Origin of the sequence: Pseudomonas sp. TH39(2020) (genome assembly GCF_016650715.1) — a bacterium.
Lineage (GTDB): Bacteria > Pseudomonadota > Gammaproteobacteria > Pseudomonadales > Pseudomonadaceae > Aquipseudomonas > Aquipseudomonas mandelii_C.
The window spans coordinates 1,355,542-1,816,914 of sequence record NZ_JAEKFF010000006.1 but is presented as its reverse complement, the minus strand read 5'-3'; the positions used below and the strand labels follow the sequence as shown (position 1 = coordinate 1,816,914).

The window sequence follows — 461,373 nt, the reverse complement described above, 5'->3', positions numbered from 1 at the left end:
GCCGATCTCGCTGCTGGTGGTGGACGAGGCGCACTGTATCTCGGAGTGGGGCCACAACTTTCGCCCCGACTACCTCAAGCTCCCCGACTATCAGCGCCAGTTCAACATCCCTCAGGCGCTGCTGCTGACCGCCACCGCGACACCCAAAGTGATCGCCGACATGGAGGCCAAGTTCGCCATTGCCCCCGACGATGTGGTGACCACCGGTTTCTATCGTCCGAACCTCAATCTGTTGGTGGAGCCGGTGCGCGGGCAGGACAAGCGACGACGCCTGGTTGAATGGATGAGCCAGCGTCCCGACCAGCCGAGCATTGTCTACGTCACCCTGCAGAAAACCGCCGAGCACATTGCCGAACATCTGGCCCGCAACGGTATTCAGGCCGAGGCCTATCACGCTGGTCTGCCCCACGAACAACGCGAAGCAATCCAGCGCCGATTCATGGGTGGGCAGTCCAATTGCATCGTCGCCACCATCGCGTTCGGCATGGGCATCGACAAGAGCGACATCCGCAACGTAGTGCATTTCGACCTGCCCAAATCCATCGAAAACTACAGCCAGGAAATCGGCCGCGCCGGGCGTGACGGGCAGCCGTCCGACTGCCTGGTATTGGCCAACCGCGACAGCCTCAACGTGCTGGAAAACTTCGTCTACGGCGACACGCCTGAGCTGGATGGCATCCGCTATGTGCTCGACGAGTTGCAAGCCGCCGCGCCCGAGGGGCAGTGGGAGTTTCTGTTGGGGCCGCTGGCGGACCAAAGCAACATCCGCCAATTGCCGCTCAAGACCTTACTGGTGCAGTTGGAACTGCGCGGGATCATCGCCCCGCGCTACGCCTATTACGCCGAATACCGCTTCAAATACTTGCAGGAACCCGAGGCCTTGCTGGCCCGCTTCGAGGGTGAGCGCAAGGACTTCGTCGCGGCGATCATCCAGACCTCCAGTCGCGCACGGACCTGGGCCACGGTGAATTTCGATGCGCTGTATGAGCAGCATCAGGCCGAGCGTAATCGCGTGGTAAAGGCGCTGGATTATTTCCAGGAAAAGGGCTGGGTCGAGCTTGAAAGCAAGCAGATGACCGAGGTCTACAGCCTGCTGCAAACGGACTTTGATGCCCAAGCCCTGAGCGAAGAGTTGCACGCCTACTTCACCCGCCACGAACAAACTGAGATCGCACGGATTCACGCCATGCTGGATCTGTTCGCCACGGACCATTGCCTGGGTTATCGCCTGGCCGAGTACTTCGGCGATGAAAACGCGCCGCAGCAGTGCGGGCATTGTTCGGTGTGTCACGGGGATGTGGCGCGATTGCCGGCGCCACCGGAATTACCGGCGCTTGTGGATAAAACCTTCGAGGCGTTGTGCGGTGATTTTATCCACAGGCATGAGCAGCACACCGGCAACGTTCCGTCGGCTGAACGCGTGACGCGGTTTTTATGCGGCATCGGCGTGCCGCTGTTCACCAAGCTCAAGGCACGGTCGATTTCCGGGTTTGCGGCGCTGGAGGATTATCCATATGCCGAAGTCCGGACGTGGGCCGAGGCGCACTTGCCGGCGTAGATCCATCCGCTGAATGTTGCTCATCACAGGAATAAATTTCAAAAATGCGCGGTGGCTGACTATGGTGAAGGCTGTCTTTGGATCGCCAACAAGAGAACAACTATGAGCCAGACACCGTTCAATATTCAGCGCGCCGCCGTCATTGGCGCCGGCACCATGGGCCGTGGCATTGTCATGTGCCTGGCCAACGCCGGCGTCCCGGTGCAGTGGGTCGATAACAATCCACAGATGCTTGAACAGGCGCTGGCTTCCGTGGCGGACACCTTCGCCCACAACGTGCATCAGGGACGGATCGATCAGGCCGAGGCGGACGCTCGCATTGCACGGGTCACGGCGGCTGCTGACTACGCGGCGATCTGCGATGTCGATCTGGTCATTGAAGCGGTGTACGAAAACCTCGAGCTCAAGCAGAAAATCTTCCGTGAGCTGGACGGTCTGCTCAAACCCGAAGCCATTCTGGCCAGCAATACCTCGGCGCTGGATATCGATGCCATCGCTGCGGCTACTCGCCGTCCGCAACAGGTCTTGGGCCTGCACTTCTTCAGCCCGGCGCACATCATGAAACTGCTGGAAGTCGTTCGCGGTGCCCAGACTTTACCGGTGGTGCTTGAGGCTGCTCTGGCACTGGGCAAGCGCATGGGCAAGGTCAGCGTGGTGTCGGGCAATTGCCACGGTTTCATCGGCAATCGCATGCTGCATCCGTATACGCTCGAAGCGCGCAAGATGTTGCTCGAAGGCGCTTATCCCTATCAGGTCGATGCGGCACTGCAAGGTTTTGGTTTCGCCATGGGGCCGTTCCGCATGTACGACGTGGTCGGCATCGATCTGGAGTGGCGCGCTCGGCAGTTGGCCGGCGAAGGGCAGGATGCGCCTGAAGTTCAGGTGGACAATCGTCTGTGCGAGTTGGGTCGTTTCGGTCAAAAGAGTGGCAATGGCTATTACCACTATGAGCCGGGTAGTCGCCAGGCTGAGCACGATGTTGAAGTCGATGCGCTGGTGCTGAAGGTTAGCGAAGAGTTGGGCTTCCAGCGTCGCGAGATAAGCCCCGAGGAGATTCTGGAGCGCTGCTTGCTGGCACTGGTCAACGAGGGTGCGAAGATTCTTCAGGAAGGCATCGCCGAGTCGGCGCACGATATCGATCTGGTGTACCTCAACGGTTACGGCTTCCCGGCGGACAAGGGAGGGCCGATGGCCTGGGCGGATCAGCAAGGGCTGGCGGATATTCACCAACGGTTGCTGGCGCTTGAGACGAAGCAGGGTGATCAATGGACCCCGGCGCGGTTAATTGGGGAGTTGGCGGCGGTGGGTAAAGGGTTTGCGGATCGGTAGACTTCACCTGTTCGATCGTTCCCATGTCGAGGCGTCGAACCGTCCGCGTGGGAACGCCTCCATGGACGCTCTGCGTCCGCTGTTGGGACGCGGAGCGTCCCAGGCTGCATTCCCACGCAGAGCGTGGGAACGATCCTCAAGGCGAGAACCCATGACTCAACGCACCGACTATCCCCACTTCCAACCCATCACCACCCGCTGGCACGACAACGACGCCTATGGTCACGTCAACAACGTGACCTATTACAGCTTCTTTGACACAGCGGTGAACACCTACCTGATCGAAGTCGGCGGTCTGGATATCCATGACGGCGAGGTGGTGGGTTTTGTGGTGAGTTCGGCCTGTGACTACTTTGCTTCCATTGCCTTCCCCGACCGGGTCGAGATCGGTTTGCGGGTGGGCAAGTTGGGTAACAGCTCGGTGCAGTATGAATTGGCGGTGTTCAAGGTCGGGGAGGATGAAGCCTGCGCGGCGGGGCGTTTCGTGCATGTGTTTGTGGACCGGGCATCGAATCAGCCGGTGGCGATTCCTGCCGGGTTGCGCGGGGCGCTGGAGCGGTTGGTGGTTTGACGGGCAAAAAAAATCGCAGCCCTTGGGCTGCGATTTTTTGATGCATCGGCAAGCGAGGCGATTCAAGCCTCAGTCGCGATAGCGATGGTGATGCTTGCGGTGGCCATAGGCATGACCACGCCCCGGATGGTCGTCACGGTAGTAACGACGATCACCATGGCCACCACGATAGGAACGACGATCATCATCGTCGTCATTACTCTTGTTGCCCATGTAGTTACCCAGCGCGCCACCGGCGCCGCCGCCGGCTGCGGAACCGATCAGGCTGCCGGTGGTGCCGCCCATGCTGCGGCCGACCACGTTACCGCCTGCTGCGCCCAACGCACCGCCAATGGCGGCTTCGCCACGGCTGTGTTTGTCTGCGCCAACTGCGCTACCACCCGCGCCGCCCAGGGCTGCGCCAATGGTGGAACCTGTACTGCCGCCTAATGACTGACCGACGACCGAGCCCAGAACCCCGCCCAATGCGCCGCCCACACCAGCTTCGGTGGTGCCGCCAGCAGAAGCGAAGCCACTGACCAGGCCAAGGGACAACAAGAGAATCGAGGAGAACTTCATAGAGGAACCTCAAGGGGATGACGGCGCGATCCTGAGGCTGTGTCATGGTCGTGACAATCGAAATCCGACGAGTAACACGACTTGAGCACATTTCTATAAGTTACTGTTTTTTAGCCGGAACTTAAGTATTTTTCGCCGGTCTTTAGCTACTTCGGATAGGCCGTTTTCATGCAAAACGGCCTTTTTTGTGGGCGTTTGGAAAGTATTGATCCGGAAGATTCGTTGAATGGTCCACCGCTTTCGCGAGCAGGCTCGCTCCCACAGTGGATTTGTGTTCAACGCAGATCAAATGTGGGAGCGAGCCTGCTCGCGAAGGGGACTGACCTGCTGCCGCGTCAAGCCGACTTGGCCATAATCAACCCGGTTTCACTCGCCGCTTCCAACCGGATCGCCACAAACTTCGATGTCGGCGTATGGCTGCCATCCCCGATGCTTTCCAGCGGCACCAGCGGATTCACTTCCGGGTAGTAAGCCGCCGCTTGCCCGGCAGGGATATCAAACGCCAGCAGCGTAAAGCCCTTCACCCGGCGCACACGGCCATCATCCCAGATCGAAACGATGTCAGCCTTCTGCCCCGGCTTGAACCCCAGGCGAATGATGTCGGCTTCGTTGACGAACAACACATCACGCTGACCTTTCACGCCGCGATAGCGGTCATCAAGCCCATAAATCGTGGTGTTGTACTGATCGTGAGAGCGCATCGACTGCATGATCAGGTCCGGCAATACGCCGGTGGCGCGGGTGCGTTCGTGCACCAGATCTTTAGGCAGGACGTTCGGACGGAAATTGGCGCGCCCCGACGCGGTATTCCAGCGGCGAGCACCGGCGCTGTTGCCGAGGTAGAACCCGCCCGGGTTCTGGATCTTCTCGTTGAAGTCCTTGAAACCCACAATGGTGTCGGCGATCAGGTCGCGGATGCGCCGGTAATCGGCCACCAGCCAGTTCCAGTCCACCGGTTTGCTGCCCAGGGTCGCGGCGGCGATGCCGGCAATGATCGATGGCTCAGAGCGCATCTGGTTCGACAGCGGCTGTAACTGGCCGTTGGAGGCGTGAACCATGCTGAACGAGTCTTCGACGGTCACCGCTTGCGGGCCTTCAGTCTGGATATCGATGTCGGTGCGGCCCAGGCACGGCAGGATCAGCGCCTCTTTACCGTGTGCCAAATGACTGCGGTTGAGCTTGGTACTGATTTGTACGGTCAGGTCGCAGTTGCTCAGGGCCTGGAAGGTCCGTGAGCTGTCCGGAGTGGCTTGGGCGAAGTTGCCGCCCAGACCGATAAAGACTTTCGCGCGGCCGTCGGCCATGGCATGGATTGCCTCGACCACGTTGTGACCGTTTTCACGTGGCGCCTTGAACTTGAAGCGACGCTCCAGGGAGTCGAGGAACGCCACCGGCGGACGCTCGTTGATGCCCATGGTCCGGTCGCCCTGCACGTTACTGTGGCCGCGCACCGGGCACAGACCGGCGCCGGGCCGGCCGATGTTGCCGCGCAGCAACATCAGGTTGGCGATTTCCTGGATGGTCGCCACCGAATGGCGATGCTGTGTGATGCCCATCGCCCAGCACATGATCACGTTCTTGCCTTTGGCGTACATCTGCGCCGCTTGCTCGATTTCAACCAGCGTCAGTCCGGATTGTTCGACGATCTGCTCCCACGAGGTGTCGTCGACGATGCCCAGGTATTCCAGCACGTTGACACTGTGTTCATTGAGAAAGTCGTGGTCGAATACGGCAGGCTCACCCGCCTTCTGTGCGTCACGCTCCCACTGCAGCAGGAACTTGGCCATGCCGCGCATGATCGCCATGTCGCCGCCCAATGCCGGACGGAAGTACGCGGTGTTGGTCGGCTTGTCGCTGTTGGTGAGCATTTCGATCGGGTGTTGCGGGTGCTGGAAGCGTTCCAGGCCGCGCTCCTTCAAAGGGTTGATGCAGACCACCTGAGCGCCGCGTTTCACCGCTTCGCGCAACGGTTCGAGCATCCGTGGGTGGTTGGTGCCAGGGTTCTGCCCCCAGACAAAAATCGCGTCGGCGTGTTCGAAGTCGTCGAAGGTGACGGTGCCTTTGCCGACGCCGATACTTTGCGCCATGGCCACACCGCTGGCCTCGTGGCACATGTTCGAGCAATCGGGGAAGTTATTGGTGCCATAGGCACGCACGAACAATTGATACAGGTACGCCGCTTCGTTGCTGGCGCGGCCAGAGGTGTAGAACTCGGCCTGATCCGGGCTCGACAGGCCCTGCAAATGTTTGGCGATCAAGGAGAACGCAGCTTCCCAACTGATCGGCTTGTAGCGATCGGTTTCTGCGTCATAGCTCAATGGCTCGGTCAGACGACCCTGATACTCCAGCCAATAGTCACTTTGTTCCAGCAACGAACTGACGCTGTGCTTGGCAAAGAACGCACCGTCGACACGGCGTTTGGTCGCTTCCCAGTTCACTGCTTTGGCGCCGTTCTCGCAGAACGCCACCATGCCGGCTTCCTTGGAGTCGCCCCAGGCACAACCGGGGCAGTCGAACCCGCCGTTCTTGTTGGTTTTGAGCATCATGCGCAGGTTTTTCAGCGCGTTGTCGCTGGTCAACCAGGCCCGGGCAACGCTGGCCAGCGCGCCCCAGCCACCGGCCGGGCCTTTGTAGGGCTTATAGCGCGGAACGGGTTTCTGGTCGGCTTGTTGATGTTGGGTCACGCTTGGTTCTCCGTCGCAGGGCTGTAGACCCGCGGCGCATTTTTCTGCGGCAGGTGGATGAGATTGAGGTTGTGGCGACGGGCCCATTGCACGGCTAGGCCCGTGGGCGACGACAGGCTGACCAGGGTCTGGATACCTGCGCGCAACACTTTCTGGATCAATTCGAGGCTGCAACGGCTGGTGACAATCACCAGCCCGCCGGTGGTCGGGATCTTCTGGCGAATCAGCCCGCCGATCAGCTTGTCGAGGGCATTGTGGCGGCCGATGTCTTCGCGGCCCAGCAGCAATTGGCCCTGACTGTTCATAAACACGGCGGCGTGCACCGCACCGGAGTACTGGCCAAGAGGCTGAAACGCCCCGATGCGCTGACGCAAACCATCGAGCCATTCGGCGGGCGGCAAGGGTGCGCCGGGCAACACCTTGAGATCTGGCAGTGCCTGTTCCACCGCTTCCACGCCGCAGAGTCCGCAACCGCTGGTGCCGGCCATTTGCCGACGCTGTTGCTTGAGGTTCCAGAAGGCGCGGTTGGCGATGGTCACTTGCGCGTATTGCGCTGAACCCGAGCCGCTGAGTTGCAGGTCATAAATGTCGGAAGCGTCTTCGATGATGCCGCTGCCGAGGCTGAAGCCGACGATGAAGTCTTCAAGGTCGGTCGGCGTCACCAACATGACCGCCTGACTGATGCCGTTATAGGCGATCGCCAACGCGACTTCTTCGGCCAGCGCGGTGCTGGCTGATTCGGTGTCTTGAAGGTCGCAGTAACTGTACGTCTGGCTTGCGGCGGGCGCTGGCGTTTCGAGGGCTGGCGCCGCGCAGGCAGGGCGCTTGGCGTTCATGAGGTATCACCGACGGTTTGGGCTGCTTTAAGCCTAGGCGCGTCAACTTGTCGCGTCTAATCGCTAATACTGATCTACCGATAGATGGCGTCGATCAAGAGCTCGGCGGCGATTGCTGAAGAATCGCGAAACAGGCTTCCGCGAGCGCCGAACGTGGGGCGCTGCGACGCATGATCAGCCCCAGCCGGGCGACGGTCTGGGCATTTTCGATGGGTTGCAGGCGCAAATGATCGGTGAGTTTTTCCAGGCCTCCGTCCAGCGGCATCACGGCGCAGCAGAATCCACCGTGCACCGCTTGTAACAATTGGTGGACGGCATCGGTTTGCAGCAACGGCTGCGGAGTGAGGCCACGACTGTGGAAGTTGTGGTCGATGGACTGCCGAAAATGCATGCCGCTGGTGAGCATGCCCAGCGGCAGTTCGATCAGGGACTCCCAACTCAGCGGCGCCTCGCCGAAACTGAAGAAACGCTGATCATAGAGCAGGCCCATGCGGGTTTCGCTGAACGCCAGGGAATCGAAGCGTTCGCCGTCCAGTCGCTCCAGGTACGACACGCCCAGATCCAGACGATTGTTCGCCAGTTGTTCGAGGATCTGTTCAGAACTCAAGGCCGAGAGTTCGAAGCGCAGGTTTGGGTGTTCGGCGTGCAAGCGTTGCATCAGCGGCAGCGGATCGAAGCTCGATAGCGGCACCACGCCCAGACGCAACGTACCGACCAGATTGCCGCGACAGGCAGCCGCCTCGGCCTGCAAACCGTCGTAGGCCGCCAACACGGTGCGCGCCCAGGCCAGCACCCGTTCACCCGGTGCGGTGAATCCTTCGAAGCGCTGACCGCGATTGACCAGCGGCAACTCGAGTTCTTCTTCGAGGCTGCGCAGGCGCATGGACAGGGTCGGCTGGGTGATGTGACAACGCGCAGCGGCCTGGCCGAAATGCCGGGTTTCGTCGAGGGCGATGAGGAATTTAAGTTGCTTGATGTCCATCTTCGCTCCAGGGCGCGGGAAGGCTCGGATTCTAGCGCTTGGGGGGAAGCGGCGTCATTGGTCGGGTTGGAACCGTGTATTGCAACCTTGGTCTAGTCTTTTGCGTCTGGAACCCAAAACCCAAGGAGAGCGCACCATGAGTATTTTTAGCTTTGTGAAAGAAGCAGGCGAAAAACTTATCGATCTGCTGACGCCAGGCAACGCCAATGCCAGCGAGCAGTTGAAGGAACATATCAGCAAGGTCGGCCTGGGTAGCCCGAATGTGCAGGCGACGGTGGATGGCGACAAGGTCACCGTGACCGGCGAAGTCGGCAGTCAGGAAGAGAAGGAAAAAATCCTGCTGGCGGTGGGCAATATTGCCGGTGTCGGTAGTGTGGATGACCAGATCACCGTGACCGGGCCAGTGGCTGTGGCCGCGAAGTTTGTAACGGTTGTGAAAGGCGACACCCTCAGCGCGATTTCCTTGCGCGTTTATGGCGATGCCAACAAATATCAAAAAATCTTTGAGGCCAACAAACCGATGCTCAAGGACGTGAACAAGATCTATCCGGGGCAGTCGTTGCGGATTCCTGAGTAAGCCTCAAGACCGCTTTCGCGAGCAGGCTCGCTCCCACATTGATCTTCAGTGAACACATTATTTGTGTACGACGCAGATCCGTGTGGGAGCGAGCCTGCTCGCGAAGCAGGCGACGCGGTCTAGAGCCCGGCAATCAACTCTCGATAATCCCCCACCGCCGCAAACTCGGCCGTGTCCTTCGGACCTTTACGGCTGTCCGGCTCACTCACGGCCAACAAATGCGCCACACCAAAATTCCGCGCGCTGCGCAGGATCGGCAAGGTATCGTCGATAAACAGACTGCGCGCCGGATCAAAGCCGATATCCGCCTGCAAGGCATCCCAAAATTGCGGGTTTTCCTTGGCGAAACCGTAATCATGTGAGCTGATCAACCGCTCGAAGTAAGGCGCCAGTTCGATTCTTTCCAGTTTCAATGACAGCGAATCGCGGTGTGCATTGGTGATCAGCACCACGCGCTTGCCGGCTTGTTTGATGGCGGCCAGAAAGGTGTCCGCATCCGGTCGCAAGGCGATCAGGTGCGCGGTTTCCAGTTTCAGTTCGCGCACCGGCAATTTGAGCTCGTCGCTCCAGAAGTCCAGGCAATACCATTGCAACTGGCCGGCGTTGCGTTCGAATAACGGCTGCAATTCCATCTCGGCCATGGCCCGACTCACCCCGTGCAACTCGGCGTAACGCTGGGGCAGGTGTTCCATCCAGAAATGGTTGTCGTAATGCAGGTCCAGCAGCGTGCCGTCCATATCCAGCAGAACGGTGTCGATGTCGCGCCAGGGCAGCAGGGACATAAAAAACTTCTCCAGCGGTAAAAAAGATATCCGAGGTAAACAATCAGGATAGGCCGGGTATAGTAACGCGTTCACGCCAAGGAGCTTTTCATGCGCCAGAAACCCACCATCCTCGCCCGCGAGATCGTCGCCACCAGCCGTTTGTTCTGCGTCGAAGAGCTGAAGTTGCGCTTTTCCAATGGCGTGGAGCGCACGTATGAGCGGCTGGTGGGCAAGGGCGCCGGTTATGGCGCGGTGATGATCGTGGCGATGCTGGATGCGGACCACGCGGTGCTGGTTGAAGAGTATTGCGGCGGCACCGATGAATACGAGCTGTCCTTGCCCAAAGGCTTGATCGAGCCGGGCGAGGACGTGCTGGCGGCGGCCGAGCGGGAGCTCAAGGAAGAGGCCGGGTACGGCGCGCGGCAACTGGAGCATTTGACTGAGTTGTCGTTGTCGCCCGGTTACATGAGCCAGAAGATCCAGGTGGTGTTGGCCACTGATCTGTACGAAGAAAGCCTTGAAGGCGATGAGCCCGAGCCGATGGGCGTGGACAAAATCAACCTGCGTGAGTTGTCGGCCCTGGCCCAGAACCCGCGATTCACTGAGGGCCGTGCATTGGCAGCACTGTATCTGGCCCGTGATCTACTGACTCAGCGTGGAGTGTTCCAGCCATGATTTTCCCCCATCCGTTGATGACGCCTGTGGTTGAACTGGCGCTGAAAGCCGGTGAAGCGATTCTGCCGTTTTGGCGTGCCAACGTTGCCGTGACTGCAAAATCCGATGATTCCCCGGTGACGGCCGCCGACATGGCCGCTCATCATCTGATCCTGGCCGGGCTGACGGCGCTGGACCCGAGCATCCCGGTGCTGTCCGAAGAAGACGCCAACATTCCCCAGAGCGTGCGCGCCGGGTGGCAGCGTTGGTGGCTGGTGGACCCACTGGACGGAACCAAGGAGTTCATCTCCGGTAGCGAAGAATTTACCGTCAACATTGCGCTGATCGAACAAGGCCGAGTGGTGTTTGGCGTGGTGTCGATGCCGACCAGCGGGCGCTTCTACGTCGGTGGTGCGGGGCTGGGCGCGTGGCGTGGCGATCAAGACGCGCAGCCTTTGCCGATTCAGGTTCGCGAGGTTCCTGCTGAGGGTGAGGCGTTTACCGTGGTCGCCAGTCGTCGGCATTCGAGCCCTGAGCAGGAGCGCCTGCTGGCCGGGTTGAGCGACAGTCTGGGCGAGTTGCAATTGGCCAACATCGGCAGTTCGTTGAAGTTCTGCTTGTTGGCGGAAGGGGCGGCGGATTGTTATCCGCGGTTGGCGCCGACTTCGCAGTGGGACACGGCGGCGGCGCAAGGCGTGCTGGAAGGAGCGGGCGGTGAGGTGCTGGATTTGAGCGGTGCGCCGTTCAGTTATCCGGCGCGGGAATCGTTGTTGAATGAGTTTTTCCTGGCGCTGCCGGCGAAGGCTGCATGGCGGGAGAAGTTGTTGGCGTTGGCCCGGAGCTGATCGTACGGATTCAAGAGCCACCCCTCACCCCAGCCCTCCCGAAACGTCGGACCGCCCCAGAGGGGAGAGGGGAAAGGGAGCCGATCTCTATGCTTTTCAAACCTGAGTTCGACTCTGACTTTCAGGTCGATGTAGTTCCAGAAAACACCTCGGTCAGTCCCCTCGCCCCTTTGGGGCGGTCCGACGTTTCGGGAGGGTTAGGGTGAGGGGTGGTTCTCCAGCCCTACCGATGCAGTACGTACTGCCCCGTAAACTTCACCGCATCGTCATCACTGTCGGCATTGACGATCCGCGAATGCAACGTCAACCGCGCCCGTCCATACCGCTTATACATCGCCAAAAACTTCTTCCACACCACCGCACTCGGCGCATGGCAAATCGCCGTCGCGTCCATGGTCACCGGCAGCGGATAACTGATCTGTCCTTCGTGGATCACGATGTGCCCGCCTTCAACCCCGTCTTCACGCAACCGCAAATGCAGCCAGCCCCAACCGGCCAGCACGGCGCCGCAATACAGGCTACCGCCGAACATGGTGCTTTTATGATTGACGTTGGCCTCCAGCGGCAAGTGCAGGCGCAGTTGCTGGTCGTGCCAATCGAGCACTTTGAGGCCCATGTCCCGGGTAAGGGGAATGTCGCGATGGAGGACTGATTCCAGATGACGGCTGTCGCGGCTCATGCACGGATCTCTTGTTTGAAGATGATGAATTGACGGTAGCTCAATCGAGTTCGTCGGTGTGGCTGCTGCCACCGTCGGCGAAGTTCAGCCCGTGTTTGCGCAGTTTGTCGTGCAAGGTCTTGCGTGGGATGCCAAGGGCTTCGGCGAGGCTGCGCACCGAGCTGTGAGAACGCGCCAGTTCGGCGGCGATCAAGCTCTTCTCGAAGTTTTCCACTTGTTCGCTGAGACCGCCGCTGACCACTTCGACCGCCATGCCGACAGCGCCATCCGCTGCGTTATTGTCCAGGGCCAGTTCCAGGCCCAGAGCAAAGCGTTCGGCCGCGTTCTGCAATTCCCGCACATTGCCCGGCCAGGTGTGGCGCAGCAGCAGGGCGCGTTGTCCCGGTTGCAACTCGTGGGGTGGCAGACCGTGACGAGCGCTGGCTTCGTCGGCGAAATGCTGAAACAGCATCAGCGCATCTTCGCCGCGCTCACGCAGCGGCGGAATACGCAGTGGCGCGACGTTCAGGCGGTAATACAAGTCGGCACGGAAGCGGCCCTGATCGGCGGATTGACGCAGGTCTTCCTTGGTCGCAGCGATGATGCGGATGTCCAACGGGATCAGCTGATTACCGCCCAAGCGCTCGACGACCCGCTCTTGCAGCAAACGCAGCAATTTCACCTGCACATCCAGGCTCATGCTTTCGATTTCATCAAGAAATAACGTGCCGCCATTGGCGAATTCGAACTTGCCGATGCGACGCTTTTGCGCACCAGTAAAGGCGCCGGGCTCGTGACCGAACAGCTCGCTTTCTACTACCGACTCGGCCAGGGCGCCGGCATTGATCGCTACGAATGGACCATTACGACGGCTAGACAGATCGTGCAATGCACGTGCGACAACTTCTTTACCGGCGCCGGTTTCGCCAAGGATCAGCACATCGGCCTTGGTCGCCGCCAATGCACCGATCTGCTCGCGCAGGCGCAGCATCGGCGCCGATTGCCCGACCAGTCGGGTGCTCAGTTCATTGCGATCGCTCAGGGCCAGACGCAGGCTGCGATTGTCCAGCACCAGCCGGCGCAGGGCCAGGGCGCGGCGCACGCTGTCGAGCAAGGCGTCGCTGGCAAAGGGCTTTTCCAGAAAATCATAAGCCCCGGCGCGCATGGCTTGCACCGCCAGCGGCACATCGCCGTGACCGGTGATCAGCAGCACTGGCAGCTCCGGGTCCTGGGCATGCAGTTCAGTCAGCAGTTCGAGACCGTCCATGCCCGGCATGCGGATGTCACTGACCACCACGCCGGGCCAGTCGCGTTCCAGTTGCGCGGCCAGGCCCTTGGCTTCAGCGAGCGGCAGGATTTTCAGGCCGGCGAGGTCCAGGGTCTGGCTCAGGGCCTGTCGCAGGTGCGGATCGTCGTCGATCAGCACGACCTGGATGCGGTTGTCGATGGTCATGCACTTCGGTCCTCGGACGGTTGCAGGCTCACACCCGGTGCGCCTGCACGCAACTTCAGGGTAATCAGGGCGCCACCTTCCTTGTGGTTGGCGAACGACAGTTCACCACCGAAGGCGCGCATCAGGGTTTCGCAAATCGCCAGCCCTAACCCAAGCCCCTGAGTGCGGGTTTTGGTGGTGTAGAAGGGCTCGCTGGCGCGGCCAAGTGCCTCCAGGCAGAACCCGGGGCCATTGTCGCGAATGTACAGATTGACGCCGTCGGCAGTGGATTGGGCACTCAACCAGAGCTTACGCGGTGGGCCTTTTTCCGTCAGGGCGTCCAAGGCGTTGGCCAGCAGATTGCCGAGCACCTGGCGCAGACGGGTTTCCCCGGCCTCGACCCACAGGGTGGCGGCCGGCAAGTCGCGGATCAGCTCGACTTCCATGCTGCGTCGACGCTTGGCCAGCAGCGCCAGCGCATCGTCCAGCGCCGGTTGCAAGGCGACGCTTTCCGGGGCATGGCGATCGCGCCGGGCGAAAGCGCGCAAGTGGGCGATGATCGACGCCATGCGCCCGGTCAGTTCGCTGATCAACTTGAGGTTGCCGCGCGCATCGTCGGTGCGCTGATGATCGAGCAGCACCTCGGCGTTTTCTGCGTAGCTGCGGATCGCTGCCAGTGGTTGATTCAATTCGTGGCTGATGCTCGCCGACATGGTGCCAAGGGCCGACAGTTTGCCGGCCTGCACCAGATCATCCTGAGCGCGAACCAGCTCTTGCTGGGCCTGTTCGCGTTCCAGCACTTCCTGTTTCAGTCGACGGTTGAGGCCTTCGAGGTCGCTGGTCCGCTCGGCTACCCGGCCTTCCAGCTCGCGACGGGCCTTGGCTTCGAAGGCGATTCGATCAAGGTAATGGCGGCGGCGCTGCATCATCAGCCCCAGCAGCAGCATCAACACCAACAACGTCGCGCCGCCAATGGCGACGACCGTGCGTACCGGGCGATCGATCAGGGTGCGTGGGGCGAGGATGCTGACGTTCCAACCGGTTTCTGCGATGGACTGGGTTTGTGTCAGCCAGGCGTTGGGATTGAGCCGCAATGGTTTGGGATCACGGGTCGGATAAGGCTGAATCGCAGTAATAGCCTTGCTTTCTTCTTCGCCCAACGGGCGGGTCGAACGGAATCGCCACTCGGGCCGCGACGTGAGAATGACCACGCCGTTATGGTCGGTCAGCAGCAGTTGTTCCGGGGTTTTGCCCCAGAGGCTTTCGGTGTGGTCCAGGTCAACCTTGACCACCAGCACGCCGATGATCTTTTCGCCGTTACGCACGGCCGCGGCGAAGAAATAGCCGCGCTTGGCCGATGTCGTGCCCAAACCGAAAAAACGCCCGAGCCGCCCGGCCATGGCTTCGCTGAAGTACGGACGAAAGGAAAAATTACGCCCGACGAAACTGTCGTGTTTGTCCCAGTTCGACGCGGCCAGCGTCTTGCCCGTGGTGTCCATCAGGTACATGACTTCGGCGCCGGTCTGGGCGCTGATGTTTTTCAACAAACGGTTGGCGTTGCCTTGGGTGACGGCATCGTCGGGCGCGCCGAGGACGGCTCGCAGGGCCGGAAGATCGCCGAGAATCTGCGGCAATACTTCATAACGGTGCAGGGTGCCCAGCAGGTTGGCGACGTAAAGATCAAGGGTCTGACGGTTCTGCCCGGCCAGTTCGCTGCGGTAGTAACGCTCGGCCAGATGCTCCAGCGGCCACAGCAATGGCGCCAGGCACAGCGCGAGCAGGGCCAGGCTGCGCCAGCGGGGTCTGCGGGGGAGGGTCGGAGTCATGAGCATCGAGCGCCTGTGGGTACAGGCGCATTATGCCTAGGCTTGCGTGCGCAGTCTGCGCGCCGTGGGTCAGGCACGCTTGCGCGGTGAAGATTCAGACGGAGTTTCAGGAAAAAACGTCAGCGTCCTTGAAGAGCGCGGCGGCCTCATCTTTATGGGACAGTTTTGGTGCTTCATCCAGTTGCCAATCGATGGCCAGGTCCGGATCGTCCCAGCGAATGCTGCGCTCGGCGGACGGGGTGTAGTAGTCGGTGGTTTTGTAGAGGAATTCGGCGAACTCGCTCAGCACCACGAAACCGTGGGCGAAACCCTCCGGGACCCATATTTGACGATGGTTCTCGGCGGACAGACGCACAGCCACCCATTTGCCGAAATGTGGCGAACTGCGGCGAATGTCAACCGCCACGTCGAGTACTTCACCGGCTGTGACGCGAACCAGTTTGCCCTGCGTGTTTTCCAGTTGGTAATGCAGGCCGCGCAATACGCCTTTTTGCGAGCGGGAATGGTTGTCTTGAACGAAATTCGTCTCCAGGCCAGTCGCTTCTTTGAAAGCCTTGGCATTGAAGCTTTCATAGAAGAAACCGCGCTCGTCACCAAATACCTTGGGTTCGATGATCAGAACACCGGGAAGGTCGGTGGTGACTACGTTCATGGTCTTTCTCCTGCAATAGGCGTTGAAGGGCGTCATTCTTGCGCAAAGTGTAGGCGGGGGCGAGTGGAGCGTGTTTTTTCCTGATCCGTTCGCTGATTGTGTCGAGCATCAGGCAGGTGTCAGGCAGCCGAAAGGGGGTTGCGTATCGCCCCAAGCAGTGGCGATATAAGCGCCTAATAAAATTTCAGGGGTCGTTGTATGCCGCTCGCCACGTTGATTCATCGCGCCAGTTTGCCCAGCCCACAAGTGTCTGCGGAGCAAGCGCTTGAGCTGCTGATAGCACATTACGGGCTGAGTGGAAAATTGCAGGCCCTCGGCAGCCAGCAGGATCTTAACTATCGGGTCGACAGCGACCAGGGGCGTTTTGTCCTGAAAATCTGCCGTGGCGATTACTCGGCGCAGGAGCTGCACGCCCAGCACGCCGGGCTCAAACATTTGGGTGAACACCCCGATGTGCATGTACCACGAGTGATTCCCGCCAAAAACGGTGCAGACCTTCTCTCCCTGGAAGTCGGCGGCCAAACGGTGCATGTGCGCCTGCTCGATTACATCGAAGGCCAGTCGCTCACACACCTGGATCATCTGCCCGGTTCAGTGGTGGCCGGTTTTGGTCGACTCTGCGGCGAAATGGACCTGGCGCTGGCTGGTTTCGACCATCCGGGCCTTGAGCGCACCCTTCAATGGGACGCCCGCCACGCCAACGCGCTGATCGCGCATTTGCTGCCGGTCATCAACGACGACCAGCAACGCCGACTGATCGCCGATGCGGCTGAACAGGCCGAGCGTCATTTGCAGCCGCTGGTGGATAAGCTGCCGGTGCAAGCGATTCACATGGATATCACTGACGACAACGTGGTGTGGCAGCGAGATTCGCAACGCCAGTGGCAATTGCAGGGTGTGATCGATTTCGGCGACCTGGTTCGTACCTGGCGCATCACTGATCTGTCGGTGACCTGCGCGGCACTGCTGCACCACGCTGATGGCGATCCGTTCTACATTTTGCCGGCGGTTCAGGCCTATCACGCTGTCAATCCGCTCACGGATGAAGAGCTACTGGCGCTCTGGCCACTGATCGTCGCCCGTGCGGCGGTGTTGGTGCTCAGCGGCGAACAGCAGGTCAGCATCGATCCTGGCAACGAGTACAGCCGCGACAATCTCATCCACGAGTGGGAGATTTTCCGCGTCGCGACATCGGTGCCGTTGGCGTTGATGGAAGCGGCGATTCTGACCTCGGTCAGTCAGAGTCTGCCGAGTATCGGCAGCGAAGGCTTCGCGCCGCTACTGCCGAGTCTGGTGGGGCGTGAGTTTGCGTTGATCGATTTGGGCGTGCTCAGTCCGCATTTTGAGGCCGGCAACTGGGAACAAGAAGGGATCGATCAACGTCTGTTGACCGAAGCCGCCGCAGCTCACGGTTTGGCGGCCAGTCGTTATGGGCAATATCGCTTGTCCCGCACCCGGCCGGACAGCGCCACTGAGCCGGACACGTGCCCTTTGCACGTCGAATTGCGCGTGCCCCACGGCACGGCGGTCGAGTCACCGTTTGCCGGGGTGGTGCATCAGCCAGCGGCGGGTGTGCTGCAACTGGACGGCCCGCAACTGAGCGTGCGCCTATGGGGCGTGACGCCGTCGCTGCACACGGGCGCGGCGCTGGTCAAAGGCCAGGTGCTGGGTTCCGTCAGCGGGCCGTTGATCGTGCAATTGTGCCGCGGCGCTTCGTTCACGGCGCCGATGTTTTGCACGCCGTCCCGCGCGGCGGCCTGGCAAGCGTTGTGCCCGTCCCCAGCTGCTCTGCTGGGGTTGGCCTGTGACGCTGAAGAAGAACTCGATTCGCAGACGTTGCTGGCGCGCCGTGACGCCAGTTTCGCCCGTACCCAGAAGCACTATTACGTCGACCCGCCGCGTATCGAACGCGGCTGGCGCAATCACCTGATCGACATGCAAGGCCGTTCCTACCTCGACATGCTCAACAACGTTGCGGTGCTTGGCCACGGTCATCCGCGCATGGCCGCTGTCGCCAGCCGTCAGTGGTCGCTGCTCAATACCAACTCGCGGTTCAACTACGCAGCGGTTGCCGAGTTTTCCGAGCGCTTGCTGAAGTTGTCGCCGGATTCCATGGACCGGGTGTTTCTGGTCAACAGTGGCAGCGAGGCCAATGACCTGGCAATCCGTCTGGCATGGGCCTACAGCGGCGGTCGCGACATGCTCAGCGTGCTGGAGGCCTATCACGGCTGGACAGTAGGCGCGGACGCGGTCTCGACTTCGATTGCCGATAACCCGAAGGCCTTGAGCAGCCGTCCGGACTGGGTGCATCCGGTTACCGCGCCGAACACCTATCGCGGCGAATTCCGTGGACCGGATAGCGCGCCGGACTACGTGCGCAGCGTCGAACACAACCTGGCGAAAATTGCCGAGCAGAAACGTCAGCTGGCCGGTTTCATCTGTGAACCGGTGTATGGCAATGCCGGTGGTATCTCGCTGCCGTCGGGGTATTTGAAGCAGGTTTATGCGCTGGTTCGTGCTCAGGGCGGTGTCTGCATCGCCGACGAAGTGCAGGTCGGTTACGGCCGCATGGGCAAGTTTTTCTGGGGTTTCGAAGAACAGGGCGTGGTGCCGGACATCATCACCATGGCCAAAGGCATGGGCAACGGCCAGCCGTTGGGCGCGGTGATCACCCGTCGGGAAATCGCCGAGGCGCTGGAGGCCGAGGGTTATTTCTTCTCGTCGGCCGGCGGCAGCCCGGTCAGTTGCCAGATCGGCATGGCAGTGCTGGATGTGATGGAGGAAGAAAAGCTCTGGGAAAACGCTCAGGTCGTGGGCGGGTATTTCAAGGAACGGCTTGAAGCGCTGATCGATATTCATCCGCTGGTGGGTGCGGTGCATGGTTCCGGCTTCTATCTAGGCGTCGAGTTGATCCGTAATCGCGAAACCCTGGAACCGGCAACCGAAGAAACAGCGGCGCTGTGTGATCGATTGCGCGAGCTGGGGATCTTCATGCAGCCAACTGGCGATTACCTGAACATCCTCAAGATCAAACCGCCGATGGTGACCTCGCGTCAGAGCGTGGATTTCTTCGTGGACATGCTGTCGAGGGTGCTCGCAGAGGGTCTGTAAACACCAATCCCCTTGTGGGAGCGAGCCTGCTCGCGAAAGCGTTGGATCAATCGACGTCGATGTTGAATGAGCGACCGCATTCGCGAGCAGGCTCGCTCCCACAGGGATTGTGTTTTTAGTTCGATTGTTATCGGTATTTTCCGGAGTATTTTAGATAGGTGGCATGTTTGCAGCTTTTAAAGTCGATATTTATCGGATATAAAGTCGTCATTGCCTACTATAAAAAATGACCCCGGAGATGATTCATGAGCCGTATCGTTACTGTCGCCGCCACCCAGATGGCCTGTTCCTGGGACCTTGAAGCCAACATCGAGACCGCTGAGAAGCTGGTCCGTGAGGCCGCGGCGAAAGGCGCGCAGATCATCCTGATTCAGGAACTGTTCGAGGCTCCGTACTTCTGCCAGAAACCGAACCCGGATTACCTGCAGCTGGCCACGACCGTTGAAGACAACGTCGCCATCAAGCACTTCCAGAAAGTCGCCAAAGAACTGCAAGTGGTTCTGCCGATCAGCTTCTACGAACTGGCGGGCCGCGCGCGTTTCAACAGCATCGCGATTATCGATGCCGACGGCAGCAACCTCGGGATTTATCGTAAAAGCCATATCCCGGACGGCCCTGGCTACCACGAAAAGTACTACTTCAACCCGGGCGATACCGGTTTCAAAGTCTGGAACACCCGTTACGCGAAAATCGGCGTGGGTATCTGCTGGGACCAGTGGTTCCCGGAATGCGCCCGCAGCATGGCGTTGCTCGGTGCAGAAATTCTGTTCTACCCGACCGCGATCGGCAGCGAGCCACACGACAAGACCATTTCGTCCCGCGATCACTGGCAGCGCGTGCAACAAGGCCATGCCGGCGCCAACCTGATGCCGCTGATTGCCAGCAATCGTATCGGCAACGAAGAGCAGGATGGCTACGACATTACGTTCTACGGCTCGTCGTTCATCGCCAACCAGTTCGGCGAGAAGGTTCAAGAACTCAACGAAACCGAAGAAGGCATACTGGTTCACAGTTTCGACCTCGACGAGCTGGAGCACATCCGTAGCGCGTGGGGTTCGTTCCGTGATCGTCGCCCGAACCTATACGGCGCCATCAAAACCCTCGACGGTTCCCTGGAGTCCTGATCGTATGACCACTTTGCACAGCACGCCTCGCGCCGACGGCTTTTACATGCCCGCCGAATGGGCGCCACAAACCCAAACCTGGATGATCTGGCCCGAGCGCCCGGACAACTGGCGTCTGGGTGGCAAACCGGCGCAAGCCGCGCACGTCGCGGTAGCCAAAGCCATTGCGCGTTTCGAACCGGTGACCGTGGCGGTTTCCGCCGGCCAATACGAAAACGCCCGTGCCCGTCTGGACGTGCCGAATATTCGTGTGGTGGAAATGTCCAGCGACGACGCCTGGGTTCGCGACACTGGTCCGACGTTTGTCATCAATAACGGTGGCGAAGTCCGTGGTGTGAATTGGGACTTCAACGCGTGGGGCGGTTTCGACGGTGGTCTGTATTCGCCGTGGAATCGCGATTCACAGGTGGGCGGCAAAATCCTCGAGATCGAGCGCAGCCAGCGCTACCGCACCGAGGGCTTTGTGCTTGAAGGCGGTTCAATCCACGTCGATGGCGAAGGCACGCTGATCACCACCGAAGAATGCCTGCTTAACCGCAATCGCAATCCGCACATGAACCGTGCAGAGATCGAAGCGGTGCTCAGTGCGAATCTGGCTGTGGATAAAATCATCTGGCTGCCGGACGGTTTGTTCAACGACGAAACCGACGGCCATGTGGATAACTTCTGTTGCTACGTGCGTCCGGGCGAAGTGTTGCTGGCCTGGACCGATGACCCGCAGGACCCGAACTACCCGCGCTGCCAGGCGGCAATGAAAGTGCTGAAAAGCAGCACCGACGCCAAGGGTCGCCCATTCACGGTGCACAAGATGCCGATTCCGGGGCCGCTGTATGCGACCGAAGAAGAGTGCGCGGGTGTTGATCCGGTGGACGGGACTCAGGAACGTAATCCGACCGTGCGTCTGGCCGGTTCCTACGTGAACTTTCTGATCGTTAACGGCGGCATCATCGCGCCGAGCTTTGACGATCCGCTGGACGGTCCGGCTAAAGAGATTTTGCAGGCGCTGTTCCCGCAGCACGAAGTGGTGATGGTGCCCGGCCGCGAACTGTTACTGGGAGGCGGAAATATCCACTGCCTTACCCAACAACAGCCAGCACCGCACAAGGAGTGAGTGGGGTTGTAACAGCTTGAGTTGATTGCAAAATAATTCAGGCAAACGTTTCCGCTCACGGTCTAGCAGAAAGCCCGCAGCCCTACAGGACTGCGGGCTTTTTTGTATCCGCTTGTCGACAGTTGCGAAACCTTGGCACAGCTCTTGTATCTCTCATGGTGCAAAACAGGGAGGGGAGAACTGCGATGTTCTGTCATAAACCTTGGATAAGTTAGCCGCTCACAAACCAGGAGAGAGCGCGGAAATGAACGCCGAAATGAATGTGGTGAGCGAGCGGGCGTTGCATCCCCTGGCAGTAAACAGCGAATCGCTCCAGGTCCTGGCGCACTGGTTGAAGTCCAATGGAACGCGTCAGATCAGAGAACCTGATCCGCGCCGGATGATGATCGAACGCTACCCCGCTGGTTTATTCAGCGAAGCGGAGCTGGAAGCGTTGTGGGATGTGATGGAAGGATAAGAAGAAAAACAACGGATTGATAAAAGCGCTGCCGGGATGGCGGCGCTTTTTTATGGGCGAAGGTTTTTTGCCCGTTGATGATCGTTCCCACGCGCTGCGTGGGAATGCAGCCCGGGACGCTCCGCGTCCCAAGAGCGGACGCAGAGCGTCCGTTGAGGCATTCCCACGCGGAGCATGGGAACGATCAGTCGGTGGCTGGTGTTTAGAAGCTGTAGGTCCCGGTCACGACCAGGCTACGCGGTTCGCCCGGTTGAATCTGCGCCGCACTGGTGGCCGACGAGTAATAAGTCTTGTCGCTGATGTTGTTCAGCGCCGCGCGTAAATCCCAATCCTTCTGCCGGAACCCGGTCAGTGCATCCCAACGGCCATAACCCGGCAGCACGGTGGTGTTGAGGTTGTCGGCATAACGCTGGCCGACCAGGGTCAGACCGGTTTCGGCGTACCAGCCCATTTCCGGTTTCCAGGTCAGGAACAGGCTGCCGTTATGCTTGGCCACGTTGCTGATGCGTTTGCCTTCAAAGCCGTTGTTGTCCTTCTCGACCATCGCGTCCTGCACACCCACGCCACCGCGCACGTACCAGTTGCCAGCGATCTTGCCGGTACCGGTCAGCTCAATCCCGCGGGAACGTTGCAGGCCGGTGAGCAAGGTCACGCTCGGATCATTCGGATCGCTGGTACGGCGGTTGTAGAGTTCCAGTTCGTAGATCGCCAGTGTGGTGCTCAGGCGATCATCGAGCCAATCGCTCTTCACCCCGATTTCTTTTTGCTTGGTCAGCTCGGGACTCAGGTCGTTGCTGTTGCCGGTGGCGCCGGGGGTGATACCGATCAAACCACCGCCGACCGGGGAAAAGGTCTTGGTCCAGGAGGCGTAGAAGGAATGATTCTGCAGCGGCGTCCATACCAGTCCTACACGCGGGCTGGTGCTATGGCTGTCGCGATCTTCGGAAATGTCCCGCAGCTTGTTGGTCGACTCGATGTCGAAGGTGTCGTAACGCAAGCCGGCCAGCAGTTGCCATTGATCGTTCAGGCGCAGTTGATCCTGCACGTACACCGCACGGCTTTCGACTTCGGTATGAGTGCTGCTGGACACTTGCATCCGCCCGGTATGGCGCAAATTGCGGTCGGGGTTGTACAGGTCCAGTGCCGGCACCGGCTGAGTCCCGCGTCCGGTGGCCGCGTTGTACAACGTAGGGTCGCGCCGCTGGCTGCCGATTTCGATGCCGGTCAGCAAACGATGCTCAAGGCCGAACGTCTCGAAACCGCCTTCCAGTTCGACGTTGTTGTAGACGTTGCGTGTGGTCAGGTCCTGTTGCCAGTGTTGGCGCGTGACCTTGTTGGTCGCCGGGGTGTAGCCAGTCAGGTAGGTGTTGTCGAAATCGCTGTTGAGCTTGAACACGCCCAATGTGTGGCGCAGCTGCCAGTTGTCGCTGAGCTCATAACTGAGCTTCGAGCGCAGGGATTGCGACTTGTCGTCGATGAAATCGTGTTCGCTACCGTAGGTTGTATCCCGTCCTACGTCCGCAGGGCGTCCGTTTACACCGGGGATGCCGCGATCCGGCGTACGGTTGTAGCGGCTGTATTCGTACTGCACCAGCCAGTTCAGGTCCGGCGTCAGTTGCCAGCTCATCGACGGAGCGAACAGTTGGCGATTGCCGCTCACGCCATCGCGGAAGCTGTTTTGATCCATGTTGCCCATGTTCAGGCGCAGGCTGATGTTCTCGCTCGGGTCGGTGCTGAGGTCGGCGTAGAGGCTGCGCAGATCATCGCTGCCGCCTTGGGCCTCGAGGGTCGAGCGGCGACCGATTTCGGGCAATTTGCTGACCCGATTGACGATCCCGCCCTGACTGCCGCGACCATACAAAACAGCGGCCGGGCCTTTGAGGACTTCGATGCGTTCGATGTTATGCAAATCGCGCACGTATTGGCTGTCGTCACGGATGCCGTCGAGGTAGAAGTCGTTGCTGGCGTCGAAACCGCGGATGCGCAGGCTGTCGAAGCGAGTGTCGGCGCCGCTGCTGACGTTGGGGATGCCGCTCAGCGCGGTGCCCAGGTCGTTGGTGCCGTAATCCACGACGTTTGCGGTTTTGATCGAGTCGATGGCTTGTGGAACGTAGCGCACCGGCGTGGCAGTGCGGGTCGCGGTGCTGGTTTCCTTCACGCGCGTGTCATCGGCTTCAACTTCGGCGCTGATCGACGTCTCGGGTAAAACAGTGGTGGCGGCGCAGGTAAAACCGGCAGAGAGAAATGCAGAAAGCCCAAGGGTGACGGGCGTGAGGCGAAAGGGGGCGGGCATCTGAAGCGCATCCGAAAGGGTGGAGAAATTCGATGGCGCGAATGGTAATGCTTGTTATTTACTTCCGTTAATTATTCTTGAAAGGTTTCACTGTTTGATTATTTCGAATTGTGTCGAGATGGCTACAGTGGGGCCGTGAGGCCATTCGACCGATTCCTGAAACAGACTGAAAGCCATTGCAGCGTTTTTCAGAAACGGGCGGAGGACTAATCTGCCGGCATCTAGTTTTCCTACGCTTTTGCCGGAGTCTTCCCATGATCCTTCACTACATTTACGACCCGTTATGCGGCTGGTGCTATGGCGCAAAACCGCTGGTGCAAGCCGCTCAGGCTGTGTTGCCAGTGATCGCCCACGGCGGCGGCATGATGACCGGCGCCAACCGCCAGACCGTTTCGCCACAACTGCGCAACTACGTGATGCCCCACGACCGTCGCATTGCCGAGTACACCGGCCAGCCGTTCGGCGAGGCGTATTTCGAAGGATTGCTGCGCGATGAGACAGCGGTGTTCGATTCCGCACCGCCGATTGCCGCAGTGCTGGCAGCCGAGCAGATCGCCGGCCGAGGACTGGCGTTGCTGGGGCGTTTGCAGAGTGCTCACTACGAGGAAGGTCGACGCATTGCCGATGAAGCGGTCCTGTTTGAACTCGCACAAGACATCGGTCTGGAACCCCAGGCGTTCCAGGCTGCTTTCAACCAAGCTGAAACCGATCGCCACATCAAGGACAGTCGAGCATTCCTGGCCGAGGTGGGCGGTCAGGGTTTCCCGACCTTCGCCCTGGAACACAACGGCCAATTCAACCTGATCGATATCAGCCCGTGGCTCGGCAAGCCGCAAGCCTTCGTGGCATGGCTGAGTCAGTCGCTTCCCGGACAAGCATCATCATTGGAGCTTCAAGCCTGTGGCCTGAACGGCTGCGCCCACTGACGTCGACAAGTGATTTCTTAGACGTTTCCACATATTTACAGACGATTCATGAAATTGACACATCGTTAAGGGGGCGGCTAGGATTCGCCCCACGCCTGTGGCTAACCGCCATGATCCTAAAATAACAAAAAGGCCCGCCACGATTTCTTCGTGCGCGGGCCTTTTTTGTTTGGGGTGAAAAAAGAGTGCGATAGCGCCGTTTCAGCCGTTCGACACAGCGCGTATCAACCGGTCATAAGGAAAAGAACAAAATGTTGAACAAGCGAATCAGCCTGATCGCTCTGGGGATGTTGAGCGCTACACAGGTCATGGCTAACGACCAGGCCGAATCCAAGGGTTTTGTTGAAGACAGCAGCCTCAAAGTGCTGCTGCGCAATGCCTACATCAATCGCGACAAAAAAGACGGTAACGATGACCAGCGTGAATGGGGTCAGGCTGCCATCGGCACCTACACCTCGGGCTTCACCCAAGGTACCGTCGGCGTGGGCGTTGATGCCTTCGGTCTATATGGCTTGCGTCTGGACCGCGGTAGCCACAGCGGCGGCCAAGGCATCGACTTCTTCAAGGAAGGCGACAGCGGTAACCCGGCCGGCGACCTGGCCAAAGCCGGTGGCGCGGTAAAATTCCGCGTATCCAGCACCGTTCTGACTTATGGCGACCAGATGCCGGTCTTGCCGGTGTTGAGCTACGACAACGGGCGTCTGCTGCCGGAAAGCTACACCGGCACCCTGATCACCTCCAAGGAGATCAAAGGCCTGGAGCTGAACGCCGGTCGCTTCACCGCCGAATCGCGCAAAAGTGCTGAAGGCCGTGACAGCGGTGGCCTGAAGTCGATCAACGTGCTGGGCGGTAGCTACCAGTTCACCGAACAGTTCAAGGCTGCGCTGTACGCCTCCGACGTCGAAGACGTGTTGAAGAAGCAATACGTGAACGCCAACTACGTGTTCCCGATCGACAAGGATCAGTCCCTGACCCTGGACTTCAACGGCTACCGGACCAAGCTGGACGATTCCTACGTTCGCGAAAGCGGTGCGACCGGCGACGACAACAAGATCTGGAGCCTGGCCGCCACATTCGCCACCGGCGCGCACTCGTTCACGCTTGCCCACCAGCGCAGCACCGGCGACAGCAACCTGGGCTACCCCTACGGCGGCTACCAGAAGGATCAAGGTCGCGTCGGCGACGGCGGCAACACCATCTACCTGGCGAACTCCTACTGGTCCGACTTCAACGCCGAAGACGAACGCAGCTGGCAGCTGGGCTACGGCCTCGACTTCAGCACCTTCGGTATTCCAGGCCTGAGCTACAACTTTGCCTACGTGCGCGGCGACAACATCACCACCTCCACCAGCGAAGGCGGTACCGAGCGCGAAATCTTCAACCAGTTCAAGTACGTCGTGCAAAGCGGCCCGGCCAAAGACCTGAGCGTGAAACTGCGCAGCTCGATCCTGCGTGTGTCGCAGAAATCGAGTGAGTACAACTCCAGCGGTAATGAAGTGCGTGTGTTCGTGGATTACCCGATCAACATTTTCTGATGATCGGTTGCGCTATCGAGGCCTGATGCAAGGCTGAGAAAGGAAAAAGCCCCGACTGGTTCGGGGCTTTTTTGTGGGCGCGATTTAGAGCTCAACGCGCTCAGCTATTTCCTGCGTTGAACCGGGACGGATCTCGAGTAGGAAAGGGATCAGGCTGATATTCATCGCGCGCTCAAACGGTTGAAATATTGGGCGAGAAATCCAGCTGACTTTGGTTACTACCATGGGCATATTGCTGAAAACTACAGTGCGTTGCCGCATTGATGAGGATTTGAAGGCGCGGGCTACTGAGGTCTTGGGTACTTGCGGCCTGAACATCAGTGATGCCATGCGTCTTTTTCTTCGTCAGGTTGTAGCAACTCAGGGCCTCCCGTTTGAGGTACACGTCCCTTCGGAGAAGACGGCCCGCGCCATGATGGAAGCACGAGATATTCGCCAGCGGTTCGACTCGATAGACGACATGCTGAGGGACGCTGAGGGCGAAACCGGAAAAAAGCAAAAGCGCGCTGAGCTGCCCAAAGTACGCACAAATAAGCAAATCACCGTGGAAACCGTGATCGTCGAGCTTTATATAATCCGTAAGCGAACAAAAATTTAAAATATATTCGTATCTGTACTACTCTGAAGGCACATCCCTTTGCCCGAAGGAGTCCTTCCAATGGCCACTTCATCCCCCGTCCGCACCGCTCCCCAAGAGCTCGACACCCCGGAAGCCGGCCGTGTGGCGCTCAAGTTCTTCTTCAACCTGATGGAGCGTTGGGGCTGCACCGCCGAAGAACAGCGCACGCTGCTGGGCAAGGTCGGCAACACCACCTTCTATAAATACAAACACCTGCCGCCCAATGTGCGTCTCCCTCACGACACCCTGGAGCGCATCTCCTACCTGATGGGCATCCACAAAGCCCTGAGCATCATCTTCAGCAACAACCGCGACCGCGCCTACAAATGGGTCAGCAGTCCGAACACCGCTGCGCCGTTCAATGGTCAATCCGCGTTGAGCTATATGCTGGCCGGCCGGGTGGTGGACATTGCTGATGTGCGTCGCTACCTCGATGGCGTCCGCGGCTGATGGCCCCGGAAGTAGCGCTCCCCGAGTGGAACCGTGCCTACCGGATGATCAATAGCGCGTTCCCCCCGATCACCCTGTTTGAGGACGTACTCGACCCCGAAGACCTGCAAACCGCCTACGCCCTGGAAGCCCTGACCAACGACCGGTTGGTGCAAGAAGCCGGCGTGCTCTCCCGCGTGCTGCCCGAAGACCGAATCTCCGGCCCCGGCTCATCACCGGTCATGGCCGCGTTCACTCACATCGGCAAAACCAGCCGCTTCACCGACGGCACCTACGGCGTCTACTACGCCGCCAGCAGCCAGGCCGCCGCCATTGCCGAAACGAGCTATCACCAGGAACGCTTCCTCGCTGCGACCAACGAGCCCGACATCGAGTTGACCCTGCGCACCTACGTCAACAAAGTCGTCAAACCGATGCACGACATCCGCCAAAACTATCCGGACCTGCACCACCCGGATCCTGACGCTTACGGGCCGTCACAAGCCTTTGCCCGGCAACTGCGTGAAACCTTGTCGTGGGGGCTGCTTTACAACAGCGTTCGGTTATCCGGCCATGAATGTGTCGCTGCTTTTCGCCCGCCGGCCGTGTCTATTCCGAAGCAGGGCAAGCACATTCGATATGTGTGGAGTGCGAGCAGCCGGAAAATTTCGTTTGTGTTTGAAGTCAGCGAGGTGTGAGCCGGAAACTAAAAAGCCCCGATTGATTCGGGGCTTTTTCTTGTGTGCGATTTGTTTATGGCGCGACGTTACTGGCTCGGTTGTTACCCGGTGCATCGAGCACCTTCGCTACGTCATCGATGATCGCCTTACTCATATCCTGCAAAAAGTGCGACGCCCAGGCATACCGGTCGGTGTCACGAACCATGGCGGCGTCAGATGCGAGAAGTTTGGCGATGTGGAGCAGATCGGAGGCGTGGGAGAGGGCTTTGATCACCGGGACACCGGCGTTGATGCGGAACAGCGGTTGGTTGGAGTGGTAGGAGAAAGGGGTGAGGCCGATGGTTTTCAGATCTTGGGGGTTGGTCATTGGGCACCTCCGGTTTTTGGGCGGTGGTGGGTGATGACAGGAGTTGCTGAGATGGAAGTTTTGAACGGATCAATAGCGTGCATTGCAATACTCCAAAAAAAGTAGAGCTGTCACGTTCGTTCTCAGGCGAATGGGTGGCAGCTATGCGCAGGCTGAGAAACCGGTATGCACGACCCGGCAGACCCGAAGGTCTCCCACGCACAGCCGCCATTGCACGGAAATGCAGACACAAAAAAGCGCCGGCTATCGTGATTTAGGGCGCTGGTGCGCGCGCATATTACCCGGGTTCTCAGGCCCGGTCGCTGAATTGGCAGCGACGGTTTGAAGGTAGCTCGAGGGAGGCGGATGCGCAATCGTGGCTAGGTGGTGGCGTGGGTTGAGGGCCTAGTGATTTTATAACTGAGCATTAATTGCATGCAGAACATAACTTTCGAAATAATAGCTTATTCATTTCTGACAGGTTATTAAGCTCGGTGAGTCGCTGTCTGGTCTCTAGTTTTATTTTGTCTTTCAATGAGTTAGATGTTTTTTAGGTTGAGAATATCGTTTTTAATCTTATCGACCATCGGTCGTGAGGATGGGAAGAAAGACGCCGGCGATGGTAGTCTCCGCCACCGTTTTGCATGATGCGGTTATGAAAAAGTATTGACAGCTAGGCGCTACGCGGTAGGCTGGCGCATTTGCGCCAGCCTACCGCGTAGCGCCTAGCAGAAAAGACGAGCAATTGGACTTCTTTTCTAAGCGTGTGGTCTATCATCTATCTCGAGGGTAGGTAAGCCACACAACAAGAAGAAAGTACGCGTACGAAATTGTAATTTTTATAGGGAAGGTGTTCTCATGAGAACTGAAGGGCAATTGGAAGGACGGTTTGTTAAAGTCTCGACTGATGAATCTGCTCGCTGTTCTGTTGTTTACTCGGAAGAGTTTGCCGAGCGGAAAAAGAAAAAAGAATATAAGAATGCGCTCTCCCAAATACTTCAGCGTGCACGTAAGTTAGATTGGTAGTTGAGATAAAAAATGTCGACAGGGAATGTTAAGGCTTTTTCAAAACTTGGCTCTGCTTCTATTGTCGAGCCTCCAGAAGACGAAGATCTACGCGCTAAGATAAAGTCTCGAAAAACAAATGAGATAATTATCGGGGTGTGCGGTGCGGTAGGTTGTAATCTACAAGATGTTGTTTCTGAGCTAAAGAATCAGTTTGGAACTTTTTCCTATGAAGTTCATGTAGTAAAAGTTAGCACTATAATTAAAACTTTCTTTGATACCAATGATCCTCCTGCAGCCTACTTTGGCAAGATTGATTTTATTGATTCTTTACCTCTGTCTGGTCGTTATGAAGCATTACAGGATCTGGGGAATTATATAAGAAATCTGTTAGGTGATGATGCGTTAGCTGTGCAAGCGGTGAAGCATATTTCTGCTGAGCGCGATATTAGTATGAATTCTAGCGGTGATTCGCTACCACCTAGAGCAATTTATATAGTCGACCAATTAAAGCATCCTGCAGAAGTAGAGTTGTTACGATTGGTTTATCGAAACGCCTTTTTTCTGATAGGCGTAATGAGTCCCCAAACAGCTAGATGCGAATATCTACAAACCGAGGGGCTGAATTCAGTTGAGGCTCTACAGCTAATTGAGCGTGATCGGAAAGAAAATTTGAATCACGGTCAGCAGCTTGAAAAAACTGTTTATAAGGCAGATTTTTTCGTCAAACACAGTCTTACTAGTTCTAGGAATATTGCCAAGCCTTGCAAGCGTTTTGCTGATTTAGTCCACGGTGAAAATGGAATTACCCCCAGTCGTGATGAGTCGGGTATGTATGCAGCGTACTCTGCTTCATTAAAGTCGGCGTGTTTAAGTAGGCAAGTTGGCGCTTCTATAGCAGATGCCGGTGGCAATATTTTATCTTTGGGGTGGAACGATGTTCCAGCACCCGGTGGCGGCTTATATAATTCTGAATCCGAACCGGATCAACGTTGCGTGCATCATGGTAGTAAATGTTATAACGATGACATGAAAAGTAAGCTTGCCAAAGATATTGTGAAAATTCTTCTAAATGCTCAGGTTGAAAATACAAGGCTTCAAGTCGTTGAGGCACCTGACGTCAAGTTGATTGAGGCGGCGCTTCCGATAGAGAATTTGTCCGTGGACGCCCTGCCAGCTAAGAGTGGTGGCGCTAGTGTTTTTAGTGCAGAGCAAGCTTCCGATCTAGTGTCAAGTATCCTTAAAGATACCGCGCTGGGAGCTATTTTGGAATATTCCAGAGCCATCCATGCTGAAATGGAAGCTATTTTAAGTGTAGCGCGAAGTGGGGCGGCAAATACATACGGCGCTATTATGTATACCACTACCTACCCCTGTCACAATTGTGCAAGACACATTATCGCGTCGGGAATAAGTAGGGTTGTATATATAGAGCCGTATGAGAAAAGTTTGGCCATGAAGCTTCATGCTGACGCTATATCTAATGATGAAAATTCGTCGGGTAAGGTTTTGTTTGAGAATTTTGAGGGCGTTTCTCCTACTAGGTATTCCACGTTATTTTCTTTCAATAATCGCCGGAAGGATGATTCGGGAGTGGCGTTGCACTTTATAAATAAAAAAGACGCATCTCCAGTGTCAAATGAATTTCTGGACTCATATCTTGATGTGGAGTTGAAGGTTGTAAAAAGGGCTGTTAAGGACTCAAAAGAAAATCTTGAGTACTAATAACTCTTAGGAAATACGCAGTTATTAGTCTATGGATAGTTAAACTAATTTTGACTTCTCGCGAGGTCCTCAAGGCCTCGCTATATTCTTCGCCAAATTCTGCGCTTTGCGAATAACTACATGCTACAAATTAATTACACCACGTAACTAATGATGTTCCCGTCCCCACCTTTATCCCCTCCAGCTAACTCCCTATATTGAGCTCCAACGCCTCCCCATCATCCCGATGAGAAGGTCACTGGAGATTCCTCATGCCTTTCGTAAGCGTTCGCATCACCCGCGATGGCGTTACCTCGGAGCAGAAAGCTCAGGTGATCGCCGAAATCACTGAAACCCTGGAACGCGTTCTCAACAAGGATCCGCACCTGACCCACATCGTGATCGAAGAAGTCGACACCGATAACTGGGGCTATGCCGGGATCACCACCACCCAGTACCGCAGGCAGCTGGCAGAGGCGGAGGACAAGTCATGACCGCGTCCGTCTCCATCGATTTCATCTCCGACGTGGTGTGCCCGTGGTGCGCCTTGGGCGCGACGGCGCTGGAGCAGGCGATCGAGAACGTGGCCGGTGAGGTTTCGGTGGAACTGACCTACAAGCCCTTCGAGTTGAACCCGGACATGCCGGCGGTCGGCGAAAAAGCGGTTGAGCACTTGATGCGCAAATATGGACGAACCGCCGAAGACGTCGCCGCCGGCAAGGCGATGCAGATCGAACGTGGCGCGGCCATCGGTTTCAAGTTCGATCTGGAGAAGCGCAGCCACTTCTACAACACGTTTGATGCTCACCGGTTGTTGATGTGGGCGTTGCAGGAAGGGCGGCAGGTCGCACTGAAGAAGATCCTGCTGCGCGCTTATTTCACCGACGGCCGGAACCCGAGCGATCGCGAGACGCTGGTGGGTCTGGCTGCTGAAGCGGGACTGGATGCGGCGGCTGCTCAAGAGGTGTTGGCGTCCGGAGCGTTCGCCAAAGAAGTGCGTGAGCTTGAAGAGTTTTACCGCCAGCGCGGCATCAACTCGGTTCCGGCCATGGTGCTGAACGGTCGTCACCTGGTGTCCGGTTCGCAGTCGGTCGAGTACTACGAACAGATGTTGAGACAAATGGCGAAGGCCCCCGCCGAAGCCTGATTACTTACTTTTTCAAACCATCATTTATTAGTAGAGGTTCATCATGAGCAATTCGAAGAAAGTCATCGTTATTACTGGCGCCTCCCAAGGTCTCGGCGCAGGCATGGTCAAGGCGTTCCGTGATCTGGATTACAAGGTTGTCGCCACTTCGCGTTCGATCAAACCGTCCACCGACCCGGACATCCTCACCGTGGCGGGCGACATCGGCAACCCGGAAGTCGCCCAGCAAGTCATCCGTGAAGCCATCGCACGCTTTGGCCGCATCGACACCCTGGTCAACAACGCCGGGATCTTCGTTGCCAAGCCGTTCACTGCTTACACCGCTGAAGACTACGCCAACGTGCTGTCGGTGAACCTGAACGGTTTCTTCTACATCACCCAACTCGCGATCACCGAGATGGAAAAACAGGGCAAAGGCCACGTCGTCAACATCACCACCAGCCTGACGGACCACGCAATTGACGGTGTGCCGTCGGTACTGGCTTCGCTGACGAAAGGTGGCTTGAACGCGGCGACCAAGTCCCTGGCGATTGAATACGCCAAGCGCGGGATTCGGGTGAACGCGGTCAGCCCTGGCATCATCAAGACCCCGATGCACGGCGAAGAAACCCATGAAGCGCTGGGCAATCTGCACCCGGTCGGCCACATGGGCGAAATCAGCGATATCGCTCAGGCGGTTGTGTATCTGGACAACGCCAACTTTGTCACCGGCGAGATCCTGCACGTTGATGGTGGGCAGAGCGCGGGTCACTAAGACCTGACCTGATCTGTCCACAGCGCCGTCGATCAATGTCGACGGCGTTTTCATTGGAGAGCGCACGATGACCATCCATGTTCACAAGGTTTTCCTGATCACCGGGGTCAGTTCAGGCTTCGGCCTGGCTTTTTCGCAAGCAGCGCTGGCGGCGGGGCACACGGTGGTGGGTACGGTGCGGCGCGAATCCGAGCGTGCTGCGTTCGAAGCGCTGGACGCCCATCGCGCCAAAGCGTTCGTGCTCGATGTCACCGATTTTCCGGCGATCGAGCCGCTGGTGGCCGACATCCTGCGCGAGGTGGGCCGGATCGATGTGTTGGTGAACAACGCCGGTTATGGTCATGAGGGCATCCTCGAGGAGTCACCTCTGACGGAGATGCAGCGCCAGTTCGACGTCAATGTGTTTGGCGCGGTGGCAATGATCAAGGCAGTTCTGCCCGGTATGCGTGAGCGGCGCAGCGGGCATATCGTCAACATCACCTCCATGGCCGGCTTCATCACCTTGCCGGGCATCGCCTACTACAGCGGCAGCAAATTCGCCCTCGAAGGCGTGAGTGAAGCGCTGGCCAAAGAAGTGGAAAGTCTGGGCATCCACGTGACCGCCATGGCGCCGGGCTCGTTTCGTACCGAATGGGCTGGCCGCTCGATGATCCGTTCCGGTCGCACATTGGGTGAGTACGACGCGGTGTTCGATCCGGTCCGCAAGGCGCGTGAAGAAAAGAGCGGCGAGCAGGCCGGCGATCCGCACAAAGCGGCGCAGGCATTGTTGACCCTGGTGGCTGCGCAAAAGCCGCCGGTTCATCTGTTACTGGGTAAGGATGCAGTGAGGCTGGTGCGCGAAAAGATTGCATACCTTCAGGCGGAAATCGACGCTTGGGAGCAGCTTTCGGAGTCGACGGAGTTCGACTGATCGAAACCTCGGGGGCATAGAAACTCAAACCCCGGAAACAACAAAGCCCTCGTATTTCTACGAGGGCTTTGTTTTGTATGGTGCCGGCACCAGACGGAATAATAGATCCGTCCCCTTTTGTCCCTTTTTAGTCCTGGAAGAAAGTGCCGGCTCAAAAAATCGGGACTCTCAAACTGCCCGACTCACCCCACCCTCAATCTTTGTCTTTGGTCAGAGGCAATGCTGCATTCAATCGCTCTATCAGCCAAGAGCATGACCCCCACATCATCGTGGCGTCCTCGTACCCCATTTCCCGATCCGACAGATGCACTGCGTCGTTTCGAACTTTGGACAGCTGTAGAAAGGTTGAATAGATCAGGGGGTCTATGACTCGTTCATCGAGCAGCGTTCGCATTTTCACGACGGGGCTGACTTTCGCCGAAAACTCGATGCCCAGTTCGTTTACCAAGTTGTCTACGGCCGCTTCAACTTCAAGCCATGAATGCAGGATGGCTCCTCGTGGCGATAACGCAGCGAGTTGAAGAGCAACAGGAGTTGGGAGGGGAGCTTTTTCATCACCAGGAGGTACTTGAGGTTTGCCCGGGAGACTGTCCTGGACTGCCTTCAACTCCTCGGTGAGATCGACGTGAAACTCGCCGTATTTGAAGCTACGGATTTTGGGAATGAGTCCCAGGATGGGATTTTTTAGCAGGCAAACGACCGTTACAACTGCGGCCGGCCATGCGAGGGCGGACACCAGCGCCGAAACAAACTGCATCCAATCCATGGTCACACTCCCAAAGCGGGCTCTTGTTACGTGGCTTGTTACGTATTGCAGATAAACAAAAGGCCCGCATTGCTGCGAGCCTTTGTTTTGTATGGTGCCGGCACCAGGAGTCGAACCCGGGACCTACTGATTACAAGTCAGTTGCTCTACCAACTGAGCTATACCGGCGTGTTAGGGCGACGATTATAGCGATTGGGTTGGTTCTGTAAACCCCTGAATTCAGACTATTTTTGCGCGGGTGTCAGGCCGGCCCCGCGGAGGCTTCTGCGGGGCTGGCCTGTGAAGCATTACACGCCGTTTTTAACCGCTTGAATCAAGTCCTGACTCAGCACCTGCGCGGGCGCTACTTGCACGCTTTGCGTGTAAAACGGCGGCAGGTTTTGGGCCAGTGTCGACAACGCTTGGGCGGTGGTGTTGCCCGGCAGCAGCACGTATTGAAGGTTGGACGGATAGCTCTGCGGCACCGGGCCTTCCATGGTCGAACCGTACGCGCCGAAGGTCATCACGGCCTGCGGGGTGGTGGGGTCGGGGGCGTAGAGGAAGACGAAGGTGCCGTACTTCGGATGCGTCAGGTATTGCTCGGCCTGGGCGCGAACCGCCGGGTCGGGGTCGTTCATCAGGGTCCAGCGCATGACCGCGTATTCGCGGGTGGTTTCCATGAACGCTGTACGAATTGGCGACTGGTTCTCGACGCCTCCCAGACACACCAGCAGGTTGCCGAATGGATCGATGAGGGCCACCGAGTTGAACACCGGGCTGTGCTGTGCGGTTTGTAACAGTGGCGGGGCGAGTTCTGCGCCGGGGTCGCGTGGGTTGGCCGATTGCACGGTCAACGCAAACGGGCTGAGCGCAGTCAGCGCCTGGCGGACTTTGCTGTTGGCCGGGAGGTTTGCCGGGTTTTGCAGTTGATCCGGCGGCAGACCGCTATTGTTGCTGGCCTCGCGCACGGTGTTGACGCTGGCGGAAAAGATCGAGCTGGTGAGGAAGTAAGCTGCTGAGTCGATGGTCTGACCACCAAACACCGGACTGGTCGAGCCCTGATAGGCCCGGCTGACAGGTGCCGCAATCGCGTAATAACCCCAAGTGTCCTGCGCCTGTTGGCGGATCTGCGGCGGCAGCGATGGAAAGGTGAACTGACTGTTGTAGTTGATGCCTGCGTAGTCATCAATCGCACTGACGGCGACGTTAAATCCTGCAGTCAGCAGCGAACCGGCGCACATGGCGCACGGGTCCAGCGTGGTGACGACAGTCAACTGACTGGGCGGTGGCAGGTTCAATGGCGCGACGTTTTCGTAGTACCAGTCCACCAATTGCCGCTCGCCGTGGGCGGTTGGGTCATGAGGTAGAAAGTAAGTGGTGCCACTGCCGGGGAAAGGCATCAGCACATTGTTGTGCAGCGCGGCGATGACCTCGCCCGTTGCATTGTTGATGATGGCGCCGCCCACCGCGAAAGTTTGCTGCAGCGCAGCATCAATGGCTTGGTTGGCGACGGTATCGACGGCTTCCTGTGCACTGTTCAATGTGCTCATGTTTTTCCCAGCTCCTTGCTGTTTGAACGCCAGGCAATTCTGGCGTTTGGCAAAGATAGTTGAGGTTTCGCAGGTCGTTTATGTTGTTTTGGCTGAATGCTTATGCACAACGGGATCTGTTCCGCACCTGCTTAGAGGCAAATTTGCGGATCCGTTCTCATTTGCTCGCAAATGCCTGTTTTTCCGATTTTTTTACAGGTGTACGAAAATTAAACAGTTGTGTTTCAGTCCCGAAACAGCCGTATATATTGGATCCGCGATAATTTCATCCCCAGAGTTATCCACAGGTTGAGGCGCTTTAAGGGCGCTCAGCGAGGATCAGGAAATTACGCGGGGTGAGCGCGCTTTCGCAGAAGGTTCCGAGGCGAACCGCATACCCGTGCTCGGAGAGGAAAAGGGCTCGATCGAGTACCAGCCACAGCTCCAATGGGCGTCGGAAAAGTCCGCGCAGCAGCTCGAGATTGCGCACTTCGGCCAGGCGCTGCCAACCGGCGGCCTCAAGTGCCGACCAATCCTGCGGGCCGATTGTGGATAACTCTTTAAGCGCGGCCAAATGATGGCAGTAATCAGCAAACGATTTATCCAGCCAGGCGCTCGGTAGGGAAGGGGTGGGCAGGTATTCGTCAACGCCGCGCAGTTGCCGTTGCAGCAGGTCGAAGGCCAGGCGCCGGGCCATGGAAGTATCGCGTTGGCGTCGGACGCGAGCGCCAGCGGTGACGGTTTCGCTCATCGGCAGCGAGAGATCTTCGAGCGACAGTTGTAGGTTGGATCGCATGCCCGCAGCGGAAAGCGTCTGATACTCGCTCACACTGATCCGGTTGTAGCAGCAAGGGGCGATGGCCAGCTGCTTGCAACCGGTGGTGCTCGCGAGTTGCATCAGCTGCACATGAAGATCACCGCAGGCGTGCAGCGCTACTGGTGTGTGGTCAGCATTCAATAAAGAGGCAGCACCGGGCGCGAGCACGTCTTGCTCGACATGAAGCGCATGCAATTGATGACGCTGACTGAGGGCCTGGCCGCTGGCGACCAGCGCCGGGTCGTATTCCAGGCAAGTGAGCTGCTGACCGGTTTGCAACAGTCGTCGCCCCAAATGGCCCTTGCCCGAACACCAATCCAGCCAATGCTTCGGCGCGTCAGAAAATTTCAGCCGACTGGCAAACGCCTCGATCTGCTGCCACTTGCGCCCCGGCACATCGACATTCAGCCGATGGCCAGCTGCTTCGAGTGCATGAGCCGGCAATCCACCTACAGCGCTCAGTTCAAGGGAAAAGGCCGCCAGTGAAGCGAAGGGCTCCGGCGCATCCAGAAGAGCAGGTTGGTTATGAGCATTTTCCGCATCCTCCAACGACCTGCCTCGTAGCCATACAGACAACTCGGGGTAGGACGCTTCCCAAGGAAGCTGCAGATGAGTAAACGGACGAGGCTTCCACAGCGCCTGATGCTCGATCAGAAAAGCATCCAGCACCGTGAAACGGGCGAGTAAGGCCTCACCCGTCAGCACGCAGCAATCAACGCCCTTGGCAGGCATCGACGCGCAGCCAGCGCTCCAGCAGCTTGAAGCCGCGTACCAGCACGTAAGCCATCAGCAGATAGAACATGCCAGCGGCGAAGAAGATCTCCACCGGCAGGTAGGTCCGGGCAATGATGGTGCGGGCCATGCCGGTCAGTTCCAGCAGGGTCACGGTGCTGGCCAGGGCGCTGGCCTTGAGCATCAGGATGACTTCGTTGCTGTAGGCTGGCAGACCGATGCGTGTGGCACGGGGCAGGATGATGTAGACCAGCGCTTTTGCCCGGGACATGCCCAAGGCGCGCGCCGCTTCGATCTCGCCCGGTGGAATCGCCTGAATCGCGCCACGCAGGATCTCGGCGATGTAGGCCGCGGTGTGTAATGTCATGGTCGCCGTGGCGCACCAGAACGGATCGCGCAGGTACGGCCACATTGAGCTGTTACGGATCGCGTCGAACTGCGCCAGCCCGTAGTAGACCAGGAACAGTTGAACCAGCAACGGCGTACCACGGAAAAAGAAGATGTAGCCGTAGGGAATTGCCCGCACGTACCAAAGTCGTGATGAGCGGGCGATGCCCAGCGGAATGGCCAGCAGCAAACCGGCGATCACGGCGATGGCCACCAGTTCCAGGGTCAGCGTCGCGCCCTGAGCCAGTTTCGGCAGCCACTTGATGATGACTTCCCAGTTCATTGGGTGCTCCTCGCGAAGCCGCGAGCGGCCCGTTTTTCCATGAAGTACATGCCGGTCATGGCGAGAACCGTCAGGCCCAGGTACATGAACGCGGCCACCATATAAAAGGTGAACGGCTGTTTGGACACGGTCACGCCGATTTGTGCATGGCGCATGATTTCTTCCAGGCCGATGACCGACACCAGCGCGGTGTCTTTCATCAGGATCATGAACAGGTTGCCCAGGCCCGGCAGGGCGATGCGCCACATCTGCGGCATGATCAGTTTGGTGAAGATACGGAATTTCGACAGACCCAACGCCACACCCGCTTCGCGGTGACCTTTGGGGATAGCCAGAATCGCACCACGAAATACTTCCGTGGCGTAGGCGCCGAAGCACAGTCCCAGCGCAATCACACCAGCGGCGAAGGCATTGAGTTCGAGGTCGGGGTTGCCGAAGAACTCGCCCAGGGCACGCATCAGGTTGACCGTGCCGAAGTAGATCAACAGCACCCAGAGCAATTCAGGGATGCCGCGAACCAGGGTTGAATAAGTGCCGCCAAGCCATTGCAGCGGCTTGTACGGGGAAGTCTTGGCCAAGGCGCCGAGCAGACCGAGCACCAGCCCCAGGCACAAGGCCGAGAGTGCCAGTTTCACAGTCATCAGCGCGCCAGCGGCAAGCGCCGGGCCGAATCCGTAGAGATCGATAGTCATGGATTTCTTTTCAAATCGCGGCAGGCAATGCCAGGGACTGGCGCCGTCAAATAACGGCGCCGGCCCGGCAGGTCAGAATCAATAGATGCTGAACGGGAAGTACTTGTCGTTGATCTTTTTGTAGGTGCCATCAGCGACGATTTCTTTCAGTGCGGTGTTCAGCTTCGTACGAATCTCATCGCCTTTACGTACAGCGATACCGATCTTGTCGCTTTCTTCCACCGGGTCGCCTTTGAATTCGTAAGGTCGGCCGGCGTCGCTTTTCAGCCACTCGTAGTTGACGTACTTGTCCGCCAGGATGCCGTCCAGACGACCTGAGGTCAGGTCGAGGTAGGCGTTTTCCTGGGTGTCGTAGAGTTTGACTTCAACACCTTCCATGTTGTCTTCCATCCAGGTGCCGGCGAGGGTCGCACGTTGTGCGCCGATCACTTTGCCTTGCAGGGAAGACTTGTCGGTTTTGAAGTCGACGTCTTTTTTGGCGATGAACTGCAGCTTGTTGGAGTAGTACGGGTCGGTGAAGTCCACCGCTTGCTTGCGCTCGTCGGTGATCGACATCGAGGAGATCAGGAAATCGAATTTCTTGGCGTTCAGGGCCGGGATGATGCCGTCCCAGTCAGACGTGACCACGGTGCATTCGACTTTCATCTTGGCGCACAGGGCGTCGCCGATTTCTTTGTCGAAGCCGACGACATTGCCACTGGCATCTTTGTTGTTGAACGGCGGGTAGGCCGCTTCGATGCCCATCTTCAAGGTCTCGGCGGCAGCACCGGCGCTGAAGGCCAGAGTGACAGCAGCAGCCAGGAAGATTTTTTTGTAGTTCTGCATGCGGGTAGCTCCGTTAGCGGTTGCTGGACATGAATTGTTTGCAGCGCGCCGAAAGCGGGTTTTCGAACACCTGCTGTGGCGATCCTTGCTCTTCTACCAGGCCCTGGTGGAGGAACACCACCTCGCTGGACACCTGACGGGCGAAGCCCATTTCATGGGTGACCAGCAGCATGGTGCGGCCTTCTTCGGCCAATGCGCGGATGACATTAAGTACTTCCTGGACCATTTCCGGGTCAAGGGCGGAGGTGGGCTCGTCGAACAGGATCACCTTGGGCTGCATGGCCAGCGTGCGGGCGATGGCCGCGCGTTGTTGCTGGCCGCCGGAGAGTTGCGCCGGGTAGGCGTGGCGTTTGTCAGCGATGCCGACCTTGGCCAGCAAGGCTTCGGCGACTTCGATGGCTTCAGCCTTGCTCTGACCGAGTACGCGGCGCGGCGCTTCGATGATGTTGTCGAGCACGCTCATGTGCGGCCAGAGATTAAAGTTTTGAAACACAAAACCGATCTCGCTGCGCAGGCGATTGATCTGCTTGCCATCGGCAGCAACCAATTCGCCGTTCTTGGCGGCTTTGAGCTTGAGTTCTTCGCCGGCCACCAGGATTTGTCCCTGATGTGGGTTTTCCAACAGGTTGATGCAACGAAGGAAGGTGGACTTGCCGGAACCGGAAGAACCCAGGATCGAGATCACGTCGCCGTCGCGGGCGGTCAGCGAGATGCCTTTGAGCACCTCAAGCTGTCCGTAGCGTTTGTGCAAGTTGCGGATTTCAAGCGCGGGCGTGGCCTCAGCCATGTGCGTTCCTCATAAGTATTTCGCTCCTGCTGTTGGTGGCCTTCCTGGCGAGGCGGCCAAGCTAGCATAGCGTCTGAATGCCAGCCAACAGCGCTACGGGCGGTAAACGGGTGACCTGTGGCAGGTTGTCGCATCGGTACAGCAGACTGTCGCGCTGCTATCAACCGAACAGCCGTTTGAACCAGACGCCCCGCGGCTGTCCCGTAAAAAAGGGCGCGATGTTGCCAGCTTTGACGGGGGGTTGGAAGCGCTAACCGGCCAAACGTTCCTGAACCGCACTTTTATTGTGCGTCGCTATATTTTTGGGCGTGTTTCTGGTGCGCTGTTTCGTTCTTAAAGTGGGTCGCAGGGTAACGCTCTGGCGAATTGCCATTAATCTCAATGAGTTGCGATGACTGTCCGGTCAAGCGGAGAGCCCCATGCGTGGGCGTTTTGAAACATTTTGGCGCAATTATTGCGTGCAGAATCCGGAACGCCCCGTTGGTTTCTTTTTACGAGAAGGAACGCCAGACGGGATGGATGCAAATCGCTTTCCCTTACAAAGGTAGTTTCAATGAGCAGTACCCCAAGCTCCAATGGCCTCGAACAGGGGCTCAAACCGCGTCATGTGACCATGTTGTCGATCGCCGGGGTTATCGGCGCCGGCCTGTTCGTGGGCTCCGGCCACGCCATCGCCGCTGCAGGCCCGGCCGTGCTGTTGGCCTACGCTGCCGCCGGTATGCTGGTGGTGCTGGTGATGCGCATGCTCGGCGAAATGGCCGTGGCTTCGCCAGACACAGGCTCCTTCTCGACGTACGCCGATCGCGCGATCGGTCACTGGGCCGGTTTCACCATCGGCTGGCTCTACTGGTGGTTCTGGGTGTTGGTGATTCCGCTGGAAGCCAACGCCGCCGCGACCATCCTGCACGCCTGGTTCCCGAATGTGGCGATCTGGGCCTTCACCTTGATCATCACTTTGCTGCTGACGGTGACGAACCTGTTCAGCGTGAAGAACTACGGTGAATTCGAATTCTGGTTCGCCCTGGTAAAAGTCGTAGCGATCATAGGTTTTATCGGCCTCGGCGTTATGGCGATCTTCGGCTTCCTGCCGAACAGCCAGGTCAGCGGCGTTTCGCACCTGTTCGACACCCAGGGCTTCCTGCCAAACGGCATGGGCGCAGTGTTGGGCGCGATCCTGACTACCATGTTTTCCTTCATGGGCACCGAGATCGTGACTATCGCGGCCGCGGAATCGAAGAACCCTGGCCAGCAAATCTCCAAGGCCACCAACTCGGTGATCTGGCGGATTGGCTTGTTCTACCTCGTATCGATCTTCATCGTTGTGGCCCTGGTGCCATGGAACGACCCGGTACTGGCCGCCGTCGGCTCCTACCAGACCGTGCTTGAACGCATGGGCATCCCGAATGCCAAGCTGATCGTCGACATCGTGGTGCTGGTTGCTGTGACCAGCTGCCTGAACTCGGCGCTGTACACGGCCTCACGCATGATGTTCTCCCTGGGCAAGCGCGGTGATGCACCGGCCGTTTCCCAGCGCACCAACAAGAGCGGCACGCCGTACTGGGCCGTCATGTTGTCCACCGGTGCTGCGTTCATCGCGGTTTTCGCCAACTACGTGGCCCCGGCCGCCGTGTTCGAATTCCTGCTGGCCAGCTCCGGCGCTATCGCGCTGCTGGTGTATTTGGTGATCGCCATCTCGCAATTGCGTATGCGCAAGCAGCGCGTGGCACGCGGTGAAAAAATCGCCTTCAGCATGTGGCTGTTCCCGGTCCTGACCTACGCGGTGATCATCTTCATCGTTGCGGCCCTGACTATCATGCTGTTCCAGGAAGCGCATCGCGTGGAGATCCTCGCGACCGGTTTGCTGAGTTTGCTGGTGGTGGCTGCCGGTTTGTTTGTAGCTCGTCGTCGCAAGCTGCAGAAGATGGGTGCGGTGGTGCTGAACTGATTCGTACCGCATAACGCAAAACGGCCGCTGTCAGTGATGACAAGCGGCCGTTTTTGTTTCTGAGGCGAGTGTTTACTCAGCCTTTTCTTCCTGAGCATCCAGCGACTCGCGATAGCTGTCGAGCGCCGTGCCGAAGTCAGTGATGAACTGCGGATCCGTCAGCCAGGCCTGGGCGGTGTCGCGGTCCATGCCGTCGGCCCACATGCGGTAATCGATCAGCATGTCGGCGGCCAGGTGAGTGGCGGCCATGGCTTCGTTGTCGGCGTTTTCCATGTCCAGCAGTTCTGGATGGTCGCTGATGATGCCGGCGAGGTTCGACAGCAAGGTCAGCAACATGTCGTTGCGGTTGGTGGCTTCTGCGTCACGCATTTTGCTGAACATTGCCAGGGTGTATTCCGGAATCGGCTCGCCGATTTCGCCCAGGTCATCATCCAGGGCGGCGGGTTTTCTACCGTGAATATTGATTTGCTTGGCTTTGATCTTGGCGCGTTTGGCGCGTTTCTGTTGCTTGTTTAGGGAGGCCATGGGAACTCAGTTTGCTTTCTGTTGGGTTTGAGCCGCGATGGCGTCGGACGCCGCCACGTAGTCGGCCTGGAAGGCCGGTGATTCGATCCACGCCAATGCGCCGGCTTCGTCGACTTCGGTGGACCATTGGCGATATTCGATCAGCGCTGCGACGATAAAGTCTGTCGCTGTTTCTTCGCCTTCCTGCTCCAGCACCAGCGCGAGCAGCGGGTGTTCAAGAAACGCCGCGCACATGGCTTGTTGGCTGATCTTTTGCGCGTCGATCATTTCTTTGAACAGGTCGGTCAGGTCCACCGATTCGAAGTCGATGCGGTCGTCGTTCGGGTCCAGCTCGACCGGCGCGGCGGCCCGTTGGGTGCGGTTTTGCTTGGCCTTGGCTTTGGCGCGTGTGGCGCGTTTGTTCTGCTTGTTGGCGGATGCCATGGGCGTCGTTCCGTATTCCGTTGAGTGGGCGCATCAGTCAGTTGCGTGGCACTAGCCGCCCAGGTGTGTCGGGGGCCAGTTTGCCGGTCTGCAACCAGGACAATGCAATGGGCCATAGTGTGGCTTGGTATGGGCTGCGAAAAAAGGCGAAATGTCCGACTTCTTTTTCGCCGATGTCTTCGGGGGTGATCCGCAAGTGGGCGTTCGTGCTGTTGGTGAAGTAAGCCAGCAGCCGTTCGATGGCTGGAATCGTGCCGTAAGGATCGTCGCTGATGCTGATGGCCAGGTTTTGTGCGGTGACGGATGAGAAGGGCAGTCGCCCGGATTTTGCGTGAAGGACGCGACCGCTGGGGCGTTTCTCGTAGTGCGCGGTGGGCATGCTCCAGTCGCGAACCACGCCAGCGGGGGTGTCTTCTAGCCAGCCGAGACGTTTGCCGGGGAAGTAACCGCAAAGCAATGTCATCAACGGCATCACCAGATGCCACTTGCCGAACATCCGCCAGCGATGGGCGGGCGCGTAATCGCGCCAGTAAGCGAATTGCGCACCGACAGTCAGCAGACGTCGAATCATATGCCCGGAAGCTCCCAGGCCCGCTGCACAGCCTCCAAAGCTGTGGCCTACAACATCGATGGGTTGCCCGGGAAATTCACGCTGAGCGCGCTTGAGCATCGCCTCAAAGTCCAGCGCGCCCCAATCTGACCATGAAGCCCGAAGCCCTTTCAGCGACGCGGGTCGCGATTCGCCGATGCCACGGTAGTCGTAAGTGATCACGTCGAAGCCGTTGGCGTACAGGTAATCGGCGAAGCGTGAGTAGTGGCGACAGCGGACTGAGGTGGCGGCGTTGATGATGACGACCGGGCGGGTAGCGTCCTGACGGGGGTGCCTCCAGGTAAAGCCGCCAAGGATGAAGCCGTCTGCGGCGGGCTCCTTGAAAGAGTCACCGGGTGTGCCGGTGGGTAACGGCAGTTCAAGTTGTGTCGGGGCCAGTGAAGGCATGTCCTGCAAATTCATCGGCTTTGGACCTTTACGGTTAGCCAATCACCATAGTCTTCACGTCGTTTATGAACAATCCACCCGTGCTTATCGGGGCCTCTGCTTGAGTAATCGCTCCTCAAGCACCGCCCATTCCCGATCCAGTTCTGTGCGAAGTTCCTCCTCGCTCGGCAGTACCAGTCTGTAGGTACTGGCGAACAGTTGTTCGTTGCCTTGCAGCACTGAATAGCGAACCACCGATTCATCTTTTTGCGCGCAGAGAATGAGGCCGACGGTGGGACCATCCTCCGGTCCGCGCTTGAGGTCGTCGTACATGCGCACGTACATGTCCATCTGGCCGACATCCTGGTGGGTCAGTACGCCGCGCTTGAGGTCGAAGATGACGAAGCACTTGAGCAGGTAGTTGTAGAACACCAGATCGATGTAGAAGTCTTTACTCTCGGTACTGATACGTTGCTGGCGAGCGATGAAGGCGAAGCCTTTGCCCAGTTCGAGCAGGAAGCCCTGGAGTTGATTGATCAAGGCTTGTTCAAGTTCGCTTTCCTGGATCAAGCCCGCATTGGGCAGGCCGAGAAACTCCAGTAGCACTGGGTCCCGGATGAAATCCCGAGGGCTGGCGTTCATTTGCTGGATATTGGTGGCGGCTTCCTGTTTGACGGCGGCCCGGTCGCGGCTCGCCAGCAAGCGTTCGTAATAGAGGGTATTGATCTGGCGCTCGAGGGCGCGACTTGACCAGTTCTGCAGGGCTGATTCGTTCATGTACCAATGGCGAGCATTGTCGTTGTCGACTCGTAGCAGTCTGCGGTAGTGGGTCCAGCTCAATTCGGAACGCACTGCGTTCCAAATTGGAAAGGTCTGATAAAAGTCCCGCATGTATCGCAGGTTGCGTTCGTCAAAACCTTTCCCGAACCCCGACGTCAGTACTTTCGCCAGCGTCGACAGTAGCTGCTTTCCATAGCCCGCCCGCCGAGCCCCTTCTTGCTCGAACTCCACAATATGCCGTCCGATCTGCCAGCAGGTTTGCACCTGGACGGTATCGACCGCTCGTAGCACCTTCTGCCGCGCCTGACGGATCAATTCGCCAAGATTGCCAAGCAGTGAGGCGAGTTGCGGGTCTTGGGTGTTATCGGGTTTGAGTGCGCTCATGAAGTCTTCCGCGGCTGGATGAACAGGCAGAAGAGGATTGCAGGTGTGGGTCGGTCGGCGATGCCGGGCGCGGCTGGTAAACCGGAAGGAAAGTCCGACTGGTTTTGCGGGATCACGGCGACGGCAATCCGCGCTTGAGGAATACAACGTGTAGTCCGATTCGCAGTGAACCCAAGTACTAATCAATCTAAAACTTGAGCATTCAGCGAGAAATCTAAAAGGAGTAACGATAGGGCTCTGTGGAGCCCGGGAGTCACCATCATGAAGTACGTCCATTCACTCCTGTTGCCCATCGCCGCAGTCGGCGTGTTGATGTTTCCAGCCATTTCACCGACCGCCAGCCTGGAGCCTATCGACAGCTCGGGTGTGCAAGTCCAGAGGCAAGAGCAAAACGGGATCGCTTACTTGTCCGGCGGTGTTGGCGAGGATGAGTCAAAGGCCATCCAGCAAGCCACTGGGTACAACCTGCACATGACCTTCTCCACCGGGCCTGCGAGCCAATACATTCCCGACGTGGATGTAATCATCCAGAAAGTCGAGGGGCAGCCCGTGCTGACACTGAGTGAGGCGGGTCCGCTGGTCTACGTTCAGCTGCCTCCCGGCAAGTACACAGTTGTCGCCACGCATAAAGGTGAGGTGCGGCGTGATACGGCAGATGTAGGCAGCGGCGCCGCTCGCAACCTGGTCTTCCACTGGGGGACTGAGAACTAGCGACGACTGCGTAGCGTCATCAATTAAATCGCAGACATAAAAAACCCTGAATCTTGCGATTCAGGGTTTTCGGTATTTGGGCCCAGAGACGGAATCGAACCGACACGGGGATTTCAACAGCACGCGACCTTCAAGTTGATACCCCTCTAAAGTCTCTAAAAAGTCATGCGCGGGGCCGGTCGGCTGCAATCAAAATCGAAGGCAATAAGCGCTGATCAGCGCCGACCGGTAATCATAACGAAGTCAATGAGTTGATGACCGCAACGCGCAAAGGATTGGTCTCTACGCTCAGCAACATGATGGCTAAGGCGCAGCAGACCACGATCAACATGGGTTTAATCAATCGTGGACCGACCCGGACAGCGGCTCGTGCACCCAATTGAGCACCGATGAAGGCCGCCAAAGCCATGGCTATGGCAATCGGCCAGATAATCACACCCTTGGTAATGAAGACCGCCAGAGAGCCCAGGTTGCATGAGGCGTTGGCAAGTTTGGTGAAACTCATGGCCCGCATCATGCCCAAGCCGCAGAGAAGTACAAACGCGACAATAAAAAAAGAGCCCACACCGGGGCCAAATATGCCGTCGTAAAAGCCCAGGATCGGCGCCACGGTAAACGAAAAAAGCAGAATACCGATTCTCTTGCGTCGATCTTCATTGGCCAGTTTTGGAGAAAACGAAAAATAGATGGCTACCAGAATCAGCATGATAGGCACGCAAACTTCCAGATAGCGCTTATCAATAGAGCTGACCAGCAATGCACCACTGGCACCGCCAATAAATCCGCAGATAACCAGGAAGCGGCCTTCGCGCCACTCAATCATTCCTTTGCGAGCAAAGGTTACAGTTGCCGAAATAGTTGCCGACGCGGCCTGGAATTTGTTCGTTGCAATTGCACTGATCGGATCTACGCCCGCCAGAAACAAGGCCGGCAAGGTGATCAAGCCGCCACCACCGGCAATCGCATCAAAAAAACCGGCGCAAAAAGCGACGAGCGCCAACATGCCAATGACATCCCAAGACATTACATTCCCTCTTTTTCGTTATTGGCCAGTCATCAAATGACGGGTCGTTCAACGGCCTGAATACTTGAAAAATCAGCCCTGCAGCAGTAACGGGTCCTCTGAAATAACGAGAGGGGAAGAAAATTTTGAAAGTCCGAAAATGCGAACAAGGACTCGTCTGTTGTCTTTGATGACATCGCGACAGTGCAAGGCCCGGATGTTATTGATGGCCATGGCCGACTCCTGGGTCAGCGTGTATTCAATCGGGGTTGCCTCGCCCACACCCCGGCAAAGGGCGGTGTAAGCCGTTTTGACAAAGGTCGAGACGTTGTCATTGACCGAAAAGCGATACGAGTTAAAGCGGGCTGCGAACCCGACCTTGTCGTCGAACTCCAGAATCGAAACGTTGCGGCCATCTTCCCCTTTGCCACTGACAAAGGAGTCACTACGAGTGAACTGGAAGCTATCCGTGGTCAGTGCGAGGCAGTGGGTGACGCCAATTTTTTCGAGTATGGGAGGGAGTGGAATGACCCGCGTAGGTTCCAGACTCGGGTTCCACAAGGCGGAAAGTATGAGCGACGACGGAGAGGGCGAGTGCCCGTCTTTCGCGCTCACGGCGCACCAGTAAGGCGCCTCGGTATGCGGACCAAGAGCGAGGCCGGAATGGGAACTCAGTTCGTTGATTTCCGGCTCGGCATTGATTTTGATGAGCCCGCCACCCTTGAAGTTGGCCACCAATCGAACCAGTTTTCCTTCGTTGTCCATGTCATAGGCAAAGGCACTGTTATCCACCAGTTTCAACAAGATCTGATTACGGGCGGCCAGGCAAAGGACGTCGTATCGATTTTCCAGGGATGTCAGGTCGGGTAGTTCATTTGGAGGGCTGACATCGGTGATTTTTTGCAGCCCTTCAAAGATCAACACGCAAACAAGGCCATCGGAGTAGGCACCCAGCAGTTCGCATTGGTCTTTCGAAAACGAGCGCTTTAATTCGGTGGCTGCCAGAGAGGCTTTGGACTTGGCTCCTGGTGCCTGCGGCCCGCCGATGGCGGCCAGCTCTTCGGCGAAGTAGTGAAGCAATGCTGACTGCCGATGATCAAAGCTGAACGTTCTGATTTCCTGTTCAGTAAGCTCAGCGGTTTCGACGTCCGGTTTAATAGCGTCAATCATTGTCAACATCCTGTTGTGTATCTGCTCCCGGTTATGCGGCAGCTCCTGTTCCGATTCTGCCCAATCCGATGATCAGCGTATGTCATCCATTTCCGTTAAAGCATACGGAGCGTTCCGACAGGCCCGAGAGACTATCAAGAAGGGCCGATCACCAATGCCTGTAATGCTTGTCGGGATTCGGTCTCGGCAAGCGTTACAGGCGCGTGCTGGCGTCGACAGGTGGTGGGGAATTGATGCTTCGTCCGGCGCTTCGATAATGCTGGAACAGTGCCTCATCAAATCGCAGACATAAAAAAACCCTGAATCTTGCGATTCAGGGTTTTCGGTATTTGGTGCCCAGAGACGGAATCGAACCGCCGACACGGGGATTTTCAATCCCCTGCTCTACCGACTGAGCTATCTGGGCAACGGGGCGCATTAAACTGGTTTTTCAGGGGGTCGTCAAGAAAGTTTTCAAAAAAATTTTAATTATTACCGTCGCTTACGTTCCGACCCTCGAAAAAGCGGGATTATTCAGCCGGCGGAACGTAGCCGTCAGCCTTGGCGTATTCCTCGCCGGAAAAGAACTTGTCCATCTCGCCCTGAAGATATTTGCGGTCTTCGGCGTTCATCATGTTCAGGCGTTTTTCGTTGATCAGCAGAGTCTGGTGCTTTTGCCAGTCTGCCCAGGCTTTGGCCGAGACGTGGTCAAAAATGTCCTGACCTTTTGCGCCAGGAAATGGAGCGCGCTCCAGGGCGGGCAATTCTTCTTTGTACTTGCGGCACATGATGGTGCGTGTCATGACGACTCTCCTGCGTTCAATACGGCGGCCGCGCGTTCGAGCAAGGTTTTGACCGGGGCGGCAAGGCCCAGGCGCGGCGGGGTGGCGAGGTTATACCAGAGCCAGTCGGCCTCGGCCACGTGATGGCCGGCCTCCTGGACCTGAACCAGCCAGGGTTCGATGGACAACTGAAAATGACTGAAGGTGTGTACCAGGCTCGGCAGCGCCTGTTGACTGCCAAGCTCCAGCGAATGCTGCGAAGCCAGATGTTGCAGGTCGTCGAGGTCGTCGAGTTCCGGCAGGCTCCATAGACCGCCCCACAAGCCCGTGGAAGGGCGACGGTAAAGCAGAATCGCGCCTTCGCCGTTGGCAAGCATCGGCATCAGCGTGCGCTTCTGTGGCACGGCTTTGCGCGGTTTGGGGATCGGGTAGCGCGTCTCCAGGCCAAGCATGTGCGCTTCGCAGCCCTTTTCGAGCGGGCAGAGCAGGCAACTCGGCTTGCTACGGGTGCAAAGCGTGGCGCCCAGATCCATCATCGCCTGGGTGTAGGCGTTGACCCGATCATGCGGCGTAAAGCGCTCAGCGTTCGCCCACAGCTGTTTGGCGACCTTTGGCTCGCCCGGATAACCCTCTTGCGCAGTAAAGCGCGCCAGCACCCGTTTGACGTTGCCGTCGAGGATCGGCGCCCGCAGACCCATGCTCAGGCTGGCGATGGCGCCCGCCGTGGACAAACCGATACCCGGCAGCTCCGTGAGTTTTTCGACATCCCGCGGAAACTCGCCGCCGTATTCGGCGACAACAATCTTCGCGGTCTTCTGCAGATTGCGTGCGCGGGTGTAGTAACCGAGGCCGGTCCACAGGTGCAGGACTTCGTCTTCCGGCGCAGCGGCCAGGGCTTCGACCGTCGGCAACGAGGCCATGAAGCGGTCGAAGTAGTTCAGCACGGTGCTGACCTGGGTTTGTTGCAGCATGATTTCCGAAACCCACACCCGATACGGTGTGATGCCCTGTTGCCAAGGCAAGTCGTGGCGGCCGTGGCGGTCGTACCAGTCCAGCACCGCCGATGAAAACTGCTCGGCTCTCATCGCTTGAACAGCCCCTTCAAAGCATTTTTCAGTTCCGGGCTGACTTTGTCGCCAAGCTTCTCGTCGATTTTTTCGCTGATTTTTTCGCCAGCCAGTTTGCTCGCGACCTGACCCATGCGTTCGTTATCGAGACGGCAAGCCTTGGCGCCCAGTTCCAGCGGGCCACGGCAGCGCAGCGGCCACTCGATGCCGACGAACTTCTCGCCGACCTGGCAGGCCGGGTCCGGCATGTCGCTCTTGTCGCCTTCGACGATAACGCCCACGCGGTAATCCATGCCCAGCACCCGCAGATCGACATCGCCGTCGCCGTTGACGGTCATGCCCGGGATGCGCACTTTCAGGTCCGGGTTGCTGGCCACGCCGTTAAGGAAGGTCAGGTTGCCCTTGAGCTCCTGGAACGGTGTGTCCTTGCCCCGTGGTTCGCCGCTGAGGGATTTACGGTTCAGGGTGGCGATGCCTTTGCACAGCTGTTGTTCTAGGTTGGCATTGAGCAACACGCCGTTGTTGATGATGAAACTGGCGTTGCCGTTGAGGGTTTCGATCAGCGCTTTCTGGCTGTTGCCGCTGCCGGTCAGGTTGCTGTTGAGTGTCACCAGACCTTTGACCGGTGGATTTTTTCCCTGGCTTTCAAGGATTTTTTCCACCGGTACTTTGGTGATGCTCGTCTGCATGTTCAGCGCTGGCACCTGTTGGCGCACGTCGAGCGTACCTTTGGCGTCGAAGTTGCCGTCGTACAGGTCGCCGCGAAGGCTTTCCAGTGTCAGCAGACCGCCCTGGCCTGTGGCCTTGAGCGCAGCGTTCTGGATCGGCAATTTTTCGAGGGTCAACTGACCGAAGGTGAGGTCAGCGTCTACGTCGAGTTTGCTCAGGCGTTCCACCGGCAGCAGGCGCTCGTTGCTCCACGCGTCTTTGGTCGGTGCTTGCGGCAGCGGTGTGCTGCCGGGGCCAGCCATGGCCTCGGCCTCGGTGCTGGCCACTTCAGCCTGACGCACTTGTGTCGCGCTATTGGCTTCGGCGGATTTTGGTGGCAGATAACGGTCGACGTTGAAGGTGTCGGCCTTGAGGGTTGCCCGCAGCGATTGCTTGGCGAAGTCCTCGACGGCGATGCGCCCGCTGAAGGTGCTGTCGTCGACTTTGAGGTTGATGTTGTCCAGGATCACGCTGGTCGGCGTGCCGGCAAGGCGGCTGACCAGTTCGACTTTGCTCAGGCTGCCTTCAGCCATCGCCGGAAGCTTCTGGCCGATGCTGTCGATGAATTTCGCCAGATCGAACTGGGCGATCGACAGGCCGCCGCTGATTTGCGGAGTTTTATCGAGGTCGTTGACCTTCAGTTCACCCAATGCACGCAGTTGGTTGGCAGAGATCTTGATGCCAGTCCATTCGGCGACGTTCGCCGCTTTATCCAGCAGCAACTGGCCTTGGGCGGCGAAGGTCATGGTTTTGCCTTGCAGCGGATCGCCAGCCACTTCGCCAGAGAGTTTCATGTCTTCGAATTTGTAGCGCTGCAGTGCGCGTTCGAAACGCAGCTCGCCGTTGAGCTCGGTACGGACACGCAAGACCGGCTGGTTGGTGCCCAGGAACGCGGTGAGTTTGATCGGGATGTTGGTGGAGTCATGCACCGGCCCGGTACTCAGCTGGATGCTTTCGGCGCTGAATTGCTTGCCGGTTTTCTCGTCGCTGTATTCAACGCGGGCGTTGTTGACGGTCAGGCTGTCGATGTCCAGGCGAATCGGCTGGGCCGGTTTTTCCGCTTGGGCGGTGGTCTCAGTTGCGGGTTCGCCAGTGGTCGCGGGCGGTGTAGCGGGGGTGGCTGGCGCCGGTGTCTTGCCGATGTCTTGCCAGTTGCCGTGGCCGTCCTTGTCGCGGGTCAGGCGCAGGTTCAGGCCCTCGACGCGTACATCGCTCATCTGCACTTCACGGCGCAGCAGCGGCAGCACGCGAACCGACAGGCCGAGCATCTGCAAGTCAGCGAACGGCTCGGTGGGCTTGGCCAGGGTCGCGACGCTGGCTTCGTGCAATTCCAGGCCCAGCCACGGGAACAGGCTCCAGCCGATATCGCCATTGAGCGTCAGCTCGATGTGGGCCTTGTCGCGGGCTATCTGGCGAATCTCGTCTTTATAGTCGTTGGGATCAAAGAGGTGGGTCAGGGCAAAGCCCAGCGCCACAATGATCAGCAACAGCCCGAGAAGTACCAGACCCAGGATTTTGCCGAACGCTTTCATGGGCGAGTCCTTGTAGTTAGTCGAATTCGAAATTTAGCCGGGGAGTATAGCGCTCCGCAGCGGACGACCGGTCAGCGATCACGTCGGCAACGCATCCAGCGGCATTTTCAGTTTGGCCGCCAGCGCTTGTGCCTCCAGATGCCCGGCAGGCGCCAACAGACGCAATGTCGCACCCGCTTGCGACGCCATTTTCTGCGCTTCGTTCACCAGCCGCTCGGCCACGCCACGACGACGGGTAATTTTTCGTACACATAGTTGGGACAGGTGCCAGACATCCTGGTGTCGTTGCAGGCGTGCCGCGCCTAACAGTCGATCGTTGAAGCGGCCAGCGATCAGCGAGCCGTCATGCAGGCAGCTTTCGATCAGCTGCAAATCCCCGGTAAACGGGGCAAACAGCCAGTCCGGAGCATCGCGGTAGATCTTCTGCAGATCTTGCTGATCCTGATAAGTGGCTTCGTTTAGCGGCTCGACAATGATCGGCATGAGGGTTCCTTCAGTGGTACGAGAACTGATGACATACAAAAGGTGATATCACTTTGATTTTTCTGTCACGTACAGATGGTAACCTCTGCCGGTTCGTCCGTCCTTCTGCGACGTGAAGTCGCACCAAAACGGAGCTTCAGCCTGAAAAAACAGTCATGCGTGCGCATAAAGGCTGGGGGTGAGGAGTGGCTGGCGAACCATACTAATAATTGGGGGATACACAATGACCACGAGCATCACGGCGGACGGCCTCAAAGCCGACCAGCCCGCGTTCCTGTCCAAGGAGCGCATCATCGCCAAGCCCGGTTTCAACCGTTGGCTGGTACCACCGGCCGCCCTGGCCATCCACCTGTGCATCGGCATGGCCTACGGCTTTTCGGTGTTCTGGTTGCCACTGTCCAAAGCCCTGGGCGTGACCAAGGCAGTGGCCTGCGCGCCGGACATGAGCTTCATCTCGCAAGTCTTCTCGTCCCAATGTGACTGGCCGATCTCGATGCTCGGCTGGATCTACACCCTGTTCTTCATTTTCCTCGGTTGCTCGGCCGCCATCTGGGGCGGCTGGCTGGAACACGCCGGGCCACGCAAGGCTGGCGTTGTATCGGCACTGTGCTGGTGTGGCGGTCTGCTGATTTCAGCGCTGGGGGTCTACACCCACCAGATATGGCTGATGTGGATCGGCTCCGGGGTCATTGGCGGTATCGGCCTGGGCCTGGGTTACATCTCGCCCGTATCGACCCTGATCAAGTGGTTCCCGGACAAGCGCGGCATGGCGACCGGCATGGCAATCATGGGTTTCGGTGGTGGCGCGATGGTCGGTGCTCCGCTGGCCGCAGCCTTGATGGGCCACTTCGCTTCGCCAACCAGTGTCGGCGTGTGGCAGAGCTTCCTGGTGATGGCCGCGATCTACTTCGTGTTCATGATCGGTGGCGCACTGTCCTACCGCGTTCCGCCAACCGGCTGGAAACCTGAAGGCTGGACCGCTCCGGCGAAGAAAGCTTCCAACTCGATGATCACCCACCGTCACGTCCACGTGAATGTGGCGTGGAAAACCCCGCAATTCCGTCTGGTGTGGCTGGTGCTGTGCCTGAACGTTTCGGCGGGTATCGGCATCCTCGGCATGGCTTCGCCGCTGTTGCAGGAAGTGTTTGCCGGTAAGTTGCTGGGTAACGGTCTGACTTTCGGTCAGCTCGACGCTTCGCAACTGGCCTCGATCGCTGCAATTGCTGCCGGTTTTACCGGCTTGCTGAGCCTGTTCAACATCGGTGGCCGGTTCTTCTGGGCCTCGTTCTCGGATTACCTGGGCCGCAAAAACACTTATTTCGTGTTCTTCGCTCTCGGTTTTGCGCTGTACGCGTTGATCCCGAACCTCGGTCACCTGGGCAACGTTGCGCTGTTCGTGGCGGCCTTCTGCATCATCCTGTCGATGTACGGCGGTGGTTTTGCGACTGTCCCTGCGTATCTCGCGGACCTGTTCGGCACGCAAATGGTCGGCGCGATCCACGGTCGTCTGCTGACGGCCTGGGCGGCGGCGGGTGTGTTGGGTCCGGTGTTGGTGAACTACCTGCGTGAGTATCAGCTGAGCATAGGCGTTGAACGCGCCGCGGCTTACGACATCACCCTGTACATCCTCGCGGGCCTGCTGGTGCTGGGTTTCATCTGCAACCTGCTGGTGCGTCCGGTGGCTGACAAGTACTTCATGACCGACGCTGAACTGGCCGCCGAACAGGCGCTGGGCCATGACAAAGGTGCTGACAGCAGCACCGTGCTGGAATGGAAAGCGGCGCCGGGCAGCAAGCCGCTGGCGATTGCGGCGTGGCTGGTGGTGGGTATTCCGTTGGCGTGGGGTGTTTGGGTGACCCTGCAGAAAACGGCAGTCTTGTTCCACTAAGGTGTTCATGGGCTGACAACATCCAGCCCTGAATAAACACCGACCCTGTGGGAGCGAGCCTGCTCGCGAAGACGGAGTGTCAGTCGACATCAGTGTTGGCTGAACCACCGCTTTCGCGAGCAGGCTCGCTCCCACAGTTGTTTTGCAGTGCCCAAAATGGCTTGTATGGACATGTCTATCCCCGACAACACGGGATTCACTCCGTCAGTCATATCACCTCCCGTGTTTCTGTTTGGCGCCCGCGCCCCTATAATGGTTGCCTTTTTCGCCCAATGATTTTGCGGAGCTGGTGATGGCCGAACGTAAGGCGTCAGTCGAGCGCGATACTCTGGAAACCCAGATCAAAGCCTCGATCAACCTGGATGGCACCGGAAAGGCCCGATTTGATATCGGTGTACCTTTTCTTGAGCACATGCTGGACCAGATCGCCCGTCACGGGCTGATCGACCTGGATATTGTCAGCAAGGGCGACCTGCATATCGACGACCACCACACGGTGGAAGACGTCGGTATCACTTTGGGTCAGGCCTTCGCCAAAGCCATCGGCGACAAGAAAGGCATCCGTCGCTACGGTCACGCCTACGTGCCGCTCGATGAAGCGTTGTCGCGTGTGGTGATCGACTTCTCCGGCCGCCCTGGCCTGCAGATGCACGTTCCCTACACCCGTGCCACCGTTGGCGGCTTCGACGTTGACCTGTTCCAGGAATTCTTCCAGGGCTTCGTCAACCACGCGCTTGTCAGCCTGCACATCGACAACCTGCGCGGCACCAACACCCACCACCAGATCGAAACCGTGTTCAAGGCATTCGGCCGCGCACTGCGCATGGCGGTAGAGCTGGATGACCGCATGGCCGGTCAGATGCCGTCGACCAAAGGCGTTCTGTAATGCAGACGGTTGCGGTTATCGATTACGGCATGGGCAACCTGCACTCGGTGGCCAAGGCCCTCGAGCACGTCGGTGCCGGCAAGGTCTTGATCACCAGCGATGCCGACGTGATTCGCGAAGCCGACCGGGTGGTTTTCCCCGGGGTCGGCGCGATTCGCGACTGCATGGCGGAGATCCGTCGCCTGGGCTTCGATTCGCTGGTGCGCGAAGTCAGCCAGGACCGCCCGTTCCTCGGCATCTGCGTCGGCATGCAAGCCTTGCTCGACAGCAGTGAAGAGAACGACGGCGTCGACTGCATCGGCCTGTTCCCGGGCGCGGTGAAGTTCTTCGGCAAAGACCTGCACGAAGACGGCGAGCACCTGAAAGTCCCGCACATGGGCTGGAACGAAGTGAAGCAGACGGTGAGTCATCCGCTGTGGCACAACATTCCGGACCTGGCGCGTTTCTACTTCGTGCACAGCTACTACATCGCTGCCGGCAACCCGCGGCAAGTGGTGGGTGGCGGTCACTACGGTGTCGATTTCGCCGCCGCGCTGGCCGATGGCTCGCGTTTCGCCGTGCAGTTCCACCCGGAGAAGAGCCATACCCACGGCCTGCAATTGCTGCAGAACTTCGCCGCGTGGGATGGTCGCTGGTAAATGGCCGTCAAGAAGAAGCCGCCGATCCTGACCCTCACTCCCGAACAGGAGAACGAGGCCAATCACAAGATCAAACGCTTCATGGAAGATCGCTTCGAACTGGACCTGGGTTCGTTCGAAGCGGCTGAAATCCTTGAGCTGTTTACCCGTGAAATTGCGCCGCACTATTACAACAGGGCGATTTTCGATGTGCAGACGCACCTTAAAGAAAGGTTCGAAAGCATCGAAAGCGACTTGTGGGCGCTCGAGAAAAACTGATTTTCGAGCGAAGCTGAACAATCGAATTTGAAGGTTTGCCAGATGCTGATTATTCCCGCTATCGATCTTAAAGACGGTGCCTGTGTTCGTCTGCGCCAGGGCCGCATGGAAGATTCCACGGTGTTCTCCGATGACCCGGTGAGCATGGCTGCCAAGTGGGTGGAAGGCGGTTGCCGCCGTCTGCATCTGGTCGACCTGAACGGCGCCTTCGAAGGCCAGCCGGTCAACGGCGAAGTGGTCACCGCCATCGCCAAGCGCTACCCGAACCTGCCGATTCAGATCGGCGGCGGTATCCGCTCCCTGGAAACCATCGAACACTACGTGAAGGCGGGCGTGAGCTACGTGATCATCGGCACCAAAGCTGTGAAAGATCCGGCTTTCGTTGCTGAAGCCTGCCGCGCGTTCCCGGGCAAGGTTATCGTCGGTCTGGATGCCAAAGACGGTTTTGTCGCCACTGACGGTTGGGCTGAAATCAGCACCATTCAGGTGATCGACCTGGCCAAGCAATTCGAAGCCGACGGCGTGTCCGCGATCGTTTATACCGACATCGCCAAAGACGGCATGATGCAGGGCTGCAACGTTTCGTACACCGCCGCCCTGGCCGCTGCGACGAAGATTCCGGTGATCGCTTCCGGCGGTATCCACAATCTGGGTGACATCAAGTCGCTGCTCGACGCCAAGGCGCCAGGCATCATCGGCGCCATCACCGGCCGGGCGATCTACGAAGGCACCCTCGATGTCGCTGAAGCGCAAGCTTTCTGCGATTCGTACAAAGGCTGAGGACTCACCATGGCGCTGGCCAAACGCATCATCCCTTGCCTGGACGTGGATAACGGCCGGGTGGTCAAGGGCGTCAAGTTCGAGAACATTCGCGACGCCGGCGACCCGGTGGAAATCGCCCGTCGCTACGACGAGCAAGGTGCCGACGAGATTACCTTTCTCGACATCACCGCCAGCGTCGACGGTCGCGACACCACGCTGCATACCGTCGAACGCATGGCCAGCCAGGTGTTCATCCCGCTGACCGTGGGTGGCGGTGTGCGTACCGTGCAGGACATTCGCAACTTGCTCAATGCCGGCGCGGACAAGGTTTCGATCAACACCGCTGCGGTGTTCAACCCGGAATTCGTCGGCGAAGCGGCTCAGCATTTCGGCTCGCAGTGCATTGTCGTCGCCATCGACGCGAAGAAAGTTTCCGGTCCGGGCGAAACCCCACGCTGGGAAATATTCACCCACGGTGGTCGCAAACCAACCGGTCTCGACGCCGTTGAGTGGGCGAAGAAGATGGAAGGCCTCGGTGCCGGTGAAATCCTGCTGACCAGCATGGACCAGGACGGCATGAAAAACGGCTTCGACCTGGGCGTGACTCGCGCTATCAGCGATGCCTTGGGCATTCCGGTAATCGCGTCCGGCGGTGTCGGCAACCTGCAGCACTTGGCCGACGGCATTATCGAAGGCCACGCCAGCGCGGTATTGGCGGCGAGTATTTTCCACTTCGGCGAATACACCGTGCAGGAAGCCAAGGCCTACATGGCCCATCGCGGCATCGTGATGCGGTAAACAAACCGATACAGGCCAGTGGACATCATGGCGGGCTCAAGGCACTCTTGGGTACGCCATGGATTCAGGTAGCCAGACATGCTTAAACGCCTTCTTCTTGTCCTCGCCAGCGCTTCTCTATTGCTCATCAATGGAGCGCATGCCACAGAAAATCCCGACACCGGTCTGGTGTTGCTGACTGAAAATTTCCCCCCCTACAACATGGCGAAGAACGGCAAGAACTTCGCTCAGGACGAGAACATCAATGGCATCGCCGTGGACATCGTCCGCGAGATATTCAAGCGCGCCGAAGTCACCTATAGCCTGACGCTGCGTTTCCCTTGGGAGCGAATCTATAAGCTCGCCCTGGAGAAACCCGGTTACGGCGTATTTGTGATGGCGCGGTTGCCGGACCGCGAGAAACTGTTCAAGTGGGTTGGCCCGATTGGTCCGGACGACTGGATCATGCTGGCCAAGGCTGACAGCAAGATCACACTCGAGACGCTGGATCAGGCGCGCAAGTACAAGATCGGCGCCTACAAGGGCGATGCGATTGCCGAGACGCTAGCCAAGCAAGGACTGAAGCCGATCGTTGTGCTGCGCGATCAGGACAACGCAAAAAAACTGGTCAACGGCCAGATCGACCTGTGGGCCACTGGTGACCCGGCAGGCCGCTATCTGGCGCGTCAGGACGGGGTGACAGGGCTCAAGACCGTGCTGCGCTTCAATAGTGCCGAGTTGTACCTGGCGTTGAACAAAGACGTTCCGGATGAAACCGTCGCCAAGCTGCAAGCCGCGCTGGATCAGCTACGCAAGGAAGGCGTGGTGGACGACATCATGGCGAAGTATCTGTAGCCATCACTTCGATACAACCTGAGACGGAGCGGCCGGCGTCGCGCTCAAGTACACGGCACTTGTAAACACGTTATTCAACCTCGCCCTTGTCAGCTGCTGTTCCCCTGAGGCGACGCCGATAATACAGAGCGCATGTGCGCCGCTTTGTGGCCCGATTTCACTATTGATGTAAGCCTCTTCAGCGCTGATAGCGGCGCTGTAATTGTCGGAAGCTTTGCAGCCCCTGGCGTTATGGACCGTTTTGTAGCGATAGAAGGGCGCCTCGAGGGAGAACCTGAAATCCCACGTAGGCAATACGATCTGCCCATCTGCGTTTTGCGTTCTATGCACGTATGACTTGAGCTTCCAGGGCTCCGTGACAGTCAGCTCGACCGGCTCCAATGAACAGTCCGCCCCATCACTGGTAAAGACCCCATCAATAAAGCACTTGTGAAGAAAGTTGGCGGAGTAGCTGTAGTTGAAACGGGCGGCCGTGCAAGACGTCGAGTGCTCACAATCGGGCGGCGCTGGGGTATTGCGCGAGATAGCGACTTTACTGACGATGCCGGTGATTTCATTGGTGCGGCGGTTCAGCATCGGGCTACCGGAGCTGCCAGCGTAAAGGTCGCAGCTGTTTTTCATGGCTAAAGGGAACACCCCGGGATGATCGATGAATGTTCCGGCGGTTTGTTCAGCGCAGGCGCTCAATCGAAGCCCCTGTTCGGTAAAGCCACCCGGCGCGCCAACGTTAAGCGCATCCTGACTCTCGTAGGTTTGATGGGACGCCAGCTTGAGCGGGTTGACCCCGGCCTGTATCAGCGACGCCAATGTCGCGTCGACCTCCAGTACTGCAAGATCGGTCCCGACCAGACTGCTCCATCGGACAGTTCGAATGGCGTATCGGCGCTTACGCTGTGGCATGTCATGAAAGTAGTGGAAGGTGACGCTGGCTTCCAAAGGCAGATTGGTCCGCGCCGAACCGTACTGAAAGAGCACGCAATGACCGCTGGTGAGCAGGTAAGCAGGGCCAGTGGCTTGGCCGTGTCTGTTTCGCGTGTCCAGCAGAACGGCGCTGCAAGTCTCGCCCGATTGGAGACTGAGTCGTCCCACGCCGCTCCAGATTTCATAAAAATGTTCGCTGTTTTGCAGTGCCCTTGACGGTGAGTCGTTGACAGCGCCTTCGCCCAGGTCGCGGGCCTGCGCGGCGGAAATAACCAGCAGGCCAATCAGGCCGGCGAAGCAAAAGAAGCTGAGGTATTTCATGTCCATTCCTTGGTGATGAAATTCAGGCTGAGCGCTATCGTGGCACGCGGCGGTGTACCGAAAGGTATAAATAGTTATCGTGAAATGGAGTGGGCTGCGAGGAATTACCGTGCGGTCGGGAGACGGTACTGGCCATCCTTGCCGTGCGCTGCCGTTGCACGATTGCCGCGCACACTGATCATCTGTTTGATATCGATCCAGTCAATGCCCTGAGCCTTGAGCTTGGGCAATTCACGTTCAAGCACCGCTAATGTCTGCGGATACGGATGCCCGATCATCACCGCAGAACCCTGCTTGCGCGCCAGGCTGATAGCCGTCTGTAGCTGAGTAAAAATCGCGGCTTCAGTGGGCTCGTCATCCAGGAATACATCCCGCGAAACGCTCGCCAGACCAATCTTCTGCGCCTCGGCGGCCGCCACGGTTTGCGCACTGGTGCGGCTGTCGACGAAGAGCTTGTGCCGACGCTGCAAGTCCGCCATCAGCCAGGCCATGGCCGGTTGCTGAACGGTCATGCGGCTGCCCATATGGTTGTTGATACCTGCGGTATACGGCACAGCCTGGAACGCCGCGTTCAGACGCTTTTCGAGTTCTTCGATGGGTAACTCGGGATGCCAGGCGAACGGCCCGGTGGCCGGGTCCATGGGCATGTGCAGGATGACGATCTTGCCGGCGCGGTGAGCCTCGCGGGCGAATTCGGTGGCGTGGGGCGTGTCGGGCATGATCGCCGTGGTGACCGGGCCGGGCAGGGCCAACACGCGACGATCCCGGGGCAGGTTCTGCCCCAGGTCATCGATGATCAGAGTGATGTAAGCCTTTTGAGGGGCAGGCGCCGCGTGAGCGACACCCACCAGACAGCACAGCAGGCCGAGGAGCAACCGCAGGCGCATCTCAGCGGCCGGAGGTGATGCTCAACCCTTTGAGCAGGCTCAGGGCCTGGGCCAATTGGTAGTCGTCATCCTGCGGCATCGCCTTGGCTTTGCCGCTGGAGGTGGTCGGTTTGTCGGCGCCGCCGTTGCCATTGCCCAGGTGACCTTGCAGATCGGCTTCCTTGAAGTACTCCCCGTCCTGCTCGTTGGTGATCTTGGCCTTGCGCACTTCGATGTCCGGGACGATGCCCTGAGCCTGGATCGAGCGGCCGTTCGGCGTGTAATACAGCGCCGTGGTGATCTTCAGTGCGCGTTCGTTGTTCAGCGGCAGCACGGTTTGTACCGAGCCTTTGCCGAAACTGGTGGTGCCCATGACCACCGCGCGTTTCTGATCCTGCAAGGCACCGGCGACAATTTCCGAGGCCGAGGCACTGCCGCCGTTGATCAGCGCGACCATTGGCACGGCTTCGCTTTCGTCCTTGCCGGTGGCGGAGAAGCGCAGTTCGGAGTTGGCAATACGGCCCTTGGTGTAAACGATCAGGCCCTTGGTAATGAAGTGGTCGACCACTTCCACCGCCGCTTGCAGCACGCCGCCCGGGTTGTTACGCAGGTCGAGGATGATGCCTTTGAGCTTCTTGCCGTTGTCCTTGCGCAGCTTGGCCAGGGCTTTAGAGACTTCGTCGCCGGTCTTGACCTGGAACTGGGTGATGCGGATGTAGCCGTAGCCGGATTCCAGCAGCTGGCTCTTCACGCTCTTCACTTGAATGATGGCGCGGGCCAGGGTCACGTCAAACGGTGTACCGCCGTCGCGCACCAGGGTCAGGGTGATTTTCTGGCCGATCTTGCCGCGCATCTTGTCCACGGCTTCGGTCATGCTCTGGCCGCGGGTCGGTTGGCCGTTGATCTTGACGATGAAGTCGCCGGCCTGAATGCCAGCCTTGGAGGCCGGAGTGTCATCGATCGGTGAAACGACCTTGATGAAACCGTCTTCGGCGCCAACTTCGATGCCCAGGCCGCCGAATTCGCCGCTGGTGCTTTCCTGCAACTCAGCGAAGTCTTCCGGGCCCAGATAGGCGGAGTGCGGGTCGAGGTTGCTGAGCATGCCTTTGATGGCGTTTTCCAGCAGGGTCTTGTCGTCCACCGGTTCGACATACGCGGCCTTGATCCGATCCATGACCTCGGCAAAGGTGCGCAACTCTTCCAGAGGCAACGGCGCCTTGGTGGTCGCAGCCGTGCCCGCAGGCGCGACCGCCGGGGCCGGTTGAGCGGCGAACGCCAGAGGCGCGCCGATCACCAGGGCGATCGTCAGGGCCAGCGAGGTAAGGCGGGACAAATGCAGCATGTCGAACGAACTCCTGAATTAGGTCGCGTGCTTATCCTTGCGCGCGACACCATTGCGCTGGATCACTCGGGTGACCCTGCTGACGAATAGCGAAATACAGCGCTGGTGTGTCCTGCCCGCCACTGCTACCCACAGTGGAGATGGACTCACCGGCTTTTACCACGTCACCCGCAGACTTGAGCAGCGTCTGGTTGTGACCATAAAGACTCAAAAAACCGTTGCCGTGGTCGAGAATCACCAGCAGCCCGGCGCCGCGCAACCAGTCGGCGAACACCACGCGACCGCCATGCACGGCGTGCACCTGGCTGCCGGCGGAGGCGCTGATCATCACGCCGTCCCACTTGGTGCGGGCGTCGTCGCCACGGGTTTCGCCAAAGCGTGCAAGCAGTCGACCATCAACGGGCCAGGGAAGTTTTCCCCGGCTTGAAGCAAAGGGGCCGCCAAAGGTCTCACCTGAACTTGATACCAGGGCGCCGGGTGTCGATTTAACGGGTTTGCGTGGGGCATCAGTGGCGTCTGCATCTGCTGCAGCCTGAGCCTCACGTAAACGCTTTTTTTCGGCTTCCTGCTGGGCAATCAGCGCTTTTTGCCGCGCCTCTTCTGCCTCTCGGGCCTGACGGGCCAAGGTTTCTTCAATGGTTTTAAGGACTTTAGACAGGTCTGCCTGATCTTGCTCGCGGGCTGCCAGCTTCTGATCGCGGGCTTTCACGTCGTCGCTGAGCTTGGCCAGGACTTGCTGACGTTCCTTGCGGACTTTGTCGAGTTCATCACGCTGGCTGTCGAGGCTGCTTTTCTGCACCAGCAATTGCGCCTGTTGCATGGCGATGTCTTTTTCGACATTGGCCAGTTGGCGCAGGGTTTCGTTGAAATTCTTCAGCTGCTCCAGGCGGGCCTGGCTCAGGTAGTCGTAATAGGTGAGGGTGCGGGCGAATTTTTCCGGGTTCTGCTGGTTGAGCAGCAGCTTCAAGTACTCCTGACGGCCGTTCTGATAGGCCGCGCGGGCCTGAATGGCGATCAGTCGCTGCTGTTCAATGCGCGCGCTCTGGAGTTTTTTTTTCTCGGCATCGAGTCGCTGCAGCTCGGCTTCGCTTTTCTTCAGCTCTTTTTGCAGGGCTTCGACCTGCTTCTCGAGCTTGCCCATCTCGGTCTCGGTGCCTTTGAGGTCTTTCTGCACACCGGATTTTTCTTCCTGGAGTTTGCCCAGCAGTTTTTTCAGCTCGGCAATGTCCTGACGCGTGGCGTCCAACTGTTGTTGGGTTTGCGCGCGCTCGTCAGCAAAGGCCGGTTGGAGCAGGCATGTCAGAGCAAGGGCTATCAGGACGCGAAGCATAGAGGCGGGCGACACCAGGGAAAGGGACGGGCCTAGTATGCCCGCCAAGCGCTGCAAAAAAAACGCCCAATTGGGGTTGTGTGATAACCGGGCTGAAAAACACCGAAAACCAATGTGGGAGCGAGCCTGCTCGCGATGGCGTCTGAACATTCAACCGTGATCTTGGCTGTCAGATTGCTATCGCGAGCAGGCTCGCTCCCACAGGGTTTGGTGGCGTTTGAAGGACCTAATCAGACCAGTATCGAAGTCCCGGTCATTTCCGTCGGTTTTTCCAGGCCCATCAACATCAGCATGGTCGGTGCCACATCCGCCAGCACGCCGCCGTCGCGAACCTTGAAGTCACGCTTGCCGACATAGATGAACGGCACCGGTTCGGTGGTGTGCGCGGTATGCGCCTGGCCGGTGGATGCGTCGGACATTTGCTCGACGTTGCCATGGTCGGCGGTGATCAGCGCTTCGCCGCCGACTTTTTCCAGCGCGTCAACGATGCGGCCGACGCACAGGTCGAGGCATTCAACGGCTTTTACGGCTGCGTCGAACACGCCGCTGTGGCCGACCATGTCGCCGTTGGCGTAGTTGACCACGATCACGTCGTAACGCTGGTTTTCGATGGCATCGACGATGCGGTCGGTGACTTCCGGGGCGCTCATCTCGGGCTGCAAGTCATAAGTGGCGACTTTTGGCGACGGGATCAGGATGCGTTCTTCGCCAGGGAACGGTTCTTCGCGACCGCCGGAGAAGAAGAAGGTCACGTGGGCATACTTCTCGGTTTCGGCGATGCGCAGTTGGGTCTTGCCGTTTTTCGCCAGGTAGTCGCCCAGCACGTTGTCCAGGCTGCCCGCGGCGAAGGCCGATGGGGCGGGAATGCTGGCGGCGTACTGGGTCAGCATGACGAAGCCGGCCAGTTTTGGCTGGCGGGCACGTTCAAATTCCTTGAAATCGTCTTCGACGAACACGCGGGTCAGTTCGCGGGCGCGGTCAGCGCGGAAGTTCATGAACACCACGGCGTCGCCGTCTTCGACTTTCACCGGCTCACCGATGCTGGTGGCTTTGACGAATTCGTCGCTTTCGCCACGTTCGTACGCGGCTTGCAGGCCTTCCTGAGCGGTGGCGGCGTTGAATTCGCCGTTGCCATCGACAATCAGGTTGTAAGCCTGGGACACGCGGTCCCAACGGTTGTCGCGGTCCATGGCGAAGTAACGGCCGACAATGCTGGCGATCCGGCCTTTGCCGAGGGCCTGGAAGGCCGCATCCAGCAGTTCGATGGACGACTGAGCGCTTTTCGGCGGCGTGTCGCGACCATCAAGGAAGGCGTGCAGATAGATTTTTTCGGCGCCGCGCTTGAAAGCCAGTTCGGCCATGGCAACCAGGTGATCCTGGTGGCTGTGAACACCGCCATCGGACAGCAGGCCCATGAAGTGCACGGCTTTGCCGGCAGCGACGGCTTTATCGACAGCGGCGCAGATGGTCGGGTTCTCGAAGAACTCGCCGTCGCGGATCGATTTGGTCACGCGTGTGAAGTCCTGATACACCACGCGGCCGGCGCCGAGGTTCATGTGACCGACTTCGGAGTTGCCCATCTGGCCATCCGGCAGGCCGACGTCCATGCCGCTGCCCGAGATCAGACCGTTCGGCACGGTGGCCCACAGACGGTCCAGTACGGGCTTCTTCGCCGCAAACACGGCATTGGATTCAGGGCTCTCACTGTGACCGAAGCCGTCGAGAATAATCAGGACCAAAGGTTTAGGCGTGGTAGTCATGGATTCCACTCGTGGCTGAGTTAATAGAGGGCGATGGAAAAGGGAGTGGCAGTTTAAAGGCAAGTTCAATCCACGTCACCGCCGGACGGGGTTTGGCCCACCATAGTGGCTGTGTATACTGGCCGACATTTTAACGCCCTGGAACCTCCTTCGATGGTTGATCATCTGATTCAATTCGCCACCAACCACTACATTCTCGTGGGTATCTTCGTTGTACTGGCAGCCCTGCTATTGGCCTATCAGATGCAAGGCGGCGGCCGCAGCCTGAGCACCGGTGAACTGACCGGGCTGGTCAACAAGGACGCGGGCGTTGTGATCGACATTCGTTCGACCAAGGATTTCGCCGCCGGTCACATTGTTGGCGCGGTGAACATTCCTCACGACAAACTGACCGCTCGCGTCGGCGAACTGGAAAAGCACAAGGCCAAGACCATCATCCTGGTCGACGCCATGGGCCAGACCGCCGGCACACATGCCCGCGAACTGATGAAGTCCGGCTTCACCGCCGCCAAGCTCTCCGGCGGTATTTCCAGCTGGAAAGGCGACAACCTGCCGCTGGTGAAGTGATATGAGCAACGTCGTCGTCTATTCCAGCGATTACTGCCCTTACTGTTCGCGAGCCAAGTACCTGCTCGAGAACAAAGGCGTGGCCTTCGAAGAGATCAAGGTCGATGGCAAGCCGCAGGTGCGTGCCGCCATGGCTCAGAAGGCGGGACGTACGTCCGTGCCGCAGATCTGGATCGGCAGCACCCACGTGGGTGGTTGTGATGATTTGTTTGCCCTTGAGCGCGCCGGCAAGCTCGACGCCATGCTCAAGGCCTGAATGCCTTCCCTATAAGACCCCAAGATCAGAAAGGATCTGAGATGACTGACCAACAGAACACTGCAGCTAGCGAAGAAGAAACCGCACCGCAATTCTCCTTGCAGCGCATCTACGTACGTGACTTGTCCTTCGAAGCCCCGAAAAGCCCGGCAATCTTCCGCCAGCAGTGGGAACCGAGCGTCGGTCTGGATCTGAACACCCGTCAAAAGGCTCTGGAAGGCGACTTCCACGAAGTCGTACTGACCCTGTCCGTTACCGTGAAGAACGGCGACGAAGTGGCGTTCATTGCTGAAGTGCAACAGGCCGGGATCTTCCTGATCAAGAACCTCGACGACGCTTCGATGAGCCACACCCTCGGTGCGTTCTGCCCGAATATCCTGTTCCCGTACGCTCGTGAAACCTTGGACAGCCTGGTCACCCGCGGTTCGTTCCCGGCGCTGATGCTGGCCCCGGTGAACTTCGACGCGCTGTACGCACAAGAACTGCAACGCATGCAGGCGGCTGGCGAAACCCCGACCGTTCAGTAAGCGTTCGAAGCACCAAAGCAATTTTAATGTGGGAGCGAGCCTGCTCGCGAATAGGGAGTGTCAGATGACATCAATGTCGTCTGATACACCGCTTTCGCGAGCAGGCTCGCTCCCACATTGGTTTGTGGTGTTATTTAAACCCGTTTTGGCGCCAGGCCTCGTACACGGCGACCGCCACTGTGTTCGACAGGTTCAGACTGCGGCAGCCTTCACGCATCGGCAGGCGCAAACGTTGTTCGCCGGGCAGTGCATCGAGCACTTCCGCCGGTAAGCCGCGACTTTCCGGGCCGAACAGGAACGCATCGCCCTCGGCGAAGCTGGCGTCGTGGAACGGCCGCGAGCCCTTGGTGGTGAAAGCGAACAGCCGAGGATGACCGAGGCTTTCCAGGCAGCTGGCGAGGTCTGCGTGGCGTTGCAGGGTGGCATACTCGTGGTAATCGAGGCCGGCCCGGCGCAGGCGCTTGTCGTCCATCTCGAAGCCCAGCGGTTCGATCAAATGCAGGTGGCAGCCACTGTTGGCGCACAGCCTGATAACGTTGCCGGTATTCGGCGGAATTTCTGGTTGGAAAAGGATGACGTGAAACATGCACGGCTCCGAAGGTAAAGATGAGCGGCATTCTACGCCTGAAGCTGACCCGCGTTCGAAGCTATTCCCGCGAGTGATGGCTTCGCTGGCGATTGTCGGGGTGATGGTGGGGCTGATGATCGGTCGCCTGACCACTCCCGACCCCAGCGAATTGCAGCAGGTCGAGGTCACGAACGATGGGCTGGTGGTGTGGTTCAACAATGAACCCAAGGCCCATGGCGAGTTCGTCGACGGTAGCCTCGCGTTGCTGTTCGAGGCTGAAGGAAAGGCACAGAAAGGTCAGCTCAAAATCAACGACAAGAGCGTGAACTGGCGCGTGCGTTTGAGTGATGGGGGGTTGTTGCTGACGGTGGTGGCGGCCCGGCCACTGCAGGGCGAGTGGGCCGGTAGCGAGGTCGATGACCGCTGGCGGCTGGAGATCCATCTCCGAGAGCAATAAAAGAGGGAATCCCCGGCCTGCCTGTACCAAGGTCCCCAAAACGGCAGGGCTCGCGCATTGCGCCGTGAGCCCGGTGTAAAGAAGGAACCCCTGACCTGCCTGTATCAAGGGCCCCAAAACTGCTTCGGCTCGTCGCTTGTGCGGTGTGAGCCCGGTGTAAAGAGGGGAATCCCCGGCCTGCCTGTACCAAGGTCCCCGAAACTGGGTAGTGAATCGAATCACTGAATGGACTATTGCAGGGGGCGTGCCAGGTTTTAACAAGTTGAAACAGAATGTCGCGCTGAAGCGTCGAAAGCCCCGTACTCCGGGGCTTTCGTGTTTTTTCGATAGGGGTTTGGTTGCGAACGCAGGCGGGATTTCGGATCTGTTGCCGTGCGCGATTGCGGTTCACGGTGCATTGCGGCGGTGCACTGAACTCTAAATGTGGGAGCGAGCCTGCTCGCGAAAGCGGTGGCTCAGTCAACATCAATGTCGAATTTGATGGCCCCTTCGCGAGCAGGCTCGCTCCCACAGGGTTAAAAGTTAACCCTCATCCCCCTCATCATCATCCCCACCATCAACCTTCATCCCCAATTCCTTGATCTTGCGCGTCAGGGTATTACGCCCCCAGCCCAGCAAAACGGCGGCATCGCGGCGGCGGCCGGCGGTGTGTTTGAGGGCGGTTTCGATCATGATCCGTTCGAACGCCGGTACAGCGCTGTCGAGCAGGCTCGACTGGCCACGAGCCAACGCCTGATCGGCCCACTGGCGCAGCGCTTGCTCCCAGTTGGTCACCGGCGCCGAATCCTGCGGCAGGTTCAGCAGCTCCGGCGGCAGGTCGCTGATGTGCACTTCGCGACCCGAAGCCATCACCGTGATCCAGCGGCAGGTGTTCTCCAGCTGACGCACGTTGCCGCCCCACGGCAGGTTCTTCAGGTATTCCTCGGTTTCGCTTTTCAGCAGCTTCGGCTCCACCGCCAGTTCTTGCGCGGCGCGGCTGAGGAAGTGCTTGGCCAGGGTCGGGATGTCTTCGCGACGGTCCGACAACCGTGGAATGTGGATGCGAATCACGTTGAGGCGGTGGAACAAGTCCTCACGGAATTTCCCGGCGTGCACCAGGGTTTCCAGATTCTGGTGAGTCGCGGCGATGATTCGCACATCGACCTTCACCGGCACATGGCCGCCGACGCGGTAGAACTCGCCGTCCGCCAACACCCGCAGCAAACGAGTCTGAGTGTCTGCCGGCATGTCGCCGATTTCATCGAGGAACAGCGTGCCGCCGTCAGCCTGCTCAAAACGCCCGCGACGCAGGTTGGCCGCGCCGGTGAACGCGCCTTTTTCATGGCCGAACAGCTCGGATTCCATCAGGTCTTTCGGGATCGCCGCCATGTTCAGCGCAATGAACGGCGAAGCCGCACGCGGACTGTGACGGTGCAGCGCGTGCGCCACCAACTCTTTACCGGTACCCGATTCACCGTTGATCAGCACGGTGATGTTGGAGTGGCTCAAGCGCCCGATGGCGCGAAACACTTCCTGCATCGCCGGCGCTTCACCGATGATTTCCGGGGTGCGGGTCAAGGCGACCGGGACTTCCAGGCCTTGCTGTTCCTGGGCGTGCTGGTTCGCGCGTTTGACCAGCGACACCGCCTCGTCAACGTCGAACGGTTTTGGCAGGTATTCAAACGCGCCGCCCTGATAGGACGCGACAGCGCTGTCCAGATCGGAGTGAGCGGTCATGATGATGACCGGCAGCCGTGGGTGTTGTTCGCGAATCCGCGCCAGAAGGTCCAGACCGCTGGCACCCGGCATGCGAATGTCGGAGATGATCACGTCCGGCTGCTGGCGCGCCAGGCGGCTCATCACGCCATCGGCGCTGTCGAAGCTTTGCGTGGTCATGCCTTCTTGTTGCAAGGCTTTTTCCAGGACCCAACGGATAGAACGGTCGTCATCGACGATCCACACGGTTTCACTACGGCTCATGTCGATGTGGCTCCTTGTTCCAGTGGCAGAAAGATCGAGAAGGTGGTGTGGCCTGGATGGCTGTCACATTCGATCAGGCCCTGGTGCTGGCTGATGATGTTCTGGGTAATGGCCAGGCCCAGCCCGGTACCGTCCGGGCGGCCACTGACCATGGGAAAGAAGATGGTTTCCTGCAACTCCGCGGGAATGCCCGGGCCGTTGTCGATGATTTCGATCTTGGTCACCAGACGATGGCGCACGTGGCCGATGGTGAACTGGCGCATGGCGCGGGTGCGCAGGCTGATGCGGCCAAGGCGCAGCTCGTTCTGGCTGCTGATGGCCTGCATCGCATTGCGCACGATGTTCAGCACAGCCTGAATCATCTGTTCGCGGTCGATCAACACGTCGGGAATGCTTGGGTCGTAGTCGCGCACCAAAGTGATGCAGCCCTGGCTTTCGGCCTCCACCAGATGACAAACCCGTTCCAGAACTTCGTGGACGTTGCACATCGCCAGCGACGGCAGTTTGTTGGAGCCGAGCATGCGATCGACCAGATTGCGCAGGCGGTCGGCCTCTTCAATGATCACGTTGGTGTAGTCGCGCAGGCTTTCTTCCGGCAATTCGCGAGCGAGCAATTGCGCCGCGCCGCGTATCCCGCCGAGAGGATTCTTGATCTCGTGAGCGAGGCCGCGAACCAGCATCTTGCTGGTTTCCTGCTTAGACAACTGCGCCTCTTCCTTGGTGATCCGCAACAAGCGGTCACGGGGGTGAACTTCCAGCAGCAGCATGGTGGCGCCGTTGGCCAGGATGGGCGTTACCGCGTAGTCGACGGTCAGCGTCTGGCCGGTGAGGGCGGTGAGCATCGCTTCGCGCTTAGTAAACGGGTGGGCCTGCTCGACCGCCTGGCGCAGGGAGTTCAGCGCCTCGGTAGATTCTGTGAACAACTCGCTGATGAACTGCCCATGGCTACGCTGACCGCTGATGGCCAGGAGCATCTCCGCCGCCGGGTTCATGTACTCGAGGCGCAGTTCGGCGTCGAGCAGAATGGTGGCGGTGGTCAGGTTGTCGAGTAGCAAGCGGTGTAGTGCGTCGCTAATGGTCATCAGGACCTCTTTTGGAGCAGGGCATGCGCGTGAATAACGCGCCGATACAAGGAAAATGCAAAAACCAAACCAAGGCTCCGAAAAGAAGCGTTAAAGGCCTGAAACGGGCGTTTGACGCTCGTTTGCGTGGCGTTCTGCCAGCTTTCGCGGGTACTTTCGAACCAAAATGGGATGGGATGTGAGTACGGTGCAACCAATTGCACCAATATAGTGCGCAAACCTGAGCGGCGTTAGAAGAAGCGCAGGAAGGGATTTTTTTCTTCTGCGGGTTTGTCTTTGAGCGGGCATTCCGGCCGTTGGCCGTAATCGGGGAGGGCGCAGGGTTTGACCTGACGCTTCTGCGCGAGGGAGATGCGCAGCATGTGGAACGGCTGGTTGGCTGTGCGCTCGACCGTGCGGCCGTGCTCGTCGAAGATTTCCACAGAGAGATTATGGCTGCCGCGATCGATGTTGCTCAGGGCGAATACCGGGCTCAGGCCGGGATCTGCGGTGGGTTGGCCGTCGAGTAGCAGTTGGTAGCGATGGCCACGTTGCAGGCCGGGTTCGCTGGTAACGCTGACGATTATTTCGCCAGCGCTGCTGCGTACCGTGGCGTCTGGCTCCGGCACGAGGATTCTCAGCATGTCGTAGTGGAAAAGCGCTTTGGCTTCGGGTTTCTTCGGCGCTGTCATCGGCGTAGCGCCGGTTGGGTTGGCGGACATGCGGTTACTCGTCGCCAGCGGCACGCGCTTGGCGTTGCCGGAGCCTGGCTGGTCGGTATAGACCCGATTGCCCTGGGCGTCGACGTAGGTGAACACCTCGGCCGTCACCGGCAGGGCGATCAAGCATGCGATCAGCAGCCACAGCCTCACGGCTTATGCACCCGTTGTACGGTGAACGTCACGGTGGGACTTTGTTGAACGATGTTTTCCCCGTCGATCACCTGCACCGCGAGGCTGTGTGTGCCGCGATCAATATTGACCAGTTGCAGGATCGGCACGTTGCTCGGCTGGCCGTAAGGTTGATCGTCCAGCAACAGCCTGAACAGATGAGGGCCTTGCAGGCGGGGTTTGATCAGCACGTTGACGGTGAAGGTGCCGTTGTTGGCGCGCAGCGCTTCGGTAGTGGGTAAGTTGGTCAGCTCCAGCACCTCGTAAGCGCTGCGCGGTTGTTCGCGACTGGTGGCTTCGACAGGTGGCGCAGAAGGGGCTTGAGGCTCAACCCTGTTCAACGGTGGCAACTCGACCGGCTGAGCCTTCACGCCATCGGGCGGTTGATTGCTGTAGGCGGTGTTGCCGTCGGCGTCGGTGTACTTATAGATCTGCGCTGCGGCGGGCAGGGCGATCAACAGCAACATCAGTAGAAAACCACGACCCATAAAATTGACCGGAAGCGAAGGCGTTGGGTTGCAGCATAGGTCAGGGGCGGTGGTTGACCCAAGTTGTTAACATTTGGGCATGATTTATCCGCATCTCCCAAACACCCCAAACCCCCTGTGGGAGCGAGCCTGCTCGCGAAAGCGCCGGGTCAGTCAATATCAATATCGAATGATCCACCGCTTTCGCGAGCAGGCTCGCTCCCACAGGGTTCTGCGTCGATTTCTAAATCGTGCCCACAAAAAAGGCCTCCCGAAGGAGGCCTCTTTTTTGTCACGCCGCTTGCGCAGGCGCTACCGGATCAGCAGCTGTAGTACAGCTCGTATTCCAGTGGGTGTACGAAGGTACGAACCTTGATTTCTTCTTCGCTTTTCAGAGCGATGTAAGCGTCGATGAAGTCGTCGCTGAAAACGCCGCCTTTGGTCAGGAACGCACGACCTTTGTCCAGCTCTTCCAGGGCTTCTTTCAGGCTGCCGCAAACTTGTGGGATCTCTTTCGCCTCTTCAGGCGGCAGGTCATACAGGTTTTTGTCAGCAGCATCGCCAGGGTGGATCTTGTTCTGGATACCGTCCAGGCCGGCCATTACCAGGGCAGCGAAGGCCAGGTACGGGTTGGCTGCCGGATCCGGGAAGCGAGCTTCGATACGGCGAGCGCGAGGGCTGGACACGTAAGGAATACGGATTGAAGCGGAACGGTTACGAGCCGAGTAGGCCAGCATTACCGGAGCTTCGAAACCTGGGACCAGACGCTTGTAGGAGTTGGTCGACGGGTTGGTGAAGCCGTTCAGGGCCTTACCGTGCTTGATGATGCCGCCGATGAAGTACAGAGCGGTGTCGGACAGGCCGGCATAGCCTTCGCCAGCGAAGGTGTTCTTGCCATCTTTGGCGATGGACAGGTGAACGTGCATACCCGAGCCGTTGTCGCCGTACAGCGGCTTAGGCATGAAGGTCGCGGTGCGGCCGTATGCATCAGCAACGTTGTGTACGCAGTACTTCAGGGTCTGAACTTCGTCAGCCTTGGCCACCAGGGTGTTGAACTTCACACCGATTTCGTTCTGGCCGGCAGTGGCCACTTCGTGGTGGTGAACTTCGATGACCAGGCCCATTTCTTCCATGGCGTTGCACATGGAGGTACGGATTTCGTGGTCGTGGTCGAACGGCGGAACCGGGAAGTAGCCGCCTTTGACGCCTGGACGGTGGCCTTTGTTGCCGCCTTCCACGTCCTGGTCGGACATCCACGAACCTTGTTCGGAGTAGATCTTGAACATGGAGCCGGAGATGTCGGACTTGAACTTCACTTCGTCGAAGATGAAGAATTCAGGCTCTGGACCAACAAATACGGTGTCGCCGATACCGGTCGACTTCAGGTATTCCTCGGCACGCTTGGCGATCGCACGTGGGTCACGGTCGTAGCCTTGCATGGTCGAAGGCTCGATCACGTCGCAAACCAGGATCAGGGTTGGCTCTTCGGTGAACGGGTCGAGAACGGCAGTGCTGTCGTCCGGCATCAGGATCATGTCGGAGGCTTCGATGCCTTTCCAGCCAGCGATGGAGGAACCGTCGAACATTTTGCCTTCTTCGAAGAAAGCTTCATCCAGCGCGTCGCGAGCCGGCATGGTCACGTGGTGCTGAGTGCCTTTGGTGTCCGTGAAGCGCAGATCAATCCACTTGACGTCATGATCTTTGATGAGTTGAACCGACTTCGACATAGTGTCCTCCGGGTGGCTTCGGGCTTAAGTAGTGGATGCCCTTAGAATGTGGGTGATGCCGGCGCGAATACTCTGCCAAGGCAACCTGCCTCACAAGGGAGCAAATTGCATGCCAGTGCCCCACCGTGGGTTTTTTGCCCCAATTTCACGCTTATAAAGGTACAAAGCGGCGCAATGCGGGAAATAGCGCCCCGTAATGTAGCGTTAATTCCAGTAAATGACCTGTTTTGGTGCGCGCAAAACCTTCTGCACATTAACTGGTTAAACCTTGAGCAATTTCCGCTATAATCCGCGCCCCCCTTTTTCGGCTGGCCCAGCGCGCGCTGTTTTCATGAAACTAATCGTAAAAGTCTTCCCCGAGATCACCATCAAGAGCCGCCCGGTACGGATGCGTTTCATCCGCCAGTTGGCCAAAAACATCCGTACCGTGCTCCGCGACCTGGACCCGGCTGTGGTGGTGAACGGTGTGTGGGACAATCTCGAGCTGGAAACCCGCGTCAGCGAGCCCAAAGCCCTGAAGGAGATGACCGAGCGCCTGAGCTGCATGCCGGGCATCGCGCATTTCCTGCAAGTCGACGAATACCCGCTGGGTGACTTCGACGACATCGTCGCCAAGTGCAAGCAGCACTTTGGTGATGCGTTGGCCGGGAAGATTTTTTCGGTGCGCTGCAAGCGTGCCGGCAAGCATGAATTCAGTTCGATGGACGTCGAGAAATACGTCGGCAGCCAACTGCGTCGTCAGTGCGGCGCCGCCGGAATCTCGCTGAAAGAGCCGGAAATCGAAGTTCGCCTCGAAATTCGCGACAAACGGTTGTTTGTGATCCACAGCCAGCACAACAGCATCGGCGGTTATCCGCTGGGTGCCCTGGAACAGACGCTTGTGCTGATGTCCGGCGGCTTCGATTCCACTGTTGCTGCTTACCAGATCATGCGGCGCGGGCTGATGAGCCATTTCTGCTTCTTCAATCTGGGCGGACGAGCCCATGAACTGGGCGTTATGGAAGTCGCGCACTTCATCTGGAAGAAGTACGGCAGCTCCCAACGCGTGTTATTTGTGAGTGTGCCGTTCGAGGAAGTACTGGGAGAAATTCTCGGTAAAGTCGATAACAGTCATATGGGCGTGGTTTTGAAGCGTATGATGTTGCGCGCTGCTTCCCGTATTGCCGATCGGCTGGAGATCGATGCGCTGGTCACCGGCGAAGCGATTTCCCAGGTGTCGAGCCAGACGCTGCCGAACCTGTCCGTGATCGACTGCGTGACCGACAAGCTGGTCTTGCGTCCGCTGATCGCCAGTCACAAGCAGGACATCATCGACCTGGCCAACGAAATCGGTACTGCCGACTTCGCCAAGCACATGCCGGAATACTGCGGGGTCATCTCGGTGAACCCCAAGACCCACGCCAAGCGTCCACGCGTGGAGTACGAAGAACAACAGTTCGACATGGCAGTACTTGAGCGTGCGCTCGAGAACGCCAAACTGGTGCCGATCGATCGTGTGATCGACGAATTGGGCCAGGACTTGCAGATCGAAGAAGTCAGTGAAGCGCTGGCTGGTCAGATCGTCATCGATATCCGTCATCCGGATGCCGCTGAAGACGACCCGCTGGGCCTTGTTGGCATTGAGGTACAAGCGATGCCGTTTTATGCATTGAACGCTCGTTTCAAGGAACTGGACCCTACTCGCCAGTACCTGCTGTATTGCGACAAAGGCGTGATGAGTCGCCTGCATGCCCACCATTTGCTCAGTGAGGGGCATGCCAATGTGCGCGTTTATCGACCGAGCTAAGTGCCCGGGGCTGTTTGCCTGTGGCCTGCGTCACCGGCCCCCCGACGCCGCCGTCAAGCTGTAACGGCTTTGCCGGACTCTACTGTTAATCGCTGCCAAGACTTGTCAGCACACCGAATCCTCTGATCGAGATACACAAGTGATCGAAAATCTACGCAACATCGCCATCATTGCTCACGTTGACCATGGTAAGACCACCCTGGTAGACAAACTCTTGCGTCAATCCGGCACCCTGGAGCGCAACGAGCTCAACGACGAGCGCGTGATGGACTCCAACGACCAGGAGAAAGAGCGCGGTATTACCATTCTGGCGAAAAACACCGCCATCAACTGGAACGGCCACCACATCAACATCGTGGACACCCCGGGCCACGCCGACTTCGGCGGCGAAGTTGAACGCGTAATGTCGATGGTTGACTCCGTTCTGCTGCTGGTTGACGCTCAAGACGGCCCTATGCCGCAAACCCGTTTCGTGACCAAGAAGGCTTTCGAAGCCGGCCTGCGTCCAATCGTGGTCATCAACAAGGTTGACCGTCCAGGCGCGCGTCCGGACTGGGTTCTGGACCAGATCTTCGACCTGTTCGACAACCTGGGTGCTACCGAAGAACAGCTGGACTTCAAAGTCGTCTACGCCTCGGCCCTGAACGGCATTGCCGGTCTGGAACACACCGACATGGCTGAAGACATGACCCCGCTGTACCAGGCGATCATTGACCACGTACCGGCTCCAAAAGTTGACCGTGACGGTCCGTTCCAGATGCAAATCTCGGCACTGGACTACAACAGCTTCCTGGGTGTTATCGGCGTTGGCCGTATCGCCCGTGGTCGCGTCAAGCCGAACACTCAAGTTGTGGCTATCGACGCCGACGGCAAGCGCCGTAACGGTCGTATCCTGAAACTGATGGGTCACCACGGTCTGCACCGTATCGACGTTGACGAAGCAGCTGCCGGCGACATCGTCTGCATCAGCGGCTTCGACCAGCTGTTCATCTCCGACACTCTGTGCGACCCACTGAACGTCGAAGCGATGAAGCCGCTGACCGTTGACGAACCAACCGTTTCCATGACCTTCCAGGTTAACGACTCGCCGTTCTGCGGTCGTGAAGGCAAGTTCGTCACCAGCCGTAACATCAAGGAACGTCTGGACAAAGAACTGCTCTACAACGTTGCTCTGCGCGTTGAAGAAGGCGACACCGCCGACAAGTTCAAAGTCTCCGGCCGTGGTGAGTTGCACCTCTCGGTACTGATCGAAACCATGCGTCGCGAAGGCTTCGAAATGGGTGTTGGTCGTCCGGAAGTGATCATCCGCATGGTTGACGGCGTCAAGCACGAACCGTACGAAAACGTGACCATCGACCTGCCAGAAGAATCGCAAGGTTCGATCATGGAACAGATCGGTATCCGTAAGGGCGACCTGACCAACATGGTTCCGGATGGCAAGGGCCGTGTGCGCCTTGAGTACAACATCCCGGCTCGTGGCTTGATCGGTTTCCGTAACGAGTTCCTGACCCTGACCTCCGGTGCAGGCATCCTGACCTCGATCTTCGACCGTTACGACGTGATGAAGTCCGGCGATATGTCCGGCCGTCAGAACGGCGTGCTGGTTTCGGTTGCTACCGGTAAGGCTCTGACTTACTCGCTGGAAACCCTGCAAGCTCGCGGCAAACTGTTCCTGGGTCACGGTGAAGACGTGTACGAAGGTCAAATCGTCGGCATCAACAGCCGCGACAACGACCTGGGCGTTAACCCAACCAAAGGCAAGAAGCTCGACAACATGCGTGCCTCGGGTAAAGACGAAACCATCGCTTTGGTTCCGCCTATCCGTTTCACCCTGGAACAAGCGCTTGAGTTCGTGCAAGAAGACGAACTGTGCGAAGTCACTCCTAAGTCCATCCGTCTTCGTAAGAAGATCCTGGGCGAAAGCGAGCGTACCCGCGCTGCCAAGAAAGCCGGTAACTGAGTTTCGACTTAGTTAGCGCTTAAAAAAACGCCCCCGACCGCAAGGTCGGGGGCGTTTTTGTTTGTCTGGGGTTTGTGCGGTGTTTGTTCCGGCCCTTTCGCGAGCAGGCTCGCTCCCACAGGGAACATATTTCAATGTGGGAGCGAGCCTGCTCGCGAAGGCGGTTTGTCAGGCAGCGAGATTCTGGATCAGAATTTTTCGAGCGTGCGACGCGAGCTGCTGGTCTCACGCGCCACTTCTTTGGGCTTATACGCGCAATACCCTGGCCGCGGCCCGATTTTCGGGTGGTTGCGGCAAGTATCCGGGCGCTTTTCATAAATAGTGCACAGACGGCTCTTACGATCCAGGTACAGGCAATCGTTGTTGCTCATGCGCTGAAGGGTGAAGATCTCGGATTTCTGGTTGTAACGCTCGACGATCCCTTCCTTCTGCAAACGCTTGGCGATGTTCTTCGGCGGCTCGCCGCGCTCGAACTCATCGACGATGCCGATACGGATCAGATCCTTGATCTTGACCTCGACCGGCAGGGTGCAGCAGCTGGAAACGCACGAACCACACATCGGGGCGGAGTACTTGGCCCAGGTATCGAGGCGATCGATCTCCGCGGCGGCGATCAGGTTGGACTTCATCATCGGTTGTTACCAGCGTGCATCAGGGCGCGCGATCATACCGGGACTGGTGGATTTTTGAACAACCTTTCGCCAGATTTTTTCGTATGCCGCCCAATAACACCTGTAACCCGGCACGGCCCCTGCATTCTTTCCGGTGCGCGACAAGGTAATGTCGATCTATCTCACACTAACGGGAAAAACTGCCGAACCAGAGTTCCAACGGCCTGTCAGACCGTCTAGGCTCAACAACTCCACGCTCGCTCGAGGTCCTATCAATGACTCAAGAACCACTTGTTCGCGAAGCAGAGGTGGCCGCATTCCGCGACGCCGTCTTGACCAAACTCACCTACGCGGTGGGCAAAGACCCGGATCACGCCTTCGACCACGACTGGTTCGAAGCCATTGCCCTGGCGGCGCGCGATCACATGGTCGAGCACTGGATGGATCACACCCGGCAGATTTACCGCAAAGGTCAAAAGCGGGTTTATTACCTCTCCCTCGAATTTCTGATCGGCCGTCTGCTCTACGACAGCCTGAGCAACCTTGGCCTGCTGGACGTCGCCCGCGAGGCCCTGACTGAGCTCGGCGTCGACCTTGAGCGCATCCGCCTGCTGGAGCCCGACGCAGCGCTGGGCAACGGTGGCCTCGGTCGTCTGGCCGCCTGCTTCATGGAAAGCATGTCGACCCTCGGCATTGCCGGCCACGGTTACGGCATTCGTTACGAACACGGCTTGTTCCGCCAGGCCATCGTCGACGGCTGGCAACAGGAACAGACCGAACACTGGCTGGATTTCGGTAACCCTTGGGAGTTTGAACGGCCAGAGGTCGTTTACCCGATCGGTTTCGGCGGCAGTGTCGAAACCGTCACCGACGAAGCAGGCAAGTCCAAGCAAGTCTGGACGCCAGCGGAAACCGTTCGCGCCATTGCTTACGACACGCCGGTCGTCGGCTGGCGCGGAGCGAGCGTCAACACGCTGCGGCTGTGGCGCGCCCGGGCCATGGAAGATTTGCACCTGGAACGCTTCAACGCCGGCGACCACTTGGGCGCCGTGGCAGAAGTCGCCCGGGCCGAAAGTATTTCCCGGGTGCTCTACCCGGCGGACAGCACCGAAGCCGGCCAGGAACTGCGCCTGCGTCAGGAGTATTTCTTCGTCGCCGCGTCCTTGCAGGACTTGCTGCGCCGCCATCGCAACATGCACACCTCGGTCCTGACCCTGGGCGATCATGCCGCGATCCAGCTCAACGACACCCACCCCTCGATTGCCGTGGCCGAACTGATGCGTCAGCTGGTCGATGTCTATGACGTCGCGTGGGATGCGGCGTGGCAGGTCACCGTCGACACGCTGTCCTACACCAACCACACGCTGCTGCCGGAAGCGCTGGAAACCTGGCCGGTCGGTTTGATGGAGCGGATGCTACCGCGGCACATGCAGATCATTTACCTGATCAACGCCCAGCACATCGATTCGTTGCGGGCCAAGGGTATCCATGACTTCGAGGTCCTGCGTGCGGTGTCGCTGATCGAGGAAGACAACGGCCGCCGCGTGCGCATGGGCAACCTCGCGTTCCTTGGCTCCCACAGTGTCAACGGTGTGTCCGCGTTGCACACGCAACTGATGCGCAAAACCGTGTTCTCCGAACTGCACAAAATCTACCCGGACCGGATCAACAACAAGACCAACGGCATCACCTTCCGCCGCTGGCTCTACCAGGCCAACCCGGAGCTGACCTCGATGATGGTCGACGCCCTCGGCCCGGATCTGCTGGACAACGCCGAAGCACGTTTGCGCGACCTGGAACCGTTCGCCGAGAAAGCCGCGTTCCGCAAAGCTTTCGCCGAGCAGCGCCTGCACAGCAAAAAAGCCCTGGCGTACATCATTCACGAACGACTGGGGGTCGCGGTCAACCCGGCCGCGATGTTCGACGTACAGGTCAAACGGATCCACGAATACAAACGTCAGTTGCTCAACCTGTTGCACACCGTTGCGCTGTATCAGGCCATTCGCGCCGAGCCGGAAATCGATTGGGTGCCGCGGGTGAAGATCTTCGCCGGCAAGGCGGCGGCCAGTTATCACCAGGCCAAGCTGATCATCAAATTGACCAACGACATCGCCCGGGTGGTGAACAACGACCCGACCGTGCGCGGTTTGCTGAAAGTGGTGTTCTTGCCCAACTACAACGTCAGCCTGGCGGAAAGCATCATCCCTGCAGCGGATTTGTCGGAGCAGATTTCCACCGCAGGTTTCGAAGCCTCGGGCACCAGCAACATGAAGTTCGGCCTGAACGGCGCGCTGACCATAGGCACCCTGGACGGGGCCAACGTGGAAATGTGCGAGTTCATCGGCGCCGAACACATGTTCATCTTCGGCCTCACCGCTCAGCAGGTTGAAGCGCGCAAGCAGAACCATGAGTTCAACGCGACGCCGGATATTGCGGCATCCCATCGGCTTAATGACGTGCTTCAAGCGATACGCGGCGGGGTGTTCTCGCCGGATGATCCTTCCCGTTACACAGGATTGATCGATTCGCTGATCGACTACGATCGCTTCCTGGTCTGCGCCGATTTCGACTCTTACTGGGAGGCGCAGATGCGCGTTGAAGCCCATTGGCACGATTCTCAAGCATGGTGGCGTTCGGCGGTGTTGAGCACTTCCCGTATGGGCTGGTTCTCCTCCGACCGGACCATTCGCGAGTACGCCACGGATATCTGGAAAGCGCTGGAGTAACTTTTAGCAATAATTGCGAGCAAGGCCCGACGGTTGTTGGGCCTGGCCGATATACTAAGCGCCGGTTACACCGGGCGGTATGCACGGCGATCCATTGTGGGAGCGAGCCTGCTCGCGAAAGCGGACTGACATTCAACATTAATGCTGAATGTTAAGGCCACATCGCGAGCAGGCTCGCTCCCACAGGTTTGTGTGGTTTCACACTAAACTCAGCCAGATGCTGCTTTACCCGGATTCGCCCCGCAGCGGGGCCGCTTAGGGATATCGACCATGCAATGGATGTTCATGCTGATTGGGCTGGTGCTGGGCTGGGTACTCGACGAGTCGTTCAGCGATGCGCTGCTGGGCGGGCTGCTCGGGTTGGGTATTGGCCAGGCCATTCGCATTGGCAGCTTGGGTTCACAAGCTGGCCAGCAGCGCCGGCTGCTTGAACAGGCGCAGGTGGCGCTGAATGCGGTCGAGCAACGTCTGGCATTGCTGGAGGTATCAGGCGTCAGGGCGCCACAAACCAGTGAGCCCGTTGCCAGCGAAGCCGCTGCACCTCCTGAATTCACGCTCGACGAAATCCCTGTCGAAGCCCCGGAGTTGATCTGGGAACTCCCTCCCGAACTCGAACCGATCACCGCGGCCGCCGCTGAAGCCAGCCGTCCAGTGCCCGTCGATGCCTGGAGACCCGAACCGGTCGCCCGCGAGCCGCAACAACCCGCTATCCCGCGTGGACCGAATTTCATCGACCGGGCCATCAGTGGCGCCCGCAACTGGCTGTTCGGCGGCAACACTGTGCTGCGGGTCGGTGTGGTGCTGTTGTTTCTCGGCCTGGCCTTCCTGCTGCGTTACGCCACTGAAGGCATGGTGGTGCCGATCGAGTTGCGTTACGCCGGTGTTGCGGCGGCTGCGTTGGGGCTTCTGGGGCTGGGTTGGTGGCTCAGAACACGCAACAGCCATTACGCGTTGATGTTGCAAGGCACCGGGATCGCGGTGTTGTACCTGACCGTGTTTGCTGCGATGCGCCTGCATCCGCTGCTCGATCCTGCGGCGGCGTTAGGCCTGCTGGTCGCGGTGACGGTGTTCTCGGCGATTCTTGCCATCACCCAGGATGCCTTGGGCCTGGCTGCCGCTGCAGCGTTGGGCGGTTTTGCCGCGCCGATCCTGACCTCCACCGGTGCCGGCAACCATGTCGCGTTGTTCAGCTACTTCGCCTTGCTCAACGCCGGCATCCTCGCCATCGCCTGGTTCAAGGCCTGGCGGCTGCTCAACCTGATCGGCTTCGTCGGCACCTTCGGCATCGGTTTCGCCTGGGGCCTGCGTTCCTATACCCCGGAATTGTTATGGAGCACTGAGCCGTTCCTGATTGTTTTTTTCCTGATGTACCTGGCCATTGGTCTGCTGTTCGCCCGGCGCAAGTTGCTGGAAATGAGCGACGCCCCCGAGGACGACAGTCGTGAAGCGCTTCTGCACTGGTCGGCGCGCAAGGGCGATTACGTCGACGGCACAATGCTGTTCGGTCCTCCGTTGGTGGGCTTCGGTTTGCAGTTCGCATTGGTCCAGCACTTTGAATTCGCCGCAGCCTTCAGCGCGTTGGCGTTGGGCATGATTTACATGGGCCTGGCGCGGCTGCTGATGGGCGGACGAGCGTTGTTGCTGGCGGAAACCTGTCTGGCGTTGGGGGTGATCTTCGCCAGCCTGGCGATTCCGTTAGGGCTCGATGCCCGCTGGACCGCTGCTGCCTGGGCCGTCGAAGGCGCCGGCATCTTCTGGCTGGGCCTGCGTCAGCAACGACCGCTGGCCCGAGCCTTTGCCTTGCTGCTGCAATTGGGCTCGGCGCTGGCGTTTATCAGCGAGCTGCGGATCGGTGAAAGCAGCCTGCTCGACGGTGCGCCGCTCGGTGCGTTGATGCTTGGCGTGGCGTTGTTGTTCAGCTTCTACCAGTTGCGCAAAGCCGTGCCCGAGCAGGCGTCGGAATGGGAGCGCAAAGGGTTGCCGATATTGGCCTGCCTCGGTCTGACCTTCCTCTATCTGCTGGCGCCGTTGTTCTTCTTCACTCACGGCACGGCGATCAGTTGGGCGCTGGCGGGGTTGGCGACGTTGTTTGTTGGCTTGCGTCTGCAATCGCGCACCTTCCTGTTCACCGCGTTCGCCGTGCAGTTGCTCGGCGGTGCGTTGTTCCTGTTGCGGCTACAGGGTTCGAGCGGTGAGTCTGGCGCCGTGTTCAGTGCGGGTTGGAGCGGTCTGCTGAGCGCGTCGTTGATCGGCCTGGCGCTGATCGCTGGCATGTTGCTGGCGGCGCGCGATGAGATGGTCCGAAGCGACGTGCGATTGCTTCGCGGCTTGTCGGTGGTGTTGCTCGCCGGTCTGGTGTTGATCAATCTGGCGGTGCTGTTCGTCCTGCCGTGGCAAACGGCGAGTGCGGTATGGGCGGCCAGCGGTCTGTTCATTATCTGGCTGAGTCTGTACCTCAAGCAGCGCGTGAGTTTTGTCTTCGGTTTGTTGTTGCAGGTCATCGGCGGCGCGGCGTTCCTGATGGCCGGGCCTGATTTGCTCGGACCGCTGGGCAGCGAAGGTTTGCGCCCGTTGGCTCATAGCGGTTTCTGGACGCCGCTGGTGTTGGGCCTGGCCGCGATGGTTGGCGCTTGGCGCTTGCAGCTCGGCAACCATGCCTCGGCCTTCGATGTGCTGAGCTTGCAACGTTTGTCCGAAGTATTGCTGGTGTGGGGCGCGGGTTGGTGGGCGCTGGCGTGGGTCAGTGAAGTGCTGCGCTTCGCACCGTTGAATCTGCAAGCGACGTTATTGCTGGCGGTCGCGGCGCTGAGCGTTGCGCTGTGGGCGGTGTTGGCGTTGCGTTTGAATTGGTCGTCGCTGGGCTTGCTCTGCACCTTGCTGATACCTGCGGCCGGTTTGGTGTTGCTGGCTGCCTGGCACTCGCGTTATCACCCGGCGGCCAACATAGGTTGGCTGGCATGGGCGGGCGTGTTCGTTGTGCACTTCATCTCTCTGCGGCGTTTGGCACCGATGTTGCCGGCGCGTGCCCTCAGTACTGCCCATGTGCTCGGCTGCTGGCTGTTGATCGGTGTGTTAGCCCTGGAGCTGCGTTACGGCCTGCTGCTGTTGTCTGAGCAGTACAACGCGTGGCGCTGGTTGGGTTGGGCAATTCTGCCGAGCCTGTATCTGGTGCTGATGGCGGCACCCCGTGCCTGGCCATGGCCGGTGTCGGCTTATTCGCGCGAATACCGTGTGTACGCGGCGGCACCGCTGGCGTTGCTGATGCTCGGTTGGTTCTGGCTGGCGAACGTCGTCAGCGACGGCACCGCCGAGCCGTTGCCTTACGTGCCGCTGATCAACCCACTGGAGTTGGGCCTGCTGTTTGCGCTGTTCGGGGTGTATGTCTGGTCTCGCAGCGCCGTGGCGCAAACGGCGATTCGCAAAGACTATGCCGAACACGCCACGCAACTGATCGCTGGCGCCTCGCTGTTTGTGTTCTTCACGGCGCTGGTGATGCGCACGGCCCATCATTGGGGCGGCGTGCCGTACGCGCTGGAGGCGTTGCTCGAATCCATGCTGGTGCAGGCCGGTCTGTCCATCGTCTGGACCTTGATGGCCCTGAGTCTGATGATCGGCGGCCATCTGCGTCATCGCCGTGAAGTCTGGCTGATCGGTGCGGCGCTGATCGGTGTAGTGGTGGCCAAACTGTTCTTTGTTGAGTTGAGTAACCGCGGCGGACTCGCCCGGATCGTCTCGTTTATCGGCGTTGGCGTGTTGCTGTTGGTGGTGGGCTATTTCGCCCCATTGCCGCCCAAGCGCGCTGATGCTGAGCCGGAGGCTGAAAAACCGGCCCCGCAAACCGAAGGAGTGTCGTCTTGAGTCAGAAGCTGAACCTTGTCTGGTTGGGCGCCGTTGCGCTGGGTGTGGCGCTGTCGGCCAGCGCTCAGGAAAAACCGGCGGACTTCGCCACGCAGGTGCCGTTGTCGGTCAGCGGCGAAGGTCCGTGGTATCGCCTCGAAATGCCGTTGAACGTGCAATTGAATGCGCGGCAAACCGATCTTAGCGATGTGCGTGTGTTCAATGCCGCCGGTGAGGCTCAGGCGTATTCCTTGGCGCGCGCGCCGTCGCAGACCAGCGAAAACCGCACCCTGACTGACGTGAAGTGGTTCCCGCTGTACAACTCGGCGGATTCCACCGAGCACGCGCCGAGCGTGCGGGTGCAATCGAGCGCCAATGGCACGCTGGTCGAAGTGCAGCCGTCCAGTCAGCTGGAGGCGGGGGAAGAAATGCTGCGCGGCTGGTTGCTCGACGCCAGCAGCATCAAGGCACCGTTGCAGCAGTTGATTCTCGACTGGACCAGCGAACGCGATGGCTTTCAGCGTTTCACCATCGAAGCCAGCGACGACCTGCAGCATTGGCAGGCATGGGGCGAAGGGCAGGTGGCCCGCCTGACGTTTGCCGACGAGCAGGTCGAGCAACATGAAGTCACCCTGCCGGGTCAGTCGGCCCGTTATCTGCGCTTGCTATGGAACACGCCGCAATCGGCACCGACGTTGACCTCGGCTCAACTGCAAAGCGCCAAGACCCGCAGCCTGCCGCTACCGCTTGTCTGGTCGCAACCGCTGGCCGGCAGCAGCGTAAAGGCCGGTGAATACACCTGGCAATTACCCATGGGGCTGAATGTCGAGCGCTTGCAGGTCGAGTTGAGTCAGCCCAACAGTTTGGCGCCCGTGACCTTGTCCGGTCGTCGGGAAAGCAGCCTGCCGTGGCAGCCGATGAGCAGCGGTTTGCTCTATCGCCTGACCCAGAGTGGCCAGGACGTGGTGCAGAACGAATTGCAGCTGTCGGGGCAAACCGTTCAGCAGTTGAAGCTGACGGTGGACGAGCGCGGCGGCGGTCTGGGTGCCGAGGCACCGACTGTGCGATTCGCCGTGCGCTCCATTCAACTGGTGTTCCTGGCGCGCGGGGCGGGGCCTTATACGCTCGCGCTGGGAAGTGCCACGGTGAAGGCGGCGAACCTGCCGCTGTCGACGTTGATTCCGGATTACAGCGCTGCAAAGTTGACGACGTTGGGCAAGGCTACGGTGGACGGCGGGGCGGTGGCCACACCAGCGTCGACCGTGACAACGGCGACGACGATCGACACAAACTGGAAGAAAATTGGGCTGTGGGCGGTGTTGCTGCTGAGCGTTTTGTTCCTGGGCGCGATGGCGTTCAGTCTGTTGCGCAAGCCACCAGTCAAACCCTGAAGGCGGGTGCTGCGCACCCCAATCGCGAGCAAGCTCGCTCCCACAGGGGCCGCATTCCTCTGTGGGAGCGAGCTTGCTCGCGATGGCGGTTTCTAGGTCGGTAAAAATGCCGGTTTCGAACTACGCTCAACCGGGCGCATGAACTCTATTGGGTGTAACACGTCTGATAGGAGGAAATGCGCCCCGACTCGCGTTAAACTGCGCGGGTTTTTAGCCCCCCATTCCACCGGAGCCTTCCATGTCCCGCGTTACCCTGAGTCGCTATTTGATTGAGCAGACCCGTAGCAATAACACCCCTGCCGATCTGCGTTTCCTGATCGAAGTGGTGGCGCGTGCTTGCAAAGAGATCAACCACGCCGTGTCCAAAGGCGCCCTCGGTGGTGTTCTGGGCAGCATGGGCACTGAAAACGTCCAAGGTGAAGTGCAGAAGAAACTCGACGTGATCTCCAACGAGATCTTGCTCGAAGCCAACGAATGGGGCGGTCACCTGGCCGGCATGGCGTCCGAAGAAATGGACAACGCCTACCAGATCCCGGGCAAATACCCGAAAGGCGCGTACCTGCTGGTTTTCGACCCACTGGACGGCTCGTCGAACATCGATATCAATGCGCCGGTCGGTACGATCTTCTCGGTGCTGCGTTGCCCGAACGAATACCTGAGCCAAAACGAGCCCTTGAACGAAAAGGCTTTCCTGCAGCCAGGCACCGAGCAGGTGGCTGCCGGTTACGCGATCTACGGTCCACAGACCATGTTGATCCTGACCCTGGGCGACGGCGTAAAAGGCTTCACCCTGGACCGCGAAATGGGCAGCTTCGTCCTGACCCATGAAGACATCAAGATCCCGACCTCCACTCAGGAGTTCGCGATCAACTCGTCCAACCAGCGTCACTGGGAAGCGCCGGTACAACGCTACGTCGGCGAATTGCTGGCTGGCGAAGAAGGCCCGCTGAAAAAGAACTACAACATGCGCTGGGTCGCCGCGATGGTCGCGGACGTGCACCGCATCCTGACCCGTGGCGGTCTGTTCATGTACCCACGCGACAGCCGCGAGCCGTCCAAGCCGGGCAAGCTGCGTCTGATGTACGAAGCCAACCCGATGTCGTTCCTGGTTGAACAGGCTGGCGGCGCTTCCACCGATGGCCATCAGCGCATCCTCGACATCAAGCCTGACGGCCTGCACCAGCGTGTCGCCGTGTTCCTCGGTTCGAAAGAAGAAGTCGAACGCGTTACGGCTTACCACAAGGAATAAACCATGACCGCGCCCTGGCAGCCGTTGCTCGAATGGTGGTTCGGAACCCTCGAATCCTCCAGCGAAATAGCGGCTGACAAGGGCAAGTTATGGTTCGGCAAGCGTGACAGCCAGGACCTCGAAGCGCGCACGCGTTTCGGGGACTGGGTCGAGCAGGCACTGGCCGGCGGATTGACCGAGTGGGCGCAACGCCCCGAAGGTTGGCTGGCGCTGGTGCTGCTGCTCGATCAACTCCCGCGAATGATCTTTCGCGACACTCCCAAATCCTTTTCAGGCGATCTCAGGGCTCAGGCACTGGTTGCGCAAGGCATTGCTGCGGATTTCGATCGGCAGTTGCGGCCCATACAGCGGGTATTCATCTATCTGGTGTTTGAGCATTGCGAGAATCTGGTGGTGCAGAACGAGGCGGTTTCAAGGTACATCGATCTGGTTGCGCAGCAGCCGGGGGGCGATCGAGCACTGTTTACCGATTATCTGAACTACGCCGAGAAGCATCAGCAGGTGATTGCCAGGTTTGGGCGGTTTCCGCATCGCAATGCGGTGTTGGGGCGGGCGTCTACAGCTGAGGAGTTGGCGTTTCTTTCGGGACCTGGGTCACGGTTCTGATTCTTTGTTGTTGCTGATGCCGCCTTCGCGAGCAGGCTCGCTCCCACATTTGATCTGTGTCGTTCACAAATCCCCTGTGGGAGCGAGCCTGCTCGCGAAGGGGCCCGCAAAAGCACGTTAGATCCGGAAACTACCCACCAACTGTTTCAACCGCGCCGCCTGCTGCTCAAGATCCGCGCACGCGCGCAAGGTCGACTGCAAGTTCTCCACACCTTCCTGGTTCAACGTGTTGATCTCGGTAATGTCGACGTTGATCGACTCCACCACAGCTGTCTGCTCTTCCGTCGCAGTCGCCACCGACTGGTTCATCCCGTCGATCTCACCGATACGCTGAGTCACGCTGCCCAGACGTTCGCCCGCCTGGTTGGCGATGCCGACGCTGCTTTCGCTTTGGCGCTGGCTGTCGGTCATGGTGATCACGGCCTCCCGGGCGCCGACTTGCAGCTCCTCGATCATCTTCTGCACTTGCTGCGCCGAATCCTGAGTACGGTGCGCGAGGTTGCGCACCTCGTCCGCTACCACGGCAAAACCGCGACCCGCTTCACCGGCACGGGCCGCTTCGATGGCGGCGTTGAGTGCCAGCAGGTTGGTCTGCTGGGAGATGCTGGTGATCACTTCCAGAATCTGCCCGATGTTGACCGTGTTGCTGTTGAGCGTTTCGATGTTGCCGCACGAATCGCTGATCTTCGCCGAGAGCTGCTGCATCGCCGCGATGGTTTTATCCACGACTTGCTGGCCGTCCTCGGCCAATGCGCGAGCATCGCTCGAATGCTGAGAGGCGAGGGCGGCGTTCTGGGCGATTTCCTGTGCAGCGGCACCCAGTTCGTTGATCGCTGCTGCCACGCTGCTGGTGCGCGAGGCTTGCTGGTCGGAGTTGAACATCGATGAGTTCGACGCGGCAACCACACGCAGCGCGACTTCGTTGACCTGGCCGGTGGCCGAGGACACTTCGCGAATCGACGTATGAATACGCTCTACAAAACGGTTGAACGAGGTGCCCAGTGCACCGAATTCGTCCTGGCCGTGAATGGTCAGGCGTTTGGTCAGGTCACCTTCGCCTTCGGCGATGTCATGCATGGCGCGGCCCATGGTCAGCAGCGGCTGCATCAGGAAGCTGATCAGCATGCCCAGCAACGCGATGATGATCACCACGGCAATGACCATGGCGATGATCGCCGAGGTGCGGAATTCGCTGAGCATCGAGAACGCGGTGTCCTTATCCAGCACGAGCGCCACGTACCAGTCTGCCGAAGGCACACCATTGACGTGGGTAAAGGAGATGAATTGAGTCTTGCCGTCGATCTCGACTTCTTTCATGCCCGGGCTGACTTTCGGCGCGCCATTCGGGTAGGCGTCGGTCAGGCTCTTGAGCACCAGTTTGCTGTCCGGGTGGATCAGGATCTTGCCGTCGGCACTGACGATAAACGCATGGCCGTGGCCGCCGAAGTTCAGCGAGTTAATGATCGCGCTGACGCTGGACAGGTCGATGTCTGCGCCGGCGACGCCGATCATTTGATTCTGATATTTCACCGGGGTGGCAACGGTGATCACCAGTTTGCCCGACGACGCGGCGATATAAGGTTCGGTGACGATGGTCTGTTGTGCACCGTTGGCCGCCTTGTACCAGCCACGGGCACGGGGGTCGTAATCCGCGGCACGATTGCCGGCCGGGACCGAGAACATCACGCCGTCGATGCCACCGAAGTAGCTCAGCTGAAAATTACCGGTGTAGGCCGGCAGGTCGATGGCGCGCTTGAGGTTGGCCAGGGCGCTGCCGTCCACGGCGATCTGCTGGGACAGCGATTGCAGCAACTGCATGCGGCTTTCCAGCCAGGTCTGGATGTTGCTGGTGGTCAGGCTGCCGAGTTCCTGCATCGAGGATTCGGTACTGCTGCGCAGGGTTTGCCGCTGGCGGTAGTCGTTGAAGAGGATGAAACAAGCGAATGCAACGGCCACCACGAGGGCGGCAGCCAACAGGATCTTGTGGCTGAACTTCATGTTTCTGGTCATTAAGTGAGCTACCGCGGAGAGGCTGGTCAACAAAGGGGCGTCAATTTGCCACAGTCGTGGGCTTTGCGCTGCTTTTATGTCGACTGACCGGCGCCAAAGATTAGGCGGCTTTTTGCGAAAAACGACGAAATACTCAATAGCGAAAGAAAGTGGCTGATTTTTCGAAAAAAGGCAGACGAGCGGCCCAACAAATAGCCGGGCGACCAGGGAACCAGATAGGGGTTTTCTCTTCTAAGCTTCTGCTTGGCAGCCATGCCATTCCCCTTCGCCCCAGGAGCTACACCATGTCGCTGCGATCTATCGCCCTGCTTTCGTTCTGCGTGTTGTTGGCCGCTTGCAGCAAGATCAATCAGGAAAACTACTCGAAGCTGTCGTCTGGCATGCCCAAGGCCGAGGTAGAAACCTTGCTGGGCAAACCCGCCGATTGCTCGGGCGCGCTCGGCATGTCCAGTTGCACCTGGGGCGACAAGAACAGCTTTATCAGCGTGCAGTACGCCGGTGACAAAGTGCTGATGTTTTCCGGCCAAGGCCTGAAGTAATCCGGGGTTATACGCCCACGGGAGAAAAATAATGAAGCGGTTACTGTTAGTCCTTTTAGCCGGCCTGGTATTGGCCGGCTGCGCCACGTCTGGCGTAGATCCGTTGGCACCCAAAACCGCCAATAGCGTCAATCTCAAGAAGTACCAAGGGACCTGGTACGAGTTGGCCCGTCTGCCGATGTATTTCCAGCGCAACTGCGCGCAATCTGAAGCCCATTACACACTCAAGCCTGACGGCAAGGTGTTGGTGCTCAATCGCTGCCTGACGGCGGACTGGCAGTGGGAAGAGGCCAAAGGCACGGCCTGGCCACAGGACCCGGGCAAAACCGACAAGCTGTGGGTCGAGTTCGATACCTGGTTTTCGCGGCTGATTCCGGGTGCGGCGAAGGGAGAGTACTGGGTGTTGTACGTCAGCGATGACTACAAGACTGCCATTGTTGGCGACCCGAGCCGCAAGTATCTATGGCTGCTGTCACGGACCCCGACGGTCAATGGCGTAGTGCGTGAGGAACTGCTGAGCAAGGCGCGTCAGCAAGGTTACGACACTACGCGGCTGATCTGGCGCGCGACAGATACGCAGATGGCCAAGACTTCGAACTAACCGTCACCGAAGACCCAATGTGCATGATCGTTCCCACGCAGAGCGTGGGAACGATCAGTGGGGCGCGTCAGCCCAGGAGATCGCGCAGGACTTGGGTGAACGCGCGATTACTTTCTTCTTCTGCGGCATGACGCCCGTCGCGCACAACCCACTGGCCATTGACCAGCACATCCCGCACCTGGCGATCGCCACCGGCAAACAACCAACGATTGAGAATCCCGTCGCCACTGGCTGTCGCCAGGTACGGATCATTGCCATCCAGCACCAGCCAATCTGCACGTTTGCCAACTTCCAACGCACCAATCGGCTGGCCCAGCGCCTGAGCCCCGCCATCCAGCGCCGCGTCGTATAGCGTACGGCCAACCATCGGCTGATCCGCGCCATACAAACGGTTACGGCGTTGGTCGCGCAGACGCTGGCCGTATTCCAACCAACGCAATTCCTCTACCACGCTCAATGACACATGGCTGTCGGAACCGATGCCCATGCGGCCGCCCTGAGCGAGGAAATCCACGGCCGGGAATATGCCGTCGCCCAGGTTCGCTTCGGTGGTCAGGCACAAGCCGGCGATGGCGCGGCTCTTGGCCATCAGCGTGACTTCTTCCGGGTTGGCGTGGGTTGCGTGAACCAGGCACCAGCGCTGATCGACTTCGGTGTTCTCGTACAGCCATTGCAGCGGACGACGACCGCTCCAGCTCAAGCAGTCATCGACTTCCTTCTGCTGCTCGGCGATGTGAATGTGCACCGGACACTGCTGGTCGCTGGCCGCCAGCACTTCGCTGATCTGCTGCGGTGTTACCGCGCGCAACGAGTGGAAACACAAACCCAGCGACTGCGCCGGTTGCTGCGTCAGGATCGGCTGCAAGCGCGACTGAAGCTTGAGGTAGTTTTCGGTGCTGTTGATAAAGCGACGCTGGCCTTCGTTCGGGGCCTGGCCGCCGAAACCGGAATGGCTGTAGAGCACCGGCAGCAGGGTCAGGCCGATCCCGGCGGAACTGGCGGCCTGGCTGATGCGTAGCGCCAGTTCCGCCGGGTCCGCGTAAGGCTGGCCGTTGGTGTCGTGGTGTACGTAATGAAATTCCGCAACCGAGGTGTAACCGGCCTTGAGCATTTCGATGTACAGCTGACGGGCGATGACGCCGAGTTGATCCGGGCTGATTTTTCCGACGAGGCGATACATCAAATCGCGCCAGGTCCAGAAACTGTCATTCGGATTACCCGCCACTTCCGCCAGCCCGGCCATGGCGCGCTGGAAGGCGTGGGAGTGTAAATTCGGCATTCCTGGCAGCAGCGGACCGCTAAGCCGTTCGGCGCCATCTGCGTTGGAATCGGCCTGGATATGGGTCAACACGCCATCGGCGCTGACCTCAAGACGTACATTGTTGGCCCATCCACTAGGCAGCAGCGCGCGTTCGGCAAAGAAGGCGGACATGGTTCAGCACCCCATCGTGTGTTATTTGTATATACATATACAGACGTTTGCCTGCTCGGTAAACTCCGGCAAGCTAGCAACCTCTAACAGACGATCAAGGATTAACCGTGCCGACTCCGCCTGCAGTCTCTCCGTTGGCCGCACACATGGGCGACAGTCCGGCGCCCTTGTACGCCCGCGTCAAACAGATGATCACCCAGCAAATCGACAGTGGAAACTGGCCGCCGCACTACCGCGTTCCGTCGGAAAGCGAGCTGGTCAATCAACTGGGTTTCAGCCGCATGACCATCAACCGCGCCCTGCGCGAGATGACCGCCGACGGTCTGCTGGTGCGCATGCAAGGTGTCGGCACGTTCGTCGCCGAGCCGAAAAGTCAGTCCGCGCTGTTTGAAGTCCACAACATCGCCGACGAAATCGCCTCCCGTGGCCATCGCCACACCTGCAAGGTCATCACCCTAGAGGAGGAGGCCGCCGGTTCCGAGCGCGCACTGGCCCTGGACATGCGTGAAGGCCAGAAAGTCTTTCACTCGCTGATCGTGCATTTCGAAAATGATATCCCGGTGCAAATCGAAGACCGTTTCGTCAACGCACTGGTGGCGCCGGACTACCTCAAGCAGGACTTCACCGTGCAAACGCCATACGCCTATCTGAACCAGGTCGCGCCGCTGACCGAAGGCGAACACGTGGTCGAGGCGATTCTGGCCGAGGCCAGCGAATGCAAGTTGCTGCAGATTGAAAAGGGCGAGCCGTGCCTGCTGATTCGTCGCCGCACCTGGTCCGGTCGTCAGCCAGTGACCGCCGCCCGTTTGATCCACCCCGGTTCCCGTCATCGTCTGGAAGGACGCTTTCATAAATGAATGAGTTGAAGGTTTTACGCGCCGTTGATTACCCGCGCATGCCATGGAAAAACGGCGGCGGCAGCACCGAAGAAATCACCCGCGATGCGGGCACCGGTCTTGAGGGTTTCGGCTGGCGCCTGTCGATTGCCGATATCGGCGAGTCGGGCGGCTTCTCGACATTCGCCGGCTATGAGCGAGTGATCACTGTGCTGCAAGGCGACGGCATGACCTTGCGGGTTGATGGTCAGGACACTCGGCCATTGTTACCGCTGGACCCGTTTGCTTTCAGCGGCGAGAGCCAGGTTTCCTGCACATTGCTCGGTGGGCCGATCCGCGACTTCAACCTGATTTATGCGCCGCAGCGTTATCGCGCGCGGTTGCAGTGGCTGGGCGGCGAGCAGCGGTTTTTCAGCTCGGCAGGCACCGTGCTCGTTTTTAGTGTCACCGACGAGCTTGAAGTGAAGGTCGGTAACAGTGCCTCACAACTCGGTCGCCATGATTGCCTGCAACTCGTCGGTAACACCAAGTTGCTGGAAGTCTCCACCAGTGGCGCCTGCTGTGTAATCGAGCTGACTGCACGCTGATCCAATATCACCACTGATCGTTCCCACGCTCCCGCGTGGGAATGCATCCTGTGACGCTCCGCGTCACCGTCGCAACAGCGGACGCGGAGCGTCCCCGGCGGCGTTACCACGCAGAGCGTGGGAACGATCATCTGATTCGAAACTGCGCACCACTTTGTTACCGAACGCCCCAGCGTGGCGCAAAACCCCGATCAGGTAACAGCTGCAACCCTCTTCGCAAAATCCCCCCGAAAAAATTTCATCTTTGCCAAAACCCTTGATCCAGGCGCCTTCCAGCCCTTTCAAAACTTTTATTGAACACTCATCCAGCAAGTTGGCCGCTTGATTGCATATGCTTGTATGTACAAGTAAAGACGTATGCGTATGAGTCGATCGAGACTCCTCGCAACGTCCACTGATTCGCTTGTGTCGCTTTGACGCACACAGGCTGGCTTACCCACCGCCAGGGTTGGTTTGGATTGATCGCTGAGGAGTCTTTTTCGTGACTGACAATACCCAGAAACCTACTAAGTTTCGTGACGTTGAAATTCGTGCCGCTCGCGGTAACAAGCTGACCGCCAAGAGCTGGCTGACTGAAGCGCCGCTGCGCATGTTGATGAACAACCTCGACCCGGAAGTCGCCGAGAACCCTAAAGAACTGGTGGTTTACGGTGGTATCGGTCGTGCGGCGCGTAACTGGGAATGCTACGACAAGATCGTCGAAAGCCTGACCAACCTGAACGACGACGAGACCCTGCTGGTGCAATCCGGCAAGCCGGTCGGCGTGTTCAAGACCCACAGCAATGCCCCGCGCGTACTGATCGCCAACTCCAACCTGGTGCCACACTGGGCGAGCTGGGAACACTTCAACGAACTCGACGCCAAAGGCCTGGCCATGTACGGCCAGATGACCGCCGGTAGCTGGATCTACATCGGCAGCCAGGGCATCGTTCAAGGCACCTACGAAACGTTCGTCGAAGCCGGTCGCCAGCACTACAACGATGACCTGACAGGTCGTTGGGTCCTGACCGCAGGCCTCGGCGGCATGGGCGGCGCTCAACCTCTGGCCGCGACCCTGGCCGGTGCTTGCTCGCTGAACATCGAATGCCAACAAGTCAGCATCGATTTCCGTTTGAACAGCCGTTACGTCGATGAGCAAGCCACCGACCTCGACGACGCGCTGGCCCGCATCGCCAAATACACCAAGGAAGGCAAAGCGATTTCCATCGCCCTGCTGGGTAACGCGGCGGAAATCCTGCCGGAACTGGTCAAGCGCGGCGTGCGCCCGGACATGGTCACCGACCAGACCAGCGCCCACGACCCGCTCAACGGTTACCTGCCAGCCGGCTGGACCTGGGAAGAGTACCGCGCTCGCGCCAAGACCGAGCCAGCCGCTGTCGTCAAAGCCGCCAAGCAATCCATGGCCGTGCACGTTAAAGCGATGCTCGAATTCCAGAAAATGGGTATTCCGACCTTCGACTACGGCAACAACATCCGTCAGATGGCCCAGGAAGAAGGCGTGGAAAACGCATTCGACTTCCCAGGCTTCGTACCGGCTTACATCCGTCCGCTGTTCTGCCGCGGCATCGGCCCGTTCCGTTGGGCTGCACTGTCGGGTGATCCGCAAGACATCTACAAAACCGACGCCAAAGTAAAAGAACTGATCCCGGACGACGCGCACCTGCACAACTGGCTGGACATGGCGCGCGAGCGCATCAGCTTCCAGGGTCTGCCGGCACGTATCTGCTGGGTTGGCCTGGGCCTGCGCGCCAAGCTCGGTCTGGCGTTCAACGAAATGGTGCGCAGCGGTGAATTGTCCGCGCCAATCGTGATCGGTCGTGACCATCTGGACTCCGGTTCGGTAGCCAGCCCGAACCGCGAAACCGAGTCGATGCAGGACGGTTCCGATGCCGTATCCGACTGGCCACTGCTCAACGCTCTGCTCAATACCGCGAGCGGCGCGACCTGGGTTTCCCTGCACCACGGCGGCGGCGTCGGCATGGGCTTCTCCCAGCACTCGGGCATGGTGATTGTCTGCGACGGTACTGACGAAGCGGCCGAGCGTATCGCTCGCGTCCTGCACAACGACCCGGCTACCGGCGTCATGCGTCACGCCGATGCGGGTTACCAGATCGCGATCGATTGCGCCAAGGAGCAGGGTCTGAACCTGCCGATGATCACCGGCAAGTAACGCAGGCGCTTTTCATGTGGGAGCGAGCCTGCTCGCGAAAGCGGTGGGTCAACCAACTTCAGTGTTGGATGTGCTGACGCCTTCGCGAGCAGGCTCGCTCCCACAGGGGCCTAATCCAGGCAGTAATTCCCATAACAATCCACAGAGGTTGAATCATGGCTGTTAACAGCGATCGTGCAGGCAGTAAACCGTTGATCGAGAAACGTTCGATCGACTACATCCCGGAAGCGGAGAGACACGGTCGTCTGTTGAGCCAGTTCACCCTGTGGATGGGTGCCAACCTGCAAATCACCGCGATTGTCACCGGGGCCCTGGCCGTGGTGCTGGGCGGTGACGTGTTCTGGTCGTTGATCGGTCTGTTGATCGGTCAACTGCTCGGCGGTGGCGTAATGGCGCTGCATGCGGCGCAAGGGCCCAAGCTTGGCCTGCCGCAGATGATTTCCAGCCGGGTACAGTTCGGCGTGTATGGCGCGGCCATCCCGATCGTGCTGGTCTGTCTGATGTACCTCGGTTTCACCGCGACGGGCACTGTGCTTTCCGGCCAGGCGCTGGGCCAGTTGTTTGGCGTCAGCGACAGCGTCGGTATCCTCATCTTCGCCAGTGTCATCGTGCTGGTCACGGTGCTCGGTTATCGGGTGATTCATTTCATCGGCCGTGTCGCCAGCGTCATTGGCGTGATTGCCTTTGTTTACCTGTTCAGTCGGCTGATGAGCCAGACTGACGTTGGCGCACTCCTGCAAATCCGCCACTTCAGCTGGACCAGCTTCCTGCTCGCGGTGTCGCTCGCGGCATCCTGGCAGATCGCCTTCGGCCCCTACGTGGCTGACTATTCACGCTACCTGCCGAGCAAGACTTCCTCGGTGAAAACCTTTTTCGCCGCAGGCGCGGGTTCGGTCATTGGCGCACAGGTGGCGATGATCCTCGGCGTGCTTGCCGCCGCCTCGGCCAACGGGCAGTTCGCCGGCCACGAAGTGGCCTACATCGTGGGTCTGGGCGGTACCGGTGCCACCGCTGCGCTGCTGTACTTCAGCATCGCGTTCGGTAAGGTCACCATCTCCACGCTGAACTCCTACGGCAGCTTCATGTGCATTGCGACCGTCATCAGCGGTTTCCGTGGTGACCTGCGGGTTACGCGCTTGCAGCGTCTGGTCTTCGTGCTGGTCATCGTCGGCACTGCGACCCTGATCGCGTTGCTCGGTCAGCACTCGTTCCTCGGTGCGTTCAAGTCCTTCATCCTGTTTTTGCTGGCTTTTTTCACGCCATGGAGCGCGATCAACCTGGTGGACTACTACTGCATCACTCGCGAGCGCTATGACGTGCCGGCGCTGGCCGATCCGAACGGTCGCTACGGCCGTTGGAACCCTCTCGGTATCAGCGTTTATGTCTTCGGTGTGCTGGTGCAACTGCCGTTCATCTCTACCAAGTTCTATACCGGTCCGCTGGTGGACGCTCTGGGTGGTGTGGATATTTCCTGGATCATCGGTCTGGTGCTTCCCGCAGCCCTGTATTACGTGTGCGCGAAAAAATGGCACAGCGCAGTACCCGATCACCTGATCCTGCCGGTCGAGCAGGACAGCGTTGTACAACCTAAAAATAGCGGGGCTGGTCGCGCTGCGGCGCAGGCCTGATTGGACGTGGACAGGGCTGGATGCCTCTTGACTGCCGTAAGCCAACTCATGATTAGGAGCGTCACTACAATGAAATCGAACAAGACCCTGCTGACCACATTGCTTTCCATGGGCCTGCTGGCCAGTGCCGGCGCCACTCAGGCGGCTGGTTGGTGCGAGTCGGGTAAACCGGTGAAATTTGCCGGCCTGAACTGGGAAAGCGCCATGCTGCTGACCGACGTGCTGCAAGTCGTGTTGGAGAAAGGCTACGACTGCAAGACCGACAGCCTGCCGGGCAACTCCATCACCATGGAAAACGCCCTGAGCAGCAACGATATTCAAATCTTCGCCGAAGAGTGGGTTGGTCGTAGCGAAGTCTGGAACAAGGCCGAGAAGGCCGGCAAGGTTGTCGGTGTTGGCGCGCCTGTCGTGGGTGCTGTCGAAGGTTGGTACGTGCCGCGTTACGTGATCGAAGGCGACGCCAAGCGCAAGCTGGAGCCTAAAGCGCCGGACCTGAAAGCGATCGCCGATTTGGGTAAATACGCTGCAGTGTTCAAGGACGCCGAAGAACCAGCCAAGGGCCGTTTCTACAACTGCCCGGCCGGCTGGACCTGTGAACTCGACAACAGTGAAATGCTGAAAAGCTACGGCCTGGAAAGCACCTACACCAACTTCCGTCCGGGTACCGGCCCGGCGCTGGATGCCGCGGTGCTGTCGAGCTACAAGCGTGGCGAGCCGATCCTGTTCTACTACTGGTCGCCAACTCCGCTGATGGGCCAGGTCGATCTGGTCAAACTCGATGAGAAACCAGGCGTGAACAAGCAAGTGACCATCAAGGTCGGCCTGTCCAAGACCTTCCACGAGCAAGCCCCGGAACTGGTGGCTGTGCTGGAAAAGGTCAACCTGCCAATCGACCTGCTCAACCAGAACCTCGGGCGCATGGCCAAAGAGCGGATCGAGTCACCAAAACTGGCGAAAATCTTCCTCAAGGAACATCCTGAAGTCTGGCACGCGTGGGTGAGCGAAGACGCAGCCAAAAAGATCGACGCGGCCTTGTAGGTTGAGCCTCTCCGTCTGCCCTGAGCGGCAGTCGGATGCTTGATCGCAACCCCTTGATTGAGAGTCTCTTATGTTTCCCGAAAGCTTTACTTTTTCCATCGCCGACTGGGTCAACAGTTGGGTCGATTCGCTGGTCACCAACTACGGCGACGTGTTCCGGCACATCTCCGACACTCTGTTGTGGGCCATCGTCAATCTTGAAGGGCTGCTGCGTGCGGCGCCCTGGTGGCTGATGCTGGCGATCGTGGCGGGCGTTGCCTGGCACGCGACCCGCAAAGTCGTGACCACCGCCGTGATCGTAGGCTTGTTGTTCCTGGTGGGTGCGGTCGGCCTCTGGGACAAGCTGATGCAGACCCTGGCGCTGATGATGGTGGCGACCATCATTTCGGTGATGATCGGCATTCCGCTGGGCATTCTTTCGGCGCGCAGCAATCGCCTGCGTTCGATATTGATGCCGCTGCTGGACATCATGCAGACCATGCCGAGTTTCGTGTACCTGATCCCGGTGCTGATGCTGTTCGGCCTGGGCAAGGTCCCGGCGATTTTCGCCACCGTGATCTACGCCGCACCACCGCTGATCCGCCTGACTGATCTGGGTATTCGCCAGGTCGACGGCGAAGTGATGGAAGCGATCAACGCCTTCGGTGCCAACCGCTGGCAGCAACTGTTTGGCGTGCAACTGCCGCTGGCCCTGCCGAGCATCATGGCCGGGATTAACCAGACCACCATGATGGCCCTGTCGATGGTCGTGATTGCCTCGATGATCGGTGCCCGTGGCTTGGGTGAAGACGTGTTGGTGGGGATTCAGACCCTCAACGTTGGACGTGGTCTTGAGGCGGGTCTGGCGATCGTGATTCTGGCAGTGGTTATCGACCGTATTACTCAGGCGTATGGTCGGGCACGGCATGAGGTGAGCAAATGAACAACGAAGCCATCAGCAAGATCGAAGTCAAAAACGTCTTCAAGATTTTCGGCAACCGTTCCAAGGATGCGCTGGCCATGATCGGCCAGGGCAAAACCAAAGATCAGGTACTGTCCGAAACCGGCTGTGTGGTCGGCGTGAACGACTTGTCTCTGAGCATCGGCACCGGCGAGATCTTCGTGATCATGGGCCTGTCAGGTTCCGGCAAATCGACCCTGGTGCGCCACTTCAACCGCCTGATCGACCCGACCAGCGGCGCGATCCTGGTGGACGGCGTGGACATCCTGCAATACGACATGGAAGCCCTGCGCGAATTTCGCCGGCACAAGATCAGCATGGTGTTCCAGAGCTTCGGCCTGTTGCCGCACAAGACCGTGGTGGATAACGTCGCTTACGGCCTGAAAGTGCGTGGCGAGACCAAGCAAATGTGCTCCGAGCGCGCGCTGCACTGGATCAACACCGTGGGCCTGAAGGGCTACGAAAACAAATACCCGCATCAGCTCTCGGGCGGCATGCGTCAGCGTGTGGGCCTGGCCCGCGCCTTGGCGGCGGACACCGACATCATCCTGATGGACGAAGCGTTCAGTGCCCTCGACCCGCTGATTCGCGCCGAGATGCAGGACCAGTTGCTGGAACTGCAAAAGACCCTGCACAAGACCATCGTCTTCATCACCCACGACCTCGACGAGGCCGTGCGCATCGGCAACCGCATTGCGATCCTCAAGGATGGCCGCCTGATTCAGGTCGGCACGCCGAGAGAGATTCTGCATTCGCCGGCGGATGAGTATGTCGACCGGTTCGTCCAGCGTCGGGCGGCGGTGGTTTAAAGGTTTGCGGTGGTTGTGCCGGCCTCTTCGCGAGCAGGCTCGCTCCCACAATTGGAATGCGTACCCTGTGGGAGCGAGCCTGCTCGCGATAGCGTCGGCAAAGCTGCATCAATATTCAAGTTGTACGCACGAGGTTGAAGATGTCCCAGGCTGAAAAAATCGTTATCGCCGACGCCCCGTTGCGTTGGCAGGATGTGGTGGCCGTCGCTCGCCATGGAGCACAGCTTGAGCTGTCACCACAGGTCTGGGCGCGGATCGACAATGCCCAGGCCATCGTCCAGCGCATCGTCGTCAGCGGCGAGCGCGCCTATGGCGTCAACACCGGCCTCGGCGCGCTGTGCAATGTCTCGCTCAAAGACGAACAGCTCAGCCAACTGTCGCGCAACACCTTGCTTAGTCACGCCTGTGGCGTCGGCGCACCTTTGGCCGACGAACAGACCCGCGCAATCATCTGCGCCGCCATTCGCAACTACAGCCACGGCAAATCCGGTATTCATCGCCGGGTGGTCGAAGCCCTGTTGGCGCTGCTCAATCGCGGCATCACCCCGCAAGTGCCGTCCCAGGGTTCGGTGGGTTACCTGACCCACATGGCCCACATCAGCATCGCGCTGCTGGGTGTCGGCAATGTCAGCTATCGCGGGCAGATCGTTTCCGCGCAGCAAGCCCTGGCCGAAGAAGGTCTGCAACCGGTTCAACTGGGCGCCAAAGATGGCCTGTGCCTGGTGAACGGCACGCCGTGCATGTCCGGCCTCAGCTGCCTGGCACTCGCCGACGCCACGCGTCTGGTGCAATGGGCTGACGTGATCGGGGCCATGAGCTTCGAGGCCCAGCGCGGTCAGATTGCCGCGTTCGATGCCGAGATCATCGCGCTCAAACCGCATCCAGGCATGCAGCAAGTCGGCATCAACCTGCGGGCGTTGCTTGATGGCAGCGAAGTGATTGCCAGCAGCAAAGGCATTCGTACTCAGGATGCATTGAGCATCCGCTCGATCCCGCAAGTTCATGGCGCCGCTCGCGATCAGCTTGAGCACGCGAAAAAGCAGATCGAAACCGAACTCAACTCGGTCACCGATAACCCGATGTTGTTGGGCACACCGGACAACTTCCGCGTGATGTCCCAAGCTAACCCGCACGGTCAATCGGTCGCGCTGGCCGCTGACTTGTTGGCCATCGCCATGGCTGAAATCGGCTCTATCGCCGAACGTCGTCTGGACCGCTTGATCAACCCGCATGTCAGCGGTTTGCCGGCATTCCTGGTGGCCAATCCGGGGGTGAACTCCGGAATGATGATCGTCCAGTACGTCGCCGCTTCGCTGTGTGCGGAAAACCGCCAGTTGGCGCAACCGGCGGTACTCGACAACTACGTCACCTCGGGCCTGCAGGAAGACCATCTGAGCATGGGCACCAACGCTGCGCTGAAGCTGCATCGTGCCCTGGAAAACTGCACCCAGATCCTCGCCATCGAGTACCTGCTGGCGTCTCAGGCGTTTGAGTTCTTGAAAGAGCAACGCTTCGGCGCCGGCACCGATGCCGCCTGGCGTCTGCTGCGCGAGCGAGTTCCGGCCTACGACCAGGACCGCTGGCTGGCACCGGACATCGCCAGTGCCGCCGCCGTTTTGAAAGACCCGATTTTGCTGCACAACGCGTTACCGAACCTGAACTGATTTCCACCACACCAGCGTGCCAAGGCGCGGCTCCCCAGAAGGCGAGACGCGACGGACAACGGACATCTCCGGAGCGTCTGGTGAGTTAATAAAAGACTCTCAAAAGGAGAATGAAATGACTGCGTTAAACCTTATTCCCGGCCAACTGAGCCTTGCCCAACTGCGTGATGTGTATCAGCAGCCGGTCAAAATCACCCTCGACAACAGTGCCTCGGCCCAGATTGAAGCCAGCGTTGCCTGCGTGGAACAGATCCTCGCCGAGAACCGTACCGCTTATGGCATTAATACCGGTTTCGGCCTGCTGGCTTCGACCCGTATCGCCAGCGAAGACCTGGAAAACCTGCAGCGCTCGCTGGTGCTGTCCCACGCCGCCGGTGTTGGCGAGCCGATCAGCGATGCGCTGGTTCGACTGGTCATGGTGCTCAAGGTCAACAGCCTGAGCCGTGGTTTCTCCGGCATTCGTCGCGTAGTGATCGACGCGCTGATCGCGCTGATCAACGCCGAGGTTTACCCGCACATTCCATTGAAAGGTTCGGTCGGTGCCTCCGGTGACTTGGCGCCTCTGGCCCACATGTCCCTGGTGTTGCTGGGCGAAGGCAAGGCTCGCTACAAAGGCGAATGGATGGAAGCGACCGAAGCGCTGAAAATCGCCGGTCTGACGCCGTTGACCCTGGCCGCGAAAGAAGGTCTGGCGCTGCTCAACGGCACTCAGGTGTCTACCGCTTATGCGTTGCGCGGTTTGTTCGAAGGCGAAGACCTGTTTGCTGGCGCCCTGGCCATTGGTGGTATGACGGTTGAAGCCGTGCTGGGCTCACGCTCGCCGTTCGACGCGCGCATCCACGCCGCTCGTGGCCAGAAAGGCCAGATCGACGCCGCTGCCGCTTACCGCGATCTGCTGGGCGAGCGTAGCGAAGTGTCCGACTCGCACCAGAACTGCGAAAAGGTCCAGGACCCGTACTCCCTGCGCTGCCAGCCGCAAGTCATGGGCGCCTGCCTGACCCAGTTCCGTCAGGCTGCCGAAGTGCTTGCCATCGAAGCCAACGCCGTTTCGGACAACCCGCTGGTATTCGCCGCTGAAGGCGACGTGATTTCCGGCGGTAACTTCCACGCCGAACCGGTCGCCATGGCCGCCGACAACATGGCCTTGGCCATCGCTGAAATCGGTTCCCTGAGCGAACGTCGTATCTCGCTGATGATGGACAAGCACATGTCGCAACTGCCGCCGTTCCTGGTGGCCAATGGCGGTGTGAACTCCGGCTTCATGATCGCCCAGGTGACTGCTGCGGCACTGGCCAGCGAGAACAAGGCGTTGTCCCATCCGCACTCGGTGGACAGCCTGCCGACTTCCGCGAACCAGGAAGACCACGTTTCCATGGCGCCGGCTGCCGGCAAGCGTCTGTGGGAAATGGCCGAAAACACCCGGGGTGTTCTGGCGGTTGAATGGTTGGCTGCGGTCCAGGGGCTGGATCTGCGCGACGGTCTGAAAACCTCGCCAAAACTGGAAGAAGCTCGCGGGATTCTGCGTGCCGAAGTGCCTTTCTATGAGAAGGATCGCTTTTTCGCCCCGGATATCAATGCCGCTAGCGAGTTGTTGGCCACGCGTTGCCTGAACGCGCTGGTACCGGCGAAGTTGCTGCCTAGCCTGTAATGGCCTCTTCGCGAGCAGGCTCGCTCCCACATTGGAATACATACCCCTGTGGGAGCGAGCCTGCTCGCGATTCGATTTAGCGTCGAATAAGAATAATTAAGGACGAGCAATGCAACAGCCAGCAAAAGGTTTGAAACGCGGGCTCTCTGCCCGACATATTCGCTTCATGGCACTGGGGTCGGCGATCGGCACCGGGCTGTTTTACGGTTCTGCCTCGGCCATTCAGATGGCTGGTCCTGCGGTCCTGCTCGCTTACCTGATCGGTGGCGCGGCGGTGTTCATGGTCATGCGCGCCCTCGGCGAGATGGCGGTGCACAACCCGGTGGCCGGCTCATTCGGTCAATACGCCAGTACCTACCTGGGGCCGATGGCGGGCTTCATCCTCGGTTGGACCTACGCGTTTGAAATGGTCATCGTCGGCATGGCCGACGTCACCGCATTCGGTATTTACATGGGCTTCTGGTTTCCTGAAGTCGCCCGCTGGATCTGGGTGCTGGGCATCGTTTCGGTGGTCGGCGGCTTGAACCTGTGCAACGTCAAAGTCTTCGGTGAAATGGAATTCTGGCTGTCGCTGCTCAAGGTCTCAGCCATCGTCGCGATGATCCTCGGTGGCTTCGGCATCATGCTGTTCGGCATCAGCACCGCGCCTGGCGCCCAGGCGACCGACATCAGCAATCTCTGGAGCCATGGCGGCTTCATGCCCAATGGCGTGGGCGGCCTGATCGCTTCGTTTGCAGTGGTGATGTTTGCGTTTGGCGGCATTGAAATCATCGGCGTAACGGCCGGCGAAGCCAAAGACCCACAGCACGTGCTGCCCAGGGCAATCAATGCCGTACCGTTGCGTATCCTGTTGTTCTACGTGCTGACGATGTTCGTACTGATGTCGATTTTTCCATGGCAGCAGATCGGCAGCCAAGGCAGTCCATTCGTGCAGATCTTCGACAACCTGGGGATCAGCTCGGCGGCGACCATTCTCAATATCGTGGTGATCTCGGCGGCGGTGTCGGCGATCAACAGTGACATCTTCGGCGCTGGCCGCATGATGTACGGTTTGGCCCAGCAAGGGCATGCGCCCAAGGGCTTCGCGAGTTTGTCGCGCAATGGTGTGCCATGGATGACGGTAGTGGTGATGAGTGCCGCGCTGCTGCTGGGCGTGCTGCTGAACTACCTGATTCCGGAAAACGTATTTCTGTTGATCGCGTCCATCGCAACCTTCGCCACTGTATGGGTCTGGTTGATGATTCTGTTCACCCAAGTGGCCATGCGTCGCTCCATGAGTGCCGAGCAGGTCGCCCAACTGAAGTTCCCGGTACCGTTCTGGCCTTATGCGCCGATGGCGGCGATCGCCTTCATGCTGTTCATCTTTGGCGTGCTGGGCTATTTCCCGGACACCCAGGCGGCTCTGATCGTCGGCGTGGTCTGGATTGTATTGCTGGTGCTGGCCTACCTGACGTGGGTGAAACCGGCGGCAGGGAAGGCAGTACCGGTGGAGCGGGAACCTTCTTTTTCTCATCGATAACCTAACGGAGGCCACGGATGAAAACTCTCTGGCAACACTGCCACGTCGCAACCATGGCGCAAGGCGCCTACTCGATCATCGAGGATGCGGCCATCGTGACGTCAGGAGCGCACATTGAGTGGATCGGCCCACGCGCTGAACTGCCGTCGGGCGAGTACCCGGCAGTCAATGATCTTAAAGGGGCCTGGGTGACGCCGGGCCTGATCGACTGCCACACCCACACGGTGTTCGGCGGTAACCGCAGCGGTGAATTCGAACAGCGTCTGCAAGGCATCAGCTATGCAGAAATCGCAGCGGCCGGTGGTGGCATCGCCAGCACCGTGCGCGCCACTCGCGCGGCCACTGAAGATGAACTGTTTGCCAGCGCCGCCAAGCGTCTGAAGAGCCTGATGCGCGACGGTGTGACCACGGTCGAAATGAAATCCGGCTACGGCCTGGACCTGGCCAGCGAACGCAAGATCCTGCGGGTCATCCGCCGTCTCGGCGCCGAACTGCCGGTCAGCGTGCGCAGCACCTGCCTGGCCGCTCACGCCTTGCCGCCGGAATACGCGGACCGTGCCGACGACTACATCGATCACATCTGCGCCGAGATGCTCCCGGCCCTGGCCGCCGAAGGGCTGGTGGATGCGGTGGACGCGTTCTGTGAATACCTGGCGTTTTCGCCGGCGCAGGTCGAGCGGGTGTTCATCACCGCGCAGCAGCTCGGTTTGCCGGTGAAGCTGCACGCCGAACAGTTGTCGTCGTTGCATGGTTCGAGTCTGGCCGCGCGTTACCACGCACTGTCGGCCGATCACCTGGAATTCATGACCGAAGACGACGCCATCGCCATGGCCAAGTCCGGTACCGTCGCGGTGTTGCTGCCCGGCGCGTTCTACTTTCTGCGGGAAACCCAATTGCCGCCGATGGAGGCTCTGCGCAAACACGGCGTGAAAATCGCCATCGCCACCGACCTCAACCCAGGCACCTCACCGGCGCTGTCGTTGCGTTTGATGTTGAACATGGCGTGCACCTGTTTCCGCATGACCCCGGAAGAAGCTTTGGCTGGTGCAACGATTCATGCCGCCACAGCGCTGGGCATGGCCGAAACTCATGGCTCGCTGGAAGTCGGCAAGGTCGCGGATTTCGTCGCCTGGCAAATCGATCGTCCCGCCGACCTGTCGTACTGGCTGGGCGGTGACCTGGAAAAACGCGTCGTGCGTCACGGCGTCGAAACAAGCGTTTAGGAGAGCAGTTGTGGATAAGGTTCTGAACTTTAAACAAGGCCGCGTACCGCTGCTGATCAGCATGCCCCACGCCGGCCTGCGCCTGACCCCTGCGGTTGAAGCCGGGTTGATCGCCGACGCGAAAAGCCTGCCCGACACTGACTGGCATATCCCGCAGCTTTACGAATTTGCTGCCGAGCTGGGTGCCAGTACCTTGGCCGCCGAGTACTCGCGTTTTGTCATCGACCTGAATCGACCGTCTGACGACAGGCCTTTGTACGTCGGCGCGACCACCGGCCTGTACCCGGCGACGCTGTTCGACGGCATTCCGCTGTTCCGCGAAGGGCATGAGCCATCGGCCGCAGAACGCGCGACTTACCTGGAGCAAGTCTGGACGCCGTATCACAGCACGTTGCAGAACGAGCTGGCGCGCCTGAAGGCCGAGTTCGGCTACGCGCTGCTGTTCGATGCGCACTCGATCCGCTCGATCATCCCGCACCTGTTCGACGGCAAGCTGCCGGACTTCAACCTCGGCACCTTCAACGGCGCCAGTTGCGATCCTCAACTGGCCAATGAACTGGAGGCGATCTGCGCGAAGCACACCGATTACAGCCATGTGCTGAACGGTCGCTTCAAGGGCGGCCACATCACCCGGCATTACGGCAACCCGGCCGAGAACATCCATGCCGTGCAACTGGAGTTGGGCCAGTGCACGTACATGGAAGAGTTCGAGCCGTTCCGTTATCGCCCGGATCTGGCGGCGCCGACTCAGGTGGTGCTCAAGGAATTGTTGCAAGGCCTGCTCGCTTGGGGCGAGAAACACTACAACCGCTGACCCCTGACGCATACCCTGTGGGAGCGAGCCTGCTCGCGAAAGCGGTGGGTCAGTCAACATTGATGTCGGCTGGCACGCCCTCTTCGCGAGCAGGCTCGCTCCTACAGGTTGGTGTTCGATCACGACAGTCGCCACCGTGCAAAACACGGTCGCTACAGTTCGCTTTTACCCTCTCGACGCTGCGTAATGTTCCGGGCACGGTGCACAAAGACACCGGCCCACAATAATCCGCTGCCGCACGAGATCCTCCCAATGAAAAGACTGTTTACCCGCTGTCTCTCAATCCTCTGCGGCACTGCTCTCCTGAGCACCAGCGTTCTGGCCAGTGACGACGCTTCCTGCAAGGCCGTGCGCATGGGCGTGGTCAACTGGACCGACGTGATCGCCACCAGCGGCATGGCTGACGTATTGCTCAATGGCCTCGGCTACGAAAGCAAGCAAACCAGCGCCGTGCAGCAAATCATCTTCGCCGGCATCCGCGACAAGCGTCTGGACATCTACCTCGGTTACTGGAAACCGGCGATGGACAAAAACATCGCGCCGTTCCTGGCTGCCAATCAGGTGAAGGTCATGGAAAAACCGAGCCTGGCCGATGCTCAGGCAACCCTCGCCGTACCTGAATATGTCGCCGACGCGGGTCTGAAAACTTTCGCCGATATCGCCAAATTCAAGGATCAACTCGGCGGCAAGATCTACGGCATCGAGCCGGGCAGCGGCGCCAACACCACCATCAAAACCATGATCGAGACCAATCAATTTGGCTTGAAGGATTTCAAGCTGATCGAGTCGGGTGAGGCCGGCATGCTTGCCGCCGTTCAGCGGGCGGTGAATCGTAAGGAATTCGTGGTGTTCGTCGGCTGGACCCCGCACCCGATGAACATCAACATGAAAATCGCCTACCTGACTGGCAGTGAAGACGTTTATGGCCCGAACGAAGGCGCCGCCACCGTCTCCACCGTAACCGCCCCGGACTACGCCCAGCGCTGCCCGAACGTAAACCGTCTGTTGGAAAACCTGACCTTCACCGCCGCCCAGGAAAGCCAGTTGATGGTGCCGATCATGGAGCGCAAGACGCCGCAGGATGTTGCCAGACAATGGCTACGTGATCATCCCGAGGATCTGCAGCGCTGGCTCGCCGGTGTCAGCAGTTTTGATGGCAAGGATGGCGTGGCGACCGTTCAGACCCGTTTGAAAAACTGACCGTAACCGCAAAACCCTGTGGGAGCGAGCCTGCTCGCGAAGGCGGTGTGTCAGGCAACATCAATTTGTATGACACGCCCTCTTCGCCAGCAGGCTCGCTCCCACAGGGGGTTGACCCTACTTGTCTCCTTGAACGGGCACCGGCTCATGGCTACTTACCCGCTTTCTGCACAGATGATGGCTTTCGTCGAGAAAACCGTCAGCTTCAACAGCACCAACAGCAGCCTCGCCGGTTTGCGTCAGGCCTACAGCGACATGTGCCTGGCATTCACCCCGTCTCGTCCCGCCGGGCTTTATGTGGTGGATTTCGAATTGGCCGGGGTGCCGGTGCGGTCTTATCAACCGCCGGTTTCGTCACCGACCGGCGGTTGCCCGTGCATCGTTTATCTGCACGGCGGCGGTTGGGTGGTGGGGGACCTGGATTCCCATGACTTCATTTGCGCCGAACTGGCGTCGACGCTCGGCGTGCTGGTGATCGCGGTCGATTATCGGCTGGCGCCGGAACATCCGTTTCCAGCGGCGTTCGAGGATTGCCTGGGTGTCTGGCGCGCGCTACGGACCGGGCCATTCCGGCTCGATCCCGAGCGAACGCTGGTGGCCGGGGACAGCGCCGGTGGCAACCTGGCGGCGGCGTTGTGCCTGGCGTTGCGCGATGCGGGCGAGCCATTGCCAGCGGCGCAGGTCCTGATTTACCCGGGGCTGGGCGGTGATCACCGATTGCCGTCGCGCAGCGAGTGCAGCGACGCTCCCTTGCTCAGCAGCAGCGATGTGGATTGTTATCACACCCTGTACTTGCGCGGCACTGGACAGCCGAGTGCCTATGCGATGCCGTTGCTCGCCGAGGATTTCAGGGGTTTACCGCCGGCCATGATCGCCGTGGCGCAATTCGACCCGTTGCGCGATGACGGCGTGCTCTACGCCGAGCGACTGAACGCAGCAGATGTGACCGCGACGCTTTACTACGGCGAGGGCTTGGTTCACGGCTGTCTGCGGGCCCGGGGGCAGGTCGCCGAGGTCGACGCACTCTATGAAACGCTGCTCGGCTATTTGTCTGAAAAAACAGGCTGAAAAACTCTGATTCTGCAAGGCATGCTCATTGGCGTAATTCGGGTTTATGATGCCGGACGGCAGAATAATAGAAGTCCCCCCAGGGATGACCTCGACCCCTTACGGAGCGCTCAATGCAGACTTTGTACCCGCAGATCAAACCCCACGCCCGGCACGATCTGGCCGTCGATGAAACCCACACGCTGTATGTCGACGAAAGCGGTTCGCCGGAAGGTTTGCCGGTCGTGTTCATTCACGGCGGCCCCGGCGCCGGGTGTGATGCCCAGAGCCGTCGGTATTTCGACCCGAACCTGTATCGCATTGTGACCTTCGACCAGCGCGGTTGCGGTCGTTCAACGCCCCACGCCAGCCTGGAAAACAACACCACCTGGGATCTGGTCGCCGACCTTGAGCGAATTCGCCAGCACCTTGGCATCGATAAGTGGGTGTTGTTCGGCGGTTCATGGGGCTCGACCCTGGCGCTTGCCTACGCGCAAACCCACCCGGAGCGTGTGCACGGTCTGATTCTGCGCGGGATTTTTCTCTGCCGCCCGCAGGAAATCGAGTGGTTCTACCAGTGTGGCGCCAGTCGTCTGTTCCCCGATTACTGGCAGGACTACATCGCGCCGATCCCGCTGGACGAGCGCGAAGACTTGCTCTCGGCTTTCCACAAGCGCCTGATCGGCAACGATCAGATTGCCCAGATGCACGCGGCCAAAGCCTGGTCCACCTGGGAAGGCCGGACCGCCACCCTGCGCCCGAACCCGATGGTGGTCGATCGTTTCTCCGAGCCACAGCGCGCGTTGTCCATCGCCCGCATCGAATGTCACTACTTCACCAACAATGCGTTCCTTGAGCCCAACCAGCTGATCCGCGACATGGGCAAGATCGCCCATTTGCCTGGCGTGATCGTCCACGGTCGCTACGACGTGATCTGCCCGCTGGACAACGCCTGGGAACTGCATCAGAACTGGCCGAACAGTGAATTGCAGGTGATCCGTGATGCTGGCCATGCCGCCTCCGAACCTGGCATTACTGACGCACTGGTTCGCGCCGCCGATCTGATGGCCCATCGTCTGCTCGACCTGGCCCCTGAAGAAGCATGAAGGGCCTGCTGCAACGCGTGCGTGGCGCGCGAGTCGAGGTAGCGGGGGAGGTGGTTGGCGCCGTCGATCAGGGATTGCTGGTGCTGGTGGCGGTCGAGCCTGAGGATACTCGGGCCAGCGCCGACAAACTTCTGCAGAAACTGCTTAACTATCGAGTGTTCAGTGACGCCGAGGGCAAGATGAATCTGTCCCTGGCGGATGTAGGCGGTGGGTTGCTGCTGGTCTCACAGTTCACCCTGGCCGCCGATACCAAGAGCGGGTTGCGTCCGAGTTTTTCGACCGCTGCCCCTCCGGCCTTGGGCGAGGAGCTTTTCGACTATCTATTAGGTAAGGCGAAACAGGTGCATGGCACTGTGGCATCAGGTAGATTCGGCGCGGATATGCAGGTGCACCTGGTCAATGACGGCCCGGTAACCTTCCTGTTACAGACCTGAAAGCGCTTGAAACATGTTTTTAAGGGCTTTTCGACTGAAAACAGGTGTTTTTCGCGATAAATACTTTGTTACCCCTGATGCGTTGTAACGCGGCCTACTAGATAATCGCGCGCTACGGGGATCAGCGTTCGTTGGTCCATTTTGACTTAGGTAGAGACTTGTCCTGAACCTCTTGGGGAATCATTTAGCCCCATAGGAGTCGGAACAATGCTCGCCAACTTGGCAAGAGTGGTCTGTAGGGTCGGTTTTTTCATGCCGTACACCTCACAGGCACTTTAACTGGCCGTTGGTTTTTTGATCTGTTTTCGGCGAGGGTTGCTCGTGATTGTTAGTCCCTGTAATGCAAAATTGTCTGCCAAACGGTTACGAAGCGCTCTGGTAGCGGGCTCTGCACTGCTCTGCCTGCTCAGCGCCGGTCAGCTTTGGGCATTCAATCTGGATGATGTATCGGTCAAGGCAAAAGAGCTGGCCGGGCAGAAATACGAAGCTCCGCGCAGTAACCTGCCGAACGAGTTCCGCGAAATGAAATTCGCGGACTATCAAAAAATTCGCTTCCTGACCGAAAAAGCCGAGTGGGCCGATCAGAAAACCCCGTTCAAGCTGTCGTTCTATCACCAGGGTATGCATTTCGATACACCGGTGAAAATCAACGAAATCACAGCTAACACCGTCGAAGAGATCAAATACGACCCAAGTCGTTTCGATTTCGGCGATCTGAAGTTCGATCCTAAAGCCACCGAGCAACTGGGTTATGCCGGTTTCCGTGTGCTGTACCCGATCAACAAGGCTGACAAGCAAGACGAAATCATGACCATGCTCGGCGCGAGTTACTTCCGCGTTGTCGGCAAGGGTCACACCTATGGCTTGTCCGCTCGCGGCATGGCCATCGATACCGCGTTGCCGTCCGGCGAAGAATTCCCGCGCTTCACCGAATTCTGGATTCAACAGCCAAAACCGGGTGACAAGCACCTGGTGATCTTTGCGCTGCTGGATTCGCCACGCGCGACCGGTGCCTATCGCCTGACCCTGCGTCCGGGCAGCGACACCGTTGTCGACGTCAAGGCCCAGATGTTCCTGCGTGACAAGGTCACCAAGCTTGGCGTTGCGCCGCTGACAAGCATGTTCCTGTTCGGCGCCAATCAGCCGTCGAAAGTGCTGAACTACCGTCGCGAACTGCACGATTCTAGCGGCCTGTCGATCCATGCCGGCAATGGCGAATGGATCTGGCGCCCACTGAACAACCCGAAACACCTGGCGGTGAGCAACTTCTCGATCGAGAACCCGCGCGGTTTCGGCCTGCTGCAACGTGGCCGCGACTTCAGCCACTACGAAGACCTCGACGACCGCTACGACAAGCGCCCAAGTGCCTGGATCGAACCAAAAGGCGATTGGGGCAAGGGCTCCGTCGATCTGGTAGAGATTCCGACTGCCGACGAAACCAACGACAATATCGTTGCGTTCTGGAGTCCGGAAAAACTGCCTGAGCCTGGTCAGCCGCTGGACGTCGCTTATCGCATGCACTGGACCATCGACGAAGCCGCACTTCACGCACCGGACAGCGCCTGGGTTCAACAGACCCTGCGTTCCACGGGTGACGTGAAACAGTCCAACCTGATCCGTCAGCCGGACGGCAGCGTTGCTTATCTGGTGGACTTCGAAGGCCCGTCCCTTGCGGCATTGCCGGAAACTGCGGACGTTCGTAGCCAGGTCAGCGTTGGCGACAATGCCGAGCTGGTCGAGAACAGTGTGCGTTACAACCCTGAAACCAAGGGCTGGCGCCTGACGTTACGGATGAAGATCAAGGATCCGGGCAAGCCTACCGAGATGCGTGCTGCACTGGTCGAGAACATCGTGCCTGCCGACCTGGCCAAAACATCGTATCCGGCATCCAATTCTTCCGTCGCCAAGGCTGACAAGATTGCCGCTCGGCAGCAGGAGAAGCTGGACAAGGAAGCCAAGGAAACTAAGCAAGCTGAAGCCAAGCAGGTTGAAACCAAGCAGGTCGAAGCCAAGCCAGCCGCAGTTTCCAAGGACAAGGACAACAAAGACGCCAAGCAGCCAGTTGCTGCCGAAGCGGCCCCAGCCACACCGGAATCGGTACCGACTGAAGAAGTCCTGACCGAGACCTGGAGCTACCAGTTGCCTGCCGATGAGTAATTCTCAAGTACAGCCAGAGACTCTTGCCGAGTATCTGGCGCATCTACCAATGACCGACGAGCAGCGCGCGGAACTCGCGGGCTGCCAGTCTTTCAGCGAATTGCATGAGCGCCTTTCGTCCTCGACGTTCGACGCGCCGACCGAGGCTGCTCAAGCTTCAGTCGGTCGTCGCCTGACCCTGAACACCGCCGAAGAACTGGCCGACGCTGAAATGCTGGTGCTCGACGCCAGCGGTCGGGTCTGCCTGCGGGCAACCCCGCCGATTCGTCGGACCAAAGTCGTGCCGGAGCCGTGGCGCACCAACATTCTGGTGCGTGGCTGGCGTCGTCTGACCGGTCGCACCAATCCGCCGGCCCCGCCGAAGGATGAAAATGTGCTGCCGGCGGCTCGCTGGCGCACCGTCGGTTCGATCCGCCGCTACATTCTGCTGGTATTGATGCTCGGTCAGACCATCGTCGCCGGCTGGTACATGAAAGGCATCATGCCGTACCAGGGCTGGTCGTTCGTCGACCTGAACGAAGTCCTGCACCAGCCGTTCCTGCAAACCGTCACGCAAGTGCTGCCGTATGCGCTGCAAACCAGCATCCTGATTCTGTTCGGGATTCTATTCTGCTGGGTGTCGGCCGGTTTCTGGACAGCGCTGATGGGCTTTCTCGAGTTGCTCACAGGCCATGACAAATACCGCATTTCCGGCAAAAGCGCCGGTAACGAGCCGATCCCCAAGGACGCGCGCACTGCACTGGTGATGCCGATCTGCAACGAAGACGTGCCGCGGGTATTTGCAGGTCTGCGGGCGACCTTCGAGTCAGTCGCGGCCACGGGTGACCTGGATCGCTTCGACTTCTTTGTCCTCAGCGACAGTAACGACGCCGATATCTGCGTTGCCGAGCAACAAGCCTGGCTGGACGTCTGCCGTGAAGCCAAGGGCTTCGGCAAGATCTTCTATCGCCGCCGTCGCCGTCGCGTCAAGCGTAAAAGCGGTAACCTCGACGACTTCTGCCGTCGTTGGGGCGGTGATTACAAGTACATGGTCGTGCTCGACGCGGACTCCGTGATGAGCGGCGATTGCCTGACCAGTCTGGTGCGCTTGATGGAAGCCACCCCGGACGCCGGGATCATCCAGACCGCGCCGCGCGCGTCTGGCATGGACACGTTGTATGCACGCATGCAGCAGTTCGCCACCCGCGTGTACGGTCCGCTGTTTACCGCCGGTCTGCACTTCTGGCAGTTGGGCGAATCCCACTACTGGGGCCACAACGCCATCATCCGCATGAAGCCGTTCATCGAGCACTGCGCCCTGGCGCCGTTGCCCGGTAAAGGCGCGTTTGCCGGTGCCATTCTGTCCCATGACTTCGTTGAAGCGGCGCTGATGCGCCGTGCCGGCTGGGGCGTGTGGATTGCCTACGACTTGCCGGGCAGCTACGAAGAATTGCCGCCGAACCTGCTGGACGAACTCAAGCGTGACCGTCGCTGGTGTCACGGCAACCTGATGAACTTCCGGTTGTTCCTGGTAAAAGGCATGCACCCGGTGCACCGTGCGGTGTTCCTGACGGGCGTGATGTCTTACTTGTCGGCGCCGTTGTGGTTCTTCTTCCTCGTGCTGTCGACGGCGCTGCTGGCGGTCAACACGCTGATGGAGCCGCAGTACTTCCTTGAGCCACGTCAGCTCTATCCGTTGTGGCCACAATGGCACCCGGACAAGGCGATCGCGCTGTTCTCGACCACCGTCGTGCTGCTGTTCCTGCCGAAGCTGTTGAGCATCATCCTGATCTGGGCCAAGGGCGCGAAAGAGTTCGGTGGCAAGTTCAAGGTGACCCTGTCGATGCTGCTGGAGATGCTGTTCTCCATGCTGCTGGCGCCGGTACGGATGATTTTCCACACCCGCTTCGTGCTCGCCGCGTTCCTCGGCTGGGCTGCGACCTGGAACTCGCCGCAACGTGACGACGACTCCACGCCATGGAGCGAAGCGGTCAAACGCCACGGTCCGCAAACCTTGCTGGGCTTCTTCTGGGCCCTGTTGGTGATCTGGCTGAACCCGAGCTTCCTCTGGTGGCTGGTGCCGATCGTCGGTTCGTTGATGCTGTCGATTCCGGTATCGGTGATCTCCAGTCGAGTTGGCCTGGGCCTCAAGTCCCGTGACGAAAGCCTGTTCCTGATCCCTGAGGAATACAATCCGCCACAGGCGTTGCTGGCGACCGACCAGTACACCCACGAAAACCGTTGGCATGCGCTGAACGACGGCTTCGTCCGGGCAGTGGTCGATCCACAGCAGAACGCCTTGGCGTGCTCGCTGGCGACGTCCCGCCACCGTGAGGCCGAGCCGATCGAATGGCTGCGGATCGAACGGGTTCGTCATGCGCTGAAAGCCGGGCCTGAGGGTCTGGACAACAATGAGCGCGTACAACTGCTCAGTGACCCGGTAGCACTGGGTCGTCTGCATGAGCAGATCTGGAGCGAAGGTCACCCCGAGTGGCTGGAAGCGTGGCGTAAATCGGTGAAAGCCGATCCCCATGCGCCGCTGTTGCCGCTCAAGCCGCTGAGTGCGCAGCCTCAGTTGGCGTGATGAAATCCCCCCGCATCCTTTGAGATCGGGGGCGCTTCAAAAAGATCGCAGCCTTCGGCAGCTCCTACAGGGTGTACATCTGTAGGAGCTGCCGAAGGCTGCGATCTTTTGCTTTCCGCCCTGCGAAACAACAAATCCCACCCAAACCCTTGTGCAAACGAGCGAGTGCGTTAGCATCCGTCCCCGAATTGGTGCGCCCGGACAACTTTCTGTTCGTATCTGCCGGTTTTCCAAGGAAAATCCGCAGTTTGCGCGCCTCACAACGCGATGGTTTTGGGGACTTGATGATGAAGAAGTATCTTTCGATGCTGCTGGTCGGCGTCACGGCATTGGTTGCAGTCAACGCGGCGCACGCCGGTGCCATCGATGACGCGGTCAAGCGCGGCACGCTGAAAGTCGGCATGGACCCGACCTACATGCCGTTCGAAATGACCAACAAGCGCGGTGAAATCATCGGCTTTGAAGTCGACCTCCTCAAAGCCATGACCAAAGCCATGGGCGTCAAGCTGGAGATGGTTTCCACCGGCTACGACGGCATTATCCCGGCCTTGCTCACCGACAAGTTCGACATGATCGGCAGCGGCATGACCTTGACCCAAGAGCGCAACCTGCGCCTGAACTTCAGCGAACCGTTCATCGTGGTGGGCCAAACCCTGCTGATCCGCAAGGAGCTGGAAGGCACCATCAAGTCCTATAAAGACCTGAACACCGCCGACTACCGCATCACTTCCAAGCTCGGCACCACCGGCGAGATGGTGGCCAAAAAGCTTATCTCCAAAGCCAACTACCACGGCTACGACAACGAGCAGGAAGCCGTGCTCGACGTGGTCAACGGCAAGGCCGACGCCTTTATCTACGACGCGCCTTACAACGTCGTGGCCGTGAACAAGGTCGGTGCTGGCAAACTGGTGTTCCTCGACAAGCCGTTCACCTACGAGCCGCTGGCCTTCGGCCTGAAGAAGGGTGACTACGACAGCATCAACTTCATCAATAACTTCCTGCGCCAGATCCACGAAGACGGCACCTACGATCGCATCCATGACAAGTGGTTCAAAGACACCGCTTGGCTCAAGGACATGGAATAAGGCCCGGTCAGTTAGACCGCGCCGCTCCCATCGCCAGCAGGCTGGCTCCCACAGGGGATTTGTGTACGCCACAGATCCAGTGTGGGAGCCAGCCTGCTGGCGATGACGGCCTTCCTGGCGACACAACTTTCGGATTTTGCTAAACCCATGAAACAGAAAAAAGCCCAATGGCCGTGGCACGTTTTAACCGTGCTACTGCTGATCGGCCTGGCCGGCGCGTTGTATTACGCCACCTCGCTGATGTCCTACGAATGGCGCTGGAACCGTGTGCCGCAATACTTCGCCTACCACGCCGAAGAATCCCAGCGTGCCGCCGACATCTCCACCGTCAGCGAACTGGTGCGCAAGGGCGACAAGGCTGAAGTCACCCTGCGCAATGATGCCGGTGTCGAGCAGCACCTGACCGTCGACGACAACAGCCTGCAAGTCGCCCAAGGTGATGATGTGGCCGAAGGCGACGTGATCGGCGTGACCCGTCATTGGGCCGCCGGACCGCTGATGTGGGGACTTTGGACCACCTTATGGTTGTCCGTGGTTTCAGGTGTGCTCGGTCTGCTGATCGGCCTGGCGACAGGCCTGTGCCGACTGTCGAGCAACCCGACCCTGCGCGATCTCTCGACGATCTACGTCGAACTGGTGCGCGGTACGCCGCTGCTGGTGCAAATCTTCATTTTCTACTTCTTCATCGGCACCGTGATGAACCTCTCCCGGGAGTTCGCCGGGATCGCCGCGCTGTCGCTGTTCACCGGCGCTTATGTGGCGGAAATCATCCGTTCCGGCGTGCAATCCATTGCCCGTGGCCAGAACGAAGCTGCGCGCTCCCTGGGTCTGAGCGCTGGTCAGTCGATGCGCCACGTGGTACTGCCGCAAGCGTTCAAACGGGTGCTGCCACCGCTGGCTGGTCAGTTCATCAGTCTGGTCAAGGACACTTCGCTGGTGTCGGTGATCGCCATTACCGAGCTGCTCAAAAGCGGCCGCGAAGTCATCACCACCTCGTTCTCGCCGTTCGAAATCCTGTTCTGCGTGGCCGGTCTGTACCTGTTGATCAACCTGCCGCTGTCGAAAATCGCCAGCCGGCTTGAGCGGAGGCTCGCGCAAAGTGATTGAAGTCCGCGATCTGGTAAAAGTTTTCGACACCCGCGGCCACGTGGTTCGCGCGGTGGATAACGTCACCACACAGGTGGCCAAGGGCGAAGTGCTGGTGGTGATCGGCCCGTCCGGTTCCGGCAAGTCGACCTTCCTGCGCTGCCTCAACGGCCTGGAAGAGTTTGACTCGGGCTCGGTGAGTATCGACGGCTTGCAACTGGCCGACCCGAAAACCGATGTGAATGCCTACCGCCGCGAAGTCGGCATGGTATTCCAGCATTTCAACCTGTTCCCGCACATGACCGTGCTGGAAAACCTCTGCCTGGCCCAGAAAGTCGTGCGCAAGCGCGGCAAGAAGGAGCGCGAGGCCAAGGCCTTGGCGTTGCTGGAGAAGGTCGGTATTGCGCAGAAGGCCAACGAGTTTCCGTCGCGCCTGTCCGGCGGTCAGCAGCAGCGCGTGGCCATCGCCCGGGCACTGGCGATGGAACCGAAGGTCATGCTGTTCGATGAGCCGACCTCGGCGCTCGACCCGGAAATGGTCGGCGAAGTACTGGACGTGATGAAAACCCTGGCGGTGGAAGGCATGACCATGGTTTGCGTCACCCACGAAATGGGCTTCGCCCGGGAAGTGGCGGATCGGGTGCTGTTCTTCGATCACGGCAAATTGCTGGAAGACGCTTCACCGGCCGAATTCTTCGATGCGCCGAAGGATCCGCGGGCTCAGGCCTTCTTGCGCCAGGTCCTCTAAGAGCAGCGGCCTTGTGGGCCGCTAATCGCGGGCAAGCCCGCTCCCACAGTGATTGGGTCGAACACAGCATTTGTGAACAACACGAAACCTGTGGGAGCGTGGCTTGCCCGCGATTGCATCACCTCGGTTCAGAGCGAGCCGAGGCCAGATGAATCACCTCAAACCTTGAACCTGCCCACCAGCATCTGCAGATGCGTCCCCAGCCGTGCCAGCTCAACGCTGGAGGCCGCGGTCTCTTCAGTAGCTGCCGAGGTCTGCTCGGACACGTCGCGCACGTTCAGCACGCTGCGGTTGATCTCTTCGGCCACGGCGCTTTGCTGCTCAGCAGCTGCTGCGATTTGAAGGTTCATCGCCTGAATCGCTGAGACGGTACGGGTGATGTTGGTCAACGAACCCCCCGCGCGGCGGGTCAGTTCGACGCTGCTTTCGGTCAGGGTGCGACTGTTGTCCATGATAGTGGCGACTTGCTGGGTACCGCTTTGCAGGCCGCCGATCAGTTCTTCGATTTCTTCGGTAGATTTCTGGGTGCGCTGGGCCAGGCTGCGGACTTCGTCGGCAACTACCGCGAAACCACGTCCGGCCTCACCGGCACGAGCGGCCTCGATGGCCGCATTGAGGGCCAGCAGGTTGGTTTGCTGGGCCACGGATTTGATCACGTCGAGCACGCTACCGATTTTGTCGCTTTCGCGCTTGAGATGGCTCATGGCCTCGGTGGAGTTGCCGACTTCCTTGGCCAGGCGCTCGATCTGGACGATGGCTTCGCCGACCACTTTGTCACCTTCACGGGCCTGCTGGTCGGCTGCGACAGCCGCTTCGGAGGCTTCTTCGGCGTTACGCGCGACTTCCTGCACGGTGGCGGTCATTTCGTTCATGGCGGTGGCCACCTGGTCGGTCTCGACCTTCTGGCTATTGACCCCGGCGCTGGTCTGCTCGGTGACTGCCGATAGCTCTTCGGCGGCACTGGCGATTTGCGTGACGCCGTCACTGATGCCCCCAATTAACTCGCGCAGGCCCAGGGTCATGCTCTGCATGGCGCGCTGTAGCTGGCCGAGTTCATCCTGACGCTCAGAGATTAGGTTCTGGGTCAGGTCGCCGGCAGCAACCCGCTCCGCCACCTTGAGGGTCTGGCTCAGGGGGATCACGATCTGGCGGGTGATGGCCCACGCGGCAAGTATGCCGAAGGCCAGCGCCAGGACAGTGGCCAGCAGTAGCAGGTCTTTAGCGTGCGCGGCGTCAGTGTCTCGGACGATGGTTTGCGACGCGGTGAGTTTTTTGCTGACGTCGAACAGGATGTCGCCTTGCACGGCCATGCGTTTGAGCGCGGCAGCGCTGGCAACCTGAGAGTCACGGAACTGGCTGACGGCGGCGCGGTAGGCCTTGAGCGATTCAGTGGCCTGCTGCAGGTTGGCAATGTGCTGTTCCGGCAGTTTGGAGGGCAGGCTTTCGAGGTTTTTCAACGCGTTGTCGATGGCGTCCAGCGCCGGTTGCTCGGCCTCGGTTTTGCCGCTGTAGGTGTAACCGCGCACCTGGAAGCGCGCTTGCTGGATCAGTTTGCTCAGGTCGATCACGCTGTTGAAATCGGCGACGCTGTCACCTTGCAGCATGGATTTTTCGACTTCGGCGACACGGGCCACGGCGTTGTCGGCGGTGGCGCCGAGTTTGCCACGGGCGTCTTCGCGGTTGGCGCCAGCCTGGGTCATGGCCGTGAAGGCTTGTTTGTACTCACTGACGGCGGCCAGTTGCTGGTCGATCATAGCCACGTCGGCCGGTTGTTCGATCAACGTGCGCGCGGTTTTCAGGCCAGTATCGAGTTGGCCGAGCAGGTCGTTGACCGCACCGGGGCCTTGTTCGCCGCGACGCATTTCGTATTCCAGGCGGGCCAGGCGCAGGTCTTTGGTCAGGTCATTGAGGCTGGCAATAAACCCCAGCTTATCGCCGCGACTCATCACACCGCTCAGGCCGGTCCAGCCGGTGAAGGTGATCAACAAGGTAAGCAGCAGCACCAGACCGAAGCCGACACCCAGTTTGCGATTGACGCTGACGTTCCCCAGTTTCTCGGCTAGCCATCGGTACATGCTGCAACTCCCTCGAACCATTTGTTGGTTTTATAGGGGCTGTATCGGCCGTGTGGCGACATTCTGTAGATGCCAGGGCGCTTTCCTTGTAGCAGCTGGCGAAGCCTGCGTTCGGCTCGGGCCGCGTTCGGACGAAGCAGTCGTCAATCCGGCGTACTTGGTAAACCTGAAAGACCGCGGCGCCCGATTTGCGACTGCTGCGCAGCCGAACGCAGGCTTCGCCAGCTGCTACAGGTTTGCGGTGTTTAGAAGAGGCGTGCGAGCAGCGCAGTGACGGCGGTCTCGACCCGCAGGATGCGGTCGCCGAGCTGTACCGGTTGCAGGCCGGATTTGCCGAGCAGGTCGATTTCGTAAGGAATCCAGCCACCTTCGGGGCCGATGGCGAGGGTTACCGGTTCGTTCAGGCCGCGAGGGCAGGGCGGGTAGTTGCCGGGGTGGCCGACGAGGCCGAGGGTGCCCTCGGTGATCGCCGGCAGACGGTCTTCGACGAACGGCTTGAAGCGCTTCTCGATGACGATTTCCGGCAGCACGCTGTCCCGGGCCTGTTCAAGGCCGAGGATTAGTTGCTCGCGAATCGCCTCTGGCTCCAGGAACGGGGTTTGCCAGAAGCTCTTCTCGACGCGATAGCTGTTCACCAGAATGATTCGTGGCACACCCATGGCCGCTACGGTCTGAAACACCCTGCGCAGCATTTTCGGCCGTGGCAGGGCCAGCACCAGGGTCAGCGGCAGCTTGGCCGGTGGCGGCTGGTCGAGGGTGACGCGCAACTCGGCTTCGTCGGCGTCCAGGCGCAGCAGTTCGGCCGAGCCCATCAGCCCGCCGATACGCCCGACCCGCAGGCTGTCGCCGACAACGGAGCGGTGGACTTCCTGCATGTGCGTCAACCGGCGATCACGCAGGATCGCCCGGTCGGCCGCAATGAAGTCGGCCTCTTCGAGCAGCAGCAGGTTCACGGTTGAGTCGCTGGCGGCTGGTCGTTGTGATCGTCGGCCGGTTGGTCGTCCGGGTGCTCGCCGCGCTTGCTGATCAGGCTGCCGAACAGGATGCCGATTTCAAACAGCAGCCACATCGGAACGGCCAACAAGGTCTGCGAGAAGATGTCCGGAGGCGTCAGGATCATTCCGACCACGAAACAGCCGATGACCACGTACGGGCGGATCTTCTTCAGGTATTTGACGTCGACCACGCCGATCCACACCAGCAGCACGACGGCCACCGGAATCTCGAACGCTACGCCGAAGGCGAAGAACAGCGTCATCACGAAATCGAGGTAGCTGGTGATGTCGGTCATCATTTCCACGCCGGCCGGGGTGGCGGAGGCGAAGAATTTGAAGATCAATGGGAACACCAGGTAATAGGCGAACGCCATGCCGGTGTAGAACAGCACGATGCTGGACATCAGCAATGGCACGGCAATGCGCTTTTCATGCTTGTACAGGCCCGGTGCGATGAAGCCCCAGATCTGATGCAGGATCACCGGGATCGCCAGGAACAGCGAGACCATCATCGTCAGCTTCAGCGGCGTCAGGAACGGCGACGACACGTCAGTGGCGATCATCGTCGCGCCGGCCGGCAGGTACGCGCGCAGCGGCGTGGAGACGAAGGTGTAGATCTGCTGGGTGAAGGCAAACAACCCGGCGAAGATGATGAAGATCGCCGCTACACAACGCAGCAGACGGGTACGCAACTCGGTGAGGTGCGAAACCAGCGGCATGTGCTGGTCGTTTTCGGGGAGTTCGCTCATGGGGCTCGCGGCGGCAGTGTTGGGTCATGAGGGGCCGGCGCAACAGGCGCAGCCGCGGGCGTAACAGGTTCAACCGGTGTTACTGCAACAACGGGCGCAGGTTCGACGGCTGCTACAACAGGTGCAGGTGCAGGTTCGGCAGCGGCTGGAGCATGAATCGTCTGCTCCGCCACAGGCTCAACCGGCTGAACCGGCGTAGCCTCCTGCTGAGTCGGCGTGAAAATCTTCCGCGCCTCCTGCTCCAGCGACAGAATGTGCTCGTTGTGCAGTTGCCGACGAATCTCGTCGGCACCGATTTCACGTTCAACTTCCTGTTTGATCGCGTTGAAGCTGCGCTTCAGACGGCCGACCCACAGGCCGGCGGTGCGCGCAGCACCCGGCAGACGCTCGGGGCCCAGCACCAGCAGGGCCACGAGGCCGACGAGCAGCAGTTCAGAGAAGCTGATACCAAACATTAGTCAGTGCTCACACGTCTTTGCGGATCGGCTCTTCGACTTTTTGCGCCTGCACGTCGATGGTGTGCGGCTGGTTCACCGAGGACTGCGGCTGAACCGGCGGTACCGGTTGGGACGGCGTCACGGTCGGATCGGCCGGTTTTTCGTCGTCGTTCATGGCTTTCTTGAAGCCCTTGATCGATTCGCCGACATCGGTGCCCAGGTTTTTCAGTTTTTTGGTGCCGAACACCAGTACGACAACAACCAGGATGACGATCCAGTGTTTCCAGTCAAAAATGCCCATGTTGCTGCTCCTCTCTAATAATTGTTCAGGCGGACGGGCGCGAGGCTTTCTCGGCGTGTCCGGACAGACCGAAACGACGGTCCAGTTCATCGAGTACAGCCTGTGGATGCTGCCCCAGTTGGGCGAGCATGACCATGCTGTGGAACCACAAATCGGCGGTTTCGTAGATCACATCGCTGCAGTCACCGCTGATGGCGGCATCCTTGGCGGCAATGATGGTTTCGACCGACTCTTCGCCGACTTTTTCCAGAATCTTGTTCAAGCCCTTGTGGTACAGGCTGGCGACATACGAGCTGTCGGCGGCGGCGCCTTTGCGCTCTTCCAGCACCTGGGCCAGACGGGTCAACGTGTCACTCATGGCTGTGTCCTGCGGAATAGATGGCGTGCGGGTCCTTGAGCACCGGATCGACGGTTTTCCAGTCGCCGTTCTCGAAGACGCGGTAGAAGCAGCTTTGACGGCCGGTATGGCAAGCGATGTCGCCGATCTGCTCGACCATCAGGATGATCACGTCGGCGTCACAGTCCAGGCGCATCTCATGCAGGGTTTGCACGTGGCCGGACTCTTCGCCCTTGCGCCACAGCTTGCCACGGGAACGTGACCAGTAAATAGCACGGTTCTCGGCAGCGGTCAGTTCCAGCGCTTCACGGTTCATCCAGGCCATCATCAGGACGCGCCCGGTCTTGTGATCCTGGGCAATCGCCGGCACAAGGCCATCGGCGTCCCACTTGATCTCGTCCAGCCAGTTTTTCATCTTCGACTCCGACAGCGGTTCCACACTTCATGAGTAGAACCCAAGCGTTGAAACAGTGTGCCAGCGTGCGGGGGCGCTGGCTATCGGCGAACGACCAGATACAAACCAACCGCCACCATGATGCCGGCCGGCCAATGTCCCAGTTCGTTTAGCGGCCCACCGGCAGCGAGTATTGTGCCGCCGGCCAGGTGCGCACAGCCGAGCAGTCGCAGCAGCCAATCGTCCTTGCGGCGGTGCCACGGTGGCGGCGGGTCGTAGGCGTGGGGCTGGGACATGCGTTCGAGCAGGTCGCGGGCCATGTTGGCCAGGTGCGGCAGCTGTTCGAACTGGCTCTGCACGTTGCCGATCAAGGCTTTGGGGCTGACGCGCTCACGCATCCAGCGTTCGAGGAATGGCTGGGCGGTGTTCCACAAATCGAGGTCCGGGTACAGCTGACGACCCAGGCCTTCAATGTTCAGCAGGGTTTTTTGCAGCAAAACGAGCTGCGGCTGCACTTCCATGTTGAAGCGTCGAGCGGTCTGGAACAGGCGCATCAGCACCTGGCCGAAAGAAATATCTTTTAACGGTTTTTCGAAGATCGGCTCGCACACGGTGCGGATCGCCGCCTCGAATTCGTTGAGTTTGGTTTCCGCCGGCACCCAGCCCGAATCGATATGCAGCTGCGCGACACGACGGTAATCACGCTTGAAGAACGCGAACAGGTTGCGCGCCAGGTAGTCCTGGTCTTCCGGGGTCAGGCTGCCGACGATGCCGCAGTCGATCGCAATGTACTGCGGGCTCCACGGGTTCACGGTGCTGACGAAGATGTTGCCGGGGTGCATGTCGGCGTGGAAGAAGCTATCGCGGAACACCTGGGTGAAGAAGATCTCGACGCCGCGCTCAGCGAGCATTTTCATGTCTGTGCGCTGGTCGGCCAAGGTTGTCAGGTCGGTGACCTGAATGCCGTAGATGCGCTCCATCACCAGCACTTTCGGCCGGCACCAGTCCCAATAGACTTGCGGCACGTAGAGCAGCGGCGAGCCGTCGAAGTTACGTCGCAACTGGCTGGCGTTGGCCGCCTCGCGCAGCAGATCGAGTTCGTCGTAGATGGTTTTTTCGTAGTCCTGGACCACGTCCACCGGGTGCAGCAGGCGCGCGTCGGCCGAGAGCTTTTCGGCGGCGCGGGCGAGGATGAACAGCCACGCCAGATCCTGCGCGATGATCGGTTTGAGGCCCGGGCGGATGACCTTGACCACCACTTCTTCACCGGTTTTCAGCTGCGCGGCATGCACTTGTGCCACCGAGGCCGAGGCCAGCGGTTCGACGTCGAAGCGGCTGAAGACTTCACTGATCTTTTTGCCGAGCTGTTCTTCGATCAGATTGACCGACACTTGCGAATCGAACGGCGGCACGCGGTCCTGCAGCTTCATCAGCTCATCAGCGATGTCTTCCGGCAGCAAGTCGCGGCGGGTGGACAGGATTTGCCCGAACTTGATGAAAATCGGTCCCAGGTCCTGCAACGCCAGACGCAATCGGGCGCCGCGGCTCAGGTCCAGCGTCTTGCGCGGGAACCAGCGCCATGGCAAGGCGTAGCGCAGCGCCAGCAAAAACCACGGCAGTGGCAGGGCGAACAACAGGTCATCGAGGCGGTAGCGAATCACAACGCGCTGGATGCGCAACAAACGGCGGACGGCAAGCAGCTTCATGCGTTATCGCTTGGGTCGAGGGATCGGGAGAGGCGCTCAAAACGCGCCTCGAGACGTTCCAGATCGAGTTTGATCTGGTCCAGTTCACTGAAACGGGCTTCGGCTTCGCGCTGACCGACGAGGGTGCGCGATTCTTCGGCCAGGTACTCGCCAAGATTCTGGTTCAGGCTGGCGAACCCTTGCTGGTACCAGCGTGCGCGACTGCGCAGGTGACCGCCGAGCAGTTGCGTGGCGACAGGTCCCAGCCAGCGCGAGAGTTCGTACTCCCAGTCCAGCTCAAGGTCCTGAAGGATCGCCGCCAGTTCCAGCAGCACGCCGCTGTCGCCATCAAGCTCGACTTCAGGAGCATGCAGGACCGAAGTCTTGTCCTTGCTCATGGCCAGTTTCAACAGGCTGGAGGCCGGTGCGCGCAAGGTGCAGTCGGCGCCGGTTTCCCAGTGGGAAGCCAGCATCAAGCCTTCGTCGCTGGGCAGGATGAACACTTGCAGCGCCGGGCTGCGGCAGTCGACGGCAATCACCTTGCCACTCAAATGCGCCAGCCGCGGCAGCGCTGTGCTGTCGAGACGCAGCACTCGGTTCAGACCGAGTTCAACGCTGGCGAGCAGGCCGGCCAGCAACATCAGGGTTTGATGCCACGGTGCAGGGCGACGATGCCTGCGGTCATGTTGTGGTAGGTCACGCGGTCGAAACCGGCCTCGACCATCATCGACTTCAGGGTTTCCTGATTCGGGTGCATGCGGATCGATTCGGCCAGGTAGCGATAGCTTTCCGAGTCGTTGGTGATCAGCTTGCCCATCAGCGGCATGAAGGCGAACGAGTAGGCGTCGTAGGCTTTGGACATCAGCGCATTGGTTGGCTTGGAGAACTCCAGCACCAGCAAACGGCCGCCCGGTTTCAGCACGCGCAGCATCGAGCGCAGGGCGTCTTCTTTATGGGTAACGTTGCGCAGGCCGAAGGCGATGGTCACGCAATCGAAATGGTTGTCCGGGAACGGCAGCTTTTCAGCATCGGCCTGGACGAATTCGACGTTGCCGGCCACACCCAGGTCCAGCAAACGGTCACGACCGACCTTGAGCATGGATTCGTTGATGTCGGCCAATACGACCTGGCCGGTCGGGCCAACGAGGTGCGAGAACTTCTTGGTCAGGTCGCCGGTGCCGCCAGCGATGTCCAGCACGCGGTTACCGGTGCGAACGCCCGACAGCTCGATCGCGAAACGCTTCCACAGACGGTGCATGCCGCCCGACAGGAGGTCGTTCATCAAGTCGTACTTGGCGGCTACCGAGTGGAAAACTTCAGCGACTTTTTCCGCTTTTTGGCTTTCCGGAACGTTTTTGAAACCGAAGTGAGTGGTGGGTTCGGCATCGCTGCCTTTGCGCTGATCAGTCATATCGCTGTCACCAGAAGAGAATGCGGGACATTCTAATCCCGGTGGCCTGCTTTGTCTTGGCAAGGCTGCAGGTAAGATAGGTAACCACCGGGACGTTTTGCCGCAGTAGCGGTCAGGATGCTTCGGGAAAGTATTCATAAAGCAGGAGTCATTCGATGGCCCGTATTAGTGTTGAGCGTGCCCATGGCCTGGGTAAGGAAGCGGCCCGCGAGAAGGCCGATCTGTTGGCGCAGAAACTGTCCGATCAATATGGCCTGGAGCCGCAATGGTCCGGCGACACCCTGAACCTCAAGCGTTCCGGTGTGAAAGGCGCGGTGTATGTGGGTGAGGATTCGATCAAGGTCGATGTCGAACTGGGCCTGTTGATGTCGGCCATGAGCGGCACGATCAAATCGGAAATCGAAAAGGCGTTGGATAAAGCGTTGGCTTAACTCGGTCTTGTTTTGGAAGGCGATCACTGTGGGAGCGAGCCTGCTCGCGAAAGCGGTCATTCAGTCGACAGCAATGTTGAATGTACCGGCCTCTTCGCGAGCAGGCTCGCTCCCACATTTGTTTTGTGGTGTGACCAAGGTTTTGTGTCAGTTGTTAGGGTGCCGTTTCTAATTATTCTCACTACTTTGTGCCTGAGCCCGACTCTTTCGCGGGCAGTTCCTCAAACCTTCTGCGCGTGAGGTGCACCATGGCCAAAGTTATTTTGAAGAAAAAAATCGACGCTTCGACAACCGCTCTGAGCGACGTTAAATCTTATGCCCGCAAGATCTGGCTGGCAGGCCTGGGTGCCTACACCAAGGTCGGCCAAGAGGGCAGCGAGTACTTTCAAGAGTTGATCCAGGCGGGTCAAGCTGTTGAAAAGAAAGGCAAAAAAGTAGTTGCCGAGAAACTTGAAGCGGCCAATGCCGAGATCGATGAAGCCAAGAGTGAAGTGAGCACTTTCAAAGGCAAAGTCGAACTTCAACTCGACAAGGTCGAGAAGGCTTTTGACTCGCGTGTCGCAAGTACCTTGAATCGTATCGGCATTCCGTCTAAACATGACGTTGAGACACTCTCTGCCAAGCTCGATGAGCTGACGGCATTGCTCGAACGCGTCGCGCGTAAATCTTAAGGAGAACGGGATGGCTGGTAAAAAGAACACCGAGAAAGAAGGCAGCTCGTGGATCGGGAAAGTCGAAGACTACTCCCGCAAAATCTGGCTGGCTGGTTTAGGCGTGTACTCGAAGATCGACACTGACGGCAGCAAGCTCTTCGATACATTGGTCAAAGACGGCGAGAAAGCCGAGAAGCTCACCAAGAGCGCAGTCGGCAAAAAAGTCGATGCTGCCAAGGACTCTGCCACGTCGGCCAAGTCGCGCATCAGCGGCGTGAAAGATCGTGCGCTGGGCAAGTGGGATGAGTTGGAAGGGGCTTTCGACAAGCGCCTGAACAGCGCCATTTCGCGCCTGGGTGTACCGAGCCGCAACGAAGTCAAAGCACTGCACAGCAAGGTCGATACCCTGACCAAGCAAATCGAAAGACTCACCGGTGCCAAGGTGGCGCCTGTTGCGGCGAAAACCGCGGCGGCCAAACCGGCAGCGAAGTCCGTTGCCAAACCACTGGCTAAAGCTGCCGCTAAACCGGCTGCCAAACCAGCGGCCAAAACTGCTGCAGCGAAACCTGCAGCAGCCAAGCCAGCGGCCAAAGCAGCAGCAAAACCAGCCGCTAAACCGGCTGCCAAAACTGCAGCAGCCAAACCCGCTACCAAGCCAGCGGCCAAACCTGCCGCAGCGAAGAAGCCAGCGGTGAAAAAGCCGGCAGCTCCGAAAGCGGCGGCACCAAAACCAGCAGTGGCTGCCGCCAAACCGGCAACCCCGGCCCCGGTCAGTGCATCGAACTCCGCTACTGCGCCGACCCCTGCTGCAACCCCGACTGTCGCGTCAGCTCCTTCGACGCCAACCAGTCAGTCCTGATTTTCAGGGCTCAAGAAAACGCCCGGCCTGCAAAGGTCGGGCGTTTTTTTATGCACGAATTAATGAACACCGCAGATCCACTGTGGGAGCGAGCAGGCTCGCTCCCACAGGGGTTAGTCGTGTTCTTCGAGGTATTGAAGGGCCAGTTGCTCCGTCGCGACCTTGATCGGCGGCAACAAATGCGGCGCCACCAGCATCATGATCTGGTACACCACCAATCTCACCTCACCCTCGCGATCCAGTATCCGCTGATAGTCCAGTGAGAACAGCAGCGTCATGGTGATCTGTTCCACCAGTTGCCCCAACGCCTGGGTATCGCTGACCAATTGCCCCTGAGCCTTTAATCGTGCGAGCAACGAAGCCAGTGTGCGCTTCAACGCATTGAGCAGGTTGCGTATGCCCTTGGCCAGTTTCGGCAAGCGCCCGGCGAGGTTCGACAGGTCCTGGAACAGAAACCGGTAGTGGGCCAGGCGTTCGACGATCAGGTGCAGAAACAGCCAGTAATCTTCCGGTGCCAGTTCCACATCGGCCGGTGGGTCGAGCAGGGGCGCCAGTTCGGCCTGGAAGCGCTCGAACAGTCCGAGAATCAACGGTTCCTTGCCGTGGAAGTGGTAGTAGAGGTTACCTGGGCTGATGCCCATTTCGTTGGCAACTTCCATGGTGGAGACGTTCGGCTCGCCCTTCTGATTGAACAACTGCAAAGCACATTCGAGAATCCGGTCGCGGGTTTTCATCCAGTCTTCTTAATGGTCGAGTCATGCCACGGCCGGCGCCGGCCGTGGTTCGTTGTCAGTCAGCGCACGCGCACATAAGTGCCGGGTGCCGCTTCCATCGGTGGATAGTTCTGGTTGCCAAGCGCCATGTGGGTTTCTTTTAGCGCGCCTGAACGTTCTTGAATCCAGCCCAGCCACTGAGTCCACCAACTGCCGTTAACTTGCTTGGCGTCGTAATACCAGGCCCGTGGGTCCGTGCTCAGCTTCGTGCTCTCGACGAAGTTGGCTTTCGGGTTTGAGGGGGGGTTGAGAATGCTCTGCACATGCCCGCTGTTGGACAACACGAAGCGTCGCTCGCCACCCAGCAGCAGGGCCGAGCGATACACCGCATCCCACGGGGTGATGTGGTCATTGATGCCCGCGACGCTGAAGCTGTCGACGTTGACTTTCTGCAAGTCGATCGGCGTGCCGCACACCTCCAGACCTCCTGGATGACTCAGCGGGTTGTGTTTGAAGAAGTCCAGCAAGTCGCCATGCAAGGCCGCCGGCAAACGTGTGTTGTCGTTGTTCCAGTAGAGGATGTCGAACGCCGGAGGCTCTTTGCCCAACAGGTAGTTGTTAACGAAATAGCTCCAGATCAAATCGTTGGGGCGCATCCAGGCGAAGATCTTGGCCATGTCGCGGCCATCCATCACGCCTTTCTGATAGGAGCGACGCTTGGCCGCCTCAAGCGTCTGTTCGTCGGCGAAGAGGGTCGCAGGCGAGTCCATCTGACTGTCGAGCAGGCTCACGAGATAGGTCGCGCTGGACACCCGCCGAAGTTGTCGCTTGGCCTGCAAATGGCCTTGCAGCGCGGCAATGGTCAGCCCGCCCGCGCAGGCGCCCATCAGGTTGACCTCACGAGCACCGGTGATCGCCCGGCACACATTCATCGCTTCTTCCACGGCTTCGACGTACGTCGACAGCCCCCATTCGCGATGACGTACATCCGGATTGCGCCAACTGATCATGAAGGTCTGCAAACCATTCTTCAGGGCGAACTGGACGAAGCTGTTGTGCGGACTCAGGTCGAAAATGTAGTACTTGTTGATTTGTGGCGGCACCACCAGCAGCGGTTTGGAATACTGCTTTTCGCTCATGGGCTTGTACTGGATCAACTCCAGCAGCTCATTGCGAAACACCACGGAGCCCGTAGTGGTGGCGACCGTTTTGCCGACCTCGAAAGCTTGCTTGGTGACTTGTCTGGGCAGGCCGTCGTTGTGCAGGAAGTCGTCGACCAGGTGGCTGATCCCTCGCACCAGGCTGTTGCCGCCGGAGTTGAAGATCTCCTTGATCGCCAGCGGATTAAGCAGGCTGTTGGACGGTGCCATGGCGTCGTTGAGCAAGGCGAACGCGAAGTGGGCACGGGCGCGATCGTCTGGAGTCATGTTGCTGTCGTCGATCCAGTGTTTGACCTGCTTCTGCCAGCTCAGGTAGGCCTGCAAACTGCGGCGATAAAAAGGGTTGAGGCTCCACGCCGGATCGGCAAAGCGCTTGTCCTGTGGATTGGTCGGGTGCAGGGTTTCGCCCAGCAGTACACGGCCCAGTTGACCGCCCAGCTTCAAGGCGTGTCGGGCGGTGTGCACCGGGTTGCGCAAACCATGGGCGGCAACGCTGCGCAGGGTAGAAAACAGATCCCGACCACGCAGGCCGGTAATCGCACTCTGTGCGTTGATGAACGCGGCGGGAGTGGGCAAAAATTCCCTCGCTGGTTTTTCGCGCATGAATCAACACTCCTTCGTCTTCAGGCCAAATACAGATACACCGAACCAGAACACCATAGACGCTGTTGCGGAATGTTGCGCGGCGCTGCGTCTTCCCGACCCCTTTTTGTAACAAAAGCCAGGGCCGATTAGCCGCCCAATGGCGACGGATGCGGATGCATCACGGCACGCTGACGTTCTTCCTCGAGAAACTTCATGATGATCGGTGCCACTGCTTCGGCCCGGGTAATCAAAAACAGATGCCCGTCGTCGATGATGTGCAACTGGGCGTTGGGAATCCGCCAGGCCAGTAACCGCATGTTGACCAACGGGATCAGAGGATCGTCGTCACCGGCCAGTACCAGGGTTGGCTGGTGGATCTTGTGCAACCAGTGAATGCTGGTCCAGCCGAGTCCGGCGAACAGCTGCCAGTAGTAACCGAGTTTGCCGGCCGAGCGGACCTTGGCGGCATGGCTGGCGGCCAGGGTCGGATCGCGACGGAACGCACCGCCATAGATCATCGGCGCAATGCGAATCACGTGAGACGGCTGGATGTAGCGTCGTGGGCTGGCCATCATCCACAGGACTCTCGGCTTGCCCGGCACCATCACCGTGCCAGCCGCCGTGGCCGCCAGAACGAGTTTCTTGCAGCGCTCGGGGTAGTCGTAAGCGAACTGCTGGGCGAGGGCGCCCCCCCAGGAAACGCCGATTACGTTGACTTGCCCGTAGTCGAGATAGTCGAGCATCCGCGCCGTGAGTTTCGCCAGGCCCGGAAAGCGATACGGTCGCCGTGGCGTCGACGAACCGCCGACACCAGGGACGTCGAAGGCGATGACTTCCAGGTCCGGGTCCAGCGCCGCGACGAACGGAAACACCAGCTCCAGGTTGGCGCCGATGCCGTTGAAAATCAGCAAGGGCGTCAAGTGAGGCTTGCCGGGGCGTACCGCCGTGCGGAGGGTCTGGCCATCCAGGTCGACGGTACGAAATATGAACGGTTGCGGCATGCTTCAGGCCCTGTGGGTGAATTCATCCCCTATACCCTTGTGGGAGCGAGCCTGCTCGCGAAAGCGTAAGGTCTGTTGACCTGAATGTTGAATGTTCAACCGCTTTCGCGAGCAGGCTCGCTCCCACAGTGGGGTGGGGTGTGTCAGTTACCGCTCGTGTACGTAAGTGCCCGGTGCGGCTTCACCCGCCGGATAAGCCTTATTGCCCAAACTGCTTGGAGACTTTTTCAGCTTGCCGGAACGCTCGGCTTGCCATGCCTGCCAGTGCAGCCACCAGGAATCGGTGTGCTTGGTGGAGTTTTCTTGCCACTCCTCAGCTTTGACCGGCATCTCGGTGCTGGTCATGTAGCGCGATTTCGGATTGCCCGGCGGGTTCAGAATGCTCTGGATATGCCCGCTGCTGGACAGCACGAATTCAACCTTGCCACCGAACAGTTGCGCCGACTTGTAGCAGGACTTCCAAGGGGTGATGTGGTCGTTGGTGCCGGCCAGGGAGTAGATGTCGGCAGTGACCTGCTTCAGATCGATCGGTGTGCCGCACACTTCCAGTGCATCAGGTCGGATCAGTGGGTTGGTTTTGAACATTTCGATCAGGTCGCCGTGGAACGCTGCGGGCAACCGTGTGGTGTCGTTGTTCCAGAACAGGATGTCGAAAACCGGCGGCTCGTTGCCCAGCAGGTAGTTGTTGACCCAGTAGTTCCAGATCAGGTCGTTGGGGCGCATCCAGGCGAAAATTTTCGCCATGTCGCGGCCTTCCAATACGCCGGCCTGATAGGAGTGGCGCTTGGCGGATTCGAGCGTCTGCTCGTCGACAAACAGTGCCACGTCGCTTTCCAGGGTGGTGTCCAGCACGCTGACCAGCAGCGTCAGGGCGTTGACCTTTTTCTCGCCGATCGCGGCGTAGTGGCCCAGCAGGGCGGTGCAGGTGATGCCGCCGGAGCAGGCGCCGAGCATGTTGATGTCTTTGCTGCCGGTGATCGCGGTGACCACGTCGACCGCTTCCTTGAGCGCTTCGATGTAGGTCGACAGACCCCACTCGCGCTGCTCCTTGGTCGGGTTGCGCCAGCTGACGATGAACGTCTGCATGTTGTTGCGCAGGCAGAAGCGCGCCAGGCTCTTGTCCGGGCTCAGGTCGAAAACATAGAACTTGTTGATCTGCGGTGGCACCACCAACAGTGGGCGCTCGTGCACCTGCTCGGTGGTCGGCCGGTAGTGGATCAGCTCCAGCACGTCATTGCGAAACACCACCGCGCCTTCGGTGACGCCCAGGCTCTTGCCAACCTCGAACGCGCCCATGTTGACCTGGCTCGGCATGCCGCCGTTGTTCACCAGATCCTTGGCCAGATGGGAGAGGCCGTCGAGCAGGCTTTTGCCGCCGGTTTCGAAGAAGCGTTTGACCGCCGCCGGGTTGGCCGCACTGTTGGTGGGGGCCATGGCTTCGGTCATGAGGTTGATCACGAAATGCCCGCGTGCGACATCCTTGGGCGAGAGGTTGCTGTCGCCGATCCAGTCGTGGAGTTCCTTGCGCCACGCCAGGTAAGTTTGCAAATAACGTCTGTACAGCGGGTTCTGGCTCCAGGCCGGATCGGCGAAGCGACGGTCATCGCTTGTCGGTTGGAGCTCGGATTTACCGAACAACACGTTCTTCAGTTCAAGACCAAAATGAGCGACATGCCTGGCGCTGTGAATCGGTTGTCTGATGGCCTGCCTAAGCACCATTCGAGCAGAAGCCAGTAGATCTTTTCCACGCAGCCCAACGACAGGATTCAGCCCCAAGGTGTTTTCCGAGGCCTGATACTTCAAGTCATCGTTATTCTTGTTACTCATCTACGACGCTCCATTGTCCTGAGACGAGTACCTGAGCCCAGCTGTGCATTCCCACAGCAAATGCCAGGTACTACTGCTCGGGTGACCGTTAATTCTGCATCGCTGCTTTTTAGTTCAGAGAGCACTGCAGGTACCTTGCCAGCTCCATTGGTTACCCGAGTTTAATTTTTTTCGCAAGCAGGCCAGTCGTCGACCCGGAAGCCGAGCATTCAAACAGATGGAATTAGAAAATGCCCTCTAAAGAGCGAAAGGCCTGAGCTAGAGCATCAGCTTGACGATGGATTCGTTCGGATCGCGGGTCTTTCCGGCGGCTTTGAGTTCGGCAAGATAATCGTTCCAGAGATCCTCTTGTCGCACGCCCAGCTGGTACAGATATTCCCAAGTGAACAGGCCGCTGTCGTGGCCGTCGTCGAAGGTCAACTTCAGTGCGTACTGACCGGCGGGTTCGACCTTGGTCAGGCCTACGCCGATCTTGCCAAATTGCAGGATAGGTTTGCCGTGGCCCTGGACCTCGGCGGAAGGAGAGTGCACGCGCAGGAACTCGGCGGGCAGGTGATGTTCCTCGCCGGACGCATATTTCAGCGACAGGGTTTTCGAGGCTTTGTGCAGTTTGATGTCGGTGGGGAGTTGGGTCATGACAGGTCATCCGTCTTGGTGGAGCACCCTGTAGGAGCTGCCGCAGGCTGCGATCTTTTGATCTTGTTTTTTTCAAGGAAAAATCAAAAGATCGCAGCCTGCGGCAGCTCCTACAGGGGAACAGGTGACCTACAGGATATAACGGGACAGGTCTTCGTTCTGCGCCAATTCGCCCAAGTGGCTGTTGACGTAATCGGCGTCGATCAGGATCGCCTTTTCGTCGTGGGCGCTGGCCAGGTCACCGGCGCTGAACGACACCTCTTCAAGCAGACGTTCAAGCAGTGTGTGCAGGCGACGGGCACCGATGTTCTCGGTCTTCTCGTTGACCTGCCAGGCGATCTCGGCAATACGCTTGATGCCGTCCGGCAGGAATTCGATCACCAGGCCTTCGGTCTTCAGCAGGGCGCAATACTGCTCGGTGAGCGACGCGTGCGGCTCGCTGAGAATGCGTTCGAAGTCTTCAGGCGTCAGGGCCTTGAGTTCGACACGAATCGGCAGGCGACCTTGCAGCTCAGGCACCAGATCGCTCGGTTTGCTCAGGTGGAACGCGCCGGACGCGATGAACAGGATGTGGTCGGTCTTGACCATGCCCAGTTTGGTGTTGACGGTGCAGCCTTCGATCAGCGGCAGCAGGTCGCGCTGTACGCCTTCGCGGGACACGTCGACGCCACCGGTGTTGCCGCGCTTGGCGACCTTGTCGATTTCGTCGATGAACACGATGCCGTGCTGCTCGACCGCTTCCAGCGCCTTGGCCTTCAACTCTTCTTCATTGACCAGGCGACCGGCTTCTTCGTCGCGCACCAGTTTCAGCGCTTCCTTGACCTTGATCTTGCGGCTCTTGCGTTTGCCCTTGCCCATGTTGGCGAACAGGCTCTGCAACTGGTTGGTCATCTCTTCCATGCCCGGCGGCGCGGAGATATCGACACCGGTCACTTCGGCGACTTCGATTTCGATCTCTTTGTCATCCAGCTGACCTTCGCGCAGGCGCTTGCGGAACAGCTGACGGGTGTTGGAGTCGGCCGACGGTGCGGCGTCGTCGTTGCTGAAGCCCATGCGTGCCGGTGGCAGCAGGGCGTCGAGGATGCGCTCTTCGGCGGCGTCTTCGGCGCGGTGGCGAACCTTGGTCATTTCCTGTTCGCGCAGCAGCTTGATCGCTGCGTCGGCCAGGTCACGGATGATCGATTCAACATCGCGGCCGACATAGCCGACTTCGGTGAACTTGGTCGCTTCGACCTTGATGAACGGCGCGTTGGCCAGTTTGGCCAGACGACGAGCAATCTCGGTTTTACCGACACCGGTCGGGCCGATCATCAGGATGTTCTTTGGGGTCACTTCAACGCGCAGCTCTTCAGGCAGCTGCATCCGGCGCCAGCGGTTACGCAATGCGATGGCGACGGCGCGCTTGGCATCGTCCTGGCCGATGATATGGCGATTGAGTTCGTGGACGATTTCACGGGGAGTCATGGACATAGTAATTGGCGGTCCTCAGGTAAAAGTGAGCCGTGGCGTGGTGGCCAAAACAGGCTTACTCAGCGAGGTCCTGCTCCTCAATGGTGAAGGTGTGGTTGGTGAATACACAGATGTCGCCGGCGATGCCGAGGGCGGTTTCGACGATTTCCCGGGCCGACAGGTCGGTTTTCTTCAGCAGCGCACTGGCGGCGGCCTGGGCGTAACCGCCACCGGAACCCATGGCGATCAGACCTTCTTCGGGTTCGACCACGTCGCCGTTGCCGGTGATGATCAGAGAGGCGTCTTTGTTGGCGACTGCGAGCATGGCCTCGAGGCGGCTGAGGGAGCGGTCAGTGCGCCATTCTTTGGCGAGTTCGACAGCGGCGCGAACCAGGTGGCCCTGATGTTTCTCAAGCTGGCCTTCGAAACGCTCGAAGAGGGTGAAGGCGTCAGCGGTGGCCCCGGCAAAACCGGCGATCACCTGGCCGTGGTACAGGCGGCGAACTTTCTTCGCGTTGCCTTTCATCACGGTATTGCCGAGAGAAACCTGGCCGTCGCCGCCCATGACGACTTTGCCGTGGCGGCGAACTGAAACGATGGTGGTCAAGGGAGAGTCTCCACGCAGCGGGGCGAAAATGCCTTATGCCAACTCATATGGGGGTGGTGGAGCGTATTTCAACTGTAGGAAGGGAGAGGGGACGAGCGGTGTTGAAGATGATCGTTCCCACGCAGAGCGTGGGAACGATCGGGGAAGGGGTTAGCGGCTTTGGCGTTGTTGTAACAACAAATTGCTGAACCCGCTGCCGGCCAGTTGTTTCTGGGCGGTGGTCAGTTGTTCGCGGTTGCTGAACGGTCCGACCAATACCCGATACCAGGTTTCGTCCTTCACGGTGCCGGATTCAACTGCCACAGCCTGACCGAGCAGGATGATCTGGGCCCGAACCTTGTCTGCATCAGCCTCCTTGCGGAACGAGCCGGCCTGCAGGAAGAACTTGGTCACTGGCGCCGCTTTGGACACCGGTGGCGCTGGCGGCGGGGTAATCCCGGCCAGTGCGGCCTGAGCCCGCGCGGTATCGATCTTCGCCGCTTGCTCTGGCGTGACCGGCGTCGTCGGAATGGCCGGCACTTGTGGCGTCGGCAGGGTTTTCTCCGGGACGGCATCCGGCGGCACGATCACTTCCGATTCCGGTAGCAAGGTGTAGAAGTCGTACTTCGGCTTCACCGGTTGCGTCGGGCTCGGCGGGGTCTTGTTGGCCTCGACGATCTTGGCTTTCTGCTGCTCGATCTTCTCGCGCTTGACGCTCTCGCTGCCCTTGCCCGGTTCCAGCTTCATCAGGAACACAATAAACGCGCCGACCGTCAGGCCGATGGCCATCCACAGCCAACCCGGGATCGGTTGCTTTGCAGGAGCTTGGTAACGGCTGGCGCCACGCTTGGGTGCTGGTTTTTTCTTGGCAGCCAACTTACATACGCTCCAGAGTTTCCAGACCCAAGAGTTCCAGGCCTTGCTTGAGAGTGCGACCGGTCAGCGCGGCGAGGCGCAGACGGCTCTGCATTTGCGCCGGGGTGTCGGCACCGAGTATCGGGCAGTTCTCGTAGAAGCTGGAGAACAGGCCGGCGACATCGTACAGGTAGGTGCACAGGATGTGCGGCGTGCCTTTGTCGGAAACGTTGTTCAGCACTTCGCCGAACTGCGCGAGCTTCGCCGCCAATTCGTGTTCGTGCGCCGCTTCGAGGACGATCTGGCCTTCGACTTCACTGAAGTCCTTGCCGAGTTTGCGGAACACGCCGGCCACGCGGGTGTAGGCGTACAGCAGGTACGGCGCAGTGTTGCCTTCGAAGTTCAGCATCAGGTCGAAGTTGAAGCTGTAGTCGCTGGTGCGGTGCTTGGACAGGTCAGCGTATTTCACCGCGCCAATGCCCACGACCTTGGCGATGTTGCGCAGTTCGTCTTCGGCAAGTGTAGGGTTCTTTTCTTTCACCAGGGTGTAAGCGCGTTCCTGAGCTTCGGTCAGCAGGTCGATCAGCTTCACGGTGCCGCCGTCACGGGTCTTGAACGGACGGCCATCGGCGCCGTTCATGGTGCCGAAGCCCATGTGTTCCATTTCCATCGGGTGCGTCACGAAACCGGCCAGGCGCGCGACCTGGAACACTTGCTGGAAGTGCAGGGCCTGACGCTGGTCGACGAAGTACAGCGCGCGATCAGCCTTCAGCTTGCCGCTACGGTAACGCACGGCCGCCAGGTCGGTGGTGGCGTAGAGGTAACCGCCGTCAGCCTTGACGATGATCACCGGCAGCGGGTCGCCATCAGCGTTTTTGAACTCGTCGAGGAACACGCACTGGGCGCCGTTGCTCTCGACCAGCAGGCCAGCGGCCTTGAGGTCGTTGACTACGTTGATCAGGTCGTCGTTGTAGGCGCTTTCGCCCATCACGTCGGCCATGGTCAGTTTGACGTTCAGCAGTTCGTAGATTTTCTGGCAGTGCGACAGCGAGATGTCCTTGAACTTGGTCCACAGCGCCAGGCAGTCCGGGTCGCCGGCTTGCAGCTTGACCACCAGGCCACGGGCGCGATCGGCGAACTCTTCGGATTCGTCGAAGCGTTGTTTGGCCGCACGGTAGAAGTTTTCCAGGTCCGACAGCTCGTCGCTGGTGATCGGGTTTTCCTGCAGATACGCCATCAGCATGCCGAACTGGGTGCCCCAGTCGCCGACGTGGTTCTGACGGATCACTTCGTCGCCGAGGAATTCCAGTACGCGCGCCACGCCGTCGCCGATGATGGTCGAGCGCAAGTGGCCGACGTGCATCTCTTTGGCCAGGTTCGGTGCCGACAGGTCGACGACAGTGCGCTGCACCGGACCCGTCTTGCGCACGCCGATGTGGGCGTCGGCCAGGGCGGCGTCCAGGCGAGTGGCCAGGGCCTGGGTGTTCTGGAAGAAGTTCAGGAAGCCGGGGCCGGCGATTTCGGTCTTGGTGACGTTTTCGTCAGCCGGCAGCGCGGCGATGATTTTCTCTGCCAGGTCGCGCGGCTTCATGCCGGCCGGTTTGGCCAGCATCATGGCGATGTTGCTGGCGAAGTCGCCGTGAGTCTTGTCACGGGAGTTTTCCACCTGGATCGCCGGCGACAGGCCTTCAGGCAACACACCTTCGTTGACGAGTTGGGTGATGGCTTGTTGGATCAGCTGGCGAATGGTGTCTTTCATGGTGTTCTCTTTCGACCGCAAGCGCGGCGGCGCCTGGATGCGCTAGTGGAAAAACTGGGCATTATCCGTTGCGAAGACGGGCTTGCCAACTATAGCGGGCAGGTTATGGATATGTGGTGACTAATCAACCGCCTTCGCGAGCAGGCTCGCTCCCACATTGACCTGATGAGCGCCGCAGATCCCCTGTGGGAGCGAGCCGGCTCCGGGCGGCGTTCCGACGAAAGCGATCTCAAAATCAATACAAATCGACCGGATCCACATCCAAAGACCATCGCACCGCCCGCCCACTCGGCATCTGCTCCAACACCAGCAGCCAGCTGCTTAATAGTCGATGCAGCGGCGCCCGGGCCGTCGCTTGCAGCAACAACTGCGCACGATAACGCCCGGCCCGGCGCTCCATCGGCGCCGGCACCGGCCCTAGCAGTTCAATCCCGGTCAGGTTCTGTTCGGCCAGCAAACGCTCGGCCTCGCTGCACGCCTCATCAAGAAAGCCTTCAGCTTGCCCCGGTTTGTGCGCTTCGGCCCGCAGCAGCGCCAAGTGCGCAAACGGCGGTAGGCCCGCCGAGCGACGTTCGCTCAACGCCTGTTCGGCAAAGGCGAAATAGCCCTGTTCAGTCAATTGCACCAGCAGCGGATGGTCGGCCAGGTGCGTCTGGATGATCACTTTGCCCGGCTCTTCAGCCCGGCCCGCGCGCCCGGCAACCTGGACGATTAGCTGCGCCATGCGCTCGCTGGCGCGGAAGTCGCCGGAAAACAGCCCGCCGTCGGCATCGAGAATCGACACCAGCGTCACCCGTGGAAAGTGGTGCCCTTTGGCAAGCATTTGCGTGCCGACCAGAATGCAGGGCTGGCCCTTCTGAATGGTCGCGAACAGCTGATTCATGGCGTCTTTACGCGAAGTGCTATCGCGGTCGACCCGCAGCACCGGGACGTCTGGAAACAAAATCCCCAATCGTTCTTCGGCGCGCTCGGTGCCGGCACCAACGGGTCGCAAATCGACCTTGCCGCACTTCGGGCAATGCCGAGGGACGCGTTCGACGTAGCCGCAATGGTGGCAGCGCAGTTCGCCGGAGCGCTGATGCACAGTCATGCGCGCATCGCAGCGCTGACACTCGGACATCCAGCCGCAGTCGTGACACAGCAAGGTCGGGGCAAAACCGCGACGGTTGAGGAACACCAACACTTGTTGCCCGGCGGCCAGCGTCTGGCCGATGGCTTGCTGCATCGGCCCGGAAATGCCGCTGTCCAGTGGACGACTTTTCACGTCCAGGCGCAGGAACCGCGGTTGTTTGGCGCCACCGGCACGCTCGTTCAAGCGTAAGAGTCCGTATCGACCGGTGTAGGCGTTGTGCAGGCTTTCCAGCGAAGGCGTGGCGGAGCCGAGGACAATCGGGATGTTTTCCTGGCGTGCGCGCACCAATGCCAGATCGCGGGCGTGATAGCGCAGGCCTTCCTGCTGTTTATAGGAACCGTCGTGCTCTTCATCGATGATGATCAGACCGGGGTTCTTCATCGGCGTGAACAGCGCGGAACGGGTGCCGATAATAATGTCGGCGTCACCGTCCCGGGCGGCGAGCCAGGCTTCGAGGCGCTCGCGGTCGTTGACCGCCGAGTGGATCAGCGCGATGCGTGCATTGAAGCGCTGCTCGAAGCGCGCCAGTGTCTGCGGGCCGAGGTTGATCTCCGGGATCAGTACCAGCGCTTGCTTGCCAGCCTCGAGCGTTTCGCGGATCAGCTGCAAATAGACTTCGGTCTTGCCGCTGCCGGTGACGCCGGCCAGCAGGAACGCGTGATAACTGTCGAACCCTGCGCGAATCGCCTCATAGGCCGCACGCTGCTCCGGGTTGAGCGGCAATTCCGGCTGCGCCAGCCAGTGTTCGTGGCGGGCGTCGGGGGCGTGCTTGCGGATTTCGACTTGCACCAGATCCTTGGCCAGCAGCAAATCCAGGCTGTCCTTGCTCAGCATCAGTTTGCTCAACAACTGATGGGCGACGCCATGGGGATGTTGGGCCAGGGTCGCCAGGGCCTCGCGTTGACGCGGGGCGCGAGTGATGCGCGGGTCATCAAGGCTGGCGCCGGGCGCGGCGGACCAGAAGCGCTCCTGCCGTGCTTCGGCCAGTTCGCCTTGTCGCAACAGTACCGGTAGCGCCCAGCTCAAAGTGTCGCCGAGGCTGTGCTGGTAATACTGAGACGTCCACAGGCACAGTTTGAATAGCGCTGGCGGCAGGGGCGGCGTGGCATCGAGCAGGGCCAGGGCCGGCTTGAGCTTTTCTACCGGCACTTCGCTGTGATCGGTCACCTCCACCAGAATCCCGATCATCTCCCGTCGGCCGAACGGCACCCGCAGGCGCATGCCCGGCTGCAACTGGGCACGCAGGATCCCGGCCGGGGCACGGTAATCGAACAGGCGGCGCAGAGGCGAAGGCAGGGCGAGGCGCAAAATGGCGTCGGGCACGCGGGGGGATCTCGATAAACAGGAAATAAACAGCGGGGATGCCACCTGTGGGAGCGAGCCTGCTCGCGAAGAGGGCATATCAGTCAGCACTCACGTCATCTGATACACCGCTTTCGCGAGCAGGCTCGCTCCCACAGGGAGTATGCTTTGGGCCGGGAGCCTAGCAGACGACTGGTGTAAGCGACAGCTTGCGTGATCGCAAAGGTCTGGTAGAATCCGCGGCCTAATTATGTGCGGTATTCAACAATAGTGTTGAGTGGCGGCACACTAGCCTGAGGAATACACCATGAAAGCCGATATCCATCCAGCGTACGAAACCATCGAAGTAACTTGCAGCTGCGGCAACAAGTTCGAAACTCGTTCGAACCTGTGCAAGCCACTGGGTACTGACGTATGCAACGAGTGCCACCCGTTCTACACCGGTAAGCAGAAGACTCTGGATACTGGCGGCCGTGTACAGCGCTTCGCAGACCGTTTCGGTGCTTTCGGCAAGAAAGCTCCTGCTGCTGCAGAGTAAGGTTGCAAAGCCCCATGGGCTTTACCTTGCTGATGAAAAAGGCGTCCCTCGTGGGCGCCTTTTTTGTGTCTGCGATTTGGCTTTCCGGTGCCCAGGCCTTCTGCCCGGCGCCGAGCGGGCTGACACCCGTTGTGGTGCAACGGGTAGTGGATGGTGACACGCTGCGTCTGAGCGATGGCCGTAGCGTGCGCATGATCGGTTTGAATACGCCGGAGCTGGGCAAGAAAGGTCGCTCCGACGAGCCGTTCGCGGTGGCGGCACGCCAACGCCTGGAAGCACTGGTGGCTGCAAGCGACGGACGGGTCGGTTTATTGCCCGGTAAAGAAAGCAAAGACCATTACGGCCGCACCTTGGCCCATGTCTACAGCGCCGATGGCGCCAACCTTGAAGCGCAGATGCTCGCTGAAGGACTTGGTTTCCAGGTAGCGGTCGCGCCAAATGTCGATCTGGTCGACTGCCAGCAAGCGGCGGAACACCGCGCCCGTCAGGCCGGATTCGGGTTGTGGCGTCAATCCCCTGTACTGAAAGCGGAGCAGATCAACACGTCCGGTTTCGCTGTGCTCAGCGGTCGTGTGAGCAAGGTTCAGCGCAATCGCGGCGGGGTTTGGATCGAGTTGCAGGATTCGGTTGTACTGCGCGTTGCACCCAATTTGCTGGGGCAGTTCGATGTGGCGAATCTCGAGCGGCTGAAGGGCAGGCAGATCGAAGCCCGTGGCTGGGTGCTGGACCGTTCGCGGCGCGGCGGCCTGAAAGAAGGACAGGCACGCTGGCTTTTGCCATTGACCGACCCGGCGATGCTTCAGATGGCGCAGTGATAAAAAATTGTAGACATTTTTTATTCTGATTGTGAACAGTCTATCCCTTGTGTTCCGCGGCTCTTGGTCCAAAGTCGTAGGGCCGGGTGCTTGACAGGGGTGACCGGTCAGTCTTGTAGGGACTTTGCGACACGAGTATCCTCGGCGGTCCGTCTGTCCCACAGTAAAAAGCGGAATGCCCCTATGTCTGATTTGAAAACTGCCGCTCTCGAATATCATGCCCATCCTCGTCCAGGGAAGCTGAGCGTCGAGCTCACCAAAGCCACCGCTACCGCCCGCGACCTGTCGCTGGCCTACAGCCCCGGTGTAGCCGAACCAGTCCGCGAAATCGCCCGCGACCCTGAACTCGCCTACAAGTACACCGGCAAGGGCAATCTGGTTGCAGTCATTTCCGATGGCACCGCAATTCTTGGCCTGGGTAACCTCGGCCCATTGGCTTCCAAGCCAGTGATGGAAGGTAAAGGCGTGCTGTTCAAGCGCTTCGCCGGCATCGACGTTTTCGACATCGAAGTCGACTCCGAAAGCCCGCAAGCCTTCATCGACACCGTCAAGCGCATCTCCATCACCTTTGGTGGCATCAACCTGGAAGACATCAAGGCACCTGAGTGCTTTGAGATCGAACGCGCTCTGATCGAGCAGTGCGACATTCCGGTATTCCACGATGACCAGCACGGCACCGCGATTGTTACTGCGGCCGGCATGATCAACGCCCTGGAAATCGCCGGCAAAACCCTGGCCGACGCCAAGATCGTCTGCCTGGGCGCCGGTGCTGCCGCCATCTCCTGCATGAAATTGCTGGTGAGCATGGGTGCCAACATCGAAAACATCTTCATGGTTGACCGTACCGGCGTGATCCACTCCGGCCGTGACGACCTGAACCAGTACAAGGCTGTTTTCGCTCACGCGACTGAAAAACGCACGCTGGCCGACGCCCTGAAAGGCGCGGACGTGTTCGTTGGCCTGTCCGGCCCGAACCTGCTGAGCGCTGAAGGCCTGAAATCCATGGCGGCCACCCCGATCGTGTTCGCGTGCTCCAACCCTGATCCGGAAATCGCCCCGGAGCTGGCTCACGCCACCCGTGACGACGTAATCATGGCCACCGGCCGTTCGGACTACCCGAACCAGGTCAACAACGTGCTGGGCTTCCCGTTCATCTTCCGCGGTGCCCTGGACGTTCGCGCCAAGCGCATCAACGAAGAAATGAAAGTGGCTGCGGCCAACGCCCTGCGTGAACTGGCCAAGCTGCCGGTTCCTCAGGAAGTGTGCGACGCCTACGGCGGCATCAAACTGGAATTCGGTCGTGAGTACATCATTCCGAAGCCAATGGATGCCCGTCTGATCACCGTGATTTCCGATGCCGTGGCCAAGGCTGCGATCGAGACTGGCGTAGCGACCCTGCCGTATCCGAAGAACTACCCGCTGAAAAGCGTGGATGACGTGTTCAACGGCTAAGTCGTTGTAGCGCTTCAACACAAAGCCCTGGCTCTTGCGAGTCGGGGCTTTTTTTTGCCTGCAGGTTTGTGGGTGACTGTGATGGCCTCTTCGCGAGCAGGCTCGCTCCCACATTTGACCGATGTGTACATGAATCCCGAGTACACCCAAATTCACTGTGGGAGCGAGCCTGCTCGCGAAGAGGCCATCACAGGCGGTGTAGAAATTGCAAATAAAAGCCCCGCTCTTCTTTCGAAGGCGGGGCTTTTTGCAGCTTCAGGCGATCAGAACAAATCGATCGGCGCCGCTTCATCCGCAGGCAGTGGGCTGCCTGGCGCAGTGCCGTTGCCCAGTTCGTTCGCCGACGGTGGCGTGTCTTCGGCCTTGAACAGCTCGAAGTAGGCGCCTGGCGTGCCTGGGGTGGCTGCACGGCCGCTGACCGGGTCGACTCGCAGGCTGAGGATGCCTTCTGGCTCTGGCTGCGTATGGGGCGGCTTGTCTTTGAGTGCGGCGCCCATGTAGCTCATCCAGATCGGCAGCGCGACGGTACCGCCGAACTCCTTGCGACCCAGGCTTTCAGGCTGGTCGAAACCGGTCCAGACAGTGGTCACATAATCGGCGTTGTACCCAGAGAACCAGGCGTCCTTGGACTCGTTGGTGGTACCGGTCTTGCCCGCAATGTCGCTGCGGCCCAAGGCCAGGGCGCGGCGGCCGGTGCCGAGTTTGATCACGTCCTCGAGCATGCTGTTGAGGATGAAAGTGGTGCGACCATCGACGATGCGTTCGGCCACGGCCGGCGTTTGTGGTGCTGGCTGGGCAGTCAGCGCTTCGCCCGGGGTTGCGTTGACGGTGAAGGCGTTGGCCGCGGCAGGGGCGGCTATACCGTCGGTGGCGACGTTGCCTTTCGGGACGCTCGGCGGGTTGGCGACGAACAGCGTGTCGCCATTGCGGCTTTCGATCTTGTCGATGATGTAGGGGCTGATCTTGTAGCCGCCGTTGGCGAAGGTGCTCCAGCCGGTGGCGATTTCCATTGGTGTCAGCGTCGCGGTACCCAGGGCCAGGGACAGGTTGCGTGGCAGGTCCTGCTTGTTGAAGCCGAACTTGCTGATGTAGTCGATGGTGCGGTCGACGCCCAGCGCTTGCAGCAAGCGGATCGACACCAGGTTGCGCGACTTGTAGAGCGCCTCACGCATACGGATCGGGCCGAGGAACGTGTTGGTGTCGTTCTTTGGACGCCAGACCTTGTCCAGATACTCATCGACGAACACGATCGGTGCGTCGTTCACCAGGCTGGCGGCGGTGTAGCCGTTATCCAGCGCGGCACTGTAGACGAACGGCTTGAAGCTCGAACCCGGCTGGCGCTTGGCCTGCATGGCGCGGTTGTAGTTGCTCTGTTCAAAGGCGAAGCCGCCGACCAAGGAGCGAATGGCACCGTTTTGCGGATCGAGGGAAACCAGCGCGCCCTGAGCCTGGGGGATCTGGCTGAATTTCAGCGAGTTGTCCGGCTGGCGTTGAACACGAATCAGGTCGCCGACCTGGGCGACGTCCGAAGGCTGCTTCGGATTGGCGCCCATGCTGTTGGTGTTGAGGAATGGGCGCGCCCATTTCATGCTGTCCCAGCCGACGTGTTCGTCACCGGTACGGGTCATCACTTGCAGGCCGGTCTTGTCGACCTGGGTGACGATGGCGGGCTCAAGGCTGCTGATGGTGCGCTGCTTGGTCAGCTCGGTTGTCCAGGCCTCGCGAGTCTTGCCCGGCAGGCGCGACTCCGGGCCGCGATAACCATGACGCTGGTCGTAGGTCATCAAGCCTTCGTGGACCGCGGTGTTGGCCATTTCCTGCAGGTTGCTCGGCACCGTGGTGGTGACGCGGAAACCTTCGGTATAAGCGTCGCTGCCATAACGGCCGACCATTTCGGCGCGGGCCATTTCAGCGATGTACGGTGCATTCACTTCCGGGGTCGGCACGTGATAGCTGGCGTTCAGCGGCTCGTTGATCGCGGTGGTGTAGTCGGCTTCGGTGATTTTGCCGAGCTTGTACATGCGCCCAAGGATCCAGTCGCGGCGTTCCTTGCTGCGGGCCGGGTTGGCCAGCGGGTTGAAGCGCGAAGGGGCTTTTGGCAGACCGGCGATCATCGCCATCTGCGCCAGGCTGACATCACGAATCGACTTGCCGTAGTAAACCTGCGCGGCGGCCTCGATGCCGTAGGCGCGGTTACCCAGATAGATCTTGTTGACGTATAACTCAAGAATCTCGTCCTTGGTCAGCTGCCGTTCAATCTGCAGGGCCAGGAGGATTTCGGTGGTTTTGCGCGAGAAGCTACGTTCGCTGGTCAGGAAGAAGTTCTTGGCTACCTGCATGGTGATGGTGCTGCCGCCGGACTGAATGTGTCCGCTTTTCACCAACTGGGTGGCCGCGCGCATCAGGCTGCTGGGGTCGACACCGTAGTGATTGGCGAAGTTGTCGTCTTCAGCACTTAGTAACGCATTAATGAAATTGGGCGGAATATCGGCGAACCGGATCGGTGTGCGGCGCATTTCGCCAAATTCTGCGATCAGCTTGTTGTCGCTGCTATAGACCCGCAAAGGAATCTGCAACTGGATGCTTCTCAGAGCCTCCACGGATGGCAAACCCGGACTAAGGTAGAGAAAGGCGCCGCTAAGACCGAGGAGCAGTCCGCAGAAAACGGCGACGATGGACCAACCGAAAAATTTCAGCAGACGAATCAAGGCTTTTGGACATCCAGGGCAAAGAATGAATTTGGCATCAGGGTTCAGATAAACAGGGAACGATCCGCGCTTGAAGTAAAAACCGGAAAAAAACGCTGGGCATTATAAGCATTTTTCCGGCGAGGGCGTCATTTGCGCTGCTGTCAAGACGGGTGGTTTGAACGCAACGGCTATTACAGAGTCCGTAAGACACGGATAGTCATAGGGAATTGGTAGTGCTAGGACTCTTCAATAAAAAGGCCAATACGCTTCTGGGGATCGACATCAGCTCCACGTCGGTCAAGCTTCTGGAGCTAAGCCGCCAGGGCGACCGTTATCGGGTCGAGGCCTATGCGGTGGAACCTTTGCCCACCAACGCGGTGGTCGAGAAAAATATCGCCGAGCTCGAAGGCGTAGGGCAGGCACTCGCGCGCGTGCTCCTCAAGGCCAGGACCAACCTCAAGAACGTCGCCGTGGCCGTGGCCGGTTCGGCGGTGATTACCAAGACCATCGAGATGGACGCCGGTCTTTCCGACGACGAAATGGAAAACCAGCTGAAGATCGAGGCCGATCAATACATCCCTTATCCATTGGACGAAGTGGCCATCGACTTTGAGGTCCAGGGCGTTTCTGTGCGCAACCCCGAGCGAGTCAATGTGCTGCTGGCGGCCTGTCGCAAGGAAAACGTCGAGGTCCGGGAAGCGGCCCTGGCCCTGGCCGGCCTGACAGCCCGCGTGGTCGACGTCGAGGCCTATGCGCTGGAGCGTTCCTATGGATTGCTGGCGAGCCAACTGGCTGCTTCTCAGGAGCGTCTGACGGTAGCGGTGGTCGATATCGGCGCCACCATGACCACTCTGAGCGTGCTGCACCAGGGGCGGATCATCTACACCCGCGAGCAATTGTTCGGCGGTCGTCAACTGACGGAGGAAATCCAGCGACGTTATGGCCTGACCGTTGAGCAGGCGGGGCTGGCGAAGAAACAGGGTGGTTTGCCGGACGATTACGTCAGTGAGGTGTTGCAGCCGTTTCGCGATGCGCTGGTGCAGCAAGTGTCGCGTTCGTTGCAGTTTTTCTTCGCCTCCGGTCAGTACAACTCGGTTGATCACATTCTGTTGGCCGGCGGTACCGCATCGGTCCCGGGGCTGGACCGGTTGATCGAGCAACGATTGGGTACGCCGACGCAGGTGGCCAACCCATTCTCCGACATGGCCCTGAGCAGCAAGGTCAACGCCGGTGCCCTGGCCAGCGATGCGCCGGCACTGATGATCGCCTGCGGGCTGGCCCTCAGGAGTTTCGACTGATGGCACGGATCAATCTTTTACCCTGGCGCGAAGAGCGGCGTGAAGCGCGCCGCAAACGCTTTTTGCTGGCGCTGGTCGGTGTGATGGTGGGGGCCGTGGGCGCGGTGCTGATCGCGAACCAGGTCATCAGTGGCGCTATCGATCGGCAAGTGGCTCGTAACGATTACATCGGCAAACAGATTGCCGTGGTCGACGAGCGGATTAAACAGATCAGCGATTTGAAGGCTCGTCGCCAGCAGCTGGTCGAGCGCATGCGCATCATTCAGGACCTGCAAGGCAACCGGCCGATCAGCGGGCGTATTTTCGATCAACTGGCGCGGACGCTGCCTGACGGCGTGTATTTCACTGAGGTGAAAATGGCCGGCAAGTCCTTGTCCATCACTGGAGCGGCGGAGTCCAACAATCGTGTGTCAGACCTGATGCGCAATCTGGATGCGTCCGACTGGTTTGATGCGCCCAGCCTCACGGAAGTCAAAGCGACGACCGCCGGTCAGCTGGATCAGGCCAACGTCTTTCAGCTGACCGTTCGTCAGACTCAGCCCGCCGCTGCGGAGGGCGGCAAATGAGGCTGTCTGACTGGTTCGAAGGCCTGCGCAAGATCGACATCAATGACCTGGACACCAATAACATGGGCTCCTGGCCGCCAGCCATCAAGGCGCTGGCGGGTATCCTGCTCATGATTCTGGTGCTTTCACTGGGCTACAGTTTTTCCCTCAGCGACCTTCAGAGCCATCTCGAACTCAAGCGCGAGGAAGAGTCGACCCTCAAGGAGCAATTCGCCGACAAAGCCCGCATGGCGGCGAATCTGGAGCTGTATACGCAGCAGATGAAGGAAATGGAGAACTCCTTTGGCGTGCTGCTGCGGCAATTGCCCAGTGACACCGAAGTGCCCGGTCTGCTGGAGGACATCACTCGCACCGGCCTGGGCAGTGGCCTGGAGTTCGAAGAGATCAAACTGCTGCCGGAGAACACGCAGCAGTTCTACATCGAGCTGCCGATCCAGATCACCGTCACCGGTGCCTATCATGACCTGGCCGCCTTCGTCAGCGGCGTGGCCGGACTGCCCCGGATTGTCACCCTGCATGACTTCGACCTTGCGCCGGCCAACCCGGAAGGTGGCCCGAAGTTGCGCATGAGCATCCTTGCCAAGACCTACCGCTACAACGACAAGGGGCTGCAAAAATGAGCCCGATCCGTTGCTTTTCGATGGTTGTGTTGGTCGCCAGCCTGGCTGGTTGCGGCAGCGACAATGATTTCAGCGACCTGGACGCGTACATGAACGAAATGCGTTTGCGTGCGCCCGGCAAGATTGAACCAACGCCGACATTTCGGTCTTACCCAACATTCACCTACAGCGCCGCCAACCTGCGAAGCCCGTTTTCCCGACAGATCAGAGTCGATCTGGCCGGTCAGAAACACGGCTCGCGCAACGTCAAACCTGACCCGAATCGGGTCAAGCAGTACCTCGAAGGTTTCAACATCGAGCAGTTTGAAATGGTCGGAACGATCGCCAATGCGACCGGCTCCTTTGCGCTGTTGCGCGGGGCGGGCGGGGTGCATCGGTTGAAAGTCGGCGATTACCTGGGGCGTAACGATGGGCGGATCGTCGCCATCAGTGGCTCGCAGGTCGATGTGGTCGAAATCGTTCCTGACGGCGAAGGCGCCTGGCTGGAGCGGCCGCGGACCATCCCTTTGAAAGAGCACTCATAGTGGAACTCGAATAATGAACAGGATTTTCTCAACCTTCGGTATTTCGCTATGGATAGCGTTGCTGTCGCCGATGGTACTAGCGGCCAACCTCAAAGCGCTGGATGTCGCCGCGCTGCCGGGGGACCGCGTCGAGTTGAAGTTGTCATTCGATGGGCCGCCACCGCCGCCCCACGGTTACACCACGGAATCGCCTGCACGAATTGCGCTGGATCTTCCCGGCGTCGTCAGTCAGCTAAAAAGCAAAAATCGTGACCTGGGCGGCGGAAATGCCCGCAGCGCCACGGTGGTGCAAGCCAAGGACCGTACGCGACTGATCATCAATCTGACCCAGCTGACGCCGTACAACGCACGGGTCGAAGGCAATACTCTGTTCGTGGTGGTCGGGCAAGGCGCCAACAAAACGGCCTCCAGCCCGGCGTCCAAAACGCCGCGCGCAGCGACTGCAACGCCAGCCCCGGCGAAAGCCTATGCGCCGGTAGGCAAGGCCATTCGTGGTGTGGATTTCCAGCGCGGCACTCAGGGCGAAGGCAATGTGGTCATCGATCTGTCGGATCCTTCCATCGCCCCGGACATTCAGGAGCGCGACGGCAAGATCATCCTCGGTTTCGCCAAGACCCAGTTGCCTGAACCGTTGCGTGTACGTCTGGACGTCAAGGATTTCGCCACGCCGGTGCAGTTCGTCAACGCCAGTGCCACGGGTGATCGGGCCACGATCAGCATTGAACCCGGCGGTGCCTTCGATTATTCGACTTACCAGACCGACAACAAGCTGACCGTCAGCATCCGGCCGATGACCGTCGATGACTTGCAGAAACGCAACACCGAACGCTTCGCCTACACCGGTGAAAAGCTCTCGCTGAATTTCCAGGACATCGATGTGCGTTCGGTGCTGCAACTGATCGCCGATTTCACCAACCTCAATCTGGTGGCCAGCGACACGGTGCAGGGCGGCATCACCCTGCGTTTGCAGAACGTACCGTGGGATCAGGCGCTGGATCTGGTGTTGAAAACCAAGGGCCTGGATAAACGCAAGATCGGTAACGTTTTGCTGGTGGCGCCGGCCGATGAAATCTCCGCCCGCGAGCGTCAGGAACTGGAGTCGCAGAAGCAAATCGCCGACCTGGCACCCCTGCGTCGCGAGTTGTTGCAAGTCAACTACGCCAAAGCTGCCGATATCGCCAAGCTGTTCCAGTCGGTGACCAGTGCCGAGGCGAAAGCCGACGAGCGGGGCTCGATCACGGTGGATGAGCGGACCAACAACATCATTGCCTATCAGACCCAGGATCGCCTCGACGAACTGCGCCGTATCGTCGCGCAACTGGATATCCCGGTGCGTCAGGTGATGATTGAGGCGCGCATCGTCGAAGCCAACGTCGACTATGACAAAAGCCTCGGCGTGCGCTGGGGCGGTTCGATCCAGAACAAGGGCAACTGGAACACCTCGGGCGTCAGCAATAATGGGGAGAATGCTTCATCGACCATCGGTACGCCTGGCAGCACCAGCACCAACTCGCCGTTCGTCGACCTGGGCACCGCCGCCAACACCTCGGGGCTCGGCATCGCGTTCATCACCGACAATGTGCTGCTGGATCTCGAGCTGACGGCCATGGAGAAGACCGGCAACGGCGAAATTGTTTCGCAGCCCAAGGTGGTCACCTCCGACAAGGAAACCGCGAAAATCCTCAAGGGCACGGAGATTCCCTATCAGGAAGCCAGCTCCAGCGGCGCGACCTCAGTGTCATTCAAGGAGGCCTCGCTGTCGCTGGAGGTGACGCCCCAGATCACTCCGGACAACCGGATCATCATGGAGGTCAAGGTCACCAAGGACGAACCGGACTACCTGAACAAGGTGCAGGATGTGCCGCCGATCAAGAAAAACGAGGTCAATGCCAAGGTCCTGGTCAACGACGGCGAGACCATCGTGATTGGCGGGGTTTTCTCAAATACTCAGAGCAAGGTTGTAGATAAGGTGCCATTTCTCGGCGATGTGCCGTATCTTGGCCGCCTTTTCCGGCGTGACGTGGTTTCGGAGAAAAAATCCGAGCTGCTGGTATTTCTCACTCCGCGTATCATGAACAACCAGGCGATTGCTGTGAGTCATTGATTCTGTGCGAAATTTGATTCTTGTTGGACCGATGGGGGCTGGAAAAAGCACCATCGGCCGGTTGCTGGCCAAAGAGCTGCGCCTGCCGTTCAAAGATTCCGATAAGGAAATTGAATTGCGCACGGGCGCCAATATCCCGTGGATTTTCGATAAGGAAGGCGAACCGGGCTTTCGTGACCGCGAGCAGGCGATGATTGCCGAACTGTGCGGGTGCGACGGCGTGGTGCTGGCGACCGGTGGCGGCGCGGTGATGCGCGAGGCCAATCGCCGGGCGCTTCATGCCGGGGGGCGGGTGGTCTATCTGCATGCGTCTGTCGAGCAGCAGGTGGGCCGCACTTCCCGTGATCGCAATCGACCTCTATTGCGTACTGCCGATCCGGCCAAGACCCTCCGGGATCTGCTGGCGATCCGCGATCCGCTTTATCGGGAAATCGCCGATCTGGTGGTCGAAACCGATGAGCGGCCGCCGCGAATGGTGGTGCTCGATATTCTCGAACGCTTGCAGCAGCTACCTCCCCGTTAAAGCTCGGCGCGAAATGCGCTATCCTCGGCGTCCTGTCATGGTCGCTCAAGGTTGTGGCAGATGGCTACCGAACGGCGTCACACGAGCAGACGCCGTGGACATTCGTTAACTCAAGGCAGGACGCCTGATTCCATCTTCACTGTGGGGACACATGCAGACACTCAAGGTCGATCTAGGCGAGCGCAGCTACCCGATTCATATTGGCGAAGGTTTGTTGGATCAGCCCGAGCTGCTGGCCCCGCATATCCGCGGACGGCAAGTGGCGATCATCTCCAACGAGACCGTTGCACCGCTCTATCTCGAGCGTCTGACCCGCAGCCTCGCACAGTTCTCGGTGGTTTCCGTGGTGCTGCCGGACGGCGAAGCGTTCAAGACCTGGGAAACCCTGCAACTGATTTTCGACGGTCTGCTGACCGCGCGGCACGACCGCCGTACCACGGTCATCGCCCTCGGTGGCGGCGTGATTGGTGACATGGCCGGTTTTGCTGCCGCCTGCTATCAGCGTGGTGTCGATTTCATCCAGGTCCCGACCACGCTGCTGTCGCAAGTCGATTCTTCGGTGGGCGGCAAGACCGGGATCAACCATCCGCTGGGCAAAAACATGGTCGGCGCTTTCTATCAGCCGAATGTGGTGCTGATTGATACCGCTACCCTCAATACCCTGCCGGCCCGCGAACTGTCCGCCGGGCTTGCTGAAGTCATCAAGTACGGGCTGATCTGCGACGAACCGTTCCTGACCTGGCTTGAAGACAATGTCGATCGCCTGCGCGCCCTGGACCAGGTCGCCCTGACTTACGCCATCGAGCGCTCTTGCGCGGCCAAGGCTGCGGTGGTGGGTGCCGACGAACGGGAGACCGGTGTTCGCGCCACGCTCAACCTGGGTCACACCTTCGGTCACGCCATCGAAACCCACATGGGCTATGGTGTCTGGCTACATGGTGAGGCGGTCGCTGCTGGCACCGTAATGGCCTTGGAAATGTCCGCGCGCCTGGGCTGGATCAGCGAGCAAGAGCGCGATCGCGGCATTCGTCTGTTCCAGCGTGCCGGCCTGCCGGTTATCCCGCCTGAAGAGATGACTGAAGCCGATTTTCTCGAACACATGGCAATTGACAAGAAAGTGATCGACGGTCGTTTGCGCCTGGTGCTGCTGCGCCACATGGGCGAAGCGGTGGTGACCGACGATTATCCGAAAGAGGTTTTACAGGCCACGCTGGGAGCGGATTACCGCGCTCTGGCTCAGCTTAAAGGTTAATAAGATCCCGATGACTAGTTTGCACGCCGACGAGGCTTTCCTCGGCCATTACCAGTTGAGCCATGACCCTTTTTCTCCACGGGTGCCTGGCTTCAAATTCTTCCCGGCCCAGCGCAAACCGGTGCTGGGGCAACTGCATCACCTGGCACGCTACAGTCAGTTGTTGCTGGTCGTCACCGGCCCGCAAGGCAGTGGCAAGACGCTGTTGCGTCAGGCCCTGGTGGCCAGCACCAACAAACAGTCGGTGCAGAGCGTGGTGGTTTCCGCCCGTGGCGCCGGTGATGCGGCCGGCGTGCTGCGTCAGGTCGCTCAGGCGCTGAACGTCGCCCAGCCCGAGGTCGGCGCGATTCTGGCTCAAGTGGTGCAACTTGCGTTGACGGGGCAGGAAGTCTATTTGCTGGTGGATGACGCCGAGCAACTTGACGAGTCCGCGCTGGAAGCCTTGCTGGCCCTGGCTGCCGGTGCACCGGAAGGTCGCCCGCATGTGTTCCTGTTCGGCGAGTCGTCGTTGATTGCTCAACTGGAGGCGCTGAGCCTCGAGGAAGAGCGTTTCCACGTCATCGAATTGCAGCCTTACACCGAAGAAGAAACCCGCGAATATCTGGACCAGCGGCTCGAAGGCGCCGGCCGGGGTATCGAACTTTTCACCGCAGATCAGATCTCTGATATTCACGAAAGCTCCGACGGTTGGCCTGGCACCATCAACCAGGTTGCCCGCGATGCAATGATCGAAGCCATGATTGCCAGCCGCTCAGCGGTGAAGCGTCCAAGTATGGGGTTCAACATGCCGAAGAAACACGTATTGGCGATTTCTGCCGTTGTCGTGGTCGCGGTAGCCGCCGCCTGGTTGATGCCGGGTCGCAGCAAAGCACCGACCACGGGTGCACCTGTCAACGAACAGGCGCAACTGCCGCTCGGCCAGGGCACGCCAAAACCCAATAGCGGCGGCGCGCCTGCCGTCGAATTCGCCGGTAACTCGCAACCGATGCCGTTGCCGCTGGTCGGCAACTCGCAACCGGTCATGCGCGGTCCGCTGGCTGAAGCCGCCGGTGGCATCACCGAAGGCGATGACGGTGTGCCGGTCGAAGGTTCGAGCGCTACACCGCCAACCGTGACCACCACTGCGCCGCCGGCGGGCATTCAGCCTGGCCCTGCGCCAACGCCTGCCGCTAAACCGGCCCCAGCGCCGACCCAGGTCGCGACCGCCAAGCCAGTCCCGACTGCGCCTGCCGTGAAGCCGGCTCCAGCGCCGGCCAAGCCTGCCGCCGTGGCCACCGCCAAGCCTGCCGAGAAACCAGCCGCCGCTCCCGCGAAAGGCGCTGGCGGCACCTGGTACGCCGGTCAACCGACAAGTAACTACGTGGTGCAGATCCTCGGCACCAGCTCTGAAGCGGCCGCGCAATCCTTCGTCAAGGAGCAGGGCGGCGAGTACCGTTATTTCAAGAAAGTCCTCAACGGCAAGCCGCTTTACGTCATCACTTACGGTAGCTTCGCCAACCGCGATGCAGCCCTTAGCGCCATCAAGGCCTTGCCAGCGAAGGTTCAGGCTGGTAAACCTTGGCCTCGCACTGTCGCCAGCGTCCAACAGGAACTGGCAACAACTCGCTGAAGATTCGGCGGCCTTACCCAGGCCGCCTCTCCCGGCACCTCAAAATTTCTACAAGCGCATGCCGTCTCTACAGACCGCGTGCCTTGTGGTGTCTGCGTCACAGTAGTCTTTGAGTCGTTGCGGTCAAAATTAAAAAAAGTTTTGACTAGCACAGCATATCGCTTTAAACCTTTCACAAATGCGACATAGATTTGCGACAGTTCGTCGTCAAATTTGTGAGCCTCCGTGTCGGTGTGTACAATGACCTCCCTTTTGCCCCCGCAAAGCTGGCGTACGTTCGGCGCGGATGGTAAGTGGTTGAATTGAAAAGAAATTTGCCTCGACAAGAGGCAGCCTGGTGAGAAAGTGTCTATGAAAGCAGGTCTGTACCAACCAGATGAATTCAAGGATAACTGCGGTTTCGGCCTGATAGCCCATATGCAGGGCGAGCCCAGTCATACCCTTTTGCAAACGGCCATCGAGGCCCTGACCTGCATGACCCACCGTGGTGGGATCAACGCCGACGGCAAGACCGGTGACGGTTGCGGTCTGCTGATTCAGAAGCCGGATGTGTTCCTGCGAGCCATCGCCCAGGAAACCTTCGGCGTCGAACTGCCCAAGCAATATGCGGTGGGCATGGTCTTCTTCAACCAGGACCCGGTCAAAGCCGAAGCCGCTCGCGAGAACATGAACCGCGAGATCCTCGCTGCTGGCCTGACCCTCGTCGGCTGGCGCAAAGTGCCGATCGACACCAGCGTCCTCGGTCGCCTGGCCCTTGAGCGCCTGCCGCAGATCGAACAAGTGTTCATCGCCGGTGATGGCCTGAGCGATCAGGACATGGCCGTCAAGCTGTTCACCTCCCGTCGTCGCTCGTCCGTGGCCAACGCCGCCGACGCCGATCACTACGTCTGCAGCTTTTCGCACAAGACCATCATTTATAAAGGCCTGATGATGCCGGCGGATTTGACCGCCTTCTATCCAGACCTCAGCGATCAGCGCCTGCAAACCTCGATTTGCGTGTTCCACCAGCGCTTTTCGACCAACACCCTGCCGAAATGGCCGCTGGCTCAGCCGTTCCGCTTCCTCGCCCACAACGGCGAGATCAACACCATCACCGGTAACCGCAACTGGGCCGTCGCCCGTCGCACCAAGTTCACCAACGATTTGATGGACCTGGAAGAGCTCGGCCCGCTGGTCAACCGCGTCGGTTCCGACTCCTCCAGCATGGACAACATGCTCGAGTTGATGGTCACCGGTGGCATCGACCTGTTCCGTGGCGTGCGGATGATCATTCCGCCTGCGTGGCAGAACGTCGAAACCATGGACCCGGACCTGCGGGCGTTCTACGAATACAACTCGATGCACATGGAGCCGTGGGACGGCCCGGCCGGCGTGGTAATGACCGACGGTCGCTACGCGGTGTGCCTGCTTGACCGTAATGGTCTGCGTCCGGCGCGTTGGGTCACCACCAAGAACGGTTTCATCACCCTGGCCTCCGAAATCGGTGTCTGGAACTACCAGCCTGAAGACGTGATCGCCAAGGGCCGTGTTGGCCCGGGTCAGATCTTCGCCGTGGACACCGAAACCGGCCAGATCCTCGACACCGACGCCATCGACAACCGCTTGAAGTCCCGTCATCCGTACAAGCAATGGCTGCGCAAGAATGCCCTGCGCATCCAGGCGACCATGGAAGACAACGACCACGGTTCGGCGTTCTACGACGTCGACCAGCTCAAGCAGTACATGAAGATGTACCAGGTCACGTTTGAAGAACGTGATCAGGTGCTGCGTCCGCTCGGCGAGCAAGGCTACGAAGCCGTCGGCTCGATGGGCGACGATACGCCGATGGCCGTGCTGTCCCAGCGCGTGCGCACGCCGTACGACTATTTCCGCCAGCAGTTCGCGCAGGTTACCAACCCGCCGATCGACCCGCTGCGCGAAGCCATCGTCATGTCGCTGGAGATCTGCCTCGGTGCCGAGCGCAACATCTTCCAGGAGTCGCCGGAACACGCCTCGCGTGTGATCCTCAGCTCGCCGGTCATTTCCCCGGCCAAGTGGCGCTCACTGATGAACCTCGATCGTCCGGGCTTCGAGCGCGCGATCATCGACCTCAACTACGACGAAAGCGTCGGCCTCGAAGCGGCGATCCGCAACGTTGCCGATCAGGCTGAAGAAGCTGTGCGCTCCGGTCGTACCCAGGTCGTGCTGAGTGACCGTCACATTGCCCCGGGCAAGTTGCCGATCCACGCTTCGCTGGCCACCGGCGCGGTGCACCACCGTTTGACCGAAAAAGGCCTGCGTTGCGACTCCAACATCCTCGTGGAAACCGCGACGGCTCGCGATCCGCACCACTTTGCCGTGTTGATCGGTTTCGGCGCCTCGGCGGTCTATCCGTTCCTGGCCTACGAAGTGCTGGGCGACCTGATCCGTACCGGTGAAGTCCTGGGCGACCTCTACGAGGTGTTCAAGAACTACCGCAAAGGCATCACCAAAGGTCTGCTGAAGATCCTGTCGAAGATGGGTATCTCGACCATCACGTCGTACCGCGGTGCGCAGCTGTTTGAAGCCATTGGCCTGGCTGAAGAAGTCTGCGACCTGAGCTTCCGTGGCGTGCCAAGCCGCATCAAAGGTGCGCGTTTCGTCGACATCGAAGCCGAGCAGAAAGCCCTGGCGGCCGAAGCCTGGAGCCCTCGCAAGCCAATCCAGCAGGGCGGTTTGCTGAAGTTCGTCCACGGTGGCGAATATCACGCGTACAACCCGGACGTGGTCAACACCCTGCAAGCCGCTGTGCAGCAGGGTGACTACAGCAAGTTCAAGGAATACACGGCGCTGGTGGACAACCGTCCGGTGTCGATGATTCGCGATATGTTCAAGGTCAAAACCCTGGACACGCCGCTGGACATCAGCGAGATCGAACCGCTGGAATCGGTGCTCAAGCGCTTTGACTCCGCGGGCATCTCCCTCGGCGCCTTGTCGCCGGAAGCTCACGAAGCCCTCGCCGAAGCGATGAACCGCCTCGGTGCGCGTTCCAACTCCGGCGAAGGCGGCGAAGACCCGGCGCGTTACGGCACCATCAAGAGCTCAAAAATCAAACAAGTCGCGACTGGCCGTTTCGGTGTGACCCCGGAGTACCTGGTCAACGCTGAAGTGCTGCAGATCAAAGTCGCTCAGGGCGCCAAGCCCGGCGAAGGTGGTCAACTGCCAGGCGGCAAGGTCAACGGTCTGATCGCCAAGCTGCGTTACGCAGTGCCGGGCGTGACCCTGATCTCGCCTCCACCGCACCACGACATCTATTCGATCGAAGACTTGTCGCAGCTGATTTTCGACCTGAAACAAGTCAACCCGAAGGCGCTGGTCTCGGTGAAACTGGTCGCGGAAGCGGGCGTCGGCACCATCGCTGCCGGTGTGGCCAAGGCCTACGCGGACTTGATCACCATCTCCGGCTACGACGGTGGCACCGGTGCATCGCCGCTGACCTCGATCAAATACGCGGGCGCTCCTTGGGAGCTCGGCCTGGCCGAAACCCACCAGACCCTGCGCGGCAACGACCTGCGCGGCAAAGTCCGGGTGCAGACCGACGGCGGTCTGAAAACCGGCCTCGACGTGATCAAGGCTGCCATCCTCGGCGCTGAAAGCTTCGGCTTCGGCACCGCACCAATGATCGCCCTGGGCTGCAAATACCTGCGTATTTGTCACCTGAACAACTGCGCCACCGGCGTCGCGACTCAGAACGAGAAGCTGCGCAAGGATCACTACATCGGGACCGTCGACATGGTGGTGAATTTCTTCACCTACGTCGCCGAAGAAACCCGTGAGTGGCTGGCCAAGCTGGGCGTGCGTTCCCTCGAAGAGCTGATCGGTCGTACCGATCTGCTGGACATCCTCGAAGGCCAGACCGCCAAGCAGCAACACCTGGACCTGACCCCGTTGCTGGGTAGCGATCACATCCCGGCAGACAAGCCTCAGTTCTGCCAGGTTGAGCGCAACCCGCCATTCGACAAAGGCCTGCTGGCCGAGAAAATGGTCAACATGGCCACCTCGGCCATCAACGACATGAGCGGCGCCGATTTCGCTCTGGATATCTGCAACTGCGATCGTTCGATCGGCGCGCGGATCTCCGGTGAAATTGCTCGCAAACACGGCAACCAAGGCATGGCGAATGCGCCGATCACCTTCCGCTTCAAAGGGACGGCCGGTCAGAGCTTCGGTGTGTGGAACGCCGGCGGCCTGAACATGTACCTGGAAGGCGATGCCAACGACTACGTCGGCAAAGGCATGACCGGCGGCAAACTGGTCATCGTTCCGCCCAAGGGCAGCGTCTACAAGACTCAGGACAGTGCCATCATCGGCAACACCTGCCTGTACGGCGCCACCGGTGGCAAGCTGTTCGCCGCCGGTACCGCGGGCGAGCGTTTCGCGGTACGTAACTCCGGTGCTCACACCGTGGTGGAAGGCACGGGCGATCACTGCTGCGAGTACATGACCGGTGGTTTCGTCTGCGTATTGGGCAAGACCGGTTACAACTTCGGCTCAGGCATGACCGGCGGTTTCGCCTACGTGCTCGACCAGGACAACTCCTTCGTTGACCGGGTCAACCACGAACTGGTGGAAATCCAGCGGATCAGCGGTGAGGCGATGGAAGCCTATCGCAGCCACCTGCAACGCGTGCTGAACGAATACGTCGAGGAAACCGACAGCGAGTGGGGTCGTAACCTCGCTGAAAACCTCGATGACTATCTGCGTCGTTTCTGGCTGGTCAAGCCCAAGGCTGCCAACCTGAAATCGTTGCTTTCCAGCACCCGTGCCAACCCGCAGTGATATGCGCCTGAAGAGTTTGATGAGGTTTTAACAATGGCTGAACGTCTGAATAACGACTTCCAGTTCATCGATGTCGGGCGCAAAGATCCGAAGAAGAAACTGTTGCGTCAACGCAAGAAAGAGTTCGTGGAGATCTACGAACCCTTCAAACCCCAGCATTCGGCCGATCAGGCCCACCGCTGCCTGGGTTGCGGTAACCCGTATTGCGAATGGAAGTGCCCGGTGCACAACTTCATTCCCAACTGGCTGAAGCTGGTGGCCGAGGGCAACATCCTTCAGGCCGCCGAGCTGTCGCACCAGACCAACACCCTGCCGGAAGTGTGCGGCCGGGTGTGCCCGCAGGATCGTCTGTGCGAGGGTGCCTGCACCCTCAACGACGGTTTCGGCGCGGTGACCATCGGTTCGGTCGAGAAGTACATCACCGACACCGCGTTCGCCATGGGCTGGCGCCCGGACATGTCCAAGGTCATACCGACCGGCAAGCGTGTTGCGGTGATCGGCGCAGGCCCGGCAGGTTTGGGCTGTGCCGACGTGCTGGTACGCGGCGGCGTGACCCCGGTGGTGTTCGACAAGAACCCGGAAATCGGGGGGCTGCTGACCTTCGGCATCCCCGAGTTCAAGCTGGAAAAGACCGTGCTGAGCAATCGTCGCGAAGTCTTCACCGGCATGGGCATCGAGTTCCGTCTGAACACTGAAGTGGGCAAGGACGTGACCGTCGAGCAACTGCTCGAGGAGTACGATGCCGTGTTCATGGGCATGGGCACCTACACCTACATGAAGGGCGGCTTTGCCGGTGAGGATTTGCCGGGCGTGCACGACGCGCTCGACTTCCTGATCGCTAACGTCAATCGCAACCTGGGCTTTGAAAAGTCGCCGGAAGATTTCGTCGACATGAAAGGCAAGAAGGTGGTTGTCCTGGGCGGCGGCGACACGGCGATGGACTGCAACCGTACGTCGATTCGCCAGGGCGCCAAGTCGGTAACCTGTGCTTATCGTCGTGACGAAGCGAACATGCCGGGCTCGCGCAAAGAGGTGAAGAACGCCAAGGAAGAAGGGGTGAAATTCCTCTACAACCGCCAGCCAATCGCGATCGTCGGTGAAGACCGCGTCGAAGGCGTGAAGGTGGTCGAGACCCGTCTCGGCGAACCGGACGCGCGCGGCCGTCGCAGCCCTGAGCCGATCCCGGGTTCCGAAGAGATCATCCCGGCTGATGCCGTGGTCATCGCGTTCGGTTTCCGTCCAAGCCCTGCGTCGTGGTTCGAACAGCACAGCATCCAGACCGACAGCCAGGGCCGCGTTGTGGCCCCGGAACAAGGTCAGTACAAGCACCAGACCAGCAACCCGAAAATCTTCGCCGGTGGCGACATGGTTCGCGGTTCCGACCTGGTGGTAACGGCGATCTTCGAAGGCCGCAACGCCGCCGAAGGGATCCTGGATTACCTGGGCGTTTAACGTTCGGTCCTGAACTGCGGTACGGTCAACATGTGGCAGCGGGCTTGTTCTGTACGAACAAGCCCGCTCCTGCAATTGATCATCAGCGACGGCGGGTTTTCGTCCGTTGCATCACCACCACAAAAAACACCGGTACAAACACCACCGCCAGCGTCGCGGTGATCATCCCGCCGATCACGCCCGTGCCGATGGCCTGTTGGCTCGCCGAACTGGCGCCCGTGGCAATTGCCAGCGGCACCACACCAAGAATGAACGCCAGCGACGTCATCACAATCGGCCGCAACCGCAACCGCGCGGCTTGCAGCGTGGCGTCGATCAAATTGTGACCTTCGTCATAGAGACTCTTGGCAAATTCGATGATCAGAATCGCATTCTTCGCCGACAGGCCAATGATGGTGATCAATCCGACCTTGAAGAATACGTCGTTGGGCATCTCGCGCAAGGTGACCGCCAGGACCGCGCCGAGCACGCCAAGAGGCACGACCAACAGCACCGAGGTTGGAATCGACCAACTCTCGTACAACGCCGCCAGACACAGGAACACCACCAGCAGCGACAAGCCGAGCAGAATCGGCGCCTGGTTGCCGGACAAGCGCTCTTGCAACGATAGCCCAGTCCATTCCTGCCCCAATCCCGCCGGCCCTTGCGCCACCAGACGTTCGATTTCCGCCATGGCTTCACCCGTGCTGTAGCCGGGGGCCGGTTCGCCGGAAATGCTGATCGACGGGTAGCCGTTGTAACGGTTCAATTGCGCCGGTCCTTGAATCCATTTGGCCTGGACGAAGGCTGAAAGCGGCACCATTTTTCCCTCGTTGTTGCGCACGTGCATTTTCAGCAGATCATCGACCTGATCGCGCTGCTCGCCCTCAGCCTGGACCACCACCCGTTGCATCCGCCCCTGATTGGGGAAGTCATTGATGTAGGCCGAACCGATGCCCGTGGACACCACGTTGCCAATATCGGCGAAAGACACGCCCAGTGCATTGGCGTGCCGGCGGTCGATATCCAGTTTTACCTGCGGCGCTTCGGCCAAGGCGCTTTCGCGGACGTTGATCAGGATCGGGCTGGCTTGTGCGGCTTCCAGCAAATCGCTGCGCGCCTTCATCAGCGTGGCATAGCCAAGCCCGCCACGGTCCTGCAAGCGGAATTCGAAACCGCTGGACGTGCCGAGACCGTCAATCGGCGGCGGCAGAACAACGAACACTTCTGCCCCTTTGATCTGGCTCACAACCGCATTCGCGCGATCGGCGATGGCGGCCGCCGTGTCATTGCTGCCCCGCTGCGACCAATCCCTGAGCACGGTGTAACCCAACCCGGCGTTCTGTCCGCTGCCGGAAAAACTGAAACCGAGAACGAACGTGCTGTTGTCCACACCCGGCTCGATGGCGTTATGCGCTTCGATCTGCTTGATGACCTCGACCGTACGATTTTGGCTCGCACCGGGGGGCAATTGAATGTCGGTGATCGTGTAGCCCATGTCTTCGACCGGAAGAAATGAGGAGGGCAGGCGACTGAAACTCACCACCAGCACAATCAGCAGCCCGCCATAGATGAACAGATAACGCCCGCTGCGTTTCAGCGCATAAGCAACCCCGTCCTGATAGCGGTCGGTCAGTTGTTCGAATCGGCGGTTGAACCATCCGAAGAACCCGCGGGAAGCGTGGTCACCCGGTTCAAAGGGCTTCAGCAGCGTGGCGCACAGCGCCGGGGTCAAGGTCAGGGCAAGGAATGCCGAAAAAAGAATCGAGGTGGCCATGGTCAGGGAGAACTGCTGGTAAATGACCCCAACCGAGCCTTGCATGAACGCCATCGGGATAAACACGGCAACCAGCACCACGGTAATACCGACGATGGCGCCGCTGATTTGCTTCATTGCCTTGCGCGTTGCCTCCTTGGGCGAGAGCCGCTCCTGGAGCATGATTCGTTCGACGTTCTCCACCACCACGATGGCGTCATCCACCAGGATGCCGATCGACAACACCATGCCAAACATGGTCAGCACATTGATGGAGAATCCCAGCACCTGCATGATCGCAAAAGTGCCCATCAACGCCACCGGCACCACCAACGACGGAATCAACGTATAGCGGATGTTTTGCAGGAACAGGTACATCACCGCAAACACCAGCACCATCGCCTCGAGCAATGTGTAAACCACTTTGGTGATCGAGACTTTGACGAAGGGCGAGGTGTCATACGCAATCTGGTACTTCATGTCCGCCGGGAAATAACGCGTTAATTCATCCATCTTCGCGCGCACCAGCGTCGCCGTGCTCAACGCGTTGCCGCCGGGCGTCAGCTGCACGCCCAGTTCGCTGGAAGGCTGGCCATTCAGGCGCGTGCCGAACTGGTATTCCTGGCTGCCGATTTCAACCCGGGCGACATCGCCCAAACGCACGACGGCGCCATTAGTCTCGGCTCGCAGCACGATGTCGGCGAACGCTTCGGGGCTCGACAATTGGCCTTCAACGAGGACCGTCGCGGTGATTTCCTGGCTGCTGCTCACCGGTAATTCCCCGAGGCTGCCGGCCGCTATCAGCGCGTTTTGCGCGACGATCGCAGCGTTGACGTCTGCCGGTGTCAGGTTGAAAGCGATGAGTTTCTGCGGGTCAACCCAAATGCGCATGGCTCGCTCGGAGCCGAACATCTGGACCTTGCCGACACCGTCCAGCCGCTTGATTTCGTTGACCACATTGCGCGCCAGGTAATCGCTGAGGGCAACGTTGTCGACATCAGCGCTGGTGCCGATCAGAGAGATGAACAACAGGAAACCGGTGGAGACTTTCTCCACGCGCAATCCTTGTTCTATCACCGCTTGGGGAAGGCGCGACTCGATGACTTTGAGGCGATTGAGTACGTCGACCTGCGCAAGCTCGGGATTGGTGCCGGGTTTGAAGGTCGAGGTGATCGTGGCGGAGCCCTGGCTGCTGCGCGATTCAAAATACAGAAGATGATCAGCGCCGCTGAGCTCTTCCTCGATCAGGCTGACGACGCTTTGATCCATCGCCTGCGCCGAAGCCCCAGGATAGGTGGCAACAACTTCGATTTTTGGCGGGGCAATGTTGGGGTATTGCGCCACTGGCAACTGCGGTATCGCCAGTGCTCCGGCGAGCAAGATGAACAGCGCAATCACCCAGGCGAACACCGGACGGTCGATAAAGAACTGCGGCATAAAAAAGCGTCCTGCTTACTGACCAGTCGCCTGGGCAAGTGGAAGAGGGGAGTTGTCGATCTCGACTTTTTCGCCGGGACGAGCATGTTGCAGACCTTCGACGATGATGCGATCGCCTGATTTGAGGCCATCAGTGACGACCCATCGGTGATGATTCACCGCACCCAGTTGCACCGTTTTCAGGCTCACGCGCAGTTCGTCATCGACCAGCATTACTTGGGGTAATCCCGCGCTGTTGCGCACGATGGCGCGCTGCGGGACGCTGATGCCGCGTTGATCGATAGCCTGCTCCAGCCGCACCCGCACGAAACTGCCGGGCAGCAAGTCGAGGTCGGGGTTGGGAAACTCGCTGCGCAGGATGATCTGGCCAGTGCCGGGGTCGACGGTGATGTCGCTGAAAAGCAGCTTGCCGGGCAACGGATAGAGGCTGCCATCGTCCTGAATCAGCGTGGCTTTGGCTTGGTCCTGACCAAGTTGTTGCACTTGGCCGGAGCGGAACGAACGGCGTAGTTCGTTGAGCTCACGGGTTGATTGAGTCAGGTCGACGTGGATCGGGTCCAGTTGCTGAATCAGCGCAAGCGGTGTCGATTCGTTCTGTCCGACCAGGGCGCCTTCGGTGACGAGGGCTCGCCCGATGCGCCCGGAGATGGGCGCGGTCACGGTGGAATAACTCAAGCTAAGGCGCGCGCGTTGCACCATCGCCTGATTGGCCGCGACGTCAGCCTCGGCCTGCTGAGCCGCCGCGCGCGTGTTGTCATACTCCTGGGCGCTGATCGCATTGCCCGAGATCAATCGGCGGTAGCGCTGTTCTTGCAGGCGCGCGCGCGTCGCATCGGCCTGCGCTCTTTTCAGCCCGGCCACGGCACTGTCCAGATTGGCCTGAAGGGGCGCAGGGTCGATGTAAAACAGAACGTCACCCTGTTTCACTTCACTGCCTTGCTCGAACACACTTTTGAGCACTACCCCTGCCACGCGGGCGCGTACTTCGGCGATTCGCGGTGCCGCAACCCGCCCACTCAATTCGCTGCTGACGGAAAGGGGCCTGGCTTCCAGGGTTTCGATGCTGACCTTTACAGGGGCGGATTCCGGCGTGTCGGATGCCTGAGTACAACCGCTGACAATAATGGCCAGTACCAGTGAACCTGACGCGAAATGCAGTTTTCTATACATCGACACCCCTCCTTAAAGAGGCGCGGATGCTAGGAAGGGACGGTTAATTCGCTGTTAAGCGGGGCTTGGAAGAGTGCGAGCAGATGTGACGAGCCCTCAAGAACATGTCTGTTTGCGCCTCCGGCAAGGGTTCAGGAGGCGTGGCGTCGCGTTTGACTGGCGCGACAAATTGACCCGATAGACAAAAGGCGCGGCTCTTCCCGTGCCTTTTGCGTCGCGCTCTGAGAAAATGCCCGCACTTTTTTTCCGGATGCCGACATGACTGCCCTGAAGAACGACCGTTTCCTTCGTGCCCTGCTCAAGCAACCCGTAGACGTCACGCCTGTCTGGATGATGCGTCAGGCCGGCCGCTACCTGCCGGAATACCGCGCCAGTCGTGCCAAGGCCGGTGACTTCATGAGCTTGTGCATGAACCCGGAGTTCGCTTGCGAAGTCACGATGCAGCCGCTCGACCGCTATCCGCAACTGGACGCGGCGATCCTGTTCTCCGACATCCTGACCATTCCCGATGCCATGGGCCAAGGCCTGTACTTCGAAACCGGTGAAGGTCCGCGCTTCAAGAAAGTCATCAGCACGATGGCTGACATCGAAGCGCTGCCGATTCCTGATCCGCACAAAGACCTCGGCTACGTCATGGACGCGGTCAGCACCATCCGCCGCGAATTGAACGGCCGCGTGCCGCTGATCGGCTTCGCCGGCAGCCCATGGACCCTGGCCACCTACATGGTCGAAGGCGGCTCGTCGAAAGACTACCGCAAGACCAAAACCATGCTCTACGACAACCCGCAAGCCTTGCACCTGCTGCTGGACAAGCTCGCGCAGACGGTCACCAGCTACCTCAACGGCCAGATCATGGCCGGGGCGCAAGCGGTGCAGATCTTCGATAGTTGGGGCGGCAGCCTTTCGGCGGCGGCGTACCAGGAATTCTCCCTGGCCTACATGCGCAAAATCGTCAGCGGCCTGATCCGCGAACATGAAGGCCGCAAGGTGCCAGTCATTCTGTTCACCAAGAATGGCGGCCTGTGGCTCGAAAGCATTGCTGATGCTGGCGCTGATGCGCTTGGCCTGGACTGGACCTGCGACATTGGCAGCGCCCGTGATCGCGTAGGCAGCAAAGTCGCCCTGCAAGGCAACATGGACCCGACCGTGCTCTACGCCAAGCCAGAAGCCATTCGCACCGAAGTCGGCCGCATCCTCGCCAGCTACGGCAAGGGCAGCGGCCACGTGTTCAACCTCGGCCATGGCATCACGCCTGAAGTCGACCCGGAACACGCTGGCGCCTTCCTGCGCGCGGTGCATGAACTGTCGGCGCAGTATCACGAGTGATCGTGACGGGTTAACAGACACCCGGCTTTAATGTGGGAGCGAGCCTGCTCGCGATGAGGCCATAACATTCAACATCTAAGTTGGCTGTTATGCCGCCATCGCGAGCAGGCTCGCTCCCACAGTTGTTTATGGTTGCCTGGATATTTGTGTTTAAGCCTTTACACCGCCGAGCGGTGGCAACTTCGCCAGTTTCAACGCCACCAGCAACGCAATCACCAGCAACCCGCCAATGAACAACCCGATTCCGTTCCACCCGCCCATGTGCCAGAACACCCCGCCCGCCGTCCCGGCGATGCTCGACCCTGCGTAGTAGCTGAACAAGTACAGCGACGACGCCTGCCCCTTGGCCTTGACCGCCCGACGCCCAATCCAGCTACTCGCCACCGAATGAGCGCCGAAGAAACCGAAAGTGAAGATCAACATGCCGATGATCACCAGCGGCAGCGGCGTGAGCATGGTCAGGGCGAGGCCGGCGATCATCAGCACGATGGTTGCCCACAACACTTTGCGCCGGCCTAGTTTGTCGGCCAACGAGCCGATTTTCGCTGAGCTGTAAATACCCGACAGATACACCACCGAGAGCAGCCCGACGAAGGCCTGATCCATGTGGTACGGCTCGGCCAGCAGGCGATAGCCGATGTAATTGAACAGCGTGACGAACGCGCCCATCAGCACAAAAGCTTCGAGGAACAGCAGCGGCAGGCCGGCGTCGCGAAAGTGCATGGTGAAGCCGTCAATCAAGCTTCGCGGGTGCAATGAGCGGGCGCGGAAGTTGCGCGACTCGGGGAGGATTTTCCAGAACACCGTCGCGGCAATTAGCGCCAGGCCGCCAATCACCAGCATTGCCGTGTGCCAGCTGACGAAATCGATCAACACGCCAGTGATCAAGCGTCCGCACATCCCGCCAATCGCGTTGCCGCCGATATACAAGCCCATCGCCAGGCCAATGTGCTGCGGGTGGATCTCTTCGCTCAGGTAAGTCATGGCGACCGCTGCCAAGCCGCTTAAAGACAACCCGATCAGCGCGCGCATGATCAATACGCCTTCCCAGCTCGGCATCATCGAACTGGCGATTGTGCAGAGCGCGGCGGCGAACAACGCGGCGACCATCACCGGTTTACGCCCGACGCGATCGGAAATCGGGCCGGTGATCAGCAGACCAATGGCGAGCATGCCGGTGGCCACCGACAGGATCAGGCTGCTCTGGGCGGCGTTGATGGAGTACTCATGGGACAGCAGCGGCATCATCGGTTGCACGCAATAAAGCAGAGCGAAGGTCGCGAAGCCGCCGGAGAACAGCGCCAGCACCGTGCGCATGAACATCGGCGTGCCTTTTTCGATGTAGATCTCCTTCAATTCGGCGACAACATCCTCCACCGCTGCGGGCGGAACTTCATGGGCAAGTGGAGCGACAGCAGTTTTCACTTCGGACCTCGGAGGGCGCAGCCGGTCAGGCAATGAAAAAAGCATATAGCTGCCTAATGATTCAATCCAATATATTGTTCGACCTGTTTGATAGGTTTGACGACCTAATGGAGTTTTCATGGAATTGCGTCACCTGCGCTACTTCATCGCCGTTGCTGAAGAACTGCATTTCGGCCGCGCCGCCCAGGTGCTTGGGATCTCGCAACCGCCGCTGAGCCAGCAGATTCAGGCGCTGGAGCAGGAGGTGGGCGCGCGGTTGTTCGAGCGGACCAACCGTCGGGTCGAACTGAGTGAAGCCGGCCGGCTGTTTCTGGAAGAGGCGCGGTTGGTGCTGGCGCAGGTCGACAAAGCGGCAGACGTGGCACGGCGGGCGCAGTTGGGTGAGCTGGGCGAACTGAAGATTGGCTTCACCTCGTCGGCGCCGTTCAACTCGACCATCCCTCAGGCGATTTTTTCGTTTCGCCAGCGATTTCCGGCGGTGCACCTGAACCTGCGGGAGATGAGCAGCACCCAGGTAGCGGATGCGCTAGTGGATGAGTCGATTGAAGTCGGGATCATGCGGCCGCTTGGGTTGCCAGACTCGCTCAGCGTGGTGGAGCTGATGCGTGAGCCGCTGGTGGCGGTGCTCAGCTCCAAGCATCCATTGGTGACCGATAGTGAGGAAGGCTTGTTTCTGTCAGCTCTGGCGCTCGAACCTTTTGTATTTTTCCCACGCAGCTATGGCAGTGGTCTGTACGCACAATTGCTCAGCCTGGCCCGGGATGCCGGTTTCAGTCCGCACTTTGCCCAGGAGGCGGGCGAGGCGATGACGATCATCGGGTTGGTGGCGGCGGGGTTGGGTGTTTCGGTGCTGCCGGCGTCTTATCAGCGGATGCGCATCGATGGTGTGGTCTATCGGCCTCTGCTCGATCCAGAGGCGGTGTCAGCGGTGTGGCTGGTGCAGCGCAAGGATCAGAAGTCGCCGATGGCCAAGGCGTTTGTGGAGTTGTTGACGCGTAAGGTTGAGCCGCTGAAGGCATGACTGCTTCGCAGTCATTCGCGAGCAGGCTCGCTCCCACAGTGGATGGGTGGTGGAACAAAAATCGGTTCACACCGCAAATCCCTGTGGGAGCGAGCCTGCTGGCGAAAGCGTCCGCAAGTCCACCAAAAAAGGTGCAGTTACCGCTGCCATAGCGGACGCTTCGCTGAAGGGTGTAGGACATTTCCTAACTACCTTGAACCGGCCACAGCGCCTTGCGGCATTACCTACAACTAATCCAGAATCCGCCGGCTTGTGCGTCTTGGGGGCCATCGGTAACTTCGTTCGCATCACTGATTCCCAGTGATCGGGTTTAGTAGCCTGTTTTTCCCTCCCAAACGAATGCACAAGCGTCGTTCAGTCAGGCATACGCCTGCACTTGATGGTAGCTGTGCGCATGGCGCCCTTGGGTGCGCCGGATTTGGGTCGGTGTCCGGTCTACTAACTTGCGCACAGCTGCCGCCCTTCCGTTTAGTAGCGAGACAGGTTGCGGCACTACTAACAGGAAGACCTTCCCAATGTTCAAGCCAACTCCGAACCCTCCGGATTCCGATCCCGTAACTCCATCCGAATCAACGGACTCCGAAACACGCACACCCAGCAAAATCTTCTTCATCGCCCCCGAAACCGATAACCGGACGTTGCTGGAATACGCCTGTGAATCCCTGGCATCAGCGAATGTCATGGCGAGTGATTTCGCGAGGTATCTGGAAGGATCGCAAAGCAACACACTGCTGGGGATTCAGCAGTCGATCATGCTGGGTGAACTCGCAGTAAACCGGGTGCTGGATAACCTCGATCCACCCTAGTAAGCAGCCACACAACTGATCGTTCCCACGCTCCCGCGTGGGAATGCCTCAACGGACGCTCCGCGTTCGGCTCTAGAGGGACGCAGAGCGTCCCGGGCTGCATTCCCACGCAGAGCGTGGGAACGATCAAATTCAAGCAATACTGCCTGCGTTCCCGAAAGTCGCCCTTTGTCGTTCTGGCGTTATTGAAAATCGTTGAATGACGCGATTCATGACCCGCACAGGAAGATCCGCGGGGCGGTTACGTTGATTGAATGGCTGACGCCATAGCGCATCAAGGTTTTGTTGGGTGCGGCCGATAACCGTCATTGGACTCATCAAAACAATGGAGATACAGGATGTTCAAGCAGATAACCTTCACCGCTTTGCTGGTATTGACCGCTCTGACCGGTGGTTGTGCTTCAGTAAAAATGGCTGATGAAAGCCAGGATGTTCAGGCCAAGACCTTCCAGGTCACCCCGGACAAAGCCAATATCTACGTTTATCGCAACGAGAGTATGGGGGCGGGCGTGAAAATGCCGGTGGCACTCAATGGCAAGCCGGTAGGGCAGACCGTCGCCAAGTCTTACCTGATGTTGTCCGTCCCGGCCGGTCAACAGACCCTGGTGTCTTCGGCGGAAAACGATTCGGAATTGAAACTCACCGCAGAAGCCGGCAAGAACTACTTTGTCTGGCAGGAAGTGAAAGTGGGCTTCATCAAGGCGCGCAACAACCTGCAAGTCGTCGACGACAAGACAGGCCGCGCTGGCGTCGCTGAAAGCAAATTGATTCAAGCTCAGTAAGCGTGTGAACGGCCCCTGCCAACCAGGAGCTCTACACAACTGATCGTTCCCACGCTCCCGCGTGGGAATGCCTCAACGGACGCTCCGCGTTCGGCTCTGGATGGGACGCAGAGCGTCCCGGGCTGCATTCCCACGCAGAGCGTGGGAACGATCAATCACCGTACTTCCCAGTTACGACCAACGCCGGAAGATCAGCGAAGTATTAACCCCACCAAACGCGAAGTTGTTGTTCATCACGTACTGGTTGCTCATCTGCCGGAACTCGCCGCGCAGGTAATCGAGTTTGCCGCAGTGCGGGTCGACGTCGTCGAGGTTGAGGGTGTGGACGTACAGGTTGCGGTTCATCATTTCGATGCTGAACCAGGATTCCAGCGCACCGCAGGCTCCGAGGGTGTGACCGAGAAAGCTCTTTTGCGAGCTGATCGGCATGTGCTCGCCGAACAACGCGCTCGTTGCCAGTGTTTCGGCAATGTCGCCCTGTTCAGTGGCGGTGCCGTGACCATTCACGTAGCCGATGTCTGAAGGTTGCAGCCCGGCATCTTCCAGGGCCAGTTCCATGGCCCGGCGCATGGTGACCTGCTCTGGGCGGGTGGCATGCTGGCCGTCGGCGTTGCTGCCGAAACCGACGAGTTCGGCGTGGATGTGTGCACCGCGAGCCAAGGCGTGTTCGAGTTCTTCGAGCACCAACATGCCACTGCCTTCACCGATCACCAGGCCATCGCGGCCGCTGTCGTAGGGGCGTGGGGACGTCTGCGGCGCATCGTTTTTCAGGCTGGTGGCGTAGAGCGCATCGAAGACCATCGCTTCGGTGGGGCACAGTTCTTCGGCACCGCCGGCGAGCATCAATGGCAGGCGACCAAACTTGACCGACTCGTAGGCGTAACCGATGCCCTGACTGCCGCTGGTGCAAGCGCTGGAGGTCGGGATCAGCCGGCCGGTGAGGCCGAAGAAGATGCTGATATTCGCCGCCGTGGTGTGCGGCATCATGCGCACATAGGAGTTAGCGTTCAGGCCCTCGGCCACCGAGTTGAGCAGCATGTTGCCGAACGCCTTGATCTCGTCGGTGCTGCCGGTGGATGAGCCGCAGGAAACGCCCATGCGCCCGTCCTTGATCGATTCGTCACCCAGCAGACCGGCATCGGCCAATGCCTGTTCCGCTGCACCGACCGCCAGGCGCGAGACCCGGCCCATGCTGCGCAATTGCTTGCGGGTCCAGTGGCTCGGTACTTTGAAGTCGTCGATCGGCCCCGCCAGGCGCGTGTTGAGTTCGGTGAAGCGATCCCACTCGTCCATCCGGCGGATACCGCTGCGGTTGGCCGCGAAGTTGCCGGCGATGGTGTCCCAATCGCTGCCCAGTGAGGTGATGCCGGCCATGCCGGTGACGACGACGCGCTTCATCAGCACAGGCCTCCGTTAACGGCCAGAACCTGCCGGGTGATGTACGACGCTTCCGCCGACATCAGGAAATTCACCGCGCTGGCCACTTCTTCCGGGGTGCCCATGCGTTGTGCGGGGATCATTTTCATCATTTCTTCCACCGGCACGTTTTCATCGAGCATCGCGGTGTCGATCAAGCCGGGTGCGACACAGTTAACGGTAATTTTGCGCTTGCCCAACTCGATCGCCAACGCCTTCGCCGCGCCGATCAACCCGGCCTTGGAGGCGCTGTAGTTGACCTGGCCACGGTTGCCGATCAACCCGGACACCGAGGTGATGCAAACAATCCGTCCGGCGGCGCGACGACGAATCATCGGCATCATCACCGGGTGCAGCACGTTGTAAAAACCGTCGAGATTGGTGCGCATCACCACGTCCCAATCATCCTCGCTCAGGGCTGGAAAAGCACCGTCGCGCGTCAGGCCGGCGTTCAGTACCACGCCGTAATAGGCGCCGTGGGTTTCCACGTCAGCTTCGAGAATGGCTCTGCAGTTGGCGCGATCGGACACGTCGAATTGCACAATGCGCACGTTGCGCCCCAAGGCTTCGATGTCGGCCTTCACGGCTTCAGCGTCCGCCAGGCCGCTGCGGCAATGCAACACGATGTCATGCCCGGCCTGGGCCAGACGCAAAGCGATAGCACGGCCGATGCCACGGCTGGAACCGGTGATCAGTACGGATTCAGTCATGGTTGGGTTCCTTGGGTTTCATGAAGGTATTGAGCGGCCTGAGGCGGACGGAACACGTTCAGACGAGCGGTGGCGTGAATGCCGGGGGCGGTGATGTGGCATTCGAACACGCCCATGCCGTTGTCGTCTTCCAGCGAGCGGATGCCGTGGATGGTCAGCTCGGTACCGGCGGGAAAGTGCTCGACGTTGCATTCGAATTTGCGGGTGCCGAGCAGAAACCCCAGCGCCACCGCATCGCCACGTTGGCGCGCATGGCAACCGGCGTAGGCAGCGACGCTCTGGGCCATCAGTTCGATGCCGACCCAGGCCGGCAGGCTGCCGTCCGGGCGGTTGAACAGACCATCGGGTCTGACCGTGAGACGGGTGTAAATCTGCTCGTCGTCGAACGACAGGATCTGTTCGATGAAGATCATGTCGCCAGCGTGCGGCAGCAGCTCGGCGATCGGCCAGTCAATCATGGGGCGTCTCCGATAATCAGGCTGACGTTGTTACCACCGAAGGCAAAGGAATTGCTCATCAGATAGCGAGGTGCAATGGACGTCAGGCGATCGGCCGGGGTCACCCATTTCAGGGCTGGCAATTCGGGGTCCGGCTGGCTGTCCCAGACGTGGGGCGGCAGGGCGTGCTCGCGATTGCCTGCACTCAGGCTCAACCAGCAAAACGCCGCTTCCAGGGCGCCGGCTGCCCCGAGGGTGTGGCCGGTCATGGGTTTGGTCGACGAACACGGCACACCCGCCGGGAACAACGTCGCCACCGCCAGGCTTTCCATGGCGTCGTTGTGTTGGGTGGCGGTGCCGTGCAGGTTCAAGTAATCGATCTGTTGCGGCTGCAGATTTGCTCGGCTCAAGGCTTTGCGCATCGCTTGCAGGGCGCCGCGGCCGCTGGGTTCCGGTGCGGAAATGTGATGTGCATCGGAGCTGGCGCCACTGCCGAGCAGGGCAATCGGCTGGCTGTCGCCGACACTTTTGCTCATCAAAAACAGCACCGCCGCTTCGCCAATGTTGATGCCGTTTCGGTTCACCGAAAACGGGTTGCAGCGTTGCCCGGACACCGCTTCCAGCGCCGAAAACCCATTGAGGGTCAGCTTGCACAGGCTGTCGACGCCGCCGCACAGCACCGCATCGCAAATGCCCAGATCCAACAGTCGCTGAGCACTCATCAGCGCCCGGGCGCTGGAGGTGCAGGCCGTGGAAATCACATAGGCCGGGCCGCTCAGTTGCAGCCAGTCGGCGAGGAAGTTTGCCGGAGCGCCGAGTTCCTGTTGCTGATAGTCGTAATCGGTCGGGAACTGATGCTCGCGGATGTAATGGGCCAGGCCGCGACTGGCCTCGTCGATGCCCGAGGTGCTGGTGCCCAGAACGATACCGATGCGGTCGCGGCCGTAGGTCTGGATCGCCTGGTCGATGTCTTCGCGAATTTGCAGCGCGGCTTCCAGCAGCAATTGATTATTGCGAGTGTCTTGCGGCGCAAGCTCAGCCGGGATCGGCGCCAGTTCGCCGCGGACCGCGGCCACGGGCAACGACCGTTCCGCCACCCAGCCGGCCTCATGGCGCATGCCCGAACAGTCACCGGAAAACAGGTTGCGAGCGACTTCGGACTTGTCACGGCCCAGGGCGCAGATCACCCCGAGGGCATTCAGGTAGGCCGTCATGGCGCGTCCCCGCTGAGCGGCGTGACTTGATATTTCGGGCCTTTGGGCAGGTTCAATTCAAAGCTCATGGGTTGTGAGTAGCGGACTTCCCAGTGCGCTGGCAAGGATCGTTGCGAGCCATGCTGCCAAGCGGCGGGATAGTTGCCCGACAGTTCATCTTTAGGGGTCAGCGCAAACAGCAGCGCGGCGAACAGCTCTCGCGCTTCCGGATTGGGCGGCAGCAGGCCGTCAGCCTGCCACTCGCCGTCGACCAGTTTCTGGCGTGCCTGGGGAATACCCAGCAAGTCCATCATCGACCAGCGAATGCCTGGGCCTTCACGCTGGATCACCAGCACCCAGTCCTGCCGTTGGTCGGCCACCAGGCGCTGGATGTGCAATTGCAGCGGCAACGACAGGTTCGGGGTTTGCTCGGGCAGCGGCGCCCGGTTGGCACAGGCGCTCAGCAACAGGACAGCGCCAAGTAGCAGAAATCGCAGAATGTCCGCTATCCCTGTGGGAGCGAGCCTGCTCGCGAATGCGTCAGCAGATCCAACACTATTGTTGACTGACACACCGCTTTCGCGAGCAGGCTCGCTCCCACAGGGTTTAGTTGCACTGAACATCACACGGCACCTTCAAGGGGTTTGCGCGCGACCACATTGACCAGGGTTTCTTCCCGTTGGCCGAAGGGCTTTGGCCGGCGCAGACCCAAGCGTTCAAACAGGCCGAAATCCTTGGCGCGGCTCCACCACAAGTATGGATAAGACACGTTTTGCGGGCCGAGTTCGAAACCCTGCTGGCGAATCATGTCCAGATACCCGGCGGCGCTCTTCTGCACGTGCATCGGATGGCGGAACAACCAGCGGATCACCCAGGTATCAATGTAAGCCTCGGTGGATTCGGCGAACAGCAGATAGCCACCGGGCTTGAGCACGCGGTAGAACTCGGCCAGTGCCTGTTCCTGCTGCACCAGATGGTGGAAGGTCTGGTGACAGAACAGCAAATCGACGCTGGCGTCCGGGACGTTGATGCTCGCGCAGTCGCTGCCGATCAACTCCACCGCCATGCCCTGACGAACGGCTTCTTCGCCGGCCAGGTTCAGGCTGTGAGGGTCGGCGTCCAGACCGATCAGGCGCTGGGGGGCAAAGGTCTGGCGCAAGTACTGAAACGATTTGCCCTGACCGCAACCGGCATCCAGCAGCACCGGGTTGTTCGGCAGTGTTTCGCTGAACAGGCTGCGCAAATCGCTGATGGCCACTCGCAGTACATGGTGCCGCCAGGTGTGGCTGCGCAGAAACCAGAAGCCAAAGCGGGTCTCTTCGACGTAGGTGTCGCTCAAGTAGCTCATGTGCCGTCCCTTGCACAGAGCTCCGAGAGCATCCGCAGCCGGCGCTTGGGTTCGGCGACGAACGGATTACGCTCGTCCCAGGCATACCCGGCCAGAATCGAACTGATCATGCGGCGAATATCGGGCGAGCCGCCCTCGTGATAAATCACATCCTGGAACGTCCCGGCGTACCAGCCTTCGACGTAGCACCGGAACGTGTCGACGCCGCGCTTGAGCGGGATGGCGAACTCAGTCTGCCAGTCGACATGTTCGCCTTGCAGTTGGCGATGCAGAACCCCGGCGGCCATGCTCGCCGAGCGCATGGCGATGGTCACGCCGGAGGAGAACACCGGGTCGAGGAATTCTGCTGCGTTGCCGAGCAGGGCAAAGCCTGGCCCGTGGAGGGTTTTGACGTTGGCCGAGTAGCCGCCGATGGTTCGAGCAGGCGTATCCCACACGGCGTTGTTCAGCACACCGGCCAGGCTTGGGGTTTCAGCGATAAACCCTCGCAGGCACTCGTCCAGATTTTCCATGCGACCGTCGAAGTGTTCGGCTGCCGCGACCACGCCCACCGAACAACGGCCGTTGCTGAACGGGATGGTCCAGAACCAGATATCGCGGTGGATCGGATGGGTGGTGATGAGGATTTTTTCCCGCTCGAAAGCCGGGTTGTCGATGTGGTCTTCGACGTGGGTGAACACGGCCTGGCGCACCGGGAAATCCGACGGCGCTTCAAGGTCGAGCAAGCGCGGGAGCACACGGCCGTAGCCGCTGGCATCCAGCACGAAATCGGCTTCGACACGGTACTGGCTGCCGTCTTCGCGAAGCACGTCGAGCTGCGGTTTTGCCAAGGTGAAATCGACGCTGATGATGGCTTCGCCGTAGCGAACGTCCACACCTTGCAACGCGGCCTGATCGGCCAGCAGCTTGTCGAAATCGGCACGCTGGACCTGGAAGGTGGTCGGCTTGCCGTTGCTGAACGTCTCGCCGAAATCAAAGGCGCTGTATTGCTCGCCCCAAGCGAATGCCGCACCGTTTTTCAACTGGAATCCGGCGGCGTTCACCGCCTCGAGCATGCCGGCTTCTTCGACGAAATCCAGGCAGTGGGACAGCAGGCTTTCACCGATGGAAAACCGTGGGAAATGCTGGCGTTCGATCATCAATACGTCGTGACCTTTGCGCTTGAGCAGCGCGGCGGCGATGGCGCCCGATGGACCTGCACCGATAACCACGACCTGGCGATGTTCCATTTCAACTGTTGGCACGGGGGCTCCTTGCCGGGACGGCGATGTTCAGAGGGGTTCGGTGCATGCCGGCGAGTGCCGGCAGCAGTGTCGCGATCAGGCCCATCACCATCAGCGCGAAGTACAACGCCGGGCTGATGAGTTGTTGTTGCAGCAGCAGGTTGAGAAAGACGATCTCGCTCAAGCCACGAATGTTCAGCAAGACACTTTCCCGCCAGCGACTGGCGCCTTCAAACGAGGCGCCGGCCCAGCCGAGGCCCAGCCAGTTGCCCAGCAGTTTACTGGCAATCGGGAACAGCAGCAGTGCGGCCAGTTGCACCCAGCCGAGGCTGGCCATGGCCGCGTGGACGTTGATTTGCACGATGCCGAACGTGAGGATCAGCGGGATCGCGATATACGTCTGCAAGTGACTCATCCAGATCACCGGCAGCGGCAGCACCAGCGGCACTTTGAGCGCGGCCATCCACAGCAGGTAACCGATGCCGAAAATCAGCGCATTGAGCTTGAAGTGTTCCGCCACGACCAGCAGTGCGAAGAAGCAACCGCTGTGCAGCAGCGGTTGGCGCAATCGGAGCAGACGCAGCAGCAACGGCAGGCAGGCGCCGGCCAGCGGCAGCAAGAGGCTGCTCAGGTGCAGGCTGCCCTGCGCGATGGCGAACAGGGTCCAACAGGTGAGGTCGATGAGGATCGCGGTCTGCACCAGTCGCCGGGTGGCGGCAGGCGGGTATTTGATGTGCCGCAGGTACAGATACAACACCGGAATCGCCGTGATGGCGAACAGCAGGCCGACCGCCAATGAACTGATCCAGGGTTGCGGCGGTAGCAGCCACACCGCTGTCGCAAGACCGCAGGCAAACGGAATACAGAAACTCGGCAGGGCGATTTTCAGGCTCTGACGGTCGAGTCGCAGGTCAATCACGTCACTGAGAATGTGCCCCAGCAACAAGGCAAAGCTCAGGCTGTAGACGTTTTTCAGCCAGGCCGGCGCGACCAGTGCGGCGCCGCTCAATTGCCATTGGGGTTCGATCCAGAAGTACATCAGCAGCGGCAGGCCGAAGGTGGCCAGCAGCAACTGGCTGACAATCGGGATCACGCCGAAGTGACGACCGACACGGGTGGCCACGGCGAACAGCGCCAGGGCCATGACCCAGAACACGGCGATCATCATGTTGCCGACTCCGTGACCGGGGCTGCGTGAACCTGGCGTCCGGCCCAAGGTGCAAGGATAAAGCTGAACGCCAGGCCGAGGCTCACCGACAGACCGAAATTGCTCACCGCCGGCGTGCTGGACACGGCCAGCAACCCGAACGACAGCCAGGTGGTCAGCGCCGCCAGCAAGGTGCCCAGCAGGCTCACGGCAGCGCCGCCGACCTGTTCACGCATGAGGATCGCGTAATCGACGCTGATGGCCGTCACCAGCAGCAGGCCGAACAGGCTGAACAGCGTCAGCGGTTGCCCCATCCAGCCGAGACTGGCCAGGCTGCACAGCGCGGCCAGCAGCGGCAGGGCGACGATTCGCAGCGCGCCGCCGAAGCCGAACGGCAGGATCAGCACCAGCACGATCAGCACACAGGAAGCGAGTTTCAACTCTGCGGCACTGATCTGGGTGTCCGCGAACACTTTGTTCAACTCACCGAGGCGGTCCACCAGTTCCACACCCGGTAAATCCAGCGCCTGGACTCGCAGCAGAGAGGGACTGTTCAGGCCTTGCAGACTGACCATCGCTGCTACGCCGTCATCGGTCGGTCCCAGCCACAGCGTGCGATAGGGCTCGGCCAACGGACCGACCAGCGCAGCGTCGATGTCTTCGGTGGGCAGTGCCTGCAACTTCGTGAGCTCTGCTTGCAGCGCCTCCGCCGGCACGCCGACATCGAGTAGTGGTTGCCAGAACTGCGGCAATTTGTTCAGCGCTTCACGCACTTTCCGCTGTTCGGAGGGTTGGCTGACCAATTGATTGAGCGACAGATAACCCTGGAGTTTTTCCAGGTTGACCAGCTGATCCAGCCGCTCGCTCAGCGCGGTTTGGCGTTCCAGCAGTTGCTGCTGATTGGCCGCGCGCACCAGGAAGAACTGGCTGGTCGGCTGATAACCAGTGATGCGCGCAATGGTTTGTGCTTCGTCAGTCAGTTGCTGCGGTGCACCGACCCACTGGCGAATGTCGTTTTTGGTGTCGAGTTGCAACAGGCCGCCCACACAAAAGGCAATCAGCAGCGCCAGCAGCACCGGCGTACTCGCGAGTTTGAGCAGCGTTTCACGTAGCGCCAGCAAATACTCGGCCACCCGCAGCGGCCACTGCGCTGGACGCAGGTCTGTACCCTTGAGCAGTGCCGGCAGCAGGCACACCGCGGACAAATAAGCGCCGAGCAGACCGGCGGCAGAGAACACGGCAATCTGGGTCAGCGCCGGGAACGGTGTCCAGGCCAGGGCCAGGTAACCGATGCAACTGGTAATCAGGCTCAGCGTCAGGCCCGGCAACGTCAGGCGCAGGGCCGGCCAACTGTGCCAGGGCTTCAGGCTCCAGCTCTTGGACAGGTAATGCAGCGGGTAATCGACCGCTACGCCGATCAGGCTGGAGCCGAGCACCAACGTCATCACATGCATATGGCCGAACAGCGCCACACAAGCCACCGCACCGAAGAGCATGCCCACCAGCACCGGGACGAAGGCCAGTAACACCCGCCAGCGCCGGAAGGCCAGCAGCAACAGCAACAGAATACCCGCCGTGGCGCCGCCACCGACCCAGGTCATTTCCCGGGTGGCTTGCTTTTGCCCACTGGCCGCATAGAGCAAGCCGCTGGCGGCAAGCAATTGAACGTTTGCCTGGGCGGCTTCTTCACGGCTGTGCTGGAGGAGGTCGGCCACTTGCAGCGGCAGGTTCATGTCGAAGGCGTTGCCCGTGGTGCGCGAGCGCAGCAGCACCCAACTCTTGCCGTCGGCATCGGCGACCAGCGCACCGCTGCCGATGTCCAATTGCACCGAACCGTGCTGCGGCTGGCTGTTCTGGATGCGCCCGGTCAGGCCCAGCCAGTCATCCTGGCTCGGCACCAGACTGAAACCGGTGAAGGGGTCGAACAGTGCTTGTACTCGCTGCTGGATAAAGGCGTCGGGATGCTCGATCAGTTGCTGTCGGTCAGCCGCTGAGAGCATTGCCAGTCGGCCTTGCAGCAGTTGCGTACGCAGCGCCGGCAGGTCGGCTTGCAGGTTCCACTGGACCTTCTCGAACAAGCCGCTGGCTTGCCATTGCTCCCCCAGTTTCTGCGCCATGGCGACCGCTTGCTGGCGATCGGTGTGGCCGACCAGCACCAGCATTTCGCGGTTCAGCGGTTCTTGCATGCGTTGTTCGGCGCGCAGTTCCAGCGCATCTGGCGCCGTGCCCGGTACCAGTTCCATCAGGTTGGCCGACAGCGGTGCGCCGTCACGCCATTGCCAACCGGCGAGCGCGAGCACCGCCAGCAGCAGGATCAGAAACAGCCGTGGAAGACTCCGTTCACTCGGCAAAGTCATGTTGCTCCGCGTCGCTCAACGGTTGGGCGCTGGTGCTGTCCTGCATGCGCAAAAGCGTGCTGTCGCCTTGGGTTTCGAGCAACTCGATGCTGTGCACCAGTTCGCCGCCGTCAATGTTGATCTGAGTGAACACCTGCTTGAGCAGCATGGAACGCGGGGTCAGCGTCAGCTTCCAGTTCTGCGCGTCGCCGCTCAGTGAAAGCTCGAAATCCCGTTGCAGCCCGCTGCTGTCGCCTTGCAGTACGGCGAGGAACAAACGGTTCTGCTCGGCGCCGGCACTCTTGCTCGGCAGCATTTGCCAACCGTTGGCGTCACGCCGGGCAATGCCTTTGTCGCTGATGCGGTAATCCTGTTGCAGCGGGGTTTTCAGCAGCCAGAGCAAGCCGTGGTTTTTAGCGAGGACGAAAGTGCCCTTGCTGGTCAGCGGCTGGGGCAGGGCGCGCAGGTGTTTTTCCTGGATGAAGTTGCCGTGGATCACGTCAGGCTTGGCCAGTTGATCGCTGAGCTGTTGCAGATCGAAGGCGTTGGCGATCGATGACAACCCAAGCAGCGCCAACGCGCCGAGGCATTTGAAGAACGGGTTCATGCGAGCATCCTTTCAACAGCGTCGGTGAATACCTTGGGTGAGGCCAACTGCATCTCGCGGCTGCTCATGTCGACGGCGACCTGCACGGAACTGGCGCGGGTCAAGCGTTCGCCGGTTTGCAGATCGCTGATCAGGTAGCTGATCTTCAGACGGTTCTCCCATTCCACCAGATTGGCGCGTACGTTGAGCTTTTGGCCGAACACGGCGCCGCGCACATAACGCAATTGCAGATCGATCACCGGCCACGCGTAACCCGACTCGACCATGGCCGTGTAGTTGTGGCCGATCTTGTCCAGCAGTGCGCAGCGGGCGACTTCCAGGTATTTGATGTAATGGCCGTGCCAGACGACGTTCATGGTGTCGACATCAAAGAACGGCACGAGGATTTCCGTATCGGTGTGAAGCACTCCCTTGCTACGCATGCAGCCTCCAGTGTTGCTCGGCGATGCGTTGCAGACACAGGCGCAGTTCACCTTCCAGCGCGCGGTCTTCGATGACCGGCGGGAAGTCCTTGGCCAGTTCTTCGTGCATGGCGGCCAGGGCTGGCGGCAGCGGGCGCGCGTCCTCGGCCTTGCTGCGCAGCCAGACGCCCTGGTTGGCGGCCAACAGAGTGGCGGCAGCGACCTGTTCGGTCAGCTCCAGCACACGAATCGCATCGCGGGCGGCGATGGTGCCCATGCTCACTTTGTCCTGGTTGTGGCACTCAGTGGAGCGCGAGAAGACGCTGGCCGGCATGGTGTTTTTCAGCGCTTCGGCGGTCCATGCACTGGTGCCGATCTGCACGGCTTTGAAGCCGTGATTGAGCATCGCGCGATCAGCGGTGGCGCCGGACAGGTTGCTCGGCAGGCCATGGTTGTAACGCTCGTCCACCAGCAGGGCGAGTTGACGATCGAGCAGGTCGGCGACGTTGGCCACCAGGTTTTTCAGGCTGTCCATGGCGAACGCGATGTGGCCGCCGTAGAAGTGCCCGCCGTGCAGCACGCGCTCGGCTTCGGCATCGATAATCGGGTTGTCGTTGGCGCTGTTGAGCTCGATCTCGATGAACGAGCGCAGCCAGTTCAGGCTGTCGGCCAATACGCCGAGGACATGGGGTGCACAACGCAGGGAATAACGGTCTTGCAGGCGATGCAGTGGCGCGGTCGGCGCGTCGATCGCCAAATCCTTGCGCAGCCACGCGGCGACTTGCATCTGCCCCGGATGCGGTTTGGTGGCGAACAGGCGCTCGTCGAAGTGCTCGGGGTTGCCTTGCAGCGCGACCACGTTCAACGCGGTGATGCGGGTGGCCAGTTGCAGCAGGTAATCGGCGCGGGCGTAGGCCAGGCACGCGAGACCGGTCATGACGGCGGTGCCGTTCATCAAGGCGAGGGCTTCTTTGGGGCGCAATACCAGCGGCTCCCAACCCAGTTCGCGGTGCACGTCGGCCGCTTGTCGGCGTTCGCCACGGAACATCACTTCGCGCTCGCCGGACAAGGTCGCGGCGACATAGGACAACGGCGTCAGATCACCGCTGGCACCCACCGAACCTTCTTCCGGAATCAGCGGCAGAATGTCGTGTTCGAGGAAGGCTTGCAGGCGTTCCAACAACTCCACGCGCACCCCGGAAACGCCGTGACACAGCGACTGCAAACGTGCCGCCAGCACCGCGCGAGTGGCCTGCGCATCAAGCAGTTTGCCCAACCCGCAGCCGTGGAACGTGTACAGATGACGGGGCAATGCCTCGACGTGATGCAGCGGCACCGCGACCACGCAAGAGTCGCCGTAACCGGTGGTCACGCCGTAGATCACGCCTTCCTTGTCCAGCAGGGAGTCAAGGAATCGCGCACCCTTGGCGATCCGCTCGCGGTACGCAGGGTCGCTTTGCAACTGCGTCGGCACCTGACGGTTGGCCAGGGCCAGCACGTCTTCGATGCGCAAAGGGAGTTCGCCGAAGGTTACCGGCTCAAGCGTTGGCGTCGTCATCGGTCTTCCAGAAAGGGTAAAAGTTGAACCATTGTTGGGGCGCTTCAAGGCAATAGTGACCCAAGCGTTCGGCATAGCGGGAGGCCCACTGATGAATGACCTGTTCGCGGTCGCTGCGCTTCCACACCACGGCCTCGGCGAACGGTTCGAGGGTCAGTCGATAGTCGCCCGTCGGCTTCTTCAGGCACAGCATCAGGTTGATCGGGCATTTCAGCAGACCGGCCAGCAACCACGGTCCTTGAGGGAATGCGGCTTGATGGCCAAGGAAATCCACCGTCACACTGCGCCCGCCATGCAGCGGCACGCGGTCGCCGGCAATCGCCAGCCACTCGCCGCGTTCAAGGCGTTCATGGAGTTGCAGCATGATCAGCGGGTCCAGCTCGCTGACCTGAATCAGCCGCAGATTGGTCGCGCCTGCTTCACCCAGCAAGCGGTTGAATTGCTCAGCATGCTTGGTGTGCACCAGCACGTTCATCGTGACTTTTTCGCCAATCTCGGCCAGCGCACGGCAGACCTCGAGATTGCCTAAATGCGCGCCTACCAGCATCTGCCCGCGGGTGCCGCGCAGTTGATTGCGCAGCAAGGCCGGGTCGATGATTTCGATCTGCTCGATGCTCAACTTGCCGTTCCACACGTCGAGTTTGTCGAGCATGGAGTCGGCGAAGGCCATGAACTGGCCGAACACCCGCCAATGGGTCGGGCGCAATTCGTCGCGACCACTCCAGTCGGCGAGCCTCTGCTGGTATTGCCAGGCGCTACGACGGGCGCTGCGACCGAACAGGAAAAAGTACAGAACTATGCCATACAGCAGCGGGCTCAGCAGCCGACGGCCGAGCACTTTGGCGCAGAGTGCGGTGAATTTCATCAGCCAGAAGCTGCCGCGCTCCTCGCGGTCGGCCCAGTGTTTTTTGTCCGTTTCAGTGCTCATGTCCGCCACCGTCGCCAGAGGATGACCGGAGCACGCAGCAACATGCCGAAGAACAACCGCGTGTGCATGCTCGAAATCAGCACGTTGTCGTGGAACAGGCGGAAATGCGAGACGCCATCCAGCGGGTAATGGACTCTGGTTTGCAGCCATTGCATGGGCAGATTGCGCCAGGCCAGGCGTACGAGAATGTCCGAGTCGAAGTCCATGCGCTTGCCGATCTTCGCCGAATCAATCAGCGCCAGGGTCGGTGGTAACGGATAGACGCGGAAGCCGCACATGGAGTCGCGAATCTGCAAGGACAGGGTGTTGATCCAGACCATGACGTGAGTCAGGTAACGGGCGTACAAGCGACCTTTCGGCACGCTGGCGTCGTATCGCGGATAGCCGCAGATCACCGCCTCGGGATGGGCGCGTGACAATTCGATGAAGGTCCGGACGTCTTGCAGATCATGTTGACCGTCGGCGTCCACCTGCAAGGCATGGCTGAAACCCAGGCGCGAGGCTTCGCGAAAACCGGTCATGACCGCGCCACCCTTGCCCTGGTTGGCGGCGAGTCGGATCAGGAACACCTTGTCGCGCTGGGCCAGTTGATCAAGCACCTTTGCACAGGATGGGCTGCTGGCATCGTCCACGAGAATGCACGGCAGGCCACTGGCGAGCACCGCATCAACCACCGTGGTGATGGCGGTTTCGTGGTTGTAGACCGGGATGACGGCGCAGGGGTTATGCATGTTGGGTTTCGCCTGAAGCACCGAGGCGCCTGCATCGCGAGCAGGCTCGCTCCCACAGGGGATTCGTGTAGGGCTCAGATCCAGTGTGGGAGCGAGCCTGCTCGCGATTGAGTGCGCAGCACTCACCAAGGTTATGCATCACTTGCTGCCTCCAGCAAGATCCGCCCGCTGGAGCAGGTTGCGGTCTCGTTGCGATAGGTGAAATACAACTTGCTGCGCGTCGGATCGAAGCGCAGGTGCAGTTGGACTTCATCGCCAGGGCGTACCAGTTGCTGGAATTTCAGCACTTCCATACCGGCGAATTTTGCCGGCAGGTCCATCAATTGCTGACCCAGGGTGAGCGCCCACTCGACTTGCACCACACCGGGCAATACCGGCGCCTGGGGGAAGTGGCCGCTGAAATAGGCGAGGTCGGGTGGTACCGCCAGTTGCAGGCTCCACTCGCCATCGACTTCGACCTGCTCCAGCACTTGCGGCGCTTTTGGACGCGGCGCCAGCAACAGGGCTTCGACGTTGGCCTGGGGCAGTTTGCCTTGAGCGTTCAGCGGCAGTTGCCGCAGCAGGCGCCAGCGTCGTGGCAAGGCCAGGGCTTCGCAATGCTGGCTCAGATGCTGACGCAGTTCTTGTGTGAGGGTGCGTCGACCCTGATTGCGCAAGGCATGCAGGCCTGATTCGGTCAGCACCAGCAGCGCACCCAACGAAGCGCGGTTTTCCTGAACCACGCCAAGACGCGCTTCGGCGACCCAGTCGTGGGCCATTAGGGCCTGTTCCAGCATCGGTAGCGAGATACGTTTTTCTTCCAGTTTGACGATCCGGTCCAGCCGTCCGAGCAGTTCGAATCGGCCATCGGCAGCGATTCGCGCGGCATCCGCGGTGTGTTCGATATGCCCGGGCGGCAAGTACGGCGAAGCAATGAGCAAGGCGCCGTCGCTGTCCTGGCTCAGCTCGATATCAGCAAAGGGCTGCCAGAGCGCGAGGCCCTGACGCCAGGCGATGCCGCCGGTTTCCGAGCTACCGAGGATTTCTGTCGGCCATTGCTGCAGGCGTTGCTGAAGGCTTTGTGCGGCCTCGGCCGGCAGGGCTCCGCCGGAGGAAAAAACCCGGCGAACCGCACTTAAAGCAGGCCAGTCGAGGTTGTCGCCCATGCGCTTGAGCAGCGCCGGGCTGGCGACCCAGGCAAACGCCGGGTGTTCTCGGCTGGCGCGCTGCAGGTCTTCAGGGAATGCCAGCTGCTTGCGCACAAACGAGCGCCCGGCGCACAGCGGCCACAGCACTCGAAACAACAATCCGTAAATATGCTGGGTAGCGACACTGCCGATGATGCAGGCCTCGCCAAGATCGGTACCCCAGAGCTGCTCCAGCGCTTCGACTTCATTGGCCAGTTGGCGCAGGGTTTTGTCGATGCGCTTGGGCTCGCCACTGGAGCCGGACGTGCACAGGCTCAGCGAACAGCGATCCAGATCCAGCACGGCCGCCATCAACGGCGGATGCCGGTAATCGCTCAGGTGCGCGTCATCGGCCTGATCGGTCAGCCACAGATCGACTTCGGTCGACCAGCGCTGGCGAGTCTGGGGTTGCAGGTCTGCGGGCAGCAGCACGCTGACCCCGGCGCGCCAGGCACCGAGCAGGGCAATCGCCAGGTCAGCGGCGTCCTCAAGGTGCACGGCAATGTGCCGCACACCCTGGGCTTGCAGGCCCGCGGCGAGGCATAACGCCTGTTCGCACAGCTGTGCGTGATTCAGTGCCGGTTCGGCCGTTACGGCACGTTCCGGTTGCGCCTTGAGCAACAGGTGCTCAAGTTTTATCCAATTCATGGGTGGCCTCGTACCCGTTGTCGTATAAGCCATTCAATGGCAAACAGCAGGCCCATCAATCCGTAGGAAATCAGGCCGGTGTACAACATCCACCAACTTAGCGGCGCCCAGAGGGTCAGGGCGGCGGCGAGCAAACCGTTGCAGAAGAAAAACACGCACCAGACGATCGTCACCTGGCGGGTATAAACAATCGCCTTGGCCGGCAGGTACGGTTCGCGCAAACGCGCCAAGCGTTCGATGATCGGCGGGCCGTATTTCAGGCTCAGGCCAAACAGCCCGAGCATGAACGCGCTGATCAGCACCGGGTACCAGCGCAACAGCAGCGGGCTGTCGAACAACGCCAGTAACAGGCAAAAAGCAATCGCGGTGATCGCCATCCACAGACTGCCAGGCTTGCGTGCACCGAACAGCGCCCGGGCCAGCCACAGGCTGCCCAGCAGCAGACCGAACTGCCACGGGGCAAAGTGCTCCATGCCGAAATACACCGCGAAGGGGTACAGCAGGCCCGCCAGCAGCAGGCCGAGGCCGATCAGTCGGCTCATGCGGCCGGCTGAACCAGACGGTAGACCGCCTCGACCACGTCGCTGACGGTGCGCACCGATTTGAACTCTTCGGCAGCGATTTTCTTGCCAGTCTGGCGTTTGATGTGGTCGATCAGGTCGACCGCGTCAATGCTGTCGATTTCCAGGTCCTGATACAGGTTGGATTCGAGGCTTACGCGCTCGGGCTCCAGCTCGAAGAGTTCGACCAGAGCATCGCGCAGGGTGTTGAAGATGTCGTCACGAGTTTGCATGGTCCGGTCTCAAGCTGCCTGTTTTGCAGTGACGAACGCCGCAAGGCTCGCCACGTTGCTGAAGTGATTGCGGGTGTCTTTGGCGTCGGCGTCGATTTTGATGCCGTACTTTTTCTGGATGGCCAGGCCGAGTTCCAGAGCGTCTACCGAATCCAGGCCCAGGCCTTCGCCGAACAGTGTCTGGTCGTCGCCGATGTCTTGTGCGCTGATGTCTTCAAGGCCCAGGGCGTCGATGATCAGTTCTTTGATTTCACGGTGTAGATCGCTCATCTTCGGCGAGCTCCTTAATATAGTAATGATGCAAATAGTCATTGAGCTTGCGCGAGGCCTGAGGAGCAGGGCCCAGCGAGGCGAAGGCTTGTGGATCTATATCGGCCCCGACACGGAAACTGAAGTGCACACGGCGTTTGGGGATCCGATACCAGGGCTCGGCCTTGGTCAATGTGGTCGGGCTGACCTTGATGATCACCGGGGTGAGGATTTTCGCACCGCGCAGTGCGATTGCCGCAGCACCCCGATGAAAGGCTGGCGCCTGACCGGGCTGAGTGCGGGTGCCTTCAGGAAAGATGATCAGGGTCTGGCCGCTTTTCAGCGCGTCGGCAGCGGCATCGAGCATGTCCATGCTGCCGTCGTTGCTGATGTATTCGATGCAGCGCAGCGGGCCGCGGGTAAAAGGGTTCTCCCAGAGGCTTTTCTTGACCACGCAGTTGGCGTGGCGCACCAGGCCGATCAGGAACACCACATCAATCAACGAGGGGTGATTGGCGACAATCATTTGCCCCGGCCGACCGAGTTTTTCGGCGCCCTGGATGTCGTAAGTCAGCACGCCGGTGCGAGCCATGAATCGCACAAAAAACCAGAACAGGCGGGCGACGGTGTGCCGCGCTCGCCGCCGGTGTGTCCGGGCATCGCCGGGCAGGCAGTTCAGTAGCGGGAAAACCACCAATCGCAGACACAGCCCGCCCAACCCGAACAGGGTGAAGCTTGCGGCGGTAGCCAGCAGGCGCCAGTAATAGGCGTCGCGGTTTTTTTCGGTTACAGGTTGCGTTGCCAGGTCCATACACGATTTTTCCAGGCATGTTGGCAGGTTGTCTGCTGGCCGAGCAGGGTACTCAATAGGTTCAGGGCATGGGGCCAGTGGGCTTTGGACAACGCATCCGCGGCGCTGTTCAGGGACAACTGCCAGTCGTTTCCGGGGGTGATCAGCAGGCCGACCGCGTAAGGGAATGGCACGTCGTCGATCCAGGTCGAGTAGGCTTCGGGCGGTTGCTCTTCGGTGACGATCAGCAGTACCGCGGGAGCACCCTCGGAAAGCAAAGCCGCGGCCTCTAGCATGCCGTGCTCAAGGCCATCGCCGGCTGCAGCGAGGGCCGTCATTTCGCTGGTTTCGCCGCGCATGATCGACCACAGGCCGATGATCGCGTTGTGCACGGACAGGCTGAATTGAGTCGGCGACAGCGGCTGATCGGTAGCCAGATCGCTGAGGATATCGAAGGTGCGCGGGGTTTCGCCGTGGCGAGAAATAAAGACCAACGGTAGATCCTGGCGGCCATCGGCCAAGGGCCAGCCGACACTGAACGCCATCCGCGCCAGACGACTGAGTCGCCGGCGCTGCATGGCCGGCAGAAACGAGACGTCGGGTGCAGCATCGCTGCTCGCAAGCACGACCGGTTGTCGGCTCCAGGCTTGCCAATCGTCCACGCTTTCGAGCCCAGGGGCCCACGCGCGCCATTGGGCGATGTTGAAATTGATCACAGACATTCATCCCGCCCCTGCGGGCTTCCTTGACGCGGTGAGTCGCAAAAAACGCGAACTACCTTACGTGGCGCTTCGCGCCGAGTGGCGCGCATTATCCCGTTGCTGCGGGCGTGTAGCAAATGATGGTTACATTTTGCTCAATGAAATGTACCGGTTGGTTCGTGCGTGGCTGTCGTTTGGCCATTATCCACATTTCGGCCGGCCGATCTGCCGGCTCAGTCAGCAAGCAGTGCACGAGTTCACGGTTTTTTTAGCGTGAGATTGCACCTGACTGTGTAGTCCCTATGCCAGCGAGGTAGCTAAGCGACGCTGTGGACTACTACACTCGGTCATTCTTTGAGACCCGGGGGTTTTGACATGCGGCGCGTGGTGTTCAATCAGAAAGGTGGCGTAGGCAAATCCAGCATTGCCTGCAATCTGGCGGCGGTCAGCGCCAGCGAGGGCTATCGCACCCTCTTGGTGGATCTCGATGCCCAGGCCAACTCCACTCAGTACCTGACGGGGCTCACCGGTGGTGACATTCCGATGGGAATCGCCGATTTTTTCAAACAGACCCTGTCTGCCGGACCGTTCTCCAAGAAAAACCAGGTCGATATCTACGAAACCCCGTTCGACAACCTCCACGTCATCACGGCCACTGCCGAGCTGGCTGACTTGCAGCCCAAGCTTGAGGCCAAACACAAGATCAACAAGCTGCGCAAATTGCTCGAGGAACTGGACGGCGATTACGACCGGATCTACCTGGATACCCCGCCAGCGCTGAATTTCTACGCGGTATCTGCATTGATTGCCGCTGATCGTGTGCTGATTCCCTTCGATTGCGACAGCTTCTCGCGTCAGGCGCTGTACGGCCTGTTGGCGGAAATAGAAGAATTGAAGGACGACCACAACGAAGGGCTGGAAGTCGAAGGGATTGTCGTTAACCAGTTCCAGGCTCGCGCCAGTCTTCCTCAACAAATCCTCGACGAACTGATCGCCGAAGGCCTGCCGGTATTACCGGTGTACCTGGGCAGCTCGGTGCGCATGCGTGAATCCCACCAGGCCAACACGCCGCTGATCCACCTCGATCCGCGTCATAAGCTGACCCAGCAGTTTGTGGAGCTGCACAACCTGCTGGAAAACGCCTGACTACTCAGGGTCAGATGCCCTGACTGCGCAACCAACTCATCAACTGCGGTAACGGGAAGGCGCCGCTCTGACGCGCCACTTCCCGACCGTTCTTGAACAGAATCAGACTCGGGATCGAACGGATCCCCAGCTGCGCCGACAGCTGTTGGTTCGCCTCACTGTCCAGCTTGGCCAGTCGGCACTTGCCCGCCAATTGCACCGCCGCCTGCTCGAACACCGGCGCAAACGACTTGCACGGCCCGCACCAATCCGCCCAAACGTCCACCAGCAACGGCAGATCACCTTTGATCTGGCTGGCGTAATCGCTTTGCTTCAGTTCGAAGGGTTTGTTCAGCAGAACTTCGGCTTTGCAGCGACCACATTTCGGATGGTCGTTGAGGCGCTCGGCTGGGATGCGGTTGAGGCCGTTGCAGTGGGGGCAGGGGATGAGGAGTGGGTCAGTCATGCGGATGGTCCTGTAAAGAAGCCGATCATCTCTATGTGGAGACGTTTGCTCATATTTTCAATCGTGCAGAAGGACACGGTATATCTAGGCTGAGAGGGCGCCGGTTGGACCATTGGTCTGCTCACGAATATCGCATCTTGCGATATTCGCCGTCTGTGGTTAACTCATCCATAGCAAAATGCGATAAGGAGATTGCATGCATGTGTTCATTGAAAAACGAATCTGGGAAGCCAAGGAAAAATGGCCTCAGACAGCGAATGCGCTCGATCAATGGTATCGACTCGTCAAACGCAACAATCCAGGGGACTTTGCGGCAATGAAAGCGATGTTTCCTGCGGCCGACAAGGTAGGGGAATTTCACATATTCGATATCGGGGGAAACAAGCTGCGCTTGATTGCTTTTGTCCGATACCGGTCGCAGAAGCTGTACATCAAGCATGTTCTGGATCATCGCGAGTATGACCGGGGAAAATGGAAGGAGGAGAAGGGATGAGTGTTTTGATTAAAAATGCGGTCGAGCACTGGGAGTTTGTCTCGCCACTGCTGCGCAAACCAAAGAGTGAAGACGACTACGACAACTTAGTCCTGTCCCTCGACGAATTGCTGGAATTAGTGGGCGAAGATGAATCGCACCCCCTGATGAGTCTGGTGGACATCATTGGTGATTGGATTGAGGAATGGGATCACAAGCATCACCCAATGCCGAAGCCCAGCGGCGTCGACGTTCTCGGCTACTTGATGCGCGAACACGGCCTGACTCAGAGTGACCTGCCTGGGGTCGGCACCCAATCGGTGGTATCCGAGATCTTGAGCGGCAAGCGTCAGCTCAACCTGCGGCAGATCCGCTGGTTGGCCGAGCGCTTCGGAGTGTCGGTGGAAACCTTTATCTGATCGGGTTCAGGAAGAGCAACTGATCTCCAAATGCTTGCCCCACTCCGGCGGACGCTCGGCATAGCTATCCATCCCCGCTTGTTCGTTGAAGGGATTGCTCAGCACCGCATGCAACCGCCGAACCTCTGAATAGTCGCCACCTTCCGCCGCATCGATGGCTTTCTGCGCCAGGTAGTTACGCAAGATGTAGAGCGGATTGACGGCGTGCATCCGTTTGCGACGTTGTTCCTGATCCGCCTCGCCTTCACGCGTCACCCGGGCGATGTAGAGCTCGCCCCAGGCATCGAAGCCTTTGATGTCGACAAAGTCATCGCGCAAGCGGGCGACGGCCAGTTCCGGTGATTCTTCCCCCAAACGGCGGAAGAACAGGCTGTAGTCGACGCCACTGTTCTGCATCAGTTGCAGCAGGTGCTCCAGCAGTTTCTGGTCATCGTCTTCGGCCGTGGTGAAGCCGAGGCGGCGGCGCATCAGGTCCAGGTAATGGGCCTGGTACAACGGGAAGTACAGGCCGAGGGTTTCACGCAGGGCTTCGACACTGATGAACGGCGTCAGGGCCTGGGCGAGGGCGCTGAGGTTCCACTGGCCGATCGGCACCTGGTTGCTGAAGGAGTAACGGCCCTGGTCATCGGAGTGGTTGCAGATGAAGTGGGCGTCGAAGTCGTCGAGGAAGGCGAACGGGCCGTAGTCGAAGGTAATGCCGAGGATCGACATGTTGTCGGTGTTCATCACGCCGTGGCAGAAGCCATAAGCCTGCCATTTGGCGATCAGCTCGGCGTTGCGCTCAACGATTTCGCGGAACATCGCCAGGTACGGTTCCGGCTGTTCCAGGCATTCCGGGAAATGCATGGCCAACACGTGGTCGCCGAGTTCTTTCTGCTTCTCGGGACGTTTGGTGTAGTAGAAATATTCGAAATGCCCGAAACGCACATGGCTCGGCGCCATGCGCAGGACCATGGCTGCGCGTTCCTGCTTCTCGCGCCACACCGGCGTGTCGGAGCCGATCACGCATAGCGCGCGGGTGGTCGGGATGTTCAGGGCATACAGCGCTTCGGAGGCAAGAAATTCGCGGATCGAGGACCGCAGCACCGCCCGCCCATCACCCATGCGCGAAAAGGGCGTCTGGCCGGCACCCTTGAGGTGCAGGTCCCAATGCTCGCCGGCCTCGTTGTAGACCTCGCCCAGCAACAGACCGCGACCATCGCCCAACTGTGGGTTGTAGGAACCGAACTGATGACCTGAATAGACCATCGCCCTCGGGACTGCGTCAGCCCAGAGCTTATGGCCGCTGAACAGTTCGGCGAACTCCGGGGTTTCGGCCTCGGTAGGGTCGAGATCGAGCAGCGCCATGGCGGCAGGGCTGGCCACCACCAGGCGCGGGTTGTCGATCGGCTCGGGCAGCACGTGGGTGGAAAACGTATCGCCCAAGCGGGCGAAACGATTATCGAAGGTCAGTTCGTCGAGGGCTTTCAAGGGCCATCTCCAGCAGAATGTCCGAGCATTCTGCTAGGGATAAGCCGCTTAGTCGAGCTTGGCGGCCGGCGGCTCTTGCACAGGTTTGCCATCGGCCATGGGAACGATGGTCTTGGTTTCCGGCTCGATGGGCACCATTTTGTATTCCTGGCCCTGAAGATTCTTGAGGTAAACCTCCATCTGCCGGAACGAGATGTTGATGTGCTGTTTCTTGAATTCGCGATTGATGAAGCGGTTGACCTCGTCGAGCACCGGGTTTCGGTCACCGAGGTCACGTACATGCATCCGCAACTCGTGGTCGAGGGTGCTTTCGCCGAAGTTCAGGAAGTACACGTGGGGTTCCGGGTCTTTCAGCACTCGCGGGTTATCGCGCGCGGCCTTGAGCAGCAACTCCTTGACCAGGTCCAGGTCCGAGCCGTAATCGACACCGAGCTTGAGGGTCACTCGGGTGATGGTGTCGGTCAGGGACCAGTTGATCAGTTGTCCTGTAATGAACGTCTTGTTCGGGACAATGATGTCCTTGCGGTCGAAATCGGTGATGGTCGTGGCGCGGATGCGGATCTTGCTCACCGTACCGGACAGGTTACCAATGGTGATGGTGTCGCCAATCCGCACCGGACGTTCGAACAGGATCATGATCCCGGAGATGAAGTTCGCGAAGATTTCCTGCATCCCGAAGCCAAGACCCACCGACAGCGCCGCCACCAGCCATTGCAACTTGTCCCAGCTCACGCCGAGTGTCGATAGCGTTGAGACGAAACCGACGCCAGCGATCACGTAAGACAGCAACGTGGTGGTGGCATAGGCACTGCCCTGAGCCAGGTTCAGCTTCGACAGCACCAACACTTCCAGCAACCCCGGCAAGTTGCGCGCAAGGGCGAAGGTGATGCCGATGATGATCAGCGCGCCGAGCATGTCGCCAATGCTGATCGGCACCATGCTCATGTTGGCGCCGGTGCCGCTGGTGTATTCGTAGAGGGTGACGTTATCCAGGTACGAGAACACAGAGATCAGGTCCGACCAGACCCAGTACAGCGCCGCGATGAAACCGCCAAGCAGTGCCAGGCGGATCAGGCGCAGGGACTGTTCGTTGACCTTCTCGATATCCAGGGTTGGCTCTTCGATCACCGCTTCACCGTCACCGGCCTCTTTCGCAGCCTGGCGTTTGGCCAGGGCGCGCTGGTAGGCCAGACGGCGTGCCGCAACGCTGAGGCCGCGCACGAAGGTGGCCTCGATCACCAGCCAGAACATCAGCAGGTAAAGGGTGTTGATCAACCGGTCACTGAGCTTCAGCGCGGTGTAGTAGTAGCCAAAGCACACCGCCACGAACAACGCGACAGGCAGGACGGTGAACAGGATCCCCACGGACTTGCGGAACAGCGAAGCGTTCTGGTGAGTCGGGCTGCTGATCAGCAGGCGGCTGAGCAGCCAGGCCATCAACGCATAGCAGGTCAGCACCACCGGCATGCCGAGTACGTCATCGGCCAGGGTCGCGGGTTGCAGCTCGGCGACTGCCACCACCGCGACCAACGCCATGACCACCAGCCCGAGTCGACGGACCCAGCCCTGCAGGAATTCGACCTGAGGTTTTTCCCAGCGGAAATGCAGTTCGGCCACGCCGCCCGGCGCGAGGATCCGGTAAGCGGTGTAGAACACTAACCAGGCCTGGGCCATTTGCAGCAGCGCCGCGCCCATGTTCGCGTTCTGTCCGCGGGCGTCGATTTGCAAGGCCAGGCCACACAAGGCCAGGCCCAGGGAGACCGGCATCGCCAGCAGAATGTTGATCAGGATTGCCTGCGGCGTGTGCCACTGGCTGTCGCGTTTAAAGTGGCCGATGTCCTGGTGAACCTTGCTCAGTCGGGCATACAGGCTTTTACGCCGCCACAGCAGGGCACCGATCAACAGCGCCAGGGGCAGGAACAGCAGCGGCCGTTGGGTCAGGCCGTCACTTAATTCGCTCAGGCTGGAAGCCCACGGCAGCGTGGTGACCTGACGTTCCAGGCGCTCCGGCACAGCGCGCATCCACTCCGGGTCCAGCGGTTTGTTGCTGGGAATCCAGAACATCTGCTCATCGAGGGTCGCCCGCAGGCTTTGTGCGGTGCTAAGCAGTTGCTTCTGATTGAGTTGCAGCGTGATGGATTCGTTGAGCACCGCGCTGAGTTCGCGGTTCAGCCGCTCCAGCAGGTCGGCGCGGGTCGTGGCCAGTTCCAGCAGGCTCTTGCGCAGTTGCGGGGTGACTTGCTCGGGAGGCTGAGTCGACAGCAGGTTGTCGACGTAGGTCGCCGGGTTGCTGAGCAGTTCCCGTTGCTGGCTGACTTCGAATTGATAGAGGCGAATGTCGGCGATCTGGTCGGCCAGGTCACGGTCGAGCCTGAGGCGTGGCAGGGACTGTTTCTGTTTGTAGAGAATCTTGGAGAGCAACAGGCTGCCCTTGAGCACGTTGATCTGCTCGTCCAGCGCCGAATCGCTCTGGGTCACGTTGTCCAGTTGCTGCTTGGTCTGCAGGTTCTGCTGGGTGACTTCGTTGAGGCGGTCGGTGCTTTTGAGCAGATAGTCCGAGAGTTTCAGGTTGGCCGCGCTTTCGGTAGCCAGCAAGGTGCTGCCGCCGGACTTTTGCGCTTCGATGGATTGCTGCGTCACCGTCTCCTGGGACTGGGCCAGGCGCTTCTGGTTGATCAGGTTTTGCAGCTCCTGGATTTCCTGATCCAGGCGATCGGATTTTTCCGAGAGCAAGTCATGCTGGCTGTTGCCCAAGTCCTGCAGTTGATTGTTGCCGGCCAGTTCCTGGCGACGCAACGGGATCAGGGCGTTCAGTGCCGCGAGTTCGGCGTTGAGCAGGTCGCGTTGCTCAGGGGTCAAGGTCTTGCCGGCGTCTTTGCCGACCTTGAGGATGTTGTTGATCTGCTGGATGCGTGTCTGGCTGGTGGAAATTTCGGCCTGTGCGCGCTCGGGGCGGGTCTGGGCAGTAATCACCAGACTGTTGGCGTCAGCCAGGGCTTTCTGCAGATCGCTTTGCTGGGTGGAGCGCTCGGTGAGCATCTGCTCCAGTTGCTGAATAGGCTCTTTGGCATAGCGCTGCGGTACTGGCAGCACTTTGGAGGCTTTGAGCTTGGCCAGTTCTCGCTGGTTCTCGATGTTCTGCTTTGGGGCGTTGGCCAGTTGCTGCTTGAGATCGGCCAGTTTCTGCTCGTAATCACGCTTGTTGTTGAGCTGTGTCAGCGTGCTTTGCAGGATGCTCTGCAGGGCTTTCTGATCGGCTTCCGGCAGTTTGCGTTCGGCGATCTTGTCCAGGTTCGCCTGCACGGCTTCGCTGGACGGCGGTTCGGCCGCTTGCAATGTACCGACAGAAAGACTCAAGCCCAGCAGGGCCATGATGAAAAAGGTGCGCAGGGTTGACATAGAGACCGATCGAAAACGAGACGAAGTGTGGAGTTTAGAGGAAGAGTCCCGGACCGGGGCGACTTCCTTCGGGGAATCTGACGCCCACTTTACCGATCTTGTTCCCTTCCATGACCGCGACGGTCCAAATGGTGTTGTTCCACTCCACCTGGTCACCGACGACGGGTGCGCCGCCCACTTTATGGGCAATGAAATGGCCGAGCGACATGTCCGGATCGATGCCTTCCACTTTCAACCCGTAAAGCGCCGCAACCGCAGCCAGCTGGGCGTCTCCTTCGAGTACGAAGTCACCGAAGAAGCGCAAATCGAGGCCCCGTTGCGGTGCCTGACTGAAGAGTTTTCCGAGGGCTGGAAGGTTGTGTTCATGGCCGATTACGCACAGCAAATCGTCGACTTCGAGCACCGTACTACCCGACGGGTGGAGCAATTGCTGGCCACGAAACAGGGCTGCAATGCGGGTGCCTTCGGGCATTTTCAGTTCGCGAAGGGGCGAGCCGATGCACCATTTCTCGGCACCGAGGCGATAAACGAACAGCTCCCACTCACTGGTGACGTGGACTTCCAGGGCTGCGCGGGAGATTGGCGCCGGCTCCGGCGGAACGGTCACTTTCAAAAGCTTCGCCACCCACGGCAGGCTCGTGCCCTGCACCAGCAGCGACACCAACACGATAAAGAAGGCGAGGTTGAAATAGAGCTGGGCGTTGGGCAGGCCGGCCATCAACGGGAACACCGCCAGAATGATCGGGACCGCGCCGCGTAGCCCGACCCAGGAAATGAACGCCTTCTCGCGCCCATGGAACGCCTTGAAGGGCAGCAGGCCGACGATCACCGACAACGGCCGCGCAAACAGAATCATCCACAGCGCCAGGCCCAGAGCGGGCAGGGCAATCGGCAACAAGTCGTGGGGCGTCACCAGCAGCCCCAGCACCAGGAACATGCCGATTTGCGCCAGCCAGGCCATGCCATCGAGCATGTGCAAAATGCCGTGGCGGCTGCGCACCGGGCGGTTGCCGATGACCAGGCCGCACAGGTAAACCGCCAAAAAGCCGCTGCCGTGCAAGGCGTTGGTCAGGGCAAACACGACCAATCCGCCAGCAATAACCAGAATCGGATACAGGCCGGTGGCCAAGTGGATACGGTTGACCAGTTGCAGCATGAGCCAGCCGCCGCCCAGGCCGATGACAGCACCGATACCGAACTCACGCATCAAGTGCCCGAGCAGGCTCCAATGCAGACCGGTCTGGCCGCTGGCGAGCATGTCGATCAGGGTCACGGTGAGGAACACCGCCATCGGGTCGTTGCTGCCGGACTCGATCTCGAGGCTGGCGGTGACCCGTTCGTTCAGGCCTTTGCCGCCGAGCAGCGAGAACACCGCCGCGGCATCGGTGGAGCCGACGATAGCGCCGATCAGCAGGCCCTGAATCAGGTTCAGATTGAACAGCCACGCGGCGGCCATGCCGGTCAGCCCGGTGGTGATCAACACCCCGACCGTCGCCAGCGACAGCGCCGGCCATAACGCCACGCGGAAGCTGGAAACCCGGGTGCGCAAGCCGCCGTCGAGCAGGATGACTGCCAGGGCGAGGTTGCCGACCAGATAAGCCGTTGGGTAGTTATCGAAAATAATGCCGGCGCCATCGACGCCGGCCGACATGCCCACCGCGAGGATGATCACCAGAATCGGGATACCAAGGCGCGATGAAAGTGAGCTCACCAGAATGCTTGCACCTACCAGCAACGCGCCGATCAAGAACAGGCTGTTGATGGTCGTCGCATTCAAAGGCAGTACTCCAGAAAGCTGAAAGGCGGGCGCAAACTGACCATGCAGTCTGCGTGCCAGCGATTCTAACCTGTTGAAATGTGATGCTGTCAAAAAGCTTTTGGTCCTTCGGACCTTCGCGAGCAGGCTCGCTCCCACAGTGGACCGTGCTGTTCACATAATTTGTGTCCGACACAAATCTACTGTGGGAGCGAGCCTGCTCGCGAAGGCGTCAGACCCGCCGACGCCGATGCATGCCGTTACAGGCTAAACCGCCCAACCATGTTGTTCAGGTCCAGCGCCAACCGCGACAACTCATTGCTCGCAGCACTGGTCTGGTTAGCCCCGGTCGCCGACTGCACCGACAGATCACGAATATTCACCAGATTGCGGTCCACTTCGCGGGCCACCTGCGCCTGCTCTTCGGCAGCGCTGGCGATCACCAGGTTGCGTTCGTTGATTTCGACGATGGCGCTATTAATAGTGTCCAGCGACATGCCTGCACCACGGGCGATGTTCAAGGTCGATTCAGCACGCTCGGTACTGTTGCGCATCGAATCCACCGCGTGCTCGGTACCGCTCTGGATGCTGCCGATCATGCGTTCGATTTCGCTGGTCGACTGCTGGGTGCGATGGGCCAGGGCACGAACCTCGTCCGCCACCACGGCAAAACCACGACCGGCCTCACCGGCACGGGCCGCTTCGATGGCTGCGTTCAATGCCAGCAAGTTGGTCTGGTCAGCCAGGCCGCGAATCACGTCCAGCACTTTACCGATGTCACGGGACTCGTTGGCCAGGTCGCCAATCAGTGTCGCGGTGCTCTGCACATCGGCGCTCATGCGTTCGATGGCGCTGACGGTTTCCTGCACCAGGTCACGGCCATCACCGGCGGAGGTGGTGGCATTTTTCGAGGCTTCGGACGTGCTGACGGCATTGCGCGCGACTTCTTCCACGGCGCTGGTCATTTCGTTGACCGCGGTGGCGGCTTGTTCGATTTCGTTGTTCTGCTGGGTCAGGCCACGGGCGCTTTCGTCGGTGACACTGTTGAGCTCTTCAGCGGCGGACGCCAGTTGCGTGGCGGAACCGGAAATCCGTTGCAGGGTGTCGCGCAGCTTGTCCTGCATCTTCGACATGGCCAGCAGCAAGCGGCCGGCTTCGTCCTGACCATCTACGGTGATCGGGCGGGTCAGGTTGCCTTCTGCAATTTCTTCGGCAGCGCTCAGGGCGTTGGCGATCGGCTTGGTGATGCTGTTGGTCAGCAACCAGGCGAAAAGCAGGGTCAGGCCGGTCGCGATCACCAGCAGGGTGACCACCAGGTTGAAGGCCGAGGAGTACTGGTCTTCGGCTTGCTGATTGGTGTCGAGGGTCTGCTGAGTGTTGATCTCCAGCAAACGGTTCAACACGGTGTTCACCGCTTCGGAGTTGGTCAGCAGATCGGTGTTGAGCAGGGTGCGCAATTCATCGACCTGATTGTTGCGCGACAGGGTCTTCATCCGGTCTTCGATCTGACGGTACTGGCCGAGCAACTGCACGTACTGGTCGTAGGCCGAACGTTCCTGAGGGCTGGTGATCAGTTTTTCGTAAGTCGCCTGAGCGGCTCGAATCTGCTGATTGCGGGTTTCCAGCAGATCCATGGTCTTTTGCTGGACGTCCGGCTCGCGGTTCACCAGCAAACGGTAGGACAACACCCGCAGGCGCAGGGTGAGTTGCGTGAACTCGTCGAGGCTTTTGATGCTCGGCACGCTGCTCAAGGTGATGTCTTCACCGGCCGCGCGAATCTTGCTCATCTGGTTCAAGGCAAACACACCCAGAATCAGCATCAGGCCGCCAATCAGGGCAAAACCGAGGAACGCTCGCGGTGCGATATTCATATTACGAAGGGACATGGTGTTTACCGAAAAGAGCGCATCCGTGCGGCGCTGAGACTGACGTATGGGTGACTTATCGGTCATACGACTAAAGTCTTGAGGCCCTGCGCGTTTTTGTCGCACAACCGCTCCGGCGACGAAGTGCAGGAACCAGATTCGCCATTCACAGTCTTTAAAGTTCGCGAGGAAGGTCGCCCGCCAGGAAAATCAAGGTCTTGCGCCCCAATAACCCTGGCATCCGTGGTGACTTTTCTTTATCGTACGCGCCCCTTGAAAATGCTTGGAAAATCAAAATGTTGGAAGCATCCCTAAGCCAATTGGAACAGCTGGTCAGCGACCTGGTGCAACAGAACCAGACCCTGCTCGGCACTAACCAAACCCTGAGCGCAGAACTGGCCCAGGCCAAGGATGAAAACGAAAGCCTGCAGCTGAACCTGATGGAACAGGAAGAGAAACAAGGTGCCACCGCTGCACGCATTCAGGCCCTGGTTGAGCGCGTTAGCGCCGGCCCAGTCAGCGCATGAATCACGGCGCCGCAGGGGTAAAAGTCGTCTCGATCCTGGGGGAGGACTATTCGATCAAGGCGCCGGCCGGGGAAGAGCAAACCCTGCTGGACGCCGCGTTAATGCTGAAGGCTGCGCTGGCCGACACCAAAAGGAAGTACCCGACGCTGATCGGTGACCGCTTGCTGGTGCTGGCGGCAATGAATCTGTGCTCCCAGCAGATCGAAATGCAGAAGCAGCACAAACAGGAACTCGACCGTTACCAAGAGCAAGTCAGCGCCACGGTTGAAGTGATCTCCAAGACGATCAATCAGGCCTGATCGGCTTTGCGCACAACCAAAGAATAAATTGTCGATTGCGTTGTATACAATCGGCACGGCTGTTGCAGTGTTTCAGCCTCTTATTCTTTGGGGGTGCTCCATGCAGTTCTGGCGACGCAGTATTCAATGGCAGTTGATCCTGAGCATGGGCACCGCCCTGCTGGTCAGTATTCTGATCGTGGTTGGCATTTATACCCTCGTGGTCAACCGTCTCGCCGAGCGCTATCTGGTCGAACAAGCGCTACCGTCGAGCATCGAAGCGATGCGCAACGACATCGAGCGAATCCTCGTTCAGCCCCTCACCGCCGCCAGGGACATCGCCAGCAATAGCATGGTGCGCGACTGGCTGGCCGGGGGCGAAAACAGTGCCCAGACCAACACCTTCGTCACCTATCTGGAAGGCATCCGCGCCGAGCACAAAGCCTTTACCGCGCTTATCGTCGGCACTGCTTCCAACCACTACTTCACGGAAAAAGGCCTGGACCGGACCCTCAGCCGTTCCAACCCCAAAGACGCCTGGTTCTATTCGTTTCTCGACAGCAATCAGCCGCGCACCCTCAATATCGACAATGACACCGCGACCGGAGAGTTGGCGCTGTTCATCGACCTCAAGGTCGAGCAGGCCGGCAAAGTCGTGGGCGTTGCCGGGCTCGGCCTGAGCATGAAAGAGCTGTCGGAGCTGATCCACAACTTCAACTTCGGTGAACGCGGCAAGGTCTATCTCGTGCGTTCCGACGGTTTGATCCAGGTTCACCCCGAGGCGCAGTTCAGTGGCAAACGCTCCTTGGCCGAACAGATTGGCGCCCCGGCAGCGCAAGCCGTCATGGGCCAACAAGCTGCCACCCACAGCAGCTTCGATCGCGATGGCGAAGATTTCCTGGCGTTGAGCCTGCCGTTGCGGGACTTGGGCTGGACCCTGGTGGCTGAAGTGCCACAGTCGCAGATCTACGCCGAAGCCCGCCGCGCGATGTGGATGAGCAGCGGCATCGGCCTGGCGGTGGCGCTGGTTTGCCTGATGCTGGTGGTGTTGTTGGCCCGTGGATTGGTGCGGCCGATCCGTCAGGTAACAGCGGCGCTGGTAGCCATCGGTAGCGGTGGTGGAGATTTGACCCACAGGTTAGATTCCAGTCGCGCCGATGAACTGGGTGACCTGGCTCGCGGCTTCAATCGGTTCCTGGAAAGCCAGCGCGACATGATCGGCGAAGTGCTGACCACCAGCGAGCGTTTACGCACGGCAGTCGGCCAGGTGGCGCGGGTGGTGGACAACACCGCAGAGCGTTCCGGCCGGCAACAGGAAATGACCGACATGGTCGCCACCGCCGTTCACGAAATGGGCCTGACTGTGCAGGAAATCGCCCAGAACGCCGGCAATGCAGCGGTGGCTTCGCAAACTGCCCGGGATGAGGCGATGCAGGCGCGGGAAGTGGTGGGCGGGTCGATCCGGCATATTGAAAGCATGTCCGACGAGATTGGCCTCGCTGCCAGTGCGGTGGGCGAGTTGGCCCATCAGGTGGCGTCCATCGATCAGGTGCTGGCAGTGATTCGCGGGATTTCCGAGCAGACCAATTTGCTGGCGCTCAACGCGGCCATCGAAGCGGCGCGGGCCGGGGACATGGGCCGTGGGTTTGCGGTCGTGGCGGATGAAGTGCGGACGTTGGCGCGGCGCACGCAATCGTCGACTGATGAGATTCAGCAGATGATTGGCAGCCTCAAGCAAGGCGCGGAGAACGCGGTGTCGTCGATGCATTCCGGGCAAGCGGCAACGGGCACGGGCGTCGAGTCGAGCCAACGCACCGGGGCGTCGTTGACGGCGATTACCGGCCAGGTGGAGCGCATCAGCGACATGAACCATCAGGTGGCGGCGGCGACGGAAGAGCAGTCGGCGGTGACGGAAGAGATCAACCGGAACGTGCAGGGGATTTCTGATCTGGCCCGTGCCACCGCGGGAGAGGTCAGAGCGTGCCGTGAAGACTGTCAGACGTTACAGCGGTTGGCCGATGATTTGGCGCGGCAGATGGGTAGCTTCAAACTTACCTAACTGATCGTTCCCACGCTCCGCGTGGGAATGCAGCCCGGGACGCTCCGCGTCCCATTGGAACGCGGAGCGTCCCCTGAGGCATTCCCACGCGGAGCGTGGGAACGATCAGTGAAAGGGTGTCAGAACCACTCATCCTGCATCCCAAGGCACACATCATCCCGCGCCTCAAGAATCGCCAGTTCATGGTGACAACCCGGCACTTCCCACGTCAGGAAATACCGCGCCGCCTGCAGCTTGCCTTTATAGAAGCTCACATCCGCCACATTCCCTTTGGTAAGCCCTTCCTCAGCGCGAATCGCCTGCTCCAACCAGCGCCAGCCAATCACCGTGTGCCCGAACACTTTCAAATACAGCGCCGAGTTCGCCAGGCTGCTATTAACCTTGCCTTGCCCCAAATCCGTCAGCAAACCAATAGTCACCGTTTGCAGCCGCGCCACCAGTTTCTCCAGCGGCTCACGCAGTGCGGTTAACGATTCATACGCTTGAGCGCGCTCGGCGGTATCGGCGATCAGACGGATCAATTGCTTGAGCCCCGCACCACCGTTCTGCGCCAGTTTGCGGCCCAGCAAGTCCAGCGATTGAATGCCGTGAGTCCCTTCGTGGATCGGGTTCAGGCGGTTGTCGCGGTAATACTGCTCCACCGGGTATTCGCGGGTGTAGCCGTGGCCGCCGAGAATCTGGATCGCCAGTTCGTTGGCCTTCAGGCAAAACTCCGACGGCCAGGATTTGACGATTGGCGTGAGCAAATCCAGCAGCTCATGGGCCTGCTTGCGCTCGGCTTCAGTCTCAAGCGTCGTGGTGTCGTCAAACAGTCGCGCCGCGTACAACCCAAGGTCGAACGAGCCTTCGACGTACGCTTTCTGAGTCAGCAACATGCGTTTGACGTCGGCGTGCTGAATGATCGCTACCGGCGCGGTGTTCGGGTCTTTGCTGTCTGGCACGCGACCTTGCGGACGCTCGCGGGCGTATTCCAGGGAATACAAATACCCGGCGTAACCGAGCATCACTGCACCCATGCCGACGCCGATCCGCGCCTCGTTCATCATCTGGAACATGTAGCTCAGGCCGTGGTGCGGCTTGCCCACCAGATAGCCGACACACTCACCGTTATCGCCAAAATTCAGCGCAGTGGAGGTGGTGCCGCGCCAGCCCATCTTGTGGAACAGCCCGGCCAGCAACACGTCGTTGCGCTTGCCGAGGCTGCCGTCATCGTTGACCAGAAACTTGGGCACAATGAACAGCGAAATCCCTTTCACTCCCGCCGGTGCATCCGGCAGCTTGGCCAGCACCATATGCACGATGTTTTCCGACAGCGGGTGATCACCTCCAGAAATAAATATCTTGTTGCCCTTGAGTCGATACGTGCCGTCAGAAGCAGGCTCTGCGCGAGTACGAATATCCGACAGCGACGAGCCGGCATGCGGTTCGGTCAGCGCCATGGTGCCGAAGAAACGACCGTCGATCATCGGTTGCAGGAAGCGCTGTTTCTGCTCCTCGGTGCCGAAACTTTCGATCAGGTTCGCCGCGCCCATGGTCAGGAACGGATAAGAGGTCGACGCCGCGTTGGCCGATTGAAAGTGAGCGAAGCAGGCTTGGGACAGCAGCGTAGGAAGTTGCATGCCACCCGCATCGAAACTGCGCGCGGCGTTGAGGAAACCGGCTTCAAGGAAGGCATCCACCGCCGGTTTCACTTCCGGAATCAGAATTGCCTGACCGTCCTCATAGCGCGGCTCATTCTCGTCACCCTTGCGATTGTGCGGGGCGAAGAACTTCTCGGCGATGTTGCGGGCGGTGCCGATGGCGGCGTCGAAGGTCTCGCGGTTGTGCTCGGCGAAACGCTCACGCTGGGTCAGGCCCTCGGCATCGAGGACTTCATACAGCTCGAAAGCCAGATTGCGGGAACTGAGCAACGTCTCGGACATGGCGGCCTACCTGTTTTGGGGATGGGCCGAGTCTAGGTGTGGGAAGGGCGGGGTGAACAGGATGATTGATGAGCGTGATGGTGGAGCCGCGCGGCGACTTAGCTGGTGCCACAAAACAACTGTGGGAGCGAGCCTGCTCGCGAAGAGGCCGTCACATTCAACATTGATGTTGACTGATAGGCCGCTTTCGCGAGCAGGCTCGCTCCCACAGAGGGACTGCGATTTAGCCGATAGTCATCAAGCTGGCATTACCACCCGCCGCAGCAGTGTTAACGCTCAACGCCCGCTCAATCACCAGGCGCTCCAACGCAATGTTGGTCTCGCCTTGCGACAAGCCATGAACCCCAACAATCGCACCGGCACGCTTGGCCACTTGCTGGCAGACCGCACGCAGCTGATCGGAATGGCCGTGATGCAGAACCGCATCAAACAGCACTTCGTCCTTGCTCCAGTCGGAAACCAGTTTGATCTTCGCCTGAACGTCCTTCGGCAGACGTGCGAACACGGCCTTGGTCAATTCAGCTTCCGGCCATACCGCCGAACCGCCGACGGCCAATACCGCCGCCAGTTGCGTCAGCAAGTCGCCTTCAACTTCCGCCAGGCACAGCACGTGTTCGCGCGGCAGGATGGCGTAGCTGTTGCGTTCGCCGGTCGGGCCCGCCAGAACACGGGTGATCCCGCTTTGCGATTGCGCCGCGAACTGCACGCACAGGGTGCTCAAGTCGGCAAACTTGTTGCTGTCAGCCCAGGCTTGCAGGGCTTTCAGCGGTTTGCTCATGGCATCACGCAGACGAACGTCCGGTGCCGCGATGGCATCACCGCGAGCGAAGGATTGTTCGATCGCATCGGTAGGACGCGTCGACAGTAGACGGTACAGGTACAGCGGGCCACCGGCCTTCGGACCGGTGCCCGACAAGCCTTCGCCGCCGAAAGGTTGTACACCAACCACGGCACCGACGATGTTGCGGTTCACGTAGACGTTACCGGCGTTGACGTTGTCGATCACCTTGGCGATGGTCTCGTCGATGCGAGTGTGCACGCCCAAGGTCAGGCCGTAGCCGGAAGCGTTGATCTGACCGATCAGTTGATCGATGTCTTTACGCTTGTAGCGAACCACGTGCAGCACCGGGCCGAAGATCTCCCGTTGCAGCTCGTCGAAGCTTTCCAGTTCGATCAGCGTCGGCATCACGAAGGTGCCGCGTTTGACTTCTTCGGTGTTGGCAATGGCCACCTGGTACACGCTGCGACCTTTGTCACGCATGCCCTGGATGTGTTTCTCGATGCCGGCCTTGGCTTCGGCGTCGATCACCGGGCCGATGTCTACGGACAGGCGCTCCGGGTTGCCGAGACGGCATTCCGCCATGGCGCCTTTGAGCATTTCGATGACACGGTCAGCAGAATCTTCCTGCAGGCACAGCACCCGCAGGGCCGAGCAACGTTGACCGGCGCTGTCGAAGGCCGAGGACACCACGTCTATGACAACCTGTTCGGTCAGTGCCGAGGAGTCGACGATCATCGCGTTCTGGCCACCGGTTTCGGCGATCAGTGGGATAGGGCGACCCTGAGCATCCAGGCGACCGGCGACGTTGCGTTGCAGCAAACGAGCGACTTCGGTGGAGCCGGTGAACATCACGCCTTTGACCCGATCGTCACCGACCAGACGGGCACCAACGGTTTCGCCACGGCCCGGCAACAGTTGCAGCACGCCTTCCGGAATCCCGGCTTCGAGCAGCAAACGCACGGCTTGAGCGGCTACCAGTGGAGTTTGTTCCGCAGGTTTGGCCAGTACCGGGTTACCGGCAGCCAATGCTGCAGCGACTTGGCCGCTGAAGATTGCCAGCGGGAAGTTCCACGGGCTGATGCAGACCACCGGACCCAACGGGCGGTGGGCGTCGTTGGTGAAATCGTTGCGCGCCTGCACCGCGTAATAACGCAGGAAGTCCACGGCTTCACGCACTTCGGCGATGGCATTGGCGAAGGTCTTGCCGGCTTCGCGAGCCAGCAGGCCCATCAGCGGCTGGATCTCGCCTTCCATCAAATCGGCGGCACGTTCCAGAATCGCGGCACGCTCGGCGGGCGGAGTGGCCTGCCAGATCGGTGCAGCGTTCAGGGCGCACTGGATCGCGTTGTCGACGTCTTCGACAGTCGCTTCCTGCACATGGCCAACCACGTCACGCAGATCCGACGGGTTCAGGACTGGCGCAGGGGTTTCGGTGCTGGAGGCGCAACCGAGCATCGGCGCGGCTTTCCAGTTATTGTGAGCAGTGGCCAGCAGGGCGCAGGACAGGGAAGCCAGACGATGTTCGTTGGCCATGTCGATGCCGCTGGAGTTGGCGCGCTCGGCACCATAAAGATCACGCGGCAGCGGGATACGCGGGTGCGGCAGGCCGAAGCCGCCTTCCAGCGTCGCCATCTGCTCGATGCTGGCCACTGGATCGGCCACCAGCTCCTGGATCGAAATAGACTGGTCGGCGATGCGGTTGACGAACGAGGTGTTCGCACCGTTTTCCAGCAGGCGACGTACCAGGTAGGCCAGCAGTGTCTCGTGAGTCCCGACCGGAGCGTACACGCGGCACGGACGGTTCAGCTTGCCTTCGGAAACTTTGCCTACAACCTGTTCGTACAGCGGTTCGCCCATGCCGTGCAGGCACTGGAACTCGTACTGGCCGGGGTAATAGTTCTGACCGGCAATGTGGTAAATGGCCGACAGGGTGTGGGCGTTGTGCGTGGCGAATTGCGGGTAGATGACTTCCGGCACCGACAGCAGTTTGCGGGCGCAGGCGATGTAGGAAACGTCGGTGTACACCTTGCGGGTATAGACCGGGTAGCCTTCCAGGCCTTCGACCTGGGCGCGCTTGATTTCGCTGTCCCAGTACGCGCCTTTTACCAGGCGGATCATCAGGCGGTGACGGCTGCGGCGAGCCAGGTCGATCACGTAGTCGATCACGTACGGGCAACGCTTTTGATAAGCCTGGATCACGAAACCGATGCCGTTCCAGCCGGTCAGTTGCGGCTCGAAGCACAGGCGCTCGAGCAGATCCAGCGACAGCTCGAGGCGGTCGGCTTCTTCGGCGTCGATGTTCAGGCCGATGTCGTATTGCTTGGCCAGCAAGGTCAGCGACAGCAGGCGCGGGTACAACTCGTCCATCACGCGCTCGTACTGCGCACGGCTGTAACGCGGGTGCAGGGCCGACAGCTTGATGGAAATGCCCGGGCCTTCATAAATCCCACGACCGTGTGATGCTTTGCCGATCGAGTGAATGGCTTGTTCGTACGAGGCCAGGTATTTCTGGGCGTCGTGCTCGGTGAGTGCGGCTTCACCCAGCATGTCGTAGGAATAGCGGAAGCCCTTGGCTTCGAACTTGCTGGCGTTGGCCAGGGCTTCGGCGATGGTTTCGCCGGTCACGAACTGCTCGCCCATCAGGCGCATGGCCATGTCGACGCCCTTGCGGATCATCGGCTCGCCGCTCTTGCCGATGATGCGGCTCAAGGACGAAGTCAGGCCGGCTTCGTTGTGGGTGGCGACCAGTTTGCCGGTCAGCAACAAACCCCACGTGGCGGCGTTGACGAACAGCGACGGGCTGTTTCCCAAGTGTGGATGCCAGTTGCCGGTGCTGATCTTGTCGCGGATCAGTGCGTCACGCGTGCCTTTGTCCGGGATGCGCAGCAGCGCTTCGGCCAGGCACATCAGCGCCACGCCTTCCTGGGACGACAGGGAAAACTCCTGCAACAGGCCCTGAACAATTCCGGCACGGCCGCCGGCGCTCTTCTGATTGCGCAGTTTTTCGGCAATCGAGGCGGCCAGCTTGTTGGTGGCTTCGGCCATGGCAATCGGCAAGCGAGCCTGCTCGATCAGCATCGGCACCACTTCCGGCTCAGGGCGACGGTAAGCGGCGGTGATCGAAGCGCGCAGGACCGATTGCGGCAGGATGCTTTCGGCGAATTCGAGGAAGCACTGGTGCGCGTGGTCGGCATGGACTTCGCCAGCGTCGTCAGCATCTTTGCTGATCAAACCGCTCAGCTCAGTCAGGGTTGCACCACCCTCGAGTTTTTCCAGGTAATTGAAAATTGCCTGTTTGATCAGCCAGTGCGGCGTGCGATCAATCGAGGTCGCGGCAGCCTTGAGGCGCTCGCGGGTCGGGTCGTCAAGTTTGACCCCAAGGGTGGTGGTAGCCATATTTTTATCCTCATGTTTGCCACGACCGCGTGGCATCAGCTGGCGGCAAGATTAGCCGTGCAACCGTCGAGGTGCAACCGGGTGCAACCCTTTTTTTGTCGGAATAATACGCAGCTCGTCAGGAAATAAATTCCGGTACGAACGTACCGCTCCTGCTTGGTGCTTTTGCTTCTAGTAAACCCCCAGGACTGCGCTAAAAGGGAGCAAAAACAGGGCTTTTTCAGGTAAATCCGACTAGGTGCAACTTATTCTCAAAAAATGGGTTGCACCTTATTTGCTTTGTTGAATAGCATTCGCGCCCAAGGTGCAACCGGTCATAAAAGACCGGTGCACCGGCTGATGGCTTTCCTGGGGAAACATCAGTCATAAATGCGCGGGCCCCGAAATCGTCTGAACAAACGTTGCCGTTTGTCGGCGATTTCACACTCTGCCGCTACATAAAAACAAAGCCAGGGCATCACTTAATGAGCGTAAGCAATCCAACCTTGATCACGTTCGTGATCTACATCGCAGCAATGGTGCTGATCGGCTTCATGGCCTATCGCTCCACCAACAACCTTTCTGACTACATTCTGGGCGGTCGCAGCCTGGGCAGCGTCGTGACTGCATTGTCCGCCGGCGCCTCCGACATGAGCGGCTGGTTGTTGATGGGCCTGCCGGGCGCTATCTACATGTCCGGTCTGTCCGAAAGCTGGATCGCCATCGGTCTGATCATCGGTGCTTACCTGAACTGGCTGTTCGTTGCTGGCCGTCTGCGCGTGCAGACCGAGCACAACGGTGATGCGCTGACCCTGCCGGATTACTTCTCCAGCCGTTTCGAAGACAAAAGCGGCCTGCTGCGGATCATCTCCGCCGTCGTGATCCTGGTGTTCTTCACCATTTACTGCGCTTCCGGCATCGTGGCTGGCGCCCGTCTGTTTGAAAGCACCTTCGGCATGTCCTACGAGACGGCGCTGTGGGCCGGTGCTGCGGCGACGATTGCCTACACCTTCGTTGGCGGTTTCCTGGCAGTGAGCTGGACTGACACCGTACAAGCCACGCTGATGATCTTCGCCCTGTTGCTGACGCCGATCATTGTGCTGCTGGCCACTGGCGGCATCGACACCACGTTCCTGGCGATCGAAGCGCAAGACCCAAGCAACTTCGACATGCTGAAAAACACCACCTTCATCGGCGTGATTTCGCTGATGGGCTGGGGCCTGGGCTACTTCGGTCAGCCGCACATCCTGGCGCGTTTCATGGCCGCGGATTCGGTCAAGTCGATTGCCAAAGCACGTCGCATCTCCATGACCTGGATGATCCTGTGCCTGGGCGGCACCGTGGCTGTCGGCTTCTTCGGTATTGCCTACTTCTCGGCAAACCCTGCCGTGGCCATGCCAGTGAGCGAAAACCACGAACGTGTGTTCATCGAACTGGCCAAGATCCTGTTCAACCCATGGGTCGCTGGTGTGCTGCTGTCGGCCATTCTGGCTGCGGTGATGAGCACTCTGAGCTGCCAATTGCTGGTGTGCTCGAGCGCCCTGACCGAAGACTTCTACAAAACCTTCCTGCGTAAAACCGCTTCCCAGGTCGAGTTGGTCTGGGTCGGCCGTGCCATGGTGCTGCTGGTTGCCTTGATCGCTATCGCTCTGGCTGCTAACCCGGAAAACCGTGTACTGGGTCTGGTCAGCTACGCCTGGGCCGGTTTCGGTGCTGCGTTCGGTCCGGTTGTCCTGATCTCCGTGATCTGGAAAGACATGACCCGCAACGGCGCACTGGCCGGCATCCTGGTCGGCGCGATCACCGTGATCGTGTGGAAACACTTCGAACTGCTGGGCCTGTACGAAATCATCCCGGGCTTCATCTTCGCCAGCCTGGCGATCTACATCGTCAGCAAACTGGGCGAGCCGACTCACGGCATGCTCCAGCGCTTTGCGGCTGCCGAGGCAGATTTCCGCCTGAACAAGTGATCGGGATGAGCTAAGACTCTGATCTTTCGTCGAACATGAAAACGGCCCGCTTCCTCTATGGAGGCGGGCCGTTTTTTTTTGGTTTCCCGGTGTGTGGGAAGTGTCTCAGATCCCTGTGGGAGCGAGCCTGCTCGCGAAAGCGGTGTATCAGTCGACATCAATGCTGAATGAGCCACCGCATTCGCGAGCAGGCTCGCTCCCACAGGGGTTGGTGGTGGTTTTGAAGGAGATGTCTGTAGCCATATACACCGATTGGTGAAGGAGAAATCTCTAAAAAAGCAGGACAAATCTGATTTCCCTGTCCCTCCATCAATGCCCCTTGTTGCTCATGCAGAATCGCCCGCCTTCATTCTGCTGAGACACATCGGATGTTCGCTCCTGCCAATCAACCGCGTTTCACGTTGACGATCGACGGCGTCCAGAATGAGCTCAAGGTGCTTGAGTTCACGGGCACGGAAGCCATCAGCCAGCCCTACCGTTTTGACCTGGAACTGGTCAGCGAACGGCCCGACATCGAGCTTGAAAGCCTGCTGCATCGTCAGGCATTTCTGAGTTTTGATGCGCAGGGTTCCGGCATTCATGGTCAGATTTTTCGCGTTGGCCAAAGCGATTCCGGACAACGCCTGACGGGTTACCAAATCAGCCTCGTGCCGCGTCTGGCCTACCTCGGCCAGCGCATCAATCAGCGGATCTTCCAGCACAAAAGCGTGCCGGCGATCATCACGCAGGTCCTCAAGGACCACGGCATCCAGCGCGATGCCTTCGAGTTCCGGCTCGGCAGCGACTACTCCCCGCGTGAGTACTGCGTGCAATACGCCGAAAGCGATCTGGCGTTCATCCAGCGGCTGTGTGCCGAGATCGGCATTCACTACCACTTTCAGCACAGCCTCGACGGGCACCTGTTGGTGTTTGGTGATGACCAGACGGTTTTCCCTCGTCTGCCCGAGCCGACGCTATACCTGCCGGGCAGCGGAATGGCGGCGGATGCGCCGGCCATCAAACGTTTCAACGTGCGACTGGAAACCCGGACGACAGCCGTAACCCGTCGCGACTACGACTTCAAAAAACCTCGCCTGCAACTTGAAAGCCGCCTCGACAGCGAGCTGCGACCGGTACTCGAGGATTACCACTTCCCGGGCCAATTCACCGACCGCGAACACGGCAAGCATCTGGCCCAACGAGCACTCGAACGCCACAACGCCGACTTCCGTCAGGCCGAAGGTCGTGGCGACGAATCGGCATTGGTCAGCGGGCATTTCCTACACCTGGCCGAGCATCCGCGTCTGGCATGGAATGACCTGTGGTTGATCACCGAAATCGAACACCGTGGCCGCCAGCCGCAAGTGCTGGAAGAGTCGGTTACCAGCGACAGTCCGGATGATTTCCAGGGCTATCGCAATACCTTTCTGGCAACACCGTGGGACGTTTCGTTTCGCCCTCCACTCGGGCCGGAAAAACCACGCATGCTCGGCTATCAATCTGCCGTGGTCACCGGCCCGACCGACAGTGAAATCCATTGCGACGAGTTCGGTCGAGTCAAGGTTCAGCTCGCCTGGGACCGTGACGGTCAGCTCGATGAACACTCCAGTTGCTGGCTGCGCGTCGCCACCGGCTGGGCGCACGACCGTTATGGCAGCGTGATGATCCCGCGAGTCGGCATGGAAGTGCTGGTGGGATTCGTCGACGCCGATGCCGACAAACCGCTGGTGATGGGTTGCCTGCCTAACGCCGCAACCCCAGTGCCGCTCGATCTTCCCGCTGACAAAACCCGTAGCATCTTCCGCAGCCAGAGCAGTCCCGGTGGTGGCGGTTACAACGAATTGCGCATCGAGGATCGCAAAGGCGCCGAGGAAATCTACCTGCGCGCCCAGCGAAATTGGACCCAACACGTACTGAATGATCAACAAGTGCAGGTCGATAACGCCCGCAGCATCGTCGTCACCGGCACCGCTCGCCATGAACTGAAGGCCGACGAGCAACGCATCACTCACGGCCAGCGCCAGACCGAAGTGAAACTGGATGATCACCTGGTGGTGGCTGGTGACCGACACATTCGGGTGACCAGCCAGGCGCTGAATGCCAGTCAGCAATTTCATGTCAGCGCCGGCCAGCAAGTGGTGATCGACGGCGGGGCCAGCGCGACGATTCAGGCGGGCGGGCAGTGGATCAACATTGGGCCGGGCGGGATTTTCAGTAGCGTACCGATTCAGGTGGGGGGCGCGTTGATGCCGGCCATGGCAGCTGCGCCGGCCTTGCCGGATACACCGTTGAAACTCGCCGCCGCCCCGGCGGCGTTGCTCAGCGCGGCGCAGATCATGAGCCTGAAAGGTGATGCGCCGTTCTGTGAAGAGTGTGAGCGCTGCAAGGACGGTGTCTGTGCAGCCTGATCACTTGTCACCTCTCGACTGGCTGGAACAGCAGCCGCTGCAAGCGTCGGAGCAACTGCTCGCGATCTTCAGCAACGCCAGCGCCGCTGAACCGTTCAAAGCCTGGCAGCGCTCGATCACTGCTCAAACCCCGAACCCGATTTGGGCTGAGACAGCCTACGCCGAGTGGGAACCGGTAATGCCCTATGTCGGAATCGTCGCTGCTGGCAGTGAGTTTCTGCAGTGGGTTGCCAACACGGAGTCTCGCGACTGGGGTTGGCTGGCGGTTTCTTCTGCCCCTCAGGAGGTGTTGGTCGAGCATCTGCGCAGCCTCACTCAAATCCTTTTGCCCAACGGTAATGCGGTGTTTTTCCGCTTCTGGGACGGGCGTTATTTGCTGTCGATTCTTCGGTCAACCGAGGTTAACGCTACGCAGCTGCTGCCGGTGATCGGGCGTTGTTTGATCAATGGTCAATCGGTCGAAATCGGTGGCCAAGCGTTGAACAGTTCCCGGGTTTTTCCGTGGTGGGAAGTTTCCGAATCGCTGCTCAAACACCTCGCCGAAGAGTCCGCAACAACCCGCATCAACAACTTGGTGAAGTGGCTTGGCGAGGAGCGTCCTGATCTTTTTGAGGCGTTTTCCGACAGTGTTTTGCGCCACAAGGTCGCGATCTTTCTTGAGGCGTCCGACCTGCCTCAAGCACCCAAAACGGCCTTGGTGGACTACCTGATGGCGGAGCTGAACTGATGGATCAGATTGTACGTATCGAGCAGGACCTCGACAGTTTCCCAAGCACCCTTTCTCTTTATCGCGAACAGTTGAAGCACTGGTTCAGTCGGGCGGCGGACAAGGCCAGTCACGCGGCTGATTTGCCTTCGTTGATGGGCATGGAACGGATCATTCGATTTGGCAGCACCAGCACAGCGGTGAGCAGTGGCGACGACGATTTTCTCTCCTCCGTGGTGCAATGCCCAAAGGGTGGAAAGCTAGAGATAGAGAGCAAGTTTGAATCGGTTTATGACATCCCCGTGGGGAATATTCAGGTAGATGTGATTGCGCTTGAGAGCGGAGAGACGACGCTTGTCACGCTTGATGAAAATGGCAAAGGGACGTTCAAGGGGGACGAGGGCAAGTTCTACCGCATTCATGTCCACAACGAAGTCACACCGCAGCACGTTGAAGATCTTTTCTCTTCCTACAACGGGCTGACGAAGGAACTTGAGAAGTGGCTGCGTGATGAATGGAAGTCGTTTAAGCCTAAGTGGTCGGAATCGTCTTCGGTTGCTGCAGGCAATGGAATACTCGCGGGAAGTTGGGCGGCGATCGAGGGCGTGTGGGACGGCATCGGCCTGCTTTCGGACATCCTCAAGGATCCCGGGAAGTTTGGTGAGCGGTTGGGCGAGAGCGCCACAGCGCTGAAGAACCTCGCGCAAACCGCCCCCGATGTCATGGAAAAAGCCCAGCTGCTGGCCAGTGACGAAGCGGCGCTGTGCCTGCTGTTACGCACCGCCAGCCTCTGGTTGGACATGCTGCCGCCCGGCGAGATCGCCGGCAAAACTGCCGAAGCCGTGTCGACGGTGGTGGTGCAGCTGTTGATCGACATCCTGATTGGCATCGTTCTGACGTTCGCTGCAGCAGGGGCCGGTATCGCCTATTTGACGATGCGGCTGGCTAATCGAGCTGCGCAATTACTCAGCGCTGTTCTGCGTCTCGTCAAAGCGATTTTCACGATCATCAACAGCTTCATCAGCTACGTCGACCGCTACAAAAAAGTCGCTGCGAGGGGCATCGCGGCCGGTATGAAAAAAGGCCGCATGCAGCTGCGGTGGGATGCCAGGCGCAACACCACGCTGAAAAAAGACGAACACCACGACAACGCCCCGGATCAGGCGAAAAACCCCAACGGCGACAGCGCCGATTCCGTTGATAAAACCGCGACCAATAAATGCCCGGTGTCGATGGTCACCGGCGAAGAACTGCTCACGCTGACCGACGGTGCGCTGGACGGCATCCTGCCGTTCGACTTCACCCGGCTCTATCGCACCAGCGCCGCCGAGATCGATATCGGCCTCGGGTTCGGCTGGAGTCACAGCCTCGCCCATCGCCTGGAAATCGACGGCGACACTGTCCTCTGGATCGACCACGAAAACCGTCGCACCACTTTCCCGCTGCCAAACAGTGAACGCCCGGCGATCCACAACAGCCTGTCGCGGGCGGCGATTTATCTGGGCGATCAACCCGAAGAATTGATCCTCGCCCAGGCTGGCGACGATGCGCGCTTCTATCACTTTCAAAACGGCCGGCTGACCACCATCAGCGACGCTTACGACAACCGCCTGCGCATCACCCGCGACCGGCAAGACCGCATCAAACGTCTCGACAATGGCGCCGGCCGTGCCTTGCGCTTGCGCTATGAGCGCGGCCATTTGGTCGCCGTCGACTATCAGGTTTTTGTCCCGGCCCAGACCCTCGACGAGGCTTGGCACACCGAGCAGACACTGGTTGCCTACCGATACGACGCTTGTCATCGCTTGATCGAAGCAACCAATGCCGCCGGCGAAAGCGAGCGCTACGACTACGACGATCAGCACGTCATCCTGCAGCGGCAACTGACCGGTGGGGCGAGTTTCTTCTGGGAGTGGGAACGGTCCGGCAAGGCGGCCCGATGCATCCGACACTGGGCGTCGTTTTCGCAGATGGACGCGCGTTACGCCTGGGATGACAACGGCAGTGTGCTGGTTAAAAACGCTGACGGTAGCGAAGAGATTTACGAGCACGACCGACAGGCGCGACTGGTGCGCAAGGTCGAGCTGGACGGCGGCGAGCACCTCAAGGCCTACGACGACAACGGTCGGTTGCTTGCTGAGCAGGATCCGCTCGGCGCCGTCACCGAATACCGTTACGACGAGGTCGGACGGCTTATCGCGCTGATTCCACCGGAAGATGAGCCGACGGCCTACGAGTACCGCAACGGTTTCCTGCATGCGCGGTTTCGCGGCAAAGCCGTGTGGAAATATCAGCGCAACGCCCAAGGCGACATCACCGAGGCGACCGATCCTGACGGCCATGTCAGCCACTATCACTACGACGAAAAAGGTCAGCTGCTGTCGATCCGTTACCCGGACACCAGTCGGCATGTCTTCGTCTGGAATGGCTTGGGGCAGCTGGTTGAGGAAACGCTACCGGACGGCGGTCATCGGCGGTTTTCCTACGATGCGTTGGGCCGGCAGATTACCCGTCAGGACGAACACGGCGCCGTCACCCAGTACCAATGGGATGCCGTCGGCCGACTGATCCAGACCACGCTTCCCACCGGCGCCAGCCGCGCCTTCAGCTACAACGCCTACGGCAAGATCACCGCAGAACGCGATGAACTGGGCCGCGTCACCCGCTACGAATACGTCGACGATCTGCACCTGGTCAGCCGCCGTATCAATCCCGACGGCACCCAGCTGAAGTACCGCTACGACAACGCGCAGCTGTTGCTCACGGAAATCGAAAACGAATCCGGCGAAAAATATCTTCTGGACTACACGCCCAATGGCTTGATCCGACAGGAAACCGGATTCGACGGCCAACGCACGGCGTACGCCTACGACCTCAACGGCCAGCTGCTGGAGAAAACCGAGTTCGGCGAGGACGGCTCGCAGCTGGTGACGGCGTATGAGCGGGATTCGGCCGGACGCCTGCTGGTCAAAACCCTGCCCGACGGCATCAAGGTCGAATACCGCTACGACAGCCTCGGCCGACTGGTCAGCGTCGACGACGGCCACGACCATCCGCTGGAGTTCGAATACGACCAGCAGGACCGACTGATCACTGAGCATCAGGGCTGGGGCACGCTGCGCTATGGCTACGACGCCTGCGGTCAGCTCCATCGCCTGCGCCTGCCGGACGGCAGCAAACTCGATTACCACCACGCCAAGGGCGGGGCGCTGACGGCCATCGACCTCAACGGCGCGCGGCTTACCAGTCACCAATTTGCCTTCGGTCGCGAGCAGCAACGCCAGCAGGGGCAGGTGCTCAGCGAATATGCCTACGACGATCAGGGCCGATTGAAGGCCCACGCTGTCAGTCAACAGCACCAAACACTGTATCGCCGCGACTATGCCTACAGCGCCAACGGCAATCTCGACAGCATCGCCGACACCCGTCACGGCCAACGCAATTACCAATACGACCCGCTCAACCGCCTGACTCGCGTGCGCCACACCCGAGACGATCCACCGGAAAGCTTCGCCCATGACCCGGCGGGCAACCTGCTGATGCAGGACCGCTCCGGCGCAGCGAAGGTGCTGGGCAACCGCCTGCTGATGCAAGGCGAGCGCCACTATGACTACGACGCCTTCGGCAACCTGATCCGCGAGCGCCGCGGCACCGGGCAAAAGCTCATCACCGAATACCGCTACGACTGCCAGCACCGCTTGGTCGGCGTCACGACCCCGGACGGCCGTTGCGCCAGCTACCGCTACGACGCCTTCGGCCGCCGCATCAGCAAAACCGTCGACGGCAACACCACCGAGTTCTTCTGGCAGGGCGACCACCTCATCGCCGAAAGCAGCCACGAGCACTACCGCAGCTACGTCTACGAACCCGGCAGCTTCCGCCCACTGGCCATGCTCGACGGCAAAGGCCCGCGCAAGGCCTGCCCGTTTTACTACCAACTCGATCACCTCGGCACACCGCAGGAACTGACCGATTTTGGTGGCGAAATTGTCTGGTCGGCGAAGTACAACGCCTACGGCAAAGTCACCCGCCTTGCGTTCGGTGGGGGAGAGCAGCTCGAGCAACCGTTGCGGTTTCAAGGGCAGTACTTCGACGCTGAGAGCGGTCTGCACTACAACCGGCATCGGTACTATGATCCGGAGTTGGGTCGGTACCTGACGCCGGATCCGATCAAGCTGGCGGGTGGGCTGAACCAGTACCAGTACACGCCGAATCCGACGGGGTGGGTTGATCCGTTGGGGTTGGCGTGCAGCCCGTGTCCTGGAGATAGAGAGGTCGATGGACCGTATAGCGAAATTGTTCCTGGTGGGGGCTTAGATGCGCATGAGGCTCGGGGAGGGCACTTTATTGAAAAACACATTGGTCGATCTGAAGCTCAGCTGGCACAAAGGTTAAAAGATGAGCCGTGGCTTGGTAGGGCGTCTACTTTCTATGATCGGGCAACGGCGGAGAAAGCTATGTCCAGCGTGATAGCGACCAATAAAGCTGTGATAACAAAATTCATAAAGAGCAAAGATAGCCAGATCCTTATTAGTGACTCGGTCCCTTATCCAGTAGGCGTTGTTTTAAGACGCAAAGCGTCTACCGTGAAGCCTGTATCCGGTGTGTATCTACTTTTACGCAAGGACAGGGAAATGCCCGACGGTTATCGAATACATACAGGGTATGCAGAATAATGAGAACAAGATTTCCGGCGCTATTTCAGTTCTTGGCTGGCTACTTCCATGAAGATTGGCGATGTGATCACGAGTCAGAAGATGATGTCGTTCGATCATTCGTTACAGACTCATCTCTAGAAACAATTTCTCAAGTGAAGGACGAGTTGCAGGTCGTTTTGCGTACTATCCAAAGTGAAGAGGAATTACAGATATTTTTGTTTGAGGAAATTGGATGTTCCTACTATTACCCCTATGCGTGGCCATCAGGTAAAGCTTGGTTGGAACATATTTTTGGCATGCTTAGCTATGGACCTTTCTAGATTTTCTGTACCCCTCGGATGAAGGTATGAGCGAAATTTCTGGGCAAGGTCGTCGGAAGTTTCCTTCAATCCGCGGCGGTTTCCATGAACTGGTGCGAAGTGAACTCCATGGATAGTCTTTGGCTGTCACTGCAAAAGCAGTGGCAGGGTGTAGGAACCCTGAACTCCAATGTGCATCAGCGCTGTCGTTTGATTGCGGCACTTAATTAGTGGCCGTAACATCGTTCGCGGCGGTTGTGTGCGGGACACGCTTCGGCGTGGCTGAGTTGGAGTGTCTCAGTTTCCTACTCCCGCGCACGGCTGCCACCCAAGCCCGTAGGAAAGGCCGTTGGTAGCTTCAAATACATACTCCAAGGTCTTAAAAAAATGAAAACAATTACACCCGATCCACCCTATGAAAAACCAATTCCCCATCCCCAAAGCCGCTTCATGGCGCTCACCAGCAATTGCGACGACATGCCTACCCTGTTCGTCGACACCCAAGCGCCGCTGGATGTTTTGTATGACGCTGCCAGCTACCGAATTCGCGCCGTCACCCAAGTGATGGAGAACTTGTCCATGCGCGGTTCGATCGAGTGTCAGTCCTTCATTCTTAGTGATTTTGCTTTGCTCTGTGCCATTCCGTTGCGGGATGGGTGTGATGTGCTGGATGTTCTTGGGCGGCGGTTACGGGCGCGGTCTTCGGAGTAGGGCTGCTGAGCGATCATTCCCACGCTCTGCGTGGGAATGCAGCCCGTGACGCTCTGCGTCACATCGGTGTCAGGCCCGAATCGGCAGTGTGGCTGGAACGCAGAGCGGCGCGTTAAAAGCGTTTCCTGAAAACAAGAGGGCAGGTATGTCGGGTCAACAGCTAACGCGGGAATTAATCGCAGAATGGGCCTACAGCGATATCATCATCGATGCCTATGAAAGTGGCGATGATGGCGATGCAGCACGTTTTGAAATCGCAGTCTTTGAGTTTTTCGGCGTCAGAGGTCTGCTGGATTTTGCCGCTGATCCTGCCTGTCTGGCACGGCTATATTTTGTAGACTTGCTGGCAAAGACGTTTCTGTGGATGTTTAGAAATAACGCGGGTCTACCTTTTCATTTCTCTCGTTTTCTTGGAATTATGTCGAGAGAAGACTATCGGCGTATGAACGAGGAACGGGAGGAGAGGATTTATGAAATCTGTCTTGTCCTGGACAGTATGCGATCCATCAAGGACCCCGCGATTCAGTCGCTCTATAAGCAGATACTTGATTTCAGGCATGACCAAGTCAGCGGTAGCGCTGAGTTTTATTATCAGTGCTTGAAAAATCTGGATCTCAGTCTGTTCAGCACTAATCTGACCTGAATGGTCGGTTTTCAGAAGATTATTCGGTAATGAATTGATCCTGGGTCTTGATAAAGGCGTCGAACGCCGGCGAGTTATAAACGCTCAAGCATCCATGCATTACCAGCTTCTTGTCCGTGTATTTGCTGACAGATGAGGTGTTGTCATAAGCATTAAATACGTAGATTCGGGTATTCATGTAAGGATCATGTGTGACCTTCAAGGTGTCTTCATCCTGAATCACGGTATGCATGCCGTTACCCATGAACGAGTAAGCACCCGCCGATCGCCCGATGTCTGCTTCTAACTCGGACTTCTCTTTAAAGTGCTTGAGAATGCAATGGCTAAGCCCGTAATTTTTTAAGGATTGGCGCGCCTCTGCCATGTGCGACTCGTCAGCAAAAACGTGGCTTGCCGACAGTAAATAAACTAACGCCGTCCATAGAATTCGCATCGGTTTTTTGACTCCGTGTCATTGGTTGGGGTGAGTGTGTCGCTCGGTGGGTCGGGAGTATGTGCCGGTCGCACGCGCCCTCGCCAGCGGGTTTTCGTCTGTCCGCTCGGCTGCGAACCCCTGACGTCCAGCCCCGTACAAGGTAAACTTCCCGCCCTTCGCAGGAGCAGCCATGAATTATCGTCACGCCTTCCATGCCGGCAATCACGCCGATGTGTTCAAACACCTGACTTTGACCCGCATCATCGCTTTGATGTCGCGCAAGGAGCAGCCGTTTGCCTATCTCGACACTCACGCCGGCATTGGTCTGTATGACCTGCAGGGTGATCAGGCGAGCCGTACCGGTGAGTACCTGGAAGGTATTGCGCGTTTGTGGGATCAGCCGGATCTGCCGGCGTTGACCGCTGATTACATGAAGGTGCTGCACGACATGAACCCGGATGGCCAGTTGCGCTATTACCCGGGGTCGCCGGAGTTGGCGCGGCGGCTGACGCGGCCGCAGGATCGGGTGATGCTCAACGAGAAGCACCCCGAGGACGGCTTGCTGCTGAAGGACAATATGGCCGGCGACCGTCGGGTGAAGGTGCATCTGGGTGAAGGCTGGCATGTGCCGCGTGCGATGTTGCCGGTGCAGGAGAAGCGGGCGGTGATGTTGATTGATCCGCCGTTCGAGCAGCTGGATGAGATGCAGCGCTGCGCGGCGTCGCTGAAAGAGGCGATTGGCCGGATGCGGCAGACCGTGGCGGCGATCTGGTACCCGGTGAAGGACCAGCGCATGTTGCGTCGTTTTTATCAGGACCTGGCGGGAACGGGCGCGCCGAAGTTGTTGCGGGTCGAGTTGTTGGTGCATCCGCTGGATACGCCGAACAGCCTGAATGGCTCGGGGCTGGCGATTGCGAATCCACCGTGGGGGCTGGAAGAGGAATTGCGTGAGTTGCTGCCGTGGTTGTCCAAGAAGCTGGGGCAGACCCAGGGTGGGTGGCAGATGGATTGGTTGATCGCTGAATAAGGCGAACCGACAAGCAAGATCAAAAGATCGCAGCCTTCGGCAGCTCCTACATCGGGATGACGTACATCCTGTAGGAGCTGCCGAAGGCTGCGATCTTTTGCTTTAAGCGGTTAGATCGGGCAAGTCACGCCCGTACCGCCAATCCCGCAATACCCTTCAGGGTTTTTCGCCAGGTACTGCTGGTGATAGGCCTCGGCGAAGTAGACCGTCGGCGCTTCGTCGATTTCAGTGGTGATGGTGCCTTTGCCAGCCTTGGTCAACTCGGCCTGGAACACTTGCTCGCTGTGCTTGGCGGCTGCCAATTGAGTCGGGTTGGTGGCGTAGATCACCGAGCGGTATTGGGTGCCGATGTCGTTGCCCTGGCGCATGCCCTGAGTCGGGTTGTGCAGTTCCCAGAACATCTTCAGCAGTTCTTCGTAGCTCACTTTCGCCGGCTCGTAGACCACCAGCACCACTTCGCTGTGGCCGGTCAGGCCCGAGCAGACTTCTTCATACGTCGGGTTCGGCGTAAAGCCGCCGGCGTAACCCACCACCGTACTGACCACGCCTTCGCGCTGCCAGAACTTGCGCTCTGCGCCCCAGAAGCAGCCGAGGCCGAAGATTGCGAAATCCACGTCCATCGCGAACGGGCCCAGCAGTGGGGCGTCGTGGACGAAGTGTTTTTCCGGCATGGTCATTGGGGTTTCACGGCCAGGCAGAGCTTGTTCTTTTGTAGGGAGCACGTTTTTGTTCACCAGAATTTCCGAGCGCAAGACCATGATCAGTCCTCTCAGTCAGGTTTGAATGTAGAAAGTCAGACCGCCAGTTTGCCCAATTATCCCTGTGGGAGCGAGCCTGCTCGCGAAGCGGCGTGACAGTCGACATCATTGTTGCCTGACACACCGATTTCGCGAGCAGGCTCGTTCCCACAGGGTTTTGTGCAATGACTGAAGAACGTCAGGCGATCGGGCCACGCGGATAGCGCTTGAGCTTTTCGATCAGCTCTACGCCGGGGATCGGACGGTCGAACAGGTAACCCTGGCCGACGTCGCAGCGGTGACGGCGCAGGAAAGCCAACTGCTCGGCAGTTTCGATGCCTTCAGCCACGACCTTGAGTTTCAGGTTGTGGGCCATGGCAATCACCGCGGAGGTGATTTCCATGTCGTCCTGGTTGTCGGGGATTTCGTGGATGAAGCTTCGATCAATCTTGATGATGTCGATCGGGAATTTTTTCAAGTAACTGAGCGACGAGTAACCGGTGCCGAAGTCATCCATGGCCAGGGTCAGGCCCAGGCGCTTGAGCTGATCGAGCTGCAAGTGGGTGTCTTCGGTGGCTTCCAGCAGCAGGCCTTCGGTGAGTTCGAGTTCCAGCAGGTTTGCCGGCAGCGCTTCTTCTTTGAGGATGTTGGCGATGGACGACACCAGGTCCGGATCGGAGAACTGCTTGGGCGACAGGTTGATTGCCACCTGAAGATTGCCCAGGCCAGCGGCGGTCAGGTCTTTGCTCATGCGGCAGGCCTGGCGGGCGACCCATTTGCCGATGGGAATGATCAGGCCGGTTTCTTCGGCGACGCTGATGAACTGGTCCGGGCGGATCATGCCTTTTTCCGGATGGTTCCAGCGTAGCAGCGCTTCCATCCCCAACAGGCGACCGCTGCGCAGGCAGAGCTTGGGCTGGTAGAACACGTCCAGCTCGTTCTGGGCCAGGGCGCGGCGCAGGTTGTTTTCGACGAACAGTTTGTAGCTGGCTTCGGCGTTCAGCGCTTCGGTGAACACCTGGACCTGATGTTTGCCGTTGGCCTTGGCCTTGTGCAGGGCGAGGCCGGCGTTGCGCATCAGGGTTTGCGGATCGCGACCGTGCAACGGCGCGCAGGCCAGGCCCACGGAGCCGGTGACGCTGATCAGCTGGTTGTCGACGAACATCGGCTTGTCGAGGGTCGCCAACAATTGATTGGCAATCTGTTGGCCTGCACGCAGATCGGTGTCGTCCAGCAGTACGGCGAATTCGTTACTGGCGAACCGTGCCAGGCTGCCACTCGGGCTCAGGCTGTTGCGCAGGCGTCGGGCCAGGCTGATCAGCAGTTTGTCACCGGTCTGGTGGCCGAGGCTGTCGTTGATCCGCTTGAAGTTGTCGATGTCCACCAGCAACAGGCTGATCGGGGTATCGCTGTCTCGGGCGAAACGTTCATCGAGGTTGCGGATGAAGGCCGGGCGGTTGCCGAGGTTGGTCAGGTTATCGGTATAAGCCAGGCGCTCGATGCGCTGCTGAGCGAGCTTGGTCTGGGTGATGTCTTCGTAGATGCCGATGTAATGCGTCAGCTCGCGGTTGTCGCCGTAAACCTTGGAAATCGACAACTGTCCCCAGTAGGGTTCGAGGTTTTTACGGCGGCTTTTGAACTCACCCTGCCAGCTGTTGCTCTTGGCCAGCGCCGAGGGCGCGTCGAACAGCAGCTCGCTGAGGTTTTCCAGTGCCGGCAGTTCCGACAGCCGCTGGCCGTGGACTTCTTCGGTGGTGTACTGGGTGATCGCCGTGAAGCTCGGGTTGACGTATTCCACCACGCCGTCGCAATTGACCAGCAAAAAGGCGTTGGCGCTTTGCTCGACCGCACGCTGGAACAGGTGCAGGGCGCTGGTGGCGGTGCGGCGGTTGTGGTTGTTGATGACTTGGGCAAATTGATCCGCCAACTCACCGGCAAAAGCAATTTCGTCCGATTGCCAGGCGCGGGGCGTACCGGTCTGCTCCAGGCAGAGTACGCCGACCACTTGACCGTCGACGCGGATGCTGGCGTCGAGCATCGCATTCACATCGCGCGGGCGTAGGTGTTCGGCCATTTCCCGGGTGCGTGGGTCGCGCATGGCGTTGTGGGCGTCGATGGCGCGGCCGGTGTGCAAGGCGTCCAGGTAATCAGGGAAGAGACTGACGTTGATCGGCTCTGGCAGCAGGTATTCCTGGCTGGCGCGGTGATAGGCCGAAATCGGCACGAGCAGTGAACCTTCGAGGTTCCACAGGCTGGCGCAGTCGATTTCGTAAATGTCACAGGCACTGCGAGTGATCAGTTCGGCGGCTTCTTTCAGGGAGTTGTTGCTGCTGTAGCGCTGGCGGGTCAGCAGCAGGATCAAGTCCTGCTGGGCGCGCACCCGGTCCAGGTGCAGAAGCTGTTCCTGCTGGGCGCGCTGATTGAGTTCCAGGGCGATTTGCAGGCGAGAGTTCTGGGTTTCGAGGTCCAGGGCCGGCAGCAGTTGCTCGCCCTCGAACAGGCCGTCGACCACCAGCAGATAGCCGCGCAGCAGGTGTCGATTGTGTTGTTTGTAGGCTTCGCCCAGTTCCAGCAGGTTCAAGGAGCCTGCGGCGGTGTGCAGGGTGTAGCGGATCAGGTAATGCGGGCTTTCGCTGAGTTGTTGCTGAACCGTGTCATGCAGCTGATAGCGCGCTTCGGGCTCCATCAGGCTGGCGTAGGGCGAGCCGACCAGAGCGCAGAGCTCCACCGCCGGCAGGCCGAACTGTCGTTCGCAATTGGGATCGAGAAACAGCAGCGCCCAGCTCGCTTCATTCAGCCGTTCGAAACGCAACATGCCGAGCCGCGAGGGCACAGGCAACTGCGTCACTACCTCGGCCACCATACGGCTGGCGGCATCGGGTTGGCTCTTCATATGGAGGGAAACTCGCTTCGAATAGGCTGATCGCGCCGGGCTCTCGCCCTCTTTACTGTTACCTGCGGCAAGGTTGCATCATTGCGACACTGACTGACAAGAGACATGAAGGCCAAGTGCTATAAGAATATGTCGGCGGCTAAGTGAAAACCTGAAGTGTCGAAGTGAAACCGGCTGTCATGGGGGCTTGAAAACGTTGGTTTCGCCCCGCATGACGAGCCATGCTGCCATCAGGTCAATGGAATGGTGACCGGCTGAAGATTTTTTCCGGTGTTATCGAAGAAACCTACGGCGATCTGCTCGCGTTCAATGGTGATGCGCGCATAGTTGTCCTTACCGATGACGTTGTTGCTGGTTAACGTGAGGTTGTAGCGGCCTGTGCCGACAGTGGTCAGCGGTTTGTCCAGAATGAAGTCAGCCTTTTTGGCGTAAGGCAGCAAGGTGGTATTGCACAGCGGTGAAGACACGATCGTATGGACAACAAAGTCTTTGTCCTCGGAGTGGGTCAGTCGACTGGTCATCGAGCCATGCACGTCACCGGAAACGAAAACGACGTTTTTGATCTTGTTCAGGCGAATGAACTCCAGAAGCCTGTTGCGTTGCTCGGGGAAAGACTTCCAGGCATCGCCGCCGTCGTTTTTCAGGTCGGGGTAAAACATGACCGACGTAACGATGAATTTGACTTTAGCGCTGCTGGTTACCAACCAGTCAGTCAGGGCTTTCTCTTGGGTGTGATCCATCAGTCGTCGATCATTAGGTGACAGATTGCGTTGGGTGCGAGTGTCAGTTACAAACCATTCAAGGTTGCCATTAGTGAACTGATACCAATAATGCTCAAGTTTTCGATTGATGGTGTTATCAGGTGTCAGTGTATGAGCAGGGCTATGGCTGCACTGATAAAGTTGATAAGCCTTCATGGCATTGTTGAACAGTTCAACATCATTCGGAGCGCGCTTGGCCGGCCAATTATCTTCGATCTCATGGTCATCAAGAATCATGTAGGTGGAAGTGTTGCTCATCATGTTCTTGATATGAGGTTGTGAAAAAGCGGCCCGGTACTTTCGCAGGAAATCTGAAAGTTTTCGGTCTGGAAAGGCGAAGTTAAAATCGTCGGCATAAATTTGATCGCCGACCATCACCAGACCATCAGTACGAAGGTTTTGCTCCGCCATTACCTTGAACATCCGATCCCCACGTTGCGGGTCCACAGGCTCTTTCGCGGCCAGGTTGAGGTAGCGACAGGAGCCAATAATGTAGCTGCGTTTGATGTCGAGTTCCGTCGAGACGGTCCAGAAGGTGTGCTCTTGTGCAGGCCACTCAAAGACAATGTCTTGCGGTTTTGTTGAACTGGCCGGGATGCACCAGCCGGCTTGGTAAGTGTATTTCATATTGGATTGTAGATGGGGTAATACAATAACGCCGGTCGTGTCGTCGTTTGCCGGAAGTTCGATGAAGTGTGGGGTGGACCATTTAAGCTCCCCGGTTCGTCGATAACGAATGACCGCCAGTGCTGTTTTTTTACTGGCTGCGCCCGCCAGCATGATGCGAGCTTCATTATGTGTGGTGTGGCCAAGAATAGGGCCAACTATAGGGGTGTTAAGTTTCATGTTTGAGTCCGTTCAATAAGTTAATGGTTGCCTTGCGCAACTAAGTAACTTTAATGAGGCGTGTAGCGAATTGCCTGTCAGTCGGCGATGTTTTCTCATGTAGTATTTGTGGGCGCTGGTTGTAGTACTTGTGCACTACGAAAGTTGGGATGTGCTTTTATTTGCTGTAAGAAATTATTGCGTTGAGAAAACCAGGGTAAAAAAATCCCCGCCATAATGGGCGGGGTTGGAAGTATCTGCGTGACGCTCGAACAACGCAGAGCACGACAGGTCAGCGAAGGACGATCGTGGCTGAGTGCAACGGTTTGCCATTCCGGTCTCGGTAGGTCACGTGAATCTCCCTCTCTGTTACAACGACGTGCGAAAAGTTGTCCTCGCTAACCACTTTGCTGGTCAGTTCATGGTTGTAGTTTCCGGTAGTGGTGTGGGCCAGTGCTTTGTCCAGGATGAAAGTGGATGCCTTGGCGTACGGCAGCAGTTTGCTGTTGCACAAGGGGGAGGAGACGATGGTGTGAACCTCGAAGTCCGGGTCCTCGCTATGGGTCAGACGACTGGTCAGGGAGCCATGGACATCGCCGGAAACGAAGAAGACGTTCTTGATACGGTGTGTACGAATGGTCTCCAGCAGCCGCAGGCGTTGTTCGGGAAAGGCTTTCCACGCGTCATCGCCGTGGGCTTTGCGGTCGGGGTAGAACATCACGCTGGTGACCACGAATTTGACCCTGGCCCGGCTGTGAATCAGCCATTTGCACAAGGCCTGTTCCTGCTCTTCGTCGAGGATGCGTCGATCATTGGCCGACAGGTTGCGTCGGGTTCGACTGTCAGTGACAAACCATTCGATATCGCCTTCGGCGAATTGATACCAATAGTGTTCCAGTTTTCTATTTATTTGCCCGCTGGCAAGAAGTTCATGCGCCGGGCTATGACTGGCTTGATACAACTCATATGCCGTGATGGCGTTTTTGTATAAGTAGGCGTCGGCCTTACTTTTGTTGGCGGGCCAGTTGTCTTCAATTTCGTGATCATCGAGGATCATGTAAGTCGGCACGCCGGACATTAACTTTGCAATATTGGGTTGGGAAAAAGCCGCACGGTACTTACTGAGTATTGCCTTGTATTCCCGGTCGGGAGCAATGATGTTCAGGTCATCGACATAGATTTGATCACCGGTCATCAACATGGCGCTGATGGGCGGTTCGGCCTGCTGCGCCAGATTCGTGATCGAGGCGAAAATCCGGTCCCCCAGATGCGGTGCAGACGGGACGCCAGCGGTCATGCGCAGGTAACGACATGAACCGACGATATAGGCCCGTGGAATATTGGCTTTGCTGGACTGTGTGCGAAACCGGTAGATATCGCGCGGCCATTGCAGCGGCAGTTCCTGAACCGTTTCCACGGTGTGCACCGGGCTCATGGGGCTGAACCAGCCTGCCTGGTATTCGTACTCGGTATCGGCGGCAAGGTTGTTGAGTGCGATGACATCGGACATATCATGCAAGATCGTCAACTTTGCAAATACACCTTGGGACCATCGCTCTTCGCCGAGCCGGCGATAACGAATGCCTGCAAATACCGGTGCATTGTTTTGAAGTTTGCCGCGCAAGAATATGCGTGCGTGGTTAGTTGTTGTGTGGCCAATAATAGGGCCGACAGTCGGTTTGAACATGTTCGAATCCATTCGAAGTAATGCTAACTAAGCAAAATAAGTTGATGAGGGTTCTGGTGATAATTAGTTGAACTAAGCTTAGTTATTGGTTCGCAAAAAATATCGAGAAGAAGTGGACTGTGGTTGTGGGCGACGTAAGCCGAGAATGTAGGAAAAGGGCGATGGGTGACTTTCTTCCAGGCAAAAAAAGCCCCGCCAAACTGGCGGGGTTGAGGTACGAGCGTGGCGCTCGGAAAACGTGGAACGCGACGGGCCCTCCGGTGAAGGAGGGCCGATCGGTGTTACAGCAGGATGGTGCGGATGTCCGCCAGCAGATCGCTCAGACGCTTGGTGAAGCGTGCAGCAGCGGCGCCGTTGATCACACGGTGATCGTAGGACAGCGACAGTGGCAGCATCAGTTTCGGCTGGAAGGCTTTGCCGTCCCAGACTGGCTGAATGGTTGCCTTGGAAACACCGAGAATCGCCACTTCCGGCGCGTTGACGATCGGCGTGAAGCCGGTGCCGCCAATGTGGCCGAGGCTGGAAATGGTGAAGCAGGCGCCTTGCATGTCGTCAGCGGTGAGCTTTTTGTCGCGGGCTTTGGCGGCCAGTACGGCGGCTTCGGCTGCCAGTTGCAACAGGCTCTTCTGGTCGACGTTCTTGATGACCGGTACCAGCAGGCCTTCAGGGGTGTCGACGGCGAAGCCGATGTTCACGTATTTCTTGCGGATGATCGCCTTGCCGCTGGGTGCCAGCGAACTGTTGAAGTCCGGCAGTTCCTTGAGCAGGTGCGCGCAGGACTTGAGCAGCAGCGGCAGGATGGTCAGCTTGACGCCAGCCTTCTCTGCAACGGCTTTCTGAGCGATACGGAACGCTTCCAGGTCGGTGATATCAGCAGAATCGAACTGAGTCACGTGCGGAATGTTCAACCAGCTGCGGTGCAGACTCGACGCGCCGATTTGCATCAGGCGGGTCATCGGCACTTCTTCGGTTTCACCGAAGCGGCTGAAGTCCACAACCGGAATCGGCGGGATGCCCGCGCCGCCAGTTGCGCCAGCAGCAGCGGCCGGTGCTTCCTTGGCCTTCTGCATCATGGCTTTGACGTAAACCTGCACGTCTTCTTTCAGGATGCGACCGTGCGGACCACTGGCGCCGACGGCGTTCAGCTCGACGCCGAACTCGCGAGCCAGTTGGCGTACAGCCGGGCCAGCATGAACCTTGGCGCCCGGCTTGGCCGGTGCAGCAGCCGGTGCGGCCGGTGCCGGAGCGGCGGCTGCAGGAGCAGCTTCAGCCTTGGCAGCCGCAGGTGCTGGTGCAGCAGCGGCCGGGGCCTTGGCAGCAGCAGGCGCAGCGCCTTTGACTTTCAGCTTCAGGATCAGGTCGCCAGTACCGACTTCGTCATCCAGCTTGATGGAAACGCTTTCCACCACGCCAGCGGCTGGCGATGGAATTTCCATGCTCGCCTTGTCGGATTCCAGGGTGATCAGCGACTGGTCGGCTTCAACGGTGTCGCCGGCTTTGACCAGGACTTCGATGATCTTGGCCTTGCCTGCCGAACCGATGTCCGGGACGTGAATGTCCTGAACGCTGTCAGCAACCGGTGCTGCCGGAGCCGCAGCGGCTGGTGCTGGAGCAGCGGCAGCAGGTGCAGCAGCCTGGGCTGGCGCGGCAGCAGCAGGGGCCGCAGCACCCGCCACTTCCAGATCCAGAATCAGGTCGCCAGTGCCGACTTCGTCGTTGAGCTTGACGCTGATGCTCTTGACCACGCCAGCGGCAGGCGATGGGATTTCCATGCTGGCCTTGTCGGATTCCAGGGTGATCAGCGATTGATCAGCCTCGACGGTGTCGCCGACCTTGACCTGGATCTCGATGATCTGGGCCTTGCCCGACGAACCGATGTCCGGCACGTGCACTTGCTGGACGCTGGCGGCAGCTGGAGCTGCGGCCGGTGCAGCTGCTGCCGGAGCAGGAGCAGCAGCCGGTTTCGCTTCAGCCTTTGGCGCCTGCGCAGCGGCAGCCGCAGGGGCAGCCGCAGCGGCACCTTCGACTTCCAGCTCCAGCAGTTCGTCGCCTTCTTTCAGGCGATCGCCCAGCTTCACTTTAATGCTTTTGACGATGCCGGCCTTGGGCGCAGGAATTTCCATGCTCGCCTTGTCCGACTCAAGCGTCAGGATGCTCTGGTCGGCTTCCACACGGTCGCCGACCTTCACAAATAGTTCGATTACTTCACCTTCACCGCTGCCGATGTCAGGTACGCGAATGAGTTCGCTCACAGAGTGTCTCCTCAGCAGTCCAGTGGGTTGCGTTTTTCCGGGTTGATCCCGAACTTGGCGATGGCTTCAGCCACCACTTTAGGTTCGATATCACCACGGTCAGCCAAGGCTTCCAGGGCTGCCAACACCACGAAATGACGGTCGACTTCGAAGAAGTGACGCAGCTTCTTGCGGCTGTCACTGCGGCCGAAACCGTCGGTGCCCAGGACTTTGAATTCCTTGGACGGGACCCACTGACGAATTTGCTCAGCGAACAGCTTCATGTAGTCGGTAGACGCGATGACCGGACCTTGACGGCCGTTCAGGCACTCTTCGACATAGCTCAGTTTAGGCTTCTGGCCCGGGTGCAGACGGTTGCTGCGCTCTACGGCCAGGCCGTCGCGACGCAGTTCGTTGAAGCTGGTAACGCTCCACACGTCAGCGCCGACGTTGAACTGTTCACGCAGGATTTTCGCCGCTTCGCGAACTTCGCGCAGGATGGTGCCGGAGCCCATCAGCTGAACGTGGTGCGCCGCTTCGCGGGTGTCTTCCTCGAGCAGGTACATGCCCTTGACGATGCCTTCCTCGACACCGGCCGGCATGGCTGGCTGCTGGTAGGACTCGTTCATCACGGTGATGTAATAGAAGATGTCCTGCTGCTCTTCGGTCATCTTCTTCATGCCGTCCTGGATGATCACCGCCAGCTCGTAGCCGTAGGTTGGATCAAAGGTGCGGCAGTTCGGGATGGTGCCAGCCAGGATGTGGCTGTGACCGTCTTCGTGTTGCAGGCCTTCGCCGTTCAGCGTGGTCCGGCCGGCGGTGCCGCCGATCAGGAAGCCACGGGTACGGCTGTCGCCAGCGGCCCAGGCGAGGTCGCCGATACGCTGGAAGCCGAACATCGAATAGAAGATGTAGAACGGCAGCATTGGCTGGTTGTGGCTGGAGTACGAAGTACCGGCAGCGATGAAGGAGCTCATGGCGCCCGCTTCGTTGATGCCTTCTTCGAGGATCTGGCCTTTCTTGTCTTCCTTGTAGAACATCACCTGGTCTTTATCGACTGGCTCGTAGAGCTGGCCGACGGACGAGTAGATGCCCAACTGGCGGAACATGCCTTCCATACCGAAGGTACGGGCTTCGTCCGGGATGATCGGAACGATGCGCGAGCCGATTTCCTTGTCCTTGACCAGTTGCGCGAGGATCCGCACGAACGCCATGGTGGTGGAAATTTCACGGTCGCCCGAGCCGTCCAGGATTGCCTTGAGGGTATCCAGCGGTGGCGTCGGGATGTTGAAGCTTTTGGCACGGCGCTGTGGCACGAAACCGCCCAGTGCAGTGCGGCGCTCGCTCAGGTAGCGGGCTTCGGCGCTGTTTGGCTCTGGCTTGAAGAACGGCAGGTTTTCCAGCTCTTCGTCTTTGACCGGGATGTCGAAACGATCGCGGAACAGCTTCAGGCTTTCAACATCCACTTTCTTGGTGTTGTGCGCGGTGTTCTTCGCTTCGCCGGCACCGGTGCCATAACCTTTGATGGTCTTGGCCAGGATGACGGTCGGTTGTTCTTTGTGGTTGACCGCTTCGTGGTACGCCGCGTAGACCTTGTACGGGTCGTGGCCGCCACGGTTGAGTTTCCAGATCTCGTCGTCGGACAAGTCTTCAACCATCGCCTTGAGTTCTGGCGAGTTGAAGAAGTGTTCACGCACGAACGCGCCGTCTTTGGCTTTGTAGTTCTGGTACTCGCCGTCGATGACTTCGTCCATACGACGTTGCAGGATACCGTCGACGTCTTTGGCCAGCAGTGGGTCCCAGAAACGGCCCCAGATGACTTTGGTCACGTTCCACTGAGCACCGCGGAACACGCCTTCGAGTTCCTGGATGATCTTGCCGTTGCCGCGAACCGGGCCATCAAGGCGCTGCAGGTTGCAGTTAATAACGAAGATCAGGTTGTCGAGCTTCTCGCGGCCAGCCAGCGAGATCGCGCCCAGGGATTCTGGCTCGTCGCACTCGCCGTCACCCAGGAAGCACCAGACTTTTTGCTTGCCTTCAGGGATGAAACCACGGGCTTCCAGGTACTTCATGAAGCGTGCCTGGTAGATCGCCTGGATCGGGCCCAGACCCATGGATACAGTCGGGAACTGCCAGAAGTCAGGCATCAGCCACGGGTGCGGGTAGGACGACAGGCCCTGACCGTCCACTTCCTGACGGAAGTTGTTCATCTGGTCTTCGGTGATGCGGCCTTCCATGAACGCACGGGCGTAAACGCCTGGCGAGGTGTGACCCTGGAAGTAGATCAGGTCGCCGCCGTGTTCGTCGGTCGGGGCCTGGAAGAAATAGTTGAAGCCGATGTCGTACAAGGTTGCGCTGGAGGCGAAGCTGGAGATGTGACCGCCCAGGTCAGAATCTTTCAGGTTCGTACGCATCACCATGGCCATCGCGTTCCAGCGTACCAACGAGCGAATGCGGCGTTCCATGAACAGGTCGCCAGGCATGCGTGCTTCGTGGGTAACGGGAATGGTGTTGCGGTATGGCGTGGTGATGGCGTAAGGCAATTGCGAACCGCTACGGGTTGCGAGTTCGCCCATACGGGTCATCAGATAGTGAGCGCGGTCTTCGCCTTCTTTGTCGAGAACCGATTCCAGGGCGTCCAGCCATTCCTGGGTTTCGACGGGATCGAGGTCTTGCATGGCTTGCTCCAGGGCGGAAAGGCTTCCAGAATCGGTTGCCTGAGTTTGCGACTGGCCTTGTGGGCAGACGATATAAATTCTTGGATTGCCGAGAGGTTGTTCCGGCGGCGTGTAGTTTTACTACAAATCATCGGGCATTTCAGCCTTTCGAATGTATATACGAGTAGTAAAACTACAGATGAGCGGCTTGTGGCCTCCAGCTGCGTTGTGAGAATAATCGTTAAGGTTGGTCTTTTGCCAACCAGAAAAGGTGAAAGCTTGATGCTGTCTGCCAAAAATAAAGAAATTTCAGCTATTTCTAACCTTTGTTCGACAGTCGATCACGTAGTGCATTCTCGCGAATCACTACATGCAGCCCCCTACACGCCGATCAAGGATAGACCATGAGCCTCCCTTCGCTTGCCGAACTGCCTGGCATCCTCCTGCCGTTTGTCACCCGCGCCGAGCAGTCGTTCCGTGCGGCCGTTGCGGTGCTTCCCGACGACCATGGCCTGGCCGGCTGGACGCCAGAACGCTGGGCACAATTTGCCCGCGTCACCGCTGCCAGCGATTTCGTGATTGAACAAAGTGTCCGTGACCCATTGATGTTGCTGGAGCTGGTGCAGTCCGGTGAGCTGGACCGAAGTTTTGCGCCCGGCGAGCTGTGCGCACAGATTGCGGCAGCGGTGAGTGCAGCGGAAACCGACGATGAGCTCGGTCGCGCCCTGCGTCGCCAGCGTAATCGCCATCAAGTGCGGATCATCTGGCGTGACCTGACGCGTCAGTGCGATCTGATCCAGACCTGCCGCGACCTCTCGGACATGGCCGATGCCAGCATCGATCAGGCCTATCAGTGGTTGTACTCGCGGCATTGTCAGCAGTTCGGCGTGCCGACGGGCCGGCGCAGTGGCGAGCCGCAGCAAATGGTCATTCTCGGCATGGGCAAGCTCGGTGCGGTGGAGCTCAACCTGTCGTCGGATATCGACCTGATCTTCGCCTATCCCGAAGGTGGCGAAACCGTCGGCGTCAAACGCTCGCTGGATAACCAGGAGTTTTTCATCCGTCTCGGCCAGCGCCTGATCAAGGCCCTGGACCCGATGACCGTCGACGGTTTTGTATTCCGCGTCGACATGCGCCTGCGGCCTTACGGTTCGGCCGGCGCATTGGTGCTGAGCTTCAACGCGCTGGAGCAGTATTACCAGGACCAGGGACGCGACTGGGAGCGCTACGCGATGATCAAGTCGCGGGTGGTGGCCGGCGATCAAGTGGCCGGTGCGCAATTGCAAGAGATGCTGCGGCCGTTCGTTTACCGGCGTTACCTCGACTTCTCGGCGATCGAAGCGCTGCGCACCATGAAGCAGCTGATTCAGCAGGAAGTCCGGCGCAAGGGCATGGCCGACAACATCAAACTCGGCTCCGGTGGCATTCGTGAAGTCGAGTTTATCGCCCAGGCATTTCAGCTGATCCACGGCGGCCGCGACCTGAGCTTGCAGCAACGTCCTCTATTAAAAGTACTGAGCACGCTGGAAGGTCAGGGTTACCTGCCGCCGGCGGTGATCAGCGAACTGCGCGAAGGCTACGAATTCCTGCGGTACACCGAGCACGCGATCCAGGCGATTGCCGACCGCCAGACCCAGATGCTGCCGGACGGCGCTCAGGATCAGGCGCGCATCGCCTTTATGTTGGGCTTCGCCGACTGGGAGGCTTTCCATGAGCAGCTGATGTATTGGCGCGGTCGCGTGGCCTGGCACTTTGGTCAGGTGATCGCCGATCCCGACGAAGAGGAAGGCACCGAAAGCGAAGTGGTGGTCGGCGGAGAATGGCTGCCGCTGTGGGAAGAGGCGCAGGATGAAGAGGCCGCTTGCCGTCAGTTGGAGGAGGGCGGTTTCGCTGATGCCACCAAAGCCCTGAAAGCGTTGGCCGGTTTGCGCAGCAGCCCGCAGTTGCGGGCGATGCAGCGCTTGGGTCGCGAGCGCCTCGATGCCTTTATTCCGCGGTTACTGGCTCAGGCCGTGGAGCACGCCAATCCGGATTTGGTGCTGGAAAGGGTTTTGCCACTGGTGGAGGCTGTGGCCCGTCGTTCTGCGTATCTGGTGTTGCTGACTGAAAACCCTGGCGCGCTGCGACGCTTGTTGACCCTGTGCGCCGCGAGTCCGTGGATCGCTGAACAGATCACTCGCTTCCCGCTGCTGCTCGACGAATTGCTCAACGAAGGTCGGTTGTTCAAGCCGCCGCTGGCGCCGGAACTGGCTGCCGAGTTGCGCGAGCGTTTGACGCGGATTCCCGAAGACGACCTCGAACAGCAAATGGAAGCCCTGCGACATTTCAAACTGGCGCACCGCTTGCGCGTTGCCGCTTCGGAAATTGCCGGCAGCCTGCCGTTGATGAAGGTCAGTGATTACCTGACCTGGCTCGCCGAAGCGATCCTGGAGCAAGTGCTGGCCCTGGCCTGGCGCCAGACCGTGGCCAAATACGGTACGCCGCTGCGTACCGACGGCACCTTGTGCGATCCCGGCTTCATCATTGTCGGTTACGGGAAAGTCGGCGGTCTGGAACTGGGGCATGGTTCGGACCTGGACCTGGTGTTCATCCACGATGGCGACCCGCAGGCGGAAACCGATGGGCCGAAGCCTATCGACGGCGCGCAATTTTTTACTCGGCTAGGGCAGCGGATCATTCACTTGATTACGACCCAGACCAACTCCGGTCAGCTGTATGAAGTCGATATGCGCCTGCGACCTTCCGGTGCGTCGGGGTTGCTGGTGAGTTCGGTGGGGGCATTTGCCCGGTATCAGGAAAACGAAGCCTGGACGTGGGAGCATCAGGCGTTGGTGCGGGCGCGGGTGTTGGTGGGCAGTCGGGATGTTGGGCAGGCTTTCGAGAAAGTCCGCGCGGCGGTATTGGGCAAGTCGCGGGACCTGGCGACCTTGCGCCAGGAGGTCAGCGAGATGCGCGCCAAAATGCGCGATAACCTTGGCAGCAAGAGCACTGCGGCCGGCACCGGAGCAAATGCCTTTGAGGCCACGGCGCCGTTCGATCTCAAGCAGGACGCCGGAGGTATCGTCGATATTGAATTTATGGTGCAATACGCGGCCCTGGCGTGGTCCGAATCGCACCCGTCATTGCTGCGCTGGACTGACAATATCCGCATTCTGGAAGGGCTGGAGGAGGAAGGGCTGATGCCCGCCGAAGACGCCAGCCTGTTGCGCGAGGCCTATAAAGCCTACCGTTCCGCCGCTCACCGGCAGGCCTTGCAGAAGGACGCCGGGGTGATACCGGGCGACCAGTTTGTGGACGAACGGCGGCAGGTAGTGCGGATCTGGCGCGAGCTGGGGCTAAGCTGAAACACGATTGTTCATGCGAATAGATTCAAATGTGGGAGCGAGCCTGCTCGCGAAAGCGGAGTGTCAGTCGGCATTGATGTTGAGTGTGACGGCCCCTTCGCGAGCAGGCTTGCTCCTACAGTAGATTGGCGGTGATTGTAGATTTAAGGCATGCCGCACAAACCCTGTGGGAGCGAGCCTGCTCGCGATGAGGCCGTCACATCCAGCCTGTATGCTGACTGTCACGCCGCCTTCGCGAGCAGGCTCGCTCCCACAGTAGATCTGCAGTGATTTGTAGAATTCTCGAGGCGGGGAGGCGTATGCCTCCCCGGCTCGTTTATGGAAACCACATGAAAATTCTGATCGTTGGGCCCAGTTGGGTCGGTGACATGGTGATGGCGCAGACACTGTTTCAGTGTCTCAAGCAGCGCCACCCGCAATGCGAAATCGACGTGCTGGCTCCCGAGTGGAGCCGGCCGATTCTTGAGCGCATGCCCGAAGTACGCCAGGCCTTGAGCTTTCCGCTCGGTCACGGTGTTTTGGAGCTGGCGACGCGTCGGCGCATCGGCAAATCCCTGGCCGGCCAATACGACCAGGCGATCCTGCTGCCCAATTCCCTGAAGTCGGCATTGGTGCCGTTCTTCGCCGGCATTCCGAAACGTACCGGCTGGCGTGGCGAATTCCGCTACGGCCTGCTCAATGACGTGCGCACGCTAGATAAAGAACGTTACCCGCTGATGATCGAACGCTTCATGGCCCTGGCTTACGAGCCGGGCGCCGAGCTGCCGACACCTTATCCACGGCCGAGCCTGCAGATTGACCCGGTCACTCGCGAAGCGGCAATGGCCAAGTTCGGCCTGGCCCTCGATCGCCCGGTGTTGGTGCTGTGCCCCGGTGCCGAGTTTGGCGAGTCCAAGCGCTGGCCGTCCGAGCACTATGCCAAGGTTGCCGAGGCGAAGATCCGCGAAGGCTGGCAAGTCTGGCTGTTCGGTTCGAAAAACGATCACGCCGTCGGCGAAGACATCCGCTCGCGGCTGATTCCCGGTCTGCGTGAAGAGTCGGTGAACCTCAGTGGCGGCACCTCCCTGGCCGAAGCCATCGACCTGATGTCCTGCGCCGACGCGGTGGTGTCCAACGACTCCGGCCTGATGCACGTCGCCGCTGCGTTGAATCGCCCGTTGGTGGCCGTCTACGGCTCGACGTCGCCGGGTTTCACGCCGCCACTGGCCGAGCACGTCGAGATCGTGCGCCTGGGCATCGAATGCAGCCCCTGCTTCGATCGCACATGCCGCTTCGGTCATTACAACTGCCTGCGCCAGCTCATGCCGCAAGCGGTGAACGAAGCCTTGCAGCGTTTGCAGGGCACTGTGGTCGAGGTCAAATAGTTTGCGGGTACTGCTGATCAAGACTTCTTCGCTGGGCGACGTGATTCACGCGTTGCCGGCGCTGACCGACGCGGCACGGGCGATCCCCGGCATCCAGTTCGACTGGGTGGTGGAAGAAGGCTTCGCCGAAATCCCGACCTGGCACCCGGCCGTGGGCAAGGTGATTCCGGTGGCGATCCGTCGCTGGCGCAAAAACATCTGGCAGACCATCAAGAGTGGCGAGTGGAAGCGCTTCAAGCAAAGCGTTCGCGCCAACAAATATGATCTGGTGATCGATGCCCAGGGCCTGCTGAAAAGTGCGTTGCTGACCCGATACGCCAAAGCCCCGGTGGCCGGGCTGGATAAAAACTCGGCCCGCGAGCCGATTGCCGCACGCTTCTATTCCCGGCGTCTGGCCGTGGCCCGTGGGCAACACGCGGTGGAACGAGTGCGTCAGCTATTTGCCGTGGCCCTGGGTTACGACCTGCCAAAAGGTTTGGGCGATTACGGCCTGAACGTCGAACGACTGGTGGAATTGCCGCGCAAGAATCCTTATGTGGTGTTCCTGCACGGCACCACGTGGGACACCAAGCACTGGCCTGAAGCCTACTGGCGAGAGTTGACCGAGCGCGTCGGTTATCTCGGTGTCGCGGTGAAGCTGCCATGGGGTAATCCGATCGAAAAAGCCCGGGCCGAGCGCATCGCCAAAGACATGAGGCACGTCGAAGTGCTGCCCAAGCTGAATCTGGCCGGTGTCGGCAAAGTGCTGGCCGGCGCGCAAGCCTGCGTGGCGGTGGACACCGGGCTCGGTCACCTCGCCGCGGCGCTGGACGTGCCGACGTTGTCGCTGTTCGGCCCGACCAACCCGGGTCTGACCGGTGCCTACGGCAAAGCGCAGATTCACATCGCCAGCGATTTCCCCTGTGCGCCGTGTATGCAAAAGAAGTGTACGTATCAACCGACGGCCGAAGATGCCCGTCAGTTTGACCTTAAACGCGAGTGGCCCTTGTGCTTCACGCGTCTGAATCCCGAGCGTGTCGCGACCCGACTGAGCACGTTGTTACTGGCTGAGGAGCTGCGCTGATGCAATTGGCATTCGTCTTGTACAAGTACTTTCCATTCGGGGGCTTGCAGCGCGATTTCATGCGCATCGCCCTGGAATGTCAGAAGCGCGGCCATCAGATTCGGGTCTACACGCTGATCTGGGAAGGCGACATTCCACCGGGCTTCGAAGTGTTGGTGGCGCCGGTCAAGGCGTTCTTCAATCATCGACGCAACGAGAAGCTCAGCGAATGGATGGAAGCGGATCTGGCCAAGCGTCCAGTGGACCGTTTGATCGGTTTCAACAAAATGCCGGGTCTGGACGTCTACTACGCCGCCGACGGCTGCTTCGAAGACAAGGCGCAAAACCTGCGTAACTCGCTGTACCGTCGCTGGGGCCGCTACCGGCACTTCGCCGAGTACGAGCGCGCGGTGTTCGCCAAGGATGCCAAAACCGAAGTGCTGATGATTTCCGAGGTCCAGCAGCCGCTGTTCATCAAGCATTACGACACGCCGCTTGCGCGCTTCCATTTGCTGCCGCCGGGTATATCTCAGGACCGTCGTGCGCCGGCCAATGCCGCTGAGATCCGTGCCGAGTTTCGTCGTGAATTCAACCTGAAAGACGATGAGCTGCTGCTGGTGCAAATCGGCTCCGGGTTCAAGACCAAGGGCGTGGATCGCAGCCTCAAGGCGCTGGCCGCATTGCCCGCCGATCTGAAGAAACGCACCCGGCTGTTTGTAATTGGCCAGGACGACCCCAAATTATTCCAGATGCAGAGCGCCACACTGGGGCTCGGCGATAACGTGACGTTCCTTAAAGGCCGCAGCGACATCCCGCGTTTTCTGCTTGGCGCCGATCTGTTGATTCACCCGGCGTACAACGAAAACACCGGGACTGTGTTGCTCGAAGCCCTGGTGGCCGGGTTGCCGGTGCTGGTGAGTGCGGTGTGTGGTTACGCCCATTACATCGCCGAGGCCGACGCCGGTCTGGTGCTGGACGAGCCTTTCGATCAGGCGCAGCTGACTCAGTACCTGACCGGTATGTTGAACGACGCTCAAGCACGGGCGGCCTGGAGCCGCAATGGTCTGGCCTTCGCCGAGACGGCCGACCTCTACAGCATGCCGCAGCACGCGGCCGATGTGATTCTGGCGGAGCACGCTTAATGAAGTTGATGCTGGCTGAACCGTTCAAGAGCCTCTGGGCCGGACGCGATCCGTTCGCTGAAGTCGAGGGCCTCCAGGGCGAGGTATACCGCGAACTTGAAGCGCGTCGGACCCTGCGTACCGAAGTCAATGGCAATGGCTTTTTCGTGAAGATCCACCGTGGCATTGGCTGGGGCGAGATCTTCAAGAACCTGCTCACTGCCAAGTTGCCGGTGCTCGGTGCCGGCCAGGAATGGAAGGCCATCCAGCGCCTGCAAGAAGTCGGCGTGCCGACCATGACCGCCGTGGCTTATGGCGAGAAGGGCAGCAACCCGGCGGACCAGCATTCGTTCATCGTCACCGAAGAGCTGGCGCCCACTGTCAGCCTTGAAGACTTCAGCATCGACTGGGTCAAGCAGCCGCCAGAGCCCAAACTCAAGCGTGCGCTGATCGCCGAAGTCGCGCGCATGACCGGCATGATGCACCGCGCCGGGGTCAACCATCGCGACTGCTACATCTGCCACTTTCTGTTGCACACCGACAAGCCGGTGACGGCCGACGATTTCAGGCTCTCGGTGATCGACCTGCACCGCGCCCAGACCCGTCCGACGATTACCCAACGCTGGCGCAACAAGGACCTGGCGGCGCTGTATTTTTCGGCGCTGGACATTGGCCTGACCCGTCGCGACAAATTGCGTTTCCTCAAGGGCTATTTCCAGCAGCCCCTGCGCCAGATTCTGGGTGAAGAAGCCGGGTTGCTCGCCTGGCTCGAAGGCAAGGCCAACAAACTCTACGACCGTAAACAGCGATACGGGGATGCGCTCTGATGGCGGGTTGGAAACTGGAGCCTGGGTACAGCGATCTGGCAGAAGATTTCGGCAGTCTTGAGGCTGTGTTTGCGCTTCAGGGTGAGCGCCTGACGCGCGACCTGTTGTCCGAGGTCATTCGCGTCCAGCGCAATGGCGTCAACTATTACGTCAAACGCTACGTGGGTGCGGGCAAAGGTCTGCGCCGTTACCTGGGCAAGCCTCGGGTGAAAGCCGAGTGGCAGAATCTCAAGCGCTTCGCCAAGTGGGGCATTCCTACCGCCGAAGTGGTGGCCTGGGGCCTGGAGCGTCGCGGTGCGGCGTACGATCGCGGGGCAATGATCACCCGTGAGCTGCCGCACACTGAAGATTTGTCGGCCCTGGCCGAGCGGCATGATCCTAAACTGGCGGACCGCGCCTGGGTCGACAACGTCAGCCGGCAGCTGGCGGTTTACACCCGGACCATGCACGACCACCGCTTCACCCATAACGATTTGAAGTGGCGCAACCTGCTGATCAACGATGAGTCCCGACTGTTTTTGATCGACTGCCCCAATGGCGATTTCTGGCGTGGCTTTTGGCTCAAGTACCGGATCACCAAGGACCTGGCGTGTCTGGACAAGGTCGCCAAGTATCACTTGTCGGCTACCCAGCGCCTGCGCTTTTACCTGCAATACCGCCAGTGTGATCGGCTGAATGCCGCCGACAAAAAACGGATCCGGCACGTGGTGAGATTTTTTGAGGGACGCGAATGACTGATTTTCTGGCGGCTGAAGACCGTGCGCTGCTTGAGCGACACGGCCTCGGCACCTTCGACGCACTCTGGGCCAAGCAGCTCGAAGCGGTGGACGAGCCCAACATCGCTCGCGGTGGCTGGAGCAGCGTGTTTCGGCTGGATCTGGAAGGTCATGGCTACTACCTCAAGCGCCAGAGCAACTACCAGATGCGCACCTTGCATGCGCCCTTTGGCGAGCCGAGTTTTGCCCGTGAATTTCGCAATATCAGTCGCTATGAAAAGTTCGGTATTCCAGCGCTGAAGGCGGCATTTTTCGGTGAGCGCAAGGTCAACGGCGAAGTCCGGGCGATTCTGCTGACCCGTGCCCTGGATGGTTGGGATGACCTGGATTCTCTGTTGCAGCGCTGGTCGGACCTGAGTTCGGCGCAGCATTCGGCCATTCTGAAGGCCTGTGGGCAACTGGCCCGGCGCCTGCACGGCGCGCGTCAGGTTCACGGTTGCTTCTACCCCAAGCACATTTTTCTCCAGGCCACCGGCGACGGTTACCTGGCCCAGCTGATCGACCTGGAAAAGACCCGGCCGTTGCTGTTTGGTCTGCGTGATCGGGCCAAAGACCTGGAACCGTTGCTGCGTCGGGCGCCTGAGTGGAGCGAAGCGCAGTTGCGCGAGCTGCTGGCTGCCTATCTGGAACAATCGCAAGACAGTTCGCTGATCGACAGCTGGCTTGCGCGACTGACCGCGCGGCGCAGTCATAAGGAGGCGCGCTGATGCGTTTGTCCGAGCTGAAAAACGCTGGCCGCAGCCCGAGCCTGCCGCTGAATATTCCACTGGCCGATGCCGCCGGCCCTGCCGAGCTGCAGTTGCTGAGTCTGTTGCGGGTATTGCCGGGGCAGCGTTATGTCGGTGCCGGCGTCTGGCGTGGGCGGCCGGTGCTGGCCAAGTTGTTGGTCGGCAGCAAAGCGGCGCGGCATTTTCAGCGTGAACTGGACGGCGTGCGGTTGCTGGCGGCTCAGGGGTTGACCACGCCGTTGCTGCTGGCTGATGGCCTGAAGGACGGCGAGGGCGGCTGGCTGCTGTTCGAGTTCATCGAGGGCGCCGAAAGCCTCGGTGAAACCTGGAAACAGGTCGAGCATTTGCCGGTGCTGGCGGATATGCAAGGGGCTGTGCTGGCCGAGGCGTTGGGCGCTATCGGCCAAATGCATCGCAAGGGGCTCTGGCAGGAAGACCTGCACCTGGACAACCTCTTGCGCCAGCGCGGTCGGTTGTATTTGATCGATGGCGGCGGCGTCTGCTCCGAAACCCCTGGCCAACCGCTCTCGCGGCAGAAAGTCCTGGAAAACCTCGGGGTGTTTTTCGCCCAGTTGCCCAAGTCGCTGGAGCCCTACACCGAAGAGTTGCTGGTGTATTACCTGTTGAGCAACGGCGAGCATGCCTTGCCGATGGAAGCGTTGCAGAAGCAGATCAGCAAGGTGCGCACTTGGCGCCTCAAGGACTTCCTGGTCAAGGTCGGCCGCGAATGCACGCTGTTCAGTGTCCAGCGCGGAGCGTTCGGCTTGCGGGCGATTCGCCGCGAGGAAGAGGCGGCGATGCTGCCGGTGCTGGCGCAGGCCGATGCGCTGCTCGATCAGGGCCATCTGTACAAGACCGGCGGCGCGGCGAGCGTCGGCAAGGTCGAGGTGGCCGGTCGTACGCTGGTGATCAAGCGCTACAACATCAAAGGTTTTGCCCACTGGCTCAAACGCTTCTGGCGCCCGAGCCGTGCCTGGCACTCCTGGCGCGAAGGCAATCGGCTGGCATTTCTCGGTATTGCCACGCCCAAACCGTTGGCGTTGCTGGAGAAGCGTTTTTTCTGGTTGCGCAGTCGGGCTTATCTGGTGACCGAGTATTTGCCGGGGCCGGACATCATCGAGCGGTTTGCACCTTATCTCGAAAGCGGTGAGGCTCCGGAAGCCGAATTGCTGGCGCTGGATCATTTGTTTGCCGAGCTGATTGGCGAGCGGATCAGTCACGGGGATTTCAAGGGGCATAACCTGTTCTGGCAGCACGATCGCTGGGCGCTGATTGATCTGGATTCGATGTGTCAGCACGCCTCGCTCAGCAGCTTCGCCCGGGCCTACGCGCGGGATCGGGCAAGGTTCATGCGTAACTGGCCTGAGAGCAGTGCGCTGTATCGGGTCATTGATCAGCGTCTTCCCAAAGATATCTCTAGCGCTGCCTGAATCCCCATCGCGAGCAGGCTCGCTCCCACACTGGATTTATGTCACGCCGAAGATCCCCTGTGGGAGCGAGCCTGCTCGCGATGGGGCCAGAACAGCCACTCGAGATTAAGGGACAGGTTTTTATGAAACGTCCTACATGATCTACAGAACCCGTGAACTGTGCCCTGAATAGCCGCGATGCTAGTTTGCCTGACGTTCACGGAGGGCAGATTTTGACGATAAAAATGACGGTGTTACTGAGCGCTTGTGCACTGGTTTTATCAGGCTGCGGGACCGCTGTTACGGTGCTGCAGGATGACGAAGATGCAGCTCGTAGCCTTAGAAAGCAAAAGACCTACTGCCAGTCCATCCCGCGCATCTACAGCGGCCTGGCCTACGACTTTTGCGTATTGAACGCAGCGCCTGATCCCACGGGTATTCTTTTACCGTTCGTATTGGTGGATTTCACCCTGTCGGGTGTTTTCGATACCGTCCTCCTGCCCTATACGGTTTACCGCCAAGCTACCGACGGCAATCTCAGTATTTACTGGAGGTCAGGCCGCGGATGAGCAGTGCCGCCTGCTTTCGCCCGGATCATCTTTACGGGGGTAATATGCGCTGGGTCATTCCCGCCATGTTTACGCTATAATCCCGCCCTTTAGCTGCCACTCGCCCTTTGCGAGGGCACATTAATCTTTGAGGCGCCTTGCGCCTGCATGCAGACTAAAGAGGCTAGACCCCTGTGGCATTGACGATTCTTGGCCTGTCCGGCGCCCTTAGCCATGATCCTTCCGCAGCTTTGTACATCGACGGCAAGCTGGTCGCGGCGGCTGAGGAAGAGCGCTTTGTGCGCGATAAACATGCAAAGAACCGCATGCCTTACGAGTCGGCGAAGTTTTGCCTCGAACAGGCTGGCATCAAGCCGTCCGACGTTGATGTGGTAGCGATTCCGTTCGCGCCGATCAGCCTGTTCGGCAAGGCTCGCTGGCATTACGCCAAGCGTTACTGGTACGCCCCGGACCGCGCGCTCGACGCGATCCTGATGGGTAACCGTCGGTACAAGCGCTATCGCAACAAGATTGTCTGGTGCCTCGAGCAATTGGGTTTCGATCCGAAGAAAATCAAGATCGAGCCGGTCGAGCATCACCTGGCTCACGCCTCCAGCGCTTACCACTGCTCCGGTTTCAAAGAGAAAACCGCGATCCTGGGGATCGACGGCAAGGGTGAGTACGCCACGACCTTTTTCGGTTACGGCGAAAACGGCAAGATCCACAAGATCAAGGAATTCTTCGATCCGGACTCCCTCGGCGGCCTGTACGGCGCGATCACCGAGTTCCTCGGTTTCGAGATGCTCGACGGTGAGTTCAAGGTCATGGGCATGGCGCCGTATGGCGATGCCAGCAAATACGATTTCTCGCGCCTGGCTTCGTTCGAGAACGGCGAGCTGGTGATCAACACCGACTACGCCAACGTCATCGGCCTGCGTCGTTATAAAGAGAAGGGCAAAGGTTTCTACTTCTCGCCGAAGCTGATCGAGTGGCTGGGTCCCAAGCGCGAAGGCGACATCGCCGACGAGCCGTACATCCATTACGCCGCGAGCATGCAAGCGCTGTTCGAAAAAATCTCGCTGCAGATGATCGACCACTACCTGGGCGACGTGCTCAAGGAAACCGGCAAGCTGGCCTTCGCCGGTGGCTGTGCGTTGAACGTCAAGCTGAACCAGAAAATCATCGCCCGCGATGACGTTAAAGAACTGTTCGTGCAGCCTGCGTCCGGCGATGCCGGCACCGCAGTCGGCGCGGCGGCCTATGTGTCCCACGCCCGTGGTGTGCCGGTCGAGAAGATGGAACACGTCTACCTTGGCCCGTCGTACACCAACGAAGACGTCCTCGCTGCATGCGCCCGTCACCCGAGCAAGCCGGTATGGCGCAAGCTTGAGAACATGCCGGAAAACATCGCCAAGATCATGGTCGATGGCAACCCGGTCGCCTGGTTCCAGGGCCGCATGGAATTCGGTCCGCGCGCCTTGGGCGGTCGTTCGATCATTGGTTGCCCGAGTGCGACTGGCGTGGCTGACCGCATCAACCACCAGATCAAGTTCCGCGAGCGCTGGAGGCCTTTCTGCCCGTCGATGCTCGACACCGTTGCACCGCAGATGATCAAGGTCGATCACCCGGCGCCGTTCATGACCTTCACCTTTGAAGTGGCGGAAGAATGGAAGACCCGCGTGCCGGAAGTCGTCCACGAAGACGGTACGTCCCGGGCCCAGGTGCTCAAGCGCGAATACAACCCGCGCTACTACGACATGATGAAGGCGCTGGAAGTGCTGACCGGTAACGGCGTGTCGCTGAACACCTCGCTCAACCGTCGTGGCGAACCGATGATCTGCTCGCCGACGGATGCCCTGAACATGTTCTTCGGTTCCGATCTACAGTATCTGATCATGGAAGACATCCTGGTGGTCAAAGAGGGCGCGGACGCATATGACACGCTCGGCTGAACGCCATGTGTTGCAGTTCTGTCACGGCTATGACGGGCCGTTTCTGGACTGCGCCCGGCAGTACGCCAGCCTGTTCGCGGGGACCGGTTATCGAGTGACCACGGTGTTTCTGACCGGGGCTGCCGATGCCGAAGTCGCCGCGGGCTGTGCTTCCGATGAAGTGCTGTTCATGGAATACAGCTCCAAGGCCATTCGTGGCCTGAAGCTGGGCGCCATCGGCGATCTGCGCAAGATCGCCGCCTCGCGCAATTTCAGTTTTTGCATCGCTCACCGTTTCAAACCTATTTATATCGCCTTGCTCGGCACGTCGTTGCCGGTGATTGGCGTGCATCACGCGTTTGACGATTACAAACGCGGCACGCGCAAACTCTTCGCGAATATTTTCCGCAAGCGCCTGAGCCTGCTCGGGGTTTCCGATGCCGTGCGCGACGACATGCGTCATTGCCTGCCGAAGTGGCCGGCGGCGCGGATTCAGACGCTCTATAACCGTATCGATGTGCAGACCTTGCAGGACAGTCAGGTATCAGTTCGCGAGGCCAGGGAAACCCTCGGCCTGGCGCCGGACGCCTGGGTTGTCGGCAACGTCGGGCGGCTGCATCCGGACAAGGATCAAACCACGCTGCTGCACGGTTTTGCTGCGGCGTTGTCGGGTTTGCCGGCCAGCAGTCAATTGGTGATTCTCGGTGCCGGTCGACTGGAACAGGACCTCAAGGCCCTGGCCCGTGAGTTGGGTATCGGCGACCGCGTGCTGTTCCTCGGTCAGGTGCCTGAAGCCCGACGTTATTTCCGTGCCTTCGATGTGTTTGCCCTGAGTTCCGACCACGAACCGTTCGGCATGGTGCTGCTGGAGGCCATGGCTGCCGGCGTGCCGTTGCTTGCCACGGCGTGTGGCGGGGCGAAGGAAGTGGTCGAGGGCGTCGGTATTCTGTTCCCGCTGGGCGATGCCGAACACTTGGCTCAAGGGCTGCAACATCTGGCCGCGATGGACGAGCAACAACGTCACCAGTGTGCTGAGTTGATGCTCGATCGTTTGCGTGAGCGCTTCTCCGACCGCGCGGTGCGCGATGCTTTCTGGCGTTTGCCGCACGTTACCGAACTGGCGCCGAGGGGCTGATGCTCAATCGATTTCAAGGCTGGCGCGAACGTGGCTGGGCGGTAGTCGACGCCTCGACATATGCCGAGGCCTGGCAACGTTATGGCGGCAGCGTCGCCACTCATCCCATGGTGGTCGAGCGACTGGCGCAGTTGGCTGACATTCCTGTGCGCTACCTGGCCTGGGAGCAAAACGGTGAAGTCAAAGCCGCGATCCCGACCTGGGGACGCGACCTCGCCTTGTCCAAGGATGTGCTCAAGCGCTGCGGTAAAAAGGTCTGTTCGACCTCGGCAACGCCGAGTTCATCCTGCCGGCCGCTGCCGATGCGCAAGCGCCGCTGCGTCATCGTGGACGCTACCTGTCGGCGCTGAATGAAGGCCGCTTCACCGGCATCAAGTTGCAGGCTGAACAGCTGGCGATGGCCCGCACGCCCGAAGAACTGTCGAAGAAGTTTCGCTACAACCAGCGCCGTGAATTGCGATTGCTGGAGGAAGCGGGCGGAGTGGTCCGGCCGGTCGCGGAGTTTTCCAGCAGTGAACTGGCGGCGATCTATTGCGACCTGTTCCAGCGTCGCTGGGGCTTCCCGGCGACGGGGGCCGAGCGCATGGCTGAGGTCATCGAGTTGCTGCGTGATTTGCTGATCGGCTCGGTGATTTTCCTCAACGATGCGCCAATAGCGATTCAACTGGTCTACCGTGTCGAGACACCGCAGTGGATCAGCGTCGAGTACATCAATGGCGGCGTCGATCCCGAAACCCGCGAATTCAGCCCGGGCAGCGTGCTGAGCTTTCTCAATACGCAAAGCGCGTGGGAGCATGCCCGGGCGTTGGACAAACCCTTGCGCTTTTCTTTCGGCCGCGCCGACCGTGAATACAAGGATCGCTGGTGCAATCCTGTGCCGGTGTTCACCGTATGAGCCAGCCCATGAACCGCAAACAGCAATTGCTCAAGCGCCATCGGCGCAACAAACGCATCGGTCTGCTCATCGCGCTGGTGCTATTGATTGCCATGGGTGTGCTGGTGACCTGGTGGCTGCCGCTGGTGCTCGCGGTTCTGGGCTGGATTGCTCACGAGGCCTGGTTTGCCGACCATTTGTTTTATTCGCCCAAAGACGATTATCAGTACAGCTTTCCACCGTACACCCAGCAGCCCAAGGTTCACCTTGACGGTGAACGTTTGCGCCTGGACGACGGTGTCATGCTGGTCGACGACGCCACTCTGGTCTTGGCGCTGCGGATAAAAAGCACTTGGCTGGGACGCTTTATCGATCCCGTGGTCGAGTTGTCGGGGGGGGATAACCCGGACCGACAAACTTTCGAGCGTGGTGTGAACGGCCTGCGTTACCTCAACCTCAGTGGTCAGGCGCACGTTCTGTCGCAAGGTGAGTTACGACTGCGCGGGCGTTTCTGCCGACTGCTGGGTGAGCCGGTGCTCAGGGTGTTCGAGCATCCGGATTACAGCCGTCAACGGGTGATGGTGATCGCGCCCCACGCCGACGATGCCGAGTTGGCCGCATTCGGTTTGTACAGCGGCGCCAGTCAAAGCTGGATCGTGACCCTGACCGCCGGTGAAATAGAGGCCGGGCACTATCAGCAAATGGGGCTCAATGGCGTCGAAGCGTCTCGGCTGAAAGGCTCACTTCGTGCCTGGGACAGTCTCAGCGTACCGTTGTGGGGCGGCGTACCTCAGGAACGCTGCATTCAGTTGGGCTATTTCTGCCTGCAATTGCCCGCTATGCAAAGCACGCCGACCGAGGCCGTGGTGTCCCATGAGGCACAACTGGGTGATACCCGATATTTTCGACGGTTCAATCCGTTTACCCTGGGAAGTGACGTCGATGGCATACCGTCCTGGAACAATCTGCTGGCCGACCTGAGTGAGTTGATCGAGCGCATCCAGCCTCAGGTCATCGTTTTGCCACATCCGCGTTTCGACCCGCACCCAGACCATCTATGCTCACAGCAGGCGGTGATGCAGGCACTCAACGGTACAGCCTGGCAGCCCGAAACCTTATTGCATTACGCCAATCACCTACACGACAACGATCGCTGGCCAATGGGTGATGCCGGTACCGGTGTAACACTGCCGCCACAGATCAATAATCATGAACCGTTGCGTCCTTGGGCGCTTTGTCTGTCGGCCGAAAAACAGTGGCAAAAGGCTATGTCGTTGGGCATGATGCACGACCTTCAGCCCCGACTTCCCCTCAAGCGTCTACTTCGCCGGGCGATACAACGTTGCCTGGCGGCCCGACACTGGCCGGCTTTCGGCGAAAACGAGTTCTTCCGTAAAGCGGTGCGACGCCACGAATTATTCTGGGTCCAAGAGCTGTCTGGAAAGAGAGAGACCAATTGAAAGTTCTGTTTCTGGTGCAGAAAGAGCAGCGAGCGATCCTCGATCGACTGTATGACGGTATCGCCGAGCACTGCGACTGCGACAAGCGCGAGCTGACCAGCGCGGAGCAGGACGACTTGCGTGGATACTTTCGCAAGCATGTCGATGTGACCCGCTACGACCGGATTGTTTTTTTCCTGCGCTTCAAAAAAGAAATCAGACAGGTGAGGTTCATACAAACCCTGCCCAATCTGGTTATTCTGGAACACGATGCGTATCAGAATTACATCCCGTGCAAGTATACCGGCAAGTTCAGCGCCCATTACCGCAAGCTGCCTTGGGCGCGGGTGATCAGCTCGGGCTTCATGGTCAGCCAGCGCTTGCGTGATGAAGGTTTCGATGCGGTGTTCGTTCCCAAGGGATACGACCAGTCGCTGCTGCAAGACCAAGGTCGTGAGCGAGATATCGAACTGGCATTTGTCGGCAGTACCAACAGCGTCGCCTATAGCGGCCGCAAAGCACTGCTCGATGAGCTGGCTCGCGTCGAACCTCTAGTGGTGACGCGTACCAAGTCGGGTGAGGAATACTGCGATACGCTTAACCGTATTCGCTACTTCGTCAGCGCCGACGTCGGTATGGGCGAATTCATGATCAAGAATTTCGAGGCAATGGCGTGTGGTTGTGTGCTCCTGGCTTATGATCAGGGCGCGGCTGAAAGCAGCGCGCTGGATTTGCACGATATGCACAACGTTGTTTTCTATCAAAGTATCCCGCAGCTTCAGGAAAAACTCGCGAGGCTACGGGCTGACCCGGAGCTGGCGCAGCGTATCGCTCGCAATGGTCGCGAACTGGTGGTCGGCCAGTTCAGCTTCGCGCGTATCGGAAAGCGTATCGTCGAGGAACTCGAACCAGCATTGCGTCCTCACACGCCGTTGAGTCTGCTGGAAAAAGTGCGTCTGAAACTGGGCGTTTGACAAGGGGTTCTGTGACGCTGGATGGATAGGTCGTTCGGCATGCCGGTTTGGGCCTTCACGTACGGCTGTCGATTGAGCATCAGCGCAAGGCGCGCAGTCGACGCGAACACATCAAGTTTGCATTGTCTCTAATGCCGGGAGTCTGCATTGGCTGTTTTATCAATTAAGTGCGCCGCAGCGTACCTGCATAGTTCCATGCATTGGCTTGTTGCCTTATGAATATCCTTAACGTTATGTGGTCCGGCGGTGCGCCGTTCGCATCGATTCACAAGGTTCATCAGCAAATACTGTTGCAGGTCGGCGCCACCGCATCGGTCAAGACGTGGTTGCTTCAGGGCAGCGCGTCAGGGGCTGGAGTGAATGTTGGCGAAACCCGGGAATGGAAACTGTCCTCTGCCCGTTTGAAAGGGCGGCATTTCTGGCGACTGATGAGGCCGTGGATGCAGGCCTCTTTTAAGAGAGCTCTCAAGCAGAGTGGGGCGCACCTGTTGCTGCTCGATGGCTTGGGAGTAGCTCGCACACTTTTACCCCTTCTCAAAACATTGCCAAACATCCGCGCGGTGGTGATTGTTCATGGTTCCACGCGAGTTCGTGCCGGAGATCGAACTCTCTTCCACCAGCTCTCGACGTCCCAGCTGACATTGGTCGCAGTGTCGAACACCTTGGCGGCCTCGCTGGGCCGAGATCTTCAAATGCCGGTCATGACACTGCGTAGTGCTTTCGACCCTGTCGCATTTCGCTCCTCGGTACTCCCTCGCGAGGAGGCCCGCGCCCGGCTGGGGTTGCCCCTGGACGATACGCCTGTGCTCGGTGCTGTGGGGCGATTGGTGGACGATAAGGGGTTTGCCTGTCTGATCGAGGCCTTTGCCTCTGCATTGAAGCAGCGGCCCGATCTGCAATTGGTGATTATCGGTGAAGGGCCTTCCAGAGAAGCGTTGCAAGCACGCATTGATCGCTCGGGGTTGCGCGCGAGTGTCTCCTTGCCCGGCCATCTGAATGATGCTGCGCGGCTTTACAAGGCCTTCGACTGGGTCGCTATCCCTTCACTGGACGAGGGCCTGGGACTGATTATGCAAGAGGCGGTGATGGCGGGTGTCCCGGTCATTTCCAGCGAGTTGCCAGTGTTTCGGGAGCAGTTGGCCGACACAGGTTGGTATGCCCCCGTCGAGGATGTCAGTGCCTGGAGCGATATTATTGTGCGAGCGTCCTGCGTTTCTGCGAAAAAAATCGCGGCAGGCCAATATCAGGAGCTGGCCCCTGACCAGGCTTGGCTGAACTTCAGTCAGACGGCCCGGGTATTGCTTTCATGATCGCAGAACAGCTTGTTCGAGTTCCTGCATCGGAAAGCTGTCGTTCAGGTTCTCGCGCGCAACATAACGGGCGAAATGCTGCAGGTTGCGCTTGATCAGATGCTTGGGCAGCGGCGCCCGCAAGAAACGCATATCCGCCACATCGATCAGGCCCATTTGGTTGTCCGGCGTGACCACGATGTTGCCCAGGTGCAGTGAGCGAAAGTAGATCCCCGACATATGAAGGCTACGTATCAGCCCCGCCAGAGCCGGCAGTGTCTGCTGCCAGTTGAACCCTTCCTTGCTGGCGATCTGGCGCAGGGTTTCTCCCGGCAGGGGCTGATAAAGCACCGCCGTCATGCCAGGGGTTTGCAGTCGATAGAACTGCAGGACCTGAAGGGTGGGTATGCCAAGCTTGTGCAGTTCGGCGGCATTGTCGATGAAGCGTTTCGAGTACGGACGAAACAACGCGGAAGATAAAATACGCTTGCGACGGAACAATTTCAGGATATTCCCATCCTGCAACAGGTAAACTTTCGGGCCGTAACTGTCGGCCTCCAGTACTCTGGCGGCTTCAATCATTTGATTTAAAGCGTCTTGCGGTAGCCGGAAGCATTGCATCATAGAAAGCCTTGTTGGAATAGCGGGGGCACTGTGGCGGGCAATGATGCCGAAAAGTTTCGGTTTTAACCATGCCGGGTTAGGTAGGGTGGGCTGTCTAAGGAGCAATTTGATGCAAGAAACACGTTGGGCGCAAGTGTGGATGACGTCAGGGTTGTTGTGGTTTCTGCTGGCTATCGCTTTTGCGCCTACCAACAAAATTTATCAGCAAGGGTTGGTCGCATTACTCTGGTTGCCAGCTATGGTGTTCACGTGGTCCGCACGGGCGCGGATTAGAGAACTATTGTATGAGCAGCGTTGGGTTTACCTGCCGATGCTCGGTCTGGTGGTGTGGTCGTTGATCAGTCTCTCGTGGACGAACGACGACGACCCGAGCCGCGAAGCGAAACGTTTGTTGTACATCTGCGTGTTCTTGCTGTTTTTCCCGGTACTTGCCAATGCCCGGCCCGAGCGGATCATACGAATCATGCAATGGGGTGGCGTTGGGCTGGCGTTGACTGCGTTGGTTGCCATCGTCAAATTTTATGGGGTCAATGGCAACGTCTGGTACGCGCGCGTTGAAGGTTTGGGCGAGTTGTCTCACCCGATTCTGGGTGGCTACGTTATTGGATTGGCGGCCGTGTGGCTTGTTCATTGGGTACCGCGCACACGCTGGATGCAAGCGGTCTGGATCGTAGCGCTGGGTTTGCTTGGCATGTTTGTCGTGCTTAGCCAGAGTCGTGGTGCTGCCTTGGCGTTGTTCCTGACGTTACTTGTCATGCCGATCTGGTGCCGCGATCGACGCAGTCGTGTCGTTGCGGTATCAGCGTTGACAGTGGCGATGCTGGGTTTCTGGTTCTTCGAACCTTTGGTTATGGCGCGCGGCGTTTCGTATCGTCCGCAAATCCTTATGGCAAGCTTGCAAATGATTGCTGAGCACCCATGGCGCGGTCTGGGCCTTGGCGGCAACTATAAGGTGCTTGCCGAAGGCCTGTCCTTTGACCACGCCCATAACCTCTTCACTCATGTTGCCATCGAGCTGGGTTTGCCGGGGCTGTTGTTGTGGTGCGCGGTATGGCTTGCAGTTTTACGTGAAGCCTGGAAAGCCCGGGAAACGCTATATGGTCAAGGCATCATCGGCATATGTGTATTTTCATCCTTGGCCATGCAATTCGATGCGGCCAGCCTATCTGGAACGCCAAGGGCCGAGTGGTTCATCAGTTGGTTACCCGTTGGCCTGGCCAGTGTTTTGGTATGGGCGCGGGGCAATTCCGACGATTGTGATAAAATTTCGCGTTCTTCCTAACGAGTGAGCTCTACGATGAGTGACGCACCGCCCAAAGCGGGCCAGGATTCCAGCCTGAAAATCTATTTTCGGCTGTTGGGTTATGTAAAACCCTATATCGGCCTATTCCTGGTGAGTATCGTCGGCTTTGTGATTTTTGCCTCGACGCAGCCCATGCTCGCAGGGATTCTCAAATATTTCGTCGATGGCCTGAGCAACCCTGAAGCGGTGCTCTTCCCGACTGTTCCCTACCTGAAAGACTTGCAGTTGCTGATGGCCGTGCCGCTGCTGATTATCCTGATCGCCGCCTGGCAAGGCCTGGGGTCTTTCCTGGGCAACTACTACCTGGCCAAAGTATCGTTGGGGCTGGTCCACGACTTGCGTGTTGAGCTGTTCAACAAGTTGCTAGTATTGCCCAACCGTTATTTCGACACCCATAACTCCGGACACCTGATTTCGCGTATCACCTTCAACGTGACCATGGTCACCGGTGCGGCCACGGACGCCATCAAAGTGGTCATTCGTGAAGGCCTGACCGTGGTGTTCCTGTTTGCTTACCTGTTGTGGATGAACTGGCAACTGACCCTGGTGATGCTGGCGATCCTGCCAATCATCGCGATCATGGTGAGCAGCACCAGCAAAAAATTCCGCAAGCAGAGCAAGAAAATCCAGGTGGCGATGGGCGACGTGACTCACGTGGCCTCCGAAACCATCCAGGGTTATCGCGTGGTGCGCAGCTTCGGCGGCGAAAGCTATGAAGAGCGTCGTTTCGCCGAAGCCAGCCAGGGCAACACCGACAAGCAACTGCGCATGACCAAGACCGGTGCGGTTTACACGCCCATGCTGCAATTGGTGATCTACACCGCCATGGCAGTGCTGATGTTCCTGGTGCTGTTCCTGCGCGGCGACGCCACCGCCGGTGACCTGGTGGCCTACATCACTGCGGCGGGTCTGTTGCCCAAGCCGATTCGGCAGCTGTCGGAAGTCAGCTCGACAATCCAGAAAGGCGTTGCCGGTGCCGAGAGCATTTTCGAGCAGCTGGACGTCGAGCCAGAGATTGACCAGGGTACCGTCGAGCGCGATCGCGTCAGCGGCCACCTGGAAGTGCGCAACCTGAGCTTCACCTATCCAGGGACCGAGCGAGAAGTGCTGAAGAACATCAGCTTCACTGCGGCACCGGGGCAAATGATCGCCCTGGTCGGACGCTCCGGTAGCGGCAAGTCGACCCTGGCCAGCCTGATTCCGCGTTTCTATCACCACGAAACCGGCGAAATCATGCTCGATGACGTGGAAATCGAAGACTATCGTCTGCGCAATCTGCGTCGCCATGTGGCGCAGGTGACGCAGCATGTGACCCTGTTCAACGACACCATTGCCAATAACATCGCTTACGGTGACCTGGCCGGCGCACCACGTGCCGACATTGAAAAGGCCGCGACGGATGCTTACGCGATGGACTTCATCTCGGAGATGCCGCAGGGCCTGGACACCCAGGTCGGGGAAAACGGCGTGTTGCTGTCCGGTGGCCAGCGTCAGCGCCTGGCGATTGCCCGGGCCTTGTTGAAGAACGCACCGTTGCTGATTCTCGACGAGGCAACGTCGGCGCTCGATACCGAGTCCGAACGGCACATTCAGGCGGCACTGGATCAGGTCATGAAAGGTCGCACCACACTGGTGATTGCTCACCGGTTGTCGACCATCGAGAAAGCCGACCTGATCCTGGTCATGGATCATGGTGAAATCGTCGAGCGTGGTACCCACGCACAACTGCTGGCGCAAAACGGCTACTACTCGCGCCTGCATGCGATGGGCCTGGACGAGCCGGTCACTGCCGGAATCGCTTGATCCGGTGAAAGGGGTGAGCTGGCGCTCACCCCTTTTGCACACCCGGCGTGCAACGCGTCCGGTGATTGGTATCCAGACCTTTACCCTTTTTGACCAAACCTGTCGATTGTCGGTTTTTCTGATCAATAAATGAGCAGAAAACTCCTCTGAATCATCCCATTGCAGCCGTCACACAAGCCCACGCCAACCCTGTGTTAATATCGCGCCCCTGTTCATTTTGTATGTGGGTTGCTCCATGAAGTTGTCCATGCCGCGATTCGATCAAGCCCCTGTCTTGGTGGTCGGCGATGTCATGCTCGACCGTTACTGGCATGGTGGTACCTCACGGATTTCCCCTGAGGCGCCGGTACCGGTAGTCAAGGTCGAGCAAATCGAGGACCGCCCGGGCGGTGCCGCCAACGTTGCGTTGAACATTGCCGCCCTCGGCGCACCGGCCTCGCTGGTCGGCGTGACCGGCGACGATGAAGCTGCCGACAGCCTGGCCAATAGCCTCAAAGGCGCTGGCGTACGGGCGTTGTTCCAGCGCATCGCGCACCAGCCGACCATCGTCAAGCTGCGGGTCATGAGCCGTCACCAGCAACTGCTGCGTATCGACTTCGAAGAACCGTTCGCCACCGACGCATTGGCGTTGGGCGAACAGGTCGACGAATTGCTCGAAGGCATCAAGGTGCTGGTGCTGTCCGACTACGGCAAAGGCGCGCTGAAAAACCATCAGGTGCTGATCCAGGCGGCACGTGCCCGTGGCATTCCGGTGCTGGCCGATCCCAAGGGCAAGGATTTCTCGATCTACCGTGGTGCGAGCCTGATCACCCCGAACCTCAGCGAATTCGAAACCATTGTCGGCGGTTGCGCCGATGAGCACGAGCTGGCGAGCAGGGGCGCGCAGTTGATGCACGACCTCGACCTCGGCGCATTGCTGGTGACCCGCGGCGAACACGGCATGACCCTGTTGCGTCCGGATCATCCGGCGCTGCACCTGCCGGCCCGTGCCCGTGAAGTGTTCGATGTGACGGGTGCCGGCGACACGGTGATTTCTACCCTGGCGGCCGCCATTGCCGCTGGCGAAGAACTGCCTCACGCGGTGGCCCTGGCCAACCTGGCGGCGGGCATCGTGGTCGGCAAACTCGGTACGGCAGCCATCAGCGCGCCGGAACTGCGTCGCGCCATCCAGCGTGAAGAAGGTTCGGAGCGCGGTGTACTCGGCCTTGAGCAGCTGTTGCTGGCGGTCGATGATGCGCGTGCGCATAAAGAGACGATCGTCTTCACCAACGGCTGCTTCGACATTTTGCACGCCGGCCACGTGACCTACCTCGAGCAGGCGCGAGCTCAGGGCGATCGCTTGATCGTGGCGGTCAACGACGATGCGTCGGTCAGCCGTCTGAAAGGGCCGGGTCGTCCGATCAACAGCGTCGACCGTCGCATGGCCGTACTGGCAGGTCTGGGCGCCGTGGATTGGGTGATCAGCTTCGCTGAAGGCACTCCGGAAAACCTGCTGCGCGAGGTCAAGCCGGATGTGCTGGTCAAGGGCGGGGACTACGGGATCGAGCAAGTTGTCGGCGCGGACATCGTGACCGCTTACGGCGGGACGGTGAAAGTGCTGGGGCTGGTGGAAAACAGCTCCACTACCGCGATTGTCGAGAAGATCCGCAAGTCCGAGTGAAGCCTAAAAGATCGCAGCCTCGTTTCACTCGACAGCTCCTACAGGGAATCTCATTTCAATGTAGGAGCTGTCGAGTGAAACGAGGCTGCGATCTTTTGATCTTTTGCTTTAAGAGCTGACTTTTTTGCGCGGTACGATTCTCTTCAGCAATTGCTTCGCCTTCCCACGCAACCGCGCCAAACCGGAATCTTTCCCCGGCGGGCTCAAACCCTGTTGCCGCACCCAATCCTTCCAGCGAATTCGCTCATCTCTCACCAGCCAGCCTTCCTGCTGGGCAAAACTCTCTGCCAGGTACAACCCGCGAGTGCTCGCCGGGTACAGCTGATCCTTTTTCAAGGTATAGAGCTCGGCCATCGGTTGGCCATCCTGCAGCGGCATCAGATACAAATCGGGACGTTTTCGATCGAGCCGGGCCACCAGTTGATCGCCTTCCAGTCGTTCGTCGACATGGAACAGGCTCAGGGATTTGGCTTCCTTGGGTACCTCCAGGCGCAAGTCATAGATCAATTGCAGCGAGGCCGTCGGCAAATGCACGTAAGCCCGCGGGCGTTCGATCAACTGCATCTTGGCGCAACGCACCGGCCGTGCCGAACCGGACAACGGCGTCAGGCGAAACGGCAGGGCTTCGCGATAATGCAGCGCGGACGAGTAGGGCGCCGGCAGCCACGTGTCGTTGAAACGCCCGCCGAGCCAGCCCTCCGGGGTTTCCAGCAGGCACTCTTCGGCAATTTCCTGAATCGCGGTGTGCAGTGGCAGGTTCAGCTCATGGGCGGGCACGTAGCCGGAGATCAGTTTGAGCACCACGTCGCCGCGGTCTTGCCGACGCTGACGCACCAACACCCAGTAATCGCGGTTCTGCCAATGCAGGGTCAGGCGCACCGAGACCCCGAGGTTGGCCAGCTCAAGCGAAAACCGCTGAGCGTCGGCGACCGTCACCGGGCGGCGACGTTGCAGCGTCTGGGAGAAATTGAGCGGCATCCCGACGCTTTGATAACTCAGGCCTTCGGGAGTCGCTTCGACAATTAACGGCAGGGTCTTGAAGTTGCTCGGGTTCTTTCTTATGAGCGTACGCGGCATGTCGGCTCCTGCTTAAGGCCGCGTGGGCGGCATCAGTTTCTACGTAGGACCTGGGCAACGGTCGCGACGTTATGGGCGAGGTGCAGCGGATTAATGGTCCCGACAATAGCACTGGCAACGCCCGGATGTTCAAACAACAACTCGAAGCTGGCGCGAACGGGGTCCACGCCCGGGCTCAGGCAAACATGACCGCTGGCGAGGGCTTTTTTGACCAGAATGGCTTTGCCGTGAGCAGCAGCATAGTCAATGACCGGCTTCTCGTTCTGCTCGTTCAGATTGTAGGTGACCATCGCGCAATCACCTTGTTCCAGAGCCTTCAAACCGCCTTCGACGGTTTTGCCGGAAAAACCGAAGCCGCGAATCTTGCCTTCGCTCTTCAGCTCGGCGAGGGTCGCATAGACTTCACTGTCGTTGAGGATGGCCAGGTCGTTGCCGTCGGAGTGCACCAGCACCAGATCGATGAAGTCCGTTTCCAGCCGTTGCAGACTACGTTCCACCGACAGCTGGGTGTGGGCGGCGCTGAAATCGTGGCTCGACTGGCCGTCGGCAAACTCTTCGCCGACCTTGCTGACGATTACCCAATCCTGGCGCTGCCCACGCAGCAATGGACCGAGGCGTTCTTCGCTGCGGCCATAGGCCGGGGCGGTGTCGATCAGGTTGATGCCCAGATCGCGCGCGAGTTTGAGCAGCATGCGCGCTTCGTCATCATCGGGAATCTGAAAACCGTTGGGATATTTCACGCCTTGGTCACGGCCGAGTTTTACCGTGCCCAAGCCCAGTGGCGAAACCAGCAGGCCGGTGCTACCCAACGGGCGATGCAGATCGTGCAATGTCGGTTGGCTCATGGCAGCAGTTGCTCCCAGGCAGGGACGCCCATCGGCGGTTTTGGCAGGTCGGGCAGCGGCGTCGGATGGCTTGGCTGGATGCCGTCGCGCTGCAAGGACGCGATGACGCGATCAGCAAAGTCCGGAGCCAGCGCCAGTTTGGTTGGCCAGCCGACCAGCAACCGGCCTTCTTCGGCAAGGAATGCATTGTCAGGACGGGTCAGTCCCGATTGCAGTGGCTCGGCGCGATCCACTCGAAGGGTGGCCCATTGAGCTGTGCTCAGGTCGATCCATGGCAGCAACTGGCCGAGTTCTTTCTGCGCGGTGGCGATTTGCTCAGCGGGAGTACGGGCAACACCTTCGGCTTCAGCGATATCGCCGCCCAGGTACCAGACCCATTGACCATCGGCGGCCGGATGGGTGGTCACGGTAATGCGCGGCTTGGTGCCGCCGCCCAGGCAGTGGGCATACAGCGGTTTGAGCCCCGGACCTTTGGCGATGATCATATGCAGCGGCCGGCGTTGCATGGCGGGCTGACTCAATCCCAGGGCTTCGAGCAGCGCTGCCGTACCGGCACCGGCGCTCAAGACGATGCGCTGGGCGCGAATCTCGCGCTCGTCGACCTTCAGGCCGACAAGCTTTCCACCCTCCAGCAACGGTTCGATGTTCTGACCGGCGAGCAGGCCATCACCCGCCAGGTCGGCCAGGCGCTGGATCAGGCTTGGCACGTCGATCACCAGTTCCGCCAGGCGATAGACCTTGCCCTTGAAGCGCTTGTCTTGCAGGGCGGGCGGCAGTTGCTCACCCTTGACCTGATCGACACGACCGCGCACCGCTTTGCTGGCGAAGAAACTGGTGAGATTGCCGGCGATGGTGCCGGGGGACCAGAGGTAATGGGCTTCGGACAGCAGGCGCACGCCGGTCAGATCCAGCTCGCCGTCACCGGCCAGGGCTTCGCGCCAGCGCCGAGGCATGTCCGAGATGGCTTCCGAGGCGCCGGTCAAGGCGCCATGCAATGCGTACTTGGCGCCGCCATGGATGATGCCTTGGGACTTCACGCTTTGCCCGCCACCGAGGCTGGCGCTTTCCACCAGCACGGTCGAAAAACCCTGGCGGCGCAGGCGCGCATTCAGCCAGAGGCCGGCGACACCAGCGCCGACAATCAGAACGTCGGTGGAAATAACGGATGGCATGCAGCGACCTCAGTGTTCAAGACGAGGGCGCAGTATACAGACTCGACGAAGAGGGGATTTGTTGGTGATCTTTGGGAGGACGCAAAACCTGTGGGAGTGAGCCTGCTCGCTCCCACAGTGGATTGATGGTGTCAGTTAGTGCCCGGCGGTCTTGGAGAAGAGCTGGATGACTACGACACCCAACACAATCAACGCCATCCCCAGCATCGCCGGCACATCCAGCTTCTGCCCGTAGATAAACAGCGCCGCAACGCTGACCATCACGATCCCCATGCCTGCCCACACCGCGTAAGCCACGCCCACCGGAACGCTACGCACCACCAGCGTGAGCATCCAGAAAGCGATGCCGTAGCCGACAATCACCAGAATCAGAGGCAGTGGCGTGCTAATGCCTTTGACCGCTTTCATCGAGACGGTGGCGATCACTTCGGCGCAGATGGCAATGGCCAGGTAGTAGTAAGCGGTCATAGGTGCATCCTCGTGTGAAGTGTTGCTTTCTGAGGTCGGCATTTTAGAGACTCTCCAGATGCGGTAAAGTCATTACCTATCTGTTATGAAGATGGGTTGAGCCATGAACACGCAATGGAATCTGGAGCAGCTGCGGCTGTTTGTCAGCGTAGCGGAGCAGCGTTCGTTTTCTGCGGTAGCGCGGGATCAGCGCAAGGCGCAGTCGGCGGTCAGCAGTTCGATTGCGTTGCTGGAAGAGGACCTGGGCGTCAGCCTGTTCGACCGCAGCAGCGGCCGCCAGCCGAAACTCACCGAGGCCGGTAACGCATTGCTGGACGAGGCGCGGGAAGTGCTGCGCCAATGCGAACGCCTTAATGGACGGGCGCTAGCAATGATGCGCGGCCAGGAGGCGCGTTTGCGTGTGGCCCAGGATGAGGCGATGCCCTATCAGCCGATCATCGAAAGCTTCGAAGCCCTGGCTCAGCAATTTCCCAGCCTTGAAGTGCAGTTGACCAGCGCCGCCCAGGGCGATGTTGCGCGCAAACTGGTGGAGCGTCGGGCCGATCTGGGCTTGCTGTTTTATCACGACCAGATTCCCGAAGCGCTAGAGCGACGGGTGTTGGGTAGCGTTGAAATGCTCACGGTGTGCGGCGTCGGGCATCCATTGGCGAAGCAGGCTCAGGTCGATTGTCAGCAACTGGCGCAGCATCGTCAGTTGCTGATGTCCACACAGTCGAGCGTCTATCCCGGCAGCGAACCCGCCAGTCCGCAAGTCTGGCGGGCCGACAGTTTTTACGTGATGGCTGAATGGCTGGTGCGCGGCCTCGGTTGGGCCTGGCTGCCGCGCCACGTGGTGCAGTACCCGGCGTATCAGGATCTGATGGTCGAACTGGTCAGCGAATGGACTCCGCCAGCGCTGGTGGTGGAGTTGGTCTGGCGCCGCGATGAACCTCTGGGGCCGGCGGCTCGTTGGCTGGCGGAACGTTTTGCCGTGCACTTGCAGGCGATCGGCGACAAAAGCCGATAAACTCCGCCGCCATGAATAGAACTCTCTACACCGCGCTGTTTTACCTGGGGCTGCCACTGGTAGCGATTCGGCTTTGGCTGCGCGCGCGCAAGGCGCCGGCGTACGCCAAGCGCATTGGCGAACGTTTCTCCCTCGGGCTGCCGGTGATGAAAACGGGCGGCATCTGGGTGCATGCGGTGTCGGTGGGCGAAAGCATTGCCGCGGCGCCGATGATTCGCGCCTTGCTGCAACGTTATCCACAGCTGCCCATTACCGTGACCTGCATGACCCCGACCGGTTCGGAGCGCATCCAGGCGCTGTTCGCCAATGAACCGCGCATCCAGCACTGTTATTTGCCTTACGACTTGCCTTGCGCAGCGAAGCGATTCCTTGATCGGGTCCAGCCGAAACTGGCGGTAATCATGGAAACCGAGCTCTGGCCGAACCACATTCACCAATGCGCCAAACGTGGGATTCCAGTGGCGCTCGCCAACGCGCGACTCTCCGAGCGTTCGGCCAAGGGTTATGGTCGTTTCAATAAACTGACCCAGCCGATGCTCGCCGAGATGAGCCTGTTCGCGGTGCAAACCGAGGCCGAGGCCCAGCGCTTCCGTGAACTGGGCGCGCGTGCGCAAACCGTCGAAGTGACCGGCTCGATCAAGTTTGATCTGACCATCGATCCACAATTGCTCCAGCGTGCCGCCGAGTTGCGTGCGCAATGGCAGGCGCAGGAGCGTCCGGTGTGGATCGCCGCGAGTACTCACGAAGGTGAAGACGAAGTGGTGCTGGCGGCTCATCGTCAGTTGCTCGCCAATCATCCCGATGCCTTGCTGATTCTGGTGCCGCGTCATCCGGAGCGTTTTAATTCGGTGTTCGAGTTGTGTCGGCAGCAGGGTTTCGCCACCGTGCGTCGGTCCACTGACGACCCGGTCACCGCGCAAACTTCGGTGCTGCTGGGCGATACCATGGGCGAGTTGCTGTTTCTGTATGCCTTGGCTGACAGCGCTTTTGTTGGCGGCAGTCTGGTGCCGAACGGCGGGCACAACCTGCTGGAGCCGGCGGCTCTGGCCAAACCGGTGTTGAGCGGGCCGCACCTGTTCAACTTCCTCGAAATTGCCGCACAGTTGCGCAGTGCCGGGGCGTTGCAGGAAGTGGAGGATGCCGAAGGTCTGGCGCTGGCGGTGCAGCGGCTGTTCGAATTGCCGAGCGATGCGCAGCGGATGGCGGAGGCGGGGTTGAAAGTCATGCGCACCAATCAGGGCGCGTTGCAGCGGTTGCTGGATGGGTTGGGGCGGTTGATCGAGCGTTAGACCGAGTCGCTTGACATAAAAAGATCGCAGCCTTCGCCAGATCCGGCGGCAGGAAGTCCTTGTCCGGGTTGTAATCGGCCTTCAGATAACGCGCCAGATCCTGCAAGTCCCCCGGGTTCAACGTGCCCGCGGCCTGTTTCAAACGCAGGTTGTCGAGGATGTAGTCGTAGCGAGTGTTGTTGTAGTCGCGCACCGAGGTGTACAGCTGACGCTGGGCATCCAGTACGTCGACGATGTTTCGTGTGCCCACCTGATAACCGATTTCGGTCGCTTCCACGGCGCTTTGGTTGGAGATGATCGACTGCTTGCGCGCCTGCACCTGCTCGACGTCGGTGTTCACCGCGCGGTGCAGATTGCGGGTGCTTTCCACCACTTGCCGGCGCAGGGATTCACGTTGCTGCTCGGACTGGTCCAGTTGTGCATACGATTGGCGCACCTGAGAGGTGATCAGGCCGCCGCTGTAGATCGGGATATTCAGTTGCAGGCCAACCGTCGTCTGCTCGACGTTGCCACCGTACGGTTGGGGGAAGCCATTCGGGTTGCTGAAGCCCAGCGCATCGTTGTCGCCTTTCTCGTATTTCGCCACGGCGTCGAGGGTCGGTGCATGACCGGCCTTGCGCTGCTTGAGGGTTTCTTCGGCGGCGCTGACGGCGTAGTTGCTCGCGAGCAGATTGAGGTTCTGTTTGGCTGCCGTATCGACCCAGGCCCTGGCGTCGTTCGGTGATGGGGGCAGGATCGGCAAGGTATGGGAAATGCCCCAGATCGAGTTGTACTGACGGTTGGTCAGGGTGATCAGGGCTTCGAACGCATCATCTACCTGGCGCTGCGCGACGATCCGGTTGGCCCGCGCGGTGTCGTAGCTGGCCTGGGATTGCAGCACGTCGGTCTTGTCCGACAGGCCGACATCAAAGCGCTCGTTGGACTGATCGAGCTGGCGTTTGAACGCGGCTTCTTCGGCCTTGGTTGACGCCAGGTTGTCCTGGGTTCGCAAGACATTGAAGTAGCTGACGGCTGTTTGCAGAATCAGGTTTTGCTCGGTCGCCGAGAGCTGCAGCGCGGCTTGTTCGTTGACGTCCTTGGCGGCCTGGAACTGAAACCAGCGATCGGCACGGAACAGTGGCTGAGCCAGGGTCGCCTGATAGGAATGCGCGTTACGGTTAGCGGTGGCCGAAGGCTGATCGAGCGCAGTGCGCACGCTGGCCATTTCGGCGCCGCCCGAGAGATTGGGTAGCAGCCCAGCGCGGGCCTGAGGCACGACTTCTTTCTGCGCACCATATTGGGCAACGGCGGCGGCGAGGTCGGCGTTGTTGTCCTTCGCTTCCTGGTACACGCTGACCAGATCGTTTTTGGTCGATAAGGGCGCTTCTGCTGCCCAGGCCATTCCATTGGACGCACAAGACACGGCAAGGGCCAGTGAGAGTTTGCGCAGCATGAGGCCATCCCTAAAAAATTACGCTGATAATTTGAGCGCCAAGGCTACGGCGCGGCTCATACAGCGTCAAGGCGCGGTATGGCGTAGCGAGTGTAGTTGTGCGCAACGACCGCAACAATCCTGCAATTGCGCCATTCATCATGGTGTTTACCGCGGTGTTGGCGTTCTTTGGCAGTTGTGTCTAGACTGGCCGGGTTCTTGTCGGGGTGCCTTGCTATGAGGCTGAGATCGAATAATTTCGGATCCCGTTGAACCTGATCAGGTTAGCGCCTGCGTAGGGAACAAGATTTCTCGTCACCCGGCGAGTCCTCTTGTGCTTCGTCCGGGATGTTGTTCGACAATCGAACACCCCTCGAGCACTGAGCACAGCACAGCTGGTTTTCCCAGCGCATGTGCGTCCATTCGTTTACAGGTTCGCTCCGACAAAAATCCACTGCCTGGATGTGTGTCTGGAGAGCCCGTGATGACTACAAAATCAAAAATCGCAACCAACCTGAGTGACTCGGCCAAGGTCGATCAACAATCGGTTCAGCCGTTTACCCGCTCGCAAAAAATCTATGTTCAGGGCTCTCGCCCGGACATCCTCGTGCCGATGCGCGAAATCAGCCTTGATGTGACCCCGACCGACTTTGGCGGTGAGATCAACGCGCCTGTCGTTGTGTACGACACCTCGGGCCCTTACACCGACCCCAACGTCATCATCGACGTGCGCAAAGGCCTGGCCGATGTGCGTTCGCCGTGGATCGAGTCCCGTGGCGACACTGAGCGTCTGCCGGGTCTGAGTTCCAACTTCGGCCAGGAACGCCTCGCCGATGCCGAGCTGACCAAGCTGCGTTTCGCTCACGTGAACAACCCGCGCCGGGCCAAGGCCGGTGCCAACGTCAGCCAGATGCACTACGCCCGCCAAGGCATCATTACCGCGGAGATGGAATACGTCGCCATTCGCGAAAACATGAAGCTTGAAGTGGCTCGCGCCGCTGGCCTGCTGGACCAGCAACACGCCGGTCACAGCTTCGGTGCCAGCGTGCCGAAAATCATCACCCCCGAATTCGTCCGTGAAGAAATCGCCCGCGGTCGTGCGATCATTCCGGCCAACATCAACCACACCGAACTGGAACCGATGATCATCGGCCGTAACTTCCTGGTGAAGATCAACGGCAACATCGGCAACAGCGCCTTGGGTTCGTCCATCGAAGAAGAAGTGGCGAAACTGACCTGGGGCATTCGCTGGGGTTCGGACACGGTCATGGACTTGTCCACCGGCAAACACATTCACGAAACCCGCGAGTGGATCATCCGCAACTCGCCGGTGCCGATCGGTACGGTGCCGATTTATCAGGCCCTGGAAAAAGTCGGCGGCGCCGCCGAAGACCTGACCTGGGAGCTGTTCCGCGACACGCTGATCGAACAGGCCGAGCAGGGCGTCGACTACTTCACCATCCACGCCGGCGTATTGTTGCGCTACGTGCCGCTGACCGCCAAGCGCGTCACCGGTATCGTCTCCCGTGGCGGTTCGATCATGGCCAAGTGGTGCCTGGCGCACCACAAAGAGAACTTCCTCTACACCCATTTCGAAGACATCTGCGAAATCATGAAGGCCTACGACGTCAGCTTCTCGCTGGGCGATGGCCTGCGTCCGGGCTCGATTGCCGACGCCAACGACGCCGCACAATTCGGTGAGCTGGAAACGCTGGGCGAGCTGACCAAAATCGCCTGGAAACACGACGTGCAATGCATGATCGAAGGCCCGGGCCACGTGCCGATGCAGTTGATCAAAGAGAACATGGACAAGCAGCTTGAGTGCTGCGACGAGGCGCCGTTCTACACCCTTGGCCCGCTGACCACTGACATCGCGCCAGGCTACGACCACATCACCTCGGGTATTGGTGCGGCGATGATCGGCTGGTTCGGTTGCGCCATGCTCTGCTACGTGACGCCGAAGGAACACTTGGGTCTGCCGAACAAGGATGACGTGAAGACCGGGATCATCACCTACAAGATCGCCGCGCATGCCGCTGATCTGGCAAAAGGGCATCCGGGGGCGCAGATCCGCGACAATGCGTTGAGCAAGGCGCGTTTCGAATTCCGTTGGGAAGACCAGTTCAACCTGGGCCTCGATCCGGACACTGCTCGTTCGTATCACGATGAGACCCTGCCGAAGGATTCGGCAAAGGTGGCGCACTTCTGCTCCATGTGCGGGCCGAAATTCTGTTCGATGAAGATCACCCAGGAAGTCCGTGAATACGCGGCCAACCAGCGCATCGAAACCGTCGACGCCGAAGTCGCCCAGGGATTGGCGGACCAGGCCGAGCGGTTCAAACAGGAAGGCAGTCAGCTGTACAAGAAGGTTTGATCTGACCTGAGGTCGGCGGTGCCCGCACCGCCACCTTCGCGAGCAGGCTCGCTCCCACAGGGGATTTGTGAACGGCACAGATCCAATGTGGGAGCGAGCCTGCTCGCGAAGGCGATCAACACAACAACAAATGTCCCTCTGAGATAACACCCTTGAGCATTCAACCCAGCACGTATTCCCCTGATATCGCGGTGCCCAAAGACAAACGTGTCTTCGGCGGCCGCGATCTGTTTTCCCTGTGGTTCTCCCTCGGCATCGGCCTGATGGTCCTGCAGACCGGTGCATTGCTCGCACCAGGTCTGGGTCTGTCCGGCTCGTTGCTGGCCATCTTCCTCGGTACGCTGGTCGGTGTTCTGCTGCTGGCTGCGGTCGGCGTGATCGGCAGCGACACCGGCCTGTCATCGATGGCCGCGCTCAAACTCAGCCTCGGTGCAAAAGGCGCGAGCCTGCCTGCCGTATTGAACCTGCTGCAATTGATCGGTTGGGGCTCGTTCGAAATCATCGTCATGCGCGATGCCGCCAGCCTGCTCGGCGCGCGTGCGTTCAGCGAAGGCAGTCTGTTGTCCAATCCATTGCTCTGGACTGTGTTCTTTGGTGGTTTGGCGACCTTGCTGGCCGTCAGTGGTCCGCTGACATTTGTGCGACAGATCTTGCGCAAGTGGGGCATCTGGTTGCTGCTGGCCGCGTGCATCTGGCTGACCTGGAACCTGTTCGCCAAAGCCGATCTGGCGACGTTGTGGGCGCAGGCCGGTGATGGTTCGATGCCGTTCGCCGTGGGCTTCGACATTGCCATCGCCATGCCGCTTTCGTGGTTGCCGCTGATTGCCGACTACTCGCGTTTCGGCAAGCGTGCGAAAAACGTGTTCGGCGGCACGGCGCTGGGCTTCTTTATCGGTAACTTCTGGCTGATGAGCCTCGGCGTGGCCTACACCCTGGCGTTCGCGCCGAGCGGTGAAGTGAATGCCTTGCTGTTGGCATTGGCGGGTGCTGGCCTCGGGATTCCGCTGCTGCTGATCCTGTTGGACGAGTCGGAAAATGCCTTCGCCGACATTCACTCGGCAGCCGTTTCCAGCGGGATTTTACTGCGCTTGAAAGTTGAGCATCTTGCGCTGGCGATTGGCGTGATCTGCACACTGATCGCGTGCCTGGCGCCATTGGCTCAGTACCAGAACTTCCTGCTGTTGATCGGTTCGGTGTTTGCGCCGCTGTTCGGCGTGGTGCTGGTGGATCACTTCATCCTGCGCAAACGCGGTGCTCGCGTGGCGTCAGCCGCATTGCGCTGGCCGGCGTTGCTCGCCTGGTTGGGCGGGGTAAGCACCTATCATTTGCTGGCTAATCTGTATCCGGACATCGGCGCAACCCTGCCGTCACTGATTCTGGCAGGGCTGCTGCAACTCGTGCTGGGTCGGGCCTTCAGTTACGGCCAGGAAACAGCTCGGGCTTGAGAATGCCGTTCAGGCGTGGGTAAGGGATCTTCAGTTCGACGTGACCCAGCGCGTAAGGCGCGATGGTGCTCACCTCGTACTTGAGGATCACCCCGCCGTACGTCAGCGCAACGTTTTGGGTTTTGACGAAGGGCCAGCTCTTCACAAACTCCGGTTCCTGATCGAGCTTGGTGCTGATCAACCAACTGTTGTGTGCCACCTGCGCGGCTTTCCAGAACGCCTCTTCCTGCCCCGGCACCAACATGTCCGACAGTGTCAGCACTTTGTGTTGCTGGCGCGAATAGTTGATGAAGCTGCGGCCCGGCGTGCCATGGGCGCCGCCGGTGTCCAGGTAGCTGGAAAATTCGACGATCACCAAGCCGTCATGCTGCTCACGTACTTTGGCTTGCAGGTAGCTGCTGTTACGCGGGCCGGCACTGCTCAAAAATTGCTCGCGATACGCTGCCAGCGTCGGTGCCACCGGGGCATCGGGCGAGGTGCGGGTCATTTGCAGCAGGCGTTTTTCGATGATGCCGTCCAACTGCGGTTCGGCAGGGAAGCGCAGCGTATCGATGTTCACCAGCGGGCAGTCAGGTGTTGTGCAACCCGGTTTCAGCTGCTCGGAGGCATCGCGGGTAGTTTCCAGCGGCGTCCGGTAGTTGGGTTGGAACAAACTCTGGCAGGCGCCCAGGGTCAGGGCGATTGCGGCCACGGAGGCGATTTTAAAAAGCGACATGGGCGTCCTTCATAAAACAGGGAAAGGCAAAAAGTTATCCGCTTCGACTCTCAACGAAGCAGTCAGTTCGCCACTAAGCTAATTAGAGTTGGTTTCGCCCTCACCGTCTATCCCGCTGACTGGAAAGGGGCTGCATCAAAGGTCGCGGGCGCGTTAGGATGGCGCGAAGTCGAGGTTGCAAGTAACAAAAGGAGCCTTGTAACGGATTTGCAGTAAAGAGGATTGTCATGACTGATTTTGCCAACGCCATTCCGACCGCCGTTGATATCGTCCGGCGCGAAAAGTGCTACGTGGGCTTCTATAAGCTCGATCGTGTGCACTTGCGTCACGAATTGTTCGCCGGTGGCATGAGTCGCGAGATCAATCGTGAAGTGTTTGTTCGCCACGATGCGGTGTGCGTACTGCCTTACGATCCGCAACGCGATGAAGTGGTGTTGATCGAACAGTTTCGCGTCGGCGCCATGGGCAAGACTGACAATCCTTGGCTGATCGAACTGGTCGCCGGTCTGATCGACAAGGATGAAGTGCCGGAAGAAGTTGCTCACCGCGAAGCGCAGGAGGAAGCTGGGCTTGTGTTCGGGGCGCTCTGGCCGATGACCAAATATTTTCCATCGCCGGGCGGCAGCAATGAATTCGTGCATTTGTACTTGGGGCGTTGCGACAGCACCGGCGTCGGCGGCCTGCATGGGCTGGAGGAAGAAGCAGAAGATATCCGCGTCACGGTCTGGGCGTTCGAAGATGCCCTGCAGGCCGTACGCGACGGACGAATTGCCAACGCAGCCAGCATCATTGCCTTGCAATGGTTAGCTTTGAACCGCGTTGAAGTGAGGGGGTTATGGTCGTAAACAAACTGCGCGATCGCTATCGGGTTGATCTCGTGGGGCTGCAAGCCTCCTGCGAGGCCAACTACGCGCGCCTGATGCGACTGCTGCCGGACATGCGCAACGAGCCGGAGGCTCGGCGCATTGCCGTGACCCACGGCGATCAGATGCTCGGCGTGCTGGCCCTCGAAGTGCTGCAGGTCTGTCCGTACACCACAACCCTGCAAGTGCGCCAGGAACACAGCCTGCCGTGGCTGCCGGTGCCGCAACTGGAAGTTCAGGTCTATCACGACGCGTGCATGGCCGAAGTGGTCAGCGCCGAACATGCGCGACGCTTTCGCGGCATCTATCCTTACCCGAACGCCTCAATGCATCAGCCGGACGAAAAGGCCCAGCTGAACATGTTTCTGGGCGAATGGCTGAGCCATTGCCTGGCCTGCGGACACGAGTACGCTGTCGTTCGATAGATGTGAACTGCGTCAGCTTCGCAGGTTTCCCCTTTTGATCGTCCCCCAGCATAATTGCGGCACTCATCCATCCCGTGATTCAGCCCTGGGAGAACGCCTTGCCGAGCGTATCCATTTTGACCACCGCCGATTCGGCGTTGCTGGTGCAACTTTCCGACAGTCATCTGTTTGCCGAGACGGACGGGACGTTGTTGGGCATGAATACCCGTGACAGCCTGCAAAAAGTCATCGAACTGGTGCGGCTTCAGCAGCCGCAGATCGACCTGATTATCGCCAGTGGCGATCTTTCTCAGGATGGGACGCTGGAGTCCTATCAGCAGTTTCGCGACCTGACGCGACAGCTAGATGCGCCGGCACGCTGGATTCCCGGTAATCATGATGAGCCGCAGATCATGGCGGAGGCCGCCGTGCAGAGTGCGTTGCTGGAGCCGGTGGTGGATGTCGGTAACTGGCGTGTCACGTTGCTTGATTCAGCTGTGCCGGGTTCGGTGCCAGGGTATTTGCAAGATGAGCAGCTACAGTTGCTGGCCCGTTCGTTGAGTGAGGCGCCGGAGCGCCATCATCTGGTGTGCTTTCACCATCATCCGGTGTCGATCGGGTGTGCGTGGATGGAGCCCATTGGATTGCGCAATCCAGACGCGTTGTTTGCCGTGCTGGATCGGTTTCCGCAGGTGCGCGCTGTTTTATGGGGGCATGTGCATCAAGAGATCGATCAGGATCGCAATGGCGTGCGGCTGATTGCCTCGCCTTCCACGTGTATTCAGTTCGAACCGGGCAGTGATGATTTCAAGGTCAGTGACCAGGCGCCGGGGTATCGCTGGTTGCGACTTTTGCCGGATGGCCAGCTGGAAACCGGCGTGGAACGTGTCACCGGGTTCGACTTCCAGATCGATTACGGCTCCAACGGTTACTGAACTCTCAGAAAGACCGCGGCGCGGCCATCGCGAGCAGGCTCGCTCCCACATTGGAATGCATACCCCTGTGGGAGCGAGCCTGCTCGCGATGGCGTCCGCCAAGACAACCTGATTCCCACGGATATCCCCGATCTCCCCATCTCCCTGTAAACTGCGCCTCTTTACCCGACGCACAGGGAGCTCAAATGTCTGGTTCGATCCTTTATATCCACGGTTTCAACAGCGCACCTTCGTCTAAAAAGGCCACGCAGTTGGTACAAGTAATGGAACGTCTGGGTTTGAGCGATCAGTTGCGCGTCCCGGCCTTGCATCACCATCCGCGTGAGGCCATCGGTCAGCTAAGCAAGGCGATTGAGGAGCTTGGGCGGCCACTGCTGGTCGGCAGCTCACTCGGCGGCTACTATGCGACTCACTTGGCCGAGCGCCATGGCCTCAAGGCCCTGTTGATCAACCCTGCCGTCAGTCCGCACCGGATGTTCGACGGGTATCTGGGGACGCAGAAAAACCTGTATACCGATGAGGCCTGGGAGTTGACCCGCGACCACGTGACGGCCTTGGCCGAGCTGGAAGTGCCGGCACCCCAGGACCCGCAGCGGTATCAGGTGTGGTTGCAGACTGGCGATGAAACGCTGGACTATCGCCTCGCCCAGCAGTACTACCGGGCCTGTGCCTTGCGCATTCAGGCCGGCGGCGACCATAGTTTCCAGGGTTTTGCCACGCAGCTTCCGGCAATGCTGAGTTTTGCCGGTATTGGCGCAGATTTGTATCAGGCGATCGATTTCGCAGCACTGTGAACCCTCGCCCCTATTTTCAATGAACACTGACGACGAGACCCCATGGCCACTCCCAGCGCTAGCTCTTATAACGCAGACGCCATCGAAGTCCTCTCGGGCCTCGACCCGGTGCGCAAACGCCCCGGCATGTACACCGACACCAGTCGGCCGAACCACCTCGCCCAGGAAGTCATCGACAACAGCGTCGACGAAGCCTTGGCCGGGCACGCGACCTCGGTGCAGGTCATCCTGCACGCCGATCACTCCCTGGAAGTCAGCGATGACGGCCGCGGCATGCCGGTGGATATCCACGCCGAAGAAGGCGTGTCGGGCGTTGAGCTGATCCTCACCAAGCTCCACGCGGGCGGCAAGTTTTCCAACAAGAACTACCAGTTCTCCGGCGGTCTGCACGGGGTGGGTATTTCCGTGGTCAACGCCTTGTCGAACGAAGTCCGGGTGCGCGTAAAGCGTGACGGCAACGAATACCAGATGACCTTCGCCAACGGTTACAAGAAAACCGAGCTGGAAATCATTGGTACCGTCGGCAAGCGCAACACCGGTACCAGCGTATTCTTCGCCCCGGACCCGAAATACTTCGATTCGCCGAAATTCTCCATCAGCCGCCTCAAGCACGTACTCAAGGCCAAGGCCGTTCTGTGCCCGGGGCTGCTGGTCAGTTTTGAAGACAAGGCCACCGGCGAGAAAGTCGAATGGCATTACGAAGACGGCCTGCGCTCCTATCTGGTGGACGCGGTCAACGGATTCGAGCGTCTGCCGGACGAACCGTTCTGCGGCAGCCTGGCCGGTAACAAAGAAGCGGTCGATTGGGCGCTGCTGTGGTTACCGGAAGGTGGCGACAGCGTTCAGGAAAGCTACGTCAACCTGATCCCGACGGCGCAGGGCGGTACCCACGTCAACGGTCTGCGTCAGGGCTTGCTCGATGCGATGCGCGAATTCTGCGAATTCCGCAGCCTGCTGCCACGCGGCGTGAAGCTGGCGCCGGAAGACGTCTGGGAACGCATCGCTTTCGTGCTGTCGATGAAGATGCAAGAGCCGCAATTCTCCGGCCAGACCAAAGAGCGTCTGTCGTCCCGTGAAGCGGCCGCGTTCGTTTCCGGTGTGGTCAAAGATGCCTTCAGCCTGTGGCTTAACGCCAACCCCGAAACCGGCATGCTGCTGGCGGAACTGGCGATCAATAACGCCGGCCGTCGCCTGAAGGCCAGCAAGAAGGTCGAGCGCAAGCGCATCACGGCGGGGCCGGCACTGCCGGGCAAACTCGCCGACTGCGCCGGGCAGGACCCGATGCGCTCCGAGCTGTTCCTGGTGGAAGGTGATTCCGCCGGTGGTTCGGCCAAGCAGGCGCGAGACAAAGAATTTCAAGCGATCCTGCCGTTGCGCGGCAAGATTCTGAACACCTGGGAAGTCGACGGCAGCGAAGTGCTGGCCAGCCAGGAAGTGCACAACATCGCCGTGGCCATCGGCGTCGATCCGGGCTCGGCGGACATCGCTCAGCTGCGTTACGGCAAGATCTGCATCCTCGCCGACGCCGACTCCGACGGTCTGCACATCGCCACGTTGCTGTGCGCGTTGTTCGTCCAGCATTTCCGCCCGTTGGTGGATGCCGGTCACGTCTACGTCGCGATGCCGCCGTTGTACCGTATCGACCTGGGCAAAGAGATTTACTACGCCCTGGACGAAGCCGAACGCGATGGCATCCTCGATCGTCTGGTGGCCGAGAAGAAACGCGGCAAGCCGCAGGTCACCCGATTCAAAGGTCTGGGTGAAATGAACCCGCCGCAGCTGCGCGAAACCACCATGGACCCGAACACTCGGCGTCTGGTGCAGCTGACGCTGGACGATTTCGAAGCGACCTCGGAAATGATGGACATGCTGCTGGCGAAGAAACGCGCCGGTGACCGCAAATCCTGGCTGGAATCCAAAGGCAACCTGGCCGAGGTTCTTGGCTGATGCGGGTTGGCTTTGCCCTGGTGTGTGCGTTACTTCTGACCTCGGTTTCGGTGTTTGCCGAACCGCTGCCGGAACTGCGCCTGTTGTCCGAGCATCCCGTCGACGGTATGCGCGGCGGCAATCTGTCCGGGCTGGCTCAGTGCGGCAAGGATCTGTGGACGGTATCGGATCGCGACGACGATCAGATTTACCGGCTCGATACCCGCGACCGGGTATGGCAAGCCGAAACCGTGGGCATCGGCGTACCACCGGTGCCCGACAGCGGATTGCCCTGGGGCTTGCGTGCGCGGACCTGGGTAGCGTCGTTTGTCCGTGGCGGGGATCTGGATTTTGAAGGCATCACCTGCGACAGCGCCGGTAATCGCTATATCGTCAGTGAATCCCATGCGGCGATTCTGCAAGTGCCGCCCGTTGGGCCATCGTCCTGGCTGAAGATCTCACCGATTCTGATTCGCGAAGCCCGGGCCAGCGGCATGCTGCTGCACTTCAATGCGTTGTTTGAAGGCTTGGCGATCAATCCGGCGGGTGATCAATTGTGGCTCGCCGCCGAGCGTCAAAGCCGTGGATTGTTGCTGATCAAGCGCAAACAAACGGTATGGGATTGCGATGGTGGCTGTGTGTTGCTGAGCGAAGCCGGGAAAGAAATGCAGCCGGCGCAGTTTCCCCGAGCCAAAGCAGTGTCCCGAGACTTTGCCGACCTGTCGCTGTTCAACGGCAAGCTGTTTACCCTTGAGCGCAACGCTTACCAGATCTGCCGCCGTGATTCGGTGACGGCCAAGGTCGAGCGCTGCTGGTCGTTTGCCGATGAAGCCCTGCAGCCGCATCGCCGCTATTCAAATCCTTACGGCCTGACCGAAGCGTTGATTGTTGACGCCGAGGGCGCGTGGATTGGCACCGACAACAACAACGATGCCCGCGCCGATGGCGAGGAACGTCCGATCGTCTGGCGCTTTGCTGCGCCTGAAGGCGGCTGGAGCGCCAAGCCGTGAGCCAGCAAACGCCGGGAAAACGCGCCGGTCGGGTATTTATGGTGCTGGCCTGGTGCGCGGCGCTGTTTCTGGCCACGCGGTTTTTCGGTCAGTGGGAAGTGCGTCAGCAGAATCCTAATATGGTGGTCAGCTCCGAGCAGGGCGAAGATTTTATCGAGGTGAAACTGGCCAGCAACACACAGGGTCACTTCGTCGCCAGCGGCCAGATCAACGGTCAGCCGGTGGATTTCATGCTAGATACCGGGGCGACCGACGTGTCGATCCCGGCGGAAATGGCCGAACGGCTAAAACTGGAAAAAGGCTTTGGGGTGACCCTGAGCACGGCCAACGGCCGCACCCAGGGTTACCGAACCCGCATCGACCGGCTGCAACTGGGCGACATTGTGCTGCGTGATGTGCGCGCCCTCGTCGTGCCAGGCCTGGATGGCAAGCAAGTGCTGCTCGGTATGAGCGCGCTGAACAAACTTGAATTTACCCAGCGCGGTGGCACCATGCTGCTGCGCCAGACAACGAACCGATGAGGCCCGCATGAGCGACTCCCTTGATCTCAGCCTGGACGGTGTAGAACGCCGGTCACTGGCTGACTTCACCGAAAATGCCTACCTCAACTACTCCATGTACGTGATCATGGACCGTGCCTTGCCGCATATCGGCGACGGCCTGAAACCGGTACAGCGGCGCATTATCTATGCGATGAGCGAGTTGGGGCTGGACGCTGATTCCAAGCACAAGAAATCGGCGCGTACCGTCGGTGACGTGCTCGGCAAGTTCCACCCGCACGGCGATTCGGCCTGCTACGAAGCCATGGTCCTGATGGCCCAGCCGTTCAGCTACCGCTACACGCTGGTCGACGGCCAGGGTAACTGGGGTGCGCCGGATGATCCCAAGTCCTTCGCCGCCATGCGTTACACCGAGGCGCGGCTGTCGCGTTATTCCGAAGTGCTGCTCAGCGAACTGGGCCAGGGCACTGCTGACTGGGGCCCGAACTTCGACGGCACCCTCGACGAACCGCTGGTGTTGCCGGCACGTTTGCCGAACATCCTGCTCAACGGCACCACCGGCATCGCCGTGGGCATGGCCACCGACGTACCGCCGCACAACCTGCGCGAAGTCGCCACGGCGTGCGTGCGTTTGCTTGATGAGCCGAAAGCCACGGTCGAGCAGCTCTGCGAGCACATCCAGGGCCCGGATTATCCGACCGAAGCGGAAATCATCACGCCGCGTGCCGACCTGCTGAAAATGTACGAAACCGGCAAGGGCTCGGTGCGCATGCGCGCTGTTTACCACATCGAAGACGGCGACATCATCGTTACCGCGCTGCCGCATCAGGTATCCGGCGCCAAGGTGCTGGAACAGATTGCCGCCATGATGCAGGCCAAACCGTCCAAGGCCCCGCAGATCGCTGACTTGCGAGACGAATCCGACCACGAAAACCCGTGCCGGATCGTGATTATTCCGGGCGCACGCAAAAACTTTGACCACGATGCATTGATGACCCACCTGTTCGCCAGCACCGAGCTGGAGTCGAGCTACCGGGTCAACATCAACATCATCGGCCTCGATGGTAAGCCGCAGCTGAAAAACCTGCGTGCGTTGCTGGTGGAATGGCTGGAATTCCGGGTCCAGACTGTGCGTCGTCGCCTGCAATTCCGCCTGGACAAGGTCGAGCGTCGCTTGCACCTGTTGGACGGTTTGTTGATCGCCTACCTCAACCTGGATGAAGTGATTCACATCATTCGTACCGAGGAGCACCCGAAAGCGGCGCTGATCGCGCGTTTCGCCCTGAGCGAAATCCAGGCCGACTACATCCTCGACACCCGTTTGCGTCAGTTGGCGCGACTGGAAGAAATGAAGCTGCGTACCGAGCAGGATGAACTGCTCAAGGAACAGGCCAAGCTGCAAGCCCTGCTGGGCAGCGAAGCCAAGCTGAAAAAGCTGGTGCGTACCGAACTGATCAAGGACTCCGAAACTTACGGCGACGACCGCCGCTCGCCAATCGTCGAGCGCGCCGAAGCCAAGGCTCTGACCGAGCACGATCTGCTGCCGAACGAGAAAGTGACCGTCGTCCTGTCGGAAAAAGGTTGGGTTCGTTCCGCCAAGGGCCACGAAATCGACGCCACCGGGCTTTCCTACAAGGCCGGGGATGGTTTCAAGGCCTTGGCGCCCGGCCGCTCCAACCAGTTTGCGGTGTTTATCGACTCCACCGGTCGCAGCTATTCGGTGGCCGCGCACACGCTGCCATCGGCCCGTGGCCAGGGCGAGCCGCTGACCGGTCGTCTGACGCCGCCGCCAGGGGCGAGCTTCGAATGCGTGCTGATGCCGGAAGACGACTCGCTGTACGTGATCGCGTCCGACGCCGGTTACGGTTTCGTGGTAAAAGGTGAAGACCTGCAAGCCAAGAACAAGGCGGGCAAGGCGCTGTTGAGCCTGCCGAACAACGCCAAGGTGATTCTGCCGCGTCCAGTGGCCGATCGTGAGCAAAACTGGCTGGCCTCGGTGACCACCGAAGGTCGCCTGCTGATCTTCAAGATCAGCGATCTGCCACAATTAGGTAAGGGCAAAGGCAACAAGATCATCGGGATTTCTGGTGAGCGTGTTGCCAGCCGCGAAGAATATGTTACGGACATCGCCGTTCTGCCGGATGGCGCCACATTGGTGTTGCAGGCCGGAAAACGTACCTTGTCACTGAAAGCAGACGACCTCGAACACTACAAAGGTGAGCGTGGACGTCGTGGTAACAAACTGCCACGTGGCTTTCAGAGGGTAGATGCGCTGCTCGTCGAAAACCTCAATTAAGCGTCCTAGAGCGCTCGATCTACGATTTAACGCGTAGATCGACGCTTTGGCGCTGGAGTCGGAACGCATATTCACGGATGATATGGCCTTTCAAGCGCCGGCGTGGCCGAGCGTTCTTCATATTTATTGAGTATTTTCACTGTGGTTAGCCTTGTGGCAGCCACCTGGATGGGACGATGACTGCTCTGCGCCTTCCTTTTATTTTGATGCTCGCTGGCGTTTTTGGCCTGGCGGGTTGCAGCGTTCACCAACCGGTGTCGCTGTATCAGCTGGACAGCGGAAGTCCGGCTCAGCCTGCGCAAAGCGCGGGCATGGCTGTATTGCTGGGTCCGGTAACGGTAGCCGATTACCTGCAACGCGAAACGTTGTTGCAGCGACAGCCGGATGGCAGCCTGCAAGCTTCGGCCGATGGTCGTTGGGCGGGTAGCCTGTCGTCTGATATTGATCAGCTGCTGCTGCGTCAGGTCGCCGGTCATCTGGACAGCCAGCGCGTGGTGCTGGCGCCAGCGACACTGGGCTTCACGCCGGATGTGCAGGTTCTGCTGACGATTACTCGCCTGGACTCGGGTGAGGGGCAACCGGCGATCCTTGATGCGCAATGGCGTCTGATCGACCGTCGTGGCCAGGTTCGTGATAACCGCATCATTCACCTGCAGGAACAACATGCCGGTGGCACGGCAGCTCAGGTTCAGGCGCAGGGTGTGTTGCTGCAGCGTCTGGCCGAGCAACTGTCGACGGCGCTCAAGCCGCTGGCTAACCAGCCACCGATCGCCGAAGCGCCAAAAAAACCAGCTGCCAAGCCGGCTGCACCAGCGGCAGAACAGGATAAGCAACCGAAGATCCCGATGGCTTCGCCAATCCGGACCGATATGGAAGTGTTCAGGTTCTAAGCCTGGATTGATCCAAGAGCAAAGCCCGCATTGATGCGGGCTTTGTTGTTTCTGCAGGTTGGAGATCTTCGGTGCTGCTGAAGGCCTCATCGCGAGCAGGCTCGCTCCCACAGTGGATGTGTGGGTAGCCGAGACTACCTGTGGGAGCGAGCCTGCTCGCGAAGGCGTCGGGACAGGCAACAAAAAAGCCCGCAGACGAGTGGTCATCTGCGGGCTTGGTTGTAGCTTCTAAGGCTTACGCCCGACGCTCATGCATCCGCGCCAGTTGCCGCTCGAGCATCGACGGATAAGGCTCCATCAGTCGCTCTACGCAACAAGCGCCTTCCGGGCTTGCGATCGGTCGGATTCGTGCGCGCTGGCGGATCAGCGCGTCGTCACCGATCTTGCGCTCCACCAGCAACAGGTTGCGGCTGTGTTGCGACAGGGCCAGCGCATCCTGAGCGGTTTCGGTCAGCAGCAGATCTATCTGGCTCAGGCCGAACAGCTCGTCACCCAGGGTCAGGCCCAGTTGCAATTGCAGGGTGATGCCGCTGTCGGCGACTTCGATCTGCAACTGATGGCCCAGAGCCCGCAACAGCTCACCGCAACAGATGGCATTGGTCAGGTAGTCATCGCCGCTGTCTTCGGTATGGAACAGCATCAGCGTGCTGCCATCGTTCAGAGTGTGCAGTTCGCTCTGGTAGAGCGAGGCGGCCTGATCGAGGCAGTCGCGATAGCGTTTGAGCAATTCTTCCAGGCGTGTGCGGGGCAGGCGACGCAGCTGATCCTGAGCGCCCAGTTGCACGGCCAGCACCGCGCTGTGCTGCGGCACGTTCGATAGTTGCGGTTTGGCTACCGGTTTCGGCGCGGTCGAAGCTGATTCATCACGCAGGTCGGCAAATGCATCGTCGTCATCATCGTCTTCAACGGTGCTGACAATGCGCCGTGGAGCAGGTTTGAGGCCGGCCACAGGCTTGGATTCATCGAAACTCGGGTCACGCAGATTGCGCATTTCGAAGGTCGGCTCGTTATCGTCCGCGTCTTCGTAGTCGCTTTCGTCGTATTCAGGCTCAGGAGCGGGTTCCGGCTCGGCGGGCTCTGGCGCGAAGTCGGCGTGCAGCTGGCGGGCCAGATCGCCGATCTCATCCTGACGCTCGGTGGCCGGGGTGTGTTCGTCGATATGGCGCAGCCACACCCGCAATTGCAGCAACGGCGTGGAGATGTGCCGACCCAGGCGCAGGCTCAATGCCAGGGACAGCGCCAGCAGAATCGCGCTCAAAATGCCCATGCTTTGCAGGCTGATGGTCATCGGCTGCTGGAACTGATCCATGTCCAGGCTGATGCGCAGCTGCCCGGCGGTCACGTCCTGGAACGTGATCTTGCTCTGGTACATGCCTTCGGCTTCGCCCAGCAGGCTGTGCTTGGGGCGCTGACCGGCTTCGGCGAGGATGCGGTTATCCACGCTGTAGATGGCAGCGTGAGCCACCAGCTTGTTTTTGGTCAGGTTGTTGAGCAGCACGTTGAGGCTGAGGATGTCGTTGGACACCAACAGCTCCGTGGCGGACGTGGCAGTTTGCGTGGTCAGGCTTTCGCCCAGCGCATCCGCCTGCTCGTGCATGGCCTGCTTGAACTGCAAACCCATCACACAGGCATAAATCACCAGGGCCAGAGCGACCAGGATCACGTTATGGCTGGCAATGCGCAATGCAATCGGTACACGGCGGTGGCGCAGTGCACGGAAGATCAGCAGAAAGAAGTTATCGGTTTTTACTGGCGTGGGCCGGTTCACTTGAGCTCGGCTCTTTTGTCCGTGAAGTTGACGCGCAGTATAGCGACAGGCCCTAGACCGTCAAAGCGCTCACGGTGCCCGATGGTCACTGAAAGTGGGTAGAATGCGGTTTTTTTCCACCTGCGGGGGTGCGCCTTGCGCGAAATCGTCCTGATAAACATCACGGGAGTCGACCGTCCGGGTCTGACTGCAGCCATTACCGGCGTTCTGGCCCAAGGTGGTGTGAGCATTCTCGACATCGGTCAGGCAGTGATTCACGACACCCTGTCGTTCGGCATCCTGGTTGAAATTCCTGACACCGAGCAAGGCAAGTCGGTGCTCAAGGACATCCTGTTCACGGCTTACAAGCTCGATCAGCAGGTGCGTTTCACGCCGGTGTCCGAAGAGGATTACCAGCAGTGGGTTGGCAATCAGGGCAAGAAACGCCACATCGTGACCCTGCTGACCCGCAAAGTGACCGCCGGGCAATTGCAGGCCGTGAGTTCGATCACCGCCAAATATGGCCTGAACATCGACCACATCGATCGTCTGTCCGGGCGCATGCCGCTGGACACCCCGGCCGATCAGGGCAAGGGCTGCATCGAGTTTTCCGTTCGTGGTGAAGCGGCTGATCCGCAAGCGCTGCGGGCCGAGTTCCTCAGCGTCGCGCAGGAACTGAACGTCGACATCGCCTTCCAGGAAGATTCGCTGTTCCGTCGTAACCGCCGCCTGGCGGTGTTCGACATGGATTCGACGCTGATCGAAGCCGAAGTGATCGACGAACTGGCCAAGGCTGCCGGAGTGGGCGATCAGGTATCTGCGATCACCGAGCGGGCGATGGCCGGCGAATTGGACTTTCGCGCCAGCTTCAAGGAGCGCCTGGCCTTGTTGAAAGGGCTGGACGTCAGCGTGCTAGATTCCATCGGCGCCTCCCTGCGTCTGACCGAAGGTGCCGAAACACTGTTCGCCGAACTCAAGCGTCTGGGCTACAAGACCGCCATCCTGTCGGGCGGCTTTACCTACTTCGCCAAGCAATTGCAGGCCAAGCTGGGCATCGACTACGTGTTCGCCAACGAACTGGAAGTAGTAGACGGCAAAGTAACTGGCGTGGCGGTCGAGCCGATTGTTGATGCGCAACGCAAGGCGGATCTGCTGAAGGAACTGGCGCACAAGGAAGGTTTGCGTCTGGAGCAGACCATTGCGGTCGGCGACGGCGCCAACGATTTGCCGATGCTGGCGATTGCCGGGTTGGGCGTGGCGTTCCGTGCCAAGCCGCTGGTCAAGCAGTCGGCGAAGCAGGCGATTTCCACCCTTGGGCTGGATGGCGTGCTGTATCTGCTGGGTTTCCGGGATCGCGACGGGCAGCTCTAAGGAAGATCAAAAGATCGTCCGAACGCGGCCCGAACCTTCGGCAGCTCCTACTAAGGAATATGTATTTCCCTGTAGGAGCTGCCGCAGGCTGCGATCTTTTGCTTTTGTGGCACCCGGTTAAAGTGTTTTCCACAACGAATCAAAATCGTCCTCAGCGCCGCTCACTGCGGCGTTGTCGTTTTTGGCTACCTGCAGTGGACGGTAGGCGAACTGATTGAAACTGTTGGTGCTCGCCACCCGCCGCTCCAGCCCGACCCGGCGTTCCTCGCCGTGGGTATTGATCATGACCTTGTTGCCCTCCTGAAAGGGCAGGCGCGGTGCGAGCAAAGTGGCCGGCTGGTCGATGGCACTGATTTGCGGCAGCAACAGACCGCGCAGGTATTGGCTGTGGTCATCACGGGTGCGCACCAGTTGCAGGCCGCAAGGCTCGGCGTAGGGCGCAACCTGCTCGATGCCCATCTGCGTGCCACCGCCGCGCACCTGGCGGATCCAGCGCACCACCGCGATGCTCCAGCCCTGACCGGCAGAATCCTCGATACCGACCATCTCGCCCGCCTGTAATTCGGCCGGCACAGCGGCGGACCAGGCCAGGCAGTAACCGCCGGGGCTGTGATTGATCACTGACAGGACATGGGTCGGGAAGTGCTGATTGCGGTCGGATGCATCGTGGCCGTCGTCATTCTGAAGCTGTGGGTATTCGATCTCTTCGTAGGGCAATAGAGCGTCTGCATTGCCTTGGGGGGCGGCGTCGAAGGCCTGGTGCCATTGGTCCTTTTCCCGGCCGGTCGCTGACGTTACCGAAAATTGTGCAGGCCGGGCGCCGTGGTTTTTCAGGATGTCGCTGAATGAGCGTTGCCCACCCAGATAAAAGTGCAGCGCGCTCATGCCCACGCACAGGGTCAACGAGCCTTGGCCAACGGTGCGCTGGAAGCTGCGCTCGGCAGTCTGGCCCCAGGCGGCATGAAGATGTTGCAACGTATCCAGACTTAACCCTGCCGGCACGGGCAGCGGTGATGAACTGTCGTTTTTTTGCAAATGAGCTTCAATCGCCGCGACCAACGGCTGCGGATCGATCCCCAGTAAACTCTCCTGCTGCTCGGCCCGGAACTTGGTGCGGTAACGCGGCCCGGTGTCGAGGTCTTGCGCGACGGCAAACAACCCGGTGGCCGGCTTGCCGGGTTGCAGCTTGATCCATTGGCTCCAGGGTTCCAGTACCTCGGCCACCCGGGCAATCTGGTGCTGGCGCAGTTGGTTGCAGCGTGAGGCGCCCAGCAGCAAGGCGACCACGTACGTCTGTTCGATGCTCAGGGTTTGCGTCTGGCTGGCTAGCTCATCGCGCAGGCTCGTGTGCTGGAGCCGGTGCGCGCAGGCGATCCGGTAGAGCTGATGCAGCTCCAGCCACAGGCCTTCCGGCACGGGGCAATAGAGTTTGGTAGCGCGAATCAGCGGCCCGTTCAGGCAATGGATCGCCCGTTGCAGCGCCTGGGTCAGCAGCGGCGCTCGGTCCTTGCTGAACTTCGGTGTGATGCGCACCACGATCTGTTTATAACCAATGGCCAAGTGACTTTGCAGCGCCTGGCAGAGGTTGGCGATCTTGCGAGAGCGCTCGTCGAGGACAATCGACTGATGCAGGAAATGTTGCTCAAGGTGTTTGCAGACGTAATACACCTCGGGCCGCAGCAGTTCGAGCAATTGCAGGCGATTGTCGCTGGGCGTGAACAGCTGATTGAGTTCGCTCAAGCCTTGATACAGCTGGCGAGCGGTTTCACCGATGTTGGCTTTGGGCAGATTGGCGATCCAGCGCTTGAGATCGCGCGGGGTGGCTTCACAGAACGACAGGCGCAACTGTGTCGGAATCGGTGCACGTAGCAACAGGTGGGGACTGGTCTCATCCATGCCGTGGAAAAACTCCAACCGGGAAATGGGCAGTGAATTACCTGACTGTAGCAGCTATGGATTTTTACCGTTTGTCTGTCAGTCGAGTGCCTTCCGGGCGTACTACTAATCTGACACTCGTGCGACTGGATACGCACAGTCGTACGGCCTGCTGCCTACGCAGGGCAGGTCTCTTTGTAACTTCAAGGAGATGAAGTTTATGTCTAGATATGTAGTGGCAAATCAATGGGGCGGTAGTTCGGCACCCTGGCATCCGGGCGGAGACTGGACGCTAGGCGCGCGGGACAACCAGAACGTTGTCGCGATCGAGATCAAATCGGGCGATGGCGGGAAGAGTTTCACCGGCACCATGACGTATGCGGGTGAAGGTCCCATTGGCTTCAAGGCTCAGCGCACGGGCCAGAACCAGTACAACGTTGAAAATCAGTGGGGCGGCAACGATGCCCCCTGGCATCCGGGTGGCAAATGGGTCATCGGAGGTCGGGACAATCAGAACGTTGTGGCGTTGAGCGTGACCTCCAGTGATGGAGGGAAAAACCTCAGTGGCACCAATACCTACGCCAACGAAGGGCCGATCGGCTTCCGTGGACAGATAGAGTAACGGCACCACCGAAATGTCCGACCCCGCGAAGACGTTCGCGGGGTTCGGATCAGTGATCAGGCTTTTGCCAGGCCCATGCCCTGGCCCATCTGCACCGGGGAACCGGCCGCCAGCTCTTCAGCCCACTTCACTTGATCAGGCCCGAACAGCACGACAGCGGTCGAACCCAGCTTGAAGCGACCCAGTTCTGCACCTTTCTCCAAATGGATCGGCGCACGGGCGGCTTCGTCGTAGCGGAAAGTTTTCAGCTCGCGTTTCGGCGGCGTGACCAACCCGGCCCAGACGGTTTCGATCGACGCAACGATCATCGCGCCCACCAACACCACGGCCATCGGCCCGCGTTCGGTGTCGAAAATGCACGCCACACGCTCATTGCGGGCGAACAGTTCCGGAACGTTTTCGGCGGTGGTCTGGTTGACCGAGAAGATCCGGCCAGGGATGTAGACCATCTCGCGCAGGGTGCCGGCCAACGGCATGTGCACGCGGTGGTAGTCCTTCGGCGACAGATAAATAGTCGCGAAATCACCGCCCATGAACGGCGCTGCGTTGGCAGCGTCGCCGCCCAGCAATTCCAGCACGCTGAAGCTGTGGCCCTTGGCCTGGAACACGCGACCGTGTTCGATCGGGCCGAGTTGGCTGACCGCACCGTCTGCCGGGCTGAGGATCGCGCCTGGCGTCTCGTCCAGCGGGCGAGCGCCGTCCTTCAGGGCGCGAGTGAAGAACGCATTGAAGTGTTCGTAGGCGGTCAGGTCTTCGACCAGCGCCTGGGACATGTCCACCTGATAACGCTTGGCGAACCAGGCGGTGAAGGCGTTCTTGAACCAGCGCACGCGGCATTCGGCAATGCAGCCGGCCAGTCGCGACAGCAGGTGATGGGGCAGCAGGTATTGGCTGAGGATAAACAGACGCTTATTCATTAACTGTCCTTAAAAACCTTAAATCTCTACGGGCGTATCGGGGTGGTTGCCCCATTCGCCCCAGGAACCGGCGTAGCCTTTGACCCGCGGATAACCGAGGGATTTGGCCACCAGATAGGTGAAGCCAGAACGATGGTGAGTCTGGCAGTGGGTAATCACTTCTTTGTCTTTGCTGATCCCGAGTTTTTCCAGGATCTGCGGCATGTCGGTGCGGATACGCAGGTTGCGCGCCTGATCCATGCCCGCGGTCCATTCGAAATTGACCGCGCCGGGAATGTGCCCGGCCTTGGCTGCCAGGACTTTCTCGCCGGAGTACTCCAGCGGCCCGCGCGCGTCCCAGATCGCCAGGTCGGCGGCACCGAGACGGCTTTGCAGGTACTCGCGGGTGGCAGTGGGTTCGTCGTGCAGGGTCAACGCAACCGGGCCGCCAACCGCTGCCGGGATCTGGATTGACATGGGCAAGCCTTCTGCCAGCCAGGCCTTCAGGCCGCCGTCGATATAGTGGTACTTGCTGTGGCCGATGACATCCAGCAGCCAGATAAAGCGCCCGGCCCAACCACCGCCTTCGTCGTCATAGACGACATAGACCGCATCAGGGTTGTGTCCCAGCTCACCGAACAACGCTTCGAGTGCCGCTTGCGGCGGCATCAGTCCCGGCGCTGGTGCGTGACCGAGTTGCGTGCGTTTCGGATCGACAAAGCGCGCACCGGGGATATGCCCTTCGGCATAGCGGGCGCTGCTGGTCAGGTCCACCAGAATCAGATCGCGGGCGTCGAGACGGGGGAGCAAGTCGCTCGGCTCGATCACCAGCGGCAAGCCAGAGAAGTCAGACATGTGAGGTCTCCAGAGCACAAAAGGGAGGATTGTATAGCAGCGTCATTGGCCGCGGTGACTAAAGCTGTGCAGGGCTTTCTCGATGCACTGCGCGGTTTTGCCGAAGGCTTGCACGGTGATTTCCGAGAACGGCCCTCCGCCCTGATCCGCCACCACAATCATGATGACCCGACCATTATTGACCAGTGAGCGCAACAGCAGGTGTTCGCCGCCGAACTGTGAGCGCAGGCTGGTGGGCAACAGGGCGGAAAATTGTGCGTTGTTGTCCGGTGTCAGGCGCACCTGGGCTTGTTGCGAGAGCAGGCGTTGCAGCACGGTGCTCTGGCTGACGACGAAGTTCAGGCCGGCCACTTCTTTTGGCAGCCCGGCCGTCTGGTGCACCCGCAGATTGGCGTGAGTGCGGTCGGCCATCAGGATCATCACCCGACGCATGCCGCACGCGACCAAAGCGTCCCGGGCAGACGTGGTCAAGTGCATGGCATTGGTGAAGCGGCTGGGCTCGACCAGCAACTCGGCACACTGTCTGCGCCATTTCGCCAGGTCTTCGGCAGTCGGCGCCGGGGCCGGCAGCAAGCCTGCGTGCACGCGGTTCATGCCCCACGGCCAGATCAGTGAAACGGCCGGGTGCCAAAGGTCTGGCATGGCGTGATGGCGGGCGCTGTTGGCGGCCTGTTGGTGCAACTGCTGCTGCACTTCGTCCATCGGCATTTGCAGGTAAAGGCTGGTCAGGTACTGCCAGCGTTCACTGTGCGGGCTGTCCCAGGCCTGTTGCGCCGACAGCGCCAGACCGTTGGCCAGCAGCACTGTATTGGCCGGTTGATTGAGCCAGCGACGCAGGGTCGGATCGTCATCGAGACGGTTCTGCTGGCGTAATGGATGATCGCTGTCGCGGGCGATGCGCAGCACTTTCACCAGCTCACGCTGCTCGTTGAGCAGCAGCCGATAACCTTGCTGCACCCAGATCGGCAGGCGCCAGATGTCCACGAGCGCCCGGCAGATTTCCAGCAGGCGAGCGCCGAACAACTGCATTTCGACTTTGCGCGCCGACTCGCCTTTGTGGATGACCCGCAGCTCCCACTCTTCGAGCAACTGCGGATGAGTCAATGCCATCGGCCAGAGCGGCGAGAGAAACAGCAGGCTGCCCCAGTGGATGTCTTGCCACAGTCGCGCCAGGCGACTGGCGAAAAAACCGTTGGCCTGTTGGGTCGCGTGCTGGCTGATCAACTGCAGCTGACGCAGGGCGATCGGGATCTCCGATTGCGGCTGGGCAGGCAACCGGGCGAGCAGTTCTTCGGTGCGCTTCAAACCGAGGCGATTGATCGCCACCTCAAGGTTTTCCGCAGGCTCGGTCATGCTGCCATGGGTGTGGCGATTGGCTTCGCGAATCACGCTCAAGGCCAGCGCCGGGCTGTCCTGTATCAGTTCGGCGATATCGCGCAAGGAGCTGCGACTGTTGGCGATGGCTTTGCAGACTCGGTCATGACTGGCTTGCGGAACCGGCAGGCGCACGCCGTCGAGAAGCTTGACCCAGCCTTCGAGAGTGGTCGGTTTTGGAGTCGGTACGTTCGTTTCGTTAGCCATGTCTGGACGCGATCATCGTCTGCATTACCTATGCCCGGAGCGGGCCAAATTGGCTTTTCGCCTGAACTGGCTATAGTCTGGCGCAGTTTTGCCGATAAGTAGAAGAAGAGATTTTTTAACTTCCGAATATGACCTTGAACCCGACTCAGTAAGTGCTCTCCTACCTATGGCTAAATTAATCGGCATCATCGTCGTATTCGCGAGCGTGCTCGGCGGATACGTGCTCTCCCACGGCAAAATTGCCGCCCTGATTCAGCCCTTCGAGGTGATGATTATTGGTGGTGCGGCCCTCGGTGCATTCCTGCAGGCCAACCCCGGTTACATGACCATGCACGTGCTCAAGAAATCCTTGGGCATGTTCAGTTCGCGTTTCAACCACACGTTCTATCTGGAAGTGCTGGGCCTGATCTACGAGATCCTCAACAAGAGCCGCCGCGAAGGCATGATGGCCATCGAAGGCGATATTGAAGATGCCGCCGCGAGCCCGATCTTTGCCAAGTACCCAGCCGTGCTCAAAGACGAGCGCATGACCGCGTTCATCTGCGATTACCTGCGCATCATGTCCTCCGGCAACATGGCTCCCCATGAGCTTGAAGGCCTGTTCGACATGGAGCTTTACAGCCTCAAGGAAGACCTCGAGCATCCATCCCACGCGGTGAACGGTATTGCCGACGCCATGCCTGGTTTCGGTATCGTCGCGGCGGTGCTCGGTATCGTGGTGACCATGGCTTCCCTGGGTGAAGGCGATCAGAAGTCCATCGGCCTGCACGTCGGTGCGGCACTCGTCGGTACCTTCTTCGGTATTCTCGCGGCGTACGGTTTCTTCGGTCCGCTGGCCCATTCCCTGGCCCACGATGCCAAGGAAGAACTCAACGTCTACGAAGCCATCAAGGCCTCGCTGGTCGCTTCGGCTTCCGGTATGCCGCCATCGCTGGCGGTAGAGTTCGGTCGTAAAGTTCTGTACCCGGCGCACCGTCCTAGCTTCGCTGAGCTGGAACAAGCGGTTCGCGGTCGTTAAATCATGGAAAATAACCAGCCGATAATCATCAAGCGCGTCAAGCGCATCGCCGGCGGGCATCACGGGGGCGCCTGGAAAATCGCCTTTGCGGACTTCGCGACGGCGATGATGGCGTTCTTCCTGGTGCTGTGGCTGCTGTCTACCGCAACGCCTGAACAGAAGATCGCCATCGCCGGTTACTTCAAGGACCCGGTCGGCTTTTCCGAAAGCGGCACGCCGTACATCATCGACCTGGGCGGCACACCGACCCTGGCGCCGGAGAACACCCTCAACCCCGAGGTGAAATCCCAGCCGCAGCCAGACAAGGTGACCATCGACGCCGAGCAGGTTGAAGGCATGGCCGAGCAGGTCGAAAAGGAACGTCTTGAGCTGTTGCTGCAAGAATTGCAGAACAAGGTCGAAGAGAATCCGCAGCTGAAGAAATTCAAAGACCAGATCCTGTTCGAAATCACGCCGGACGGTTTGCGCATCCAGATCGTGGACGCCGAAAACCGGCCGATGTTCGACTCTGGCAGTGCCCGTCTGAAGCCATACTTCGAAGACATCCTGCTGGCCATGGCCGACACCATCAAAGCGGTGCCGAACAAGATCAGCATCAGCGGCCACACCGATGCCAAGCCGTACTCGGGCACGGGTGATTTCGGTAACTGGGAACTCTCGGCCAACCGTGCCAACGCGGCACGTCGTGCGCTGGTCGCGGGTAGTTATCCGGATCAGCAAGTGGCGCGGGTCGTCGGTTATGCCTCGTCGTCGTTGTTTGACCGCGAGCACCCGTTCAACCCGGTCAACCGTCGAATCGACATCGTGGTGCTGACCAAGAAAGCCCAGCGTGCCATCGAAGGTTCGCAAGGTGCGGAACCGGCTCCAGAACCAACGCCGACGCAAGGGCAGGGCGGCCCGGGCGAAGTGCCCGCCACGCCAGCCGACCCGAACGCGTTGCCGGCGGATAAAGAGCCGTTGCCGGCACATGAGCTTCGCGAGCGGTTGAATCTGTTTGATAATCCGGCACCGAAACCGGGTGAACCGCCGAAGCAGTGACCCATGAAAAAGCCGACAGTGATGTCGGCTTTTTTGTGCCTGTCAGAAACCGCGCCGGATGCGGTTCTTGAGTTGGTCGTGGAACAGGTCTGCATTTCCTTTGTAGATGCCGCGAACCGACTCACTGATCGATTCCAGTCCTATCGAGCGTTTGGTTAGTACCTCTTCACGATAAGCATCAATGAAAAAATTGATGTCCGTATCGCCGCTCAGTTTTGGCCATTTGTCGAGGTACAACGGTAAAGCGCTGGGGCCAACCTGGTACGAGCAGATGCGGCGATTGCTGATGGTCGCTTCTCCGATTTCGAACGGCACCCACCAGGATTGTGCGGTGTTCTCCGAAATCACTGCGAGCAAGTGCGTGCACGCGGTGATGTTGCGGGTGATGACCCCGGTGATGTCGTCAGTGGTTTGTGATTCCGGATCCAGCACGTCGAAATAGGTCTTGATGTTGGCCTGAATAAGACGGGTGTTGATGGCGATGGCGTGGGGCCGATCGCTATGGCGGTAGCTAATAAACACAGGCATCAGAAATGTCCCTTGATCGCGAGTTCGCGGTAATAGGCGCCGAGGGCGGTGAGGCGGCAGCCGGTGGAATGGATGGCGGCGTAGTACATGTGCTCGGCGTCCACCGGTTCGATCAGGCTGTGGCGATTGCACTTTTGCAATTGGGCGAAGACTTCGCCGTGGTCCGGGTCGAACGATGTTTCGGTGGGTTCGTAGCTGGGGTCGAGTGCAAAGACATGGCTGGGCTCCGGGAACCAGTCCTTGAGTTTGCGCAGGGTTTCTTCGGCGATCAGTGGCGTGACCTCGCGCAAGGGGACAAATTGCGAGACGTTGGTCTTGAACACTGGCCGTTGTTCCCACGCGCCCAACGCGTTGTCGACGAACGAATACACGCTGCCGGGAGTGACCTTGCCCAGTACGTTGGCGGCTCCGCCGTGCAGTGCTTGCAGCAGCAGATCGGTAAACACGCCGTGGCCGCGTCCTTCGAGCGCTACCTGATCTTTTTTGCAGGCGGTGAGAATGGTCATGCCTTCGCCGATGACGCTGCTGCCGCCGCGTAACCCGCGCATCGCGGCGGCTGCGCCGGCCTGGCAGCAGTCGAGGATGATGATTTTGTTCTTGATGTGAGGGGCGTTGTCCGCCCAACTCAATATGTCGCTGATGCGAATTCCATCGCCACCCTGTGCAAAGTCCTGAGGAATCAGCAGCCCCTCGTCGATGCTGGTATCGAACTGGCCATGGCCGGCGAAATACAGCAGCGCCACATCACAATCGCCGGAAAACAGGCTTTGGATATGCTGCTTCATGGCCGTCAGCGAAAGGTCATCTTCGGCTGAGGTCAGCACCTTGCTGCTGAAGTTCGGCCGCCCGTTGGCGTGACGCTCCAGCACCGAGGCCATGGCCATCGCGTCGTTATTGCATCCGCTCAATGGAGAGACGTGGGCGTAATGGTTGATCCCGATGAACAATCCCTTGCGCATGGTTCAACCCGCCGCGTGAGTGCGAATGGCACTGATGATGCTATTGGTGTTCCACGCACACTCCGCGTGTGCTGCCCGGCGCACCACGGTAGAAATCCGCTCCGCACCAAACGGCTTCACCGCAATGATCACCTTGCCCATTCGTTTGGCGATCTCGATTTCCTTGTTGATCCACTTGCTGTAGGTCGAATACATCCCCGCCATGATCAGTACTGCCGAGCAGGGCCGGATTTTGTTTTCGATGGCTTCTTCCAGCTGTTTGTCGGTTTTCGCGCCGATGATCGGGTTGTCCGGCGGCACCGAAAAATTTTTGAACGTGAAGTCGGGATTGGCGTTGAGCAGCCGCACGAGGTTGTCGTGGGCGTGGGGGTAGTTCCACGAATGGCTGATGAACAAATGATAGGTTTGCATGGGTATCCCTCGGTATCGCCAAAATGCGAAGAGGGCTCGAATGTATGCACTTGAGTGGTCGCAACAAGACCTGCACTGATAAAGAGAATTCCCCTACAAACAGGCGTGCAAGAGCCTTACAGAAGTCTCTGACGTTTAAAAGATGAGGGTATTTGTAGGACGCTACAAGCGGCGCGCCGCCTCGTCAGTGTCGAGGCAGCGGGCGCGTCTGTTTAGTAGCTGGTTTCGGGCAGGCTAGCGATGATCGAGCGATAGCTGTTCATCCGTTGTTGCTGCACGCGACCCTCTTCCAGGGCCTTGAGCAGGGCGCAACCCGGCTCGCGGTCGTGCTTGCAGTCGCGGAAGCGGCAGGTGCCGATTAGGTCGTTGAACTCGATGAAACCGGCTTCGACGTCGGCACGGCTGACGTGGCCCAGGCCGAATTCGCGGATACCCGGGGAGTCGATCAACTCACCGCCACCGGGGAAGTGGAACAACCGCGCGGTAGTAGTGGTGTGAGTGCCCTGGCCGGACAGCTCGGACAGCGGGCCGACACGGGCTTCGACTTCAGGCAACAGGCTGTTGACCAACGAGGATTTGCCGACGCCGGACTGGCCGACGAACACGCTGATGCGACCGTCGAGCTGTTCTTGCAGTTGCTCCATGCCGTTGCCGTGGTGCGCCGAGACTTCCAGCACCGGGTAACCCAGCGTGCGGTAAACCGCCAGCAAGGCATTCAACGCCGGGGCGTTTTGCTCGTCGATCAAGTCGAACTTGTTGAGCAGCAGCAGCGGCCGGATGCCGGCGTGCTCAGCAGCAACCAGATAACGGTCGATCAAGTTGGCATGGGGCTCGGGCAGCGGCGCGAAGACGATGACGATCATGTCGACGTTGGCCGCTACAGGCTTGAGCTGACCACGGCTGTCCGGACGGCAGAGTTCGGTTTTACGCGGCAGTTGCGCCACGATCACACCGATGCCCTGGTTGCCGGCACGCCAGACCACCTGATCGCCGGTCACCAGCGCGGGCAGGTTGGCGCGCAAGTGGCAGCGGAACACCTGGCCGGCCAAATCGCCATCGAGGGCTTCGACTTCGACCTGCACACCGAAGTGCGCGATCACCAGGCCGGTCTGTTCCGGACCCAGGTCGCCGCCCTCAAGTGCCTCGACAGCCGAGGACTCGCGTTTGGCGGCGCGGGCAGCGCGTTCGCCCTGAATCTTTTCGATGCGCCAGTTTTGACGACGATTGAGTTGGCGTTTGGCCATGGGTGTTCCGTATCAAGAATGCAGCGATTAGGTAAAACGGCCGCGAGTTTAGCACGCCCGGCCACTTGCCTAGGCTAAACTGCGCAGCATTGCCTAGGAGCTGACACATGCAAAACCCACAGAATCTGATCTGGATCGACCTGGAAATGACCGGTCTGAACCCTGATACCGACGTCATCATCGAAATGGCCACCATCGTCACCGACAGTGACCTGAACACCTTGGCCGAAGGTCCGGTGATCGCCATCCACCACAGCGACGAAATTCTCGCCGGCATGGACGAGTGGAATACCCGTCAACACGGCGGCTCCGGGCTGACCCAGCGCGTTCGCGACAGCCGCATCAGCATGGCCGAAGCCGAAGCCGAGACCATTGCCTTCCTGGAGAAATGGGTGCCGAAGGGCAAATCGCCGATCTGTGGCAACAGCATCTGCCAGGACCGTCGCTTCCTTTATACCCACATGAAATCCCTGGAAAGCTTCTTCCACTACCGCAACCTCGACGTGTCGACCCTTAAAGAGTTGGCCGCACGCTGGGCGCCGGACGTGCGCGACAGCTTCAAAAAGGGCAGCACCCACCTGGCCCTGGACGACATTCGCGAATCGATCGCCGAGCTGCAGCATTACCGCAAGCATTTCATCAAGTTCTGATTCGAGTGTCTGCTCCGGCTCCTTCGCGAGCAGGCTCGCTCCCACAATGGACCTGCGTTTACAGGGTTAGTGTGGGAGCGAGCCTGCTCGCGAAGGCGTCCGCACAGTCACCTTCGATGGTTGAGTTGATTCTGTGACGCCCTCTTTTGGTGCCGTCCCTAAATGGCTAGACTGCGCGCCTTCCTGCAAGGACCGCCACCATGTTGCTGATGCTTTACCTGATCGCCATTACCGCCGAAGCCATGACCGGTGCCTTGTCGGCCGGCCGTCGCGGGATGGATTGGTTTGGCGTGGTGCTGATTGCCTGCGTCACGGCTTTGGGTGGGGGTTCGGTGCGTGACGTGCTGCTCGGTCACTACCCGCTGACCTGGGTCAAACACCCGGAATACCTGGTGCTGACCTCGGTGGCGGCGATGTTCACGGTTTTCGCTGCACGCTGGATGCGCCACCTGCGCTCGCTGTTTCTGGTGCTCGACGCCGTGGGCCTGGTGGCGTTCACCCTGATTGGCTGCATGACCGCGCTGGAAATGGGCCACGGCATGCTGGTGGCTTCGGTCAGCGGCGTAATCACCGGGGTTTTCGGCGGCATCCTGCGCGACATCTTCTGCAACGACATCCCGCTGATCTTCCGCCGCGAACTCTACGCCAGTGTCTCGTTCGCTGCGGCGTGGTGCTACATGCTCTGCATTTACCTGCAATTGCCGGGTGAACAGGCGATTTTGATCACGCTGTTTGGCGGCTTCCTGCTGCGTTTGCTGGCGATCCGGTTTCATTGGGAAATGCCGAAGTTCGTTTATAACGACGAAGCCTGAAACCACCGGATCTCTTGTAGGAGCTGTCGAGTGAAATGAGGCTGCGATCTTTTGACTTGGTTTTTAAGAAGCAAAAATCAAAAGATCGCAGCCTCGTTTCACTCGACAGCTCCTACATAAGTCCGTGTTGCTTCAACGCCCACTCGACATGCTCACGCACCAGCTCTGACGGATAGTCGCGCCGCGCCTTCAACGCTTCCAGCACAGGAATGCTCGACGGCGCATTCCCCAGACCAACCGCCAGGTTTCGCAGCCAGCGTTCGTAACCCGCCCGGCGTAACGGCGAACCTTCGGTACTGCGAAGAAACTTGTCCTCGTCCCACATGAACAGTTCGGCCAACTCTGCGTTGTCCAGATTGTGTCGTGGTTTGAAGTCGCTTTCGCCGGACGGACGGGCGAAGCGGTTCCACGGGCAGACAATCTGGCAGTCATCACAGCCAAATACCCGATTGCCGATCAGTGGCCGTAAATCTTCCGGGATCGCGCTTTTCAGTTCGATGGTCAGGTAGGAAATACAGCGTCGGGCATCCAGTACGTACGGGCCGACGAAGGCGTTGGTCGGGCAGATGTCGAGGCACGCCGTGCAGCGGCCGCAATGTTCGGTAGCGTGAGGTGGGTCGACGGGCAGCGGCAGGTCGACGAACAGTTCGCTGAGAAAGAAGTAACTGCCGGCCTTGCGATTCAAGACCAGGGTATTTTTGCCGATCCAGCCAAGACCGGCCTGTTCCGCGATGGCTTTTTCCAGCACCGGCGCGCTGTCGACGAAGGCGCGGAAACCAAACGGGCCGATCTCGGCCTGAATTTTATCGGCCAGTTGTTGCACGCGTTTACGGATCAATTTGTGGTAATCGCGGCCCAAGGCATAACGCGAGACGTAGGCTTTTGCAGGTTGTGCCAAGCGTTTGGCCATTTCGGTGTCGCCCGGCAGGTAGTCCATGCGTAGGGAAACGACCCGAAGTGTGCCGGGCACCAGCTCTTCCGGGTGTGAGCGTTTGCTGCCGTGGGCGCCCATGTAGTCCATTTCGCCGTGGTAGCCCGCCGCAAGCCAGCGCTCCAGGTGCTGCTCATGCTCGGCCAGGTCGAGGCCGCTGATGCCGACTTGCTGAAAGCCCAGCTCGCGGCCCCAGTCCTTGATGGATTGGGCGAGGGCGGGCAGGTCTGTGGTAATTGCGGGCATGAGGCGAGAGAAACCGGAGCTGAGGTGCGTATAATTCTGCCAGACATCGGAGCCCGAAGACGCATGCCGCACACTAAAGATGATTTACCCGACGCGCTGTATAGCGCCGCGCAAGTTCGAGCCCTTGATGCGAGCCTGATCGCGGGCGGCACACCGGGCTTCGAATTGATGCAGCGCGCGGCGCGGGCGACCTGGCGTGCGCTGGTCCGCCATTGGCCGTCGGCGAATGAATTGAGTGTCGTGGCCGGTCATGGCAATAACGCCGGCGACGGTTATCTGGTGGCCGTGCTGGCCCGACGTGCCGGCTGGCATGTGCGGGTGTTGGCGGTCGGTGATCCCAAGCGTTTGCGGGGTGACGCGGCATTGGCCCATGCCGAGGCCGTGTCCGAAGGTGTCGCAATTCAAGCCTGGGGCGCACAGTCCGAGTTGCGCGGCGTGGTGCTGGATGCCTTGCTTGGCACTGGTTTGACGGGAGAGGTGCGAGCACCCTGCGCGGGCGCCATCGCGGCGATCAACGGCAGCGGGCTGCCGGTTGCGGCGGTGGATATCCCTTCGGGGTTGTGCGCTGATACCGGACGAATACTCGGCGCTGCGGTGCGGGCTGACCTGACGGTGACGTTCATCGGCCTGAAATTGGGTCTGTTCACCGGCGATGCTGCAGACGTGGTCGGCGAGTTGGTGTTCAACGATCTGCAGGCCTCCGCCGAGTCGTTTAACGGAGTCGCCATCAGTGCACGTCGCCTGACGGCCACTTCCTTGCCGCGTCTGCCGGCCCGGGCTCCAACCTCCCATAAAGGCAGATACGGCCACGTCCTGCTGATCGGCGGTGATCGCGGCTTTGGCGGCGCCATCCTGCTGAGCGCGCAAAGTGCCCTGCGCAGCGGTGCGGGCATGGTGTCGGTGGCGACTCGCAGTGAACATGTTCCGGCCGCGCTGGCGAGAATCCCCGAAGCCATGGTGTTGGGCACTTCGTCGGCTAATCAATTGATGGGACTGCTTCAAAAGGTTTCCGTGCTGGTGGTCGGCCCGGGCTTAGGTCAGGCTTCCTGGGGGCGCAGCCTGTTGTCGGCGGCTGCCAACGCGCCGCTGCCGCAAGTCTGGGATGCCGATGCATTGAATCTGCTCGCCACAGGGAACGTGAGTTTGCCCAAGGATTGTGTGATTACCCCGCATCCGGGCGAAGCGGCGCGCTTGTTGGGGATGAGCACTGCCGAAGTGCAGGCCGATCGTCCAGCGGCGGCTCACGCATTGAGCAAAAAATATACAGCTGTCGTGGTGCTAAAAGGCGCCGGCAGCCTGATCGCCAGCCCGGATGGGCGCCTGGCGTTGTGTCATCAGGGGCACCCGGCCATGGCCACCGCCGGTTTGGGTGATGTGCTGGCCGGTCTGGTCGGCGCGTTGCTGGCTCAAGGCATGGAGGCGTTCGACGCCGCCTGCCTGGCCGTCTGGCTGCACGCCAATGCCGGTGCACAAGAAGGTAAATCGGGCCGTGGGCTGGCGGCCAGTGATCTGATCCCAGCCATTCGTCAGTTGTTGGAGGAGCAAGCACCGTGTCTGAAGTAACCCTGTACCTGGCTGATGAAGAGGCGATGACCGCATTTGGCGGGCGCATCGCAAAAACCACTCAAGGGCACGGTCTGATTTTTCTGGAAGGGGACCTGGGGGCGGGGAAAACCACGCTGTCTCGGGGCATCATCCGTGGCTTGGGGCATGTAGGCGCGGTAAAAAGTCCGACCTTCACCCTGGTCGAACCCTACGAGATTGGCGAAATCCGGGCCTTCCATTTCGACCTCTATCGCCTGGTCGACCCTGAAGAGCTGGAGTACCTCGGTATCCGCGACTATTTCGACGACGATGCGTTGTGCCTGATCGAATGGCCCGAAAAGGGTGCAGGCTTTTTGCCAAAGCCCGACCTGACCATTACCATTAGCCCGCAAGACAGCGGGCGTTCGCTGAAAATTTTGCCCCAGGGCTCGCGTGGCGAGTTGTGGTGTGCCGCTTTGGCATTGGAAACCAATTAAATGATGGGGTTAGGTATGCGCTTTCGCGCGATGGTAGCTGCCGTAGGATTGTTGTTTTTGGCGGTGACCGTCGACGCTGTGGCCGAGACAAAGGTCAACAGCGTTCGCCTGTGGCGGGCTCCAGACAACACACGACTGGTGTTCGACCTGACCGGTCCTGTCCAGCACAGTGTCTTTACCCTGACCGCCCCGGATCGGCTGGTCATCGACATCAATGGCGCGTCACTGGGGGCGCCGCTGAACGTCAACAGCTCGAACACTCCGATCACCGCCATGCGCTCGGCTCAACGTACGCCAACCGACCTGCGGGTGGTTATCGACCTGAAAAAAGCCGTGACGCCGAAAAGTTTTACCCTGGCGCCAAACGCCCAGTACGGCAATCGCCTGGTGGTCGACTTGTTCGATAACGCCGCCGATGCGGCGCCAATTGCGGCGCCGACCAACGTCGCCACGGTCGCCCCGGTGCCCGTCACTCCGGTGGAGCCTGCGGTGAAGCTGCCGCCAGCCCCGGCCGGCAAGCGCGACATTGTTGTGGTGATCGACGCTGGCCACGGCGGCGAAGACCCGGGCGCCTCCGGCTCTCGCGGTCAGCGCGAGAAAGACGTGGTGCTGGCCATCGCCCGCGAATTGCAGCGTCAGGTCAGCGGCATGAAAGGCTTCCGCGCCGAACTGACCCGCACCGGCGACTACTTCATCCCATTGCGTGGCCGTACCGAAATCGCCCGCAAGAAGGGCGCCGACCTGTTCGTCTCGATCCATGCCGACGCCGCGCCGTCTGCGGCAGCCTTCGGTGCGTCGGTGTTCGCTTTGTCCGATCGCGGCGCCACCTCGGAAACCGCCCGCTGGCTGGCCGACAGCGAAAACCGCTCCGACTTGATCGGTGGTGCTGGCAGCGTCAGCCTCGACGACAAGGACCGCATGCTGGCCGGTGTGCTGCTCGACCTGTCGATGACCGCTTCCCTGACTTCGAGCCTGGACGTTGGCCAAAAGGTCTTGAGCAACATCAGCCGGGTCACGCCGTTGCACAAACAACGGGTGGAGCAGGCCGGGTTCATGGTGCTGAAATCGCCGGACATTCCGTCGATCCTGGTGGAAACCGGCTTCATCTCCAACTCCAACGAAGCCTCGAAACTGTCGGCGGCGAGCCACCAGCAGGCGCTGGCACGCTCGATCAGCGCCGGTGTTCGCCAGTTCTTCCAGCAGAATCCGCCACCGGGCACCTACATCGCCTGGCTACGTGATTCCGGCAAAATCGCTCAAGGTCCACGTGACCATCGGGTGAGCCCGGGCGAGACGTTGGCGATGATCGCTGTGCGTTATCAGGTGTCTCCGGCCACCCTGCGCAGCGCCAACAACCTGCAGAGTGACGAGCTGAAAATCGGTCAGACCCTGACCATTCCCGGCACTGAACTGGCGGCCAAAGAATGAACCAGGTGCTGACCAATACGGCTCGCATCGAGCTGCTCAGCCCGCGACTGGCGAACCAGATTGCCGCCGGTGAGGTGGTTGAGCGCCCAGCCTCGGTGATCAAAGAGCTTCTGGAAAACAGCCTCGACTCCGGCGCCAAGCGCATCGATGTCGATGTGGAGCAGGGCGGCGTCAAGCTGCTGCGGGTGCGCGACGATGGCAGCGGCATTTCTGCCGATGACCTGCCGCTGGCCCTGGCACGACACGCCACCAGCAAAATCCGCAATCTGGAAGACCTCGAGCAGGTCATGAGCCTGGGCTTTCGCGGTGAAGCCCTCGCGTCGATCAGCTCCGTGGCACGGCTGACCCTGACGTCCCGCACCAAAGAGGCTGATCAGGCCTGGCAGGTCGAAACCGAAGGCCGAGACATGGCGCCTCGCGTGCAGCCGGCGGCCCATCCGGTGGGCACTTCGGTGGAAGTGCGTGACTTGTTTTTCAATACCCCGGCACGACGCAAGTTTCTCAAGACCGAAAAAACCGAATTCGATCACCTGCAAGAAGTGATCAAGCGTCTGGCCCTGGCGCGTTTTGACGTGGCGTTCCATCTGCGCCACAACGGCAAGACCATCCTCGGCCTGCATGAAGCCCATGACGACGCGGCCCGTGCCCGACGTGTGGCGGCGATTTGCGGTTCGGGTTTTCTCGAGCAGGCGCTGCCGATCGAGATCGAGCGCAATGGCCTGCATTTGTGGGGCTGGGTCGGCTTGCCGACGTTCAACCGCAGCCAGGCAGACTTGCAGTATTTCTTTGTGAACGGCCGTGCCGTACGCGACAAACTGGTGGCCCACGCGGTACGCCAGGCCTATCGCGACGTGCTGTTCAATGGTCGGCACCCGACATTCGTGCTGTTTTTCGAAGTCGATCCGGCAGGCGTGGACGTCAACGTGCACCCGACCAAGCACGAAGTGCGCTTCCGTGACGGGCGCATGGTTCACGATTTCCTCTATGGCACCCTGCACCGCGCCTTGGGCGATGTGCGGCCGGAGGACCATCTGGCCGCGCCTGTCGCGACGGCCATCGTTCGACCCACTGGCATTGATGCTGGCGAGTTCGGACCACAGGGCGAAATGCGTCTGGCGGCCAATGCCTTGCTGGAACAGCCTCAGGCCCAGCCGTCGCTCAATACGCCGGCCGGCTCGGGCGCGGGTGCCGGTTATCAATATCAGTACTCGCCGCGGCCTCAATCGGGTGTGCCGGTGGCTGAAGCTCAGGCCGCCTACCGTGAGTTTTTTGCGCCGTTGCCAGAAGCGAACGCGGTCGCGCTTCCGGCCGGGCAGGATGATATTCCGCCGCTGGGTTATGCACTGGCGCAGCTCAAAGGCATCTATATTCTTTCGGAAAACGCCCAGGGCCTGGTGCTGGTGGACATGCATGCCGCTCACGAGCGGATCATGTACGAACGCCTGAAAATCGCCATGGCCAGCGAAGGCCTGAGCGGTCAGCCGCTGCTGGTGCCGGAGTCCCTGGCGGTCAGTCAGCGTGAAGCCGATTGCGCCGAAGAACACGTCGCGTGGTTCCAGCGCCTGGGCTTTGAATTGCAGCGTCTGGGCCCGGAATCCCTGGCCATCCGGCAGATCCCGGCACTGCTCAAGCAGGCAGAAGCCAATCGATTGGTCAGTGACGTCCTCGCGGACCTGATGGAATACGGCACCAGCGACCGGATTCAGGCGCACCTGAACGAGCTGCTCGGGACCATGGCCTGCCATGGCGCGATTCGGGCGAATCGACGCCTGGCCCTGCCGGAAATGAACGGTCTGCTGCGCGACATGGAAAACACCGAGCGCAGCGGTCAATGCAACCATGGCCGACCGACCTGGACCCAACTGGGCCTGGACGATCTGGACAAACTGTTCTTGCGCGGTCGTTGATGAACCAGCTCCCTCCTGCGATTTTCCTGATGGGGCCGACCGCCGCCGGCAAGACCGACCTGGCCATCGAACTCACCAAAGTCTTGCCTTGCGAGCTGATCAGCGTCGATTCGGCGCTGGTCTACCGTGGCATGGACATCGGCACCGCCAAGCCTTCAAAAGAGCTTCTGGCTGAATTTCCACACCGTTTGATCGATATTCTTGATCCGGCAGAGAGCTATTCGGCCGCCGATTTCCGTCGTGATGCCCTCGAAGCCATGGCCGAGATCACCGCGCGGGGCAAAATTCCGCTGCTGGTGGGCGGCACAATGCTCTATTACAAGGCTTTGGTTGAAGGTCTGGCAGACATGCCGGCGGCAGATCCGGACGTCCGCGCGCAGATCGAAGAAGAAGCTGCACGCCTTGGCTGGCAAGCCCTGCACGATCAACTGGCGGTCATCGATCCGGAATCCGCCGCCCGCATTCATCCAAACGATCCACAGCGACTCAGTCGAGCGCTGGAAGTTTATCGCGTCAGTGGTCAGAGCATGACTGCACTAAGGTTGCAACAATCTGCGCAAAGTACTGAAGCAGCCGCCTCGGGACTGCAACAATTGCCCTATACTGTCGCGAACTTGGCCATTGCTCCGGCAAATCGCCAGGTATTGCACGAGCGAATTAAACAAAGATTCACGAATATGTTGGAACAGGGATTCATTGACGAGGTCGTAGCCCTGCGTAAGCGAAGTGACCTGCATGCCGGGTTGCCGTCTATACGTGCAGTAGGCTACCGACAAGTCTGGGACTACCTGGATGGCAAGCTGACGCAAGCCGAGATGCAGGAACGTGGAATCATTGCCACGCGCCAATTGGCGAAGCGCCAGTTCACCTGGCTGCGCAGTTGGGCTGATTTACACTGGCTGGACAGCCTCGATTGCGACAATCTGCCGCGCGCCTTGAAATACCTTGGGACCATCTCCATATTGAGCTGAGTCCTTGCAATTGCCGTCTATCCTTGGGGGTGTGACGGCCACAAGCCATCTGTTTACCTATTTTTTATATTGAATCCTTAAAGGAGTGCGGCACATGTCAAAAGGGCATTCGCTACAAGACCCTTACTTGAATACTTTACGTAAAGAGAAAGTTGGGGTGTCCATCTACCTGGTGAACGGGATCAAACTGCAAGGCACGATCGAGTCTTTCGACCAGTTCGTTATCCTGCTGAAAAACACCGTCAGCCAGATGGTTTACAAACACGCTATCTCTACAGTGGTGCCGGTTCGTCCAATTCGTCTGCCTAGCGCAACCGAATCCGAAGCAGGTGACGCTGAGCCAGGTAACGCCTGATAGGAGTCTCCTTTGTTCTTTGAGCGCCACGGTGGTGGTGAGCGAGTGATCCTCGTTCACTTGGATGGACAGGACCCTGAGGCGCGCGAAGATCCGCAGGAGTTTCAGGAATTGGCTAATTCGGCCGGCGCCGAGACCGTTGCGTTTTTTAACGTGCCGCGTCATCGGCCAACCGCCAAATTCCTGATTGGCAGCGGCAAGGTCGAGGAGTTGCGCGACCTGGTCCATGCCGAAAAGGCAGATCTGGTCATCTTCAATCACATCCTCACGCCCAGTCAGGAACGTAACCTCGAACGTGTTTTCGAGTGTCGCGTGATCGACCGTACCGGTCTGATTCTCGATATTTTCGCCCAACGCGCCCGTACCCATGAAGGCAAGCTCCAGGTAGAACTGGCCCAGCTTGACCACATGAGCACCCGGCTGGTTCGTGGCTGGACCCACCTTGAGCGTCAGGGTGGCGGTATCGGTATGCGTGGCCCGGGTGAAACCCAGCTGGAAACCGACCGCCGTTTGCTGCGGGTACGCCTGCGACAGATCAAGGGCCGACTGGAAAAAGTGCGCAGTCAGCGCGAGCAGTCGCGACGCGGCCGTTCGCGTGCGGATATTCCTACCGTGTCCCTTGTGGGCTATACCAACGCCGGCAAATCCACGCTCTTCAATAACGTGACGAAATCCGACGTGTACGCGGCTGACCAGTTGTTTGCCACGCTGGACCCGACCTTGCGCCGTTTGGAACTCGACGACCTGGGGCCGATTGTCCTGGCCGATACGGTGGGTTTCATACGCCACTTGCCCCACAAACTGGTCGAGGCATTTCGGTCTACGCTCGAAGAGTCGAGCAACTCAGACCTGCTGTTGCACGTGATTGATGCGGCCGAACCGGATCGCATGTTGCAGATCGAGCAGGTGATGGTGGTGCTGGGCGAGATCGGTGCCCAGGACTTGCCGATCCTCGAGGTCTATAACAAACTCGATTTGCTTGAAGGCGTTGAGCCACAAATCCAGCGCGACGAAAACGGCAAGCCCCAGCGGGTCTGGCTGTCGGCGCGTGATGGCAGTGGTCTGGAATTGCTTGAGCAAGCCATTGCCGAGTTGCTGGGCGGTGATTTGTTTGTTGGCACCTTGCGCTTGCCGCAACGTTTTGCTCGACTGCGTGCGCAGTTTTTCGAACTCGGTGCGGTGCAGAAAGAAGAACACGACGAAGAAGGCATCAGCCTGCTGGCCGTTCGCTTGCCGCGGGTCGAGTTGAATCGACTGGTGAGCCGCGAAGGTCTGCAGCCGATGGAATTCATCGAGCAACACACTTTGCAATAAAAGCCTGGAAAAGCGGTTGTGCCGCGGTGACAGGCATTCTGTAGCATTGGTCGGCGCGCCGTGGGTGCGTCTTTGCTTTATCAGATGGAGAGCGCTATGGCTTGGAATGAGCCGGGTGGCAACTCGAATAATCAGGATCCTTGGGGTGGCAAACGCCGCAATAACGGCGACCGCAAGGGACCACCGGATCTCGACGAGGCCTTCCGAAAGCTGCAGGAAAGCCTGAACGGGTTGTTCGGTGGTGGTAAGAAACGCGGTGATGACGGTGGCGGTTCGGGCAGGAGTGGCGGCTTCGGCGGTCTGCTCGGCATCGGCCTGGTCGTGTTGGCGGCCGTGTGGCTGTACAGCGCGGTCTATGTAGTCGACGAGCAGGAGCAAGCCGTGGTGCTGCGCTTCGGCAAGTACTACGAAACCGTTGGCCCGGGCCTGAACATCTATTTCCCGCCGATCGATCGCAAGTACCTGGAAAACGTCACGCGTGAGCGTGCCTATACCAAGCAGGGTCAAATGCTGACTGAAGACGAGAACATCGTCGAAGTGCCTCTGACCGTGCAGTACAAGATCAGCAACCTGCAGGACTTCGTGCTGAGCGTTGATCAGCCGGAAATCAGCCTGCAGCACGCGACCGAAAGTGCCTTGCGCCACGTGGTGGGTTCCACTGCGATGGACCAGGTGCTGACCGAAGGTCGTGAATTGATGGCCAGCGAAATCAAGGAGCGTCTGCAACGCTTCATGGATACTTATCGCACCGGTATCACCGTCACTCAGGTCAACGTACAGAGCGCAGCCGCACCGCGTGAAGTGCAGGAAGCCTTCGATGACGTGATCCGCGCCCGTGAAGACGAGCAGCGTTCGCGTAACCAGGCTGAAACCTACGCCAACGGCGTCGTGCCGGAAGCCCGTGGTCAGGCCCAGCGCATCATCGAAGATGCCAATGGTTACCGTGACGAAACCGTCTCGCGCGCCAAGGGTGAAGCTGATCGCTTCACCAAGCTGGTGAGCGAGTATCGCAAGGCACCTGAAGTGACCCGTCAGCGTCTGTACCTGGACACCATGCAGGAAGTCTTCAGCAATACCAGCAAGGTTCTCGTGACCGGCAACAAGAATGGCCAGAGCAATCTGCTGTACTTGCCGCTGGACAAGATGGTCGAAGGCGGTCGCAACACCAGCACTCCGGTGACCGGCGCGGCAGCCACCAGCAATGAAGCGAATGTGCGTGCAGCCGATCTGCAGCAACAGCAAGCACGTACCAGGGAGAGTCGCTGATGAGCAATAAATCGCTGATCGCCCTTATTGTCGGCGTCGTCGTGGCGATCGCTGCCTGGAACTGCTTCTACATCGTGGCTCAGACCGAGCGTGCGGTGCTGCTGCAGTTCGGTCGTGTGGTCCAGACTGATGTTCAGCCGGGCCTGCATGTGAAAGTGCCTTACGTTAACCAGGTGCGCAAATTCGACGCACGCCTGATGACGCTGGATGCACCGACGCAACGCTTCCTGACGCTGGAAAAGAAAGCCGTCATGGTCGATGCCTACGCCAAGTGGCGCGTGAAAGATGCCGAGCGCTTCTACACCGCGACTTCCGGTCTCAAGCAGATTGCTGACGAGCGTCTTTCCCGTCGTCTGGAGTCGGGCCTGCGTGACCAGTTCGGTAAGCGCACGCTGCATGAAGTGGTTTCCGGTGAGCGCGATGCGCTGATGACCGATATCACGGCTTCGCTGAACAAGATGGCGGAAAAAGAGCTGGGCATCGAAGTTGTCGATGTTCGGGTCAAGGCCATCGATCTGCCGAAAGAAGTAAACCGCAGCGTGTTCGAACGCATGAGTTCCGAGCGTGAGCGTGAAGCTCGCGAGCACCGCGCCAAGGGTAACGAACTGTCAGAAGGCATTCGTGCCGACGCTGATCGTCAACGCCGCGTGTTGCTGGCTGAAGCCTATCGTGAATCTGAAGAGGTTCGTGGTGATGGTGATGCCCAGGCGGCTGCGATCTACTCCAAGGCCTACGGCCAGGATCAGGAGTTCTACGGTTTCTACCGTAGCCTGCGCGCCTACCGTGAAAGCTTCGCGAACAAATCCGACGTCATGGTCCTGGACCCAAGCAGCGACTTCTTCCGTTACCTGGAAAAAGCCAAGCCTTGATACGACGTTGACCTGAATCATCCCCCCGCCTGGCGGCTAACGCCTCGGGCGGGGTGATCCTTTGGGAAAACGTGTGTATGATGCGGCAGCCGGGAAATTCCCGGCTTTTTTGCGTCTGCACGTTTGATTGCTGTTTTTATGCAGGCGTCCGAGTTGAATGACTCGACAGGTTTTTCGAGGAAAGTGGTTGGCGAAGCCGATTTCAGGCTTTTCGCCCCGTTGTTCATGCGCGTGGTTTGCGCATGAGCCAATCATTTTCTGCTTCACTCAAGGCTCGCCCAAAGGCTTGCCGCCCGGATCATAGGGGAATGGCGTAATGGCAACGGTAGACCGCTGGCTGCTGCCAGATGGCATCGAAGAAGTACTGCCACCAGAAGCGGCGCGCATTGAAGTCGCGCGTCGTCAGGTGTTGGATCTGTTCCAGAGCTGGGGTTACGAGTTTGTCGTGACTCCCCATATCGAGTACCTGGAATCCCTGCTGACCGGCGCGGGCCAGGACCTTGATCTGCGTACCTTCAAGGTCATCGACCCGCAATCGGGCCGGCAGATGGGTTTCCGTGCCGACATCACGCCGCAAGTGGCGCGCATCGATGCGCACACCTTGCGTCGCGAAGGTCCGAGCCGTCTGTGCTATGCCGGTAGCGTGCTGCACGCTCAACCGCGCGCCTTGTCGTCCTCGCGCAGCCCGATCCAGCTGGGTGCCGAGCTGTACGGCGATGCCAGCCCGAGCAGCGACGTGGAAGTCATCAGCCTGATGTTGGCTATGCTGCAACTGGCCGATGTGCCGGATGTGCACATGGATCTCGGTCATGTGGGTATCTACCGCGGCCTGGCTCGCGCCGCCGGTTTGTCCGGTGAAGTCGAGCAGCAGTTGTTCGACGCGTTGCAACGTAAAGCTATCGACGAGGTCATTACCTTGACCGAAGGCCTGCCTGCCGATCTGTCGGGCATGTTGCGGGCGCTGGTTGACCTGTGTGGCGGCCGTGAAGTATTGAGCGCTGCCCGCGAGCGTCTTGCGGATGCGCCGGCGCCGGTACTGGCAGCTCTGGGCGACTTGCTGGCGATTGCCGAGCGTCTGTCCGCGCGTTTCCCTGAGTTGCCGTTGTATTTCGACCTGGGCGAGTTGCGCGGCTACCACTACCACACCGGTGTGGTGTTCGCGGTGTTCGTACCGGGTGTTGGCCAGTCCATTGCTCAGGGCGGTCGTTACGACGACATCGGTGCCGACTTCGGTCGGGCTCGTCCGGCAACCGGCTTCTCTACCGATTTGAAAACCCTGGTGACCCTGGGGCGTGCTGAGATCGAGTTACCGTCTGGCGGTATCTGGATGCCTGACAGTACGGATGCGGCACTCTGGCAGCAGGTTTGCCAGTTGCGCAGTGAGGGTCAGCGTGTCGTTCAGGCGTTGCCTGGGCAACCTTTGGCCGCCGCCCGTGAAGCGGACTGCGACCGGCAATTGATTCAGCAGAACGGGCTTTGGCAAGTATCGCCACTGGCTTCTTGAGTTTTCCTGCCGGCCGCGGCCGGCACCAAGTTTGCGCGAATGAGGACAAGTGTTATGGGTAAGAATGTCGTAGTCCTGGGCACCCAATGGGGTGATGAGGGCAAAGGCAAGATCGTTGATCTGCTGACCGAACATGCTGCCGCCGTAGTGCGCTATCAGGGTGGCCACAACGCTGGTCACACCTTGGTGATCGATGGCGAAAAAACCGTCTTGCACCTGATTCCGTCGGGCGTGCTGCGCGAAGGTGTGCAGTGCCTGATCGGCAACGGCGTGGTGGTTGCACCCGACGCTCTGCTGCGGGAAATCATCAAGCTGGAAGAGAAAGGCGTCCCGGTGCGCGAGCGCCTGCGTATCAGCCCGTCCTGCCCGCTGATCCTGTCCTACCACGTAGCGCTGGACCAGGCTCGTGAAAAGGCCCGTGGCGAGCTGAAGATCGGTACTACCGGTCGCGGCATCGGCCCTGCGTACGAAGACAAGGTTGCACGTCGTGGCCTGCGCATCGGTGACCTGTTCCATCGTGAGCGTTTCGCCGCCAAGCTGGGTGAGTTGCTGGATTACCACAACTTCGTCCTGGTCAATTACTACAAAGAGCCTGCGATCGACTTCCAGAAAACACTCGACGAGTGCATGGAATACGCCGAGCTGCTGAAGCCGATGATGCTCGACGTCACCGCTGAGCTGCACGAACTGCGTCGCGCTGGCAAAGACATCATGTTCGAAGGCGCCCAAGGCTCCCTGCTGGACATCGACCACGGTACCTACCCGTACGTCACCAGCTCCAACACCACCGCGGGCGGCATCGCTACCGGTTCTGGTTTTGGTCCGATGTACCTGGATTACATCCTGGGCATCACCAAGGCTTACACCACTCGCGTTGGTTCGGGTCCGTTCCCGACTGAGCTGTTCGACGACGTGGGTGCTTTCCTGGCCAAGCGTGGCCACGAGTTCGGCGCTACTACTGGCCGTGCCCGTCGTTGCGGCTGGTTCGATGCCGTCATCCTGCGTCGCGCTATCGACGTCAACAGCATCTCGGGCCTGTGCCTGACCAAGCTGGACGTGCTGGACGGTCTGGAAACCATCAACATCTGCGTTGGCTACAAGAACCAGGATGGTGCAGTGATCGACGCACCGACTGACGCCGACAGCTATATCGGCCTGGAGCCGGTGTACGAAGAGATGCCCGGCTGGACCGAATCCACCGTCGGTGCCAAGACCCTGGAAGAGCTGCCACAGGCTGCACGCAACTACATCAAACGCGTCGAAGAGTTGGTCGGCGCGCCGATCGACATTATTTCGACGGGCCCGGACCGCAACGAAACCATCGTTCTGCGTCACCCGTTCGCCTAATAAGTCGTTGATGTAAAACACAAAGGCCCCTTAATCGGGGCCTTTGTCGTTTCTGCCTGTCGGGCGGCACGACCTTTGCTGTGATGTTGATTAAAAGCATCGCTTCCAGTGCGCCATCAATTTAATGGCGCCAAGCAGAGGGATTTTAAGTGTCAGCCATTCTCTCACTGTTACAAAGCCGTCTATTGCGGCCTGTGTTCGTTACCCTCGGTATCGCCCTTTTGGTGCAAGTGTTGGTAGCCGTCGCCCTGACCCGGAGCACGGTGACTGCATTGGAAGCCGACTTGGGCGTCCGTCTGGGGGCTGACAGTCAAAAGCTCTCTGGTGAGTTGGAGCAGGCGGGGCGTGAAGTCACGTCGAGCCTCGACAGTCTGTCGACCAATACCCGTCAGCGGCTCACCGCCGGCCTGTCGTCACGTCTGAAGGACGAGCAGGCACAACTGCGTGGGACATTGGAAAAAGACCTGAAGGACTCTGCCAATGATATGGCGCAGCTTCTGGCTTCAGTCGCACCTCGCGCCATGTGGGACAGCGACGTTCCAACCTTGTCCGAATTCGCCCGCCGGGCCCAGCGCAATCCAAACGTGCTGTTCGTGATCTACGACGACGCTACCGGCCAGCACCTGACGCGCTATCTGAACCGCGAGAACCCGATCAACAAAGCGCTGCTGGAAAAAGGCCAGGGCGAGCGCGCATTGGACAAAGTGCTGGATGCGGCGAAGAACGATCCATCGGTCTACTACCTTGAAGCCTCAATCAGCCCCAATGGCGTGGAAATCGGCAAGGTCTTGATGGGCGTCTCCACCGCTTCCGTGGAAGTCGATCTGGCAGCCCTCGACAAGCGCTTTTCGGCGCTGATCGCCAGCAGTGATCAACTGGTCGGCGACAGCCTCAAAGGCGCGGCGGCTGATAGTGCAGCAGCGATGGGCGCGCGCCTGAAGTCGGCGCAGTCCACGGCTTCGGAGATGCAGGCCAACACCACCAGCACTGTTCAGGAGGCGGCGGGCACTTTGCGCTGGCGCATCGGCATGGGTCTGGCGGTGGTGGGCTTCGGCGTGTTGCTGTTGTTGGCCGTGGTGCTGGGTCGTCGGGTGGTCAATCGCTTGAAAATGCTCATCGCTGCCATGGACGATCTGGCGGCAGGTGAGGGCGACTTGACCAAGCGCGTGCAGATCAACAGCAAGGACGAAATCGGTGACATGGCCTCGGCGGTCAATCGCTTTGTGGATAAGTTGCAGCCGATCGTGCGCGAAGCGGGCGATGTAGCCCAGCGTACCGGTGCGGAAATTGGCGCGATGACCTTGCGCAATGCCGGAGCCGATAAAGCGGCGGGCATGCAACGCGATGAAGTGGCCGAGAGCCTGCGTGCGTTGTCACAAATGGCTGACGAAGCCCAGTCTGAAAGTCATGCCATGCAGGCGGCCTTGCAGCAAGTGGTGGATATTCGTTCGGCCACGGATGAAAACACGCGCACGTCGGCGAAAGTCGGCAGCCTGATCGAGGCGTTGGCCGGGCAGGTCGACACCGGTGCGAAAGTCATCGAGCGGCTGGCGCAGCAGAGTGAGCAGATTGAAGTGGTGTTGACGGTGATTCACGGGATCGCCGAGCAAACCAACCTGCTGGCGCTGAACGCGGCCATCGAAGCGGCGCGTGCGGGGGAGACTGGTCGCGGGTTTGCCGTGGTCGCTGACGAGGTGCGGGCGCTGGCGAGCAAGACGCAGAGCTCCACCGGCGACATTCAGGCGCACATCGTTGCCTTGCAGCAAGGTGCGCGTGAGGCGGTGGCAGCGATCGGTCAGGCCGGGCGTCAGGCCAGCGAAGGTTTGCTGGTGTTGCGCGACAGTGCGCGGTTGCAGCAATCGGTGCAGGCGTCGGTCGAGCAAGTGCATGCGGCAATAGGTCTGGCAACCCAGGCAGCAGCGCATCAGGCGCAAGGCGCGCACGCGGTGCGCGGTCGAGTTGAAACCATTCATGCACAGGCTGAGAAAGCGGCTCAAGCGGTGGTGGAAATCACGGCCAGCGGCAAGGTGCTGGATGGATTGGCGGCGCAGTTGAAGGCCAGCCTGGGGCAGTTCAGGGCGTAATAGTTTGTCAGGGCTGGCCCCTTCGCGAGCAGGCTCGCTCCCACAGAGGAATGCATTTCAATGTGGGAGCGAGCCTGCTCGCGAAGGCAATATCAGCGGCTCAGATACATCCGAGTTGTAAGCAAGTAAACCGGCAACCCCGACACTAATATCAACAACGCCGCATAAGGCGCCGCCGCCGCAAACTCCACATTCGCGGTATGCGCCCACACCTCCGTCGCCAGCGTATTGAGCCCGGTTGGACTCAGCAGCAGCGTCGCCGTCAGCTCCTTCATCGCATCCAGAAACACCAGCGCAAACGCTGCGCCCAGCGCCGGGAAAATGATCGGCAACGTCACCCGACAAAACGCACTGAAAGACGATGCGCCCAGCGTGCGTGCAGCCTCTTCCAGTTGCGGCGCAGCCTTGTTCAGCGCCGTACGAATCGGCGCCTGTGCCAGCGGCAGAAACAACAGCGCATAAGCAATCAGCAGCAGCGCAGAAGTCTGGTACAACACAGGCACATAGTGCAGGGCGAAATACACCAGCGTCAGCGCTATCACCAGTCCTGGCAGCGCATGCAGCAGATACGGCAAGCGTTCGGCCCAGATCGCCAATTGGCCTTTGTAGCGCACCACCAGCAATCCCACCGGCACTGCCAGCACCAGGCACAGCGCGGCGCCGCCCAGTGACAGCGCCAGGGAGGAGAGCAGCGCCTCGCTAATCGCCGCCACCGGGAATGCTGCCGACGAACCTACTGCCAGCCAGTACGCCAGCATCCCGAGCGGAATACCGCTGCCGATGATCGCCAGCGCCAGGCAATAAAGTTGTCCGGCAGCAGCCCAAGGCCCCAGCCGAACCTGTTCCGCATGCCGGGCCGCGCCCTGGCCTGTACGAACGTGTCGGCCCTTACCGCGTACGCGCAGTTCCAGCCAAAGCAGCATCAGACACAGCGCTAGCAACACGGCGGAAAGCATCGCAGCATTCGCGTTACTGAATTCCAGTTCGAACTGTTGATAGATCGCGGTGGTGAACGTCTGCAAGCCGATGATCGACAGTGCACCGAATTCCACCAGCATGTGCAGCGCAATCAGCAGCGAACCGGCGAGCAGTGATGGCCAGAGCAGCGGCAGAGTGATTCTGAAAAACACGCCCCATCGATTCTGCCCCAGTGTGCGGGCGGACTCTTCGAGGGAGGGATCGAGATTGCGCAGGGTCGCCGCGACCGGCAGAAAGATCAGCGGATACTTGGACAGGGTCATCACCAGAATCGCCCCGCCCAAGCCTTCGAAATGAGCGCTCAGCGAGACCCAGGTGAAGCTGCTGACAAATGCCGGCACCGCGAACGGTAGGCACAAAATCACACCCCACAAGCGCCGTCCGGGCAAGTTGCTGCGCTCAAGCAGCCAGGCCAGCGACAAGCCGATCACGCCACAGGCGAGCGTCACACCGACCATCAGCGCCAATGTGTTGCGCAGCAGGCCAAACACATAGGGTCGCCACAACAAATGCAGCGCCTCAGCCCAGCCGGCCTGCCAAGTCTTGAGCCCTACATACGCCAGCGGCAACAGGCTGAGCACCACCAGCAGCAAAACCGGTAGCAGCAGCCAGATCGATGGCCGCTTGCGCCGTGGCACATAACTCCCGCGCGCGACGGGGGCGGATAACGATGCGCTCATCAGTTCAAGCCAACGTCACGTTCCAGGTCCAGGGCTTCTTCGGCATTGCCGAGGTCGGCTGGGGTGACTTTCGGTGCTTGCAGTTCGCTGAACGGCTTGAGCCCGCGATCCGATTCCATGCCTTTGTGCAGCGGGTATTCGGCGGTGGTCTGGGTGATCACGCGCTGACCTTCTTCGCTGGCCATGTAAGCGAGGAATTGCTGGGCTTCTTTTGGATGCTTGCTGGATTTCAGCACGGCCGCACTGGAAACAGTGATCAGCCCGCCGACGTCGCCGCCGGTGAAATAATGCAGTTTCGAATCGAGCTGGCCTTTTTCACGCTGCAAGGCGAACCAGTAATAGTTGTTCACCAGCACGGTGGCGACTTCGCCGTTTTCCACCGCCTTCAATGCAACCATGTTGTTGCTGTAGGTCTTGCCGAAAGCACGCAAACCGGTCAGCCATTCTTCGGCCGCGTCCATTCCGTGCACTTTGATGATTGCTACGGCCTGTTCCTGGAACGCGCCGCTGGTAGGCACGAAGCCGACCTTGCCTTGCCATTTCGGATCGGAGAACTCCATGACCGACTTGGGCAGGTCTTTTTCGTCAATCAGTTTGGGGTTGTAGGCGACGACGCGGACTCGCGCGGTGATGCCGATCCAGGTGCCATTGCCGGCGACGTAGTCTTTCGGCAGAACGGCCAGGGTGGTGGCGTCGGTCTGTGCCAGCAGGCCCTGTTCACCGAGTTTGTTCAGTGGTGGCGATTCTTCGGTGTAGATCACATCGGCAGGGGAGCGATCACCCTCTTCGACGACCTGGCTGGCGAGCTGGTTGCTGCTGCCTTTGCGCACGTTGACGTGAATCCCGGTCTTGGCTTCGAAGGCTTTGGCGATAGCGTCGCCGACTTCCTTGTGCTGACCGTTATAGAGTGTCAGGGAAACCGGTTCGGCGGCTTGGGTGAGGGGAGTGGCGAGTGCCAGGCCGAGGAGGGTAAAGGTCAGGCCACGGCGCAGGGTATTTCGAAACATCATTCGCAGGGTTCCTCACTGTCGCATTGCAAAAACTTGAAACAATGATAAACGATATTGTTTCTCAAGTGCGCCTTTGCAGGGCTGAGGGAGATTTGCGAGAGTGGTTCGTTGTAACTTTTCAAACCCCGGAAACGCAAAAACCCGCTTTCGCGGGTTTCTGTGAAATTCAAGATCGTGACCTTGAATTTGAATTGGTGCCCAGAAGAAGACTCGAACTTCCACGACCTTGCGGTCACCAGCACCTGAAGCTGGCGTGTCTACCAATTTCACCATCTGGGCATTATCGCAAGCGTTGCCGCTGTTGATGTGGCGCACTATACGGAGAGCTTTTTGATCTGTAAACCCCTGATTTAGTTTTAATAAATCAGGGGCTTAGAATGCAAAAAACCCGCTTTCGCGGGTTTTTGTGTGAGCCTTGAAATTGATCTAATCTCAAGCTCGAAATTGGTGCCCAGAAGAAGACTCGAACTTCCACGACCTTGCGGTCACCAGCACCTGAAGCTGGCGTGTCTACCAATTTCACCATCTGGGCATTATCGACAATGCGTCTGCGTCGTCGATGGCGCGCACTATACGGAGCGTCTTTTTAACTGTAAACCCCTGAAGTCGAAAAAACCTGGAAAATTTTACCAGTGGCATTTAATTCAGCTTCGCGCTGTCGATAAAGGGCTTTAGATGGGCTGTCATAGCCTGAAATTTCCCGTTTCATTACGCCTATGCCAAACTAACCCGTATATAGACAAGGTGAAAACTCTCTAATGGCCGATTGGCAGTCCCTCGATCCCGAGGCCGCTCGTGAAGCGGAAAAATATGAAAACCCTATCCCTAGCCGTGAACTGATCCTTCAGCACCTTGCTGATAGGGGTTCGCCTGCTAACCGCGAGCAGCTGGTCGAAGAGTTTGGTCTGACCACAGAAGACCAGATCGAAGCCCTGCGCCGCCGCCTGCGCGCCATGGAGCGCGACGCACAACTCATCTATACCCGTCGCGGCACCTATGCGCCGGTGGACAAGCTCGACCTGATCCTGGGCCGCATCAGCGGTCACCGTGACGGCTTCGGCTTCCTGGTCCCGGATGACGGCAGTGACGACCTGTTCATGAGCCCGGCGCAAATGCGTCTGGTGTTCGATGGTGATCGTGCCCTGGCTCGTGTTTCCGGTCTTGACCGTCGCGGTCGCCGCGAAGGCATGATCGTCGAAGTGGTATCCCGTGCCCACGAGACCATCGTCGGCCGTTACTTCGAAGAGGGCGGTATTGGTTTCGTCGTCGCGGATAACCCGAAGATCCAGCAAGAAGTGCTGGTCACCCCGGGTCGCAACGCCAACGCCCAGATCGGTCAGTTCGTAGAAGTGAAGATCACTCACTGGCCAACGCCACGCTTCCAGCCGCAAGGCGACGTGGTTGAAGTGGTGGGTAATTACATGGCGCCGGGCATGGAAATCGACGTTGCCCTGCGCACGTACGACATTCCTCACGTCTGGCCTGAGGCTGTGCTGAAAGAAGCCGCCAAGCTCAAGCCGGAAGTCGAAGAGAAAGACAAAGAGAAGCGAATCGACCTGCGTCATCTGCCGTTCGTGACCATCGACGGCGAAGATGCGCGCGACTTCGATGATGCGGTCTACTGCGAAGCCAAGCCGGGCAAGCTGCGCCTGTTCTCCGGTGGCTGGAAGTTGTACGTGGCGATCGCCGACGTTTCCAGCTACGTGAAAATCGGTTCGGCGCTGGACAATGAGTCCCAGGTTCGCGGCAACTCGGTGTATTTCCCCGAGCGCGTCGTGCCGATGCTACCCGAGCAACTGTCCAACGGCCTGTGCTCGCTGAACCCGCACGTCGATCGCCTGGCCATGGTGTGCGAGATGACCATCTCCAAAACCGGCGAGATGACTGACTACTGCTTCTATGAAGCGGTGATTCACTCCCACGCTCGCCTGACCTACAACAAAGTCAGCTCGATGCTGGAAACGCCGAAACTCACCGAGGCGCGTCAGCTCCGTGGCGAGTACAACGACGTTCTGCCGCACCTCAAGCAGCTTTACGCGCTGTACAAAGTGCTGTTGGCCGCTCGTCACGTGCGTGGCGCGATCGATTTCGAAACGCAGGAAACCCGGATCATCTTCGGGACCGAGCGCAAGATTGCCGAAATCCGTCCAACCGTTCGTAACGACGCCCACAAGCTGATCGAGGAATGCATGCTGGCGGCCAACGTGGCCACCGCCGAATTCCTGAAAAAGCACGAAATCCCTGCGCTGTACCGCGTCCACGATGGTCCGCCACCGGAGCGTCTGGAAAAACTGCGCGCCTTCCTTGGCGAGCTCGGCCTGTCCCTGCACAAAGGCAAGGACGGCCCGTCGCCGAAGGATTACCAGGCATTGTTGGCGAGCATCAAGGACCGTCCGGATTTCCATCTGATCCAGACCGTTATGCTGCGTTCGTTGAGCCAGGCGGTGTATAGCGCCGATAACCAGGGCCACTTCGGCCTGAATTACGAAGCCTATACCCACTTCACCTCGCCGATCCGCCGCTACCCGGACTTGCTCACGCACCGGGCGATTCGCAGCGTCATCCATTCGAAAATGGACACCCCGCACGTTCGCCGTGCTGGCGCGATGACCATTCCGAAAGCGCGCATCTACCCGTACGACGAAGCGATCCTGGAGCAGCTCGGCGAACAGTGCTCGATGAGCGAGCGCCGTGCCGATGAAGCGACCCGCGACGTGGTGAACTGGCTCAAGTGCGAGTTCATGAAAGATCGTGTGGGCGAGTCGTTCCCAGGTGTGATCACTGCCGTGACCGGATTTGGTCTGTTCGTCGAGTTGACCGATATCTACGTCGAAGGCCTGGTGCACGTCACCGCGCTGCCGGGCGATTACTATCACTTCGATCCTGTGCACCACCGCCTGGCCGGTGAGCGTACCGGTCGCAGCTTCCGCCTTGGCGACACTGTTGAAGTGCGCGTCATGCGTGTTGACCTCGACGAGCGCAAGATCGACTTCGAGATGGCTGAAAAAACCATCAGCGCGCCGATTGGCCGCAAGAAGCGTGGGACTGAAACCGCTGCGCCAGCCACCAAAACGGCTGCAGAGCCGGCCCCGGCGAAAACCGGTCGTCGTCCTGCCAAGGAAAAAGCCGTAGAAGCCTATCGCCCGAGCGATGCCGCGGCGAAAAATGCCGAATTGCGCAAAAGTCGTGAGATGAAGCAGGCGTTGCTGTCTGAAGCGAAAAGCGGCGGTAAAGCGGCGTCTGGGGGAAAGACCGGACGGTCGGCGCCTGACAAGGCTCCCGGCGGCAAGCCAGCCAAACCTAGCAAACACCGTAAAGGCCCGCCAAAAGCGGGTTCTGCTCCAGCTGCCAAAAGCGGCGGGGCGCGTAAACCGAAGGCCAAGTCATGAGTCAGTTGGAAAAGATCTACGGCGTGCATGCTGTAGAAGCGTTGCTGCGTCACCATCCAAAACGCGTCAAGCAGATCTGGCTGGCCGAAGGCCGCAGTGATCCGCGCGTTCAGACGCTGATCGAGCTGGCTAACGAAAATCGCGTGGCCGTCGGCAACGCCGAGCGCCGTGAGCTGGATGCCTGGGTTGAAGGCGTGCACCAGGGCGTGGTGGCGGAAGTGAGTCCGAGCCAGGTCTGGGGCGAAGCAATGCTCGACGAGCTGCTCGATCGCACCGAAGGCGCACCGCTGCTGCTGGTGCTCGACGGCGTGACCGACCCGCACAACCTCGGTGCTTGCCTGCGTTCGGCCGATGCGGCGGGCGCACTGGCGGTGATCGTTCCGAAGGACAAGTCAGCCACGCTGACCCCGACGGTACGAAAAGTGGCTTGCGGCGCGGCCGAAGTAATTCCACTGGTAGCCGTGACCAACCTGGCGCGCACGCTGGAAAAACTCAAGCAGCGCGGCTTGTGGGTCGTCGGTACGGCGGGCGAGGCTGAGCAGAGTCTGTATCAGCAAGACATGACCGGCCCGACCATCCTGATCATGGGCGCTGAAGGCAGCGGCATGCGTCGCCTGACCCGCGATCTGTGCGACTACCTGGTGCACCTGCCGATGGCCGGCAGCGTCAGCAGTCTCAACGTTTCCGTGGCGACCGGCGTGTGCCTGTTTGAAGCCCGGCGCCAGCGCAGCGTCAAGGCTGCCGGAACCGCCAAGAAGTCCTGATCCGTACGCAATCCCTGTGGGAGCGAGCCTGCTCGCGAAAGCGGCTTTACATTCAGCATCAATGTCGAATGTCATGCCCTCTTCGCGAGCAGACTCGCTCCCACAGTGTTTTGTGTTTGAGTGAAGATTGGTGATTGTTCAAATAATCACCAATTGCCTTGCGCCGCTCTTGTCCCTTCTCTACAATTGCGCCCCTTGCTGTGACGGCAGGCACGCATGTGTCTATCGCAAGCAAGTCCATAAGTGTCATTCACTCCTTGTCTGACCGCTTTTGAGCGGCAGGCTACAACCCGTAAGGAGCATTCATGCGTCATTACGAAATCATCTTTTTGGTCCACCCGGATCAAAGCGAGCAAGTCGGCGGCATGGTAGAGCGTTACACCAAGCTGATCGAAGAAGACGGCGGCAAAATCCACCGTCTGGAAGATTGGGGCCGTCGTCAACTGGCCTACGCAATCAACAATGTTCACAAGGCTCACTACGTGATGCTGAACGTTGAGTGCACTGGCAAGGCCCTGGCCGAGCTGGAAGACAACTTCCGCTACAACGATGCAGTGATCCGTAACCTGGTCATCCGTCGCGAAGAAGCCGTTACCGGCCAATCCGAGATGCTCAAGGCTGAAGAAAACCGCAGTGAGCGCCGTGAGCGTCGCGACCGTCCTGAGCACGAAGGCGCTGAAAGCGTTGATAGTGATGACAGCGACAACAGCGATAACGCTGACGAGTAATCCACGGACCTTTTGAGGAGCCTATTACATGGCACGTTTCTTCCGTCGTCGTAAATTCTGCCGCTTCACCGCTGAAGACGTGAAAGAGATCGATTACAAAGATCTCAACACTCTGAAAGCTTATGTATCCGAGACCGGCAAAATCGTTCCAAGCCGCATCACCGGTACCAAAGCACGTTATCAGCGTCAGCTGGCCACCGCTATCAAGCGCGCCCGCTTCCTGGCCCTGCTGGCCTACACCGACAGCCACGGCCGCTGAGACCGGGCAGTCGACACGTAGCAAAGGATTGAAAGCATGCGTGCCATAGCTGAGTTCATCATGCGCGGCCGTATGCAGGCCACTCTGGTAGTGGCTGGATGCGCAACATTGCCGTTGTTGTATTGGTTGGGTGCTGCCGCTGGTTGCCTTGTGCTCCTGCGGCGCGGATTGAAGGACGCCCTGGGCGTTCTTGCTCTGGGACTGCTGCCGGCGTTGATCTGGTGGCTTTACTCCGATGACCCACGGGCACTTCTGGTGCTGCTGGGGTCTTGGAGCCTTGCGTTGGTTTTACGCGCAAGCGAATCCTGGAACCGCGTGCTGCTGGTCAGCATAGCGATGGGAGTGGTGTTTTCAGTGGTGCTGGGGACGGCTTTTGGTCCCCAAATCGAGATGCTGGCGCAGGCTTTGATAAAAGTCATGCCGTCGCTACTCGGTGATGTCTACCAGAAGTTGTCGGTAGACGAGCAAGCGCATTTTGCGTCCCTGATCGCACCGGTCCTGACCGGCCTGATTGCGGCCTTGTTGCAAATCGTCAGTGTGCTGAGCCTGCTTGTCGGGCGCTACTGGCAGGCGTTGTTGTACAACCCGGGTGGTTTTGGTCGCGAGTTTCGCGCCATCCGATTCCCGCTGGGGCTGGCGATGTTACTGCTGGCGTTCATGCTTCTGGGGCCGAACATCGGTCCGCAGATGGCCATGTTGACGCCGTTGTGCAGTGTACCGCTGGTGTTCGCCGGGCTGGCCCTGATTCACGGGCTGGTGGCGCAAAAGCGACTGGCCAGGTTTTGGCTGGTGGGGTTGTACGTCACGCTGTTGCTGTTCATGCAGCTGATCTATCCGTTGCTGGTGGTCTTGGCCATCGTCGACAGCCTGATTGATTTTCGCGGTCGTTCGACGCCGAAAGACGTCGATAGCGCGAACGGTGAAGGTTAAAAGTTAAGAGGATTTTCACATGCAACTGATCCTTCTGGAAAAAGTCACCAACCTGGGCAACCTGGGTGACAAAGTGAACGTTAAGGCTGGTTACGGTCGTAACTACCTGCTGCCTTACGGCAAAGCTACCGCTGCGACCGCTGCCAACCTGGCTGCGTTCGAAGAGCGTCGCGCTGAGCTGGAAAAAGCCGCAGCAGATCGTAAAACTTCGGCTGAAAGCCGCGCTGCCCAACTGGCTGAGCTGGAAGTGACTATCACTGCCACCGCTGGCGACGAAGGCAAGCTGTTCGGTTCGATCGGTACTCACGACATCGCTGATGCACTGACCGCCTCTGGCGTTGAAGTTGCAAAAAGCGAAGTTCGTCTGCCGAACGGCACTATCCGCAACGTAGGCGAATTCGACGTAGCCGTGCACCTGCACGCCGAAGTTGAAGCCACCGTACGCGTTGTCGTGGTAGCAGCTTAAGCAGCACTTGTCGGCTGGCACCCTCGGGTGCTTGCCGGTAACATCGGGCACGATCCTGTTTACAGGTCGTGCCCTTTGTCTTTCTGCAGTTCCTGATTTTCACAAAACTATTCAAGTGGCCATGAACGATATCTCCGCTCCTGAGCAATACGATCTGCAAACCGCTGCCCTGAAGGTGCCGCCGCATTCCATCGAGGCTGAACAGGCCGTGCTCGGTGGTTTGATGCTGGACAACAACGCCTGGGAACGCGTGCTCGATCAAGTTTCGGACGGCGATTTCTATCGACATGACCACCGCCTGATCTTCCGTGCGATCGCCAAACTCGCCGACCAGAACTCGCCGATCGACGTCGTGACCCTTGCCGAGCAATTGGACAAGGAAGGTCAGACCTCGCAAGTCGGCGGCCTCGGATACCTTGGCGAACTGGCGAAAAACACGCCGTCTGTCGCCAACATCAAGGCCTATGCGCAGATCGTCCGCGCACGAGCAACCTTGCGGCAGTTGATCGGCATCGCCACCGAAATCGCCGACAGCGCCTTCAACCCGGAAGGTCGCTCGGCTGAAGAAATTCTCGACGAAGCCGAACGGCAGATTTTTCAGATCGCCGAGGCCCGGCCAAAAACCGGCGGCCCGGTGAGCGTGAATGACCTGTTGACCAAGGCCATCGACCGCATCGACACCTTGTTCAACACTGACAACGCCATTACCGGCCTGTCCACCGGTTATACCGATCTCGACGGTATGACCAGCGGCCTGCAACCGTCTGACCTGATCATCGTCGCCGGTCGTCCATCCATGGGTAAAACCACCTTTGCGATGAACCTGGTGGAAAACGCCGTGCTGCGCAGCGACAAGTGCGTGCTGGTCTACTCGCTGGAGATGCCAGGCGAATCGCTGATCATGCGTATGTTGTCGTCGCTGGGTCGGATCGACCAGACCAAGGTCCGGGCCGGACGTCTGGAAGACGATGACTGGCCACGCCTGACCTCGGCGGTCAACCTGCTCAATGATCGCAAGCTGTTCATCGACGATACGGCCGGTATCAGCCCGTCGGAAATGCGTGCGCGGACTCGACGCCTGGTGCGTGAGCATGGTGAGGTTGGCCTGATCATGATCGACTACCTGCAACTGATGCAGATTCCAGGTTCCAGTGGCGACAACCGGACCAATGAGATTTCCGAGATCTCCCGTTCCTTGAAGGCTCTGGCCAAGGAATTCAACTGCCCGGTGGTGGCGCTGTCACAGCTCAACCGTTCCCTGGAGCAGCGACCGAACAAACGCCCGATCAACTCCGACCTCCGGGAATCCGGAGCGATCGAGCAGGATGCTGACGTGATCATGTTCGTGTACCGGGACGAGGTGTATCACCCGGAAACCGAGCACAAAGGCATCGCCGAGATCATCATCGGCAAGCAGCGGAACGGCCCGATCGGTACGTCACGACTGGCGTTCATCGGTAAGTACACCCGCTTCGAAAACCTGGCGCCGGGCAGCTACAACTTCGACGACGAGTAACCTTGTGGGAGCGGGCTTGCTCGCGAATGCGGTATCACATTCACCCTATTTGCTGAATGACACACCGCTTTCGCGAGCAAGCCCGCTCCCACATAATTTCCGACCATAGCGGTCGGAATTGGTTATTTTTTGTGCTATATTCCGCGCCCGCGATTTTTCATCTCAACACCGGTCATCGTCATGCAAACAGCCAAGCCGTTATTTGACTATCCCAAGTACTGGGCCGAATGTTTCGGTCCAGCGCCATTCCTGCCGATGAGCAGGGAGGAGATGGATCAGCTTGGCTGGGATTCATGCGACATCATCATCGTCACCGGTGATGCGTACGTTGACCATCCGTCGTTCGGCATGGCAATCATCGGCCGGCTGCTGGAGTCGCAAGGCTTCCGCGTCGGGATCATTGCCCAGCCAAACTGGCAGTCCAAAGACGACTTCATGAAGCTCGGCGAGCCGAACCTGTTTTTCGGCGTCGCGGCCGGCAACATGGACTCGATGATCAACCGCTACACCGCCGACAAAAAAATCCGCTCCGATGACGCCTACACCCCCGGTGGCCTGGCGGGCAAACGTCCGGACCGCGCGAGCCTGGTTTACAGCCAGCGTTGCAAGGAAGCCTACAAGAACGTGCCGATCGTTCTCGGTGGCATCGAAGCTTCCCTGCGCCGCATCGCCCACTACGATTACTGGCAGGACCGGGTTCGCAACTCGATCCTGATCGACGCCAGCGCCGACATCCTGCTCTACGGCAACGCCGAGCGTGCGATCGTCGAAGTCGCCCAGCGTCTGTCCTACGGTCACAAGATCGAAGACATTACCGACGTGCGCGGTACCGCGTTCATTCGTCGTGACACGCCGAAAGACTGGTACGAAGTCGATTCCACGCGCATCGACCGTCCGGGCAAGGTCGACAAGATCATCAACCCGTACGTGAACACCCAGGACACCCAGGCCTGTGCCATCGAGCAGGAAAAAGGCCCGGTTGAAAACCCGAGCGAAGCCAAGGTCGTGCAGATTCTGGCCAGTCCGAAGATGACTCGCGACAAGACCGTGATTCGTCTGCCTTCGGTTGAGAAAGTCCGCGGTGATGCGGTTCTTTATGCTCACGCCAACCGCGTGCTTCACCTGGAAACCAACCCGGGCAACGCCCGTGCGCTGGTACAGAAGCACGGCGAAGTCGACGTCTGGTTCAACCCGCCTCCAATTCCGATGACCACTGAAGAAATGGACTACGTGTTCGGCATGCCCTATGCGCGTGTTCCGCACCCGGCGTACGGCAAGGAAAAAATCCCTGCCTACGACATGATCCGCTTCTCGGTGAACATCATGCGTGGCTGCTTCGGTGGCTGCACCTTCTGCTCGATCACCGAGCACGAAGGCCGGATCATCCAGAACCGTTCCGAAGAGTCGATCATTCGCGAAATCGAAGAGATCCGCGACAAGGTCCCCGGCTTCACCGGCGTCATTTCCGACCTCGGCGGCCCGACCGCGAACATGTACCGCATCGCCTGCAAGACCCCGGAAATCGAATCCGCGTGCCGCAAGCCTTCGTGCGTGTTCCCGGGCATTTGCCCGAACCTGAACACCGATCACTCGTCGCTGATTCAGCTGTACCGCAGCGCCCGAGCCTTGCCGGGTGTGAAGAAGATCCTGATCGCTTCCGGTCTGCGCTACGACCTCGCGGTCGAGTCGCCGGAATACGTTAAAGAACTGGTGACCCACCACGTCGGTGGTTACCTGAAGATCGCCCCGGAACACACCGAGGAAGGTCCGCTCAACCAGATGATGAAACCGGGCATCGGCAGCTATGACAAGTTCAAGCGCATGTTCGAGAAGTACTCCAAGGAAGCCGGGAAAGAGCAGTACCTGATTCCGTACTTCATCGCCGCTCACCCGGGCACCACCGACGAAGACATGATGAACCTGGCCCTGTGGCTCAAGGGCAACGGCTTCCGTGCCGACCAGGTGCAAGCGTTCTACCCGTCGCCAATGGCCACCGCTACCGCGATGTACCACTCGGGCAAGAACCCGCTGCGCAAAGTCACTTACAAGAGTGACGCCGTGACCATCGTCAAGAGCGAAGAGCAGCGTCGTCTGCACAAGGCGTTCTTGCGTTATCACGACCCGAAAGGCTGGCCGATGCTGCGTGAAGCGCTGACGCGCATGGGCCGCGCCGACCTGATCGGGCCGGGCAAGACTCAGTTGATCCCGCTGCACCAACCGGCGACCGACAGCTACCAGAGCGCCCGTCGCAAGAACTCGACACCGGCCGGCAGCCATAAAGTGGCCGGGGAAAAGACCACCAAGATCCTGACCCAGCACACTGGCTTGCCACCGCGCGCCAGTGATGGCGGCAACCCGTGGGACAAGCGTGAACAGGCCAAGGCAGCGGCGTTCGCCCGCAACCAGCAGGCAGCCAAGGATCGCAAGGATGCGGCCAAAGGCAAAGGACCGAAGCCTGCGCGCAAGCCGGTTGTACCGCGCTAAACGCTGAGCAGTGATTCAGAACGCCAACCTACGGGTTGGCGTTTTGCATTGTGCGCCACGGAAAACCGGAGCGACGGGCCGGAAGCTGTGTTGGGGCAACTGTCCTCTTCGCGGGCAAGCCCGCTCCCACAGGGGATCTTCTGTGTACGCTGGATTTGGATACGACATACAACACTGTGGGAGCGGGCTTGCCCGCGAAGAGGCCGTTACAGGCAATACAGAATCTGGCTGACGGCTCCCGGTCGCAACATTTTCGTGCATCTCCCCCTAACCAAATTCCCGCCTCGCCCGATTTTGGTGCTGTACTGCCTCAAGCAACCGGAGAAAGCGCCAGCGCTGCTGGATGGCATAAGTCTTGCGCGCTTTCGATAACGCTTAAGGCTCGCAGGAGGCACGCCGTGTCGATTCATGTCGCATTGCACCACGTCACGCATTACCGCTACGACCGCGCCGTCGAGCTCGGTCCACAGATCGTTCGCCTGCGCCCGGCGGCCCACAGTCGCACGCGGATACTGTCCTATGCGCTGAAAGTCTCTCCCGAGCAGCACTTCATCAACTGGCAGCAGGACCCCCAGGGCAATTACCTGGCGCGGTTGGTGTTCCCGGAGAAAACCGATGAGCTGCGGATCGAAGTCGATCTGCTGGCGGAGATGGCGGTCTTCAATCCGTTCGACTTCTTCCTTGAGCCCTACGCGGAAAAGATTCCGTTCGCCTACGCCGCGGATGAGCGCAAAGAGCTGGCGCCGTACCTGGAAACCTTGCCCCTGACGCCGAAATTCAAGGCGTACCTGGATGGCATCGACCGCACGCCACTGCCTAGCGTCGATTTCCTCGTCGCACTCAACCAGCGCCTGAGCGAAGACATTGGCTACCTGATCCGCATGGAGCCGGGCGTGCAAACGCCCGAACACACCTTGGAACATGCCTCCGGTTCCTGCCGCGACTCTGCGTGGTTGCTGGTGCAGCTGTTGCGCAACCTCGGTCTGGCGGCGCGTTTCGTCTCTGGTTATCTGATTCAACTGACCGCCGACGTCAAAAGCCTCGACGGCCCGTCGGGCACTGACGTGGACTTCACCGACCTGCACGCCTGGTGTGAGGTCTATTTACCCGGTGCCGGCTGGATCGGCCTGGATGCGACCTCAGGGCTGTTTGCCGGTGAAGGACACATTCCGTTGGCCTGTAGTCCCGATCCGGGCTCTGCGGCACCGATCAGTGGCTTGGTTGAACCGTGCGAGTGCGAATTCACCCACGAAATGTCGGTGGAACGGATTTGGGAAGCACCACGGGTGACAAAACCCTACACCGAAGACCAATGGCTGGCGATCCAGGCGTTGGGTCGGCAGATCGATGCTGACCTGTTGGAGGGTGACGTGCGCCTGACCATGGGCGGCGAACCGACGTTTGTGTCCATCGATGATCCGGACGGCGCCGAGTGGAACACTGCTGCGCTCGGGCCGGACAAGCGGCGTCTGTCCGCCGAACTGTTCCAGCGCATGCGCAAGCACTACGCCCCCAATGGTCTGGTGCATTTCGGTCAAGGCAAGTGGTACCCCGGCGAGCAATTGCCGCGCTGGTCGCTGAACTGTTACTGGCGCCGCGACGATGTACCGATCTGGCACAACAGCGCGCTGATTGCTGATGAGCAGGAAGACTACGGTGCCAATGGAGAGTTGGCCGGACGCTTTCTGGCGAGTGTCGCCGAACGCCTGAAAATTCCGACACGCTTTGTATTTCCGGCCTACGAAGACAATTTCTATTACCTCTGGCGCGAAGGCACTTTGCCGCAGAACGTCAGCGCCGAAGACTCGCGTCTTGAAGAGCCTCTGGAGCGTGCTCGCCTGCGCAAAGTCTTCAGCCAGGGGCTGGACAAAGTCATCGGCCAGGTCCTGCCGCTGGCGCGCACCGCCAAGGGTGATCAGTGGCAAAGCGGACGCTGGTATCTGCGCGACGAGCATTGCCGACTGGTGCCAGGGGACTCGCCGCTGGGCTACCGCTTGCCGCTTGGCTCGCAGCCTTGGGTGAAAGCGGCGGAGTACCCGTTTATTCATTCTGTGGACCCGAATCAGGATTTCCCCGCACTGCCAGACACTGCACAACTTCAGAGTCAAGGCGTGCCTGCGGTTGCCGATGAACGCACGCCGAAGCTCGATGAATCCGCCGACTGGCTGACCCGTACGGCGTTCTGTGCGGAGGCGCGAGAAGGGCGGTTGTACCTGTTCATGCCGCCGCTGGAGCGAGTCGAGGATTATCTGGAACTGGTCAGCGCCATCGAAGCCACCGCCGAGGAATTGCATTGCCCGGTGTTGCTGGAAGGCTATGAGCCGCCGAGCGATCCGCGCCTGAGCAACTTCCGCATCACGCCCGATCCGGGAGTGATCGAGGTCAATGTGCAACCGTCCGCCACGTGGGATGAGTTGGTCGAACGCACCGAGTTTCTTTACGAAGAGGCACGCCAGACCCGACTGACCACCGAGAAATTCATGATCGACGGCCGCCACACCGGCACCGGCGGCGGTAACCATTTCGTACTGGGCGGCGCGACACCGGCCGACTCACCGTTTCTGCGCCGTCCCGATCTGCTGCGCAGCCTGATCAGCTACTGGCATAACCACCCGTCCTTGTCCTACCTGTTTTCCGGATTATTCATCGGCCCGACGTCTCAGGCGCCACGGGTTGATGAAGCGCGCAATGATGCGTTGTATGAACTGGAAATCGCCTTTGCCCAGATGCCTGAACCGGGTGAGGAGTGCGCGCCGTGGCTGGTGGATCGGCTGCTGCGTAACCTGCTGATCGACGTGACCGGCAACACGCACCGTGCCGAGTTCTGCATAGACAAGCTTTATTCACCGGATGGCGCGACGGGGCGTCTGGGGTTGCTTGAATTGCGCGCCTTTGAAATGCCGCCCCATGCGCGCATGAGTCTGGCGCAGCAGTTGTTGTTGCGGGCGTTGGTGGCGCGGTTCTGGCGCGAGCCCTATGCACCGCCGAAGCTGGCGCGCTGGGGCACCGAATTACACGACCGGTTCCTGTTGCCGCACTTTATCGAACAGGATTTAGCCGACGTCATCGTGGACCTCAATGCCGCCGGTTATCCCGTACGCGCCGAGTGGTTTGCGGCGCATCTGGAGTTCCGTTTTCCCAAGGTCGGCGATTACGCCGTCAGCGGGATCGAGCTGGAATTACGTCAGGCGCTGGAGCCCTGGCATGTGCTGGGCGAAGAAGGGGCGGTCGGCGGCACGGTGCGTTATGTGGATTCGTCTCTGGAACGCTTGCAGGTCAAACTCACGGGCCTGCCGCCGCAGCGTTATCTTCTGACCTGCAATGGCATCCCGGTGCCATTGCAACCCACCGGGCGGGTCGGCGAGTTTGTCGCTGGTGTGCGCTTCCGCGCCTGGCAACCGGCCAACTGCCTGCAGCCGACCATCCCGGTCCACGCGCCACTGGTGTTCGACCTGCTCGACACCTGGATGCAGCGCTCGCTGGGTGGCTGTCAGTACCACGTCGCCCATCCGGGAGGGCGCAACTACGACAGCTTGCCGGTGAACGCCAATGAGGCGGAGAGCCGGCGGATGGCGCGTTTCTTCCGCATCGGACATACGCCAGGGAAACTTCCTATACCCAATATGGAAATTAACGACGAGCTACCGATGACTCTCGATTTACGACGTTTCTAAACCGTACGCGACGCTCGGATTTTTCGTATATCCGGGCGTCATGAGCCTGCGTTAGTCTGACCGTTCTTTGCTGTCTGCCGAGCTTTCCATGCCTGACCTGCTTGACCGCTACCCGCTGACGGCGGGCACTTATCACGAACTGCTCGACGACAGCGGCGCGGTGCGCCCGCACTGGCGTCGGTTGTTCGACCAATTGCAGCGCAGCACACCAACGCAATTGGTGCAGCGTCAGGCGCTGCTGACTCGGCAGATCCAGGAAAACGGCGTGACTTACAACGTCTACGCCGACCCTAAGGGGGCCGATCGGCCGTGGGAACTCGATCTGTTGCCGCACGTGATTGCTGCGGATGAATGGCAGCAGTTATCAGCCGGGATCGCCCAGCGGGCACGCTTGCTCAATGCTGTGCTGGCAGATTTGTACGGCCCGCAACGCTTGATCGCTGAGGGGCTGCTGCCTGCTGAGCTGGTCTTCGGCCACAACAACTTCCTCTGGCCCTGTCAGGGCATCACGCCGCCCGACGGGGCTTTTCTGCATCTGTATGCGGTGGATCTGGCGCGTACACCCGATGGTCGCTGGTGGGTCACGGCGGATCGGACGCAAGCGCCGTCCGGTGCTGGTTACGCCCTGGAAAACCGCACCATCGTGTCCCGGGCCTTTCCCGAGTTGTACCGCGATTTGAAAGTGCAGCACCTGGCCGGATTCTTCCGCACGCTTCAGGAAACCCTGGCCCGTCAGGCGCCGAGTGATGACGAAGCGCCGCTGATCGTGCTGCTGACACCGGGACGTTTCAACGAAAGCTATTTCGAGCACCTCTATCTGGCGCGTCAGCTCGGTTACCCACTGGTAGAGGGCGGCGACCTGACCGTCCGGGATGCCACGGTTTACCTGAAAACCTTGAGCGGACTGCGTCGGGTCCACGCGATCATGCGGAGGCTCGACGATGACTTCTGCGATCCGCTGGAGCTGCGCACTGACTCGGCCCTTGGCGTGCCGGGATTGCTGGAAGCGGTACGCCGAGGGCGAGTGCTGGTGGCCAACGCCCTCGGCAGCGGCGTGCTGGAGTCGCCGGGATTGTTGGGCTTCCTGCCGAAGATCAATCAATTCCTGTTCGGCGAAGAACTGATTCTGCCCTCCATCGCGACCTGGTGGTGCGGTGAAGCACCGGTGCTGGCTCAGGCCCTGGAAAAATTGCCGGAGTTGTTGATCAAACCGGCTTTCCCGTCACAGAGCTTTACTCCGGTATTTGGTCGCGATTTGAGTGAAAAACAGCGTCAGGAACTGGCTGAGCGCATGCAGGCCCGGCCTTACGCCTATGTCGCACAAGAATTGGCTCAACTCTCTCAAGCCCCGATCTGGCAGGCTGAAGACGGTCATCTGCAACCTCGGGCTATCGGCATGCGCGTGTACGCAGTGGCCAGTCGTGAGGGTTATCGGGTTCTGCCCGGCGGCCTTACCCGGGTCGCCGCCGAGGCTGACGCCGAAGTGGTGTCGATGCAGCGCGGTGGCGCGAGCAAAGACACCTGGGTGCTGGGCGATCGCCCGCCGAGCGGTGAGCAATGGAAAACCCAGCGTACGATCGGTGTGCACGATCTGGTAAGACGGGATCCGTACCTGCCGTCGCGGGTGGTGGAAAACCTGTTCTGGTTCGGCCGTTATTGCGAACGCTGTGATGACAGCGCGCGGCTCCTGCGAATCATGCTGGCGCGTTATGTCGATGGCGATGACCCGCAAGCCCTTGAGGCGGCGGTCGATCTGGGCGAACGGTTGATGTTGTTGCCCGATGAAGGCGAGTTGCCGGAGCGTTTGCTGGCGGCACTGCTCGGCGACGACTGGTCGTTCAGCCTGCGCTCCAACCTGCAGCGTTTACAGTGGGCGGCCTCGCAGGTGCGCGGCAAGCTCTCGCGGGAAAACTGGCAAGCGCTGGTGGAGCTGCAGCGCGAGGCCTTGGAGCTGGAAGCCGAAGAGCCGGATTTCGGCGAATTGCTGGACTTCCTCAACCGTCTGGTGATGTCCCTGGCGGCATTATCCGGCTTCGCCCTCGACGACATGACCCGGGACGAAGGCTGGCGCTTCCTGATGATCGGCCGCCGGATCGAACGTCTGCAATTTCTCAGCGCCAGCCTGGCGGCATTTCTGCGCGGGGCCGTTGCTTTCGATCAGGCCGGACTGGAATGGCTGCTGGAACTGGGCAACAGCAGCATCACTTACCGATCGCGGTATCTGGCAGTGGCTCAATTGATTCCGGTGCTTGACCTGTTGCTGCTCGACGAGCAGAACCCCCACGCCGTGCTGTTTCAGTTGAAATTGGTGACTCGAACCTTGAAACGCTTGAATGACGACTTCGGCGTGCCTCGCGAAGCGGGGTTGCCGCAGTTGGTGGAACGCTTGGCACGGTTCGATCTGGGATGCCTGGAGAACCCGCTGTTCGGCGCAGCCAGCGTTCGGGCGGCCATTGAGGGGCTGGCCGATCTGTTGCAAGAGATCGCCGACGCCAGCGGGCAAGTGTCGGATCGTCTGGCCTTGCGCCATTTCGCCCATGTCGATGACGTCAGCCAGCGCACGGTGTCCGTCTGATGAGCGCCCATTACCAGATTCTCCACGACACCCATTATCACTACGACAGCCCGGTGTCCCTGGCTCAGCAGCTCGCGCACCTGTGGCCGCGTGCATGTGCCTGGCAGCGCTGCACCGAGCAGCAATTGCAGATCAGCCCCGACCCGACGACCCGCCGCGATGAACTGGATGTGTTCGGTAATCCGTTGACCCGGTTGGCGTTCGAGCGGCCGCATGATGAATTGCTCGTCAATGCCCGGCTCACCGTCGAAGTGCTGGCCCGGCCTGCGCTGGATTTCAATCAATCCCCTGCGTGGGAAGAAACCTGTAACGCGCTGACTTACAGCAGTCAGCCACTTTCCCCCGAATTGCTGGAAGCGTGTCGTTACCGGTTCGAATCACCCTACGTGCATTTGAAGCGCAACTTCGTCGAGTTTTCCGAAAGCTGTTTTCCATCGGGTCGTCCGCTGCTGTTGGGTGTTCAGGCGCTGATGGAGAAGATCTTCAGCGAATTCACCTTCGATGCCGAGGCGACCCAAGTGGCGACGCCGCTCGTGGAAGTGCTGGAGCGCCGGCGCGGTGTTTGTCAGGACTTCGCTCACCTGATGCTCGCCTGCGTACGCTCCCGTGGGTTGGCGGCGCGGTACATCAGTGGCTACCTGCTGACCCAGCCACCACCGGGCCAGCCGCGACTGATCGGCGCCGATGCATCCCATGCCTGGGTTTCAGTGTTTTGCCCGGTGCTCGGTTGGGTGGATTTCGACCCGACCAACAACGTGCAGCCGGCACTGGAACACATCACCTTGGCCTGGGGCCGGGATTTTTCCGATGTATCGCCGTTGCGCGGGGTGATTTTGGGTGGTGGCAGTCATGATCCCGAAGTCCGCGTCACAGTGATGCCACTGGAGTAATGAAAATCCAATGTGGGTAGTGTGCAGTGCTTTCTGGAGGGGTATTTCAGATTGGCCTGTGAGGGTCAGCAACATCGTTGCTGACCCTGGACACAGATCCGGTGGGCCTGATCAGATCATCGGGCCCTGAGGGTCTCAGGCGTCGGGCGCCTGATCTTTCGGTGCTTCAACAGCGTCTTCTGCGGCCACTTCACCTTCTGCATCCGGGTTCAGTGCGGCGGCTTCTTCTTCAGCTGTAGCTTTCTTGCGCTGAAGCTTTTCCTCTTTCTTCTGCTCCTTGGCCAAGTCTCTCTGACGTTTGGCGAAGGAATAATTGGGTTTAGCCATGGGCGATCCTCTGGGGTCGAAGGTGAGGTTGAGCGGCGCGTATTCTGCCCTGTATCGATGCCCAGCCGTTAGCTGGGTTTTTGCTCGATCCACTTTGGCACCACTGTCGGCTGCCAGGCATCCAGTTCATCAAGCAGGGTTTGCGGCGATTCGCTCACTTGCAGCATGTCACGGTGCGGTTCGCGAACGAAGCCTTCGCCGACGATATGATCGAGAAAAGACGTCAATTTGCTGTAGAAACCGTTCACTTCCAGCAGCCCCAGCGGTTTGCCGTGGTAGCCGAGCTGGCCCCAGGTCCAGACTTCGAACAGTTCTTCCAGCGTGCCCAGGCCGCCGGGCAGGGCGATAAAGGCGTCACTGAGCTCGGCCATCCGCGCCTTGCGCGCATGCATGCCGTCGACCACTTCCAGACGAGTCAGGCCGCTGTGGCCGATTTCCTTGTCTTTGAGGCTTTGCGGGATGATCCCGATCACTTCACCGCCGGCCGCCAGCGCAGCATCGGCGACGATGCCCATCAGCCCGACGGCGCCGCCGCCATAGACCAGAGTCAGCTTACGCTCGGCCAATGCTCGCCCCAAGGCGACAGCCGCTTCACGATAAGCCGGGTTGGTACCAGTGCTGGCACCGCAAAATACACAAACGGACGCTAAAGACATGCCTTACTCCATGGTCAGGATGGCCACAGAGTAAAGGCAGGCGTGCGGCGTTCCAAGGTCTACACTTCGCGTTCAGGTGTTTCACAGGTTCCGCTGGCGCCACAGGCGTAGGCGGCGAGCAAACTGCGCAACAGGCTGTTAAGGGACATGACTGACGCTCCAGATGGGTGAGGACGACCTGATGATAGGTCCGCCCCAGATGTCTGGCTGGTAGATTGTTTCGATAGGTGTCATAGCCCGAAAGTTGTATACAATTTTTGATTCAGGTCATAGGAACTTGCGAAGTTTTCAGGCAGTCTTCTGTCCATTCGCACTTTTGTTAACCCTGCCTTGGAGATTCACCATGTTTGCCAAACTTGTTGCAGTATCCCTGCTGACACTGGCCAGCAGCCAATTGATGGCTGCCGAGTGCAAGGTCACTGTCGACTCGACTGACCAGATGTCCTTCGATACCAAGGAAATCAGCATCGACAAGAGCTGCAAGACGTTCACCGTGGAGCTGAAACACTCCGGCAACCTGCCGAAAAACGTCATGGGTCATAACTGGGTGCTGAGCAAAACAGCTGATATGCAGCCAATTGCCACCGATGGTCTGAGTGCAGGTATCGAGAAGAACTACCTGAAAGAAGGTGATGCCCGCATTATCGCGCATACCAAAATCATTGGTGCTGGCGAAACGGATTCGGTGACCTTCGACATCTCGAAACTGGCTGCTGGCGAAAGCTACGGCTTCTTCTGCTCGTTCCCGGGCCACATCTCGATGATGAAAGGCACTGTTGTGCTGAAGTAATCGAATCGAGCTCGTAAAAAAGCGTCCCCATGGGACGCTTTTTTTGTGCCTGACGTTTGACCACGTCATCGTTCTTCGTCGGAACGCCGCCCGGAGTCGGCTCGGCCCACAAGGACAGCGCAGTACCTGTGGGAGCGAGCCTGCTCGCGAAGACGTCGGTCCAGACGCCGCCTTACTTAAGGTGCGAACGGCATCACTCGCTTGTGATGAGTCTTTTTATACGTGTCATAAATGATCTTGAACGCTTCCTCACGCACCGGCTCGCCGTGCAAAAACGCGTCGATCTCGGCATAGGTCACGCCGTGGGACGCTTCGTCCGGTTTGCCGGGCGACAGGTCTTCAAGGTCGGCCGTCGGGACTTTTTCCACCAGCGATTCCGGCGCGCCGAAGCTGCGGGCGATGTTCCGGACCTGGTTTTTCACCAGACCGCTCAGCGGCGCCAGGTCGCAAGCGCCGTCACCGAACTTGGTGAAGAAGCCCATCACTGCTTCCGCCGCGTGGTCAGTGCCGATCACCAGACCGTGGGCCGCGCCGGCGATAGTGTATTGGGCGACCATGCGCATCCGCGCCTTGGTGTTGCCGAGCACGAAATCCACTGAGACGGCATGCTTGCCTTCAAAGGCGGCTACTTCACTGGCCAGGGCTTTGACCGCCGGGCCGATGTTCACGGTGTGGCGCTCGTCCGGGGCGATGAAATCCACCGAGGCCTGGGCATCGTGTTCGTCGAACTGGGTTTCGTACGGCAAGCGCACGGCGATGAACTTATAGCTGTTGTCGCCTGTGCGGGTGCGCAGTTCGCGCATCGCACGCTGGGCCAGCAGGCCGGCGGTCAGGGAATCGACGCCGCCGCTGATGCCGAGCACCAGGGTCTTGAGCCCGGAATTGACCAGGCAGTCCTGGATGAAGGTAATCCGCCGGGCGACTTCAGCCTCGAGGGCGGCCTGGTCGGCGAACGGCGGCTGGACCTTGAGCTGTTCAGCAATCTCACGCTGTTCGGCTTGCATGAATTCACTCCTTGCTTGATGTGCTTGATGTGCTGGAAAGGGCGGCAGGTACTTTGAAAACGTGTCGCAAATAGGCGACAAAATTCGGGTCTTTGCAGTGAGTCTTGCCAGGCTCATCGGAAATCTTTGCCACGGGCTGGCCGTTGCAGGCGGCCATTTTAAGCACGATGCTCATCGGTTCAACACCCGGGATATCGCACGTCAGGTTGGTGCCGATGCCAAAGCTGACATTGATCCGACCGCGCAACGCCCGGAATATTTCCAGAGACTTGGGCAGCGTCAGGCTGTCGGAGAACACCAGCGTCTTGCTCATCGGGTCGATGCCGAGCTTGTGGTAATGGGCAATGGCCTTTTCCGCCCAGAGCACCGGATCACCGGAATCATGGCGCAGGCCGTCAAACAGCTTGGCGAAGTACAGGTCGAAATCGTTGAGAAAGGCATCCGTGGTGATGCAGTCGGTGAGGGCAATCCCTAACAGGCCGCGGTACTCACGGACCCAGCAATCGAGGGCGGCAATCTGACTGTCGATCAGCCGGGGGCCGAGTTGCTGATGGGCCATGATCCATTCGTGGGCCATGGTGCCCAACGGTTTCATGTCCAGCTCCCGTGAAAGGTGCACGTTGCTGGTGCCGACAAAACGACCGGGGAAATCGTGCTTGAGCACGTTCACCACTTCTTCCTGCACTCGGTACGAGAAGCGACGACGAGTGCCGAAATCGGCAACCTGCAATTCGGACAATTCCTCCGCGCTGGCGTTGGCGGTCAGCCAGTCGAACTTGCGGTAGAGTTGCTCGCGCGCCTGTTCCAGGACGACTTCACGGTAGCGATAGCGGTTGCGCACTTCGCTGACAATGGACAGCAGCGGCACTTCGAACAGGATCACGTGCAGCCATGGCCCGCGCAGGCGGATGAACAGCTCGCCGTTTTCGATACCGGTATGGACGTAGCGCAGATTGAAGCGGAACAACCCGAGAAAGCGTAGGAAATCCGGCTTCATGAAGCTGATGCGCTCCATGAAACTCAACTGGTCGGCGCTCAGGCTCAATTCGGCAAGGCGCTCGATCTGGAAACGGATTTCCGCCAGGTAGGGGCGCAAATCTTCACTGTTACGGCAACGAAACTCCCATTCGACTTCCACGTTCGGGTAGTTGTGCAGCACCGCCTGCATCATCGTCAGTTTGTAGAAGTCGGTGTCGAGCAGGTTCTGCACGATGCGATCGCCAAACACGCTCTCGCTCATAACGGGGTTCTCCAGGCTGGCCGCGGCCCGTGGCAGCGACGTTGCAGCTGTTTCAATGAATGGGGCTAGTGGCGCATATCAACGGCAGGTATTGCCAGCGATTTTTTAAACCACCACGGTTTACTGTGGGAGCGAGCCTGCTCGCGAAAGCGGTCTTTCAGTCACATCTATGTTGAATGTGCCGCCGTCTTCGCGAGCAGGCTCGCTCCCACAGGTATTGTGGTGTAACCCTAAATTTGCGGTATCTCCGGGCTATCAATCTGCTCCAGCATCCACTTCACAAAATCCCGCACTTTCGGCACCTCCGCCGAATGCTCCGGATACGCCAGGTAATAGGCATCGGTGCTGGGCTGCGCGTGCTGCCAAGGTATGACCAGTTTGCCGTCGGCCAATTCCTCTTCCACCAAAAAACGTGGCAACAGCGCCACTCCGCAGCCGACCTGGGCTGCGCGGATGCACATGTAAAAGGTTTCAAAACGCGGGCCGTGGTAGCTGTGTTCGGTGTGGTAGCCCTGACTGTCGAACCAGTCGTGCCAGGCCTGGGGCCGGGAGGCGTTTTGCAGCAGGACCAGGTCGGTGAGTTGCGTAGGATCGGTGAACGGCGTGTTCGGCAGGCTGCCCGGTGCGCAGACCGGCACAAGCTCTTCGCCGAACAGCTTCAGGCATTCAGTGCCGGGTCGTGAGCCCTGGCCGAAATAAAACGCCAGGTCGCTGCGACCCTGCAACAGATCGTCGGCTTCCTGTTCGCTGCACAGGTCCAGATGGATCGAGGGATGGCGCAGACGCCAGCCTTTCAAGCGTGGCACTAGCCAGCGCGCGCCGAAGGTCGGAGGCGTCGAGACGCGCAGGACTTCGGTTTCACCGCCGTAGGAGCGCAGGTAGTGGGTCGACATCTCGACCTGCGTGAGGATTTTTCGTACCTCCACCAGGTACAAATCACCGGCCGGAGTCATTTGCAGGCGTCGACGCACCCGGCGGAACAGCAGGTGCTGCAATAATTCTTCGAGTTGCGCGACCTGTTTGCTGACAGCGCTCTGGGTCAGGTTCAGCTCTTCCGCCGCCCGGGTGAAGCTCAAATGCCGGGTTACGGCCTCAAAACACTGCAGCGCGGTGATCGACGGCAAGTAGCGTTTATTCAGCATGGGTTGTCCTTTTTCTTGTTTCTTTCTTACCAGCAATTCGCAGCATGAATAAACGGAATGATATCTCTCTTAAAGGTCGTTTGTTGGGTAACGTCGGGAGCGCTAAAACTACAGGCCTCACCAGCCGAATTAATCCGGCTGCACGTTTTCTGTTTTTCGCTTGAGGAGTGACCCATGGTTGCCGCATTGCTTGATCGTCTTGGTGTGAACCCGGCCCTGTACCAGAACGGCAAAGTGCCGGTGCATTCGCCGATCGATGGCAGCCAGATCGCCGCCGTGAACTGGGAAGGCGCCGCTGAAGTCGAGCAGCACATCAGTCGTGCAGATCATGCGTTCGAATTGTGGCGCAAGGTTCCGGCCCCGCGCCGTGGCGAACTGGTTCGCCAACTGGGCGATATCCTGCGCGAATACAAGGCCGACCTCGGCGAGCTGGTGTCCTGGGAGGCCGGCAAGATCACTCAGGAAGGTCTGGGTGAAGTTCAGGAAATGATCGACATCTGCGATTTCGCCGTCGGCCTGTCCCGTCAGCTGTACGGTTTGACCATCGCTTCCGAGCGTCCTGGCCACCACATGCGCGAAACCTGGCACCCGCTGGGCGTCGTTGGCGTCATCAGTGCGTTTAACTTCCCGGTAGCGGTCTGGGCCTGGAACACCGCGCTGGCGCTGGTTTGTGGTAACCCGGTGATCTGGAAACCGTCGGAAAAAACCCCGCTGACCGCACTGGCCTGCCAGGCGCTGTTCGACCGCGTACTGAAGAACTTCAGCGACGCGCCGCCGCACCTGAGCCAAGTCATCATCGGCGGTCGCGATGCCGGCGAAGCCCTGGTCGATGACCCGCGTGTCGCGCTGATCAGCGCCACCGGCAGCACCCGCATGGGCCGCGAAGTGGCACCGAAAATCGCCGCACGTTTCGCTCGTAGCATTCTGGAACTGGGCGGTAACAACGCAATGATCCTCGGCCCAAGCGCCGACCTGGACATGGCCGTACGAGCCATCCTGTTCAGCGCCGTCGGCACTGCCGGTCAGCGTTGCACCACGTTGCGTCGCTTGATTGCCCATGAATCGGTGAAAGAAGAAATCGTCACCCGCCTGAAAGCCGCGTACTCCAAAGTGCGCATCGGCAATCCGCTGGAAGGCAACCTGATCGGTCCACTGATCGACAAACACAGTTTCGAAAACATGCAGGACGCGCTTGAGCAGGCCTTGAGCGAAGGTGGCCGGGTGTTCGGCGGCAAGCGCCAACTGGAAGACAAATTCCCTAACGCGTTCTACGTCTCGCCGGCCATCGTTGAAATGCCGGAGCAGAGCGATGTGGTTTGCCACGAAACCTTCGCGCCGATTCTGTACGTGGTCGGTTACAAGGATTTCGACGAGGCGCTGCGCCTGAACAACGCTGTGCCACAAGGCTTGTCGTCGTGCATTTTCACCACTGACGTGCGTGAAGCCGAGCAGTTCATGTCGGCGGTGGGCAGTGACTGCGGCATCGCCAACGTCAACATCGGCCCGAGCGGCGCGGAAATCGGCGGGGCGTTTGGCGGTGAGAAAGAAACGGGCGGCGGTCGTGAATCCGGTTCCGATGCATGGCGCGGCTACATGCGCCGTCAGACGAATACCGTGAACTATTCACTGGAATTGCCGTTGGCTCAGGGCATTACCTTCGACTAAATCGCAAGTCGTGCAGTGATTCCCTCTGTGGGAGCGAGCCTGCTCGCGAATGCGGTCTGGCAGTCACATCAATGTTGGATGTGTCGCCGTTTTCGCGAGCAGGCTCGCCCCCACATTGGAATGTGTGTGTTGGTTAGGTTTCTGTTGGAGTCTGGCAATGCCGTTACGCGAAGAGTGTCTGTGGGAAAAACTGACGCCGCAAAGGCCTGATAACGCGGCGCTCAAGGGCGAGGTGACGGTCGATGTCTGCGTCATCGGTGCCGGTTTCACCGGTCTGTCGGCGGCGGTGCATCTGCTGGAAAAAGGCAAAAGCGTCTGTGTGCTGGAAGCCCATCGTGCCGGTCATGGCGGATCGGGGCGCAACGTCGGGTTGGTCAATGCCGGGATGTGGATTCCACCGGACGAGATCGAAGCCGGTTTCGGCGAGGCGGTCGGCAGTCAGCTTAATCGCATGCTCGGTGCAGCACCGTCCCTGGTGTTCAGCCTTGTGGATAAGTACAACATCGATTGCCAGCTGCGTCGCGAAGGCACGCTGCACATGGCACACAATGCCCGTGGCGAAGCGGACTTGCGCAGTCGTGAAGAACAATGGAAGCGTCGCGGCGCACCGGTGGAACTGCTGACCGGTCAAGCCTGCGAACAAGCAACGGGCACCAAAAAAATTGCCGCTGCGCTGCTTGATCGACGTGCCGGCACAATCAACCCAATGGCTTACACGACGGGGCTGGCCAAAGCGGCCATCGGCCTCGGCGGTCAGTTGTTCGATCATTCCCCGGTGACCCGACTCGAACGTCAGGGCCAACGCTGGTCGGTACAAACCGCTCAGGGTTCGGTGCTTGCCGAGCAAGTCGTGATTGCCTCTAACGCCTACACCGAAGGTGACTGGACGGAATTGCGGCGCAACTTCTTCCCCGGTTATTACTATCAAGTGGCGTCGGTCCCGCTGACCGAAGAGGCTGCGCAGCAAATTCTCCCGGGTGGCCAGGGTTCCTGGGACACCCGCCAGGTTCTCAGCAGTGTTCGTCGGGATAAGGATGGCCGTCTGCTGCTCGGCAGTCTCGGCAATGGCAATCAGAAACCGACCTGGTTTCTCAAAGCCTGGGCCGACCGGGTTCAGCAGCACTACTTTCCTTATCTCAAACCGGTGGAATGGGAGTGCACCTGGACCGGTTGCATCGCCTTCACCCCCGATCATTTGATGCGTTTGTTCGAGCCGGCGCCCGGTTTAGTGGCAGTCACCGGTTACAACGGCCGGGGCGTCACTACTGGCACCGTCGTCGGCAAAGCCTTTGCCGATTATCTGTGTAACGGAAATCCTCAAGCGCTACCGATTCCTTTCGCACCCATGCAGCCGTTGGCGGGCGTGGGATTGCGCAGCTGTCTGTACGAGGCCGGATTCTCGCTGTATCACGCAGGCCAGTGCCTGCGGATCGTTATTTGATTGTTGAAATTTGTTGCTGAAAGCGGCGCTTTTTCGCGCAGCGACTAGCCTGTAAAAGGTGCGGGTTGTAGCAGTTGCGCACCAGCAGTGTGCACTTCGGTGACGCTCGCTGTTACAGGCTGGTTGCACGTCGTTTGGCGCCGCGGTTGCAATGATGGCGCATGCGGGTTGCGCCTTTAAAAATAAATGGTTTCACCTCCCGCGGTTTAGACGGTTGCACGCCCAATGAAAATGGGATCGAAACAGTCGAAATAACAATAAAGCAGCGACTTTTTTCAGAATAAAAAACCGATGGCACGGCCCTTGCTCTGAGCATTCAGGAAGTCGCAGTGCCAACTAAAAAAAAACCTTGGAGCACCACCTCATGTCCCAGACGTTTTACAAAAAAGGCTTTTTGGCCCTCGCAGTGGCAACTGCGTTGGGTGTTTCTGCGTTTGCACAGGCCGATGTGAAAATCGGTGTGGCGGGACCGATGACAGGCGCCAACGCGGCATTTGGCGAGCAGTACATGAAGGGTGCACAGGCTGCGGCCGATGCGGTCAACGCAGCGGGCGGCGTAAACGGGGAAAAAATCGTACTGGTCAAAGGCGATGACGCCTGCGAACCGAAACAGGCTGTGACGGTCGCCAAGGACCTGACCAACCAGAAAGTCGCTGGCGTAGTCGGTCACTTCTGCTCCTCCTCGACTATCCCGGCTTCGGAGATCTACGACGAAGCGGGCATCATCGCGATCACTCCAGGCTCCACCAACCCACAAGTTACCGAACGCGGCCTGAGCGCCATGTTCCGTATGTGCGGTCGTGACGACCAGCAAGGCATCGTCGCCGGCGACTACATCGTCGACGTGCTCAAGGGCAAGAAAGTCGTGGTCCTGCACGACAAAGACACCTACGGCCAAGGTCTGGCGGACGCCACCAAGGCACAACTGGTCAAGCGCGGCGTAACGCCAGTGTTGTACGAAGGCCTGACCCGCGGCGAGAAAGACTTCAGCGCCGTGGTGACCAAGATCCGTGCGGCCGGTGCCGACGTGGTCTACTTCGGCGGCTTGCACCCGGAAGCCGGTCCACTGGTTCGCCAACTGCGTGAACAAGGCCTCAAAGACGTCAAGTTCATGTCCGATGACGGCATCGTGACCGACGAGCTGGTGACCACCGCCGGTGGCCCGCAAAACGTTGACGGCGTGTACATGACCTTCGGCGCCGACCCGCGCCTGCTGCCAGACAGCAAGACGGTAGTGGACGAGTTCCGCAAAAAAGGCACCGAGCCTGAAGGCTATACCCTGTACGCCTACGCTTCGGTCCAGACCCTGGCCGCTGCCTTCAATGGCGCCAAGTCCAACAAGGGCGAAGACGCTGCCGCGTGGCTGAAGAAGAACCCGGTCAAAACCGTCATGGGCGAGAAGACCTGGGACAGCAAAGGCGACCTGAAAGTCTCCGACTACGTGGTTTACCAGTGGGACAAGGACGGCAAATACCACCAACTGGAAAAACAGAAGTGATATGAACTGCTGATCTGCCCGGTGCCTGGTGCGCCGGGCAGATCAATCAACATGTCCGTGCAGTACCTGTCTTTTCTCGTAGAGCTGCACACAACCGTGTTGCGCCGGCGGCTGAACCCCGGTCCGTTGCAACCCGCTTCTGTGCAGTCTCTCAAATGCGTGAGATTGCGTTATGGATGGTATTTTCCTGCAGCAACTGGTCAACGGCCTGACCCTCGGGTCGGTCTATGGCCTGATCGCCATCGGCTACACAATGGTCTATGGCATCATCGGCATGATCAACTTCGCCCACGGCGAGGTTTACATGATTTCCGCTTACCTCGCGGCAATCAGTCTGGCTCTGCTGGCTTACTTCGGTATTGAATCCTTCCCTCTGCTGATGCTCGGCACACTGGTCTTCACCATCGTCGTCACGGCGGTGTATGGCTGGGTCATCGAGCGCGTCGCCTACAAACCGTTGCGCAACTCCACACGACTGGCACCGCTGATCAGCGCCATCGGTATTTCCCTGATCCTGCAAAACTATGCACAGATCGCCCAGGGCGCCCGTCAACAAGGCGTACCCACACTGCTTACCGGTGCATGGCGAGTTGAAGTCGGAACCGGCTTCGTCCAGCTCACCTACACCAAGATCTTCATTCTGGTCGCCGCGTTTGTCGGGATGGGCCTGCTGACCTACGTCATCAAGTACACCAAGCTCGGCCGCATGTGCCGCGCGACCCAGCAAGACCGCAAGATGGCTTCGATCCTGGGGATCAACACCGACCGGGTGATTTCCTATGTGTTCATCATCGGTGCAGCGATGGCGGCCCTGGCCGGCGTACTGATCACCATGAACTACGGCACGTTCGACTTCTACGCAGGGTTTGTCATCGGCATCAAAGCGTTCACCGCCGCGGTACTCGGCGGGATCGGTTCGCTGCCTGGCGCCATGCTTGGCGGGATTATTCTGGGGATCTCCGAATCACTGTTTTCAGGTTTGGTGAACTCGGACTACAAAGACGTTTTCAGCTTCTCGCTGCTCGTTCTTGTTCTGGTCTTTCGGCCTCAAGGCCTGCTCGGCCGTCCTCTTGTGTCGAAGGTGTAAGCGATGTCTTCAACCACTAAAAAAACCATTGATCTCAAAAGAAGCCTGGTTGACGCGATTCTTGCCGGCCTTGTGGCCCTGATTGTGTTCGGCCCGATTGTCGGCATCGTCCTCGACGGCTACGGCTTCAACCTGCAGCCGACACGCGTGGCGTGGATTGTCGCCATCGTCATGGCTGGCCGCTTTGCCTTGAGCCTGTTCCTGCAAACCCCCAAAGGCCTGAGAATTCTCGAAGGCTTTGAAAGCACCGGCTCCGGGGTTCATGTACTGCCGCCTGATTACAAATCCCGGTTGCGCTGGATCATCCCGCTGTTGATCGTCGTTGCCGTGGTGTTCCCGTTTTTCTCCAACTCCTACCTGCTGGGTGTGGTTATCCTCGGGCTGATCTACGTACTGCTGGGTCTGGGCCTGAACATCGTGGTTGGTCTGGCCGGTCTGCTCGACCTGGGTTACGTGGCGTTCTACGCCATTGGTGCCTACGGACTGGCGCTCGGTTACCAATATCTCGGTCTGGGCTTCTGGACGGTGCTGCCGCTGGCGGCGATCACCGCTGGCCTTGCCGGTTGCATCCTCGGTTTCCCGGTGCTGCGCTTGCACGGTGACTATCTGGCGATCGTGACCCTGGGCTTCGGTGAAATCATCCGGTTGATCCTCAATAACTGGCTGTCCCTGACCGGCGGCCCGAATGGCATGGCCGCTCCATTGCCAACCTTCTTCGGCATCGAGTTCGGCAAAAGGGCGAAAGAGGGCGGGGTGCCGTTCCATGAGTTCTTCGGCATCGCCTACAACCCGGATGTGAAGTATTACTTCATCTATGCGGTGTTGTTCCTGGTGGTATTGGCCGTGCTGTACATCAAGCACCGCCTGACTCGCATGCCGGTCGGTCGCGCCTGGGAAGCCTTGCGTGAAGATGAAATCGCTTGCCGCTCCATGGGTCTGAACCATGTTTTGGTGAAGCTCTCGGCGTTCACCATCGGTGCATCGACGGCCGGGCTGGCCGGTGTGTTCTTTGCCACCTACCAAGGCTTCGTCAACCCTACCTCGTTCACCTTCTTCGAATCGGCATTGATCCTCGCCATCGTGGTACTCGGCGGCATGGGCTCGACCATCGGCGTGGTGATTGCGGCGTTCGTGCTGACCGTCGCCCCGGAACTGCTGCGGGGGTTCGCGGAATACCGCGTGCTGCTGTTCGGCGTCCTGATGGTGTTGATGATGATCTGGCGACCGCGCGGCCTGATTCGGATCAGCCGTACCGGTGTGACCCCGCGTAAAGGAGTAGCGCCATGAGCGAAGTCGTACTCTCGGTCGAGAAGCTGATGATGCACTTCGGCGGCATCAAGGCGTTGAACGATGTCAGCCTGAAGGTCAAACGCAACTCGATCTTCGCCCTGATCGGCCCCAATGGCGCCGGCAAGACCACCGTGTTCAACTGCCTGACCGGGTTCTACAAGGCCTCGGGCGGCAAGATCGAACTCAATGTGCGTGGCGAGAAAACCAATGTCATCCAGCTGTTGGGTGAGTCGTTTAAACCGGTCGATTTCGTCTCGCCGAAATCCTTCGCCACTCGGCTGTTTTACAAAATGTTCGGCGGCACCCATTTGGTGAACCGTGCAGGCCTGGCGCGGACTTTCCAGAACATTCGCCTGTTCAAGGAAATGTCGGTGCTGGAAAACCTGCTGGTGGCTCAACACATGTGGGTCAACCGCAACATGCTGGCCGGCATCCTCAACACCAAGGGTTATCGCAAAGCCGAAAGCGATGCGCTGGACCACGCGTTCTACTGGCTGGAAGTGGTGGACCTGGTGGACTGCGCCAACCGTCTGGCCGGTGAGCTGTCCTACGGCCAGCAGCGTCGTCTGGAGATCGCACGGGCCATGTGCACCCGGCCGCAGATCATCTGCCTCGACGAACCGGCCGCCGGCCTCAACCCTCAGGAAACCGAAGCGCTGAGCGCGATGATCCGGCTGCTGCGCGACGAGCACGATCTGACCGTGGTGCTGATCGAACACGACATGGGCATGGTAATGAGCATTTCCGACCACATCGTGGTGCTGGACCACGGCATCGTCATCGCCGAGGGCGGCCCCGACGACATCCGACACGATCCGAAAGTAATTGCGGCCTACCTGGGCGCTGATGAAGAGGAAGTGGCGCTATGAGTCAACCCATCCTCGAACTCAAGGAACTGGACGTGTTTTACGGGCCGATCCAGGCCCTGAAGAAAGTCTCGCTGCACATCAATGAAGGCGAAACCGTCAGCCTGATCGGCTCCAACGGCGCCGGCAAGTCGACCCTGCTGATGTCTATTTTCGGTCAGCCCCGGGCGGCTGATGGGCAGATTAACTATCAGGGTGTGGATATCACCCACAAATCGTCGCACTACATCGCGTCCCACGGCATCGCCCAATCGCCGGAAGGTCGGCGGGTATTCCCCGACATGACCGTCGAAGAAAACCTGCTGATGGGCACCATCCCGATTGGCGACAAGTACGCCAAGGAAGACATGCAACGCATGTTCGAGCTGTTTCCGCGGCTCGAAGAGCGTCGTACCCAGCGGGCCATGACCATGTCTGGCGGCGAGCAGCAAATGCTCGCCATCGCTCGGGCGCTGATGAGTCGGCCGAAACTGCTGTTGCTCGATGAGCCGAGCCTGGGATTGGCACCGATCGTGGTGAAGCAGATTTTCGCGACCCTGCGGGAACTGGCCAAAACCGGCATGACCATCTTCCTGGTGGAGCAGAACGCCAACCACGCCCTCAAACTGTCCGACCGGGCGTACGTGATGGTTAACGGCGAGATCCGCCTCACGGGCACCGGCAAGGAGCTGTTGGTTAACGAGGAAGTGCGTAACGCCTATCTCGGCGGCCACTGATGCTCTGTTGAAATACCCACAGCCCCGGCGAGCAATCGCCGGGGCTTTTTTACATCTCCCAAAACAATACAAATACCTGTGGGAGTACGGTTTTTTGAAATTGTGGAAAACAATATTCACAAGCTCTTAAAGCGCGACATAAAGCCGCTGCAAATAGTTGTTTTGTCACGGTTTTGACTTGTCCCCGTTTGCTGTGGAGCTGGCTGTGAATAACGTGGGAGTAGCTGGCTGAAGGCCTTTGAAACCGTGGCTTGTAGAGTTGTGGTTGTTTTTTGATCAGGCGTTTTTGCGGGACCGCGAGCGGGCTTTGTCAACCTTTTTATTGGTGACGAAAGCAGGGCGAAATGGAGTGGAGCTGCCTGTGGATAAGTCTGTGGTTAAACTCTGGAAAGACTCGGCTGAAGGCCGTAGTTACTGGCTTGGCGCCATCGTCGGTATGACCGGTCAATCGTGCAAAATGCCATGAGCTACACACCCCGCGTTCCAGGGTCAAGCAAAAAAATTTCCAATTTGCCCGCAAAGCCTTGTGCACAGCGGCTTACAGCTTTTCCACTTGCCCCCGGAAACTGTGGACCGGCCTGTGGATAAGGTGCGCGCACATGGCTGAAAGCCACGGCAGGTAAGGCGTGGCAACGTTTGATCGTTTTTTGTACAGCTTCTGCGGTAGTTGCCGCTGTGGGCAAGGCCGGGCATGCTGGCTGCTGATTTTCTATTCCAGTGGCTGCCGATCAGCCGAAGCAAGGAGAACACGATGTCCAACACCCTGTTTATTACCGGCGCGACCTCCGGTTTTGGTGAAGCCTGCGCCCGTCGTTTTGCCGAAGCCGGCTGGAAACTGGTGCTGACCGGCCGTCGTGAAGAGCGCCTCAATGCGCTGTGCGCCGAGTTGTCGAAGCAGACCGAGGTCCATGGCCTGGTGCTCGACGTGCGTGATCGCAAAGCCATGGAGGAGGCGATTGCCAACCTGCCGCCGTCCTTCGCCAAACTGCGCGGGCTGATCAACAACGCCGGCCTGGCGCTGGGCGTTGACCCGGCGCCGAAGTGCGACCTTGATGATTGGGACACCATGGTCGATACCAACATCAAAGGCCTGATGTACAGCACTCGTCTGTTGTTGCCCCGCTTGATCGCTCACGGGCGCGGCGCCGGCATCGTCAACCTTGGTTCCATCGCCGGCAACTACCCGTACCCGGGCAGTCATGTGTATGGCGCGAGCAAGGCGTTCGTCAAACAGTTCTCCCTGAACCTGCGCTGCGACCTGCAAGGTACAGGTGTGCGGGTGAGCAATATCGAGCCGGGCCTGTGCGAAAGCGAGTTCTCACTGGTGCGTTTCGCCGGTGACCAGGAGCGTTACAACGCGACCTACGCCGGTGCCGAGCCGATCCAGCCGCAAGACATCGCCGACACCATTTTCTGGGTGCTCAATGCCCCGGCGCACATCAACATCAACAGCCTCGAGCTGATGCCGGTGAGCCAGACGTGGAGCGGGTTTGCGATTGAGCGTAATGCTGGCAAGGCGTAAGACCGCGTAACGGCCTATCGCGAGCTTGCTCGCGATAGCGATCTATCAATCAGCGAAGATACTCGGCCAGTCCGCGATAGCAGGTTGCCAAGTGATAAGGCGTGGTCGACGGCATATCCCGACGTGTCACATCACCGTTCTCATCACGACACTCATACCAGCCACCCGCATGCAGAGAGCGCTGCAGCAACGCCTGCAATTGGCGTAGCACTGCGGCCTCGCTGTCTGGGCGCAAGGTCAGGGCACGCAGGTATTCAGCCTGAGCCCAGATTCGCTGCGTAGCGTCCCGAGGTGGGCCGTTCGGTTCCAGGTCGAGCATGGCCCGCACGGCGCCGGTCTGTTGATCGACGCCCAGTTGTTCGGTGAACGCAAAGGCGCGTTCCAGAGAAGCGTGGAGTGTCGCACCGCGCAGCAACGAAGACGATTCCAGCAGGAAATACCACTCGAACTGATGCCCCGGTTCAAACCAGTTATCCACAGCTCCCAGCGGTTTCTCCATCAACACACCGTGTTGCGGGTCGATAAAACGCTTCTGCATCGCTGTGCATAACTCGACGAGCGCGTCTTGCACGGCGACGTCTTCGCGCACCGACAGCGTGGCGAGGAAGGCTTCGGCCAAGTGCATCAGGGGATTTTGCAGCGGCCCTGACTCGAGCGAGGACCAGTCCCGGTCGAGGCTGGCTTCGTACAGGCCGTCGCCCGTGGCGAAGCGTTGCGCGACCACTTCCAGTGCGGCGTTGAGCACCGATTCCACCCGCGGCTCGCGGACCTTGTCCCAGTAATGGGCGCAGGCGAACAGGATGAAAGCGTGGGTGTAGAGGTCTTTGCGCTGATCCAGCGGAGCACCGTGCGGGTCGACGCTATAGAACCAGCCGCCATGCTCGGCATCATGGAAATGCTGCTGCAGGGAACGGAATAGCGCTGCGGCGCGCTCTTCGGCGGCCGGGACCTGGCCGATCAGGCTGGAAAACAGATAGAGCTGACGCGCGCAGGCCATGGCCCGGTAGCGTTGGGGCGGCAGCGGTTGGTGTTCGGCGTCCAGCGCTTCATAGGGCAGCGCCATGTCGGCATTCCAGCCGGGACCTTGCCAGAGCGGCACGATCACGTCCTGGAAGTGCTGTTGCACCGAGGCAAACAGAGCGGTCAATTCAGGCTGGGAGGCGGAGCGGGAAACAGGCGGCATTGGCTGGCGTCGTCACGGCAGGGTTGATTGCGCGACATGTTATCAGGCCTGAGAGATGCGGTGTCTGTCAGACCGCCTTCGCGAGCAGGCTCGCTCCCACAGGAGTGCGCATTTCAATGTGGGAGCGAGCCTGCTAGCGAAGAGGCCATCACTGGCGGTAAAGATCTCAGCCCGCCAACAACCACACGCCAGTCGCCGCCGATGCCGCACCCGCCAGTCGAACCAACGGCGCCGCCGCTTGCGGCAACACCCGCACTACGGCGTAACCCAATCCATGCAACGCAGCTGTCGCCGCTACAAAACCCGCCGCATACGCCCAAGGGCTCGACATCTGCGGTAACTCCAGTCCGTGCGCCACCCCATGGAACAGAGCAAACAAAGCGGTTGCCGCAACGGCGAGGCTCAACGGCGGACGCACTGCCAAAGCCACCGCCAGACCCAGCGCCAGCACCGACGCCGCAATCCCGCTCTCCAGCGCCGGCAGGTTCAGCCCTTCAAACCCCAGCAACCCGCCGATCAGCATGATGCCGACAAATGTGCACGGCAGCGCCCAGCGTGCAGCACCTTTCTGCTGCGCCGCCCACAAACCGACCGCAACCATCGCCAACAAGTGATCGAGTCCACCGACCGGGTGGCTGATACCGGCGATCAAACCGTTGTCGCCATGCCCTGGGTGGGCGAAGGCGATGGCCGGGGTCAGCAACAGCGCCATGGCGCCCAGAATGCGTTTAAGTGTCATGGATAAGCTTCCTTGTTGATAAAAGTTGATCGTGTTCACGCCGCTGTCAGCAGGCCCTGGCGTTCGATGAAGGCGATGATTTCTTCCAGGCCGAGGCCGGTTTTCTGGTTGCTGAAAACGAACGGTTTGCCGTTGCGCATGCGCTGGGTGTCGCTGTCCATCAGTTCCAGCGACGCACCCACCAATGGCGCGAGGTCGATTTTGTTGATCACCAGCAGATCCGATTTGCAGATCCCCGGCCCACCCTTGCGCGGCAGCTTGTCGCCGGCCGAGACGTCGATCACGTAAATGGTCAGGTCGGACAGTTCCGGGCTGAAGGTGGCGGACAGGTTGTCGCCACCGGACTCCACAAGGATCAGGTCCAGCCCCGGAAAGCGGCGGTTCAATTGATCCACGGCTTCAAGGTTGATCGAGGCGTCCTCGCGAATCGCCGTGTGCGGGCAGCCGCCGGTTTCCACACCGATGATCCGCTCCGGCGCCAGGGCTTCGTTGCGCACCAGAAAGTCGGCGTCTTCACGGGTGTAGATGTCGTTGGTGACCACCGCCAGGTTGTAGCGGTCGCGCAAGGCCAGGCACAGAGCCAGGGTCAGGGCAGTTTTGCCGGAACCGACCGGGCCGCCGATGCCGACGCGCAGAGGTTGTGTGTTCATGTGCTTCTCCAAAATAACAGGGCCAAAATAACAGGCCCTAGGAACGGAACAGACGGCTGTACTGGCGCTCATGGGCCATGCACGCCAGGGACAGGCCGAAAGCGGCGCTGCCAAAGTGCTCGGGGTTGATTCGGGTGGCGTTCTGTTGGGCTTGTTGCAGCAGCGGCAGCAGTTCGCTGGTCAGGCGTTGCGCGGCTTGCTGGCCCAGTGGCAGGGTTTTCATCAGCACTGCCAGCTGGTTTTCCAGCCAACTCCAGAGCCACGCCGCCAGCGCGTCTTGCGGACTGATATTCCAGGCGCGAGCGGCCAACGCCCAGCCGAGTGCCAGGTGCGGCTCGGGACGTTGTTCAAGAAAGGCGCGGGCCGGCGCATCAAGCTCCGGCAAACCGTTGAGCAGTTGTTGCAGGGAATAGCCCATCTGCCGGCTCTCCTGATGCAGCTCGCGGGTTTCCCGGCTGGCGCGATGCTCTTCGCAGCGTTGCAGTAATTCACCCCAGTTTTCATCAAAGGCGGCCACACAATGGGCGAGCAGCAACGGCGCTTCGAAACGCGCCAGGTTCAGCAGCAACTGATCACTGATCCAGCGCCGGGCGCTATTGGAGTCGTTGACGCGGCCGTTATCCACAGCCATTTCCAGACCCTGGGAATAGCTGTAACCGCCAATCGGCAACTGCGGACTGGCCAGGCGCAACAGCGCCCAGGCTGGGTTCATAGCCGCACGCCGAACTGGTGCAGTTTCGGCGGGTAGTTGAAGTCTTCATCGCCGTGACGCGAATGGTGGTGGCCGCCGCCGTAGGCGCCATGTTCCGGCTGGAACGGCGCTTCGATGTTCTCGACCTCGGCATCAAGCTGTTCGAGCATGGCCTTGAGCACGTAGTCGTCGAGCAGGCGCAACCAGCCATCGCCAAGTTGCAGGGCGACGTGGCGGTTGCCGAGGTGATAGGCGGCGCGAGTCAGTTCGAAAGCATTGGCGCAGGTGACGTGCAGCAATTGTTCGGCCCGGGCGCAGACGCGGACGATGCGCCCGTCTTCGGCTTGCAGGCACTCGCCGTCATACAGCGGTGGCTGGCCGCGCTCCAAAAACAACCCGACGTCTTCACCCTCGGCACTGAAACAGCGCAAACGGCTTTTGCTCCGGGCTTCGAAGTTCAGGTGCAACTCGGCGGCCCAGACGGATTGAGGGTCGATTCTGCGATGAATCACCAGCATCGGAAGGCTTCCAGCAATGGACAATGCTTAGGCTAGAGCAAGGGGCTTGCCAATCGGGTGATACGTAGGAAATGCCTGTCGGAGTGGAGGGGGATGATTCAGGAAGTGGCGGGCTTTGGCTGGAATTGGTGCGTGCGGGGAGGGTTGTGCGCAAAGTTGGTGCGTAGGCGGTGCTCCAGATCGTTCCCACGCTCTGCGTGGGAATGCAGCCCGGGACGCTCTGCGTCCCAGAAGCCGAACGCGGAGCGTCCGTTGAGGCATTCCCACGCAGAGCGTGGGAACGATCATCACTGACAAAGGGGGGTCACTCGGTACTGCCGAGTCCTTGCCAATGCTTAAGGCCAATAAAGATAAATCTTAGCTGCTGGGTGATCTTTGCTTGGGGCGTCAGATGCTCGGGCAGCGCCTGCGCTGGCGGATCAATGATGTCCGGCAAGGTCGCGAACACGCTTTTAACAATCAGATCAGCCATGACGCTCAGGCCGGCGATGTCCAGATGTTGCAGCTTCGGCATCAAGGACAAGTCGGCCGCCAGGTCCGAGCTGATGTCTTCGCGCAAACGGCCAATGGCCAGACGCACCGGCAGCGAGCCGCCGTACTGCTCGCGGGCGAGAAACAGGAACTGCGAGCGATTGGCCGTGACCACGTCGAGAAAGATCCGCACCGAGGCGTCGATGATGCCGCCCATGACGAACTCGTTGTGGCGCACCAGGCGAATGGTTTCGCGGAAGGTCTGACCGACTTCACTCACCAGCACCAGGCCCAGTTCATCCATATCGGCGAAATGCCGGTAGAAACCGGTGGGCACGATCCCGGCGGTTCTGGCGACTTCGCGCAGGCTCAGGCTGCCGAATCCTCGGCCGCATTCCATCAAGTGGCGGGCAGCGTCCATCAGGGCGTTGCGGGTCTGTTGTTTCTGTTCGGCGCGGGGCAGCATCGCAAGGGTGTTTTCTGGATAAGACAGCGGCGCACTCTAGCAAATCGGCTTTGCCTGCGTCGAACGACTATCGGGGGATCAAGCGGGGAAGTGAGGCCTCTATAACGTCAAAAGCCCAATCCGGGGATTGGGCTTTTTTTCAGGGCCACCATGGGCTCAGCTCAAAGCGCTGTTGCGTTCGATGACGCGGTCACCGCCACCTTCAGCCAGGGTTTGACCTTGTGGAGTGCGGTCGGAACCATCTGCAGCCAGGGTTTGACCTTGTGGAGTGCGGTCGGAACCATCTGCAGCCAGGGTTTGACCTTGTGGAGTGCGGTCGGAACCGTCAGCAGCCAGGGTTTGACCTTGTGGAGTGCGATCGGAACCATCTGCAGCCAGGGTTTGACCTTGTGGAGTGCGATCGGAACCATCTGCAGCCAGTGTTTGACCTTGTGGAGTGCGGTCGGAACCATCAGCAGCCAGGGTTTGACCCTGTGGAGTGCGATCGGAACCATCTGCAGCCAGGGTTTGACCCTGTGGAGTGCGATCGGAACCATCTGCAGCCAGGGTTTGACCCTGTGGAGTACGGTCCGAGCCATCCTGGGTGATCAGGCCTTTTTCTTTCAGGCGATCATTGCCACCTTCGGCGACGGTTTGGCTGAATACCGAGTGGGTGGATTTGACTTGTGGGGTCGCTTGGTCAGCAGCTGGCAGGGCGAAAGCAGTGCTGGCAAGCATTGAAAGTGTAAGGCTAAGCAGTAATTGGCGTTTCATGATTAGGTGCTCCGTAGGAGGGCGATAAAGTGGGTACGAGGGCAATGCTACTCTCGATAAGTCGATATAAAAGTTCATAAACGCAATGGTAATAATCAACAGAATTGATTGTTCCGTGCGACGGCTCTAAATCAGGCGTTTCCGGCGGATGTTTTTGCGCTGAGATGGGTATTTTCCACTCACTTGCGCCTTGCAAAAGTGCGGGGCCGGTAACGCTGATTTGAGGGCGCAATGTGACCCCGACCGATTATTTGAACGTTAAGCGGCATTTCGGTTAAACCTGCGCGCCATTTCCCAGTCCTAGACTCCATGGCAGGCCGGTTCTGGCCTAACGTTTCAAACGTGCGTCGCAGTCAGGGCGCTCAGTCGTATCAGGAGCCCTGTGCAATGACGCGCACTCGTAAAATTATTACCTGGACCCTCGCCAGCCTTGTTGTCCTGCTGGCCATACTGGTTCTGATCATCGCGTTCTTCGATTGGAACCGGATCAAACCACCGCTTAATGCCAAAGTTTCCGAAGAGCTGCACCGCCCGTTCGCCATCAACGGCAACCTCGCGGTGGTCTGGCAACGTGAGCCCGAAGAGGGCGGCTGGCGCGCGTGGGTGCCGTGGCCGCATGTCGTGGCGGAAGACTTGAGCCTGCGCAACCCGGACTGGTCGAAGAAGCCGCAGATGGTCACCCTCAAGCGTGTCGAGTTGCGCCTCTCGCCCTTGGCCTTGCTGACGCAGCGCGTGGTGATCCCGCGTATTGACCTGACCGAACCGAATGCCGACCTCCAGCGCCTGGCCGACGGTCGTGCAAACTGGACCTTCAAGTTCGACCCCAAAGACCCGAACGCCGAGCCATCCAGCTGGGTGGTGGACATCGGTGCGATCGGCTTCGACAAAGGCCACGTGATCCTCGACGACCAAAGCCTGAAGACTCAGCTCGATTTGATCATCGACCCGCTGGGCAAACCGATTCCGTTCAGTGACATTGTCGGTGACAAAGCCGCGAAAACCGCGTCGGAAAAGGGGGCCGCGCCGCAGGATTACGCGTTCGCGCTGAAGGTCAAAGGCCAATACCACGGCCAGAACCTCGCGGGCGAAGGCAAGATTGGCGGCCTGCTGGCGTTGCAGGACGCGGCAAAGCCGTTTCCGCTTCAGGCTCAAGTGAAGATCGCTGACACCAGTGTCGAACTGGCCGGCACCCTCACCGATCCACTGAACCTCGGCGCGCTGGATTTGCGCCTGAAACTGGCCGGCACCAGCCTGGGCAATCTCTACCCGCTGACCGGCGTCACCCTGCCGGACACACCGCCGTACGAGACTGACGGCCACTTGATCGCCAAGCTGCATGACGCGGACGGTGCAGTGTTCCGTTACGAAGAATTCAACGGCAAGATCGGTCAGAGCGACATCCATGGCAGCCTGGCCTATGTCGCCAGTCAGCCGCGCCCGAAGCTGAGCGGATCGCTGGTTTCCAATCAACTGCTGTTTGCTGACCTGGCCCCGCTGATCGGTGCCGATTCCAACGCCAAACAAAAGGCCCGTGGCGGCGAAAGCAAGCAGCCGGCAGACAAGGTGTTGCCGGTCGAAGAGTTCAAAACCGAGCGCTGGCGCGATATGGACGCTGACGTCGAGTTCACTGGCAAGCGCATCGTCCACAGCGAAAAACTGCCGTTCAACGATCTCTACACCCACCTGATACTCACTGACGGCGTGCTCAGCCTTGAACCCCTGCGCTTTGGTGTGGCCGGTGGCAACCTGGATGCTCAGATTCGCCTCAATGGCCGAACCGAACCGTTGGAAGGCCGGGCCAAGTTCACCGCACGCAAGTTCAAACTCAAGCAGCTGTTCCCGACCTTTGAGCCGATGAAAACCAGTTTCGGCGAGCTCAATGGCGATGCCGACATCACCGGTCGTGGCAACTCGGTGGCCAAACTGCTGGGCACCGCCAATGGCAATTTGAAGATGCTGATTAACGATGGCGCTATCAGCCGCGAGTTGATGGAGCTGGCCGGGCTGAACGTCGGCAACTATGTGGTGGGCAAGATCTTTGGCGACAAGGAAGTGAAGATCAACTGCGCTGCCGCCGACTTCGACATCAAGACCGGTTTGGCGACCACGCGCCTGTTCGTCTTCGATACCGAAAACGCGATCATCTACATCGATGGCACGGCGAACATGGCGACTGAGCAACTGGACCTGACCATCAGCCCGGAATCCAAGGGCTGGCGCTTGATCTCGCTGCGTTCGCCGCTGTATGTGCGGGGCAAGTTCATCAAGCCTGATGCGGGTGTGAAGGCTGTGCCGCTGATACTGCGCGGGGCGGGGATGGTGGCGTTGGGTGTGATTGCGGCGCCGGCGGCGGGTTTGCTGGCGCTGGTGGCGCCGAGCGGTGGCGAACCGAATCAGTGCGCGCCGTTGCTGGAGCAGATGAAGGCTGGTAAGGCGCCAGTCACTGTTAAACCCACCAAGTAATCAGGTGCCTGTGAGGGCGCCTTCGCGAGCAGGCTCGCTCCCACAGGTACGGTGAACTCCTGTGGGAGTGAGCTTGCTCGCGATGGCGGTCTGGCAGGCGCTACAGGTCTTTCAGGATGTCGGCCATGTCATCGGCATGCTCTTCTTCCTGGGCCAGGATGTCTTCGAAGATGCGCCGGGTGGTCGGGTCTTTTTCGCCGATGTACTGAATGATCTCGCGATAGCTGTCGATGGCAATTCGCTCGGCGACCAGGTCTTCGTAGACCATCTCTTTAAGTGAATTGCCAGCCACGTATTGTGCGTGGGAGTTTTTCGACAGCAGGTCAGGGTTGAACTCCGGCTCACCGCCCAGTTGCACAATGCGCTCGGCCAGTCGGTCGGCGTGTTGGGCTTCCTGGGTCGCGTGTTCGAGGAATTCGTCGGCGGCGACCTGGGCTTTCAGGCCGTTGGCCATAAAGTAGTGGCGCTTGTAGCGCAACACGCAGACCAGTTCGGTGGCCAGCGATTCGTTGAGCAGGCGTAGCACTTCTTCACGGTTGGCGCTGTAGCTTTCGGTTACCGCACCGTTCTCGACGTTCTTGCGGGCACGTTCGCGAAGGGTGGTTACATCAGACAAATGCATGTCGCTCATCTCGATCTCCTGGAGGCTGATCCGGTTTGCGTCACCTTCTATAGAAGTGATCGCTACCTAGGGTGTGAGTGATGAGCATCACGAAAAGTTTTATGTAATTTGGTAATCGAAAAGATCGCAGGCTGCGCCAGCTCCTACAGGGGAATGCGTTCTCCTGTAGGCGCTGGCGAAGGATGCGATCTTGGCAATAGACCAGACAATCGAGCTTCTTCCTGCAACCACGCAAAAAACGCCCGGACGGGCGGATGTCGTTCGCGCCCCGGCACGCAGAGGGCACTGTATCCGGCACCATCGACCTGGATTTCGCCCCGATACGCCACCAGCAAACCACTGGCCACGCTCTCGGACACCAGAATGTTGCTCGCCAACACCAGGCCTTGCCCGGCAATCGCCGCTTGCAGGGCGTAATGTTCTTCGTCGTATTCACGGACCGCTGGTTGCCCCACCAGCCAGTTCTCGCCGGATTGTGCGCACCAGGCCTCCCAGCCGTGGGCGTACAGTTTGGAGTTATGCCAGCGCACGCTGATCAGCGTCGGCGCTTGGCTGGCGGCCAGGGCGACTTGCTCCGGCGAGCCATAGACGCCGAAGGATTCGTCGAACAGACACAGGCCATAAAGGTTCGGGTAATCACCGAGGCTATAGCGCAGCACCAGATCGACGCTGGCGTCTTGATGCAAGTCGATGACTTCGCAATGGGTATCGAGCCGCAGGCTGATGTTCGGGTGCCGGGCGTAGAACCGGCCCAGCCGCGGCACCAGCCACAATGCAGCGAAAGCAGCGGTGGTGGAGATCGTCAAGCTGGCGCCGCTGCGTTGCGGGCGCAAGGTGTCGACGCTTTGCGCCACTTCCAGCAAGGCGCCGTGCAAGCTGTGGAACAGCCGCTCACCGCAGTCCGTCAGGCGAACTTGCCGTGGCAACCGCTCGAATAACGGCACACCGAGCCAGGTCTCCAGCGAACGGATCTGATGGGAAACCGCCGTCGGCGTCACCGAGAGTTCTTCGGCGGCTGCCTTGAAGCTCAGCAGGCGCGAGGCGGATTCAAAGGCGCGCAGGGCGGTCAGCGGCAGCGAGGCAAACATTGGAAGCTCCACGAATGAAATGAATTCATCCAGACTGATTTTTGCTCATTTGAAGAGGGGCGGCTAAGCGCTTCAAGCTGCAAGCCACCAGCAGTTTTAGTTTAGTCCTTCAGGAGATTCAGATGAGTACAATTCTTGCCGTGCATGCCAGCCCCCGTGGCGACCGTTCTCACTCCCGGCGCTTGGCCGAGGTGTTTCTTTCAGCCTGGCAGGCGGCCAATCCTCAGTCGCACCTGACCCGTCGCGAAGTCGGTCGAGCGTTGATTCCGCCGGTCAACGAGGCGTTTGTGGCCGCCGCTTTTTACCCTGAACCCGATGCGCGGCCGCTGTCGATGCAAGCCGACCTGGCGTTCAGCGATGAATTGGTGAGCGAGTTACTCGGTCATGATTTGCTGGTGATTTCCACGCCGATGCACAACTTCAGCGTGCCCAGCGGCCTCAAGGCCTGGATCGATCAGATTGTCCGGTTGGGGTTGACCTTCAATCACACCCTGGACAATGGCGTCGCTCAATACGAGCCGCTGGTGCAGGGCAAAAAGGCGTTGATCGTCACCAGTCGCGGCGGGTTCGGTTTCGGGCCCGGTGGAGAGCTTGAGGCGATGAACCATGCCGATCCGTTGTTGCGAACGGCATTGGGGTTCATTGGCATCACCGACATCACGGTCGTGGCCGCCGAAGGCGAAGAATCCGAGGCGCGCACCTTCCAGGTCTCCGCCGCCGAGGCCGAGCAGCGTTTGCAGGCGCTGGCGAGGGAGTTCTAGATGGCCTGGATGTTTTTGCTGATCGCCGCCGGCTTCGAAGTCACCTTTGCCATGGGCATGAAGTACGCCGAGGGCTTCACCCGGCTCTGGCCGTCAATGATCACCGTGGTGGCCGCGGTGGGCGGGATCTACTTCCTGACCCTGGCCATGCGCGAGTTGCCGGTGAGCATCGCTTACCCGATCTGGACCGCTATCGGCTCACTGGGCACGGTGTTTCTTGGGTTTGCGTTGCTCGGTGAAAGTCTGACGGCGGTCAAACTGGTGTCGGTCGGATTGATCGTGGCGGGGGTGGTGGGGCTGAAGTAGGGCGGGATGTCATAGACTGGTCGTCGAGTTGTCATCTTCGATGCCGATGCTTGGCTGATGTCTTGCATTCAGCCTGGCGTCACCTCACCGATCACAAGGACGTTCGCCCATGTCGCAAGGTTCCGCCCCGCGTTACCCGTTGGTGCTGGTCCCGGGAATGCTCGGGTTTATCCGCCTGCTGCTCTATCCGTACTGGTACGGGATCATTTCGGCGCTGCGCCGGGGTGGTGCAACGGTGATCGCGGTGCAGGTCTCGCCGATCAACTCCTGCGAAGTGCGCGGCGAGCAACTGCTGGCGCGGATCGAGGAAATCCTGCGGGAAACCGGGGCCGAGAAAGTCAACCTGATCGGCCACAGCCAAGGGGCGCTGACCGCCCGCTATGCCGCGGCCAAACGCCCGGACCGGGTCGCCTCGGTCACCTCGGTGGCCGGGCCCAATCACGGTTCGGAGTTGGCGGACTACCTGCACAAACACTATCCGGGAGACAGCGCCAAGGGGCGTTTGCTCTGCGTTTTGCTGCGCGGGATCGCGGCGTTGATGAGCCTGCTGGAAACCGGTTATCGCGGGCCGAAATTGCCGGTGGATATCCATGCCTCCCATCATTCACTGACGACGGAAGGCGTGGCGCTGTTCAACCAGCGTTATCCACAGGGCTTGCCTGAAACCTGGGGCGGGCATGGGCCGGAAGAGGTCAATGGCGTGCGGTATTACTCATGGTCCGGGACCTTGCAGCCGGGCAAGACCAATCGCGGGCGAAACCTGTTTGATGGAACCAACCGCAGTTGTCGGTTGTTTGCCAGGACCTTCGTTCGAGAAGTCGGGCATTGCGACGGGATGGTCGGGCGTTACAGCTCGCATCTGGGGACAGTGATCGGCGATGAGTATCCGATGGATCACTTCGATATCGTCAATCAGTCGTTGGGTTTGGTGGGGAAGGGTGCGGAGCCGATCCGTTTGTTTGTCGAGCATGCTGCGCGGTTGAAAGCCGCCGGGGTTTAGACCGCGTCATCGTTCTTCGCGAGCAGGCTCGCCCACAGGGGAGTGCATTCCAAAATGTGGGAGTGAGCCTGCTCGCGAAGGCGTCAGATCAGGCAACGCTAACCTTACGGCCCAACACCGTGGTCCAGCGCTCGGAAAGAATCACCCCACCCAACGTCAAAACCCCGCCGACCAGGTGATACATCGCCAACTGCTCATGCAGCACCACCGCCGCAATCAGCGCAGTAATCAACGGCAGCAGATTGAAAAACAATGTGGTCCGGCTCGGCCCCAGGCGCACCACCGCTTGCATCCACGCCAGCGGTGCCACCATCGAAGCCAGCAGGCAGGCATACAGCACCAGCGGAATGTTCTGCAGTGTCGGACCGATCTTCGGTGAAGCGAGGAACAGCGGAAACAGCACCACCACCGCTACCCATACCTGCAAGTACAGCAACACCAGCGGCGGCAAACGCAGCTGCCACTTTTTCAGCAGCGTGCTGTAAATCGCGTAGGCCAGGGTGGCGATCAGCATCATCGCGTCACCCAGGTTCACCCCGTGTTCGAGCAGCGCGCCAAGGCTGCCGGACGAGACGACCACCAATACCCCCGCGAACGACAGCACTGCACCGGCCAGTGCGCCGATGGTCAGGCGCTGGCCGAGGCTAATGATCGCCATGGCCAGCGACATCAATGGCATCAGCGACAGGATGATGCCCATGTTGGTGGCCGAGGTCAGGCTCGCGGCGAAGTACGCCAGGCTTTGGTAAACAGCCATGCCGAGCACGCCGAGCACAAAGATCTTGCCCAGGTTCGGGCGGATCGCTGGCCAATGGGCGATCACGGGTTTGAGCATGAAGGGTGTGAACAGAAGTCCGGCAAGCAGCCAGCGGTAAAAGCCGATCTCCGCGGGGAAGATCGCTCCGGCCGACATCTTGGTGATCACGGTGTTGCCGGCCCAAATGAAAATGGCCAGCAGGGGATAAGCGTATTGCATCGATAAAAACCAGAACGTTAATGAGGGGTGATTATCACCTGTCTGGATGCAAGCCTATACTTCAACCCAGACAACCTGCCCCTGATGACGGACAGCATGACCAGTAAACACATCGATCTGCTGGATTTCAGCGAACTGCCTGCCCCGGTGTATTTCCGTTATGCCGACTTTGATGCGCATCGTTATGCCTCGGCGCACCGTCATCCATGGGGCACGCTGGAGTATTCGGCCCACGGCGTATTGCACATGGAAATCGGTGGCAGCCGCTTTATGTCACCGCCGCAATATGCGGTGTGGGTGCCGCCGCAGACCGAGCACAGCTTCTACAGCCATCAGCCGATCAACTATCGCGCGGTCTGCCTGGCGCCGCTGATGTGCCAGGACCTGCCGCAACAGGCCTGCACCCTGGCCATCAGCGATATTCTCAAAGCAATCCTCAAAGACTTTGCCTCACGCGATGTGAAGATTCCCGAGCACGACGCTGACAAACGTCTGGCGCAGGTGTTAGTAGATCAGCTGCAGCAGGCACCCATTCACGAGTGTTATTTGCCCTACGCCAGTAGTTCGGGATTGCTCGGGATACTCGAAGCCTTGCAGGCCGAGCCCGGTGATAACCGGCCCTTGGCGGAATGGGCCGCGCAGATCCATGTCAGCGAACGCACCCTGGCGCGGCGGTTCGTGCGTGAGTTGGGCATGAGTTTTGGTGAGTGGCGGCAGCGGTTGCGGTTTCTGGCGGCAATCGAAGCGCTGGACAACCATCGCAGCATTCAGGAAATCGCCTTCGATATGGGCTACAGCACCGGTTCAGCGTTTATCGCGATGTTTCAACGCCAGGCGCAGTGCACGCCGGAACAGTATCGACGCAGTCACCTTGAGACCAGGAAGGTGTAACAGGTGTTGTCTACACTCCAGAGCGAGGCCGTGCTCGTCGGTGCGGCAACAAGGAGAAAACTCCATGAAGATGTTGCGTGTCCCTTTGTTGATGATCGGTTTGCTGCTCTGCGCCCAGGGCTTTGCCGCCACCGAGCAACAGAACAAGATGACCACTTGCAATGCTGAAGCTACCGCGAAAACCCTCAAGGGAGACGAACGCAAAGCCTTCATGAGCAATTGCCTCAAAGCGGCACCCGCCGCCGATGCAGCCAAACCCCTGACGCCTCAGCAAGAGAAAATGAAAACCTGCAACGCCGATGCTGCCACTCAGGCGCTCAAGGGCGATGCGCGCAAAGCCTTCATGAGCGATTGCCTGAAGAAAAAATAATCATTGGACCGGGATATGTGGGAGCTGTGAGGAGTTCTTCGCGAGCAGGCTCGCTCCCACAATGGATCTGTGTACGCAGGATAAATGTGGGAGCGAGCCTGCTCGCGAAGGGGCCGGCAATGACGCTGAAAAAAGTCGCCAGCGCCGACCTACACAATCCCTAGTGCTGGCATCGGAACGCTGGCAGACTGCCCATCCTTTTACGCTGTTCGTTTTGAGGCTGTATGCCAACGTTTTCTCAACGTCACGTTTTGCTGCTAATCAGTTGGGTCATCATTTTCGGCGGTTTGTTGCTGGTGATCCCGCTGCGGTTGCTGCCCAGTCTGCTGGCCGGCCTGCTGGTGTTCGAACTGGTCAACATGCTCACCCCGCAATTGCAGCGCCTGATCGAAGGTCGGCGTGCGCGCTGGCTGGCGGTGGCGTTGTTGGGGACGCTGGTGGTCAGTGTGTTGACGCTGATCTTTGCCGGTGCCTTCAGCTTTCTGCTGCACGAAGCGGAAAACCCCGGCGCTTCCCTCGACAAATTCATGCACGTGGTTGATCGGGCGCGCGGGCAACTGCCGCCGTTCATCGACGCCTATTTGCCCGCCAGCGCCGCCGAGTTTCGCGTGGCGATTGGCGAGTGGATGAGCAAGCACCTCAGTGATTTGCAGCTGGTGGGCAAGGACGCGGCGCACATGTTTGTGACGCTGCTGATCGGCATGGTGCTGGGGGCGATCATTGCCTTGCAGCGCGTGCCGGACGTGACCAAACGCAAGCCGTTGGCCGCCGCGCTGTTCGACCGCTTGCACCTGCTGGTCCAGGCGTTTCGCAACATCGTGTTCGCCCAGATCAAGATTTCCCTGCTCAACACCTTCTTCACCGGGATTTTCCTGGTGGTGGTTCTGCCGATGTTCGGGATCAAGCTGCCGCTGACCAAAACCCTGATCGTGCTGACCTTCCTGCTCGGCTTGTTGCCGGTGATCGGCAACCTGATGTCGAACACCCTGATCACCATCGTCGGTCTGTCGCTGTCGATCTGGGTGGCCGTGGCGGCGCTGGGGTACCTGATTTTTATCCACAAGCTCGAATACTTTCTCAACGCGCGCATCGTTGGCGGGCAGATCAGTGCCAAGTCGTGGGAGTTGCTGCTGGCGATGCTGGTGTTCGAGGCCGCGTTCGGCCTGCCGGGGGTGGTGGCAGGGCCGATTTATTACGCGTACCTGAAGAGTGAGTTGAAGCAGGTGGGGATGGTTTGATCCTGGAAATATATTGCCTGGACTGACCTCTTCGCGAGCAGGCTCGCTCCCACAGGGGAACGCATTCCAATGTGGGAGCGAGCCTGCTCGCGAAGGGCGCGTCTCGGAATTGGATCAGTCCATCGTGCCGTAGCGCTTCATCGCTTCAATCGCCAAGCCACTGCCGATGCTGCCGAAGATGTTCCCTTCCACATGCTGCGCGTTCGGCAACATCGCCGAGACGCTGTTGCGCAGTGCCGGAATACCGCTCGAACCGCCGGTGAAGAACACCGTATCGACCTGATCGACTCGCACATTGGCGTCGTTCAGCAACTGGGTCACGCTGTTGCGCACGCGCTCCAGCAGGTTGTCGATGGCCGATTCGAACAGGGCCCGGCTCAACTCCACACTCAAACCCGGTTCGATGCGGTCCAGCGGCACATGGCGGCTGTCGGCGTGGGTCAGCTGGATCTTGGTTTCTTCCACTTCCATGGCCAGCCAGTGGCCGGCGCGCTGGTCGATCAGCTTGAACAGGCGATCGATGCCGCCGGTGTCTTCAATGTCGTAACGCATGCTGCCCAGCGCCAGGGTCGACTTCTGTGAGTACACCGAGTTGATGGTGTGCCAGGTCGCCAGGTTCATGTGGTGGCTGGTCGGCATGTAAGCGCCGCTCTTCATCCGGCTGCCATAGCCGAACAGCGGCATCAGGCCTTGCAGGCTCAGTTGCTTGTCGAAATCGGTCCCGCCGATGTGCACGCCGCCGGTGGCCAGGATGTCATCGTGACGGTTGTCGTGGGTTCGGCGCTCAGGGGACAGGCGTACCAGCGAGAAGTCTGACGTACCGCCGCCGATGTCGACGATCAGCACCAGCTCTTCTTTTTCGATGGTCGACTCATAGTCGAATGCCGCCGCAATCGGTTCGTACTGGAATGAAACGTCCTTGAAGCCGATGGCGCGGGCCACATCCACCAAGGTGTTTTCGGCTTCCTGGTCGGCCAATTCATCGTCATCGACGAAGAACACCGGACGACCCAGCACCACTTCCTCGAACTCGCGACCGGCGGCGGTTTCGGCGCGCTTCTTCAACTGGCCGATGAACAGCCCGAGCAGGTCCTTGAACGGCATCGCGGTGCCGAGGACGCTGGTGTCGTGCTTGATCAGCTTGGAGCCCAGCAGGCTCTTGAGCGAGCGCATCAACCGGCCTTCATAGCCTTCCAGGTACTCGTGCAGCGCCAGCCGGCCGTACACCGGGCGGCGTTCTTCCATATTGAAGAAGACCACCGAAGGCAGGGTGATCTTGTCGTCCTCCAGCGCGATTAGCGTTTCCATGCCGGGGCGCAGCCAGCCGACGGTGGAGTTGGACGTGCCGAAGTCGATACCACAGGCACGGGCTGGAGATGCGTTTTTCATGTCTTTCGAGTTCCGGTTAAAAAACGGCCGCGCAGTGTATGTCAGTGCGGCGCAGATTCGAAGGCCGACTATCCGCTAAATCTCAGCTATTAGCGCCTTGAAAGACTATCCTTTGCCCCAAACTTGTCTGCATTGGCTCTGGCAGCCCCCGGGCGGTCGCAAGAACTGCCCACTGCTGCCGATAAACTTCTGATGCGCTGCCCGGTCACAACCTTGAGATCGGTCAACCCAGCGGCGGGTAACACGTGCATGCTGGCGTTAGCGGCGCGATTTTGATAACGGATGGTGATCCTTAGATGGACTTCAAAGACTATTACAAGATTCTCGGTGTGGAACCGACCGCAGACGATAAGACGATCAAGGCCGCCTATCGCAAACTGGCGCGTAAATACCACCCGGACGTCAGCAAGGAAAAAGACGCCGAGGCCAAGTTCAAGGATGCCTCGGAAGCCTATGAAGCGCTGAAAAGCGCCGACAAGCGCGCCGAATACGACGACTTGCGCAAATACGGCCAGCACGGCCAACCGTTCCAGGGCCCGCCGGGTTGGCAGGGTCGTGGCGCAGGCGGTTTCGGCGGTGGTCAGGACACAGGCGATTTCTCGGACTTCTTCAGTTCGATTTTCGGCAACCGTGGCCCTGGTTTTGGTGGTGGACAGTCGGGCCGTAGCGCCGGGCGTCGAGGGCAAGACGTGGAAATGGAACTCGGGATTTTTCTGGAAGAAACCCTCTCGAACGAATCGAAGAAGGTCACCTTCCAGGTGCCGCAATACAACGCTGCCGGCCAGCATGTGAGCAACACCAGCAAAAGCCTGAACGTGAAGATCCCGGCCGGCGTGACCGACGGCGAGCGCATCCGCCTCAAGGGCCAGGGTGCACCGGGCACGGGTGGCGGGGCCAATGGCGACTTGTTCCTGATCATTCGCTTTGCGCCGCACCCCAAGTTCGACGTCGAAGGCGAGAACCTGATCATTACCTTGCCGCTGGCTCCGTGGGAATTGGCGTTGGGCGCGGAAGTTGCCGTGCCGACCCTGACGGGCAAGATCAACCTCAAGGTTCCGGCCGGCAGCCAGAACGGTCAGCGCATGCGCGCCAAGGGCCATGGCTTGCTGAACAAGGCCGGTCATCGCGGTTATTTGTTTGTACAGCTCAAGGTCGTCATGCCTAAAACCTCGGACGACGAGGTCAAGGCGCTGTGGCAGGAACTGGCGAAAAAAGCGGCTTTCAACCCTAGAGAAAACTTCTGATCCAAGAGACGGAGTAGCCCATCATGAGCAGCCCCCTGATCGTTCAACTGGACATGGCAGAATTCTGTGAGGCGACCGACCTGTCGGACGTCTACGTGATCGAAATCGTCGAACACGGCATCCTCGAACCTCAGGGCAACCAGCCCAAGGATTGGCGTTTCAACGATTATGAGCTGGCGCTGGCCAAGCGTGCCGCCAAGCTGCGGCGCGACCTTGAGCTGGAATGGGAAGGCGTCGCCCTGGCGCTGGACCTGCTTGAGGAAGTCCAGCAGCTGCGTGCCGAAAACCGCATGCTCAAGCAGCGGCTGGGGCGGTTGGTGATCGAGTAGTTACGGATTTGCGTACGGCTTCGACTGCTCGGAGCTGCCGCAGGCTGCGATTTTGGCGATCTCGCTATTCCGGCGGATTAGAGTTCCCTTTTACGGTTGAATCAAAACACTGATCGACTGCCTCGAATCAAACCCTGATGCAATGACTAGAGTGCTGTATTCAGGGCTTTCTTGAGATGGATACTTTGCGGGTTGATGTGTCGGCAAGGTGTGGTGTTATTTATATATATTTATCTCTTTAATAGTCGAATGATTGTGCAGTGCTGCATCGATTGTCCATTAGGTTTTTAGTCTTTTGTTTTATTGGCACGGGCTTAAGCTGAAGACTTATTGGATTATCTTTGGTCGTAATATTATGTATGAATCACAAGGATTGGATGTTGTTACAAGACCTTCAGTTGCACCCGTCGAAAACAAAGGCATTCATTATGAGCGTATTGTTCAGGCACTTCCTCCAGCCATAAAAGCGACACCGCCGGTCAGGCTGTCGTTGCTCGCCAGCACCACGGTCTCGACACCGGATTGGTACCTGAAAGCTTCCGCAATCGATCAGCAATACCTCAAGGAATTGATCGATAAACGCTGGTTGTTGCAGCGCCTGGTGGATGCGCCGTTGCAAGACCTGCAACAGGACATCAAGGAGTTTGCCAAGCCCTTGCTGTCCTTGTTGATGAGTTCGAACTTCAACAGCCATGACGGCGTCAGCCAACTGACGCTGAGGCTGTATGTGCCGGACCGGATCATTTTCGGTATCGATCGCGGTGCCAGCCATCTGCGTGAGTCCACCCTGCTGGACGCGGCGCTGCATAACTTCGAAGAGCCGGAAACCGCCGCCGATTATTTTCGCAGCGGTTCCGGTGTGTTTCGCAGCGATTTACGAGGGGAGTTGTCGCGGATACCGTCGATGACGGTCAGTAAAATCGCCACGCTGTGTCGTCGGCTGGACATCGGCGGGCAGTATCAAACCCATCTGAAAGCCCTGCTGCTGCCGGCCGATACGCAGAAAAGGCAAACCCAGGAACAACACGGCGCGGCCAGTGAGAAAGCGGCGTTTGAACTGGCCTCACTGATCGCCCTGCTCAAAGACGACATCAGTTCGTATGCCTACGGTGTGCTGCGCGAGGTTCGCGAGAATAAAAGCGCCATCCGTTTCCACCGTCGGCCGCTGCATTGGCATCGGCTGTCGCTGATGGGCTTCGCGCTGCACGGTGTGGTGTTGTTCAGTGCCGAGGGCGACGGTTCCAGGGTCAAGGCGGCGGTGGATGACTTGACCCCTGACGCGCTGAAGTTCTGGATCGACTGGTCGCAACGCATGCCGGCGCTGACGGGGAATGTGTACGAGCAGTTCAAACTGCTGCAGGCGTTTTTCGCCAATGGCCCCAGCGGAGCCAGCGAAGAGATGCTGCGCCAGCAGGACATCTACCAGCAAAGCCGCTTGAGCGGCCCGGTGATTGCCTATGTCCCGGACGATCCGTTGCACCCGTTGAAAGAGTACGCCTCGCTGGCGGACTTCATGAAAGCGCTGATCAGCCAACTGCGCGAGCCGGACTATCAGGCGTTCTTCAGCCGCTTCGTGGCACAGAAGGACAAGGGCCGGTTCTTTGCCCGGGTCAGGGAGCGTCTGAGCCGGATCACCTGGCAGCAGCGCGAACCGCTGGACATGGGGCCCTGGTGGCGAGAAACCGCGGTCGAGAACCCCCATGCCGAGCCGATCACCAACCGGCTGTCGGGTGAACTGTGGCCACAGCTCTATCGCCTCAAGCGCGACAAGGCGATTGCCGATGCCCGAGCCATCGCCGTGCCCACCGATGACGAAGACGCCACCACCCGCTGGAAGCGCCTGACCAGCTACCTGGACATCGGCTGGAACGTGTTCAACTTTGCCGCGATGCTGGTGCCGGGGCTGGGCGAAGCCATGCTGGCGCTGATGGTGGCGCAGATGGCCGCCGAGCTGCTGGAAGGTATCGAAGACTGGAGCAAGGGCGACCGGGACGAGGCGTCGGCGCACATCAACGGGGTCTTGATCAACTTTGCGCAACTGGCCTTGATGGCTGCCGGGCACGTATTGCCCCAGGGCGCCCGGGTGCCGGTAACACCCAGTCCGCTGATCGACGGCCTCAAACCGGTGGAGCTGCCCACTGGCAAGACCCGCCTGTGGAAACCGGACCTGACGCCTTACGAGCACCCGGTGGCGCTGCCGGCCGAGGCCAAACCCAATGACCTGGGGCTTTATCGACACAACGATCAACAGTGGCTGCGCCTGGAACAAAAGAACTACCAGGTGCGCCAGGACCCGGTGACGGGCGAGCATCGCCTGCAGCATCCGACCCGGCCAAGCGCCTACCAGCCGAGGGTTGAGCACAATAATGCCGGCGCCTGGAAAGCTGAAACCGAGCAACCCTTGACCTGGGAACGTCCGGCCTTGTTACGACGCCTTGGTCACCGTGCGGACGCGTTAAGCGATGGCGAGCTTGAGCTGGCCCGCAAGATCAGCGGCACCCACGAAGGCCTGTTGCGCAAAATGTATGTCGAGCGCGAGCCCCTGCCGCCATTGCTGGCCGATACCCTCAGCCGCTTCGACGCCTACCGACAGACCGAAAACGTTATCTCACGGATGGAAAGCACTGAGCCGGGTGTCTACGCGACGATCGATCACAAGACTGAATTGTTCAATGCTCGCTACGCAGGCCAGCAGGCGTCGGGTGATCCGCGTGTCGAGCTGATTAAAAGCCGTTTCACTAGCCTCCCCACAAACATTGTCGAAGACGTGCTGGCCGGTGCTTCCAGCGCCGAGCGCCGACAAATGGCTCAATGGGATTTTGCGAACACGCAACAGACCAAGCCTATTCCTCTGCGCCTGGCCGAGGCGCTACGCAATGCACAACGTGAAGTGCGTCTGTCGCGGGCCTATGAAGGGCTGTATCTGGAGACCGCGTTGACTCCGGATACCGAGACCCTGGTTCTCCACACATTGGAAGCCTTACCGAACGGGATAAAAAATCTGCGAATTGAAGTGCGCAATGGTTCCTTCAACGGGGAACTGCGCGCCAGCATTGGCCCCGAGAACGCGACCGAGCGCAAGGTACTGGTGCGCAACGAAGACGGGCGGTACGAAGCGCGTGACAGTGACGATAACCATCTGCACGGCGCTGATGATGTGTATGCGGCTCTGCAGCATGTCTTACCGCAGAACCATCGCGCTGCGCTGGGGCTCCCCCATGTGGGGCAGGGGGCGGAATTGAAGCAGCTGATCAAACAGCATGTTCTGTCGCGCGACGGCTTGCGCAAGGCGTTGCGGATGCAGCCGATCAAACCTTTTTTCAAGGCACCGATGCGTGGGGGCGACGGCACCTTTGGCTATCCTATGAGTGGTCGTGGGCAAGGCATGAATCTGCGGATGGCAGAGCGGCGAGCGAGGGTTCGCCGACTGTATCCCTCCCTTGGCAATGCAGATGTCGAATCGGTTTTGGCGCAGGCGGAGCTTGCGCAGGCTCATCCGGCCTATCCGCTGTCAGTCGATGAGTATTTGCTGGGCCTTGAGCAAGAGTTCGACAGCCTGCAACAGGAGGCGAATGCCTGGGTGGATACGCCGGGGACGCACGTCTTGCCCGATGGGAGTGTTGAACCGGTCAACCGACAAGACAGGCAGCGGGTTGCCGATTTGCTCCGCAATTGTTGGCAAAGGACCAATTCGCCGCAGCAGGCTATCGGTAGTTTGTACGCCGAGGGCACTCTCAGCCTGACTGGTCTGCGTATCGGGGAGCTTCCGGTGTTGACCCGAGCGCTTTTTACACACGTTTTCTCGCTGGACCTCAGCGCCATGGCGCTTGGGGAGGTGCCGGCCACTTTTCTCGAAGCGTTCCCGAATTTGCACGAGGTGAGCCTGGAGAACAATCGGCTGCAAACGCTTCCGGTGACGTTGCGGCTGATGCCGCGGCTGCAGGCGCTGAATCTTTCCAGGAACGCCATTTCGTTGAGTCCGGAGGCCGTTGGGGCGCTCGAAGGATACCCGGCGCTGCAACAACTGTACTTGAGCCACAACCCGTTGGGTCGTGTTCCTGATTTCCGGCGGATGCCGACGTTGAGACAACTTTACCTGCGCAACACCGGGCTCACCGATTGGCCGGCGGGGCTGGACGGTTTGCCGCTGCTTCAACGCATCGATCTGCGCGATAACCTCATCAGCCGGGTTGCGGACGAAATCCTCAATCCCTCCGTGGAAAACGCAAGTGCGGCGCGCCGGGTATTTAACAGCGCCGTTCTGGACGGCAACCCGATCACTCCGGCGGCTCTGGAAGACTATGCCCAGGCCTGGATACGTATTCCACCACCCGAGGTTGGGTTGCCAATACCCATTGAACCTGGCGCGGCTGCCGGCCCATTGGCAAACTCCAGTGAGCGATTGCAGCACTGGATGCGAGACATTCCGGCCGGCGAGCGTGCCGCCAGACAAGAGCAGTGGAGGTTGCTTGAGGGGGAAGACACCCACAGCCAGGAGTTCTTCAGGTTACTGGAGAATCTGCGACAAACAGGCGAGTACAGGAACGCCTACCCTGATCTGCAGGCTCGGGTATGGACGCTGATGGACGCTGCTGCACAGTCCGAGCAATTGCGCACCGAGTTGTTCCGCCTGGCCGGGGATGTGGAAACCTGTGCCGATGGGGCTGCGCTGATTTTCAGTCGCCTGGAGGTCAGGAATCTGGTCAGCCACGGCTTGAGCACACAGGCGACCCCGGAGCTTTCCACACTGGCAAAGGGCTTGTTCAGGCTTGACGAAGTCGAACGGATTGCGCAGCAGGATGCGAGCGAGCGGATTCGCAACATTTCGGCCAATCACGCTTTGACCCTGGCGCAGAAGGTTCAAGAGGTTCTGCTTGTCGACCGAGTCGAGATTCGTCTTGCCTACCGTATCGGGCTGAAGGATCGACTTGGTTTGCCGGGGCAGCCGCAGCAGGCCAGATTTATCGGCGTGGCTGATGTGACGGCGGCGATGCTGGATGCCGCCGAGCAGAGGGTGTTGGCCCTGGATAACTCACCTCAGGAGTTTGCGGCGACCACCCAGCGTGATTTCTGGCGAGGGTTCCTGAAGCACAAATACGCCGATGAATTTCTACTGGAGCAAGAGCCGTTGCACGCACGGCTGGACGCGCTGGCGGCAGCGGATTTGGCGAGTCAGGAATACCTGATCAAGAGCGCAGAACTGGCCAGGGAGTTTGAAACAGTCGAGGACGCGTTCATCAACCGCAAGACAAAACTTGAGCTGCCCGGTTTGAACGCCGGAGAGTAACGCGTACGGTATTTGAATACCCCGAAGGTCGCTGCAAACGCAATCTTCGGGGTTTTTTTTATAGGCGTTCGGTGGTGGAGCATACGTTGCGGGGCGTGGTGTTATTTATATATGTTTGTATCTTTAATGTTCGAATGATCATTCGATATTTGCGCAGATAGTTCAGCAGGTTTTTAGTCTTTTGTTTTATTGGCACGGGCTTAAGCTGAAGACTTATTGGATTATCTTTGGTCGTAATATTATGTATGAATCACAAGGATTGGATGTTGTTACAAGACCTTCAGTTGCACCCGTCGAAAACAAAGGCATTCATTATGAGCGTATTGTTCAGGCACTTCCTCCAGCCATAAAAGCGACACCGCCGGTCAGGTTGTCGTTGCTCGCCAGCACCACGGTCTCGACACCGGATTGGTACCTGAAAGCTTCCGCAATCGATCAGCAATACCTCAAGGAATTGATCGATAAACGCTGGTTGTTGCAGCGCCTGGTGGATGCGCCGTTGCAAGACCTGCAACAGGACATCAAGGCGTTTGCCAAGCCCTTGCTGTCCTTGTTGATGAGTTCGAACTTCAACAGCCATGACGACGTCAGCCAACTGACGCTGAGGCTGTATGTGCCGGACCGGATCATTTTCGGTATCGATCGCGGTGCCAGCCATCTGCGTGAGTCCACCCTGCTGGACGCGGCGCTGCATAACTTCGAAGAGCCGGAAACCGCCGCCGATTATTTCCGCAGCGGTTCCGGTGTGTTTCGCAGCGATTTACGAGGGGAGTTGTCGCGGATACCGTCGATGACGGTCAGTAAACTCGCCACGCTGTGTCGTCGGCTGGACATCGGCGGGCAGTATCAAACCCATCTGAAAGCCCTGCTGCTGCCGGCCGATACGCAGAAAAGGCAAACCCAGGAACAACACGGCGCGGCCAGTGAGAAAGCGGCGTTTGAACTGGCCTCACTGATCGCCCTGCTCAAAGACGACATCAGTTCATATGCCTACGGTGTACTGCGCGAGGTTCGCGAGAATAAAAGCGCCATTCGTTTCCACCATCGCCCGCTGCATCGGCATCGGCTGTCGCTGATGGGCTTCGCGCTGCACGGTGTGGTGTTGTTCAGTGCCGAGGGCGACGGTTCCAGGGTCAAGGCGGCGGTGGATGACTTGACCCCTGACGCGCTGAAGTTCTGGATCGACTGGTCGCAACGCATGCCGGCGCTGACGGGGAATGTGTACGAGCAGTTCAAACTGCTGCAGGCGTTTTTCGCCAATGGCCCCAGCGGAGCCAGCGAAGAGATGCTGCGCCAGCAGGACATCTACCAGCAAAGCCGCTTGAGCGGCCCGGTGATTGCCTATGTGCCGGACGACCCGCTGCACCCGTTGAAAGAGTACGCCTCGCTGGCGGACTTCATGAAAGCGCTGATCAGCCAACTGCGCGAGCCGGACTATCAGGCGTTCTTCAGCCGCTTTGTGGCACAGAAGGACAAGGGCCGGTTCTTTGCCCGGGTCAGGGAGCGTCTGAGCCGGATCACCTGGCAGCAGCGCGAACCGCTGGACATGGGGCCCTGGTGGCGAGAAACCGCAGTTGAGAACCCCAATGCCGAGCCGATCACCAACCGGCTGTCGGGTGAGCTGTGGCCACAGCTCTATCGCCTCAAGCGCGACAAGGCGATTGCCGATGCCCGAGCCATCGCCGTGCCCACCGATGACGAAGACGCCGCCACCCGCTGGAAGCGCCTGACCAGCTACCTGGACATCGGCTGGAACGTGTTCAACTTTGCCGCGATGCTGGTGCCGGGGCTGGGCGAAGCCATGCTGGCGCTGATGGTGGCGCAGATGGCCGCCGAGCTGCTGGAAGGTATCGAAGACTGGAGCAAGGGCGACCGGGACGAAGCGTCGGCGCACATCAACGGGGTCTTGATCAACTTTGCGCAACTGGCCTTGATGGCTGCCGGGCACGTATTGCCCCAGGGCGCCCGGGTGCCGGTAACACCCAGTCCGCTGATCGACAGCCTCAAACCGGTGGAGTTGCCCACTGGCAAGACCCGCCTGTGGAAACCGGACCTGACCCCTTACGAACACCCGGTAACGCTGCCGGCCGAGGCCAAACCCGATGATCTGGGGCTTTATCAGCACAACGATCGACAGTGGCTGCGCCTGGAACAAAAGAATTACCAGGTGCGCCAGGACCCGGTGACGGGTGGGCATCGCCTGCAGCATCCGACCCGGCCAAGCGCCTACCAGCCGAGGGTGGAGCACAACGATGCAGGCGCCTGGAAAGCTGAAACCGAGCAACCACTGACCTGGGACGCGACTCGCCTGATGCATCGCCTGGACAGCTTGTTGGAGCATTACTCGGCATCTACCCTGGCTAAAATCCAGCAGGTGAGCGGCGTTGAGGAAGGGCTGTTGCGCCGGCTGCATGTTGAGCATGAAACTCCGCCGGCGCTGTTGCGCGACACGCTCACGCGCTTCAATACCTACGCCGATGCGCAACGCTATCCCGAGCAAATCCTGTCGAACCAGGTGCCGGAGGAGATGGCCGGTTTTCTGCCGGCGACTCTGGTCGAACTGCCGCGCTGGCCGGAGTCCCGGGCCCTGGAGGTGTCTGAAGGCGATGATCGCACCGGGGCGTCCTTCAAACATGGCAACGCCATGGCCGCTGAGCCACAGACCATCAAAATCAGCCGCTCGGAGTTGGTGGCCGGGAAACTGCCTGAGCGGGTGATTGAATCCCTGAATCCGACCGAGCTGCGTGAAATGCTTGGCGCACAGGTCGCCGATGACACGCCTTCACGGATAGACGCGTTGCGCAGCCGATTGGCCATGCAGGCGCGTAAACAACACAAGCGTCTGTTCGACTCTCTGTATAAAAGCCGCGATGTGTCCGAAAGCGGTCAGGTGCGGATGCTGGTGAATGATTACCCACAGTTGCCAGGCAAGGTTGCGCAAGAGTTGCTGGACAGCGCCGAGCCCGCAGACCTGCAACACCTGGCAGAGAAACAGCGCCTGCCGCTGAGTTTGCGCCAACAGGCACGTCAGGCGCAGGAGCGTGTGCGCTTGAACCGTGCGTACGAGGGGCTTTACCTCGATGAACTGGAAAATGCCGACACCCGCCGGCTCGAACTGGCCACGCTGGCCAGCCTGCCCGGGTGGTCGACGGACGTGCGGATCGAAATTCGTCATTTGGGATTTTCCGGGGATCTGCTCGGCAGCGTGGGGGCGGCGGATGCGCCGATCCGTAAAGTGCTGGTGCTGGACGAGGACGGTCTTTACCAGGCACGTGACGCCGATGACCAGCACCTGCATGGTACCGACGATCTCTACGCCTCGGTGTTGCATGCCTTGCCCGACACGCAGCGCACCGCTCTGGGCTATGAAGTTCACGAAGGTGTACAGCTCAAGGATGCGGTTCGGCGTTCACCGCTCAGCCACGAGCGAATGGAACCGATCCTGCTTGAGCAGCCGATCCGTAAACCGGTGTACGACCCAAAAACCATGCGTTTGCGCGGCGGGATGCTGGGGTATTTTCGTGAACTCGCTGACAGGCGTTGGGGGCAAAGTTCGCAGGCGCGGGTAAGAAGGCTCTATCCCGCTTTCACCGAGGAAGAGTCCGCAGCGTTGCTGGAGCGTTTCAGCCGGGAAGGGATGCCGGTCGACATGCAGCTCCAAGAGCTTGAACTTGAATTCGAACGGTTGAATTCAACGTTGACGCGATGGGTGAACTCGCCGACCCGAGATTTCCGGTTGAGCCCGAGCGGCATTGGGGAGTGGAATGCGAGGAATCAGTTCGCCCGAAAGATCAGGCAGTGCTGGCAACGCACGGGTCCAAAACAGATCAACTCAATCGGCAATGTGCTTGGGCAGAAACTGGACCTGAGCAACTTTCCGCTGAACCTGCATTTTTCAAGAATGCCGGTGCTGGAGGGCAATTTCGACCATGTCACGTACCTGAAAATGCGCAACGCCGGTATGTCCGATGCCGAACACTCCTTTCTTCAGCCGTTTCGCAAGGTGCGTGCCCTGGACCTTACCGACAATAAACTGACAACTTTGCCGCGACACATCGACGGGATGCCGCATCTCAATTTCCTCGACCTCTCGGGCAACCGGATTGTGCTTGCGCCCGCCGATGTTGAAATACTTAGCCGCCGCACGCAGATGCAAACCCTGGGTCTGGCTGGCAATCCGTTGGGTCTGCTGCCGAACATCAGTCGCATGCCCGATCTGCATACGCTGCTCCTGTACCAGACCGGAGCGACTACCTGGCCACCGGGGTTGTTCGACCTTCCGCGCCCCCGGCATATCTTTCTGGACCTGCAGCGCAATCCGCTCACACACATACCCGAAGTCACGCCCGGTTCAGCTGATGCGGAGTTGCTGGCGCGTACATTGCTCAGCCGCCAACCGCCCTGGATGTCACCCGAAAACCTGGAGCTGCTCAAAGACTACATCAGGTCAACGGGGTTGGACCCTGACCGCCCTTATCCCCCTAGAGGTGTGCGCGACACCGTGGAATGGAGCCAAGGTGTGACCTTTGACGAGTGGGTGCAGAAGCAAATGCTCTGGGATGCGCTTGAAGATGAGTTCAACTCGATCGGTTTCTTCGATGAGATCAGGCGCCTGACCCAATCGGCGGACTTTACCGTGGGTGGCGCCTATCGAACCGATTTGACGGCCAAGGTGTGGCGAATGGTCGAGATCATGGCCAAGGACGCTGAGCTGCGCACGAAGTTTTTTACCGAAGCCGCGATGCGCACCCAATGCGTGGATGCCGCGACCCAGCTATTCAACGTTCTGGGGGTTGAAGTGCTGGTCCAGGAAGCCCTCGAACTGGGCAACGCCAGTTTGATCGAAGCGCAGTTGATCGAGTTGGCCAGGGGTAAGACTCGCCTGGATGAAATCGAGCGAATCGCCCGTCGTCATATCATCGACCGCGAGGCCGCGGGCGAACGCTTTCGACGCATCGACGCCGAAGGCAACGTCACCGGAAGCATTGACGAGGTCGAGGTTCATCTGGCGTTCATGACGGAACTGGCAGAACGGCTCGACCTGCCCTGGCAGGCGCGCGGCATGTTGTTTCGCCGGATTGCAGGCGTGACCAGCGAAATGATCGAGGGTGCCTACCAGCGGGTTTTAGGGTTGGAGGAGGGCGATCTGCTGCGTGATTCGATTGTCGAACAGCCATTCTGGCGGACCTATGTGCAGCGTTCGAATCGAGCACGCTTCAGAGCGGTCGATCGTAAAACGGTCGCGACCACCGAGTTTAAAGTGGCCCTGGATGAACGGGCCTCCCGCACCGATCTGGCACCGGACGAGCGAGAGAAATTGAAGGAGGAAATCAGGGTGCTAGCCGCCGAGCTTGGCAAACCTGAAAGTGCCTTTGCTCCGGGTCAGGTCATGACTGATGAAGCGTTTGCCACAGAACTTGAACTGATCAGGAATGAGCGTGAAACCTTGCTCAAGGAACTGACGCAACAAGCCATGAACCGGGCAAAAGTGCCAAGGGCTGAACCTGTTCCCTTTACGGTAACCACGGATAGTTGACCACTCGTTTTTTGCCTCGATGCGAAGGCATGATCCTTCGCATCGAGGTTGCAGAAATCGTTGAAAAAACCATTAAGGAAAATGTGATGACCACGTTGCAAGGAAGCAACGACGCCCTTCGATCGGGCTCGTTAAATACAGAAGAATACGGCCCCAATACCGAGTTTATAAAAGATGCCATCCCGGACTGGCTGATCGGGGCCACGCCTGCAAGGCGCGAGGCCTTTCGACAAGCCCCCACGCAGATTCCGGACTGGTACAAAAACGCCACGGTCGAGCAGCGCCAAGAGATAAAGCGTTTGGCCGAGGCGAGCATCAAGTCGCAGACCGCTCTCGATAAAGTCATGGCCAGGGTGCAGGACATCAAGGCCTTTGCCCAGCCGTTGTTGGCCAAGGCGTTGTACGAGCGATGCAACGTGACAGTGGATGTCAATACAACCTTTTTGCGGTTGATGAAGCCTCTGACCGTCGGGCCATTGCATGTAAAAGTCAGCGCCTTCCCGGTCCTGACGCTGTCGCTGCTGGACGCGGCCCTTCACAACTTCGAAGCGTTTGAAAACGACAGAGGGGCATTCGACGACTCGTCAGGATTCGTGACTGAACCGGATGAGCATGGAAACACCGAAACGATCACAACCACGTTGACCAGCCAAAATTTTATTGCGGTGTGCCGCACGCTGGATATCGGTCAAAAATATCAGGACTATCTCAAGTCTTTCCTGCTGTCTGGCGACCCCGTTACCGAAGCCTATCTATCGCTCAAATTTATCGCGTGTCAGAAGGATGCATTGAAAGCCGCCGCTTACATGGCATTGGTCAAGAACGATATCGAACCGAATGATTACAACATCATTCTTTCGGCAATTGCCGGCGAAACAAAGGTCATGAATGGCAACACGCCGGTCTGGTTCTGGGAGCCGGTGATTCTGCACAAGACACTCACCGGATGTCTGGCGTTCGTAACGGTCGAAGCGCATCGCAGGGACATAAAAGAAGTCATCCTGTACATCCCTCATGACCCCGAACACCCGGTGAAAAAATACAGGGGGATGCAAGCCCCTGATGAGTTGACCCGTCAGCTGCTGGCGACAGGTAAACCGACTGGGGAAACCACAGCCAGCCCCACCGCTTACGCAAGTTTTCTGAGTCAGTTCCTCGACTACAAGGATCGTCCGTATTTTTTCAATCGCCTCACGAAGGAAGTCGCCGATGCACCTTCGGACCCATTGGCCCTCTTTCGTTCGCCGATCACCGGTGGATTCATATCGATCACCGGTGGAGCGCTGGGCGCGAGTCTGACGCCGAACGAGCTACCACCGGCAAAGCCGGCGCCACGTGTGCCCGTCACTGAGCTGAATATACGTCTGGCCTACCGCAACAGAGAGGGGTATTGGGCCGAAAACGCTGACCTGTGGGCGCAACTCTATCAACGTTCGCGGGACAAGATTATCTCGGATGCCCGCAGCCACGCGGTTCCGACCTCTGATGCCGATGCCAAGAGCCGCGCCGACAGGATCGCCCATCTGCTGGAAGGCGCGATGGCTGCCCTCAATCTGGTGTCGATGTTTGTACCGGTGCTGGGGGAAGTCATGCTGGTGGTCATGGCGGGTCAACTGATGTACGAAACGCTTGAGGGCTCCATCGAGTGGAGCGAAGGCGATCGGGAAGCCGCTTGGGCGCATTTGAGTGACGTGGCCGAGAACCTCGCGCTGATGGGGGTGATGGCGGTGGGCGGGCGGGTTCTCAAGGGCGTGAAGGCTTCGCCCTTTGTTGACAGCCTGAAACCGGTTCAATTGCCTTCGGGCGAAACCCGCCTGTGGAAACCGGATCCGACACCCTACGAGGCGAGTGTCTATCTGCCGGAAGATTCGCTGCACAACGAGTCGGGTTTGCACCAGGTCGGCGGTCAGGAGGTTCTGCCCCTGGGCAATCAGCTTTATGTGGTGAAAGAGAACCCGGCCACGGGTGAATACCGTATCCAGCATCCGAGACGGCCTGATGCTTATCATCCCCTTGTCGAGCACAACGGTGACGGTGCCTGGGTTCATGAAGGAGAAGAGCCGTTGAGCTGGGAAGGCCCGACGCTGATGCGCAGGCTGGGCTATCGTTCGGACGCGTTTACCGACGCTCAGCTGGAACAGATTCGGATTGCCAGTGGCATCGAACAGGACCAGTTGCGCCGGGTGCATGTCGAACAGGAGCCACCCTCAGCGCTGTTGACGGATACGCTCACGCGTTTTCGGATCGATCGGGACATTGAAACCTTCAGCAGGCAGATCGGCAGCGATGATCCGAGTGTTTACGCAAGGGCAGATATACGCCTGCAATTTCAGGTCATGGACAGTCAAGAACTGATACCGGGGCGCCCGCCGGTGCGGGTCATGGACAGTCAAGCGAACATTCTCTGGGAGGACCCGCCAGGCAACGGTTCGTTCGCACGCAAACTTGTCATGGTGTTGAGTGAGCAAGAAATGGCGCGGGGCCAGATGCTCCCGTCACTGCTGGAAATGCTCGAGGCACAAGGTGTCGATCTTGCACAGGCTCCGGGAGAGCCGGGAACATCACTGGCCCTGCGGGCCACGGCACTGCGCAAGGAAATCGCCCGTGGTGCGCAACGTAGAAAAGCCACGCTGTTCGAATCGCTCTACCGAAAGCAGGACGTCAGGGTGGATGCTTACGGGCGGCGGATAAAGGCTTTTTTCCCGAGGTTGCCGGGGGCGGTCGTCAATCAGATTATCGAGGGCGCGACCACGCAAGAGCTGGCCGGACTCGGCCACCCCGGGCCTTTGCCCCCGCGGATTTATGAGCAAGCCCGCTGGTGCCGGCAAGAGTTGCGCGTGGCGCGGGCCTATGAAGGGTTCTATCTCGATGCTTCTTCCAATCTGGATGGCCAGCGACTGGCCCTGCGTAGCCTGGCAAACCTTCCAGGCTGGCCGAAGGATGTGCGCTTCGAGCTGCGTGAGTACTGGGCGAAGGGGCGATTGATTGACGCGGTCGGTGCGCCGGATGCACCGGTGCGCAAGGTACTGGTATCTGGTGAAAACGGTCTGTATGGAGCGGATGCTTCTGAAGGTCTTTATTCGGCGGTGCTGCAGGCCTTGTCGGAAGATCAACGCCTGACGCTCGGGTTCACCGAACAGGCGGCCGAAAGCCTGAAGCAGGCCGTGCAACGAACGCCATTGTCGCGAGAGGTGCTCAGGGATGTTCTTCTGGAGCATCGTGAACTGCGACCTGCCGTTGATCCGGACAACAAATTGCTCGGCGGCGCCGGCTATTCCTTGCCAAGCGCGCAGGAGGTCGCAAGTTTTTTTAAAACCAGCCGGGCACGGGCCCGCAAGCTGTTCCCCGGTTTCCAGGACGCCGATATCGAGACGTTTCTCCAGTCGCTGGGGCCTGATCCGCGCCGTTCATTGACCCGGCTGGAAGCCGAATATGCAACCTTGAAACGCGAATTGAAGGCCTGGGTCTTTGAGCATCGTTCGCCAGGCGTGGGGATCAGGGGAACAGCGGAGTCGTACGTGGCCAGCGGGATCAAGCGCTGCTGGCGCCGGGAGACGGGGTCCACGCTGAAAATCAATCCTTGGGTAGAGCTGCCGGCGTTGAGTGTGAATTTTGATCATGTCGAGGAACTGACATTCATGTCGACGGGCCTCAAGGCACGGACCGACGGGTTCCTCAAGGGCTTCAAGAATCTCAAGCGATTGACCATCAATCGCGCAGCGGACGGTCTCACTCAGCTGCCCGACAGCATCGGTCAGATGAAGAGGCTGACCCATCTGGATCTGAACAGGCAATCGATCGTGCTGACCGAGCAGAGTGCCAACCTGCTCGGAGGGATGAGCAACCTTGAAGTGCTGAAGCTCAGTGGCAACCCGCTTGGCAGGCTGCCGGATTTCAGCGCCATGCCCCGGTTGCAGGAGGTGCGCCTGGAAAGAACGGGAATCGACCAGTGGCCTGTGGGTTTGCGTGATCAAACCGGTCTTCGCACCATCGATCTGCGTAACAACCGATTACGCGAGGCGCCGGCCGCCTTGCTTAATCCGGCCGCGGAGCAGCTTGAAGCAGTCGCGAGGGCCAATCGGGTGACGCTGCTCGAAGGCAATCCGTTTACCCGACAAAACGCGCTGCAACTCTGGGATTATCGTCAACGTCTGATGCAGACGCGTCCTGATTTACTGGAGGGAGGGCTGGAAGGGGCGTTCGAAGTGAATACGCCGTTGCACCAGCGGTATCGCGCTGTTTATCCGGATGCTACCTATGGGCAGGTCGAAGACTACTTCAACGGGTTGGGCACCGAGGAGCGAATCAAAGCGGAGGTGGATCGGCTGGGGGTGGCGCTTCGCAGGCTGAACAGCCAGTTGTCCGAGTGGGCGTACACGGGGGAAGAGCCCCAGCAATATGTGTATGTGAGAAACCGGGCAAACCTGGGTCTCAGGCAAGATCGCTATTTAGCCGCCGAGCGTATTCGCAGCTGCTGGCAGAGGCGCACTGCGCAACTGCTCGCCTATGACGGCACGCCGATCGGCTTTGAACTTGATCTCAGTAGACTGAGGTTGCCGAACTTGCCTGAGCTCGACGCCGATTTCAGCCATGTCGGATCACTCAAACTGAGCAACATGGGGCTGACCGTCACGCCAGAGGCTTTTTTGCGGCGTAACAGTGGTGTGCGCTGGCTCGATCTGTCGGGTAACCAGCTGACAGAGTTACCCCGGGCACTGAATGAAATGAATGGCTTGACCCGGTTGTTCTTGCAGGGCAACCGGATTCGGCTGACGCCGGAGACCGCTCGGATACTGGCAGAACGAACCACACTCAGAGCCTTGAGTCTGTACGGCAATCCGTTGGGTATGGCGCCTGACTTCAGTCGTCTTACGGATATGCGTAGCGTAACGTTGGGGGCCACCGGTATTGATACCTGGCCAGTCGGGTTGGCCGAGCAGCCTGCGCTCGATGGCATTGATTTGAGCGACAACCGGATTGTGACGATTCCGGACAGTGTCATCGCGCCTTCCTCCGAGCACCTAGAGCAGTCGGCACGCATCAATAATGTCACTTACATTCAGGGTAATCCGCTTTCCGAGGCGACTCAGCGGCAGTTGGTCGAATACTGGAGCCGACTTGAACGCGAGCGCCCCGACCTGTACCTGGAACGCAGGCAAGATACGGGCGCCCGGGCGTTCGAATACCGAGCACCTGCCCCGAGGGGGGCAGTTGTCCCTTTGGCTGCTGAAGCAGAGGCGGCTCTCGGACGTTGGACCCTGGACATGTCTACCGAGCTGTTGGCGACCAGAAGAGCTCAATGGCGTACGTTGTCCGCTCAACAGGAGTCAGCGGGGTTTTTCTCGGTACTCGCTGATCTCCAAGAGGCCGGTACCGGTCACGAGGATCTCCAGCAACGGGTATGGGAGGTTATCGACAGCATCACGCAGCCCAACCCCGAGTCCGAACAGCTGCGCGAGGCGATGTTCGAATGGGCGGGAAGGCCGGCCTGTTGTGATCGCGCTGCCTTGTCGTTCAGTAATCTGGAAATCATGGCCATGGTCTACAAGGCCCGGACGTTGGCCCAGGACGGGCAGCAAGGCGCGGCTCTGCTGAAGTTGTCCAGAGGCTTGTTTCGTCTGGACAAGGTCGAGAAGATCGCACTTTCCGATATCGAGCGACGCACAGCGGCAATCAATGCCACGCCTGGGTGGTCGTCGGCTCAGAAAGCGCGGAACATTGAGCTTCTGGAAGAGGTTGAGATAAAGCTGGCCTACCGCTTCGGCCTGAAGGACCGGCTCGGTCTGCCAGGACAGCCGCAACGTGTGCGGTTTACCAGCCTGGGCCACGTTACGCCGCAGATGCTTGATCGCGCACAAACTCAAGTACTGGCCCTGGACAACTCACCTGAAGAGCTCCAGGCACTGGTTGAACGCGATTTCTGGAAAAGTTATCTGGCGAACAAGTACAAGTCGCAATTCGAAACGCAGCAAACACCCTACCAGACACAACAGGCCAGCCTGTACGAAGCACTGGAGTCGGGAGAACTTTCGCAGGCTTCATATAGAGAGCAATCCGCCGACCTGGATGCCCAGTTGCAAATCGAGGAGGCAGCACTGGTCGAGACGCTGACCCGTCAAGAGCTGGCTGATAACCCGTTCTGACGAATCGGTGATACATCAATAAACCCTGAATGCGTGTTGGCGCACTCAGGGTTTTTTTCCTTGTGGGTTGAACTTCAGAACAGGAAATAGCGCTGCGCCATCGGCAGCACATCCGCCGGCTCACACCACAGCAACACACCGTCGGCCTTGACCTGATAGGTCTGTGGGTCGACATCGATGTTCGGCAAGTAGTCGTTGTGGATCAGGTCGGTTTTCTGCACCTCGCGGCAGCCTTTGACCACGGCGATTTTCTTCTTCAATCCCAGCGCTTCGGGCAATCCGGCGTCTTGTGCCGCCTGGCTGATGAAGGTCAGGCTGGTGGCGTGCAATGAGCCGCCAAAGCTTGCGAACATCGGGCGGTAGTGCACCGGTTGCGGGGTCGGGATCGAAGCGTTGGCATCACCCATCAGGCTGGCCGCAATGGCACCGCCTTTTAGAATCAACGTCGGTTTGACTCCGAAAAACGCCGGACGCCAGAGCACCAGATCCGCCCATTTACCCACTTCCACCGAGCCCACTTCGTGGCTGATGCCGTGGGTGATCGCCGGGTTGATGGTGTACTTGGCGATGTAGCGTTTGGCGCGGAAATTGTCGTTGCCTTCGCCGTCACCGGGTAGCGGGCCGCGCTGTTTTTTCATCTTGTCGGCGGTCTGCCAGGTACGGGTGATCACTTCGCCAACGCGGCCCATGGCCTGGCTGTCGGAGCTGATCATCGAGAATGCGCCGAGGTCGTGGAGGATGTCTTCGGCGGCGATGGTTTCACGACGGATGCGGCTTTCGGCAAAGGCCACGTCTTCGGCAATGCTTGGGTCCAGGTGGTGGCAGACCATCAGCATGTCGAGGTGTTCGTCGATGGTGTTGCGGGTGAACGGCCGGGTCGGGTTGGTCGAGCTCGGCAGCACGTTGGCAAAGCCGCAGGCCTTGATGATGTCCGGGGCATGACCGCCGCCCGCACCTTCGGTGTGGTAGGTGTGGATAGTGCGGCCCTTGAAGGCGGCGAGGGTGGTTTCGACGAAGCCCGATTCGTTGAGCGTGTCGGTGTGGATCGCCACTTGTACATCGTACTGGTCGGCGACGTTCAGGCAGTTGTCGATGCTCGCCGGGGTAGTGCCCCAGTCTTCGTGCAACTTCAGGCCGATGGCCCCGGCCTTGACCTGCTCGATCAACGGCTCCGGCAGGCTGGCGTTACCCTTGCCGGTGAAGCCGATGTTCATCGGGAATGCGTCCGCTGCTTGAAGCATGCGCGCCAGGTGCCACGGGCCGGACGTGCAGGTGGTTGCATTGGTGCCCGTGGCCGGGCCGGTGCCGCCGCCGATCATGGTGGTGACGCCGCTCATCAGCGCTTCTTCGATCTGCTGCGGGCAGATGAAGTGGATGTGCGTGTCGATGCCGCCTGCGGTGAGGATCATGCCTTCACCGGCGATGACTTCGGTGCTGGCGCCGACTGCGATGGTGACGTTCGGCTGGATGTCCGGGTTGCCAGCCTTGCCGATCGCGGCGATGCGCCCGTCCTTGAGGCCGACGTCGGCTTTGACGATGCCCCAGTGGTCGATGATCAGTGCGTTGGTGATCAGCGTATCGACGACCTCTGCGGCGAGTAATTGGCTTTGACCCTGGCCGTCGCGGATGACTTTGCCGCCGCCGAATTTCACTTCTTCGCCGTAGGTGGTGAAGTCTTTCTCGACCTCGATCCACAGCTCGGTGTCGGCCAGACGGACCTTGTCACCGACGGTGGGGCCGAACATGTCGGCGTAGGCCTGACGGGAAATCTTCATTCGTTCGCCTTGAGATTCAATTGATTTTGAAATCGCTCGCTGCGCTCACTTTCGCGAGCAGGCTCGCTCCCACAGTTGATCGCATTCCCCTGTGGGAGCGAGCCTGCTCGCGAAGGGGCCAGCGCAGACGCCGCATTACTTACAAGTCCCCCATGATCCGTCCGGCAAACCCGAACACCCGGCGATGCCCGGCCAGGTCTACCAACTCGACCTCGCGGCTCTGTCCCGGCTCGAAGCGCACGGCAGTGCCGGCGGGGATGTTCAGGCGCATGCCGCGGCTGGCGGCGCGGTCGAACGTCAGCGCATCGTTGGTTTCGAAGAAGTGGTAATGCGAGCCGACCTGGATTGGGCGGTCGCCGCTGTTGGCCACCTTCAGGCTGAGGGTGCGGCGGCCAACGTTGAGTTCGATGTCACCGGGCTGGATCTGGTATTCGCCAGGAATCATCAATGGGCTCCTTGGAGAATCTTGTAGTAGAGGGCTGTCGGTTTGTACTGGCCGCTCGGGTCGCAGGCGTAGTCGGGAATTTGACCAGCCTTGGTGTAACCCAGGGCTTTGTAGAAGTCTTCGGCGGGGGAGTCGGCCTCGGTGTCGAGGTAGAGCATGCCGCGCTTGTGCTGAAGGGCGGCTTGTTCCAAAGCGCTCATCAACTGTTGGCCCAGACCGCGGCGACGCGCGTGTTCACGTACCAACAGTTTTTGCACTTCAGCGCGGTTCAGGCCATTAGCTTTCTGGCACAGGGTCAACTGCACGCTGGCCTGTACCTGTTCGTCCTTGACCACCACCCACAGCAGCACGTTGCCCTTGTTCAGGTTGTCCTGAACATCATCGAAATAGGCACGAGCCTGGGTCGCGTCCAGATTGGCCATGAACCCGACGCTGGCGCCATAGCCGACGGCGTCGAGCAGCAGATCAATCAAACCCTGACGATAGTGCGCAAAGCTTTCAACATTGACGCGGCGCAGTTGGGCTGCGTTCATGGCAAATTACTCCTTGTTGGCGGTCGGCGGTTCCGCGCCAGGATTGAGGGTCAGTTGCATGAAGGTCAGGTCCAGCCAGCGACCGAACTTGGTGCCCACCTGGGGCATCTGGCCGGTTGTCACGAAACCGGCTCGTTCATGCAGGCGAATAGACGCGGCGTTACCGCTCTCGATGGCGGCGACCATCACATGTTTGTCGCAGCCTTTGGCGCGCTCGATCAACGCGGTCATCAATTGCGGGCCGAGACCATTGCCACGCTGGTCGCTGCGCACATAAACCGAGTGCTCGACGGTGTGGCGGAACCCGTCGAACGGCCGCCAGTCACCGAATGAAGCGTAGCCCAGTACCGTGTTGTCGCCGTCGACGATCACCAGAATAGGGTAGCCCTGGGATTGCCGGGCGCTGAACCAGGCCTGGCGGTTACCCAAATCCACGGCCTGTTCGTTCCAGATGGCTGTGGTGTTGAGTACGGCGTCGTTGTAGATGTCGCGGATCGCCGGCAGGTCAGCATGCAGTGCATCGCGGATGTGGTAAGTCATGGCGCGGCCTCAGGCGATCGGTTGGTGGACGGTGACCAGTTTGGTGCCGTCGGGAAAGGTCGCTTCAACCTGGATCTCCGGGATCATTTCCGGGATGCCTTCCATCACTTGTTCGCGGCTGAGCAGGGTGGTGCCGAAGTGCATCAACTCGGCCACAGTCTGGCCGTCGCGCGCGCCTTCGAGCAGCGCTGCGGAAATGTAGGCCATGGCTTCCGGGTAGTTGAGTTTCACGCCGCGCGCCAAACGCCGCTCGGCCACGAGGCCGGCGGTGAAGATCAACAGCTTGTCTTTTTCGCGTGGGGTCAGGTCCATCGTTTGGAATCCATCTGGGCAGATAAAAAGGTAATTGGAATTGTGAATACATAACCTGTGGGAGCGAGCCTGCTCGCGAATGCGCCGGCACATTCAACACATGAGTTGCCTGAGACACCGCTTTCGCGAGCAGGCTCGCTCCCACATTGAATCGTGTTTCAGGTGCTCCATATTCGCGGTGGGATAGCTTCGCGGCCGAGCAAAGCAGGCCGGAGCAATCGCCACAAATCAATCAACCAACCCCGCGCCAGCAGCGCTTCACTGGCCAGGCACCGTGCAACCAGAAGCCCCGGCAACTGGGTCAGATCTCCCCGTACGTCATTGGGCAGCGAACGGCATTTCTCCAGTAAGTCGCTATCGATGTCGCCGGTCACCAACAGGGTCGCAAACACCGGTTGCCCATCCAGCCCAATAGGTGAATCAAGCAAACCATCGCCTCCGACAATGCGCTGGCGTTCATGCCAGAGCAACTGGCCGTCGCGACGGATGTCCAGCTGCGCCTGAAAATGCCCGAGGTCGAAACGCTCGCCACTGGCCGGCCGGCCCAGCGCCACCACGTCCCAGTAAAACAACCGGGCATCGCCTTCCAGATCAATCGAAGTGCCGAGCTCCGCCTGGGCGTCGCTGAAGATAATGGTTTCCTGGGGAAGCCATTCCAGTGTCGCGCCGGCAGCTACTTTCAAGTCGAGCTTCTGATAAGCGGGCCCTGCCGCTCGATACCACTTGGCCGCGCCGGGGCTGGTGATTTGCGCCCAGGCATCACGGCCGACACTGGCCGAGATATCCAGCCGGTCACCACCGGCAATCCCGCCCGGTGGGTGAACAATGATGTGCTGGCAGACCTCAGGCCCTTCGGCATACAGGTGCTTCTGCACCCGCAGCGGGCCTTTGTGCCGGCGCTGGACCGGGCGCGTACTGTCGCCGAATCGGGCGTAGCCGAGTTCCAGCTCGGCGTGCCAGCTCGGGGTAAACAGGGCAGTGGGAAGAGGTAAATTCATGGCTTCTAATTATCGTCAGGACGCTACAGGTTAGATCGTAACCAGACCGCGTACACCCTCGGCTTCCATATTTTCTCCGCGACCCTGTTGCACGATTTCGCCCCGGGACATCACCAGATACTGATCGGCCAGTTCGGCGGCGAAATCGTAGAACTGCTCCACCAGCAAAATCGCCATATCACCACGGGCCGCAAGCTTCTTGATCACTGCGCCGATTTCCTTGATCACCGATGGCTGGATGCCTTCGGTGGGCTCGTCGAGAATCAGCAGGCGTGGACGGCTGGCCAACGCTCGGCCGATCGCCAATTGCTGCTGTTGGCCACCGGACAAGTCGCCGCCGCGGCGTTGCTTCATCTGCAGCAGCACCGGAAACAGCTCGTAGATGAACGCCGGGACTTCCTTGGCTTCAGCGCCGGGAAATCGCGACAGGCCCATCAACAGGTTTTCTTCCACCGTCAACCGACCGAAAATTTCCCGACCCTGAGGCACGTAAGCGATCCCGGCGTGAACCCGCTGGTGTGGCTTGAACGCGGTGATCGTTTTGCCTTCCCAGTTCACCGCGCCTTCTTTGGCCGGCAACAAACCCATCAGGCACTTGAGCAGGGTGGTCTTGCCGACGCCGTTACGGCCGAGCAGGCAGGTGACTTCGCCGACCTTCACGTCAAACGTCAGGCCGCGCAGGATGTGGCTACCGCCGTAATACTGGTGCAGCTTGTCGACTTGCAGCATCTTAAAATCCCCTTCAATCCCCTGTGGGAGCGAGCCTGCTCGCGAAGGCGCAGGCACATTCAACCTATGAGTTGCCTGACGTCCCGCATTCGCGAGCAGGCTCGCTCCCACATAAAAGCAATCTTCACCATGCCTATCGACCGAGATAAACCTCGATCACGCGCTCGTTGTCCTGCACCTGCTCCAGCGACCCTTCGGCCAGCACGCTGCCCTGGTGCAACACGGTGACGTGGTCGGCGATGGAGCCGACGAAGCCCATGTCGTGTTCCACCACCATTAGCGAATGCTTGCCAGCGAGGCTCTTGAACAGTTCGGCGGTGAATTCGGTTTCGGCGTCGGTCATGCCCGCCACCGGCTCGTCGAGCAACAAGAGTTGCGGGTCCTGCATCAGCAACATGCCGATTTCCAGAAACTGCTTCTGACCGTGGGACAACAAACCCGCTGGGCGATTGACCGACGTGGTCAGGCGAATGGTGTCCAGCACTTCGCTGATGCGGTCTTTCTGTTCGCCACTCAGGCGAGCCCGCAGGCTGGCCCACACCGATTTGTCGGTTTTCTGCGCCAGTTCCAGGTTTTCAAAAACGCTCAAGGCTTCGAACACTGTCGGCTTCTGGAACTTGCGACCGATGCCGGCCTGGGCGATTTGCACTTCGCTCATCTGCGTCAGGTCGAGGGTTTCACCGAACCAGGCCTTGCCGTGACTGGGCCGGGTCTTGCCGGTGATCACGTCCATCAGCGTGGTCTTGCCCGCGCCGTTGGGGCCGATGATGCAGCGCAGTTCGCCGACGCCGATGTACAGGGTCAGATCGTTCAGCGCCTTGAAACCATCGAAGCTGACGCTGATGTCTTCCAGGGTCAGGATCGTGCCATGGCGAGTGTTCAGGCCGGGGCCGACGCGCTGGCCGAGGCCGATGGCGTCACGGCTGCTGCCGGCGTCCCTGTTGGGTTCCAGTGGCGGAAAAAACGCCGGTTCGAGCATGAATTCAGCCGTCGCGGTCACTCTCATTGTTCACCCCTTTTTTTCAGCAGACCGATCACGCCTTTGGGCAGGTACAGGGTCACGACGATGAACAGCGCGCCGAGGAAGAACAGCCAGTATTCCGGGAAGGCTACGGTAAACCAGCTCTTCATCCCGTTGACCACACCGGCACCGAGCAGCGGGCCGATCAGCGTGCCGCGACCACCCAGCGCTACCCAGACGGCGGCCTCGATGGAGTTGGTCGGCGACATTTCACTCGGGTTAATGATCCCGACTTGCGGCACATACAGCGCGCCGGCCAGGCCGCACAACACTGCGCTCAACACCCAGACGAACAGCTTGAAACCGCGCGGATCGTAACCGCAGAACATCAGGCGGTTTTCCGCGTCCCGCAGGGCGGTCAACACCCGGCCGAACTTGCTTTGCGCCAGCCGCCAGCCGATAAACAGACTTGCCACCAGCAACACCACGGTGGCGAAAAACAGCACCGCGCGAGTCCCCGGTTCGGTGATGCCGAAGCCGAGGATGGTGCGGAAATTGGTGAAGCCGTTGTTGCCGCCAAACCCGGTTTCATTGCGGAAGAACAGGAGCATCCCGGCGAAGGTCAGGGCCTGGGTCATGATCGAGAAATACACGCCCTTGATCCGCGAGCGGAAGGCGAAGAAGCCGAACACCAGCGCCAGCAACCCTGGCGCCAACACCACCAGACACATCGACCAGAGGAAGCTGCTGGTGCCGGTCCAGTACCACGGTAATTCGGTCCACGACAGGAACGTCATGAATGCCGGCAAACCATCACCGGAAGCCTGGCGCATCAGGTACATGCCCATCGCGTAGCCGCCGAGGGCGAAGAACAAGCCATGGCCGAGAGATAACAGACCGGCGTATCCCCAGACCAGATCCAGCGCGAGGGCGACGATGGCATAGCAAAGAATCTTGCCCACCAGCGTCAGCGTGTAAGCCGAGACGTGAAACGCGCTGTCCGGCGACAACAACGACAGCAGCGGCAACGCCAGCAACAGAACGAGGATCACCGCGCCGACAGCGATCGTGATTTTGGGGCCGGCCTTTTGCGTGGCCGTGAGCATCAGTGGCTGGTTCATCAGTCGATCACCCGTCCTTTCAGTGCGAAGAGGCCTTGCGGACGTTTCTGGATGAACAGAATGATCAGCGCGAGGATCAGGATCTTGCCGAGCACGGCACCGATCTGCGGTTCGAGAATTTTGTTGGCGATGCCGAGGCCGAACGCGGCGAGCACACTACCGGCCAATTGGCCGACGCCACCGAGCACCACAACCAGAAACGAGTCGATGATGTAGCTCTGGCCGAGGTCTGGGCCGACGTTGCCGATCTGACTCAGGGCCACGCCACCAAGGCCAGCGATGCCCGAGCCGAGGCCGAAGGCGATCATGTCGACACGCCCGGTGGGTACGCCGCAGCAAGCGGCCATGTTGCGGTTCTGGGTGACGGCGCGCACGTTCAAACCCAGGCGCGTCTTGTTCAGCAGCAACCAGGTCAGCACCACCACAAACAATGCAAACGCGATGATCACGATGCGGTTGTACGGCAGCACCAGGTTGGGCAGCACTTGAATCCCGCCCGACAGCCAGGCCGGGTTGGCCACTTCAACGTTCTGCGCGCCGAACACCAACCGAACAAGCTGAATCAGCATCAGGCTGATGCCCCACGTGGCGAGCAGGGTTTCCAATGGACGGCCATAGAGGTGGCGAATCACCGTGCGTTCCAGCGCCATGCCGATGGCGGCGGTGACGAAAAATGCCACCGGCAAGGCGATCAGCGGGTAGAACTCGATGGCTTGCGGGGCGAAGCGCTGGAACATCAGCTGCACCACGTAGGTCGAGTAAGCGCCGAGCATCAGCATCTCGCCGTGAGCCATGTTGATCACGCCGAGCAGGCCGAAGGTGATCGCCAGACCGAGGGCCGCTAGTAGCAGGATCGAACCGAGTGACATGCCGCTGAAGGCTTGGCCGAGGATCTCGCCAATCAACAGTTTGCGTTTGACCTGAGCGAGGCTGGTTTCGGCAGCGGTGCGCACAGTGGCGTCGGCTTCGACACCGGGTTGCAGCAGGCTGTCGAGGCGAGTACGAGCCAGTGGGTCGCCGGTTTCACCGAGCAGGCGAACAGCGGCGAGGCGTACGGCCGGGTCGGTGTCCACCAGTTGCAGATTGGCCAGGGCCAGGCTCAAAGCGGCATGGACACTTTCATCTTTTTCGCCAGCCAGTTGCTGGTCGAGAAATTTCAACTGCGCCGGTTTGGCGCTTTTCTGTAATTGCTGTGCGGCGGCCAGACGGGTATTGGCGTCGGTGGCGAGCAATTGGTGGCTGGCCAGTGCGGTGTCGATCAGACCCCGCAGGCGGTTGTTCAGGCGCAGGGTTTTCGGTTGGCCGTCGATGGTCAACTCGCCTTGCTGCAGGGCGTTGATCAGCTCGATACGGGCCGGATCGGGCTGCGCAGCCCAGGCTTCCAGAAGCTTGGCTTGCTGCACGGGATTGGCCGCGACGAAGTCTTCGGCGTCGCTGGCGTGGGAGGCCATCGGCAATAGCAGCGCGAGGGCGAGGATGAAGCGGTAAAGGGCAGTGGGCATATGTGGTGATCCTGTTAAATCGACCCCTCACCCCAGCCCTCTCCCCAGAGGGGAGAGGGGGAAAGGGAGCTGATCTTCATGCTCTTCAAAACCTGAGTTCGACTTGAGATTGCAGGTCGCAGTATTTCGACCAGACGACTCGGTCAGTCCCCTCGCCCCTCTGGGGAGAGGGTTAGGGTGAGGGGTAGGTTTCAAGCCCGCCCCAAACTCCAGATCCGCCTCAGTTGCTCTTCACCGCATAATCCGGCTTCTTGTCGTTACCCGAGATGAACGGGCTCCACGGCTCGGCACGGATCGGCCCCTCGGTCTGCCACACCACGTTGAACTGACCATCTGCCTGAATCTCGCCGATCATCACCGGTTTGTGCAGGTGGTGGTTGGTCTTGTCCATGGTCAGCGTGTAACCCGACGGCGCGGCAAAGGTCTGGCCGGCGAGGGCTTCGCGGACTTTGTCGACGTCGGTGGATTTGGCTTTCTCAGCCGCTTGCGCCCACATATGGATGCCCACGTAGGTGGCTTCCATCGGGTCGTTGGTCACCGCTTTGTCGGCGCCCGGCAGGTTGTGTTTCTTGGCGTAGGCTTTCCAGTCGGCGACGAATTTCTTGTTCGCCGGGTTCTCGACCGATTCGAAGTAGTTCCATGCCGCGAGGTTGCCCACCAGCGGTTTGGTGTCGATGCCGCGCAGTTCTTCTTCGCCGACCGAGAACGCCACGACCGGAACGTCGGTGGCTTTCAGGCCCTGGTTGGCCAGCTCTTTGTAGAAAGGCACGTTGGAGTCGCCGTTGACGGTGGAGATGACCGCCGTCTTGCCACCGGCCGAGAATTTTTTGATGTTGGCCACGATGGTTTGGTAATCGCTATGACCGAACGGGGTGTAGACCTCTTCGATGTCCTTGTCGGCTACGCCTTTGGAGTGCAGGAACGAGCGCAGGATTTTGTTGGTGGTGCGCGGGTAGACGTAGTCGGTGCCCAACAGGAAGTAACGCTTGGCGCTGCCGCCTTCTTCGCTCATCAGGTATTCCACTGCCGGGATCGCTTGCTGGTTCGGCGCGGCGCCGGTGTAGAACACGTTCGGCGACATCTCTTCACCTTCGTATTGCACCGGGTAGAACAGCAGGCCGTTGAGCTCTTCGAACACTGGCAACACCGATTTACGCGACACCGACGTCCAGCAACCGAACACCACGGCGACCTTGTCCTGAGTCAGCAGTTGACGGCCCTTTTCAGCGAACAGCGGCCAGTTCGACGCCGGGTCGACCACCACCGGCTCCAGCATCTTGCCGTTGACGCCACCCTTGGCGTTGATCTCATCGATGGTCATCAGCGCCATGTCTTTGAGCGACGTTTCGGAGATCGCCATGGTGCCGGACAACGAATGCAGAATACCGACCTTGATGGTCTCGGCGGCCTGGAGGCTCCAGGTCATGCCCATCGCGGCAATGCTTGCCGAAAGTGTGAAAGCCTTGATCAAGCTGCGACGCTTCATTGTGCGATCTCCATGAACTTATGAATTTTCTTGATTGGCAGATGCGGACTACTGAAGGGTCTTTAGCAAGGGCTGTGCCTGGTCGGCAAAAGGCAGGGAAATGTCGTATTAGAGCGGTTGCGCGGTTTGGGCGACGCACCATGAAGGAACGCGCCTGGCGCGTTGGTGCGAAGAGGTGCGCCACATTGGGGCGGGCACAACAGATCAAATGTGGGGGCGAGCCTGCTCGCGAATGCGGTTAATCAGGCACAAGGATTTTGAATGTGCCGCCGTCTTCGCGAGCAGGCTCGCTCCCACAAGGGTTCAGCGGCGGCGCATGAGGCCGATGAAAAACAAGCCACCGATGGCCGCGGTGGCGACGCCGATGGGCAAGTCTTCGGGGGCGATCAGGGTGCGGGCGGCGACGTCGACCCAGACGAGAAAGAGGCTGCCCAACAACACGCACACCGGCAGCAATCGCCGATGCTCCGCCCCGACCAGACGCCGCGCAATGTGCGGCACCATCAGCCCGACAAACCCGATAGACCCGCTGATCGACACCAACACCCCGGTCATCAGCGACGCAATCAAAAACACCCGTAACCGCACGGTGCGAGCATTGAGTCCGAGGGTCACGGCCGTCTGCTCACCTGCCATCAACGCATTCAGTGGCCGAGCCATTCCCAGCAACAACACCAACCCGAGCAACACGCTGGCCGCCGGTACCGCCAGCAACTCCCAACGTGCCAACCCGAGCCCACCGAGCATCCAGAACATCACCGCCGAACTCGCGCGGTGATCGCCAAGAAACAGCAGCAGATTGGCGATCGCCATCATCACGAAGGACACCGCCACGCCGCACAACAGCAGCCGATCACTGTCCAGCCGCCCGTTGCGGTTGGCGATCATCAGCACAATCAGCATGCTCAGCAACGCGCCGATAAACGCCGCGATCGGCAAGGTCAGCAGGCCAACGATTTCACCGACATGCAGCACCACGATCACGGCACCGAGGGTCGCGCCGGAGGTGACCCCGAGCAAATGCGGATCGGCCAGTGGATTGCGCGTCACCGCTTGCAGCACCGCACCGATCAGCGCGAGCCCGGCGCCCACCAACGCACCCAATAGCATGCGCGGCACGCGAATCAGCCAGACGATGTGTTCCTGCCCGGCGGCCCAGTCCGGCACGCCGAAACCGAAAATCTTGTGCAACAGAATCCGCCACACCACATCCACCGGCACCCGCGCCGGGCCAAAGCCCAGCGACACCACGCACGACACCAGCAACAACGCGCCGAGGGCCACCAGCAACAAGGCGTAGCGACAATTGATCATTTGCCTTGGAAACCCTTGGCCAGGGTTTCAACTGCCAGCACATTGTCGATCCCCGGCGTGGCCTGCACATACGGAATCACGATGAAGCGCTGGTTCTTGATCGCGTCCACCGATTGCAGCGCCTTGTTGTTGAGCAGAAATTGCTCTTTCTGTTCGGCGGTGACTTCGCCGTAATCGACGATGACGATCACCTGCGGATTGCGCTCGACCACGTTCTCCCAGTTGACCCGGGTCCAACTCGCTTCGACGTCATCCAGAATATTGCGCCCGCCAGCGGCGTCGATCAGCGCTTGCGGCATACCGAGGCGACCGGAAGTCATGGCGCGGTCTTCACCGCTGTCATAGAGGAAGACGCGAGGTTTGTCTGCCGGCAGATCCTTGCGCACTTCGGCGACCTGAGATTGCATCTGGGCGATCAGGGCATTGGCGCGATTCTGCACGTCGAAGATTTTGCCGAGGTTGCGCAGGTCGTTGTAGGTGTCTTCCAGACTGGCCGGCGGACGCTTCATCACGAACGCGCAGGACTCGGTCAGCTCGTAGACATCGATGCCCAGTGGCTGCAACGTTTGCGGCGTGAGGTCACCGCCCACGCGCATGCCGTAATCCCAACCGGCGAAGAAGAAATCAACGTTGGCGTTGAGCAGGGTTTCCACCGACGGGTACTTGGCCGCCAGCTCCGGCAAGCCATCGAGGATGGTCTGCATCTGGGGCGTGACCGACTTCCAGCCGGTCACACCGCTATACCCGGCCATGCTGGGTTTCAGGCCGAGGGCGAGCATCATCTGGGTCATGTTGATGTCGTGGCTGACCGCGTGTTTCGGCGCTTGCTTGAAGGTCACTTCGCGGTTGCAGCTCTGCACGGTCAACGGGTAGTGAGTGGCCTCGGCAAATGCTTGGGCATTGCCCAGCAACAGAGCGGCGCAAAGCAGGGAACGCAAAGTCATGGTTGGGTGATCCAGGTGATTCGTGGGTAGCCGTGCAAGGGATGCTCATCGATCAGCGCTTCGACGCCGAACACGTCGCGCAGCAGTGGGGCGGTCAGGACTTCTTTGGGCGTGCCGCTGGCGACGATGCGGCCGTGGTTGATCACGTACAGTCGATCGCAGAAAGCGGCTGCGAGGTTGAGGTCGTGAATGCTCGCCAGGGTGCCGATCTTCAGGTGTTTGACCCGTCGCAACAGTTCGAGCTGATAGCGCGGGTCGAGGTGATTGGTCGGCTCGTCGAGGATCAGCATTTGCGGCTGCTGTGCCAGGGCGCGGGCGAGGATCACGCGCTGTTTTTCACCGCCGGAGAGGGTGCCGAAGGCATGATCCTCGAAGCCTTTGAGGCCGACTGATTCCAGGGCCTGGGTTGCGAGTTTTCTGTCCTCCAGGGTGTCGCCGTCGAACAGACCTTTGTGCGGTGTGCGGCCCATGGCGACGACTTCGTCGACGGTGAGGCCGAAGGCGTCGGGGAATTCCTGCAGGACCACGGCGATGCGTTGCGCGCACCAGCGTGAGGATTGTTTCCAGACGTTGTGGTGGTCGAGCCGGACCTCGCCGTGCTCGGGTTTGCTGAAGCGCCAGGCACAGCGCAGCAGGCTGGTTTTGCCGCTGCCGTTGGGGCCGATCAGACCGACGAACTCACCAGGGAGCACGTGCAAGGTTGCATCACGCAGTTGGAACTGGTGATGGCAATGGCCGTGGCCCAGAGGTGTCCAGGCGAGGTTCGTGAGGTTCAGCGAGGTCATGCATTTGCTCTGAGATATTGGGGGATGCTGATGACGCTTTCGCGAGCAGGCTCGCTCTCACAGGTATTGCGTAAATCCCTGTGGGAGCGAGCCTGCTCGCGAAGGGCCCTTTGAGCCCGAACATAAATAGTGCGTTACACAGTAACACTAAAAATAACTATGAGATAAGCGCGGGAAGTCTACAGATCCCTCTAACCCGCGCATCTCGCCCGCTTCATGATGAAGGTGAGGCCGATTCAGTTTGCCGATTGAATCGCGACAGCAGCACCCGATCCAGCAGCCAAACCACCACTAGCGAAGCGCCCACCAACGGGAACGCCACCGCCAATGCGAACATGATGACCATCGCGGTTTTCCATTTCGGCAAGTCGTGGCGCAGCGGCGGAACACCGAATTTTCCTTGTGGGCGGCGCTTCCACCAGATCACCACACCGCTGACGGCGCTGAGCAGAATCATCAGGCAGATCAGCAGGATGATGATCTGATTGAGCGGGCCGAACATTTTGCCTTCATGCAACATCACGCCGATTTCCGTTGCGCGGGCGACGGTGCCGTACTGCTCGAAACGCACGTCGGCGAGGACGTCGCCGGTGTACTGATCCACATGCAGCGTGGCGTCATTGCGCGGGTCGTCGGCGAACACCGCGATGGTGAACACGCCAGTCGCAGTGGTCGGCAAGGTGATGCTGTAGCCCGGTTCGACCTTGCGTTGCACAGCGATGTTCTGCACGTCCTGCAAGCTGATGGTCGGCGCGGCGGGGCCCGCTTGCGCGCTACCGTGGGCCATGTGTTCGGCGTGGTCGCCGGACATTGGCATCGGCGTGTTTTCCATTGCCCAAGGCACGGTCTGGCGGGTGGCGGTGTTGAGGCTGCGGGCCTCGACATCGGACTTGGGCACGTTGTCCCACATCGCTGCCGGAAAGACGTTCCACACTTGCGCGTATTGCTTGCCCCAGAACCCGGTCCAGGTCATGCCGCTGAGCAGCATCACCAGCAGCAACGTCGCGCCCCAGAACCCGGTCACCGCGTGCAGGTCACGCCAGAGCACTCGACCGCGACTGCTCAAACGTGGCCACAGGATGCCGGCTGCCTGGCCGCGCGGCCACCACAGAAAGACGCCGGAGACCACCAACACCACGCCCCAACCGGCGGCCAGTTCGATCAGTCGATCACCGACGGTGCCGATCATCAATTCGCCATGAATCGCTCGCGTAACGGCTTGCAGATTCTTTTTCGCGTCTTGTTCGCCGAGGACATCGCCGTGGTAGGGGGCGACGAAAACGTTGAGCTCGTTACCACCATCGAGCACGACAAATTGCGCGCTGCGTGCGGCGTTGACCGGTGGCAAATACTGCTTGATCGTGGCGTGTGGATAAGCCTCTTTCACCCGCTTGAGCAAGTCATCGGCCGGGACGCTGTGGTGCCCGGCCGGGACGTTCAGCAGGCTGCCGTACATCAGCGGGTCAAGTTGCGGCTTGAACAGGTAAATGATGCCGGTCAGGGCCAGCATCACCATGAAAGGCGCGACGAACAGACCGGCATAGAAATGCCAACGCCAGGCCAGGTTGTAGAAATTCACTTTGGGCTGTTTCATCACGTGTGCTCCGCTTTGGCATGGATCTTTTAGTTGTTTGTTTGCGGTTGCTGCGCAACCGATCGCGAGCAGGCTCGCTCCCACAGGATCAACACTGTTCATGTGGGAGCGAGCCTGCTCGCGATGCTTTTAGAAGCTCATGTCCACCTTGGTCCAGAGCGTGCGCCCCGGTTCTTTAATGGCTTGCGGGTCATTGGCCGGGTAGCCGAAACCGGCGTTGCCGGCCAGGTTCAAGTGCTCGGCGTACGCCTTGCCGAACAGGTTGTCGACGCCGGTGCTGACCTTCCAGTTTTTGTTGATCCGGTACGCGCCATTGAGCGAGAACACGCCAAAGCCTGAGGTCTTGTCGAAGTCCTTGCCGACCACGTTGCCCTTGTTCTGGTCGATGCGGTTTTGCGCCGCGACCACTCGCCACAAGGCCCCGGCGCTCCAGTTGTCTTCGCTGTAGGTCAGGCCGAAACGTGCGTCCAGCGGCGGCATTTGCGGCAGTGCGTTGCCGTCGCTACTGTTTTTGCCCCAGGCGTAGGCCAGGGTCGCATCGGCTTTCCAGTTGCTGGTCAGCTTGTAGGCCGCCCCCAATTCGCCGCCCATGATCCGCGCATCGATGTTCTGTGCTTGCGAGGTCATGCCCATCATTGTTGGCGTGTAGTTGAACAGGATGTAGTCGCGCACCTGCCCGATGTAGCCCGAGGCCCAGGCTTCGAGGCCTTCGGTCCTGTATTGCAGGCCGAAGTCGAGCTGGGTGGTTTTTTCAGGCTTGATCGAGTCGAAGGCATTCACCGAGCCGGCGGGGCCGGACTTGGGTGAAAACAGCTCCCAGTAATCCGGGAAACGCTGGGTGTGACCGAGGCCGGCATACAGCGTGGTCGGGCTGTCGGCCAGGTCATGCTCGTAACGGATGAAGCCGCTTGGCAGTGTGTCGGCACGGGTGTCGTCGGCGGTCGGGTTGGGGCGCGCCATCATCCCGGAGCCAGTGGTCTGCCGGAAATCCTTGGCCGAAGCACGGTCCAGGCGCGCGCCGGTAATCAGCCGGTCACGGTCGGCGGCGTACCAGGTCAGTTCGCTGAACACGCCGTAGTTATGGAAGTCGGCGTCCTTGTTGCGCGGCAATTCCTTGTAGACGTCGATGCCCATGGCGCTGCGCTGGCGGTGTTCGCTGGTCTGCGCATCGATGCCGCTGATCAACTGCACATCGGCCCAGCGCCAGGTGGCTTTGATCCGTGCGCCGAGGGTTCGACGGTCGACGTTGGAGGCCATGGGACCTGCCATCATTCCGGTGCCGGACGGCGTGCGCAGGGTGTAGTTGTCCATCACGTGGTCGGCGTAGTTGTAGTAGATCTGCGCCTCGACCTTATCCAGCACATCGCCGATGTTCGACCTCTCAAACCGCAGGCCCAGGCTTTCGCGCTTGAACTGCGAACCGTCCATGCTGCGCCCAGCGTAACGCGCTTCGCCATCGCCCTTGCCGGCGGTGAGTTCCAGCAGGGTGTCGGCGTCCGGGGTCCATCCCACCGCGACGTCGCCATTCCACTTGTCGTAGCGCGACGGCACGGTGTCGTTGTTTCCGTCCTGGTAGTCGTCGGCATGCGCGGTGTTGCCGATCACTCGCACGTAACCCAATGGCCCGCCGGCAGCGGCGTCCACTACTTTGTCGAAACGGCCGTTGGAGCCCGCCAGCACGCTGGCGTTCACCCGCGTGCCGAGTTCACCGAAGCTTTCCGGCTCTCGATCGAAAAGGATGGTTCCGGCCGACGCGCCCGGTCCCCAGAGCACAGTTTGTGGGCCTTTGATGACGGTCAGTTTGTCGTAGGTTTCCGGTGAAATGTACGAGGTCGGTGCGTCCATTCGGCCGGGGCAGGCGCCGAGCAACTGGCCGCCGTTGGTGAGGATGTTCAGCCGCGAGCCGAACATGCCGCGCAGTACCGGGTCGCCGTTGGTGCCGCCATTGCGCACCAGGGCGAAGCCGGGAATGGTTTTCAGGTAGTCGCCACCGTCGCTGGCCGGCACCGGTTGGCGCGGGTCCTTGGGGTTGGTGACGATGGTCAACGGCGAACTCGGCGCGATGGCAGTGATCACCGTCGGGCTCAGTTCTTCGCTGTGACCGGCGTGTTCATCGGCCAGCACCATCGGTGTCAGCAGTGCACCGCAAAGGAAGGCGGTGGCGTGCCTGAAACGAATACTGGATTCGTTCGGGGCAAAAGACGCTTGGGCAGCGCTCAAGCGTGTGTCAGCAGAAAACCTGGACATGACAATTTCCATCGAACAGTCGTAAACGACACGGCCGGCAGCCTGCGCGATCCTTGTGGGAGCAAGCTCGCTCCCACAGGTTGCTGTGGTTGTCTTCGAAACCGTGTGAGATCGGAGGGGGTGTTTACGCGGCGATGGGCGGGGCGCGGGTGCGGGCGCCGGGGAAGAAGGTTTGCCGGGCGTGGCCCAGGCGAGGGGAGGGTGTGGTGAAGGTGGTGGCTTTTGGCGTGTCGAATGCGACGAAGGACTGGCCGCCGGTCAGCGCCGGGCAATTGAACAGCAGGCTGCAATAGCCGCATTTTTCCCAGAGCGCGTGATGTGAGGCTTTTGGCGGGCAGTGTTCGGCGGTGGTTTGCGCGCTGTGGTCGGCGTGCTCCATCGCCGACATGTCCATGCTCATGTCCATGCTCATGTCCATCGACATGTTCATGGTCATCGAGGAGGCGCGTTGATCCATCGGCATCGACTGAGAAATCAGCGGGCCGATAAAGATCATCAACATGGCGAACAGGCTGATCCAGCTACCGCGCGTCAGGCTTAACGGCTGACGACGGTGTGCGGATGACCTGGCGCTAAGCGGGCGCATGGGTGTTTTGGGTCAGCCGTTTACTGGGCGTGGGCGTGCGTCTGCATGTCTTCCGGTGGCTTCTTCTGCACTGAGATTTCGACCGTCACGTCGCCGGATTTCTCGAAATGCATTGTCAGCGGGAAGCGTTTGCCGTCGCTCAGCAGGCTGCGGTCTTTCAGGTTTACCAGCATCACGTGATAGGCCATCGGCGCAAAGGTGACGTTGCCGCCGGCAGGAATGTCGACGCTCGGCACCTGCTGCATTTTCATCAGATCGTTTTGCATGACGTGCTCGTGCAACTGGGCTTCGCCTGCAATGGGTGAGTCGACGCTGAGCAGTCGGTCGGCCGTTTTACCGCTGTTGTGAATCACGAAATACGCCGCGACTGTTGGCGCGTTGGGCGGCAACTCCTGCGACCACGGATGAGCGATCTCCAGCTCCCCGGCCTTGTATTCGTGAGCATTGGCAAAACAGGCAGGCAGCAGCAACACAGCCAGGACGATGAGTTTGTTCAACATGGCAGTTCTCCAGAACGATTCAAAACGCAGGTCAATTGCGAGAAGGAATCACACCAGAGGGGATGCGCGGGGATTGAGGCTTGGCCATTGCTGGCGCGGTGTCGGTGTATAGAGAGAGGCGTGAGGCAGGCTTCGATTGGCCTCGAAACGCGCAAAATACAGTTGTGGCACATGCCCGGGCAACGCCACCAACGGCGCGGAACCTGAACAGCACCAGCAATGCTGCATGTTGGAATGCTCGTCGTTCTGCGGGGCTTTCTGTTCGATATCGCCCAGGGAAATCGCCACCATTTTCGTGCCGCTGGCGGAACAGAAACTGCCCCACAACAACTGCTCGGCGGGTGATTTCGCCGTCTGTGCCATCGCTCCTGACATCGGCATGGCGAGCATGTTGAACAGCACTGCGAAGCAGGCGATCCAGGCAAATGCGAGCCGTTGTCGGGACATGGGACAAATCCGGTTGGGTGGGGGATCAGGCGCGGCTATTTAGCCTGATCAGGGCCGATAAGTAAAAAAGCGGCGTGCGGTGTGGTGTCGCAGCGCGTCAGTAAGCATGTCGTGCAGCCGGCGTGCGAGCTCAGCCTCGCCGTTTTGAAAGAGTGTAGCGACTTCGATTCTTAATGCCTGAGCAAATTGTGGGTCACTTTGGATTCGTGCGCGGATGGTCTGTTTGACGTCTCTGAACGCCAAACGAACGAAATCCCCATCTCCCGAATCTTCCTTCTCACTGGCCTTGAGGTAATTCCACATATCGGCAGGTGTCAGGAGAAACTCGGCAATATCGAAACGAGTGAATTTTTCAGGCATACGGCATTCCTCGTTACATTCGTGGAGCACCGAAATATAGGGACGGGGTTATGGGCACACAAGTCAGCCGATTTGGATGATCTTGTGCGTGAGATCCGATGGATATGTAGGGCGTTGCACATTTTTTATAGCAGCTGGCGAAGCCTGCGTTCGGCTGCGCAGCAGCCGTAAATCCTGCATCCACGATTAACCTGAAAGACCGAGGCGTTTGATTTTACGACTGCTGCGTCCGAACGCGGCCCGAACCGAACGCAGGCTTCGCCAGCTGCTACAGGTTATGTGGTGGTTTCTGCTGTCAGGGCTGCCAACACGTCATTCACCGACCCAAACTCCCGATCAACCCCCGGCAACACTGGCCGCTGCAAAACAATCACCGGCATCCCACGCTCCCGAGCCACTTCCAGCTTCGGCTCGGTCGCCGTGCTGCCGCTGTTCTTGCTGATCAGCACATCAATCTGCCGACGTTCAAACAGCGCACGTTCATCTTCAATCAGAAACGGCCCACGCGCGCCGATGACTTCGCAGCGTTCGTTGCCGGGGTAAACGTCCAGTGCGCGCAAGGTCCAGAATTGCTCTTGCGGGATTTCATGCAAATGTTGCAACGGTTCGCGGCCGAGGGTGAACAACGGTCTGTGGAAAGGTTTGAGGGCCTCGATCAACTCGGCCCAGTCGCTGACATCCCGCCAGTCATCCCCGGCCTGTGGTTGCCAGGCCGGGCGCCTTAACGCCCAGCAGGCAATACCGCTCAACCGCGCAGCGGCGGCGGCGTTCTGGCTGATTTGTGCGGCGTAGGGATGGGTGGCGTCCAGCAACAGGTCGATCCCTTCATTCCGAATGAACTGCGCCAGCCCTTCGGCACCGCCGTAACCGCCAACGCGAACCTGGCAGGTCAAATCTGTTGGCACGCGCCCCACGCCGGCCAGGCTATAGATGTGTTCCGGCCCGAGGGTCCGGGCGATGGCCAAGGCTTCCGTCACGCCACCGAGCAACAACACGCGCTTCATTGAATAGCTCCCGCATGGCCAACAATCCCGCCCTGGCGATCAATGGCGAACACTTCGACCTGAACCTGCGCCGGCACCACGCTGCGAGCAAAGTCCAATGCGTGCTGACACACCACATCACCCAGGGCGATCCCGGCAGCGCTGGCCATCGCCAAGGCTTGCTGGCTGGTGTTGGCTTCGCGAATCCCTTGCTGCAACGCCTCATCGGCGCCAATCGCTGCCGCCCACTCGGCCAGTTGCGGCAGGTCGATGCTCGAATGTCGACTGTGCAAATCCATGTGCCCGGCCGCCAGTTTGCTGATCTTGCCGAAACCACCGCAGAGGCTGAGTTTATCCACAGGCACTTTGCGCAGATGTTTGAGCACTGCGCCGACGAAGTCGCCCATTTCGATCAAGGCGATTTCCGGCAAGTCGTAGACCCGGCGCATGGTGTCTTCACTGGCATTGCCGGTGCATGCGGCGATGTGCAGATAACCGTTGGTTTTTGCCACGTCGATGCCCTGATGGATCGAGGCGATGTAGGCCGCACAGGAAAACGGCCGGACGATGCCGCTGGTGCCGAGGATCGACAGCCCGCCGAGAATCCCCAGGCGCGGGTTCATAGTTTTCAGCGCCAGGGCTTCGCCGTCCTCGACGTTCACCGTGACCTCGAAGCCGCCCGGGTAATCAAGCTCCTCGGCCAGCAGCGTCAGGTGCTCGCTGATCATTTTGCGCGGCACCGGGTTGATTGCCGGTTCGCCGACGTTCAGCACCAGCCCGGGCCGGGTGACGGTGCCAACGCCACGGCCAGCATTGAACCGAATGCCCGGCTCGCGGCGCAGGCGCACTTGGGAAAAGAGCAGGGCGCCGTGGGTCACGTCCGGATCATCGCCGGCGTCCTTGATTGTTCCGGCTTCGGCGCCGTCGTCCGTCAGTCGACAGAATTCCAGGCGCATTTGCACCTGTTTGCCTTTGGGCAGAATGATTTCAACGGCGTCCGCTTCCACGCCACTGAGCAGCAGGCGCGCCGCCGCAAGGCTGGTGGCGGTGGCGCAGCTGCCGGTGGTCAGGCCGCTGCGCAGCGGTGCGGGTTGTTCGGCGGTTTCGTCACGCATCGAAAGGCTTCGTCACTTCCAGCAAGGTAATCGGCAACGCTTGACGCCAGGTATCGAAGTCTCCCAACGGTTGCGCTTGGGCGATATGGATCCGCGTCAGCTCGCCGCCGTGCTGCTCGCGCCAGGCCATCAAGGTCATTTCACTTTGCAACGTGACGGCGTTGACGATCAGTCGGCCGCCGGGTTTGAGTTGTGCCCAGCAGGTTTCGAGCACGCCCTCGCGGGTGACGCCGCCGCCGATGAAAATCGCGTCCGGGCGTTCGAGTCCGTCCAGGGCTTGCGGTGCACTGCCGCGAATCAGTTGCAGACCGGGCACGCCGAGCGCATCGCGGTTGTGTTCGATTAGTAACTGTCGGCTTTCATCGGCTTCGATGGCCAGCGTTCGGCAACTCGGATGGGCGCGCATCCACTCGATGCCGATCGAACCGCTGCCGGCGCCGACGTCCCACATCAACTCACCAGGCACCGGGGCCAGGCGAGCGAGAGTGATCGCGCGCACGTCGCGCTTGGTCAGTTGACCGTCGTGCTTGAAGGCTGAGTCTGGCAGACCGGCCAATCGGGAGAGGCGCGGCATATTGGGTTCGGCGATGCACTCGATGGCGATCAGGTTCAGATCGGCGATCACAGGATTGTTCCAGTCATTGGCGACACCCTCGATGCGTCGTTCGGCAGCACCGCCCAGATGTTCCAGCACGGTGAGGCGACTCGCACCGAAACCGCGCTCACGCAATAACGTCGCGATGGCGGCCGGGCTCTTGCCGTCGTTGCTCAACACCAGCAAGCGAACACCGCTGAACAACTGCGCATTGAGTGCGGCGATGGGACGAGCAACGACCGAAAGTGTGACCACATCCTGCAACGGCCAGCCCATTCGCGCCGCTGCCAGCGAGCAAGAGGAGGGCGCCGGCAGTATCAGCATTTCATCACCGGACAGCTGCCGGGCCAGGCTGGCGCCCACGCCAAAGAACATCGGATCGCCGCTGGCCAGTACGCAGACCGGTTCGCCGCGCAGCGCTAAAACCGGCTCAAGGGAGAAAGGGCTGGGCCACAACTGCCGCTCGCCACGGATGCACACGGGCAACAAATCCAGTTGCCGCTGGCCGCCGAAGATCCGCGAGGCGCCCAGCAGAGCGCGACGGGCGTTTTTGCCCAGACCCTTGAAGCCGTCTTCGCCGATTCCCACTACTGTCAGCCACGGTGACATCTACAGCCCTCAAATATTGTCCTCAAACGGACTGTTCCGACGGGCAGGCTTTTCATGCCGTCGAACAAAGCAGGCATAATACCGCGCCTTCGCCCGCGAAGCGCCTTTCCCACACAGCCGGTCGCCCCCTTGAACAAACGCCCGATGTCCTTAGCCTTTCGCCCCTCGGCCTGCCCGGGGTTGCTGCGTATCGTCCAGGCGCTGGATGGCGGTATCTGCCGGATCAAGTTGAAGGGCGGTTCAATCAGTGCGGACCAGGCCGACGCGGTGGCCAGTGCGGCCGAACGCTTTGCCGGAGGCGTAATAGAGGCGACCAACCGCGCCAATCTGCAAATTCGCGGGATCGGCAGTGATCATGGCGCCTTGATCGATGGCCTGATGGCTGCCGGGTTGGGGCCAAGCACCGCCGCTGGCGACGATGTGCGCAATTTGATGCTCAGCCCCAGCGCCGGGATTGATCGGCAGAGGCTGTTCGACACGCGCCCGCTGGCCGAACAGATTCTCGCCACGCTGCAAAGCCATGAACACTTTCACGACCTTAGTGCCAAGTTTGCCGTGCAACTGGATGGCGGCGAAGGTCTGGCGATGCTCGAGCATCCTCATGATCTGTGGTTGTCCGCCACTGAGCGAGACGGCGAACTGGTTTTTGCATTCGGTCTGGCGGGTTGCCTTGGGGACCCGCCTGCGGGCGCGGTGTCATTGGCGCAGGGCCATGCGCTGGTGGTCGCGGTGCTGGAGTTGTTTCTTGACCTGGCGCGTCCCGAGCAGACACGCATGCGGCATTTGCTCACCGAATGCTCGCTCGACGTTTTTCTCGCTCGTCTGGCCGAACGTGTGCCGTTGATGCCCATCACGGGTTGGCGGCGCAAGGTAAGTCCGGGTGTCTTGCACATCGGCGCTCATCCACAGCGTGAGGCGGAGCGTGTGTATATCGGCGCGGTGCCGCCGCTGGGTCGCCTCAATCCCGCGATGCTCAGAGGCGTCGCACAACTGGCGCGTGATCAGGGTGACGGCAGCTTGCGTTTCACACCCTGGCAAAGCCTGTTATTGCCCGGTGTTCATGTCGACACTGCGGCTCAAGTTATCCACAGTCTCGAACAGCTCGGTCTGCGTTGCTCGGTCGACGATGCCTTGGCGCACCTGATCGCCTGCACCGGCTCGACGGGTTGCGGCAAAGGCCTGGCCGACACCAAGGGCGATGCCCGACAACTGGCGGCGCTGCTGCAACGTCACGGCCAAACACTGAACGTGCACCTGTCCGGTTGTCCGCGTTCCTGCGCGGCCGCGCACAGTGCACCGGTCACGTTGCTCGCGGTTTCTCCCGGTCATTACGACCTCTATTTTCGCGATGCAGCGCAGCCGGGTTTCGGCGCGCTGCACGCACGCAACCTTACTATTGAAGCGGTCGCAGCCTTGCTCGACGCCCGCTCACGGAGCCCCCTTGATGCTTGATTACATCCGCGACGGTCAGGAGATCTATCGCAACTCCTTCGCGATCATTCGTGCCGAGGCCAACCTCGAGCGTATTCCGGCCGACCTGGAAAAACTCGCGGTCCGTGTGATCCACGCCTGCGGCATGGTCGACGCTATCGACGGGCTGCAATTTTCCGAAGGCGCGGGCAAGGCTGGCCGTGATGCGCTGGCCGCCGGTGCACCGATCCTGTGCGATGCGCGGATGGTCAGCGAAGGCGTAACCCGCACGCGATTGCCTGCGAACAACGAAGTCATCTGCACCCTGCGCGATGAAAGCGTTCCTGAGCTGGCCCGTGAGTTGGGCAACACCCGTTCCGCCGCTGCGCTGGAGCTGTGGCGCCCGCACCTGGAAGGCAGCGTGGTGGTGATCGGCAACGCGCCGACCGCACTGTTCTATCTGTTGGAAATGCTCGACGCCGGCGCGCCGAAACCGGCACTGATCCTGGGCTTCCCGGTGGGCTTCGTCGGTGCCGCCGAATCCAAGGCAGCGCTCGCGGCAGACAGCCGTGGCGTGCCTTTCGTCATCATGCAAGGCCGGCTGGGCGGTAGCGCCATGGCCGCCGCCGCCGTCAATGCCCTCGCCACGGAGATCGAATGATGCAGCAACCTGGACGTTTGATCGGCCTGGGCGTCGGCCCCGGTGATCCGGAGCTGATTACTGTCAAAGCCCTGCGCCTGCTGCGCGAATCGCCGGTGGTGGCGTACTTCGTCGCCAAGGGCAAAAAGGGCAATGCCTTCGGCATCATCGAGGCGCATTTGCAAGACGCGCAAACGCTGCTGCCGCTGGTGTATCCGGTCACCACCGAAGCATTGCCGGCGCCGCTGTCGTATGAACAAGTGATCAGCGACTTCTACGATGCGGCCAGCGAAGAACTGGCCGCGCACCTGGACGCTGGCCGTGACGTGGCGGTGATCTGCGAAGGCGATCCGTTCTTCTACGGCTCCTACATGTACCTGCATGATCGTCTGGCTGAGCGTTATGAAGCCGAAGTTGTGCCGGGTGTCTGCTCGATGCTCGGCGGTGCCTCGGTACTGGGTGCGCCGCTGGTGTATCGCAATCAGAGTTTGTCAGTGCTGTCGGGTGTGTTGCCCGCCGACGATCTCAAGCGTCGTCTGGCCGATGCCGATGCCGCCGTGATCATGAAGCTGGGGCGCAACTTTCCCAAGGTCCGTCAGGTGCTCGAAGAACTCGGGCTGGCGGAGCGAGCGCTGTACGTCGAACGCGCGACCATGGCCAACCAGAAAATCGTCCCGCTGGATCAGGTCGAGCCGATGTCCTCGCCGTACTTCTCGCTGATCATTGTGCCCGGTGAAAGGTGGCAAGGCTGATGGCCCGTCCAGTTCCGGCGATTGTCATTCTGGGCAATGGCAGCCTCGCGACTGCGCGCAAGATTGCGCAGCTATACCCTGGCGCATTGATCCATGGTCTAGCCGAACGGGTGGAAGGCGCGGACCGCGTCTATCACGAATTCGGCGCTACCTTGCGTGAGCTCTATCAGCAGGACACGCCGATCATCGCCTTGTGTGCGGCCGGCATTGTGATCCGCACCCTGGCGCCGTTACTGCTGGAAAAAGGCGCCGAGCCGCCAGTGCTGGCCGTGGCTGAAGACGGCAGCGCCGTGGTGCCGCTGCTCGGCGGCCTCGGTGGCGTGAACGTCATGGCGCGAGAGATTGCTGCCGGTCTCGAGGTTGCTGCGGCGATCACCACCAGCGGTGAATTGCGCTTCGGCACCTGCCTGCTCAATCCACCCAGCGGTTACGCCCTCGGCGATCTGGAACTGGGCAAGCGCTTCGTCTCGGATTTGCTCGGCGGCCAAAGCGTACGCGTCGAAGGCGCTGTGCCGTGGCTGGCGCAGGCGCAGTTGCCGCAAGATCCTCAAGCGCAGCTGTCGATCCATGTCGGCCATGCCGAGCGTGTGCCTGCGGCCAATGAATTGATGATCTACCCGCGCAATGTGCTGGTGGCGGTGAGCGCAGAGGTCGCGGATCTGCCAGGCGCCGTTCGCTCAGCCCTGCATCAAGCGAAAATCGCCGTGCAATCGGTGGCGTGCCTGTTGGCGAGCGATCTGGACATGGCCAGCACGGTATTGCGCGAAGCGGCACTTGAACTGGGTGTACCTCTGCGGTTTGCGTCGGTCAGCGGCGGCGTTAGCGAGCTGTCCCGCCACACCGTGGCGAACGCTACCGTCGTGTCAGCGGATACCGGCATTGCCATCGCGGTGGCCACTCAGCCGCTGGACGCTGCACAGATCGGCCGTGCACGCGGTCGTTTGGCGGTCATCGGTCTGGGCCCTGGCGCCGCCGAACTGATGGTGCCAGCGGTCAAGGCCGAACTGGCCAGGGCCACCGACGTACTCGGTTACGAAACCTACGTGCGCATGGCCGGGCCGTTCCGCGAAGACCAAGTGCTGCATTGCACTGACAACCGCGAAGAGATGCAGCGTGCCCGCCACGCCTTCGAGCTGGCGGCGCAAGGCCGTTCGGTGATTGTGGTTTCATCCGGTGACCCCGGTGTGTTCGCCATGGCGGCGGCAGTGCTTGAAGCGTTGCATGAGTCGAGTGAGTCGAGCTGGCACAGCGTTGATCTGGAGATTCTTCCGGGTGTCTCCGCTTCGCTGGCGACCGCTGCGCAGGCCGGTGCGCCATTGGGGCATGACTTCTGCGTGATGTCGCTGTCGGACAACCTCAAGCCTTGGGCGATCATCGAGAAGCGCCTGGACCTGGCCGCCGAAGCCGATCTGGCGTTGGCGTTCTACAACCCGATCTCCCGTGCGCGGCCGTGGCAACTGGGCCAGGCGCTGGAAATTGTTGGCCGGCATCGCACACCGGAAACGGTCGTGGTGCTGGGTCGCGACATTGGCCGTCCTGGTCAGACGCTACGGGTTACCACGCTCGGCGAACTGACCCCCGACCAGGTCGACATGCGCACCATGGTGCTGATCGGTTCCTCCACCACCTGCGTGTTCCCTCGTGCCGAGGGTGGCGAGTGGGTGTATACGCCGCGTTGGTATGGCATCAAGCCTGCCTCCTGAACCTTGGCGGCCCCACGTGGGCCGTTTGTCACTGAATATATTCCCGCCTGCTGGTCGGCACTTTCGCTTTGGCGTTGATGTGTCATCTATTTCACCAATCGTTGTGGGATTTACGACGCTCGCCAAGAAGAATTGATACTGTTTTCGGTCTCTGTTTTCTTCCTTTGTGTAGTACTTTTTTGTAGTTGCAAACTTTGGTGTTGCGCACGAATCACTGCGTCGCCTGTTTGCTGGCGGGTTCAAGATTTTTGTTTGTCTGTGCGCACTTGGTTAAGTCAGCAATATAAAGTTTTATTTTTTTTAAGTTTGATTGTATTGAAATTAATTGAATTTCTTCGGGTTTGAAGTGCCCGTTCTTACCCTTTAGTTTTGTCTCGTGTGAAGTGGCTACTTTGCATATTGGTCTGGTCTCGTTCAAAAAATACGAAATGTTTGACGTAATCGTCGGACAGTATTTGCGTGGCCGGCTTACAGAATTTATTTAAGTGTATTGAAGGTAGGGAATCGTTTTGTCTAATAGTCATCTGGATGTGCCGCCAGTAGGTGAGTACGTGAAATTCGTAAACCTTTTTAAAGTTAAAGAACTTGAACAGGCGTTGCTTTCGTACAAAGGAACCGCCGAATATGATGCCGCCTTCAGGTATTACTCAGGCTGCATCGACTTGCTCGATTCGCCCAGGATGCTGGAGCCGCTGGGCCTGTTGAAACAGGCTTTGGCATCTTTTGTCGGGCCTGTGGGTCGACCACGACGAACGACTGAATCGCTTCCACCCCAGAGCGCTGCCCCCGGCGTGGCAGACATCTACGAACGGCTCGAAGGTTTCGAGGCTCGTTTGTCGAACGGTGCGCAGCAGTTGCAAACTCCCAAAACCAACGTTCCTGACAATCTGCATTTTGTCTGGCTCGGCGGTGGTATAGGCGATATCCAGCGTGACTACATCAATATCTGGAAACAGACACTGGCTGGGCAGGGTTACACCCTCAAACTCTGGTACGACAGCGATGCATTGCTGGCCTACGAAACCAATCGGATTATTGTCGAGGCAGCCAAGGCTGACGCCATGCTTAATGGCGGGCAGGCCAGTCGTGACGCTTTTGAACTAGGCGACAAGTATGAAGAACGGGTCATCGCTCTCAAGCAGCAGATGTTTGCGCACATTAATAAAGCGGTAGAGCGCGGTGAGAGCGCCGACAACGCCAGGATCGATCTGTTGGTTCGAGCCTATAGCCAAGATGAAGGGCGGTTGAAAGTACTCAGGGAAAAGAACCGCCAGAGTCTTTTGTCGTTGAAAGAGGGCGCTATTGTTCTTCGCGATCTCGCCACCGAGCCGACACCGTTGTACTTGCAGGACATCTACGAGCGAGAAATCAGCTTGCGTGGCAACTTTGCTGCCGCCTCCGATATTGTCCGCGCCGAGGCACTGGTCGCCGACGGTGGTAGTTATGCAGACGTGGATTATCTGCCTGCGCTGTTAGAAAACCTGGGCGGGGTGGATATCAGCCGGTTTGGCTCGGATGCACGCCTGGGTGTTTTGCAGTTGATACTTGACCACAGTCCTGAGTGGATGCCGGGGCGGCAGGTTATACGCAGCAAGTACACAAACTATTTCGAGCAAATTCCCCTGGAACACCGTGAGGCGTTGGAGAATTTTGCCAAGAGCCGTCCTGATATCAGCAGTGTTTTCCGGCGGCCGGTAGAGCGCCAGGTGCGACCGGACGGGCTGCGTGCCGTCGCCGTACAAAGCACGTTGAGTAACGCGTTCCTGATGGCTCATCCCGGGTCAGCGATGCTCAAGGCCGTTCTTGACCGTTTCAGGTTCAACTATGAGGTGGTGGATGCCACTGCCCGGTTAGCCATTGAAAGAAAGGTTGCGCTTACCGACGCTCAGGCAGTCAGTAACATTGCCGAGGAGGTGCTCGAGAAAACATTTGGGCCCTTGCATGAACTGGGGGATGAAGAAATAGCGGTCAGGTTTTTGGCTGAAGCTGCCGCTGCTTACTACAGCGACGGTATCCGTCCACAGAGCGAAGTGACGATTTATTTGACCGGACCTGCTGCGATGCGCGATGGGCTGGCGGATTACGAGAAGAGGCATTTCACCCCACAGGGCGCTGAAGCTTCGAGAGCTGAAGTTGCCATACCTCCCATCGCCACCGTCAACCTGGCGACCGAGGAGGAGCTGGATCACTCCTGGAAGGAGAATGAGAGCGACACGGCTCAATGGCTGGATAGAGAAAAGCAGCGTTGGGAGGCCGGGAAGTTCAAAACCCGCTATGCCGGCGATGTCACACAGCTGCTCAAGTACCAGAGTATTGATTTCGAAGAAGGCTGGCCGGTGATCGAAGGCCATCATGTGTTGATCACCGATCTATTGCAGCAACTGGCCGATGATCTCGGTGAGCCATTTCGCCAGGCGATGAGTCAGCGCCACAACGGCAGCGTGACGTTTGAAAAGCCATTGTCCCTGAGCTTCGATGACCGGCAAGCGATCATCGCTCAGGATGCCAGCATCCGCCCCCCGGCTTCCCTACTGGACGCGGCGACACAAAATCTGTCAGTGGATGAACTGCTGAGCCAAGTCGCCAAAGACCCACTTCTCACCGTAAAGCTGAACCCACTGCAGCGTCTGTTGCTCGGTGGGCTATTGGGCGTCAATGCATTGGATAACCAGCATTTTGACGCGGCCAGTGCAACGCTTGAAAACCTGGCCAATACGATGTCGGAGTTGGGGGTCATCCACCGTTACGGGGCCATTGAACGGGAGATCTTCAAGCAAAGTCGTCCGGCTTTCCTTGCCGGGTTGACGGGCGCTTCCAACCCGTCCGTGGCCTTGTCCGAAACCAGTGTCGAACTCAAGAAACAGGCACTCGAACGCCCACTGACCCTGCTGGAGTGGGGACGTTCGGTCGCCAGAATTCAGCACGTGGCGAAACTCGAGTACCGCGACCGGATCAGCGAACGAATCGGTGAAGTGCTGGAGAGCTTCGAGCACGGCAGCTTCAAAATGGTGCCACAGGACTTGTTGCTCGAAGGCGCGGGCGACCGGGTTGCCGGACGCTGTTACCCATTGGCGCTGGCCATGGCCGCAGCGCTCCATAAAGGCAACAAAGCGGCAAACACTTTGAGAGAACGCTTTTACCTGGCCGTCACCGAGCCTGAGGCCGCGGACTCAAAGGCGTTTGTGAGCATGATTGAGGAATTGCGTGACGCGCCTGTCAATGGCATAGGCACGCCACTGATGCGCTCTGATCTGGCTCAGGTCGTAGCGATACTGGAAGAAAAAACGGCCAGCACGACCGTAATGCTCAATTCGGACAACCACTCGATGCTGGTGGCGAAAATCTTTGAAGGCGAGCGCAGCAATTACCTGCTCTACGACCCGAATTTAGGGATCTTCGAGATTGTTACGTCGTTGGCGTTCAGTGACGCATTGACGCACTATTTCCTGCGCAAAAAAATGGCCATGCATTACGCAGCCTTTGGCGATGCGCAACGGCCGACCTTTGATCTGATCGAGCTCGATGGTACAAAACTGAACAAGATAGTGCTTGCCTCCGGTATTGAGGTATCAAGCCTGTCCGAGCCAGGCGCTTTGCCTGAACAAATGCTGCCAAAGCTTCGGCAACGCGTGGCCAGTGCACGTGGACAGTCGCTGGTCAACAATGCGGCGCTGGGCAGTTCATTGCTGGAACTGGACGCGCACTGGTGGGGTGGGCAGATCGCGCAGGCGACACGGCAGTTGCAGGAGCAACACGGGCTGGCGTCGGATTCTGTTGTGTTGTTCGAGACACTGGAGATAACCCCGACAGGGGAATACAAAATCAGTCTGGTCAACACCGATGCCGCGCAGACCATTGAGCATGTCACCACCAGCGATCAGCGGTTCCTGAGAATTAAAAACTTCCTCTCCGAAACCTTCCATTCATTGGCCGCTCGCCCGCGTGCGCCGATCAATCCGCTTGATCCGACGGACGCCGGCAGCGTTCATACGCTCAATGCCGGGTTCACCGTACAAGCCTTGATGAACGTACTGCGTCGTCACGAGAGTGCAGCGAGCGGTGGCGACAAGGCCCTGACCACCGCCATTCGCCTGCATGCCTACGTCAACTATGCCCAACTGGCCCATGGCAACGTAGTGGACGTTATTGGTGTGATCAAACTGGTCCGCCAGGCACTGGACGATGAAAAGCTGATCGCCCGCACCAGCGCACCGTTGGTGCAAAAGGCCTTGGGGCATATCGCCAATGAAGGCGTCGGTACTGTGCTGGGGCTGGTGAATGTCGGGTTTGATATTTATCAGTTAAGCCACGCCACCAATGACGTTGAGAGGGCGCAGTTCGGGACGCAGTTGGCCTTTGATTCCGCGAGTGCGGTGGTAGGCGCAGCCGGTCTGGGTGCGGCCCTGGCTGGCGCGGGTACGGTGGCCGCGGTGCTGGGGGGCGCCGGGGTGATTCTTGGCGGGTTGGCGGTGGGCGTTACGGCGCTGGCCGAAGGTTTTGCGACGATTGCGGAGGAAGCCAAGGAGGTCGCGCTGTTTTTTGATGGGCTTGAAAAGGCGTATTTACAAGGTGGCTATCACCTGGACAAGGCGGCGAATGCCTGGTTTGCGCATCCCTCGCTGGTATTCACTGGCATGGATTTGCACGCATCCACCGTCCATTTCGACAGCCCGAAACTGTTCCCGCTTCGGGACCATTTCGGGGTCCCGGATTACGATGTGGATTACGACCGCACCGTCGATATTCGCCAGGGCCTTGGGTTGCCGGACTCGGCGCGTTTCTCTCCACAGGCCGGGCAGACGATCGTGCTGCCTTGCACACCCAAGACCTTTTACGGCTACCAATACAAGTTGCTGCCCTTTGTCACGTTTCGTCATGCCGGCGGGTACGACACGGCACGTCGACTGGAGAAAAAGAACGAACAGGGGCAATGGCAGTTTCTGTTTTCGTTCTATTCGTTTCCCGGTGAGTACGTGGTCAACCGGCTGTACCCGGTCTACCAGCCAACGGTATTCAATGTACGTCTTGATAACGTCCAGCGTTCACTGGCGGTACCTGCGCTGCCGAAGGCGTGGCATGGCCTGGTGTCCTACCGGGTAGAAGGCGCAGGAGCTCAATGTTCCGTGCTGCTCAATCCCGGGGTGAGCCTTGAACTCGCCGCACCCGGTCACATTGCCATGCAATGGGTGTTGCTGACGCCATGGCTGGTGGAGGCAGACATCCGGATTGAGGCCGGGGGGCGCCTTGTCTCGGGGACATTGGATGTAACGTTCAATGGCAGTGGCGTTCACCATGTGTTGCTCAAGCTGTCGAATAACAAAATCGTGCGCGTTGATCTTGTTGCCCGCCAGCTTGAAGTGGTCGAAGAAGAGGCCAATCCGGCCCTCGGGGAGCAAGCGTTGCTGGATCACTTCAAGTCATTGGCCCGTGAACATCGCCTGGCCATGCCTTATACCCCGGTTCACAACTTTGTGGTGCCGTTTGAAAAGCCGGACGAACCCAGGACGGTAGCCGCGTATTACGACTCGGCACAGGATCGTTTTCTGTACATCCGCGACCCAAAGGTGCTGATGTCCGATGAAGTGATGTTGGGCGCGGTGGTGGAGGGTTCGGCTTACTTCTATCACCCCGATGATTTCTATGTCTGGCAGGTCGATGCGATCACCGGGACGCTGGTTCAGCGCTATCGGTTGAATGCTAAAGAAGGCCAGGCGATTGTCCGCTGTGAGGCCGTGACCAACGGCGGCATTCAGATTGTGCAACAGCTCACTGGAAAGGACGGCCTGCGCGATGAGCTGACCTATGTGATCCATGACCGGGCCGTGTTGCTCAGCTCGATTACCCGTGGTCAGGATCCTGCACTGCAGGCTGTTTTGGAGGCTGACACGCTGACGGACTGGAAGCAGGTACTGGGCGACTATCACTTGCCGGCAGAGTCCGCCAATAAAGTGAACTGGCGTCCCGGTGCACTGGTTTCGATTTGTTGGCAGATCGATGCCGAGTCGCGGGATCTGGTCTGGGTGCGCAGCAGTGATGGGTTGATTATTCGTGCACCTGCCAGGCGTCACCATGCGCGGGGATGGGCAGACTCGATCAAGGCCTTGAATGATCTTGTGCTCATTGCTCCCGCCGGTGTCGAGGGCGAAGTGTTCGTTACCTACGACAAACTTCACCAACGCCTCATGTGTCGGCAAAGGTCGATGGTGGAGGGGCGCGCACAATGGTCGTCCAGCAACATCTCCCCCCCTGGGCTGAAAAATGTTGTCGCCGTTGAGCGGGACTATCTCGTCCTGACTGACTCTGGTCTGTTCTTTAACATTATGCCGGACGGGAATCTGAGACTCGGCGGGCTGACCGAGCACTGGTTCAAGGATCAAACTCAATGGTGGTCGGCGCTGGCAACGGTTGCGTTGCAATACCCGGTGTCGAGTTTTGCCATCCTGGGTTTGACCGGTTTCAAGGCCGGTTTGTGCGCCTGGTACCTGGGTGGTCGGCTGCTGCTCGCTGAAATGGGGCACGGCAAAGAAGTACGGTTGCTGAGTATTACTCCAGACAATCAGGCCACCTGGCTGTTTGATCTTTCAACCGGCAAGATTGTCCGTCAGGGTTTTATCGATCCAGCCCGCTTGAGCACGGCATTTGCCCAGGGAACGAAACTGTTACTGGCTGAGGCATTGTCAGCCCCGACGCAGGAATGGGCGAGCTGGACCTTTAGCGACGTAACAGTGGAAGGCTCTGGCCTGAGGGCAACGACGCTTGAAGGTGTGGAGGTGGATTTACAGTACAACGAACCGGTACGGATTACGGGCGTTGACAGCCATTGGGTCGCTGCACTGGAAGGTGAATTGAGTGAGGGCCTGGCGGCGCTGGCGAACGAACATCGATGCGCCGATTTTCTGTCCGTCAAAGACCCCGACTACCAACAGTGGTACGTAGTCCGGACCGGACGGTTGATCCGCATTCCGAAGGGCACTATTGCTGCGCAATTCACGCTCGTCGGCACCCAGCATCAAACCAATGTGATGCTGCATGACCGCAGGGATGGTTTTTTGCACACCTATCCGCAAAACAACAGGGTCGGGCCGCTCGACTATGTCCAGCGAAACGCCGAAGTACTGGTGGTCGAGGGAGCGAAAACGCGTACGGACCTGCTCCCGTTGATTGCCGATGATGTCAGCATCCTGGTGCTCAAACTGGGTCAAGGTTCAACGACCTTTCGGCTTACCAGAGCCGCGTGGTTGAAACTTGAATCGGTCATTGTCGATTGCCGCCATTCGCTCGACCACTCGCCCTCGGTTCCGGGAAAACTGATCTGGGATATCGTGGTTGCGGATCAGTTGTGGGCGAGCCGGGTCGATGAGCACTTGGTGATTGTGGATTCGGACAGCGGACACAGCTTGATCTTTCGCGACGTGTTCTCGACCGATGTCGTTTTGCAACGAAACGTATTTCTGGCGATGAGCGGCTATCAGTCCTTTGCGGTGTCAACACTAGTGAGTGACCTGGCCAGGAGGGGCAGCGCGAGCAGTGTGTTACTCAAAGATATTTTGCCCATCGCAATAGTTGAAAAAACAGAAGGTTGAGTTCTGACAACCACTGACACATTGCGCCTGTTCGATGTGTCAGTGGCTGTCGGCTCTTTTTCATAAGGACGAGGACAGGCAGCTCGCCGCGCTAATGACGAAGGTGGGCGTCACGGAACCAGATAGCCCTTCACCCCGGTAAAGATGATCTGCGCCGCCAATGCGCACACAAACAACCCCATCAACCGACTGCCATTCCTACCGCGACCAACTGATCGCCAGCCAGGTGGATGAACACGTGGTGAGGCTCGATCCGGTAACGTGCCGCAGCCTGATCCTGCGCCAGGTCAACGCGATGGATATCACGCTGCGCGGTGAGGTTTTGTTATCGATTGGCAGTTATCCGTCGGTTGCTATTTCGACACTGCTGACCCGGCCAGATCTCACGGCAGGAGTGCCGCTCAAGACGTTGTTGATGACCCGGCAGAGTGAAGCAACCGTACAAGTCTGATCCCCGCGTTCGGCGTCGCCCCTTCACATGTTCAAACGTGTGAAGGGGGTTTTTAGGTGTGCGAGGCGGTTTATGGCTTTGCCTTCCTCAAGGTAAATCGCTTCATGACTTGTTCACGGAGCTTGGTCTCCATAAGCGGTCTTTTTGTGTCGAGTATGGCTCTGTTCAATTTGAGAAAGGCACTCTGTTGAACGAGATTTGCCGATTGCTTTTCCCAGGACCAAAACAAGAAGCCGCTCTTCGTTGTATTGGCGACCAACTCGAGGTTGAAAACGGCTATATGGAGATTTCTACTTGAGTCATAACGGGCAGGAAGCACTTGAAATCGACGCCCTTTAAGGCTCTCGTCGTCCAATGAACGCACGGCGCCAGCGTCGGGTTGCAAGGCGTCGAGGGTGTCAATCATGGCGTTTGCTTGCCGGGAGTCGCTCAGGGCTTGCGCTTTGCGCACCAGAAAATCGGCAACGTTGCCAGAAATATCAAAACGTGTTCGGGTCGTAATGGCTCCTTCATGGAGCGACCAGCCGAGAAACATGAGTGTGCGAACATATTCATCCAGCCAGTGTTGTGAATTGGCAAAACGATTATGGACGAGGTCGGCAGACCGTGTGGCAATGTGCGTACAGTTGGTTAAGTCGTCAAAGTCTTGCAGCGTAAGTTCGCCGATACTTGAAATCAGATTGGGGCCCGTCACCACACCGGACGGTAGTGTATTGCTCATAAGTAACTCCAGATAAAAGAAATAATAATTCCTGGCGGGGGTGTTGCACGGCTGTGCAATGTCCGTAGCTTACAATGGCGAGTGTCAGTGCTGGCTTTGTTATATGTGTGAAGTTTTCTCTTGGACGTGGCACCGCTCTTATACATATATGGAATTTAATTGTGATTTGATTGTCTGGGTAGGGTGCGTTAGATTCGCGTTGCCCTAATCAGGGTGCTATTAACTTATTGAATGGAATGTTAGATATGGATATTGTTGAAAGTGCTATTAGTGTCGAAAAATGCACTGCTTTAGTGAAGGCGCGTATTAGTCGGCGGCTGTCTGGACAGCCTGCAATTCGTGTGCGGGCATTTGCGGCAGCAGAAGCTTCGAGCCCGACCAAAGAGCTGGATGCGGTCGTGCTGGCCAATACGCTGGTGGGTTATGGCGAAAAGATTACGCTTGAAAATATGGCGATCATTGAAAACCTGATCAAGTTTTCGAAGCTGGAGGCAAGTTACGAAGTTCCAGGCGACGACCCTCAAGCGTGGTATCTCGCGTTCCTGAAATGCATGGATGAAGCGGGGTGTTTCGTGGCAGATGCCGGTTACACCGTTTATCAGAAGAGTTCCCGCCAATTGACCATGGATAACATCGTTACCGACATCGTCAAGGCCGGTATGGATGCAGCGAAAGCCGCGATTCCGGCGGCTGCTGTACTCAGCGCAGTTGCTAATTCGACATTGGATGCCCTGAAGAAGGAACCGGAAGCGATCAACTTGTTCAATCGCGAAGTTATAGGCAGTAAAGGTGTCAGGTTGGCAGTAATGCCATGCGATCAACTTGCCAATGGCATTATCGTGACTTCATTGGTATCGATCGACAGCGTGGGCGGCAGTAAGGAAACCACGCCGCTCTTTTTTAACTGGAAAACTTCGGGTCGCAATATTTTTCGTGGTAATTCTTTTATTACCTTTAACCCAATTAATTATGCTGCACTCAAGAGTGGGCTGGAAGAATACTTGGGTCAGTATTACAAACCGCTGCTGCAAAACCGCTTCAATCGCCGCAGGAATGCTCCCAAGTAAATAATCAACGCCATACAAGAGTCAGGGCCGAGGGATTTAAATCCTTCGGCCTTGTGCATTCAGGGAACCAGATAGCCCTTTACGCCGGTAAAGATAATCTGCGCCGCCAATGCACAGACGAACAACCCCATCAATCGGCTGACAATCTGCAACCCCTGATCGCCGAGAATGCGCTCGATGCGGTTGGATAGATAAAGCACCACGCCGACGGTGAAACTGGCCAGGGCAATACTGAGAATGGCCGTGAGTTTGTCGTCCCAATGAGGCTGACTCACGCCCATCACCAGCAAGGCGCCGATGGTGCCCGGGCCGACCGTCAGGGGAATGGTCAGGGGGACGATGGTCACGTCCTGCTGCACGTTGTCGGTTTGCACCGCCGACTTGCCTTGAGCCATGCCCAGCGCCGAGATGAACAACACACTGCCGGCGCCGATGCGGAACGCGTCCACGGTGATGCCGAAGACACTGAAAATCACTCGCCCGAACAGGTACAGCAAGACGCTGGAGACCAGGGTGGCTGTCGCCACTTTCCAGGCCAGGCGACGTTGTTCCTTGCGCGAATAACCACGGGTCAGACTGATGAAGCAGGACAATACGAAGAACGGGCTGTAGAGCACCAGCATCTTCAGGTAAACGCTGAACAACACGTGGAGCATGGTGCAAGCTCACTGGCGAGGGAAGTCGAGGGGGAGTCTATCAGGCGCTGCGGGGTCTGTCGGCTCAGGACGTTTGAGTCGCTGCCCGGATCTGCTGATCACGCTGGGCCACCCAATGCTCGATCAGGTCGCGCAGCTGCGACAACTCGACCGGTTTGGCCATATGCCCGTCCATGCCGGCCTGGCGCGCGCGCTCTTTGTGTTCGGCGAGAATGTGCGCAGTCAACGCCACCACCGGCGTGCGAATCCGCTGATTACCGACTTCCCAGGCACGCAATTGCTGAGTCGCGGAGAAGCCGTCGAGAATCGGCATTTCGCAGTCCATCAGGACCAGGTCATAACGCTGGGCTTTCATCGCCTGCAAGGCTTCTTCGCCATTGCTGGCGGTGTCCGGTTGCAGGTTGAGCTTGCCTAGCATGCCGCGAATCACCTTGGTCGAGATGCTGTTGTCTTCGGCCACCAGGATGCGGAAATCGCTTGGCACCTTCACCGGTAAGGTCGGGCCGGTGGGCAGGTGCTGCGAGATGGAGAGGCCCTTGTTTCGCTGGTTCAGCTCGTCGGCCAAGGTCGTCTTGAGGGTATAGCCGGCCACCGGTTTGGCGAGGATGCGTTTGATCCCCGAGTTGCGCGCGATGATCTTGCTGGGCGCATTGCTGATGCCGGTGAGCATGATCAGCAGGATGTCGTGGTTCAGGCTCGGGTCTTCCTTGATCTTGGCGGCCAGTTGCATGCCGGTCATGCCGGGCATGTTCTGGTCCAGCAGGACCACGTCGAAGTAATCGCGCAAGTGAGCCTTGGTCCGCAGCAGCGCCAGCGCTTCCTTGCCGGACGCTACGGCACTGACATTCAGGCCCCAGGCGGTGCACTGTTGCACCAGCACTTTGCGACACGTGTCGTTATCGTCCACCACCAATACCCGTGCACCCTGCAGGGGGCCATCAAGGTCAGACGTCGGGTGTTCGAGGCGGTCAGGGTCCAGCGGCAGGGTCAGCCACAAGGTGCTGCCCTGATTGGCGCCGCTCTTGATCCCGAACTCCCCTTGCATCAAGCGAATCAGCTGACGGGCGATCACCAACCCCAGATTGCCTCCCAAACGGGTGGCCGAGAGGAAGTGCTTGCTGTGCAGTTCGGCGTGCATCAATGCATCGCGTTCTTCGGCGTCCATCGGCTCACCGCTGTCCTGCACGGCAATGCGCAAGCGCGGTTTGACACTGCGCTCATCGAGCGCGACGACGATCAGGATTTCGCCTTCGTCGGTTTTCTTCAGGGCGTTTTCCAGCAGGCTCAGCAGGGTCTGGCGCAGGCGAGTCGGGTCACCGCTGATGACGCGCGGCACTTGCGGCTGGATAAAGCTGATCAGCTCGACGTTCTGCTGTTCGGCCTTGGCGCGGAAGATGCTCAGACAATCTTCGATCAGTGCGTTGAGGTCGAACTGCACATCGTCCAGTTCGATCTGCCCGGACTCGAGCTTGGAGATGTCGAGAATTTCGTTGATCAGTGTCAGCAGTTCGTTGCCGGCACTGTGGATGGTCTGCACATAGTCGCGCTGCTTGACCGAGAGCGGCGTGCCCAGCAGCAGCTCGGTCATGCCCAGCACGCCATTCATCGGGGTGCGGATTTCGTGGCTGATTTTTGCCAGGAATTCGGCCTTGGCGTTGATCTCGGCATTGCTGGCGGCCAGGTCGCGGCTGACGCTGAAACGGTCTTCGGTGATGCTGCGCTGACGTTCGCTCAGCGCAATGCTCATCAACACGCCGCTGATGCAGATTAACCCCAGCAGCGTCATGATCAAGCCCTGCGGTGCGACCAGGGTCAATCCCAGGAGTGCCGGCAACATGATCAGAGTGCCAATGTTGAACACCACCATCGCCGCGACGAACAGGCGCGCCGGGCGATAACCTTTTTGCCAGTGATAAGCGCTGACGAACAACATGCTCAGGCCTGCCAGCGCGACCAGGGCATAGGTCATGATGTTCAGCGGCAGCGTGTTGACGAATAACAGCAGCAAGCTGCAGACCACGATGAACAGAATGTCCCCCATGAGCAGCTTGTTCAGTGGGTGCGGGCCGAGTGGGGCGAAGAAGCGATAGGCGAACATCAGGCCGCACGGCGCCGTCAGCAGCAAGGCGAAGTAGGCGCCGGGTGTTTGCACCGCATGCCAGTTCGGCAGCCAGGGCCCTGCCAGATTCAGCAACAGCAACAGGCTGAGCATCAACAATGCTTCACATCCGGCCAGCCAGAAACTGCTGCGTGAGCGGGTATAGGCGTAGCGGACGAGGCTGTAAAGGATCAACATCCCGAGGCAACCGAACAACAGTCCGTAGATCAGCGTCTGATTCTGATTGGCCGCGGTCATGACCGCTGACTGCAGGGTGATGTAAGGCCTCAGCTGATGGTCGGAGACCAGTCGCAGGTAAACATCGAGAGGTTTTTCGTTTTGCGGCAGCGGCAACATGAAGTCGCTGTTGGGCAGCGGCCGTTCAGCCTGGGGCTGGCCGGTGCCGGTGTTCTGTTGCTCGATCAGCGTGTCGCCGTCCAGCACATACAGATTGAGGTGCGATAGGTCGGGCGCGAATACCCGCAGCAACTGTTCATGCTTGCCGGGAGCGAGTCTGAAACGCAGCCATAACGCACCATCGGGGTCGGCGGCGGTGAGGCGGTCGAGTTCAATGGGGCTGAATTGATTGGTGTAGCGAGCGGAACGGATGTCGCTGAGCTGCAGGTCACCCTGTTCGTCGAGCAATACCGCCCAGCCACTGCCTTGCGCGGCCTGGGCCGGGAGCATGCAGAGCAAGGTCAGCAGAGTGACGGTGAAACCTATGGCAATCCTGAGCCAGCGCACGGCGAAATCCCTTCGTAGGTTGATGCCAGAATATAACTATGCGCGGCGCCGGAATAGTCCGGCAAGGGCCCGAAGCCCTTGCCTGGCCGAATGGCGTTCTTATTCCTGATTTTCGCCACGCTCGCGGGCAATGGCACGGTAGCCAATGTCCTTGCGATAGAAACAGCCTTCCCAGTCAATTTTGGCCGCCAGCTTGTAAGCCTGCTGCTGAGCGGCATCGACGCTGGCACCCATTGCCGTGGCGCAGAGTACCCGACCACCGGCCGTCACCACTTGACCGTCCTTGAGTGCAGTGCCAGCGTGGAAGACTTTGCCTTCCAGTGCTGCAGCTGCATCGAGACCGTTGATGGCAACGCCTTTGGCGTAGTCACCTGGATAGCCGCCAGCCGCCAGCACGATGCCGACGCTCGGACGCGGATCCCATTGTGCTTCGACCTTGTCCAGGGCTTGCGCCAGGGCCGCTTCGACCAGCAACACCAGGCTCGACTGCAAACGCAGCATCACCGGTTGGGTCTCAGGGTCGCCGAAACGGCAGTTGAATTCGATGACTTTTGGGTTACCAGCTTTGTCGATCATCAGGCCGGCATATAGGAAACCCGTGTAAACGTTGCCTTCCTCGGCCATGCCGCGCACGGTCGGCCAGATCACCAGGTCCATGACGCGCTTGTGCACGTCAGCGGTCACGACCGGGGCAGGGGAGTAGGCACCCATGCCGCCAGTGTTCGGACCGGTGTCGCCGTCGCCGACGCGTTTGTGATCCTGGCTGGTGGCCATCGGCAATACATTCTTGCCGTCGACCATGACGATGAAGCTGGCTTCTTCGCCGTCCAGGAACTCTTCGATCACTACGCGCGAGCCTGCGTCGCCGAATGCGTTGCCCGCGAGCATGTCGCGTACGGCGTCTTCGGCTTCGGTCAGCGTCATGGCAACGATCACGCCTTTACCGGCGGCCAGGCCATCGGCCTTGATCACGATCGGTGCGCCTTTTTCACGCAGATAAGCCAGGGCAGGCTCGATCTCGGTGAAGTTCTGGTAGTCGGCGGTCGGGATCTTGTGGCGCGCCAGGAAATCCTTGGTGAAGGCTTTCGAGCCTTCCAGCTGAGCAGCGCCAGCGGTCGGACCGAAGCAGTCCAGGCCACGGGAGCGGAACAGATCGACGACGCCGGCGACCAGTGGCACTTCCGGGCCGACGATGGTCAGGGAAACGTTTTTCTCGGCGAAGTCTGCAAGCTGTTCGAGTGCCAGCACGTCGATAGCGACGTTCTCGCACTTGGCTTCAATGGCAGTGCCGGCGTTACCCGGAGCCACGAAAACTTTCTGCACGCGCGGATCCTGCGCCACTTTCCAGGCCAGTGCGTGTTCACGGCCACCGCTGCCAATGATCAAAACATTCATTTCAAAAACCTCGGATGACGCTAATTCTGTGGAGCACCGCAGAGATGCTTTTCTGTGGGAGCGAGCCAGCTCGCGAAAGCGGTGTGTCAGTCAACATCTACGTCACTGGCAAATTGCATTCGCGAGCAGGCTCGCTCCCACAGTTAATCGTCGTATCAGTGACGGAAGTGGCGCATGCCAGTAAAGACCATCGCGATGCCGGCCTCGTCGGCTGCAGCAATCACTTCGTTATCACGCATCGAGCCGCCTGGCTGGATCACCGCAGTGATACCGACCTTGGCCGCGTTGTCGATGCCGTCGCGGAACGGGAAGAACGCATCGGATGCCATGACCGCACCCTGCACTTGCAAACCAGCGTGTTCAGCCTTGATCGCAGCAATACGCGCGGAGTTCACGCGGCTCATCTGGCCAGCGCCGACACCGATGGTCTGACGGTTCTTGGCGTAGACGATGGCGTTGGACTTAACGTATTTGGCGACTTTCCAGGCGAAGATCAGGTCGTGGATCTCTTGCTCGGTCGGGGCACGTTTGGTCACGACTTTCAGGTCGTCGGCACCGATCATGCCGATGTCGCGGCTCTGCACCAGCAGGCCACCGTTGACGCGTTTGTAGTCCCACGCAGCGGCGCGATCAGCCGACCACTCGCCGCAGGCCAGCAGGCGCACGTTGGCTTTGGCCGCCACGATGGCGCGAGCTTCTTCGCTGACGGACGGGGCGATGATCACTTCGACGAACTGACGCTCGACGATGGCCTTGGCGGTTTCAGCATCCAGCTCGCGGTTGAAGGCGATGATGCCGCCGAACGCCGACTCGGTGTCGGTGGCGTAGGCCAGTTCGTAAGCCTGGCGGATACCGCCTTCGGCATCCGGGCTCACGGCTACGCCGCACGGGTTGGCGTGCTTGACGATCACGCAGGCCGGTTTGACGAAGCTCTTCACACATTCCAGCGCGGCGTCGGTGTCGGCCACGTTGTTGTACGACAGCTCTTTGCCTTGCAGTTGGGTGGCGGTGGCGATACCGACTTCGGCAGGCTTGGTTTCAACGTAGAACGCCGCGCTCTGGTGCGGGTTCTCGCCGTAGCGCATTTCCTGAGCCTTGACGAACTGGCTGTTGAAAGTGCGCGGGAACTCGCTGCGACCGGAGGTCGAGAGGGTGTCAGCCGCCTGGTTCACGGTGCCCATGTAGTTGGCGATCATGCCGTCATAGGCGGCAGTGTGTTCGAAGGCCTTGAGCATCAGGTCGAAACGCTGAGCGTAAGTCAGGCCGCCGGCCTTGAGGCTTTCAAGGACGCTGGCGTAGTCGCTGGCATTCACCACGATGGCCACGTCTTTGTGGTTTTTTGCCGCCGAGCGGACCATGGTCGGGCCGCCGATATCGATGTTCTCGATCGCGGTCGGCAGGTCGCAGCCTGGTTTGTTGATGGTGGCTTCGAACGGGTACAGGTTGACCGCTACCAGGTCGATCGGCTTGATGCCGTGCTCGTTCATGATGGCGTCGTCGATACCGCGACGACCGAGGATCCCGCCGTGGATTTTCGGGTGCAGGGTTTTTACCCGGCCGTCCATCATTTCTGCGAAACCGGTGTAATCCGCGACTTCCACTGCGGCAACACCGTTGTCGCGCAGCAGCTTGAACGTTCCGCCGGTGGAGAGGATCTCGACGCCCAGGGCTTCGAGCTCTTTGGCGAATTCGAGGATCCCGGTCTTGTCGGAAACGCTGATCAAGGCGCGGCGGATCGGCAGGCGGGTAGTCTGGTCGGTCATTTCAATTTCCATCAAAAGCAAAGGAGTCAGCAAAAAAGGCGACCGTTTTTATGCGGGCGCCTTTCTGGTTTGATTGAATGCTTACAGCAAATCGTACTGCTTGAGTTTCTTGCGCAGCGTGCCTCGGTTCAGTCCGAGCAGCTCACTGGCCTTGGTCTGGTTGCCCTTGACGTAGTTCATCACGCACTCGAGCAGGGGAGCCTCGACTTCGGAGAGCACCAGGTTGTACACATCCGTGACGGCAGCGCCTTCAAGGTGGGCGAAATAATTGTGCAGCGCCTTCTCGACACTCCCGCGAAGGGTCTGACCTTCTTCGCTCGGCGTATTGAGGTGCTGTTTCAAATTTACGTTGTCGCTCACGGGTGTTGTTCCACTCACTAAAGTCTCGGTCATCATCGTCATGCGGCCACCTCGTCTCCGTCCCCTGTCAGGCTCTTGTAACGTTCGGCGAAGAAGCCCTGAACGTTGGCGCATTGTGCTTCCGTATCTTCCAAACGATTGAAGTGGGCGCGAAACTCCCTGGCGCCCGGCAAGGTTGCGAGATACCAGCCCACATGCTTTCGAGCAATGCGTACGCCCATGACGTCTCCATAGAAGACGTGCAGCGCAGCCAGATGCTCTAGCAGAATGCGTTCCACCTCGATCAGCTCCAGTGCCGGGAGTTTCTCGCCGGTACGCAGAAAATGATCGATCTCGCGAAAAATCCATGGCCGCCCCTGGGCGGCCCGGCCTACCAGCAGGCCATCGGCACCGGTCGCATCGAGCACGTACCGGGCCTTCTCTGGCGAATCGATATCGCCATTGGCGAAGACCGGAATCGACACGGCCTGCTTGATCGCGGCGATGGTGTCGTACTCGGCTTCGCCGGTGTACAGATCGGCACGGGTGCGGCCATGGACCGCCAACGCCGTAATGCCTGCCTGCTCGGCGATCTTCGCCACGGTCAGGCCGTTCTTGTTGTCCCGGTCCCAGCCGGTGCGGATCTTCAGGGTGACCGGCACATCAACCGCAGCCACTACGGCCTGCAGGATCTCGGTCACCAGTGCTTCGTCCTTCAACAACGCGGACCCGGCGGCCTTGTTGCAGACCTTTTTCGCCGGACAACCCATGTTGATATCAATAATCTGTGCGCCCAGTTCTACGTTGGCCCGGGCCGCATCCGCCAGCATCTGTGCATCACCACCGGCGATCTGTACCGAGCGGGGCTCGGGATCACCTTCGTGGATCATGCGCATCCGCGATTTGCGGGTGTTCCACAAGCTCATGTCGCTGGTGACCATTTCCGAGACTACAAGTCCTGCGCCCAGTCGCTTGCACAGCTGACGAAAGGGTTGGTCTGTGACCCCCGCCATCGGGGCGAGAATCAAGCCGTTGTGCAATGTGTAAGGACCGATGCGTACCGCCGACATAGGACTTCCCTGTTGTGGGGTCGGATCATGAGAGTTCGAAAAAGGGTTGGCATGATACCCGCTCTCGATGACTGGATAAAGGCTGAATTGAACAAAATCTGAACAGTTATTCTGTTATCGCCAGCGGTTCGGTATGAGCGGTGAAAGTCAGAAATATGCCGTCAAAGCCGTAACACGGAACCGTTTCACTCGGGCGAATGGAAGCTCAGGCTGTAATTCACCGCTTTGGAACCTGGATCGAGGATATCCAGTGCGATGTGGATCGGCGTTTGCGGAGGCATTTCCGCCATCCCTTCGAGATCGCCGTTGAGGTACTCGCCGGGCTTGAAGCGACGGCTGGCGATCAGGTGGCCGTTGAGGTCGGCAAAACGCAACTCCAGCAGCGGGAACGGCTGGGAGAAGGGCGCGCGGTTGTAGATGATCGCGTCGACCACCAGTGCACCGCTGAAGTCCGGGTGGCTGCGGACCACCAGGTTGCTGCTTTTGATTTTGGCGATGTCGACTTTGGATGGCACGGTGCAGCCGATTTGCGGGCACAGTTGCTGGAACCACGGACGGTACTGGTCCTGGCGCGCCAGTTCATCGAAATGGTAGGCGATGTACTGGCCGGCGAGCGCGGCGGCGCCGAGCAGGATCAGCAGCAGCCAGAAAAATCGGCGACCCCAGGGTGAGCGGCGCTTTTGCCAGTCCAGTTGCAGTGGGTCGTCGGTCAGGTCTTGCAGGGCTTCAGCTCGGACAGCCGGCTCACGCTTTTTGCGCACAGGTTCGATCGAGGGCAGATCGTCGTCGATGTCATCGGTCGCCGACAGGCGTTTGTGATGCATCGGTATGTCGAGTGGGTCGTGCAGGCGCAGCTGTGGCGGCAGAGACTCGTCGTCCAGCTCCACCGGTTCCAGGGACAGCGAAGGTTCGGTGCGCGAGTATTTGCTCGGATCGAGTTCCAGCTCCGGCAAGTCGGCTTCAGCGGTCTGTGCACGATCGGCGGCTGATTCGCTGAACAGGCTGTCGGGCCACGTCGCTTCTTCGTGCTCGACGGTATCCCGGCTGGCACTGAGGTTGTCTTCGCGCTGTCTGCCGAATTCCGTGGTCGGCTGGATCTCCCGTTGTTCGAGGCGGGCGAGCTCTTCGTCCAGGTCCAGGCTGTCCAGATCCAGCTCGGCCGCGGTCCATTGCTTTTGGCTGATGGCTCGCGGCTCCGGCGGTTCGACGATGGCCGGGGTAACCGGCGTGATCGCGTCTTTGCCGGTCCGTTGTTCAAGCAGCTGCTTGGCGGCGTTGAACACCTGCAAGCACGAGCCGCAACGAACCACTCCGCGGGCCACGCTCAATTGAGCATGGCTGACGCGGAAGCTGGTTTGGCAATGCGGGCACTGGGTGACGAAGCTGTCGGTCATGCGGCGATCCGGTTTATGCAGGTGCTCATTCTAGCGCCGACGGCCAGTGATGCGCACCCAGCCATCGCGATTGGCGATCGGGTCCAGATCGAAGTCCTGGGCGTAAGCCTTGGCGACTTCTTCACCTTGCTCGGCAAGGATGCCCGACAGCGCCAGACGACCACCGGATTTGACCAGGCTGGACAATTGCGGCGCCAGGGAAACCAGCGGGCCGGCAAGAATGTTGGCCACCAGAACGTCGGCCTGAACGTGCGGCAGATCTTCTGGCAGGTACAGCGGGAACAGCGCTTCGGCAATGTTGTTGCGCCCGGCGTTGTCGCGGGAGGCTTCCAGAGCTTGCACGTCGATATCGGTACCGACGGCTTCCTTCGCGCCCAGCAGCAGGGCGGCAATCGCCAGAATCCCCGAGCCGCAGCCGAAATCCAGCACGTTGCAGTCTTTCAGGTCCTGGCCGTCGAGCCATTCCAGGCACAGTGCGGTGGTCGGGTGTGTGCCGGTGCCGAACGCCAGGCCCGGATCCAGCAGCAAATTTACGGCGTCAGGCTCTGGCGCGGCGTGCCAGCTTGGGACGATCCACAGGCGCTGGCCGAAACGCATCGGCTGGAAACCGTCCATCCAGCTACGTTCCCAGTCCTGGTCTTCGATGACTTCGCTGTGATGCTCGGGCAGCGGGCTGCCGGTCAGCAACTCGAGGTGGGCCAGCACGGTGGCGGCTTCGGTGCCACCTTCGAACAGGGCCAGCAGGTGCGTGTGCGACCACAGCGGCGTGGTGTTGAGTTCCGGCTCGAAGATCGGCTGATCTTCGGCGTCCATGAAGGTCACCGATACGGCGCCCACTTCAAGGAACGCGTCTTCGTAGGTTTCGGCTTGTTCTGGGCTGATGGCGAGACGGACTTGCAGCCAAGGCATGGCGGGCACCTTTGAAAAATATTGATTGCAGCCTAGCGGGCTGCGAGAAGCGCGCAAGTTTACGCGAGCGCGAAGGTTTTGTGGGAGTGGGCAGCTCTGAATGCCGGTCAGTTAAGTCGCGACACCCCTGTAGCAGCTGGCGAAGCCTGCGTTCGGCTGCGCAGCAGTCGTGAATCCAGGCAATGCGGTGCTTCAGGAAGACCGCGTTCTCAGGTTTTACGACTGCTTCGCAGCCGAACGCAGGCTTCGCCAGCTGCTACAAGGGTGTGTTGCGTTGGCTTGTTTTATGAAACCTTCAGAAACAACAAAGCCGCTCGAAAGCGGCCTTGTTGGTATGGATCACAGCTTAATGCTTTTCGGCAGCCAGCTTGTGTTCCAGGTAGTGGATGTTGATTCCACCTTTGCAGAAGCCTTCATCGCGGACCAGGTCGCGGTGCAGCGGGATGTTGGTCTTGATCCCGTCGACAACGATTTCGTCCAGCGCATTGCGCATGCGCGCCATGGCTTCGTCACGGGTTGCGCCGTAGGTGATCAGCTTGCCGATCAACGAATCGTAGTTCGGCGGAACGGCATAGCCACTGTACAGGTGCGAATCGACGCGAACGCCGTTGCCGCCTGGTGCGTGGAAATGCTTGACCGTGCCTGGGCTCGGCATGAAGGTTTTCGGGTCTTCGGCGTTGATTCGGCATTCCAGTGCATGACCGCGGATAACCACGTCTTCCTGGGTGTACGACAGCTTGTTGCCAGCGGCGATGCTGAGCATCTCCTTGACGATGTCGATGCCGGTGACCATTTCCGAAACCGGGTGCTCAACCTGAACGCGGGTGTTCATTTCGATGAAATAGAACGAGCCGTTCTCGTACAGGAACTCGAAAGTGCCCGCGCCACGGTAGTTGATGTCGATGCAAGCCTTGACGCAGCGTGCGAGGACTTCAGCCCGTGCCTTCTCGTCGATGCCCGGTGCCGGCGCTTCTTCGAGAACCTTCTGGTGACGACGTTGCAGCGAGCAATCGCGGTCGCCCAGATGGATGGCGTGGCCCTGGCCGTCGGAAAGTACCTGAACTTCCACGTGACGTGGGTTGGTCAGGAATTTTTCCAGATAGACCATCGGGTTGCCGAACGCCGCGCCAGCTTCGGAGCGGGTCAGTTTCGCCGAGGAGATCAGGTCTTCTTCTTTATGCACAACGCGCATGCCGCGACCACCGCCGCCGCCAGCGGCTTTGATGATCACCGGGTAACCGACTTCGCGGCCAATGCGCAGAGCGGTTTCTTCGTCTTCAGGCAACGGGCCGTCGGAACCCGGAACGGTTGGAACACCGGCCGCGATCATGGCGTGCTTGGCCGATACCTTGTCGCCCATCAGGCGAATGGTGTCGGCTTTCGGGCCAATGAACGCGAAGCCGGATTTCTCTACCTGTTCGGCGAAGTCAGCGTTTTCCGCAAGGAAACCGTAGCCTGGGTGAATGGCGGTAGCGCCGGTCACTTCGGCAGCGGCGATGATTGCCGGAATGTGCAGGTAAGAGTGCGCGGCCGATGCCGGACCGATGCAGACGGATTCATCTGCCAGGCCTAGGTGCATCAGTTCCTTGTCGGCCTTGGAGTAAACGGCGACAGTCTTGATGCCCATCTCTTTGCAGGCGCGCAGGATCCGCAGGGCGATCTCACCGCGGTTGGCGATCAGAACTTTTTCCAACTTCGCAGTCATCAAAGGCTCTCCGCGGTTCAAACGATGGTGAACAGCGGTTGGTCGTACTCAACCGGCTGGCCGTCTTCGACGAGGATGGATTCGATCACACCGCTGGTTTCAGCTTCGATGTGGTTCATCATCTTCATGGCTTCTACGATGCACAGGGTGTCGCCTTTCTTCACGGTCTGGCCGACTTCAACGAAGGACGGCGTGGATGGCGAAGACTTGCGATAGAAGGTACCGACCATAGGCGAACGGGCAACGTTACCGTTCAGGACTGGCGCGGCCGGAGCAGCAGGTGCGGCGGCAGCAACCGGGGCAGCAGCAACAGGCGCAGGCGCCGGAGCATGCATTGGAGCCGGTGCGTAGTACTGCTGAGCCGGGGTCTTGCTGTGACGGCTGATGCGTACGGACTCTTCGCCTTCCTTGATCTCGAGCTCGTCGATGCCGGACTCTTCCAGCAGTTCGATCAGTTTCTTAACTTTACGGATATCCATGAATCATCAACTCCCAAGGGTCGGTCAGGGGCGTATAGCTTGTTGTTCAAGCTGTTCCAGGGCGGCCTCCAGGGCCAGTCGATAACCGCTGGCGCCAAGGCCGCAGATCACTCCCACCGCTACGTCGGAGAAGTAAGAGTGATGGCGGAAAGGTTCGCGTTTGTGCACGTTAGACAAATGCACTTCGATGAATGGGATGCTCACCGCCAGCAGCGCGTCACGTAATGCGACACTTGTGTGCGTAAAAGCTGCTGGGTTGATCAGAATGAAGTCCACACCTTCGCTGCGGGCAGCGTGGATGCGGTCGATCAATTCGTACTCGGCGTTGCTTTGCAGGTGCAGCAAATGGTGGCCGGCTTCACGGGCACGGCGTTCCAGGTCCTGGTTGATCTGCGCCAGTGTCGTAGCGCCGTAGGTACCCGGTTCACGGGTGCCGAGCATGTTCAGGTTGGGTCCGTGCAGAACCAGTAGCGTCGCCATCTGCTGTTCCTTGTGATCTGTGTGCAATTGTCAGAACCCGGCGACTATGCCGCAAAGCCTTTGTGACTGTCCAGTTCTATGCAATAGCCAGCACGATGGCCGATGTTTGCGCGAAATATGTGACCGGGTTATTAAATTCGGTCATTTGCTTTCACAACACGTTCGGCGAAGTCGGTGGCGTTGATCTCGCCGATCACTCGCACATCGGCGTGTTCGACGCCGTCCTTGCCGAAAAACATCAGCGCTGGCGGGCCAAACAGTTTGTAGCGGTCAAGCAAGGCGCGTTGCTCGGCGTTGCTGGCGGTGATGTCGAAGCGGATCAGTCGATAGCCTTTGAGAAGTTCGACGACCCTGGCATCGTTGAGCACCTTATGTTCGATGACTTTGCAACTGATGCACCAGTCGGCGTACCAGTCGAGCAGCAGCGGGGTGCCCGATGATTTGGCGTCGGCGAGGACGCGGTCCAGGTCAGCCGGAGTGCTGACGGTTTGCCAGGCGCTGGTGTTTTGCGGTTGCTCATTGCCGGCAACCGTGCGCGGCTGGCCAATCGGATTGAGCGGGTCGGTCTGGCCGCTGAACGCTCCGTACCAACATGCCAGCGCATAAAACAGCAGGAACATCCCCAGCAATTGGCCCAGGCGTTTTCTCGGCGGTTTGTAGACGAACTCCAGCGCACCCATGAACAACCCGACGCCACCGGCCAGCAAGCCGATCAGCAGCAACGTGATCTGGCCCGGCAGTACTCGACTGAGCAGGCCGATCGCCAGCCCCAGCAACAAAACGCCAATCGCGTTTTTTACATACACCAGCCAGGGTCCGCTTTTCGGCAGCCAGGCGGCGCCACCGGTGGCGACCAGTAGCAGCGGGGCGCCCATGCCGAGGCCGAGCATGAACAGTTTCAGACCACCGCCCAATGCATCGCCGCTGGCACTGATGTACAGCAGCGCACCGGCCAGCGGCGCCGAGACGCAGGGCGACACCAACAGGCTGGAAACCACGCCCAGCACGGCGGCGCCCCACAACGAACCGCCCTCGGTGCGACCGGCGATTCGATCCAGCCGACTGCTGATAGCGTGAGGTAGCTTGAGTTCGAAGACGCCAAACATCGCCAAGGCAAACAGCGCAAAAAACATCGCGAACGGCACCAGCACCCACGCCGATTGCAGCCGCGCCTGAAGATTGAGCTGTGCGCCGAACATCCCCATCAATGCCCCGAGCAGGGCGAAGCAGGCGGCCATTGGCAGCACGTAGGCCAAAGATAGATTGAAGCCGCGTAACCCCCCCACCTGACCACGCAACACCACGCCGGACAGAATCGGCAGCATCGGCAGCACGCACGGTGTGAACGTCAGGCCTATGCCTGCGAGGAAGAACAGCGCCAGTTCGCGCCAGCTCCAGGCCGGGGGCGCGCCTGCGCTGCCATCAATACTCAGGCGCTCGGTTTCGGGTGGATAGCACAAGCCTTTGTCGGCGCAACCCTGGTACGTAACCACCAGGGTGAAGGCGCGTTGATCAGTGCGCGGCAGTTCGACTTCGAGAATGCCGTGGTAGACCTCGACATCGCCGAAATACTCATCGTGCTTCTGTTCGCCCTTGGGCAGTTGTGCGGCGCCCAGGCCTGCATCGGGCGGGTCGGTGCGAAACTGAAAGCGGTGCCGGTAGAGGTAGTAGCCCTCTGTGGCGACGAAACGCAGTTTGATCGATTGCGGTGTGCTTTCTACCAGACTTAGCTGAAAGGCTTCACGCACCGGCAGAAAGTCGGCGCTGTTGTTGATCGAGCCCAACGTTGAACTGGGCCGACTGTCCAGCAAACCGGCGGCGGTGGCCGGCAGGGCAAGCACAAAAAACAACAGGCAGAGCAAACGGCGCATGACAATCTCGCGTATCGAAAGTGAGGGCATGATAGCGGACGGCGGTCGGGTGTGCAGGGCGGGGAGTCTTGCGGTGATTGCAATGACGCCTTCGCGAGCAGGCTCGCTCCCACAATGGAACGCGTACCCCTGTGGGAGCGAGCCTGCTCGCGAAGGCGATCTATCAGACGCGGAAGGCTTGGACGGCGGTATGCAGTCGTCCGCCCAGCACCAACAAATTCTCCCCCTGCACGCGTCCCTCGCCGATGCGCAGCAAGTTATCCCCACCCAATTGGTGAATCCGCTCACTGTGATCGCGGATCTCGCTGACGGCGCCACTCTGCTGGGCGGTGACATCGGCGATGCGCACGGCGGTGTCGGAAATGGTCTGGATCGCGCCGACGATTTTATCCAGCGCACCGTCGGCGGCCTGGGCCTGATTGGCAGTGGCTTCGGCGTGTTCGACCTGGGCGCGCATGCCTTCCACCGATTGTCGCGCCGCGGTTTGCAAACCGGCGATTAGCGTCTGGATCTCTGCTGTGGCGCCAGCGGTGCGTTGCGCCAGTGAGCGAACTTCTTCGGCCACCACCGCAAACCCCCGACCCATTTCCCCGGCTCGGGCCGCTTCGATGGCGGCGTTCAGGGCCAGGAGGTTGGTCTGGTCGGCAATCGAGCGGATGACCGTCAGCACGCCGCCAATGGTTGCCGACTCCTCGGCCAGGTGTTCGATCATTTGCGCGTTGCCTTGCACTTCGCCAACCAGCGCGTGTAGCCCGGTGAGGCTCAAGCCGATGACTTTCTGGCCGTGCTCCACCGCCAGCCCGGCATGGCGGCTCGCGTCGGCCGCCTGGCTGGCATCGCCAGCAACCTGTTGAATGGTCGCTTCCAGCTCGCCGAGAGAATCACGTATCAGCGCCGTGTCGCCGGCCTGATGTTCGGCGCCGCTGTGCAGGTCATTGCTCAGCTCGGCCAAGGTTCGGCTGCTGCCGGCGACCTGTTCGGCGTTGAGGCGAATGGTCCCGACCAGATCGACCAGATAGGCGCGCAAGCGATTGAGCGAAGCTTGGATGTCATGCAGTTCGCGATTGGTTTTACCCAGTTGAATGTCCCGGCTGAAGTCGCCCTCGGCCCAGGTCGAAAGGGCCGGGGCGAGGTTGGTCAGCGTCCGGGCCAGTTTCCGTTGCAAGGTGTCGATCAGCAAAGCAATCAGCAGAATCAGGCCGATCATCACCCCTTGCATCAGCCGCACTTCGCTCTGGATCTGCCCGTGCTGGGCGCGGACCACCGGTTCCAGTCCGGCAATGGCCTGCTGCACGGCGGCGATTTTCAGGTGAGTGGCGGCGCTGAGGTCGGTGCGTTTCTGGATCTGGTCGCGTGTGCGCGCCAGTTCGGCCGGGTAGCGAGTGAGGAGGCTGTTCAGTTCACGCTTGAGGCCGACGCCAGCGTCCTCGGCAACGGCTTTTTCAGTGTTCTCCAGACCCATCATCGCCGCGAAATCATCCGTGCTCGATTCGCTTTTGCTGGTCACGCCCAGTAGCGGCAAGCCGTCAAGCAGCTCAGCCTGGCTGCGGATGTTGCTGACCTCACGCTCGACATCGGCGGCCAGTTCGCTGCGGCCGCTGCTGACCAGTTTGTCCCGGGCCAGAGACAACTTGCCCAAGTGCTGGGAGGCGGCGAGCAACGGCGTCAGATACGCCGCGTTAGCGCTGGCGTATTGGCTGAGCTGATCGAGGCTGGCACCGAGTTCGCGTTCGGCCTGCAGCAGCAGCGCTTGCGGATCACCGGCGAGTTTGCCAGCGGCCAGCAGATCGGTTTTGCTGAATTCTTCGAGGTTCGACAGGCTCGGGCGCAAGGTGTCGGCCAAGGCCGGCGGCAACTCACCGAGTTCCTTTTGCAGGCCGTCGATGGCCTGGCTGGCGCTGCTCAGGCGCAGGGCATCGCCGCTGGCGAGGTAGTCGTCGATGTTGCGCGCGACTTCATTTTGAAATTGCTGGGACAAGCCCAAGTAACGCTCCATCAATAGATAGGGGCGCTCCAGGGCCTTTTGCGACCACCAAAGCGTGGCGCCAAGGGCCACGCACACGGCGACTAAAAGGAGGGTGTTGAGATTGGTCAGCAGCTTCAGGCGCATCGCGGGTCTACCAGCGGCAGAATGGTAAGCGCCTGAATTTATTGCGTTTGTGTTACAGGGTTATGACCGAATCGGTCGATTCCGATGAAAAGGTGGCACTTTGCTTTGACGTCCGCGCAGCCTGCACGCGGTTGCGTCCGGCGTCCTTCGCGCGGTACAGCGCTTCGTCTGCCTGGCTGGCCATCATCAGGCTGTCGGAGTGTTCACACAGTTCCACCACCCCGGCGCTGAACGTGCACCAGAGGTCCTGCGGTTGAGCCGGGTAGTGAATCTCGGCAAAGCGTCGACGGATTTCGTCGAGCACTTTGTGGGCCGATTCGAGATCGGTGTCCGGCATGACGATCGCGAACTCCTCACCGCCGTAACGGCCGATGAAATCGGTCTTGCGCAAGCGTTGCTTGAGAAACAGCGCCAGGCTCTTGATCACCCGATCGCCCATGGGGTGGCCGTGGCTGTCGTTGACTCGTTTGAAGTGGTCGATGTCGAGCATCGCAAAGCTCAGCGGCTTGCTCTCGCGGCGGGCGCGGAAGCTGCAGTCTTCGAGCAATTGCAGAATGTGCGTGTGGTTGTACAGCCCGGTGAGGCTGTCGCGGACCATCCGCGCTTTCAGATTACGCGCCCGCGCCGCGCGGTTGCGCACGGTGGTGATCAGGTGCCGGGGCTTGATCGGTTTGGTCAGGAAGTCGTCGCCGCCCTCGCTCATGGCGTCGAGCTGTTTGTCCAGATCGTCCTCGGCCGACAGGTAAATGATCGGCACGCTGACGTAACGGTCGTTGTGGCGGATCACTTTGGCCAGTTCAGTACCGGTGCAGGCCGGCATGTACATGTCGAGGATGATCAGGTCTGGCTGGAAGTCCGCGAGCTCGGCCATGGCCTGGATCGGCTCGATCAAGGTCCGCGTGACGATCCCGGCGCTATTGAGCAGGCGCTCGGTGTGCAAGGCCTGGGCGCGGGAGTCGTCGATGATCAGCACTTTATAAGGTTCGTACTGGGCGACGCAGGTCAGGACTTCGATTTTCTCCAGCAGGCTCGAGGCTTCGAGGGTGCCGGTCAGGAATTCCTGGCCACCGGCACGCACGGCGGCGAGGCGGGTCGGGGTATCGGTTTCGTGCAGGCTGAAGAACAGCAGCGGCAATTGATGATCGAGGCCTTCCTGGGCTTCGGCGGCCAGTTTCAGGCCGATGCCGGCGCCACTGAAGTCCACGTCCATGACGATCGCCGCGGGCAAGCGCTCGACCATTGAAGAGCGGAACGCCGCAACGCTGTCGAGGGCTTGAGCGCTGAGCCCGAAAAATTCCAGCTGCTTGGCCAGACGCTCGGCGCGGTCGTAATCCTGCAGCATCACGTAAATCGGCTTGCGCAGCGGCGGCAGAAAGGTCTGGTCCAACTGATCGCCATGGCGCAAGCCGGTGCGTGACAGGCGCTGCATCAAACGATTGAGGTCAGTGATCAGTCCGCTGCTCAGGCGTCCGCGATTGGCGTCGACAGCCTCCAGCGACTGACCGATGTGGCGTGCCAGCTGCGTGTGTTCAGGTTGTTCGAAACGTTCGGCGAAACGCAGCAGGCGCAGGTTGGCCTCGCTCAGTTCCGATAAGTCGGTGGTGGACCACTCGCTGCATTGCAGGCGCTGCCATATCTCAAGAATTTGACGTGCCTGATGAATTACCCGCTGGGCAAAGTGGTGCTTGAGGCGCTCACGGCTGGGGTCTTCTGGCTCGGTCATATCCTGACTACTAGTTAGGGTGCATGCTGAGATCGACTGGTGGCTCTATGCTAGCACCTCTTTTCCATCGCATGAGTGTCGTACGTCAATTAACTGCAAAGCGACCTTATTCAGTTAGTGACCGACTGGTCGCATAGGATCGAAGCTGTGCTTCATTTATAGTGGCCGTCGATCGTGGCCATTGTGCGGGTAGTGTTTACGCAGGATTTAATGCGCGGCAAACGAGGCACGATGAGATAGGGTTGTGGTCGAACCGATGAACTCAAGTGATTGAAAGGATATCGCCATGCTGGACTGGAAGAACCGCGCGGGCAGCGCGCCTGAACGTGCCGCTGAACCGAAATCGGCCACCCGCAGTTACTTGGGTGGCCTGTTGTTCAGCCGGGCGCTGGCCACTCTGATTGCCATTTACTTGCTGGTGGCTATTGCGCTGGGCTGGTACTGGAGCCAGGAACCTGCGCTGTTCCCGGTTCAGCAGAATGCTCAAATAGCCGCCGAGAAAGAAGGCAAGCAAATGGTCATCGGCTACACCACGGTCGAAACCCTCAAGACCGTCGCCGGTACTTTGCTGACCAAACCGGGTGGCTATATTTCCAACGACCGTTTCCCGCCGGGCCTGTGGATGGATAACACGCCGAGCTGGGAATATGGCGTGCTGGTCCAGGTCCGTGACCTGAGTCGTGCGCTGCGTAAAGACTTCGCTCGTTCCCAGTCGCAGTCCACCGAAGACGCTGACCTGGCCAAGGCCGAGCCGCGCTTCAACTTCGACAACAAGAGCTGGGTGCTGCCTTCCAGTGAGTCCGAATACCAGGAAGGCATCAACTCCCTGAGCCGTTATCAGGCGCGCCTGTCCGACCCAAGTCAGAAAAGCGCGCTGTTCTATGCCCGCGCCGACAACCTGAACAACTGGCTGGGCGATGTCGGCACCCGTCTGGGTTCGCTGTCGCAACGGCTGTCGGCCAGCGTTGGCCGGGTCAAGCTCAACACGGCGCTGAAAACCGAAGTCATCGCTCCGGGTCAGGTGCCGCAGGTTGACGAAGAAATCGTTGAAACCCCGTGGATGCAGATCGACAACGTGTTCTACGAGGCTCGCGGTCAGGCCTGGGCCTTGTCCCATCTGCTGCGTGCCATCGAAGTCGACTTCGCCGATGTGCTGGCCAAGAAGAACGCCACGGTCAGCGTGCGTCAGATCATTCGTGAACTGGAAGCCTCGCAGGAACCGGTCTGGAGTCCTATGATCCTTAATGGCAGCGGCTTCGGGGTGCTGGCCAACCACTCGCTGGTCATGGCCAACTACATTTCCCGGGCCAACGCCGCAGTGATCGATTTGCGTCAATTGCTCAATCAGGGCTGAGTCAATGGTCAATAGCGCCAGAGAGGTCGCACACCGCGCGGCCTCGGATGCCGAACAGATCGCCTGGGTGGACGAGCAGGACAACCTGCTCGGCACCCTGGTCCGCTCCGACCTGCGTGAGCGCGGGCTGATCGGACGCGGCACTTACATCATGCTGTTCAATTCCGCCGGTGAACTCTGCGTGCATCGACGCACGCTGAGCAAAGCCATTTATCCAGGTTTCTGGGACGTGGCGGCGGGGGGCATGGTGCTAGCGACCGAAACCTACGCCGAATCGGCTGCCCGCGAGCTGGAAGAAGAACTGGGCGTGAGCGGTGTGGAACTGACTGCTCATGATCACTTTTTCTTCGAGGACACCGGCAATCGACTCTGGTGCTCGGCGTTTTCGGCGGTGTGGGACGGCCCGTTGATCCTGCAACCGGAAGAGGTGCTGGAAGCGCGCTTTATCCCCGTTGATCAGGTCCTGCTGGAAATCCAGCAAAAGCCTTATTGCCCGGACTCTCTGGCCGCATTGAAGCGGTATCTTGGTTCTCGGGCGAATGACGTCGCAAAAGAGGCATAAATTGGCGCCGATTGGCTCTTAGCAAGTCGGCTTTTTGCCGTTACACTGCGCGACCTTTTCAAGCTGAACCGGCATTGCCTGGCTCAGTAGCGCTGCCCCTGCCTGAGTGGGGCTTCGCGGTCGATGCCAAGTGCTGCGACCAGTCTTTGTCCTCCCAAGAGGATTGCCGGTGGCCAAAAAAGCCGCATCCTTCGCCGCCCTTGGTGGCCTGGTATTTTCCACCGACGCAGGTCGTCATTGCCCGGATTGCAGTAAACCGGTGGATGCCTGCATCTGCAAACAGACCGTTATCCCGGCCGGCGACGGCATCGCTCGCGTGCGTCGCGAAAGCAAGGGCCGTGGCGGCAAGACGGTGACTACCATCACCGGCGTGCCGTTGGCCGAAGACGCACTCAAGGACCTGGCGACCACGTTGAAGAAACGTTGCGGGACCGGTGGTGCGTTGAAAGACGGAATCATTGAAATCCAGGGCGATCATGTCGAGCTACTCTTGGCCGAGCTGATCAAACACGGTTTCAAAGCGAAGAAGTCCGGCGGCTAGCAGCCTCTGTGAAAACCACCCTCGGCTTGATCCAGTCCTGACAGCAGGTCTGGCGTCGTCTACATGGTTTTCACAGAGCCTGTTCTGACCGGTTTCTAAACTCACTGCGGTCAGCGAGGTCTATCCCCTCGTTGACGAACCGTCATTTTCATTCTTTAGACTGCGCCGGCCTGAACCCAGGCGACGCTCTATGACTTCTTTATAGGGGACTTCAATGTCCGTACGACGCACACGCAAAGACGATGGCAGCCAATGGACAGTTGCGGACAGCCGCAGTGTTTACGGGATTCGCCATTGGGGGGCCGGGTACTTCGCGATCAATGACGCCGGTCGCGTCGAAGTTCGTCCGAACGGTCCGACCAGTTCGCCTATCGACCTGTTCGAGCAAGTCGACCAGCTGCGTAAAAGCGGCCTGTCCTTGCCGTTGCTGGTGCGTTTTCCTGACATTCTGCAAGACCGCGTGCGTCAGCTGACCGGCGCGTTCGACGCCAACATCGAGCGTCTGGAATACCAGAGCAAGTACACCGCGCTGTATCCGATCAAGGTTAACCAGCAAGAAGCGGTGATCGAGAACATCATTGCGACCCAAGACGTGTCCATTGGTCTTGAAGCCGGCTCCAAGCCTGAGCTGCTGGCCGTGCTGGCCCTGGCGCCGAAGGGCGGCACCATCGTCTGCAACGGCTACAAGGATCGCGAATTCATTCGTCTGGCGCTGATGGGCCAAAAGCTCGGCCACAACGTATTCATCGTGATCGAGAAAGAATCCGAAGTCGGCCTGGTGATCGAAGAAGCCGCCTCGCTCAAGGTCAAGCCTCAGGTTGGTTTGCGCGTGCGTCTGTCGTCCCTGGCGTCGAGCAAGTGGGCCGACACCGGTGGCGAGAAATCCAAGTTCGGTCTGTCGGCGGCGCAACTGCTGTCGGTGGTCGAGCGTTTCCGCGCGGCTGGCCTGGATCAGGGCATTCGCCTGTTGCACTTCCACATGGGTTCGCAGATCGCCAACCTGGCGGACTACCAGCACGGTTTCAAGGAAGCGATTCGTTACTACGGCGAACTGCGCAACCTCGGCCTGCCGGTAGATCACATCGACGTCGGTGGCGGTTTGGGCGTGGACTACGACGGTACGCACTCGCGTAACGCCAGCTCGATCAACTACGACATGGACGATTACGCCGGTGTCGTGGTCGGGATGCTCAAGGAATTCTGCGACGCGCAGAACCTGCCGCACCCGAACATCTTCTCCGAAAGCGGCCGTTCCCTGACCGCTCACCACGCGATGCTGGTGGTGCAAGTGACCGACGTCGAGAAGCACAACGACGACGTGCCGCAGATCGACAACAAGGAAGAACTGCCGGAAACCGTGCAGTGGCTGGTTGACCTGCTGGGCCCGACCGACATCGAGATGGTTACCGAAACCTACTGGCGCGCCACTCACTACATGAGCGACATCGCGACCCAGTACGCCGATGGCAAATTGACCCTGGCCGAGAAAGCCCTGGCCGAGCAATGCTATTTCGCGGTGTGCCGTCGCCTGCACAACTCGTTGAAGGCTCGTCAGCGTTCGCACCGTCAGGTGCTCGACGAACTCAACGATAAGCTGGCCGACAAGTACATCTGCAACTTCTCGGTATTCCAGAGCCTGCCGGACACTTGGGCCATCGGCCAGGTCCTGCCGATCCTGCCGCTGCACCGTCTTGACGAAGAGCCGCTGCGCCGTGCCGTGCTGCAAGATTTGACTTGCGACTCCGACGGCAAGATCAAGCAATACGTCGACGAGCAAAGCATCGAAACCAGCCTGCCGGTTCACGGTTTGAACGACGGTGAAGACTACCTGCTGGGTATCTTCCTGGTCGGCGCCTACCAGGAAATTCTCGGCGACATGCACAACCTGTTCGGTGACACCGACTCGGTGAACATCTATCAGAACGCTGACGGCAGCGTGTACCACGCGGGTATCGAAACCCACGACACTATCGAAGACATGCTGCGTTACGTGCACTTGTCGCCGGAAGAGTTGATGACCCACTACCGCGACAAATGCGCCAGTGCCCGCATCACCGCCGCCGAGCGTACCCAGTTCCTCGACGCGCTGCGTCTGGGTCTGACCCGTTCCTCTTACCTGTCTTCTTGAGGTAAGGCACCGCTCTCATCAGGTTGTCTGAAAATGTTCCGCACGTAGCGGAAATTTCAGATGACTTGGTGGGATGCCTCTCTGATTTCACGCGAAATGACTTACATTCTTGACCATCCAAGCGATGTGGTCTTCTTTTCGCGTAGGTCATTTCCTAAGTTGTACTTCGGCACTCTACTCGGCCAACTCTCTCGGAGAGAATCCCCGACCGCCCCTCCTGTAGAGAATCGCCGATGTTCAATCCAGTCAACGAGCCGTCATTTCGTCTGGATGTAGAGGGTCTGCCCGACCCCTTTGAGGTCTTGGCCTTTACCGGTAGAGAAGCCATCAGCGAGCCTTTTGTGTTCGACGTGGATCTGCTGATCGATGACCCGACACTCGACCTTGCAAGCCTGCTGTACCGCCCGGCCTTTTTGCATATCGGGCCCGCGGGAAACGGCTTCCACGGACAATTGCATGAACTCGTCCAGCGTGACCATGACTTGGCTGTCAGGCTCTGTCGCGTACGTCTGGGGCCGAAGCTGGCGTGCCTTTCCCTGCGCTTCAGTCAGCGAATTTTCAGTGCGCGCTCGGTGCCGCAAATCCTCAGTCAGGTGCTCAAGGAGCACGGTATTGCCGGCAAGAGTCGGCGCTTTGAGCTGAGTGGCGATTACCCTGCCCGTGAATTCTGTACGCAGTACCGGGAATCAGACCTGCAATTTATCCAGCGTCTGTGTGCCCAGGAACGGCTTCACTACCACTTCGAACACGGCGAGCGCGGGCATTGCGTGGTTTTCGGTGATGGTCAGGGGCGCTTTCGTTTCGGCGAGAGCGCGGTCTTCCAGGTCGAGAGCGAGCAATCGGCCGTGCGTCAGTTCAAGCTTCTGGGGTGCGCTGGGCAACGAACCGCGCCGATCGCCGAAGGTCGGACGGACCTGACGGCGCTGCGCAGCGGTCAGTTGATGCCGCTGTCCGGTCATCCGATTGCCGACTGGAATCATCTCTGGCTGCTGACCCATGTGGAGCATCAGGGCCGCCAGGATTCAACGGCGTCCTACAGCAACCAGATCCGCGCGATTCACTGGCAGGTGCCTTTTGTAGCGCCTCATTGCGCAGTGAAACCCAGGATGCACAGCCTGCAACGGGCCTGGGTGGTCAACATTGATGAGTCATGCCCCGATCCGTCCAGACCGGTTGCCGTGCAATTTGACTGGCTCTATCAGGGCGAGGGCGCGGTGCCCAGCCACAGTTGGCTGCCGGTGGCCGCTGAACTGGGCGACGCGGCAGTCACGCAGTTGAGTGAGGGCGTCGAGGTGGTGGTGAGTTTTATCGAGGGGGATCCGGATCAGCCGCTGATTACCGGGTTTCTTCACGTCCCTTCGTCCGTTGAAGAGGCTGAGGAGGTCGCCCCGCCGCGCACATCCGCGACAGAGGATGTCGAGGGCTTGCTGGCGCTTCTGCAATCGAGCGAACCATTGATGTTGCTATGTCTGCTGCCCGGTTGCGGCAGTTTCAACCATTGCACGCAGACCCTCTGCACCTGCCGGGCGGCGAAGCGGTTTGGCCAGAGCCGTTCGGCATGAACGTCGCGACCCCGCAATGGCTATTGCTGGACGTACCGGGTGCGCCACAGGCGGGTGCGATGCTGCAACAGCAGTTTGCGCATGCCCGGTGGTTCTGGTTGTTCGAAGGCACTGAGTGGCATGCGTTGCGTGAACACGGCCCGGCCCTGATCGACCTTCGGACATGCCCAATGCTGGCCGGGTTGTGCCACAGCGAAGTGCCCCTCTGGCGCGGCTTGCTGATGGCCAGCGAGGCGCCTTCGTCTCTGTTGCTGGAGCATTTGCGTCGCATGCTCACGGTCACGCTCGGTCTGCATCACCGAGCCTTGTTGAGTTACTACAACCCGCAAACGGCCAGTTATTTGTTCGATGCCTGCGATGCGCAGGAGCTGAGTCGCTGGCTGGGTCCAATCAGCCATTTGCGTTGGTTCGGCGGGACGTGGGCCGACCGCGCGATCGGCAGTCAGGGCTGGCAGCAGTTGGTCAATCCGGGGCTTGCCGTCAGCCCGTTGGCGATTGAAGAAAACCTCAGTCCTCGTCAGCAGGAAAAACTGCAAACCTGCCTGCTGGAGCAGCATGCCTGGCACTGGAGTCGATCCACCGGGACTGACTACAACACGCTGTGGTCCCACGTGCAGGAAGGGTTGGCGCTGGATTTTACCGAGCGCCCGGTACTCGATGACTGGTTATGGCTACGCTTGCAGTACCCCGGCGCTTTGCCTGGGCACGCATTGCCGGGGCTCACCCAGCAGGAGCGTCTCGATAGCCTGCGCAACCGGTGGCAGAACGATCAGCCCTGAGCACGAGGTTCAACATCGATGGCGAGCACCACACGGCGGTTGTTCAGCCTGATAATCGGCGGCGTAATGCTGGCTGTGATGACGGCGTGCTCGCCGCTGAAGTTGCTCAATGCGCTGACCCCCGACGCAACCTGCGACAAGACCGAGGGCATTGCCTATGGCCCTGATCCGCGGCAAAAACTCGATGTGTATGTGCCGCGCCCTTCCATGAAAAACGCCCCGGTGGTGGTGTTTTTCTACGGCGGCAGCTGGAACAGCGGTTCACGCAGCGATTACGCTTTTGTCGGCGAGGCCTTGGCGTCCCGGGGAATTATTGCGGTGCTGGCGGACTATCGGTTGTATCCGCAGGTGCGTTATCCGCTGTTCCTTGAAGATGGCGCCCGGGCCGTGGCCTGGACCCATGAACACATTCGTCAATATTCCGGAAACCCGCAGCGGTTGTACCTGATGGGCCACAGTTCCGGGGCCTACAACGTCGCGATGCTGGCGCTGGACCCCGGGTTGCTGGGGGCGGTGGGCCTGTCGCCGCACAACCTCAGCGGCTGGATCGGCCTGGCCGGGCCTTATGATTTTCTGCCGATCAAGAATCCGCAGGTGCGCCCGGTGTTTTTCTGGCCGGATTCACCACCCCGGTCGCAGCCGATCAATCATGTCAGTCGTGGCGCGCCGCCGGCCTTGTTGATCGCTGCGAGCGACGATGAGCTGGTCAACCCGGCGCGCAACACCGGTGGTCTGGCGCGCAAACTGCGCGAGGCGGGCGTGCCGGTGCAGGACCTGTATTTCTCGCGCACCAGCCACGCCACGTTGGTGGCGACACTGTCCCGGCCGATGCGCGGTTTGGCGCCGGTGCTGGATGTGGTCACGGCCTTCGTCAAAGCCACGCCGACTCAGTGAGCTTTGCCTGCGAACCAGCCGTCGTTTTTGTGCAGGTACCAGGCAAACGCGCCGAGTGTCAGGCTGCGCAGCAACATGAACAGTAGAAAGGTTATCCACAGGCCATGGTTGCCCAAACCTTGCAGCGCCCAAGCGAACGGCAGCAACAAAATCACCGTCAGCAGCATGCCGTTGCGCATTTCCCGGGCACGGGTGGCACCGATAAACAACCCGTCGAGCAGGTAACTCCCGACCGCGATCAGCGGCAGTGCGGCGAGGTAGGGCAGGTAGATGAACGCCGTGTCGCGTACGCTCTGAATGTTGGTCTGCATCTCGATAAACAGATGCCCGGCGAACAGGAACAACACAGCAAAGCCCAGACTCGCCAGCAACGACCAACCGCAGGCCACCACCAATGAGCGGCGCAGGGCCTCTCGATCACGAGCACCAATGGCATGCCCACAAAGGGCTTCCACCGCGTGGGCCAGGCCGTCCAGCGCATGGGCGGTCAGCAGCAGTCCATTGAGCAGCAGCGCGTTGGCGGCGACGGTGGCATCACCCAGTCGCGCGCCTTGCACGGTGATCAGGAAAAACACCGATTGCAGCGCCAGGCTGCGGATGAAAATGTCGCGGTTGACCGCCAATAGCGGTCGCCAGCTCTGCCACAGCGCCAGCGCTGCCCAGGCGATGTGGCCGGGATAGGCGCGCAGGGCATTGCGGGTCATCAGCAGGCCGATCAGCGCACCGGTCCATTCGGCGATCACCGACGCTCGGGCCGCACCAACCACCCCCCACTCCAGCCCGAGAACGAACCACAGGTTCAGCGCGATATTCACCAGGTTGGTGCTCAGCAGTATGGCCAGCGGCGCCCGGGCGTTCTGAGTGCCGAGGAACCAGCCGACCAGCGCATAACTGGCCAGCGCCGCCGGCAGACCGAACAGGCGCGTATGGAAAAACTCGCGGGTCAGCTGATCCAGCTCCGCCGACGGCTGCATGAAATGCAGCGCAACCCCGCTCAACGGCACACCCAGTGTTCCCAGGACAATGGCCAGGCCCATGGCCAGCAACAGACCCTGCAGCAAAATCTGCCGCAAGGCCGCGCCGTCCCCACGCCCGGCGGCCTGTGCGGCGAACCCGGTGGTGCCCATGCGCAGAAAACCCATGGCCCAGGCGAGAAAGGTATACAGGCTGGCCCCGACCGCGACGGCGCCCAACTGATGGGCGTGGGGCAAGTGGCCGATGACGGTACTGTCGACCAGTGCCACCAGCGGTACGGAAATGTTCGAGAGAATCATCGGCGCGGCGAGCGCCCACACTCGACGATGGGTAGGGCGGTCGCGCCAGTCGGCGATCAGGTTGGACATGCAGGCTCCTTGGGGGAGCGGGCATTGTAACGGTTGATTCGGGGTTTGCTGTGAATCAGAAATCGACCCCTCACCCCAGCCCTCCCGAAGCGTCGGACCGCCCCACAGGGGAGAGGGGGAAAGGGAGCCGATCTTCATGCTGTTCAAAACCTGAGTTCGGCCCGGAATTTCAGGTCGATGTAGCTCGAGAGAACAACTCAGTCAGTCCCCTCTCCCTCGGGTAGAGGGTTAGGGTGAGGGGGATTTACGGATCAATGAATTATCCAGCTCAGCAACCAAAGCCCCAGCAGCATCCAGATAATCCCCATGATGATCGACGCATTCATGAACGCCCGAATCGCCGACCACAACAGCATCAGCCCCAAAATCAGCGCAATGATGCTGATGATCGACGCGTCCATGCCCAGCGCACGGGACAGCCCTTCGACAAAGTTGCTGCCTGCGTGGCTCAGCAAATTGAACAAGCCGCTGAGGCCGTCAACGATGAAACGGATAACCGAACCGAGTGCCTGGCCGAGCCATTCGAAAAAACTTTCTACCTGCATGTCGTGAGCGTCCTTGATGAAAGTGGTGGCGTGGTTGCCGGACTTGAGCCTTGGGCTATCGAGCAGGGTGCCGAGTTCCCGTAGGAGCTGCCGCAGGCTGCGATCTTTTGATTATGGTGCAAAGATCCGCGCCGCACCGAGACGCTTGCCTTCCCCCGTCATCCCCCCGAAGCTATACGCCTTCAGGAGAGCCCGATGAACCTTGTTGAACTGACCGAACGCCTGCACGCCATCCGTGACCGCAATGACTGGCGGCAATTTCACAGCCCGAAAAACCTGGCCATGGCCGCGAGCGTGGAAATGTCCGAGCTGGTGGAGATTTTTCAGTGGCTGACCGAAGACCAGTCGCGCCAGTTGCCGGCGGACACACTGGCCCATGCCGGGCAGGAAATCGGTGACATCGTGCTCTATCTACTGCTGCTGTGCAGCGAGTTGGGGTTGGACATGAATGAAGTGGTGCGCAGCAAACTCGCAGACAGCGAACGGAGGTTCAGCTGATGAGCGACCGTCATTTCGATCAATTGGCGACCCGCTTCGCCGAAAAAATCTACGGCGGTGCCAAAGGCGCGATCCGTCTGGCGGTGCTTCAGGCCGACCTGGCCGAAACCCTGCCGGACCGGCCTTTGCGCGTACTGGACATCGGCGCCGGCCTGGGCCACATGTCGTTGTGGCTGGCCCAGCGTGGTCATGAGGTCACGCTGGCCGAACCCGCCGAGCCGATGCTCGAAGGCGCCCGCCAACGCTTTACCGACGCCGGGCAAACAGCGACGTTCATTCAGGCGCCGTGGCAGGATCTGCTCGGCCAACTCACCGAGCCCTACGACCTGGTGCTGTGCCACGCGGTGCTGGAATGGCTGGCCGAACCCCACGCGATCCTGCCGGTGTTGCATCAATTGACCAAGCAGGATGGCTGGTTGTCCCTGGCCTTCTACAACCGCGATGCGTTGATCTATCGCAACCTGCTCAAAGGCCACTTCCGCAAGATGCGCAAGAACGACATGGCCGGCGAGAAACAGAGCCTGACCCCGCAGCAGCCGCTTGATCCGCGCGAACTGGCGGCGCAACTTGAAGGAATGTGGCAGGTCGAAACCCAGAGCGGGGTGCGGGTTTTTCACGACTACATGCCAGTGGAATTCCAGGCTCGCGCCGAACTGGTGGACTTGCTGGAAATGGAACTGGCCCACCGTCGTCACCCAAGCTTTGCCGGGCTTGGGCGCTACTTGCACTGGATCTGTCGGCCGGTCTGATCGGAGCGCGAAATGAACAGTCGTTCGGGGTTATTGGTGGTCTGTCTCGGGTTGGCGGCCTGCCAGGGCAGCAACCCTTATGTGGCGTCATCCAACCCCTTGCCCCCCGCGCCGCCTCAGGCGGCCAACACCTTTGACCGCAGCACCTACCCGGCCGCGCCGCGCGACTACGGGCGTTACCGCAGCTGGGCCTGGCTCAACGGGCAGCTGCCGCCGGGCAGCGCCTGGGCGGATTCGGCGCAGGTCGCCGAAGCCGTCAGCAATGCGCTCGATCAACGTGGCTTGCGCCCGTTGCACGATAACCGCCCGGCCGACCTGTTTGTCAGCGCCGACCTGCACCTGGAAACCCGCCTGCGTCAGGTTCGGGATGACTATGGTTATTACGGTGGCGGCTATGGCGGTTACAACCGCTACGGCAGCGGTTACGGGATGTACAACACCGTGCCGATCGTTCGGACTTATCAGGAACAGGTCGTGGTGGTGCGGGTTGATTTGTTTGACGCTCAGAGCGGTCAACCGGTGTGGAGTGCCAGCGCCGAAACCAGCAATCGCGGCAGCCAGAGTGAGCGTGCCGATGCGATGCGGGAGGCTGTAGAAAAGGCGATGTCGGCGTATCCTCCTAGTTAGCTTCTGTCGTTAAGAAGCATTGCGCAGGTTCATGTCTTCAACCGGAGAACTACCATGTTCCGCCGTCTCGCTTTACTGGCTGTGGCCGTGCTGCTCAGTGCCTGCGCTGGCAACCAGGTCAATCATGACTTCGATGCCAGCCGCGACTTCGCCGCCTATCGCAGCTGGAGCTGGAAAGAACCCGCCCTGCAATATCGGCCCGATGACCCACGGATCAAGAGCGACCTGACTGAACAACGCATCCGCCAATCGGTGACCGATGAGCTGGATCAACGTGGCCTGCGTCCGGCTGCGGGTGGCCAAAAGGGCGATTTGAGCGTGCAGACCTATCTGATCGTCGAACAGCGCCAGCAACAAGTCACCACCAACTACGGCGGCACTTGGGGTAATCCATGGAACGGCTACTGGGGCGGCCCGATGTACAACGAAACCCGTAACGTCAGCTACAAAGTGGGGATCATCCAGATCGACCTGCTTGATGGCAAGGACGGCAAACTGGTGTGGCGCGGCAGTGACGAGCAGATACTCAGCCGCACACCGAACCCGTCGGATCGCAGCACGGCGATACGCGAAACGGTGGGGCGGATATTGGCCAACTACCCACCCAAATAAACTCAACAACAAAAAAACCTGTGGGAGCGAGCTTGCTCGCTCCCACAGGTTTTTTTGTTGTCTGGGGTGGCGAGTTGCCAGCAATCTCGAAAACCCTTGTCTACACTGCTGTTCACCCATGGAGGTAGTCCTCGGCTGTGCACCGGCAAAGGAGTGCGCGATGTCTCCCCGTTTGCAGTTTCGCAGCCCGTCCCGGCAACGGGGGGCGATCGGTTTGATGGCGGCGCTGACATTGGGCATGGCTCTGGTGTTCTTGCTGATCGTGGTCGACAGCGGTCGTTTGTACCTGGAAAAACGTGACCTGCAACGCGTAGCAGATATGGCCGCACTCGAAGCCTCCACCCGAAGTGGTGATTGCGCCGCTGGCAACACCGCCACCGTCTATGCCACCGCCAGTGCAAACCGTAACGGCTTTACCCTTCCTGACCCCACTCGCAATCTGTTGGTCGCTTGCGGTGCCTTGACCCTGGATGCCAATAATCTTCGAGTATTTGGCGCCGACCCGAGCAAGAGCGAAGCCATTCGGGTGATCGCCAGCCATTCGGTCCAACAGAGTTTCGCTGGCGGTGTCGGCGCCCTGTTCGGTGGCGCTCCACGCGCGGCAACCATCAACCTGACGGCCAGCGCTGTCGCCGCATTACCGCCACCGCAGGCTTCGCTGACCCTGCGCAGCACGACGCTGAGCGTCGACACCAGCAAATCGGCCACGCTCAACGCGCTGTTCGGTGGTTTGCTCGGGGGCAACCTGAACATCAACGCAGCAGGCTGGAACGGACTGGTGAACACCAACATCAGCCTGCTCGGTTACCTCGATCGATTGAAGGTCGACCTCAACCTCAGTGCTGCCGGGTATGACCAGGTATTGGGCAATACGATTGCCGTCAGCCAGCTGATTCAGACCGCCGTCAATGTACTGGACCCCGGCGGCACACTCGGCGCGACCGCAACCATTGCCAGTCTTCAAGCGCTGAAGGTCGCGGCAGGCGCAACCACCGTCGTACTCGGCAACGTGCTGCATGTCGAGGCTGGCAGCACCGTGACGGCGCTGGGGACCAACCTGAAAGTGTTCGACCTGATTGAAGCAGTCGTGCAACTGGCCAACAAGAAAAACGGCCTGGTGGCGACCCTGCCGATCAACCTCGCGGGGCTCGCGCAAATCACTGCTCGGGTGCAGGTGCTGGAGCCTCCGCAGCTGTCGGCCATCGGCAATCCGAAAAATGCCGCGCTCGCGCCGTTGGGGCCCAACCGGATCTATGTGCGAACTGCCCAGATCAGGACATTGCTGTCGATCGACTTGCCGGTGCTCAATTCCATCGTGGCGCTGATCAATGCGGCGGCTGATCTGGCAGGCCCGCTGACCAACACACTCAACGCCTTGCTCAATCTCAACCTGGTGGGAGTGCTCAATTCACTGACCTGTGCCTTGCTCGTGCCCTGTCAGACTCCCGACATCATCGTGCTTGCGCCACCGATACGTATCGACGTGGCGCTGGACGTTGCCAGCGCCAACAGCTATGTCACTGCCTACAGTTGCGTCAGTACCACCAACAAAACCCTGACCACCAACACCAGCACTTCGCTGGTAAATCTGAAGATCGGCAAGATCGATCCAGCCACCGCTTTCGGCAGCAACACCACGCCGCCGGCGGTAGTGGTGCAGCCGTTGAAGGTGATCGATATCGGGGTGAAAACCTGTCTGAGGATTCTGTTCCTGCCCATCTCCTGCGACCCGCGGATTCCAGGCGTCGGCGGCGGTATCGATATCATGGCCGACACCACCGTGGCACAGAGCGCCAACATGCCGCACGTCTATTCCGCACCGCCGGCCACCAGCCTGCCGGAGATCAACCAGCCACCGTTCTACTATTCCTATTCCACCAGCAATATCGTCAGCAGCCTTACCGACACGGCGACCAATATCAAGGTCAACATGTACGGCCCGACGGGCAGTCTGGTCGGTGGTCTGGGGGCGATCCTCAGCACTGTCACGACATTGCTGGTCAACGTGATCAACAGCGTGCTCAGCCCATTACTCGACACCTTGATCAACACACTGCTGCTCAGCCTGGGGATCGATCTGAACAAGGTCGATGTCGGCGCCAACCTCAGTTGTCACTCAGGACGAGCGACGCTGGCAATCTGATCGTCGGCGGCAATCGGCAGTTCGATGCAAAACCGTGCGCCTTCGACCGAGTTTCTAACGCTCAGTTTTCCGCCCATGTTCTCGACGATGCCATAACTCACCGACAACCCGAGCCCGGTGCCGACACCCACGGGTTTAGTGGTGAAGAACGGCTCGAAGATCCGCTCCAGCAACCGCGGATCGATACCGCCGCCATTGTCCTCGACCCACAGCCGCACCGAATAAGCATCACGTTCGGCGTACACCGAGATCCACGGTTTGAACTCGCGGTCGGCCTCGCGTTTGCCGAGCAACGCATCCCGAGCGTTGACCATCAGATTGATCAACACCTGTTCGAGCTGATCGACGTAACCGCGCACTTGCACATCAACCCCGGTCTCGTTGACCCGCAGATCGACCCCTTTGCCGCGCATCCCTTCGGCCAGCAGCGACAGCGTACCTTCGATGGCTTGCGCCGGATTAAACGGATGCTGCTCGATCTCCGAGCGGCGGCCAAACACCCGCATGTGATCCACCACCCGCGCGGCGCGCTGGACCTGTGCATCGATGCGGTTGAGCTTGTCGGTCAGGTAGTCGATTTGCGCATCGCCGTTGCTCAGACGCTTGAGCACGTTGACGATGGCCATTCGCATCACATTCAACGGTTGATTGATTTCGTGGGCCAGCCCTGTGGCCATTTCACCGAGGGTGGCCATTTTTGCACTTTGGGTGAGCTGCTGCTGGGCGCGACGGACCTCGGTGTTGTCGCGCCCCACGGCCTGAATCTCCCGTAAATGGCCGTGCTCATCGAACACCCCGCGATCCGACCACACCCACCAGGCATGTTCCCGTCCCGGCAGTTGCAGGTTGATTTCCGCGGTGCTGACCGGGAATTCCGGGCTGAGTCGGCTGAGCCGCTGGAGAAACGCTTCGCGCTGTTCCGGCGACATCCAGCTACCCAGATTCACCCCAGGCAGTTGTTCGGGTGGGCACTCCAGGTAAGTCGCCAGCGGGCGGTTGCCGAAGGTCAGGGTCAGGTCCGGGCGGTAGCGGCAGATCATCGCCGGAGAGTCTTCCACCAGGATCCGGTAGCGTTCTTCACTCTGTTTCACCTGTTCGGCGGCCAGGGTTGCTTCGGTGACGTCCAGCCACAGGCCGACGGCTTCCACCGGCAAGCCAAGGTCGTCGCGCAGGAGCTTGGCTTCATCGAGTAGCCAGTGGTATTCGCCGCGACTGTCGCGCAGCCGATAACGGGCGCGCACCGAACCTTCACGCAGCAAATGTCGGGTACGTTCGAAGTAACGATCGCGGTCATCCGGGTGCACCCTTTCAACCAAGGCTCCCGCCGCGCAATCCGCCAGTGTCCAGCCGAGCAGCGGCAGTAGGCTGTCACTGAAAAACGTCGGTTGCAGCGCACCTTCGACATAGCGCTGCACGTAGATCACCGCCGGTGAGCTGGCGATCAGATTGTCCAGTCGGGCATGGGCCGCCGCGGCGTTTTGCTCCTGGTTTTTTATGTCGCTGATGTCGAGCATGAAGCCCACCAACCGCCGGCTTTTACCGATGCCCAGGACCTGGCCCTGCAGGCGATACCAGTTCGGCGTTTGTGCCAAACGCACGCACAGCAGCAGCGGGGTGCCGTCGTCTTGCAAGGCTTGCAGACGACTGCTCAGCTCTTCCCGGTCGGCGGGGTGCACCCGATCAAGCCAGTCGTGCAGCGGCAAACGATCGATCGTAAGGGTCAGGTTGCTGGCCAGCGACGGCGCCAATTGCACTTCGCGACTGTCGCTGAACACCTCCCACCATCCGGTGCCGAGCAGGGCTTGCAGCGACTCCAGCCGTTCCAGTTGCAGATGGTGCCGGTGCTCGCGCAAGCGCTCAAGCAACGGGCCTGCCAGCGCGGCGGTCAGTTGTAACCAGTCGCGATCATTCAGGTCGGGTGCCTGTTGCTGCACCGAATAAAGGCCACACAGCAACCAGGCGACCACACCCTGAGCATCGTGATAGGGCACCGCGAACCCTTCGGCATTACCGAAGATGCCTTGCAAACGGGGATGTTCAGCGGGCGTCAGGCATTGCGGCGCAGAGCCGTTCAGGCTGTCGAGCCCCGTGCCCAGGCGCTGAGAGTTTTGCCAGAGGAGGGGCGCATCGAAGGCCGTGTAATGCTGGTGTATCTGCCAGCCTTCTTCCTGTTCATCGAGTAACGCCACCGCAATGCAGGGCATGTGGAAACGCTGGGCCAGGCCTTGCAGCTGTTCCACCAACACCTCGGGCAGGCGCGTCAGGCTGCACCGGCGCAACTGTTCGCTGATCTGCGCTACGAGTAATTGGCTTTGCTCGCGGCTGCGTGATTGTCGACGTTCGAGCAACAAGTCGCCGATGTCCAGCAACTGCAACAGCCAGGCATCGGCCAATGGCTGGACCCAGCCACGCAAGTGCAGGGGTTGTCCGTTGAGGCTGTAAAAGTCCAGGTCCAGACTCTGTCCCTGCCAGTCGACGGGCGAGCCTTCAACGGCGAGGCCGCTGTGGGGCATGAGGAAATCGAGCAGGTGCGGTGTTTGCGCAGTGGGTGTCTGCTGGGCCAGTACATGCCGCAGCGGGCCGGTCAGGTGAATCACTCGACCTTCGGCATCCAGGTGCATCTGTAAACCGACACTTTGCACGCTCAGGGTGTCTGGCGTGTCCACTGGCTGAGGCGGATGGCGGTTGAGCAGGCGCCCGAAGAGTTTGTCTGCGGAACTCAAAATTGCAGGCTCGAACTGGCGGTGAGGTTGGCCGGCAGATTGGGCACTTGGCCAATTCCCGGCACGGTCAGAAACGGGATGACCTGCTGCAGTTTGCTGGTGGGGTAGTTGATGCTGACCTTCAACACCCCGCCCACGTAGGTGGCGCTGGCGTCGGTGGCGACATTGAAATTCAGTGCGGCAGGAATCCAGGCCAGCTGTCGGCTCAGTTCTGTCGTGGCAACGGTTTTTACCGCGGTGTCGTATCCGGGGGTGCTCGGATCCAGCGCCACGCTTCGGCGCACCGCTTCGGCAGTCGACTGGGTGAACGATTGCATCAGCAATAGCGGCAAGCTGTAAGTGACGATTCCATAGAACACGGCGAAAAAGATGAGAAACACCAACGCGAATTCAATCGCTACAGCGCCTTTTTGCTTACGGGGGAGGCCTATCTTCATGACTGCGTCTACCCTGATATTCACGACGTGATATCAGCATAGAATCATTCAGCCAAAACGGACGTTTTTTACCGGATGCAGAGCTTTGTACTACTGATCTGGCTGACGCTATGCGCAGCACAGGATGCTCGAGAACGACACATCGCCAATGGCCTGACTCTTGGCGCAGCGGTGTTGGCGCTGGCGTATCTCCTGTGGACGGGCACTACCTGGCTGGGGGCCGAGGCGGTGCAGGGCGGCTGGGCTTTTTTGCTGGCGCTGGCCTTTACCTTGCCCGGTTATGCGCTGAGACGCTTGGGCGCAGGCGATGTGAAACTAATGACTGGCCTGGGGCTGGCGACGGACGGCATGCACCTGCTTGGCGTGTTCATCGGTGCCGGATTGGCCAGTGTGCTGTGGCTGCTGCTGGCGCCAAGAGTCTGGCTTCATATGGGGCAAGGGCTTAGGAATCATCTTCGATATCTGGGGCCTGGAATGTCAAAGAAACAGCCCTTTGCACCCTTCGTATTGGTGGGCCTGTTGCTCACACTCGCCTGGTTTCACTAGTCGCCCGTTCTATGTACAGAGTCAGAAAGTACGTCTACTTTCAATTCAGAAGTTGTACAGCCTGTGGCTGTCACTAGGGGGCGTTCTCAATTAGTTTCCCCACCGCGCCGGGTCTGCTGTTGTGCAGGGCAAGGCGCGAGAAGCGTGGTTTGGTCGTTTCAAATAAGCTTCGAGCAACGCAGCCCTGCACAACAGCAGGCCCGGCCCTTCGGGTTGTGCCTTAAAACGGGCCAGGCTGCGTTGCAGGCCTTGGAAAGGGAACAACCATTCCCGGCGGCCTGCGCCTTGCCTGGCCCGCTTTAAGGCGACAACGCGGCGGGGAAACTAATTGAGAACGCCCCCTAGAGGAACGGTCAACGTTGACCTTGCAGGGAGTCGCACGTGAACAAGCTTTCTTCGGCAGTAAAAATCCTTGTGGTCGACGACCAGCCGTTTATTGCCGCAGAGCTTTGTGAGTTTCTTGAAGGCAGCGGTTACCGTTGCGTTCCTTGCGAGACTGGCAAACAGGCAGTCGAGCGTTTCAATGAAGACGAAGCGATCGGCCTGGTGCTTTGCGATTTGCACATGCCCGGTCTGGACGGGATTCAACTGGTTCAGGAGCTGCAACGGTTATCCGGCAAGCACCGTGTGTTTGAAGCAATCATGCTCACTGGGCGCGCGGACAAGCAGGATGTGATCAAGGCTTTGCGGGCCGGGTTTGCCGATTACTACCAGAAGCCGATTAATCTGGGTGAGTTGCTCGAAGGGATTGCGCGTCAGGTAGTGGTTTTGCAGGAACGGCAGAAGAGTGTGCAGTTGGGGCATCTGGATCAGAAGCTGCAGTATCTGGCCGAGTCGATCGATGATCTGTATCAGGATCTGGATAAGGTTCGGCGTGGGCCGCGGTTATCGGTTTCCACTGATGAGGCTGTCATCGCTGTGGATCGGGTTGAGATACCGGCGATTTTCAGTCAGCTGTCGCCAAGGCAGTTGGAGGTGGCGCGGTTGGTGGGGAAGGGGCAGACGAATTATCAGATTGCCTGTGAGTTGGGAATTACCGAGAACACGGTGAAGCTTTATGTGTCGCAGGTTTTGCGGTTGACGCATATGCATAATCGGACGCAGTTGGCGCTGGCTTTGTTACCCAGTCATTCTGGATTGCGCCAGCCGGTGTCTGCGCATTAGTTTTTGTTGGCGGTAACGACCGCAACTTACTTTTTTGGAGTTTGTTACGCCGTAACGCGATCTGTAGCAGCTGCCGAGCAGCTGCTACAAAGAGTGTCTCGATTGAAATTGCCTGGATCAAGACTACCCCCCCGTCCCACCATCCACCTGCCCGCTCTCATACTGATCAAAGTACTCCGGGATCTCATGCTGATAGCTTTTCAACCAACGCTGCATGCTCAGCTCGCGCTCGGTGGCGGTTGAGGTTTGTGGTTTCTGGGAAGCCGCCTTGTTGCTGCTTTGCAGTTGCAGCCAGCCTTCGGTTTCCTGTTGTTGGGCCGAAGCGGGGCCGGGGTCGATGGCGTGAGCAGTGAGGGGCAGGGCCAGCAGGCCGAGACAGCAGAGGATGGTCGGTTTCATCAAAAGCCTCTCCTTATTGAATCGTCGGTGTGGCGACAGCGACCTGGTTTACGGCGGTCGGGCCGGACTTGCTCGGTGTCTTGAGTCTTTGCGCACGGGCCTGGGCTTCAGTGACTTGTGCGGGGCTCAGACCGAGACGGCTGACGAGTTCGGCCGCGCGGCTCCAGTCGTCCTGGTAGATCAGCAGTGTCACCAGATTCAACGCTGCCAGTTGATCGCTTTGCTTGAGCTCCATGGCCGTCAGAAATTCAAAACGCGCATCTTCGACGCGTAATTGGTTGAGGTACACCACGCCCAGGTCGTTGCGGATTTTCTCGTCGGTCGGCGCCAGCCGTGCGGCCCGTTGCAAGTGGGCTTGTGCCAGGCCGTTGTCGCCCTTGGCGGCGGCGAGTTGGCCCAGTCCGTGTTCGGCTTCGGCGGCCAGGCAACTGCCGAGCAGGCTGCGGTACAACGGCTCGGCTTCGCTGCGGCCCAGCAGTCGATAGACCTTGGCCTTGCGCAGGCGCACGTCGGCCAGGTTGTCGGGCAGGCTTTGCAGGTTGGCGAGGCTGGCGTGCAGTTTGCCGTCATTGGCCATGTCATCGGCAAGGTTCAGCGACAGCTGTTCTTCGGAGGTCAGCTTGCCGCAAATGGCCGTGTTGGTCAGGGTGCTCCAGGGTGTCGCACCGTTGCTCGCGCAACCGCTTAATAACAGCAGAGTCAAACCGGCAATTATTGCTTTCATCACAATCCCTCTAAGAACCAAAGGCACGGGACAGGGCAGTGAAGCCCGGGCCGGCCAGTACAATCAATAACGCCGGGAAGAGAAACAGCATCATCACGACGGACATTTTGGCGGACATCTTGGAGATGTATTCCTGCAAGCGCGTCAGGCGCCGGTCATCGAGCAATTGCTTGAGGGTCAGCAGGGATTTCATCGCACCGCCCCCCTGATGGATCAACTGCTCAAGGATGACGCAGGTGTCGGTGAACTCGTCGACGGCCAGCAATCGGGTGGCTTTGTTCAGTTCTTCGCCCAGTTCCAGGCCGGAATCGACCCGGGCCAATACCAGGCGCAATTCATGGGTCAGGGCCGGCAATAATTGTTTGCCTTCATTGCTCAACACTCGCAGCGACTGCTCCACCGCCATGCCCGATTCGAACAGGATGCGCAGCAGCGGAATGAAGGTGGAAATCTCGGTCGCCAGTTGCTTTTGCCGGTGCTGTGCGGCAGCGGCCAGCAACCGTTTGGGCAACAGATAGCCGATGCCGGTGGCGAACAGCGGAGCCATCCAGTGGTTGTCTGTGTGAGGGAAGAACACGCCCTGGATCAGCAAGGTCAGGGCCAGTGCCAGCACCGGCGCACCTACCTGGAACGCCGCGAACAGTGAACGTCGCCGGGCGCTGCGCCAGCCAAGACGGTTAAGCAATGCGTGGGTTTCGTTATCCAGGTTGACCGAGCGCTGACCGATCCGGCTGCTGCCCAGCAGATGAAGCCACTGATCCAAGCGGTGATCGTTTGCCAGTTTGCCATCGAGTCGTTGTGCCACCTGGCGAACCCGCCGACGGTGTTCCAGCAATCCGCTGAGCAGCAACAAGGTTGCCCCCAGAAACAGCAATGCGCAGATCAGCAAAGGCACTTTCATACGCTGCGCAACATATGCCAGAGCGCCAGGCTGCCGATCACCTGCAAGCCGAACGCGGACGCGAGCATGATTTGCCCCGAAGGGTCGTGCCACATGGCGAGCAAGTAATGAGGGTTGGTCGCGAGGAAATAGCCGGCCAGGCCAATCGGTAAACAGCCCAGGACCCACGCGGTCACCCGGGTTTCACCGGTCATGGCCCTGAGCTGGCGCGCAGCCTGTTCGCGCTCCCGGATCATCTTGATCAGGTTTTCCAGCAATTCGCTGGCATTGCCGCCATAGCGGTGATTGACCTTCAACCCGAGCGCGAACAGGCGAAGTTCGTCTTTCTCATACAGCTCGGCAAGGTCAGCCACGGCATCCGGCAGGCTGATCCCCAGCTGCACGTTGCGCTGAACCCGCCCCATGGCATTTTTCAGCGGGTCTTCAGCGGCGTCGATGGCGCCCAGCACCGCATCGGCCAGGGTGCGCCCGGATTTCAGGCTGCGCACGGTGTGATCGAGCATTTGTGGCAGTTGTTCGATCATGCGCTGGAGTCGGCGCTGATAACGCCAATTGACATACAGACGCAGAATCAGCGGCGGTAGCAGTAACAGAACCAGCAAGCCGAACCAGCCACCCGTAGCAAATCCGAGCAAGATGCCGAAGGCCCAGAGCAGCAGCCATACCCCCAGACGCTCGGAGGGATGCCCAAGGCCGGCCCGCAGAAAGGCCCGATCCAGACCCGCCCAGGAGGTTTTCGTCAGTACCGGCTGCGGTTGCCCCTGGGTCAGGCGTCCCAGCACCC

At 59.6% G+C, this 461,373-nt stretch carries 379 protein-coding genes, 4 tRNA genes, 6 pseudogenes and 1 riboswitch (2 of these 390 cut by a window edge); of the genes and pseudogenes, 201 read left to right on the top strand and 188 right to left on the bottom strand.

Annotated features, from left to right (window positions below):
• The 3 genes from JFU47_RS16060 to JFU47_RS16050 all read left to right on the top strand — a co-directional run.
• Positions 1-1,558: the 3' portion of a RecQ family ATP-dependent DNA helicase gene (locus JFU47_RS16060; protein ID WP_201184205.1), read on the top strand. The gene continues 377 nt to the left of window position 1, outside the view; 1,558 of the gene's 1,935 nt are visible here — the last part of the coding sequence; the start codon falls outside the window, past its left edge; it ends in the stop codon at positions 1,556-1,558.
• Between the two features lie 102 nt (positions 1,559-1,660).
• Positions 1,661-2,887, top strand: a complete 1,227-nt coding sequence (locus tag JFU47_RS16055) for a 3-hydroxyacyl-CoA dehydrogenase (protein WP_201184202.1) — start codon at positions 1,661-1,663, stop codon at positions 2,885-2,887.
• 151 nt (positions 2,888-3,038) lie between these two features.
• On the top strand, positions 3,039-3,458 hold the full coding sequence (locus JFU47_RS16050; protein ID WP_201184199.1) for an acyl-CoA thioesterase: 420 nt from the start codon (positions 3,039-3,041) through the stop codon (positions 3,456-3,458).
• Between the two features lie 69 nt (positions 3,459-3,527).
• Here the strand turns inward: JFU47_RS16050 and JFU47_RS16045 are convergent, their stop codons facing one another.
• From JFU47_RS16045 to JFU47_RS16030, 4 genes are all read right to left on the bottom strand, one after another.
• Entirely contained in the window at positions 3,528-4,016 is a 489-nt protein-coding gene (locus JFU47_RS16045) for a glycine zipper domain-containing protein (RefSeq protein ID WP_201184197.1), read from the bottom strand.
• Between the two features lie 335 nt (positions 4,017-4,351).
• Complete coding sequence (locus tag JFU47_RS16040) at positions 4,352-6,700, bottom strand: FdhF/YdeP family oxidoreductase (protein ID WP_201184192.1); 2,349 nt, start codon at positions 6,698-6,700, stop codon at positions 4,352-4,354.
• Positions 6,697-7,536: a formate dehydrogenase accessory sulfurtransferase FdhD gene (gene fdhD, locus JFU47_RS16035; RefSeq protein ID WP_140680480.1), complete on the bottom strand. Its 840-nt coding sequence runs from the start codon at positions 7,534-7,536 to the stop codon at positions 6,697-6,699. Before fdhD ends, JFU47_RS16040 begins: the two co-directional genes overlap by 4 nt.
• Before the next feature lie 94 nt (positions 7,537-7,630).
• Positions 7,631-8,518, bottom strand: a complete 888-nt coding sequence (locus JFU47_RS16030) for a LysR family transcriptional regulator (RefSeq protein WP_140680482.1) — start codon at positions 8,516-8,518, stop codon at positions 7,631-7,633.
• Positions 8,519-8,654: 136 nt separating this feature from the next.
• Between JFU47_RS16030 and lysM the strand changes: the two genes are divergently transcribed.
• Positions 8,655-9,095, top strand: coding sequence for a peptidoglycan-binding protein LysM (gene lysM, locus JFU47_RS16025; protein ID WP_140680484.1), 441 nt, complete (start codon positions 8,655-8,657; stop codon positions 9,093-9,095).
• Between the two features lie 119 nt (positions 9,096-9,214).
• Here the strand turns inward: lysM and yrfG are convergent, their stop codons facing one another.
• Positions 9,215-9,877 (bottom strand): GMP/IMP nucleotidase, encoded by a 663-nt coding sequence (yrfG, locus tag JFU47_RS16020; RefSeq protein WP_201184189.1) that lies wholly within the window; start codon positions 9,875-9,877, stop codon positions 9,215-9,217.
• A 90-nt stretch (positions 9,878-9,967) separates the two neighbouring features.
• On the opposite strand from yrfG, the gene nudE reads away from it, so the two are divergent.
• Entirely contained in the window at positions 9,968-10,534 is a 567-nt protein-coding gene (nudE, locus tag JFU47_RS16015; RefSeq protein WP_033058385.1) for an ADP compounds hydrolase NudE, read from the top strand.
• The gene (gene cysQ, locus JFU47_RS16010) at positions 10,531-11,358 is read left to right on the top strand and encodes a 3'(2'),5'-bisphosphate nucleotidase CysQ (RefSeq protein WP_201184186.1); all 828 of its coding nucleotides are present in this window, start codon (positions 10,531-10,533) and stop codon (positions 11,356-11,358) included. Before nudE ends, cysQ begins: the two co-directional genes overlap by 4 nt.
• Positions 11,359-11,581: 223 nt before the next feature.
• Here cysQ and JFU47_RS16005 read toward each other — a convergent pair whose 3' ends face one another.
• From JFU47_RS16005 to rfbC, 4 genes are all read right to left on the bottom strand, one after another.
• On the bottom strand, positions 11,582-12,037 hold the full coding sequence (locus tag JFU47_RS16005) for a YiiD C-terminal domain-containing protein (RefSeq protein WP_201184183.1): 456 nt from the start codon (positions 12,035-12,037) through the stop codon (positions 11,582-11,584).
• Between the two features lie 40 nt (positions 12,038-12,077).
• Positions 12,078-13,469 carry a sigma-54-dependent transcriptional regulator gene (locus JFU47_RS16000; RefSeq protein WP_201184180.1) on the bottom strand — a complete coding sequence of 464 codons (1,392 nt, stop codon included), beginning with the start codon at positions 13,467-13,469 and terminating at the stop codon, positions 12,078-12,080.
• On the bottom strand, positions 13,466-15,274 hold the full coding sequence (locus JFU47_RS15995) for a sensor histidine kinase (RefSeq protein ID WP_201184178.1): 1,809 nt from the start codon (positions 15,272-15,274) through the stop codon (positions 13,466-13,468). Before JFU47_RS15995 ends, JFU47_RS16000 begins: the two co-directional genes overlap by 4 nt.
• Positions 15,275-15,380: 106 nt before the next feature.
• Positions 15,381-15,926, bottom strand: a complete 546-nt coding sequence (gene rfbC, locus JFU47_RS15990; RefSeq protein ID WP_201184175.1) for a dTDP-4-dehydrorhamnose 3,5-epimerase — start codon at positions 15,924-15,926, stop codon at positions 15,381-15,383.
• Between the two features lie 198 nt (positions 15,927-16,124).
• Here rfbC and JFU47_RS15985 point away from each other — a divergent pair, with 198 nt between their 5' ends.
• The 4 genes from JFU47_RS15985 (at position 16,125) to JFU47_RS15970 (ending at position 21,729) form a co-directional block, all read left to right on the top strand.
• Entirely contained in the window at positions 16,125-19,037 is a 2,913-nt protein-coding gene (locus JFU47_RS15985) for an aminotransferase (protein WP_201184172.1), read from the top strand.
• A gap of 245 nt (positions 19,038-19,282) precedes the next feature.
• Entirely contained in the window at positions 19,283-20,161 is an 879-nt protein-coding gene (gene aguB, locus JFU47_RS15980) for an N-carbamoylputrescine amidase (protein WP_140680500.1), read from the top strand.
• 4 nt (positions 20,162-20,165) lie between these two features.
• Positions 20,166-21,272 (top strand): agmatine deiminase, encoded by a 1,107-nt coding sequence (aguA, locus tag JFU47_RS15975; RefSeq protein WP_201184170.1) that lies wholly within the window; start codon positions 20,166-20,168, stop codon positions 21,270-21,272.
• Between the two features lie 244 nt (positions 21,273-21,516).
• Positions 21,517-21,729: a hypothetical protein gene (locus JFU47_RS15970; protein ID WP_046045525.1), complete on the top strand. Its 213-nt coding sequence runs from the start codon at positions 21,517-21,519 to the stop codon at positions 21,727-21,729.
• Between the two features lie 202 nt (positions 21,730-21,931).
• Here JFU47_RS15970 and JFU47_RS15965 read toward each other — a convergent pair whose 3' ends face one another.
• Entirely contained in the window at positions 21,932-24,022 is a 2,091-nt protein-coding gene (locus JFU47_RS15965) for a TonB-dependent receptor (protein WP_201184167.1), read from the bottom strand.
• 254 nt (positions 24,023-24,276) lie between these two features.
• Here JFU47_RS15965 and JFU47_RS15960 point away from each other — a divergent pair, with 254 nt between their 5' ends.
• The 5 genes from JFU47_RS15960 to JFU47_RS15940 all read left to right on the top strand — a co-directional run bounded on the left by JFU47_RS15960 (position 24,277) and on the right by JFU47_RS15940 (position 28,229).
• Positions 24,277-24,948 (top strand): DsbA family protein, encoded by a 672-nt coding sequence (locus JFU47_RS15960; RefSeq protein WP_201184164.1) that lies wholly within the window; start codon positions 24,277-24,279, stop codon positions 24,946-24,948.
• A 251-nt stretch (positions 24,949-25,199) separates the two neighbouring features.
• Positions 25,200-26,483, top strand: a complete 1,284-nt coding sequence (locus JFU47_RS15955) for an OprD family porin (RefSeq protein ID WP_123367031.1) — start codon at positions 25,200-25,202, stop codon at positions 26,481-26,483.
• A gap of 223 nt (positions 26,484-26,706) precedes the next feature.
• Entirely contained in the window at positions 26,707-27,081 is a 375-nt protein-coding gene (locus JFU47_RS15950) for a type II toxin-antitoxin system RelB/DinJ family antitoxin (protein ID WP_201184161.1), read from the top strand.
• A 60-nt stretch (positions 27,082-27,141) separates the two neighbouring features.
• Positions 27,142-27,552, top strand: a complete 411-nt coding sequence (locus JFU47_RS15945; RefSeq protein ID WP_033058347.1) for an MbcA/ParS/Xre antitoxin family protein — start codon at positions 27,142-27,144, stop codon at positions 27,550-27,552.
• Positions 27,552-28,229 carry an RES family NAD+ phosphorylase gene (locus JFU47_RS15940; protein ID WP_201184158.1) on the top strand — a complete coding sequence of 226 codons (678 nt, stop codon included), beginning with the start codon at positions 27,552-27,554 and terminating at the stop codon, positions 28,227-28,229. The genes JFU47_RS15945 and JFU47_RS15940 overlap by 1 nt, the downstream gene beginning before the upstream one ends.
• A 55-nt stretch (positions 28,230-28,284) precedes the next feature.
• Here JFU47_RS15940 and JFU47_RS15935 read toward each other — a convergent pair whose 3' ends face one another.
• Positions 28,285-28,578 carry a DUF3077 domain-containing protein gene (locus tag JFU47_RS15935; RefSeq protein ID WP_201184155.1) on the bottom strand — a complete coding sequence of 98 codons (294 nt, stop codon included), beginning with the start codon at positions 28,576-28,578 and terminating at the stop codon, positions 28,285-28,287.
• Positions 28,579-29,415: 837 nt separating this feature from the next.
• Here JFU47_RS15935 and JFU47_RS15930 point away from each other — a divergent pair.
• The 6 genes from JFU47_RS15930 (at position 29,416) to JFU47_RS15905 (ending at position 34,077) form a co-directional block, all read left to right on the top strand.
• Positions 29,416-29,583, top strand: coding sequence for a hypothetical protein (locus JFU47_RS15930; protein ID WP_201184152.1), 168 nt, complete (start codon positions 29,416-29,418; stop codon positions 29,581-29,583).
• Between the two features lie 12 nt (positions 29,584-29,595).
• Positions 29,596-31,287, top strand: coding sequence for an anti-phage dCTP deaminase (locus JFU47_RS15925; protein WP_201184149.1), 1,692 nt, complete (start codon positions 29,596-29,598; stop codon positions 31,285-31,287).
• A 251-nt stretch (positions 31,288-31,538) separates the two neighbouring features.
• Positions 31,539-31,760 (top strand): tautomerase family protein, encoded by a 222-nt coding sequence (locus JFU47_RS15920; RefSeq protein WP_201184146.1) that lies wholly within the window; start codon positions 31,539-31,541, stop codon positions 31,758-31,760.
• Positions 31,757-32,413, top strand: a complete 657-nt coding sequence (locus tag JFU47_RS15915) for a DsbA family oxidoreductase (RefSeq protein WP_140680524.1) — start codon at positions 31,757-31,759, stop codon at positions 32,411-32,413. Before JFU47_RS15920 ends, JFU47_RS15915 begins: the two co-directional genes overlap by 4 nt.
• A 43-nt stretch (positions 32,414-32,456) precedes the next feature.
• On the top strand, positions 32,457-33,167 hold the full coding sequence (locus JFU47_RS15910) for an SDR family NAD(P)-dependent oxidoreductase (protein ID WP_201184144.1): 711 nt from the start codon (positions 32,457-32,459) through the stop codon (positions 33,165-33,167).
• 67 nt (positions 33,168-33,234) lie between these two features.
• Positions 33,235-34,077: an oxidoreductase gene (locus tag JFU47_RS15905; RefSeq protein WP_201184141.1), complete on the top strand. Its 843-nt coding sequence runs from the start codon at positions 33,235-33,237 to the stop codon at positions 34,075-34,077.
• Positions 34,078-34,270: 193 nt separating this feature from the next.
• On the opposite strand, the gene JFU47_RS15900 is transcribed toward JFU47_RS15905, so the two are convergent.
• From JFU47_RS15900 to JFU47_RS15865, 8 genes are all read right to left on the bottom strand, one after another.
• Positions 34,271-34,843 (bottom strand): hypothetical protein, encoded by a 573-nt coding sequence (locus tag JFU47_RS15900; RefSeq protein WP_201184138.1) that lies wholly within the window; start codon positions 34,841-34,843, stop codon positions 34,271-34,273.
• Between the two features lie 92 nt (positions 34,844-34,935).
• Positions 34,936-35,011: transfer RNA gene (locus JFU47_RS15895), tRNA-Thr, on the bottom strand.
• A 119-nt stretch (positions 35,012-35,130) separates the two neighbouring features.
• Complete coding sequence (locus JFU47_RS15890; RefSeq protein WP_201184136.1) at positions 35,131-36,372, bottom strand: nucleoside deaminase; 1,242 nt, start codon at positions 36,370-36,372, stop codon at positions 35,131-35,133.
• A gap of 298 nt (positions 36,373-36,670) precedes the next feature.
• A complete protein-coding gene (locus JFU47_RS15885) occupies positions 36,671-37,900 on the bottom strand; it encodes a methyltransferase (RefSeq protein ID WP_201184133.1) in 1,230 nt (409 codons plus the stop codon).
• On the bottom strand, positions 37,881-38,570 hold the full coding sequence (locus JFU47_RS15880; protein ID WP_140680534.1) for an ABC transporter permease: 690 nt from the start codon (positions 38,568-38,570) through the stop codon (positions 37,881-37,883). Before JFU47_RS15880 ends, JFU47_RS15885 begins: the two co-directional genes overlap by 20 nt.
• A complete protein-coding gene (locus tag JFU47_RS15875; protein WP_149416717.1) occupies positions 38,567-39,262 on the bottom strand; it encodes an ABC transporter permease in 696 nt (231 codons plus the stop codon). Before JFU47_RS15875 ends, JFU47_RS15880 begins: the two co-directional genes overlap by 4 nt.
• Positions 39,263-39,340: 78 nt before the next feature.
• Positions 39,341-40,087: an ABC transporter substrate-binding protein gene (locus JFU47_RS15870; protein WP_140894133.1), complete on the bottom strand. Its 747-nt coding sequence runs from the start codon at positions 40,085-40,087 to the stop codon at positions 39,341-39,343.
• 13 nt (positions 40,088-40,100) lie between these two features.
• Positions 40,101-40,874: an ABC transporter ATP-binding protein gene (locus JFU47_RS15865; RefSeq protein WP_007897462.1), complete on the bottom strand. Its 774-nt coding sequence runs from the start codon at positions 40,872-40,874 to the stop codon at positions 40,101-40,103.
• Positions 40,875-41,427: 553 nt separating this feature from the next.
• On the opposite strand from JFU47_RS15865, the gene gabP reads away from it, so the two are divergent.
• The gene (gene gabP, locus JFU47_RS15860) at positions 41,428-42,819 is read left to right on the top strand and encodes a GABA permease (RefSeq protein WP_123367015.1); all 1,392 of its coding nucleotides are present in this window, start codon (positions 41,428-41,430) and stop codon (positions 42,817-42,819) included.
• A 72-nt stretch (positions 42,820-42,891) separates the two neighbouring features.
• On the opposite strand, the gene JFU47_RS15855 is transcribed toward gabP, so the two are convergent.
• The 4 genes from JFU47_RS15855 to JFU47_RS15840 all read right to left on the bottom strand — a co-directional run bounded on the left by JFU47_RS15855 (position 42,892) and on the right by JFU47_RS15840 (position 45,907).
• Positions 42,892-43,344, bottom strand: coding sequence for a hypothetical protein (locus JFU47_RS15855; protein ID WP_201184130.1), 453 nt, complete (start codon positions 43,342-43,344; stop codon positions 42,892-42,894).
• A 6-nt stretch (positions 43,345-43,350) separates the two neighbouring features.
• Positions 43,351-43,767: a hypothetical protein gene (locus JFU47_RS15850; protein ID WP_140680542.1), complete on the bottom strand. Its 417-nt coding sequence runs from the start codon at positions 43,765-43,767 to the stop codon at positions 43,351-43,353.
• A 37-nt stretch (positions 43,768-43,804) separates the two neighbouring features.
• Positions 43,805-44,779: an alpha/beta hydrolase family protein gene (locus tag JFU47_RS15845; RefSeq protein ID WP_201184127.1), complete on the bottom strand. Its 975-nt coding sequence runs from the start codon at positions 44,777-44,779 to the stop codon at positions 43,805-43,807.
• Between the two features lie 69 nt (positions 44,780-44,848).
• A complete protein-coding gene (locus JFU47_RS15840) occupies positions 44,849-45,907 on the bottom strand; it encodes a PDDEXK nuclease domain-containing protein (RefSeq protein WP_201184124.1) in 1,059 nt (352 codons plus the stop codon).
• Between the two features lie 261 nt (positions 45,908-46,168).
• Between JFU47_RS15840 and JFU47_RS15835 the strand changes: the two genes are divergently transcribed.
• Complete coding sequence (locus tag JFU47_RS15835; protein ID WP_201184121.1) at positions 46,169-46,618, top strand: carboxypeptidase regulatory-like domain-containing protein; 450 nt, start codon at positions 46,169-46,171, stop codon at positions 46,616-46,618.
• 232 nt (positions 46,619-46,850) lie between these two features.
• On the opposite strand, the gene JFU47_RS15830 is transcribed toward JFU47_RS15835, so the two are convergent.
• From JFU47_RS15830 to JFU47_RS15800, 7 genes are all read right to left on the bottom strand, one after another.
• A complete protein-coding gene (locus JFU47_RS15830; RefSeq protein WP_201184118.1) occupies positions 46,851-47,642 on the bottom strand; it encodes a TSUP family transporter in 792 nt (263 codons plus the stop codon).
• Positions 47,643-47,714: 72 nt separating this feature from the next.
• The gene (locus JFU47_RS15825; protein ID WP_201184115.1) at positions 47,715-48,791 is read right to left on the bottom strand and encodes a hypothetical protein; all 1,077 of its coding nucleotides are present in this window, start codon (positions 48,789-48,791) and stop codon (positions 47,715-47,717) included.
• 330 nt (positions 48,792-49,121) lie between these two features.
• Positions 49,122-49,197 (bottom strand) — tRNA-Phe (locus JFU47_RS15820).
• A gap of 103 nt (positions 49,198-49,300) precedes the next feature.
• A complete protein-coding gene (locus tag JFU47_RS15815) occupies positions 49,301-49,573 on the bottom strand; it encodes an oxidative damage protection protein (protein ID WP_008149405.1) in 273 nt (90 codons plus the stop codon).
• Positions 49,570-50,637 (bottom strand): A/G-specific adenine glycosylase, encoded by a 1,068-nt coding sequence (gene mutY / locus JFU47_RS15810; RefSeq protein WP_140894138.1) that lies wholly within the window; start codon positions 50,635-50,637, stop codon positions 49,570-49,572. The genes JFU47_RS15815 and mutY overlap by 4 nt, the downstream gene beginning before the upstream one ends.
• Positions 50,634-52,859 carry an AsmA family protein gene (locus JFU47_RS15805; RefSeq protein WP_201184113.1) on the bottom strand — a complete coding sequence of 742 codons (2,226 nt, stop codon included), beginning with the start codon at positions 52,857-52,859 and terminating at the stop codon, positions 50,634-50,636. The genes mutY and JFU47_RS15805 overlap by 4 nt, the downstream gene beginning before the upstream one ends.
• 78 nt (positions 52,860-52,937) lie before the next feature.
• Positions 52,938-53,342 (bottom strand): acetyl-CoA sensor PanZ family protein, encoded by a 405-nt coding sequence (locus tag JFU47_RS15800; protein ID WP_201184111.1) that lies wholly within the window; start codon positions 53,340-53,342, stop codon positions 52,938-52,940.
• Between the two features lie 223 nt (positions 53,343-53,565).
• Here JFU47_RS15800 and JFU47_RS15795 point away from each other — a divergent pair, with 223 nt between their 5' ends.
• From JFU47_RS15795 to JFU47_RS15765, 7 genes are all read left to right on the top strand, one after another.
• A complete protein-coding gene (locus JFU47_RS15795) occupies positions 53,566-55,230 on the top strand; it encodes an OFA family MFS transporter (protein WP_201184108.1) in 1,665 nt (554 codons plus the stop codon).
• 292 nt (positions 55,231-55,522) lie between these two features.
• Complete coding sequence (hisB, locus tag JFU47_RS15790; protein WP_003218037.1) at positions 55,523-56,116, top strand: imidazoleglycerol-phosphate dehydratase HisB; 594 nt, start codon at positions 55,523-55,525, stop codon at positions 56,114-56,116.
• Positions 56,116-56,754 (top strand): imidazole glycerol phosphate synthase subunit HisH, encoded by a 639-nt coding sequence (gene hisH, locus JFU47_RS15785; RefSeq protein ID WP_033058292.1) that lies wholly within the window; start codon positions 56,116-56,118, stop codon positions 56,752-56,754. The genes hisB and hisH overlap by 1 nt, the downstream gene beginning before the upstream one ends.
• Positions 56,755-57,012, top strand: a complete 258-nt coding sequence (locus JFU47_RS15780; RefSeq protein ID WP_008024930.1) for a DUF2164 domain-containing protein — start codon at positions 56,755-56,757, stop codon at positions 57,010-57,012. It abuts the gene before it with no gap.
• A 42-nt stretch (positions 57,013-57,054) separates the two neighbouring features.
• Entirely contained in the window at positions 57,055-57,792 is a 738-nt protein-coding gene (hisA, locus tag JFU47_RS15775; RefSeq protein ID WP_007897434.1) for a 1-(5-phosphoribosyl)-5-[(5-phosphoribosylamino)methylideneamino]imidazole-4-carboxamide isomerase, read from the top strand.
• A 9-nt stretch (positions 57,793-57,801) separates the two neighbouring features.
• Positions 57,802-58,572 (top strand): imidazole glycerol phosphate synthase subunit HisF, encoded by a 771-nt coding sequence (hisF, locus tag JFU47_RS15770; protein WP_007972752.1) that lies wholly within the window; start codon positions 57,802-57,804, stop codon positions 58,570-58,572.
• A gap of 78 nt (positions 58,573-58,650) precedes the next feature.
• Positions 58,651-59,406 (top strand): substrate-binding periplasmic protein, encoded by a 756-nt coding sequence (locus JFU47_RS15765; protein ID WP_201184105.1) that lies wholly within the window; start codon positions 58,651-58,653, stop codon positions 59,404-59,406.
• 3 nt (positions 59,407-59,409) lie between these two features.
• Here JFU47_RS15765 and JFU47_RS15760 read toward each other — a convergent pair whose 3' ends face one another.
• The 5 genes from JFU47_RS15760 to gpmI all read right to left on the bottom strand — a co-directional run bounded on the left by JFU47_RS15760 (position 59,410) and on the right by gpmI (position 65,946).
• Positions 59,410-60,648: a trypsin-like serine peptidase gene (locus JFU47_RS15760; protein WP_201184102.1), complete on the bottom strand. Its 1,239-nt coding sequence runs from the start codon at positions 60,646-60,648 to the stop codon at positions 59,410-59,412.
• Positions 60,649-60,752: 104 nt separating this feature from the next.
• Positions 60,753-61,535, bottom strand: a complete 783-nt coding sequence (locus JFU47_RS15755) for a divergent polysaccharide deacetylase family protein (protein ID WP_140680564.1) — start codon at positions 61,533-61,535, stop codon at positions 60,753-60,755.
• Position 61,536: 1 nt separating this feature from the next.
• Positions 61,537-62,856: a S41 family peptidase gene (locus JFU47_RS15750; RefSeq protein WP_201184100.1), complete on the bottom strand. Its 1,320-nt coding sequence runs from the start codon at positions 62,854-62,856 to the stop codon at positions 61,537-61,539.
• 31 nt (positions 62,857-62,887) lie between these two features.
• Positions 62,888-64,186 carry a murein hydrolase activator EnvC family protein gene (locus JFU47_RS15745; RefSeq protein ID WP_140680568.1) on the bottom strand — a complete coding sequence of 433 codons (1,299 nt, stop codon included), beginning with the start codon at positions 64,184-64,186 and terminating at the stop codon, positions 62,888-62,890.
• Positions 64,187-64,416: 230 nt separating this feature from the next.
• Entirely contained in the window at positions 64,417-65,946 is a 1,530-nt protein-coding gene (gene gpmI / locus JFU47_RS15740) for a 2,3-bisphosphoglycerate-independent phosphoglycerate mutase (RefSeq protein ID WP_201184097.1), read from the bottom strand.
• A gap of 153 nt (positions 65,947-66,099) precedes the next feature.
• On the opposite strand from gpmI, the gene JFU47_RS15735 reads away from it, so the two are divergent.
• Genes JFU47_RS15735 through secB form a run of 3 tightly spaced genes read left to right on the top strand, consistent with a single transcriptional unit; the run spans position 66,100 to position 67,296 of the window.
• On the top strand, positions 66,100-66,513 hold the full coding sequence (locus tag JFU47_RS15735) for a rhodanese-like domain-containing protein (protein ID WP_123366994.1): 414 nt from the start codon (positions 66,100-66,102) through the stop codon (positions 66,511-66,513).
• A 1-nt stretch (position 66,514) separates the two neighbouring features.
• A complete protein-coding gene (gene grxC, locus JFU47_RS15730; RefSeq protein WP_008149430.1) occupies positions 66,515-66,769 on the top strand; it encodes a glutaredoxin 3 in 255 nt (84 codons plus the stop codon).
• A 41-nt stretch (positions 66,770-66,810) separates the two neighbouring features.
• The gene (gene secB / locus JFU47_RS15725) at positions 66,811-67,296 is read left to right on the top strand and encodes a protein-export chaperone SecB (RefSeq protein WP_007949026.1); all 486 of its coding nucleotides are present in this window, start codon (positions 66,811-66,813) and stop codon (positions 67,294-67,296) included.
• 130 nt (positions 67,297-67,426) lie between these two features.
• Here the strand turns inward: secB and trmL are convergent, their stop codons facing one another.
• The gene (gene trmL / locus JFU47_RS15720; protein ID WP_008149431.1) at positions 67,427-67,882 is read right to left on the bottom strand and encodes a tRNA (uridine(34)/cytosine(34)/5-carboxymethylaminomethyluridine(34)-2'-O)-methyltransferase TrmL; all 456 of its coding nucleotides are present in this window, start codon (positions 67,880-67,882) and stop codon (positions 67,427-67,429) included.
• Here trmL and JFU47_RS15715 point away from each other — a divergent pair.
• Positions 67,881-68,321: a hypothetical protein gene (locus JFU47_RS15715; RefSeq protein WP_046052179.1), complete on the top strand. Its 441-nt coding sequence runs from the start codon at positions 67,881-67,883 to the stop codon at positions 68,319-68,321. The two genes, trmL and JFU47_RS15715, sit on opposite strands and share 2 nt — an antisense overlap.
• Before the next feature lie 522 nt (positions 68,322-68,843).
• Here the strand turns inward: JFU47_RS15715 and ntrC are convergent.
• From ntrC to glnA, 5 genes are all read right to left on the bottom strand, one after another.
• Complete coding sequence (gene ntrC, locus JFU47_RS15710; RefSeq protein ID WP_008149434.1) at positions 68,844-70,280, bottom strand: nitrogen regulation protein NR(I); 1,437 nt, start codon at positions 70,278-70,280, stop codon at positions 68,844-68,846.
• Complete coding sequence (gene glnL / locus JFU47_RS15705; protein ID WP_008024908.1) at positions 70,277-71,362, bottom strand: nitrogen regulation protein NR(II); 1,086 nt, start codon at positions 71,360-71,362, stop codon at positions 70,277-70,279. The genes ntrC and glnL overlap by 4 nt, the downstream gene beginning before the upstream one ends.
• A gap of 230 nt (positions 71,363-71,592) precedes the next feature.
• Positions 71,593-72,213 (bottom strand): DUF4124 domain-containing protein, encoded by a 621-nt coding sequence (locus JFU47_RS15700; protein WP_201184094.1) that lies wholly within the window; start codon positions 72,211-72,213, stop codon positions 71,593-71,595.
• A complete protein-coding gene (locus tag JFU47_RS15695) occupies positions 72,210-72,719 on the bottom strand; it encodes a DUF4124 domain-containing protein (protein ID WP_201184091.1) in 510 nt (169 codons plus the stop codon). The genes JFU47_RS15700 and JFU47_RS15695 overlap by 4 nt, the downstream gene beginning before the upstream one ends.
• Before the next feature lie 299 nt (positions 72,720-73,018).
• On the bottom strand, positions 73,019-74,425 hold the full coding sequence (gene glnA / locus JFU47_RS15690) for a glutamate--ammonia ligase (protein ID WP_046045568.1): 1,407 nt from the start codon (positions 74,423-74,425) through the stop codon (positions 73,019-73,021).
• A 331-nt stretch (positions 74,426-74,756) separates the two neighbouring features.
• Between glnA and thiI the strand changes: the two genes are divergently transcribed.
• Both thiI and typA read left to right on the top strand, forming a co-directional pair.
• A complete protein-coding gene (gene thiI / locus JFU47_RS15685; RefSeq protein ID WP_140680580.1) occupies positions 74,757-76,211 on the top strand; it encodes a tRNA uracil 4-sulfurtransferase ThiI in 1,455 nt (484 codons plus the stop codon).
• A 139-nt stretch (positions 76,212-76,350) separates the two neighbouring features.
• Positions 76,351-78,171 (top strand): translational GTPase TypA, encoded by a 1,821-nt coding sequence (typA, locus tag JFU47_RS15680; RefSeq protein WP_033055293.1) that lies wholly within the window; start codon positions 76,351-76,353, stop codon positions 78,169-78,171.
• A gap of 188 nt (positions 78,172-78,359) precedes the next feature.
• On the opposite strand, the gene JFU47_RS15675 is transcribed toward typA, so the two are convergent.
• Positions 78,360-78,803: a YkgJ family cysteine cluster protein gene (locus JFU47_RS15675; protein WP_201115328.1), complete on the bottom strand. Its 444-nt coding sequence runs from the start codon at positions 78,801-78,803 to the stop codon at positions 78,360-78,362.
• 254 nt (positions 78,804-79,057) lie between these two features.
• Here JFU47_RS15675 and JFU47_RS15670 point away from each other — a divergent pair, with 254 nt between their 5' ends.
• The 5 genes from JFU47_RS15670 (at position 79,058) to JFU47_RS15650 (ending at position 88,591) form a co-directional block, all read left to right on the top strand.
• Positions 79,058-81,508, top strand: a complete 2,451-nt coding sequence (locus JFU47_RS15670) for a glycogen/starch/alpha-glucan phosphorylase (RefSeq protein ID WP_201184088.1) — start codon at positions 79,058-79,060, stop codon at positions 81,506-81,508.
• A 270-nt stretch (positions 81,509-81,778) separates the two neighbouring features.
• Positions 81,779-85,366, top strand: a complete 3,588-nt coding sequence (locus JFU47_RS15665) for a DUF2339 domain-containing protein (RefSeq protein WP_201184085.1) — start codon at positions 81,779-81,781, stop codon at positions 85,364-85,366.
• Positions 85,363-86,736 (top strand): DUF3999 domain-containing protein, encoded by a 1,374-nt coding sequence (locus JFU47_RS15660; protein WP_201184083.1) that lies wholly within the window; start codon positions 85,363-85,365, stop codon positions 86,734-86,736. The genes JFU47_RS15665 and JFU47_RS15660 overlap by 4 nt, the downstream gene beginning before the upstream one ends.
• Positions 86,737-86,974: 238 nt before the next feature.
• Positions 86,975-87,985, top strand: coding sequence for a class 1 fructose-bisphosphatase (locus JFU47_RS15655; RefSeq protein WP_140680587.1), 1,011 nt, complete (start codon positions 86,975-86,977; stop codon positions 87,983-87,985).
• Positions 87,986-87,988: 3 nt separating this feature from the next.
• Positions 87,989-88,591: a DUF924 family protein gene (locus JFU47_RS15650; protein WP_201184079.1), complete on the top strand. Its 603-nt coding sequence runs from the start codon at positions 87,989-87,991 to the stop codon at positions 88,589-88,591.
• Between the two features lie 117 nt (positions 88,592-88,708).
• On the opposite strand, the gene JFU47_RS15645 is transcribed toward JFU47_RS15650, so the two are convergent.
• Complete coding sequence (locus tag JFU47_RS15645; RefSeq protein WP_201184075.1) at positions 88,709-90,601, bottom strand: methyl-accepting chemotaxis protein; 1,893 nt, start codon at positions 90,599-90,601, stop codon at positions 88,709-88,711.
• A gap of 284 nt (positions 90,602-90,885) precedes the next feature.
• Here JFU47_RS15645 and JFU47_RS15640 point away from each other — a divergent pair, with 284 nt between their 5' ends.
• Positions 90,886-91,140 carry a lipoprotein gene (locus JFU47_RS15640; protein ID WP_033055306.1) on the top strand — a complete coding sequence of 85 codons (255 nt, stop codon included), beginning with the start codon at positions 90,886-90,888 and terminating at the stop codon, positions 91,138-91,140.
• Between the two features lie 31 nt (positions 91,141-91,171).
• Positions 91,172-91,741 (top strand): lipocalin family protein, encoded by a 570-nt coding sequence (locus JFU47_RS15635; RefSeq protein WP_201184072.1) that lies wholly within the window; start codon positions 91,172-91,174, stop codon positions 91,739-91,741.
• Positions 91,742-91,808: 67 nt separating this feature from the next.
• Here JFU47_RS15635 and JFU47_RS15630 read toward each other — a convergent pair whose 3' ends face one another.
• The gene (locus JFU47_RS15630) at positions 91,809-93,173 is read right to left on the bottom strand and encodes a formimidoylglutamate deiminase (protein WP_201184070.1); all 1,365 of its coding nucleotides are present in this window, start codon (positions 93,171-93,173) and stop codon (positions 91,809-91,811) included.
• 146 nt (positions 93,174-93,319) lie between these two features.
• Between JFU47_RS15630 and hutC the strand changes: the two genes are divergently transcribed.
• From hutC to JFU47_RS15525, 21 genes are all read left to right on the top strand, one after another.
• Positions 93,320-94,030 carry a histidine utilization repressor gene (gene hutC, locus JFU47_RS15625; RefSeq protein WP_201185251.1) on the top strand — a complete coding sequence of 237 codons (711 nt, stop codon included), beginning with the start codon at positions 93,320-93,322 and terminating at the stop codon, positions 94,028-94,030.
• A complete protein-coding gene (locus tag JFU47_RS15620) occupies positions 94,027-94,596 on the top strand; it encodes a HutD/Ves family protein (RefSeq protein ID WP_201184067.1) in 570 nt (189 codons plus the stop codon). The genes hutC and JFU47_RS15620 overlap by 4 nt, the downstream gene beginning before the upstream one ends.
• A 481-nt stretch (positions 94,597-95,077) precedes the next feature.
• Positions 95,078-96,766 carry a urocanate hydratase gene (gene hutU, locus JFU47_RS15615; RefSeq protein ID WP_201184064.1) on the top strand — a complete coding sequence of 563 codons (1,689 nt, stop codon included), beginning with the start codon at positions 95,078-95,080 and terminating at the stop codon, positions 96,764-96,766.
• A 155-nt stretch (positions 96,767-96,921) separates the two neighbouring features.
• On the top strand, positions 96,922-98,394 hold the full coding sequence (locus JFU47_RS15610; protein ID WP_140680600.1) for a purine-cytosine permease family protein: 1,473 nt from the start codon (positions 96,922-96,924) through the stop codon (positions 98,392-98,394).
• A 69-nt stretch (positions 98,395-98,463) separates the two neighbouring features.
• Entirely contained in the window at positions 98,464-99,432 is a 969-nt protein-coding gene (locus tag JFU47_RS15605) for an ABC transporter substrate-binding protein (RefSeq protein ID WP_140680602.1), read from the top strand.
• A 70-nt stretch (positions 99,433-99,502) separates the two neighbouring features.
• A complete protein-coding gene (locus tag JFU47_RS15600) occupies positions 99,503-100,354 on the top strand; it encodes an ABC transporter permease (protein WP_111449402.1) in 852 nt (283 codons plus the stop codon).
• On the top strand, positions 100,351-101,181 hold the full coding sequence (locus tag JFU47_RS15595) for a quaternary amine ABC transporter ATP-binding protein (RefSeq protein ID WP_008149478.1): 831 nt from the start codon (positions 100,351-100,353) through the stop codon (positions 101,179-101,181). Before JFU47_RS15600 ends, JFU47_RS15595 begins: the two co-directional genes overlap by 4 nt.
• 140 nt (positions 101,182-101,321) lie before the next feature.
• Positions 101,322-102,845 (top strand): histidine ammonia-lyase, encoded by a 1,524-nt coding sequence (hutH, locus tag JFU47_RS15590; RefSeq protein WP_201184061.1) that lies wholly within the window; start codon positions 101,322-101,324, stop codon positions 102,843-102,845.
• A gap of 115 nt (positions 102,846-102,960) precedes the next feature.
• Positions 102,961-104,493 (top strand): histidine ammonia-lyase, encoded by a 1,533-nt coding sequence (gene hutH, locus JFU47_RS15585; protein WP_201184058.1) that lies wholly within the window; start codon positions 102,961-102,963, stop codon positions 104,491-104,493.
• Between the two features lie 109 nt (positions 104,494-104,602).
• Entirely contained in the window at positions 104,603-106,012 is a 1,410-nt protein-coding gene (locus tag JFU47_RS15580; RefSeq protein ID WP_201184053.1) for an amino acid permease, read from the top strand.
• A gap of 17 nt (positions 106,013-106,029) precedes the next feature.
• Positions 106,030-107,235: an imidazolonepropionase gene (hutI, locus tag JFU47_RS15575; RefSeq protein ID WP_201184048.1), complete on the top strand. Its 1,206-nt coding sequence runs from the start codon at positions 106,030-106,032 to the stop codon at positions 107,233-107,235.
• Positions 107,236-107,245: 10 nt separating this feature from the next.
• Positions 107,246-108,049, top strand: coding sequence for an N-formylglutamate deformylase (hutG, locus tag JFU47_RS15570; protein ID WP_201184046.1), 804 nt, complete (start codon positions 107,246-107,248; stop codon positions 108,047-108,049).
• Positions 108,050-108,301: 252 nt separating this feature from the next.
• On the top strand, positions 108,302-109,249 hold the full coding sequence (locus JFU47_RS15565) for a choline ABC transporter substrate-binding protein (RefSeq protein WP_201184044.1): 948 nt from the start codon (positions 108,302-108,304) through the stop codon (positions 109,247-109,249).
• A 147-nt stretch (positions 109,250-109,396) separates the two neighbouring features.
• Entirely contained in the window at positions 109,397-110,317 is a 921-nt protein-coding gene (locus JFU47_RS15560; protein WP_201184041.1) for an alpha/beta hydrolase, read from the top strand.
• 113 nt (positions 110,318-110,430) lie between these two features.
• Complete coding sequence (gene pip / locus JFU47_RS15555) at positions 110,431-111,402, top strand: prolyl aminopeptidase (RefSeq protein ID WP_111449393.1); 972 nt, start codon at positions 110,431-110,433, stop codon at positions 111,400-111,402.
• Positions 111,399-111,836 (top strand): D-aminoacyl-tRNA deacylase, encoded by a 438-nt coding sequence (dtd, locus tag JFU47_RS15550; protein WP_008149496.1) that lies wholly within the window; start codon positions 111,399-111,401, stop codon positions 111,834-111,836. The genes pip and dtd overlap by 4 nt, the downstream gene beginning before the upstream one ends.
• 321 nt (positions 111,837-112,157) lie before the next feature.
• Complete coding sequence (locus tag JFU47_RS15545) at positions 112,158-113,993, top strand: glucan biosynthesis protein G (RefSeq protein ID WP_140680619.1); 1,836 nt, start codon at positions 112,158-112,160, stop codon at positions 113,991-113,993.
• The gene (mdoH, locus tag JFU47_RS15540) at positions 113,986-116,556 is read left to right on the top strand and encodes a glucans biosynthesis glucosyltransferase MdoH (protein WP_201184038.1); all 2,571 of its coding nucleotides are present in this window, start codon (positions 113,986-113,988) and stop codon (positions 116,554-116,556) included. The genes JFU47_RS15545 and mdoH overlap by 8 nt, the downstream gene beginning before the upstream one ends.
• A gap of 287 nt (positions 116,557-116,843) precedes the next feature.
• Positions 116,844-117,641 (top strand): transporter substrate-binding domain-containing protein, encoded by a 798-nt coding sequence (locus JFU47_RS15535; RefSeq protein ID WP_046052327.1) that lies wholly within the window; start codon positions 116,844-116,846, stop codon positions 117,639-117,641.
• Positions 117,642-117,788: 147 nt separating this feature from the next.
• Positions 117,789-118,748 carry an amino acid ABC transporter permease gene (locus tag JFU47_RS15530; protein WP_140680623.1) on the top strand — a complete coding sequence of 320 codons (960 nt, stop codon included), beginning with the start codon at positions 117,789-117,791 and terminating at the stop codon, positions 118,746-118,748.
• The gene (locus tag JFU47_RS15525) at positions 118,741-119,475 is read left to right on the top strand and encodes an amino acid ABC transporter ATP-binding protein (protein WP_059406451.1); all 735 of its coding nucleotides are present in this window, start codon (positions 118,741-118,743) and stop codon (positions 119,473-119,475) included. Before JFU47_RS15530 ends, JFU47_RS15525 begins: the two co-directional genes overlap by 8 nt.
• A gap of 158 nt (positions 119,476-119,633) precedes the next feature.
• Here the strand turns inward: JFU47_RS15525 and JFU47_RS33645 are convergent, their stop codons facing one another.
• The 11 genes and pseudogenes from JFU47_RS33645 to ubiE all read right to left on the bottom strand — a co-directional run bounded on the left by JFU47_RS33645 (position 119,634) and on the right by ubiE (position 127,859).
• A complete protein-coding gene (locus tag JFU47_RS33645; protein WP_446739640.1) occupies positions 119,634-120,347 on the bottom strand; it encodes a methyl-accepting chemotaxis protein in 714 nt (237 codons plus the stop codon).
• 144 nt (positions 120,348-120,491) lie between these two features.
• Positions 120,492-121,550 (bottom strand): annotated as a pseudogene (locus tag JFU47_RS33640) (methyl-accepting chemotaxis protein); the annotation flags it as partial.
• A 245-nt stretch (positions 121,551-121,795) separates the two neighbouring features.
• On the bottom strand, positions 121,796-122,503 hold the full coding sequence (locus JFU47_RS15515; RefSeq protein WP_201184032.1) for a 16S rRNA (uracil(1498)-N(3))-methyltransferase: 708 nt from the start codon (positions 122,501-122,503) through the stop codon (positions 121,796-121,798).
• Positions 122,500-123,294 carry a twin-arginine translocase subunit TatC gene (gene tatC / locus JFU47_RS15510; protein ID WP_201184029.1) on the bottom strand — a complete coding sequence of 265 codons (795 nt, stop codon included), beginning with the start codon at positions 123,292-123,294 and terminating at the stop codon, positions 122,500-122,502. The genes JFU47_RS15515 and tatC overlap by 4 nt, the downstream gene beginning before the upstream one ends.
• Positions 123,291-123,749 (bottom strand): Sec-independent protein translocase protein TatB, encoded by a 459-nt coding sequence (gene tatB, locus JFU47_RS15505; protein WP_201184026.1) that lies wholly within the window; start codon positions 123,747-123,749, stop codon positions 123,291-123,293. Before tatB ends, tatC begins: the two co-directional genes overlap by 4 nt.
• 10 nt (positions 123,750-123,759) lie before the next feature.
• Positions 123,760-124,032 carry a twin-arginine translocase TatA/TatE family subunit gene (locus JFU47_RS15500; protein WP_140680633.1) on the bottom strand — a complete coding sequence of 91 codons (273 nt, stop codon included), beginning with the start codon at positions 124,030-124,032 and terminating at the stop codon, positions 123,760-123,762.
• 25 nt (positions 124,033-124,057) lie between these two features.
• A complete protein-coding gene (locus JFU47_RS15495) occupies positions 124,058-124,390 on the bottom strand; it encodes a phosphoribosyl-ATP diphosphatase (RefSeq protein ID WP_007899279.1) in 333 nt (110 codons plus the stop codon).
• Complete coding sequence (gene hisI / locus JFU47_RS15490) at positions 124,383-124,784, bottom strand: phosphoribosyl-AMP cyclohydrolase (RefSeq protein ID WP_008149521.1); 402 nt, start codon at positions 124,782-124,784, stop codon at positions 124,383-124,385. The genes JFU47_RS15495 and hisI overlap by 8 nt, the downstream gene beginning before the upstream one ends.
• Before the next feature lie 80 nt (positions 124,785-124,864).
• A complete protein-coding gene (ubiB, locus tag JFU47_RS15485) occupies positions 124,865-126,469 on the bottom strand; it encodes a ubiquinone biosynthesis regulatory protein kinase UbiB (RefSeq protein WP_046052145.1) in 1,605 nt (534 codons plus the stop codon).
• Positions 126,466-127,089: a ubiquinone biosynthesis accessory factor UbiJ gene (locus tag JFU47_RS15480; protein WP_111449382.1), complete on the bottom strand. Its 624-nt coding sequence runs from the start codon at positions 127,087-127,089 to the stop codon at positions 126,466-126,468. The genes ubiB and JFU47_RS15480 overlap by 4 nt, the downstream gene beginning before the upstream one ends.
• Positions 127,089-127,859, bottom strand: a complete 771-nt coding sequence (gene ubiE, locus JFU47_RS15475) for a bifunctional demethylmenaquinone methyltransferase/2-methoxy-6-polyprenyl-1,4-benzoquinol methylase UbiE (protein WP_007948968.1) — start codon at positions 127,857-127,859, stop codon at positions 127,089-127,091. The genes JFU47_RS15480 and ubiE overlap by 1 nt, the downstream gene beginning before the upstream one ends.
• Before the next feature lie 155 nt (positions 127,860-128,014).
• On the opposite strand from ubiE, the gene JFU47_RS15470 reads away from it, so the two are divergent.
• From JFU47_RS15470 to JFU47_RS15460, 3 genes are all read left to right on the top strand, one after another.
• Positions 128,015-128,290, top strand: a complete 276-nt coding sequence (locus JFU47_RS15470; RefSeq protein WP_074872865.1) for a polyhydroxyalkanoic acid system family protein — start codon at positions 128,015-128,017, stop codon at positions 128,288-128,290.
• 248 nt (positions 128,291-128,538) lie between these two features.
• Positions 128,539-128,961, top strand: a complete 423-nt coding sequence (locus tag JFU47_RS15465) for a phasin family protein (RefSeq protein WP_201184023.1) — start codon at positions 128,539-128,541, stop codon at positions 128,959-128,961.
• Positions 128,962-128,971: 10 nt separating this feature from the next.
• Positions 128,972-129,802: a phasin family protein gene (locus tag JFU47_RS15460; RefSeq protein ID WP_201184020.1), complete on the top strand. Its 831-nt coding sequence runs from the start codon at positions 128,972-128,974 to the stop codon at positions 129,800-129,802.
• Between the two features lie 113 nt (positions 129,803-129,915).
• Here JFU47_RS15460 and JFU47_RS15455 read toward each other — a convergent pair whose 3' ends face one another.
• The 10 genes from JFU47_RS15455 to JFU47_RS15410 all read right to left on the bottom strand — a co-directional run bounded on the left by JFU47_RS15455 (position 129,916) and on the right by JFU47_RS15410 (position 142,828).
• The gene (locus JFU47_RS15455; protein WP_140680643.1) at positions 129,916-130,536 is read right to left on the bottom strand and encodes a TetR/AcrR family transcriptional regulator; all 621 of its coding nucleotides are present in this window, start codon (positions 130,534-130,536) and stop codon (positions 129,916-129,918) included.
• Between the two features lie 59 nt (positions 130,537-130,595).
• Entirely contained in the window at positions 130,596-132,278 is a 1,683-nt protein-coding gene (gene phaC / locus JFU47_RS15450; RefSeq protein WP_140680645.1) for a class II poly(R)-hydroxyalkanoic acid synthase, read from the bottom strand.
• Between the two features lie 128 nt (positions 132,279-132,406).
• Positions 132,407-133,261, bottom strand: a complete 855-nt coding sequence (gene phaZ, locus JFU47_RS15445) for a poly(3-hydroxyalkanoate) depolymerase (protein WP_123366951.1) — start codon at positions 133,259-133,261, stop codon at positions 132,407-132,409.
• Between the two features lie 147 nt (positions 133,262-133,408).
• The gene (gene phaC / locus JFU47_RS15440) at positions 133,409-135,088 is read right to left on the bottom strand and encodes a class II poly(R)-hydroxyalkanoic acid synthase (RefSeq protein WP_201184017.1); all 1,680 of its coding nucleotides are present in this window, start codon (positions 135,086-135,088) and stop codon (positions 133,409-133,411) included.
• A gap of 258 nt (positions 135,089-135,346) precedes the next feature.
• Positions 135,347-135,724: a gamma-butyrobetaine hydroxylase-like domain-containing protein gene (locus tag JFU47_RS15435; protein ID WP_008149540.1), complete on the bottom strand. Its 378-nt coding sequence runs from the start codon at positions 135,722-135,724 to the stop codon at positions 135,347-135,349.
• A gap of 129 nt (positions 135,725-135,853) precedes the next feature.
• Complete coding sequence (hslU, locus tag JFU47_RS15430) at positions 135,854-137,194, bottom strand: ATP-dependent protease ATPase subunit HslU (protein WP_123366949.1); 1,341 nt, start codon at positions 137,192-137,194, stop codon at positions 135,854-135,856.
• Positions 137,195-137,249: 55 nt separating this feature from the next.
• Positions 137,250-137,780, bottom strand: coding sequence for an ATP-dependent protease subunit HslV (gene hslV, locus JFU47_RS15425; RefSeq protein ID WP_007899242.1), 531 nt, complete (start codon positions 137,778-137,780; stop codon positions 137,250-137,252).
• Positions 137,781-137,930: 150 nt separating this feature from the next.
• The gene (locus JFU47_RS15420; protein WP_033055354.1) at positions 137,931-138,635 is read right to left on the bottom strand and encodes an SPOR domain-containing protein; all 705 of its coding nucleotides are present in this window, start codon (positions 138,633-138,635) and stop codon (positions 137,931-137,933) included.
• Position 138,636: 1 nt separating this feature from the next.
• Positions 138,637-140,373 carry an arginine--tRNA ligase gene (gene argS, locus JFU47_RS15415; protein WP_201184014.1) on the bottom strand — a complete coding sequence of 579 codons (1,737 nt, stop codon included), beginning with the start codon at positions 140,371-140,373 and terminating at the stop codon, positions 138,637-138,639.
• 235 nt (positions 140,374-140,608) lie between these two features.
• A complete protein-coding gene (locus JFU47_RS15410; RefSeq protein ID WP_201184011.1) occupies positions 140,609-142,828 on the bottom strand; it encodes a primosomal protein N' in 2,220 nt (739 codons plus the stop codon).
• A gap of 286 nt (positions 142,829-143,114) precedes the next feature.
• Here JFU47_RS15410 and rpmE point away from each other — a divergent pair, with 286 nt between their 5' ends.
• The 3 genes from rpmE (at position 143,115) to JFU47_RS15395 (ending at position 145,612) form a co-directional block, all read left to right on the top strand.
• Positions 143,115-143,345, top strand: a complete 231-nt coding sequence (rpmE, locus tag JFU47_RS15405) for a 50S ribosomal protein L31 (protein ID WP_008080648.1) — start codon at positions 143,115-143,117, stop codon at positions 143,343-143,345.
• 14 nt (positions 143,346-143,359) lie between these two features.
• Entirely contained in the window at positions 143,360-144,160 is an 801-nt protein-coding gene (locus JFU47_RS15400; RefSeq protein WP_201184008.1) for a thermonuclease family protein, read from the top strand.
• Between the two features lie 183 nt (positions 144,161-144,343).
• Complete coding sequence (locus JFU47_RS15395; protein WP_123366945.1) at positions 144,344-145,612, top strand: malic enzyme-like NAD(P)-binding protein; 1,269 nt, start codon at positions 144,344-144,346, stop codon at positions 145,610-145,612.
• A 263-nt stretch (positions 145,613-145,875) separates the two neighbouring features.
• Here JFU47_RS15395 and JFU47_RS15390 read toward each other — a convergent pair whose 3' ends face one another.
• Positions 145,876-148,317 (bottom strand): penicillin-binding protein 1A, encoded by a 2,442-nt coding sequence (locus tag JFU47_RS15390; RefSeq protein WP_446739639.1) that lies wholly within the window; start codon positions 148,315-148,317, stop codon positions 145,876-145,878.
• 218 nt (positions 148,318-148,535) lie between these two features.
• Between JFU47_RS15390 and JFU47_RS15385 the strand changes: the two genes are divergently transcribed.
• The 10 genes from JFU47_RS15385 to JFU47_RS15340 all read left to right on the top strand — a co-directional run bounded on the left by JFU47_RS15385 (position 148,536) and on the right by JFU47_RS15340 (position 163,047).
• Positions 148,536-149,600 (top strand): type IV pilus assembly protein PilM, encoded by a 1,065-nt coding sequence (locus JFU47_RS15385; protein WP_201184003.1) that lies wholly within the window; start codon positions 148,536-148,538, stop codon positions 149,598-149,600.
• On the top strand, positions 149,600-150,166 hold the full coding sequence (locus tag JFU47_RS15380; RefSeq protein ID WP_123366942.1) for a PilN domain-containing protein: 567 nt from the start codon (positions 149,600-149,602) through the stop codon (positions 150,164-150,166). Before JFU47_RS15385 ends, JFU47_RS15380 begins: the two co-directional genes overlap by 1 nt.
• Positions 150,163-150,786: a type 4a pilus biogenesis protein PilO gene (gene pilO / locus JFU47_RS15375; RefSeq protein WP_123366941.1), complete on the top strand. Its 624-nt coding sequence runs from the start codon at positions 150,163-150,165 to the stop codon at positions 150,784-150,786. Before JFU47_RS15380 ends, pilO begins: the two co-directional genes overlap by 4 nt.
• The gene (locus tag JFU47_RS15370) at positions 150,783-151,310 is read left to right on the top strand and encodes a pilus assembly protein PilP (RefSeq protein WP_134101035.1); all 528 of its coding nucleotides are present in this window, start codon (positions 150,783-150,785) and stop codon (positions 151,308-151,310) included. The genes pilO and JFU47_RS15370 overlap by 4 nt, the downstream gene beginning before the upstream one ends.
• A gap of 13 nt (positions 151,311-151,323) precedes the next feature.
• Positions 151,324-153,414, top strand: a complete 2,091-nt coding sequence (pilQ, locus tag JFU47_RS15365; protein ID WP_201184000.1) for a type IV pilus secretin PilQ — start codon at positions 151,324-151,326, stop codon at positions 153,412-153,414.
• Between the two features lie 4 nt (positions 153,415-153,418).
• On the top strand, positions 153,419-153,937 hold the full coding sequence (gene aroK / locus JFU47_RS15360) for a shikimate kinase AroK (protein WP_010464421.1): 519 nt from the start codon (positions 153,419-153,421) through the stop codon (positions 153,935-153,937).
• 151 nt (positions 153,938-154,088) lie between these two features.
• A complete protein-coding gene (aroB, locus tag JFU47_RS15355) occupies positions 154,089-155,189 on the top strand; it encodes a 3-dehydroquinate synthase (protein WP_201183997.1) in 1,101 nt (366 codons plus the stop codon).
• Positions 155,190-155,199: 10 nt separating this feature from the next.
• Positions 155,200-156,798 carry an AAA family ATPase gene (locus JFU47_RS15350; RefSeq protein ID WP_201183994.1) on the top strand — a complete coding sequence of 533 codons (1,599 nt, stop codon included), beginning with the start codon at positions 155,200-155,202 and terminating at the stop codon, positions 156,796-156,798.
• Positions 156,799-157,149: 351 nt separating this feature from the next.
• Positions 157,150-161,595 carry a glutamate synthase large subunit gene (gene gltB / locus JFU47_RS15345; RefSeq protein ID WP_201183991.1) on the top strand — a complete coding sequence of 1,482 codons (4,446 nt, stop codon included), beginning with the start codon at positions 157,150-157,152 and terminating at the stop codon, positions 161,593-161,595.
• Positions 161,596-161,628: 33 nt separating this feature from the next.
• A complete protein-coding gene (locus JFU47_RS15340; protein WP_008149580.1) occupies positions 161,629-163,047 on the top strand; it encodes an FAD-dependent oxidoreductase in 1,419 nt (472 codons plus the stop codon).
• Between the two features lie 82 nt (positions 163,048-163,129).
• On the opposite strand, the gene JFU47_RS15335 is transcribed toward JFU47_RS15340, so the two are convergent.
• Both JFU47_RS15335 and JFU47_RS15330 read right to left on the bottom strand, forming a co-directional pair.
• Entirely contained in the window at positions 163,130-166,219 is a 3,090-nt protein-coding gene (locus tag JFU47_RS15335) for an efflux RND transporter permease subunit (RefSeq protein ID WP_201183988.1), read from the bottom strand.
• A gap of 15 nt (positions 166,220-166,234) precedes the next feature.
• The gene (locus tag JFU47_RS15330) at positions 166,235-167,389 is read right to left on the bottom strand and encodes an efflux RND transporter periplasmic adaptor subunit (protein WP_201183985.1); all 1,155 of its coding nucleotides are present in this window, start codon (positions 167,387-167,389) and stop codon (positions 166,235-166,237) included.
• A gap of 258 nt (positions 167,390-167,647) precedes the next feature.
• Here JFU47_RS15330 and hemE point away from each other — a divergent pair, with 258 nt between their 5' ends.
• Positions 167,648-168,715 carry a uroporphyrinogen decarboxylase gene (gene hemE / locus JFU47_RS15325; RefSeq protein WP_008149581.1) on the top strand — a complete coding sequence of 356 codons (1,068 nt, stop codon included), beginning with the start codon at positions 167,648-167,650 and terminating at the stop codon, positions 168,713-168,715.
• Between the two features lie 150 nt (positions 168,716-168,865).
• Here the strand turns inward: hemE and JFU47_RS15320 are convergent, their stop codons facing one another.
• Positions 168,866-170,140 (bottom strand): MFS transporter, encoded by a 1,275-nt coding sequence (locus JFU47_RS15320; protein WP_201183982.1) that lies wholly within the window; start codon positions 170,138-170,140, stop codon positions 168,866-168,868.
• 118 nt (positions 170,141-170,258) lie between these two features.
• Between JFU47_RS15320 and JFU47_RS15315 the strand changes: the two genes are divergently transcribed.
• From JFU47_RS15315 to JFU47_RS15305, 3 genes are all read left to right on the top strand, one after another.
• Complete coding sequence (locus tag JFU47_RS15315) at positions 170,259-171,161, top strand: LysR family transcriptional regulator (RefSeq protein ID WP_201183980.1); 903 nt, start codon at positions 170,259-170,261, stop codon at positions 171,159-171,161.
• 515 nt (positions 171,162-171,676) lie between these two features.
• Complete coding sequence (locus JFU47_RS15310) at positions 171,677-171,967, top strand: DUF6124 family protein (protein WP_201183977.1); 291 nt, start codon at positions 171,677-171,679, stop codon at positions 171,965-171,967.
• A gap of 338 nt (positions 171,968-172,305) precedes the next feature.
• Positions 172,306-172,749, top strand: coding sequence for a DUF2846 domain-containing protein (locus JFU47_RS15305; protein WP_201183974.1), 444 nt, complete (start codon positions 172,306-172,308; stop codon positions 172,747-172,749).
• A 171-nt stretch (positions 172,750-172,920) separates the two neighbouring features.
• Here JFU47_RS15305 and JFU47_RS15300 read toward each other — a convergent pair whose 3' ends face one another.
• From JFU47_RS15300 to JFU47_RS15205, 20 genes are all read right to left on the bottom strand, one after another.
• Complete coding sequence (locus JFU47_RS15300) at positions 172,921-174,147, bottom strand: beta-ketoacyl-ACP synthase (protein WP_201183971.1); 1,227 nt, start codon at positions 174,145-174,147, stop codon at positions 172,921-172,923.
• Complete coding sequence (locus JFU47_RS15295) at positions 174,147-174,875, bottom strand: 3-ketoacyl-ACP reductase FabG2 (RefSeq protein ID WP_201183968.1); 729 nt, start codon at positions 174,873-174,875, stop codon at positions 174,147-174,149. The genes JFU47_RS15300 and JFU47_RS15295 overlap by 1 nt, the downstream gene beginning before the upstream one ends.
• Positions 174,872-175,333 carry an ApeP family dehydratase gene (locus JFU47_RS15290; RefSeq protein ID WP_201183965.1) on the bottom strand — a complete coding sequence of 154 codons (462 nt, stop codon included), beginning with the start codon at positions 175,331-175,333 and terminating at the stop codon, positions 174,872-174,874. The genes JFU47_RS15295 and JFU47_RS15290 overlap by 4 nt, the downstream gene beginning before the upstream one ends.
• Positions 175,330-176,526, bottom strand: coding sequence for a beta-ketoacyl-[acyl-carrier-protein] synthase family protein (locus JFU47_RS15285; RefSeq protein WP_201183962.1), 1,197 nt, complete (start codon positions 176,524-176,526; stop codon positions 175,330-175,332). The genes JFU47_RS15290 and JFU47_RS15285 overlap by 4 nt, the downstream gene beginning before the upstream one ends.
• Entirely contained in the window at positions 176,523-177,128 is a 606-nt protein-coding gene (locus JFU47_RS15280) for a hypothetical protein (protein WP_201183960.1), read from the bottom strand. Before JFU47_RS15280 ends, JFU47_RS15285 begins: the two co-directional genes overlap by 4 nt.
• A complete protein-coding gene (locus JFU47_RS15275) occupies positions 177,128-177,853 on the bottom strand; it encodes a class I SAM-dependent methyltransferase (RefSeq protein ID WP_201183957.1) in 726 nt (241 codons plus the stop codon). The genes JFU47_RS15280 and JFU47_RS15275 overlap by 1 nt, the downstream gene beginning before the upstream one ends.
• Positions 177,850-179,097 carry a tryptophan 7-halogenase gene (locus tag JFU47_RS15270; protein ID WP_201183954.1) on the bottom strand — a complete coding sequence of 416 codons (1,248 nt, stop codon included), beginning with the start codon at positions 179,095-179,097 and terminating at the stop codon, positions 177,850-177,852. Before JFU47_RS15270 ends, JFU47_RS15275 begins: the two co-directional genes overlap by 4 nt.
• On the bottom strand, positions 179,084-180,244 hold the full coding sequence (locus JFU47_RS15265; protein WP_150656711.1) for a sodium:proton antiporter: 1,161 nt from the start codon (positions 180,242-180,244) through the stop codon (positions 179,084-179,086). The genes JFU47_RS15270 and JFU47_RS15265 overlap by 14 nt, the downstream gene beginning before the upstream one ends.
• A complete protein-coding gene (locus JFU47_RS15260) occupies positions 180,241-182,580 on the bottom strand; it encodes an MMPL family transporter (protein WP_201183950.1) in 2,340 nt (779 codons plus the stop codon). The genes JFU47_RS15265 and JFU47_RS15260 overlap by 4 nt, the downstream gene beginning before the upstream one ends.
• Entirely contained in the window at positions 182,564-183,166 is a 603-nt protein-coding gene (locus JFU47_RS15255) for an outer membrane lipoprotein carrier protein LolA (protein WP_201183948.1), read from the bottom strand. Before JFU47_RS15255 ends, JFU47_RS15260 begins: the two co-directional genes overlap by 17 nt.
• On the bottom strand, positions 183,163-183,588 hold the full coding sequence (locus tag JFU47_RS15250; RefSeq protein ID WP_056741216.1) for an acyl-CoA thioesterase: 426 nt from the start codon (positions 183,586-183,588) through the stop codon (positions 183,163-183,165). The genes JFU47_RS15255 and JFU47_RS15250 overlap by 4 nt, the downstream gene beginning before the upstream one ends.
• Positions 183,581-185,125: an HAL/PAL/TAL family ammonia-lyase gene (locus JFU47_RS15245; RefSeq protein ID WP_008149617.1), complete on the bottom strand. Its 1,545-nt coding sequence runs from the start codon at positions 185,123-185,125 to the stop codon at positions 183,581-183,583. Before JFU47_RS15245 ends, JFU47_RS15250 begins: the two co-directional genes overlap by 8 nt.
• The gene (locus JFU47_RS15240; RefSeq protein ID WP_201183946.1) at positions 185,106-186,053 is read right to left on the bottom strand and encodes an LpxL/LpxP family acyltransferase; all 948 of its coding nucleotides are present in this window, start codon (positions 186,051-186,053) and stop codon (positions 185,106-185,108) included. Before JFU47_RS15240 ends, JFU47_RS15245 begins: the two co-directional genes overlap by 20 nt.
• The gene (locus tag JFU47_RS15235) at positions 186,050-186,784 is read right to left on the bottom strand and encodes a glycosyltransferase family 2 protein (protein ID WP_201183944.1); all 735 of its coding nucleotides are present in this window, start codon (positions 186,782-186,784) and stop codon (positions 186,050-186,052) included. Before JFU47_RS15235 ends, JFU47_RS15240 begins: the two co-directional genes overlap by 4 nt.
• 131 nt (positions 186,785-186,915) lie before the next feature.
• The gene (locus JFU47_RS15230) at positions 186,916-188,598 is read right to left on the bottom strand and encodes an acyl-CoA synthetase family protein (protein ID WP_201183942.1); all 1,683 of its coding nucleotides are present in this window, start codon (positions 188,596-188,598) and stop codon (positions 186,916-186,918) included.
• On the bottom strand, positions 188,595-189,140 hold the full coding sequence (locus JFU47_RS15225) for a COG4648 family protein (RefSeq protein ID WP_201183939.1): 546 nt from the start codon (positions 189,138-189,140) through the stop codon (positions 188,595-188,597). The genes JFU47_RS15230 and JFU47_RS15225 overlap by 4 nt, the downstream gene beginning before the upstream one ends.
• Positions 189,137-189,391 carry an acyl carrier protein gene (locus JFU47_RS15220; RefSeq protein WP_028622164.1) on the bottom strand — a complete coding sequence of 85 codons (255 nt, stop codon included), beginning with the start codon at positions 189,389-189,391 and terminating at the stop codon, positions 189,137-189,139. The genes JFU47_RS15225 and JFU47_RS15220 overlap by 4 nt, the downstream gene beginning before the upstream one ends.
• 9 nt (positions 189,392-189,400) lie before the next feature.
• On the bottom strand, positions 189,401-189,661 hold the full coding sequence (locus JFU47_RS15215) for a phosphopantetheine-binding protein (protein ID WP_008149626.1): 261 nt from the start codon (positions 189,659-189,661) through the stop codon (positions 189,401-189,403).
• Positions 189,642-190,451, bottom strand: coding sequence for a lysophospholipid acyltransferase family protein (locus JFU47_RS15210; RefSeq protein WP_201183937.1), 810 nt, complete (start codon positions 190,449-190,451; stop codon positions 189,642-189,644). The genes JFU47_RS15215 and JFU47_RS15210 overlap by 20 nt, the downstream gene beginning before the upstream one ends.
• Entirely contained in the window at positions 190,427-191,152 is a 726-nt protein-coding gene (locus JFU47_RS15205; RefSeq protein WP_140680712.1) for a beta-ketoacyl synthase chain length factor, read from the bottom strand. The genes JFU47_RS15210 and JFU47_RS15205 overlap by 25 nt, the downstream gene beginning before the upstream one ends.
• Before the next feature lie 354 nt (positions 191,153-191,506).
• On the opposite strand from JFU47_RS15205, the gene JFU47_RS15200 reads away from it, so the two are divergent.
• Positions 191,507-192,277, top strand: a complete 771-nt coding sequence (locus tag JFU47_RS15200; protein ID WP_201183934.1) for a ParA family protein — start codon at positions 191,507-191,509, stop codon at positions 192,275-192,277.
• A 10-nt stretch (positions 192,278-192,287) separates the two neighbouring features.
• Here JFU47_RS15200 and trxC read toward each other — a convergent pair whose 3' ends face one another.
• Positions 192,288-192,722: a thioredoxin TrxC gene (trxC, locus tag JFU47_RS15195; RefSeq protein ID WP_046045645.1), complete on the bottom strand. Its 435-nt coding sequence runs from the start codon at positions 192,720-192,722 to the stop codon at positions 192,288-192,290.
• A 196-nt stretch (positions 192,723-192,918) separates the two neighbouring features.
• Between trxC and JFU47_RS15190 the strand changes: the two genes are divergently transcribed.
• Together JFU47_RS15190 and JFU47_RS15185 are read left to right on the top strand one after the other, a co-directional pair.
• On the top strand, positions 192,919-193,215 hold the full coding sequence (locus tag JFU47_RS15190; protein ID WP_140680718.1) for a type II toxin-antitoxin system HigB family toxin: 297 nt from the start codon (positions 192,919-192,921) through the stop codon (positions 193,213-193,215).
• Positions 193,212-193,613, top strand: coding sequence for a helix-turn-helix domain-containing protein (locus JFU47_RS15185; protein ID WP_140680720.1), 402 nt, complete (start codon positions 193,212-193,214; stop codon positions 193,611-193,613). Before JFU47_RS15190 ends, JFU47_RS15185 begins: the two co-directional genes overlap by 4 nt.
• Before the next feature lie 6 nt (positions 193,614-193,619).
• Here JFU47_RS15185 and selO read toward each other — a convergent pair whose 3' ends face one another.
• From selO to JFU47_RS33630, 5 genes and pseudogenes are all read right to left on the bottom strand, one after another.
• Positions 193,620-195,083 (bottom strand): protein adenylyltransferase SelO, encoded by a 1,464-nt coding sequence (selO, locus tag JFU47_RS15180; RefSeq protein ID WP_201183932.1) that lies wholly within the window; start codon positions 195,081-195,083, stop codon positions 193,620-193,622.
• 48 nt (positions 195,084-195,131) lie between these two features.
• Positions 195,132-198,482: a mechanosensitive channel MscK gene (mscK, locus tag JFU47_RS15175; RefSeq protein ID WP_140680724.1), complete on the bottom strand. Its 3,351-nt coding sequence runs from the start codon at positions 198,480-198,482 to the stop codon at positions 195,132-195,134.
• Positions 198,483-198,516: 34 nt separating this feature from the next.
• Positions 198,517-200,259 carry a potassium/proton antiporter gene (locus tag JFU47_RS15170; RefSeq protein WP_201183928.1) on the bottom strand — a complete coding sequence of 581 codons (1,743 nt, stop codon included), beginning with the start codon at positions 200,257-200,259 and terminating at the stop codon, positions 198,517-198,519.
• Positions 200,260-200,498: 239 nt separating this feature from the next.
• Positions 200,499-201,362, bottom strand: a complete 864-nt coding sequence (locus tag JFU47_RS33635; RefSeq protein ID WP_371922129.1) for a methyl-accepting chemotaxis protein — start codon at positions 201,360-201,362, stop codon at positions 200,499-200,501.
• Positions 201,354-202,109 (bottom strand): annotated as a pseudogene (locus JFU47_RS33630) (MCP four helix bundle domain-containing protein); the annotation flags it as partial. The pseudogene JFU47_RS33630 and the gene JFU47_RS33635, both read right to left, overlap by 9 nt.
• A 290-nt stretch (positions 202,110-202,399) precedes the next feature.
• Between JFU47_RS33630 and JFU47_RS15160 the strand changes: the two are divergent.
• The 4 genes and pseudogenes from JFU47_RS15160 (at position 202,400) to JFU47_RS33620 (ending at position 204,967) form a co-directional block, all read left to right on the top strand.
• On the top strand, positions 202,400-202,630 hold the full coding sequence (locus JFU47_RS15160; RefSeq protein ID WP_123366906.1) for a hypothetical protein: 231 nt from the start codon (positions 202,400-202,402) through the stop codon (positions 202,628-202,630).
• Positions 202,627-202,929 (top strand): cell division protein ZapA, encoded by a 303-nt coding sequence (locus JFU47_RS15155; RefSeq protein ID WP_008149648.1) that lies wholly within the window; start codon positions 202,627-202,629, stop codon positions 202,927-202,929. Before JFU47_RS15160 ends, JFU47_RS15155 begins: the two co-directional genes overlap by 4 nt.
• A 100-nt stretch (positions 202,930-203,029) precedes the next feature.
• Positions 203,030-204,100, top strand: a pseudogene (locus tag JFU47_RS33625) (HAMP domain-containing protein); the annotation flags it as partial.
• A gap of 21 nt (positions 204,101-204,121) precedes the next feature.
• Positions 204,122-204,967 (top strand): methyl-accepting chemotaxis protein, encoded by an 846-nt coding sequence (locus JFU47_RS33620; RefSeq protein WP_409212698.1) that lies wholly within the window; start codon positions 204,122-204,124, stop codon positions 204,965-204,967.
• A 119-nt stretch (positions 204,968-205,086) separates the two neighbouring features.
• Here JFU47_RS33620 and JFU47_RS15145 read toward each other — a convergent pair whose 3' ends face one another.
• Complete coding sequence (locus JFU47_RS15145; protein WP_201183919.1) at positions 205,087-206,889, bottom strand: acyl-CoA dehydrogenase; 1,803 nt, start codon at positions 206,887-206,889, stop codon at positions 205,087-205,089.
• A 223-nt stretch (positions 206,890-207,112) separates the two neighbouring features.
• Positions 207,113-211,066: a trifunctional transcriptional regulator/proline dehydrogenase/L-glutamate gamma-semialdehyde dehydrogenase gene (putA, locus tag JFU47_RS15140; protein ID WP_201183916.1), complete on the bottom strand. Its 3,954-nt coding sequence runs from the start codon at positions 211,064-211,066 to the stop codon at positions 207,113-207,115.
• A 464-nt stretch (positions 211,067-211,530) separates the two neighbouring features.
• Here putA and putP point away from each other — a divergent pair, with 464 nt between their 5' ends.
• The 7 genes from putP (at position 211,531) to JFU47_RS15105 (ending at position 222,419) form a co-directional block, all read left to right on the top strand.
• The gene (gene putP / locus JFU47_RS15135) at positions 211,531-213,015 is read left to right on the top strand and encodes a sodium/proline symporter PutP (RefSeq protein WP_140680736.1); all 1,485 of its coding nucleotides are present in this window, start codon (positions 211,531-211,533) and stop codon (positions 213,013-213,015) included.
• 368 nt (positions 213,016-213,383) lie between these two features.
• Positions 213,384-215,402 carry a type VI secretion system Vgr family protein gene (locus tag JFU47_RS15130; protein WP_201183913.1) on the top strand — a complete coding sequence of 673 codons (2,019 nt, stop codon included), beginning with the start codon at positions 213,384-213,386 and terminating at the stop codon, positions 215,400-215,402.
• The gene (locus JFU47_RS15125; protein WP_201183910.1) at positions 215,392-216,129 is read left to right on the top strand and encodes a DUF4123 domain-containing protein; all 738 of its coding nucleotides are present in this window, start codon (positions 215,392-215,394) and stop codon (positions 216,127-216,129) included. Before JFU47_RS15130 ends, JFU47_RS15125 begins: the two co-directional genes overlap by 11 nt.
• Positions 216,129-220,784, top strand: a complete 4,656-nt coding sequence (locus tag JFU47_RS15120; protein WP_201183906.1) for an RHS repeat protein — start codon at positions 216,129-216,131, stop codon at positions 220,782-220,784. Before JFU47_RS15125 ends, JFU47_RS15120 begins: the two co-directional genes overlap by 1 nt.
• Entirely contained in the window at positions 220,784-221,086 is a 303-nt protein-coding gene (locus tag JFU47_RS15115) for a contact-dependent growth inhibition system immunity protein (RefSeq protein ID WP_201183903.1), read from the top strand. Before JFU47_RS15120 ends, JFU47_RS15115 begins: the two co-directional genes overlap by 1 nt.
• Before the next feature lie 366 nt (positions 221,087-221,452).
• The gene (locus JFU47_RS15110; RefSeq protein WP_201183901.1) at positions 221,453-221,776 is read left to right on the top strand and encodes a hypothetical protein; all 324 of its coding nucleotides are present in this window, start codon (positions 221,453-221,455) and stop codon (positions 221,774-221,776) included.
• 145 nt (positions 221,777-221,921) lie between these two features.
• A complete protein-coding gene (locus JFU47_RS15105) occupies positions 221,922-222,419 on the top strand; it encodes a hypothetical protein (protein WP_201183898.1) in 498 nt (165 codons plus the stop codon).
• A 19-nt stretch (positions 222,420-222,438) separates the two neighbouring features.
• On the opposite strand, the gene JFU47_RS15100 is transcribed toward JFU47_RS15105, so the two are convergent.
• Positions 222,439-222,852 carry a hypothetical protein gene (locus JFU47_RS15100; RefSeq protein WP_201183896.1) on the bottom strand — a complete coding sequence of 138 codons (414 nt, stop codon included), beginning with the start codon at positions 222,850-222,852 and terminating at the stop codon, positions 222,439-222,441.
• 172 nt (positions 222,853-223,024) lie between these two features.
• On the opposite strand from JFU47_RS15100, the gene JFU47_RS15095 reads away from it, so the two are divergent.
• Positions 223,025-223,861 (top strand): 23S rRNA (adenine(2030)-N(6))-methyltransferase RlmJ, encoded by an 837-nt coding sequence (locus JFU47_RS15095; protein ID WP_008149676.1) that lies wholly within the window; start codon positions 223,025-223,027, stop codon positions 223,859-223,861.
• 110 nt (positions 223,862-223,971) lie between these two features.
• On the opposite strand, the gene msrA is transcribed toward JFU47_RS15095, so the two are convergent.
• The 6 genes from msrA to aceE all read right to left on the bottom strand — a co-directional run bounded on the left by msrA (position 223,972) and on the right by aceE (position 235,673).
• Positions 223,972-224,619: a peptide-methionine (S)-S-oxide reductase MsrA gene (msrA, locus tag JFU47_RS15090; protein WP_140677113.1), complete on the bottom strand. Its 648-nt coding sequence runs from the start codon at positions 224,617-224,619 to the stop codon at positions 223,972-223,974.
• Positions 224,620-224,797: 178 nt separating this feature from the next.
• Positions 224,798-227,491, bottom strand: a complete 2,694-nt coding sequence (locus JFU47_RS15085; protein WP_140677115.1) for a putative bifunctional diguanylate cyclase/phosphodiesterase — start codon at positions 227,489-227,491, stop codon at positions 224,798-224,800.
• Between the two features lie 230 nt (positions 227,492-227,721).
• A complete protein-coding gene (locus JFU47_RS15080; RefSeq protein ID WP_201183894.1) occupies positions 227,722-229,098 on the bottom strand; it encodes an alkaline phosphatase D family protein in 1,377 nt (458 codons plus the stop codon).
• Positions 229,099-229,369: 271 nt separating this feature from the next.
• A complete protein-coding gene (locus tag JFU47_RS15075; protein ID WP_201183892.1) occupies positions 229,370-230,764 on the bottom strand; it encodes an alkaline phosphatase D family protein in 1,395 nt (464 codons plus the stop codon).
• Between the two features lie 281 nt (positions 230,765-231,045).
• On the bottom strand, positions 231,046-233,016 hold the full coding sequence (gene aceF / locus JFU47_RS15070; protein WP_201183890.1) for a dihydrolipoyllysine-residue acetyltransferase: 1,971 nt from the start codon (positions 233,014-233,016) through the stop codon (positions 231,046-231,048).
• Between the two features lie 11 nt (positions 233,017-233,027).
• Complete coding sequence (gene aceE, locus JFU47_RS15065; RefSeq protein ID WP_201183888.1) at positions 233,028-235,673, bottom strand: pyruvate dehydrogenase (acetyl-transferring), homodimeric type; 2,646 nt, start codon at positions 235,671-235,673, stop codon at positions 233,028-233,030.
• A gap of 383 nt (positions 235,674-236,056) precedes the next feature.
• Between aceE and glnE the strand changes: the two genes are divergently transcribed.
• From glnE to JFU47_RS14990, 15 genes and pseudogenes are all read left to right on the top strand, one after another.
• On the top strand, positions 236,057-238,996 hold the full coding sequence (gene glnE, locus JFU47_RS15060) for a bifunctional [glutamate--ammonia ligase]-adenylyl-L-tyrosine phosphorylase/[glutamate--ammonia-ligase] adenylyltransferase (protein ID WP_201183886.1): 2,940 nt from the start codon (positions 236,057-236,059) through the stop codon (positions 238,994-238,996).
• Positions 238,997-239,325: 329 nt separating this feature from the next.
• A complete protein-coding gene (waaF, locus tag JFU47_RS15055; protein ID WP_123369014.1) occupies positions 239,326-240,360 on the top strand; it encodes a lipopolysaccharide heptosyltransferase II in 1,035 nt (344 codons plus the stop codon).
• Position 240,361: 1 nt separating this feature from the next.
• Entirely contained in the window at positions 240,362-241,423 is a 1,062-nt protein-coding gene (gene waaC / locus JFU47_RS15050; protein ID WP_201183884.1) for a lipopolysaccharide heptosyltransferase I, read from the top strand.
• Positions 241,423-242,544: a glycosyltransferase family 4 protein gene (locus tag JFU47_RS15045; protein ID WP_140677127.1), complete on the top strand. Its 1,122-nt coding sequence runs from the start codon at positions 241,423-241,425 to the stop codon at positions 242,542-242,544. Before waaC ends, JFU47_RS15045 begins: the two co-directional genes overlap by 1 nt.
• Complete coding sequence (gene rfaP, locus JFU47_RS15040) at positions 242,544-243,350, top strand: lipopolysaccharide core heptose(I) kinase RfaP (RefSeq protein ID WP_123369017.1); 807 nt, start codon at positions 242,544-242,546, stop codon at positions 243,348-243,350. The genes JFU47_RS15045 and rfaP overlap by 1 nt, the downstream gene beginning before the upstream one ends.
• Positions 243,350-244,084: a lipopolysaccharide kinase InaA family protein gene (locus JFU47_RS15035; protein ID WP_140677129.1), complete on the top strand. Its 735-nt coding sequence runs from the start codon at positions 243,350-243,352 to the stop codon at positions 244,082-244,084. The genes rfaP and JFU47_RS15035 overlap by 1 nt, the downstream gene beginning before the upstream one ends.
• The gene (locus JFU47_RS15030) at positions 244,081-244,833 is read left to right on the top strand and encodes a lipopolysaccharide kinase InaA family protein (protein ID WP_201183881.1); all 753 of its coding nucleotides are present in this window, start codon (positions 244,081-244,083) and stop codon (positions 244,831-244,833) included. Before JFU47_RS15035 ends, JFU47_RS15030 begins: the two co-directional genes overlap by 4 nt.
• Positions 244,833-246,284 (top strand): lipopolysaccharide kinase InaA family protein, encoded by a 1,452-nt coding sequence (locus JFU47_RS15025; RefSeq protein ID WP_201183878.1) that lies wholly within the window; start codon positions 244,833-244,835, stop codon positions 246,282-246,284. Before JFU47_RS15030 ends, JFU47_RS15025 begins: the two co-directional genes overlap by 1 nt.
• A gap of 212 nt (positions 246,285-246,496) precedes the next feature.
• Positions 246,497-246,832, top strand: a complete 336-nt coding sequence (locus JFU47_RS15020) for a YceK/YidQ family lipoprotein (RefSeq protein ID WP_201183875.1) — start codon at positions 246,497-246,499, stop codon at positions 246,830-246,832.
• 173 nt (positions 246,833-247,005) lie between these two features.
• On the top strand, positions 247,006-248,763 hold the full coding sequence (locus JFU47_RS15015; RefSeq protein WP_111449307.1) for a carbamoyltransferase family protein: 1,758 nt from the start codon (positions 247,006-247,008) through the stop codon (positions 248,761-248,763).
• A complete protein-coding gene (locus tag JFU47_RS15010) occupies positions 248,747-249,877 on the top strand; it encodes a glycosyltransferase (RefSeq protein ID WP_201183872.1) in 1,131 nt (376 codons plus the stop codon). The genes JFU47_RS15015 and JFU47_RS15010 overlap by 17 nt, the downstream gene beginning before the upstream one ends.
• Positions 249,877-250,772, top strand: a pseudogene (locus tag JFU47_RS15005) (antimicrobial resistance protein Mig-14). The gene JFU47_RS15010 and the pseudogene JFU47_RS15005 overlap by 1 nt, the downstream one beginning before the upstream one ends.
• Before the next feature lie 8 nt (positions 250,773-250,780).
• On the top strand, positions 250,781-252,211 hold the full coding sequence (locus JFU47_RS15000; RefSeq protein ID WP_201183870.1) for a PIG-L deacetylase family protein: 1,431 nt from the start codon (positions 250,781-250,783) through the stop codon (positions 252,209-252,211).
• Positions 252,208-253,164 (top strand): glycosyltransferase family protein, encoded by a 957-nt coding sequence (locus JFU47_RS14995; protein WP_201183867.1) that lies wholly within the window; start codon positions 252,208-252,210, stop codon positions 253,162-253,164. The genes JFU47_RS15000 and JFU47_RS14995 overlap by 4 nt, the downstream gene beginning before the upstream one ends.
• Before the next feature lie 215 nt (positions 253,165-253,379).
• Complete coding sequence (locus tag JFU47_RS14990) at positions 253,380-254,474, top strand: glycosyltransferase (protein ID WP_201183864.1); 1,095 nt, start codon at positions 253,380-253,382, stop codon at positions 254,472-254,474.
• Here the strand turns inward: JFU47_RS14990 and JFU47_RS14985 are convergent.
• Entirely contained in the window at positions 254,469-255,035 is a 567-nt protein-coding gene (locus tag JFU47_RS14985) for a toluene tolerance protein (RefSeq protein WP_242485123.1), read from the bottom strand. The two genes, JFU47_RS14990 and JFU47_RS14985, sit on opposite strands and share 6 nt — an antisense overlap.
• 151 nt (positions 255,036-255,186) lie before the next feature.
• Here JFU47_RS14985 and JFU47_RS14980 point away from each other — a divergent pair, with 151 nt between their 5' ends.
• The 3 genes from JFU47_RS14980 (at position 255,187) to hldE (ending at position 259,843) form a co-directional block, all read left to right on the top strand.
• Positions 255,187-256,359 carry an O-antigen ligase family protein gene (locus JFU47_RS14980; protein ID WP_201183861.1) on the top strand — a complete coding sequence of 391 codons (1,173 nt, stop codon included), beginning with the start codon at positions 255,187-255,189 and terminating at the stop codon, positions 256,357-256,359.
• Between the two features lie 15 nt (positions 256,360-256,374).
• Positions 256,375-258,183 carry a lipid A export permease/ATP-binding protein MsbA gene (msbA, locus tag JFU47_RS14975; RefSeq protein WP_201183858.1) on the top strand — a complete coding sequence of 603 codons (1,809 nt, stop codon included), beginning with the start codon at positions 256,375-256,377 and terminating at the stop codon, positions 258,181-258,183.
• A 235-nt stretch (positions 258,184-258,418) separates the two neighbouring features.
• Positions 258,419-259,843 carry a bifunctional D-glycero-beta-D-manno-heptose-7-phosphate kinase/D-glycero-beta-D-manno-heptose 1-phosphate adenylyltransferase HldE gene (gene hldE, locus JFU47_RS14970; RefSeq protein ID WP_201183855.1) on the top strand — a complete coding sequence of 475 codons (1,425 nt, stop codon included), beginning with the start codon at positions 258,419-258,421 and terminating at the stop codon, positions 259,841-259,843.
• 108 nt (positions 259,844-259,951) lie between these two features.
• Here the strand turns inward: hldE and JFU47_RS14965 are convergent, their stop codons facing one another.
• From JFU47_RS14965 to JFU47_RS14950, 4 genes are all read right to left on the bottom strand, one after another.
• Positions 259,952-260,920 (bottom strand): metal ABC transporter ATPase, encoded by a 969-nt coding sequence (locus JFU47_RS14965; protein WP_201183852.1) that lies wholly within the window; start codon positions 260,918-260,920, stop codon positions 259,952-259,954.
• A gap of 32 nt (positions 260,921-260,952) precedes the next feature.
• Complete coding sequence (locus tag JFU47_RS14960) at positions 260,953-261,765, bottom strand: aldo/keto reductase (RefSeq protein WP_201183849.1); 813 nt, start codon at positions 261,763-261,765, stop codon at positions 260,953-260,955.
• Positions 261,762-262,937 (bottom strand): NAD(P)/FAD-dependent oxidoreductase, encoded by a 1,176-nt coding sequence (locus JFU47_RS14955; RefSeq protein ID WP_201183846.1) that lies wholly within the window; start codon positions 262,935-262,937, stop codon positions 261,762-261,764. Before JFU47_RS14955 ends, JFU47_RS14960 begins: the two co-directional genes overlap by 4 nt.
• Before the next feature lie 135 nt (positions 262,938-263,072).
• Positions 263,073-263,405, bottom strand: coding sequence for a DMT family transporter (locus JFU47_RS14950; protein WP_084320936.1), 333 nt, complete (start codon positions 263,403-263,405; stop codon positions 263,073-263,075).
• A 103-nt stretch (positions 263,406-263,508) separates the two neighbouring features.
• Here JFU47_RS14950 and JFU47_RS14945 point away from each other — a divergent pair, with 103 nt between their 5' ends.
• Both JFU47_RS14945 and waaA read left to right on the top strand, forming a co-directional pair.
• On the top strand, positions 263,509-264,411 hold the full coding sequence (locus tag JFU47_RS14945) for a LysR family transcriptional regulator (RefSeq protein WP_201183844.1): 903 nt from the start codon (positions 263,509-263,511) through the stop codon (positions 264,409-264,411).
• Positions 264,412-264,422: 11 nt separating this feature from the next.
• Positions 264,423-265,700: a lipid IV(A) 3-deoxy-D-manno-octulosonic acid transferase gene (gene waaA, locus JFU47_RS14940; protein WP_201183841.1), complete on the top strand. Its 1,278-nt coding sequence runs from the start codon at positions 264,423-264,425 to the stop codon at positions 265,698-265,700.
• Here waaA and JFU47_RS14935 read toward each other — a convergent pair.
• Positions 265,633-267,132, bottom strand: a complete 1,500-nt coding sequence (locus tag JFU47_RS14935; RefSeq protein ID WP_242485122.1) for a TolC family outer membrane protein — start codon at positions 267,130-267,132, stop codon at positions 265,633-265,635. The genes waaA and JFU47_RS14935 overlap by 68 nt on opposite strands.
• Before the next feature lie 192 nt (positions 267,133-267,324).
• Positions 267,325-267,430, top strand: a riboswitch (TPP riboswitch).
• 165 nt (positions 267,431-267,595) lie between these two features.
• On the opposite strand from JFU47_RS14935, the gene thiC reads away from it, so the two are divergent.
• Together thiC and cytX are read left to right on the top strand one after the other, a co-directional pair.
• The gene (thiC, locus tag JFU47_RS14930) at positions 267,596-269,485 is read left to right on the top strand and encodes a phosphomethylpyrimidine synthase ThiC (RefSeq protein WP_140894924.1); all 1,890 of its coding nucleotides are present in this window, start codon (positions 267,596-267,598) and stop codon (positions 269,483-269,485) included.
• A gap of 152 nt (positions 269,486-269,637) precedes the next feature.
• Positions 269,638-270,930, top strand: a complete 1,293-nt coding sequence (cytX, locus tag JFU47_RS14925) for a putative hydroxymethylpyrimidine transporter CytX (RefSeq protein ID WP_201183839.1) — start codon at positions 269,638-269,640, stop codon at positions 270,928-270,930.
• Here the strand turns inward: cytX and JFU47_RS14920 are convergent.
• Positions 270,899-271,645: an RsiV family protein gene (locus JFU47_RS14920; protein WP_123369040.1), complete on the bottom strand. Its 747-nt coding sequence runs from the start codon at positions 271,643-271,645 to the stop codon at positions 270,899-270,901. The genes cytX and JFU47_RS14920 overlap by 32 nt on opposite strands.
• A 227-nt stretch (positions 271,646-271,872) precedes the next feature.
• On the opposite strand from JFU47_RS14920, the gene JFU47_RS14915 reads away from it, so the two are divergent.
• From JFU47_RS14915 to JFU47_RS14875, 9 genes are all read left to right on the top strand, one after another.
• Positions 271,873-272,490, top strand: a complete 618-nt coding sequence (locus tag JFU47_RS14915) for an NUDIX domain-containing protein (RefSeq protein WP_201183837.1) — start codon at positions 271,873-271,875, stop codon at positions 272,488-272,490.
• Positions 272,481-272,933, top strand: a complete 453-nt coding sequence (locus tag JFU47_RS14910; RefSeq protein ID WP_008153350.1) for a DUF1249 domain-containing protein — start codon at positions 272,481-272,483, stop codon at positions 272,931-272,933. Before JFU47_RS14915 ends, JFU47_RS14910 begins: the two co-directional genes overlap by 10 nt.
• A 98-nt stretch (positions 272,934-273,031) precedes the next feature.
• Positions 273,032-273,847, top strand: a complete 816-nt coding sequence (gene cpdA / locus JFU47_RS14905; RefSeq protein WP_201183835.1) for a 3',5'-cyclic-AMP phosphodiesterase — start codon at positions 273,032-273,034, stop codon at positions 273,845-273,847.
• A 185-nt stretch (positions 273,848-274,032) separates the two neighbouring features.
• Positions 274,033-274,641 (top strand): YqiA/YcfP family alpha/beta fold hydrolase, encoded by a 609-nt coding sequence (locus JFU47_RS14900; RefSeq protein WP_201183833.1) that lies wholly within the window; start codon positions 274,033-274,035, stop codon positions 274,639-274,641.
• A gap of 42 nt (positions 274,642-274,683) precedes the next feature.
• Positions 274,684-276,588 (top strand): DNA topoisomerase IV subunit B, encoded by a 1,905-nt coding sequence (parE, locus tag JFU47_RS14895; RefSeq protein ID WP_123369046.1) that lies wholly within the window; start codon positions 274,684-274,686, stop codon positions 276,586-276,588.
• Entirely contained in the window at positions 276,588-277,577 is a 990-nt protein-coding gene (locus JFU47_RS14890; protein WP_201183830.1) for an esterase-like activity of phytase family protein, read from the top strand. The genes parE and JFU47_RS14890 overlap by 1 nt, the downstream gene beginning before the upstream one ends.
• Positions 277,574-278,098 (top strand): TIGR02281 family clan AA aspartic protease, encoded by a 525-nt coding sequence (locus JFU47_RS14885; protein ID WP_201183827.1) that lies wholly within the window; start codon positions 277,574-277,576, stop codon positions 278,096-278,098. The genes JFU47_RS14890 and JFU47_RS14885 overlap by 4 nt, the downstream gene beginning before the upstream one ends.
• Positions 278,099-278,105: 7 nt before the next feature.
• Complete coding sequence (gene parC / locus JFU47_RS14880) at positions 278,106-280,373, top strand: DNA topoisomerase IV subunit A (protein WP_201183824.1); 2,268 nt, start codon at positions 278,106-278,108, stop codon at positions 280,371-280,373.
• Between the two features lie 176 nt (positions 280,374-280,549).
• Positions 280,550-281,263, top strand: coding sequence for a PqiC family protein (locus JFU47_RS14875; RefSeq protein WP_140677177.1), 714 nt, complete (start codon positions 280,550-280,552; stop codon positions 281,261-281,263).
• 235 nt (positions 281,264-281,498) lie between these two features.
• On the opposite strand, the gene JFU47_RS14870 is transcribed toward JFU47_RS14875, so the two are convergent.
• Complete coding sequence (locus JFU47_RS14870; protein WP_123369051.1) at positions 281,499-283,031, bottom strand: AhpA/YtjB family protein; 1,533 nt, start codon at positions 283,029-283,031, stop codon at positions 281,499-281,501.
• Between the two features lie 135 nt (positions 283,032-283,166).
• Here JFU47_RS14870 and serB point away from each other — a divergent pair, with 135 nt between their 5' ends.
• Entirely contained in the window at positions 283,167-284,381 is a 1,215-nt protein-coding gene (serB, locus tag JFU47_RS14865) for a phosphoserine phosphatase SerB (RefSeq protein WP_201183819.1), read from the top strand.
• A gap of 117 nt (positions 284,382-284,498) precedes the next feature.
• Here the strand turns inward: serB and JFU47_RS14860 are convergent, their stop codons facing one another.
• Positions 284,499-286,277, bottom strand: a complete 1,779-nt coding sequence (locus JFU47_RS14860) for a molecular chaperone (protein WP_201183816.1) — start codon at positions 286,275-286,277, stop codon at positions 284,499-284,501.
• 199 nt (positions 286,278-286,476) lie between these two features.
• Between JFU47_RS14860 and JFU47_RS14855 the strand changes: the two genes are divergently transcribed.
• Positions 286,477-286,878, top strand: a complete 402-nt coding sequence (locus JFU47_RS14855) for a lectin OAA family protein (RefSeq protein ID WP_042932429.1) — start codon at positions 286,477-286,479, stop codon at positions 286,876-286,878.
• 56 nt (positions 286,879-286,934) lie between these two features.
• Here JFU47_RS14855 and asd read toward each other — a convergent pair whose 3' ends face one another.
• From asd to JFU47_RS14840, 3 genes are read right to left on the bottom strand one after another with little or no spacing between them, the layout of a single operon-like run.
• Entirely contained in the window at positions 286,935-287,795 is an 861-nt protein-coding gene (gene asd / locus JFU47_RS14850) for an archaetidylserine decarboxylase (protein ID WP_046045706.1), read from the bottom strand.
• Positions 287,796-287,813: 18 nt separating this feature from the next.
• The gene (locus JFU47_RS14845) at positions 287,814-288,629 is read right to left on the bottom strand and encodes a rhodanese-like domain-containing protein (RefSeq protein WP_201183813.1); all 816 of its coding nucleotides are present in this window, start codon (positions 288,627-288,629) and stop codon (positions 287,814-287,816) included.
• Positions 288,630-288,671: 42 nt separating this feature from the next.
• A complete protein-coding gene (locus JFU47_RS14840) occupies positions 288,672-290,210 on the bottom strand; it encodes an HDOD domain-containing protein (protein ID WP_140894929.1) in 1,539 nt (512 codons plus the stop codon).
• 166 nt (positions 290,211-290,376) lie between these two features.
• Between JFU47_RS14840 and motA the strand changes: the two genes are divergently transcribed.
• Together motA and motB are read left to right on the top strand one after the other, a co-directional pair.
• Complete coding sequence (gene motA, locus JFU47_RS14835; RefSeq protein ID WP_123369056.1) at positions 290,377-291,228, top strand: flagellar motor stator protein MotA; 852 nt, start codon at positions 290,377-290,379, stop codon at positions 291,226-291,228.
• 3 nt (positions 291,229-291,231) lie between these two features.
• Complete coding sequence (gene motB, locus JFU47_RS14830) at positions 291,232-292,266, top strand: flagellar motor protein MotB (protein WP_201183810.1); 1,035 nt, start codon at positions 291,232-291,234, stop codon at positions 292,264-292,266.
• 42 nt (positions 292,267-292,308) lie between these two features.
• Here motB and JFU47_RS14825 read toward each other — a convergent pair whose 3' ends face one another.
• From JFU47_RS14825 to rsgA, 4 genes are all read right to left on the bottom strand, one after another.
• A complete protein-coding gene (locus JFU47_RS14825) occupies positions 292,309-292,794 on the bottom strand; it encodes a toll/interleukin-1 receptor domain-containing protein (protein WP_201183807.1) in 486 nt (161 codons plus the stop codon).
• On the bottom strand, positions 292,794-293,753 hold the full coding sequence (locus tag JFU47_RS14820; protein ID WP_201183804.1) for a caspase family protein: 960 nt from the start codon (positions 293,751-293,753) through the stop codon (positions 292,794-292,796). The genes JFU47_RS14825 and JFU47_RS14820 overlap by 1 nt, the downstream gene beginning before the upstream one ends.
• 3 nt (positions 293,754-293,756) lie before the next feature.
• On the bottom strand, positions 293,757-294,164 hold the full coding sequence (locus tag JFU47_RS14815; RefSeq protein WP_201183801.1) for a TIR domain-containing protein: 408 nt from the start codon (positions 294,162-294,164) through the stop codon (positions 293,757-293,759).
• A 212-nt stretch (positions 294,165-294,376) separates the two neighbouring features.
• Positions 294,377-295,408, bottom strand: coding sequence for a small ribosomal subunit biogenesis GTPase RsgA (gene rsgA, locus JFU47_RS14810; RefSeq protein WP_008153263.1), 1,032 nt, complete (start codon positions 295,406-295,408; stop codon positions 294,377-294,379).
• 107 nt (positions 295,409-295,515) lie between these two features.
• On the opposite strand from rsgA, the gene orn reads away from it, so the two are divergent.
• Positions 295,516-296,058: an oligoribonuclease gene (gene orn / locus JFU47_RS14805; RefSeq protein WP_008035288.1), complete on the top strand. Its 543-nt coding sequence runs from the start codon at positions 295,516-295,518 to the stop codon at positions 296,056-296,058.
• A 200-nt stretch (positions 296,059-296,258) separates the two neighbouring features.
• Positions 296,259-296,870, top strand: a complete 612-nt coding sequence (locus JFU47_RS14800) for a trimeric intracellular cation channel family protein (protein ID WP_008153267.1) — start codon at positions 296,259-296,261, stop codon at positions 296,868-296,870.
• A 112-nt stretch (positions 296,871-296,982) separates the two neighbouring features.
• On the opposite strand, the gene queG is transcribed toward JFU47_RS14800, so the two are convergent.
• Positions 296,983-298,047, bottom strand: coding sequence for a tRNA epoxyqueuosine(34) reductase QueG (queG, locus tag JFU47_RS14795; protein ID WP_201183798.1), 1,065 nt, complete (start codon positions 298,045-298,047; stop codon positions 296,983-296,985).
• A gap of 63 nt (positions 298,048-298,110) precedes the next feature.
• Here queG and JFU47_RS14790 point away from each other — a divergent pair, with 63 nt between their 5' ends.
• The 12 genes from JFU47_RS14790 (at position 298,111) to JFU47_RS14735 (ending at position 313,113) form a co-directional block, all read left to right on the top strand.
• A complete protein-coding gene (locus JFU47_RS14790; protein ID WP_201183795.1) occupies positions 298,111-299,610 on the top strand; it encodes an NAD(P)H-hydrate dehydratase in 1,500 nt (499 codons plus the stop codon).
• Positions 299,598-300,068, top strand: coding sequence for a tRNA (adenosine(37)-N6)-threonylcarbamoyltransferase complex ATPase subunit type 1 TsaE (gene tsaE, locus JFU47_RS14785; protein ID WP_201183793.1), 471 nt, complete (start codon positions 299,598-299,600; stop codon positions 300,066-300,068). Before JFU47_RS14790 ends, tsaE begins: the two co-directional genes overlap by 13 nt.
• A complete protein-coding gene (locus JFU47_RS14780) occupies positions 300,069-301,496 on the top strand; it encodes an N-acetylmuramoyl-L-alanine amidase (RefSeq protein ID WP_274609991.1) in 1,428 nt (475 codons plus the stop codon).
• Complete coding sequence (gene mutL, locus JFU47_RS14775; protein WP_446739634.1) at positions 301,493-303,403, top strand: DNA mismatch repair endonuclease MutL; 1,911 nt, start codon at positions 301,493-301,495, stop codon at positions 303,401-303,403. Before JFU47_RS14780 ends, mutL begins: the two co-directional genes overlap by 4 nt.
• Positions 303,403-304,374, top strand: a complete 972-nt coding sequence (gene miaA, locus JFU47_RS14770; protein ID WP_140894932.1) for a tRNA (adenosine(37)-N6)-dimethylallyltransferase MiaA — start codon at positions 303,403-303,405, stop codon at positions 304,372-304,374. The genes mutL and miaA overlap by 1 nt, the downstream gene beginning before the upstream one ends.
• Before the next feature lie 94 nt (positions 304,375-304,468).
• Positions 304,469-304,729, top strand: coding sequence for an RNA chaperone Hfq (gene hfq / locus JFU47_RS14765; protein ID WP_007902656.1), 261 nt, complete (start codon positions 304,469-304,471; stop codon positions 304,727-304,729).
• Positions 304,730-304,741: 12 nt separating this feature from the next.
• Positions 304,742-306,043, top strand: a complete 1,302-nt coding sequence (gene hflX, locus JFU47_RS14760) for a ribosome rescue GTPase HflX (protein ID WP_010464197.1) — start codon at positions 304,742-304,744, stop codon at positions 306,041-306,043.
• A gap of 96 nt (positions 306,044-306,139) precedes the next feature.
• Positions 306,140-307,309, top strand: coding sequence for an FtsH protease activity modulator HflK (hflK, locus tag JFU47_RS14755; RefSeq protein ID WP_123369066.1), 1,170 nt, complete (start codon positions 306,140-306,142; stop codon positions 307,307-307,309).
• Positions 307,309-308,178, top strand: coding sequence for a protease modulator HflC (gene hflC / locus JFU47_RS14750; protein ID WP_008156983.1), 870 nt, complete (start codon positions 307,309-307,311; stop codon positions 308,176-308,178). The genes hflK and hflC overlap by 1 nt, the downstream gene beginning before the upstream one ends.
• Before the next feature lie 316 nt (positions 308,179-308,494).
• Positions 308,495-309,682: an ATP phosphoribosyltransferase regulatory subunit gene (locus tag JFU47_RS14745; RefSeq protein WP_123369067.1), complete on the top strand. Its 1,188-nt coding sequence runs from the start codon at positions 308,495-308,497 to the stop codon at positions 309,680-309,682.
• Between the two features lie 54 nt (positions 309,683-309,736).
• Entirely contained in the window at positions 309,737-311,029 is a 1,293-nt protein-coding gene (locus JFU47_RS14740; RefSeq protein WP_010464193.1) for an adenylosuccinate synthase, read from the top strand.
• A gap of 149 nt (positions 311,030-311,178) precedes the next feature.
• Positions 311,179-313,113, top strand: a complete 1,935-nt coding sequence (locus tag JFU47_RS14735; RefSeq protein WP_201183790.1) for a methyl-accepting chemotaxis protein — start codon at positions 311,179-311,181, stop codon at positions 313,111-313,113.
• 92 nt (positions 313,114-313,205) lie between these two features.
• Here JFU47_RS14735 and JFU47_RS14730 read toward each other — a convergent pair whose 3' ends face one another.
• From JFU47_RS14730 to JFU47_RS14715, 4 genes are all read right to left on the bottom strand, one after another.
• Entirely contained in the window at positions 313,206-314,771 is a 1,566-nt protein-coding gene (locus tag JFU47_RS14730; protein ID WP_201183787.1) for an ABC transporter permease, read from the bottom strand.
• Positions 314,771-315,781, bottom strand: coding sequence for an iron ABC transporter substrate-binding protein (locus JFU47_RS14725; RefSeq protein ID WP_201183784.1), 1,011 nt, complete (start codon positions 315,779-315,781; stop codon positions 314,771-314,773). The genes JFU47_RS14730 and JFU47_RS14725 overlap by 1 nt, the downstream gene beginning before the upstream one ends.
• Before the next feature lie 192 nt (positions 315,782-315,973).
• Positions 315,974-316,060: transfer RNA gene (locus tag JFU47_RS14720), tRNA-Leu, on the bottom strand.
• Positions 316,061-316,226: 166 nt separating this feature from the next.
• Positions 316,227-316,313, bottom strand: a tRNA-Leu gene (locus JFU47_RS14715).
• A 226-nt stretch (positions 316,314-316,539) separates the two neighbouring features.
• On the opposite strand from JFU47_RS14715, the gene rnr reads away from it, so the two are divergent.
• The 11 genes from rnr (at position 316,540) to JFU47_RS14660 (ending at position 333,456) form a co-directional block, all read left to right on the top strand.
• Entirely contained in the window at positions 316,540-319,170 is a 2,631-nt protein-coding gene (gene rnr / locus JFU47_RS14710; RefSeq protein WP_201183781.1) for a ribonuclease R, read from the top strand.
• Entirely contained in the window at positions 319,167-319,934 is a 768-nt protein-coding gene (gene rlmB / locus JFU47_RS14705) for a 23S rRNA (guanosine(2251)-2'-O)-methyltransferase RlmB (RefSeq protein WP_140677213.1), read from the top strand. Before rnr ends, rlmB begins: the two co-directional genes overlap by 4 nt.
• Positions 319,935-320,239: 305 nt before the next feature.
• On the top strand, positions 320,240-320,662 hold the full coding sequence (rpsF, locus tag JFU47_RS14700; RefSeq protein WP_054595362.1) for a 30S ribosomal protein S6: 423 nt from the start codon (positions 320,240-320,242) through the stop codon (positions 320,660-320,662).
• A 28-nt stretch (positions 320,663-320,690) separates the two neighbouring features.
• The gene (rpsR, locus tag JFU47_RS14695; protein ID WP_002551829.1) at positions 320,691-320,921 is read left to right on the top strand and encodes a 30S ribosomal protein S18; all 231 of its coding nucleotides are present in this window, start codon (positions 320,691-320,693) and stop codon (positions 320,919-320,921) included.
• A gap of 36 nt (positions 320,922-320,957) precedes the next feature.
• Positions 320,958-321,851, top strand: a complete 894-nt coding sequence (locus JFU47_RS14690) for a hypothetical protein (RefSeq protein WP_056746335.1) — start codon at positions 320,958-320,960, stop codon at positions 321,849-321,851.
• 19 nt (positions 321,852-321,870) lie between these two features.
• On the top strand, positions 321,871-322,317 hold the full coding sequence (gene rplI / locus JFU47_RS14685) for a 50S ribosomal protein L9 (protein WP_003197251.1): 447 nt from the start codon (positions 321,871-321,873) through the stop codon (positions 322,315-322,317).
• A gap of 121 nt (positions 322,318-322,438) precedes the next feature.
• On the top strand, positions 322,439-323,833 hold the full coding sequence (gene dnaB, locus JFU47_RS14680; protein ID WP_140677215.1) for a replicative DNA helicase: 1,395 nt from the start codon (positions 322,439-322,441) through the stop codon (positions 323,831-323,833).
• 180 nt (positions 323,834-324,013) lie between these two features.
• Complete coding sequence (locus JFU47_RS14675; RefSeq protein WP_201183778.1) at positions 324,014-326,317, top strand: YgiQ family radical SAM protein; 2,304 nt, start codon at positions 324,014-324,016, stop codon at positions 326,315-326,317.
• A gap of 398 nt (positions 326,318-326,715) precedes the next feature.
• The gene (locus JFU47_RS14670; protein WP_201183775.1) at positions 326,716-329,991 is read left to right on the top strand and encodes a transglutaminase family protein; all 3,276 of its coding nucleotides are present in this window, start codon (positions 326,716-326,718) and stop codon (positions 329,989-329,991) included.
• An 88-nt stretch (positions 329,992-330,079) separates the two neighbouring features.
• Positions 330,080-332,566, top strand: coding sequence for a circularly permuted type 2 ATP-grasp protein (locus tag JFU47_RS14665; protein ID WP_140677221.1), 2,487 nt, complete (start codon positions 330,080-330,082; stop codon positions 332,564-332,566).
• Complete coding sequence (locus JFU47_RS14660) at positions 332,566-333,456, top strand: transglutaminase family protein (protein WP_201183772.1); 891 nt, start codon at positions 332,566-332,568, stop codon at positions 333,454-333,456. Before JFU47_RS14665 ends, JFU47_RS14660 begins: the two co-directional genes overlap by 1 nt.
• A 135-nt stretch (positions 333,457-333,591) precedes the next feature.
• Here JFU47_RS14660 and JFU47_RS14655 read toward each other — a convergent pair whose 3' ends face one another.
• Positions 333,592-333,783 carry a hypothetical protein gene (locus JFU47_RS14655; RefSeq protein ID WP_008157021.1) on the bottom strand — a complete coding sequence of 64 codons (192 nt, stop codon included), beginning with the start codon at positions 333,781-333,783 and terminating at the stop codon, positions 333,592-333,594.
• A 68-nt stretch (positions 333,784-333,851) separates the two neighbouring features.
• Positions 333,852-334,439 (bottom strand): LOG family protein, encoded by a 588-nt coding sequence (locus tag JFU47_RS14650; protein WP_008157022.1) that lies wholly within the window; start codon positions 334,437-334,439, stop codon positions 333,852-333,854.
• A gap of 343 nt (positions 334,440-334,782) precedes the next feature.
• On the opposite strand from JFU47_RS14650, the gene azu reads away from it, so the two are divergent.
• A complete protein-coding gene (gene azu, locus JFU47_RS14645) occupies positions 334,783-335,229 on the top strand; it encodes an azurin (protein ID WP_123367630.1) in 447 nt (148 codons plus the stop codon).
• Positions 335,230-335,405: 176 nt separating this feature from the next.
• On the opposite strand, the gene nadE is transcribed toward azu, so the two are convergent.
• The 3 genes from nadE to JFU47_RS14630 all read right to left on the bottom strand — a co-directional run bounded on the left by nadE (position 335,406) and on the right by JFU47_RS14630 (position 338,615).
• Positions 335,406-336,233 carry an ammonia-dependent NAD(+) synthetase gene (gene nadE, locus JFU47_RS14640; RefSeq protein ID WP_201183768.1) on the bottom strand — a complete coding sequence of 276 codons (828 nt, stop codon included), beginning with the start codon at positions 336,231-336,233 and terminating at the stop codon, positions 335,406-335,408.
• Between the two features lie 4 nt (positions 336,234-336,237).
• Positions 336,238-337,473, bottom strand: coding sequence for a nicotinate phosphoribosyltransferase (pncB, locus tag JFU47_RS14635; RefSeq protein WP_123367628.1), 1,236 nt, complete (start codon positions 337,471-337,473; stop codon positions 336,238-336,240).
• Between the two features lie 230 nt (positions 337,474-337,703).
• On the bottom strand, positions 337,704-338,615 hold the full coding sequence (locus JFU47_RS14630) for a LysR family transcriptional regulator (RefSeq protein ID WP_201183764.1): 912 nt from the start codon (positions 338,613-338,615) through the stop codon (positions 337,704-337,706).
• A gap of 174 nt (positions 338,616-338,789) precedes the next feature.
• Between JFU47_RS14630 and amaB the strand changes: the two genes are divergently transcribed.
• The 8 genes from amaB to JFU47_RS14590 all read left to right on the top strand — a co-directional run bounded on the left by amaB (position 338,790) and on the right by JFU47_RS14590 (position 348,700).
• Positions 338,790-340,280, top strand: coding sequence for an L-piperidine-6-carboxylate dehydrogenase (gene amaB, locus JFU47_RS14625; RefSeq protein WP_201183761.1), 1,491 nt, complete (start codon positions 338,790-338,792; stop codon positions 340,278-340,280).
• Positions 340,281-340,437: 157 nt separating this feature from the next.
• Positions 340,438-341,721 carry an L-pipecolate oxidase gene (gene amaA, locus JFU47_RS14620; protein WP_008153371.1) on the top strand — a complete coding sequence of 428 codons (1,284 nt, stop codon included), beginning with the start codon at positions 340,438-340,440 and terminating at the stop codon, positions 341,719-341,721.
• Positions 341,722-342,085: 364 nt separating this feature from the next.
• The gene (locus JFU47_RS14615; protein WP_111449242.1) at positions 342,086-343,219 is read left to right on the top strand and encodes a branched-chain amino acid ABC transporter substrate-binding protein; all 1,134 of its coding nucleotides are present in this window, start codon (positions 342,086-342,088) and stop codon (positions 343,217-343,219) included.
• A gap of 172 nt (positions 343,220-343,391) precedes the next feature.
• Entirely contained in the window at positions 343,392-344,306 is a 915-nt protein-coding gene (locus JFU47_RS14610) for an ABC transporter permease subunit (RefSeq protein WP_027921961.1), read from the top strand.
• Between the two features lie 3 nt (positions 344,307-344,309).
• On the top strand, positions 344,310-345,593 hold the full coding sequence (gene livM, locus JFU47_RS14605) for a high-affinity branched-chain amino acid ABC transporter permease LivM (RefSeq protein ID WP_123367624.1): 1,284 nt from the start codon (positions 344,310-344,312) through the stop codon (positions 345,591-345,593).
• Entirely contained in the window at positions 345,590-346,465 is an 876-nt protein-coding gene (locus JFU47_RS14600; protein WP_123367623.1) for an ABC transporter ATP-binding protein, read from the top strand. The genes livM and JFU47_RS14600 overlap by 4 nt, the downstream gene beginning before the upstream one ends.
• Complete coding sequence (locus JFU47_RS14595) at positions 346,462-347,178, top strand: ABC transporter ATP-binding protein (RefSeq protein WP_123367622.1); 717 nt, start codon at positions 346,462-346,464, stop codon at positions 347,176-347,178. Before JFU47_RS14600 ends, JFU47_RS14595 begins: the two co-directional genes overlap by 4 nt.
• Positions 347,179-347,929: 751 nt before the next feature.
• Positions 347,930-348,700, top strand: a complete 771-nt coding sequence (locus tag JFU47_RS14590; protein ID WP_046044806.1) for an SDR family oxidoreductase — start codon at positions 347,930-347,932, stop codon at positions 348,698-348,700.
• 49 nt (positions 348,701-348,749) lie between these two features.
• On the opposite strand, the gene JFU47_RS14585 is transcribed toward JFU47_RS14590, so the two are convergent.
• The 7 genes from JFU47_RS14585 to JFU47_RS14555 all read right to left on the bottom strand — a co-directional run bounded on the left by JFU47_RS14585 (position 348,750) and on the right by JFU47_RS14555 (position 354,171).
• Positions 348,750-349,883 carry an AGE family epimerase/isomerase gene (locus JFU47_RS14585; protein WP_201183760.1) on the bottom strand — a complete coding sequence of 378 codons (1,134 nt, stop codon included), beginning with the start codon at positions 349,881-349,883 and terminating at the stop codon, positions 348,750-348,752.
• Positions 349,884-350,049: 166 nt separating this feature from the next.
• Complete coding sequence (locus JFU47_RS14580) at positions 350,050-350,622, bottom strand: HupE/UreJ family protein (RefSeq protein ID WP_140677237.1); 573 nt, start codon at positions 350,620-350,622, stop codon at positions 350,050-350,052.
• 35 nt (positions 350,623-350,657) lie between these two features.
• Positions 350,658-351,272, bottom strand: a complete 615-nt coding sequence (ureG, locus tag JFU47_RS14575; protein ID WP_056746302.1) for an urease accessory protein UreG — start codon at positions 351,270-351,272, stop codon at positions 350,658-350,660.
• 37 nt (positions 351,273-351,309) lie between these two features.
• Positions 351,310-351,984 carry an urease accessory protein UreF gene (locus JFU47_RS14570; RefSeq protein WP_201183757.1) on the bottom strand — a complete coding sequence of 225 codons (675 nt, stop codon included), beginning with the start codon at positions 351,982-351,984 and terminating at the stop codon, positions 351,310-351,312.
• On the bottom strand, positions 351,981-352,481 hold the full coding sequence (ureE, locus tag JFU47_RS14565) for an urease accessory protein UreE (protein ID WP_201183755.1): 501 nt from the start codon (positions 352,479-352,481) through the stop codon (positions 351,981-351,983). Before ureE ends, JFU47_RS14570 begins: the two co-directional genes overlap by 4 nt.
• Before the next feature lie 304 nt (positions 352,482-352,785).
• On the bottom strand, positions 352,786-353,418 hold the full coding sequence (locus JFU47_RS14560; RefSeq protein WP_046044801.1) for a TetR family transcriptional regulator: 633 nt from the start codon (positions 353,416-353,418) through the stop codon (positions 352,786-352,788).
• Between the two features lie 156 nt (positions 353,419-353,574).
• Positions 353,575-354,171: a hypothetical protein gene (locus tag JFU47_RS14555; protein ID WP_201183752.1), complete on the bottom strand. Its 597-nt coding sequence runs from the start codon at positions 354,169-354,171 to the stop codon at positions 353,575-353,577.
• A gap of 387 nt (positions 354,172-354,558) precedes the next feature.
• Between JFU47_RS14555 and JFU47_RS14550 the strand changes: the two genes are divergently transcribed.
• On the top strand, positions 354,559-356,634 hold the full coding sequence (locus JFU47_RS14550; RefSeq protein WP_201183749.1) for an AsmA family protein: 2,076 nt from the start codon (positions 354,559-354,561) through the stop codon (positions 356,632-356,634).
• 100 nt (positions 356,635-356,734) lie between these two features.
• Here the strand turns inward: JFU47_RS14550 and JFU47_RS14545 are convergent, their stop codons facing one another.
• Both JFU47_RS14545 and JFU47_RS14540 read right to left on the bottom strand, forming a co-directional pair.
• Positions 356,735-357,265: a ferritin-like domain-containing protein gene (locus tag JFU47_RS14545; protein WP_140677243.1), complete on the bottom strand. Its 531-nt coding sequence runs from the start codon at positions 357,263-357,265 to the stop codon at positions 356,735-356,737.
• A 134-nt stretch (positions 357,266-357,399) separates the two neighbouring features.
• Complete coding sequence (locus tag JFU47_RS14540) at positions 357,400-358,356, bottom strand: LysR substrate-binding domain-containing protein (protein ID WP_201183747.1); 957 nt, start codon at positions 358,354-358,356, stop codon at positions 357,400-357,402.
• A gap of 110 nt (positions 358,357-358,466) precedes the next feature.
• On the opposite strand from JFU47_RS14540, the gene JFU47_RS14535 reads away from it, so the two are divergent.
• The 3 genes from JFU47_RS14535 (at position 358,467) to JFU47_RS14525 (ending at position 360,411) form a co-directional block, all read left to right on the top strand.
• A complete protein-coding gene (locus JFU47_RS14535) occupies positions 358,467-359,105 on the top strand; it encodes an FMN-dependent NADH-azoreductase (RefSeq protein WP_201183744.1) in 639 nt (212 codons plus the stop codon).
• Positions 359,106-359,411, top strand: coding sequence for a DMT family transporter (locus JFU47_RS14530; RefSeq protein ID WP_201183743.1), 306 nt, complete (start codon positions 359,106-359,108; stop codon positions 359,409-359,411).
• A 109-nt stretch (positions 359,412-359,520) separates the two neighbouring features.
• On the top strand, positions 359,521-360,411 hold the full coding sequence (locus JFU47_RS14525) for a lipase family alpha/beta hydrolase (RefSeq protein WP_201183741.1): 891 nt from the start codon (positions 359,521-359,523) through the stop codon (positions 360,409-360,411).
• Positions 360,412-360,499: 88 nt separating this feature from the next.
• Here JFU47_RS14525 and JFU47_RS14520 read toward each other — a convergent pair whose 3' ends face one another.
• The gene (locus tag JFU47_RS14520; protein WP_201183739.1) at positions 360,500-361,387 is read right to left on the bottom strand and encodes a DMT family transporter; all 888 of its coding nucleotides are present in this window, start codon (positions 361,385-361,387) and stop codon (positions 360,500-360,502) included.
• Positions 361,388-361,483: 96 nt separating this feature from the next.
• Between JFU47_RS14520 and JFU47_RS14515 the strand changes: the two genes are divergently transcribed.
• The 3 genes from JFU47_RS14515 to JFU47_RS14505 all read left to right on the top strand — a co-directional run bounded on the left by JFU47_RS14515 (position 361,484) and on the right by JFU47_RS14505 (position 363,886).
• Positions 361,484-362,278 carry an AraC family transcriptional regulator gene (locus JFU47_RS14515; protein WP_201183736.1) on the top strand — a complete coding sequence of 265 codons (795 nt, stop codon included), beginning with the start codon at positions 361,484-361,486 and terminating at the stop codon, positions 362,276-362,278.
• A 64-nt stretch (positions 362,279-362,342) separates the two neighbouring features.
• Positions 362,343-362,648, top strand: a complete 306-nt coding sequence (locus tag JFU47_RS14510) for a PsiF family protein (RefSeq protein ID WP_201183732.1) — start codon at positions 362,343-362,345, stop codon at positions 362,646-362,648.
• Positions 362,649-362,872: 224 nt separating this feature from the next.
• Positions 362,873-363,886 carry an AI-2E family transporter gene (locus JFU47_RS14505; protein WP_201183729.1) on the top strand — a complete coding sequence of 338 codons (1,014 nt, stop codon included), beginning with the start codon at positions 362,873-362,875 and terminating at the stop codon, positions 363,884-363,886.
• A gap of 114 nt (positions 363,887-364,000) precedes the next feature.
• Here JFU47_RS14505 and JFU47_RS14500 read toward each other — a convergent pair whose 3' ends face one another.
• On the bottom strand, positions 364,001-365,275 hold the full coding sequence (locus tag JFU47_RS14500; protein WP_123367608.1) for an Hsp70 family protein: 1,275 nt from the start codon (positions 365,273-365,275) through the stop codon (positions 364,001-364,003).
• Between the two features lie 296 nt (positions 365,276-365,571).
• Between JFU47_RS14500 and JFU47_RS14495 the strand changes: the two genes are divergently transcribed.
• The 5 genes from JFU47_RS14495 (at position 365,572) to JFU47_RS14475 (ending at position 383,814) form a co-directional block, all read left to right on the top strand.
• On the top strand, positions 365,572-366,519 hold the full coding sequence (locus JFU47_RS14495) for a DnaJ C-terminal domain-containing protein (RefSeq protein WP_201183726.1): 948 nt from the start codon (positions 365,572-365,574) through the stop codon (positions 366,517-366,519).
• A 23-nt stretch (positions 366,520-366,542) separates the two neighbouring features.
• On the top strand, positions 366,543-366,848 hold the full coding sequence (locus JFU47_RS14490; RefSeq protein WP_201183724.1) for a chaperone modulator CbpM: 306 nt from the start codon (positions 366,543-366,545) through the stop codon (positions 366,846-366,848).
• A 490-nt stretch (positions 366,849-367,338) separates the two neighbouring features.
• The gene (locus JFU47_RS14485) at positions 367,339-372,135 is read left to right on the top strand and encodes an NEL-type E3 ubiquitin ligase domain-containing protein (protein WP_201183722.1); all 4,797 of its coding nucleotides are present in this window, start codon (positions 367,339-367,341) and stop codon (positions 372,133-372,135) included.
• Between the two features lie 376 nt (positions 372,136-372,511).
• Complete coding sequence (locus JFU47_RS14480; protein ID WP_242485121.1) at positions 372,512-377,671, top strand: NEL-type E3 ubiquitin ligase domain-containing protein; 5,160 nt, start codon at positions 372,512-372,514, stop codon at positions 377,669-377,671.
• A gap of 29 nt (positions 377,672-377,700) precedes the next feature.
• Positions 377,701-383,814, top strand: coding sequence for an NEL-type E3 ubiquitin ligase domain-containing protein (locus JFU47_RS14475; RefSeq protein WP_201183718.1), 6,114 nt, complete (start codon positions 377,701-377,703; stop codon positions 383,812-383,814).
• A gap of 74 nt (positions 383,815-383,888) precedes the next feature.
• Here JFU47_RS14475 and ureC read toward each other — a convergent pair whose 3' ends face one another.
• From ureC to cbiE, 23 genes are all read right to left on the bottom strand, one after another.
• Positions 383,889-385,589 (bottom strand): urease subunit alpha, encoded by a 1,701-nt coding sequence (gene ureC, locus JFU47_RS14470; protein WP_140683074.1) that lies wholly within the window; start codon positions 385,587-385,589, stop codon positions 383,889-383,891.
• A 139-nt stretch (positions 385,590-385,728) separates the two neighbouring features.
• Positions 385,729-386,034 (bottom strand): urease subunit beta, encoded by a 306-nt coding sequence (locus tag JFU47_RS14465; protein ID WP_030128285.1) that lies wholly within the window; start codon positions 386,032-386,034, stop codon positions 385,729-385,731.
• Complete coding sequence (locus JFU47_RS14460) at positions 386,034-386,567, bottom strand: GNAT family N-acetyltransferase (RefSeq protein ID WP_201183717.1); 534 nt, start codon at positions 386,565-386,567, stop codon at positions 386,034-386,036. Before JFU47_RS14460 ends, JFU47_RS14465 begins: the two co-directional genes overlap by 1 nt.
• Before the next feature lie 6 nt (positions 386,568-386,573).
• Complete coding sequence (locus JFU47_RS14455; protein ID WP_201183715.1) at positions 386,574-387,107, bottom strand: GNAT family N-acetyltransferase; 534 nt, start codon at positions 387,105-387,107, stop codon at positions 386,574-386,576.
• Positions 387,108-387,116: 9 nt separating this feature from the next.
• Positions 387,117-387,419: an urease subunit gamma gene (gene ureA, locus JFU47_RS14450; protein ID WP_007907366.1), complete on the bottom strand. Its 303-nt coding sequence runs from the start codon at positions 387,417-387,419 to the stop codon at positions 387,117-387,119.
• A gap of 158 nt (positions 387,420-387,577) precedes the next feature.
• Positions 387,578-388,417 carry an urease accessory protein UreD gene (locus tag JFU47_RS14445; RefSeq protein ID WP_201183714.1) on the bottom strand — a complete coding sequence of 280 codons (840 nt, stop codon included), beginning with the start codon at positions 388,415-388,417 and terminating at the stop codon, positions 387,578-387,580.
• Between the two features lie 30 nt (positions 388,418-388,447).
• The gene (gene urtE / locus JFU47_RS14440; protein ID WP_140683085.1) at positions 388,448-389,146 is read right to left on the bottom strand and encodes an urea ABC transporter ATP-binding subunit UrtE; all 699 of its coding nucleotides are present in this window, start codon (positions 389,144-389,146) and stop codon (positions 388,448-388,450) included.
• A 133-nt stretch (positions 389,147-389,279) separates the two neighbouring features.
• A complete protein-coding gene (gene urtD / locus JFU47_RS14435) occupies positions 389,280-390,152 on the bottom strand; it encodes an urea ABC transporter ATP-binding protein UrtD (protein WP_201183712.1) in 873 nt (290 codons plus the stop codon).
• Positions 390,149-391,228, bottom strand: a complete 1,080-nt coding sequence (gene urtC / locus JFU47_RS14430) for an urea ABC transporter permease subunit UrtC (RefSeq protein WP_140683088.1) — start codon at positions 391,226-391,228, stop codon at positions 390,149-390,151. Before urtC ends, urtD begins: the two co-directional genes overlap by 4 nt.
• Entirely contained in the window at positions 391,228-392,730 is a 1,503-nt protein-coding gene (gene urtB / locus JFU47_RS14425) for an urea ABC transporter permease subunit UrtB (RefSeq protein ID WP_201183711.1), read from the bottom strand. Before urtB ends, urtC begins: the two co-directional genes overlap by 1 nt.
• Before the next feature lie 220 nt (positions 392,731-392,950).
• Positions 392,951-394,216, bottom strand: a complete 1,266-nt coding sequence (gene urtA / locus JFU47_RS14420) for an urea ABC transporter substrate-binding protein (RefSeq protein WP_033055613.1) — start codon at positions 394,214-394,216, stop codon at positions 392,951-392,953.
• Between the two features lie 303 nt (positions 394,217-394,519).
• Entirely contained in the window at positions 394,520-395,530 is a 1,011-nt protein-coding gene (locus JFU47_RS14415) for a FecCD family ABC transporter permease (protein WP_201183709.1), read from the bottom strand.
• Positions 395,527-396,474 carry an ABC transporter substrate-binding protein gene (locus tag JFU47_RS14410; RefSeq protein ID WP_201183708.1) on the bottom strand — a complete coding sequence of 316 codons (948 nt, stop codon included), beginning with the start codon at positions 396,472-396,474 and terminating at the stop codon, positions 395,527-395,529. The genes JFU47_RS14415 and JFU47_RS14410 overlap by 4 nt, the downstream gene beginning before the upstream one ends.
• Positions 396,471-397,259, bottom strand: a complete 789-nt coding sequence (locus tag JFU47_RS14405; protein ID WP_201183706.1) for an ABC transporter ATP-binding protein — start codon at positions 397,257-397,259, stop codon at positions 396,471-396,473. The genes JFU47_RS14410 and JFU47_RS14405 overlap by 4 nt, the downstream gene beginning before the upstream one ends.
• A gap of 214 nt (positions 397,260-397,473) precedes the next feature.
• Positions 397,474-398,853: a PepSY-associated TM helix domain-containing protein gene (locus JFU47_RS14400; RefSeq protein ID WP_201183705.1), complete on the bottom strand. Its 1,380-nt coding sequence runs from the start codon at positions 398,851-398,853 to the stop codon at positions 397,474-397,476.
• Positions 398,854-398,982: 129 nt separating this feature from the next.
• Positions 398,983-401,100, bottom strand: coding sequence for a TonB-dependent copper receptor (locus JFU47_RS14395; protein WP_201183703.1), 2,118 nt, complete (start codon positions 401,098-401,100; stop codon positions 398,983-398,985).
• A 124-nt stretch (positions 401,101-401,224) separates the two neighbouring features.
• Positions 401,225-401,686, bottom strand: coding sequence for a DUF2946 domain-containing protein (locus tag JFU47_RS14390; RefSeq protein ID WP_201183702.1), 462 nt, complete (start codon positions 401,684-401,686; stop codon positions 401,225-401,227).
• Positions 401,687-401,706: 20 nt separating this feature from the next.
• On the bottom strand, positions 401,707-402,186 hold the full coding sequence (locus JFU47_RS14385; RefSeq protein ID WP_140894724.1) for a copper chaperone PCu(A)C: 480 nt from the start codon (positions 402,184-402,186) through the stop codon (positions 401,707-401,709).
• Positions 402,187-402,234: 48 nt separating this feature from the next.
• Positions 402,235-402,633, bottom strand: a complete 399-nt coding sequence (locus JFU47_RS14380; protein WP_201183701.1) for a DUF2946 domain-containing protein — start codon at positions 402,631-402,633, stop codon at positions 402,235-402,237.
• Between the two features lie 48 nt (positions 402,634-402,681).
• Complete coding sequence (locus JFU47_RS14375) at positions 402,682-402,993, bottom strand: hypothetical protein (RefSeq protein ID WP_201183699.1); 312 nt, start codon at positions 402,991-402,993, stop codon at positions 402,682-402,684.
• Positions 402,994-403,268: 275 nt separating this feature from the next.
• Entirely contained in the window at positions 403,269-403,997 is a 729-nt protein-coding gene (locus tag JFU47_RS14370) for a cobalt-precorrin-6A reductase (RefSeq protein ID WP_201183698.1), read from the bottom strand.
• The gene (locus JFU47_RS14365) at positions 403,994-405,091 is read right to left on the bottom strand and encodes a cobalt-precorrin-5B (C(1))-methyltransferase (RefSeq protein ID WP_201183696.1); all 1,098 of its coding nucleotides are present in this window, start codon (positions 405,089-405,091) and stop codon (positions 403,994-403,996) included. Before JFU47_RS14365 ends, JFU47_RS14370 begins: the two co-directional genes overlap by 4 nt.
• Positions 405,084-406,295, bottom strand: coding sequence for a precorrin-6y C5,15-methyltransferase (decarboxylating) subunit CbiE (cbiE, locus tag JFU47_RS14360; RefSeq protein WP_201183695.1), 1,212 nt, complete (start codon positions 406,293-406,295; stop codon positions 405,084-405,086). Before cbiE ends, JFU47_RS14365 begins: the two co-directional genes overlap by 8 nt.
• 144 nt (positions 406,296-406,439) lie before the next feature.
• Here cbiE and cobG point away from each other — a divergent pair, with 144 nt between their 5' ends.
• The 5 genes from cobG (at position 406,440) to JFU47_RS14335 (ending at position 418,383) form a co-directional block, all read left to right on the top strand.
• A complete protein-coding gene (gene cobG / locus JFU47_RS14355; protein WP_342215379.1) occupies positions 406,440-407,747 on the top strand; it encodes a precorrin-3B synthase in 1,308 nt (435 codons plus the stop codon).
• Positions 407,740-408,366 (top strand): precorrin-8X methylmutase, encoded by a 627-nt coding sequence (locus tag JFU47_RS14350; protein ID WP_008038718.1) that lies wholly within the window; start codon positions 407,740-407,742, stop codon positions 408,364-408,366. The genes cobG and JFU47_RS14350 overlap by 8 nt, the downstream gene beginning before the upstream one ends.
• Positions 408,366-409,097 (top strand): precorrin-2 C(20)-methyltransferase, encoded by a 732-nt coding sequence (locus tag JFU47_RS14345; RefSeq protein WP_201185237.1) that lies wholly within the window; start codon positions 408,366-408,368, stop codon positions 409,095-409,097. Before JFU47_RS14350 ends, JFU47_RS14345 begins: the two co-directional genes overlap by 1 nt.
• Positions 409,097-410,800 carry a precorrin-3B C(17)-methyltransferase gene (gene cobJ, locus JFU47_RS14340; protein WP_201183691.1) on the top strand — a complete coding sequence of 568 codons (1,704 nt, stop codon included), beginning with the start codon at positions 409,097-409,099 and terminating at the stop codon, positions 410,798-410,800. Before JFU47_RS14345 ends, cobJ begins: the two co-directional genes overlap by 1 nt.
• A gap of 680 nt (positions 410,801-411,480) precedes the next feature.
• A complete protein-coding gene (locus JFU47_RS14335) occupies positions 411,481-418,383 on the top strand; it encodes a TcdA/TcdB pore-forming domain-containing protein (protein ID WP_242485139.1) in 6,903 nt (2,300 codons plus the stop codon).
• Between the two features lie 110 nt (positions 418,384-418,493).
• Here the strand turns inward: JFU47_RS14335 and JFU47_RS14330 are convergent.
• Positions 418,494-418,574 (bottom strand): annotated as a pseudogene (locus tag JFU47_RS14330) (MarC family protein); the annotation flags it as partial.
• Between JFU47_RS14330 and JFU47_RS14325 the strand changes: the two are divergent.
• Positions 418,544-418,834 (top strand): hypothetical protein, encoded by a 291-nt coding sequence (locus JFU47_RS14325; protein WP_201183687.1) that lies wholly within the window; start codon positions 418,544-418,546, stop codon positions 418,832-418,834. The pseudogene JFU47_RS14330 and the gene JFU47_RS14325 sit on opposite strands and share 31 nt — an antisense overlap.
• A gap of 70 nt (positions 418,835-418,904) precedes the next feature.
• Here JFU47_RS14325 and JFU47_RS14320 read toward each other — a convergent pair whose 3' ends face one another.
• Positions 418,905-419,555, bottom strand: a complete 651-nt coding sequence (locus tag JFU47_RS14320) for a hypothetical protein (RefSeq protein ID WP_201183685.1) — start codon at positions 419,553-419,555, stop codon at positions 418,905-418,907.
• Positions 419,556-419,800: 245 nt separating this feature from the next.
• On the opposite strand from JFU47_RS14320, the gene JFU47_RS14315 reads away from it, so the two are divergent.
• Positions 419,801-420,622, top strand: coding sequence for a hypothetical protein (locus JFU47_RS14315; RefSeq protein ID WP_201183683.1), 822 nt, complete (start codon positions 419,801-419,803; stop codon positions 420,620-420,622).
• A gap of 59 nt (positions 420,623-420,681) precedes the next feature.
• Here the strand turns inward: JFU47_RS14315 and JFU47_RS14310 are convergent, their stop codons facing one another.
• From JFU47_RS14310 to gcbA, 14 genes and pseudogenes are all read right to left on the bottom strand, one after another.
• Entirely contained in the window at positions 420,682-421,278 is a 597-nt protein-coding gene (locus tag JFU47_RS14310) for a MarC family protein (RefSeq protein ID WP_007937197.1), read from the bottom strand.
• A gap of 64 nt (positions 421,279-421,342) precedes the next feature.
• Positions 421,343-424,120, bottom strand: coding sequence for a response regulator (locus JFU47_RS14305; protein WP_201183681.1), 2,778 nt, complete (start codon positions 424,118-424,120; stop codon positions 421,343-421,345).
• A 99-nt stretch (positions 424,121-424,219) separates the two neighbouring features.
• Positions 424,220-425,515 (bottom strand): phosphoribosylamine--glycine ligase, encoded by a 1,296-nt coding sequence (purD, locus tag JFU47_RS14300; protein WP_201183679.1) that lies wholly within the window; start codon positions 425,513-425,515, stop codon positions 424,220-424,222.
• Between the two features lie 155 nt (positions 425,516-425,670).
• Complete coding sequence (gene purH, locus JFU47_RS14295; protein ID WP_201183677.1) at positions 425,671-427,278, bottom strand: bifunctional phosphoribosylaminoimidazolecarboxamide formyltransferase/IMP cyclohydrolase; 1,608 nt, start codon at positions 427,276-427,278, stop codon at positions 425,671-425,673.
• Positions 427,279-427,359: 81 nt separating this feature from the next.
• A complete protein-coding gene (gene fis, locus JFU47_RS14290) occupies positions 427,360-427,680 on the bottom strand; it encodes a DNA-binding transcriptional regulator Fis (protein WP_007907419.1) in 321 nt (106 codons plus the stop codon).
• Complete coding sequence (dusB, locus tag JFU47_RS14285) at positions 427,677-428,687, bottom strand: tRNA dihydrouridine synthase DusB (protein ID WP_008153758.1); 1,011 nt, start codon at positions 428,685-428,687, stop codon at positions 427,677-427,679. The genes fis and dusB overlap by 4 nt, the downstream gene beginning before the upstream one ends.
• 185 nt (positions 428,688-428,872) lie before the next feature.
• Positions 428,873-430,081 carry a DUF3426 domain-containing protein gene (locus JFU47_RS14280; RefSeq protein ID WP_201183675.1) on the bottom strand — a complete coding sequence of 403 codons (1,209 nt, stop codon included), beginning with the start codon at positions 430,079-430,081 and terminating at the stop codon, positions 428,873-428,875.
• 30 nt (positions 430,082-430,111) lie between these two features.
• Positions 430,112-430,990 (bottom strand): 50S ribosomal protein L11 methyltransferase, encoded by an 879-nt coding sequence (prmA, locus tag JFU47_RS14275; RefSeq protein ID WP_201183673.1) that lies wholly within the window; start codon positions 430,988-430,990, stop codon positions 430,112-430,114.
• Positions 430,991-431,336: 346 nt separating this feature from the next.
• The gene (accC, locus tag JFU47_RS14270) at positions 431,337-432,695 is read right to left on the bottom strand and encodes an acetyl-CoA carboxylase biotin carboxylase subunit (RefSeq protein WP_140894733.1); all 1,359 of its coding nucleotides are present in this window, start codon (positions 432,693-432,695) and stop codon (positions 431,337-431,339) included.
• A 17-nt stretch (positions 432,696-432,712) separates the two neighbouring features.
• A complete protein-coding gene (gene accB, locus JFU47_RS14265; protein WP_140894734.1) occupies positions 432,713-433,174 on the bottom strand; it encodes an acetyl-CoA carboxylase biotin carboxyl carrier protein in 462 nt (153 codons plus the stop codon).
• 24 nt (positions 433,175-433,198) lie between these two features.
• Complete coding sequence (aroQ, locus tag JFU47_RS14260) at positions 433,199-433,654, bottom strand: type II 3-dehydroquinate dehydratase (protein WP_008031265.1); 456 nt, start codon at positions 433,652-433,654, stop codon at positions 433,199-433,201.
• A 131-nt stretch (positions 433,655-433,785) separates the two neighbouring features.
• Positions 433,786-435,525, bottom strand: a complete 1,740-nt coding sequence (locus tag JFU47_RS14255; protein WP_201183671.1) for a protein-disulfide reductase DsbD — start codon at positions 435,523-435,525, stop codon at positions 433,786-433,788.
• 163 nt (positions 435,526-435,688) lie between these two features.
• A pseudogene (locus tag JFU47_RS33615) lies at positions 435,689-436,195 on the bottom strand (methyl-accepting chemotaxis protein); the annotation flags it as partial.
• A gap of 1,492 nt (positions 436,196-437,687) precedes the next feature.
• Positions 437,688-439,358: a diguanylate cyclase GcbA gene (gene gcbA, locus JFU47_RS14245; protein ID WP_201183666.1), complete on the bottom strand. Its 1,671-nt coding sequence runs from the start codon at positions 439,356-439,358 to the stop codon at positions 437,688-437,690.
• A 286-nt stretch (positions 439,359-439,644) separates the two neighbouring features.
• Here gcbA and JFU47_RS14240 point away from each other — a divergent pair, with 286 nt between their 5' ends.
• The 7 genes from JFU47_RS14240 (at position 439,645) to JFU47_RS14210 (ending at position 447,178) form a co-directional block, all read left to right on the top strand.
• A complete protein-coding gene (locus JFU47_RS14240) occupies positions 439,645-440,712 on the top strand; it encodes a DUF2333 family protein (protein ID WP_140683161.1) in 1,068 nt (355 codons plus the stop codon).
• 4 nt (positions 440,713-440,716) lie between these two features.
• Positions 440,717-441,274: an NUDIX hydrolase gene (locus tag JFU47_RS14235; RefSeq protein WP_123367571.1), complete on the top strand. Its 558-nt coding sequence runs from the start codon at positions 440,717-440,719 to the stop codon at positions 441,272-441,274.
• A 169-nt stretch (positions 441,275-441,443) separates the two neighbouring features.
• A complete protein-coding gene (locus tag JFU47_RS14230; RefSeq protein WP_033059567.1) occupies positions 441,444-441,815 on the top strand; it encodes a translation initiation factor Sui1 in 372 nt (123 codons plus the stop codon).
• A gap of 214 nt (positions 441,816-442,029) precedes the next feature.
• Positions 442,030-443,943: an arginine decarboxylase gene (speA, locus tag JFU47_RS14225; protein WP_008153741.1), complete on the top strand. Its 1,914-nt coding sequence runs from the start codon at positions 442,030-442,032 to the stop codon at positions 443,941-443,943.
• 233 nt (positions 443,944-444,176) lie between these two features.
• Entirely contained in the window at positions 444,177-445,505 is a 1,329-nt protein-coding gene (locus tag JFU47_RS14220) for a contractile injection system protein, VgrG/Pvc8 family (protein ID WP_201183665.1), read from the top strand.
• Positions 445,502-446,284 carry a DUF4123 domain-containing protein gene (locus JFU47_RS14215; protein ID WP_201183663.1) on the top strand — a complete coding sequence of 261 codons (783 nt, stop codon included), beginning with the start codon at positions 445,502-445,504 and terminating at the stop codon, positions 446,282-446,284. Before JFU47_RS14220 ends, JFU47_RS14215 begins: the two co-directional genes overlap by 4 nt.
• Positions 446,285-446,302: 18 nt before the next feature.
• A complete protein-coding gene (locus tag JFU47_RS14210) occupies positions 446,303-447,178 on the top strand; it encodes an alpha/beta hydrolase (protein ID WP_201183661.1) in 876 nt (291 codons plus the stop codon).
• Here the strand turns inward: JFU47_RS14210 and JFU47_RS14205 are convergent.
• Positions 447,172-448,521 (bottom strand): MATE family efflux transporter, encoded by a 1,350-nt coding sequence (locus JFU47_RS14205; protein ID WP_201183659.1) that lies wholly within the window; start codon positions 448,519-448,521, stop codon positions 447,172-447,174. The two genes, JFU47_RS14210 and JFU47_RS14205, sit on opposite strands and share 7 nt — an antisense overlap.
• A gap of 251 nt (positions 448,522-448,772) precedes the next feature.
• Positions 448,773-449,066, bottom strand: a complete 294-nt coding sequence (locus JFU47_RS14200; RefSeq protein WP_201183657.1) for a hypothetical protein — start codon at positions 449,064-449,066, stop codon at positions 448,773-448,775.
• Positions 449,067-449,261: 195 nt separating this feature from the next.
• On the opposite strand from JFU47_RS14200, the gene JFU47_RS14195 reads away from it, so the two are divergent.
• The 5 genes from JFU47_RS14195 to JFU47_RS14175 all read left to right on the top strand — a co-directional run bounded on the left by JFU47_RS14195 (position 449,262) and on the right by JFU47_RS14175 (position 453,695).
• Positions 449,262-449,564, top strand: a complete 303-nt coding sequence (locus tag JFU47_RS14195; protein ID WP_129438809.1) for a MazG-like family protein — start codon at positions 449,262-449,264, stop codon at positions 449,562-449,564.
• A complete protein-coding gene (locus JFU47_RS14190; RefSeq protein ID WP_201183655.1) occupies positions 449,564-450,313 on the top strand; it encodes a methyltransferase domain-containing protein in 750 nt (249 codons plus the stop codon). The genes JFU47_RS14195 and JFU47_RS14190 overlap by 1 nt, the downstream gene beginning before the upstream one ends.
• 12 nt (positions 450,314-450,325) lie before the next feature.
• Positions 450,326-450,940: a DUF4136 domain-containing protein gene (locus JFU47_RS14185; protein ID WP_201183653.1), complete on the top strand. Its 615-nt coding sequence runs from the start codon at positions 450,326-450,328 to the stop codon at positions 450,938-450,940.
• 54 nt (positions 450,941-450,994) lie between these two features.
• A complete protein-coding gene (locus tag JFU47_RS14180; protein ID WP_201183651.1) occupies positions 450,995-451,552 on the top strand; it encodes a DUF4136 domain-containing protein in 558 nt (185 codons plus the stop codon).
• Positions 451,553-451,712: 160 nt separating this feature from the next.
• Positions 451,713-453,695, top strand: coding sequence for a pilus assembly protein TadG-related protein (locus JFU47_RS14175; protein WP_201183650.1), 1,983 nt, complete (start codon positions 451,713-451,715; stop codon positions 453,693-453,695).
• On the opposite strand, the gene JFU47_RS14170 is transcribed toward JFU47_RS14175, so the two are convergent.
• Complete coding sequence (locus JFU47_RS14170) at positions 453,665-456,418, bottom strand: PAS domain-containing sensor histidine kinase (RefSeq protein ID WP_201183648.1); 2,754 nt, start codon at positions 456,416-456,418, stop codon at positions 453,665-453,667. The two genes, JFU47_RS14175 and JFU47_RS14170, sit on opposite strands and share 31 nt — an antisense overlap.
• Positions 456,415-456,855: a TadE/TadG family type IV pilus assembly protein gene (locus tag JFU47_RS14165; RefSeq protein WP_201183646.1), complete on the bottom strand. Its 441-nt coding sequence runs from the start codon at positions 456,853-456,855 to the stop codon at positions 456,415-456,417. The genes JFU47_RS14170 and JFU47_RS14165 overlap by 4 nt, the downstream gene beginning before the upstream one ends.
• A 75-nt stretch (positions 456,856-456,930) precedes the next feature.
• Here JFU47_RS14165 and JFU47_RS14160 point away from each other — a divergent pair, with 75 nt between their 5' ends.
• Both JFU47_RS14160 and JFU47_RS14155 read left to right on the top strand, forming a co-directional pair.
• A complete protein-coding gene (locus tag JFU47_RS14160; protein WP_008156575.1) occupies positions 456,931-457,401 on the top strand; it encodes a prepilin peptidase in 471 nt (156 codons plus the stop codon).
• A 381-nt stretch (positions 457,402-457,782) separates the two neighbouring features.
• Positions 457,783-458,565, top strand: a complete 783-nt coding sequence (locus JFU47_RS14155; protein WP_201183644.1) for a response regulator — start codon at positions 457,783-457,785, stop codon at positions 458,563-458,565.
• A 123-nt stretch (positions 458,566-458,688) separates the two neighbouring features.
• Here JFU47_RS14155 and JFU47_RS14150 read toward each other — a convergent pair whose 3' ends face one another.
• The 4 genes in view from JFU47_RS14150 to JFU47_RS14135 are tightly spaced (at most 13 nt apart) and all read right to left on the bottom strand, a layout consistent with a single transcriptional unit that may run on beyond the window.
• Positions 458,689-458,964, bottom strand: a complete 276-nt coding sequence (locus tag JFU47_RS14150; protein ID WP_201183642.1) for a DUF3613 domain-containing protein — start codon at positions 458,962-458,964, stop codon at positions 458,689-458,691.
• Positions 458,965-458,977: 13 nt separating this feature from the next.
• Positions 458,978-459,688 (bottom strand): hypothetical protein, encoded by a 711-nt coding sequence (locus JFU47_RS14145; protein ID WP_201183640.1) that lies wholly within the window; start codon positions 459,686-459,688, stop codon positions 458,978-458,980.
• 10 nt (positions 459,689-459,698) lie between these two features.
• Positions 459,699-460,589, bottom strand: a complete 891-nt coding sequence (locus JFU47_RS14140; protein ID WP_201183638.1) for a type II secretion system F family protein — start codon at positions 460,587-460,589, stop codon at positions 459,699-459,701.
• Positions 460,586-461,373, bottom strand: the 3' portion of a protein-coding gene (locus JFU47_RS14135) for a type II secretion system F family protein (RefSeq protein WP_201183636.1). The gene runs 97 nt beyond the window's last position; only the last 788 of its 885 coding nucleotides appear in the window; the start codon falls outside the window, past its right edge; it ends in the stop codon at positions 460,586-460,588. The genes JFU47_RS14140 and JFU47_RS14135 overlap by 4 nt, the downstream gene beginning before the upstream one ends.

Coding starts and splice junctions, on each gene's coding strand:
- JFU47_RS15765 (WP_201184105.1), top strand. CDS start 58,651: ATGCTTAAACGCCTTCTTCTTGTCCTCGCCAGCGCTTCTCTATTGCTC.
- JFU47_RS14375 (WP_201183699.1), bottom strand. CDS start 402,993: ATGCCTGAAAAATTCACTCGTTTCGATATTGCCGAGTTTCTCCTGACA.
- JFU47_RS15110 (WP_201183901.1), top strand. CDS start 221,453: ATGAAAACAATTACACCCGATCCACCCTATGAAAAACCAATTCCCCAT.
- waaA (WP_201183841.1), top strand. CDS start 264,423: ATGAATAGAACTCTCTACACCGCGCTGTTTTACCTGGGGCTGCCACTG.
- hfq (WP_007902656.1), top strand. CDS start 304,469: ATGTCAAAAGGGCATTCGCTACAAGACCCTTACTTGAATACTTTACGT.
- JFU47_RS14985 (WP_242485123.1), bottom strand. CDS start 255,035: ATGATTGAAGCCGCCAGAGTACTGGAGGCCGACAGTTACGGCCCGAAA.
- hisB (WP_003218037.1), top strand. CDS start 55,523: ATGGCCGAACGTAAGGCGTCAGTCGAGCGCGATACTCTGGAAACCCAG.
- JFU47_RS15265 (WP_150656711.1), bottom strand. CDS start 180,244: ATGATGATCGCCGTGTTCTGGGTCATGGCCCTGGCGCTGTTCGCCGTG.
- ureA (WP_007907366.1), bottom strand. CDS start 387,419: ATGGACCTGACCCCACGCGAAAAAGACAAGCTGTTGATCTTCACCGCC.
- rfaP (WP_123369017.1), top strand. CDS start 242,544: ATGAAGTTGATGCTGGCTGAACCGTTCAAGAGCCTCTGGGCCGGACGC.
- JFU47_RS15225 (WP_201183939.1), bottom strand. CDS start 189,140: ATGAGCCGACTGATCGGCCTCGGCCTGCTGCTGGCGGGCCTGCTGTAC.
- JFU47_RS15955 (WP_123367031.1), top strand. CDS start 25,200: ATGTTGAACAAGCGAATCAGCCTGATCGCTCTGGGGATGTTGAGCGCT.
- secB (WP_007949026.1), top strand. CDS start 66,811: ATGACTGACCAACAGAACACTGCAGCTAGCGAAGAAGAAACCGCACCG.
- pilQ (WP_201184000.1), top strand. CDS start 151,324: ATGAACAGGATTTTCTCAACCTTCGGTATTTCGCTATGGATAGCGTTG.
- JFU47_RS15435 (WP_008149540.1), bottom strand. CDS start 135,724: ATGACCCAACTCCCCACCGACATCAAACTGCACAAAGCCTCGAAAACC.
- JFU47_RS14255 (WP_201183671.1), bottom strand. CDS start 435,525: ATGCGCCGTTTGCTCTGCCTGTTGTTTTTTGTGCTTGCCCTGCCGGCC.
- JFU47_RS15025 (WP_201183878.1), top strand. CDS start 244,833: ATGCGTTTGTCCGAGCTGAAAAACGCTGGCCGCAGCCCGAGCCTGCCG.
- JFU47_RS15715 (WP_046052179.1), top strand. CDS start 67,881: ATGCACGGCTCCGAAGGTAAAGATGAGCGGCATTCTACGCCTGAAGCT.
- pncB (WP_123367628.1), bottom strand. CDS start 337,473: ATGAGCGAGAGCGTGTTTGGCGATCGCATCGTGCAGAACCTGCTCGAC.
- dusB (WP_008153758.1), bottom strand. CDS start 428,687: ATGTCGGCGGTACGCATCGGTCCTTACACATTGCACAACGGCTTGATT.
- JFU47_RS15620 (WP_201184067.1), top strand. CDS start 94,027: ATGAATGAGTTGAAGGTTTTACGCGCCGTTGATTACCCGCGCATGCCA.
- phaZ (WP_123366951.1), bottom strand. CDS start 133,261: ATGCCGCAACCGTTCATATTTCGTACCGTCGACCTGGATGGCCAGACC.
- hslU (WP_123366949.1), bottom strand. CDS start 137,194: ATGTCCATGACTCCCCGTGAAATCGTCCACGAACTCAATCGCCATATC.
- JFU47_RS15815 (WP_008149405.1), bottom strand. CDS start 49,573: ATGACACGCACCATCATGTGCCGCAAGTACAAAGAAGAATTGCCCGCC.
- grxC (WP_008149430.1), top strand. CDS start 66,515: ATGAGCAACGTCGTCGTCTATTCCAGCGATTACTGCCCTTACTGTTCG.
- JFU47_RS15205 (WP_140680712.1), bottom strand. CDS start 191,152: ATGTCTGTGATCAATTTCAACATCGCCCAATGGCGCGCGTGGGCCCCT.
- JFU47_RS14820 (WP_201183804.1), bottom strand. CDS start 293,753: ATGCGCAAGGGATTGTTCATCGGGATCAACCATTACGCCCACGTCTCT.
- JFU47_RS15910 (WP_201184144.1), top strand. CDS start 32,457: ATGAGCAATTCGAAGAAAGTCATCGTTATTACTGGCGCCTCCCAAGGT.
- JFU47_RS14595 (WP_123367622.1), top strand. CDS start 346,462: ATGAGTCAACCCATCCTCGAACTCAAGGAACTGGACGTGTTTTACGGG.
- aguA (WP_201184170.1), top strand. CDS start 20,166: ATGACCACTTTGCACAGCACGCCTCGCGCCGACGGCTTTTACATGCCC.
- JFU47_RS16045 (WP_201184197.1), bottom strand. CDS start 4,016: ATGAAGTTCTCCTCGATTCTCTTGTTGTCCCTTGGCCTGGTCAGTGGC.
- JFU47_RS16000 (WP_201184180.1), bottom strand. CDS start 13,469: ATGACCATCGACAACCGCATCCAGGTCGTGCTGATCGACGACGATCCG.
- dnaB (WP_140677215.1), top strand. CDS start 322,439: ATGAACGATATCTCCGCTCCTGAGCAATACGATCTGCAAACCGCTGCC.
- JFU47_RS14145 (WP_201183640.1), bottom strand. CDS start 459,688: ATGAAAGCAATAATTGCCGGTTTGACTCTGCTGTTATTAAGCGGTTGC.
- JFU47_RS14445 (WP_201183714.1), bottom strand. CDS start 388,417: ATGAATTTACCTCTTCCCACTGCCCTGTTTACCCCGAGCTGGCACGCC.
- JFU47_RS15800 (WP_201184111.1), bottom strand. CDS start 53,342: ATGCCGATCATTGTCGAGCCGCTAAACGAAGCCACTTATCAGGATCAG.
- JFU47_RS14475 (WP_201183718.1), top strand. CDS start 377,701: ATGATCCTTCGCATCGAGGTTGCAGAAATCGTTGAAAAAACCATTAAG.
- JFU47_RS15805 (WP_201184113.1), bottom strand. CDS start 52,859: ATGAAAGCGTTCGGCAAAATCCTGGGTCTGGTACTTCTCGGGCTGTTG.
- JFU47_RS15830 (WP_201184118.1), bottom strand. CDS start 47,642: ATGTCTTGGGATGTCATTGGCATGTTGGCGCTCGTCGCTTTTTGCGCC.
- amaB (WP_201183761.1), top strand. CDS start 338,790: ATGGTTGCCGCATTGCTTGATCGTCTTGGTGTGAACCCGGCCCTGTAC.
- lysM (WP_140680484.1), top strand. CDS start 8,655: ATGAGTATTTTTAGCTTTGTGAAAGAAGCAGGCGAAAAACTTATCGAT.
- JFU47_RS15840 (WP_201184124.1), bottom strand. CDS start 45,907: ATGAGCGCACTCAAACCCGATAACACCCAAGACCCGCAACTCGCCTCA.
- JFU47_RS15745 (WP_140680568.1), bottom strand. CDS start 64,186: ATGCTTCGCGTCCTGATAGCCCTTGCTCTGACATGCCTGCTCCAACCG.
- trmL (WP_008149431.1), bottom strand. CDS start 67,882: ATGTTTCACGTCATCCTTTTCCAACCAGAAATTCCGCCGAATACCGGC.
- accC (WP_140894733.1), bottom strand. CDS start 432,695: ATGACTGCGAAGTTGGAAAAAGTTCTGATCGCCAACCGCGGTGAGATC.
- JFU47_RS14320 (WP_201183685.1), bottom strand. CDS start 419,555: ATGAGCAATACACTACCGTCCGGTGTGGTGACGGGCCCCAATCTGATT.
- JFU47_RS15915 (WP_140680524.1), top strand. CDS start 31,757: ATGACCGCGTCCGTCTCCATCGATTTCATCTCCGACGTGGTGTGCCCG.
- mscK (WP_140680724.1), bottom strand. CDS start 198,482: ATGTCAACCCTGCGCACCTTTTTCATCATGGCCCTGCTGGGCTTGAGT.
- JFU47_RS14365 (WP_201183696.1), bottom strand. CDS start 405,091: ATGCGTGACGAAACCGCCGAACAACCCGCACCGCTGCGCAGCGGCCTG.
- JFU47_RS14455 (WP_201183715.1), bottom strand. CDS start 387,107: ATGACTTACCACATCCGCGATGCACTGCATGCTGACCTGCCGGCGATC.
- JFU47_RS14650 (WP_008157022.1), bottom strand. CDS start 334,439: ATGTCTTTAGCGTCCGTTTGTGTATTTTGCGGTGCCAGCACTGGTACC.
- ntrC (WP_008149434.1), bottom strand. CDS start 70,280: ATGAGCCGTAGTGAAACCGTGTGGATCGTCGATGACGACCGTTCTATC.
- JFU47_RS15850 (WP_140680542.1), bottom strand. CDS start 43,767: ATGGCATCCGCCAACAAGCAGAACAAACGCGCCACACGCGCCAAAGCC.
- ureE (WP_201183755.1), bottom strand. CDS start 352,481: ATGCTGGTGATTCATCGCAGAATCGACCCTCAATCCGTCTGGGCCGCC.
- JFU47_RS15030 (WP_201183881.1), top strand. CDS start 244,081: ATGACTGATTTTCTGGCGGCTGAAGACCGTGCGCTGCTTGAGCGACAC.
- JFU47_RS14240 (WP_140683161.1), top strand. CDS start 439,645: ATGCTGGACTGGAAGAACCGCGCGGGCAGCGCGCCTGAACGTGCCGCT.
- aguB (WP_140680500.1), top strand. CDS start 19,283: ATGAGCCGTATCGTTACTGTCGCCGCCACCCAGATGGCCTGTTCCTGG.
- JFU47_RS14790 (WP_201183795.1), top strand. CDS start 298,111: ATGCCGCACACTAAAGATGATTTACCCGACGCGCTGTATAGCGCCGCG.
- JFU47_RS15695 (WP_201184091.1), bottom strand. CDS start 72,719: ATGGGTCGTGGTTTTCTACTGATGTTGCTGTTGATCGCCCTGCCCGCC.
- JFU47_RS14520 (WP_201183739.1), bottom strand. CDS start 361,387: ATGCAATACGCTTATCCCCTGCTGGCCATTTTCATTTGGGCCGGCAAC.
- rfbC (WP_201184175.1), bottom strand. CDS start 15,926: ATGAACGTAGTCACCACCGACCTTCCCGGTGTTCTGATCATCGAACCC.
- JFU47_RS14955 (WP_201183846.1), bottom strand. CDS start 262,937: ATGCCATCCGTTATTTCCACCGACGTTCTGATTGTCGGCGCTGGTGTC.
- JFU47_RS14900 (WP_201183833.1), top strand. CDS start 274,033: ATGTCTGGTTCGATCCTTTATATCCACGGTTTCAACAGCGCACCTTCG.
- JFU47_RS15530 (WP_140680623.1), top strand. CDS start 117,789: ATGAAACAGAAAAAAGCCCAATGGCCGTGGCACGTTTTAACCGTGCTA.
- JFU47_RS14630 (WP_201183764.1), bottom strand. CDS start 338,615: ATGCTGAATAAACGCTACTTGCCGTCGATCACCGCGCTGCAGTGTTTT.
- JFU47_RS15300 (WP_201183971.1), bottom strand. CDS start 174,147: ATGAAGCGCGTCGTCGTCACCGGCATGGCCGGCATCACCTCACTGGGC.
- JFU47_RS15925 (WP_201184149.1), top strand. CDS start 29,596: ATGTCGACAGGGAATGTTAAGGCTTTTTCAAAACTTGGCTCTGCTTCT.
- aceE (WP_201183888.1), bottom strand. CDS start 235,673: ATGCAAGACCTCGATCCCGTCGAAACCCAGGAATGGCTGGACGCCCTG.
- JFU47_RS14530 (WP_201183743.1), top strand. CDS start 359,106: ATGGCCTGGATGTTTTTGCTGATCGCCGCCGGCTTCGAAGTCACCTTT.
- JFU47_RS14610 (WP_027921961.1), top strand. CDS start 343,392: ATGGATGGTATTTTCCTGCAGCAACTGGTCAACGGCCTGACCCTCGGG.
- JFU47_RS15755 (WP_140680564.1), bottom strand. CDS start 61,535: ATGCGCCTGCGGTTGCTCCTCGGCCTGCTGTGCTGTCTGGTGGGTGTC.
- JFU47_RS15045 (WP_140677127.1), top strand. CDS start 241,423: ATGCAATTGGCATTCGTCTTGTACAAGTACTTTCCATTCGGGGGCTTG.
- rpsF (WP_054595362.1), top strand. CDS start 320,240: ATGCGTCATTACGAAATCATCTTTTTGGTCCACCCGGATCAAAGCGAG.
- hldE (WP_201183855.1), top strand. CDS start 258,419: ATGAAGTTGTCCATGCCGCGATTCGATCAAGCCCCTGTCTTGGTGGTC.
- JFU47_RS14780 (WP_274609991.1), top strand. CDS start 300,069: ATGATGGGGTTAGGTATGCGCTTTCGCGCGATGGTAGCTGCCGTAGGA.
- prmA (WP_201183673.1), bottom strand. CDS start 430,990: ATGCCTTGGCTGCAAGTCCGTCTCGCCATCAGCCCAGAACAAGCCGAA.
- purH (WP_201183677.1), bottom strand. CDS start 427,278: ATGACCGACCAGACTACCCGCCTGCCGATCCGCCGCGCCTTGATCAGC.
- JFU47_RS15400 (WP_201184008.1), top strand. CDS start 143,360: ATGGGCTTTACCTTGCTGATGAAAAAGGCGTCCCTCGTGGGCGCCTTT.
- hflC (WP_008156983.1), top strand. CDS start 307,309: ATGAGCAATAAATCGCTGATCGCCCTTATTGTCGGCGTCGTCGTGGCG.
- pilO (WP_123366941.1), top strand. CDS start 150,163: ATGAGGCTGTCTGACTGGTTCGAAGGCCTGCGCAAGATCGACATCAAT.
- JFU47_RS14190 (WP_201183655.1), top strand. CDS start 449,564: ATGAGCGACCGTCATTTCGATCAATTGGCGACCCGCTTCGCCGAAAAA.
- JFU47_RS14495 (WP_201183726.1), top strand. CDS start 365,572: ATGGACTTCAAAGACTATTACAAGATTCTCGGTGTGGAACCGACCGCA.
- JFU47_RS15965 (WP_201184167.1), bottom strand. CDS start 24,022: ATGCCCGCCCCCTTTCGCCTCACGCCCGTCACCCTTGGGCTTTCTGCA.
- JFU47_RS15010 (WP_201183872.1), top strand. CDS start 248,747: ATGACACGCTCGGCTGAACGCCATGTGTTGCAGTTCTGTCACGGCTAT.
- JFU47_RS14960 (WP_201183849.1), bottom strand. CDS start 261,765: ATGAGCCAACCGACATTGCACGATCTGCATCGCCCGTTGGGTAGCACC.
- JFU47_RS15935 (WP_201184155.1), bottom strand. CDS start 28,578: ATGACCAACCCCCAAGATCTGAAAACCATCGGCCTCACCCCTTTCTCC.
- JFU47_RS14165 (WP_201183646.1), bottom strand. CDS start 456,855: ATGAAGATAGGCCTCCCCCGTAAGCAAAAAGGCGCTGTAGCGATTGAA.
- cysQ (WP_201184186.1), top strand. CDS start 10,531: ATGATTTTCCCCCATCCGTTGATGACGCCTGTGGTTGAACTGGCGCTG.
- JFU47_RS14550 (WP_201183749.1), top strand. CDS start 354,559: ATGACGCGCACTCGTAAAATTATTACCTGGACCCTCGCCAGCCTTGTT.
- JFU47_RS15855 (WP_201184130.1), bottom strand. CDS start 43,344: ATGGCCTCCCTAAACAAGCAACAGAAACGCGCCAAACGCGCCAAGATC.
- JFU47_RS15880 (WP_140680534.1), bottom strand. CDS start 38,570: ATGAACTGGGAAGTCATCATCAAGTGGCTGCCGAAACTGGCTCAGGGC.
- JFU47_RS14500 (WP_123367608.1), bottom strand. CDS start 365,275: ATGAAAAACGCATCTCCAGCCCGTGCCTGTGGTATCGACTTCGGCACG.
- hutI (WP_201184048.1), top strand. CDS start 106,030: ATGAAAACTCTCTGGCAACACTGCCACGTCGCAACCATGGCGCAAGGC.
- JFU47_RS14385 (WP_140894724.1), bottom strand. CDS start 402,186: ATGTTGAACAAACTCATCGTCCTGGCTGTGTTGCTGCTGCCTGCCTGT.
- rpsR (WP_002551829.1), top strand. CDS start 320,691: ATGGCACGTTTCTTCCGTCGTCGTAAATTCTGCCGCTTCACCGCTGAA.
- JFU47_RS15285 (WP_201183962.1), bottom strand. CDS start 176,526: ATGACGGCCTACCTGAATGCCCTCGGGGTGATCTGCGCCCTGGGCCGT.
- JFU47_RS15000 (WP_201183870.1), top strand. CDS start 250,781: ATGAACCGCAAACAGCAATTGCTCAAGCGCCATCGGCGCAACAAACGC.
- JFU47_RS14515 (WP_201183736.1), top strand. CDS start 361,484: ATGACCAGTAAACACATCGATCTGCTGGATTTCAGCGAACTGCCTGCC.
- JFU47_RS16050 (WP_201184199.1), top strand. CDS start 3,039: ATGACTCAACGCACCGACTATCCCCACTTCCAACCCATCACCACCCGC.
- JFU47_RS15250 (WP_056741216.1), bottom strand. CDS start 183,588: ATGCGTAGCAAGGGAGTGCTTCACACCGATACGGAAATCCTCGTGCCG.
- JFU47_RS14590 (WP_046044806.1), top strand. CDS start 347,930: ATGTCCAACACCCTGTTTATTACCGGCGCGACCTCCGGTTTTGGTGAA.
- JFU47_RS15105 (WP_201183898.1), top strand. CDS start 221,922: ATGTCGGGTCAACAGCTAACGCGGGAATTAATCGCAGAATGGGCCTAC.
- JFU47_RS14545 (WP_140677243.1), bottom strand. CDS start 357,265: ATGAGCGACATGCATTTGTCTGATGTAACCACCCTTCGCGAACGTGCC.
- JFU47_RS15780 (WP_008024930.1), top strand. CDS start 56,755: ATGGCCGTCAAGAAGAAGCCGCCGATCCTGACCCTCACTCCCGAACAG.
- JFU47_RS15220 (WP_028622164.1), bottom strand. CDS start 189,391: ATGCAAACTCGTGACGACATCTTCAACACCCTGCGCGATGCTCTGGTC.
- rlmB (WP_140677213.1), top strand. CDS start 319,167: ATGAGTCAGTTGGAAAAGATCTACGGCGTGCATGCTGTAGAAGCGTTG.
- JFU47_RS15675 (WP_201115328.1), bottom strand. CDS start 78,803: ATGATGAAGTCCAACCTGATCGCCGCCGCGGAGATCGATCGCCTCGAT.
- rplI (WP_003197251.1), top strand. CDS start 321,871: ATGCAACTGATCCTTCTGGAAAAAGTCACCAACCTGGGCAACCTGGGT.
- JFU47_RS15920 (WP_201184146.1), top strand. CDS start 31,539: ATGCCTTTCGTAAGCGTTCGCATCACCCGCGATGGCGTTACCTCGGAG.
- JFU47_RS15875 (WP_149416717.1), bottom strand. CDS start 39,262: ATGACTATCGATCTCTACGGATTCGGCCCGGCGCTTGCCGCTGGCGCG.
- JFU47_RS33635 (WP_371922129.1), bottom strand. CDS start 201,362: ATGCAGGACAAGCTGCGCGACACCCTGCAACGGATTTCCGGTTCCGCC.
- mutY (WP_140894138.1), bottom strand. CDS start 50,637: ATGAGAGCCGAGCAGTTTTCATCGGCGGTGCTGGACTGGTACGACCGC.
- JFU47_RS14215 (WP_201183663.1), top strand. CDS start 445,502: ATGAACGTCGCGACCCCGCAATGGCTATTGCTGGACGTACCGGGTGCG.
- JFU47_RS14965 (WP_201183852.1), bottom strand. CDS start 260,920: ATGCCGCGTACGCTCATAAGAAAGAACCCGAGCAACTTCAAGACCCTG.
- dtd (WP_008149496.1), top strand. CDS start 111,399: ATGAAGGGCCTGCTGCAACGCGTGCGTGGCGCGCGAGTCGAGGTAGCG.
- azu (WP_123367630.1), top strand. CDS start 334,783: ATGTTTGCCAAACTTGTTGCAGTATCCCTGCTGACACTGGCCAGCAGC.
- JFU47_RS15295 (WP_201183968.1), bottom strand. CDS start 174,875: ATGACTGAATCCGTACTGATCACCGGTTCCAGCCGTGGCATCGGCCGT.
- JFU47_RS15305 (WP_201183974.1), top strand. CDS start 172,306: ATGTTCAAGCAGATAACCTTCACCGCTTTGCTGGTATTGACCGCTCTG.
- JFU47_RS14345 (WP_201185237.1), top strand. CDS start 408,366: ATGCAGCAACCTGGACGTTTGATCGGCCTGGGCGTCGGCCCCGGTGAT.
- JFU47_RS14150 (WP_201183642.1), bottom strand. CDS start 458,964: ATGAAACCGACCATCCTCTGCTGTCTCGGCCTGCTGGCCCTGCCCCTC.
- gpmI (WP_201184097.1), bottom strand. CDS start 65,946: ATGACTACCACGCCTAAACCTTTGGTCCTGATTATTCTCGACGGCTTC.
- livM (WP_123367624.1), top strand. CDS start 344,310: ATGTCTTCAACCACTAAAAAAACCATTGATCTCAAAAGAAGCCTGGTT.
- JFU47_RS15200 (WP_201183934.1), top strand. CDS start 191,507: ATGCGGCGCGTGGTGTTCAATCAGAAAGGTGGCGTAGGCAAATCCAGC.
- parE (WP_123369046.1), top strand. CDS start 274,684: ATGGCCACTCCCAGCGCTAGCTCTTATAACGCAGACGCCATCGAAGTC.
- JFU47_RS15735 (WP_123366994.1), top strand. CDS start 66,100: ATGGTTGATCATCTGATTCAATTCGCCACCAACCACTACATTCTCGTG.
- JFU47_RS15035 (WP_140677129.1), top strand. CDS start 243,350: ATGGCGGGTTGGAAACTGGAGCCTGGGTACAGCGATCTGGCAGAAGAT.
- JFU47_RS15115 (WP_201183903.1), top strand. CDS start 220,784: ATGAGAACAAGATTTCCGGCGCTATTTCAGTTCTTGGCTGGCTACTTC.
- fdhD (WP_140680480.1), bottom strand. CDS start 7,536: ATGAACGCCAAGCGCCCTGCCTGCGCGGCGCCAGCCCTCGAAACGCCA.
- JFU47_RS15565 (WP_201184044.1), top strand. CDS start 108,302: ATGAAAAGACTGTTTACCCGCTGTCTCTCAATCCTCTGCGGCACTGCT.
- JFU47_RS14660 (WP_201183772.1), top strand. CDS start 332,566: ATGAGCGCCCATTACCAGATTCTCCACGACACCCATTATCACTACGAC.
- aroB (WP_201183997.1), top strand. CDS start 154,089: ATGCAGACACTCAAGGTCGATCTAGGCGAGCGCAGCTACCCGATTCAT.
- JFU47_RS15335 (WP_201183988.1), bottom strand. CDS start 166,219: ATGCCGCAGTTCTTTATCGACCGTCCGGTGTTCGCCTGGGTGATTGCG.
- urtB (WP_201183711.1), bottom strand. CDS start 392,730: ATGCCCACTGCCCTTTACCGCTTCATCCTCGCCCTCGCGCTGCTATTG.
- amaA (WP_008153371.1), top strand. CDS start 340,438: ATGCCGTTACGCGAAGAGTGTCTGTGGGAAAAACTGACGCCGCAAAGG.
- JFU47_RS15470 (WP_074872865.1), top strand. CDS start 128,015: ATGGCCCGTATTAGTGTTGAGCGTGCCCATGGCCTGGGTAAGGAAGCG.
- JFU47_RS15750 (WP_201184100.1), bottom strand. CDS start 62,856: ATGCTGCATTTGTCCCGCCTTACCTCGCTGGCCCTGACGATCGCCCTG.
- JFU47_RS14675 (WP_201183778.1), top strand. CDS start 324,014: ATGCAAACAGCCAAGCCGTTATTTGACTATCCCAAGTACTGGGCCGAA.
- hemE (WP_008149581.1), top strand. CDS start 167,648: ATGACTGCCCTGAAGAACGACCGTTTCCTTCGTGCCCTGCTCAAGCAA.
- JFU47_RS15630 (WP_201184070.1), bottom strand. CDS start 93,173: ATGTCCGCCTTCTTTGCCGAACGCGCGCTGCTGCCTAGTGGATGGGCC.
- tatC (WP_201184029.1), bottom strand. CDS start 123,294: ATGAGCGAACTCCCCGAAAACGACCAGCACATGCCGCTGGTTTCGCAC.
- rnr (WP_201183781.1), top strand. CDS start 316,540: ATGGCCGATTGGCAGTCCCTCGATCCCGAGGCCGCTCGTGAAGCGGAA.
- JFU47_RS14325 (WP_201183687.1), top strand. CDS start 418,544: ATGCGCACACAAACAACCCCATCAACCGACTGCCATTCCTACCGCGAC.
- JFU47_RS14200 (WP_201183657.1), bottom strand. CDS start 449,066: ATGCAGGTAGAAAGTTTTTTCGAATGGCTCGGCCAGGCACTCGGTTCG.
- asd (WP_046045706.1), bottom strand. CDS start 287,795: ATGAATAAGCGTCTGTTTATCCTCAGCCAATACCTGCTGCCCCATCAC.
- JFU47_RS14915 (WP_201183837.1), top strand. CDS start 271,873: ATGACTGATTTTGCCAACGCCATTCCGACCGCCGTTGATATCGTCCGG.
- JFU47_RS14525 (WP_201183741.1), top strand. CDS start 359,521: ATGTCGCAAGGTTCCGCCCCGCGTTACCCGTTGGTGCTGGTCCCGGGA.
- JFU47_RS14395 (WP_201183703.1), bottom strand. CDS start 401,100: ATGTCCAGGTTTTCTGCTGACACACGCTTGAGCGCTGCCCAAGCGTCT.
- pip (WP_111449393.1), top strand. CDS start 110,431: ATGCAGACTTTGTACCCGCAGATCAAACCCCACGCCCGGCACGATCTG.
- aroQ (WP_008031265.1), bottom strand. CDS start 433,654: ATGGCGACGCTACTGGTTCTGCACGGACCCAACCTGAACATGCTCGGC.
- motA (WP_123369056.1), top strand. CDS start 290,377: ATGGCTAAATTAATCGGCATCATCGTCGTATTCGCGAGCGTGCTCGGC.
- urtA (WP_033055613.1), bottom strand. CDS start 394,216: ATGAAGCGTCGCAGCTTGATCAAGGCTTTCACACTTTCGGCAAGCATT.
- JFU47_RS15130 (WP_201183913.1), top strand. CDS start 213,384: ATGTTCGCTCCTGCCAATCAACCGCGTTTCACGTTGACGATCGACGGC.
- JFU47_RS15290 (WP_201183965.1), bottom strand. CDS start 175,333: ATGATTGACTGGCCGATCGCCGAGCTGCTGCCGCACGCTGGCGACATG.
- ureG (WP_056746302.1), bottom strand. CDS start 351,272: ATGAACACACAACCTCTGCGCGTCGGCATCGGCGGCCCGGTCGGTTCC.
- motB (WP_201183810.1), top strand. CDS start 291,232: ATGGAAAATAACCAGCCGATAATCATCAAGCGCGTCAAGCGCATCGCC.
- accB (WP_140894734.1), bottom strand. CDS start 433,174: ATGGATATCCGTAAAGTTAAGAAACTGATCGAACTGCTGGAAGAGTCC.
- JFU47_RS14740 (WP_010464193.1), top strand. CDS start 309,737: ATGGGTAAGAATGTCGTAGTCCTGGGCACCCAATGGGGTGATGAGGGC.
- JFU47_RS15275 (WP_201183957.1), bottom strand. CDS start 177,853: ATGAGCTACTTGAGCGACACCTACGTCGAAGAGACCCGCTTTGGCTTC.
- hutC (WP_201185251.1), top strand. CDS start 93,320: ATGGGCGACAGTCCGGCGCCCTTGTACGCCCGCGTCAAACAGATGATC.
- JFU47_RS15945 (WP_033058347.1), top strand. CDS start 27,142: ATGGCCACTTCATCCCCCGTCCGCACCGCTCCCCAAGAGCTCGACACC.
- JFU47_RS15905 (WP_201184141.1), top strand. CDS start 33,235: ATGACCATCCATGTTCACAAGGTTTTCCTGATCACCGGGGTCAGTTCA.
- JFU47_RS14980 (WP_201183861.1), top strand. CDS start 255,187: ATGCAAGAAACACGTTGGGCGCAAGTGTGGATGACGTCAGGGTTGTTG.
- JFU47_RS14400 (WP_201183705.1), bottom strand. CDS start 398,853: ATGAAACAGCCCAAAGTGAATTTCTACAACCTGGCCTGGCGTTGGCAT.
- JFU47_RS15605 (WP_140680602.1), top strand. CDS start 98,464: ATGAAATCGAACAAGACCCTGCTGACCACATTGCTTTCCATGGGCCTG.
- JFU47_RS15190 (WP_140680718.1), top strand. CDS start 192,919: ATGCATGTGTTCATTGAAAAACGAATCTGGGAAGCCAAGGAAAAATGG.
- phaC (WP_201184017.1), bottom strand. CDS start 135,088: ATGAGTAACAAGAATAACGATGACTTGAAGTATCAGGCCTCGGAAAAC.
- JFU47_RS14840 (WP_140894929.1), bottom strand. CDS start 290,210: ATGGCTAACGAAACGAACGTACCGACTCCAAAACCGACCACTCTCGAA.
- cbiE (WP_201183695.1), bottom strand. CDS start 406,295: ATGTCACCGTGGCTGACAGTAGTGGGAATCGGCGAAGACGGCTTCAAG.
- mdoH (WP_201184038.1), top strand. CDS start 113,986: ATGAGTAATTCTCAAGTACAGCCAGAGACTCTTGCCGAGTATCTGGCG.
- JFU47_RS15240 (WP_201183946.1), bottom strand. CDS start 186,053: ATGAGCACTGAAACGGACAAAAAACACTGGGCCGACCGCGAGGAGCGC.
- JFU47_RS14410 (WP_201183708.1), bottom strand. CDS start 396,474: ATGACTTTGCGTTCCCTGCTTTGCGCCGCTCTGTTGCTGGGCAATGCC.
- parC (WP_201183824.1), top strand. CDS start 278,106: ATGAGCGACTCCCTTGATCTCAGCCTGGACGGTGTAGAACGCCGGTCA.
- JFU47_RS14370 (WP_201183698.1), bottom strand. CDS start 403,997: ATGAAGCGCGTGTTGTTGCTCGGTGGCGTGACGGAAGCCTTGGCCATC.
- trxC (WP_046045645.1), bottom strand. CDS start 192,722: ATGACTGACCCACTCCTCATCCCCTGCCCCCACTGCAACGGCCTCAAC.
- JFU47_RS15155 (WP_008149648.1), top strand. CDS start 202,627: ATGAATCACGGCGCCGCAGGGGTAAAAGTCGTCTCGATCCTGGGGGAG.
- JFU47_RS14220 (WP_201183665.1), top strand. CDS start 444,177: ATGTTCAATCCAGTCAACGAGCCGTCATTTCGTCTGGATGTAGAGGGT.
- JFU47_RS15960 (WP_201184164.1), top strand. CDS start 24,277: ATGATCCTTCACTACATTTACGACCCGTTATGCGGCTGGTGCTATGGC.
- JFU47_RS15595 (WP_008149478.1), top strand. CDS start 100,351: ATGAACAACGAAGCCATCAGCAAGATCGAAGTCAAAAACGTCTTCAAG.
- JFU47_RS14350 (WP_008038718.1), top strand. CDS start 407,740: ATGCTTGATTACATCCGCGACGGTCAGGAGATCTATCGCAACTCCTTC.
- JFU47_RS15865 (WP_007897462.1), bottom strand. CDS start 40,874: ATGGCTGAGGCCACGCCCGCGCTTGAAATCCGCAACTTGCACAAACGC.
- JFU47_RS14195 (WP_129438809.1), top strand. CDS start 449,262: ATGAACCTTGTTGAACTGACCGAACGCCTGCACGCCATCCGTGACCGC.
- JFU47_RS14390 (WP_201183702.1), bottom strand. CDS start 401,686: ATGCGCCCGCTTAGCGCCAGGTCATCCGCACACCGTCGTCAGCCGTTA.
- JFU47_RS14405 (WP_201183706.1), bottom strand. CDS start 397,259: ATGACCTCGCTGAACCTCACGAACCTCGCCTGGACACCTCTGGGCCAC.
- JFU47_RS15330 (WP_201183985.1), bottom strand. CDS start 167,389: ATGTATAGAAAACTGCATTTCGCGTCAGGTTCACTGGTACTGGCCATT.
- urtE (WP_140683085.1), bottom strand. CDS start 389,146: ATGCTGCAAGTCGACAAGCTGCACCAGTATTACGGCGGTAGCCACATC.
- JFU47_RS14315 (WP_201183683.1), top strand. CDS start 419,801: ATGGATATTGTTGAAAGTGCTATTAGTGTCGAAAAATGCACTGCTTTA.
- purD (WP_201183679.1), bottom strand. CDS start 425,515: ATGAATGTTTTGATCATTGGCAGCGGTGGCCGTGAACACGCACTGGCC.
- JFU47_RS15235 (WP_201183944.1), bottom strand. CDS start 186,784: ATGCATAACCCCTGCGCCGTCATCCCGGTCTACAACCACGAAACCGCC.
- JFU47_RS14335 (WP_242485139.1), top strand. CDS start 411,481: ATGCTGGAGCCGCTGGGCCTGTTGAAACAGGCTTTGGCATCTTTTGTC.
- JFU47_RS15930 (WP_201184152.1), top strand. CDS start 29,416: ATGAGAACTGAAGGGCAATTGGAAGGACGGTTTGTTAAAGTCTCGACT.
- thiI (WP_140680580.1), top strand. CDS start 74,757: ATGAAACTAATCGTAAAAGTCTTCCCCGAGATCACCATCAAGAGCCGC.
- glnE (WP_201183886.1), top strand. CDS start 236,057: ATGAGCCTCCCTTCGCTTGCCGAACTGCCTGGCATCCTCCTGCCGTTT.
- JFU47_RS14945 (WP_201183844.1), top strand. CDS start 263,509: ATGAACACGCAATGGAATCTGGAGCAGCTGCGGCTGTTTGTCAGCGTA.
- JFU47_RS14950 (WP_084320936.1), bottom strand. CDS start 263,405: ATGACCGCTTACTACTACCTGGCCATTGCCATCTGCGCCGAAGTGATC.
- urtD (WP_201183712.1), bottom strand. CDS start 390,152: ATGAGAGTGACCGCGACGGCTGAATTCATGCTCGAACCGGCGTTTTTT.
- JFU47_RS14310 (WP_007937197.1), bottom strand. CDS start 421,278: ATGCTCCACGTGTTGTTCAGCGTTTACCTGAAGATGCTGGTGCTCTAC.
- fis (WP_007907419.1), bottom strand. CDS start 427,680: ATGACGATGATGACCGAGACTTTAGTGAGTGGAACAACACCCGTGAGC.
- gabP (WP_123367015.1), top strand. CDS start 41,428: ATGAGCAGTACCCCAAGCTCCAATGGCCTCGAACAGGGGCTCAAACCG.
- JFU47_RS15310 (WP_201183977.1), top strand. CDS start 171,677: ATGTTCAAGCCAACTCCGAACCCTCCGGATTCCGATCCCGTAACTCCA.
- gltB (WP_201183991.1), top strand. CDS start 157,150: ATGAAAGCAGGTCTGTACCAACCAGATGAATTCAAGGATAACTGCGGT.
- JFU47_RS14175 (WP_201183650.1), top strand. CDS start 451,713: ATGTCTCCCCGTTTGCAGTTTCGCAGCCCGTCCCGGCAACGGGGGGCG.
- ubiB (WP_046052145.1), bottom strand. CDS start 126,469: ATGAAGCTGCTTGCCGTCCGCCGTTTGTTGCGCATCCAGCGCGTTGTG.
- JFU47_RS14510 (WP_201183732.1), top strand. CDS start 362,343: ATGAAGATGTTGCGTGTCCCTTTGTTGATGATCGGTTTGCTGCTCTGC.
- JFU47_RS15635 (WP_201184072.1), top strand. CDS start 91,172: ATGAAGCGGTTACTGTTAGTCCTTTTAGCCGGCCTGGTATTGGCCGGC.
- waaF (WP_123369014.1), top strand. CDS start 239,326: ATGAAAATTCTGATCGTTGGGCCCAGTTGGGTCGGTGACATGGTGATG.
- JFU47_RS15870 (WP_140894133.1), bottom strand. CDS start 40,087: ATGCAGAACTACAAAAAAATCTTCCTGGCTGCTGCTGTCACTCTGGCC.
- JFU47_RS14690 (WP_056746335.1), top strand. CDS start 320,958: ATGCGTGCCATAGCTGAGTTCATCATGCGCGGCCGTATGCAGGCCACT.
- JFU47_RS15650 (WP_201184079.1), top strand. CDS start 87,989: ATGACCGCGCCCTGGCAGCCGTTGCTCGAATGGTGGTTCGGAACCCTC.
- JFU47_RS15095 (WP_008149676.1), top strand. CDS start 223,025: ATGAATTATCGTCACGCCTTCCATGCCGGCAATCACGCCGATGTGTTC.
- JFU47_RS15890 (WP_201184136.1), bottom strand. CDS start 36,372: ATGAGCACATTGAACAGTGCACAGGAAGCCGTCGATACCGTCGCCAAC.
- cobG (WP_342215379.1), top strand. CDS start 406,440: ATGTCCTTAGCCTTTCGCCCCTCGGCCTGCCCGGGGTTGCTGCGTATC.
- JFU47_RS14655 (WP_008157021.1), bottom strand. CDS start 333,783: ATGGCTAAACCCAATTATTCCTTCGCCAAACGTCAGAGAGACTTGGCC.
- JFU47_RS15835 (WP_201184121.1), top strand. CDS start 46,169: ATGAAGTACGTCCATTCACTCCTGTTGCCCATCGCCGCAGTCGGCGTG.
- orn (WP_008035288.1), top strand. CDS start 295,516: ATGCAAAACCCACAGAATCTGATCTGGATCGACCTGGAAATGACCGGT.
- JFU47_RS16055 (WP_201184202.1), top strand. CDS start 1,661: ATGAGCCAGACACCGTTCAATATTCAGCGCGCCGCCGTCATTGGCGCC.
- JFU47_RS15825 (WP_201184115.1), bottom strand. CDS start 48,791: ATGATTGACGCTATTAAACCGGACGTCGAAACCGCTGAGCTTACTGAA.
- rsgA (WP_008153263.1), bottom strand. CDS start 295,408: ATGGCCAAACGCCAACTCAATCGTCGTCAAAACTGGCGCATCGAAAAG.
- nudE (WP_033058385.1), top strand. CDS start 9,968: ATGCGCCAGAAACCCACCATCCTCGCCCGCGAGATCGTCGCCACCAGC.
- JFU47_RS14815 (WP_201183801.1), bottom strand. CDS start 294,164: ATGCAAACCTATCATTTGTTCATCAGCCATTCGTGGAACTACCCCCAC.
- msbA (WP_201183858.1), top strand. CDS start 256,375: ATGAGTGACGCACCGCCCAAAGCGGGCCAGGATTCCAGCCTGAAAATC.
- JFU47_RS15075 (WP_201183892.1), bottom strand. CDS start 230,764: ATGTTCAAACCGACTGTCGGCCCTATTATTGGCCACACAACAACTAAC.
- JFU47_RS14875 (WP_140677177.1), top strand. CDS start 280,550: ATGACTGCTCTGCGCCTTCCTTTTATTTTGATGCTCGCTGGCGTTTTT.
- JFU47_RS15560 (WP_201184041.1), top strand. CDS start 109,397: ATGGCTACTTACCCGCTTTCTGCACAGATGATGGCTTTCGTCGAGAAA.
- JFU47_RS15380 (WP_123366942.1), top strand. CDS start 149,600: ATGGCACGGATCAATCTTTTACCCTGGCGCGAAGAGCGGCGTGAAGCG.
- JFU47_RS14825 (WP_201183807.1), bottom strand. CDS start 292,794: ATGCCTGTGTTTATTAGCTACCGCCATAGCGATCGGCCCCACGCCATC.
- JFU47_RS33645 (WP_446739640.1), bottom strand. CDS start 120,347: ATGAACGAAATGACCGCCACCGTGCAGGAAGTCGCGCGTAACGCCGAA.
- nadE (WP_201183768.1), bottom strand. CDS start 336,233: ATGCAAGCCGAACAGCGTGAGATTGCTGAACAGCTCAAGGTCCAGCCG.
- JFU47_RS15480 (WP_111449382.1), bottom strand. CDS start 127,089: ATGTTGCTGGCCGGCCTGCTCGCCAGCGTTGAACTCGGTCTGAACCGA.
- JFU47_RS14890 (WP_201183830.1), top strand. CDS start 276,588: ATGCGGGTTGGCTTTGCCCTGGTGTGTGCGTTACTTCTGACCTCGGTT.
- JFU47_RS15370 (WP_134101035.1), top strand. CDS start 150,783: ATGAGCCCGATCCGTTGCTTTTCGATGGTTGTGTTGGTCGCCAGCCTG.
- JFU47_RS15495 (WP_007899279.1), bottom strand. CDS start 124,390: ATGAGTGACACGTTGACCCGTCTGGCCCAGGTGCTGGAAGAGCGCAAA.
- JFU47_RS14465 (WP_030128285.1), bottom strand. CDS start 386,034: ATGATTCCTGGCGAATACCAGATCCAGCCCGGTGACATCGAACTCAAC.
- JFU47_RS14205 (WP_201183659.1), bottom strand. CDS start 448,521: ATGTCCAACCTGATCGCCGACTGGCGCGACCGCCCTACCCATCGTCGA.
- hflK (WP_123369066.1), top strand. CDS start 306,140: ATGGCTTGGAATGAGCCGGGTGGCAACTCGAATAATCAGGATCCTTGG.
- JFU47_RS15940 (WP_201184158.1), top strand. CDS start 27,552: ATGGCCCCGGAAGTAGCGCTCCCCGAGTGGAACCGTGCCTACCGGATG.
- JFU47_RS14580 (WP_140677237.1), bottom strand. CDS start 350,622: ATGACACTTAAACGCATTCTGGGCGCCATGGCGCTGTTGCTGACCCCG.
- hutH (WP_201184058.1), top strand. CDS start 102,961: ATGACTGCGTTAAACCTTATTCCCGGCCAACTGAGCCTTGCCCAACTG.
- JFU47_RS15350 (WP_201183994.1), top strand. CDS start 155,200: ATGACTAGTTTGCACGCCGACGAGGCTTTCCTCGGCCATTACCAGTTG.
- JFU47_RS14860 (WP_201183816.1), bottom strand. CDS start 286,277: ATGGATGAGACCAGTCCCCACCTGTTGCTACGTGCACCGATTCCGACA.
- JFU47_RS15795 (WP_201184108.1), top strand. CDS start 53,566: ATGACCACGAGCATCACGGCGGACGGCCTCAAAGCCGACCAGCCCGCG.
- JFU47_RS14460 (WP_201183717.1), bottom strand. CDS start 386,567: ATGAACGCAGCCCAACTGCGCCGCGTCAATGTTGAAAGCTTTGCGCAC.
- JFU47_RS15655 (WP_140680587.1), top strand. CDS start 86,975: ATGTCCCGCGTTACCCTGAGTCGCTATTTGATTGAGCAGACCCGTAGC.
- JFU47_RS15215 (WP_008149626.1), bottom strand. CDS start 189,661: ATGAGCGATCTACACCGTGAAATCAAAGAACTGATCATCGACGCCCTG.
- JFU47_RS14185 (WP_201183653.1), top strand. CDS start 450,326: ATGAACAGTCGTTCGGGGTTATTGGTGGTCTGTCTCGGGTTGGCGGCC.
- JFU47_RS14490 (WP_201183724.1), top strand. CDS start 366,543: ATGAGCAGCCCCCTGATCGTTCAACTGGACATGGCAGAATTCTGTGAG.
- JFU47_RS15185 (WP_140680720.1), top strand. CDS start 193,212: ATGAGTGTTTTGATTAAAAATGCGGTCGAGCACTGGGAGTTTGTCTCG.
- JFU47_RS14730 (WP_201183787.1), bottom strand. CDS start 314,771: ATGAGCGCATCGTTATCCGCCCCCGTCGCGCGCGGGAGTTATGTGCCA.
- JFU47_RS15145 (WP_201183919.1), bottom strand. CDS start 206,889: ATGTCCGAGACGTTGCTCAGTTCCCGCAATCTGGCTTTCGAGCTGTAT.
- JFU47_RS14990 (WP_201183864.1), top strand. CDS start 253,380: ATGAATATCCTTAACGTTATGTGGTCCGGCGGTGCGCCGTTCGCATCG.
- putP (WP_140680736.1), top strand. CDS start 211,531: ATGAGCGTAAGCAATCCAACCTTGATCACGTTCGTGATCTACATCGCA.
- JFU47_RS14280 (WP_201183675.1), bottom strand. CDS start 430,081: ATGACCGACAGCTTCGTCACCCAGTGCCCGCATTGCCAAACCAGCTTC.
- glnA (WP_046045568.1), bottom strand. CDS start 74,425: ATGTCGAAGTCGGTTCAACTCATCAAAGATCATGACGTCAAGTGGATT.
- hisI (WP_008149521.1), bottom strand. CDS start 124,784: ATGAAAAACTGGCTGGACGAGATCAAGTGGGACGCCGATGGCCTTGTG.
- JFU47_RS14505 (WP_201183729.1), top strand. CDS start 362,873: ATGCCAACGTTTTCTCAACGTCACGTTTTGCTGCTAATCAGTTGGGTC.
- JFU47_RS16005 (WP_201184183.1), bottom strand. CDS start 12,037: ATGAGCCGCGACAGCCGTCATCTGGAATCAGTCCTCCATCGCGACATT.
- JFU47_RS15315 (WP_201183980.1), top strand. CDS start 170,259: ATGGAATTGCGTCACCTGCGCTACTTCATCGCCGTTGCTGAAGAACTG.
- glnL (WP_008024908.1), bottom strand. CDS start 71,362: ATGACCATTAGCGACGCACTACACCGCTTGCTACTCGACAACCTGACC.
- JFU47_RS14920 (WP_123369040.1), bottom strand. CDS start 271,645: ATGTCGCTTTTTAAAATCGCCTCCGTGGCCGCAATCGCCCTGACCCTG.
- putA (WP_201183916.1), bottom strand. CDS start 211,066: ATGGCTACCACCACCCTTGGGGTCAAACTTGACGACCCGACCCGCGAG.
- JFU47_RS15465 (WP_201184023.1), top strand. CDS start 128,539: ATGGCCAAAGTTATTTTGAAGAAAAAAATCGACGCTTCGACAACCGCT.
- JFU47_RS14415 (WP_201183709.1), bottom strand. CDS start 395,530: ATGATCAATTGTCGCTACGCCTTGTTGCTGGTGGCCCTCGGCGCGTTG.
- JFU47_RS14725 (WP_201183784.1), bottom strand. CDS start 315,781: ATGATGTTTCGAAATACCCTGCGCCGTGGCCTGACCTTTACCCTCCTC.
- ureC (WP_140683074.1), bottom strand. CDS start 385,589: ATGAAGATTTCCCGTCAGGCCTACGCCGACATGTTCGGCCCCACCGTC.
- speA (WP_008153741.1), top strand. CDS start 442,030: ATGTCCGTACGACGCACACGCAAAGACGATGGCAGCCAATGGACAGTT.
- urtC (WP_140683088.1), bottom strand. CDS start 391,228: ATGAACCAGCCACTGATGCTCACGGCCACGCAAAAGGCCGGCCCCAAA.
- JFU47_RS15535 (WP_046052327.1), top strand. CDS start 116,844: ATGAAGAAGTATCTTTCGATGCTGCTGGTCGGCGTCACGGCATTGGTT.
- JFU47_RS15255 (WP_201183948.1), bottom strand. CDS start 183,166: ATGAACCCGTTCTTCAAATGCCTCGGCGCGTTGGCGCTGCTTGGGTTG.
- JFU47_RS16030 (WP_140680482.1), bottom strand. CDS start 8,518: ATGGACATCAAGCAACTTAAATTCCTCATCGCCCTCGACGAAACCCGG.
- JFU47_RS15985 (WP_201184172.1), top strand. CDS start 16,125: ATGCCGCTCGCCACGTTGATTCATCGCGCCAGTTTGCCCAGCCCACAA.
- JFU47_RS14855 (WP_042932429.1), top strand. CDS start 286,477: ATGTCTAGATATGTAGTGGCAAATCAATGGGGCGGTAGTTCGGCACCC.
- JFU47_RS14910 (WP_008153350.1), top strand. CDS start 272,481: ATGGTCGTAAACAAACTGCGCGATCGCTATCGGGTTGATCTCGTGGGG.
- hisH (WP_033058292.1), top strand. CDS start 56,116: ATGCAGACGGTTGCGGTTATCGATTACGGCATGGGCAACCTGCACTCG.
- JFU47_RS15210 (WP_201183937.1), bottom strand. CDS start 190,451: ATGGACCTGGCAACGCAACCTGTAACCGAAAAAAACCGCGACGCCTAT.
- JFU47_RS14585 (WP_201183760.1), bottom strand. CDS start 349,883: ATGCCGCCTGTTTCCCGCTCCGCCTCCCAGCCTGAATTGACCGCTCTG.
- JFU47_RS14600 (WP_123367623.1), top strand. CDS start 345,590: ATGAGCGAAGTCGTACTCTCGGTCGAGAAGCTGATGATGCACTTCGGC.
- JFU47_RS15580 (WP_201184053.1), top strand. CDS start 104,603: ATGCAACAGCCAGCAAAAGGTTTGAAACGCGGGCTCTCTGCCCGACAT.
- JFU47_RS15950 (WP_201184161.1), top strand. CDS start 26,707: ATGGGCATATTGCTGAAAACTACAGTGCGTTGCCGCATTGATGAGGAT.
- JFU47_RS14555 (WP_201183752.1), bottom strand. CDS start 354,171: ATGAAACGCCAATTACTGCTTAGCCTTACACTTTCAATGCTTGCCAGC.
- JFU47_RS14380 (WP_201183701.1), bottom strand. CDS start 402,633: ATGTCCCGACAACGGCTCGCATTTGCCTGGATCGCCTGCTTCGCAGTG.
- cobJ (WP_201183691.1), top strand. CDS start 409,097: ATGGCCCGTCCAGTTCCGGCGATTGTCATTCTGGGCAATGGCAGCCTC.
- JFU47_RS14800 (WP_008153267.1), top strand. CDS start 296,259: ATGTTGCTGATGCTTTACCTGATCGCCATTACCGCCGAAGCCATGACC.
- msrA (WP_140677113.1), bottom strand. CDS start 224,619: ATGGTCTTGCGCTCGGAAATTCTGGTGAACAAAAACGTGCTCCCTACA.
- phaC (WP_140680645.1), bottom strand. CDS start 132,278: ATGCGCGAAAAACCAGCGAGGGAATTTTTGCCCACTCCCGCCGCGTTC.
- JFU47_RS15670 (WP_201184088.1), top strand. CDS start 79,058: ATGACTCAAGAACCACTTGTTCGCGAAGCAGAGGTGGCCGCATTCCGC.
- hutH (WP_201184061.1), top strand. CDS start 101,322: ATGTCCCAGGCTGAAAAAATCGTTATCGCCGACGCCCCGTTGCGTTGG.
- JFU47_RS15340 (WP_008149580.1), top strand. CDS start 161,629: ATGGCTGAACGTCTGAATAACGACTTCCAGTTCATCGATGTCGGGCGC.
- JFU47_RS15610 (WP_140680600.1), top strand. CDS start 96,922: ATGGCTGTTAACAGCGATCGTGCAGGCAGTAAACCGTTGATCGAGAAA.
- JFU47_RS33620 (WP_409212698.1), top strand. CDS start 204,122: ATGATCGGCGAAGTGCTGACCACCAGCGAGCGTTTACGCACGGCAGTC.
- JFU47_RS15395 (WP_123366945.1), top strand. CDS start 144,344: ATGTCTGATTTGAAAACTGCCGCTCTCGAATATCATGCCCATCCTCGT.
- thiC (WP_140894924.1), top strand. CDS start 267,596: ATGACTACAAAATCAAAAATCGCAACCAACCTGAGTGACTCGGCCAAG.
- JFU47_RS15230 (WP_201183942.1), bottom strand. CDS start 188,598: ATGAATTGGATAAAACTTGAGCACCTGTTGCTCAAGGCGCAACCGGAA.
- JFU47_RS15260 (WP_201183950.1), bottom strand. CDS start 182,580: ATGACTTTGCCGAGTGAACGGAGTCTTCCACGGCTGTTTCTGATCCTG.
- JFU47_RS15455 (WP_140680643.1), bottom strand. CDS start 130,536: ATGAAAACCCGCGACCGGATTCTCGAATGTGCTTTGCAGTTGTTCAAT.
- JFU47_RS14235 (WP_123367571.1), top strand. CDS start 440,717: ATGGTCAATAGCGCCAGAGAGGTCGCACACCGCGCGGCCTCGGATGCC.
- JFU47_RS14210 (WP_201183661.1), top strand. CDS start 446,303: ATGGCGAGCACCACACGGCGGTTGTTCAGCCTGATAATCGGCGGCGTA.
- argS (WP_201184014.1), bottom strand. CDS start 140,373: ATGAAAGACACCATTCGCCAGCTGATCCAACAAGCCATCACCCAACTC.
- JFU47_RS14180 (WP_201183651.1), top strand. CDS start 450,995: ATGTTCCGCCGTCTCGCTTTACTGGCTGTGGCCGTGCTGCTCAGTGCC.
- hisA (WP_007897434.1), top strand. CDS start 57,055: ATGCTGATTATTCCCGCTATCGATCTTAAAGACGGTGCCTGTGTTCGT.
- gcbA (WP_201183666.1), bottom strand. CDS start 439,358: ATGACCGAGCCAGAAGACCCCAGCCGTGAGCGCCTCAAGCACCACTTT.
- rpmE (WP_008080648.1), top strand. CDS start 143,115: ATGAAAGCCGATATCCATCCAGCGTACGAAACCATCGAAGTAACTTGC.
- JFU47_RS15245 (WP_008149617.1), bottom strand. CDS start 185,125: ATGACGACGCCAACGCTTGAGCCGGTAACCTTCGGCGAACTCCCTTTG.
- JFU47_RS15100 (WP_201183896.1), bottom strand. CDS start 222,852: ATGCGAATTCTATGGACGGCGTTAGTTTATTTACTGTCGGCAAGCCAC.
- JFU47_RS14560 (WP_046044801.1), bottom strand. CDS start 353,418: ATGCTGCCCCGCGCCGAACAGAAACAACAGACCCGCAACGCCCTGATG.
- queG (WP_201183798.1), bottom strand. CDS start 298,047: ATGCCCGCAATTACCACAGACCTGCCCGCCCTCGCCCAATCCATCAAG.
- JFU47_RS15760 (WP_201184102.1), bottom strand. CDS start 60,648: ATGAAATACCTCAGCTTCTTTTGCTTCGCCGGCCTGATTGGCCTGCTG.
- JFU47_RS14665 (WP_140677221.1), top strand. CDS start 330,080: ATGCCTGACCTGCTTGACCGCTACCCGCTGACGGCGGGCACTTATCAC.
- mutL (WP_446739634.1), top strand. CDS start 301,493: ATGAACCAGGTGCTGACCAATACGGCTCGCATCGAGCTGCTCAGCCCG.
- JFU47_RS14160 (WP_008156575.1), top strand. CDS start 456,931: ATGCAGAGCTTTGTACTACTGATCTGGCTGACGCTATGCGCAGCACAG.
- hisF (WP_007972752.1), top strand. CDS start 57,802: ATGGCGCTGGCCAAACGCATCATCCCTTGCCTGGACGTGGATAACGGC.
- JFU47_RS15080 (WP_201183894.1), bottom strand. CDS start 229,098: ATGAAACTTAACACCCCTATAGTTGGCCCTATTCTTGGCCACACCACA.
- ubiE (WP_007948968.1), bottom strand. CDS start 127,859: ATGACTGATCAGCGCAAAGGCAGCGATGCCGAACCCACCACTCACTTC.
- miaA (WP_140894932.1), top strand. CDS start 303,403: ATGAACCAGCTCCCTCCTGCGATTTTCCTGATGGGGCCGACCGCCGCC.
- JFU47_RS14935 (WP_242485122.1), bottom strand. CDS start 267,132: ATGCTGCGCAAACTCTCACTGGCCCTTGCCGTGTCTTGTGCGTCCAAT.
- JFU47_RS14745 (WP_123369067.1), top strand. CDS start 308,495: ATGGCAACGGTAGACCGCTGGCTGCTGCCAGATGGCATCGAAGAAGTA.
- JFU47_RS15995 (WP_201184178.1), bottom strand. CDS start 15,274: ATGACTCCGACCCTCCCCCGCAGACCCCGCTGGCGCAGCCTGGCCCTG.
- JFU47_RS15885 (WP_201184133.1), bottom strand. CDS start 37,900: ATGCCTGCCAAGGGCGTTGATTGCTGCGTGCTGACGGGTGAGGCCTTA.
- JFU47_RS14140 (WP_201183638.1), bottom strand. CDS start 460,589: ATGAAAGTGCCTTTGCTGATCTGCGCATTGCTGTTTCTGGGGGCAACC.
- JFU47_RS15160 (WP_123366906.1), top strand. CDS start 202,400: ATGTTGGAAGCATCCCTAAGCCAATTGGAACAGCTGGTCAGCGACCTG.
- JFU47_RS15665 (WP_201184085.1), top strand. CDS start 81,779: ATGCAATGGATGTTCATGCTGATTGGGCTGGTGCTGGGCTGGGTACTC.
- JFU47_RS15900 (WP_201184138.1), bottom strand. CDS start 34,843: ATGGATTGGATGCAGTTTGTTTCGGCGCTGGTGTCCGCCCTCGCATGG.
- JFU47_RS15120 (WP_201183906.1), top strand. CDS start 216,129: ATGGATCAGATTGTACGTATCGAGCAGGACCTCGACAGTTTCCCAAGC.
- tatB (WP_201184026.1), bottom strand. CDS start 123,749: ATGTTTGGTATCAGCTTCTCTGAACTGCTGCTCGTCGGCCTCGTGGCC.
- JFU47_RS14845 (WP_201183813.1), bottom strand. CDS start 288,629: ATGTCTGACTTCTCTGGCTTGCCGCTGGTGATCGAGCCGAGCGACTTG.
- JFU47_RS15970 (WP_046045525.1), top strand. CDS start 21,517: ATGAACGCCGAAATGAATGTGGTGAGCGAGCGGGCGTTGCATCCCCTG.
- JFU47_RS15085 (WP_140677115.1), bottom strand. CDS start 227,491: ATGAAGAGCCAACCCGATGCCGCCAGCCGTATGGTGGCCGAGGTAGTG.
- JFU47_RS15460 (WP_201184020.1), top strand. CDS start 128,972: ATGGCTGGTAAAAAGAACACCGAGAAAGAAGGCAGCTCGTGGATCGGG.
- JFU47_RS14615 (WP_111449242.1), top strand. CDS start 342,086: ATGTCCCAGACGTTTTACAAAAAAGGCTTTTTGGCCCTCGCAGTGGCA.
- JFU47_RS15280 (WP_201183960.1), bottom strand. CDS start 177,128: ATGTTCAGTGCAACTAAACCCTGTGGGAGCGAGCCTGCTCGCGAAAGC.
- JFU47_RS14570 (WP_201183757.1), bottom strand. CDS start 351,984: ATGAACCCAGCCTGGGCGCTGTTGCGCCTGGCCAGTCCGCAGTTGCCG.
- JFU47_RS15640 (WP_033055306.1), top strand. CDS start 90,886: ATGTCGCTGCGATCTATCGCCCTGCTTTCGTTCTGCGTGTTGTTGGCC.
- JFU47_RS14535 (WP_201183744.1), top strand. CDS start 358,467: ATGAGTACAATTCTTGCCGTGCATGCCAGCCCCCGTGGCGACCGTTCT.
- JFU47_RS15600 (WP_111449402.1), top strand. CDS start 99,503: ATGTTTCCCGAAAGCTTTACTTTTTCCATCGCCGACTGGGTCAACAGT.
- yrfG (WP_201184189.1), bottom strand. CDS start 9,877: ATGTCCCTGCTGCCCTGGCGCGACATCGACACCGTTCTGCTGGATATG.
- JFU47_RS15845 (WP_201184127.1), bottom strand. CDS start 44,779: ATGAATTTGCAGGACATGCCTTCACTGGCCCCGACACAACTTGAACTG.
- JFU47_RS15500 (WP_140680633.1), bottom strand. CDS start 124,032: ATGGGCATTTTTGACTGGAAACACTGGATCGTCATCCTGGTTGTTGTC.
- JFU47_RS15645 (WP_201184075.1), bottom strand. CDS start 90,601: ATGACCAGAAACATGAAGTTCAGCCACAAGATCCTGTTGGCTGCCGCC.